The organism is Thioalkalivibrio thiocyanodenitrificans ARhD 1 (assembly GCF_000378965.1).
GTDB lineage: Bacteria > Pseudomonadota > Gammaproteobacteria > Ectothiorhodospirales > Ectothiorhodospiraceae > Thioalkalivibrio_A > Thioalkalivibrio_A thiocyanodenitrificans.
Genome location: NZ_KB900536.1, coordinates 1,655,612 through 2,112,871 on the forward strand (window position 1 = coordinate 1,655,612; position 457,260 = coordinate 2,112,871).

The following is a 457,260-nucleotide window of genomic DNA, read 5'->3' on the forward strand; positions in this document are numbered from 1 at the left end:
CATCCTCGATCGCGCCGGAGGCGAGGACGAGGCCGACGGCGTGCACCTCATGACCCTGCACGCGGCCAAGGGCCTGGAGTTCCCTCACGTGTTCCTGGTCGGGGTGGAAGAGGAACTGCTGCCCCACCGGGTGAGCCTCGCCGAGGACGGCCTGGAGGAGGAGCGTCGACTGGCATACGTGGGCATCACCCGCGCACAGGAGTCACTCACGCTCACCTACGCCCGCAAGCGCACCCGCTTCGGCGAGGAGGTGGACTGCGAACCCTCCCGATTTCTCCAGGAACTGCCCGCCGAACACCTGGAGTGGCCCGACGCAACCCCGCCCGACCCGGAGGAGGCCCGCCTCACGGGCAAGGCACACCTGAGCAACCTCAAGAGCATGTTGTCCTAGCCTGCATATCTCACAGGGCCGACAACAAAAAAGGGCGCGATCCCTCGCGCCCAATGACTCGCTTCCTGGTCTCTTCCGGAGGAATGCCCCCGGACCACACGCTCAGAAATCGTAACGCATGCCCGCGGACAGTCCCGTGGCGGTCTCACCTGCCGTGCCGCCCGGGGCAGCGCTGCGGGCCTGACTCCATGGGGTCAGGGCGGAGTTGTCGTCGTTGTCCACGAAGGCAACATTGGTATAGAGGCGCAGTTCCCTGTAGAGACGATACTCCAGACCCACGGCAAGGAGCGTGGCGTCCGCGTCGTTCAGATCGGAATCGAGGGTGAACACGTGGCCATTGAGGTACATCTTCGGATTGATGCGCAGGGTGCCGCCGATGCCGTATACCTTGCCATCCACGTCCGCTGCGCTGGTCGTCTGCTGATAGAGCGCCCCGATGCGCAGATCACCGGTCACCTGGTAGGACGCCGCCAGCCGCCAGGCATCGGGATCGACGTTGCCGTCGCCCTGCTGCTCGTAAGCCAACACGGCATTGAGCGGCCCGTTGCGATACCCCAGCGAGGTGCTCAGACCGTAATTGTCCCCGCCCTGCACCGTGGTGGCGCCGACGCGTTCGGGAGTGTACTGCAGATCAAAGACGATCCCGCTCATGCTCGGAGAACGGTAGTGAAGGCTGTTGCGAAAGCGCTCGTCGAAACGCCCGTGGGCACTGGTTCGGGTAATGTTGCGCATGTCGCCAACCTGATCGCCGAAGAAGTTGGCCGGACCGCGGGCCCGCTTGAACGGCGTGTCAAACTTCCCGACCCGGAACATACCCCAGTCGCCCTTCAATCCGACGAACGTGTCGCGCGTCGCGAACTCCGTACCCTGATTATCGAAATCGATCTGCTGCTCGATCTGGAGCATGCCCGTCAGACGCTCGGAGAACGCGTGTTCAGCGCGCACGCCGAAGCGGCTTGAATTGCTGGATACGTTGATCTCGCCGTAGTCGTCTCCGTCGTCGAGCAGGTCCACGGACAGATGAGCCCGGCCATAGAAATCGACGTCGGCCGTCGCGGCGAGCGGAAAGGCCACAGCGACGGCAACGGCCGCTGCGAGAGCTTGTTTCTTCATGTCTGGATCTCCTGATCACGTTGGTTGTATATGCACAAATCGCCAAATCAATTGACCGGCGGCATTTGTAACAACCGTGGGAGATCCCCGATATCGCGGTTCCGTGAAATTTTTCTTGAAGATTTCTTACAGCAAGCGCAGGTTGGGGTGAGCGTTGCACACCCCGACACGGGCGGCCAGTGAAGCACCGGATTGTTGGGGTTCACTGCGTTCACCCCAACCTACCTTGTGGAACTGTCTCCGGCCACGAATCCCCCACCACTGACAACGGACCACTGACAACGGACCACTGACAACGGACAACGAACAACGGACAAAATGCCCGACCCCTTCGAACACACCCTTCCCGACCTGGGCCTCGCGGCATCCGGCGAGCGGCCGGAGCGCGTGGATGAGCGCGGCACCTTCGGCCTGGCCCTCACCCTGCACTGGACGAGCGGGGCGGTGAACCACAGCGACTGCCTGGTCACGCCGAGGATGAAACTTGGGCAGGACAGGTTCCCCCCGGAGCTGGAGGCCGGCCTACACCATCAGCCGGCCGGCGCCGTGACGAGCCACCGCTGGCCCGACGGCGCGCCGCTGCCCGGGTATCGGGGGGAGGACGTGCTAAGCATCGAGGACAGCGCCTTCAACCGACACCTGCGCAGGGTGGCCGTGGAACCCCGGGCGGGACGCTTCTATCCCCGGGGGTTCATCGCCGGGGTGCGCGGCCTGCTGCGCGAGGATCGCACGCCGTTCCGGATGGGCAGCGTCGATGACGGCCGGCTCACCATCGACCTGAACCATCCCATGGCGGGCCGGGACATCGAGGTTCAGGCACGCATTCTCGACATTTCCCGTGCGCGGCGCGGCGGGGCCGCCTGTCACGATGTGGTGGAGCTGGCCGCCTACAACGGCCCCGGCATGCAGGCGCGCTGGCGTGGCCGCCCCACGGACTTCCGGGCCGACGACCCGTTCCGGCGCGCGGACCCGCAGCCGGACCACGACTTCTATCGGCAGCCCCGCTTCGTCCAGCATCTGGACCGCACCGCACTGGCGCATATCCGTCGCCTCTACAGGGACCTCATCCCGCCGGGCGCGGACATTCTCGATCTCATGTCCAGCTGGGTGTCCCATCTGGATGACGTGGCCGTGCCCCGCAGCGTCACGGGTCTCGGCATGAATGCCGAGGAACTGGGCGCCAATCCCCTGCTCACGGAACATCTGGTGCACGATCTGAACGCCGAGCCCCGCCTGCCCCGGGATGATCAGGTCTTCGACGCGGTGGTGTGCACCGTGTCCGTGGAATACCTGATCCACCCCGTGGCGGTGTTTCGCGAAGTGCGCCGGGTGTTGCGCCCGGGCGGGCGTTTCATCCTCACGTTCTCCGACCGCTGGTTTCCGCCCAAGGCCATCGCCCTGTGGCAGGACCTGCACGAGTTCGAGCGCATGGGTCTGGTGCTGGAGTACTTCTTCGAGGCGGGCGGGTTCGACGGGCTCAACACTTGGTCGCTGCGCGGCCTGCCCCGTCCCGACGACGACAAGTACGCCGACCGTCTCACCCGGTCCGACCCGATTTTCGCCGTCTGGGGCGAGAAGTACGGCTGAACGGGCCAGCGTGAACGTTCACGCAATTCCGGGCCCGTTGTGATCTCCCGGCAGGTTATTCATCCGGGGGCCGGGCTCCTGCCATGCGGGCTACACAATCCACAAGCATTGACTGGCCGCACAGTCCTTAGGATGGGCAAAGCGCAGCGTGCCCATGCGGCCCTCGCGCACATCCTGACTCCTGCCCCCTGGACTGGCCGCACGGCATGGGTCCGCTTTGCTTGACCCATCCTTGTATGTTGTCCGCGTCTGGTCTGATAGGGTTTTGGGCCGGGCACCGGGGAGGCCGTCCCATCCTGGAGGCAGCGTTGGTCTGACCTCGTTCGTAGAGCGGCTCCCCGCCTCATTGCCGACTTCGAGGAGTATCCAAAAGCCAGCCAGGCTGGACTTTGCATCACAAGGTCGAAGCTGCAAGAAGTGCGAGGTCGGGGAACCGGTGTCTATTGTGACTCAACCAGCCCCCGAATGGGAAAGGACAGATGATGACTGTGGTAGGTATCGATATCTCGGCCCAATCCTTCGACCTGGTCAGCCGCCGCGATGGGCGTAACGCCAAGGCGCAGCGCTTCGAACAGAGCCCCCAGGGCCATGCCCGTGCCATCAGCCACCTCAAGGGGCTCAAGCCTGAGTGCATCGTCATGGAGGCCACCGGGGTCTATTACCTGGACCTGGCGGTCGCTCTGCATGAGGCCGATTTGCCAGTGTGTGTGATCAACCCGCGCAGCTTTCGCCACTTTGCCGAGATCCATCTCACGGGCACCAAGACCGATGCCATCGATGCCGCGCTGCTTGCCGAGTACGGCGAACGCATGACGCCCCGGCGCTGGACGCCGCCGCCGAAGCACTGCCTGGGGTTGCGCGATATTGGACGGCAAATCAATCGCTTGATACATGCCCGCACCCAGGCCAAGAACCGCCTGCACGCGCTCAGCGCCAAGACGAGCACGCCTGAGCTGCTCATCGAGGACGAGCAAGACGGCATCGCCCAGCTGGATCGGCGCATTGAACGACTCAAACAGGCAGCCCTGGAGTTGATCGCTCAGTCCGAGACACTCTCGAGCCACTTCGAGCACATAAGCACGGCCCGAGGCATGGGCCAAGCCAGCAGCGTGGCGGTGCTTGCCGAACTGTGTACCCTGCCGAGCGATCTCAAGGCCGCGCAGGTCAGCCGCCATGCCGGACTCGATGTACGGCTCACGCAGTCGGGGAGCAGTGTCAACAGCCCGGGACGCCTGAGTAAGGCCGGTAACGCCTATCTGAGGGCCGCGCTCTACATGCCCGCCATGGTGGCCATCCGCCATGAACCCAGGGCCAAGGCCTTCTATGAGGCGCTGGTGGCACGCGGGAAGAAAAAGATTCAGGCCCTGTGCGCCGTGATGCGCAAGTACCTCACCGGATTGTGGGCCTGCATCAAAACTCGAACCCCCTTCGATGCCGCGGCGCTGTTCAGCGATCAACACCTCAACAAGGCTTGACCGGGAACGGAGTATCTACGGATTGAAGCCAACCGGACGGTTCGTAGGATGGGCAAAGCGCAGCGTGCCCATGCGGCCCTCCCACACATCCTGACCCCTGCCTCCTTGACTGACCGCACAGCATGTTGTTTCGCATGCTTCGGGAGCGACCCGTAAGTCCTGTGAACAAGCTGGTGGGTTTTCACAGCGATTCCTGTGTCGATTCACGCGCCGGGGTTCGCCCCGGCCTTCAATTCACGTAAGCTGTCCGCAACGCCGCGCAGTCATCGCAGAATCTGCCACGGACGACATTTTCCACCGGTGCCCGCCCGGGGTTCAGTGAGGAACGGTCCGCCATCGAATGCAGCACCGAGGGGGTACGAGCGCGATGACAACAAGGCATGACGGTGCCAGCCGCACCAGCCACCGCCAATTGCTGCAATGGGTCGAGGAGATGGCCCGTCTGTGCAGGCCGGAACGCATCTACTGGTGCGACGGCAGCCGGGAGGAATGCGACCGGCTTTGCGAGGACATGGTGCAGAGCGGCACCTTCATCCGCCTGAATCCCGACAAGCGGCCCAACAGCTACCTGGCCCGATCCCATCCCAGCGACGTCGCCCGGGTCGAGGACCGCACCTTCATCTGCTCACGTCGCGAAGAGGACGCCGGCCCCACCAACAACTGGATGGACCCGGAGCAGATGCGCACGCGGCTCAATGAGCTGTTCGACGGCTGCATGGCCGGGCGCACCATGTACGTCATCCCCTTCAGCATGGGCCCCATCGGATCGCCCATCGCCCACATCGGGGTTGAGATCAGCGACTCCCCCTACGTGGCGGTCAACCAGCGCATCATGACCCGCATGGGCCAGGCCGCACTGGACGCCCTGGGCGAGGACGGGCACTTCGTGCCGTGCATGCACAGCGTCGGCGCGCCGCTCGCGCCCGGCGAGCGGGACGTGCCCTGGCCCTGCGCCGGGAACATCGAGGACAAGTACATCTGCCACTTCCCGGAGACCCGGGAGATCTGGTCCTACGGCAGCGGCTATGGAGGCAACGCCCTGCTGGGCAAAAAATGCTTCGCCCTGCGCATCGCCTCGGTGATGGGCCGTGACGAAGGCTGGCTGGCCGAGCACATGCTGATCCTGGGCGCCGAATCGCCGGAAGGCCGCAAGCATTACATCGCCGCCGCCTTCCCCAGCGCCTGCGGCAAGACCAACTTCGCCATGCTCATTCCGCCGCCCGCCTTCAAGGGCTGGAAGATCACCACCGTGGGCGACGACATCGCGTGGATCAAGCCCAACCCCGAGGACGGCAGGTTCTACGGCATCAATCCGGAGAACGGCTTCTTCGGGGTTGCACCAGGCACCAACGCCAACTCGAACCCCAACGCCATGGCCTCCCTCGACGCCAACGTCATTTTCACAAACACGGCACTCACAGATGACGGCGACGTCTGGTGGGAGGGGCTTACCGAGGAACCGCCGGAGCACCTGATCGACTGGCAGGGCCGCGACTGGACACCGGGCTGCGGACGCCCGGCCGCACATCCCAACTCGCGCTTCACCGCACCCATCAGCCAGTGTCCGTCCGTGGATCCCCACTGGGAGGACCCGAAGGGCGTGCCCATCGACGCCTTCCTGTTCGGCGGCCGTGTAAGCAACAACTTCCCGCTGGTGTTCCAGAGCTACAACTGGGAGCACGGGGTCTACCTGGCGGCGACCATGGGCTCCGAGGCCACCGCCGCCGCCATCGGCCAGAACGGCATGCGGCGTGATCCCATGGCCATGCTGCCCTTCTGCGGGTACAACATGGCGGACTACTGGAAGCACTGGCTGCGCATCGGCCGCCGGCACGTGGCCACCCCGCCGCTGATCTTCCGGGTCAACTGGTTTCGCAAAGACAGCCACGGGCGCTTCGTCTGGCCCGGCTTCCGTGAAAACATGCGCGTGCTGAAATGGATCATCGAGCGCTGCGAGGGACGCGGCGCGGCGGTGGAGAGCCCGCTCGGCTGGCTGCCCGGCTGGCACGACCTCTCCTGGGACGGCATCGACTTCGAGCGCGACGACTTCATCACGATCATGAACATCGACAAGGAACGCGCCCGGCTGGAGACCGTCGATCAGGAAGAATTGTTCACCCGCTTCGGTGACCATCTGCCCCGGGAAATGGAGCTGGAACGCGAACTGCAGCTCGCGCGCCTGTACCACTCCCCGGGCATCTGGGACCTCTCCCGCGCGAGCGCGACCCGGGACTGAGCCGGCGCGGCCGGGGCGTGCACGCCCCCGGTGCGCCGGAGCGAATCAGACGCAGCCCGTGGGCTTGGGCAGACCGCCGTACTTGGTGATCGGCTTCATCGGGCCGGTCATCCACATCTTGAACAGTGCCTTCTGGTCCTCGTCGATGTACTTGGCGAACTTGCGGATCGACGGCACCACGCCGGACTCCTCGTAGAAATCGCGCGCCTTCAGGATATGGGACCACTGGGCCTCATCGAGCGCAACGCCGTCGACCTCGGCCATGGCGCGCCCGATCTCCGGTGTCCAGGCGTCGCGGTCCACCAGATAACCATCACCGTCACGCTGCGGAATCTCCATCATCAATCTCCTGCTGTCAGTTCATGTTCCGAGGCCGGCCGGCCTCGGTGAGGGGCGAAACCCTACAATAACCTATAAATTTAGTCAACTATTGCCGGCAGCAGACGGAGACATCAGCCTGTCGGATCGGCCGCTGTGCCAGGGCCGGGAATCCGGACTCCTAAGAAGTATAATATTGCATTAATGATACCTGGAATCTAATATCTGATATCTGAAACGTCATTTTATAGGGAGAGTCCGTCCATGATCACGGCGGGACAGATGCGCGCCGCCCGGGCGCTGCTCGGGATCGACCAGAACCGGCTGGCAGAACTGGCCGGGTTGTCCCTGCCCACCATCCAGCGCATGGAGAGCGGCTCCGGCACCGTGCGCGCCAACGTCAATTCGCTGATGAAGGTGGTCGAGGCCCTGGACCGCGCGGGCATCGACCTGATCGGCGAAGGCGCCGTGAGCACCGGGGGCGGGCGCGGGGTCCGGCTCAAGGCGCCCCCGGACACGGACACGGGCGCCTGAACCGTGGCCGGTACCCTCCTGCTTGCCCTGTCCGCCGTGGGACTCGCCCTGCTGTCGGCGCTGATCGCCTGTTTCACGGTGCGGGAACCCCGCCTGCTGCGCCTCGCCGCCATGCCGGTCTTCGGGGTGGCCGGGCTCGCGGCGGCGGCGGCCGGCCTGACGGCCCTGTGGCAGGGCGACACGCTCACGGCCGTGCTCCCGCTGGGCCTGCCGTGGCTGCCCTGGCAGATACGGCTGGATGCCCTGTCCGGTTTCCTGCTGGTGGTGATCGGCGTGGTGACCTTCGCCGTGGGCCTCTACGGTCCCGGGTACGTGCGCGGCCTGGAGCAGGGGCGCGAGTCCCTCCCCGCCCTGGGCGGATTCGGCGGGCTCTTCCTGGCGGGGATGCTGCTGGTGGTGCTCGCCGACGACGCCTTCATGTTCATGGTGTCGTGGGAGGTGATGTCACTGGCGTCGTACTTTCTCGTGGCCTTCCACCACGATCATGCCGCCAACCGGCGCGCCGCGTTCCTGTACCTGCTGATGGCCCACGTGGGCGCCCTCGCCATCCTGCTGGGCTACGGCGTGCTGGCGTCCTTTGGCGGAGGCTTCGGATTCGACGCCATGCGCGGGGCGGAACTCTCCTTCGGCTGGGCCAGCATCGCCTTCGTCCTGGCCTTCATCGGCTTCGGCATGAAGGCGGGCCTCGTGCCCCTGCACGCCTGGCTGCCGGAGGCGCATCCGGCGGCGCCCTCCCACATCTCGGCGCTCATGTCCGGCGTCATGCTCAAGGTGGCCGTGTACGGCTTCATCCGTTTCGTCTTCGACCTGGTGGGCGAATTCCACTGGCAATGGGGCGTGGCGGTGCTGATGGCAGGCAGCGTGACCGCGCTCATGGGCGTGCTCTATGCCCTCATGCAGCAGGACCTCAAGCGCCTGCTGGCCTACTCCTCGGTGGAGAACATCGGCATCATCTTCATCGCCCTGGGCCTGTCCATCCTGTACCTGTCCACGGGGCACACGACCCTGGGCGTCCTGGCGCTGATCGCGGCGCTGTATCACACCATCAACCACGCGCTGTTCAAGGGGCTGCTGTTTCTCGGCGCCGGCGCGATCCTGCACAGTGCACACGAACGCAACCTGGAACAGATGGGCGGCCTGCTGCGCCGCATGCCATGGACCGGCCTGTTCTTCCTGGTCGGCTGCATGTCCATCGCGGCGCTGCCGCTGTTCAACGGCTTCGTCTCCGAGTGGCTCACCTTCCAGTCCGCGCTTCAGGCCTGGCAGCTGGAGAGCGGCGTGCTGCGCAGCCTCGTGCCCGTCGCGGCGGCCACGCTGGCGCTCACCGCGGCGCTGGGCGCGGCCCTGTTCGTGAAGGTCTACGGCGTGGCCTTCCTCGGTCAGGCCCGCAGCCGCCACGTGCGCCGCGCCCGCCGACCGCCTCTCGGCATGCGCGCCGCCCAGGGGATGCTCGCCGCGCTGTGCCTGGCCTTCGGCCTGATGCCCACCATGGTGGTGGCGACCCTGCAGACGATTCCGTTGCAACTCCTCGGCGCGGGCATCCCCGAGGCCACCGCCCAGGGCTGGCTATGGCTGACACCCGTCGGCGCCGAGACCGCCAGCTACAACGCGCCGCTGGTGGCGGCTCTGCTGGCCGTCATGGCCGCCGTGGCGATCTGGGTGTGGGGCCGCGGCGCCGTACGCCGCGTGCGGCCCGGCGATCCCTGGGACTGCGGCTTCGCGCCGCCGAGTGCCCGCATGCAGTACACGGCCGCCGCCTTCTCCCAACCCGTACGCCGGGTGTTCGGCCTGCTGTTTCACGTCGATGAATCCGTCGGGGTGCGGGAAGACGGCTCGCTGCGCCACCGGCTGGAGGTCCGCGACCGGCTCTGGGATCTCCTCTACGCCCCGGTGGCCCGGACGGTGGAGTCGGCCGCGCGGCGCGTGGTGCGCCTGCAGTCGGGCAGCGTGCGCATCTACCTGGGCTGGACCTTGATGACCCTGCTGGTGCTCCTGTGGCTCATCTCATGACCGCATCGCCCTGGGCGCTCGCTGTCCTGCAGGCGATGCTGTACGCGCTGCTGGCGCCGCTGCTGGTGGGCTGCATCCGCAGGATGAAGGCGCTGCTTCAGAACCGGCGCGGCGCCTCCGTGCTGCAGCCCTACCGGGACCTCTACAAGCTGATGGGCAAGGAGGCCCGGGTCGCGCATACCGCCTCCCCTCTTTTCCGGGCGGCGCCCTACGTGGTCTTCTCCGCCACCTGGCTGGCGGCGGCCAGCGTACCCCTGCTCGCGGTCCAACTGCCCACCGCGATGCTCGCCGACCTCATCGTGCTGGTGGGGCTGCTGGCCATGGCCCGGTTCTTCCTCGCCCTGGCCGGGATGGACACGGGCACTGCGTTCGGCGGCATGGGCGCCTCCCGGGAGATGCTCGTCTCCGCGCTGGCGGAACCGGCCATGCTGCTGGCGGTGTTCACCCTGGCCATGACCGCCCACAGCACCAACCTCTCCAGCATCATCGATTCGCAACTGGCCGCCGGGCTGGTGCTGCGCCCGTCGTTCCTGTTCGCCCTGGGCGCCCTGATGCTCGTGGCCGTTGCCGAGACCGGCCGCATCCCCGTGGACAATCCGGCCACCCACCTGGAACTGACCATGATTCACGAGGCCATGATCCTGGAGTATTCGGGCCGGCATCTGGCGCTCATGGAATGGGCCGCCCAGATCAAGCTGATGCTCTACGGCGTGCTGATCGTCAACGTGTTCCTGCCCTGGGGCATTGCGCAGGACTTCGCCCCCGAGGCGCTGCTGGCCGGACTGGGAGCGGTGCTGCTGAAACTGCTCGCGCTGGCGGCGCTGCTGGCGGTCGCCGAGACGGTGCTGGCCAAGATGCGCCTGTTCCGGGTGCCCGCCTTCCTGAACCTTGCCCTGCTGCTCGGCCTGCTCGGCCTGCTCAGCCACGTGATCCTGGAGGTCGGCACATGATCCTGTCCGATCTTCCACTGCTGCAGCAGCTGGTGCTGGTGCTCGCGGCCCTGATCCTGTTCAGCTCGTTCGTGCTGCTGGAACAGTCGCGGCTGGTGTCCGCCATTCACGTGTTCGCCTGGCAGGGCGCGCTGGTGGCGTTGGTGACCGCCGTGGTGGCCTTCGCCGACCAGCGCCCCCACCTCTATTACTCCGCCCTGCTGACCCTCTCGCTCAAGGCGCTGCTGATCCCGTGGATGCTGCACCGCCTGGCGCGCCGCCTGGAACTGGAGCGCCACGTGGAATCCCTGCGCCGCCCGGCGCTGGTGATCATGGCGGCCGTTGCGCTGGTGATCTTCAGCTACTGGCTGGTCCTGCCGCTGGTGCAGCAGGAGCTGACCTTCACCCGCAACATCGTCGCCATCAGCCTGGCGTGCGTGCTCATCGGGCTGCTGATGATGGCGACCCGGCCCCAGGCCGTCCTGCAGGTGCTCGGCTTCATGGCCATGGAGAACGGGCTGTTCCTGGCCGCCGTGTCGGCCACCGGCGGCATGCCCCTGGTGGTGGAACTGGGCGTGGCCTTCGACGTGCTGGTGGCCATGGTGCTGTTCGGCGTGTTCTTCCTGCACATCCGAGAGAGCATCGATTCTCTGGACGTGGACCGTCTCAACCGGTTGACGGAAGCAGAGACCGAGGCGGAGGAGGAACTACGGTGACCGCGCTGCTGCTGACCGTGTTCATCCCGCTCGCCGGCGCTGCGATCCTGGCCCTGCTGCGTGCGCTGGCGGTGGCCGGCTGGGTCAACGTGGCCGTCTCCACGCTGAGCTTCGCGGCTTCCGCCTGGCTTGCCTGGTCGGTGGCGACCGGCGGAGAGATCGCCGGCAACGGCTTCCACGTGGACGCCTTCAACGTCTACCTGGTAACGCTCACCGCCTTCGTCGGCCTGACCACGTCGATCTTCTCGCGGCCCTACATGCGCCATGTCTGCGATACCGGCCGCACCGGCGAGCGCGGCATGCGCGTGTATCACGCCATGTACCAGATGTTCATGTTCACCATGCTGCTGGCGCTCACCACGGACAACCTGGGCATCCTGTGGGTCGCCGTGGAGGGCGCCACCCTGAGCACCGTGCTGCTGGTGTCCCTGTATCGCACGCCGGAAGCGGTGGAGGCGGCCTGGAAATACTTCATCCTCTGCGGCGTGGGCCTTGCACTGGCGCTGTTCGGCACCGTACTCACCTACTTTGCCGCGCAGCATGTCCTGCCCGATCCGCACGCGGGACTGACCTGGAGCGTCCTGTATGCCCATGCCGGGGCGCTCGAGCCGGGCGTCATGGGCCTCGCCTTCGTCTTCATCCTGGTGGGCTACGGCACCAAGGTGGGGCTCGTGCCGCTGCACCAATGGCTGCCGGATGCACACTCCGAGGGCCCCACGCCCATGTCCGCGGTACTCTCCGGGCTGCTGCTGAACGTGGCCCTGTACGCCGTGATCCGCGTCAAGATGCTGGTGGACGGCTCGCTGGCGGACACCGCCACGCCGCACATGGCCGGTTACCTGCTCATGGGCTTCGGCATGCTCTCGTTCATGGTGGCCGCCCTGTTTCTGCACCGCCAGCGCGACATCAAGCGCATGTTCAGCTACTCGTCCATCGAGCACATGGGGCTGATCACCTTCGCCTTCGGCCTGGGCGGTCCGCTGGCCACCTTCGGCGCCCTGTTGCACATGCTGGTGCACTCGCTCACCAAGTCGGCCATCTTCGTCACCGTGGGCCACGCCGCGCACATCGCCGGCACCCAGAACATCGACCACATCCGCGGCCTGATCCGCACCCAGCCGGCGGTGGGCTGGTCGCTGCTGATCGGCGTGGCGGCCATCGCCGGCTTCCCGCCGTTCGGCGTGTTCACCAGCGAGTTCCTGCTGCTCACCGCCACCATGCAGTCCCGGCCCTGGCTGACGGTGGCGCTGCTCACCGGCCTGGTGGTGGCCTTCGCGGGCCTGTTCCGTCACGTGCACCCCATGGTCTACGGAGTCGCGCCCGAGGGGCAGAAACCGGTTCAGGCCAACATGCTGCCGGTGATGCTGCACCTCGCGCTGGTGCTGTGGCTGGGGCTGTCGATCCCCGGATTCCTGGCCGTCTGGCTGGACCGGGCCACGGAACTGATCACGGGGGTTCAGTTGCTATGAGCCGTCTCGACTGGCTGTCCGGATACCTCGCGCGCCTGGCGGACAGGGGCGCGGCGCCCCGGCTCGAACCCGTGCAGACGCTGGGGCCGCGGGTGCGGCGGGTGACGCTCCCGCCTTCGGACTGGGGCACGGCCGCCGAGGTCGCCGCCGCCCTCGGCTGGCGCTGGGCCGGGGTCTGGGGTGATCCCTTCCCCGAAACCTGCGTGGTGCGCGCCTGCCTGCAGGCCCCCGAGGGCTTCGTGGTGCTGGAGACCGAAACCGCGCTCGAGGACGCATCCCTCGCCTCCCACACGCGCTACTACCAGGGCGCCAACCGGCTGGAACGTCATCTCCGGGATCTGATCGGCGTGGGCTTCCATGGCCACCCCCAGGATCACCGCTGGACCCGCCACCAGGCCTGGGGCGAGGACGAGCACCCCCTGCGCACGGATTTCCCCGTGGCCGGACGGAACCCGAAACGCGCCCCGGCCGATACCGGGTATCCCTTCGTCCGGGTCCAGGGCGGCGCCGTGTACGAGATCCCGGTGGGCCCCATTCACGCCGGCATCATTGAGCCCGGCCACTTCCGCTTCCAGGCGGTGGGCGAGGAGATCCTGCGCCTGGAGGAACGGCTGGGCTACCTGCACAAGGGCATCGAGAAGATCGCCGTGGGCCGCGCACCGGAGGATCTGGCACGGCTTGCGGGTCGCGTCTCCGGGGACACCACGGTGGGCCACGCCTGGGCCGCCTGCCAGGCCATGGAGCGGGCGGCGCACTGCGCCGTGCCGCCGCGCGCCCTGCATCTGCGCGCCCTGCTCGCCGAGCGCGAGCGCATCGCCAATCACCTGGGCGACATCGGCGCCATCTGCAACGACGTCGGCTTCAGTTTCCCGCACATGCAGTGCAGCGGCCTGCGCGAGCAGTGGCAGCGCCGCAACCGGGCGCTGTTCGGACACCGGCTGCTGATGGACACGGTGACACCGGGCGGCATCGCGCGCGACCTCCCCGCCGGGGCCGTGTCCACCCTGAGCGGGGATCACCGCACCCTGCGCGAGGCGCTGGCGCCCGTCTTCGACATCGTCGGGGACCACCCGTCGCTGGACGACCGGCTGCTCTCCGCCGGCATCCTCAGCCAAAGTGATGCCCGCATGCTCGGCTGCACCGGATTCGTGGGCAAGGCCAGCGGACAGGATCTCGACCTGCGCCGGGACCACCCGTATCCCCCGTACGACCGGCTGGACGTGAACGTGCCCGCGCTGGACCAGGGAGACATCGCCGCCCGGGTGCAGGTCCGCATGCAGGAGGTGCGCATCAGCCTCGACCTGATGGACCGCCTGCTCGACACCCTGCCGGACGGAGAAGTGTCCGCCGCGCTGCCGGAACCGCCCGCCGGGGCCGACGGCCTCGGCCTCGTGGAAGGCTGGCGCGGCGACATCCTCTGCTACCTGCGCTTCGGTGCGGACGGACGCATCGCCCGGTACTTCCCGCGCGATCCGAGCTGGTTCCAGTGGCCGGCGCTGGAACGGCTCATCCACGGCAACATCGTCCCGGACTTCCCGGTGTGCAACAAATCGGTCAACGGCTCCTACTCGGGCCACGATCTCTGAGGGAGGCCCCATGCTGCGCATACTCCGCCAGATCACCCGCACCGGCACGCTCACGGAACCCGCGCCATCGACCGACGATGCCGCCCTCGAAGCGGCCGGGATCGAGCTGCGCCGAACCCTGGAGGCCCGCTTTCGCGGCAGCCTGGCCATCCGCCAGGTGGATGCCGGTTCCTGCAACGGCTGTGAACTGGAGATCCACGCGCTGGGCAATCCCTACTACGACCTGGAGCGCTTCGGCGTGCACTTCGTGGCCTCGCCGCGCCACGCCGACGTCCTGCTGGTCACCGGCCCCGTGTCCCGTCACATGGAGACCGCCCTGCGCCGTGCCTGGCGCGCCACGCCCTCCCCCAAGCGGGTGATCGCCGCCGGAGACTGCGCCTGCACCGGCGGCATCTTCGGCGAGTCCTACGCGAGCTGCGGCGCGGTGGAAAACGTCATCCCCGTGGACCTGCGCATCCCCGGCTGCCCGCCCGCCCCGCTGGAACTCCTGCGCGGCCTCCTGGCGCTGGCCGGGCGTGAGGCGTGAGGCGTGAGGCGTGAGGCGTGAGGCGTGAGGCGTGAGGCGTGAGGCGTGAGGCAAGGGAGCATAGCGCCTGATTGGCGAAGGAAACGGGCGCGCGAATCCCGAAGGCGGTTTCGTCCCGGAGAAGAACAGCATCAAGCGCATTGACCACAGGTGACCGCATCGGGCGGTGTCCACCCGATCAGCCTGCATGTCTCACCCCCCGTTCAGTTCCGGTTCATCGGACAGGCTCATGCTGAACACATCCTGCGGCGACCCATGCAAGCCGAGCCGATGTGAAAGCCATGAGCAGAGACAACATCCAACCCGTGGCGCAGGCGCCGACACCCCTGCCCCGCGACCTCCCGTTCCGCCGCAATCCGGCGCTGGAGATCCACCGGATCAAGTGGAGCCTCCTGCTCGTTGATCCCGCCACCGGGGCAACGCGCTTGCTCGACCCGCTCGCGGCCGGCGTCTGGTACCTGCTGAAGGATCCCACCACGCTGGCGGAGGCAATCACCACGCTGCGGCAGATGGTCCCGGATCAGGATCAAGCCCGAGTGAACGCCGAGATCGAGCAACTCTTCCGCGAACTCCAGGCCGAGAACATGATTCTGCCCGAGCACCGGAAGGCCGGTTAAGGCGCCCCCGGAGCAGTACAAGAGCAACCAGCCGACCGCCAGGGTACGCTTCCCCGCCCGTCTCCCCGCCCCTCCGGCCATCCCGCCGATCTGTGATACCTTTCTCACCGAAGGGAGATCAGGGCGCCGGGACAGAAATGACACCACAACCGGAACAAGACGCACGCAGGGAGATCGACCGGCTGCTCACCGCTGCCGGCTGGGCCGTGCAGGACGCCGACCAGGCCAGCATCCACGCCGCCCGGGGCGTGGCCATCCGCGAGTTCCCGCTGCCCGGCCACGGCTTCGCCGATTACCTGCTCTACATCGACGGCCAGGCCGCCGGGGTCATCGAGGCCAAGAGGGCAGGCACGACTCTGAGCGGCGTCGAGATCCAGGCCGAGCGCTACACCAAAGGCCTCGCCTCCCCTGAGACATCTAAATCTTCCTTCACCTCCGGATTTCTCCTCGTGCGGCCGGGAGTGATTCCATGCTGATCTATACCGCCAACAAGGACCAGTTCATCCGGGACGTTCTGCGCAACGAGATCGACGATCGCATACTGGCCAACATGCGGGCTCGCGGCCTGGGCGGCGTATCTCCAGCAGAACTCGCCGCATGGCGAAACTCCATGCAGTTCATGAAGAATATTCTCGACGTCCGGGACGTGCCGGACGATGCGGGGGTGGCCATCGAGTACGTCATTCCGCAAACAGGAAAGCGAATCGACTTCATACTGACCGGGCAGACCACCGAGGGTCAGGACACGGCCCTCATCGTGGAACTCAAGCAGTGGGAGACCGTTGAGGAAACCCAAAAGGACGGAATCGTAAGGACCTTCCTCGGAGGCAGCCGAAGGGAGGTGCCACACCCCTCCTATCAGGCCTGGACCTACGCGGCACTCTTGAATGACTTCAACGAGGCGGTAGAGGTCCATCGTATCAACCTGAAAGCCTGCGCATATCTTCATAACTGCGTCTCGGATGCAGTGAATTCGGACTTCTACCAAGACCACCTCGAGCGCGCCCCGGCCTTCCTGAAGAAGGACGCGGAGAGATTGCGAAGCTTCATCCGTCATCATGTTAGAAAAGGCGACCACAACCGCATCATCTACACCATCGAGAACGGGCGGATCCGACCTTCGAAGTCCCTTGCGGATCATCTGGCTTCCCTGCTCAAGGGGGCTCGAGAGTTCCTGATGATCGACGACCAGAAGCTGGTATATGAGAGCGCGCTGGAAGTCGCCGCAATCGGCCAGTCAGGACGAAAGCAGGTCCTGATCGTGGAAGGGGGACCCGGAACAGGGAAATCCGTCGTGGCGATCAATTTGCTCGTGGAACTGATCCAAAGAGGGCTAATTGCCCATTACGTCACCAGGAACGCCGCGCCGCGGGCTGTCTATGAGACCAAACTCACAGGACATTTTCGGCGCAGCCACATCGGCAACCTCTTCAAGGGTTCAGGTGCCTACCACGACGCACCAGCCAATTCCCTTGACGTACTGATCGTCGACGAGGCACACCGGCTCAATGAGCGTTCTGGGATGTTTCAGAACCTCGGAATAAACCAGGTCATGGAGATCATCCGGTCATCAAAGACAAGCATCTTCTTCCTCGACGAGGATCAAAGGGTTACCTGGAAAGACATCGGCTCACGACAGGAGATCGAGCACTGGGCCCGCTCCGAGGACGCCACCGTACATCGGGCGGTGCTCCGCTCGCAGTTCCGCTGCAATGGTTCAGACGGTTATCTCGCATGGCTGGATCAGGTGCTGCAAATCCGTGACACAGCCAACCCGGATCTCAACGACCTGGGCTATGCGGTGGAGGTCGTCGACTCCCCCACCGAGTTGCACGACCGCATCCGCTCCCTGAACAAGTCACCCAATCGAGCCCGCCTCGTGGCGGGATACTGCTGGGACTGGATCAGCAAGAAGGATCCGAAAAGGCTCGATATCCAATTCCCGGAACACCGCTTCGCAATGCGCTGGAATCTGGACAAGGATGGCCCCCTCTGGATCATGCAACCGAACTCCGTCAATGAGATCGGCTGCATTCACACATGCCAGGGTCTGGAACTCGACTACGTGGGTGTCATCGTCGGACCAGACCTGGTCGCAAGGAACGGTCGGCTGATTTCGCAGCCTAAGGAGCGATCCCGCATGGATTATTCCATCAAGGGATATAAGACTGCGCGGAAGAAGAACGCTATCGAGGCGGACGCCAAGGCAACGGCAATCATCAAGAACACTTACCGCACACTCATGAGCCGGGGCACGAAGGGCTGTCTGATCTGGAGCTGCGACGCGGAAACCAACGAGTACTTCAAGGACCTGCTGAAACGACCTGACCAGCCGCCGATCAACTTGCAGCAGGAAGCGGCCAACATCCCCTTTCGGATCGTTCCTGAGGGCGAAGTACAGCCGTTCGTCAACGCTGTGCCGCTTTTCGACTTCCATGCCGCCGCTGGCGACTTCAGCGAACATCAGAGCGTCTCAGACTGGCAGTGGGTTGAGTTGCCGGGCTATATCTCCCCGTCCCCCGGGATGTTCGTGCTGCAGGTAATAGGGGAATCCATGAACCGGCGCGTGCCGCATGGCTCATGGTGCCTTTTTGAAGCGCCGCACGGAGGCACCCGACAGGGCAAAACCGTCCTGGTACAGCATCGCGACATCCAGGACCCCGACACCGGAGCGACCTTCACCATAAAGCGTTATGAGAGCAGCAAGCATTCTGACCCCGACACCGAATGGCAGCACAACCAGATCATCCTGCATCCCGACTCATACGACGCGGGCTATCAACCGATTGTGCTCAAAGGCGATTCCGTCAATGAGCTCCGGGTAGTTGGAGTTCTTAAGGCGGTGTTGCAATAGAACTGGGATCCGCAAGGAGCCACTTAGATGAAGGGATGCATAGGAGGAGCAAGAGGACGGAGGGCTGTCCCAGGCGATCTCGCCTAGCGCGACAACCAGCCTAGGCATGTTCTTGCTCCGGGACGAATCCCTCTCCGACTCCGACAACCTGCCCGCCCGGAGGTCATCGCCCAGGAGATCGTGGAGGATCTGGAGGCAGCGCTGGAGCAGTTTCGGGAGATTCCGGGGGATCTGAGTGCGGACAACGAAACAGCCAACGTGTAGGTCGGGCTTCAGCCCGACGCTCTGGCGGCGGATCGAGCTCCGGTTATCGGCCTGAATGAATCGCCAGGAGCGATTCATCGCGCAAACCCCAAGGGGGAGGCGCATGGACGCGCCGAACAAGACCGACCTGCGGACAATGCGACTCCGACAGTGGAATGCCAAAAGGGATGTCAAGATGACTACACCTACAAAATCACCTATTACGGACAAACCTCTGCGCGTACCCGGGCAGTCGCTTGAAGAGGAACAAAGAAAGCTGTACGAAGACAAGCTCGAGACTCCGTTACTGCTTGCCTCGTGCTTCCTCATGTTCGCGGGCATGGAATGGCTGCGCTATTACGTGGGGTTTCCCCCACGTCCAATTCTCTTCACGTCTGTCGCCCTTCTGCTAATTGCTTTCTTTGTATGGCGACTACTCCGACTACTTCCACAGTATCGTGCCCTGAGGCAGGGCGTCGAGGGGGAGCGAGCCGTCGGACAGTTCCTGGAGAGGTTACGGGAGAAGGGATACCACGTCTTCCATGATCTGATCGGCAGCGGCTTCAACGTAGACCATGTGCTGATCGGTCCTGCCGGAATCTTCACGGTCGAAACCAAGACCAGGAGCAAGCCGCTTCGGGGCGAGCCGCTGATCAAGTTCGATGGAAACCAGCTCACCATCATGGGCCGGGAACCCGACCGCAATCCCATCGTTCAAGCTCGCGCGCAGGCAGCCTGGCTCAAAAGCCTGCTGGTTGAAAGCACCGGGCGTCCTTTGAATGTCTTTCCGGTAGTGGTTTATCCCGGATGGTTCATCGAGCAGAGCGCGGGCAGCCTACGCAGCATCTGGGTCCTTGAACCGAAGGCCCTGCCGAAGTTTCTCGAGAATGAGCCCAACCGCCTGACACCGGAAGACGTGAGGCTCGCCAGCTATCATCTATCCCGCTTTATCCGGGCCAATGAACGCGATCGCAGCGCACGATGATGGGGTGGCATCAATGACCCCCGTTCACTGCGATCTACAGCTCCGGCCGTCCCATTCTTGGTGCAACGATTGTCTAGAGAGCGTGGAGGATCCATGAAGGCCGACGCATTGATCTCAGAGCTGAAGAGGAAGTTCTCCATTTCAACAGACAGGGAATTGGCCTCGCGGCTCGGCATGACGGCCATCCAGATCGGCAACTGGAAGCGCAGAAAGAAGGCATTGACACCAAGACAAGTGGCCAATGCCATAGAAAAGGCCTCCCATGCGGCGGTAACCAAGGCGCATCGGAGCATGATCCGCCCCATCGTCGAGTTCTTTCCTCTAGATGCGACGGAATCAAGAGCTGGCGTAAAGTATGAACTCTTTCCGACAACGGTGGATGGGAAGCCTTCCTACCAGCAACTTCGTAATGCTCTGGCCGACGCCAACGGGATCTACATCTTCTACGATACCCGTGGACGGGCGATTTATGCGGGAAAGGCGAAACAGCAGTCTCTATGGCGAGAGATGAAGAGCGCGTTCAATCGCGCCCGCGACACTCAGACCGTCTATCGAGTAAGACACCCCACCTCCGGGAGGAAGTTCGTTGCCGCACATGAGAAACCTCGCCAACCTCTCAGAACCCAGCTCAAGTTGAACGACCTTGCGGCCTATGTAAGCGCGTACGAGGTCGACCCTGGAATGATCAATGACCTTGAGGCACTGCTTGTAAGGGGCTTCGCGAACGACCTCCTCAACGCCAGGATGGAGCGGTTCGCCGGGTCACGACCGAGGAAGAAGGGGGGCGCGTAGGTTGGGGTGAGCATCGCGAACCCCAACAGAAAATTCACTTTACGCGTATTGGGGTTCACATAACTCACCCCAACCTACGTTCACTGACAACCTCTCCGCCCGGGAGCACATGAGCTTCCCCCAATAAAACGGACGGTTTAATTGCTCGCGTATCGTGCTTCGTATTCTACCGGCGCCAGGTAGCGTAACGAAGCATGCCGTCGTTGCCGGTTGTAGAACACCTCGATGTACTCAAAGAGGCTTTGCTTGGCTTCTGCCCGGGTCTTGTAGTCCTCGTGGTGCACCAGTTCGTTCTTCAGGGAACCGAAGAAGCTTTCGGCCACCGCGTTGTCGAGGCACTCGCCCTTGCGGCTCATGCTGCAGCGCAGGCCGTTCTCGCGTAACTGCTGCCGGTACGTCGTCGAGGCATAGGTGCTGCCCTGATCGGAGTGGACGATGAGGTTGTCGACCTTTTTTCGACGCCACTGAACCGCCCCGGGTATCGCGGAGGCTCCAACTCTTGAGAGAATGGAGCCATGAACAAGTCAAACAAGTTTTCACCTGAGGTCCGTGAGCGGGCGGTGCGGATGGTCCAGGAGCACCGTGGGGAGTACCCGTCGCTGTGGGCGGTTGTGGAGTCGATAGCCCCAAAGATCGGCTGCGTGCCACAGACGCTGCTGGAGTGGGTCAGGCGAGCGGAGATTGATGCGGGTGCGCGGCCAGGCATGACCACGGCCGAGACGCAGCGCATCAAGGACCTGGAGCGCGAGAACAAGGAGTTACGGCGCGCCAATGAGATCCTGCGTACCGCCAGCGCTTTTTTCGCGCAGGCGGAGCTCGACCGCAAACTGAAGTCGTAAACGCCTACATCGATCAGCACCGGGACGCCTATGGGGTCGAGCCGATCTGCAAAGTGTTGCAGGTTGCCCCATCGGCCTACCGGCGCCATGCGGCCCGGCGGCGCAATCCGGATCTGCGCAGTGCCCGGGCCAAGCGCGATGAGCGGCTGGTTCCACACATTGAGCGTGTCTGGGAGGCCAACCTCCAGGTCTACGGCGCCGACAAGGTCTGGAAGCAACTCAACCGCGAAGGTGTTTCCGTGGCGCGCTGTAGCGTGGAGCGGCTCATGCGCCGCCTGGGCTTGCAGGGGGCACGCCGTGGCAAGACGGTTCGCACCACCGTGGCGGACCGATCGGCGCCATGTCCGTTGGATCGGGTTAATCGGCAGTTCCAGGCCGAGCGCCCCAACCAGCTCTGGGTGTCGGACTTCACCTACGTTTCGACCTGGCAGGGATGGCTGTACGTGGCCTTCGTTGTCGACGTCTTCGCACGGCGCATCGTGGGATGGCGCGTCAGCTGCACCATGACCACGGACTTCGTGCTCGATGCCCTGGAGCAGGCGCTCTACGCTCGGCAGCCCGAGCATAACGATGCCCTGATCCATCACTCCGACCGCGGGTCGCAATACGTCAGCATTCGCTACACGGAGCGACTTTCCGAAGCCGGTATCGAGCCGTCGGTCGGCAGCCGTGGCGACAGCTACGACAATGCCTTGGCCGAGACCATCAACGGCCTGTACAAGGCGGAACTGATCCATCGCCGCGGCCCCTGGAGGTCCAGGGAGTCGGTGGAGCTGGCGACGCTGGAATGGGTGTCCTGGTTCAATCATCAGAGGTTGATGGAGCCCTTGGGGTATATTCCGCCGGTGGAAGCTGAGGCAAACTACTATCGGCAACTCGCCAGTCAGGCCGTAATGGCGGCTTGACTTAAACCAACCAGCCTCCGCAATTCCCGGGGCGGTTCACCACAGCGCCATAGTCAGGGCCTGCTGCACCAGTTCGGTATCGTTGCGGTTGCCCATGGCCCAGCCGATCACCTGACGGGAGAAGAGGTCCAGGAGCACGGCGAGGTAGAGCCAGCCCTCGCGGGTGGGGATGAAGGTGGTATCAGAAACCCAGGCAGTGTCCGGCTGGTCGACGGTAAATCGTCGCTGTAGCAGATCGGGTGCGGGCTGCAGGGTGTTCTTCGAATCCGTGGTGATGACGAACTTGCGGGCCATCCGGGACTTGATGTCCGCCGCCTTCATCAGGCGAGCCACCCGGTTAACACCACAGGCCGCGCCTTCGGCGACCAGGTCTTTGTGGATCTTCGGCGAGCCGTAGTTTTGCCGGGAACGTTGATGATAGTAGGCGATCTTCGCGGTGAGTCGTTTGCTTTCCTGGGTCCGCGGGCTCTCGGGCCGATCCAGCCAGTCGTGGTACCCGCTACGGGAGACCCCCAGTACCGCGCACAGCCGTGAGAAGGTGTGTTGATGACGGTGTTCCCGGATGAAGGCGTACTTCACTTGGACTCCCGAGCAAAGTACGCCGCGGCTTTTTTTAGGATTTCATTCTCCTCCTTGAGCCGCTTGTTCTCCTGGCGAAGCGTGGCCATCTCGCTCTGGCCTTCTTTCCTGGGCCGGCCCCGTTTGCTTGAAGCCACCTTGCCTTTCTGACTCATCTGTTCCTTCCATTTGTAGAGCTGGTTGCGTCGGATGCCGAGCTGCCGGGCTACTTCACTGGCCGGCCTGTCGGATTCCTCCAGCAAGCGCAGGGCTTCGAGCTTAAAGGCTTCGGGATAGGTTTTATAGGGCTTGCGTTTGACGGTCATGGGACACTCCTTGGGGAGACGCTCGTCTCCGATTAAAAGTGTCCGCTAAACTGGGGGAGGTTCAACATGACCCAAGACGAAGATGTGGATCAGGGAGGAGGGCTGGAGAGATGTCGAAGGATTGCTCGAGGTCTGACCTTCGGAAATGCTTGGGAGGCATGATTATGGCTACGGAACTGGGACGCTTGGAGAAAGTCGACCTTCGCGAAGTCTGGAGGACTGAGGGTAGTGACTTCACGCCCTGGCTGGCTCAGGAGCAGAACATCACCCTTCTGGGAGAGACCATCGGCATCGACCTGGAAGTGGAAGCTCAGGAGAAGAATGTCGGGCCATTCCGGGCCGACATTCTCTGCAAGGACACCCTCACAGAAAACTGGGTCTTGATTGAGAATCAACTTGAGCGCACCGACCACTCACATCTCGGACAGCTCCTGACATACGCAGCCGGGCTGAACGCTGTGACGATCGTCTGGATTGCCGAGCGATTCACAGACGAACATCGGGCAGCGCTGGATTGGCTGAACGAGATTACAGACGGTCGATTCAATTTCTTTGGGCTCGAGGTGGAGTTATGGCGCATCGGCGATTCACCCCTGGCCCCGAAATTCAATATCGCCTCTAAGCCAAACGACTGGACCAATACAGTTGGCCGAGCGACTGCACAGCTTCAGACCGATGACCTGAGTGACACAAAGCAATTGCAGCTAGAGTACTGGACAGCGTTCCGTGATTTTGTGTCCGGGCAGCGGACCACTCTTCGTTCACAGAAACCCTCGCCCCAGCATTGGACGAGTTTCGCGATTGGCAGATCCCATTTTCACTTATCAGCGCTCACAAATACTTCAGAAAAGAAGATCACGGTTAACCTAGTGCTTTCAGGCCCCAATGCCGGGCCGCACTTTCAGGCGCTTTTTGCGCAACGCGAAGCAGTCGAAGCAGATATGGGTTGTTCTCTGGATTGGCGTGAAAATCCAGGAAAGAAACAGTGCGGAATCAGACGTCAATCGGACTTTGACCCTGCTGATCGCAGTTCGTGGTCCGTTCAACACAAGTGGCTTCTCGATACACTTGAACAATTCACGAAGGTGTTTGGGGACCGCATCAAGGCAATCGGATGAGGCGTGTAAGACCTTGGAATCAGGCCTTGGCTTTTGGCCACCTGCACATGGGACCGTACGGGGGTCGGGGTCAGGTCTCGCATGGCAACAGCCCCACCGGGCCGGCTATGTCGCGCGCGGCGCACCCTCATTCATCCCCGGCCCCCTTGAACCGGAGGCCTTCCTTCAACGCGTTCAACTGTGTGGCATATGGCATGAGACCATCATGCTGCAACCGACCCACTACGATGCCGGGATGAACGCCGATCTTCCGGGCAAACGCATTGATGGCCGCCCTACTGGACAAACTGGGCAGATCAGGGGCGTATTCAGGAGGGATCAGCCAATCCCCGGCCCATACATTGGCCTCGTGCTCGGCGGGATCGTCCGCATGCCCGTCGTTGGGATCGTCCAGAAATACGGACTTCTTTGCTTCCCTGGTGGATGCGTGCAGGAGGATGTGCGCCGCTTCATGGAAGAAGGTGAACCAGAACCTGTCGTTGGTCTTGCCGTAGAGGGATAGCTGGATCAGTGGGCGGGTCGGGGCCAGCCAGCGGGCCACACCACTGACATGGGCCCGCGGAATAGCCGGGACGAGCACGAACGCCACTCCGGCCTCCTGCAACAGCGTACGCATGCGAGGCTCAAATACCTCGGGGGGCTCGCAAGTCAGCTCCCGGATACTCACGAGCGCCTTCTGGAACCTGGACTTGTCGTAACGGGGGCCGTCAAGGACTGCCGCCTGCTCCTCCCCCATACGCAGCCAGGCCGAGATGGCGCCGACATCACTTTGTTCCGTGCGGCTTCGCCGGTATGACACATGCATTCCCGCATAGATATCGCGCCACTCTTCCGGCGTGGCTACACCGAAGAAGCGAAGACAGGCTTCCACAATGCCGGGTTTGTTCCTGGCATCGACGCGGCGCTTCGGGATAGCCCCGGCCGACATCATCTCCTTGACCGGCAGCTCCTCCAGCCACTCCACCCAGCCGGCATGGGACCGTGCGGCCTCCAGGCGGGCGCAATGCTCCCGGTACTTGGCCTCCCGAGCGAGCCAGAAACCAGCGTTGCCACCGAGCACCCGCTCAAGGCGCATAGCGGCATCCTCACTTAATGGGACCTTGCCCTTGATGAGCTGGTTGACGTGCTTTGGGCTGTAGCCCAGACGGGCGGACAGTTCGGATTGGGTCCAGCCCCGCTCATCAAGGAGGTCGACGATGGTCTCGCCAGGGGGGGAGACCCAGTCTGGCGCAAAGGGAGCGCTTGCCTCAGTCATGATAGTCTCCGATGAATTCGATACAGATGATGGTGACCCGTGACCAATCGATGCCACCGGCGATATTTTGTGGGCAAGGATTGTGGGCTGGGCGAAACACCAACCGGGATCCTCCGTCCAGATTCAGGGCGAACTGCCCCTTCCTGTCTCCCTTGAGCGGATGCGGATTGCCCGCAACCAGGTCCGTGACGGCGGCAGCGGCTTCGAGGTCAGCGAGCCTTGCCCGAAGCTTTCGCGCGCAGACCGCCCCGAGCTTCTTCTCAGCGACGGCCCGCTTTTCACACAAGTCCCGAATCCTCTTGTCCTTGAAGAGGATCTCCAAAAGCGTCTCCTGATTTTACAAAAATTTACCAAACAGGTAAATATTTAATGTCCTGTGGCGCATACTACCTCATCACCATCGTTTCACGAAAGGGCCTTGGGGAGACCGGAGACCGGAGACCGGGGTCGGACAGCGGTCGCAGAAAGTCGCAGAAAGTGGACATCCATCATCTTTAGCGCCCAGGACGCAGACACTGAGGGGAGCAACTCTCACGGCAAAGAACCAAACCCCTAGGAAAATCCGGACAAGAATAATTCGCAATATGTGGCGATATAATGCATCATATAGGCATTATCTCGTCACAAATGGCGACCATGAAACTCGACGAAAAGCTCACAGACGACGCGGTGCTGGCAGAGCTGGGCGAACGGCTGGCCCGGCTGCGTATCGGGCGCGGGCTCACCCAGGCGCAACTGGCCGATGAGGCCGGGGTGGGCAAGCGTACGGTGGAGCGGGCGGAAGCGGGTCACTCCGTGCAGCTGGTGACCCTGGTGCGGCTGTTCCGGGTGCTGGGCCTGATGAGCGCCCTGGATCACCTCATGCCGGAGCCGGGGCCGACGCCCATGGAACTGCTCAAGGAAAAGACCACGGGCCGCGGCCGCCAGCGCGCATCCGGCCGCCGCCCCCCCTCCGCCCCCAGGACACGCACCGGCGGCAAGGCATGGACATGGGGTGACGAATCGTGACGTCGGTGGCCGAAGTGAAACTCTGGGGCAGCACCATCGGCGCCATCGCCCTGGAAGACGGCGCCGAGGTGGCCAGTTTCGAGTACGACCCGGACTTCGCCCGAAGCGGCATCGAGATCGCCCCGCTGACCATGCCGCTCGCCCCGGGCGTGTACCGCTTCCCCGCCCTGGCGCGGGAGACCTTCCACGGTCTGCCCGGCCTGCTGTCGGATTCGCTGCCCGACAAGTTCGGCAATGCCCTGATCGACGCCTGGCTGGCCACCCAGGGCAGAACCCCCGATTCCTTCAATTCCGTGGAACGTCTCTGCTACACCGGCAGGCGTGGCATGGGTGCGTTGGAGTTCGAGCCGGTGACAGGCCCGAAAGCGCGGGGGGCGCAGAAGATCCAGGTGGATCAACTGGTGGCGCTGGCCTCGGACATCCTCACCCACCGCAGCGAACTGGCCACCCGTTTCGGCGACGAGATGCACAACGGCGACGCCCTGCAGCAGATCCTGCAGGTGGGCACCTCTGCCGGCGGCGCGCGGGCCAAGGCGGTGATCGCCTGGAACCCGGAAACCAACGAGGTACGCTCCGGGCAGGTGGACGCGGGCGAGGGGTTCGGCTACTGGCTGCTCAAGTTCGACGGCGTGAGCGGTAACAAGGACAAGGAGCTTGAAGACCCCAAAGGCTACGGCGTGATCGAGTACGCCTACTCCCTCATGGCGCGCGATGCCGGCATCACCATGAACGAATGCCGCCTGCTGGAGGAGAACGGCCGCCGGCATTTCATGACAAAGCGCTTCGACCGGCTGGACGGGGGCGAGAAGCTGCACATGCAGTCCTTCGGGGCACTGGCGCATTTCGACTACAACATGGCCGGTGCCTACAGCTACGAACAGGCCTTCCAGGTCATCCGGCAATTGCGCCTGCCCATGCGCGACGTGGAGCAGCAGTTTCGCCGCATGGTGTTCAACATCGTGGCCCGCAACCAGGACGACCACGTGAAGAATATCGCCTTCCTGATGGACCGGACCGGGCGCTGGTCCCTCTCGCCGGCCTTTGACGTGACCTACAGCTACCAGCCCGGCGGGCGCTGGACCTCCACCCACCAGATGAGCCTCAACGGCAAGCGCGACGGTTTCGTGCCGGCGGACTTCACCGCCTGCGCCGAGGTGGCCGGCCTGAAACGGGGCCGCGCCGAAGCGATCCTCAACGAAATACAGCGCATCGTGGCACGCTGGCCCGAGTATGCCGACGAGGCGGGGCTCGACCCGGACCACCGCGACCGGATCCGCGGCGCCCTGCGCCTGCCGGCGGACAGGTCGGGATGACCCCCGGCCAAAGGAAGACATGCGGAAAGAACACGCCCGGCTTCTCGCCCCTACTCCACAGGCTGGCGTCACCCAGCCTTGAGCAAAGGCCCCGCGACAAGCGAAGTCCCGACCCGTTCACAGGGGCAGCCGCATCAGTGGTCCTGACCGCATGATCCGGCGTAGAGTGGCGAGGGACGATCGCCCCTCCAGGGGACGATCGATGCACAACCCGACCCCAGACCGAACGGCGGCCTTCCATGATCGAATCCATCCTCCTCACCGCTGCCCGTATCTCGACCTTCAACGGACAGCAGCTGATCACCAACGCCAGCGGCTTTTTCTTCGCCCGCGACGAGCGGCTGTTTCTGGTGACCAGCCGTCACGTGATGCACGACGAACCCAGCGGCCATGCCCCGGATCGCATCGAGATCGAATTGCACGTCGACGCGGAGAACATGGCGCGTTCCACCGGGTTCTCAATGTTGCTCTACAAGGATGGAAGAAGCATGTGGCGCCAAGGCATCGACGCGTCCGGGGAGATCGATGTGGCAGCCATCGAGATCGACCGGACCGCATTGCCCGATTCGGTCATCTACAACGCCTTTACCCCGAATCACCTGCTCGGCGAGTTCGATCAGGTGGAGGTGGGGACGTCCCTGGTGGTGGTGGGCTTTCCGCTCGGGTTTCACGACACCCTGCACCACATGCCGGTCGTGCGCCAGGCGACGGTGGCGTCGTCCTTCGGGCTGCGTTTCCAGGGAGAGGGCTATTTCCTCACGGACGCCCGCACCCACCGCGGCACCAGCGGGGCGCCGGTGGTGATGCGCATCACGGATCCGCCCCGCTCCAACGACGTGCTGCCCTGGATGCTGCTCGGCGTGCACTCGGCGAGGCTGGATGTGGGCACCCGCGACCTGGTGCTGGATGAGGCACTCGGGCTCAATTGTGCCTGGTATGCCGATATTCTGATGACGTTGACAGAGAACTGAGCACGAACGCCTGGAGCGGGAACGATCTGCCCGTAGAACCGTCTGCCCCCTTGATCCACGTCAACGCCGTTGCCCGCGGAATGTTTTGTAGTGGTCTCACCGGGGCCAACACGAGCCCCATGAGGCCCGCCCGGCCATCCGGCGCACAGGCATGGTTTTCCGCCCTGGGTGCCGGATGGTCCGGCGGGCCGGAGGTGAGTCCGATGGATACCCTGCTTATGCTGCTGCTGGTGGTCGCGGTCGTCGCCACCGCCGCCACGCTGATCACCGGCGTGGCATCCATGGCCCATGGCGGGCAGTTCGACCGGGAACACAGCCATCACCTGATGGCGGCACGGGTCATCGCGCAGGCGGCCGCACTCCTGCTCGTCGTGCTGCTGTTGTTGATGCGCCTGGGCTAGGAAGAAACGCCCGGCGCTGATGTTCGACGCGCCCCGGCAACCGGGGGGCATGAGTACGTCTGTGCATTCCGGGCTGCCGATTCCTCCCTCCCTTTGCCGGGCCCACCGGGGCCGTACTGCAAACGCGAAAACGGCTGACTCCCCGGCCGGCTGTCCGGCCTGCGTGCCGCGGCGATACAATGCGCCATGCCCGCGACGCCGCACACCGCGCTCAAGCGCAGCCTCAACCTGACCCTGGTCGCGTTCTACGGCATCGGCACAATCCTCGGCGCGGGCATCTATGTCCTGATCGGCAAGGTGGCCGGCTTCGCCGGCATGTTCACCCCCGTCGCCTTTCTGCTCGCCGCGGGTCTTGCGGTGTTCTCCGCGCTGGCCTACGCGGAACTGGCGGCGCGTTTCCCCAAGTGCGCCGGCGAGGCGGTCTACGTGCACGAGGCCTTCGGCAGCCGGCGGATCTCGCAACTGGTGGGACTTGCGATCATCGCCATCGGCGTGGTGTCCAGCGCGACACTGGTGCATGGCGTAATCGGTTATCTGCAGGTGTTCTATCCGCTGCCCGAAGTCCTGACCATCATCACGCTGGTGGTCGCGCTCGCGCTCATCGCCGCCTGGGGGGTCAACGAATCGGTCATCATCGCCGGGCTGATGACGCTGGCCAGCATGGTCGGGCTGTGCCTGGTCATCTGGGCGACCGGCCCGCATCTGGCCACCCTGCCGCAACGCTGGCCCGAGCTGCTGCCCGCCGCGCAGGGTGGCATCTGGCTGGGGATACTGCTGGGTGCCTTCGTCGCCTTCTATGCCTACATCGGCTTCGAGGACATCGTCAATCTTGCCGAAGAGACCCGGATGCCCGAGCGGACCATGCCGCGCGCCATCGTCATCGCGCTGCTGGTGACCACCGGCTTCTATCTGGTGGTGGCGGTGGCCGTGGTGCTGACCCTGCCCGCCGCCGAACTGGCCGCCAGCCACGCCCCGCTGGCGCGCGTCTACACCGAACAGACCGGCCACCCGGCGGTGGTGCTGGGGCTGATCGGCGTGGTGTCGGTCCTGAACGGGGCGCTGATCCAGATCATCAAGGGCAGCCGGGTGCTCTACGGCATGAGCCGCCAGGGTTGGCTGCCGGACGGTCTCAACCGGCTGTCGCCGCGCCGCCGGACGCCGATGCGCGCCGTGGCCGTGGTGGGCGGCCTGATCCTGGCCTTTGCGCTGGCCCTGCCCCTGCTGTCGCTTGCGATGCTGACCAGCATCATCACCCTGGCGCTGTTCTCGCTGATCAACTTCGCGCTGCTGCGCGTCAAGCACGTGCAGGGTCCGCGTGCAGACGGGCTGGACCTGCCCGGCTGGGTGCCGTGGTGCGGCGGGTTGCTGAGCGGAGGCTTTCTCCTGTATCAGCTGCTGTTTGGCCTGCGCCTGGGGTTGTGAGCACGGCCCGGGTCGCTCGACCGGCGCTGCCTCTGGCCTTGTTCCCCGTGCCTGAACTGTGATGTCTCGCCAGCGATCCATGCGCTGCAGGCACGGTCCGGAGGCCGGAACCGCGCGCCCCCATCTCCACTCTGACTATATGCAGGATGCGACTCTGCCCTGCAAAGCGCCCTGCGGGCTTCCGGAATCAGCGCCCGCCGTTCGCCGCAACCCATCCGAGTGAGGCAACAGCCATGTTCAAGACTCCGAAACTGATGCCGTTTCTTGCCGGCACCGCTGCATTGGCCGCCATTGTTGGTTGGTCCCCTTCAGTCCTGTCCGATGACACAACCCTTGCCGAGCTCGGTGAGCGGACGCATTTTCACGGCGTTGCGGTGGCGGGCGACGATCCTTCGCTGATCTACCTCGCAACCCATCACGGCCTCTATGGCGTTGCTCCGGATGGAAGCGCCCGGCTGATCTCCGATCACGAAGACGATCTCATGGGCTTCACGGCCCACCCCGACGACCCGCGTGTACTCTTCGCCAGCGGCCATCCCGCCCAAGGCGGCAACCTGGGCTTCATCGTCTCGAAGGATCACGGCAGAAGCTGGCAGAAGCGTTCGGACGGTCTCAACGGCCCGGTGGACTTCCACCAGATGGATGTGAGCAAGGCCGATCCCGACGTGATCTACGGCGCCTACCGCGGCCTGCAGCGCAGCACGGACGCGGGGCACAGATGGGAGATGATGGGACCCCTGCCGGATGGGCTCATCGCACTCGCCGGGTCAAGTACGGATGCGGATGCGGTCTACGCGGCCACACAGGGAGGGCTGCTCAGGAGCGCCGACGCCGGCCGGACATGGCATCGGATCCACCCGGCCCCGCAGCCCGCCACGAAGGTGCATGTGACCCCGGGAGGTGATGTCTACGCATTCATGGCGGGCATTGGCCTGCTCCGCGCAAGCGAACCCGAACTGGACTGGCAGTCCGTATCCGGGTTCGACGGCTGGTTCATCCTGCATCTTGCGTCGGATCCGACCGATCCCGATACCCTCTATGCGGTGACCATGGATCCGCGCACCAGGGCGCAGGCCCTGCGTGAGAGCCGGGATGGGGGAAGGAGCTGGTCACGGTTCGGTGACGGGCAGGCTGAGGCCCCGGACGGCCCCGCCGGGTCCACGCTGGCAGGGGAACGATGAACGTCCACCCGGCCGGCTGACCTCCGGCACGGGTGGTACGGCCTGTCGGCCTGTGTCAGCCCCCGCCAGGGCGCAGGCCGGTGAAAGCGTCGCCGCGGGCCGCGAGTTCGTGGAGGCGTATGTCCAGTATGTTCACTACCTGGAGGACGTCCACGCGGCCATTTCGGCAGCCGGAGGGCACGACCACGGCAGTCCGGCAGCGGCCGGGGCGGGTGTTCAACCCGGCTCGTGGCAAACTCAGAAGAAAGGGCGGGGAAGATCCCCGCCCTTTCCTGTCTTCGCAGGCGAGGCGCCGATCAGTGCAGCACCTCGATGCGCCGCGGCTGCGTCTCGGCCCGCTTGCCGATGGTCACCTCTGCCATGGCAGATATTTTTCTGGGGACGCCCACGCGGTTTTCAAGGGTCCGGCGGCCCCGCGAGGCGCCGGTCGGCGACGGCGGCGGATGCGCGACCCGACCCATGCTGGCAAGATGGCCGGGAACCGCCGGGAACCCGGCGGACCTGACGGAGACGGGTGGCGATGTTCGGTGAAAGCTTCAGGCTGTTCCGGGTGCTCGGCTTCGAGGTCCGGGCCAATGTCAGCTGGCTGTTCCTGGCGCTGCTGATCACTTGGTCGCTGGCGGCGGCGCTGTTCCCGTTCGCCTTCCCCGGCCTCGCCCCGTCCACATACTGGCTCATGGGCCTGGTGGGCATGCTGGGGCTGTTCTTCTCGCTGCTGTTCCATGAGCTGAGCCATTCCCTGGTCGCCCGCGCCTACGGTCTGCCGGTGGGCGGCATCACCCTGTTCCTGTTCGGCGGCATGGCCGAACTGCAGGCCGAGCCCAAACGGCCGGGGGAGGAATTCTGGATGGCCATCGCCGGACCCATCGCCAGCGTGATCCTGGCCGGCGTCTTCTATCTGGCCGCGGTGGTCATGATGGCGCTGGGCGTGCCCCAGCACATTGCCGGCGTCGCCGGTTACCTGGGTTTCATCAACCTGCTGCTGGCCGTGTTCAACATGGTGCCCGGATTTCCCATGGACGGCGGCAGGGTGTTCCGGGCCGCCCTCTGGCGCTGGTCGGGGGACATGCGCCGGGCGACGCTCTGGGCGTCCCGGCTGGGCCAGGGCTTCGGCCTGCTGCTGGTAGCCCTGGGAATCTACAGCTTCCTCTCCGGCAACTTCATCGGCGGGATGTGGTGGTTCCTGATCGGGCTGTTCATCCGCGGCGCCGCCATCGCCAGCTACCAGCATCTCGTGACCCAACTGGCCCTCAAGGGCCAGACGGTACGGCGCTTCATGACCACCGACCCGGTCACCGTGCCCTCGGACACGACCCTCCAGGACTTCGTGGACAGATACCTCTACCACCACGCCTTCGACATCTTCCCGGTGGTCCGGGACGGGCGTCTGCTGGGATACACCAGCCTCCGCCAGGTGCAAACCGTGCCGCGGGACACATGGGCACGAACCCGGGTCGGGGACACGTGCCGGAAGTTCGGCGAGGCCCACACCGTGGACGCCGACGCGGATGCCAACGAGGCCCTGGAACAGATGCAGCGCAGCGAGAGCAGCCGGCTGGTGGTGACCGAGGGCGACCGGGTCGTCGGCATGCTCGTGCTCAAGGACCTCCTGCGCTTCCTGCAGATTCGCGCCGAACTGGAGCAGGGCTGAAGACCGCCGCTTGCGCGGGTGTCGACGATCGGGGCCGGCCGGCATGTCATGCGCGAACCGGGAACACGGACCACTTACCATACAACATGAATTTCCGGGAGCAGAACCATGGACAATGCACTGCACGATCTCAACGAGCGCCTGCGTGAATTCGCCCGGGCCCGGGACTGGGAGCAGTTTCACTCCCCCAAGAATATGGCCATGGCACTCATCGGCGAGGCAGGCGAACTCATCGAGCACTTCCAGTGGCTCACCGAAGAGCAGAGCTACCGGCTGCCGCCGGACAAGCTGGAGGAGGTGCGCCTCGAGATGGCGGATATCTTCATCTACCTGATTCGCCTCTCCGATCGCCTCGGTGTCGATCTCATGGCCGCCGTGGAGGACAAGATCGCCCTCAACGAAGCCAAGTACCCGGCCGACCGGGTGCGGGGCAGTTCGAAGAAGTACAACGAGTATCAGGGGAGTGAGGGGTGAGGAGCGCAACCCCTCCCTTCTCTTGTCACTTGTCACTGACCTCCTCACTCCTGATCCCGCCCTTCCGCATGGGCACGCTGCGCTTTGCCCATCCTACGGTTCCCGTCACTCCTGATCCCGCCCCTCCGCATGGGCACGCTGCGCTTTGCCCATCCTACGGTTCCCGTCACTCCTGCCCGCTTCCTTGACCCGCGTCGTCCGCACCCCGGATACTGGGGCTGCATTTCCCCAATACGTTCGTTCGGGCCCGTACGCCCCCGCGCCGCACCACTGCGGCCTTCCGGTAGGTCAGACATGCAAAGATTCATCGCCTGCGCGCTCCTCGTACTGCTGATGGGCACCGCCACCGTGTCCCTGGCCGGCGAATTCGAAACCGCCGTCGACATGCGTTCCAAGGGCGGCGCCACGTTCTACGTGCCGGGGCGGATCACGGGACTGGGCGAGGTGGACCTGATGGTCGATACCGGGTCCGGTTACATGACCATCAACGAGGACATACTGCATACCCTGAAGGAAGGCGGCCAGGCGACCTTCGTGAGGGATCTGCGCGGCAGACTGGCCGATGGCAGCGAACTGAACGTACCCGTCTATGCCATCGAATCCGTCAGCATCGGCGAGGCGTGCTGGATGCGCGATGTCGAAGCGGCGGTCTTTCCCGGCAGCACCCGCCCGATCCTCGGGCTCAACGTGCTGCAGCGCGCGGGGCCGTTCATCTTCTCGTTCGACCCGCCGCGTCTCGTGCTCAGCCGTTGCGACGCACGGGTCGACCCCGGCACGGCGGGGCTCGCCGCCTGGCAGGATTAAAAGGAACCGCAGCGCCTGCCTGGGAGACCAGACGCTGCGGTTGTTGCACGATCGGATCAGAGCGGCGGCTCGGGCACGGGGCCCGCACCGGGCTCTTCATCCGGCATCGGCTCAAAAGCGGAGAACTCGCTGATCGGGCGGTCGGGTTCCAGTTCGACGTATTCCTCCGGCACGTAGCCGGCGCGTTCCATCAGTTCTTCCTTCGTGGTTCTGACCTGCACCTTGTCATCGGACAGCCGCATCTCGTCGAAGGAGATGGTGATCTCCCGTGCGCCGAATCCCAGGATCCCTCCGGAGGAGACGACCGCGTGGATGCTTTCGTGATCGGGGTTGAGCACCACTGTCTTGATGGTGCCGACCTTCTCGCCATCCGCGTCGATCACGTCGCCGCGGCGCAGCTGATTGGGTGTCATCGTATACAGCGGGTTATTGCTGCCCGCAGCATCAGGCGCCAGGTAGCCGCCGCGGTCCTCCGGCGCGGGCGATACGGGCGGTGCGCCCTCCATGGATTGTCCGGGCGCGGACTCCGGCACAGCATCCGGAAGATCCCGCGTGTCGGTCTGCGCCCATGCGGGTGAAGTCATCAGCGCCGCGATCGCGGTGGCCATCAACGTCTTGCGAAATCTCGTGTTCATAAAAGCCCTCCTGGGTTTCGGATCTCACCGCGCCGGGCATTCGTTACCGGACAGGTCCGGCGGATGTCGGCGTGTGGTTGACCTGGAGTGTTGCAACCGGCGTGCCAGTTTGCCGTGAAGCCGCCCGGGAGCCCCTTCGGGCCGGGGGGCATATCGACGCCATGTGCCTGAAATTCCGCCGTTTGACGGCCTTCCGGACCGTTTGGCGGGTCCGTCGACGGCGCCGGAATCGGCCATCCCCGACCACCCGCGGAAGGGCCGCGGTTGTCGCATCCGGGCGACACCCGGCCCGGCACAGGCACCCGCAGCGAAGCCGTACCCGCTGCAGGTCTGTCGCCCCGGTGCGACACGGGTTCCGGCGTGAGACCAAACCCCGGGCGTCCCGGAGGCGGTCGCAGCGCCGCGCGGCTGGCTTCACGCCGGTTTGCCGGCTCGGAACGCACCGGGGTTTAGTGTCGCCTTCGAGCGACATGCCCCCGACGTCTCAGCCCCGGTGCCGGGACCGGCCGGCGGCCCGGCAGTCCGCCTGTGATAATCTGCCGACAAAAGAACAGGGCCGCTGTGTCCGCCCTGCCCCGACGATGAAAGCCCTTGGCATTCCCTGGACGGTGATCGATGAACGAACGGACCGCGGAGTCGCTGCTTTCGGCACTGGAGGCCGGCGATGCCCCGGACCTGGCCGACACCCTGCGGCAGATCATCGACTGGCTGCGCCCGCCACCTTCCAGACCAACCGTGGCGGCCGTGGTCACACGCATCGAGCAATTGGCCCTGGCGCTGGAGGACCGTCCGTCCGTTCGCGACCGACTGCGTGAACGTCTGGAATCGGAACTGGAATCGGCGCGCCACCTCACCCTGTATACGGAGATCGGGCTCTACTCCCGCAAGGGTTTCGTGCGGGAGTTCCGGGAGCGCCTTTACGAACGACTCAACCCGAGGCCGCTGGATCGCAGCAATCTCAGGGACATCCTCGCCTGCGTCTTCCACGATCCGAAGGACGTGCAATGGGTCGCGGCACTGCCCAATGATGCCTGGTGGCGCCTGCTGGAGGGACTGGGCTGCCTGTCCGGGGAATCCTCGAAGATCGCGCGCAGGGCCAGCGAGGAGATCCTCTACTCCCTGGAGATGCTGGCCGTGTGGGTGGCCGCCGAGGAACTGGAACCGGAGTTCCTCCGGCTCGACCCATCCATCGCCAAGCGGCATTCGGCCTTCGTGGCGCTGCACCGGGAGCTTGCGGATTACGTGGAGGGCTACCGGGCCTGGCTTGCCGATCCGGAGGCAGACTTTCACGACGACCGCCACGCCCGGGTGCTCCTGGAACAGTGCCGGGAACAGATCGACGTGTTTCGCAAGCGCGCGGTGACCGACGGCAGCAGCATCTCGCTCACCCATCTGCTGGAACGCCTGACCCAGACCCTGAACCGCATCGCCGGCCTGCTGGACATGCTGGATCCTTCCGACACCGACGCCCGGCGTGCCGCGTCCGTGCAGATGCTCCGGGAACTGGTGATCGCCAACGCGCGCCGCAACAGCCTCCGCTCCCTCTGGCAGGAGAACATGAGGCTGCTGGCGCGCAGCATCACCCAGCAGGCCAGCGAAACGGGCGAGCACTACATCACCACCAACCGCGCCGAGTATCTGCAGATGTTTCGAAGCGGCGCGGGTGCGGGCCTGATCATCGCCTTCATGGCGCTGATCAAGATCGAGATCGAAGCCATGGGCCTGGGTCCCGGCCTCAACACGTTCTGGGTGTGCCTGAACTACGGGCTCGGTTTCGTACTCATTCACATCCTGAATTTCACCGTGGCCACCAAACAGCCCGCCATGACCGCCGCGCGGCTGGCGGCCGCCATCGAGGAGACGGAAAAGGGCATCGCCAGCCCGGACAGGCTGGCGGACCTGCTGATCCAGGTGGGACGCTCACAGCTGGTGGCCGTGCTGGGCAACGTGAGCGTCGCACTGCCCGTGGCCGTGGGGGTGGGCTGGCTGTACGGTGCGTTCCTGGAGGCGCCGGTGCTGGACGCGGCACAGGCACAGTACCAGCTCCACAAGCTCACACCCTTTGCCGGGCTCGCCCTGTTTCATGCGGCCATCGCGGGCGTATGGCTGTTCGTGGCCGGACTGATCTCCGGGTTCTTCGACAACCGCTGCGCCTACATGGACCTGCCCGGCCGGCTTCGGGGGCACCCGTTGCTGACGCGGTTCCTGTCCGGGGATACCCGCGAGCGTTTCGCCGGCTTCATCGACCACAACTACGGCGCCCTGGCAGGCAACTTCTTCTTCGGCGTCCTGCTGGGGATCACGGCCTACCTGGGCTACCTGCTGAGCCTGCCGCTGGACATCCAGCACGTGGCCTTCGGCTCCGCGAACCTGGGCTACGCGGCCACGTCGCATGCGGGCCATGCGGCGGCGCTGCTGCCTTTCCTGGTGTTCGTGCTGCTGATCGGTGCCGTGAATCTCTGGGTGAGCTTCGCGCTGGCCCTGTACGTTGCGCTCCGGGCGCGCGGCACGCGCATCGGGGCCGTGGATCGCCTGCTCAGAGCCTACCTGGCACGCATCCGGGAACGACCACGGGAGCTTGTGCTGCCGCCCGCACAGGTACCCGAAGAAGAAGGCAGCGACGGCAACAACTGAAGGGGGATCTCCATGAACCTTGAGAAGGTGGTATTCGGTTTCTTCATCTTTATGGCACTGACGCTCAACTTCGGATTCGTCCTGGGAGAGATCGACAACCCGGCCCATCACAACACCTACGAGTTGTTCGCCGCCATCGTCGTGAACCTGATCGCCATGGTGCTCAAGTTCGGTGACCGCACGCAGACCGGGGCGCTGATGCTGGCAAGCTCCCTGGTGGCGGTCCTGCAATTGGGCGCGGCTGCGGTGGTCTGGGCCTACGCCACCCATGTCAGCGCATCCGGCCTGGATGCCCTGCTCATGGCCAGCATCGTCTCGCTGGCCGCCGGGGCGGTGATCGCCAACGTGATCTCCGTGGTGCTGCTGATCACCGACGCAGTCGCCATGCGCCGGTGAGCCCGCCATGAGCAAGGTCCTGTTTCTGTTCCTCAGGCGCATGCGCCCGCCGTTGCTGGTGCTGACGGCGGCATACAGCATCTCGGTCACCGGCCTGGTGCTGATCCCGGGTGTGGACGACCAGGGCGAGCCCTGGCGCATGGATATCTTCCATGCCTTCTATTTCGTCAGCTACATGGCCACCACCATCGGCTTCGGCGAGATCCCCCATACCTTCAGCGATGCGCAGCGCATGTGGACCACGGCCACCATCTACCTCTCGGTGGTGGCATGGCTGTACGCGATCGGCAAGACCCTAACCCTGCTCCAGGACCCTGCCTTCAAGCTGGCCGTCAGCCAGCACGCCTTCGATCGCAGCATCCGCCGTCTGCGGGAACCTTTCCACATCGTGTGCGGCTACGGAGACACGGGCGCCCTGCTGGTGCGCTCGCTGCTCAGGCGCAACCGCTTCGCGGTGATCATCGAGCGTGACCAGGAGCGCATCAACGAACTGACGCTGGAGGATTACCACATTCACGTGCCGGGCCTGTGCGGCGACGCCAGCGTCTCGGCAAGGCTCATGGAGGCCGGTCTGCTCAACCCGTTCTGCCGGGGCGTGGTGGCGCTCACCAACCACGACGAGGCGAACCTGAAGATCGCTATCACCGCGAAGCTGCTCAACCCCGAGCTTCCGGTGATCTGCCGCGCGGAGCGCCAGGACACGGAAAGGAACATGGCCTCGTTCGGCACCGAGCATGTGATCAACCCCTTCGAGATTTTCGGCGACCGGCTTGCCCTCGCCCTGCGCTCCCCGGCGCACCACCTGCTGCACGAATGGTTGAGCAGCATCCCTGGCAGCCGGCTGCCCATGCCCATCGAGCCGCCCCGTGGGCGCTGGATTCTGTGCGGCTTCGGACGCTTCGGCAAGGCCGTGCATGCGGGCCTCGCCGGGCAGGGCATCGAGACCACCGTCATCGAGGAGGACCCGGAGGGCACCGGCTGTCCACCCGGCTGCATCCGAGGCCGGGGCACCGAGGCGGACACCCTGCGCGAGGCGGGCATCGAGTCGGCCGCGGCCATCGTGGCCGGGACCGCTCGGGACGCCAACAACCTGTCCATCCTGATGACCGCGCGGGAACTCAATCCGGAATTGTTCACGGTGGGGCGTCAGAACAGGCGGGACAACGCACTCCTGTTCGACGCCGCGGACCTGGGCCTGGTGATGCGCCACGACGAGATCATCGCCGAAGCCATCCTGTCCCACCTCACCTCGCCGCTGCTTGCGCAGTTCTTCGGGCTCGGACGCGAGCAGGACACCGGCTGGGCCAACGAGATGGTGGCCCGCATCACGGCCGTGGTGGGCGAGCGGGTGCCCGCGGTGTGGAGCGTGACCCTGGATGAGGCGACCGCACCCGCGCTGCTGAAGCGGCTGTCCGGCGGGACCGTCACCCTGGGTGAGCTGCTCAAGGCCGATCATCCCGCCCACGAACGGCGTCCGTGCGTGGCGCTACTGCTGCAGCGGGCGGAGGACGGGGACCGGGTGCTGGCTCCCGGCGACGAGGTGCCCCTGCACCCCGGGGATCGGATCCTGTTCTGTGGTCAGTTCACGAGCGCCGCGCCCATCGCCCATGCCCTGCGCGAACCCCACGCACTGGAGTTCGTGCTCACCGGGCGGGACCGTCCCGAGGGCTGGATCTGGCGTGCGCTGGGCGCGGGAAGGAAGGGCTGAAGATTCAAGATTCAAGATTCAAAATTCAAAACGCCGGATTCAAAGGGATAGCGCCCCCCGCTCGCTGCCCGGATCCGACACACGTTGAACTTTGAACTTTGAACTTTGAACCTTGAATCTTGAATCTTCACCCCTCGGCCAGGCTCACCCGCACCTCGCCCGTCTCCCGGTCGATCTCCAGGTCCACCTCGCAATACTCGGTGTTCTCGCCGACGAAGGTGGGATCGTCGGCGCAGGCGCAGCCGGCGATGATGCTGGTATAGAAGATGCCCGCCCTCACATGCAGGGTCCGGGGCGTCTCGCTGGTGCGCAGGATCATGGCGCCCAGCCGGTCACCCAGGCCGACGCTCCCCGAGGTGAGGCCCTGCTGCAGGGGCAGCACCTGCGGACCGAGCGCCACGATCTCCTCCTTGAGCGTGGTCTCGAACCCGGCGGTCCCGTGTGCTTGCAGACTTCGGTTCAGGCGGGGCATGGCTCCGGTGCGCGCGATGATGGCGAACGACAAGTGTAACCCATCGGTTTGCGCCCGCTCAGGCGCGCTGCCTTTTGTCGACCGCAATCACCGCGGTTGCCATGGGCACGGTGATCGCGTGGATCATGGCGGCACACAAGCATTGCCCGGGCAACCCTGGACTGCTACCGTTCCTCAGGACTCCCGGGTACCAGGGAGACGCGTCTGATCGTGACAGCACAAACAGGGGGATGGGGGATGGCACGCAAGATCACGAGGCGAAGCTTCCTGACCCGCGGGGTCGCCCTGACGATCAGCATCGGCGGCCTCGCGAGTGCGATGCGGTCACTGGCGTCAACCGTGCCCATGGTGCTGACCTACCAGGGATTCCTCACGGGCTCGGACGGAGCGGCACGGACAGGCAACTTCGAGATGGCCTTCCGGATCGTCGACGGGACCGGAAACCCGCTGCCGAGCCTGGATCCGTGGAAGGAGCTCCACCCCTCCGTGGCAGTCCAGGGAGGCTTCTTCAGTGTTCATCTCGGCAGCGTGACGCCCTTTCCCACCGGCCTGTTCGGCAGCGGCCCCAGCGACACCTTCGGCTACGCGCATTATCTGGAGGTGACCGTCGAGGGCGAGACCCTGTCACCCAACCTGCGCATCACCGGCTCGGCGTTCGCCGCCCAGGGCACGGTGGGTCCCACCGGACCGACGGGCCCCGTCGGAGAACCCGGTCCCACCGGACCCACGGGAGCCATGGGAGAACCCGGACCCACGGGCCCCACGGGGCCCGCCGGCGAGGAGGGTTCCGAGGGCGAGGAGGGTCCCATCGGACCCACGGGGGATGAAGGTGTCTGACGACCCACGCACGCCACGGACTGCACCCTGCGCAAGATTCTCTGCCGGCGCCGGCCGGAACCGAATCGCCCGATGGCTCGCAACGCCGGTCCTGCCCTTCGTGTTCCTGCTCGCCGCCGTATTCCCGCTGTCAGGTCAGGGACAGGACACGTTCGTGGTCAATCATGGCCAGATCAGTACCGGGGCGACCCTGGCCGGCTCAACCAGCTTCCAGGCATTCGCGTGCATCGCGGAACCGGTCGGTGGCCTGTCATCGAGCACGTCATACCAGGTCCTGGCGGGCTGCGGCGCGATGCTCGTCTCCATCGCACAACAGTCGGAGAACGGCGGCAACGGAGGCGGCCGACCCGGCGCAGCGTCGTCGCCCCATGCGATTCCCGTGTTCGGCACGGCGGGCTGGATCGTGCTCGCCATGCTGCTTGCAGCGACCGCGCTGGTGGCACGGCGACGCACGGTCCTGCCCTGATCCCCGGCAGCCCGTCTGCCGCCGATGAGCGCCCGCCTGTGCCTCAACATGATCGTCAGGGACGAGGCGCCGGGAATCCTGCGCTGCCTGGAATCCCTGCTGCCGCTGACAGACTGCTGGGTCATCTGCGACACCGGCTCGACGGACGACACGGCGGCCCTGATCAAGGGCTTCTTCGCGGACCGCCGGATTGCGGGTGAGTTGCACCGGATCCCGTTCCACGACTTCGAACAGGCCCGCAACGAAGCACTGGACCTGTGCCGCGGGTCGGACCTGACGTTCGACTACATCCTGTTCTGCGATGCGGACATGGAACTGCGCCTGGACGAACCGGCCGACGCCCTGCGCCGCCGCCTGATCGCCCCCGCCTACCTGCTGCTGCAACGCAACACCCTGAGTTACCACAACCTCCGCATCCTGGGACGTCACGTGCCCGCGCGCTACGCGGGGGTCACGCACGAGGTCCTCCGGACCGAAGCCCGCCGCGAACGCCTGGAAGGGGCGTGGTTCATGGACCACGCCTCGGGGTCGAGCCGCAAGGACAAGTTCGCGCGCGATCTCCGGCTTCTGGAGGAGGGACTGCGGCGGGAACCGGACAATGCACGCTACCGGTTCTACCTGGCCCAGACCCTCTACGATGCAGGTGAGTACGCGGGCGCGGCCGAGGCCTACCGGAAGCGGATCGAGGCCGGTGGCTGGGAGGAGGAGGTCTGGTACGCCCTCCACCGCCTGGCGCTGTGTCATCTCAGGCTGAACGACAGCGCCGCCTTTATCGACCTCTCCTTCCAGGCGTACCGGCGCCGGCCCCACCGTGCCGAACCCCTTTACGAGCTGGCCCGCGCCCTGCGTCAGGCGGGGGACCACGAGGCGGCCATGTCGGCCTGCGAAACCGGCATCGCGATCCCCTATCCCCACGACGACATGCTGTTCATCGACAACCGCGCGTACACCTGGGGCTTCCCCCACGAGATGAGCATCTCCGGTTTCTATTGCGGGGATCCTGCCCGCCGGGAGGCGGGCCGGCGGCATTGCCACGCGCTGTCGGTCTCCCAGGAGGTCCCGGGGGAGATCCGCGACACGGCCCGGCGCAACGCGCCCCACTACGCCAGGCCGGCAGCCGAGCTGCTGCCCGGGCTGTCGATCCGTGAACTCCGCTTGCCCGCCGACGAGGGCGATCACCCGATGAACCCCTCGCTCTGCCTGCACGAGGGCGGGATGCTGGCCATGGTGCGCTGTGTCAATTACACCATCGCGGACGACGGCCGCTACGTGATCAACGACCCGGGAGGGGTCATTCGCTCGCGCAATGTGCTGGTGACGCTCTCCGGGGACCTATCGGTCACCGGGAGTCGCGTCGTCGTGGATGATGCACCGGGTCCGCGGGCGGCCGGTTCACGGATTCGCGGCTTCGAGGACTGCCGGCTCTTCTCCCTGAACGGCAGGCTCCACGCCACCTGCACGGTCCGCGACCGGGATCCCCGGGCGCGGTGCGAGATCGCGCTCCTGGACATCGAACCCGACGGACGCGTGACCGCCGTGCATCCCGAACGAAGCTACAACGCCCACCTGCACCAGAAGAACTGGATGCCCCTGGTGCGTGACGGGGCGCTTTACTTCGTCTACGGATGCGACCCCACGGTGATCCTGCAATACGACTTCGACACCCGGCAGGCCAGGGAGCTCGAGCGGCACCACCCGCCGCTGGCTCTCGATCATCTGCGCGGCGGCTCCCAGGCCCTGGCCGTACCGGGCGGCTGGCTCTGTCTGGTCCACGAGGTGACCGTTCTGCCCGGCGGCAGGCGCGTCTACCTGCACCGTTTCTTACACCTGGACGAGGGCCTGCGCGTGCCCTCCCTGTCGGAGCCTTTCCATTTCATCAGCCGGGGCATCGAGTTTTGTGCCGGCCTGGCACACGAGCCCGGCACCGACCGCTGTTACGCGAGCTTCGGGGTCGACGATGCCCGGGCCTTCGTGGCGACCTTTTCACTGTCCGAGGCGCTCGAATTGTGCCGCCCGGCGAGCGGCCAGTTGTGATCTGTCAGTAGGTTCTCATCCGGACGAACGGGGTCTGGCCCGGGCTGGTTCGCCCCGGGGGGGTTGGTGCCCGGCCACGATATCCGGTAGGAGCCCGGTCAATGGCACAAATACACGCGTGCAGGGTCAGCGCGCTTCCCGCGCCACGGTGAACTCGAACTCGTCACGGATCTCCTCGCGGCCGACCTCCACGGGACACGGCCCGCCGCCCACCGTCTGGCAGCGCCGTACCTCGAAGTCACGAATCGTCCCGGTCACGACCATCTTGTAGCGCAGGTTGCCCCGGTTTCGCGGTACGTATCGCGCCGGCAGGAGCACGCGGTCCTTGTCCGGCGAACATTCGTACGCGTATCCGGGTCCGCGATACGGATGCTGGACACGGACGTCGAAGTCCCAGCGCCCATCCTCCCAGAGTTCGAAGGCGGTGTATGTGGAGATGACCTGGTAGGCCTGGCCGATCACAGGCTGCTCCGGCCTCCCCAGTTCGCGGCAAGGCCCGGTGAACCAGCCCGCGGGATAGGCGCCGCCGTCCTGTGGGTGTATCGGGGCAGACGCCCGCGGTGCGGTTTCGGCCAGGTCCGTTTCCAGACCCTCCAGGGCCCGGCCAAGGCCTTCCAGCCGCTCAAGCAGGCTCGGGGCGCCGGCATCCGCCCACGTGCTGAACGGAAGCCATCCCGAACCCGCCAGCAGCAACCCGAGCGAGAGACGTCGAACGTACGATCCCGCGCTTTTCATGGCATCACCTCCCTCACAACCGGACGCGGCGGTCATGGCGCCGTCACGCCTTATGGAAGATCCCGATCGGGGCCCGGCCCTGCGGCACCTCAGTCAACGTGCATCTCCGGGCACGAGCCGCTCATTGCGATCGCTGAAGGCGAAGCCCGCTTCAGGGCCGCCCGAGATGACATGGATGGCGCCGTCCACTGCCGCCGCACCAAGACCGTGCCGCGCCGTTGGCATGGCCGGCAGGACTTCCCAGGCGTCGGTGCGGGGATCGTAGCGTTCGGCCTCGTCGAAGGTCCTGCGCCGCGGCACGAAGGTCTCGCCGCCGAACAGATAGACATGGCCATCGAGCACCGCCGCGGCGACGCCGCTTCGCCCCGTGGGAACCGGCGCACCCGTCCGCCATTGATCCGCCTGCGGATCATAGATCTCGTTCACGGTCATCTCGAAGCTGTCGTCGTCGCGCCCGGCGAGCACCACGATCGATCCGTCGACAACCGCTCCGGCATGGTGGTTGCGCGGTGTCGGCAACGGCGCCAGGCTTGCCCATGCATCTGTTGCCGAGTCGTAGGCCTCGTGCGCACCCACATCGGCACGGTCATGGGTGCGTCCGCCGATGGCATGGATACGGCCGTCCAGAACCACGGTCGCATGCGCGCCGCGCGCGGTCGGCAACGGCGCGCCCTCGGACCATTGCTCCGCTGTCAGATCGAAGATGCGCAGCGTGTCGATCGGCTCGAAGGTATTCTCGCGATAGCCGCCGACCACGTATAGCCTGTCGTCCAGATAGACCAGCCCGGCATGGTTGACCCCCTCCGGGAGATCGGTCAGATGCGACCAGGTATCGGCCGCCGGTTCATAGACATACACGGCGCGCGGCGCGTCGGCGCGCCTCTCCCCGGACTGAACGAACCCGCCCCCGAGAAAGATGCGCTTGCCGTCCGTGGCGACACTGACCTCCGTGCGGGCATCCGGGAGCGGTGCCCGCTGGGTCCACTCGCCGCCGACCTTGACAACACCCCCTGCGGCGCCGAAACCCGTCAGGCACAGGACGCTGCCGATCAGCAGGGAGAAAAAGGTTGTTCGCAGAGGCATGGGGTGCCCCCCCGGCGCGACGATGCGGATTCAGGGCATCGGGGACACGGCGGCCGCATACCGGCGTCCGCGCTGTATCACCGGATCAGGCACGCTGCGCCCCATCCATCAAGGTACCCCGGAGTATAGGAAAGATTGCCGTGCCGCAGCGCGACCCCCGGCCGTACCCTGGATCATCGCATCGAAACCCCCGGTGGCCGGGAATTCCGGCCACCGGCTTGGGCCGAATCCCGGCAGCAGGGTGATCGATGGCGCTCAACGGGGCTGCTGGACAATGTCCCCCTCCAGGGGAAGCAGCATTGTCGCCAGTTCCTCCTGCTCCTGCGCCGGCACATCGAAGTCGCCCATGACCTCGCCGAACACCCCGACGAACGCCTCCCAGTCCACGGGCGTGATGCCGAGGCCCGCGTGCGCGGTATGGATGTCACGCCCCGCATAGAAGCAGGGCCCGCCGGTGGCACTGCACATGAAATCGACGATGAGCTGACGGGTCCGCATGCGGCTGTGCTCGGAATAGCCCTCGAACTTGCCTTCCATGCGGGCGAGCAGTTCGTCGACCACGGCGGCGATGGCATCGTAGCCGCCCAGCCGCTTGTACAACACGGGCTCTTCCGGCGCTGCGGACGGCTCCGCATGGGCCGTGGCGAACGGCACTGACACCGCAAGCATCGCCATCAGTAGCGCCGCAGCCGGCGTTGGAAATCCGCGGCACTGACTGACCTGCAGTTGACGCTCACCGGGTCGCGGGGGCTGATGCGGCGAAACCGGCTCAGGTCCCCCCGGGTTCGACTGGTTCGTGATTCTGGTCATGGCTCACCTCCTCTCACGTATCGTGGCGCCCGCCTTTACCGCACCGGCATGGTCGATTGCAGGGTGCGACAAGGCATCCGGCAAAACCGAAGGTGCATCCGGCCGAGACAATCGACGGCGGAGTTCACATCCGGTCCTGCAGGCGTATCACTCTGGCGAGGCAGCGTGTGACGGCGCGTGTGACACGCATTCCGGAACGGGAAAAAGGAGGCTCTTCGACGTTATCGGTGGATTCGATCAGCACGGAGGGTCCGTGGACACCCGCACGACAATCTCCCCCCGTAGGAGCCCGGTCCTCCGGGCGATCCTGCACAAACCAAACCCCATTCGCCCGGAGGACCGGGCTCCTACGGGCGTGCCCTGATCCCTCGCAGGGGCTCAGCCTCCGGGCGATCCTGCCGTCACCGGCAATGGCTTTCCATGCCAAACGTCGACGAACCGAAAGGGACGGACAGACCGCCGTCATGGGGAATGGGGAAACGGGCGAATACCCGATGACTGATTCACAAGGCCACGATGGGCAGTCCCCGATTAATGTGAAAGCTTAAGGCCCACCCGGGTGATGCGCGCGCCCTGCATCTCGCGCACCACGAACTCCACGCCGGCAAGTGACAGCCGGTCGCCCACGACCGGCGCGGTGGGCAGCCTGCCGCGGATGTAATCCTCGACCGTCAGTTCCGCGACGCCCTCGGGCAGCACAAGGCCGTAAGCGAGTGAAAGGTCGCCCAGGTTTGCATCACCGTTGAGCACGAACTCACCGAAGAACGCCTGTTCGGAGAGCCGCTTGGGGGCTGCACGGGGGACGAACAGGCGATCCAGATCCGGCAGGTCATCGGGCGCGGCCATGAGATACAGGTAATCCCCGGCGCGCAGATCCAGGAGTTCCAGGGAATCGAGCAGCTTCTTGTCGCGCAGATGGGCCACCACGCGCACGCTGCTGGGCAGCACGAAACTGGTCCACCTCTCCTCCACCACGGGGGTGTTTTTCGCCAGCCGGTAACCCACGAGTTCCATCTCCTGCTGCCCCGGAATATCCAGTTCCACGCGCTGCACCACGTGGGTCGTCGGGGGCACTTCCAGGCGCAGCAGGCGCGCCGCGGGCGCGACGGTCCAGCCCTGCACCAGCAGCGAGATCAGCACCACGAAGAATACAATGTTAAAGAAGTCGCCCGCCTGTTCCAGGCCGGCAAGCAGGGGGAACAGGGCGAGGATGATGGGCACCGCGCCGCGCAGGCCCACCCATGCGATGAAGCCCTGTTCACGCCACGGAAAGTGGAACGGCAACAGGGACAGCCAGACGGCGACCGGTCGTGCCAGCAGGATCAGCACGCCGGCAATGAGCAGGGCATCCACGGCCACTGGCATCAACTGCGACGGCGTCACCAGCATGCCGAGCATGAGAAACATGCCGATCTGGGCGAGCCGCGCGATACCGTCGTGAAAGCGGTTGATGTTCTGGCTGGCCTGCAGCGGCCGGTTGCCCAGCACCAGTCCCGCCAGGTAGATGGCCAGGAAACCGGAACCGTTGACCTGGCTCGCCACGCCGAACACCGTGAGGCCGGCGGCCAGCGCGGCCAGGGGATACAGGCCGGGGGCAAGGTCCAGCCGGTTGATCACCCAGACGAAGGCGAAGCCGCCGGCAATGCCGATCATCGCGCCCAGACCCATCTGCTGGATGAACTCCCAGAGCACCACCAGCCCCATGTTCTGCGGGCCCGTGACCAGCAGTTCGATGAACACGATGGTGAGGAAGATGGCCATCGGGTCGTTGCTGCCGGACTCGATCTCCAGCGTCGCCCCCACGCGCTGCTTGAGCTCCAGGCCCCGGCTGTGCAGCAGTGAAAACACGGCCGCCGCGTCGGTGGAGCCCACGATGGCGCCGAGCAGAAGGCCTTCCATCCAGTGCAGGCCCAGCCACCAGGCCGCGAAGGCGCCGGTGATGGCGGCAGTGATCACCACACCGAAGGTGGCCAGCACCACCGCGGGTCTGAGACCCACGCGGAAGTTCTTCACCGGCGTGCGCAGGCCGCCGTCGAACAGGATGATGGCCAGCGCCAGGCTGCCGAACAGATGGGCCAACTGAACGTCGTGGAAGATCACCCCGCCCGGGCCTTCCTCGCCCAGCAGCATGCCGATGATTAGGAAGACCAGCAGAATGGGCGCGCCGACGCGCGCGGTCACCACACTGGACAGTACGCTCAGAAGCAGCACCAGGCTGCCCAGCAGGATGATCTGGTTGGTCAGTTCCACGCGGCGCTTCGTTCCCGGCTTGCATGGCCACCACAAGGGTGACGAGGATGGATCAACGATACCGCAGCCGCCATGCGCGCCGGGGCCGGGTCCGGCCGTGCATCATCCGGCCCGCGCGTTCCGATGCCCCGGCGGCGGGATGCCTGGGGCCATTATGCCAGACGCAGGGCGATGGACGGACAGGCGCCTGGTTGAGATAGCACAGCTAGAAGACCGAGTCCTCGACTTCCGTATACATGTGGGCCACCGAACGGTTGACCTTGTCTTCGAAGCCCGGATAGTCGACGACGATATCGGCCATGCGCTCGCGCACGATGGGCACGGTCTCGAAATCGGGCAGGCCCTGAAGCACGCCTTCCTCGACGGCCGCCCAGAGCGCGGTGAGGTAGCCCTTCAACCGGGGCAGGGTCTCGGGACCCTCGACGCGGCCGTGACCGGGAATGACCACACGCGGTCCCAGCCCGATGAGGGTGTCCATGAACCCGATCCACTGCGCCACCCGGCCATCCCATACGGAGGGCGCGCGGTCGGTGTACACCACATCGCCCGTGATCAGTACGCGGCTTTCGGGCAGCCAGACCACCAGGTCACCGGGAGAATGGCTGTCTCCCGAAGGCAGCAGCACCACGCGCGTGCCGCCCAGGTCGCGTTCCACCCGTTCGTCCACGGCCCGGTCGGGAAACAGGGTCCGGGATTGCCCGGTGGCACCGCCGGTCATGTCATTGAAGCTGTCGATCCAGCCGTCCGCCTGCTGTTTCATGCGCGCGATCGACGCGCTGCCCGCCATGATCTCCGGGCCGTCCCCGGCAAATCCGTGATTGCCCAGCCAGTGATCCCCGTGGCTGTGGGTGTTGACGATCCAGCGCACGGGTTGATCTGTGACCGAGCGGATGGCATTGCGCAGGGCCACGCCCATGGTCTCCGAGGAGCCCGTGTCCACCACCAGCACGCCGTCACCCGTCACCACGAAGGCCATGTTGGCGTTCCATCCCAGGTTCTCCGGGTTGGGAAAATCCCGCGCGGGGCTGAGCACCGCGTACACGCCCGGCGCCACCCTTTCGGGGGCCATCGGGTAATCTTCGGGGCTCGCGGCACCCAGGGCCTGCGCGGACCAGACAAGAGCGACGGCCAACCACGGAATCGATCGGATCATGTGTTCTTTCTCCTGGATACTGGATGGGCCCCGGCGGATCGGATGCGCGCGCCCGGCACGCAGGCATCAGACACCGGGAAACGCCCCGGAATTCCCCGGGACGGGACGGCCGTTCGATCAACCCGGGCGGCGGGGGATAGAATGAGCAGGCCCCGACCCAAGGATCGCACATGTCCCGCCCCGGTTCCCTGATCACGGCCCTGATTCTTGCCGCCTGGACGGCGGTGCAGGCCGGGGAACCCCCCGCCGAGCCCGACATGGGCATCCTGGTGCTGGAACTCGAGAACGACCTGTTTGCGGGCCAGGACCGCCACTACACCAACGGCGTACGCGCCAGTTGGATCACGCCCGACGGAGGCGTGCCCGGCCTGCTGCGTGACGTAGGCGGCCTGATCCCGTTCTTTCCGGGCGACGGGGAATTGAAGAATTCATGGTCCATCGGCCAGAACATGTATACGCCCAGGGACCTGCGCGCCACGGACCCGGTCCCGGACGACCGGCCCTACGCGGGCTGGCTCTACGTCAGCGGGGGACTGGCGGAAGTGACGAAGCGGCGAATGGATCGCCTGCAACTGACCCTGGGCGTGATCGGCCCGGCCTCGCTGGCGGACAAGACCCAGCAGGAGATCCACCGGATCGTGGGCGCACCCATGCCCCGCGGCTGGGATCACCAGCTCGGCAATGAACCGACCCTGATGGTGAGTTACGAGCGTCAGGTGCATGCCCTGGAGCGCGGCACCAGCACGGGCTGGCAGATGGACGTGATTCGCCACTGGGGCGCGACATTGGGCACCCCCTTCACGCTGATCAACTCGGGGCTGACCCTGCGTGCGGGCCGCAACCTGCCCCATGACTTCGGTCCGTCCCGCATCCAGCCGGCCCTTCCCGGCTCGGGCCTGTTCGTGCCCAGGGCCCGCCGGGGCTGGTACGTCTTCGCCGGCGTGGACGTCCGGGCGGTGGCCTGGAACGTCTTCCTGGACGGCAGCACCTTCCGCGACAGCCCCGGCGTGGACCGCAACCCGCTGGTGGGTGACGCCCAGGCGGGTGCCGTATTGAGCCTGGGGCGGGCACGGCTGACATACACCCATGTCTTCCGCAGCCAGGAATTCACGGATCAGCCGGAGCGGGAGGACTTCGGTGCGGTGAGTCTCTCATGGCTGTTCTGAGCCCCGGACGTCTGCAGCACCGAGGATCCGGGACGGGGCCCGCGGGACGCGTGCACGCCCTGCCCCTGCTGATCGCGCTGGCGGCATTCCACGTGGAGGCGGCTCACGCTGAACAGCACATCTTCGTGCTGGACATCGACAACGACTGGTTCGCCGGCACCGACCGCTACTACACCAGCGGCCTGCGCCTGACCCGGATCCGCCCGGCGGACGGCGCATCTGAACGGGCGGTCCGGCTGGCCGAAGCAGTCCCCCTGTTTCCCGACCATGGCCGGGTGGGTGTCGCCTGTTCCCTGGGTCAGAACGTCTACACACCCAGGGACCAGAAGCTGGAGACTCCGAACCCGGATGACCGGCCCTATGCCGGCTGGTTGTACGCCAGCGCCGGCATCGGGCAGGAGACCGGACAGCGCCTGGATCGCCTGCAGATGACCCTCGGCGTTGTCGGCCCCGCTTCCCTGGCGTCCCGCACGCAGCGGATGATTCACCGGGTGACAGGCCCCGCCTGGCCGCGGGGCTGGGACAGCCAGCTGGGCAACGAACCCACCCTCATGCTGAGCTACGAACGGCAGTGGCGCGCCCGGGTGCGCGCCTTCGGCAACGACGGCTGGGGCGCCGACTGGACACCCCACGTCGGCGGCAGCCTGGGCACGCCGTTCACCTACCTCAACACGGGATTCATGGTGCGCGTGGGCCGCAATCTCCCCATGGACTACGGTCCGCCGCGCATTCAGCCGGGACTGTCGGGGTCGGGCCTGTTCGAGTCACGACAGGGGCTGCAGTGGTACGGTTTCGCCGGCGTGGACCTGCGCCTGGTGGGACACGACCTGTTCCTGGACGGCAACACCTGGCGCGAGAGTGCCGGGGTGAAGAAGGACCGCTACGTAGGGGACCTGCAGATGGGTGTTGCCTTGAGTTTCAAGCGGATGCGCGTGGCCTACACCCATGTGCTGAGGACCCGGGAATTCCGCACCCAGGCACGCCGCCAGAACTTCGGGGCACTGTCGGTTTCCTGGCTCCGGTGAGGCGGCGTGAGGCGTGAGGCGTGAGGCGTGAGGCGTGAGGCGTGAGGCGTGAGGCGTGAGGCGTGAGGCGAAAGTGTAACCGCCACCGAAGCCTCAACCTGGGTTTCACGCCTATCCCCTACGTTCTATCTGTAGGATGGGTCAAGCGAAGCGGACCCATGCGGAAGGGTCCGTGACAGGTCACGAAAGGACGTGACGAATGACCTCTCAGCCCGTCACCTGTCACTTGGTGCCGGTCACCGTAAGTGCAGCATGGGTCCGCTTCGCTTGACCCATCCTACGGGTGGTCTCCTCGCCCAGTCACCTGCACCCTGTCCCCACCAATTGACCGGGCATCAGCGCGACCTATCGTTTCAGCACCACCTGAGAGATGTCCCGCACCGCGCCGCGCGCCGCCGAGGTGGCCATCAGCGCGTAGGCCCTGAGGGCCTGGCTCACCGCCCGCGCCCGGTTGACCGGATTCCAGGCGGCCTCGCCCCGGGCCTCCATGGCCGAGCGGCGCCGGGTCCGCTCCGCGTCGTCCACGGCAAGGCGAATGCTGCGGTGGGGAATGTCGATCTCGATGATATCGCCCTCCTCCACCAGGCCGATCTCGCCGCCCTCGGCAGCCTCGGGAGAGACGTGGCCGATGGACAATCCCGACGTGCCGCCGGAGAAGCGCCCGTCGGTGATGAGCGCGCAGGCCTTGCCGAGACCCTTGGACTTCAGATAGCTGGTGGGATAGAGCATCTCCTGCATCCCGGGGCCGCCCTTGGGCCCCTCGTAGCGGATTACCACCACGTCGCCTTCCCGGATGCGATCGCCCAGGATCGCCTCCACGGCAGCGTCCTGGCTCTCGAACACGCGGGCGGGGCCGGAGAAGATCAGGTTGCTCTCATCCACGCCGGCGGTCTTGACGATGCAGCCGTCCACGGCCAGGTTGCCGTAGAGCACGGCCAGCCCGCCATCCCGGGAATACGCATGGGCGATGTCCCGGATGCAGCCGCGTTCCCGGTCCAGGTCGAGATCGTCCCAGCGCCGGTCCTGGCTGAACGCCGTCTGGGTGGGCACGCCGCCGGGGGCGGCCATGTAACGCATGCGCGCACCCTCCGCCTCGGAACGCATCACGTCCCATCGGTCCAGGGCCTCGCCCAGGGTGGCGCTGTGCACGGTCTTCGCCTCGCGGTGGATCAGGCCGCCCCGGTCGAGCTCGCCGAGGATGCCGAGCACGCCGCCGGCGCGATGCACGTCCTCCATGTGATAGAGCTGGGTGGCCGGGGCCACCTTGCACAGGTTCGGGATCCTGCGGGACATGCGATCGATGTCGGCCATGGTGAAGTCCACCTCGGCCTCGTGCGCGGCAGCCAGCAGGTGCAGTACGGTGTTGGTGGACCCGCCCATGGCGATGTCCAGGGCGATGGCGTTCTCGAAGGCCTGGAAGGTGGCGATGTTACGCGGCAGGGCGGAGGCATCGTCCTGTTCGTAGTAACGCCGGGCCAGTTCCACCACGAGCCGGCCCGCCTCCAGGAACAGTTCCTTCCTGTCCGCATGGGTGGCCAGCAGCGAGCCGTTGCCGGGCAGAGAAAGCCCCAGGGCCTCGGTGAGGCAGTTCATGGAATTGGCCGTGAACATGCCGGAGCAGGAGCCGCAGGTGGGGCAGGCGGAACGCTCGTACTCGGCCACGTCCTCGTCGCTCGCCCCGGGGTCGGCCGCCGTCACCATGGCGTCCACCAGGTCCAGGTGGATGACCTTGTCCCTGATCACCACCTTGCCCGCCTCCATGGGTCCGCCGGAGACGAACACCACGGGGATGTTGAGGCGCAGCGCCGCCATGAGCATGCCGGGGGTGATCTTGTCACAGTTGGAGATGCACACCAGGGCATCGGCACAGTGGGCGTTGACCATGTACTCCACGGAATCGGCGATCAGGTCCCTGGAGGGCAGGGAGTAAAGCATCCCGCCATGACCCATGGCAATACCGTCGTCCACGGCAATGGTGTTAAATTCCTTGGCCACCCCGCCGGCGCGCTCGATCTCCCGGGCCACCATCTGGCCCAGGTCCTTGAGATGCACATGGCCGGGCACGAACTGCGTGAAGGAGTTGGCGATGGCGATGATGGGCTTGTCGAAATCGCCGTCCTTCATGCCGGTGGCACGCCACAGGGCCCGGGCGCCGGCCATGTTGCGGCCGTGGGTGGTGGTGCGGGAACGGTACTGGGGCATGGATGACTCCGGTTTGCGATCCTGGAACAGACCGGACATTTTACACGGGCGCGACCCGGGTCACAGCACGCCCTCGCAAGCCACCGGGGATCGCCCTAACATAGGGGCATACTGCCGAAAGCCCCAAAGGGCGGCCCGTGGGCGCCTGACCGGGCGCGTTCCGGCGCATGGCAGGACACAGACACCGAAACCGGAGTGAAACCATGAATCTCACCTTCGATGTACAGAACATACAGTGCGGCGGTTGCGCCGCGAGCATTCGCAAGGGCCTGACCGAAGATCCGCGTGTACAGGGCGTGGACGTGGATGTCGACCAGGGCCGCGTCAGCGTGGAGACCAGCGAGGACATCCGCGCCGAACTGCTCGCCCGCCTTGAGCAACTGGGCTTCCCGGAGAAGTCCGGGGCCTAGCAGGCTGTTGAGAAAGTCTCCGGCGGATGCCAGGCAAGGCGGAAAGTGGCGAAAAAGCGCAGTGTACACGGGAGTACATGAGCATTTTGAGCCGCTTTCCAACGCAGCATGGCGCCGCCCGAGGGTTTTTCAACAGCCTGCTAGAACGGGAGCACGGCCGGACACCGCGTGGACGGCCCCGGCATCCGGACACAGGGAGACACCACCGAACAGGCCGGCCGCACACCGGCCACGCGACACCAAAAAAGGGGAATCACACCACCATGAACCAGACCAAGATCCTGCTGGAAGAGAACGAGATCCCGACCCACTGGTACAACGTCATGGCCGACATGCCCAGCCCGCCGGCGCCGCCACTGGGCCCGGACGGCAAGCCGGTCAGCCCGGAGATGCTCGGCGCGATCTTCCCGCCCGGCATCCTGGAACAGGAGATGAGCGCCGAGCGCTGGATCCCCATCCCCGACGAGATACGCCAGATCCTCTGCCTGTGGCGCCCCTCTCCCCTGTACCGGGCCCACCGTCTGGAGGCCGCGCTGGGCACCCCGGCCAGGATCTACTACAAGAACGAGGGCGTGAGCCCCGCCGGTTCCCACAAGCCCAACAGTGCCGTGGCGCAGGCCTACTACAACCGCGAAGCGGGGATCCGCCGGCTGACCACCGAGACCGGCGCCGGTCAGTGGGGTTCCTCCATTGCGCTCGCGGGACAGATGTTCGGTCTCGAAGTGCGGGTCTACATGGTCAGGGTGAGCTACGAGCAGAAACCGTTCCGCCGCTCCATGATGGAAACCTGGGGCGCCGAGGTGCTGGCGAGCCCCACCGACACCACCCGGTCGGGACGCCAGATCCTGGCCCAGGATCCGGATTCCCCCGGATCGCTCGGCATCGCCATCTCCGAGGCGGTGGAAGAGGCCGCGTCGCGTCCCGACACCAACTACGCACTGGGTTCCGTGCTCAACCACGTGGTGCTGCACCAGACCATCATCGGCCAGGAGGTGAAGAAACAGTTCGAGAAGGCGGGCGACTACCCGGACGCCGTGTTCGCCCCCTGCGGCGGCGGTTCCAACTTCGGCGGCGTGGCCTTCCCCTTCCTGGCGGACAAGGCGGCGGGCCGGGAGGTGCGCCTGGTGGCGGTGGAGCCCACCTCCTGCCCCACGCTGACCCGCGGCCATTACGCCTACGATTTCGGCGACAGCGTGGGCCTCACTCCGCTGATGCTCATGTACACGCTCGGCCATGACTTCGTGCCGCCGGGCATCCACGCCGGCGGCCTGCGCTATCACGGCGACAGCCCGCTGGTCTCGCAACTGCACAAGGAGGGGCTCATCGAGGCCGTGGCCGTACCCCAGATCGCCACCTTCGATGCCGGCGTGCAGTTCGCCCGGGCCGAGGGCATCATCCCCGCACCCGAGTCCTGCCACGCCATCCGCGCCTGCATCGACGAGGCCCTGCAATGCAAGGAGACCGGCGAAACGAAGACCCTGTTCTTCAACCTCTCCGGCCACGGCCACTTCGACATGGCCTCCTTCGACAAGTACTTCCGCGGTGAACTGGAGGACTACGAGTATCCCGAGGAGGCCATCAACGCCGCCCTGGACCGGCTGCCGAAGGTAGGTTGAGGCGTGAGGCGTGAGGCGTGAGGCGTGAGGCGTGAGGCGTGAGGCGTGAGGCGTGAGGCGGAGAGGATAGCGGCGGCATGACACTCACGGGATCCCCGCTCGGTAACCGTACCTTCCCCGCATGCCGGGGCAGCCGACCCGTTGCCGGCCTCGTGCTGCTGATTGTGTTCCTGCTATCCATTCCGGCACAGTTCGCCCTCGCCGATGCACGGGTCATCGACCTGCGCATCGGCGAGCAGCGACTCACCGCCGAGGTGGCCGACACCGACGAGACCCGGCGGCACGGGCTGATGTTCCGGGAATCCCTGCCCGAGGACCACGGCATGCTGTTCGTCTGGGAGGAACCGGCGCGCTATGCCATGTGGATGCAGAACACGCCCCTGCCCCTGTCGGTGGCCTTCATCGACGCCGACGGGCGCATCATAAATATCGAGGACATGCAACCCGACACCACCCGAACCCATCAGGCCGCCGCCCCGGTCATCTACGCGCTGGAGATGGAACAGGGCTGGTTCGCGGCCCGCGGTATTCGTGCCGGGGATCGGGTGAGTGGGCTACCGGAATGAAGTGCGAAGTGTGAATTGGGAAGTTGGAGGTGATAGTCCTTGACTTCGCACCTCCAAATTCACACTTCGCACTTCAGCTACCGCTTGCGCATGCGGTCCAGGCGGCGCACGAAGTCCTCCAGGATGCGCCGGTACAGCTCGTCCCTGATTACCGCGTCCTCGATGCCTGCATCCAGGTTGGGATTGTCGTTCACCTCGATGACCACCACGCCCTTGTTCGTCTGTTTCAGGTCCACGCCGTAGAGCCCGTCGCCGATCAGGTTGGCGGCGCGCAGTGCGGTCTTCACCACCCGCGGCGGCGCGTCGTCGACCGCCAGGGTACGAAAGCCTCCCTGGCGCGGATTGCCCTTGGCCTGATGGTTGACGATCTGCCAGTGCTTGCGGGACATGAAATACTGACACACGTACATGGGCTGCCTGTTCATGATACCCACGCGCCAGTCGAACTCCGTGTAGGCGAATTCCTGGGCGAGGATCAGGTCCGAATCCCTGAACAGGCGCCTGGCGGTCTCTTCCAGCTCCTGGCGATCATCGGCCTTGAACACACCCCGGGAGAACGAACCGTCCGGAATCTTGAGCACCACCGGATAGCCGATGGTCTCCTCGGCGGCGAGCAGATTGTCTTTGCTCAGAATCAGGGTGCGGGGCGTGGCCACCCTGTGCGCGGCCAGCAGCTCGGCCAGGTACACCTTGTTGGTGCACTTGAGGATGGAGTCCGGATCGTCGATCACGACCATCCCCTCGCTGTCCGCCTTGCGGGCAAAACGATAGGTGTAGTGATCGATGCGCGTGGTCTCGCGAATGAACAGGGCATCGTATTCCGCCAGGCGCGAGAAGTCCTTGCGGTCGATGAGGTCCACCTCCAGCCCCAGTGATCGGCCGATGCGCACGAAGTGGTTCAGTGCCGTGCGGTTCGACGGCGGCAGGTCCTCGTCCGGGTTCTGCAGGATGGCCAGGTCGTACCTGTAACCGCGCGCACCCCGGGGCTTGCGCCACGGACGCTTGAGGTAGATGTCCAGGGCGGCGAAGAAGTCATCCTCCTGCTCCGGGGTGAGGGCCTGCAGGGAGAGGGGCTTCAGTGCATCGATGCGCCACTGCCCGGACAACTTGAACTCCACCTTGAACAGCGGCGCCCGGAAGATGGAGAACAGCTGCTGCGCGATCTCCTGCATCTCCCTGGGGGCACACTGGCCGAAGAACACCGTCATCTCGAAGGCAGTGGGCTGAAGTCCGGAACGCTTGCGCCCGAGCACTTTCGCCACCTTGCGGTCAATGTCCTCGGTGTCCAGGCTGTAGATGGACTTGCGCGAGAGATCCTGCAGGGTGCGCACCGTGGGTACCACCCTGTGATTGCGCGCCTCGGCCAGCAGGGAACAGTAATAGCCCACGCTCAGATACCGGTGGCTGCGGCACAGGTTGATCACCCGGAGCTGCCCGCCCCTGCTCTCCGGCGCCCGGGTGAGATAGTCGCGGGCCAGCATGACCGGGTACTCGGGAAAATGGGGTTTCCAGTCCGCAGGCTGTTCGATCAGAAGCACGTGATCAGACATGGCTCCCTCAGGGCAGGGTATCGGGTTTGGGATAGATCACCAGGACGGCCTTGAGGCCGGCCTTGCCGTATCGCGCCATGCGTTCGAAGTCGCGCCTGGGTATCGGCATGTTGATGGAGTCCAGCGGCGCCTCGCCCGCTTCGTAATCCACGAACGGGTCGTGCACGTAGATGAAGTGATCATCGAAGCCGGTGACCACCACCCAGTGGGGAAACTTCTCGCCGTAGATCCGGTAGGAACTGATGAGCACCACCGGCACCCCGCCGGCATCGCACCGCTGCTTGAGATCATCGACCTTCAGCACACCGTAGTGCAGGGGAATGCCCAGGGAATGGATCTCGTCCAGCATGTCCTGCTGCACCAGGCGCATGACCTCCTTCTTCTCTTCGCTGCGCACGGAATCCAGCAGGGGCATGCGCTCGTCGTTGATCACCAGCTCCACGCCGAACCCCCGGTGGGCCGCCGACAGGGCGAGGCCGTAGGGCCCGCATCCACCGTGGCCGGATGTCATGAAGATCGTGGTCGCCTCCCGCCAGATGCGCAGCTCCAGTGTCCGGTTGAGTTCCTCCCGCGGGTCCAGTGCCTTCATGGCCATCATGACCGCCGACGGGCCGCAGGTGAAATCCAGGGTCTGCTCGTAGAAAGGCACCCTGACCAGATCCGGGCTCAGGTGAGGCGCCAGCGACTTCTCGTACCGCCACGCATCCATGTGGTCCTCGTAGTAATCGCCATACTCGCCGAAGGGCTTGTAGCCCAGCCGGGAGAACAAGGCGATGGACGCGGTGTTGTCCTTGCGGATCTCAAGCCGGAGATAGGCGCAGTCCCGGTCCCGGGCGGCCTCCTCGGCCGCTTCCACCAGGGCCTGGCCGATGCCCTGCCCCCGGGTGTCCCGCTCCACCGCGATGGAATACAGCCGCGCCATGGAGGTACCCCGGCTGAACAGGAGCAGTACATAGCCATTGAGCGCACCCGCCCGGTCGCTCACCAGCACATGGGCATTGGCCTTGGTCAGCATGTAGCGGAACTGCCGCCGTGAAAGGCGGTCGATCTCGAAACACCGCTCCTCCAGCGCAACGAGTGCCGGGATGTCCGAGACCTGGGCGGGGCGTATCATCAATGAAGTATCGAGAGGCAAGGGACAAGATACAAGGGGCGGGATGTAACCGTTTCAGGCATTGTCCTTCTCTTGTATCTTGTACTTTATCTCCCGCTTTCCGGCCACCGATTCATGAAGCGACTCCCGAGTCTCAACCAGATGCTCGCCCGGCTCATCGCACTGCCGTCGGTGAGCAGCGTGTCCCCCGAGTTCGACATGAGCAACCGGGCCGTCATCGACGAACTGGCCGGCTGGTGCGAGGCGGCGGGCTTCGACGTGGCGATCACGCCCATCGACGGCAAACCGGGAAAGGCCAACCTGGTGGCCACCATGGGGCGGGGCCCCGGGGGTCTCGTGCTCGCCGGTCATACCGATACCGTGCCCTGCAATCCGGAACTCTGGCGCCAGGACCCGTTCAGGCTCACGGAACGCGACGGGCGGCTCTACGGGCTGGGCACCTCGGACATGAAGAGCTTCCTGGCACTGGCCCTGGAGGCGGCCCGTGATCTCACCCCCGAGCAGTTCCACCAACCGCTGGTGATCCTCGCCACGGCGGATGAGGAGAGCTCCATGGCCGGGGCCAAGGCCATCCGTGCCGCGGGCCGCCCGCTGGGCCGTCATGCCGTCATCGGAGAACCCACGGGGCTGCGGCCCGTGCGCATGCACAAGGGCATCCTCATGGAAGGGATTCGCCTCACCGGCCGCTCCGGGCATTCCAGCGACCCGCGGCTCGGCAACAATGCCCTGGAAGGCATGCACCGTGCCATCACGGAGATCATCGCCTGGCGGGCTGAGCTTCAGGCGCGCTACAACAATCCCCTGTTCAGGGTATCGGGGCCCACGCTCAACCTCGGTCACATCCACGGCGGAGACAATCCCAACCGGATCTGCGGGCGCTGCGAACTGCATATCGACCTGCGGCCGCTGCCGGGCATGGATCTGGACGAACTGCGTCAGGCGCTGGCATCACGGCTCGAACGCAGTCTCGCGGACACCGGACTCGAACTGGAAGTCTTTCGCCTTTTTGATGGCACGCCGGCCATGGAAACGCCCGCGGACGCACCGGTGGTGCGTGCCGCCGAATCGCTCACCGGACATGCAGCCGAGGCGGTGGCCTTCGGCACCGAGGGCCCCTACCTGCGCGATCTGGACATGGACGTGGTGGTGCTCGGACCCGGCGACATCGACCAGGCCCACCAGCCGGACGAATACCTTTCCATGGATCGCATCGAACCGACCCTCAACCTGCTGCGTTCGCTGATCAGGGGGTTCTGCATCGATCCTGTTCGCTGAGGCTGCGGCGGGCGGCTCGGTCGTCGGCCAGATGATTTTCAGCCACAGAGGTCACAGAGGACACAGAGGACACAGAGAAAAGATGTACGGGAGATCTGTCAGACAGGTGGTTCGACCTCTGTGACCTCTGCGACCTCTGTGGCTGAAAATGCGAGCCCTCCTCGGCGGCCCAATGACGCGCCGGACCCGCTTCCGGTATGCTCCGCTCTTGAACGCAGGCACCGGGACAGCATCCAGATGAAGAAGAACAACCGGCCCGAACTCTCGCAGATCAACTGGTTCCGCAATGCCGCCCCCTATATCAATGCGCACCGGGGGCGGACCTTCGTGATCGCCTTTGGCGGCGAAGCCGTCCAGGATACGGGCTTCGCACGGCTGATCCACGACATCGCCATGCTGCAGAGCCTCGGCGTGCGTCTGGTACTGGTGCATGGTGCCCGGCCGCAGATCGAACAGCGCCTGCGCGCCCGGGGTCAGGCGTTCCATTATGCGGCCGGGCTGCGGATCACCGATGCCGACGCCCTCCAGGAGGTGAAGGAGGCCGCCGGCTGCCTGCGCGTGGAGATCGAGGCCCAGTTGTCCATGGGGCTGGCCAACACGCCCATGAGCGGTGCGCGCATACGTGTCGCCTCCGGCAATCATGTGATGGCCAAACCGCTCGGGGTGCGCGACGGGGTGGACTACCAGCATACCGGTGAGGTGCGCCGCATTGATGCGGAGGGCATCCGCCGGCACCTGGAGAACGGTGAAGTCGTACTGCTCTCGCCCCTGGGTTATTCGCCCACTGGAGAGGTGTTCAACCTGAGCGCGGAGGATGTAGCCACGGCCACCGCCATTTCGCTCAAGGCGGACAAGCTGATCTTTCTCACCGAAGAGCCACGGCTGCGCGACGGGCGCCGCCGCCCGATCAGCCAGATGACCGCCGAGCAGGCCCGCACCTGGCTGAACAGGCGCCGCGGACCGGCATCGGAAACGGCCCGGCACCTCACCAGCGCCATTCATGCCTGCCGCCACGCGGTGGAACGCGTGCACCTGGTTGAACGTGCCGTGGACGGCGCGCTGCTGCTCGAACTCTACACCAGGGACGGCGTCGGCACGCTGATCACCGGCGAGACCTACGAGCGGCTGCGCCGCGCCACCATCGATGACGTGGGCGGCATTCTCGAACTGATTCAGCCCCTGGAGGCGGAAGGGGTGCTGGTGCGCCGCTCGCGGGAACAACTGGAATTGGAGATCGACCGGTTCAGCGTCATCGAGCGTGACGGCGTGGTACTCGGCTGCACGGCCTTCTATCCCTTCCCGGAGGAGTCGGTGGGCGAGCTGGCGTGTCTCGCTATCCATCCCCAGTACCGCACCGCCAGCCGGGGCGACCGCCTGCTGGACTTCGTGGAAGCGGAGGCCAGGACGCTGGGCATCGCCCGGTTGTTCGTACTCACCACCCGCACCGCCCACTGGTTCCGGGAGAGAGGCTTCGAGCCAGGTGACATCAAGGCGCTGCCGCTGCGCCGCCGCGAGCTGTACAACTACCAGCGCAACTCGAAGGTCTTTATCAAGGGATTGGCCTGAGGGCGGTAATTGGTCAGTTGTCAAAGACGCCCCCGCAACGGACCACTGACAACGGACAACTGACCAATTCACCTCCTCTCATCCCGCTCGTGCCGTTCCTGGGCTTCGAGGCTCAGGGTGGCGATCGGGCGGGCTTCCAGTCGTGCGAGCCCGATGGGCTCGCCGGTCTCCTCACAGTATCCGTAGCTGCCGTCATCGATGCGCCTGAGGGCCGCATCGATCTTGCCGATGAGTTTTCGGTATCGATCCCGGGTGCGCAGTTCCAGGCTCGCGTCACTCTCCCGGCTGGCCCGATCGTTGGGGTCCGGCTCGCGCCATTGTTCGCTGCGCAGGTTTCTGATGGTCTCGTCGGACTCGGTGAGCAGCATCTCCCGCCATTCCAGCAGCTTGCGCCGAAAGTACGCCAGCTGTGGCGGGCTCATGTACGGCTCGTCCTCCGAGGGTCGATACTCCGTGGAAATCTTGTCTTGCATGGCAACCGGAGCCTCTCTGGCACGGGGTCGTCGGGCGACCCAAGGTTGAAGTATAACCCCGAGGTCACGAAAGACCACGCTAAGTGACTGCTGCGCAGCATGGTCAACATGAACCGGTGGCGGTGCATCCGTCAACGCCCTGAAATGATGCGCATGCGAACATGCCGGCCGCAGGAAAAGAGGCACAGGATATGCAAGAGAAATCCGCGATGAACGGACAACCGCCTGAACACGGACATGTGTTGTACGCGTTCGCCTGCGCACCGCGCCGGCCCGGCAACGCGTCAGGCAATGATCATCCGGGCCCGGCGGTACCGTCCCCTTCTTGCGATGTCCGACTGTCTCCGTCGGACTTCACCACACGCACGGGAAACGGATCCGTGATGCTGCCCGCGTACAGGCTCATGTGCGGGAAGGGGATCTCCACACCCTCCGCGTCAAAGGCACGCTTGATCTCCGTTTGCAGACTGTTTCTCAATTCCAGGAAATTTTCCCGCTTTGCCCACACCGAGAACTGAATCTCCAGGGCGGAGTCGCCGAAACCGTTGAAGATGAACAGGGGCTTGGGCTCGTCCATGCAGAGGGCATTCTGATCGGCCACACGCATGAGGATCTTGCGCACCCGTTCGATATCCTCCTTGTAGGCCACGCCCAGTTGCAGATCGAAGCGGCGGATGGGGAAACGGGTCAGCGTGGTGACCTGGCTCTTGATCAGTGTCTCGTTGGGGATGCGCACGAACAGGTTGTCAAAGGTGCGCAGCTTTACCGACAGCAGGTCCACGGACAGCACCTCGCCGGTGGTATCACCCACCTTGATGACGTCCCCGGTACCGAAAGGCCGCTCACCGATGAGAAAGAGTCCGCTGATCAGGTTGGAGGCGGACGTCTGCGAGGCAAACCCGAGGGCCACCGAGAGCACGCCGGCCGCGCCGAGCAGAACCCCCAGGCTGAAACCCAGTTCGTTCAGGGCCGACGCCAGAAACAGCGCCAGGATCAGGTAGAAGGCCAGGCGCCGCAGGACCATGGCGTGATGCGCACTGAAACGCCGTGCCATGAACCGCTGCATGAGACGGGCCACCAGGCGCGCCAGCACGACACCCGCCAGCAGAAAAAGCACCGCGCGCAAGACGCCCATGACCTGGTCGCTGGCAAGGAAGTTGAGTGTCGATTCCAGCATGGGACTCTCCGGGACAGGGGCGGTTCAAGGTTCAAAGTTCAAAGTTCAAAGTTCAAAGTTCAAGGTTCAAAGTGTGGCTGCTTTGGCACCGTAGCCAACCCATGGGCACCGGTTTTCCTTTGAACTTTGAACTTTGAACTTTGAACTTTGAACTTTGAACCGCCCCTAACCAAACAGATCACTGAAGGCACGCACCAGTCCGCCCCGTCCCACTTCGGTACGCGGGGCACTCAGGCGTTCGGCGCGGGGGGCCTGCGCCGGTCTGCCGGGAATCACCTGCAGGTTCGCCATGTCGCTGTCGACACTGCGAGTGAGATTCACTGCCTCCGTCCACAATCCGGTCTCCGCATCACCGTACACCGACAGCAGGGGCACGGGCAGACTGAGCCTCTCGATCGGCAGCAGGCTCGCCGCCTCGTTTCGCACCTTCACGGGTGTGACGGCCCGATGGGGCCGCCTCGGCACCTCCTCCAGGTGACTGCGGGCATGGGTTCGCGCCGCGTAACACAGCTCCCCCTCCCGGGTGGACGGGCCGAACCAGGTATCCGAGAGCGGCAGCACCGGGATCTCCTTGAGCGCGCGCGCCGGTTCACCCAGGTCTATGGACACCCACACGGGCGTACTGAGGTAGAGCATGGCCTCTTCGCCGGGCGGGATGAACACCGCCTGACGCGCGCGCACCACCACCGGGCGGTCCGCCAGCATGGGCCGCAGGCAGAGCTGTTCGGGGCTGCGGCCGAACACGAAGCGCTCGATATCATCGCCCTCCGGCATCTGCGTGATCCACTCCACGCGGGCCTCGGCCGCACCCCGTTCCTCCGCCGCGTCCCGGGCCAGCCCGAGATGCCAGGCATCGGCGCTTCGGAAGAGCTTCAGGGTGAGGGGCCCCAGGACGCAGCACAGGCCCTGCCCCGGAGCCACGTCCCGGCGGGACCACCAAGGCATCGATGTCTGTTCGTCGTTCACTTCATGCTCCCTGGACTCACGGCCGCCGGGAAAACCCAGGCGCTCAGATGAGCCCGTCAGCCTCCCGCACCATGGGCACCACGCGGCTGGTATTGACCAGCACCGCCACGGAACGGCCCTGCAGGGGATAATACTCGTGACTGTGGAAGTTTCGCCTGTCCGGGCGTTCCCCGTCGTCGTAATGGGTGTCGATGAGCACGGCCCACCGCGTACGGGCAGGCTCGTCGGGCAGGCGGAATTCGACGGCCGCATGGTGGGCGTTGAACAGCAGGATCAGGTCGGAGTCCTGGATCTTCCGGCCCCGTTCGTCGTACTCCTCGAACGCATCACCCGCCACGAACATGCCCAGCACGCGCCCGAACGGCTGGTGCCAGTCCACCTCGGTCATCTCCTCTCCGTCGGGCCGCAGCCATGTTAGGTCCTTAGTGCGGCCGCCATTCACATGATGCCCCCGGAAGAACTGCCTGCGGCGCAGGGCCGGGTGTTTGCGTCTCAACCGGATGAGCCGGCACACGAAGTTGAGCAGGCCCTGGCGCTCCTCGTCCAGCGACCAGTCCAGCCAACTCAATGCATTGTCCTGGCAGTAGGCGTTGTTGTTGCCCTGCTGGCTGCGCCCGCGCTCGTCACCGGCCGCGAGCATGGGAATGCCCTGGGACAGGAACAGGGTGGCCAGCAGGTTGCGCTTCTGCCGTGCGCGCAGGGCCTGGATATGGCCGTTGTCCGTGGGGCCCTCCTGGCCGCAGTTCCACGACAGGTTGTGGTCCTCGCCGTCGCGGTTGTCCTCGCAGTTGGCTTCGTTGTGCTTGTGGTTGTAGCTCACCAGGTCATGCAGCGTGAAGCCGTCGTGGCAGGTGATGAAATTGATGCTGGCATAGGGGCGCCGGCCGCTGGACTCGTAGAGATCCGAAGAGCCGGTGAGACGATAGGCCATATCACCCAGCATGGCCTCGTCGCCCTTCCAGTATGCGCGGGCGGAATCCCGGTAGCGGCCGTTCCATTCCGTCCAGCCCACCGGGAAATTGCCCACCTGGTAACCGCCTTCCCCCAGGTCCCAGGGCTCGGCGATGAGCTTCACCTGGGAAAGCACCGGGTCCTGGTGGATGATGTCGAAAAAGGCGCCAAGGCGATCCACCGCGTGCAGCTCCCGGGCCAGCGCCGACGCCAGATCGAAGCGGAACCCGTCCACGTGCATTTCCTGCACCCAGTAGCGCAGGGAGTCCATGATCAGCTGCAACACCCGGGGGTGGCGCATGTTCAGGGTGTTTCCGCAGCCAGTGTAATCCATGTAGTGGCGGCGATCGTCATGGAGCAGCCGGTAGTAGGCGGCATTGTCGATCCCCCGGAAACACAGGGTCGGCCCGAGCTGATTGCCCTCGGCGGTATGGTTGTAGACCACATCCAGGATCACCTCGATGCCGGCGCTGTGCAGCACCTTCACCATGGTCTTGAACTCGTCCACCTGGCCGGTGGATGAGTAGCGCATGTCGGGCGCGAAATAGCCGATGGAGTTGTATCCCCAGTAGTTGCGCAGGCCTTGGGCCACCAGGTTGCGGTCATCCACGAATGCGTGCACCGGCATCAGCTCCACGGCGGTCACACCCAGGCGCTTGAGGTAAGCCACCACCGGAGCCGTTGCGAGCCCCGCATAGGTACCCCGCAGGGCCGGCGGCACCCGCTCGTTCAGGGCGGTGAAACCCTTGACGTGGAGTTCGTAGATCACCGTGTCATGCCAGGGGGTGCGCGGATGGCGGTCCTCGCCCCAGGTGAAGGCGGTGTCGATCACCTGGCAGCGGGGCATGCCCGCGGCGGAGTCGCGCCGGTCGATCTGCAGGTCGGCCTTCGGTGAGCCGATGCGATAGCCGAACAGGGCGTCACTCCAGCGTATCTGCCCCACCACATGCCTGGCATAGGGATCCAGGAGCAGCTTGTGGGCATTGAAGCGATGCCCGCGCTCGGGATCGTACGGCCCGTGGACCCGATAGGCGTACAACAGCCCCGGGCGCGCCTCGGGCAGATAGGCGTGAAAGACCTGGTCGGTCTGCCATTTCAGCTCCACCCGGGACAGTTCACGTTTGCCTCCGGAGTCAAACAGGCACAGATCCACCCGCTCGGCATGCTCCGAGAAGAGGGCGAAATTGACGCCCTCACCGTCCCAGGTGGCGCCCAGGGGATAGGGCGCGCCGGGCCACAGGGTCCAATGGGGTCGGCTCACAGGCACACCCGGTCTTTGGCGGTCAGGCACATGAAGGACAATACTCCGGGTATCGGGGAACCGACGGGGTGATGCGCGTTCGACGCGCCAGTATAGAAGCCGCCTCTTGCGGGGCGCAATCCGGCCCGGTCGGCCCCGCGACAGGACAGCACAATTGCTTCAGAATCGGCCATTCCCATCCGTGGTGGATCCGTATACGGCCTCATGACCCGACAAAAGGACAACAGGCGGGACGACCCGCGCCTGAACGCGCTTAACCAATGGCTCGCAGGCGTGCTGGGTGCCCACGTGCGCGCGTCGCGCCCGCTCTCCTCGGACGCGAGCTTTCGCCGCTATTTCCGGATCAGGGATGCCGGCCACAGCTGGATTGTCATGGACGCACCGCCGGAGCAGGAGCACCCGGCGGATTTCGTGCGCATCGCCGGCTGCCTGGAGCGCCTGGGCCTGACCGTGCCCCGGGTGCTGGCCGCCGACCCCGGCGCGGGATTCCTGCTGCTGGAGGATCTCGGCGATCGCACCTTCAGCCGCGCCCTGGCCGCGGGGGATCCGGAACAGGACCTGTACACCCTGGCGGTGGACACCCTGGCCACGGTCCAGAACCGTTGGACGGGCACCTGCACACTGGAACCCCCCGCGCCCTACGACGAAGTGGAACTGCTGCGCGAGGCGCGGCTGCTGGTGGACTGGTACTGGCCCCGGGTGACGGGCGGACCCTGCCCCGAAGACGTCTGCGAGGCCTTCGAGCAGGCATGGCGCCAGGCACTGGCGCCCGTGTACCAACTCGCGCCCGTCCTGGTGCTGCGGGACTTTCACGTGGACAACCTGATGGTGATCCCCGGCCGGCACGGCATCACCGCCTGCGGACTGCTGGATTTCCAGGACGCGCGCCTGGGCTGCCCCGCCTATGACCTGGTTTCCCTGCTGCGCGATGCGCGCCGGGATGTGCCCGAACCCCTCGCCCGAAACATGCTGGCGCGTTTTCTCAGGGCCCGCCCGGACCTCGATCACAGGGATTTCGAAACCGCCTACTGGATACTGGGCGCCCAGCGCAATACCAAGATCATCGGCATCTTCACCCGCTTGTGGCAGCGGGACGGCAAGCCCGGTTACCTGCGTTATCTGCCCAGGTTGTGGCGGTTGCTGGAGGAGGAACTCGCCCATCCCGCGCTCGCACCCGTGCGGCGCTGGTACGACACCCACCTGCCGCCCGGGCTGCGGCGCGCATTGCAGGCCTGATCCGTGCACGCCATGATCCTGGCCGCCGGACGCGGTGAACGCATGCGCCCGCTGACGGACCACACCCCCAAGCCCCTGCTGATGGCCGGCGGCCGGCCGCTGATCGAGCATCACCTGCTGCGCCTGGCCGCCGCCGGCTACCGGGACGTGGTCATCAACCTGGCGCATCTGGGCGGACAGATCCGGGAACACCTGGGAGACGGTTCCCGATTCGGGCTCGCCATCCGCTATTCACCCGAGGATCGGGCCCTGGAGACCGGCGGCGGCATTCGCCGGGCGCTGCCCCTGCTGGGCGACGAACCCTTTCTGGTCATCAACGGTGATGTCTGGTGCAGCCACCCGCTCAACCCGCCCGTTATGGCCGAACGCGACTTGGCCCATCTGGTGCTGGTGGACAACCCGGCCCACCATCCGGCCGGAGACTTCTGCCTGATCGGGGGACGGGTACGGGACCGGGGCGCCGACAGGCTCACCTTCAGCGGCATCGGCTGGTATCGCCCGGCGCTCTTCCGGGACCATGCCGACGGCCGCTTCCCGCTGGCACCCCTGCTGCATGCCGCCATGACCGGGGACCATGTCAGCGGCGAGTACTACCGGGGCGGATGGCTGGACGTGGGCACGCCGGAGCGCCTCGCGCAGCTCGATGCCTGGCTGCGTAGGACGTGAGGCGTGAGGCGTGAGGCGTGAGGCGTGAGGCGTGAGGCGTGAGGCGTGAGGCGTGAGGCGTGAGGCGTGAGGCGTGAGGCGTGAGGCGTCCAGAGCATAAACCCCTTGCCCCTCATGGGGGCCAGGGAGAAGGTGGTTTCACGCCTATCGCCTATCGCCTATCGAGTCTGTAATTCTTTTTGTGTAACTGCCTATCCCTGAGTGGCCCGGATTCGCTCGCCATGTTCGATTTCGAATCGATGCATGGCGGCCTTCCAGTTCTGGATGGGCCGGGTCCAGCGCTTTGAGGCGCTCTGCACGGCCAAGAATACCACCTTCATCGCCGAGGCATCGCTGGGGAAGACACGCCGGTTCTTGGTGGCCTTGCGGATGACGCTGTTGAGCGATTCGATGGCGTTGGTGGTGTAGGTCACCTTGCGGATCTCGGGCGGATAATCAAACAGCGGGATCACCTGTGCCCAGTGCCGGCGCCAGATCGGCCCAATGCTGGGATAGCGCTCGCCCCAGACGGCCTCAAAGGCAGCAAGCTGCGCCTCGGCCTGCTCGGCGCTCGCGCTGTGGTAGATCTGGCGCAGGTCCCGGCACACCGCCTTGCGCTCCTTCCAGGAGACGTAGCGCACGCTGTTTCTCACCATGTGCACCATGCACAGCTGCACCCGCGCATGGGGGAAGGCCGCCTCGATGGCATCGGGGAAGCCGCTCAGCCCGTCCACGCAGGCGATGAAGATCTCCTTGACCCCCCGGTTCTGAAGCTCGGTGAGCACCGAGAGCCAGAACTTCGCCCCCTCGGTTTCGGCCAGCCACAGCCCCAGCAACTCCTTCTCGCCCTCGGTGTTGATGCCCAGCGCCAGGTACATCGATTTATTCACCATGCGCCGGTCCTGGCGCACCTTGAGCACCACACAATCCAGAAAAACAATGGGATAGACCTCGTCGAGCACCCGGTTCTGCCAGGCCTCAACCTCTCGATCACCGCCTCGGTGACCCGCGAGACCAGGTTCGCAGACACTTGCGCCCCGTACATCTGCTCAAAGGCCGAGACAATGTCGCGCGTGCTCATGCCCCGGGCATAGAGCGCCAGGATCTGATCATCAAACTGTGTCAGCCGCGTCTGGCCCTTGCCCACCAGCCGCGGCTCGAAGCTGCCGTTGCGATCCCGGGGCGTGGCAATCTCGACCTCCCCGTGACTGCCCTTGAGCGTCTTGCGGCTGAATCCGTTGCGACTGTTGCCGCTGTGGTGCCCAGCCGGGTCGTGCTTGGCATAGCCCAGGTGCGCCTCCATCTCCGCGCCCAGCGCGGTTTCCACCACCAGCTTCATCAGCTCAGCGCTGAAATCACTGAGATCCTTCTCCGTCTTGATCCCCTTGGCCAGGCGCGCCGCCAACTCCTTCTTCTCTTGTTCTTGCATCTGCTTGCCTCCCGTTTCAGCTACCATAAACAGAAACAAGCAGTTACACAGATTTAATTACAGTCCCCGCCTATCGCCTATCTCCTCTCCCCTATCCCTTATCGCCTATCGCCTATCGCCTATCGCCTGTCGCCTGTCGCCTGTCGCCTTTCCCCCAACCCCCTCACACCTCACCCCCCAAGACAAAAAAACCCGGGCAGGACCCGGGTTCAAGACTGCTCTCGGTGGTTCGTGCGTGTTTCAGGGCTTGACGTAGGTGTAGCCCTGGGCCTGCAGGTAGGACAGGTGCGCGACACCGCTGGGGATGATGTCCGCCTCGGTGGCATCGTACAGGTCCTTGGAGATATCCAGGTTGCGGCCCACGACCGTGTTCCTGCAGACCTGGAACGACACGTTCTGCATCTTCAGGTTGTCCACGCCGGCGCGCAGGTCCGCGTCGTCCTTGGCGTTGACCAGCAGATTCAGGCCGGCGCCGTGCATCACCACCTTGATGTCCATGTTGTCGGCGCCCACGGCGTTGATGTGGTTCTGGATGTTGCGCAGGGCCCCCTTGTTCTGCTGGGGATCACCGCCGTTGATGTGATACACGACCTTCTGGGTGCCGTACTCGGTGGCGAGGGCGGCGCCTGGCAGGGCCAGCAACAGGCCGGCCAGGGCCATCAGGGACACAATGATTTTTCTCATGACTGCTCCACTCCTTCCGGTTTGGGTCTGACGGTTCTGGTTATTGCTCACTGCTTCGCTAACAACAACGGGCTAGACCTGAATGTAGGCCCAGCCCTGGGACTGGCGGCGGATCACCTCCGCCACACCAGAATTGATCACCTGCACGGCAGGCAGCAGGCGCACGTGAAGGTTCTCCTCACGCTTGAGCCGCTCGATGGTATTGAGGCAGGCGGTAAAACTGAGCCCGGGGCCGTAACGCGCCGACAGCAGGGCCACCCGTTGCGGGAATGGCGAGATGTCCTCGCGCATCAGGGCCAGCCCTTCACCGTTGGCGACCACCTGCACCTGCAGGGGAACACCCTGCCGGATCGCGGCCTCCATGAGCATCTCCACTTCGTCGAGCATGTTGGTGATGCGTTCCTCGTCGGTGGTGGTGAGATGCAGCACGATCCGGTTGGCGAAGCGTTCCGATCCGTGCAGCGGCTGGCCCGGATCCGCGCTCGACAGATGGCGCGCGGGTTCCTGGGTGCCGATCCCCACCCCCACGATGCCCACGATGGCCAGCATCATCACCACGGCGGCGGCCACCGGCCCCAGCCATCCCCCGCTCACGGCGCGGGCACGGGCGGACGCCCTCGGCGGTCGGGGCACGTGCTCGTAGGCCAGGTTCACCATTTCCTTGACCTGGCAGAGATCACAGACCTCCCGGCTCAGGGCCTCGTCGCTCGAGATCCGTCTCAGACAGGCCAGACGCTCCTCGGGACAGAACTCACCGTCCACGAAGGCATTGAGGACCTCCTCGCTGGGCTTATCGGTTCTCATGGCGGCTTCTCACCACGCTCAGATGTTGGGGTTGGTTCTCGGGCTCCCGGCGCAGGAGCAATCGCTTCAACTGCTGCCGGGCCCGGCTCAGGCGGCTCATCACGGTGCCGATGGGTATCTCCAGGATCCCGGCCACCTCGCCGTAGGTGAACCCCTCCAGGTCCACCAGTGTGATGACCTTGCGCTGGTCGTCGCTCAACCGGTGAACGGCCTCGCGCACGCCCCGCACGATGGCGGCACGCTCAGCGTTCATTTCCGGGCAGTCCTCGCAGGCCAGTTCCACGTCGTCGGGATCCACCGTATCACGCTGGCGGCGCAGCCAGTCCCGGTGGCAATTGGTCATAATCCGGTACAGCCAGGGGCGAAGCGCGTCCTCGTCCTGCAGGGTGCGCAGCCGCGAGATGGCCTTGAGCAGAGTCTCCTGCACCAGGTCATCCGCCCGCGCCGGTTCATGACACCAGGCGTAGGCGGTCCGATATAATTGGGGCCGGTAGGTTGCGATTCGCGCCTTCAGCCGCCGCTGCAGGAACCAGTTCATCACTGCCATGACATTTCCGCCGCCTCTGTCTTGAACCCTAGGACGCAACATGCCGGATGCTTATTCCGACAATTTTCAGATCCGCCCCCGGAGGCAGCCGATCTTGCGGTCTGATCACCCGATCAACGACGAAGACGAACACTGACGGAACACCCGTCGAGGATGCCTCTTGGGCCAGGAAATACACCATACACGCTTTACCGACAGGGACTTCCAGGCATTCCGGGAACGCCTGGAGGAGGAAACCCGTCTGTGCCGGGACCTGGAAGCCGCCGGTCGCTTTGACGACCGCCACCCCGTGGCGGGCTTCGAGATCGAGGCATGGCTGGTGGACGCCCACCGGCAGCCCGCACCGGTCAACGAGGCCTTTCTGCGGGCCTTCGACAACCCGTTGGCCACACCGGAACTGGCCCGCTTCAACGTGGAACTCAACACCGAGGCCCACGGGCTGAGCGGCAGGACGCTGTCGAACCTGCACCGGGAGATGAAGGAAACCTGGACCCGGGCCCGGGTCGCGGCAGGCCAGGCCGGGGCGGAACTGCTGCTCACGGGCATTCTACCCACCCTGCGCCCCGAGCACCTGTGCCTGGAAAACATGTCGAACATGAAGCGTTACCGAGCCCTGAACGAGCAGGTGCTGCGTTCGCGCGAGGGTCGCGCCCTGAAACTGGACATCGTCGGCCGGGAACACCTGCATCACGAACATCGTGACGTGATGCTGGAAGCGGCCACCACGTCATTCCAGATCCACCTCCAGACACCGATTTCCGTGGCCCACAAGGTCTACAACGCTTCCATACTGGCCAGCGCGCCGGTGGTGGCACTATCGGGCAACTCGCCCTACCTGTTCGGCCGGGACCTGTGGGACGAAACCCGCATCCCCGTGTTCGAACAGTCGGTGGAGGTGGGCGGTTACCATGGTGCCGCCCGGGGGCCCCTGCGCCGGGTCAGTTTCGGATCGGGATTCGCGCGAGAGTCCATCCTGGAATGTTTCCAGGAGAACCTGGAACACTTTCCCCCGCTGCTGCCCATCCGCTTCGACGATCCCCCCGAGCGTTTCAGCCACCTGCGCCTGCACAACGGCACCATCTGGCGCTGGAACCGCCCGCTGATCGGCTTCGACGACCACGGCCGCCCCCATGTCCGCATCGAACACCGCGTGGTGCCGGCCGGCCCCACCCTGGCGGACAGCATCGCCACCGCCGCCTTCTACTACGGACTGGTGGAGGAACTGGTGAAAATCCCGGGTGGGCCGGACGGATTGATGGATTTCCCCCGGGCGAAGGACAATTTCTACGAGGCGGCACGCCTGGGACTGGATGCCCAGGTGGAATGGCCCGCCGGGGAACGCCGGGCAGTGCGGGATCTGGTCCTGGACACACTGCTGCCCGCGGCCGGGGCGGGACTGCTCCGGCTGGGACTGGACGAGACCGATGTGAGCCATTATCTGGGCATCATCGAGGCGCGGGTCAGGCTGGCGCGGACGGGCGCCGCGTGGGCGCGGCGATTCATGGCGGCACATGATCGGGATGAACGGGCGCTGGTGGATGCCTATCTGTCACACCAACTCACCGACCGCCCGGTGCATGAATGGCCAGTGGAGGACGCTTCATGCTGAGGGAATGGGATCACTTGCCCGAGGGCTTTCTCTCCGCACGCCCAGGGGATCTGGAGGGGCTGCTGGGCGGCCCGGGCCTGATCCATCTGCCCGGCCGGCGGCCGGAACCTCTGTTTGTCTCGGTCCTGCTGCACGGCAACGAACCCGCCGGTCTCGAGGCGATACAGGCAGTCCTGCGGGACCCCCCGCCCGGCGGCCTGCCCCGCAGCCTGTCCCTGTTCGTGGGCAACGTCAGCGCCGCCCGGGCGGGCGCGCGCCGCCTGGACGGTCAGCCCGACTACAACCGGGTCTGGCCGGGCGGCGACGGCGACGACTCTCCGGAGCACCGGCTCATGGCTCGCGTGACGGAACGCATGCGTGAACTCGCGCCGTTCGCCAGCGTGGACGTGCACAACAACACGGGCCTCAACCCCCACTATGCATGCATCAACCGCCTGGAGAACCGGTTTCTGCAGCTGGCCACACTGTTCGGCCGCACCGTGGTCTATTTCATTCGCCCCCGGGGGGTGCAGTCCCTGGCCTTCGCGGAATTCTGCCCTGCCGTGACCCTGGAATGCGGCAAGGCCGACGATGCCCGCGGCGTGGAACATGCCCGGGATTTCATCGCGGCCTGTCTGCAGCTCGCGGAGATTCCGTCTCACCCGGTGGCACACCATGACATGGACCTGTTCCATACGGTTGCAGTGGTCAAGGTGCCGGAAACCGTGTCTTTCAGCTTTTCGCCCGGTGCCGAAGACCTGACCCTCGACCCCGACCTGGACCGCATGAACTTCCGTGAACTGCCCGCCGGCACGGCGCTCGCCAGCGTACGCCCCGGCAGTCCGGTGCTCATCGAGGCCCGCAGCGAAACCGGCGAGGACGTGACCGCCGAGTACTTCGCCGTGCACCAGGACCGCCTGGTCCTGCGCCGGCCCATGATGCCCTCGATGCTGACCCTGGACGAACGCGTGGTGCGCCAGGACTGCCTGTGCTACCTGATGGAGAGAATGGGGATGCAGTGAGAAGGGTGAATTGGGAAGTGGGAAGTTAAGGCCGTTCCATTTCCCAGTTCCCAGTTCACCCTTCTCACTTCCCCGATCTCAGTAGGTGGAAGAATGAAGGATGAATACGGCGGCTAATCCGTATGATGGGTCAAGCGCAGCGGACCCATGCGGTCGCCGTGGTGACAAGTTACAGACTCCCAGCAACACACTCTTGCGGGAAGCATCCCGGGCCCGGCAACTCGTTTGCAGGGGCCGGCCAAAAAGGCCCGGGTCTTATTCATCCTTCATCCTTCCGCCTTCATCCGTGTCTTCAACCCGCCACCCCGCCCAGATGGGCCGCCGGTTCACGCCCGCCCCGAGTTCGATGAGCCAGTCGGCGATGACGGCATTGGAATTGTGGCGCAGCGTATAGGGTTTCGGATGGGCCACGAAGCTCAGGTCCACCTCGGGGGACTCAAGGACCAGACCCGTTTCAAACCACGCATCCAGTTGCATGCGCAAGGTCTCCGCCCGCACGGCCTCCACGCTGAGCGCATGGATCTCCTGCACGCGCACCCGCACCTGCGCGAGCACCGCCTCCTCCGTGGCCGGGCCCGGGAGCTGCCGCCGCCCCAGGGCCGATTCCGTAGGCCAGAGAACGGCCGCCAGCGCCCGCCCGATGCCGGTCTCGCGCTCGGCGTAGAAGCGCCAGTCCCCATAGGCGTAGCGAACCGACGTTCCGTCCGGTACCGGGAGCACCAGGCTGGTGTGCCTCCCGTGATCCAGCAGGAACACAGGCACAGGATCCGCGGGGGACTCCGGCGGAATCACCACGGTCGTACCGCATCCGGCGAGCCACAGAACCACCAGGATCACCAGAGCGTAGCGGCCGGGCATGGGGCGCCGGACCGTCGGCAGGAAGGTGCTATGCGGGATGAAGGCCATGTGCCGTTGTCAGTTGTCAGTTGTCAGTTGTCAGTTGTCAGTTGTCAGTTGTCAGTTGTCAGTTGTCAGTTGTCAGTTGTCAGTTGTCAGTTGTCAGTTGTCAGTTGTCAGTTGTCAGTTGTCAGTTGTCAGTTGTCAGTAGCGTGATCCTGCCAGCGGGGGTGTCAAGCGGTTTTCTGCAACTGACAACCGACCATTACCTGCCATCAAAACAGATCCATCTGCCCGTCTCTCGACGACTTGCGGGGCGGCGTGAATCGGCCCGTGTCCAACGCCGGCATCCGGTCGGCGAGCCCCGCCCGGCGCCGGGCGAGCCGGAATCGCTGGCGCAGCAGTTGCGCATAGGGACCGTCTCCGGTCATGCGCTTGCCGAAACGGGCATCGTAGAGTCGGCCGCCGTGGCTGTCGCGAAGGCGGGAGAGCACATGTCCGGCCCTGAGGGGCTCGTGGGTGCGCAGCCACGACTCGAAGATCGGAGCCACCTCCCCGGGCAGGCGCAGCAGGACATAGCCCGCTGCCACTGCACCGGCCCCGGCGCCGGCCTGCAGCAGGTCCTCGGTTTCCGCATCCGTAAGCACTGGAATGAGCGGCGCCACCAGCAGGCTCACGGGGACGCCCGCGTCGGTCAGCCGTCGAATGGTCTCGATCCGGCGCTGCGGGGCCGCCGCCCGGGGCTCCATGCGTCGGGCCAGTCCCCGATCCAGTGTGGTGACGGATACCGCCACCTGGGCCAGTCCAGCCTGCGCCATGGGGGCCAGCAGGTCCAGGTCCCGCTCCACCAGGGAGGACTTGGTGACGATGGTGACCGGATGATGCGTCTCGTGGAGCACCTCCAGGAGTTCGCGCGTAATGCGCAGGCGCCTTTCCAGCGGCTGGTAGGCGTCGGTGTTGATGCCGAGTGCGATGGGGCGGCACACATACCCCGGCCCGGCCAACTCCTCGCGCAGGCGTGCCGCGGCCCCCGCCTTGGCAAACAGTTGTGTCTCGAAATCGAGCCCCGGGGAAAGCCCCATGTAGGCATGGGTCGGGCGGGCGAAACAGTACGCGCAGCCATGCTCGCAGCCCCGGTAGGGATTGATGGACAGTTCGAAGGGGACATCCGGCGAGTGGTTGCCGGAGATGACGCTGCGCGCGCGCTCCATGGTCACCCGGGTGCGCACGGGCGGGGCGTCCGCGTCGTCCCGGCGCCAGCCGTCGTCCACGGGTTCGCTGTGCGTGGACTCGTAACGGGCGAACGGCCGAATAGTGGCGCCACGGCCGCGAACCGCCCGGTCTGCGCTGGTCGGCCGGTGGTCGCCGCTCACAGGCCGCGGCTCACACGGCCGTCACCCCGGCCGTCGATGCGACAGAACGCCATGTGGGGCGCGTTGTGCACGACCGCGCTCTCGCCCCGGGGATCCAGCAGGATCAGGCCCGCCTCGGCGCCGGTATGTCGGGCGAGCCAGCGCAGGGCCTGATCCGCCGCCTGACGGGGGCCCGCCGCCGGCGACAGGCAGGACAGGGCGCGCAGCGCCAGCCCGGCACGCATGATGGCCTCGCCGCGGCCCGTGCAGGAGACCGCGCCCCGCTCGTCCGCATACGTGCCGCAACCGATGAGCGCTGAGTCCCCCACGCGGCCCGGCGGTTTGCCGAACACCCCGCCGGTGGAGGTGGCCGCCGCCAGCCGCCCGAGCTCGTCCAGCGCCACACACCCCACAGTCTCGTGGGCGTCCTGCCAACGGGCCCGCTGGCGGTCCGTGACGTGGCTGTCCGGGTCCACGGCCTCGAGGCCCTGTTCCCTGGCGAAGTCCTCGGCGGCGGGTCCCACCCGAAGGACGGTCTCGCCCTGGTCCAGGATCAGGCGTGCCAGCTGCACCGGGTTGCGCACCGTGGAGACGGCACCCACCGCGCCGGCAGCGAGCCCCGAACCCTCCATGATGGAGGCATCCATCTCCACGCGGCCCCGCGCGTTGAGCACCGAGCCGGTGCCCGCATTGAACCGGGGATCGTCCTCCAGGACCATCACGGCCACCTGCACCGCGTCCAGGGCACTGCCCCCGTCACGCAGGACCATCCACCCCCGGCGGGCGGCCGCCTCGCAGCCCGCCAGCACATCCTCGTGTTCGGCCTCCGGATGGCGGCCCGCGCCGCCGTGGACGATCAGCACGGGCGCAGTCTGCATCGCTCACCCACCCCCGCTTTTCGGCGCCGTTGCGCCCGCGGTCACACGGCACGACCTCATCGGCGTGTCTCCATGCGCACACACAGCGCCTCGAAATAACCGGACTCGGCCATGAGGTTTACGTGGGTGCCGCTGCGGCTCAGGCGTTCGAGCAGCAGGCGCAGCCGGCGGGCGTGACTGGCACGGACGGCCTCGTCGTGCGCCGCTCGCAGCAGATCCTCAGCCTCACGGATCCCGCCGCGCAGGCGCAGTTCGTCCGGCAGGTAGCCGGCATTCTTCAACAGCCGATGGGCGGTTCGCAGTGTCTCGGGCACCAGCGGATCGTCGTCCGGCGGCAGGGGCCGCCCCGCCCCGGGCAGATCATCCATCTCACCGCGGGCGGTGGCCTGCGCCACCCGCGCCTCCACCAGTTGATCAATCAGCCACACCCGCACACTCCCGCCATGCTTCTGGCTTCATCGCTGTTCGTGGGCGCCGGGCAGGCCGTATCCGGGCCACAACCGACCCCGAGTCGTTCATCCTTCATCCTTGGCCTCGTGCATTCCCTTCCACCTTCTCCAGCACCTGGCTGATCACGTCGCCCCGGCGGTAGTAGGGGGGCGGATGCTGCATCTCCTCGAACGCCCGATCTCGGGCTTCGGCGGATTCGAACCAGCGGTACTGCTCCCAGCCGTCACCCAGCAGGTGCGGGGCGCGCATGGGATCGCCTTCGGGCAGGGTGATGCGAATGCCGTAGCGTTTCATGGTCACTGAGATCTCCGGGTTCCGGTGGCGTCATTATAGGCGTTCACGCCGCCGGGCAAAGCCGGGGGGATCATGAAGGGATTATTGGCCACAGAGGGCACAGAGGGCACAGAGGAAAGAGAATGCGAGCAACACGCCCGGAATGGGCCATCCGCACGATCGGGATCCAGAGTGCGCTTCAGACCTTCCCTCTGTGTCCTCTGTGATCTCTGTGGCAAGAAAAGATCCATCCAGGCACAGACGGCAAGACCAGTCTCTGAACTACGGGTGCCACCAAACATGCCACTTAATGAATTGTTTTCAAACAGGTAATGTATATTCGATATTCTTGATACCCCCAATGTTACCCCCTGCATCCGATCGTACCTAAGCGGTAATTGGTCATGGTAATCAGAGTTGCATCACCGCTTTTTACCACCACTGCTTCTACCTCGTCCTATTGCTGTGCGGCTGCCTTGGAGCATTCGGGGCTCAGGTACGTCCATATGGTGGGACTCGGCTGCCCCAAGCCGATCCGCGACCAACACCGGCGGGACGGAGACTGGGTGCGCTATACAAGTGGGTATCTGAAACACCTGAAAGGCCAGGATACTGCCATCGCCCGATTGGCGGATTTTGCCGCATCCTCCAACTGCGCCCTTATGTGTTATGAGGCCGACCACAACGACTGCCACCGTTCCATGGTCGCGCACGCGTTGGCCCGGCGCTCGAGCACCGGGATCAAGCACATCCGGGCGTCGGGCGTCAAAACAGGGTGTGCTGCCCCCCGTCGTGTGGCGTGCGCATAGGCGGATAGATCAGGCTGACGATTAACCACTGATCCTGGAATCGATGCTGGTGCCTCATGAGGGGGACTGTAATTAAATCTGTGTAACTGCTTGTTTCTGTTTATGGTAGCTGAAACGGGAGGCAAGCAGATGCAAGAACAAGAGAAGAAGGAGTTGGCGGCGCGCCTGGCCAAGGGGATCAAGACGGAGAAGGATCTCAGTGATTTCAGCGCTGAGCTGATGAAGCTGGTGGTGGAAACCGCGCTGGGCGCGGAGATGGAGGCGCACCTGGGCTATGCCAAGCACGACCCGGCTGGGCACCACAGCGGCAACAGTCGCAACGGATTCAGCCGCAAGACGCTCAAGGGCAGTCACGGGGAGGTCGAGATTGCCACGCCCCGGGATCGCAACGGCAGCTTCGAGCCGCGGCTGGTGGGCAAGGGCCAGACGCGGCTGACACAGTTTGATGATCAGATCCTGGCGCTCTATGCCCGGGGCATGAGCACGCGCGACATTGTCTCGGCCTTTGAGCAGATGTACGGGGCGCAAGTGTCTGCGAACCTGGTCTCGCGGGTCACCGAGGCGGTGATCGAGCAGGTTGAGGCCTGGCAGAACCGGGTGCTCGACGAGGTCTATCCCATTGTTTTTCTGGATTGTGTGGTGCTCAAGGTGCGCCAGGACCGGCGCATGGTGAATAAATCGATGTACCTGGCGCTGGGCATCAACACCGAGGGCGAGAAGGAGTTGCTGGGGCTGTGGCTGGCCGAAACCGAGGGGGCGAAGTTCTGGCTCTCGGTGCTCACCGAGCTTCAGAACCGGGGGGTCAAGGAGATCTTCATCGCCTGCGTGGACGGGCTGAGCGGCTTCCCCGATGCCATCGAGGCGGCCTTCCCCCATGCGCGGGTGCAGCTGTGCATGGTGCACATGGTGAGAAACAGCGTGCGCTACGTCTCCTGGAAGGAGCGCAAGGCGGTGTGCCGGGACCTGCGCCAGATCTACCACAGCGCGAGCGCCGAGCAGGCCGAGGCGCAGCTTGCTGCCTTTGAGGCCGTCTGGGGCGAGCGCTATCCCAGCATTGGGCCGATCTGGCGCCGGCACTGGGCACAGGTGATCCCGCTGTTTGATTATCCGCCCGAGATCCGCAAGGTGACCTACACCACCAACGCCATCGAATCGCTCAACAGCGTCATCCGCAAGGCCACCAAGAACCGGCGTGTCTTCCCCAGCGATGCCTCGGCGATGAAGGTGGTATTCTTGGCCGTGCAGAGCGCCTCAAAGCGCTGGACCCGGCCCATCCAGAACTGGAAGGCCGCCATGCATCGATTCGAAATCGAACATGGCGAGCGAATCCGGGCCACTCAGGGATAGGCAGTTACACAAAAAGAATTACAGACTCTCATGAGGAACATCATTTCCCGATTCCGCATTTGCACCTCCAGCTTCTCCCTGAAAGGCTTTTCCCAGTCGTCGTGGTAGCTGCTTTTGCAGTCCCAGAAAAGCGCACCCGCCTCCCAATCCACTATCTTGTGGAGGTACTCCTTCTCTCCCTCAGGGGTCTCACAGACATAGCGGTAACAAGAATCGAATGGCATTTTACGTAGCTTCGCCGCCTGTTTCTGGATCTGTCGGCAATCCTGGAGTGCTATACCGAAGGGCGTGGGTTTCCGCCGTATGACCCGACCATGATGACGGCCTTGCTGCTGTATGCCTACTGCTAGTGTCGTGTCTCGTGCCGCATTGCCAGGGCCTGCGAGGAGCGGGTGGTTTTCATGGCCGTCACGGCGATACAGAAGCCGGATCTTCGCACGCTCAGCGACATTCGCAAGCGCCACCCAGTGGCGCTGAAGGGGCTGTTTGTACAAGTGCTGCGGCTGTGCCAGCAGGCGTGGCTGGTCAAGCTCGGCCATGTGGCTCTGGAAGGGACCAAGATCCGGGCCAACGCCGGCAAGCACAAGGCGATGCGCTACGGGCGGATGAAGAAGGGCGAACCGGAGTTGGCCGTTGAGGTCGAGCGTTGGCTGCGTGAGGACCAAGTCTACTGGGCGAGCTGTCGCGGCGATGAACTGCCCCAAATGGGTCGCCAACAACCAAGAGCGCCTGGAAAAGATCCGCGCGGCCGGCATCAGAGGGCAGGAACTTGCCGGTGCATGTCGAACAGGAGTTCGAGGATTACCTCAAGTGCGGCCGCCGCGAACATGGATACCTGCGCGTGCGCTGTGACGGTTGCCCTCCAGAATATCTGGTGGCGTTCAGCCGCTGGCCCCGCGGCTTGCGGCTGTGTTTGATTCCTCTCTTGCGCTTTGCAGCGTGCGGGTGGTCGCATCTACGCACGACGGCCCGTTCATTTTTGCGCGGTTTCAAGGCTCCAATCGGTGTCACGTTCACCGTTATGCAGGCACTTTGGCCCAATTGCAGAATCCCGAATCCCTCCGGGAGCCTTGCGATATGCAATGCTGCCGTCGTCATGCATTTTGCCTAATAACATGATTCCCAGCTCTTTTTCTGCCTGGCACGCGACATGCCTGCTCGGTTTCCCTGTGCGCCGCGCTTCATGAAGGGAACTCCGCATAGAAGGAAGCGCCGCATAGCCCGGCAACGCAACACCAAACACAACGGGCGTGATAGATCCATCAGCACATTGGTCAAGGTGTGGGGCATGCGGTGGACGCCAAGTACCCTGGCGCAACCTACACCCGGACAGCCAGAAAAGGGGGAACCATGTTATGAAGTACCGAACAACAAACTTTAATTCATTCAGGACTCACGGACCGGCGGCGATTATCGCCGCATTGGGCTTGGCATTGGCGGGTTGTGGCGGCGGAAGCTCAAGCGGCGGCACTGATATGGACAGCAGCATCCAACCCAACACGCCGCTGCAGATCGCCCAGGAATCGGCTGAAAACTACAATGACAATGAGAACGGTGTAATCACTGGTGAGACACTGAGTCGGTGGCTGAATGACTGGGAAAATGAACGTCCTCAGGGAGTCACCGGCCGTCTGGTCATCCTGCAACAAGGTGAGGGCCCGGAAGGAGTGGAATACATCAGGAGCGATGCATCCGATGTCTATACGTACGCGCTAAGCGCCAGCGAGCTTCGCATGGATCGCAGCAACGGCGTGATTGTCACGCGCACCATCGTAGGCGACGGCCCTACCATGGACGCGCTCTTTGAAAAGTACGCCATTGATCCACGTGAGGACATGATCGTTTGCGCGCGGGGCAGTGGGGGAAGCCCGAACAACCAGGGCCGTTGCTGGTACACCCTGCGTTACTGGGGTGTTCCCGCGAGGAATCTGGCCTTCCTGAACGGATCCTACGACTGGCAGGTCGATCCGGGCAATCCCTACCCGATGCTGGCTACGGATTTCTCCACCTCGCCCGCCACGCCACCCGGGAACGGCACCGTCAGTGTCCGGGACATGCCGGAGGACAACTTCGCGCTGATAGCCACCATAGAGGACATCATGGCCATTGCCACCCCGAGTCCGCAGAACGACACGGGCGATGGGGTTCTGGTATGGGACGCCCGGGGGCTCAATCAGTATTCTGCGGGAGAGGCGCATGAGTTGGGACAGTATGGCTGCGCCCAAGCCTATTGCGGAGCCGTTGACGACTACATGGCTACGTTTCAAAACAACGCCACGCGCCAGGGGCACCCGCATGGAACGCTGCAGCTCCAGTTCACACGGATGCTGGTCGCGGAGGAGGGTAACCGTTTCAGGGACAAAGCCGAACTGGCCGCTTACATACATGGCGAGACCGATGCCAACGGGTTGGGGTTCGTGGATTACACCTACCAGCCCGTGGGGGTTGGAAATGCATATCAGCCCGGTGACACGGTCTATGTGTACTGCGAGACCACCCAGCGCGCGCAGACCACCGGTTTAGTATCGGTTGCGATCCTTGGGATTCCCACGCGCTACTACGATGGTGCGATGGTGGAATGGAACTCTCTGTCCCACATTGTGGCCGAGAATGGTCTGCCGATTTTGCCTCACGATTCACAGTGGCGCACCGATCTGGATGACATTTCTTTCTTCCGTGCGTCAAATGATCCGTCGAAGATTGCTCAGCGCGATATAGTTGACCCGTACGCGGAGCGAAGCAACGCGCACCTTGTTGAAGACCAAGCCTATAAGTATGACGACGGATCTGACGGGGATACCGGCGGGGATACCGGCGGGGATACCGGCGGAGATACCGGCGGAGATACCGGCGGGGATACCGGCGGAGATACCGGCGGGGATACCGGCGGGGATACCGGCGGGGATACCGGCGGAGATACCGGCGGAGATACCGGCGGGGATACCGGCGGAGATACCGGCGGAGATACCGGCGGGGATACCGGTGGGGATACCGGTGGGGATACCGGTGGCGGCGTAGAGCCGCCCGCCAATCCGTGCGGTTGACGTGAGGCAAAGCGACCGGCAACCGGAGCCCGCCTTGTGCGGGCTCCTTTTTTGGTCCTTTGGGACTTCAAGACGAGGCGGATTACGGCTTTGACCCCTTGATATCCGCAAGTGGTCGAGCTTTGGAGCGAACGCCAGGGCTGCCCGGGCCCACTGCTCTCACCGTACCCCTTTACACCGAACTATGAGCCCGTCCGAGTAATAGTTGATAGCATTGCATACGATCTGCGAGGCATATGAGAGTCGCTCGATGCCCCGACCTACGCCTCATGGCTCAATCAGGTTGACCGTCGGTTCGGCCTGATCACCCAACAGGCGCACTCCGCTCATACCTGCTGGAGGGTACTTGGGTTATACCCCGATTTCACGGGCACACCATCAACACGCTGTTGAGAAACCCTCGGGTGGTGCCACGCTGCGGTGGAAAGCGGCACGGAATGCTCATGCACTCACATGCGCACCGCGGTTTTTCGCGGCTTTCCGCCTTGCCTGGCATCCGCCGGCGACTTCTTCAACAACCTGCTGGGCGCGGCGTACCCGGCGTCAATCCGCTATCCGCTCGCACGTTCCATCGTGAGCTTTAACCGCTGACCAGTGGCTTCGGCGTAGCGGTGCAGGCTTCTCAGGTTCGGGATGGTCCGCCCGCCTTCCATGCGTGCAACCACGGACTGCGTGGTGCCCATGCGTTCGGCCACCTCGCCCTGGGTGAGACCGGCGCGGGTACGGGCCTCGATCAGTGTATTGACGATCTCGAACTTAGGGCCGAGCCGTCGGCCAGCAGCTTCCGCGCCTCGTCCCGGCCTTCTCGGGCCTCCTTGAGGCCTACATCGGGTTAGACGCCAAGGGATAGCGGCTTTTCCTTGCGGGCGTAGCGGTACTTGAGGCACCACCACTTGCCGCCTGATGGGGTGACCCGCAGGAACAGCCCCCTCTCGTCGTCTATCTTGTAGGGCTTCGCCTTGGCGTTGCGGATCGCCGACTCTGTGAGTGCCATCGGTTCTCTCCCCCAGAAATTACTCCCGGCCAACCGAGGATTACCCCCCACAATTGCCCCCGATTACCCTCGGGTGTCAACGGACGCCTCTGGACGAAGCTGGACAGAAAAGCCAATAAAAAAGCCCGCTTAGGCGGGCTCCGTGGACTTCTCTGGACTTGCTCAGACGAGTTAATGGTGGCTACGGGTGGACTTGAACCACCGACCTCAGCATTATGAGTGCCGCGCTCTAACCAGCTGAGCTACGTAGCCGCATTGCGGAAAGGGCGGAATTTTGGCCCGCCCCCCCGTTCCTGTCAAGGCAGCGGGCTGATCACGCGGCCTTTTCTTGCCTCTTGTATCCGGCCACTTGTCTCTGCGCCCTTATACATTGAACCGGAAGTGGACCACGTCCCCTTCTTTCATCACGTACTCCTTGCCCTCCAGGCGCCATTTGCCGGCATCCCTGGCCCCCTGCTCGCCCTTGCAGGCGATGAAATCGTCGTAGGCAACCACCTCGGCGCGGATGAAGCCCTTCTCGAAGTCGGTGTGGATCACGCCCGCGGCCCGGGGTGCGGTCGCGCCGCGCTTGACGGTCCAGGCGCGCACCTCCTTGTCGCCGGCGGTAAAGAAGGTCTGCAGGCCCAGCAGGTCGTAGGCGGCACGGATCACCCGGTTGAGTCCCGGTTCGTCGAATCCCATCTCTGCCAGGAACTCTGCCTTCTCGTCGTCCGCCAACTGGGCGATCTCCGCCTCGATGGCGGCGCACACGGGCACCACCTGGGCGTTCTCGGCGACGGCGTACTCCCGCACCCGCTCCAGCAGCGGATTGCCCTCGAAGCCGTCCTCGTTGACGTTGGCGATGTACATGGCGGGCTTGGCGGTGATCAACTGAAGTTCCCGCAGCAGCACACGTTCGTCCTCGTTCAGATCCGCGGCCCGGGCGGCCCTGCCTTCGGCGAGCACGGCCTGCACCTTCTCGGCCACGGCCTTGCGTGCGATGGCCTCCTTGTCCCCGGACTTGGCGGTGCGGGTCAGCCGGGTGAGGGCCTTTTCCGTGGTCTCCAGATCGGCCAGCGCCAGTTCGGTATTGATGACCTCGATGTCGGAAATGGGGTCCACCCGGCCGGCCACGTGCACCACGTCGTCGTTCTCGAAGCAACGCACCACGTGGGCCACGGCATCTGTCTCACGGATATGTGCCAGAAACTGGTTGCCCAGACCCTCTCCCTGGGACGCACCGGCCACCAGCCCGGCAATGTCCACGAATTCCATGGCGGTGGGGATCACCTTCTCCGGCCTGACGATGGCCGCCAGCGCATCCAGCCGCGGATCCGGCACCGGCACCACGCCCACATTGGGATCGATGGTGCAGAAGGGATAGTTCTCCGCCTGGATACCCGCGCGGGTCAGGGCGTTGAACAGGGTGGACTTCCCTACATTGGGAAGCCCGACAATTCCACATTTCAGAGACATAAGGAAAGCGCCAGATACAGGTTGAAAGAGGCCAGTGCCAGGACGGAGACAAGGATACGCCGCGGTCCCAGGTGAGGCCCGCTCTTTTATCCTGAATCCTGTCTCTTATTTCGAATGAAGTTGATGCATTGCCCGTTCGAGTTCGCCGGCCACCACCTCGGGCATCACGGCAAGCGCCCGGTCGATGGACTCGCGGATGCCTGCCTCTTCGTCCCGTGAGGGGCGATGCAGCACGTAATCCACCACTTCGTCCTTGTAGCCGGGATGACCCACGCCGATGCGCAGGCGCAGGAAGTCCCTGCCCAGGTGGGCCATGATGTCCCGCAGTCCGTTGTGACCGCCGTGGCCGCCGCCGCGTTTGAGGCGCACCTCTCCCGGCGGCAGATCGATCTCGTCGTGCACCACCAGGATTGCCTCCACGGGGATCCTGTAGAAACCGGCCAGCAGCTTGAGCGACTGGCCGCTGCGGTTCATGAAGGTCTGGGGCTTGAGCAGCCGGGTCTCCCGTCCGTCCAGAACGATGCGGGCCACCTCGCCGGCGAACCTGTTCTCAAGCCGCAAGTCCGCGCCATGCTGCCGCGCCAGGGCGTCCACAAACCAAAACCCGGCGTTGTGCCGGGTCTCGGTGTATCGGGGGCCGGGATTTCCCAGCCCCGCCACGAGTTGAACGGGGATCTGACCCGCCACGGTGAAGCCTCCGTCAGGAGGCCTCCGCTTCCTCGCCGCCCTCCGCGGCCTCGCCGCCGGCCTCTTCCTCTTCCACGGCAGCGCCGCGCGGCTTGAGGATGCTCACCACCGGCAGGTCGTGGTCGGGGCCATGGGACAGGGCCACGATGCTCACACCTTCCGGGAGATCGATCTCCGACAGGTGCAGGGAATCGCCCACCTTGAGGTTCGCCACGTCCACCGAGAGGAACTCCGGCAGGTTCCTGGGCAGGCATTCCACTTCCACTTCCACCATCTGGTGGCTCACCATGCCCCCGCCGGTCTTCACGCCGACACAGGTGTCTTCGTTGACGAAGTGCAGGGGCACGTGCACCCGGATGGCCTGATCCTCACTCACCCGCAGCAGGTCAATGTGCAGGATAAAAGGCTTGCAGGGATGGCGCTGCACGTCGCGCAGGATCGCCTTCTCCGTCCTTCCCTCCATCTGGACGCTGAGAACATGGGAGTAGAAGGCCTCATGCTCCAGGCTGAGCTTCACCGCATTGTGATCCAGGGTGATGCTCTGCGGATCCTTGCCGGCCCCGTAGAGGATGGCGGGCAGCTTGCCGGCGCGGCGCAGGCGGCGGCTCGCACCCTTGCCCTGGTCCGCACGCGGTTCTGCCTGCAGTTCGAAAGTCATGCTCATGATGTTTCTCCAGTCAAACGACAAAAAACCCGTCCCGCGACCAGGACAGGCGGTTTGGAAGGGGGAAGTGTGAATTTGGAAGTGGGAATGAAACGACCCTCACCCCAGCCCTCTCCCTGAGGGAGAGGGTGAAAAGCCACTGTACCGCCTTGGTCCCCTCCCCCTGAGGGGGAGGGCCAGGGAGGGGTGGTTTCACTTCGTACTTCCCGATTCACCCTTCCTACTTGAATTCTCACTTCCCAATTCGCACTTCCCACTTCCCACTTCCCACTTCCGGGTCAGTCGATGAACAGCGAACTCACCGACTCTTCCCGGTTGATGCGCCGGATGGTCTCGGCCAGCATGCCGGCCACCGTCAGCTGGCGTATCTTCCCGCAGGCCCGGGCCTCCGGGCGCAGCGGAATGGTATCGGTCACCACCAGTTCATCCAGGCCCGACTTCTCGATATTGGAGATCGCCGGACCCGAGAGTACCGCATGGGTGGCGTAGGCCATCACCTTCGCGGCACCGTGGTCCTTCAATGCTCGTGCCGCCTCGCAGAGCGTGCCTGCCGTATCCACCAGGTCGTCGATGATCACGCAGCTCTTGCCCTGCACATCGCCAATGATGTGCATCACGCGCGCCTCGTTGGCCTTCGGCCTGCGCTTGTCGATGATCGCCAGTTCCGCATCATCCAGGCGCTTGGCCATGGCCCGGGCACGCACCACGCCGCCCACGTCCGGCGACACCACGATCAGGTTCGGGTGCTTCTGGCGCCAGATGTCACCCAGCAGGATCGGCGAGGCGTAGACGTTGTCCACGGGCAGGTTGAAAAAACCCTGCACCTGATCCGCATGCACATCCACGGTCAGGACCCGGTCGGTGCCCACGGCCTCGAGCATGTTGGCCACCACCTTGGCGGAGATGGGCACCCGCGCCGAGCGTACCCGGCGGTCCTGGCGGGCATAGCCAAAATACGGGATCACCGTGGTGATCCGCCCCGCCGACGCGCGGCGCAGGGCATCCACCATGATGAGCAGTTCCATCAGGTTGTCGTTGGTGGGCGCGCAGGTGGACTGCAGGATGAACACGTCGCGGCCGCGCACGTTCTCCAGAATCTCCACCTGGATCTCGCCGTCGCTGAAACGGCCCGCGATCGCCTTGCCCAGGGGGATGTTGAGGTTGTTCACCACATCCTGCGCAAGTTGCGGGTTCGCATTGCCCGCAAAGATCATCATCCTGCTTAAATCCGCCACGGTAACCCTTGATGACATTTTCGCTTGCCTCCCTCACGCCAGTGCCATCGGCGCAGGGCAGTGCTTTCAATTGGCTGGGCCGGCAGGATTACGCCGGGCGTCCTGCCCGGCGCCCCTGCGGGGCCAGCGCTCCGCGGGCGCTGTTCCGAAACGCTCCCGGCGTTTCGGTCGAACCTCTTACGGTTCAAATCCTGCCGGCTTGCCTCCCACACACCGATGCCACTGATGGGCGGAAGTGTCTCTATCTGGCTGGGCCGGCAGGATTCGAACCTGCGAATGCCGGGATCAAAACCCGGTGCCTTACCACTTGGCGACGGCCCAAGAAATCCCGGTCACGACCCGGGGTTCCGGGCCTCGGCCCGGTCCCGCCGATCCAGCAGGGGCGAACGGTTGAGCCCCCGGGCCACGAAGCCCCGCCACGGCGCCGGAAGCCGATCCAGCAGCTTCCCGGCATCGTCGGGCCCCGGCATCTCGGCGAAAAAGCATGCGCCGGTGCCGGTCAGTCGCGCATGACCCGCGGCCTGCTCAAGCCAGGCCATGGCCCGATCCAGTTCCGGATACCGGGCACGCGCCAGCGGCTCGAAAATGTTGACACCCCTGCCGGAAAGAAAGTCGGCTATTGTGATTGGCGGGCAGTTTCGTGTCAATTCCGGGGCCGAGAACAGCGCGGCCGTGGACACCGGCACACCCGGGTCGATCACCAGGAACCAGGACTCTGCCAGATCCATCGGCGTGAGCAGCTCGCCCACCCCTTCCGCCCAGGCGGCCCAGCCCCGTACGAACACCGGCACGTCGGCACCCAGCGCCAGACCCATGGCCGCCAGCCGGTCCGTGCCCAGGCGGAGGTCCCACAGGTGATCAAGGGCCACCAGGGTAGTGGCCGCGTCGGAACTGCCGCCCCCCAGTCCGCCGCCCATGGGCAGGCACTTGTGGACGCGGATCGCCACGCCTGCGCCGCAGCCCGTACCGGCCTTGAGATGCCGGGCGGCGCGCACGACCAGGTCCTGTTCGGGCGCCACCCCGGGCAGTGGCGCCTCGAGACGGACCTCGTCGGAGCTCAGGGGCAGGAAGTCCAGGGTGTCGCCCACCGAGAGCGGCTGAAAGACGGTCTGAAGCAGGTGATAGCCGTCAGCGCGGCGGCCGGTGACATGCAGGAACAGGTTGAGCTTGCCCGGCGCAGGCCAGCCGGTGCTCCAATCCTCGCTCACGGCTCAACGTCCCACTGGTCCACGAGCACCCGCACCCGGATGTCCTCATAGCGGAGTTCGAGACGGTCCGGCAACGCCGGACCCGGGGAATTCCTGTAGCGCTGAAACGCCACGGTCCAGCCGGACTGCGTCAGTTCCGCCAGCCGCCCGGCCCCGTCCAGCTGCGGGATATAGGGCAACCCCGGGGCGGGCAGCCCCATCACCCAGTAGCGCATGCCGCTCACCGGCAGACGCCAACCCAAGGCCTCGATCACCACCCGGTCCACGTCATCCGCCTCGAACTGTTCGCCGTCCGGCGCCCGCAGCCGCACCCACCCCTCATCGCCCTGGACACGTCCCGCATCCCTGCCGAAGGGGCCGAACAGGCGGATATCGTAGGCATCGCCCGCCTGCCGCCAGCGCACGTTGGTGTGCCACTGCTGACCGTCGGCGTCCAGTGCCAGGCGACCGGTCATCGTCCAGGGATCCAGGGTCTGAACCCGGGCCTGGTGGCGCTTAAATGCGTCCGTCGGGTCATCCACCACGGGCGCGGGCGGGCGGACGGCGCACGAGGACAGCACCAGCATGAGCAGTATCACGCCACCCCCCGGTGCCAACCGGCCGGGCCGGAAGCCGTCTGCCATGAAGAGGATGAACCGCTTCACCGTCCGATGCGGTCCTTGAGACGCAACAGACGGTCGTGGTCCGGATCTTTGGACAGGGCGTCACCCAGCACATCCCAGGCCTCTTCCCGGTGCCCCTGGGCCCACAGCAGGGCGGCCAGGTTGCTGGCGATCTCGGGGTCGTACATCTTCTCGTAGGCGCGGCGCAGAAAGGGCTCGGCCTCGTCGTAGCGGCCCATTCGGTAGAGCACCCAACCCATGCTGTCGAGAATGGCCGCGTCATCGGGCCGCAGCTCGTGGGCACGGGTGATGTACTCGTAGGCCTCGTCCAGCCGGTCCGTGCGATCCGCCAGCGTGTAGCCCAGGGCGTTGAGGGCGGCGGAATTGTCGGGATCCCGGTTCAGGATGGTGCGCAGATCGGACTCCAGCATGTCCAGGCGATCCATCCGCTCGGCAATCAGCGCGCGGGCATAAAGCAGATCGTTGGAGTCCGGTTGTTCAAGCAACGCCTGATTCAGCAGGTCCATGGCACGCTCGTACTCGGAGGCCTCCCTGAGCACCTGGGATTCGGTCAGATACAGGCGCATGCGCCATTCCGGCTCGTCGGCATCGCGCCTGAGGTCCCGGAGCAGGCGCAACGCCTCGTCCACATCCCCCGAACGCCCCATGATCATGGCCTTGCGAAGGCGCGCCTCCTCGAAATGCTCACCGTCACCCACACCCCTGTAGCGACGCAGCGCCTCCTCGGTACGGCCGTCGGTCTCGGCAATTCGGCCCAGATAGAAATTGGCGTCGTTGCTGCGTTGGCCGGTGGCCAGCAGTCGCTCCAGATAGGACTCCGCGTCCTCATATTGCTCCACCTCGATACTGAGCAGGCCCAGTGTATAGAGCAGATCCACATCGTCCGGACGCATGGAGATCAGGCGCTCGAATGTCTGGCGGGCGGCATCATAATCCCGGGCCTGTATCAGCATGCGCCCATAGGCCAGACCCAACTGCCCGTGCTCCGGGTTGGCGGCCACGGCCTCGCGAAGGATCCCGAGCGCCCCATCCAGGTCGCCCTGCCGGGCCGCTGCCTGGGCATACAGCACCCGGGCATCGTGCAGGTCGGCATCCAGATCCAGGGCACGGCGCGCGGCCTCCCCGGCCTGTTCCGGCCGTTCCATGTGAAGGGCCAGCCGTGCCAATGCCAACTGGGCGGCCGCCGATTCCGGGTACCGCTCGACAAGCCCCTGCATGGCGGATACCGCGGCGTCGGGGTTCGGGGAGCGCGACAGCAGATTGCCGACGGCCCCGAAGGCGGCGGATTCCCCGGTGACCGAGGCGCGCACCACGTGATGAAGGGCCTCGACGGCCTCCTCCACCTGACCCGCGTTGACCAGCAACGCCGCCAGCACCTGGCGGCCCTCCATGTTGCCTGGGGCCAGAAAGATCCAGCGCTGCGCCGCCGCCAGGGCCTGCTCCCGCTGATTGGCGAACAGGGCGATGCGCGTTGCCCGTTCGGCCACGGCCGGATCCCGGCTGGCCATGGCCGCCGACACGTAGTGATCCACCGCCACTTCCAGCTCACCCATGTGGCCGGCGATCTCACCCACGAGCAGCTGGTACAACAGGTCACCTTCCGGGTCATCCTCTCCCGTGGGCAGCGGCGCGACGCCCTGCTGTGCGGCCGGCATCGGTCCGCCGTTGCCGAAATCGTTCATCGCGGGCCGCTGTGCGCAGGCAGCGAAAATGGCAGCGGTCAGGAGGAGAATGATAAATCGAAGATTACGCATTGATGTCTTCCGTGCGGAGTGAGGACAGAGCGCAGGCTGCGGGGGAGTGCACCTCGCAACTATAAACCTTTTGGCGGGAGCCCTTCATCCGGCCGGCTCTGACGGACGTGTCCACAGTTAGTGTCCCCGAGCCCGTCCGGGTTCCTCCGAGGATCCGGCAACTCGCCGGAAACTGGAGGATTTCTTCCGTCCGCTCAACGATTTGTCAGGGGGCTTTCGCTTGTCAGCGCGGGCGCCATGGCGCAAAATCTGCCGTTGCCCAGTGATTTACTCGTCCATGCTGTTCACCGTCGGCATCAATCACAAGACCGCTCCGGTGGGAATCCGGGAGCGCGTGGTCTTTCCCCCTGAACGCATGGGGGAGGCCCTGCGGCGCCTGCATAAGATGGGCGTCGACGAGGCCGCGATCCTGTCCACCTGCAACCGTACGGAGGTCTACTTTCGGCAGAACCCGGCCACGGACGATGAGCGCGTGGCGCACTGGCTGGGGGAGTACCACCACGTCGCACCCGCCGATCTGGAGCCCTATCTCTACCATCACAGGGAGGAGGATGCGGTGCGCCACACCCTTCGGGTGGCCTGCGGCCTGGACTCCCTGGTGCTGGGCGAGCCCCAGATCCTCGGGCAGATGAAGCTGGCCTACCAGAGCGCCAGCGAGGCCGGCACCCTGGGCAGGGAACTGGGGCGGCTGTTCCAGCACGCCTTTTCGGTGGCCAAGAACGTGCGCACATCCACGGCCATCGGCGCGAGCCCCGTATCCGTCGCCTTCGCGGCGGTGAGCCTGGCCAGGCAGATCTTCGGTGACCTGCATCCGCTCACCGCCCTCATGATCGGCGCCGGTGAAACCATCGAACTGGCCGCCCGCCACCTGCACAGCAATCAGATCGGCCGCATCCTGGTGGCCAACCGCACGCTGGACCGTGCCCGCGGCCTGGCCGATCAGTTCGACGGCGAGGCCATCACGCTCACCGAGATCGCCACCCGCCTGGCCGATGCGGACATTGTCATCTCCTCCACCGCAAGCCCGGTGCCCGTGCTGGGCAAGGGAACGGTGGAACGGACCCTCAAGGCCCGCAGGCACAAGCCCATGTTCATGGTGGACATCGCCGTGCCCCGGGATATCGAGCAGGAGGTGGGGGATCTGGATGACGTGTATCTCTATACCGTGGACGACCTGGAGGAGGTGATCCAGGAGAACCTGAAGTCCCGGCGGGAAGCGGCCCACCAGGCGGAAGAGATCATCGAAACCCAGGTGCTCGATTTCATGGGATGGCTGCGGGCCCAGGACGCGGTGGACACGATCCGCGCCTTCCGGGACAAGGCGACCCATATCCAGCAGGAGGTGCTGGACAAGGCAGTGCAGATGGCCGCTCACGGCAAGGATCCGGAAGAGGCCCTTCGTTATCTGGCCCACACGCTCACCAACAAGCTGCTGCACGACCCCTGCACCGGGCTGAACCATGCGGCCCGTGAGGGCCGGCTGGATCTTCTCGACGCCGCCCATACCCTGTTCAATCTCCCCCAGACCCGGCGGCCCCCGGGCACGGACGACGACGCGTGAAGGCCTCCATGCTGCATCGCCTGGAGGACATCTCCGAACGTTTCCGGGAACTGGCGGGCCTGTTGGCCGACCCGGACATCATTGCCGACAACAACCGGTTCCGGCGCCTGTCCATGGAGTACAGCCAGCTGGAACCGGTGGTGAACACGTTCCGGGATTATGAGGCTGCCGCCCGGGACCTGACCGCGGCCCGGGCGATGCGCCAGGACCCGGATCCCGACATGCGCCAGATGGCCGAGGATGAAACCCGGGCCGCCGAGACGCGCCTGGAGGCCCTGGAACAGGATCTGCAGAAGCTGCTGATCCCGAAGGACCCCCACGATCACGGCAACCTGTTCCTGGAGATCCGCGCCGGCACCGGCGGGGACGAAGCGGCCATCTTCGCCGGGGATCTGTTTCGCATGTACAGCCGCTATGCGGAGATCCGGGGCTGGCAGGTGGAGATCCTGTCCCGAAGCGAGGGCGAGCACGGCGGCTACAAGGAGGTGATCGCGCGGCTGATCGGCGAGGGCGCCTACGCCCGGCTCAAGTTCGAGTCCGGCGCGCACCGGGTGCAGCGGGTCCCGGAGACCGAGTCCCAGGGGCGGATCCACACCTCGGCGGCCACCGTGGCGGTGATGCCCGAGCCCGACGAGGTGGAGGCCCCCGAGATCAATCCGACCGACCTGCGCGTCGACACCTACCGGGCCAGCGGGGCGGGCGGTCAGCATGTGAACAAGACCGATTCTGCGGTACGCCTCACCCACCTGCCCACGGGCCTGGTGGTGGAATGCCAGGACGAGCGTTCCCAGCACAAGAACAGGGCCAGGGCCATGAGCCTGCTGGCCGCCAAACTCTTCGAGGCGGAGCAGCACCGCCGGCAGACGGAACAAAGTGCCGCACGCAAGAGCCTGGTGGGCAGCGGCGACCGTTCGGAACGCATCCGCACCTACAACTTCCCCCAGGGGCGGATCACCGACCACCGCATCAACCTGACGCTCTACAAGCTGGATGCGGTCATGGCCGGCGACCTGGACCCGGTGATCGAACCGCTCATCAACGAGCACCAGGCCGGGCAGTTGGCGGCGCTGGCCGATGAGTGAAGACGATTCAAAATTCAAAATTCAAGATTCAAGGGTCGCGGGGCATTCGGGTTACCCCTTTGAATCTTGAATCTTGAATCTTGAATTTCGATTTTCAACCAAGGAAGCTGACATGCAAACGGTTCGCAGCCTGCTGGCCGAGGCCGCCCCGGGCGAGCCGCGCCGGGACGCGGAGATCCTGCTGCAGCATGTGCTGGGATGCGAGCGGTCCTGGCTGGCGGCACACGACACCGACCCGCTGCCCCGGGAACAGGCCGCCCGGTTCCGTGCCCTGTGGGCCCGGCGCCTGGCGGGTGAACCGGTGGCCTATCTCACCGGGCGGCGCGGCTTCTGGACCCTGGACCTGTCCGTCAACGCCGATGTGCTCATTCCCCGCCCGGAGACCGAACTGCTGGTGGAGACCGCCCTTGCACGGATCCCCGGCGACGCCGCGTGGGACCTGGCGGATCTCGGCACCGGCAGCGGCGCCATCGCCCTGGCCCTGGCCCGGGAGCGGCCGGCCTGTCGTGTACTGGCCACGGACCGCAGCGCCGAGGCCCTGACCGTGGCGAGGGCCAATGCCCGGCGCCACGGCATCGGGAACGTGGACTTCAGGGAGGGCGGCTGGTGGGCACCGCTCGAAGGTCTGCGCTTTGACCTGATCGTATCCAACCCACCCTATGTGCCCGCCGCCGACCCGCACCTCTCCCGGGGAGACGTACGCTTCGAGCCACGAGGCGCGCTGGCATCGGGACCCGAGGGGCTGGACGATCTGCGCACCATCATCGCCGGCGCGCCCGCCCGCCTGCATCCGGGCGGCACCCTGCTGCTGGAGCACGGCTACGATCAGGGCGGGGCGGTGCGAGCGCTGCTGCGGGCGGCGGGTTTCACGGACGTGCGGACCTGGCGCGACCTGAACGGCCACGAACGCGTCAGCGGGGGGCGTTCAGTGGCAAGTGGCGAGTCTCAAGTGGCAAGGTAGGTCGGACCCGGATCGCTGCGACAATCGATCGGCGATGGTTTGCCGGCCCCTTTCCCTACTTGATTAATCCATGCCCGGGTCTAGTATGGGGTTTTATGGACTCGGCCGAAGAATTCATCCGCCACCGGGAGCTGGCGTTTCGCGATCCCCACCCGGAATCCGACCAGGCCCGCTCCGCCTGCCTGCTGCTGGCCGACACCGACGTGGTGCATGAGGTGCGCGTCCTGGGTCCGAACCGGCTCGTGGTGACCTACGATGTGCGTCAGGTGACCTACGCGGAACTGGAATCCGCACTGATGGAGCTGGGCTTTCACCTGGACAACAGCCTGGTCATGAAGCTCAAGCGCACCCTTTACAACTATTCCGAAGACACCATCCGCGCCAACCTGGGCCTGCCCAACCGGTGCTTCGGCAACTGTGCGCGCAAGATCTTCATCAATCATTACCGTACCCATGCCCACGGCTGCCGGGATACGCGGCCGCCGCATTGGCGGCAGTACCTTTGAGATGGTTCAAGGTTCAAAGTTCAAAGTTCAAAGTTCAAAGTTCAAGGTTCAAGGTTCAAGGTTCAAGGGGGCAGTGTTGGCGGCGCCGGTGGTCTTCCTTTGAACCTTGAACTTTGAACTTTGAACCTTGAATCCTAATCCTCTCTTTTCTGTTATCTTCCCCCCATGAACGATGACCAGCTCCTGCGCTACAGCCGCCAGATCATGTTGCCCCAGGTGGAAGTGGCGGGTCAGCAACAGCTGATGGACGCACACGCGCTGATCATCGGCGCGGGCGGGCTGGGCGCGCCCACGGCGCTGTACCTGGCGGCTGCCGGGGTGGGCACCATCACCATCGCGGATCCGGACACGGTGGAGCTGTCCAACCTGCAGCGCCAGATCATCCACCACACCGCCGATATCGGGCGTCTCAAGGTGGCATCGGCCGCGGACAGGCTGGCTGCCATCAATCCCGAGGTGAAGGTGAGGACCATCGACGCGCTCATGGAGGGCGAGGCCCTGGACGCGGCGGTTCGCGAGGCCACGATCGTGCTGGACGGTACCGACAACTTCGCCACGCGTTTCGCCGTGAATGCCGCCTGCGTGCATCACGGCAAGCCGCTTGTCTCCGCCGCGGTGATCCGCTTCGAGGGTCAGATCACAGTGTTCGAACCGGCACACCCGGAGAGCCCGTGCTATCGCTGCCTGTACAAGGAAGGCGAGGAACTGGGCGAGCGCTGCAGCCAGACCGGCGTGCTCGCCAGCCTGCCCGGCGTCATGGGCACCCTGCAGGCCACCGAGGCCTTGAAGACGATCATCGGACTGCCCAATCTGCGCGGCCGCCTGATGGTGCTGGATGCCATGCTCATGGAATGGCGCACCATGAAACTGAAGAAGGATCCCGGGTGCCCGGTTTGCGGCAATGGCCGCTGACATCAGGGGCGCCGCGACGCAAAAGCGCGAGAAGACGCGGCAAATCGGCAGGAAGCCTTTCCCGCGTTCTCCTTGAAGGCATTCCGCAAGCGCCGGACCCGTCCCCGGGCACCCGGCGGCAAGGAACGGCACCAGGCCCGCGGGCATCAGCGCTTGCCGCGGGCGACCTCCTCCATCTCGTCCAGCGAGATATGGCGCACATCCTTGCCCCTGACCAGATAGATGACGTACTCGCACATGTTGCGGGCATGGTCACCGATGCGTTCCAGGGCGCGGATCGCCCAGATCACGTCCATGGCCCGGCTGATGGTACGCGGGTCCTCCATCATGAAGGTGATGCTCTGGCGCATGATGGATTCGTAGTCATTGTCCACGGCCACGTCGGATCGGGCCACAGCCACGGCGGCCTCCACGTCCATGCGCGCGAAGGCATCCAGCGCGCCGTGCACCATGGCCAGCACACGCTCGCCCAGGGCCACCACGTCGGCGTACTGGTTCCTGGGCCGGTCCTTCTGGGCCAGTTGCAGGGCCATGCGCGCCACCCGCTCGGCCTGGTCGCCGATGCGCTCGAGATCGGTGATGGTCTTGATCACCGCGATCACGAAACGCAGGTCACTTGCGGCGGGCTGATGCCGGGCCAGGATCTGGGAACACCTCTCGTCGATGGCCACCTCGAAGCCGTTGACCTTCACGTCGTCCTGAACCACCGATTCGGCCAGAGCGATGTCCCCGCTGCCCAGCGCGCCGATGGCGCCGCTGATCTGGCTTTCCACCAGCCCGCCCATGGAGAGCACTCGGTTGCGAATGGCCTCCAGTTCCTCGTCGTACTTCTCAAGATAATGACCGCCAAGACGGTTCTTTTCCATGACTCGATTCTCCGGATGAAATCAGTGATGGTTCGCACGACCCGTGCCGCGGAGTCACCATGGCTCAACCGTAACGCCCGGTGATGTAATCCTCGGTGGCTTTCTGGCCGGGGTTGGTGAATACCGACAGGGTGTCGTCGAACTCGATCAGCTCGCCCATGTACATGTAGGCGGTGTAATCGGATACGCGTGCGGCCTGTTGCATATTGTGTGTCACGATGGCAATCGTGTACTGATCCTTCAGCTCGTAGATCAGCTCCTCGATCTTGGCCGTGGAGATGGGATCCAGGGCCGAGGCGGGTTCGTCCAGCAGCAGCACCTCGGGCTCAATGGCGATGGCCCTGGCGATCACCAGGCGCTGCTGCTGGCCGCCCGACAGGCCAAAGGCGTTCTCGTTGAGCCGGTCCTTCACCTCGTCCCACAACGCGGCGCTCCTGAGCGCGCGCTCCACCACCTCGTCGAGGACCCGCCGGTTCCTCACGCCCTGCAGGCGCAGGCCGTAGGCGATGTTCTCATAGATGCTCTTGGGGAAGGGGTTGGGCTTCTGGAAAACCATGCCCACCCGGCGGCGCAGCTCGGCCACGTCGGTGCCGCGCTCGTAGATATTGGCGCCATCCAGAAGGATCTCACCCTCGATCCGGCAACTGTCGATCAGGTCATTCATGCGATTGAAGCAGCGCAGCAGCGTGGATTTTCCGCAGCCACTGGGACCGATGAAGGCCGTCACCCGGTTTCGGGCAATCCTGAGGCTCACCCCCTTCAGGGCATGATCATTGCCGTAGAAGAGATTCAGGTCCTTCACCTCCACACAGATACTCTCATTGGCGATATCAAGCTCGGTGCGCTCCGCGCCTTCGAAGAGCTTCTCGCCCATGCCGTGGGTCAGGGTGCCTTGCTGGCTCATATTGCTGTTCCCGTCCATATCCAGGATCTCGTATTCGATGCAGTCGGCGCATGCGCCGCAGGCTCGCATCGTTCAGTTAATCGGATTCACTGCGATACTTCTCGCGCAGGTGATTGCGGATGGTGATGGCCGTCAGGTTAAGCGCCACGATCAACAGCACAAGTATCAGTGCCGTGGCATACACCAGCGCTTCGGCGGCCTCGGCGTGGGGACTCTGGAAGCCCACGTCGTAGATATGGAAACCCAGATGCATGATCTTGCGCTCAAGATGCACGAAGGGAAAGTTCCCGTCGATGGGCAGCGTGGGGGCGAGCTTGACCACACCCACCAGCATCAGAGGCGCCACTTCACCGGCTGCACGCGCAATGGCGAGGATCAACCCCGTCATCATCGCCGGAGTAGCCAATGGCACGACCACCTTCCACAGGGTTTCACCCTTGGTGGCACCCAACGCCAAAGAACCCTGGCGGATGGTGGAGGGGATGCGCGCAAGTCCCTCCTCGGTGGAGACAATCACCACAGGGAGGGTCAGCAGGGCCAGCGTCAGGGAGGCCCAGAACAGACCCGGGGTGCCGAAGGTGGGTGCCGGCAGGGCCTCAGGGTAGAACATCCGGTCTATGCCACCACCCAGCACGTAGACGAAGAAACCCAGGCCGAACACGCCGAACACGATGGAGGGCACGCCCGCCAGATTGTACACGGAGATGCGGATGGTCCTGAGCAGCGGGCCCTGTTTGGCGTACTCGCGCAGGTAGATGGCCGCCAGCACACCGAAGGGGGTCACAATGATGGACATCACCAGCACCATCACCACGGTGCCGAAGATGGCCGGGAAGATGCCGCCCTCCGTGTTGGCCTCCCGCGGATAGCCGAAGATGAAGTCGAAGAAGGCGCGCACATAGAAACCTACCTTCGCGGGGATCGACATGTTGTTGGGCTGCCATGCGTTGACGATGCGATCCAGGCGCACGGTGACTTCCTGGCCGCCGGCCACGCGCATGACGATGGAGTCGCGGCGCGCCTCGGCGATAAGCTTGTCGAGGCGCTCCTGAAGCACTGCGTATTCCTGGTTCAGGGCTTCACGGCGTTCGGCGAACTCTTGCTCCAATGCCGGGGTCAGCGTGTCGCGTAGCTCTGCGCGGCGCTGATCCAGGCGCACCCGCTCCAGGCGGAAGTTGATGTTGCCGATGTCCCGGCGCTCAATCTGGCGGATCTCGTCGAGCAGGGCGTTGCTGCGCTTGAGCCGCTCCCGGAACTCCCGCCACAGCCCCTCGCCCTCGGCCACGGTGGCGTTGCGCTCCAGCAGGCGCAGAGGCTGGCCGTAGAAGTCGCCCCATTCCCGGCGTTCCAGGACGGTCATGTCCTTCGGATAGCGCCATTCGCCCATGAGGTCGTCGATGAAATAGGTAAAGTCCCGGCCGGTGATGTCCCGGTTGCCCAGCTTGAGCAGGTGACGGGTGACCACCAGCTGATCTTCGGGGATCGGTGCGCCGGCCTCGCGCATCGCCTGCCCGGTGAGTGTCTCCGAACGGCGCAGTTCACCCACCACTTGTACCCGGTCCATGCCGGGGACCTCGTAGGTGGTCTCGATCACCACGTGGGGCCAGAAGTGCCCGAAGCCGCGCACCAGGATCAGCATCAGCAGGCCGAACACCATGATCATGCTGATGCTGATGGCGCCGCCGGTCAGCCAGATCCAGGGAGAACCGCTCTTCCACCACTCTTTCATGCCGCCAGGCCTCGAATCGGTTCCGGGATCACAGGGACGCGTAGCGCTTGCGCAGGCGCTGGCGGACGATTTCCGCCGCCGTGTTGAGCACGAAGGTCAGCACCAGCAGCACCAGGGCGGAGAGAAACAGCACCCGGAAGTGGGTGGAGCCCACCGCCGTCTCCGGCAGCTCCACGGCGATGTTGGCGGCCAGCGTGCGCATGCCCTCGAACAGGTTGAAGTTCACGATGGGGCTGTTGCCCGAGGCCATGAGCACGATCATGGTCTCGCCCACGGCGCGGCCGAAGCCGATCATCACCGCCGAGAAGATGCCGGGGCTGGCCGTGGGCAGCACCACGCCCACCACCGTCTGCCACGGGGTGGCGCCCAGGGCCAGGGAACCCTGGGTGAGATGCCTGGGCACGTTGAACACCGCATCCTCGGCAATGGAGAAGATGGTCGGGATCACCGCGAAGCCCATCGCCAGGCCCACGATGAGCGCGTTGCGCTGGTCGTAGGGGATGCCCACATCGGTGAGCCACTGGCGCATGGAGCCGTCGAAGAAGGCCACCTCGATCCAGGGGCTGGCGCTCACCGCCACCCAACCCAGCAGCAGCATCACCGGTACCAGCAACGCACCCTCCCAGCCCGGCGGCACACGATGGCGGATCTGGCCCGGGAGGCGGGTCCAGCCGTAGCCGAAGGCCAGCATACCCAAGGGCAGGAGCACCAGCACGGTCACGAGGATCGGCAGGTTGTTCTCGATGTAGGGGGCCAGCCAGATGCCGGCGAGGAAGCCGAGAATCACGGTGGGCAGCGCCTCCATCAGTTCGATGGAGGGCTTGACGATGCGCCGCATGGGACCGGCCATGAAGTAGGCCGTGTAGATGGCGCCCATGATGGCCAGCGGCGTGGCCAGCAGCATGGCGAACAGGGCAGCCTTGAGTGTGCCCACGGTCAGGGGCACCAGGGACAGCTTGGACTCAAAGGCGTCGTCAGCGGAGGAAGACTGCCAGATGAACTCCGGCTGGGCACGCCCCTCGTACCAGACCCTGCCCCACAGCCCGCTCAGGGAGGTCTGGGGATGGGGGTTGTCGATGGCCAGCACCCGCAGCACCTCGGAGCCCTCGCTCTTGACCAGGGCCATGCGGTTGATGGGCGAGATGGCGATGCGGTTGACGGGCCACTGCGCGACGGGCAGGAACTTCAACGACACGCTGGAGGTGGCGTAGTGCAGTCCCACGGTACCGGTGGCATCCCCGGCCAGGAAGCCCTTGCGGGTGTACTCCGGCTCGATGAAGGTGATGGCGCCGGCATGGTCGCGGAAGCCGCGGATACGAGTCAGGTTGACCTCGTTGGTGGCATCGTCACGCACCAGCATCCACTGATTCAGGCTGCCGTCGGAACCGCCCACGATCAGGGAGCGGGAGCCCACCAGGAACTGCGCGACGGTGACCGTGACGCCTTCCGGCACCAGGGTCACCCGCTCCACCAAACGTGGCTGGTTGCGGTCCACGATATCGAAGTGAAACAGCGTGCCCTGATCGTCGATGGCGAACAGGTCGCGCAGGGATTCATTGACCAGCAACTGGCGCACCGGGCGATTGATGGAGGGCAGCGCATAGTCCTGACGGCTGATCTGCACCGCGCCGGTCATCATGTTGGTACGGGTGGTGAACAGGGCCATGGCGATCTCGCCCCCGCGGGTGCCGCCGGCCACCACGAAGCCGCCGCGCCCCTCGACCACGGTGAGCGCCGAATAGCCCTCGGCAGTGCCGTCGCCGATCCGCATGGGCTCCTCACCCAGCGGGAAGCTCAGCCTGGGAGTGATGACGCGCACGCCCTCTCGGGGGAAACTCTGCTGGTACTCCACCTTCAGCGGCAGCACCGAGCCGTCGGTGAAGCCATATACGAACAGGCTCCGCCTGCTCTCGGAGCGACCAAACGCATTGATGGACTCGCCTTCCGGAATCGTCACCTGCTCCCGGAACAGGATGCGGCCATCGGCGGAGGAGAAGAAGGTGATGGCGCCGGATTCGGAAAAACGGCCGCCGATTTCCTCGAAGCGGTCCAGGGTGAGATGCACGGTGGGGGCCGGGGCCTCGTCACCGGGCACGGAGATCTCTATGCCCACCTCCATGCTCACAGGCTTGAGCAGGGGGAAGGTCTCGTAGAAAAGATAAAAGAAGATCAGCGCCAGGGCGAAGATCACGCCGAGGCCGGCCGCGCCCACGCCGTAGAGCGAGACACCATCCCGGATGCCGCGGATCTTGCGCAGCTTTTCGCGACGTTCCGCGCTGGGCAGGAGGGATGCGGGCGGGGCAGTCTGTTCAGGCGCGGTCGCCGACATGCTCATCTATCCTGATGGTTTGGAACCGATCTTTTGCACTGCCCAAAAAAGGCAGGACCCCGCAGCCGTGGCTGCGCGGTCCTGCTGCTTGGGACCGGAGCACTCTCACTCCAGACCCTTTTCCTTGCGGAAGCGCTCGACCAGGGGGGCAGGCAGGGTCACGTAGCCATCACGATGGACCACTTCCTGTCCTTGCTTGGAGAGCACCATTCTGAAGAACTCGCGCTCCAGCGGGTTCCAGCCGGTGTTGGGGTTACGGTTGCCATAGACGTACAGGAAACGGGCCAACGGATACTCTCCGGAGGCGGCGTTCTCAGCGGTCGCCTCCGCGGGGGTCTGACCGTGTTCCTTGGCCAGGGGCACCACGCGCACGCCGGAGGTACGGTAGCCGATGCCTGAGTAACCGATGCCGTTGATGGTCTGCTCAACACCGCGCACCACGGCGGAGGAACCCGGTTGCTCGTTGACCGTGGAGCGGAAGTCACCGCCGCACAGGGCGTGTTCCTTGAAGTAGCCATAGGTACCCGACACGGCATTGCGGCCATAGATGGTGATGTCACGATTGGCCCAGGCGCCGGTCAGACCCACCTGGCCCCACGTGGTGATGTCCTGGCCGAAACCGCAGGAACGGGTGGCGGAGAAGATCGCGTCCACCTGGGGAATGGACAGGCCCTCGATGGGATTGTCCTTGTTCACGTACACGGCGATCATGTCCACGGCCACGGGCACGTCGGTGGCGGGGTAGCCATAGCGGTCCTCGAAGGCGCGCATTTCGGAATCGCGCATCGGGCGGCTCATGGGACCGAAGTTGGAGGTCCCCTCGACCAGGGCCGGGGGGGCCGTCGAGGTGCCGGCACCCTGGATCTGCACGGCCACGTTCGGGTAGAACTTGGCGAACTCCTCGGCCCACAGGGTCATCAGGTTGTTCAGGGTATCGGAACCGATGGAGGTCAGGTTGCCGGAAATACCCGAAACACGCTGATAGTCGGGCAGACCCGGGTCGACCTCGGCCTGAACCGTGGCGGCGCCCAGACCGGCGGCAACGATGGCGCCGAAAACAAGACTCTTGTTGAACATGATGGAAATTCCTCTGATTTGAACAGGTTCACGACTCGACTCACCGTGTGCAGGACATCGCGAATCGTGATGCAGAGTATCCGGGCCTCGTATGACAAGGATGTGAACGACCCGTGACACCCTCATGAAATATCCGGCCTCAGCGAAGTCCGGGCACCGGTTGTTGCAGCGGATCATGTGCCACGACGACCGGCGGCGATGCGATGCCGAGCAGTTCGATCTCAAAGATAAGCGTCTCCTGCGGGCCGATGCGGCCGCTGCCGGTGGCGCCATAGGCAAGATCCGGCGGCAGGACCACGCGCACGTGACTGCCCACGGGAACCGAGGTCAGCACTTTCTGCCACCCGGGAATGGTGCGTTCCACGGGCACGGTGCCCGGCACGCCCAGGCGGTAGGTGCTGTCGAACAACCGGCCATCGGCATGCCAGCCACGGTAATGGACTTCGACCCTGTCATCGGACCCCGGCGTTTCTCCGTCACCGGCGCGCAGCATCTCGACCTGCATGCCGCCGGGCAGCACCACGACGCCGGGGCGGCCGGCATTGCGCCGCAGGAGTTCGTCACCCTCCTGGCGGTTGAGCTCTGAAAGCAGGGCGCGGTCCTGCGCCTGCTCCGGGGTCATCCCGACCCCCTGTACCAGCAGGTAGATCCCCGCCAACGCCAGTACACTCAGAGTCAGCACACGTATCATGGTCACGACTCCGGCTGTTGCGAGGCCCAGCGCAGCGCCCGGCTGCGCGCCTCGACCAGTTCCGTCTCACTCAGGACCGCCCGATGGTGCTGCTCAAGCCGCCGCCCGAGCCCGTCTTCACCGGCAGCGGCCAGCATCGCCCACTTCGCAGACTCCACCGGGTCGACCGCCACCCCCTGGCCCTGCGCGTACATCACCGCCAGCCAGCCCTGCATGCGCGGATGGCCATGCTCACTGCCATACCTGACATACGGCAGGGCACGATCGTGGTCGACGGGCTGCGTGCCGATCCCTTCCAGATGGATGCGCGCCAGGAAGTACGCGGCGACCGGCAGACCCTTGTCGAGCGCCGACTCCAGCAGATCACGCGCCTCGTCCACGCGCTCCGGCGCCTTGCCGCCCAGGGCATCGGCGATCAGCACCGATGCGAGCGCCACGTTGCCCTCCGGATTTCCGGCATCGATGACGCGCCGGAACCAGCGCTCGGCCAGTTCCCTGTCGCGCACCGTCTCGTCGCCGCCCAGGTGGAGCCAGCCGAGTTTCAGTGCCAGCTCCCCGGCCCCGGATTCGACGGCACGGGTGTACCAGATCACCGCCAGAGGCAGGCTCACCTCCACCCCATGGCCCAGCTCATGGATCCAACCCAGGCGGGCCATTGCCGTCGGCGAGCCGTCCCGCGCGGCGTCGGCCAACAGTTCACGGACCGCGCCCCAGTCGACAGGCTGACGCTCCATGTGGCGGTGCGCGGCGATTTCGGCCGGATGAAGCCCCTCCACCAGGGGCTGTGCGGCCGGCGGGGCTGCCCAGAACAGCAGCACGAGGAGCGCGAAGGAAGGCAGGCGTCTGCAAGTCATCTGCACCAGTCTAGGCACGGATTGTGACGTTTTTATGAAACTACGGGGACGGCGCATCGAGCGCCAGCGCGAGCGGAAAACGGCAGGTGAACGTGCTGCCTTGTCCCGGCTGGCTGGCGATGTGCAGCCGGGCGCCGTGGTGGTTGAGCACGTGCTTGACGATAGCCAGCCCGAGACCCGTGCCTCCGGTTTCCCGCGAGCGTGCCACGTCGATGCGGTAGAAACGTTCGGTCAGACGCGGGATGTGGTGCGCCGCGATACCGATGCCGCTGTCCCGGACAGAGAACAGCGGTGCCCCCGCCTCGTCTCGCGCCCAGCGCACCACGATCTCCCCGCCTGCCGGCGTGTACTTGACCGCATTGAACACCAGATTGGAGAACGCACTGCGCAGCTCCTCGCCATTGCCGCGCAGCCACAGCCGGGCATCGACATCGAAGTGGATACTGTGTCCGGCGGAGCCGCTGAGCAGGCGCGCATCCTCGTGGATTGCCGACAGCAGCACCGGCACCGCAACCTCCTCCTGAAGCGCGTCGGAGCCGGTCTCCAGACGGGACAACAGCATGATGTCCTCCACCAGGCGCTGCATGCGTGTCGCCTGCTGCTGCATCAGCTCCAGCTCCCGCGCCCACTTGCGGGCACACTCGTCATCGCCGTCATGCATCGTCTCCAGGAACCCGACCACCACGGTCAACGGCGTACGCAGTTCATGAGAGACGTTGGAGATGAAGTCGCGGCGCATCTGCTCAAGGTCGCGGATGCGCGTGATATCACGCGCAATCAGCAGGCGCTGCTGCCTGCCATACGGCACGATGCTGAGGGAGAGGGTACGGCGCTTGTCCTCGGGTGAGGGCATCTCGATGGCGCGCCTGAAATCGTTGCCCTTGAGCCAGGCGACAAAACCGGGATGGCGCACCAGGTTGTCGATGCGCTGCCCGATGTCCTGTGGCAGGCGCAGGCCGAGGGCATCACATGCGGCATCGTTGATCCACTCAATACGCCAGTCCGCATCGATCACCACCGTGGCATCCGGCATCGCCGCGGCCGACTGTCTGAACCGGTCGAGCAGTGCAGCGAGCTTGCGCTTGCGCTCGCGATTGCGCTGCTGGAGGCGAAAGATATCATCGAAGATATGGCCCCAGATGCCGCGGGCCTGCGGCGGCGCAAACTTTCTGCCCCGATTCAGCCAACGGTACAGACGCCACACGTGGAGCAGGTGCCAGCCCAGATAGGCCACCAGCCCCATCAGCAGCGCCAGGCCCGGTCGGCCGGCGAGCCAGCCGATCAGCAACAGCGCCAGGGCACCAAGGACGACGCCTGTCAGCTCGGCCAACCAGACCCTGGAGACGGGCATTACGGTGCGATCCGCTCAGGTCTGCGTCGAGAAGCGATAGCCGCTGCCCCGCACCGTCTGGACAAGGGCATCGTGACCCTTACCGCCGAGCGCCTTGCGCAGACGGCGGATATGCACATCGATGGTACGCTCCTCGATATAGACATTGCCGCCCCAGACATGGTCCAGCAACTGCGAGCGGCTGTAGACCCGCTCGGGATGCGTCATGAAGAAGTAGAGCAAACGGTACTCGGTGGGACCCACATCGATCCTGCACCCGTTGATCGTAACGCGATGACTGGCCGGGTCGAGTACCAGGCCGTTGGCCTCCAGGACCTCTTCTTCCCCGTGCCCGCTGGTACGGCGCAGCACCGCCCTGATCCGGGCGATCAGTTCGCGCGGCGAGAACGGCTTGGTGACATAATCGTCGGCACCGACATCCAATCCGCGCACGCGATCGTCCTCCTCGCTTCGGGCAGTGAGCATGATGATCGGCACTTCGCGGGTCAGTGCCTCCTTCTTCCACCGCCGTGCCAGTTCGACGCCGCTGATTCCCGGCAGCATCCAGTCCAGCAGGATCAGATCGGGCACTTTCTCCGCCAGCCTTTCCTGGGCCTGCTGCCCATCGGCCGCCTCGGCCACCTCGAAGCCTTCCCGCTCCAGCGCCATATGCAGCATCTCGCGGATGGCGGCTTCATCTTCGACCAGCAGGATTCGCCTTGCGGTCATCATTCAACTCCCGGTCCTCGTCGTGTGATTGTCGCATTACAACCTGCGATTGTGACAGGGAGGTTACACCGGCCCGTCCGGAAACGCCGGGGGCCCGGAAGACATGCAGAAGGGCGGAGGCCGGCCGGCACCGCATTCTTGCGAGACGAGGCCTGCGGCCTCAGTGCCGCGTCCGGGTACCCGGCGGTTGCTCGCCCTCGGCAAACAACTGTTCGGCATCGACCGCGTCGAAGCGGTAGCCCGCGTTGCAGAACTCGCAGTGCACTTCCACCACGCCATCATCGGCCAGGATGCCTTCCACCTCGGCACGGCCCAGGTTGCGCAGCATGTCCGCCACCCGCTCCCGGGAACAGCCGCAACGGAAGCTCACCGGGCCGCCTTCCAGCAGGCGCACATCCTCCTCGTGGTAGAGACGGTGCAGCAGGGTCTCCACGGGCCACTCCAGCAACTCCTCGTCCGCGACGGTATCCGCCAGGATGACGGCACGGTCAAAGGCATCCGGGTCCCGCTGTTCACCCGGCAGCGCCTGCAGCAGCAGACCCGCCGCCCGCTGACCGTCGGCCGCCAGCCACAACCGCGTGGGCAGCTGCTCCGATCGGGTGAAGTACCCTTCCAGGGCCTCGGACAGGCTCGAGCCCTCCAGAGGAACGACACCCTGGTAGCGCTCACGCCCCTCTCCCGGATCGATGGTGATGACCATGCGCCCGTCACCGAACTGGGCGGAGAGATCCGCGTCGGGCACTTCCGACCGCCAGCGCGCCAGGCCCCGCACGGTGCCGTGGGCGCCGGCCTGCACCACCAGCAGGTTGAGCGGCCCGTTGCCGGTGACCTGGAGAATGAGAGAACCCTCGAACTTGATGGTGGCCGACAGGAGGGCCACGGCGGCCAGCGCCTGGCCCAGGAGGCCGCGCACCACCGGCGGATAGTCGTAGCGCTCCAGCAGGGCCTGCCAGGTGGCGTCCAGATGCACCCACTCGCCGCGCACGTGGGTGGTTTCGAGGATGAAGCGGTTGATCGTGTCAGTCATGTGAGTGGCAAGTGGCTGGTCTCAAGTGGCAAGGAAAACCGGTCTATTGTCTTTGATGTTCCTGGCCACTTGAGACTTGCCACTTGAAACTGACTTACTGAAGCTTGCGCTTCAGCAAGTCATTGACCTGCCCTGGGTTGGCCTTGCCGCCCGTTGCCTTCATGACCTGCCCCACGAAGAAACCGAACAACTTGTCCTTGCCGGCGCGGTACTGCTCCAGCTGACCCGGGTTGTCGGCCATCACCTTGTCGATGATCGCTTCGATGGCGCCGGTGTCGGTGATCTGCTTGAGGCCCTTCTTCCCGATCACCTCATCGGCCGTACCCTCGCCGTTCCACATCGCCTCGAACACGTCCTTGGCGATCTTTCCGGAGATGGTGTTGTCCTCGATACGCGCAAGCATGGCACCCAGGGCTTGCGCCGAGACCGGGCATTCGGTGATCTCCCGGTTGTCCTTGTTGAGCGCGCCGGAGAGTTCACCCATCACCCAGTTGGCGGCGAGCTTGGCGTGGCCGCCGCAGGCCTTGACCGCGGCCTCGTAGTAGTCGCCCATCTCGCGGCTGGCCGTGAGCACGCCGGCGTCGTAGGCGGACAGGCCGTAATGGGTCATGAAGCGGTGCTTCTTCTCGTCCGGAAGCTCCGGCAGGGTGCCCCGCACACCCTCGATGAACTCACCGGTGATCTCCAGCGGAAGCAGGTCCGGATCCGGGAAGTAACGGTAGTCATTGGCCTCCTCCTTGGAGCGCATGGAACGGGTCTCGCCCTTGTCCGGATCAAACAGCCGGGTCTCCTGCACCACCGCGCCTCCGCCTTCCAGGATGTCGATCTGACGCTCCACCTCGAAGTTGATGGCGCGCTCCACGAAGCGGAATGAGTTGATGTTCTTGATCTCGGCGCGGGTGCCGAACTTCTCTGTGCCCATGCGGCGCACGGAGACATTGGCATCACAGCGGAAGGAGCCCTCCTGCATGTTGCCGTCGCAGATCTCAAGGTAGCGCACCAGGGCGTGCAGCTTCTTCAGGTATGCAACCGCCTCCTTCGCGGAACGCATGTCCGGCTCGGACACGATCTCCAGCAGCGGCGTGCCGGCGCGGTTGAGATCAATTCCGGTCATGCCGTGGAAATCCTCGTGCAGGCTCTTGCCCGCATCCTCTTCCAGGTGGGCCCGGGTGACGCCGACGACCTTGGTCTCGCCGTCCTCCATTTCGATCTCCAGACGGCCGAGCCCCACCACCGGCAGCTCGTACTGGGAGATCTGATAACCCTTGGGCAGGTCGGGATAGAAGTAGTTCTTGCGGGCGAACACCGAACGCGGCGCAATCTCGGCGCCGATCGCCAGGCCGAACTTCACCGCCATGCGCACCGCCTCGCGATTGAGCACCGGCAGCACCCCCGGCAGCCCCAGGTCCACCGCACAGGCCTGGCTGTTGGGGGATGCCCCGTAGGCGGTGGATGCACCGGAGAAGATCTTGCTCTTTGTCGCGAGCTGGGCGTGAACCTCGAGCCCGATGACCGTTTCCCAATCCATTATCTGAACCTCGAATGACGTAAGGTGTGAGGGGTTAGAAGTCAGGGGTGAAAGACGAAACCGAACCGGGTTGTCCGGCTTGCGCCTCACACCTCACGCCTGACCCCTTACGCGAATCCTTCAGGGATTCGCCGATGCCAATCGGTCACCGACTGATACTGATGTGCCACTCCCAACAGGCGCGCTTCATCGAAATAGTTTCCGATCAGTTGCAGGCCCACGGGCAGACCGTCGCTGAATCCGGCGGGGATCGACATGCCCGGCAGGCCCGCCAGGTTCACGGCGATGGTGTAGATGTCCGAGAGGTACATGCTGACCGGATCACCGGTCTTCTCGCCGAGCCTGAAGGCGGCGCCCGGCGCGGTGGGGCCCATGATCACGTCCACCTCTTCGAAGGCCTTGCTGAAATCCTCGGCGATGAGCCGGCGTACCTTCTGGGCCTTGAGATAGTAAGCATCAAAGTAACCGGCCGAGAGCGCGTAGGTCCCCACCATGATGCGGCGCTTCACCTCGGCCCCGAACCCCTCGCCCCGGGAGCGGGTGTAGAGATCCATCAGATCCTTCGGATCCTCGCAGCGGTGGCCGTAACGCACACCGTCGAAACGCGCCAGATTGGACGAACACTCCGCGGGGGCCACCACGTAGTAGGCGGGCACGGACAGGGCCGAGTTGGGCAGACCCACCTCCTGCACCCGGGCACCGAGCTTCCTACATTCGTCAATGGCCGCTTCAACCGCCTTTGCCACACCGGCATCCATACCCTCGCCGAAGAACTCCCGGGGAAGACCGATGCGCAGCCCCTTGAGCGGCTCGGCGAGCCGCGCGGTGTAGTCCTCGTCCGGGCGCTCGATGCTGGTGGAGTCCCTGGCGTCGAAGCCGCACATGGCGTTGGCCAGCAGGGCACAGTCCTCGGCGCTGGCCGCCATGGGGCCTCCCTGGTCGAGACTGGAGGCAAAGGCGATCATGCCCCAGCGGGAGACGCGCCCGTAGGTGGGCTTGAGTCCCGTGACGCCGCACAGGGCGGCCGGCTGACGGATCGATCCGCCGGTGTCGGTGCCGGTGGCCGAAGGCGTGAGGCGGGAGGCCACGGCGGCGGCGGAACCTCCGGAAGAGCCGCCGGGGACACGCTCGGCGTCCCAGGGGTTCTTCACCGGACCGTGGAAGCTGGTCTCGTTGGAGGAGCCCATGGCGAACTCGTCCATGTTGGTCTTGCCGAGCATCGGGCAGCCCGCGGCATTGAAACGCTCCACCACCGAAGCATCGTAAGGGGCGATGAAGTTGTCCAGCATCCTCGAGCCGCAGGTGGTTCTCACGCCCTCGGTGCAGAAGATGTCCTTGTGGGCCATGGGCACACCGGTCAGCGCGCCGGCCTCGCCCCGCGCGCGCCGGGCGTCCGCTTCGCGCGCCGCCGCGAGCGCCTGCTCTGCGGTGACGGTCACGAAGCTGTTCAATCCCCCGTCCAGGGACTCGATGCGCTTCAGATAGTGTGCGGTCAGTTCGACGCTTGAGACCTCCCCCCGGTCCAGGGCGGCGGAAAGTTCGGCGATGGTTTTATCGTGCATGATGGGAACCAGGGCAAGGGAATAAGGTGCGAACGGACGGGCGTGCCGCCTCCGGGAAGCGGGCCGTGCTCACTCGATGACCTTGGGCACCAGGTACAGGCCGGCATCCACGGCCGGTGCGATGGCCTGGAAACGCTCCCGCTGGTCGGTCTCGCTGACCACGTCCTCGCGAAGGCGCTGCGCGGTGTCCTGGGGGTGGGCCATGGGCGTCACATGGTCGGTGTCCACCGATTCCATCTGCTCCACGAAGTCAAGGATGCTGGTGAGATTGCGGGCATAGGCGTCCACGTCCGCGTCGCTCACGGCGAGGCGGGCCAGGTGGGCGATCTTGCGCACATCATCATGGGACAGGGACATGCAGGGCTCCTGACGGGTCCGGTCGGGTTCTGTGAAGCGATCAAAAGTAGCACAAACCGCGCCTTGCCCAAACCCCACCCCGTTGCTAGAGTAGCGGCTTTCCCCCCCGTCCGGGCTCGACTACAAAAATGATGTTCAATCGCGTTTTCGGCTTCCTGTCCAACGACATCTCCATCGACCTCGGCACCGCCAACACCCTGATCTACATGCGGGGCAAGGGAATTGTGCTCAATGAGCCCTCGGTGGTGGCCATCCGGCAGGACCGCGGCCCCGGCGGCCCGCGAAGCATCGAGGCGGTGGGCTCCGCGGCCAAGAAGATGATCGGGCGCACTCCGGCGAACATCACGGCCATCCGCCCCATGAAGGACGGGGTGATCGCCGACTTCACCACCACCGAGAAGATGCTCCAGCACTTCATCAAGATGGTGCACCAGAGCCGGTTCTTCCGTCCCAGCCCCCGGGTGCTGGTGTGCGTACCCTGCGGTGCCACCCAGGTGGAGCGCCGGGCGATTCGTGAATCCGCGGCCGGCGCCGGGGCGCGCAAGGTGTACCTGATCGAGGAACCCATGGCGGCGGCCATCGGCGCCGGTGTCCCGGTGGACGAGGCGCGCGGCTCCATGGTGCTGGACATCGGCGGCGGCACCTCCGAGGTGGCGGTGATGTCCCTGAACGGCATCGTCTATTCCTCCTCGGTGCGCATCGGCGGCGACAAGTTCGACGAGGCCATCACCGCCTACGTGCGCCGCAACTACGGCATCCTCATCGGTGAGGCCACCGCCGAGCGCATCAAGCACGAGATCGGCTCCGCCTATCCCGGCAAGGAGTTGCTGGAGATCGAGGTCAAGGGCCGCAACCTGGCCGAAGGCGTGCCCCGCAGCTTCACGCTCAACAGTAACGAGATCCTGGAATCCCTGCAGGAACCCCTCCACGGCATTGTCAGCGCCGTGCGCACGGCGCTGGAACAGACCCCGCCGGAGCTGGGCGCCGACGTGGCCGAACGCGGTATCGTGCTGACCGGGGGCGGGGCGCTGCTGCGCGACCTGGACCGTCTCCTGATGGAGGAGACCGGCATCCCGGTGGTGATCTCCGACGATCCGCTGACCTGCGTCGTGCGGGGGGGCGGCCGGGTGCTGGAAATGCTGGACGAACACGGGGCGGATTTCCTGGCGGTCGAGTAACGGCATCGTTACGGGGGGCGCACTATCAAGAAGCCGCTGTTCAACCTGGGCCCGTCCCCCGCAGCCCGGCTGGCGCTGCTGGCCCTGCTCTCCATCGGGCTCATGTGGGCCGATCACCGCCACCAGCACGTGGAAACCCTGCGCTCCGCCCTGGCCCTGGTGGTCTACCCGGTGCAGGTGGGCGTGAACCTGCCGGTCCAGGCCGCTTCCTGGCTCACCGAACAGTTCAACACCCACCAGCAGCTGGTGGCCGAGAACAGGCGTCTGCGCGACGAGAAACTTCAGCTCAGCGCAATGATGCTGCGTTTCGAGGCCCTGGAAGAGGAGAACACCCGCCTGCGTCAGCTGCTGGACACATCCACCCGGCTGCGTGACCCGCTGATGATCGCGGAGATCATGGCCGTGGACCTGGATCCCTTCCGCCAGCAGATCCTCATCAACCGGGGACACATGCACGGCACCTACCCGGGCCAGCCCCTGATCAACGCCCAGGGGGTGGTGGGTCAGGTCCTGGAGAGCCACCCCCTGCACAGCGTGGTCCTGCTGATCTCGGATCCCGGCCATGCACTCCCGGTACTGGTCAACCGCACGGGACTGCGCACGCTGGCCGTGGGCACAGGCAACCCCCACCGGCTGGAACTGCGCTACATCCCGCCCGCCGAGGACCTGGAACCCGGTGATATCATCAGCACCTCCGGCCTGGGGGGACGGTTCCCGGCCGACTACCCGGTGGCGGAGATCACCCGCGTGGAGCGTATCCCGGGGGAGGCCTTCGCCCATGTGGAGGCACGGCCGCTGGCCAGGCTGGACCGTTCCCGGGAGGTGCTGCTGCTGACCCCGGCACGCCACCCGGAGACGATCGAGGCGCTGCCCCGGCCCGATGAGGGGCCGGTGCCCGGAGACATCCAGCCATGAGCGACTCCCTGGCCTGGCGCTGGATCATCCCGCTGACCTTCATCATCGCGCTCGCCCTGACGGTGGTGCCGCTGCCCGACTGGGCCGCCCCCTGGCGTCCGGAGTGGCTTGCCATGACCCTGATCTACTGGAGCATGGCCCTGCCCAGACATTTCGGCGTGGGTGTGGGCTGGGGTCTGGGCCTGCTGCTTGACGTGGCCAAGGGGGCGGTCCTGGGTCAGCACGCGCTGGGCTTCGCCATCATCGCCTACCTGAGCATGCGGCTGCACCAGCGGGTTCGGGTATTCCCCCTCTGGCAGCAGGCCATCACCGTGGGCCTCCTGCTGGCCGTCTATCTGCTGCCGGTGCTGTGGGTCCATGGCATGACCGGACAGGCGCCGGGTACCTGGCTCTTCTGGGCGCCGCTGGTCAGCAGCATGATCCTCTGGCCCTGGCTGTTCGTGCTGCTCCGGGACGTTCGGCGGCGCTGGTGCCTGGCATTGAGCTAGTGGCAAGTGGCAAGTGGCAAGTGGCAAGTGGCAAGTGGCAAGTGGCAAGTGGCAAGTGGCCGGGAGGATGGCCTGGATGGCATACCGGGTGCAAGCAGGCGTGACACCTGCCACCCGCCGGGTTCGGGCGGAAATCCGCCGGGTCCGGCGGAGGGACTCGTTGCAGAAGATGGCCGGGTATAGGCATTGGCTCGTGCGTATAATGTGGCCATCGCGACCCGGCCGATCGGGTTCACCCGACAACATCAAATCCCCCGAGGAGTCGCCCTATGGACGACAAGACCCGTACCGAGATCGAGGCGGCCGCCTTCCGCCGCCTGCTCGAGCACCTGGACAGCCGCAAGGATGTCCAGAACATCGACCTGATGAACCTGGCCGGCTTCTGCCGCAACTGCCTGTCCAAGTGGTACAGTGCCGCCGCCGGGGAGCGCGGAGAGAGCGTCGATTACGAAACGGCCCGCGAGATCGTCTACGGCATGCCTTATTCCGAGTGGAAATCCCGCTATCAGCGGGAGGCGAGCGCCGACCAGCTGGAAGCCTTCCAGAACAACCGACGCCGGGATCACTGACGGTGACCGGTGAGATCCGCTTCATCGACACGGCTCCTGACCTGGAGGCCTTCTGCCACGAGATCGCCGATGCCGGGTGGGTCGCCCTGGACACCGAGTTCATTCGCGAAAAGACGTACTACCCCCGGCTTTGCCTGATCCAACTGGCCACCGACACCGCCCTCGCCTGCATCGACCCCATGGCCCTGCCGGATCTCGGCCCCCTGGCGGAGTTGCTCCACGACCCCTCGGTGACCAAGGTGGTGCATGCCGCCCACCAGGATCTCGAGATTCTGCTCCAGGAGACCGGGCAGGTGCCGGTGCCGGTATTCGATACCCAGGTGGCCGCGAGTCTGCTGGGCTACGGCGACCAGATCGGCTACGCCCGGCTGGTGGAAGCGGTGCTGGGCCGCAGCCTGGAAAAGGGACATGCGCGCACCGACTGGTCCTTGCGGCCGCTCGAGCCCGAGCAGCTGACCTATGCCGCCGACGACGTGCGCTACCTGGCCGAGGCCTATCCGATCATGGTGCGCACCCTCCGGGACCTGGGGCGGCTCGCCTGGCTCGAGGAGGACTTTCGGGCGCTCGGCGAACCGGATCGTTATCGGCCCGACCCGGACGCGGCCTGGCTGCGCGTCAAGGGCTATCAGCATCTCAAACCTCAGCAACTGGCGGTGCTCCGGCATCTCGCGGCCTGGCGCGAACGGCAGGCAATGAGCCGCGACCTGCCCCGCCGATGGGTGTTGCAGGATGACGTGCTGCTGGAACTGGCGCGCCGCCAGCCGGGCGACATGCGCGCCCTGGGCAAGGTGCGGGGGCTGGACGAACGCACGCTCGGCCGCCTGGGCAACGACCTGTTGTCACTGATCAGGGAAGGCGCCGGCCTTCCCCGGGGAGACTGGCCCAGACTGCCTGATCGTCGGACGCTGGAGCCGGAGCAGGAGGCCCTGGTGGATGTGGCCATGGGCATCCTGCGCCACCAGGCCAGAAGCAACGAGATCAGCCCCGCCGCGATCGCCGCCCGGCGCGACGTGGAGGCCGTGGTCTGCGGGGACCGGGAGTCGGATCTGCTGCACGGCTGGCGGGCGCGGCTGGCCGGTGACGCCATCCGGGCCTGGCTCGGCGGAGACATCCGGCTCCGGGTCCGGGAAGGCCGGCTGGTACTGGATCAGGGGGCCGGGTGACGCATGGTGCCACGCGGGTTAAACTGCCCGCTCATTCATTGCCCCCGCGGAGCACTCCCCCCATGCAGATCAGCAAGAACAAGGTCGTGAGCCTCGACTACGTGCTCACCAATGGCCAGGGCGAGGTCATCGACCGTTCCGATGAAACCAGCACCTTCGCCTATCTCCATGGCGCCAACAACATCATCCCGGGCCTGGAACAGGCGCTGGAGGGGCACCAGACCGGCGACAGCGTGCAAGTGACCGTGCCGCCGGAAAAGGCTTACGGTGAACGTGACGACAACCTGACCCAGACCCTGGACCGCAGCCAGTTCCAGGGCGTGGACGAGCTTCAGGTGGGCATGCAGTTTCACGCCGGTAACGCCGACGGCACCAACATCCAGGTGGTCACTATCACGAACCTCGACGGAGATGTGGTCACCATAGACGCCAACCATCCGCTGGCGGGTGTCACGCTCAATTTTGATGTCACCGTACGCGACGTGCGCGAGGCCACCGCCGAGGAACTGGATCACGGCCACGTTCACGGCCCGGGTGGCCACGGGCACTGAAGGCGCCGCTCCTCCCTCGCCCCGGCAAAAGAAACCCCGCCTTGAGGCGGGGTTTTCGATAGCCCGGACCTAGCAGACTTTTTCAACAGCCTGCTAGCCCGCATACCTCACCCCCCTTCCACTGCGGCCGCCGATATGCTCGCTGTGACGAGGCGTCTGCTGCGCTGCGCAGTCCCTGCTCCGCTGGCAGTCCAGGGCGTGCGTCCTGCACGCCCGCTCGGCGGACTGCGAAGGTCCACCGGACCTTCGGTTCCGCCTCGCCCCTCCAGGCGGCTTGACGTAGTGTCGGCTACGCTGGCGCCGTCTTCCGGTCCGCGCGCCCCGTCACAGCGGCATCCCGACGCCCTCGCTACGAACGGTGGTGAGATATGCGGGCAGCGGGCCGATTCAGCCCTGGGGGACCACGTCCACGGCCTGCAGGCCCTTCGGGCCCTGCTGCACCTGGAAGCTGACGCGCTGCCCCTCGGCCAGGGTCTTGAAGCCCTCTGCATTGATGGCGGAATAGTGCACGAACACATCCGCGCCGCCTTCTTCAGGCGCGATGAACCCGAACCCCTTGGACTCGTTGAACCACTTGACGATACCGGTAGACATTGAACTTGACCTCAACTCTGTTTTTGGACTCTTTCTTCTGATTCTGAGGCACACCGCCGGGATCACAGCGCCCGGCTGATTGACCACAGAGGGCCAGTCTAGCCACTCGCGCCACCGGATACCAGACAGGCGGGCGGGTGTCCGTCAGGCGTCCGGAACGGCCGCCTCCCCGCACTGCCAGCGAAAGACCGGCAAGGGGCGTGTCCTGCCTTTTAAAAACAACGGGTTGTCGAGACGTTCACAGGCAGAGGCCCGCTCCGGCGCCAGCGCCTCGTGCACCCGGTCGGACAACAGGATTTCGCCTCGCCCCGCCTGTTCCTGCAGGCGGTCGGCCACGTTGACCGGATCACCCACTACCGTGTAACTCATGAACGCCTCGGAGCCCACGTTGCCGACCACCACCTCCCCGCGGTTGATGCCGATGCCGAGGCCGCTCTCCACCTGCCACTCGGCCTGCCACTGATCCCGCAGGTCGCGGAAGCCCCGGTGCATCCCGCACGCGCAGTCGAAGGCGCGATCCGCGGCATCCGGCTGCGCCAGGGGAACCCCGAATCCCACCAGAAGGCCGTCGCCCGCCATACTGAACACGGTGCCCTGATGGGCATGGGCCACCCCGATGGCCATGGCAAAGAAGCCATTGAGCAGTTCCACCACCCGGTCCGCTTCCAGCTGCTCGGCGAGACAGGTGAACCCGCGCAGATCCGCGAACATGACCACCGCTTCGCGGCGCTCGGACCGGTTCAGCAGATCCGCCGCCCGCCCGTCGCTGGATGCGAGCAGATCTTCCACCAGTTCAGGACACAGGTAGCGGCTGAACAATCTCCGCACCTGAGCAAGGCGCGCCTCCTCCAACGCCTCCCGGGCCTCACGCCAGCGCATCAGGGAGCGGATGCGCGCGCTCAACTCCTCGGGATACACGGGCTTGGACAGAAACTCGTCGGCACCCGCCTCCATGGCCCGCACCCGATCGGCCTGATTATTCAACACCGTGACCATGACCACGGTGATCGACCACGTGGCGGGATCCGCTTTCAGGCGCCGGCAAACCTCGAAACCGTCCATGCCCTGCATCACAACGTCCAGGACCACCCCGTCCACCCTGTGTTCCCGGACGCGCTCCAGCGCCTGCGGCCCGCTCTCGGCCGTGATGACCCGATGTCCGAGCAACTCCAGGTGCCGAGCAAGAATGCGGCGGTTGACCTCCTGATCGTCCACCACGAGCAAGGTACGCGCGCGCGGCCGCGGCGGGGCCGGGGCATCGCCGGCACCGGAGCCATGGGGTCCATGCGCATGAATGGAAAGCGGTCCGTCCAGCATGTCGGCAGTCATGAGCAGGTTCGCCCCGGGGTATGGGCACACGCCACGCCCGGCACAAATCCCGGCGCAGTCAATTCGATAGAGGGCGCGAATGCGTGATCTTCGGCGGGTCTTCCGTGGCCTCGCGGAAACGCGAATCTCGATTCAGCGCTTCGTTGGCTAACCAGTGAATATAGGCGGTAATGAACTGAGGGTTGCGGCGAAATCAGACTTCGGACGACAAGGGGGCCCGCATGGCCGACAGGCGGAAAGGCTGGGGAGTTACTCGGCGCTGATCCACTCCACATGGATGTATAAGCGGCGATCGGGTATGCGGCGCCGATCCTCATGGATCAGGCGTCCCTCGAAATCAAAACACGGGAAACGGGGCTCCAGATCCTGGCATCGTCGGTCCCGACGCCGCCGCTCCCCCTCCCCTGAACAAGCCAGATTTTCTGCTTTATTATTCATGCCCTTACGCTAGAAACCTAGCCTTGATAGCAGAAATTAGACGTAACGGCTTGAGCTTATGACAAAATTACCACCACCACAAGCTGAATCGCTCAACCCGCCCGAAGGCGGGCCCTGCGTGTACACTCTCCATGATTGCCTGAATCCGGAGGGTCATGCGCGATGATGCCCGTCTACCGCCAGTTGCTCGTGTGCCTCGATCTGTCACCGGTATCGGGACAGGTGCTTTCACGCGCAGCGGCCCTTGCCGCACAGGCCGGTGGCCGGATGACCCTGCTGCATGTGGTGGAGCAACGGCCATTGCCGGACCTGGACTACGGACTGGGGTCGCTGCCCGGTTATGACATGGATCCGGACGCCGCGCTGCAGGACGCGCGATCGCGGCTGGAGCGCCTGCTGACCCATACGGATGAAGCCCGGCTGCCCCGCGAGGTGGTGACGGGCGTCCCGCACCTGGAGATCACCCGGATTGCCGAGCAGCTGTCCGCCGATCTGATCGTGCTCGGGTCCTCGTCACGCACCGGACTGGGGCGCCTGCTGGGCTCGACCGCCCGTTCCCTGTTCAACCATGCCCCCTGTGATGTGCTGGCCGTGCGGGTGTCGCCGGATGAGGAACAGTGATGGCCGGATGCGGGGGAGAAACCGTGTGGCATACCTTCCGGGAGCTGGACGAACTGGAGGGCACGCCCAAGGGGCACGCGTTCAGGCGCTTCAAGGCCCTGCGCGGGCAATGGCGGGAAGGACGGGAGTTCGTGGTGCTGGATGCCCGGCATGATGCCGGACGCATTGCACAACTCAAACGGGAGGGTCGGCTCTACGGCAGCACCCTGAACGCCGTCCTGCTGTCACCGGAGGCGGCCCGGGCAATCCGGGCGGCCGGGCGGACACCGGCCGGCGACGGATGACGCCACTCCGGGATCCGGACCCGCTCGGCCTGCAAAACCGGCCGCACGTTACGCGGCCGCGTATACCCCCCGCCCACGGGACTTGAGCCGGCCGGTGCGCTTCAGATACGCCAGCGTCTGGCCGAGGTTCCTGACGTTCACGCCGCGGCCCTCAAGCTGCTCGCGCAGCTCCGCCGTGCTGATCTTGCCGGCCGCCGTCACCGCATCCAGCACCACCTGGCTCAGGCCCGAGCCGCCACGACCGCGGCCGCGGCCGGCACGACCGCCAAGGGCACGGATCTGCCGATCCAGGGCCGCCAGCTCAGAGCGCTGACGCGCAACCAGGGCGCGGCGCTCTTCCCGAAGGGCCTGGAGCTGCTCGCGGCGCGCCTCTTCCTCGCGGAGCCGTTCCTCCTCCTCCCGCTGACGGGCGATCTGGTACAGTTCCTCGGAAGACAGATTCTCGAGCGACTTGCGTTTTGCCATTGGGAAAACCCCTTTTGAAAAATAAAACAAGTTACGTGACGAGCAGGATTATATATAAAAACTCCAGGCTGAATGATCACATTGCATCAAACAACTCATTCACATATTACAAACATGATCATGATTCCCGGCAGACGGAAATACCGCGCGGGTGCCGGACCGGATCCTGGTGAAAGGTTGCGATGAAACGCGCACAGGAACCTGATGCCGGACCTCGCCACGACAAGTCGGACGGACTTGATGCCGTGAAGCGCCTGGAGATTGTAAGACTCGTCGGCGATCTTTACCGGATCGCTGCTCAACACTTCGATTGCAGCGGCGACACCGTGCCCGTGCGTTTCACCCTGCGCGGCCTTGCGGCGGGCCAGTGGCGCCTGCGCAACGGCAGCGAGAGCCTGCATTTCAACGAGCGCCTGTTTGCCGCCGCACCCGAGCAGCACATGCCCGACACGGTCGCGCACGAAGTGGCCCATTCGGTGGTTTATCGGTGTTTCGGTCGAGGCCTGCGGCCGCACGGGCGGGAGTGGCGCATGGTCATGGAAAAACTGGGCTGCAGAGCGCAGGTCACCCACCGCACGCCACCGGAGATCCTGGCCCGAACCCTGAATCGTCATCTCTACCGCTGCAGCTGCCGCATTCACGCCCTGGGACCTCGCCAACACAAGCATGCCATCCACGGCAGGCGGAGCTATCAGTGTCGGGTCTGTGGCGACCGGCTCGTGCCGGCGGACCGATAGTCAGGTCATCCGGCTCGGGCGCCGATCTGTTCGCTGTGGCGGGACGCAGGCGCCCGGGACGAGGGGGAGAGATGCGGGTTGGCGCCGTGCCCGCCCTACATGGCGAAATCCAGACGTTCCTGAACCGTCTCGATCGCCTTCAGCGCGCAGATCTCGTCCAGATGGCCTCCCGGCGCCCCGGAGACGCCCACGGCACCCACCAGGGAGCCAGCCGCTTCGATGGGCGCCCCGCCCTCCAGCACCAGGATCCCATCCACGTGATTCATCTCCATGCGGATATCGTCGCGGTTTGCGCGAAAGTCCGATGACTTCACGCCGGAGAGAATCACCGCGGCGGCCTTGTCCCGGGCAATCTGGTAGGTGAACCGTGGAGCCAGGACATCGCGCAATACCGCCTGGACATCGCCGCTGCGATCCACCACCACGGCAGTCACCTGGTATCCCTCCGCGCGGCAGGCCTCCACGGAGGCCTGGGCCATGTCGCGGGCCAGTTCCATGGTCATGCGCTTCACGGAGATCACGTCGTTGGCGGAGAGCGCGGCGGATGCCGCGGCCAGGGCTGCTCCGGCAATTAAAGTTGCAAACCGTCTCATCGGGTTTCCTCCTATGGTTCCATGTACAGACATCTCCCGGGCTCCGCGGGCGCAGATCGACAAGCCGGGTTCAAAGTTCAAAGTTCAAGGTTCAAGGTTCAAAGGGTGAATGGCATCATCTTGTTGAACTTTGAACTTTGAACTTTGAACTTTGAACTTTGAACTTTGAACTTTGAACTTTGAACCTTGAACCCCGACCCACACCCTTCTCATCCTTCCAGCTTCTCCCAGCGCGCATAGCACTGCCCCAGTTCGGCCTCGATCTCGGCCAGCCTGCCCTGGGCCTCCGCGATCCTCTCCGGCTGCTGCCGGTACAACGCGGGGTCCCCCAATGTCGCGGTGAGGGCTGCCTGCTCAGCCTCCAGGGCCTCGATACGTCCGGGCAGCATCTCCAGCTCCCGCTGATCCTTGTAGCTGAGCTTCCTCTCTCTTGCCGGCTTCGCCGGTGCGGGCCGGGATGCGGGAACAGCCGCCGGCGCGGGCTGCGCCGCGACCGCGCGCTGGCGCTGCCAGTCCGAATATCCGCCCACATACTCATTGACCTGCCCGGGCCCCTCAAACGCGATGATGCTCGTGGCCACGTTGTCCAGGAAGGCCCGGTCGTGACTCACCACCAGCACCGTGCCGGGAAACTCCACCAGGCGCTCTTCCAGCAGTTCCAGGGTCTCCGTGTCCAGATCATTCGTGGGTTCGTCCAGCACCAGCAGGTTGGCGGGACGGGTGAACAGCTTTGCGAGGAGCAGGCGATTGCGTTCGCCGCCCGACAGGGCCTTCACCGGCTGGCGCGCTCGGGCCGGTTCGAACAGGAAGTCCTGCAGGTAGGAGATGACATGGCGGGACTCCCCCCCGACCTCCAGCCGGTCGCGGCCCTCGCCCACGTTGTCGAAGACGCTGGCGTCCTCGTCGAGGGCCGCCCGGTGCTGGTCGAAGTAGGCGACCTCCAGGTTCGTGCCCAGCCGCACGCGGCCGCTGCCGGGCTGGAGCTGGCCAAGCAACAGACGCAACAGGGTCGTCTTCCCGGCGCCGTTGGGACCCACGATGCCCACCTTGTCACCGCGCAGGATGAGAGTGGAGAACGCCCGGATCACCGGCTGGCCGTCGTATTGAAAGCCCACGTCCTCTGCCTCGATCACCAGGCGCCCGGAGCGTTCGGCGGCCTGGATGTCCAAACGCGCGGTGCCCGCGCGGACGCGGCGCCCGGCCCGCTCTGCCCGCAGGGCCTTGAGCGCGCGCACCCGCCCCTCGTTGCGGGTCCGGCGGGCCTTGATGCCCTGGCGGATCCAGGCCTCTTCCTGGGCCAGTTTCCTGTCAAACAGCGCGTTGGCACGCTCCTCGGCCTCGAGGGCCTCGGCCTTGCGGCGCACGTAGGCGTCATAGTCTCCGGGCCAGTCGGTCAACTGCCCGCGATCCAGTTCGATGATGCGCGTGGCCAGACGCCTCAGAAAGGCGCGGTCGTGGGTGATGAACAGCAATGCGCCACCGAACCCCAGGAGAAACGACTCCAGCCAGTCGATGGCCTCGATGTCCAGATGGTTGGTGGGTTCGTCCAGCAGCAACAGGTCCGGCTCGGTGACCAGGGCCCGGGCCAGCAGCACGCGGCGCTTGAGCCCGCCGGAGAGGGCGCGGAAGTCCGCGTCGGCGGGCAGGTCGAGCCGCGAGATCACCGTCTCCACCCGCTGTTCCAGGCTCCATCCTTCGTCGGCCTCCAGCGACTGCTGGGCACGTTCAAGTTCCACCATGGCGCCGGCATCGTCCGGCCGTTCGGCAAGCACATGCACCGCCCGGTGATAGCGCCGCACCCGCTCTCCCGTGGCGCCCAGGCCTTCGGCCACCACGTCGAACACGCTGCCCCGGGTCCCTGCGGGCACCGCCTGCTCAAGCATGGCCACCCGCAGACCGTCCGCATGCACCAGCTCGCCGCCGTCCGCATGAACCTCGCCGGCCAGTACCCGCATCAGGGTGGACTTGCCTGCGCCATTGCGCCCCACCAGGCACAGGCGCTCACCGCTCTCGATGGACAGATTCACGCGATCCAGCAACGGCGCGTCGCCGTAACTCAGGACCACATCGCGCAGGGTCAACAGGGGCATGAACGGACAATGGGTATGAACGAACCGGTCATTCTACGCCATGGGGATGTTCTCCACCGCAACCACGTGCGGGTGAATCACCTTGCCGGGGCCCGAGGGCCCGTAGAAGGAGTAGCCGTTGCGGCCCGCACGCTTGACCTCGTACATGGCCCGGTCTGCATGATTGATCGCCTCTTCGGGCGTATCGGCCAGTGCCGGGAACTCGCACACGCCGATGCTCGCCCCCAGCAGGGCACGGGCGCCGTCCGGCCGGGACGCGTCGATGGGGATCGGGGTGGACAGGACCTCGATGATGCGCAGTGCCACTTCGCGAATCCGCTCGGCACTGCTGAGGTCCTCGAGCAGCACGAAGAACTCGTCCCCGCCCATGCGGGCAACGGTGTCGCTTTCGCGCACACAGGCCTGCAGGCGCCGTGCTACCTGGCGCAGCACGCGGTCACCCGCTTCATGACCGTGGAGGTCGTTGACCGGTTTGAAGTTGTCCAGATCGATGAAAAGCCCAGCCCCGAGCAGTCCGTGCCGGCGTGCCCGGGCCATGGCCTGGTCCAGCCGCTGTTCCATCTGGTAGCGGTTGGGCAGATTGGTCAGGTGGTCATGCAGAGCCTGGTCCCGATGCCGGTTGCGTTCGGTCTCCAACTCCTTGCGGCGAAGATACAGCTGCCGGCGCTGGCGCTCCAGCGCGTAGGCGGAAATGCCGCAGATCAGCACGGTGGAGAGCAGGTAGAAATTGTACCTGGCCACGGATTCGCCCATGGGCTGAAGACCGGCGATGAACAGCCCGTTGAAAACAGCGAGCACCAGTGAATTCACGGCCAGCGCACGAATGAAGGACAGGCCGATGAACAGGAAAGTCCATATCGTGACCAGCATCAGGCCCGCCAGGTACTCCATGAACGACGACCCGGACAGGGATGCCATCATGACAACCAGGCCGATGCCGGGCACCAGGGCGGTCCAGGTCAGGATTCGCCTGCCCGCCTGCACGAAGGACGCGCGGAAGGTAGACAGCAGCGCGGCCAACCCGGCAGCCATGACCAGGGCGCGGACATACCAGAAGTGAGGCTGGTGATCGCCCTGCAGCCACATATCCATCCAGCCGTGGACTCCGTAGAGCACAACGCCCACCACCAGGGCGGCCCGCGCCTGGTCCCGCTGGATGACGGCGGTTTCGATCTGATAGTCGCGTTCCATCCCCGGATCCCGGAACCACAGCAGGAAGCGATGCATGCGCACACTTGAGTTGGCGAATGAGTCGTTCACAGGCTGCGGATCACCCTGGGTGTCGGCCGGTACCGTTTTCCACGCATAATAGTCAATAATCCCTTGCAGTTTCATCGCCCCGCAGCCCGATCGGCCCGGATGCATCCGGCGACCGGATAACAAGCAGAAACGGGAATTGCATCATGCCGGATACGTTGACGACGCGACTCGCACCGGGCCTGGCGCTGTGCCTGGGGCTTGCGGCCTGTGGTGAACCGGCGCCCTCTGCAGAGATGGAAGCCATCGCCGAACGCGGTGAACTGATTGTACTTACCCGCAACGCGCCGACCACCTATTTCTTCGGGCGCGACGGCGAGGCCGGCTTCGAGTACGACCTGGCGAGCGCCTTTGCCGACCATCTTGGTGTACGGGCCCGTTTCGTGCTGCTGGACAGCGTCGACGACGTGGTCCGGGCCCTGGACGAGGGCAAGGGGGACCTGGCCGCCGCCGGGCTGACCCACACCCCCGGCCGCGACGGGCGCTTCACCTTCGGCCCCGGCTACTTCCTGGTCCAGCAGCAGTTGATATGCCGCCGGGGGGGCGCCAGTCCGGAATCCCCGGAGGACCTGGCCGATGTGCAGATCATGGTCACCGCCTCCAGCAGCTACGTGGAGCGCCTTGAGGAACTGCGCGCGCAGGTGCCCGGGCTCACCTGGGAGGCCCGTGCCGATCTGACCACGGAACAGATCCTGGAAAAGGTGTGGCGGCGCGAGGTGGATTGCGCGGTGGCGGACTCCAACATCGTGGCTGTCAACCGTCGCTATTTTCCCGAATTGAAGGTCATCATGCCGCTGACCGAAGAGGAATCACTGGCCTGGATGCTGCCGCCGGACTCGCGGGGTCTGCAGCGCGAACTCAACCACTGGTTCGCGGGCCTGGAGGACAACGGGCTTCTGGCCATCCTGCAGGGCCGCTACTATGGGCACGTGGAGATCTTCGACTACGTGGATCTGGCCCGCTTCCGCCGGCGCATCGACTCCCTGCTGCCCCGGTTCCGCCCGCTCTTTGAGGAGGCCGCCGGCACGCATGATCTCGACTGGACCCTGCTGGCCGCACAGGCCTACCAGGAGTCGCACTGGGACCCGACGGCACGCAGCCCCACCGGCGTGCGCGGCATGATGATGCTCACACAACTCACCGCCGGTGAGTTGAACGTCAATGACCGCCTGGATCCGGCCCAGAGCATCCGGGGCGGCGCCCGCTACCTGGCGGCGCTACGCGAACGCCTCCCCGATTCCATTCAGGAACCGGACCGCACCTGGATCGCACTGGCAGCCTACAACGTGGGCATGGGCCATGTGTTCGATGCGCGCGGACTCGCCCGGGAACTCGGGCACGACCCGGACACCTGGGTGGAGTTGCGCGAAGTGCTGCCCCTGCTCGCCCAGCCCCGCTACCACCGCCGTCTGCGCTACGGCTATGCGCGGGGCAGCGAGCCGGTCGAGTACGTCAGGCGAATCCGCAACTACCAGGACATACTGATTGAGAGATTGTCCGTTGTCAGTGGTCAGTTGTAAGCAGACCCTGCCTTTACAACTGACGATTGACGACTGACCACTGACAATCTCTTACAATACAAATCCGTTTCAATCATCCGGAGTGCGACGTGAAACTCACCCGCCAGGAATTCCGCGACTGGCCGCACAAGAGCATCACCCTGATGGGCATGTCCGGCGTGGGCAAGACCCGCCTCGCCAACCTGCTTCGCCGCAGGCACTGGTTCCACTACTCCGGGGATTACCGCATCGGTACCCGGTACCTCGACGAGCCCATCCTGGACAACATCAAGCACCAGGCCATGCAGGTTCCCTTCCTGAAGGAGTTGCTGCGTTCGGACTCCATCTACATTCTCAACAACATCACCGTCGACAACCTTCAGCCGGTATCCAGCTTCCTGGGCAAGTTGGGCAATCCCGAAGCCGGGGGCCTGCCGCTGACGGAGTTCAAGCGCCGTCAGGCACTGCATCACGCCGCCGAAGTGGCGGCCATGCGCGACGTGCCGGAATTCATCGGCAAGGCACGCACGATCTACGGCTATGAGCATTTCGTGAACGACGTGGGCGGCAGCGTATGTGAACTGGACGATCCGGACACCCTGCAAATGCTGGCCGACCACACGCTGATGCTCTATATCAAGGCCAGCGAGGCCGATGAGCAGGCGCTGATCCAGCGCGCCGAATCGAGCCCCAAGCCGCTCTACTACCGGGAGGACTTCCTGGATTCGCAGCTGCGCGACTACAAGCAGACCTACGGCATCGAGTACGTGGCGCAGATCGACCCGGACGACTTCGTGCGCTGGATGTTCCCGCGCCTGTTCCGGTCCCGCATCCCCCGCTACGAGGCCATCGCCCGGGAATACGGCTACACCGTCACCACGGATGAACTGGCGAAGGTGCACACCGAGGAGGACTTCCTGGTGCTGGTGGAAGACGCCTTGGAGAGATAAGTACGAAGTGGGAATTGGGAAGTCGGAACGAAAAGATTAGAATCAATACCATTCCCACTTCCCAATTCAGACTTCCCACTTCAAAAATGCCTCTCGTCGCCCATTCAGATCTGCCCACCTTCGCACGCCTCGCCGAGGAGGGGGAGACCGTACTTTCCGGAAACCTGGCGCTGCAGCAGGAGATCCGCGAGCTGCACGTCGGCCTGCTGAACATGATGCCCGACGCGGCGCTGCGGGCCACGGAGCGCCAGTTTTTCCGGCTGGTTGGCCAGAGCAACCAGATAGCCCAGTTCTACATGCACCCGTTCACCCTGGATGCGCTGCCCCGCGGCGAGGAAGGGCGCGCCCACGTGGCGCGCTATTACGAGACCTTCGACCAGATCAAGCGCGACGGCCTCGATGCGCTCATCATCACCGGCGCCAACGTCACCGAGAGCGATCTGTCCCTGGAGCCCTTCTGGGAGCCGCTGATCCAGGTGATCGACTGGGCCTGCGAGAATGTCACCTCGACCCTGTGCTCCTGCCTGGCCACCCATGCGGTCATGCAGTTCCGCTACAGCCAGAAGCGCCAGCCGCTGGGCTTCAAGCGCTGGGGGGTCTATCCGCACCGGGTGCTGGACCGCCGTCATCCGCTGGTGTCCGGCGTGAACACCCGCTTCGACGTGCCCCACTCGCGCTTCAACCAGATCCATCGCAGCCAGTTCGAGGGCCAGGGACTCAAGGTGCTGGCGGAAAGCGAGGTCGCGGGACCGCATCTTGCCGTGAGCGAGGACGGCCTGCGTCTTGTGTTCTTCCAGGGGCACCCGGAGTACGACATCATCTCCCTGCTCAAGGAATACAAGCGGGAGGTCAGGCGCTTCGCGGCGGGGGCCATCGACGTCTACCCGCCCTTCCCGGAGCACTATTTCACGCTCCGCACCCAGGCCATCCTGGATGAGCATCGGGAGCGCGTGGAAGCGGCGCTGGCCCGGCGCGCCCCGGTACCCGAGCTGCCCGAGGCCCTGATCGCCTCCAGCCTCGACAACACCTGGCACGACAGCGCCGAGGCGGTGATCAACAACTGGGTGGGCATAGTCTATCAGCTCACCCACATAGATCGGCGCCTTCCCTTCAAGGATAACGTGGACCCCGCAAACCCCCTGGGCGCCCTGCGCGAAACCTCATAGTGCCATGTCCCGCAAATATCCTGCATGTCAGCATGGCTGCGGGCCTTGCCTTTGCGCTATTGCGGGGATCTGAAATGCAGGATACTCACGGGGCACGACACTAGTGCATCCCCCAGGCCACCCACCGCGCCCCGTGGTCAGCCTCTACGACCTGGTCGCGGGCGACGAGGACGCCCGGGTCTGCAAGGACATCCCGGAAAGCGCCTGCCGGGAGATGCCGCGCAACTTCTTCCTGCACATCGTCTCCAACACCGCCAGCAAAATCGGCGACGAGCTGGCCAGCGCCAAGCTGGTACTGGCCTGGCTCATGTCCGCGCTGGGCGCGCCGGCCTTCCTCGCCGGCTTCCTGGTGCCGGTACGCGAATCGGGGTCTTTGCTGCCGCAGCTGTTCGTGGCCAGCCATATCCGGCGTGCCGCCGTCCGCAAGTGGTTCTGGGTGGGTGGCAGCATCGGACAGGGAGTCTCCGCGCTGGGCATGGCCGTGGTGGCCCTGACCCTCTCGGGCGCCGCCGCCGGCTGGGCGCTTCTGGGCCTGCTGGCCCTGTTTGCATTGTCGCGGGGCGTCAGCTCCGTGGCCTCCAAGGACGTGCTCGGCAAGACCATCTCCAAGACACGGCGGGGCACCGTGATGGGCTATGCGGCGGCACTCGCCGGATTTGCCACACTGGGGGTTGGCGGTTGGGTGACCCTGCAGGCGGAGCAGGCCGCCAGCACCGGATTCTTCGCCCTGCTGCTGGTGGCTGCCGGGGTGCTGTGGTTCGCCGCCGGCGGCATCTTCGCAGCGGTCAAGGAGGTCCCCGGTGCCACCGAAGGCGGCGGCAATGCGGTCAGCGAGGCGATCCGCTCGCTGGGTCTGATGAAGCACGATCCTCTGTTCCGGCATTTCGTGCTCACCCGCTCTCTGCTCATGAGCACGGCGCTGGCCATGCCCTTCTATGTGATGCTCGCCCAGCGGGAGACGGACGGAGATCTGGGCAGTCTCGGCCTGATGATCATTGCCACCGGCCTGGCGGGCGGCTTGAGCGCACCCGTCTGGGGCCGGTTGTCAGACCGCTCCAGCCGACTGGTGCTGGTGGCCTCGGGCGTGCTGGCCGGTGTCCTGGGCCTGATGGTGTTCGCGCTCACCTGGCTCGACGCCGCGTGGACCCGGAGTCCCTACCTGTTCGCCGCATTGTTCCTGGTGATCGGGATCGCCCATTCCGGGGTGCGGCTGGGCCGCAAGACCTACCTGGTGGACATGGCCACCCAGGACACCCGGGCCGCCTACGTGGCGGTGAGCAATACGGTGGTGGGCGCGCTGCTGCTGGTCGGTGGGCTGTTCGGTCTCGTGGCCGATATCGCCGGGGTGGCCGCGACCATTGCGCTGCTTGGCCTCATGGGACTGGCCGGCTCGGCGGCCGCGTGGCGCCTGGAGGAAGTACAGCGGTAAACCGGTCATGATCGCGCGCCCGAATGGTCACGCCCGCGATGCCCGCCGCACTGGAGCCGGTCGTACCTTGCGGGAACACCTTCAGCCGTAGCCCATCCATCGACATCTTCGCCGAACGCCAGGTGCCCGGAGTTCCCGAAACATTTTACTGGCGATCGCCGCAGCGGCAGCGTATAGTGCGGGCTGCAGTCTGTTCTTGCAGTCAGAGTCGGAAGTCCCCTGTAGTTTCGTTACCGCAGTCACTCCCGCCCGTCGTTCTCCAGGAATTCGCTGCATCAACGTTTGTTTTCCTGATTATTTTTTGAGGTTGATTCAATTATGTCTACAGGCACTGTGAAGTGGTTTAACGAAAGCAAGGGCTTCGGCTTTATCACCCCCGAAGATGGCAGCAAGGATGTGTTCGTGCATTTCTCCGCCATCGAGGCCAGCGGTTTCCGCACCCTGGCCGAAGGCCAGCAGGTCTCCTTCGAGGTGACCAACGGTCCCAAGGGTCTGGCCGCAGCCAACGTCAAGCCCCTGTAAGATCAGTCTGCCGAAAGCAGATACCCCGAACCCCGCCTCGTGCGGGGTTCTCTTTTTGGGCTCCTCGACGTTCCCGGTGGCTTCGATCCTCGCAGAGGATCCATGGACATCCACGCGATCACGTCACCCCGCAGGAACCCGGGCCGCTGGGCGAAACCCGCCCAAAACCCCGTTCCCCGGGCGAATGGGCCGTTGCCGACAAAGGCTTTCCATTCGTTACTTGAAGATCATGCATCCTGCCAGAAGCGCAGGACATAGTCCCGGGATTCGTCGCGCACCGGCAGGCGCTCCAGGCCCTGCTTCTCGAAGAACGGCTCGGCATCCGACTGGGCCTTGATCAGCACACCATCCAGACCCAGTGCGCGGGCGCGTTCCACGCAGGCGCCGAGCAGGCGGTTGCCGATCCCCCGGCGCTGCCGCTCCGGGTCCACGTAGAGACCGTGCAGCAGCAGACCGCGCCGGTCCGCCGGCAGGTCCGACGTCTCCGCAGGCTCCCAGGCGGCCACGCCCGCGATGCGCGCTTCGTCCTCCGCGACGCACACCTCCAGGTGCCCCAGGTCCGTCTCGTCGTAGCGGTACAGAGGCAGACTCAGCCGCTTGACCCGTTCAGGCAGCCGCCACGTCATGACGGCACGCTCGATGACGCCGTTGATATCAGGCAGTTCCGCCCTGCTGGCGATACGCAGCGTGGTGCTCATGGTGTCCTGTCCATCCCCGGCGGCCCACTCTCGGGCCGATCGCATTTGGTCATGGAAAAACCAGACCGCAGGAGGCGCATATCTGTGCGCCCTTCACGGTTCGCTTGCTTCAGGCGACCATCATGGGCCCCTGGGAGCCGGGAGACACCCGGGCCGCCCGACGGGCACGGATGCGCTCCCAGACCTTCTCGTGGAAGTGGTAGGCCACGGTGTTGACCATGGGTTCCACCAGTGCCACCAGGCCACCGATCACCACGCTGCCGGTCAGCGCGAAGGCGACCCCGAAGGCCACGCTGAAGTGCACAACGGCAAAGCTTGCTGTCTTGATCATGGCGGCATTTCCTCATCAGTTCTGTTTCCTTGATGATGAGCCTAGCCAAATGAGAATCGTTACTGAAGTTGATTGTTTGAATTATTATGATAGCCATCATCTATCATGGCGTCGGGAGGTCCAGTGATGAGATACAAGAGGCAAGATACAGGCGGGTGAAGGCCGATGTCTCTTGCTTGTATCTTGTATCTTGCCTCTTGCCTCTGACCGCCCCGCAGGGTCGGTCCTACTCCAATGCCGTCAGCTCGCGCATGTCCCGCTTCCAGGCGGTCAGGTCATTGCGGTTGAACCCGGACAGGTGATCATGGCCGCAGGCGCGGGCCATCACCTGCATGAGCGCCACGGCGCTTTCCAGGAATCGCGCAAGCCGCTCGGCCCCCTCGTCCACATCGAGCCGCCGGCGCAACGCCGGGTCCTGGGTGGCGACGCCGGAGGGGCACTGGTTGGTGTGACACATGCGCGCGGCGACGCAGCCCACCGCCTGGATGGCGCTGTTGGCGATCGCAATGCCGTCTGCCCCAAGGGCCATCGCCTTGATGAAATCCTCCGGAAGGCGCAGTCCGCCGGTGATGATGAGAGTGACATCCTCCGCCCCGCGTTCATCCAGATGCCGGCGGGCGCGCACCAGGGCGGGGATGGTGGGCACGGAGATATGATCCCGGAACAGCCGCGGCGCGGCCCCGGTGGCACCGCCCCGCCCATCCAGGATGATGTAGTCGGCCCCGGCCTCAAGGGCGAAATCGATGTCCGCTTCGATGTGATTGGCCGAGAGCTTGAAGCCGACGGGGATACCGCCGCTGACCTCGCGCACCCGGTCGGCAAAGCGCCGGAAATCATCGGGAGTGATCAGGTCGGTGAACGTGGGCGGGGAGATGGCATCCTGACCGGGCGCGAGACCGCGCACCCTGGCGATCTCCTCGGTGACCTTGCGCCCGGGCAGGTGGCCGCCGGTGCCGGTCTTGGCCGCCTGTCCGCCCTTGAAATGCAACGCACTGATCTTCTCCGGCAACGACTCGTCATACCCGAACTTCGCCGATGCGAGCTCATACAGGTAATCGGGATTGGCCTCGCGTTCCCCTGGCATCATGCCGCCCTCGCCGGAGCAGATGCCCGTACCGGCCTTGCGCGAACCCTTCGCCAACGCCAGCTTGGCCTCCCTGGACAGCGAACCGAAACTCATGTCGGAAACGAACAAGGGGATATCGAGCCGCAACGGACGTTGCGCTCGCGGGCCGATCACGAGTTCCGTGCCCACACCCGCATCTTCGGCTAACGGCCGGGTGGCCAACTGGGCGGTGAGGATCTGGATGTCGTCCCAGCGGGGCAAGTTGATCCGGGGCACACCCATGGCCACGGTCTCGCCGTGGGGTCCGGTTCGCTCCAGGCCGTGGCGGGCCAGTTCGTGGATCCGTTCGAGGGTGGGTTCCTCGCGGGTGGCCTTTACGGATGCGCGATCGCTGTCCGATCCCTCGCCGCCGCCGGAATCTTCTTTGTCGTCGAGCCCGGCATGGCTGCCGTCGCAGTAGGGCGGATTGCCGGTATGCTTGCAGCGGCACAGATGTGCCTCACCGTCCTCGTCCGGGGTGAATGCCACAGGGGTGAAATCCGTGCCCGCATGGGAGCCGTCGCAGAAGGGCTGGTTATTTGATCGGCCGCAACTGCACCAGTAGTACTCCTTGCCGGCCTTGAGCTCGACGGCGATGGGCGTACGGGCAGCGCTCCTGGGCTGGGTCATCTATGGCTCCGGATGTGGGCGTCGCGGCCCAGCATAGCGCACGGGCGTTGACGATAAGAACCCGGGGGGCGGATAGGAGGAGCCAGCAAGCGCAGGAGGTCACAGCCGGCGAATCAACCACATGAAAACCCCGCCTCGGGGGCGGGGTTTTCATCCTCGCGTGCCGGAACGATCCGGCTATTCCATGGATGGGTTCCAGACCTTCCAGACCTTCCCGACCAGGTCCGGCCCCGGCTTGAGGGTTGGCTTGCCCGGCTCCCAGCCGGCGGGGCAGGCCTCTTTGCCTCCGGTAGCACGTATGTGCTGGAACGCCTGAATCTGACGTATGGTCTCGGCAAGTTTGCGTCCGACCGGCGGTGTCATCACCTCCATGGCCTGGATCACGCCATCGGGATCAATGATGAAGCGGCCGCGGAGTTCCACCCCCTGATTTTCGTCCCAGCACCCGTACGCGCGACCGACATGACCTGCCTGGTCGGCGACCATGTGGAAGGGCACGCCCCCTTCCACCATTTTGTCCAACTCCTCCTCATTCCAGATCTTGTGGACGAAATGACTGTCCACGCTGACCGAGATGACTTCGACACCCAGATCCTGCAGCTTCTGATAGTTTGCGGCGACCGCCGACACTTCAGTAGCTCAGACGAAGGTGAAATCACCTGGATAGAAACAAAGCATCACCCACTTGCCCGCATACTCCGACAGCGTCACGCTGGTGAAACCGCCCTTGTAATGGGCGGGTGCGGTGAAGTCGGGCGCCTTCTGTCCGACACGCACACTCATCCTGATCACCTCTTCTCTGCTGGTTGATTCGCCTGACCCGGGGGCATCAGACGGCTGCCCGCCGGCAACCGTGCCGGATACCCGGGCACACGTCAGTGGTTCATCTGCCATGACAGGTCCTCCCGACTGGCGTCGTTGACACTCATCACCTTAACCTTAATAGTTGGCACCTGCGCCCGCGTCAACCAGACAGCAGAAACGCACAGGGCCCGCGGTATTCATACCTCCCGGTAGATCTGCGCGCCCTTCGTCACGAACTCCACCGCCTTCTCCTGCATGCCCTTCTCCAGGGCCTCCTGCTCGCTGATGCCCTGTTTTGCGGCGTAGTCACGCACGTCCTGGGTGATCTTCATGGAACAGAAGTTGGGGCCGCACATGGAGCAGAAGTGCGCCACCTTGTGGGCCTCCTTGGGCAGGGTCTCGTCGTGGAAATCCCGGGCCCGCTCGGGGTCGAGCGAGAGGTTGAACTGGTCCTCCCAGCGGAACTCGAAACGCGCCTTGGAGAGGGCGTTGTCGCGCACCTGCGAACCGGGGAAGCCCTTGGCGAGATCGGCCGCATGGGCGGCGATGCGATAGGTGATGATGCCATCGCGCACGTCCTGCTTGTTGGGCAGACCCAGGTGTTCCTTGGGCGTCACGTAGCAGAGCATGGCGGTGCCGTACCAGCCGATGTTGGCCGCACCGATGCCGCTGGTGATGTGATCGTAGGCCGGCGCGATGTCGGTGACCAAAGGCCCCAGGGTGTAGAAGGGCGCCTCGCAGCAGTCTTCAAGCTCCTTGTCCACGTTCTCCTTCACCATGTGCAGGGGCACGTGACCGGGGCCCTCGATCATCACCTGCACGTCGTGCTCCCAGGCGATCTTCGTCAGCTCGCCCAGGGTCTCCAGTTCGCCGAACTGGGCGGCGTCGTTGGCGTCCGCGAGGCAGCCCGGGCGCAGGCCGTCACCGAGGCTGAAGGCCACGTCGTAGGCCTTCATGATCTCGCAGATCTCCTCGAAACGGGTGTAGAGGAAACTCTCGCGGTGATGGGCCAGGCACCACTTGGCCATGATGGAGCCGCCCCGGGAGACAATGCCGGTGACCCGGTCGGCGGTGAGCGGCACGTAGCGCAGCAGCACGCCCGCATGGATGGTGAAGTAATCCACCCCCTGCTCCGCCTGCTCGATGAGGGTGTCCCGGAACAGCTCCCAGGTGAGATCCTCGGGCTTGCCGTTGACCTTCTCCAGGGCCTGGTAGATGGGTACGGTGCCGATGGGTACCGGGCTGTTCCTCAGGATCCATTCCCGGGTCTCGTGGATGTTCTTGCCGGTGGACAGATCCATCAGCGTATCGCCGCCCCAGCGGCAGGACCACACCAGCTTCTCCACCTCCTCCTCGATGCCGGAGGTGACCGCGGAGTTGCCGATGTTGGTATTCACCTTCACCCGGAAGTTGCGCCCGATGATCATGGGCTCCAGCTCCGGGTGGTTGATGTTGCTGGGGATGATCGCCCGGCCGGCGGCCACCTCGTCACGCACGAACTCGGGCGTGATCTCCCCGGGGATGCTCGCGCCGAAGGACTCGCCCGGATGCTGGCGAAGCAGTCTGGCGTAACGCGGGTCGGCACGCATCTCCCGGAGCCTGCAGTTCTCGCGGATGGCCACGAACTCCATCTCCGGGGTGATGATGCCCCGGCGGGCATAATGCATCTGGGTGACGTTCAACCCGGCACGGGCCCGGCGCGGCGCACGGATATGCTCGAAGCGCAGCGCCGCCAGTTCAGGGTCCGAGGCCCGGGCGCGGCCGTACTCGGAACTGGGGCCATCCAGTCGCTCGGTATCCCCGCGCGCCTCGATCCACGCCTCGCGAAGCGCCGGCAACCCCTTCATGAGATCAATGCGCGCATCCGGATCCGTATAGGGCCCCGAGGTGTCGTAGACGGTGATGGGCGGGTTCTCCTCCGCGCCCATGGAGGCCTGGGTCGGCGCCTGACCCACCTCGCGCATCGGCACGCGAATGTCCGGCCGGGCCCCGTGAATGAAGATCTTGCGGGAATTGGGGAATGGCCGGGTGATCTCTCCGGAGAGCCGGTTGGTCTTGTTGATGAAATCCTGGGGAATGGCGCTCATGGTGTACCTCGCGTGGGGAGAGGCGGAAGGTACGGAGCGGCTGGGGCGGGCTCCGAAGCTTCCCTCCGCCGGTATGATCCGGTTCAGGTTCCAAGGGTGTATCTCAGCCCATTCGGTTACTCCGATGGGCACCCCTAGCCTCGTCGTGGCTTGAAACTATAGCAGCCCGGACGGGCTTACTGGAACATTGGCAAGTGGCAGGCGGCAAGTGGCGAGGAAAGTCAAGGACTTGCAGCAGAGCCGGTCACAAACCGTTTCAATGACAGCCATCCGGGCATAGCGTCTGGCCTCCGACGGCACCCCCGCCCGGGAGCCTGCCCCTACCGGCGCGAAACCCGGCGGTGGTTTACGCGTTCCGGTAACATTTCGTAACAAATCCGCAGAAGCCTGACATCCGGTGCTAACACGCGCACAGGCAACCTCTTGGCTCCAGCCATCTGAAGAGGAAACACCCGATGTCATTCTTGCGTCCCGGCGGCCAACGCCCCCTTTTCCGCCCAATCCTTGCGGGCCTTTCCCTCGCTGTGGGTATCGGCATGGCGACAGCGGAAACCGACACACACGAAATCACCATGGATATGTTCGAAACCGACCACCGCGCTCCGCTGGTACTGAACGAAACGGAAAAGAACTATGTGCTCTGGGAGATGCGCGAGATGCTCGTCGCGGTCCAGGGGATCATCGAGGGCCTGTCCAACGAGGACATGGAACGGGTGTCCAGCGCGGCGACCGTCATGGGCACACATGCAGCGGACCAGGTACCGGCGGTAACGGTAGCCAAGCTGCCGCTGCAGTTCCGGGAATGGGCCACCGAGACCCACGAGGATTTCGATGCCATCTCCATTGCCGCGCGTTCCGGAGAGAGCCCCGACATGCTCACGTTCCGTCTATCGGGCATGCTCAACACCTGTGTCGCCTGTCACGCCACCTATCGTGTCGAGGTCGAGTGACGGCAACCGCCCGATCTCGCGACGGGGCGGCGACACCGCACACCTGTCAGGTGTGCGGTGTCGCCGCCCCATCGGGCATCGTGGCCCGATCGCAGGGCTGTGAACCCGGAATACGAAGTACGGCATCGGTACCGCCTTGCGGGCACGGCAGCAGCTGCAGATCCCAGCCATTGACCTCGGCAAGCTGCCTGGCAACCGACAGGCCCAGACCACTGCCCCCGCTGTCGGAATTGCGGGACTGCTCGATGCGATAGAACGGCCGGAACACCAGCTCACGCTCCGCCTCGGGGATCCCCGGGCCTTGATCCAGCACATGAATGGCGCAGGCATCGGGCTCCCGGCGCAGCGTGATCCCGACCGGCTTGCCCCCGCCGTAACGCAACGCGTTGTCCAGCAGGTTCATCAGTACCCGGCGCAACGACACGGGCCGCGTGACGATCCTGCAGGACGGCCCCGTCACGCTCACATCCGCTCCCCCGCTGCGCCGCGCATCGTCCGCGATGGCGTCCAGCATCTCCCGCAGCACAACCGGCACCTTCTCCTCCGCCTCCAGGCCCCGCGCGATGTCCAGGAACTCCCCGATCAGGGTGTTCATGACTTCCAGATCCCCGCGCATCCTCTCGATGAGCTGGGGGTCCGAACGCGCGGACAGCAGCTCCAGCGAGAGTCCCAGGCGCGAAAGCGGGGTGCGCAGGTCGTGCGAAATACCCGCGAGCATGGTGGTGCGCGCGGCAAGCAACTCCTTCACCTGCCGCGTCATCAGGTTGAACGTGCGGGTCAGACCGGCGATCTCCTCCGGCCCCGTCTCGGGCAGGGGCGCGGTGAACTCGCCGTGCCCCACCCGCCCGGCAGCCTCGGACAGGCGGGCCAGGGGACGGGTGATGCGGCGCACGTAAACCAGGGCAGTACCGAAGGTCAACAGGGCGCCGACGAGCAACAGCAGCACCACCACCGCGCCCGGATAGACCTCGAGCCGACGCGCAGTGAAGCCGAGCCGCACGTCCCCGGAGGCGGTCGCGATATCGACCCAGAGCCACTTATCGGAACCATTCGGGTCCTGCCCGATGACAACGGACTCCCCCGTGCGCCGCCGAAGCGCATCCTCAAGGAACTCCAGGTACGGATTGTAACGTGCCGGCGTCAACGGCCTGCCCGGCTCCGCCAGCCTGAGCCCCGCGCCCTCCACCGGGGCCGGACCCCATGTGTCCGCACCCCGATCAACCATGCCGGCGGACACCTCGGCGGTGAGCGTCATGAGCCCGGCCAGGTCGTCCGCAGAGCGTCTCGCAATGGGGCTGATCAGAAAGTGGCCCAGCACGGCATGCGAGAACAGGTCGTACACGATCAGCGCAACGGCGATGGCCGCTGCGGTACGTGCAAACAGGCTGCGAAGGCGGGGTCTGAGGATGGTCATTTCACGTTCACCACGATGATGGGGCGATTGTCGCGCGCTTTTGGCTGCCGGTCATCACTCGGTAACAAACTGTTGCGACTCCGCAATACACCGGAAACCACAACGATCCAGCGTATTTGGTGCAAGACCGTGAAAGGCGCGGTGGGCGCGCGGCACCCGGGACCGGCAAGGGTCCTGTGTGCCCCCGGCGCCGACCGCAGCAACCGACGGAACGATCAAAAAACGAACGGAGCGCGGATACAAACCACCACTCAGAGAGGATCGTAACGATGAAGGCAACAAGAACAAGGCAATGCGCCGTCGCCCTGCTGGCGGCGGGTACCCTGCTGGTTTCCACCGGGGCCGACGCGGAAGTGGATATCTGGGGTCAGATCCACCTCTCGTTTGACCATGTAGACGACGGCACGGAGACCCGCAGCGCCGTCGCCAGTAACACCTCCATACTGGGCCTTCGCGGATCGGAGGACCTGGGCGAGGACTCGCGCTTCGTGTGGCAGATCGCACAGGTGATCAACATGGACGGCACGGGCAGTGCAACCTTCACGACCTTCAACAGTTTTGCCGGACTGACCGGCCCTTGGGGGCGGGCCATCATCGGCATCCATGACACGCCGTTCAAGCAGTTCAACGACCAGCTCAACCCCTTCGCGGCGACACTGGGGGACAACCGCACCCTCATGGGCACGGGGGAGGTTCCGGGGGCACATTACAACGTGCGCTCGCGAAACGTGGTGATGTACACCACGCCGAACATGAACGGGCTTCAGGGCATGATCGCCTACAGCACCGATTACCGGGGGCAAGGCCGGGACGAGGACATCTGGAGCGCCAATGTCCGCTACACCACCGGCCAATATCAGATCGGTCTGGCCTACGAGGATCACGACGAGGTCGACGGCAGCAGCGCCCTGCGGCTGGGCGGACGTGTCAACCTGGGTCAGTTCCAGATCGGCGGCGTATACGAAATCATCGACGGTGACGCGGCGCGCTCCCCCCATCTGGACCGCGACGCCTGGAGCCTTTGGGGCGCATACAAGACCGGCCCCTACACCCTGCGCGCCCTGTACTCGGAGGTGGACTCCTACTCGGGAACCAGTGACACGGGTGCCAGCCTCTGGACCGCCGGGGTCTGGCGGGCACTGTCCGAGCGAACCCGGATCTACGCCGTCTACGCCGCCATCGACAACGATGCCGCGAGCCGGCGCGCACTGGGACGTTGGGGACACGGGGAGCATTACGTCCCGGAGGCCGGTGACAACCCCGGGGGGATCTCGCTCGGCCTGTTCCACAGATTCTAGACGCCAGCCGGGTCCGCAGGCCCCTGACAGTCCGCTCTCCCAGGAGCCCTAGGGATCGCTGCGGACCCGGCACATGCCTGGATCCAGATGAATTCCCGCGGGTCGCTCGAGACTCATGCTAGGCGGCCCGCGGGGGCTTTCCCGAGGGATTGATACCATGTACGCAAAACGAATCACTCGCCACCTGATGCGAACCCTTCCGCTGCTGACCCTGTGCCTGTCGGCCTACGCCGACACGCCGGCAAACCGCCCCGCGGGCGGCCCGCCGTTCGCACAATGGCCCTGTTACAGCTACACGTTGCCCTGCGGCGCCCTGTCCACCCGGCCGGCCCGCACCGCCGAGCCGCCGGCGGCACTTGCCGGCGACCCGGACCGGGGCCGCGCCCTGGCACACAACCGGCGCAAGGGCAACTGCCTGACCTGCCACGAGATGCAGGGCGGGACCCAGGGAGGGACGGTGGCACCGGACCTGAGCCAGTACGCCACGTGGGGGCGATCCGACGGGGAGATCTATGCGCGCATCTTCGATCAACGCGCTTTCATTCCCGGTACCGTCATGCCCCCCTTCGGCACGAACGAGATCCTGACCGAACAGGAGATCATGGACATCGTCTCCTACCTGAAGAACTCGAGGTGAACCATGTACATGCATAACAGAATCGGCGCCCAAACGAAGCGCGCCAGGGTGGGCGGCGCACTGGTGGCCATCGCGCTGGCGGCTGGCGCGGGCACGGTGGCGGCCCAGCAGAGCGGTGCACGGGAATACGTACCCTTCGACGACATCGACCCGACCCTCGGCCATCTCGCCGACATGGAATTCTCCGGCACCGTGCGCTACTGGAAGGACGAGGAGACCCTGCGCCGGCACCTGTCATGGGTCGGGGACCCGGAGAACGAATGGAAGCTCAACTACAAGCATCGCGACCTGGAGTACGACGAGCTGCACGGCGGGCACTTCTACCTGGAAGAGGGTGAGGCGGCCTTCAGGGAACTGAGCGAACGGCATCCCGGGTTCGCCGGCTGCATCGGCTGGGGCGAGGCCGATCTGGTCGGGGCCGCCACCCAGTACCCGCGCTACGATCCGGAGACGAACGCCATCTGGACCCTGGAGGGACGGATCGAGCACTGCGCCAAGGCAATCGCGGGGCAGGAACTGCCCCAGGGCAGCCCGGGCAACACGCGTCTCTCCCTGTACGTCAAGTCGCTGAGCCATGGCATGCCTATCGACATGGACATCGGGCAACCGGCACTGCGCATCGCCTACGAACGGGGCAAGGGCCTGTTCTACATGAAAGCGGGGCAGTTCAACTTCGCCTGTGCCACCTGTCACTCTCCCAGGACACCGGTCATGGGACGCAGGTTGCGCGGTCAGACGTCGACGACACCGTTCGCCTTCGTCGCCCATTTCCCGACGTATCGCAGCCCCAGGGGGACCGTGGAGACCCTGCAGGAGCGCATCGGGCTGTGCAGCCGCCAGATGCGCGTCATGCCGCTGCGCCCCGGCGATCCGGCCTACGTAGATCTAGAGGTCTTCCTCACCGCCCTGTCCAACGGCTACCCGATCGTCTCGCCGGGTGTCCGCTGACGGTGCCGTCCGGAACCCCGGGTACGTCAAACCGGGGTTCCGCGCATCCGCCGGCTGGTGGCGCGGAGCCCCTCGTAACACCCTGTAACACTTGCCCGCCGGCCGGACACAGAAGGGAAACGGCACCGGGGCCACAATGGCGTTGCAAGGCATCAGTTATCCAGTTATCAGAAAGGTGTGCACATGAAAAACAGTATCACCAAGGTGCTCGCAGGCGCGGGCCTCGTCGTTCTCCTGGTCACTATGGCCCATACGCCGGGCGTACACGCACAGGAGGAGCGGGCCGCCCTTGGACCGCAGCTCAGCGAGCGACTCCGGACTCTGCTCCGCGAGGAAATGAACCTCATCCAGTCCGGCATGGAGCGTGCCCTGATCGCCATCGCCGCCGGAGACCACCAGACGGTCTACGAGAACGGACGCGACATCTACCGGAGCTTCATTCTCAAGCAGCAGCTCACCGAGGCCGACCGCAGTGAACTCATGGCGGTCGCGCCCGCGGGATTCATCGAACTGGACGGCTCATTTCATGACACCGCGCACAAACTGGCGAAGGCCGGGCGGGACGAGGACCCCGAGTTGCAGGCCTTCTACTTCTCGAGGCTGGTGGAGAGCTGCACCGTCTGCCACGCCCGCTATGCCGGCGACCGCTTCCCCGGCCTGAACCGCCTGGGCGAGTCGGACAGCGGCCACCACCATCACTGATCCCGGAGGGAGCGGATCCATGGGCAAACACCTCGCGTTTCTCCTTGCCGCGGTCGTCACCGGACTGGCCATGACCGGCACGGCCGCCTCGGAAGTCACCTACCGGGATCACGTGCGCCCCTTGTGGGAGAACCGCTGCGCCACCTGTCATGGTGCCGAATCGCCTTACCTGGGCGATTTCGAGGAGGATGAGGCGCGCTACGAGGCCGAACTCAAGGGGCCGCGCATGGACACCTATGCCGACCTGATCTTCTTCGTGGCATGGCCCGACACGGGCGCGCTGATGCGCCGCCTGGACGACGGCTCCAACACCGCCGACGGGAAGCCGGGCAACATGTACGAGCATCTCGGTGAAACCGAAGCGGAACGCCAGAGGAACCTGGCCATCTTCAAGACCTGGGTGGGGGAGGAGGCCTGGACCATGAAACGCCCCCGTGACATCACCCGGGAGGAGCTGGAGCGGTTCCGGCTGGCCTACTGATACACAGCGCGCGGGGAATGGATTACCCCCGGGGTCCGACCGGTTGTCTGACGGGCTTACCCGCCTCCACGAGGCGGGTTCTTTTATCGCCGCTGCCCGGAAGGTGTAAACACATAACCCACGCCCCAGACCGTGCGAATGTAGCGCGGCGAGGCGGGGTCTTCCTCGATCTTGCGCCGCAGGCGGGTCACGCGCACGTCGACACTGCGGTCGAAAGGGGAACGTTCGTACCCCTTGAGCAGGTCCAGGAGCTTGTCGCGGCTCAGAACGCTGTTGGCGTGTTCGGCGAACACTCGCAGCAGGGCGAGATCCCCCGCCGTAAGGGCGACCTCCTCCCCGTCCCGCGTGAGCATGTAGCCGTCGAGATCGAGGCGGAACGGGCCGAAGGCCACGATACGCCGATGATCCTCCGCCGCGATCTCCTGCCGGACCCTGCGCCGCAGCACCGCCCGGATGCGCGCCAGCAGTTCACGCGGGTTGAAGGGCTTGGGCAGGTAGTCGTCCGCGCCCACCTCCAGGCCGACGATGCGATCGACCTCCTCGCCCCTCGCCGAGAGCATGATCACCGGCCAGTCGTGCCGGGCGCGCAGGCGCCGCGCGATCGTCAGGCCGTCCTCACCCGGGAGCATCAGGTCGAGGATGATCAGATCGGGTGTGTTCGCGACCAGATACTCGTCCATAGCGCGACCGTCAGGAACGGCCGCCGCCTGGTAGCCATCCTCCTGGAGATAGCGCTGCAACAGGTCCCGAAGCCCCTGATCGTCATCGACGATGAGTATGGTCTCGCTGGCGTTCATTCCTTGCAACATTACCAGCAGTGCGCACACCCTGCATCACTCGGGGGCTACGGCGATTGGCCGCCGCCCCGACTTGCCCGTCGAGGGCCTTGCCCGTACCCTTGGATGGCCGGCAGGCCCCCGGGTGCCGCAAACATCCGGACCGCGGCCTTCCCACCCATCATTCAGGATCCATGCGCGATGAACTTCGAACAGGCCCGTTTCAACATGATCGAACAGCAGATCCGCCCCTGGGACGTGCTGGATCAGAAGGTGCTTGACGTGATCGGGCAGACCCCCCGCGAGCTGTTCGTGCCGGAGACTTACCGCAACCTGGCCTACGCGGACCTGGAAATCCCCCTGGGACACGGCGAGTTCATGATGCCGCCCAGGGTGGAAGGACGGATGCTCCAGACCCTGGAGATCTCGCCGGAGGATATCTGCCTGGAGGTGGGCACCGGTTCCGGTTTCGTCACGAGCTGCATGGCGAAGCTGGGGGCGCACGTGGACAGCGTGGAGATTCACGATGACTTCCGGCGCGCGGCCCTCAAACGCCTCGAGCAGGCAGGCGTGCTGAACGTCACGCTGCAGCAGGGGGACGCCGCCAATGGCTGGACCGCGCAGCGCGAGCATTACGACGTGATCGCCGTAACGGGCTCGCTTCCCGAGTACCGGGCGTGCTTCGAGCAGCAGCTGAACACGGGCGGGCGCCTGTTTGTGGTGGTGGGCGATGCGCCGGTCATGGAAGCGTTGAGGGTCACGCGCCTGGGCCCGAACGAGTTCGTCCGGGAGAAGCTGTTCGAGACCTGCCTGAAGCCGCTGTGCGGTACTGAACGAAAGCCGACATTCACGTTCTGAGGGCAACGCACGAGGCGTTGGCACGATAAGGGCCCATGCGCCAGTTCACCCCGCGACAACTTGAAGCGCACCTGCGCGAGAGCACGACGCCACCCCTGCTGCTGGACGTGCGCGAACCCTGGGAATTCGAGATCGCGCACATCGAGGGTTCCACGCTGGTGCCGTTGGGCCAGGTGCCGCAGATGGTCAATCGCGCTGACCCGGACCAGGAAGTCGTGGTCATATGCCATCACGGCATACGCAGCCACAACGCGGGCCGGTTCCTGGAACACCACGGGTTCACCCGGGTCATCAATCTGGCCGGGGGCATCGACGCCTGGGCACGGGAAGTGGATCGGTCACTTCCACTCTACTGATGAGGGCCTGTACCCGGTACGCAACCCACGAGGTCCGGTGGCAGGCGCGGGTCACCGGCCGCGTTTGGAAACACGGATTGGCGATTAAACATTAGGTACTGCTAATATAAAACCACTTGAGACCGGGGCCATCCGACCCCTTTCCGCAGGAGATTGTCATGACTGCCCGCTTGCGCACGATCCTCTTCGCCCTGGTTCTGCTCCCGGCAGGGATGCTCCCGGTCGCCCAGAGTGCCGACCTGTGGTCGGTCTACCAGGTGGCGCTGGATCACGATGCGGAGCTGCGCGCCGCCGAGGCGGACTACCGGGCTGCGCTTGAGGCACGGCCCCAGGCCCGCTCGGTGCTGCTCCCCCAGGTCGAGGCCGGCGCCTCCCAGGCGCGCACCAGGACGGAACCCTCCGGCATGCCCAGCAGCAGCTTCGACACCACCACCTTCGACGTGACCCTCAATCAATCCATCTATGATCATCGCAATTACGTGGCACTGCGGCAGGCGGATCTGGGCATCGCCCAGGCCACGGCCTTCCGGGACAATGCCCGCCAGGGACTGATCCTGCGGGTCTCCGAGGCCTACTTCGACCTGCTGGCCGCCCAGGACAACCTCACCTTCGCCGAGGCCGAGAAGGAAGCCATCGGCCGGCAGCTGGAGCAGGCCGAGCGCCGTTTCGAGGTGGGTCTGATCGCCATTACGGATGTGAAGGAATCCCAGGCCCAGTTCGACATCGCGGTGGCCCAGGAGATCGCCGCCATGAACCAGCTGGACGTGGCCCGCGAGCAGCTGGCCGTGGTGACCGGGCAGCACTACGAGGTGCTGTCCGGCCTGAGGGATGACACCCCGTTGGCCACCCCCGAGCCGGACGATATCAACCAGTGGGTCGCCACCGCCGTGGACAGCAACCTCGAGCTCACCGCCCGGCGCTTTGCCACCGAGTTCGCCGCCGAGGAGATCCAGCGTCAGCGGGCGGGCCACTACCCCACCGTGGGTCTTCAGGCGAGCTACTCGGACGTCGACAACCACGGTGCGCCCACCGGTCTCGGCACCACCCAGTTCCTGGATCGACGCGACGCCCGGATCGCGCTGCAACTGCGCGTCCCGCTGTACACCGGAGGCCGCACCACCTCACTGACCCGGGAATCGCGGGAACGCTTCGACAGTGCCCGCGAGACACTGGATCTCACCCAGCGCCGCACGGTGCAGCAGACCCGCAGCGCCTACCTGTCGGTGGTGTCCGGCGCATCCCGGGTCCGGGCCCTGAACCGCGCCCTGGAGTCCACCCAGGCGGCTGCCGAGGCCGCGGAAGCCGGCTTCGAGGTGGGCACCCGCACGGCAGTGGACGTGCTGCTGGCCCTGCGCGAGGTGTTCCGGGCCCAGCGCGACTATGCCCAGGCCCGCTATGACTTCGTGCTCAACACCCTGCGTCTCAAGCAGGCGGCAGGCACATTGGACGAGCGCGACATCCACGCCGTCAACGCCTGGCTCCACTGATCCCGTGGCCCGTTCGCGGCTCTGCCATGCGGCCCGAAGTCAGCTGCTGATCGTGGACATGCAGGAGCGCCTGGCGGGCGCCATGGACAGCGCCGAACGCGAATCGGCGCTTCGCGCCGCGGGCATCCTGGCACAGGCCGCAGGCCAGATGGATGTGCCGGTTGTGGTTTCGGAACAGTATCCCAGGGGCCTCGGCCCCACGGTGGATGCCCTCCACCGGCAGTTCCCGGACACCACGCGCATCCTGGAGAAGATCGCCTTCTCCTGCTGCGGCGACAGCGGCATCCTGGACGCCCTCAACGCCGCGCGCCGGCCCCAGGTCGTGGTGTGCGGCATGGAGACGCACGTTTGTGTCCTTCAGACCGCCATGGACCTGCTGGAGGCAGGATTCCAGCCCTTCGTTGTGGAGGACGCCGCATGCTCGCGCAATCCCGCCAACAAGGTCAACGCGCTGCACCGCCTGCGCCAGGCCGGGGCGGTGGTGACCAATTGCGAATCGGTGCTCTTCGAATGGCTGCGCGATGCGCGGCATGCCCGGTTCAAGGCCCTGACGGCGCTCATCAAATGAGTGTGAGGCGGGAGGGGTAAGGGGATAGGCGTGAAACTCCGGTTGCAGCCCTGGCGTAGGGAGTTACACAAAAAGAATTACAGACTCGGTCTTCAGTGATTTTTTCTCTGTGACCTCTGTGACCTCTGTGGCAAAACGCCTCACCCCTCACGCCCCACGATCTCCTCCACCCAATCGGCCACCCGCGCCACCGCCCCCCGATTCACGGCCACCACCCGGGCCGCCGCCTCGCCGCGGCGCGCGCGATCCCCGGCATCACCGAGCAACGCGATCACCTCCCGGGTCAGCGCCGCGTCATCAGGCACCACCCGCGCACCGCCCGCCTGCTGCAGAGCATCGAACACGTCGCCGAAATTGAACACGTGCGGACCCGTGAGTACGGGCAGGGCGTGAACCGCCGCCTCCAGGGGATTGTGGCCCCCTGCGGGCACCAGGCTGCCCCCCATGAAGGCCACGTCCGCGCGGCCGAACAGGTCCTGCAGTTCACCCATGGTGTCGCCCAGCCACACGGCGGTCTCGGCGGCAGGCGTTTCACCCCGGGAACGCCGGGCCGCCGGCAGGCCCGCCTGCCCGCACAATCGGGCTGCCGCCTCGAAGCGCTCCGGATGGCGCGGCACCAGAATCAGCAGGGCATCGGGAATCCGCTCGCGCACGGAGCGATGGACCGAGAGGACACGCTGCTCCTCCCCCTCGTGGGTGCTGGCCGCAATCCACACGGGCCGATCCGGCGCCGGTCGCGGTGGTACCGCGGAATTCCCGTTGGCCGGTGACCGGAGGTCATATTTCACGTTGCCCGGCACACGCACACGCGCGGCATCCGCCCCCAGTTCGCAAAAGCGCCGCGCATCGGCATCGGAGCGTGCCGCCAGCGCGCTGACGCAGCGCAGGGTTGCCGCCACCAGCGGCCGGACGCGGCGGTACCCCTTCAGGGACTGCTCGGATAGGCGCCCGTTGACCAGCATCACCGGCACGTCCAGGGACCGGCAGGCCGCGTAGAGATTCGGCCAGAGCTCGGTCTCCATCACGATCAGCAGACGGGGATTGACCCGCCTCACGAACCGCCGCGTCAGGCGCGGCAGGTCCACGGGCAGGTAGCGGTGTTCCACCTGTGCTCCGAAACGGCGGCACACCTCGGCGGATCCGGTGGGGGTGGTGGTGGTCACCAGCACAGCGTGGTCCGGAAAGCGCAACCGCAGCGCTTCGACCAATGGCACCGCAGCGGCCACCTCGCCCACGGACACCGCATGCAGCCAGAGACGGGGCCGCGCCGGCATGGGCGGCCCGGGGCGGAAGCGTTCGCCCCAGCGCCGAAGATACGCCGGGTTCCGGCGCGCACGCCACAACAGCCGGGCCGCAATCAGCGGCAACAGCAGGTAGAGCAGGATCGAATACGTCGCACGCCACATGAAGTCAGGGTATGCCGGCAGCCATGACAGGCCCGGAATGGTAGCATGCGCAGGCACCCGGTCCCTGCCGGCGCAACCCGTGGACCGGGCTGTCCGGGTTATGATTCGATCTTTTGGACATTGCCCGCCACATGCCTCGAAAACGCCGCCACGATTCCCCGCTTCTGCCCCGGTACTGGGGTCACTGGCTCGCGGTCGGTCTCCTGTGGTCCGCCTCGCACCTGCCGCTTGCGGCGCAGCACTGGCTGGGCAACCGCCTCGGAGACCTGTTTCACCTGTTGGGACGGCGGCGCCGCCATATCGCGCGGGTCAACATCGACCTGTGCTTTCCCGAACTCGGTGAGGGCGAGCGGGCACGTCTGGTGCGGGAGCATTTCCGGGCCGCGGGGTTTGCGCTGTTCGAGACCGCCCTGTCCTGGTGGGGCAGCGACCGGCGCTTCGGGAAGATGGCAACCATCGAGGGGCTCGGCCACTTGCAGGCCGCACTGGCACAGGGCAAGGGAGCACTGCTGCTGAGTGCCCACTTCACCACCCTGGAACTGGCAGGCCGCCTGCTGATCCTGTCACACCACCCGATCGCCGCCATGTACCGGCCCCATGAGAACCCGGTGATCGAATACCTGTTCGCGCGCAACCGTGGCCTTCACTGCGAGCGGTCCATCCGCCGGGACGACGTCAAGGGCCTGTTGCGGGCGCTGAAGGACAATCTGCCGGTCTGGTATGCCCAGGACCAGAGCAAGGGCGGGCGGTACAGTGTCACCGTGCCGTTCTTCGGTGAGCCCGCCGCGACCCAGACCGCCACCCACCGCATCGCCCGGGCCAGCGGCGCGCCGGTGCTGCCCTTCTTCGGCATCCGCGAGGCCGACGGGACCTATCGCCTGACTATCCATCCGCCCCTGCAGGATTTCCCGACGGACGACCCGGTGCGGGACACCGCCCGGATCAACTCGATCATCGAGGATGCGGTACGCATGGCCCCGGAGCAGTACTTCTGGGCGCACCGGCGCTTCAAGAAAAGGCAGGGAATGGCGGACCCCTACAGCCGGACCTAGTGTCGTGTCCCACCAAGTGGTTCACAGGAGAACCGAGAACCGCAGGGCGGATAACCGAAGCGCATCCGCCGGCCACCTGGCCCATGACGTGTACGACAACACCCCGGGAGCGTAGGAGCCCGGTCCCCCGGGCGATCCGGCCCGGCTCAACCGTCTGCCGGTGCCGGCGCCTCTCGAATCCGGCACCTGAGCCGTGCGGCGCGCCGGTGAAGCTTGTGGCGCATCAGAACCGGAAACCAGCGGGACAGCGGCAGCAGCTTCTTGCCCAGGGCCACACTCTTGATGTCCGCGCTCACGAGGCGCACCTGTCCGTGCGCATCTTCGCAGACGAGCAGGTTGTAGGTGTTCAGATCGAACAGCGGGATCGAGTGCTCCAGGAGAAACGCCTCAAGGCGGTCCACCGCCTCGAGCAAGGTGTCGGCGCGATAGCGCCGCTCGACCGTCAGCCAGTGATGCAGCCGGCGGGCAGGGGTACCGTCCTCGTTGACGATGCGCCGCGACCACAGGGCCACACCCTCGGGCGTCCACAGCAGGCCGAAACACTCGGCCACGTGACGGTGCAGCACAGGGCCAAGCCGGCGGCGCAGACTGCAGTACGCGCGCCACTCGGCCGAGGTGTATCCGAAGTAAGGCAGGGCTCGCCCGATCCGGCGGCGCAGGCTGTTCCGCCAGGTGGTGCGGCCCTGTTCCTCCGGGGGCAGTTCGAACTTGAGGCAACGCCCCGGGTCCCCGGGGTCCAGGACACAAATGCGGCTGGCGCTTCGTCCGATCACCACGTGGCCACGCCAGAGGTCCGGCTCCGTGGTGCCGGGCCCGGTACCATCGGCATCGCCGGCCGGTGCATCCGTCATGACGAACCGAACCTGTCCGTAAGCATGCCGCGAATATGGGCCGCCACCCTGGGGGTATCGTTCACCGGTTCATAGCTCCAGTTCTCCAGCGGACCGGGGAATGAACGCGTGACGCCCTCCCGCCGCAGCTGGTGATGAAACACCACCAGCCGCTTGCTGTAACCTTCCAGGTCCACCACGTGTACGGGCTTTCCGGTACTGGCGGCCTCGGACACCATGGACACGGAATCCCCGGTCACGACGATATGATCGGCCAGACCCAACAGGGCAAGGTAGGGGTTTTCCCCCTGGCCATCCCAGATGAAGTGGGGCACATCCCGCAGCGCCTCGCGCAGCGCCTCCAGATTCTCGCTTCCGGTGCGGCGGGAAGGGGTCAGGGCGATCCCCGCTCCGTGGTTGCGGGCCAGGGCGGCCAGTTGCTTGCCGATGGACGTGCTGACCTGGGGCGTGAGCCTGCAGGTGCGATTGGAGCCGCCCACCAGGACCGCCACAAGGGGGCGCGGCAACCCCGCAAACAGGGCGCCCTGCGCCTGTGCCGCCTCGGCGAGTTTCTCCGGCGTTACGCGGTGCAGCGCACCCCGGGTTGCCAACACGTTCCCGCCCTCGAGACCGTCATGGCGGGGGGGCACCACCAGGTCGAAGTGACGGGCAGGAATCTGCGGATCCTGGATATGGACAGTCAGCGTCTTTCCGGCGCTCAGGCGTCGGATGGCAATGGACAGGGCGGCACTGCGGCGGCCGCAGGTGATGAGCAGCCGCGGCCAAGGCGGCTCCACCGGATCACTGTCCGGCGTCAGTCCATGGAACACGCCGGGGCACAGGTGCCCCGGCAGCCAACGCCAGGGCGCGCGCAGGCCGATGGTCTTGTGCTCGAAGGGCAGGCCCACCGCTTCGGCCAGGCCGATGGCCTGACTGGTCATGCCGGCCTCGCCGGTGGTCAGGGTCCAGCAACGGGCGCCGGACATCTCAGGCGCTGACGGGCTGCTCGGGGAAGGCGAGTTCGTGGCGTGCACGCCAGTCCTGGGTCACGTAGTTGATGATCAGGGAGCGCCGGACGCCCGAAATGGGACGTTTCTCGAAGCCGTGCCAGGTGTGATCCGACGGCACGAACACCAGGGCGCTGTTGAACTCGGCCGGCGCCCGCGCGGCCGGTGTATCCGCGTCCGCGTACACGTCGGTGCCCCAGTCCTCGTGGCCGGGATCCGTGGACAGGTACAGCAGCATGGTGAACTTCTTCACCCCCAGGTCCGTATGGGGTGCAAGCCAGAACCCGTCGGTGTCCAGGCAGTGCTCGATGCGCAGGCTGGTGTCGGTCAGATCCACGTCGAAGAAGCGCCCGAGGGCACCCGTCACCTCGGGGGACTGGAAGGCCTCGGCGGTCTCCCGGCACACCTCGAAACGCTGATTGGCCTCCCGGTTGAAAAAGCGGCGCAGGCTGTTGTGGGTCTCGCGCTTGCCCCGGGTGTCGTCGATCTTTGGCGGATCCACAGGCAGGGCAACCACGTCACGGCAGGTGGACTCGGGGAGCACGTTGTGCATCATCCAGTGCCGGTAGGGCTGCTCCCTGCGGTGGCTGGCGGCAAGGCTGCGGACGATGCTCTGCTGGATGCTTTCGACGGACACGGCGGGGGATCTGCCTTGAAAGGGGTTGGTTCTAACATGCCATCCCCCCCCCGTCAACGAAGCCCCGGGGCCGGGGACGGGAGGCCGTGTCGCGGCGGTCCGGCGTACCGGGCGCTGATGGGATAGAATGTCGGATTTCCCCAAACCCCTGGTGCGGCCCCGCGTGCTGACAGTTCTGCAAATCCTTCCGGCACTCGAATCGGGGGGCGTCGAGAAAGGGACGCTCGAGATCGCCCGGGCGCTCACCGGAAACGGGTACCGCTCCTTGGTCATGTCCCGGGGCGGCCGCCTCGTGGCGCCGCTGCAGGGGTCCGGGAGCGAGCACTTCAACTGGCCCGTGGGCCGCAAGTCCCTGTGGACGCTCAGGCTGGTCCCCCGGCTGCGCCGCTTTCTGTGCGATCAACGGGTGGACATCGTCCATGCCCGGTCACGAATGCCTGCCTGGCTGGCCTACCTGGCCTGGAAGGGCATGGACCCGCGCACACGCCCGGGATTCATCACGACGGTGCACGGATTCTACTCGGTCAACCGCTACAGCGCCGTGATGACGAGGGGCGAGCGGGTCATCGCGGTCTCCGACAGCGTGCGTCGCTACGTGCTGGACAACTACCCGGACACGGACCCGGCACGACTGGCGGTGATTCACCGGGGCATCGACCGGGCGCTCTATCCCCACGGGTACACGCCGCCCGCCGACTGGCTGTCGGCGTGGCACCGGGAACACCCGCAGCTGGAAGGCCGTTACGTGCTCACGCTCCCGGGGCGGATCACCCGCCTGAAGGGTCATGGCGACCTGCTGGAGGTCCTGCGCCGGCTGCTCGACCGGGGCATACCGGCCCACGGCCTTATCGTCGGCGAGGCGCCGGCCCGCAGGCAGGCCTACCGGCAGGAGATCGAAACCCGGGCGCAACGCCTGGGCCTGGGTGATCACGTCACCTTCACCGGACATCGCTCCGACCTCAGGGAGATCATGTCCGTCTCCGGGGTGGTGCTGTCGCTCTCCACCACCCCGGAATCCTTCGGCCGCACCACCCTGGAGGCCCTGAGCCTCGGCCGACCCGTAATGGGCTATGACCACGGCGGCGTGGGCGAGCAACTGGCGATGATCTATCCCGCCGGGCGAATCCCGCCGGGCGACACACAGGCGCTCGCCGGGCGGCTGTCCGACTGGCACGGGAACGGGCCGCCGCCGGTTCCCGTGGCGCACGACTTCACCCTGGAGCGAATGTGCCGGCAGACCCTGGCCCAGTACGACGCGCTCCATGCGCAACGGGTGTCGTCATGCGAGTGACCCACGTGATGCTGAGCGGGGGGTTCGGCGGCGCCGAACGCTATTTCGTGGATCTTTGCAACGCGCTGGCCAGGCGCGGGCACGGGGTGCAGGCCATCTGCCAGCGGGGATCCGCGGCCCATGAGCGGCTGGTCGGGGCACCGGGCGTCGCGCTCACGCCGATCCGTGTGATGGGCGCCTGGGATCCCCTGGCCCGCCGCGCCATCGGCCGGGCGCTCACGGCATTCCGGCCGCACTTGGTGCACGCCCATCTGGCGCGGGGTGCCTGGCTGGGCGGACAGGCGGCGCACCGGCTGGGGCTGCCGGTGATGACCAAGCTCCACAACTACGTCAAGCTCAAGTACTACCGGCACGTGGACTGGTTCAATGTAACCACCGCCAGCCAACGGGACTATCTGCGCGGCAAGGGGATCGACCCGGCCCGGATCCGGGTGATCCCCAACTTCTCCTCGCTGCCGCCGGTCACCACCCGCCCCGCCGCCGGCCGGCCGGCGCTCAACTGGCTCAGCTACGGACGTCTGGTCCATAAGAAGGGCTTCGACCTGTTGTTGCAGGCCTTTTCCGTGCTGCGCGAGACCCACCCCGGTGCGCGCCTGTGCATCGGCGGCGACGGCGAGGAACGGGCCCACCTGCGCACGCGCGCCCGGGAGCTGGGCCTGGCGGATCATGTGACCTTTCCCGGATGGATCTCCGACGTGCCGGGCGCACTCGACCGGGCCGATATGTTCATATTGCCTTCCCGGGACGAGCCCTTCGGGATCGTGGTGCTGGAGGCCATGGCCCGGGGCGTTCCCATCGTCTCCACGCGCACGCAGGGGCCCGTGGAGATTCTCGACGACGCCACCGCCTGGCTCTGCCGCGTAAACGACGCCGGCGATCTTGCCCTGGGCATGCAACGGGCGGCCGCATCCGCCGGGGAGCGCGATCTGCGGGCCGAACGGGCGCTTGCCCGTTACCGGGACGTCTACCACGAGGACGCGGTGCTGCCCGCGCTGATGGATCTTTACCGGCAGATCACCGAGACTGGCGCCGATTCCGTCCCGCCCTGAGCGACCTGCCCCACCGGGGCAGGAAAGACCGAAATCACCACAAGGAATCTTCGACACATGAGTGAAACACCCGGCACCAATGTCATCTGCATGAAGTGGGGAACGGCCTACACGGCCCGCGATGTGAACGTGCTTCATCGAATGGTGGCGCGTCATCTGGCCCGCCCCCACCGCTTCGTGTGCTTCACGGACGATCCCGCAGGCCTTGATCCCGGCATCGAGCACTTCCCGTTGCCGGATGTTCATGTGCCGCCGCGGCTCATGAACGAGGCATGGCTGAAGCTCGGCACCTACAGCGCGCCCCTGGCCGACCTGACCGGCACCGCGCTGTTTCTCGACCTGGACATCGTCATCGTGGATTCCATCGACTGCTTCTTCGAGCATCCGGGCGAATTCTGCATCATCCACAACTGGACCCATCCGGACCGCATCGTGGGCAACTCGTCGGTGTACCGGTTCAGGGTGGGCGAATTGTCCTGGGTGCTGGACAGATACCACGAGGATCCCGAACGGGCCAAGGAGACCTATCGGAACGAACAGGCCTTCCTGTCACACAGCCTGCAGGACGCAGGCGTCGACATGACCTACTGGCCGGCGGAATGGTGTGTCAGCTTCAAGAAGCACTGCATGCCCAGCCGGCTGCTGGCCCCGTTCGTGACACCCGGAAAGCCGCCCGGCGCGAGAATCATCGCCTTTCACGGACATCCGAAGCCCGATGAGGCCATCCGGGGTGAATGGAAGGGCCGCTGGAAGAAGATGCGGCCCACGCCGTGGATCGCGGAGCACTGGCGTTAGGCGTGCGCCTGTTGATCAGGCAGACCGTTGAAACCGACAGCCCCCCCCCGGGACGACCCCGAAATCGCAACATCTGATGGACACCGAGTGAATTCACGGCCTCTGAACATCGCTCAAGTGGTTGCCAGCTCCGGTGCAGGCGGACTGGAAAAACATGTCGGGGAGTTGTGTGAAGAACTCGCGAAGGCCGGCCATGGTGTAACGGTCATCGCTCCTCAGGAATTCACACGGCAACTTCCCCACGGCATCGAAGGCCGGGCGGTCCGCCTGGATCGTGGGAGACATGATCCGAGATCATTGCTTGCTCTGACGCGCACCCTGCGCGGCCTGGACTGTGACATCGTTCATGCACACGCGACCAAGGCGGCCTTCATGACCGGACTCATCCGGCCGTTACTTCGATGTCCCACCGTCGCGACACTTCACAATGTCAAGCACAGCCTGTCGGCCTACCGTATGCACGACCATGTGATCGCCGTCAGTCGGACACTTGCTCGGGAATTTTCGCCCGGGCAAGTGAGCGTGATCTACCACGGCATCAGGGCCAGGGAGATCGTGCCCATGGATCTACGCACCCTGTTCAATCTACCACCTGAACGTCCGGTCCTGCTGGCAGTCGGCCGGCTCGTCCCGGCCAAGGGGTTTGATGTACTGATCGAGGCGGTGTCGGGGCTCCCGGTGTCCCTGCTGATCGCCGGTGACGGCCCGACGCAACCATACCTCGCGGCCGCCGCGGAGAAATGCGGTGAGTCGACAGCAATTCGTTTTCTGGGATATCGAAATGACATTCCGTCTCTCATGGCCCACAGCGATGCAGTGGTGATCTCGTCGCGGCGCGAGGGTTTCTCCTACGTCTTTGCCGAAGCCGCCCTGCTGAAAAGGCCGGTGCTGTCCACGGATGTACCCGTTCCAAACGAGGTACTTCCCTCTGATCTAATCGTGAGAACGGGCAGTGCCGTCGCTCTGCGTCAGAGACTGCAGCAATTACTGGAGGACATCAGCCACTGGAATGAAATCATGGAGCCGGTGTACCGCTTCGCCGAACAACAACTGAACCTGAACGCCATGACGGAGAAAACACTGGCAACCTACCGGAAGATCATCGGTCATTGAGCACGGTCGAAAACCGGGCCCCCTCACCCGGGCACCTGCGTGCACGTAGCACGCTGTTGACGCCAGATGTGGGTGACAAATCCCGCCAGCACCAGATTGTGGACAAGCGCTCCCGTACTGTAGAACAGGAATGACTCAAAGAAATTTATAACCAGAAAGAACATGAGGAACGCCCCGAGGAAAAGCATGAAATCCCCTTCAAGCCATCCGCGACGCCAGGCCCGCCAACTGTTGATGACTACCCAAGCAAGCAGTCCGGCAAAGAACATCGCTCCGAGAAGACCGTAATTGATCAACAACTCCAGATAGGAGTTGTGCAAGTGGCCGAAATTCTGACTTATCTCCCTGGGTACGGAGTCGGTATTTTCCAATACGATACGCCCTCCCCCTGAGCCCCATCCGACCAGAGGACTGCGCGGAATCCATTCCAGCGACGCCTTCCAGGCAGTGATGCGCACGCCCGCGCTGGTTACGGTCATCGAGTCCCCGTTACCGGCCAACAGCTGCGAGATTGCCACCGAGTCGCCTCGCATGCGCTCGGCGATGTCCCTGCCATCGGAGACCACGGCGATCAGCGCCAACACCATCACCAGAGCACCCACCAACCCTAAAGACAGCACACGCGTGAGTCCGCGCTGCTGAGCATCCGCATGGCCATGATACTGCCCCCGCCAACGCGTCGCGATGGCATAAAGAAAAAACGGAAAACTTAAGAGCACGGCCAGCCAAGCCGCACGTGTCTGCGTCACGGCGAGACCTGCAATGCACAGCACGACGGCAATGAGGTAGACAACGGCCTGCCAGGAAAACAACGACCCAGCGTTGCTAAGGAAACGCGCCGAAAAGGACATCAAACCCAGCAAAGTCACTCCGAGAAACATGGCAGTATGCTGCTCATTCCGCAGATTGAAATGAACACGATCCCCCGAGAAGCCGCGAGCCCAGTCATGCCAGCCCTCCCCCATGGTCCAGGGCATCAGGACCACGGCACCGGCAGCCACACCCCAGAACAGGAGCACGTTTCGGGAACTCCCTGCCAGCGCCCACGCCAAGGGCAGGAAAATGAGCAACCGGGCCATGAGGTCCAGGTTGGGGTAGGGCTGCGCCCAGTCCCTATACAACAGGAAGGTGAATGTCCAACTGAGGGCGGGTATCACCACGGACGCGAGTATCACAAGTGCCCACCACATTCGCCCGACACCATCACCGGCGACAAAGAATCGCCAGAAGGCCACGATAACCAGCAATCCGAAGGCGATGTCCGAGATTCCCTTGGCAGTGAACAGCAGGCCCGCAGACAACAGCGCGGTGATCGCCACGAATGCACGCTGAGCACTCCCGTCAAGCCAGGCGTCGCGATCTTCCCATAATCTGTCGATGATTTTGCCGGCAGCGTTCATGGACAGTCGGCCGGTGGCCCGTACGACAACGGGGCGATTCCGTAATTTTTCATACCTAGGGAGAAAGGCAGACTGCTCATAAGGACGGCTCGGCAAGCCGATGGTCGGATTGGCGAACGGATCCCTGTGGACAAGCTCGTCGGGCCGGTCGACCCGCTTGCCCTGAATCGGGTCAACAGCCGCCCCGACACATCAGTCGGTGAAAACGTACTCGGTACCGCAGTATGGACAGATCATACGGCCGTCCGGCGCGTCCTCGATGGGAATGAAAACGCGCGGATGGGAGGCCCACAGGGCCGTGCCGGGCTGCGGGCAGTGCAGGGGCAGATCGGCCCGGGTCAGGGCCACGCTGGTCTGGGCGTTGGCGGGCTGACACTGGTCCTGGTGTTCGGCGGTATGAGGGTTGGGCATCAGATCACCGTAACGGATGAATGGGCAGGATTAACAGGATTTCTCATTCAAACAAATGTCAGCCACGCCTCGTGCCTGTCGGTTCGGCCGTGCACCACGTCGAAGTACAGGCTCTGCAGGCGCTCGGTGATGGGGCCTCGCCCGCCGTTTCCGATGGGGCGGCAGTCCAGTTCGCGGATGGGGGTCACCTCGGCGGCGGTGCCGGTGAAGAAGGCCTCGTCAGCCACGTAGACCTCGTCGCGGGTGATGCGCTTCTCCCGGACCTCGATTCCCTCCTCGGCGGCCAGGGCGACGATGGTCCTGCGGGTGATGCCGTCCAGGGCGGACGTCAGTTCCGGAGTGTAGATGACACCGTCCTGGATCATGAAGAAGTTCTCGCCGCTGCCTTCCGACACGTAGCCCTCGACATCCAGCAGCAGGGCCTCGTCGTAGCCGCAGGACAGGGCCTCCTGCAGGGCCAGCATGGAGTTCATGTAATTGCCGTTGGCCTTGGCCTTGCACATGGTGATGTTCACGTGATGCCGGTTGAACGAGGAGGTCTTGATGCGAATGCCCCGCTCCATGTTCTCCGCCCCGAGGTAGGCACCCCACTCCCAGGCCGCGACGATGGCGTGGACCTTGAGATTGTCCGCACGCAGGCCCATGCCCTCTGATCCGTAGAAGCACATGGGACGTATATAGGCGCTCTTGAGGTGATTCTCCCGTACCGCCCCCTTCTGTGCCTCGTTGATCTGATCCTCGGTGAAGGGGATGGTCATGCCCAGGATGCGGGCCGAGCGGAACAGCCGCCGGGTATGTTCCTCCAGGCGGAAGATGGCGGGCCCCCGGTCGGTCTGATAGGCGCGCACACCCTCGAACACGCCCATGCCATAGTGAAGGGTGTGGGTCAGCACGTGCGTGGTGGCTTCGCGCCAGGGCACCATTTCGCCGTCGTACCAGATCAGACCGTCACGGTCGGCCATCGACATGGGGATCACCTCAATTGTTCGTATCTGTTGTCTGAATCAGAAACGGGCAGGGTCATCGACATCTGACAGGATCACATGATTTGCAGGATCAAGGACCCTCAGAACGAATCCTGTTCATTCAGTTCTTTCCACCTTCCATCACCCGGCGCCACAGGTCGCGTACGCCCTCCCGCTCCTGCGCAAACTCCGCCGCATCCACCACCGCAGGACTCTCCTGAAGCGTCAGGCGATGGATCCGGTCCCTGAAGGCGCGATAGGTGTCGGTCAGGAAGCGCGCATCCGCTTCGGGCAACAGCCCGCACTCCACCAGGCGCTCCAGGATGCGGATATTGTCCGGGTAGTCCAGGAGCGGCGGGTGATCGCAGGCATGCGCCAAAACGCAGTATTGGACCATAAATTCGATGTCCGCGATACCACCCGGATCCCGCTTGAGATCGAAGCTGCCGTTCTGCCGTGATGCATGCTCGGACCACATCTTCTCGCGCATCTCGCGCACCTCGTCGCGCAGCCTGCCGCGTTCGCGGCAGATCCCCAGAATGCGCCGGCGCAGTTCACCGAAGGCCTCACCGATGCGCGTATCACCCGCCACGGGCCGGGCGCGCACCAGAGCCTGATGCTCCCAGGTCCAGGCCCTGGTCTCCTGGTACTGCTCGAAGGCATTGAGGCTGCTCACCAGCAGTCCCGAGGCGCCGCTCGGCCGCAGGCGGGTGTCCACCTCGTAGAGCCGCCCGGCGCCCGTGTAGGTGCCGAGCACGTGCACCACCCGCTGTCCCACACGGGCGAAGAACTCGCTGTTGTCCACGGATCGCTCGCCGTCTGTCACCTGCCGCTCGCCGGCGCTGTCGTGGACGAACACGATGTCCAGATCGGATCCGTACCCCAGCTCCAGACCGCCCAGCTTGCCATAGCCGATGATGGCGAATCCCGGCTCGTACTCCCGGCCGTCGAGCACGCATCGGGGACGGCCGTGACGGGCGTGAAGCTGCTCCAGCACCACCGACAGCACGCGCTCGAGCACCACCTCGGCGATCCAGGTCAGATGGTCGCTCACCTTCATGATGGGCAGAACGCCCATGATGTCGGCGGCGGCCACCTTGAGCACCTGCACCTGCCGGAACTGGCGCAGGCGATCCATGACCTGCTCCATGTCCTCGCCGGGGACCTGGCCCAGTTCCTCATCCAGCTCCCGGGCCAGTCCCTCACGATCCGGCGGCGCATACAGGCTGCGGGGATCCAGCAACTCATCCAGCAGCAGGGGATGACGCGTCAGCAGTTCGGCCAGCCAGGGGCTCGCCGCGCACAGCTTGACCAGCTGGGACAGCGCCATGGGGCTTTCCACCAGCAGTGAGAGGTACACCGAACGCCGTGCGATGGCCCGCACCAGGGTGAGGAGCCGCGTGAGCGTCACGTCGGGGTTGTCGGTGCCGGCAGCGGCGCCGAGCAGCAGCGGCATGAGGCGGTCGAGCCGCTCGCGCCCGGTAGCCGTGAGTGCGCGGCACACGGGGCTCCCGCGCAGGTCCTCGACCCACTCCAGCGCCTTGGCGGGGTCCGCGAATCCCCGCTCCGACAGGATCGCCTCGGCCTTCTCTCCGCTGCGGTCGCCGGCCCAGACGGAGGCCAGCACCGCCTGATCGTCTTCCGGGCGCCCGTCGTCCCGATGTCCGCCCTGGGGTGCGGCGAACACCTGGTCGAAGTGCTCGTGCACCCGGCGCCGATGGGAGGACAGCGCCCGCTGGAATGCGGACCAGTCCGCAAAGCCCATGGAGAATGCCAGGCGTGCGCGTGCCTCTTCGGACTCGGGCAGACGGTGGGTCTGCTGGTCCCCGGCCATCTGCAGGTGATTCTCAGTGCGGCGCAGGAACGCATAGGCAGCAATCAGCTGCTCGGTGGCAAATGCCGGCAGCAGACCCTGCTCGGCGAGCCGGCGCAGCACGGGGCGGATGCCGCGGAGTTGAAGGGTGGGATCCCGACCGGCGCGGATCAGCTGAAAGGCCTGGCCGATGAACTCCACCTCGCGGATGCCGCCCTCGCCCGTCTTGATATCGTCTCCGCGGCTGCGCCGGGCCGCCTCGCGGTTGATCATGGCCTTCATGTCCCGCAAGGCGGCAAAGGCCCCGTAGTCCAGGTAACGCCGAAACACGAACGGCCGCAGGGCACTCGTCAATCGCCTTCCCGCCTGCCGGTCCCCGGCCACCACCCGGGACTTGATGAGGGCGTAGCGCTCCCATTCACGGCCATGGCGTTCGTAGTAATCCTCCATGGTGTCGAAATCCATGGCCAGCGGCCCGGAATCGCCGAAAGGCCGCAGGCGCATGTCCACGCGAAAAACAAACCCTTCGGCGGTGTTCTCGTCCAGTGCCCGAATCAGCCGCTGTCCGAGGCGGGTGAAAAACTGCTGGTTGTCCAGGGGCGAATCCCCGTCCGTGGTGCCCGCCGAGGGGAATGCGAAGATCAGGTCCACGTCCGAGGAGAAGTTGAGTTCCCTGCCGCCCAGCTTGCCCATGCCCAGCACCACCAGCCGCTGGACCCGGCCGTCGGCATCGCGCGGTTCTCCATGGCGCTCGGCCAGGCGGCTGTGAAACCAGTCGGCGGTCTGATCAATGCAGTGCTCGGCCAGGTCGGTGAGCTCGCCCAGGGTCTCGTCCAGGGTGGCCGCGCCGGACAGGTCGCGCCAGGCGATGCGCAGCATCTCCCGCTGGCGCAGTTGGCGCAGCCTGGGCAGGAGGTCCTGTTCATCGGCGCACGGCTCCACCACGGCCCGAACCCGGGCCGCCATTTCACCGGGCGCGAGCGGCCGATCGAGGGTGCCCTCATCCATCAGGTGCACCAGCAGGCCGGGCCACCGGATGCACAGCCGTACCACGAACTCGCTGCCCGCCCAGACCCGGGGCAGCGCCTCGGGCCAGCGTTCCGGCGCCCCGTCCAGCCCCCCGCAGGCAACCTCGAAATCGCTCAGCAGACGGGAAAGCTGCGCATGAAAGCGCTCGGGCACAGGGTCCAGAGAAGGCCGGGGCGTGGGGCTCATCAAACCAGATTACGGGGCGCCCCGACGCCCCGCAAGCCCGCCGTGCCAGGCCCGATGCGGGCATCGGCATAGGGGCGGTCAGCATAGCTGACCGTTCCCCTGCCACACCACCCGGCATGCGGGTCCGCACCGGGCGGTTCGAGAAGTTGAGGTCATGAGAGACGCGGCACTCCCAGCCGCTCAAAATAGGCAATCGTCAGCACGTGGTGCACGGCAGAGAGGCTGTTATGCCACCAGCGGCGGCTCAGCGCCGCCACCGATTGCGCCACCCGGGCACTGGCTCCCAGCCGGATCAGTTCCCGGTAGATCGTCTTGCCGCGTCGCCACTGTTTGAGCTGCAAGGACCGTAGGCGGCGGCGTATCCACTCGTCCAGCCTGCGCCAGACACTGGGGGTTTGCGCCAACCCAAAGTACCCTTTCCAGCCCAGCAGATAACTGCGCAACCTGCCGATCACCTCTGCCATGCTGCACCCGCTGTTGCGCCGGGTCAGTTGCCTGACCCTCTGCCTGAACGCCTCCAGCGCCTTTTCCGACACCCCGCGTCGCACCTCGCCATCCCCGGACCGCCACAGGGCGTAACCAAGGAATTTGCGGCCGAATACGCGGGCCACCGCACTCTTGGATTCATTGATCCGCAAGCGCAGTTTGTCGTAACAGCGCCGCAGCAGACGCATCACCCGCTCGCCCGCCTTCTGACTGCGCACGTACACGTTGCAGTCGTCGGCGTAGCGGGCGAAGCGATGGCCTCTGCGTTCAAGCGCTCGATCCACTTCGTCCAGCAACACGTTGGCCAACAGCGGCGAGAGCGGGCCGCCCTGCGGCGTCCCCCCCACGCGCTCGATCACCACACCGCCATCCAGGATGCCCGCGCTCAGGTAGGCACGCACCAGCCGGATGACCCCGGCATCGTTCACGCGCCTGCTCAGGCGCTCGATCAGGATGTCGTGGTTGACCCGGTCGAAGAACTTCGACAGGTCGATGTCCACCACGATGTGGCAACCTTGGCTCACGTAGCGCTGCGCGGCCAGCACCGCGTCCCGCGCCCGGCGACCGGGACGGAACCCGTGGCTGTGCTCGCTGAAGGTCGGATCAATCTGCGGTTGCAGCACTTGCAGCAGTGCCTGCTGAATCAGACGGTCGGTGACGGTGGGTATCCCCAACTCCCGTTCGCTCCCGTCCGGCTTCGGGATGCCCACGCGCCGCACAGGCTGCGGCCTGTACGTGCCGTCCAGCAACTGCTGCCGGATGCTCGGCCATGCGTGTTTGAGGTGTTCTCCCGTCCGGGCTATGTCCAGACCGTCAACACCCGCAGCTCCCTTGTTTGCCTTCACGCGCTTCCAGGCGCGTTGCATGTTCTCCCTCGCGAGCGCCTGCGCCAACAGGTCCCGCCCTGCGTCCTCCGATCCTCGTCGCGGGAGGCCGGTTTCATCGCTGGTCCTTCGGGGCAGGGCTTCACCCTGGCCGTTCACAACCCGCCCCGCTGATGCGGGCATCTGATGCTCTACCGTTCTCATCGACAAGGCGTTTGACGCTCCTTCTCGTTCGGCCCTTCGCCCCTTGTTGGCAGCTACTACGGCCTCTGCTGACTTCTCGCTCCGGCTCTACACCGTCGCCCTTTCAGGCACAAGGCGAGATCTCCCCGGGTAAGAACGCACCCCTTCACCGCACAACCGCCGCATTTACGCCGCTTCGCCTTGGCCACGAGAGCTTCGCGGCTTCTTGCCCGCTCGCCCTGCTCGGCAGCGCCTTGTATCCGGTTCTTGTCCATCGGCTCGCGGTTTACGCTCCACGCTTCCTCCCCACGGTCGGTCACCCTTCCGCAGTTGCGCTTCGCTTCGTTCGCTGTGGCCAGCTTACGGGGGGACTTGCACCCCCAGGAGTGCGCCCGTGCCGGGCGCACAAAAAAAGCGCGGCCTGGGCCGCGCTAATAACCACCAAAGGAGGATGGAGGAGTCCACTGAATCCCGGAGGGGGGCCGGAATTCAGTATGTGGTTAGTTTCTAATATAAGATTATTGATGTCAAGTGGAACCTGGTCACAAAACGGAGATTCCGGGCCCAACCCGACAAACGGTCGGCAGACAGGGGATGCGGGCGGTTTCGGGGCCCCAGGTGATGGCTTGTCACCCCCTCTGCATTCAGAGACAAGGCAAAGAGGGATTTGTTCGTTGTCCGTTGTCCGTTGTCCGTTGTCCGTTGTCCGTTGTGAATGGTGGCTCCGGCTCTTGACTACATACAACTGACAACTGACAACTGACAATCTTCAGATCCTAAGACGATCCACCACCCGGCCGTGGACCAGGTGTTCCTGGACGATCTCCTCCACGTCTTCCTCGTCCACATAGGTGTACCAGACGCCCTCGGGATAGACGACCGCCACCGGGCCCTCATTGCACCGGTCCAGGCAGCCCGCGACGTTGACACGAACCCCGCCCTTGCCGGCGATACCCAGTTCCTTGGATCGGCGCTTGGCGTAGTCGCGCATCTCGCTGGCACCATAGTTGGCGCAGCAGTTGCCGTCCTCCCGGCAGTTGGTGCAGAAGAAGAGATGGCGCTGATAGTAGGGCATGGGGACTCCGGGGGTCGGGTTGCCCGGGGCACCAGGGCCCCCGGGATCACCAGAAATTGTAAACCAGGCTGACCGCAGTGATGGTATCGGTCTTCTCCCGCCCCTCGGGCACCTCGGAGTTGTGCCGGGCGGTCAGGGACAGGCGCATGGCCAGTTGGTCGATGATGTTGGCGGTCAGTGAGGTCACCGACTCCACCTCGGTGTTGTCATTGCTCTGGATCAGCAGGTCCTGGCCGAAGTAGGCGTTGTCGCCGATCCGGCGCTCCAGATACAGGGCACCACGCAGGATGGCGTGGTCATCGCGCTGGCCATCCTCCAATCGGTTTTGCCGGTAACCGACACCGGCCTCCATGTCCAGGCGCGTCCGGTTCGACTCGATCACCCGGTGCCCGTAGCCCACGGAGGTGGACGCCTGGTAGTCATACCCGCTGAACCGGTCCCTCTCGTAGCGAAAAGCGCCGAAGAGGTACGCCCTGGGCCGAAACTTCCAGTCGCTCTTGAAACCGCCCACATAGCGCGTCGCCGTGGACTCGCTGTCCTCGGAACGCCTGAGGGCCTCGAGTTGCAGGGTATGACGCCATATCTCCTCTTCAAAGCGGACCCGGGACTTCGCATTGATGCTTTCGGACTCGGTGTTGCCGGTGGTCCACACCGCACCCAACTCGGCAAATCCGCTCCAGCCCGCTTCGTCACCCCACTCGTCGGCCTGGGCCGGCACAGCCAGCAGCAGGGCCGCGCACAGGGAACTGATAGACTGTATTACCACTCGATTGAGAACAGGCACGGCACCTCCCTGACGAATTGAGCCGGGGTTTGCGCCGATACCCTAACAAATCCCGAATGATCATCCCCAATACCCCCAGGAAAACATCGGTGAAATCTGCAGACAGGATCACGATGTCCGGCTCCGGAGACAGACAGGATTGGCGTGACAAGGCGGTGTCCGCCCTTTATCTCCAAGCGTTCCCCTTGCATCGTATCGGCGACCTGCATGCCGCTTGAGGATACCGATCGCTGCGTCATGTGCGGGCTGTGCCTGCCCCACTGCCCCACCTACGGGCTCACCCGGCAGGAAGGGGATTCCCCGCGCGGACGCATCAGTCTCATGCAGGCCCTGGCCGGCGGACAACTGCCGGCGGATGACCGCCTGACCGCGCATCTGGACGGCTGCCTGGGCTGCCGGGCCTGCGAGGCCATGTGCCCGTCCGGCGTGCCCTTCGGGCGGCTGATGGATGAAGGCCGTGCACTGCTGCGGGAGATGCGGGAGGATCGCCCGAAGCTACCGGCCCTGGCACGCCCCCTGTTGCGCAGCGATCGGATCGGGCGCAGTGCCGCCGCGCTGCTGCACGCCTACCAGCGCAGCGGGGTCCACGGCACCCTGTCGCGCGCGCTGGATCGGGGCCGTCTCGGGCGGGCCCTGTCGCTGCTGCCGCCCGGTGCTGCCCCGGCCATCCCCGGAGGCCTCCACAGGCCCGCGGGCACACCCCGCGGCCGGGTGAGCCTCTTCACCGGCTGCACGGGCGCGGCCTTCGAGGGCGGGGCGCTGGCGGCGGCCCGCGACCTGCTGCTGGCCCTGGGCCACGAGGTGGACATACCGGGAGGTCAGGATTGCTGCGGGGCACTGGACCTGCACGCGGGCGATGCCGCGGCGGCGCGTGCCTGCGCCACACGGAACCTGGCGGCCCTCGGGGCACCGGATACCCCGGTGATCGCGCTCAACAGCGGTTGTCGCACCCAGCTGCACGAATATGCGCAACTCCTGCCCGGGGAGGCCGGCGGCACTTTCGCCGACCGGGTGCGCGATCTGTGCGGCTTCCTCCTGGAGCAGGACCTGGAGTCACTGACCGTCGATTCACGCCCGGCCACGGTGGCCGTGCACCTGCCCTGCACCCTGCGCAACGTGCTCAGGGAACACGGCGCCATGCTGGCACTCCTGCGCCGCCTGCCGGGCACCGAGGTGGTGGAGCTGGAAGGCAACGCGTACTGCTGCGGCGCCGCCGGTACGCACATGATCTCTCACCCGCAGGCCGCCGATGCGCTGCTTGCGCCCAAGATCGAGGCGGTCAGGCGACTCGGCCCGCAGGCGGTCATCACCGCCAACATCGGCTGCAGCCTGCATTTTCAGGCAGGATTGCGGCAGGCGGACATCGACATCCCTGTGGTGACACCGGCGGAATGGATTTGGTCGCTTGTCAGTGGTCAGTAGTCCGTTGAAAAATGCGACAATCTACTGACAACTGACAACTGACAACTGACAACTGACAACTGACAACTGACCAACCCATGCGAACCCTGACCCTGACCGACCGGCTTCTGAGCGGCGTGGACAACGCGCTGCGCACCCTGCTCACCACACCCGCGGGCACGGGGCGTCCGACGCCGGGGGCGACACTGGCCGAGGGGGCATTGCAGGACGCCGAACGCGCCCACGCGGGACGGCTGATGCGGGTGAACCACGCTGGCGAGGTCTCGGCTCAGGGGCTCTACCAGGGCCAGGCACTCACGGCACGCGACCCCGGGGTGCGCAAGACCATGGAGCGCTCCGCCCAGGAGGAGAACGATCACCTGCGCTGGTGCGAGGCGCGCATGAATGCCCTCGGCACTCACGCCAGTTTCCTCAACCCCCTGTGGTACACGGGTTCCTTTGCCCTCGGCGCCCTTGCCGGGATCGCCGGGGATCGCTGGAGCCTGGGATTCGTGGCGGAGACGGAACGCCAGGTGGTGCGCCACCTGGACAAACATCTGCACAGCCTGCCCCAGGCCGATGAGCGTTCCCGCGCGGTGGTGGTGCAGATGAAGTACGACGAGGCGCACCATGGCGCCATCGCCACGGACCTGGGCGGCACGCAGCTGCCCTGGCTGGTGAGAGAGGTGATGATGCCCGCCATGTCCCGGGTGATGACACGCACCGCTTACTGGGTATGAGAGCGCCAGAGACAGGATACAAGAGGCAAGATACAAGAAAGGGCGGCGGGGCAACTCAAAGCCTCCCTCTTGTATCTTGCATCTTGTCTCTTGTATCTAACTCTTTCCTATATTCTTCCCGTAGAAGATCTCCGCCATCTCCCGTTGCAGCAGGCGCTCGATGCGCTTGAGGTCCTTGGCGGAATAATCTTCCTTGCCCAGGCCGAACAGGTAGTTGTCGATGTCGAACTCCTTGATCAGCATCTTGGTGTGGAACAGGTACTCCTGGTAGACGTTCACATCCACCATCTGGTAACGGTCCTGGGTGTCCCTGGACAGGAAGTTCTGGATGGAGTTGATCTTGTGGTCGATGAAGTGCTTCTTGCCGCGGATATCCCGGGTGAACCCGCGCACCCGGTAGTCCATGATCACGATATCGGACTCCAGGCTGTGGATGAGGAAGTTCAGGGCCCGCAACGGTGAGATGCGCCCGCAGGTGGACACATCGATATCGGCGCGAAAGGTGCTGATGCCGCCGGCCGGGTGGCTCTCAGGATACGTATGCACCGTGATGTGGCTCTTGTCCAGATGGGCCAGCACGGTCTCGGGCAGCGGCCCCGGACCCGGGGGCTCGGTATAGCCGATCTTCTCGGTGGCGACGGGTTCCTCGGAGATCAGCATGGTGACGCTGGCCCCCTGGGGCTCGTAGTCCTGGCGGGAGATATCCAGAACGTTGGCACCGATGATGTTGGCCACCTCGGTGAGGATCTGGGTGAGCCGCTCGGCGTTGTAGGCCTCGTCGATGTACTCGATGTACTCGCCCCGATGCTGCTCGCTGGGCGCATAGCAGATATCGTAGATGTTGAAGCTCAGGCTCTTGGTGAGGTTGTTGAAACCGTGGAGCTTGATGCGCTTGTTGTGAGGTCCCACCAATGTCGCGTCCCCGCAAAAAGTCGCATTGTAGGGGTGCGGCCCCATGAGTCAATCGAAACGCCCGTCGGGCGGCGGAATTCAGGCGGACGCGTCGCCCGACCGGCAGGCCTCGGCGATGGGTGGATGCCAGATCATCTGCACCCGATTGCCCTCCGGATCCCGGCAGTAGAAGCTGCGCGCACCGTCGCGATGGGTGCGCGGCGCGGTGTCCATGGGCACTCCATGGGCCTTGAGAAAGTCGTACCACGGGTCCACATCCGCCTCCCGGCGAAGGATGAAACCCAGATGGTCCAGGCGCGACTCGATCTCCTCCACCGGCCCCACATGCAGCGCCAGGTTGTCGCAGCCGGAGGTGAGATAGAGGTTCTCGGAATCCGGCCGCCATTCAACCCGCATGCCCAGCAGTTCCACGTAAAAATGCTCGCAGGCGGCCAGGTCCTTTACGAACAAGGCCACGTGGCGCATGCCCGCGGTGGCAGGAGGGCGCTGCGGCATGCTCATTCGCCCTGCGCGGGACAGGCCTCGCGCACCTCGAAGTCGTGGGTGATCTCGGCGGTGGCGCCCAGCATCACGGAGGCGGAACAGTACTTCTCGGCGGAAAGCTTCACGGCCCGCTCCACGTGACGTTCCTGCACATCCCGGCCCACGACGATGTAATGCACGTGAATGCGAGTGAACACCCTGGGCTCCGTCTCGGCTCGCTCGGCCTCCACCTCAACCTGGCAATCCGTCACAGACTGCCGGGACTTTTGCAGTATCATGACCACGTCGAAGGCGGTGCAGCCGCCCAGCCCCAGGAGCAGCATCTCCATGGGGCGCGGCGCCAGGTCACGGCCGCCCAAGTCAGGGGCCCCGTCCATGATCACGGCGTGACCACTGCCGGTCTCGCCGACAAAGCTCATGTGATCCAGCCACTTGACCCGTACCTTCATGACAGGGATTGTCCCTCCGTGCTATGTTTCATTGGCCGGATTGTGTCATTGGTTCAGGACCCGGCGGTTCTTGCAAAAAACCGTTCATATCAAGGGGTTGCGCGATTCAACGAGCAACGAGACAGCGCACCATCCCGGCTGCGGATTGATCGGGACGACCCCATCGAGGCCGACATGAGCATCCTGCAAAGGCAAAAACCCGTGCAAGATCCAGCGCTGGAGAAGCTGCTGGGCCACTGCCACAGAAGGCAGTACCCCGCTCGATCCACCATCGTGCATGCCGGAGACCAGCCCGACACCCTGTACTATATCATCCAGGGTTCCGTGAGCGTGACCATCGAGGACGACGAGGGCCACGAGATGGTGCTCGCCTATCTCAACCCCGGCCAGTTCTTCGGGGAGATGGGTATTTTCTCGGCCCAGGCGCGCAGTGCCGGCATCACCACCCGCAGCCCCACGGAAACCGCCGAGATCCACTATCCCAAGTTTCTGGAAGTGGCGATGCAGGATCCTCAGATCCTGTTCCTTCTCGCCTCCCAACTTGCCATGCGCCTGCGCGACACCAGCCGCAAGGTCATCGACCTGGCCTTCCTGGATGTCACCGGCCGCATCGCCCGTACCCTGGTGGAACTGGCCCACCAGCCCGACGCACTGACCCACCCCGACGGCATGCAGATCCGCATCACCCGCCAGGAACTGGCCAAGATCGTGGGGTGTTCGCGCGAAATGGCCGGGCGCGTGCTCAAGGACCTGGAGGAACGCGAGCTCATCACCGCCCACGGCAAGACCATCGTCGTCTTCGGGGTTCGCTGATCAACCGGCTTTTTCGCCACGAAGCGCGAAGGGTTTTTGACCTGATCGCTCCGTGCCTCTTATGCGCTTCGTGGTTGAGCATCCCGGTGCCGGGCACATCGGGCGCCGCCCAAGGAATCTCTCTCGAAAAGCCGCCACGCACGCCAGGAAAACCGGACATCAGGTAGGTTGGGGTGAGGGACGAACCCCAACATGAGATACCTGATCCCGGCCAATGCTGTTGGGGTTCGCGCTGCTCACCCCAACCTACACATGCTTCAAATTCCTGGCGTGCGTGGCAGCTTTGCGAGAGAAGTGCTTTTTTTGAACCCTGCGTGTCCTTCGTGACAGACCACTGATTCTGCTTCTTTACCCGAACAGCTCCGCCAGGCGCGCGCCCGGGTCGGCGGCCGTCATGAAGGCCTCGCCCACGAGGAAGGCGTGCACGCCGGCCTCGCGCATGCGCGCGACGTCCTCGCGGGTATGGATGCCGCTCTCGGTGATCACCATGCGGTTGCCGGGGATCATCTTCACCAGGTCCAGGGTGGTTTCCAGCCGAGTTTCGAACGTGCGCAGGTCACGGTTGTTGATGCCGATCAGGGCGGCGTCCAGTTTCAGGACCCGTTCCAGTTCCCGCGCCTCATGAATCTCGATCAGCGCGTTCATGCCCAGCTCATGGGTGAGCATGAGCAGATCCTGCAACCGGGCGTCCTCCAGCGCCGCTGCGATCAGCAGCACGCAGTCGGCCCCCATGACCCGGGCCTCGTAGACCTGATAGGCATCGACGATGAAATCCTTGCGCAGCACCGGAAGCGAACTCGCGGCGCGGGCGTCCTCCAGGTGCACATCGGCGCCCTGGAAGAAGTCGCGGTCGGTGAGCACCGAGAGGCACGCCGCGCCGCCCGCTTCGTAACTTCGCGCGATGGAGGCCGGATCGAAGTCCTCGCGCAGCACCCCCCTGCTGGGGCTCGCCTTCTTGATCTCGGCGATCACCGCCGAGCGTCCCCCCTCGATGCGCGCCTCAAGCGCCGCTAGAAACGGTCGCACCGCAGGCGCGGCGTCGATGAAACCACGCAGATCCTCCAGGGACGTGCGCAGCATGCGTTCGGCGATCTCCTCGCGCTTGCGATCGAGGATCCTTGCCAGGATGTCGGGGGTATCGGTCATCGGGTGGTTCGCCTGGGTTTGAGAGGGATTGCCACAGAGGTCTCATTCCACCGCTCAACAGGACTTCGAGAAGGCCACCAGCTGTTCGAGCTTCTCCGCAGCGGCGCCGGAGTCGATGGCCTGGCGTGCCTTGTCGATCCCCTCGGCAAGGCTGTCGGCCACGCCCGATACGTAGATGGCGGCGCCCGCGTTGAGCAGCACGACGTCCCGGGCGGGGCCGGGCCTGCCCTCCAGTACACCCTGGATCATGGCCAGGCTCGCGGCGGCGTCCTCCACCCTGAGTTCGGAAAGTTCGGCGCGCCGCAGGCCAAAATCCTCGGGAGACACCAGGTAAACCCTGACCTCGCCATCCCTCAGTTCCGCCACCCGGGTGGGGGCGCCGATGCTGATCTCGTCCAGACCATCCTCGGCATGCACCACCATGACATGCCGGCTGCCAAGACGGCCCAGCACCGCTGCCAGGGGCTCCAGCCAGCGGTTGCTGTACACCCCCAGTACCTGGTTGGGGGCGCCGGCAGGGTTGGTGAGCGGGCCGAGCACATTGAACAGGGTGCGCACACCCATTTCCCGGCGCGGACCGATGGCATGCTTCATGGCACCGTGATGTCGCGGCGCAAACAGAAAACCCACGCCCACTTCGTCTATGCAGCGGGCCACCTGCCCGGGGGTCAGATCCAGGTTCACGCCGGCCGCTTCCAGCACGTCGGCGCTGCCTGATTTGCTGGACACGGAACGATTGCCATGCTTGGCCACGCGCCCACCGGCTGCCGCCGTCACCAACGCACTGGCGGTGGAGATGTTGAAACTGCCGGAGGAATCGCCGCCGGTGCCGCAGGTATCCACCAGGTGATCGGCGGTCACCTCCACCCGAGTCGCCAATTCCCGCATGACCTGCGCGGCGGCAGTGACCTCCTCCACCGTCTCGCCCTTCATGGCAAGCCCGATCAGGAACCCGCCGATCTGGGCCGGCGTGGCCTCCCCGTTCATGACCAGACCCATGACGGCGGTCATCTCCTCTCCGCTGAGGTCCCTGCGCTGCGTTACGGCGCGGATGGCTTGCTGCATGTCCATGGTGTCAGGTATCCCGTGTCTTGTCGTGGTTCACGCCGGATTCTCCGGACCCCCGTGCCGGGGGTCAATAGAAGTGGCAAGTAAAGGCATAAAGGTCCCGGTCGCCAATGCATACGGGATTCCTTGCCACTTGAGACTAGCCACTGGCCACTGCCTTCATAGCCAGGAAGTTGCGCAGCAGGTCGTGACCATGCCGGGTCAGGATAGACTCCGGGTGAAACTGCACGCCTTCCACGGGCAGGGACTTGTGGCGCACGCCCATGATCTCGTCCATGGCCCCGTCGGGGGTCTCGGTCCAGGCAGTGATCTCCAGGCAATCGGGCAGGCTGTCCTTCTCGATCACCAGCGAGTGGTAGCGGGTGGCTTCGAAGGGATCGGGCAGGCCTCGGAAGACACCCTGACCCGTGTGATGGATGAGCGACGTCTTGCCGTGCATGATCTCCCGGGCGTGCACCACCCTGCCCCCAAACGCCTGGCCGATGGCCTGGTGCCCCAGGCACACGCCGAGCAGCGGGATCTCGCCGGAGAAGCGCCGGATGGCCTCCAGGGACACCCCCGCCTCGTTGGGCGTGCAGGGCCCCGGCGAGATCATGATGCGCTCGGGCGCAAGCGCGGCGATCTCCTCCACCGTGAGCGCGTCGTTGCGCCGCACGTCCACCTCCGCCCCCAGCTCACCCAGGTACTGCACCAGGTTGTAGGTGAAGGAATCGTAGTTGTCGATCATAAGAATCATGCCTGGATAACCTCGACCGGAAAGCCGCGACAGCAAACCGTGACAGAGAACCGCGACGCAAAGCCGCGATGACGCAAAGGAACGCAAACCTTCTTCACCACTGACTTAGAGGCCGTTGACCACTCTGCGAATACCGTGGCGGAGTTGCGGAGCATTGAAGTTGATCAACAGACCCAACCGCAAACCGCTCAGGCGCAGATACGAGAGCAGCTGTGCCAAATGCAGCGGTTGCAGGTTCTCCACCGCCTTCAACTCCACTATCAACCGGTCCGCCACCAGTATATCCAGCCGATACGCGGCATCGAATGCGACACCCTTGTACTGTGCATTAAGGGGCACCTCCGATCGGTAATCGACACCCCGCAGGTCCAATTCCCGGCACAGGGCCTGGCGATAGACAGACTCCAGCAAACCGGTCCCCAGCACTCGATGCACCTCCAAGGCCGCCCCCACCACTTCGTACGACAGCGCATTTTCATCCATGATCTCGTCCTTACTTTGCGATCCTTTGCGTCTTCGCGTCTTTGCGTCGAACGCCGTTGACTTTGACCCTACTTCAGCCCCGCCTCCGCCATGGCCACGGCACGGAACACGGCGCGGCCCTTGTTCATGGTCTCGGCCCATTCGTTGTCCGGGACCGAATCGTGCACGATACCGGCGCCCGCCTGGATGTGGAGCTGGCCGTCCTTGATCACGGCGGTACGGATGGCGATGGCCGTGTCCATGTTGCCGGCCCAGGACAGGTAACCGACGGCGCCGGCATAGATGCCGCGCTTGACGGGCTCCAACTCGTCGATGATCTCCATGGCGCGGATCTTGGGGGCGCCGCTCACGGTGCCGGCCGGGAAGGTGGCGCGCAGCACATCCATCGCGCTCATTCCCTCCTTCAGATGCCCGGTAACGTTCGAGACGATGTGCATCACGTGCGAATAGCGCTCCACCACCATCTGTTCGGTGAGCTGCACGCTGCCGGTCTCGCTCACCCGCCCGGCATCGTTACGCCCGAGATCGATGAGCATCAGGTGTTCGGCGCGCTCCTTGGGATCGGCCAGCAGTTCCGCCTCAAGGCAGCGATCCTCATCCTCGGTGGAACCTCTGGGACGCGTCCCGGCGATGGGACGCACGGTGACCGTGTCGTCCTCCAGGCGCACCAGGATCTCCGGGGAGGAACCCACCACCTGGTGATCGTCCAGATCCAGGAAGAACATGTAGGGGGACGGATTGAGGCTCCTGAGTGCCCGGTAGAGATTCAGGGGAGGCGCGCCGAACGGGATGGATAGACGCTGCGACAACACCACCTGCATCACGTCACCCTCGACAATGTACTCCTTGCAGCGGGCGACGGCGGCCTTGAAACCATCCTCGGTGAAGCCGGAGACGAAATCCGATTCACGCACCTTGCGGGCATCCGCGCCGGACACCGGGACAGCCGCGGACTCACCGAGTCGCCGACGCAATTCGTCCAGCCGCTGCTCGGCCGCGGCAAGACCTGTTTCCGGCCGGGCATGGACCACCAGGTACAGCCGTCCGGCCAGGTTGTCGTAGACCACCACCTCGTCCGAGACCATGAGCAGAATGTCCGGCACTCCCAGAGCGTCGGGTTTCTCCACGCCCGCAAGCCGCGGCTCGATGTAGCGGATGGTGTCGTAACCGAAGTAGCCCACGAGTCCGCCCGTGAAGCGGGGCAGCCCCTCGATCTCCGGTACACGCTGCCGGGCCTGAAACCCTTCCATCCAGGCGAGCGGGTCATCCACCTGCGTGTCCTCCACGACCGTCCCCTCGTCCTCCACGGTCACGTGCCGGCCGCGCACCTTGACCACGGTGCGGGCGGGCAGCCCGATGAATGAGTAACGCCCCCACTTCTCGCCGCCCTGCACGGACTCGAACAGGTAGGAAAAAGGCGCGGCGGCAAGCTTGAGGTAGATACTCAAGGGAGTGTCCAGGTCCGCCAGGATTTCACGGACCAGGGGGATACGGTTGTATCCCTGGCGGATCAGTTCATTGAATCGTTCAGGGGTCATGATGCAGTTCCGGATCGTTACGGTGGATGGGGCCGAACAAAGGCCGAACCAAGCCGTACGCGGCCCGACTCAGCCTGCTGTCAGCCGCGCCATCGCTCACCGATGCCGATCGGGAAGCGCATCGTCATGCCGCCTCTTCCAGGAGCCCCTGAATCTGGTCCAGTCGGTCGATCACCGCATCGGGGCCCTGGTTTCGAATATCCTCTCCGTGATTGTAGCCATAGCTCACGCACACGATGGTGAAGCCCGCGGCCCGCGCTGCCTTCACATCGCTGCGGGAATCGCCCACCATCAGCGATTCCTCCGGCGTGACACCCAGATGTTCCGCGGCGTAGAGCAGCGGCGCCGGATCGGGCTTCTTGAGAGGCAGGGTGTCGCCGCTGACCACCAGCTCGAAATAGTCACGGATCGCCATATCACGCAGCAGGGGCATCGTGAACTGCTCTGCCTTGTTGGTGACACAGCCCATCCGGACACCGGATCGCTGGAGATAGTCCAGACCCTCGCGCACACCCGGGTACAGCAGGCTGCGTCCGGAGGTGTTCTCCCGGTACAGGCGCATGAACACGGGCAGGGCACGCCGGAACTCGGCCTCATCGGCCTCGCCATCCACGGCATTGATCAGTGCCCGCTGCACCAGACGCTCCACGCCGTTGCCCACCCACTTGCGCACGGCAGGCTCGCCACGCTCCGGGAGACCCAGTTCACGCATCATGGCATCCACGCACCAGGCCAGATCCGGCACGCTGTCCACGAGCGTGCCATCCAGATCGATAAGGACCATCTTGGGCCGTGCAAGGCTCATACGCATTCCCTCAGGCCCTGGCCAGCTCTTCGCGCATCTTCCGGATGATGCTCTCGTAGTGATGCGGGTCATCCTTGCTGGCGGCACCGAAGATGGCGGAACCGGCCACGAAGGTATCGGCGCCCGCCGCCTTGATCTCGCGGATGTTGTCCGCCTTCACGCCTCCGTCGATCTCGAGCCGAATCTCGCGACCGGATTCGTCGATGCGTTTGCGGACCTCGCGCAGCTTGTCCAGCGTTGCCGGGATAAAGGCCTGGCCGCCGAATCCCGGGTTCACGGACATGAGCAGGATCATGTCCACCTTGTCCATCACGTAGTCCAGGTAGGACAGCGGCGTGGCCGGATTGAACACCAGGCCCGCCTTGCAGCCCTCACCCTTGATGAGTTGAAGAGTGCGGTCGATGTGGTCGGAGGCCTCCGGATGGAAGGTGATGTAGCTGGCACCGGCCTTGGCAAAATCCGGCACGATGCGGTCCACCGGCTTGACCATCAGGTGCACGTCGATGGGCGCTTCGACACCATGCTTGCGCAATGCCTCGCAGACCAGAGGACCGATGGTGAGGTTGGGTACATAATGGTTGTCCATGACGTCGAAATGCACGATGTCGGCACCGGAGGCCAGGACATTGACCACTTCCTCGCCCAAACGGGCGAAGTCGGCGGACAGGATGGACGGTGCGATCAGATCGGGTTGTGCCATGGTTGCAATGCCTCTTTACAGGCCGGCGGACCGGCCGGTGAATGTCTGGGCGCGACGGCCGAAGGCCCGTAAAGCGCGCGGAACTGCGCAATTTACCCGAAAGGCTCAGAAAATTCGAGTAGCGCGTCGGACCTGCCGGTTGTCAGGGATCGGTTGTCTTGTTCGACTGACCATGGACCACTGACAACGGACAGCCTTTCAATAGTTTATGATGCGCACCGAACCCAAAGAACACGAGGATGCCCCATGTCCATCGCCATCACCCTCCACGTCCTGTCTGCCGTCATCTGGGTAGGGGGCATGTTCTTCGCCTACATGGCCCTGCGCCCGGTTGCGGCAAACCTTTTGGAACCGCCGCTTCGCACCACCCTCTGGCGCGACACCTTCGATCGCTTCTTTCCCTGGGTATGGGTAGCGGTAATCGTCCTCCTGCTGACGGGCTACTGGATGATCTTCGCCAAGTTCGGCGGGATGGGCACCTCGCCCCTCTACGTGCACGTGATGAACGGCCTGGGGATCGTGATGATGCTCATCTACCTGCACGTGTTCTTCGCGCCGTTCCGGCGCATGAAACAGGCCATCACCGCCCAGGACTGGCCCGAGGCAGGCCGCCGGCTGGGTCAGATCCGGATGCTGGTGGGGATTAACCTGATCATCGGTCTGCTGGTGATCGCGGTGGCCTCCGGCGGGGCGTATCTGATCATCTGATTTCCCTGTCACCGTAGAGGGAAAAAGGAATCTGTAGGTTGGGGGTGAGCGCAGCGAACCCCAACTTCGGTGTCTGGTCCTGCCTTGATTGTTGGGGTTCGCTGCGCTCACCCCAACCTACGGTGGACAGGACACGCATGACCACTGATCTACGGTGCGCTGCCCGCTGAACAGGTATCAGCCACAGAGGACACAGAGGGCACAGCAAAACAGGTAATGACAACCAGGGGCATCCTCCATTTCGGCTTGCCTTTCGTCTCTGTGACCTCTGTGGCTCAAAAAAGGCGGAGCCCGCACCCGAGCAGTGTCTGCGCGAGTCCCGGTCCCCACCGGAGCCCACAAAAAAGCCGCCCGCAGGCGGCTTTTTTGTTCTTCAGCCCGAGAGCCTCAGAGGGTCTCGATGTAGGCAGCCAGGTTGGCAATGTCCTCGTCGGACAGGTTCGCTGCCTGGGGAGCCATCAGCGGGGTATTGGCACCCAAGGTCTCGCCGGCGCGGTAACGCGTCAGCAGATCAACGATCTCTTCGGCGGTGTGACCGGCCAGCTTGGGGAAGATCGCCTGGCCCTGGCCCTGGGCGCCGTGGCAGGCGATACAGGGCGCGTACTTGGCCTTTCCGGCCTCCACATCACCTGCATGGGCCGCACCACCCATGAACAACGCGGCCCCGAGGGCCAGACCGGTAAACACGAACTTCTTCATCTGCAAACTCCTCCGTCTGTTTTCTGGACTCAGTGCCCGCCCCGCGGGGCTCGCGGCAAATGGCGGGATTATCCGGCAACCTTGCACGCAAGTAAACTTTATCCAGACTGAACGGCGGCTGAACGGGTTCGCAATGCGTCTTCAACGCGTCGCAACGGGCCTGGTCATAAATCAGTTATATTGGCACATAAACACTGCAACTTACCGGCCATGGAGATAGCGCTCATCGGACCAGGTGCACAGCCACTGGGGCTTCAGCATCACCATGGCGGTGACCATGATGCCGTTGAGGATGGCCTCTGGAAGCACCAGCAGCGGCAGGTAGACCAGGTACTCGGAGGTGATCTTGCCCGCCGGATACACCTCCAGTACGTAGACCAGCCCACCCACCGCCAGCATGCTGGCCAGAATGGCCAGCGCCGCGCCCGCGAACGCGCACAGGTAGAGGTAGATGAAGGGATGAGGCGGGAGCGTGCGCTCCACCAGGCGCAGCACGCCGTAACTGACGAATACCGGCAAGACCCCCGAAAGCAGCGCCGCCAGCGGCAGCGAGGCCCAGTCCTGGCCCGTAAACAGGGTCACGGGAATCAGGGCAAAGGCCACCGCCAGGAGGGCAAACTGCCAGCCGAACATGAGCGTCACCGTGGTCACCGCCAGATAGTGCAGGGACAACCCCGGCGAAACGCCGGCATTGAGGCTCCACAGAACCGCCAGCCCCGTGACACCCATGGCGAACAGCGACAATCGCCCCGGCTGGTAGAGTTGCCACCAGGGCGCCGTGCGAAGGGCCCGCCACATGATCGCGGCATAGCCCCCTGCGGCAAACAGCAGCGGCGCCGGGGTGAACAGTTCGGCCGTAAGCAGCATGGCGGGATCCGGACGTCGGTCGATCAGTACCTTGGACGCGAGGGGTGGGGGGGTCGTTCCGTGTCATTCTCTTGAACCACGAAGCGCATGAAGAATGCCAAGGGGTTCATGAAAGAATCTGGCAAGGACGCCAGGCACGTCAAGGAACCCGACAATTGCGTAGGTTGGGGTGAGCAGCGCGAACCCCAACAACATTGGCCAGGATCAGGCGCCGCATGTTGGGGTTCGTTCCTCACCCCAACCTACCTGATCTCCGGGTTCCTTGACGTGCCTGGCGTCCTTGCCAGAGAAGGGTTTCTTCGTTGTTTCTCCTTCGTGGCTCCCACGAAAACATCCTGTTCCCGGCACGACAGCGCGTCGCCGGCGGCGGTACGGGCTTCCCGGTGAGCAGGGGTTTGCGGTATCTACTCCCGCACAGCCAGCGCCACGGTATATTCGCGACCCTGCTTGAGCTTGTCGTAATTGCCGAACACGTCCTTGAACCCCCGCTCGATGAAGCGGCGCAGTCCGGTAATGGTCACCACGTACAGGCGGCCGCCCGGGTGCAGATGCTCGAAGGCGTCGTACAGGTAAAGATGGAGCAGTTCCTTGCCCACCTTGGCGGGCAGGTTGGAGGCCACCAGGTTGAAGCGGCGGTCACCTACAGCGCTGAAGCCATTGCTCAGAAACGCTTCGGCATTGTGGATGCCGTTGAGCCGGGCGTTCCGGGCGCTGTAGTCCACCGCCACGTAATCCTTGTCCACCAGGCAGGTGCGGCCACGGGGCGCCAGGCGCGCGAGGACCAGCCCGATGGGCCCGTAGCCGCATCCCAGGTCCAGGCAGTCATCGGCCTCGTCCACGTGCACATGATCCAGCAGCAGGCGCGTACCCCCGTCGATCCCCCGCGGCGAGAACAGACCCCAGGTGCTGTGGAAAGTGAGCCGGTGCCCGCACAGGGTGTCGCTGAAGACGATGTCCTCACGCAGGCTGGAGATGTATTCGTCGCGAAGCATGTCAAAGGTGATTCAAGATTCAAGGGGGGATGCGCCCCGGCACCGTTCCCCTTTGAATCTTGAATTGCCCTCATTAGAGTGCATCGAAGATTGCCTCCGCTTCGGCGATCACCCGTTCCAGATCATCCCCCAGTACGCAGAAATGCCCCATCTTGCGGCCGGGGCGGGCCTCGGCCTTGCCATAGAGGTGCAGCTTGGCCGCGGGGTGCCGGAACAGCGCGGACCAGTCCGGCTCGCCGCCGGCCCACAAGTCCCCCAGCAGGTTGACCATCACCACCGGCGAAAGAAGGCGGGTGTCGCCAAAGGGCAATCCACAGACGGCGCGTACCTGCTGCTCGAACTGGGAAGTGACGCAGGCGTCCAGTGTGAAGTGGCCGCTGTTGTGCGGCCGGGGGGCGATCTCGTTGACCAGCAGTTCGCCCGCCGTGGTGATAAAAAACTCTACCGCCATCAGTCCGACGTAATCCATGGCCTCCGCAAGGCGCATGGCCGCCTGGCGAGCCGCCTCCACCAGCTCGCCCGGGGCACGGGCCGGCACGATGCTCGTGTGCAGAATGCCGCTCCGGTGGACATTCTCCGCCACCGGGTAGCTCCGGGTCGAGCCATCCACGCCCCGGGACAACACCACGGAGATCTCCATGGCCAGATCCACCCGGCGTTCCAGTACACTGGGCACGCTCCCGAGGTCCGCGAAGGCGCGCCGGGCCGCCTCGGGCGAATCCACCGGGATCTGGCCCTTGCCGTCGTAGCCCAGGGCGGCACGCTTGAGGATGGCGGGCGCGCCCACCTGCGCAAACGCGTCGTCCAGCTCAACCGCCTCGCCCACCACCCGGAAAGGCGCGGTCGGCAGACCCAAGGACTGGATAAATGTCTTTTCACGCCCGCGATCCTGGGTGCGCAGCAGGCACGCGGCGGACGGACGCACCGGCAGGCTTTGCGCCAGCGTCTCCAGTGTGTCGGCCGGGATGTTCTCGAACTCGGTGGTCACAGCCGCGCAACGGCCCGCCATCTGCTCCAGGGCCCAGGCATCGCCGTAGGCCGCATGCAGGTGCTCGTCGGCCATGCGCCCGGCAGGGCTGCCGGTATCGGGGTCCAGCACCAGCACCCGGTACCCCAGGGTGCGTGCAGCCACGGTAAACATGCGGCCCAGCTGGCCGCCCCCCAGCATACCGAGTGTCTCGCCGGGGAGGATCACGGCACCGGAGGCAGCTGCATGGCGAGCACCTGCTCCGAAAGCTCGCGACGGTACTCGGCCAGCCGGGCCACCAGTTCAGGATCGTGCCCGGCCAGCATCGAGACTGCGAACAGGCCGGCGTTGGCGGCGCCCGACTCGCCGATGGCAAAAGTCGCCACCGGGATGCCCTTGGGCATCTGCACGATGGAAAGCAGAGAATCCTGCCCCTGAAGATGCCGCGACGGCACCGGCACCCCCAGCACGGGCAGCGTGGTCTTGGAAGCCAGCATCCCGGGAAGATGCGCCGCACCCCCGGCACCGGCGATGATGCATTTCAACCCCCGACCCCGGGCGCCCTCGGCATACTCGAACAGCAGATCCGGGGTGCGATGGGCGGAGACCACCCGCGCCTCGTAGGGCACGCCGAAGGCCTTCAACTGGTCCACGGCATGGGCCATGACCGGCCAGTCGCTCTGACTGCCCATGACGACGCCGACAATTGGGGATTCGTTGGACATGTTCGCTTGTGCGGCAGAGTGAAGGATCGCTAAGGATAACCCATTGAATTGCGAAGTGGGAATTGAGAATCGGGAAGGAGAACCGAGGATGCAGGCAATCCCGCACCGGCCGATTCCCGCATCACCCCCCGGTTGCCACTTCCCAATTGACCCCCTCCCCCTTCACAATCGGATGTACACACGCAACTGCCGCCGATAAAGCCGAATGTCCGAGCCCCTGTTTGAAAGCCACCTTGCGTCCCTGCCCCTGGTCCATCGGGGCAAGGTGCGTGACCTGTATGCGGTGGGAGACCATCACCTTCTGATCGTCACCACGGACCGGATCTCCGCCTTCGACGTGATACTGCCCACACCCATTCCGGGCAAGGGCGAGGTACTCACCCGCATCTCCGAGTTCTGGTTCAGGAAGCTGGAGTCCATCGTGCCCAATCAGCTGGCGGACATGGGCCTTGCCGAGGCCGTGTCCGACATCGCCGAACGCGCCCCGCTGGAAGGACGCAGTCTGGTGGTGAAACGCCTGAAGGCACTGCCCATTGAGGCCGTGGTGCGGGGTTACCTGATCGGGTCCGGCTGGAAGGACTATCAGGCCACCGGCCGGGTCTGCGGACTGCCTTTGCCGGAAGGGCTTCAGATGGCCGACCGGTTGCCCGAGCCCATCTACACCCCGGCCACCAAGGCGGCGGTGGGCGAGCATGACGAGAACGTGGATTTCGACTATACCGCCGAGCTGGTCGGCCCGGAGCTGGCCGCCCAGGTGCGTCAGACGGCGCTGTCCCTCTACAACACGGCGGCGGCCCATGCCTTGGAACGGGGCATTATCATTGCCGACACCAAGTTCGAGTTCGGTCTGGACGACGAGGGTGAACTGCACCTGATTGACGAGGCCCTCACCCCCGACTCCTCCCGGTTCTGGCCCGCGGACACCTACCGCCCAGGCATCAGCCCGCCCTCCTTCGACAAACAGTTCGTGCGCGATTATCTCGAGACCCTTGACTGGGACAAGAAGGCCCCGGGCCCGGAACTGCCGCCGGAGGTGGTACAGAAGACCGCCGAGAAGTACCGCGAAGCGCTACAGCGGCTAACGGACGAGGGCTGATTCAAGATTCAAAATTCAAAGGGGTACACGTCTCGTGCCATCACCACACCCGTTCAACCCAACCATCCCCTTGAACCTTGAACCTTGAACCTTGAACCTTGAACCTTGAATGTCTTTAAGAGGTTTCTTCATCACCGGAACGGACACCGGCGTCGGCAAGACGGTGGTGGCCTGTGCGCTGATCCGTGCCCTGCGGGCGGCGGGACGTCACGTCAGCCCGCGAAAGCCCGTGGAATCGGGCTGTGAAGCACGCGGTGAGGGGCTCTTTCCGGCGGATGGCGCCGCCCTGCGCGACGCCGCCGTGGAACCGCTCGCCGATCTCGCCACCGTCACGCCCTATCGCTTCCGCCACGCGCTCTCTCCGGACCGGGCCGCGCGCCTGGCTGGTGAGACACTTTCCGTGGACGCGCTGCATCAGGCCTGTGTCACGGGGCTGGGACAGGACACCACGCTGGTGGTGGAAGGCGCCGGCGGCTTCTACTCGCCCCTGGCCGAAGACGGCCTCAATGCCGATCTGGCCCGGGCCCTGGGCCTGCCCGTGATCCTGGTGGCACCGGACCGGCTGGGGGTGATCAACCATGTGCTGCTCAGCGCCGAGGCGATGGGTAGCCGGGGGCTTGAACTGGCGCTGGTGGTGCTCAATGCGGTGGACACGCCGCACCCCGAGGGCATGGACAACCGGACGGATCTCGCCAGGCGTCTGCGTTGCCCGTTCCTGAGCTTTCCTCGGGTGGACGGCCATGGAGAAGGCGCGAAGGTGTTTGCCCCATGGCTCGCCACACGCCGTTGATCTATCGGTCACCGGCGGTTCGGCCCGGGGTCGGGCCTCCTACAAGCGGATCGCCCACAGCGCCCTCCTTGCCACTTGAGACTTGCCACTAGCCACTGCCTCACCCAGCCACCCGCCGCCAGTACCGCTCGCTCCAGTAATACAGCACCGTGGTATCCCGGGTCGGATAAGTGTCTGCATAATCAATACCCCGGGCAGGCATCTCGACATTGTCCCGCGCGGGATCCAGGGGACGCCAGGTACTGTCGCGGTGTTCGCCTACCGGGCGGCGCCCCATGCCCTCATGACGTCGTTCGGCAACCCCGAACTGCACGAAGTTCTGCTGCGCGCGCTCGAGTGAAACGCTGTTGGGCCCGCCGGGCATGAGCGGGAAACGCAGCTGCACCAGGTTGTCCTCCCAGCAGCAGATGGGGCAGCGATGGTGGCTGCCGGGCTGCATGTCGAACACCCGGTAGCCGCATACCGGACAGGGGAACCTCGCTTCACCGACCTTGATCATGATTGTCAGTTGTTGTCAGTTGTCAGTTGTCAGTTGTCAGTTGTCAGTTGTCAGTTGTCAGTTGTCAGTTGTCAGTTGTCAGTTGTCAGTTGTCAGTTGTCAGTTGTCAGTTGTCAGTTGTCAGTTGTCAGTTGTCAGTTGTCAGGAGCGTAATCGGCCCCGGAGGCATGTCAACGGGTCTTTACAACGGACCACTGACAACTGACAAAAAAGGCACAAGGGCGAACCCCTGTGCCTTTCAGTGCGACCGATGCGGGGCGCATGCCCCGCACGGTTGCGGGTCTTTAGTTGACCTTCGGATCCAGCTCGCCGCTCTTGTATCGGGCGGTCATTTCCTCGAGGGAGAGGGGCTTGATCTTGGAGGCCATGCCGGCGCAGCCGAAGGCCTCGTAGCGGGCCTTGCAGATATCCTTCATGGCCACGGTGGAGGCCTTGAGGAACTTGCGCGGGTCGAACTCCTTGGGGTTCTCCGCCAGGAACTTGCGGATTGCCCCGGTGGAGGCCATGCGCAGGTCGGTGTCGATGTTGACCTTGCGCACGCCGTGCTTGATGCCTTCCTGGATTTCCTCGACCGGCACGCCGTAGGTCTGACCCATGTCACCGCCGTACGTGTTGATGATCTCCAGCCAATCCTGGGGCACGGAAGAGGAGCCGTGCATCACCAGATGGGTGTTGGGGATGCGCGCATGGATCTCCTTGATGCGCTGTATGGCCAGGATGTCGCCGGTAGGCGGACGGGTGAACTTGTAGGCGCCGTGGGAGGTGCCGATGGCAATCGCCAGGGCGTCCACACTGGTCTGCTTGACGAAGTCCGCGGCCTCGTCCGGGTCGGTGAGCAGCTGGGAGTGATCCAGCTTGCCTTCCGCACCGGAGCCATCCTCTTCCCCGGCCATGCCCGTCTCCAGACTGCCCAGGCAACCCAGCTCGCCTTCCACGGAAACACCCAGGGCGTGGGCCATCTCGGAGACCTTGCGGGTCACATCCACGTTGTATTCATAGGTGGACGGCGTCTTCATGTCGGCCATCAGGGAACCGTCCATCATCACCGAGGTGAAACCGGACTGGATGGAACGGAAGCACACGGCGGGTTCGGCGCCGTGATCCTGGTGCAGCACAATGGGGATGTGCGGATACTGCTCCACCGCGGCAATGATCAGGTGGCGCAGAAAAGGCTCGCCAGCATACTTTCGGGCGCCCGCGGAGGCCTGGATGATCACCGGGGAGTCCACCTCGTCGGCGGCCTGCATGACCGCGTGCACCTGTTCCATGTTGTTGGCGTTGTATGCGGGCATGCCATAGCCGTGTTCGGCGGCATGATCCAGCAGCTGTCTCAGAGATATCAGGGCCATACAGACCTCCTATGTGTTACGTTTTGCGATTGTGTCCGAATCGGTATCAGGTGTTCGATTATAGACGCAGATTCCGCGGGCCGGACCTCGGGGAAATCCCCTCAGGCACCGTATTCCAGAAGCTCTCCCACCCGCACGATCTTCATGGCATTGGTGCCACCCATGGCACCGGCCAGGTCTCCCTTGGTGATGATCACAAGGTCTCCATCCTTGACGATGCCCTCGCTGATCAGCAGCTCCACCACCTGGCGGTTGGTTTCCGCATGGCTGGTCTGCACTGCCTCGAAGGCAACGGGATAGACGCCCCGGTAGAGGGTCAGTTTTCTACGCGTGTGCTGGTGGCGCGTCAAGCCGTAGATGGGGATGCCGGAACTGATGCGTGACATCCACAGCGCTGTCGAACCTGATTCGGTGAGCGCAGCGATGGCACGCACATCCAGGTGGTTGGCCGTGTACATGGTTGCCATGGCGATGCCCTCGTCCACCCGCTCGAAGCGGCTGTCCATACGATGATGGGAAACACGCGCGCTGCGCTGGCGTTCGGCCGCCTCGCAAATGCGGCCCATGGCGGCCACCACCTTGACCGGATAACGACCGGTGGCCGTCTCTCCCGACAGCATCACTGCATCGGTACCGTCGAGCACCGCGTTGGCCACGTCAAAGACCTCGGCGCGGGTGGGAATCTGATTCAGGATCATGGATTCCATCATCTGGGTGGCGGTGATCACCACCCGGTTGAGGGTGCGGGCACGATTGATCAGGGTCTTCTGCACACCCGGCAACTCGGCATCGCCGATCTCCACGCCCAGATCACCGCGCGCAATCATGATGGCGTCCGCGGCCATGATGATCTCCTCGATGGCCTCCAGCGCCTCGGAACGCTCGATCTTGGCGCAGATGGCGCCGTGGCCGCCAGCCTCGCGGAGCAGGTCCCGGGCCAGGTGAACGTCATCGGCGGAGCGTGGGAACGACACCGCCAGATAATCCACGCTCAGTTCCGCGGCCAGGCGGATATCCTCGCGGTCCTTGTCGGTGATTGCCGGTGCCGACAGACCGCCGCCCATGCGGTTGATACCCTTGTTGTTGGACAGCGCGCCGCCCACCGTGACACGGGTATGAATGACACCGCCCTCGACACGTTCCACGTCGAGGACGACGCGCCCGTCGTCCAGGAGCAGGGTGTCACCGGCATACACATCGTCAGGCAGTTCTTTGTAGGTCAGCCCCACCCGCCCCCGGTCGCCCGCATCCTCGCCCAGGGCCGCATCGAGCACGAACGCGTCGCCCTCGTTGAGCTCCACCTCCCCCTCGGCGAATCGGGCAATGCGGATCTTGGGGCCCTGGAGATCTCCCAGTACGCCCACCACGCGGCCCGCGGCGTCCGCAGCCTTGCGCAACGCCTCCACGCGGCGGCGGTGCTCCTCGGCCTGGCCGTGGGAGAAGTTGATGCGCGCCACGTCCATTCCGGCGTGTACCAGCCTCTCGAGTACCCCCGGTCCGTCGGTCGCAGGTCCCAGGGTGGCTACGATCTTTGTTCTTCTCATGAGACAGTTCCCGGCTCGCCCGTCCAGTGACAGTGGCCGGGCGATCGCCCGGCCGGTTGCCGCGAACAGGCGTCAGCCCTTGGCACGCGCTTCCAGCATGGCCACGGCCGGCAGCTGTTTGCCTTCCAGGAATTCCAGGAATGCCCCGCCGCCGGTGGAGATGTAGGAGATGCGGGAAGCCAGACCGTACTTGTCGATGGCCGCCAGGGTGTCGCCGCCGCCGGCGATCGAGAAGGCGTCGCTGTCGGCGATGGCCTCACCCAGCGCCCTGGTTCCGGCCGCGAACTGGTCGAACTCGAACACGCCCACGGGACCGTTCCAGACGATGGTGCCGGCCTTCTTGAGCAGGTCAGCATAGGAGGCGGCGGTGTCCGGACCCACATCGAAGATCATGTCGTCATCGGAAACGTCGGCCACGGCCTTGATCTCGGCCGGAGTCGACTCGGAGAACGCCTTTCCCGTCACCACGTCAGTAGGCACGGGGATGTCGCCGCCTTTCTCCTTTGCGGCCGTCATGAGGCGCTTCGCCTCGTCCACCAGATCCGCCTCGTACAGGGACTTGCCCACCGGATGACCCTGGGCGGCAATGAAAGTGTTGGCGATACCGCCGCCCACGATGAGCTGGTCCACCACACCGGAGAGGGATTCCAGCACCGTGAGTTTGGTGGAGACCTTGGACCCGCCCACGATGGCCACCAGGGGCCGCTTCGGGTTGCCCAGGGCCTTGCCGAGCGCTTCCAGTTCAGCAGCCAGAAGCGGACCGGCGCAGGCGGTCGTTGCGTACTGGCCGGCGCCGTGCGTGGAGGCCTGGGCGCGGTGGGCGGTGCCGAAGGCGTCCATCACATAGACATCACACAGGGCCGCGTACCTACGCGACAGGTCCTCGTCGTTCTTCTTCTCGCCCTTGTTGAAGCGCACGTTCTCGAGCATGACCACCTCGCCTTCGGCCACGTCCACGCCGTCGAGATAGTCACGCACCAGGCGCACTTCACTGCCCAGCAGGCCGGAGAGGTGATCGGCCACGGGCTTGAGGGAATTCTCCTCGCTGAACACGCCCTCTTCCGGGCGGCCCAGATGAGACATGAGCATCACCATCGCGCCCGCCTTCATGGCGTGCTCGATGGTGGGCAGGCTTGCGCGAATGCGGGCATCCGAGGTGACCTTGCCGTCCTTGACGGGTACGTTCAGATCCTCGCGGATGAGCACCCGCTTTCCGGCCAGATCCAGGTCGGTCATCTTGATGACGGACATGTTTATCTCCGTAAGGGGTAAGGGGTAAGGCGTGAGGCGCAAGGAAGCGGGGGTGGCATCACCCCTCACACTTCACGCCTCACGCCTCACGCCTCACGCATGACTTACTTGCCGATATGCTCCACCACGCGGAGCATATTACAGGTGTAGCCGTACTCGTTGTCGTACCAGGCCACCACCTTCACGAAGGTGGGATCCAGCGCGATACCGGCCTCGGCATCAAAGATCGACGGCATGTTCTGACCGCGGAAGTCGGTGGAGACCACCTTCTCGTCGGTATAGGCCAGCACGCCCTTCAGGGGGCCGCTCTCGGAGGCCGCCTTCATGGCCTTGCAGATGTCGTCGTAGGAAGCCTCCTTGTTCAGTTCCACGGTCAGATCCACCACGGACACGTCGGAGGTGGGCACACGGAAGGCCATGCCGGTCAGCTTGCCGTTCAACTCGGGCAGCACCTTGCCCACGGCCTTGGCGGCACCGGTGGAGGACGGGATGATGTTCTCCAGGATGCCGCGGCCACCGCGCCAGTCCTTCGCGGACGGGCCGTCCACGGTCTTCTGGGTGGCGGTGGCGGCATGCACGGTGCTCATCAGGCCGCGCTTGATGCCGAAGCTGTCGTTCAACACCTTGGCCACCGGCGCCAGGGCGTTGGTGGTGCAGGAGGCGGCGGAGATGATGGCCTGACCCTTGTAGCTGTCGTGGTTCACCCCATAGACGAACATGGGGGTCGCATCCTTGGAGGGGGCGGACATCACCACCTTCTTGGCGCCGGCCTCGATGTGCTTCCCGGCCACGTCCTCGGACAGGAAGAAACCGGTGGACTCGATCACCACCTCGGCACCGGCCTCATTCCACTTCAGGCTGGCGGGATCACGCTCGGCGGTCAGGCGGATCTTCTTGCCGTTCACCACCAGGTTGCTGCCCTCGACGGCGATGTCTCCGTTGAAGCGGCCATGCACGGAATCGTACTTGAGCATGTAGGCCAGATAATCGGGATCCAGCAGGTCGTTGATGGCAACGACCTCGATCTCCGGGAATTCCTTGCTGATGGCGCGGAAGGCCATGCGGCCGATACGGCCGAAACCGTTAATACCGACTTTGATCGTCATGTCTCACTCTCCGTACTTTGCGTAGTGTGTTAAGAACTCCAGGGGCGTCCGCTCACGACCGCCCCTTGTGACCTTGAATCAGGCCAGCACATCTTCCACGGCCCTGGCCACGTTATCCGCGGTGAAGCCGAACTCCTTCATCAGTGCATCGCCGGGGGCCGACTCGCCGAAGCGATCGATACCCACTACGCGGCCATCGAGGCCCACGTACTTGAGCCAGAAGCCGGTCACGCCGGCCTCCACCGCTACCCGGGCACGCACGGCCGCGGGCAGCACGGACTCCCGGTAGGCAGCGTCCTGGGCATCGAACACGTCGGTGCTGGGCATGGACACCACGCGCACCTTCCTGCCCTTGCCGGCGAGGGTCTCGGCGGCCTGCATGGCGATGGCCACCTCGGAGCCGGTGGCGATGATGATGGCGTCCGGCGTGCCGTCACTGTCCTTGAGGATGTAGCCGCCGCGAGCAATGCTGGCCACCTGCTCTGCGCTGCGCGCCTGGTGGGGCAGGCCCTGGCGCGAGAGGATCAGCGACGTGGGGCCGGCGGTGCGCTCAATACCCGCCTTCCAGGCCATGGCCGTTTCCACGGCGTCGCAGGGGCGCCAGAGCGACATGTTCGGGATGATGCGCAGGCTGCTTACCTGTTCAACCGGCTGGTGGGTGGGGCCGTCCTCCCCCAGGCCGATGGAATCGTGGGTGAGCACGTAGATGACCCGCTGCCGGGTGAGCGCGGACATGCGCATGCCGTTACGCGCATAGTCGGTGAAAATCAGGAAGGTGCCGCCGTAGGGGATGAATCCGCCGTGCAGGGCAACGCCGTTCATGATCGCGGCCATGCCGAACTCACGCACGCCGTAGAACACGTAGTTGCCGTCACCGTCGCTCCTGCTGATGCCCTTGGAGCCCTTCCAGAGCGTCAGGTTGGAACCGGCCAGGTCCGCGGAGCCGCCCAGCAGTTCGGGCAGCGCCGGGGCATAACCGCCGATGGCGTTCTGGGAGGCCTTGCGGGAGGCCACCTTCTCGGCTTTCTCGACAGTCTCCCTGATGTAGGCACCGGCCTTCTCCTGCCAGTCGGCGGGCAGTTCTCCGGCCATGCGGCGCTTGAACTCGGCGGCCAGTTCCGGGTGGGCCTTTTCATACTCGGCGAAACGCTTGTCCCAGGCGGACTGGGCCTGTGCGCCCCTGTCCCGGGCGTTCCAGCCGGCATAGATGTCGTCGGGAATCACGAAGGGCTCGTGTGTCCAGCCGATGGTCTCGCGCACCATCCTTATCTCATCGTCGCCCAGTGGCGCACCATGGCATTCCTCCTTGCCCTGCTTGTTGGGGGAACCCCAGCCGATCACCGTCTTGCAGCAGATGATGGACGGCTTGTCGGTGACCTTGCGGGCCGCCTCGATGGCCTTCTTCACGGCCTCGCCGTCATGGCCGTCCACGTCGGCCACCACGTGCCAGCCATACGCCTCGAAGCGCTTCGGGGTATCGTCCGTGAACCAGCCCTCCACCTCGCCGTCGATGGATATGCCATTGTCGTCGTAGAAGGCGATCAGCTTGCCGAGCCCCAGCGTTCCGGCCAGGGAACAGGCCTCGTGGGAAATACCCTCCATGAGGCAGCCGTCACCCAGGAATACATACGTGTTGTGGTCCACCACCTCGTGGCCGTCACGGTTGAAGTGCGCGGCGAGCGCCTTCTCGGCGATGGCCATGCCCACGGCGTTGGTGACACCCTGACCCAGGGGGCCGGTGGTGGTCTCGACACCCGGGGTGTACCCGTACTCGGGATGCCCGGGGGTCTTGGAGTGCAGCTGACGGAAGTTCCTGAGTTCATCCATGGGCAGGTCATAGCCCGAGAGATGCAGCAACGAGTACACCAGCATGGAGCCATGACCGTTGGACATGACGAAGCGGTCGCGGTCCGCCCACTTGGGGTTGGCGGGGTTGTGCTTCATGTATTCGTTCCACAGCACCTCGGCGATATCGGCCATGCCCATGGGGGCGCCGGGGTGCCCGGAATTGGCCTTCTGGACCGCGTCCATACTGAGTGCACGGATGGCGTTGGCAAGATCTCTACGGGAAGGCATAAAGGTTCTCCTGACTTGATGTCCAAAGATCAAAAACGGTATTCCGATCCGCGGCGCCCGGTTTCTTGTTCGTTATACGTCCGGAATGGATCCGGTCAGGCGTCCGCGCGCGCTCCGCATGCTCGCGAAACCACACTCGTTATCCGGCTTCTGGGGAACGGTCTCGCCAGGACGTCCTGCCCCTCGAGGCGAAAGGGTCGGCGCGTTACCGGGCCCGGATGAAGGCTTACAGCGCGGTGCATTTTCCCCGAGAGCACCATACGGGGCAAGCCTGAGAGCGCGCCACGGCGTTGCCGGCGGCGGCAGCCGGAATGCCGATGCAGCCACGATTACTCCATATAAAACAATGATTTTATTGGCCAAATAATGGCCTGTGCCGACAGTCACCACCGGGCCCATACCCCCCTTTTGGGGGGGTCAAAGATGCACCCGGACCCGGAAATCGGCTACAATTCCGGCTCTTTTGGTCCCCGACACCCGGCCCACAGCGTGGCCAACCCAACCTCCGGAGCCCCCGCAGCGGCATGAAAAACAGCCATTTGTTTACATCCGAGTCCGTATCCGAAGGTCATCCGGACAAGATGGCCGACCAGATCTCCGACGCCATCGTGGACGCGGTACTCGCCGAGGATCCGCACGGCCGGGTGGCCTGCGAGACCCTGGTGAAGACCGGCATGGTGGTGCTGGCCGGGGAGATCACCACCCACGCAAACCTCGAATACGAGGACCTGGTGCGCAAGGCGGTGCTGGACATCGGCTACGACAACTGCGACGCCGGTTTCGACGGGCATACCTGTGCGGTGATCAACGCCATCGGCAAGCAGTCACCGGATATCGCCCAGGGCGTGGACCGTGACTCGGAGAACCGGGAAAACCAAGGTGCCGGCGATCAGGGCCTGATGTTCGGCTACGCAAGCAACGAGACCGATGCGCTGATGCCCGCGCCCATCTTCTACGCCCACAAGCTGGTACGCCGGCAGGCAGAGGTCCGCAAGCACGGGGAGCTTTCATGGCTGCGGCCGGATGCCAAGAGCCAGGTGACCTTTCGCTACGAGGATGGCGCGCCGGTCGGCATCGACGCGGTGGTGCTCTCCACCCAGCACGATCCGGACATCGCCCAGGCGGATCTGCGCGATGCGGTGATGGACATGATCATCAGGCCCGTGCTCCCGGCCGATTGGCTGGACACCTGCCCGGAGGAAAACATCCATATCAATCCCACCGGCAAGTTTGTCATCGGCGGGCCGGTGGGCGACTGCGGGTTGACCGGCCGCAAGATCATCGTGGACACCTATGGCGGCATGGCCCGCCACGGCGGCGGCGCCTTCTCCGGCAAGGACCCCTCCAAGGTGGATCGCTCCGCGGCCTATGCCGGGCGCTACGTGGCCAAGAACGTGGTGGCGGCCGGACTCGCCGACCGATGCGAAATCCAGGTCTCCTATGCCATCGGCGTGGCACGGCCCACCTCCATCAGCATCGATACGTTCGGTACCGGCAAGGTGGGCGATCGGCGCATCGTGGAACTGATCCGGGAGCATTTCGATCTGCGCCCCTGGGGCATCATCAGCATGCTGGACCTGCTGCGCCCCCGATATCAGGCCACGGCCGCCTACGGTCATTTCGGCCGCGAGGACCTGGACCTGCCCTGGGAACGCACCGACAAGGCCGCCGAACTGGCCGCGGCGGCGGGGCTGGATTGATTTGATCTGACCGCGATGCGGATTAACCGCGACGCAAAGACGCAAAGACGCAAAGGGGCGCAAAGTTTTTTTGAGTTCTTGAAGATCAAGAGGTTTACTTCGCGATCCTTTGCGTCTTTGCGACTTTGCGTCGCGGTCCATAAACCGAATTTTCACCGCGGACAGTGACGTTCGCGGGCTGTAACGTGCCGAGGAGCGCTGCAGCGGGGTTGGACCCCGTCAGGCTCGGCATGGGGCACCAACCGTAGCAACGGCGCTCATCCGACAACCATGGAGATATAAACCATGAATGCTGTGATGACTCCGAGCAGTGGCGACTATATCGTCGCCGACATCAACCAGGCCGACTTCGGCCGCAAGGAGATCGCCATCGCCGAGACCGAAATGCCCGGTCTGATGGCCACCCGCGAGGAATTCGCCAAGGACAAGCCGCTCAAGGGCGCCCGCATCGCCGGCAGCCTGCACATGACCATCCAGACCGCCGTGCTGATCCAGACACTGGAGGCTCTGGGTGCCGAGGTCCGCTGGGCCTCCTGCAACATCTTCTCCACCCAGGACCACGCCGCCGCGGCCATCGCCGCCAACGGTACGCCGGTGTTCGCCTTCAAGGGCGAGACGCTGGAGGAATACTGGGATTATGCCCACCGTATCTTCGAGTGGCATGACGGCGGCACCCCCAACATGATCCTGGACGACGGCGGCGACGCCACGTTGCTGATCATGCTGGGTGCCCAGGCAGAGACCGACCCGTCTGTGCTGGAGAACCCGGGCAACGAAGAGGAACAGGCCCTGTTCGCCTCCATCAAGGCGCGCCTGGCCAAGTCCCCCAACTGGTACTCCAATATCAAGAAGAATCTCAAGGGAGTGACCGAGGAGACCACCACCGGCGTGCACCGCCTCTATCAGATGCAGAAGGAGGGTACCCTGCCCTTCCCGGCCATCAACGTGAACGACTCGGTCACCAAGTCCAAGTTCGACAACCTCTACGGCTGCCGGGAATCCCTGGTGGACGCGATCAAGCGTGCCACGGACGTGATGATCGCCGGCAAGGTGGCCGTGGTGTGCGGCTACGGCGACGTGGGCAAGGGCAGTGCACAGTCCCTGCGCGGGCTCGGCGCCAACGTGTGGATCACCGAGATCGATCCGATCTGCGCCCTGCAGGCCGCCATGGAGGGTTACCGGGTGGTGACCATGGACGAGGCCGCCGACAAGGCGGACATCTTCGTCACCGCGACCGGCAACAAGGATGTCATCACCCATGATCATATGGCCCGCATGAAGGATCAGGCCATTGTATGCAACATCGGTCACTTCGATTCCGAGATCGACGTGGCGAGCCTTGGCAAGTGCGAGTGGGAGAACATCAAGCCCCAGGTGGACCACGTGATCTTCCCCGACGGCCACCGCATCATCATGCTGGCCAAGGGCCGTCTGGTGAACCTTGGCTGCGGCACCGGCCACCCGAGCTTCGTGATGTCCAACTCCTTCACCAACCAGGTAATGGCGCAGATCGAACTCTACTGCCATGGCGACCGCTACAAGAATGAGGTCTACGTGCTGCCCAAGCACCTGGACGAGAAGGTGGCGCAGCTGCATCTGAAGAAGATCGGAGCCAGCCTCACCCGTCTTACCGAGGAGCAGGCCAGCTACCTGGGCCTTAAGGTGGAAGGTCCGTTCAAGCCGGAACACTACCGGTATTGATCGGCCGTTCCGGGCACGGGTTGTCCGCCATGCCGGCTGACGACCCGGTTCCCGGCGGGAAAACAAAGGAAACCGCGTTGGGCCGGGATCTTTCCCGGCCCGATGACCCTGCGCAGGTGCACGCGACCCGCAACCCCGCACCGATCCACCCCCCCCTTGCCGCGCTCCCCGCGCACAGAATTCCAGTGAGGCCCGAAACCCCATGAAATCACAACAAGCACACGAACGCGTGTTCAGTTTCGAGTTCTTCCCCCCCAAGTCCGACGAAGGGGCGGAGAAGCTTCGCAAGGCCCGTGAGGCGCTTGCCGCATTGAAACCCAAGTTTTTCTCCGTGACCTACGGCGCCGGCGGATCCACCCAGACCCGGACCCTGGACACGGTGATGGAGATCCAGCGTGACGCCCGATTTGAGGCAGCGCCCCATTTGTCCTGCATCGGATCCACCCGGGAACATGTCCGGGAGATCCTGGAACTCTACCGAAGGAACGACATCCGCCACATCGTGGCCCTGCGCGGCGACATGCCCTCGGGCATGCGCGGTGACCCGGGCGAGCTGCGCTATGCCAACGAACTGGTGGAATTCATCCGTGCGGAGACCGGCGATCACTTCTTTATCGAGGTGGCCGCCTACCCGGAGATGCACCCCCAGGCCCCCAGTTACGAAAAGGACCTGGAAAACTTCAAGCGCAAGGTGGACGCGGGTGCGGACTCATCCATCACCCAGTACTTCTTCAACGCCGAGGCCTACTATCACTTCGTGGACAGCTGTGAGAAGAAGGGTGTGACACTTCCCATCGTACCGGGCATCATGCCTATCACCAACTACACGCAACTGGCGCGCTTCTCCGATGCCTGCGGCGCGGACATCCCGAGATGGATCCGCAAGCGCCTGGAAGGATTCGGCGAAGACCTGGACTCCATACGTGCCTTTGGCGAGGAGGTGGTCAGCCGGATGTGCGAACAGCTGCTGGACGCCGGTGCCCCGGGGCTGCACTTCTATACCATGAACCAGTCCAGAGCCACTTTGGCCATCTGGAAGAACCTCGGCCTGAAGACCGGCTGATCAATCCGGTCCACGGACGACCGCGAGGTTCGCAGATGAATGACTCCCATGGCGATCACCTTGCATTGACTCGCGCCCGTTTGCGGCACGGTCGCCCCCCATCTCCCCCGGCCAGGCGATGCGCCTGACGCGGTTGTTCCTGGACCAGCCGTTGGCGGTCGGCGCAGACATCGACCTGGATGAACACGCGCACCGCCATGCCGTTCAGGTCCTGCGCCTGCGCCAGGGAGCGGAACTGGTGCTGTTCAATGGGTCGGGGGGCGAGTACCGGGGGAGGCTGACCGAGGCGTCAAGGCGCCGGTCCCGGGTCACGCTCACGGCCTTTGACGACCGTGACACCCGCCCTGCACTGCACGTCACCCTTGTCCAGGGTGTCTCCAGGGGAGACCGCATGGACTTCAGCCTGCAGAAGGCCACGGAACTGGGGGTGACCCGTGTCATACCGGTCATCACGAAACGCAGCCGGATCCCCGGCGACTCCCGCCGTCTGGACAGTCGTCATGAACACTGGCGGGGTGTGATCATCAGTGCCTGCGAGCAATGCGGGCGCAATGACCTGCCTGTGCTGGATCCGGTGACCACCCTGGAACACTGGCTGACAAACCGACCGGAAGGCCACGCCCTGGTGCTGGACCCGCAGGCCGGAACAGGTCTCGCCGACCGCGCGCCCGACGGCCCCGTCCAGCTTCTCATCGGCCCGGAAGGGGGTCTGGACGGAACCGAGATTACGGCGGCACGGCATCAGGGACTGCAGGGGGTGAGTCTGGGCCCCCGAACCCTGCGCACCGAAACCGCCGGCATCGCCGCACTGGCGGTGATTCAGGCGTTGTGGGGGGATTTAAGAGGCAGTGGCTAGTCTCAAGTCTCAAGTGGCAAGGAAAGGACAATCCCTGAACCGGCTTCCTTGCCACTTGAGACTTGAGACTCGCCACTGCCCTCAAAGGCGCTGCAGATTCTCCTGCAACTCGGTCTCGATGCGTTCCAGGCGGGGGATGATGCAGGTGACACCGCTCGCTCGCACGCGGCAGCCAAACTCCTCGCCGGCCTCGACGCCTGCGTCGAGCGGTTCCACGTCGTGCTCGAAGACCTTCAGGGGATGGGGAATGCCTCGCACCTGAACGGCATAGTAGGCAAGCCCGGGAATCTGCTCCAGACCATGCATCACAAGGACACGCAGCAGGCGGTTGCCCTGCTCTACCGGTGTACCCATCAGGGTCTCCATGGAAACCACGGGCACCTGCTCGTTACGCCATTCCACCACACCCGTCAGCCAGGGTGGCGCACCGGGCACCTGGCGCGAGAACTGCTGGGTGAGCACCTCGGCCACGACGTGCTGCGGAAGGAGCATATGCTGCTCTGCCAGGGGCACGATCAGGCAGTTCAGGGTATCCGGAGAATCACTCATGATGCACGATCGATCATGCCGGGAGGATATCCTTGATGTTGGCCAGCAGGTCCGCCTCCTGATAGGGCTTGCCCAGATAGCGGTTCACACCGATGTCCAGCGCCCGCTGGCGGTGTTTCTCACCTGTACGCGAGGTGATCATGATGATGGGCACGTTCTGCAGCCGGCTGTCGTTGCGCATATGGGTGGCCAGTTCGTAGCCATCCATACGCGGCATCTCGATATCGAGCAGCATGATGTCAGGCACATTGTCCTGTAACTGGGCGACGGCATCTAGGCCGTCCTTCGCGGTGATCACCCGATAGCGGTTGCGCTCCAGCATGCGCGCGGTGACCTTGCGGATGGTAATGGAGTCATCCACCACCATGACCGTGGGCATCGCCTCGCCGCTTTCCGGCTCGGGTGCCCGGTAGACGAGCTGCACGCCGGCACCGATGCGCACCAGCGCCGGCACGTCCAGAATCAGCACCACCCGGCCGTCGCCCAGGATGGTGGCGCCGGAGATACCGCGCACCTTGGCCACCTGCGGGCCCACGGACTTGACCACCACCTCGCGGCTGCCCATAAGCCCGTCCACATGCAGGGCAATACGGTGATCGCCCGAGCGCACCAGCAGCACCGGATACATCATTTCACCCGTGTGCAGGACAGGCTGCGAAACATCCAGCAGCACACCCAGGTGCTTCACCTCGTATGTGTTGCCGGCATAGTCGTAGACCGGATGTTCCTGCTTGTAGTAGGCGGCCAGATCCTCAGCTCGCAAGCGCACGATGCCCTCGATGCTGGACAGCGGCACCGCATAGATATCTTCTCCCACCTGAACCAGCAAGGCCTGATTGATGGCCAGCGTGAAGGGCAGCCGCACGGTAAACCGGGTGCCCTGCCCCTGCACGGACTCGATACTCAGGGTTCCGCCCAGCTGCTTGATCTCGCTGTTCACCACGTCCATACCCACGCCCCGGCCCGAGATCTGGCTGACCTCCCTGGCCGTCGAGAATCCGGACTCGAGGATGAACTGCATGACGTCCTCATCCGTGAGCAGGGCTTCATCGGCACCGATCAAGCCAAGGTTGTGCGCCTTCTCGCGCACCGCCTTCAGGTTGATACCCGCCCCATCGTCATTGACGCGGATCACCACTTCGGAACCCTCCCTGCTCACCTGCAGGTCGATCTGACCGGCCTCCGGCTTCCCGGCGACCTTGCGTTCGTCCACGGACTCGATGCCATGGGAAACCGCATTGCGCAGCATGTGCTCCAGAGGTGCCACCATGCGTTCCAGCACGGAACGATCCAGCTCACTGCCCTCACCGCTCACGGTCAGGTTCACGCGCTTGCCAAGCTCCGCCGCGGTCTGGCGCACCACACGGCGCAACCGGGGTGCCATATTGGAGAACTGCACCATGCGCGTGCGCATGAGGCCTTCCTGCAGATCGGTACTGACCCGCGACTGCTGCAGGAGGAGCGTTGCGGAGTCCCGCACCTGGTCGGAGAGGATCTCCTGGATACTCACGAGGTCGTTGATACTTTCGGCAAGTGCACGCGAGAGCTGCTGGATATTGGAATAGCGGTCCATCTCCAGCGGATCGAAATCGCCTTCGAGGCCCTGCTCCTCCTTTTCCTTCTCGTAACGGAACAGAATCTGCGCCTCGGTCTCAAGCTCCAGTTTGCGAAGCTGCTCCCTGAGTCGCATGACGGTCTGCGCGAGTTCGCCCAGGTTGAAACCGAAACCGGTAATCTGCTGCTCCAGGCGGGCGTGATAGATGTTCACCTCACCCGCGTAGTTCACCAGATTATCCAGCACCTCGGAACGTACCCTGACCAGCTCCTGAGCGGCCGTGACGTCCGCGGGTCTCGCATCGCGGGTCTCACGCGCGCCTTCGCGAGCCGCCGGACCCGCCACGGAATCGGGCAGCTCGGTCCCCTCCAGGCGCTCCCCGCCCCCGCCCAGGGATTCATCCACCGGCAGATCGGCCACGTCCAGGAGCGCCTGACCCGGATCGTCCTCGACAGGGGGTACGTCGTACGCGGGCGAATCCGCCTCAAGTTCCCCGTCACCCTCCGGAGACAGCGGGCCCGCTGGTGCCTCGCAGAACGAGGTGATCCGCTCGACCAGATCGGGTGCGGCCAGCACGGGCTCGCGACGCCGCGCCTGCTCGACCTGGCTGCTCAGGCGATCCAGGGCGACACCCACCGCCTCCAGCATCTCCTGCTCGGGGACCCGCCCGGTCTCCGAGATGTCGATCACCAGGCTTTCCAGGGCGTGACTCAGATCGCCGATATTGCGGAACCCGGCCATGCGGGCGCCGCCCTTGAGGGTATGGAGCTGACGCTGGAACTCCGTGATGATCTGTTCGTCCTCCGGGGCCTTCCGCCAGGACTCGAGCAGGTTGTCGGCGGCGTCCAGGATCTCCACCCCTTCCTCCAGGAAGATGTCCACCAACTCCATATCCTGCGCATTGGGCACATCCGGGGGAGGCACGTCCTCGGTGGCGGCCTGTTCCGTCATTGGAACGGTTTCCCCTGGTGCAGGAAACGCTTCTTCACTCACCGGGGAGACGTCGTCAGGCCCCGGGGGCGTCTCCGGACCGGCAGCGGTCTCATCGGATGACGGTTCCGGCCCTGGCGCCATCCGCGGCAGCGGCCGCATGGCATTCTCATGGCGCACGGCCTCGATACGGGCCAATTCCTCATCCAGCAGGGTCTGCATCTCTGTCGCCAGGCGCTCACCGGAAGGAAGACTGCCGGTGGCGTACCCCAGGGCACCCAGCACGTCGGTGACGTGGTCAATCATGGCACCGAACCGTGGAAGCACCTCCGGGGGTATGGCCAATCCCACGTCGGCACGGGCCTTCACATAACGTTCGCACGGGCCGCAGACTTCGGAGATCTCCGGCACTTCAGCGGTGCGTGCGGCACCATTGAGGGTGTGTATGGCGCGCAACAGGGCATCCGTGACGGGCAGCCCCTCATCGCCGTTCTGCCCCGCGGCGGCAAGCAACTCACGCAGCGCATCCAGATGCTGGCCGGTCTCATTGCGGAAGATCTCCAGCAACATCGGGTCCATACGCTCCGACGGCTCATCGCCAACCGTGGCGGCGATCTCCGGGGCATCATCGCTCCACCGGATGGAGGCATGCGATTCCGGGTCCTCGGTCCGATCGTCGCGCTCCGGCATCGGAGTGCCGGTTGCTTCCGAACTCAGCGCCGTGCCTTCATCCTGCAACCGGTCTTCACCGTCCGCGGCGCCTGCTTCATGCCCTTCGAGCACACGGGTGTCGAAGTCGTCCGAGATCACCGTATCGGTATCGTCCTCTGCCGGGAACGTGTCAGACCCCGCCAGCGCCCCGGCGCCTTCGGTATCGGCCTCGAAGGGTACGCCGGGGGAAAGCCCGGGATCTGCCGCGGAAACCGCATCCTCACCGCCCGGTTCGGAAACATCGCGAAACGACGATCGTAATTCAACGATTCCCGGAACCGGCTTCGCCAGGGTATCGTCATCACCGGATGGTGGCCCGGCATCGGTGGCATCGGCTGCCGTCGGATGACTCTCGGGCGACTGCGGTGCCGGCGAAGCGGCGGCCCGTTCCCCCCTGGCCAGCCCGTCTGCCCTGGACATGAGCCCGTACACCTGCTCATCGGCACCTTCGCCGCCGGCAATCTGTTCACGAAGTACGGGCAGGGTACGCAATGCGCCGTCGAGCACATGGTGGACTTCCGGAGAGGCCGGCACCGTCTGATCGATCACCCGGTTGAGCAGATTCTCCATGGACCAGGCGAATTCGCCCAGCAGCTGCGCGCCCACCAGCCGACCGCTGCCCTTGAGGGTATGGAAAGATCGACGCACCGTGGCCAGCGCGTCCTGATCCGCCGGATTGTTGCGCCACTGGGGCAGGAACTCGCGCACGCGCTCGATCTCCTCCTGGGCCTCCTCCAGGAAGATCTCCAGGATCTCTTCATCCATGTCGCCGGACATCACCGGATAACGCACCGGTTCGGCCTCAGGCTCCGGCGATGGCCCCGACTCCACCGGCGCGGGCTGCTCGACCGAAGCCCCCGTGTCCGATTCCAGCCCGGGGGCGGGTGCCTCGGCGAGCGATTCGCCGGCATGCGCCCCTTCCGGCTCCGGCGGCGTCAGGACCAGGGTATCGGCCTCATCGCGGGGCGGCTCGCCGGCAGCAGCGGCCGGCGCAGGTGCGGTATCCGCCTCCACGGACACCTGAGCCGGCACCAGCCGGGGCAGACACCGGCGAGCCGTGTCCAGCATGGGCCGGGGGTCGCCGCTGCCGTTGTCCAGGGTTTCCAGGTACAACTCGATGGCCGTCACTGCCTCGGCCAAGGCCTCCTGCTCGCCGATATCGGGAACGTGACCGCCCTCAAGTACCTGGCTCTCGACGTAGCGTCGCACGTCGCGCAATAGATCGGCCACTTCTTCCAGGGACAGCATCGCCAGCGCACCGGCGACGCGTGAAAGCATCTCGGCGACATCGTTCAGTTGACCCGGATTCTGTGGTTCCCCGATATAATCGAGGATGCCGCCCTTGGCCTTTGCGATATCCGCCAGGGCCTCGTGCAGAATGGTCGTAATGATTGTCCGGGACTCACCCTCGGTGAGCGCCCCCAGCGCACCGGGCAATAGATTCTCGCGCGCGGCAACAGGGCCCCGGGAAGCCACCAGCCCGTTGATGGATGTCTCCAGCATCAAGAGGCGCGAGGCCACGTCCATGAGCACGGTGTCATCGTGCTGCGACTGTCCGTCGACCATCTGTTCGATGATATCGGCCTCGCGGAGCGCCAGTTCCCGCGGCTCGCCCATACCCAGCATGGCCATGGTGTCGGCCATGCGGCGCAGGCTGTCCACCAGCGGCGCCAGACTTGCCACGTCCTGACTCTCGCTGTGCATGAACACGTCGAGCCCGTCCTTGACCTCTGCCAGATCCTCGCGAATGGCGCGGGATACAGTCTCCAGCAGCTGCTGATTCGGGCCCCGGATGTTCTCCAGGGCCTGCTCCAGATCGATGCCTTCGGGCAGCACTTCGTTGAGCCGGAAGGCACGCTTGACCGCCTGCACCTGCTCACCGCCGGGGCCGGACCGTCCCACGTAATAGATGAGATTCTTGAGGAGGTCGGAAGGCATCTGCCTCGCCATGGCGGACTCGCCTTCCTGTATCAGCACCCGGATCTGGCGGTCTACACGACCCAGCAACTGCTTGACGGTAACACTTGCCTCCAGCGCACCATCGGTCAGCGCTTCGACCATGGCACCGCTGATCCAGAACATCCGGCCCACGGAATCATCCCGGGCCGCGTGGCGCAGACCGGAGAGCACGTCCTGGATACGATCGAGGCTCGGCTTGATATCCTTGTGCCGGAAGAGGCCGAGCAGGCCAAGTTGATACGCATGGCGACTCCGGCGCGCCAAAGACTGAACGTCTTCGCCCCTTTCCTCGTTGGCCTCCTCCCCTTCTTCGAGGCCGGTGATGCCATCCATATCGGGGAAAAACAGCACGTTCTCCGACAGCAGGCTGGCGTTGCGCGTGGTACGAAGATCATTGAGCAGGGGAAGCAGGACGATCGGAATATCCCGGTGTCCCGTCTGAATGTGCTCCAGGTAATCGGGCAGCTGCAGAATCGCCCGCATCAGGATTTCATAGGCATCTTCGCGACTGGTGACGCCGCCTGCTCGCAGGGCGCGGACCAGATGCACCATCTCCTCGGCCAGCAGCGCCGCCCCGTGGAGTTCCACCATCTGCAGGGTACCCTGCACCTGATGGAGCCTGACCTCGGTGTCGACCAGCCTGTCCGACTGGGTATCATCCTCGATATAGCCTTCGAGCGCGGCCCGGGCCTCGTCCAGCAGGATATCCAGATCCTTCTTGACCCAATGCAGGGCGCTGTACTCGATGGTGTCATCCTGGCTCATGGCACACCTGGTTTCAGTGAGACGATGGACGGCTGATCAATGCTTCCCGGCAATCAGGCCACCTTGTGCGCGTCTTCGTTCTCGTTGCCCTGCGCTTCCTCGTCCATCTGGTCGATGATGACCGTCTCCAACTGCTCCGATTCGGGGAGTTTGAAGCCGGCCACCGACTTGCGCAGCTCGGTTGCCAGGTTGGTAAGGTTTCCGATGGACACCGCCGTTTCGTTGGTGCCGTCGGAGGTCTGCATGGTGATCTCCTGAATCACGTTCATGGTGTTGGACACGTTCTGGGCCACCGCCGCCTGCTGCCGGGCGGCGTGGGAGATGGTCGCGATCAGGTCGGCAAGCTGGTGGGACACACCTTCAATCTCGTTGAGGGCGTCGCCCGCATCGAGAGCCAGTTTCGCACCGTTCACCACGTTGGCCGTGGAGTGCTCCATGGAGATCACCGCCTCGTTGGTGTCGGCCTGAATGGTCTTCACCAGGGCCTCGATCTGCTTCGTGGCGTTGGCGGAGCGCTCGGCGAGTCGCTGCACTTCGTCCGCCACCACCGCGAAGCCGCGGCCCGCCTCGCCGGCGGCAGACGCCTGAATGGCGGCATTGAGCGCCAGGATATTGGTCTGATCCGCGATGTCGTTGATCAGGCCCACGATATCGCCGATCTCCTGGGACGATTCACCAAGACGCTTGATTCGCTTGGAGGTCTCCTGGATCTGTTCTCGAATGGTGTCCATGCCGTCGATGGTCTTGCGTACGGTGAGCGCACCCTTGCCGGCGATCTCCACCGACTTCTGGGCCACCTCCGCGGAGGTCTCCGCACTCCGTGACACCTTTTCGATGGTATCCGCCATGTCGGTAATGGACGATGACGCCGAGGCGATCTCGCGCGCCTGGTGGCTGGACGCATCGGCCAGGCGCAGGGCGGTGGACTGGGTCTTGACCGCGGCGGTCGACACCTGCATGGCGGTCTGGTTGATGGTGGTCACCAGGCTGCGCAGCGCATCGATGGCGTAGTTGACCGAGTCCGCGATGGCGCCGGTGATGTCCTCCGTCACGGTTGCGTGCACGGTGAGGTCACCTTCCGCCAGGTTGGTCATCTCGTCGAGCAGCTGCAGAATCGCCCTCTGGTTACGACGGTTCTGCTCCGTGGTGACCGCGAGCCGGCGGCGGGTATCCTGGTAAAGGATGTAACCCAGCAGCACGAGGGTTGCCAGGGACAGGGCACCGAACAGGTAACCCGCGAATACCCAGATATCCAGGCGCGAGCCGCTCGCCACCAGGGCGGATTCCAGCTCCGTGGTCACGGCGAGCATGTCGCCGGACAGGCCTTCCACCTGTGCGGCCGACTCCTTGATCTCGAACAACTGGGGCACGATCTCCAGGATGCCGCCCACGTTGTCCTGCACCATGCTGAACAGCATGGCCACCTCCCGCAACTGCGACAGGGCCTCCGGATCCTCCACCTGCTCGATTCCGCGGCCGGGGAGACCGCGCACCATGCCTTCCAGCATGATGCCGAACTCCACCGCGTCCCGGGCAAAGCTGTCGGCTGAACGGCCGGCCCCGATGCCGCCCTCGATGACCTGGGTGAGGTGGTTCTGCGCCCGCTGCGCAAGCATCATCTGACGGGTGGCATTGAACACCTGCCGGGGATCGGCGTTGGCGGCGGCGAGGCTTCGCGCCACCTCCTCGGACAGGGAAACGAGTTCAGGGATGGATTCGGTGATGATCTGGTTGTACTCAGCAACGTCGAGGACCGCATCCCGTCCCTCGGTAATGCTGTCGATACTCTCCCGGTAACTCGCCCATGCCCGCTCCACGCCGGCCAGCTGTTCAGCCACGTCTTCGGGCACCGCCGGCATGCCGGTGGCCGGGTCGCCGCGCTGCAACAGCGTCAGGGACTGTTCAAACTCGTCACGCAGGGCTGCCAACTGGGCAAATGCGGCATCGTTGCCGGCCGCCGATTCCAGGGCAAACGTCGCGATGCGCTGAGACGTCAGACGCTGCTCGGCGGCGATAGCAACCTGATCACGGTTGTGGCCCAACTGGATGGTGTAATAGAAGAACGCCACCACCGTCAGCACCATGAATAGAATGAGCAGACCCACCAGCATGGTGAAGGTCCGGTTGAACCCGAGCTTCAGCCCGCCGTCGCTTGAAGACCCCTTCATAGTCACACTCCCCGCACCTGCTTCGGTGAATTCGTCGTCGTGGTGGACATCGACCCTGTCCGGCAGGGCCCTTCTGTTCCTGTTACGCGAAGATTGCCCGTTTCACCGGGGCCGCACCTCATTATGATGTCGGTCAATCGCCTCAACTGGACACGTTCAGGAAAGCCTCGTCCCGGGCCAGACGCCACGGACTGAAGACCGCCAGGAGCTCATCATCGGACCGGAACGCACCCGTCAGGTAGGGTGCCAGTGCCTGATCGCGAACCGGCACCTCCATGTCCCGGTCATCCACCCAGAAATGCTTCATTCCCAGCACAGCCTCCACGACGAGACCCGCATACACGCCGTCACAGTTGACCACCAGCAACCGATGGCGGCGAGCGTCCCCGGACAGGTTGTCTCCGTAAAGAAACCCCTGCAGGTCCATGACGGGCAACAGGTTGCCGCGCATGTTGGCCATGCCGTAGGCCCAGGGTTTGACGCCGGGGATGCGCGTACAACGGGGCGGCGTCACGATCTCCGCCACCTCGTCCATCGGTGCAAGCAGCCGGTGGCCGCGCAATTCGAACAGCACACCCTTCCAGGCCTCCTTGTGCTCCACCTGCACCGGCAGGTGCCCGGCGAGCGCCATGCCCTTGCTGGCCAGGGACTGCAGATACCGGAAAGGGGACTGGGCGGTGGCGGCTGTCATCGGCGGGACGGACTCAGGATACCAGCGCCTTGACACGCTCCATCAGATCCCCTTCCCTGACCGGCTTGACGATGTAGTCCTTGGCGCCCTGGCGCATGGCCCAGACCTTGTCGGTTTCCTGGTCCTTCGTGGTCACCACGATCACGGGAATGGCCTTGGTGGCAGCGTCGTTGGCCAGCTGGCGCGTGGCCTGGAATCCATTGAGGCCGGGCATCACCACGTCCATCAGGACCAGATCCGGCTTCTGCTGCTTGGCGATGGAGATCCCTTCCTCACCACTGGAGGCGGTCAGCACGGCATAGCCGTTCTTCTCCAGCATGGCCTTGAGGACGTGGACCTCGGTGGGAGAATCATCAACTACCAGGATGCGCGTCATCGAACCTTCTCTCCGTCGTGTTGTAGTCCATTGCCTGCCTGGACCGTTGCGATCAGATCGCAGCCCGGCCCGATTCCGCGCTCGCCCGGTGGGCAGGCCTTTCAGTGTTGCTTCACATGCAACTTGATGGCGCCGAGCAGGTCATCACGGGTAAAGGGTTTGGTCAGATACTGCTCCGACCCCACGATACGTCCGCGCGCCTTGTCAAAGATGCTGTCCTTGCTGGACAACATGATTACCGGCGTCTGCTTGAACAGACGGTTGTGCTTGATCAGCGCACAGGTCTGGTAGCCGTCCAGCCGGGGCATCATGATGTCCACGAATATGATGTCGGGCTTGTGCTCGGCGATCTTGGCCAGGGCCTCGAAACCGTCCGTGGCGGTCACCACGTCGCAGCCCTGTTTCTTGAGCAGGGTCTCGGCAGTTCGGCGGATGGTCTTGCTGTCATCAATCACCATGACCTTGAGCCCGGCCAGTTCGACCTGGCCATCGACACTGCCCTGGATTTCTTCGCTCACAGCACCCCCAAGCATCCGTAAACTGTCGAAGTTTCGGGCCGAATTTACTCCATGACCTGGGTTTAATCAAACAGATAGCCAAGGCCCAAGGACAGTTACAGGCTCAATGTTAGGTGACTTCTAGGCGCTTCATGCGCCCATCGGTCAGGGGAAATGTGCCCTTCATCACACTCTGCATGCCACCAACGGTCGACCAGGTCATGCCGGCAGGCCGGGTCGGCCGGAATCCGCGGCTCCCTGATTGTGGTATGGCCACGGACTGCATTATCTTGAATCAGGGCGGGGGCACCGCTTGCCGCCCTGATGCCCGGCACAGTTCCGAGTTCCGCCAGCCTACCGGAGAAGCGCCCTTGCAGGCCACATCACGACACATCGGTGTCATCATGGATCCCATCGGATCCATCAATATCAAGAAGGATTCCACCTTCGCCATGCTGCTGGCCGCCCAGCGTCGGGGCTGGACGGTGTACTACATGGAACAGCACGATCTGTGGCTTGAGGATGGTCGTGTCCGGGCGGCTGCCCGCACCCTTGAATTGCGTGATGATCCGCTGGACTGGTACACCCTCGGCCAGGCGCAGGAACGGCCCCTGGGCTCCATCGAGGCGGTGCTCATGCGAAAGGATCCACCTTTCGATATGGAGTATGTGTACACCACCTACCTGCTGGAGCTGGCCATGCAGGAAGGCTGCCTGGTGGTGAATCGGCCGGACAGTCTGCGCGACGCCAACGAGAAACTGTTCACCGCATGGTTCCCCCGGTGCTGCCCCCCGACACTGGTCAGCCGGGACATCGCCCGCCTGCGCGGGTTTCTTGAGCGTCAGCAGGACATGGTGGTCAAACCGCTGGACGGCATGGGCGGCGCATCGGTCTTCCGTGTACGCAAGGGAGACCCGAACACCGGCGTCATCCTGGAGACGGTCACCGGGCACGGGCAACGCACGGTCATGGCGCAGCGCTTCCTGCCCGAGTATGTCGACGGCGACAAGCGCATCCTGCTCGTGGATGGCGAGCCCGCTCCGTACGCCCTGGCCCGAATCCCCGCAAGCGGCGAGGCCCGCGCCAACCTGGCCGCCGGCGGACGCGGCGAAGGCGTGGCGCTCACCGAACGCGACCGCTGGATCTGCGATCAGGTGGCACCGGCGCTCAGGGAACGCGGGCTCATGTTCGTGGGGCTGGACGTGATCGGCGACTACCTCACGGAAATCAATGTCACCAGCCCCACCTGCATTCGCGAGCTGGATGCCCTTTATGGACTGGACATCGGCGGCTGGCTCATGGATGCCATCGGCCGGCGCCTGGAGGCTGCCCGGTGAGTCGAAGCGGCTGGCTGATGCTGCTTCCGATCGCACTGCTGCTTTCCGCCTGCGAGCGACCCGAGATCCACACGCAACGGATCCTGGCCTTCGGTACGCTGGTGGAGGTCAGCATCTACAGTGCGGATGCCGAACTTGCGCGCACCGCCACGGAGGCCGTGCGCCAGGACCTTGAGCGCATGCATCGCGCCTGGCACCCGTGGGAGCCCGGCGCATTGGGGCGCACCAACGAGCAGCTGGCGACGCAGAATGAATTTTCCGTCGACCCGTCGATCCTGCCGCTGCTGGAACTCGGTCAGGCGCTGGAACGGCGAAGTGACGGGCTGTTCAACCCGGCCATGGGCGACCTCATCACCTTGTGGGGTTTCCACGGCGATGATCGCCCCGACGACCCGCCGCCCGCGGATGCACAGATCCGGCAGTGGCTGGAACGTGCGCCCTCCATGGCGCACATCGAACTTGACGGACTTCGCGCACGCGCCACCCGGCCCGGCCTGCGCCTGGACCTGGGCGGATTCGCGAAAGGCTACGGGGTGGATCGCGCCATGCAGCGGTTGAGGGATATGGGTATCGAGCACGCCATCATCAACGCCGGGGGCGACCTGCGGGCCATCGGCCAGCCGGGCAACCGGCCCTGGCGCATCGGCATTCGTCATCCGGACGGCGAGGGGATCATGGCTTCCCTCGAACTTCGGGGTGATGAGAGCGTCTATACATCCGGCGACTATGAGCGTTATTTCGTGTACGACGGCATCCGTTATCACCACATACTCGATCCGCGTACCGGCCAACCGGCCCGGGAGGCGCGGTCCGTGACCGTGCTGCACCATGACGGCGCCGAGGCCGATGCCGCCGCCACCGCCCTGTTCGTGGCCGGACCCGGGCGATTCGCCGAGATCGCCGCGGGCCTGGGTATCAGCAAGGCCATGCTGCTGGATCCGCAAGGCAATATGCACATGACACCGGACATGGCCGAACGCGTGCGTTTCGAAACGGATCCCGTCCCCTCGGTGCACAGGGTGGAGCTGCCCCGATGACACGCGGCGACGTCCTGGTGATCATGTTTGCGGCATTGCTGGCCGGGTGGTCCTTCACCGAGTTCTGGGGTGTACAGGGGCCGGGCGCCACGGAGGTACGGATCATCTCCGGAAACGAGGAATTCGCCCGGCTGCCGCTTGCCCGGGACACCCGCATCGACGTCCCGGGACCCGCCGGCATCACCCGGGTGGAGATCGCCGACGGTGCCGCCCGATGCGCCCGCTCCCCGGGCAGCGCGGGCATCTGCCAGCGCGCCGGCTGGCTGCGCGAGACCGGCGACATGGCGGTGAGCCTGCCAAATCGCGTGCTGATCGAGATCCTGGGTGAAGGGGATAAACAATTCGACAGCATCAACCACTGATGAAGGTGGCAGGGGCAAGTCCCCCGAAGCGGCCCCCACTTGCACCCTGTCTCTTGTATCTTGTCCCTGATGCGCTTATCAACCACCCGTGAAGACCACCTGATCGCCTGGCTGGCGGCACTGGCCGTTGCCATCCACGTGCTGGAATCGGCACTGCCCAGCCCCCTGCCGGGCGTCAAGCCGGGTCTCGCAAACGTAATCACCGTAGTGGCCCTGATGATGTACGGCTGGCGCGTGGCGGCCTGGATCAGCGTGCTGCGTGTCATCGCAGGCAGCCTGTTGACGGGCACGTTCCTGAGCCCCACCTTCCTGCTCAGCATCAGCGGCGCCCTGGCAAGCCTGGCGGTGCTGCTGGCCGCCCACGCCCTGACCGGGCCCCGGCTGAGCGCCATCGGCCTGTGCGTACTCGCGGCCATGGCCCACATGCTGGGGCAGTTTCTGATCGCCTACACGCTGATCATCCCCCATCCGGCCCTGTTGAAGCTTCTGCCGATCCTGCTGACGGCCGCCCTGCTGTTCGGTGTGGCCACTGGTACAATGGCCAACCGGATCTACCGACTGCCTCCGGCAACATCCTCATGAGCGCAGCCCCGTCCGTCCATACCATCACTTCCGGCGACCGGCTGGGCCTCACCCTGTTCCTGGCAGCCGTGATTCACGGCATCGTGATCCTGGGCGTCGGCTTCGGCATCCACCTGGGTTCCGGCGAGCGCACGCCGCCCATGATCGATGTGGTGCTGGTACAAACCGAATCACCCACCCCGCCCGAGGAGACCGAGCGCATCGCCCAGGCGGATCAGCAGGCCAGCGGCCAGGCGGAGGAGCCCGACCGGCCCAGCGCGCCGATGACGGCGCCCCTGCCGCTGCCCACCGACGGGCAGGCCCGGGAACAGGCCACTCCCACGGCGCCCGAACCGGCCCCGGCGGAGGATATCCCGGTGCTCGCCGTTGAAGACGCGGACACGCCGGCACCTGAACCGGAACCCGTGGAGGAGGCCCCGCGTCTGGACGTGCCCAGCGCTGACCGGCTCGTCGAGCGCAGCCTCGAGATGGCGCGGCTCAGCTCCGAGATCAGGGAACGTACGCAGCGCTACGCCGAACGCCCCCGCATCCATTACGTGGATGCCCTGAGCGCCCGCAGTGCCGTGGAGGCCAGCTACATCGAGTCGTGGGTACGCAAGGTGGAGCGGGTGGGTAATCTGAACTATCCGGACGACGCCCGCCGGCGGCGACTGGACGGCTCGCTCATCCTGAACGTGCTGCTGGATCGAGAGGGGCGCGTACTCACCGTGGAAGTGGCCTCCAGTTCCGGGCACCAGATCCTGGATGACGCTGCCCGGCGCATCGTGGAGCTGTCCAGCCCGTTTGCCCCCTTTCCCGAAGAGATGCGCAAACGCTACGATCAGCTGATGATCACGCGCACCTGGGTGTTCCAGGGAGAGGCCCGCATGCGCACCCGATTCTGAGATGGAAATATCACGTCACCGTCCGGGCTTGCGATGATCCGGGTCCGCGCCCGATACTCCCGTATACCGCACCACGCATTCAACCCATGACCGCCAACAACAACTTCACAAGCCAGTTCCTCATCGCCATGCCCGGCCTGCAGGATCCGAATTTCTTTCATTCGGTCACCTATATCTGTGAACACAGTGACGAAGGGGCCATGGGCATCGTGATCAACCAGCCGTCGGACCTGACCCTGCGTACCGTGCTCGAGCACATGCAGATCGAGGCGGACGATACCTGTGCGCAGATCCCCGTATACAACGGCGGCCCTGTGCAGCCGGACCGCGGTTTCGTGCTGCATCCGCCCGGCGGCTCATGGTCGTCGTCGGTGCAGGTGGCGGACACCGTGGCCGTGACCACCTCACGGGATATTCTCGAGGCCATGGCGCGCCATGAAGGGCCGGAACGCTGCCTGGTGGCCCTGGGCTACGCCGGCTGGGGCGCGGGACAACTGGAGCAGGAGATCGCCGGCAACGCCTGGCTCACCACATCCGCGGACCCGGATATCCTTTTTACACTGCCCGCCCCGGACCGCTGGCAAGCAGCGGCCACCCGGCTCGGTATCGACCTCTCGCTGATGAGCGGTGATGCGGGACATGCGTAAGGACAGTGGCAAGTCTCAAGTGGCAAGTGGCAAGGGGTTGACCGCGCTCGGGATCGATTTCGGGCAGCGGCGGATCGGGATGGCGGTGGGCAGCGCGGACAGCGGCGGCGGCACACCGCTGGGCACGGTGGCCAACCGGGGCAATGAGCCGGACTGGAATGCACTGGACCGGCTGGTGCGCGAATGGCGGCCCGGGGTCTTCGTGGTGGGCAAACCCTTCAATCTGGACGGCAGCGATCACGGACTTGAACCCCTGATCGAGCGCTTCTGCGAGCGGCTTTCCGATCGGTATGCACTGCCCGTGGTACGGGTGGACGAACGACTGAGCTCCATGGAGGCTGCGGAGCGCCTGCGCGAGGCCCGCCAGAGCGGGCGGCGGGGTCGCCGGGTACGCAAGGAAGACATCGACGCCATCTCGGCCGTGATCCTGCTGGAGAACTGGCTCTCGGACGGCTGACAGTCCGCCCCGCATCATCCACCCGTACCGGCCGTCCGGAAGCACGTTGGATCCGTGGCAGCCGAACGGTGAACGATGCATGGGCATGTAGTGCACCCCCGCCACCCATCCTGTAACATTCTGCGGGCCGGAAAACACCCGAACGCAAGGGAGCGCGCCAAAGCCGCCAACCGCGCGGGGGACACGACATGAGCGAAGACATCCAGGCTGTGCTGGACCGCATGGCCGAGGCACTCAAGCAGCGCCTGAGCGCCCGGGGCACCCCGGACCCGGTGATGATCGGTATTCATACCGGCGGCGTATGGGTGGCCCAGGCCCTGCATCGGCGGCTGGGCCTCTCCCAGCCCCTCGGAGTGCTGGATATCTCCTTCTATCGGGACGACTTCAGCCGCATCGGCATGCACCCCCAGGTCAAGCCGTCGAGCCTGCCCTTCTCCGTGGACGACCGGCATATCGTGCTGGTGGACGACGTGCTGTTCACCGGACGCACCATCCGCGCCGCCCTCAACGAGATCTTCGACTTCGGTCGCCCGGCCTCCGTGACGCTGGCCGTGCTGGTGGAACGCGACGGGCGGGAACTGCCCATGGAGGCGCAGGTGGTGGGCCAGCATCTCAGCCTGCGCCCGGACCAGCAGGTGAAGCTGCGCGGGCCCGACCCGCTCCGGCTGGAGATCGTCAACCTGAAGGGCCAGCCGTGAGCAGCTCGATTCAGACGTCCCCGCTTATTCCGGCACCGGGCCCCCTGCCTGCAAGTCTGCAGTTCACTGACGAGGGCCGACTGCGGCATCTGCTCACCATCGAGGGGCTCTCGCACGCACTGATCACCGAGATTCTGGACACGGCGGAATCCTTCGCCAGCATGAATGCCAAGTCCGTGAAGAAGGTGCCGCTGCTGCGCGGCAAGACCGTGGTGAACCTGTTCTTCGAGGCCAGCACACGCACCCGGACCACCTTCGAACTGGCCGCGAAGCGCCTTTCCGCGGACGTGCTCAACATAAACATCTCCACCTCGGCCACGGTCAAGGGCGAGAGCCTGCTGGACACCCTGCGCAACCTGGAAGCCATGTACGTGGACATGTTCGTGGTGCGCCACCAGGCGAGTGGAGCGGCCCACTTCATCGCCCGTCACGTGGCGTCGCACGTGGCGGTACTCAACGCCGGCGACGGGCGCCATGCCCACCCCACCCAGGCCCTGCTGGACATGTTCACCATCCGCCGTCACAAGGGCGACTTCAGCGCCCTTCGCGTGGCCATTGTGGGCGATATCCTTCACTCCCGGGTGGCCCGTTCCCAGATCCACGCCCTGAACATCCTCAACACCGGAGAGATCCGAGTGATCGCGCCCCAGTCACTGCTGCCCGCCCATGTGGAATCGCTCGGCGTACACGTCTACAACGATATCCGCACGGGCCTGCGGGACGTGGACGTGGTCATCATGCTGCGTCTGCAACGCGAACGCATGGAGGCGGGCCTGCTGCCCTCGGAACACGAGTTCTTCCAGCTCTACGGACTCACCCAGGAACGCCTCTCCCTGGCCAATCCGGGCTGCCTGGTCATGCATCCGGGCCCTGCGAACCGGGGCGTGGAGATCGACTCCCGCGTCGCCGACGGACCCCAGTCGGTGATCCTTGAACAGGTCACCTACGGCATTGCCGTGCGCATGGCGGTCATGTCCATGATCATGGGCGGAGGCCTGACGCAGTGAAGCTGCTCATCGAGAACGGCCGCCTGGTGGACCCGGCCCAGGGTCTGGACCGTGTCGCAAGCATCTATATCCAGAGGGACGCGGTGGTGGCCCTGGACGAGGCGCCCGATGGCTTCGAACCCCAGCGACGCATCGATGCCGCCGGACGCCTGGTCATCCCCGGGGTGGTCGATCTGGCAGCGCGCCTGCGCGAACCCGGGCAGGAGCACAAGGCCACCATCGCCTCGGAGACCCGGGCCGCTTCGAGTGCAGGCATCACCACCCTGTGCTGCCCGCCGGATACCAACCCGCCCGTGGATTCTCCGGCGGAAGTGGAACTCATCACCCGGCGTGCCAAACAGGCCTGCGGCGTACGCGTCCATGCACTGGGTGCACTGACCGCCGGGCTCGGGGGCGACCAGCTCTCGGAGATGGCTGCCCTCAAGCGCGCAGGGGTACTGGGGGTCAGCCAGGCGCTCAAACCCATGACCAGCCACCTGCTGCTGCGCCGGGCCATGGAGTACGCCGCCAGCCATGAACTGACCGTGTTCCTGCATCCCATCGACTGGTCGCTCAATGCCCATGGCTGCGTGCACGAAGGGCCCGTAGGCACCCGTCTGGGTCTGCCCGGCATCCCGGAGGCAGCGGAAACCGCGGCGCTCGGCATGATCCTGGCGCTCACCGAACAGACCGGCGTGCGGGTGCATCTGTGCCGCCTGTCGACGGCCCGGGCCGCACACCTGGTGGCGCGCGCACGCGCCGACGGACTGCCGGTGAGCGCCGACGTGGCGGCCCACCAGCTGTTCCTCACGGACATGGACGTGGCCGACTTCAACACCCTGTGCCATGTGATGCCCCCGCTTCGCAGCCAGCGTGACCGGGACGGTTTGCGCCAGGCGGTGGCCGACGGGGCGGTCTCGGTCATCTGCTCGGATCATCAGCCCCACGAGGCGGACACCAAGCTCGCACCTTTCCCGGACACCCAGCCCGGCATCTCGGCACTCGAAACCCTGGTGCCCCTGACACTGCGCCTGGTGGAAGAAGGAGTGCTGAACCTCACCGAGGCGGTGCGCTGCCTGACGGCGAGTCCCGCGGCGATCCTGGGCCTGCCGGTGGGTACCCTGGCACCGGGCCACCGGGCCGACATCTGCATCCTGGACATGGATGCGGACTACGCTCCGGAGCCGGGCAACTGGGTCAGCCAGGGACGCAACAGCCCGTTCTTCGGATGGACGTTCCGGGGCCGCATCACCCACACCCTGGTGGCGGGACGGGTCATCTACGAACATGCACAGGGTTGAAGGCGTCTTTTTGCCGCAGAGACACGGAACGAAGCCATGAACAAGCCCCATCGCGGCACCATTTTTGTCGAGGACGCGAATATCCTCGCCCACGACGCCTTCGCAGGTGAGCAGTACATCCTGCGCGTGCATGCGCCCCGCTGTGCGCAGAGCGCCGAACCCGGCAGCTTTGCCCACATCCAGTGCGATCCCCTGCTGCCCTTGCGCCGGCCGTTGTCCATCATGCGCTCGGACCCCCGGGCGGGCTGGGTGGAGTTTCTCTACAAGGCGGTGGGGGAAGGTACCCGCCTGCTGGCGCGCAGAGCCGTGGGCGAGACCCTCAGCATCATGGGTCCCATCGGCAAACCGTTCCAGCCCCATGGCGATCGGCCTCTGGCACTGCTGCTTGGCGGCGGTGTCGGCATCCCGCCCATGGTGTTTCTCGCCTCGATGCTGCGTGCAAACCCGGCGTATCAACCGGTGGTGTTCATGGGTTCCGAGGCACCATTTCCGTTCAGGACACGGCCATCCGGGATCATGCTGCCGGGGATGCCCGATGGCGTGATCGCCACCATGCCCCTGCTCGAGGACTGGGGTGTCCCCTGCCGGCTCACCAGCCTGTCGGGCTTCTCCGGCTGTCATGAGGGTTACGTCACCGACCTGGCCAGGCTGTGGCTGGACGCGCTGGAAGGACCCGCAAGACACCGGGTCGAGATCTTCGCCTGCGGCCCCCACCCGATGCTGGAGGCGTGCGCTCGGCTGGCGGTGGAGTATCACCTCCCCTGTCAGGTTTCACTGGAGGAATTCATGGCCTGCGCCGTGGGCGGTTGCGCCGGATGCGTGGTGGAAGTCAGGACGGATCAGGGTCCCGCCATGAAGCGGGTATGCGTGGACGGGCCGGTGTTTGACGCGAAGACAGTGTTTTGAAGTGGGAAGTGTGAATTGGGAACTCGGAAATGGAATAACTTGACTTCTCACTTCTCACTTCTCACTTCCCACTTCTCACTTCCCACTTCCCACTTCATCTCCCCCTTCCCAATTCACACTTTGCACCTCATTCGTCCTTGTCAAGGCCGCTCTCCGACAGCGGCTTGAGATCATCGAAGTGGGTGGCGGGAGGGCGGGCGCTTTCCGCCGGGGGCGGGGTGACGACGTCGCTGGGCATCTGCAGGGAATCGTCGGCCTCCTTGGTGGCCTTCACGCCGCCGCCAAAGTGGATACGCCATTCCAGATCCCCACGGGAATCGGCCTTGGCAAGCGCCTCCTGCAGGCTGATCGTACCCGCCTTGTGCAGCTCGAACAGGGACTGGTCGAAGGTATGCATGCCTACAGAGGCGCCCTTTCCGATGATCTCCTTGATCCCGCTGACCTCGCCCTTGCGGATCAGTTCGGAGATGTAGGGCGTGTTGAGCAGTACTTCGGTGGCGGGCAGGCGGGTGCCGTCCTTGGTGGTCACCAGCCGCTGGCACATGATGCCCTTGATGTTGAGAGACAGATCCATGAGGATCTGCCGCCGGGAATCCGGCGGGAAGAAGTTGATGATGCGGTCCAGGGCCTGATTGGCGTTGACCGCATGAATGGTGGAGAGCACGAGGTGGCCGGTATCGGCGTAGCTGAGCGCGGCCTCCATGGTTTTCAGGTCCCGGATTTCTCCGATCATGATCACGTCCGGCGCTTCGCGCATGGCCTCGCGCAGGGCGTTCTCGTAGGACATGGTGTCGAGCCCCACCTCCCGCTGCCCGACGATGGACTTGCGGTGGGTGAATGAATACTCGATCGGATCCTCCACCGTGAGGATGTGACCGTAGGTCTGCGCGTTTCGGTAGTCGATCATGGACGCCAGCGAGGTGGATTTACCCGAGCCGGTGGAGCCCGCCACGATCACAAGGCCATTCTTGCCCAGCACCAGATCCTTGAGCACAACAGGCAGATGGAGCTGCTCGATCGTGGGGACGTCCGACTTGATGTAACGGATCACCATAGAGACTTCGCCGCGCTGCATGTAGATGTTCACGCGAAAGCGCCCCAACTCCTCCACGGAGATGCCGATGTTCATTTCCCGGGTGCGCTCGAACTCCTCGATCTTGCGTTCATCCAGCAGTTCATAGGCTATGTCCCTGACCGCTCCCGGCGCAAGCGGCTGGCGGCTCATGGGCCGCATCTCGCCCTCGACCTTCACACTGGCCGGCGCGCCCACCGTGAAGAACAGGTCCGACGCCTCCTTCTTCACCATCAGTTTGAGATAGGGCTCGATTTGCATAAAGGCAGTCTCAAGTGGCAAGTCTCAAGTGGCAAGGGTTCCCTCCCCAACCCTTCCCCTCATGGGGGAGAGCCGGGTGGGGGTGGTTTCCCTTGCCACTTGAGACTTGCCACTGTCATTTAAGCATGCCGGATTCCTCCGGCGATTCCTCCATTTGCAGGTTCTCGGTATCCTCCAGGAGATTTTCCCGGCGGGCCCGTTTGCTGTCGAGCTTGATGCGCAGACGCAGGTCGTTGACCGAATCCGCATTGCGCAATGCATCCTCGTAGCTGATCTGACCCATCTCGAACAACTGGAACAGAGCCTGGTCGAAGGTCTGCATGCCCAGTTCATTGGACTCGGCCATCAGTTCCTTCATGGCGTGAACCTCGCCCTTGAAGATCAGATCCGCCATGAGCGGCGAGTTGATCATGATCTCCACGGCCGGCACTCGGCCCTTGCCGTCGCTCTTGGGGATCAGGCGCTGGGAAACCAGCCCCTTGAGGTTGAGTGACAGGTCCATGAGCAATTGCTGGCGCCGCTCCTCGGGGAAGAAGTTGATGATGCGGTCCAGTGCCTGGTTGGTACTGTTGGCGTGCAGGGTGGACAGACACAGGTGCCCGGTCTCTGCAAAGGCGATTGCATGATCCATGGTCTCCCGGTCCCGGATCTCGCCGATCAGGATCACGTCGGGTGCCTGTCTCAGTGTGTTCTTGAGCGCGATCTCGTAGCTCTCGGTATCCACGCCCACCTCGCGCTGGGTGACCAGGCAGTTGACGTGGTAATGCACGAACTCAATGGGATCCTCGATGGTAACGATATGGCCGTAGCTGTTCTGGTTGCGATATCCGATCATGGCTGCCAGCGAGGTGGATTTACCCGATCCCGTACCGCCCACGAAGATCACGAGCCCGCGCCGGGCCATGGAGATGTCCTTCACCTGGGGCGGCAGATTGAGTTCCTCGGTGGTGGGAATCTCGGTGGTGATGACCCGGAGCACCATACCCGCGCTGCCCCGCTGGGTGAACGCACTGACGCGGAACCGCGAAACGCCTGGAAGGCTGATGGCGAAGTTGCATTCCTGGGAACGCTCATACTCGGCCGCCTGGCGATCGTTCATGATTGACCGCACCAGCACCTGGGTGTGGGCAGGCGAAAGGGGTTGATTGGTGATGGGTGTCATTCGCCCGTCGACCTTCATGGACGGCGGTGCACCCACGGTGACAAACAGGTCCGAGCCCTTCTTGCTGAGCAGGGTCCGGAGCAGGTCGTGCATGAATCGTATGGCCTTTTCTCGATCCATTATGAAAGCCTCGTCAAACGGTCGTCGGAGTGCCCCGCGGACACAGGCAGGCTCACAGGCTGTCCGGGTTGGTCGCCTTGCGGCGGGCGTCTTCCTTGCCGATGATACCCCGCGCCAGCAGTTCCTTGAGACTGGAATCCAGGGTCTGCATACCGACACCATGGCTGGTCTGGATCGCCGAGTACATCTGGGCGATCTTGTTCTCCCGGATCAGGTTGCGGATGGCCGGTGTGCCCAGCATGATCTCATGGGCCGCCACGCGCCCGCCGCCGATGCGCTTGAGCAGGGTCTGGGAGATGACGGCACGCAGGGACTCGGACAGCATCGCCCGCACCATGTCCTTTTCCGCCGCCGGGAACACATCCACGATACGGTCGATGGTCTTGGCCGCGGAACTGGTGTGCAGGGTGCCGAACACCAGGTGACCGGTCTCGGCTGCGGTGAGCGCCAGGCGAATGGTCTCCAGATCGCGCATCTCGCCCACCAGCACGGTGTCCGGGTCTTCGCGCAGCGCCGATCGCAGGGCCTCGTTGAAACCCAGAGTGTCCCGGTGCACCTCGCGCTGGTTGACCAGACACTTCTTGCTCTCGTGCACGAACTCGATGGGATCCTCGATGGTCAGAATGTGCCCGTACTCGGTTTCGTTCTTGTGATTGATCATGGCGGCCAGCGTGGTGGACTTGCCCGACCCTGTGGGGCCGGTCACCAGCACGATACCCCTCGGGTATTCCGAGATCGGTTCAAAGATGCGCGGGCAGTTGAGTTCCTCCAGTGAGAGAATCTTGCTGGGGATGGTCCGAAAGACGGCGCCGGCGCCACGGTTGTGATTGAAGGCATTGACCCGAAAACGTGCAAGGCCTGGGATCTCGAAGGAAAAATCCGTTTCCAGGAACTCCTCGAAATCCTTGCGCTGCTTGTCGTTCATGATGTCGTACACCATGCCGTGAACTTCCTTGTGTTCCAGGGCGGGTACGTTGATGCGCCGCACGTCGCCATCCACCCGGATCATGGGCGGCAGTCCGGCGGAAAGGTGCAGATCCGAGGCACCGTTCTTGACCCCGAACGCGAGCAGCTGCGTAATGTCCATTCAATCCCCCAAGTCTGGCGCCCTGTCAGGCTTTTGCGCGGAGTCTGCCCGCCGCCGGCCGGGGCGTGAAGCGGCATCGCGCATGAACGGTAGTTAACACCGGGCAGACGGATGTCTCCTGATACACGGCCCGTGTCGGAGAGTGGGGCCGAAATCTGAACCAGCAACCGGATTGGAATATAGCACAGCACCATGGACACCTTCTGCGACAGACTCCATCACCTCCAGGCGCACATCGCCGAGACGGCAATTCGCTACGGCAGGGCGCCTGAAGAGATCCGCCTGCTCGCCGTGAGCAAGACGCATCCGGTGGAGCGGGTGCGCGAGGCGATCGACTGCGGTCAACGCGCCTTCGGCGAGAACTACGTGCAGGAGATGGCGGAGAAGGCCAGGGCACTGGCGGACCTCGAGGTGGAGTGGCATTTCATCGGGCCGATCCAGAGCAACAAGACACGGCTCATCGCCGAACTGTCCGGCTGGGTGCACTCGGTGGATCGTGAGAAGATCGCCCGCCGTCTGAGCGAGCAACGCCCGGCGGGCGCGCCGCCCATCCAGACCTGCCTGCAGGTCAATGTCAGCGGCGAGGAAAGCAAGTCCGGCGCCGATCCGGCAGACCTGCCCGCGCTGGCGCAGGCCGTGGCCGGTCTGCCCGGGCTTGAATTGCGCGGACTCATGGCCATACCGGCCGCCACCGACGACGCGGCCCTTCAGCGTCAGGCGTTTGCCCGGGTCCGGGAACTCATGGAGGACCTGCAACGCCGGGGCCACCGCCTGGACACCCTCTCCATGGGCATGAGCAACGACCTGGAGGCGGCCATCGCCGAGGGCGCTACAATCGTGCGCGTGGGCACGGCCCTGTTCGGCGCCCGCCAAAAGCCGACCGGCAAGTAAGTCCAATGCGCCCGGGGACCGGGCCCGGCTTCAGCTGACGGCACCCCTTCATAGACTGCCGGCTTCGACGGGGAGCAGCCGGCACCTCACTCACGACCGGTTCGGCAGGTGGCCTTGACCGGGCCGGGATGAGTATCATCTGGACCATGAGCAACCTGCGGACACCCTCGTCATGAACGAACCCATCGCATTCATCGGTGCCGGCAACATGGCCCGGAGCCTGATCGGCGGACTCATCCAGGACGGCTGGCCGGAGGACGCCCTGTGGGCGGTGGATCCGGATGCGGCACAACGGGAAGGCGTCTCGCGGCGCTGGCCGAGGGTGCACGTGCACGCCGACGCCGACCAGGCGGTGGCCCATGCGGACGTGCTGGTCCTGGCGGTAAAGCCGCAGGTGCTCGGGGGCGTGGCCCGCGGGCTTGCCGGGGCCGTGCAGGCCCGGGGTCCGCTGGTGGTGTCCATCGCCGCCGGAGTGCGTGGCGAGGACATCGAACGCTGGCTGGGCGGCGATCTCCCGGTGGTGCGATGCATGCCCAACACGCCTGCGCTGGTGGGCAGCGGCGCCACGGCGCTGGTGGCCAATGCACGCGTCAGCTCCGATCAGAAGGCGGTGGCAGAGTCCATACTGCGGGCCGTGGGTCTTACCGTCTGGCTGGACGACGAGGCCGCCCTGGATGCGGTCACCGCCCTGTCCGGGAGCGGGCCCGCTTACTGCTTCCTGGTCATGGAGGCCATGGAGGACGCCGGTGTGCAGCTGGGGCTGCCCCGGGAGACGGCGCGTCTGCTGGCGCTCCAGACCGCCTTCGGGGCAGCCAAGCTGGCGCTGGAATCCGAGGAGGATGCGGCCACGCTGCGCGCCCGGGTCACTTCCCGGGGAGGCACCACTGAACAGGCCCTGCAGGTACTGGAATCCGGCGGGCTACGGGAGCTGCTGGCCCGGGCGCTGACCGCCGCCCGGGACCGCTCGCGGGAACTGGCCGATCAACTGGGCAGGGACTGAGCGCCCGGCGACGTGTTCACGGGCCATGAGCCCGCAAGGAGAACCATCACACCATGCCTACCCCCCTTCAGGATGTCAGCGTCTTTCTGGTCTCCACCCTGCTCAGCCTGTACGTGATCGCACTCATGCTGCGCATGCTGCTGGCCATGGCGCGCGCAGACTTCTACAACCCGATCTCCCAGTTCCTGGTCACCGTGACCAACCCGCCCGTGCTGCTGCTGCGCCGGTTCGTGCCGCCGCTGGGCCGGCTGGACACATCGGTGCTCCTGCTGATCATAGTGCTGAAAATGCTTGAGATCTGGCTGGTGGCGACGATGCGGGGCGTGAACCCCCCGTTCGGCGTGGTGTTCATGGTGACGGTGTTCCAGCTGTTGCAATTGCTGATCTACATCTACATCGTGAGCATTATCATTCACGCGATCATGAGCTGGTTCATGGCCGCCGGCGGCCACATGGGGCGCAACCCCCTGTCCGGCCTTCTCCACAGCCTCAATCGCCCGATACTGGATCCCATTCGCCGCGTCATGCCGCAGATGGGCATGGTGGACCTCTCTCCCCTGGTGGCGATCATCGGCCTCAATGTGCTGCTGATCCTTCTGCGCTCGCTTTTCTGACCCCCCGGCGTGACCGAAGGATATTATCGTTGGGAGGATGAGCATCTCTATCTTCGGCTTCGGGTACAGCCCCGGGCCTCGCGGGACGGCGTGGGTGACGTATTGGGAGACCGGCTCAAGATTCAGTTGACCGCACCACCCGTGGATGGCAAGGCCAACGAGCACCTGATCCGTTTCATGGCCCGCTCTTTCGGTGTGAAACGCAGCGCCGTACGGATCACCGCCGGCGAAACCGGCCGGGACAAGACCCTGCGCATCAGCGCACCGGGCCGTCTTCCGGCGGCATTCCCGACCCTGGCGCCGCCCCGCTGAAAACCCGCGCTCGCATGGATGTTTTTTGGCTACACTTGCAATGAGGGGGACGTTCGAAACCCCTTACACCAGGAACCACGGTACGCAACGGAGGAGCATCGCCACATGAAACCCTTGCATGTCATACACACAGTTCTGCTGCTCGCACTCGTCATCGCACCGGGTGCCAAGGCGCAGGCGGGAGGTCAACAGGACTTTGGCGATTTCGTGGTGCACTTCAACGCCATCAATACGGATTTCCTTGCACCCTCCGTCGCGAGTTCCTACGGGATCACCCGAAGCCGAAACCGTGCACTGGTCAACATCAGTGTCATGAAGAAGGCATTGGGCGTGACCGCCGAGCCGCAGCTTGCACATGTCACCGGCAAGAGCGTCAACCTGCGCGGTCAGACCCGCAACCTGTCGTTCCGCGAGATCAGGGACGAATCAGCGATCTATTACCTGGCAGAGATCGGCATTGATGACGGCGAAACCCTCGACTTCGTGATCCAGGCCGTGCCCCGAGGCGGCGACCCCCTGGACATTCGTTTTCGCCAGCAGTTCTTTACACGCTGACGGGGCCGACGGCCCCGGCAGGTGCGGGGCGGCGCAATGCCGGCACTCAGCCCCATGCACGCCAGACCTGCGCCAGCATGTACAGGCCGAAACCCGCCACCATCAGACCCGCTACGGTACGCACCCCGTAAGCCCTGAGCACGCCACCGAGTCTTGCCGCCATGGCGCCCATGAGCAGCAGGTTCGGCAGGGTGCCCAGGCCGAAGGCGCCCATGAGTGCCGCACCCTGCAAGGCGCCGCCGGCAGAGATCGACCAGATCAGCACACTGTAGACGAGGCCGCAGGGCAGCCAGCCCCACACGAGCCCGAGCAAAACGGCCTGGCGAGGGGACCGGACCGGCATGAAGCGCCTGCCCAGGGGTTCCAGGCGCCGCCACAGCACGCCGCCTGCCCGCTCCACCCGTGCCAGGCCGTGCCACCAGCCGGCCAGGTAAAGGCCGAGGGCGACCATGAACAGCCCGGCAAGAATCTGCAACACCAGTTGCGCCTGGTTCACATCCATCATGCGCGTGGCGAACCAGCCGGCTCCCCCGGCAATCGCCCCCGCCACGACATAACTGAGGATCCGGCCGACGTTGTAGGCCAGCAGGATGTGCGGGGATGCGCCCCGGGGCGCATCCCCGGCGGAGATCTCGGGCCGGGCCGTGCCCAGGCTCAGCGCCGCCACGATACCGCCGCACATCCCCGCACAGTGAACACCACCGAGCAGGCCCACCACGAACGCCGCAATCAGGGTTCCGTGCTCGATCACGACACCACCTCAGAACAGCGTGAATTCCTGTTGAACACACACGCCGGTGCTCTGAGAAAACCATCTCGCCAGTAGTCATTCATCGTGCTATCTTAGTCCGCGATTCAACCCAGGGACGCGCCGCACCTGATCCGGCGTTTCCCGCACGCATCTGCATCTCCAATCGAGCGCACCGTTGCGCTCCAACAGGGAGCCACCCCATGGCAGCGAAGAAGACCGCGACGAAGACCAAGGCCGCCGCCTCCGCGGCTCAGAAGCCACCCACCAAGACCGAGATCCTCACCCACATCGCCGGCGAAACCGGCCTGAGCAAGAAGGACGTCGGCGCCGCTCTGGACTCCCTGCAGGGCCTGATCCAGAAGAGCGTGAAACCCCGGGGCGTGGGCATGTTCACCCTGCCCGGGCTGCTCAAGATCAAGGTGGTCAAGAAGCCCGCCACCAAGGCTCGCAAGGGCCGTAACCCCGCCACCGGCGAAGAAATGATGTTCAAGGCCAAGCCGGCCCGCAAGGTGGTCAAGGTCCTGCCGCTCAAGAACCTGAAAGACATGATTTAAGGCCACTGCGGCTGAATAAACGGGGCCCGGCGCTGCCGGGCCCGATCGTTCTGCCGCAAGTGCCAGAGACAGGATACAAGAAGATCCGCGCCTGGCGTCAGTGGTCCCCTGCGTCCGGCATCCTGTCCCTGACACCCTCCTCCGCCTTGAGCTTCGCGCGGATGTAGACCGAATGCGGCACATAGAGGAGGTCGGTGATCTTGCGCACCGTGTATTCCTGGTACTTGTCCAGTTTGCCGTCCGCATAGGCCACGTGCCACAGGTCTTCGATGATGCGCGCGCGGCCCTGACCATCAAAATGCTCGTTGATCAGCCGCACGAACGGATGCAGCGAGAGCATCTCGTCGCTTTCCGAGCGGGCGACCTCCAGGAGTTCGCGGGTCTCCTCATCGCCAAAATCGAACTGGCGCTGAAGTATGCCGGCAATTGCAGCCAGTTCCTTGTCGTGCACATGGAAATCAGCCCGGCTGACCTCCAGCAGCAGGGCGGCCGTGGCCAGATGCAGCGCATGGTCCGGATCCCCACCGCTACCCTGGCCGGAGCGCGGCGGCGAAGCGTCGCGCAGTTCCGCCACGATATGCTGTTCGAAGAAATGCCTGATGCGATCCAGCACCGTGCCCGCCTTCAGTTGACCTGCGCCCGGGCGCGGTAACTGCCGTTCTCGAAACCGCTGAAATACGCCTCTGTATGAGGATGCTCGATGGGCGCGCTCGCGTCCCCCAGTTCCAGGTTGCGCTGCGCCACATAGGTCTGCACCGGCTGACCGTCCACCAGCACGTGATACCAGGGTTCGTCCCGGGGCGGGCGGCTGTGCGCCATGGACTCGTACCACTCCTCGGTACCCTGGAAATCGGGATCCACGTCCACCACCACGCCCCGATAGCCGAACAGGCGGTGATGTATGATCTGTCCGATACTGAAAGCTGCCTGATTCATGGGTTGCGGTACCTCGCGCTCCGTAGCCGTTTGATTCCAATATGGGGGCTTCCTTGTCAATTTCGAGTCCCGGACAGACTGCCGGTTCCCTCTTGCTGCTCAGTGGCGGCATCGAAAGCGCCACGCTGCTGGCCCGGGAGGCGGCCGAACGCCCTGTGACGCCGCTGGTGGTGGACTATGGCCAAAGGGCGGCCCGGCAGGAGGCGCGGGCCGCGGACCGGCTGTGCGCCCATCACGGGCTGAAGCCGGTCCACCTGGACCTCTCGGCCGCGGGGGAAGGCTTTCGCGACGGCCTGGAGAAACGGCCCCACGTGCCCCTGCCTCACCGAAACCTGGTCATACTGGCCCTGGCGGTGAGCTATGCGGGCCGGGGTGGTATCACCCGGGTGGCGCTGGCGCTGAACCGGGAGGACACGGACGCCTACCCCAGCGCCTCGCGGCCGTTTCTGGAAAATTTCGCCGCGCTCGTGGACACCCTGCAACCCGGACTCGAGGTCGCCACGCCGCTCATCGATCTGGACAAGGCCGGAGTCATCCGGCTCGGGCATGCACTGGGCGTGACCTTCGCGGATACCTGGAGTTGCCTTCTGGGACATGAACGCCATTGCGGTGCATGCCCCCAGTGCCGCCACCGGCGTGCCGCGTTCAGGACGGCAGGCGTTGAAGACCCCACTCCCTATCGTCATACGCCGCGTGAGACATGATCCGCCGACTTGTTTATCATGCCTGCCCAGACCTCCCCGTGACCGACCTGCAGTGAGACCGTCATGAACCGACTGGCAGACATCCCCGTACATCCCGCGCCCGGCGTGAAGATCACACCTGAGAACAAGTGCGATTTCTGCACCAACTCCAAGTGCTGCACCTACATTACCCAGGAGATCGATACACCGCGCTCGAAGTACGACTTCGAACATCTCCTGTGGCAGGTGTCTCACGAGAACGTATGCGCCTACAAGGACGAGGATGGCTGGTACCTGCTGGTGGAGGCCCGGTGCTCGCACCTGCAGCCGGACGGACGATGCGGCATCTACGAGGTGCGCCCCGAGATCTGCCGGGAGCATTCCAACGACTACTGCGAGTTCGATGCGCCCGCAGAGGACGGCTTTGATCTCTACTTCCCGGATTACGCCTCGATGCTGAAGTACTGCAGGAAACGCTTCAAGCGGTGGGAAAGAGGGTGAGGGAGGTGGGAATTGAGAATTGGGAAGTGCGAAGTTAAAGGCCTTTCATTCCGACTTCCCAGTTCCCACTTCACACCTCAGAGGGTTTCCCTAACTCCCTGAAGTCCCCGATCGCCGGAAACTCGTCGGTCTCCACCTCGTCACCACGGGAATCGGGACGCCGGACTGCCCTGAGGTGGGCGATGCCGTAGTCGCGGGCGGCGCGCAGCACGGCCAGGTTGTCGTCCACGAACAGGGATCTTTCCGGGTCGAAAGGGATCCTCTCGCGCAGCCTGTCCCAGAAACCGGGTTCCTCCTTGGCGCAACCCAGGTCGTGAGCGGTAACGACCCGGTGGAAGTGACAGCCGATTTCCGTGCAGGCCAGCTTCAGATCCAGGCTGTTCCGATGGGCGTTGGTCACCAGCATGACCTGACGGCCGCTGCGCCTGACCGCATCGAGAAACGGCTCCACGTGTTCATGCACCGAGATCAGGTGAATGATCTCGCGCTTCAGGGACATGATGTCCACGCCCAGTTCCCGGGCCCAGTAATCCAGGCAATACCAGGATAACTGTCCGCGCACGGCATTGGTTCGCGCCCTCAGCCAGGGGCGGACCTCCGCCTCGTCCAGACCCCGCATCTGGGCCAGGCGCACGGGCAGATGCTCCTGCCAGAAGTGGTTGTCGAAATGCAGGTCGAGCAGGGTGCCGTCCATGTCCAGCATCACCGTTTCCACCTGCTCCCAGGCCAGGGCCGGGAATCCTGTCTTCGTCGGACGATCCATGGCGCCATTATCCCTCAAATCGCGCAACCACCCCACCCCGCTGCCACAGCTTCGGGCCCGGTGACGACCGGGCCGCTCAGGCGCCATGCCACGCGGGCAGGTGCGGTACAATAAAGACGGGTTCGGGGCCCGCCGGATCCGCAAGGGGCCATGCATGCGGCAGTTCCCGAAGGCGCTTGTCCCATGCACATGGACACCCCCTCGAGGGCCGGTTGCACACCGCGTTCCGCCTGCTGCCGGGGCCCCGAGGGCGCGTATTCCGAAGGCGCCTCCACTGCGGGGCCTGCCGACACCGAAGGAGAGTGATGTGCGCAAGAAACCGACGATCCTGAGCAGCCGCACAGTCGCCCGCAGCCGCCTGTTCCACGTGGAGGAGGTGGAGCTCGAGTTCTCCAACGGGGTCAACACACGCTACGAGCGCCTGGTGGGCTCGAGCCGGGGCGCGGTGCTGATTGTTCCGGTCATGGACGACGGCAACGTGCTGCTCATCCGTGAATACGCCGCCGGCACCCACCGTTACGAACTGGCCCTGCCCAAGGGGCGCATCGAGGCCGGCGAGGATCTGCTGGCGGCGGCCAACCGGGAGATCATGGAAGAGGTGGGCTACGGCGCCCGGAAGCTCATCCATCTCACCTCGCTGACCGTTGCCCCCGGATACCTGAGCCACACCACCCATGTGGTGCTTGCCCGGGACCTGCATCCACAGCGCCTGGACGGAGACGAGCCCGAGGCCATCGAAGTGGTGCCCTGGCCGCTCGATCGGATCGAGGCGCTCACGGCCCAGGAGGATTTCACCGAGGCGCGCAGTATCGCCGCCCTGTATCTGGCCCGGGAGCGTCTGGCCCGATGACCTCGCGTGCGAAGGACCTTCCCGCGGACCTTTCCCTGGAACACCTGCACAACAATGCCTGCCTGATCGCGCGGCAGGCGGGCGCACTGATCCTGGCGGTCTATGAACAGGACTTTCATGTGACCGAAAAGACCGATCGCTCGCCGCTCACGGAAGCGGACATGGCGGCCCACAACCACATCGTGACCGCGTTGAAGGACCTCACGCCGGCCCTGCCCGTACTTTCGGAGGAATCAGACCGGATCCCTTTTTCGGAGCGATCAGGCTGGCGGACCTACTGGCTGGTGGACCCCCTCGACGGTACCCGGGAGTTCGTCAAGCGCAACGGTGAGTTCACCGTCAACATCGCGCTGATTCATGATCACGAACCGGTTCTGGGCGTGGTGTATGCCCCGGTTCTGGACCTGTGTTACACGGCCGCCCGGGGCCTCGGGGCGAGCCGCAACGCTTCCGGAGCAGGTCCGGAGGCGATCCGCGTCGGGCGGCGCCGGCGCCACCCGGTGGTGGCCGGCAGCCGTTCCCACGGCACCGAACGCATGGGCCGGCTGCTGGAGCGCCTGGGTAAGCACGAGCTCATCAGCATGGGCAGCTCGCTCAAGTTCTGCCTGGTGGCGGAAGGCCGTGCCGACATCTATCCCCGCCTGGGCCCCACCTGTGAGTGGGATACCGCCGCTGCTCAGTGCGTAGTCTGCGAGGCCGGCGGCCAGGTGGTCGACCTGCAGGGGGAGCCCCTGCGCTACAACACCCGGGAGTCTCTGAGAAACCCCGAGTTCCTCGTCATCGGCGACGAGCGCTGGCTGGACACCCTCACGGGAATAGCGTCTTCGATCTGACGCGTTGGCATTGCAATCACGGGAACACGAAGAATGGCCGGGGTAAAAAAGATTCTTTCGCGTGAGAGGAATTCCTTGAACTTCTTCGTGCCCCTGGTGAGCCTCGTGGTTCAGAAGGTTCAGATGCGCCGCTGCAGGCCCGACTGGTTGATCAGCGTGGCGGCAATCTCCTCCACGGACATGAAGGTGATGTTGAGGTAGGGGATGTGTTCACGGCGAAACAGCGCCTCGGCCGCCGCCAGTTCCCTGCGGCACTGCTCCGCGCTCGCGTAGGTGGTACCCGGACGCCGCTCGGCACGGATCTGCTGCAGGCGTTCCGGATCCACGGTCAGACCGAAGAGCTTGTGGCGATGCGGTACCAGCTGGCCGGGGAGATCGCCGCTGTCAAAGTCGCCCTCCGTGAGAGGGTAGTTGGCCGCCTGGATGCCGTACTGCAGGGCCAGGTACAGGCAGGTGGGCGTCTTGCCGCTGCGCGACACGCCGATCAGGATCAGGTCGGCCATGGGGTATTCGCGCACGACCGCACCATCATCGTTGGCCAGCGCATAGTGCAGCGCGTTCATGCGGCGCGTGTAGGTATGGAGGTTGCCCATGCCGTGCGAACGGCCGGTGGCCGGCGCGGCCGGAATGTCCAGGACCTCCTCCAACTTCGGCGTGAAGGTGTCGAAGAAATCGAACACCACGCCCTTGCAGTGGGCCAGACCATCACGCAGGCGGCTGTCGATGAGCGTGCTGAACACCAGCGGCGGGACGCCGTCATGTTGCGCGGCACGCTCGATACGCACCAGCACCGCATCGAGTTTCTCCGGCGTATCCACAAACGGCAGGCTCACCGGATTGACCTTCAGACCGTTGAACTGGGTCAGCAGGGTATGGCCCAGGGTCTCGGCGGTGATGCCGGTGCCATCGGAGATGTAGAAGACGGTACGCACTTATGAAGTGGGAAGTGTGAATTGGGAAGTGGGAATGGCATTAGGGCGCAACGGAGACCGTATACACCTTCGATCCCTGCTCAAGCGCATTGGACAGATGATTTTAGTTCTCACTTCCCAATCCCAATTCACACTTCCCACTTCAGTCCTCCTGTCCTCCCAGCATCAGCCACGTATCCACCACCGTGTCCGGGTTGAGGGAGATGCTGTCGATCTTCTGCTCCATGAGCCACTCGGCCAGGTCGGGATAGTCCGACGGGCCCTGGCCGCAGATGCCCACGTACTTGCCGGCGCGGTGTGCGGCCTGAATGGCCATGGCAAGCAGCTTCTTCACCGCCGGGTCGCGCTCGTCGAAGCTGCCGGCCACGAGGCCTGAGTCCCGGTCCAGGCCCAGCGTGAGCTGGGTGAGGTCGTTGGAACCAATGGAGAAGCCGTCGAAGTACTCGAGGAATTCGTCGGCCAGCACGGCATTGGACGGAATCTCGCACATCATGTAGATCTTGAGCCCGTTCTCGCCCCGCTTGAGCCCCAGGTCCGCCAGCAGGCTGATCACGCCCTCGGCCTCGGCCAGCGTGCGCACGAAGGGGACCATGATCACCACGTTGGTGAGCCCCATGTCGTTGCGCACACGGCGCACCGCCTGGCATTCCAGCTCGAAGCAGGGACGGAACTCCCGGGACAGATACCGCGCGGTGCCCCGGAATCCGATCATGGGGTTCTCCTCTTCCGGCTCGTAACGCTCACCGGCGAGCAGGTTGGCGTACTCGTTGGACTTGAAGTCCGACAGGCGCACGATCACCGGCTTGGGATGGAAGGCGGCACCCAGGGTACTGATGCCTTCCACCAGGCGATCCACATAGAAGCTCACCGGGTCCTTATAGCCCGCGATGCGGCGATCCACCTCGGCACGCAGGTCTTCCGGCAGGGTGTGATGCTCCAGCAGCGCCTTGGGATGTACCCCGATCATGCTGTTGATGATGAATTCAAGCCGGGCGAGACCCACGCCGTGATTGGGGATACTGCTGAAATGGAAGGCCCGGCCCGGATTGCCCACGTTCATCATGACCTTCAGGGGCAGCTCCGGCATGGTGTCGGTGCGGGTCCTGAGTACCTGGAAATCCAGCCTGCCCTCGTAGACCCGCCCCTCGTCGCCCTCGGAACACACCACCGTGCCCTCGGTACCGTCCGGGAGGGTCTCGGTGGCATTGCCGCATCCCACCACGGCGGGAATCCCCATCTCCCGGGCGATGATGGCCGCGTGGCAGGTGCGGCCGCCCCGGTTGGTCACGATCGCGGCGGCGCGCTTCATCACCGGCTCCCAGTCCGGGTCGGTCATGTCGGTGACGAGAACGTCGCCCGCCTCCACCTTGTGCATGTCTTCCAGACCGGCCACCACGCGCACCTTGCCGGCACCGATCTTCTGGCCGATGGCCCGACCCGTGGCCAGCACCTTGCCACCCTTCTGCTTCAGGTGAAAACGCTCGATCACCTGCCCGTCCTGCCGGCTCTCAACGGTCTCGGGCCGGGCCTGAACGATGTAGAGGCCTCCGTCCACGCCATCGAGGGCCCACTCGATGTCCATGGGCCGACCGTAGTGCTTCTCGATGATCACCGCCTGGCGGGCCAGGTCGGTGATCTGCTCGTCGGTCAGACTGAAGCGGTTGCGATCGGCCTCCTCCACATCCACGGTCCGCGTCTGCTGTCCGTCGTCGCCGAAGATCATCTTGATGGCCTTGGAACCCATGTTGCGCCGCAGGATGGCGGGGCGACCCTCGGCCAGCGCCGGCTTGTAGACATGGAACTCGTCCGGGTTGACGGCCCCCTGCACCACCGTCTCGCCGAGGCCCCAGGCGGCGGTGATGAATACCGCATCGCGGAATCCGGACTCCGTATCCAGGGTGAACATCACACCGCTGGCGCCCTCGTCGCTGCGCGCCATTCGCTGGATACCCGCGGAGAGCGCCACATCGGCGTGGTCAAAGCCCTGGTGCACCCGGTAGGAAATGGCCCGGTCGTTGTACAGGGAGGCAAACACCTCGTGGATCGCCCTGAACACCGCCTCCTCGCCGCGCACGTTGAGAAAGGTCTCCTGCTGCCCGGCAAACGAGGCATCGGGAAGATCCTCGGCGGTGGCGGAGGAACGCACCGCCACCGTGCACTCGCCCTCGGTATCCGACTCCAGGCGATTCCAGGCCTCGCGGATGGCATCGGTCAGCGGCTGAGGAAAGGGGGTTTCCACCACCCAGCCGCGGATGGTGCGCCCGGCCTCGCGCAGGGCGTTGATGTTGTCCACATCCAGCTTGTCGAGCAATTGGTTGATGCGCTTATCCAGGTCCTTGTGGCGAAGAAACTCGCGGTAGGCCTCGGCGGTGGTCGCAAAGCCGCCGGGCACCTGAACACCGGCCCCGGACAGGCCGCTGATCATCTCGCCGAGGGAGGCGTTCTTGCCGCCCACCCGGCCCACATCACCCATGCCCAGTTCATCGAACCACAGCACGTACTCACTCATTACCGGACCTCCGCATCAAGCGCGACTTGCCCCGCGGCGGCGAACCGCGGGCCGTGAACAGAATTATGCCGACTGTGTATGATCCCGCCCCCCAAGGCAACCGCACAGAGGCGTCGGGTCGCCCGTCTGCCGGGACGCGCCCGTCCACAGGGCAGGCCTGCCATCCCGGGAACGCGGGGGGACACCCGCGCACCCGGCACCAGGAGGGTCCAGGTCATCGCCGACAGGACAACGGGGTTCCCGGCCCCGCATGGGGGCTTGGCAGCCTACACACCTCTATATGATATAGGTGACATTATAAGGCCAAAAAGACCGCCAGAGACACTCTTCCGCCACCACAGGCCTGATGGGATCCAAGGAACCATCCTGACACCCATCGGACAAAACTCAAGTCCGCTTTCTGCCCGCCGGTCTGCCGGGCACCCCTCTGTCGTTCGCCCCAAGGACACATCGATGCTTCGTTTTCTGCCATGGTTCCTGATTCTTGCGGCCTGGGTCCCGGCCGCGCACGGGGAAAAACCGGACCATGACGAAATCCGGGAACAATCCGTCCACGGATGGGTGGAGAAGGTGACGATCAGGCCGGAGAACATCGAACTCAAGGCCAAGATGGACACCGGCGCCACCACATCGTCGCTGAATGCGCTCAACAAGGAGATCTTCGAGCGCGACGGGCAGGAATGGATCGCATTCGACATCATCAATCCGGAAGACGAGGACGACACGAAGCGCCTGGAGCGCGAGATCGTGCGCTATGTACGCATCATCCGCCACGACGGCAACCACCAGCGCCGTCCAGTGGTGAGCATGGAACTGTGTATGGGCACGCACCGCAGGGATGCGGACATCAGCCTGGTCGACCGCACGGAACTCACCTATCAGGCGCTGATCGGGCGCAATCACATGGAAGGGATCATCCTGGTGGACCCCGGCCACACCTATCTGCAGCCGCCGCGCTGCGACGACTGAAGACACACGGCACATGAGGCGCCTGCATCTGACCCTGCTGGTACTCGGCCTGCTGGCGACCAGCCTGGTCATGGTCGGCTACAAGGTCAGCGTTCTCGGATTCCCGCTCCAGCCCGCACAAACCGTGGACAACTGGATCGTGGAGGCGCGGGTCGCCTTCGAGCCCAGCGGCGGCGCGGTGACGGCACGGCTGATGCTGCCAGACGACCCGCCGGGCTACGGCATCCTGGACGAGAACTTCGTCTCCCGGGGCTACGGTCTGACCACCACCCAGCAGGGGGAGAACCGGGAGGCCCGCTGGACCACCCGCACGCCCAGCGGCCGGCAGGTCATCTACTACCGTGCCACGGTCTACGAACACCCGGGCAGCAACGGGGATGACGCCCCCTACCCGGGTCCGGTGTCGGTCCCCGATTACGGCGAACCCTACCATTCCGCGGCCATGGCATTGCTGGAGAGCGTACGCGAGCGCTCCGCGGACATCACCAGCTTCGCTTCGGTGCTGGTCAATGACCTCAATGCACACAACCCGGGCGAGAATGCCGCGCTGTTCATCGACCGGGATGCCTCGGAAACCGACAGGGTGCGCACCGTCATCGACCTGCTGGCGGGTGCGCGCATCCCGACACGCATGGTGCACGGCATCACCCTCACCGACTGGACCCGGGAGGCCGGTCCACAGGCCTGGCTGGAGGTGCACAACACCCGGGAATGGGTGCCGGTGAATCCCCGGGACGGCACCCCCGGTTATCCGCCCAATTTCCTGGTCTGGTGGCGCGGGGACATGGAACCCCTTCAGGTGGACCGCGCCGAACGCCCCGAGATCAGCTTCTCCGTGACCCGCAACATCCACGACGCCATCGACGTGGCCGAGCAACGGGCCCAGATCATGGACTCGCGCATCGTGGACTTCTCGCTGTTCGGCCTGCCGGTGCAGACCCAGAACATGTACCGGGTGCTGCTCATGGTGCCGGTGGGCGCGTTGATCATCGTGCTGCTGCGAAACATGGTGGGCATCCAGACCTTCGGCACCTTCATGCCCGTGCTGATCGCCCTCTCCTTTCGCGAGACCCGGCTGGTCGGCGGCATCGTCCTGTTCACCCTGATCGTATCCCTGGGGCTGGCCATCCGCTTCTACCTGGAACACCTCAAGCTCCTGCTGGTGCCACGGCTCGCGGCCGTGGTGATCGTGGTCATCATGCTCATGGCCCTGATCAGCATCCTGAGCCACAACCTGGGCATCGAGCAGGGCCTTTCACTCGCCCTGTTCCCCATCGTGATCCTGGCCATGACCATCGAACGCATGTCCATCGTCTGGGAGGAACACGGCCCGCAGGACGCCATCTATCAGGGGCTCGGCAGTCTTGCCGTTGCCGCGGCCAGCTACCTGTTCATGATCAACCGCAACCTGGAGCACCTGATCTTCGTGTTCCCGGAACTGCTTCTCGTCGTACTGGCGCTGACGCTGCTGGTCGGGCGCTATACCGGCTACCGGCTCACGGAGCTCGTGCGCTTTCGCGCATTGAAGGAATGATGGGACGCTGGTTCATCACACCGGGAGAACTGCGCAGCCGGGGGGTGCTCGGCCTGAATGCCCGCAACGGTGCCTTGATCGCCGCGTACAACGACCGCTGCAATTACCCCCTGGTGGACGACAAGCTGCAGACAAAACGCCTGGCCCTGGAGGCGGGCATCGCCGTGCCGGAACTCTACGGGGTGATAGAAACCCAGCAGCAGGTCAGGCGCCTCGGCGGGATGATCGGGGATCACGAGGATTTCGTCATCAAGCCCGCCCATGGCGCTGGCGGCGACGGCATCCTGGTGATCACCGGGCGCATGGGCCATCACCACCGGCGCGCCAACGGCAAGCTCGTGGACCGGGATGGCATCGCCCATCATGTGGCCAACATCCTGAGCGGCATGTACAGCCTGGGCGGGCAGCCCGACAAGGCCATGGTGGAGTCCCGGGTGAAGTTCGACCCCATGTTCGAACAGGTGAGCTTCCAGGGGGTGCCCGACATCCGCACCGTGGTTTACCGGGGTTACCCGGTCATGGCCATGGTGCGCCTGCCCACCCGCGAGGCGGACGGCAAGGCCAACCTGCACCAGGGCGCGGTGGGCGCCGGGATCGACATGGGCACCGGCAAGACCCTCTATGGCGTATGGCGCAGCCAGCCGGTGGAGCGCCACCCGGACACCGGTGCACCCATCGCCGGCATCCCGATCCCCGGCTGGGCCAGGCTGCTGGAACTGGCGGCCCGCTGCCACGACCTTGCCGGCCTCGGCTACCTGGGGGTGGACGTAGTGCTCGACCGGGATCGCGGCCCCCTGATCCTGGAACTCAATGCCCGCCCGGGGCTGGCGATACAGATCGCCAACCATGAAGGTCTGCTGCATCGCACAGAGGCTGTGGACGAACGGCTGGACACGCTGGAGCGCAGGGAGGACGCGCAGTCCCGCGCCGCCTGGACACAAGCGCGATTTGCCGTAAACCCCGGCGCCGGGCCGGCCACACGGGACTGAGCCCGGTGCGGGCAGCTTCCGGCGGGTCCGGACGCCGCCGCTTCAGAACAAGGCCATCTCGAGTCCCACCAGCAGGATGAACACCGCGAACACCTGGCGCAGCCGGGTCACGTCTAGCCGGTGGCAGAGGCGCACGCCGAGAGGTGCGAAGAGCATGGTGGCCGGCACCAGTAACGCGAAGGCCAGCCAGTTCACATAGCCGGTGGAGAAGGCCGGCAGACTGGGAGAACCCCATCCCGCGATCACGTAGCCGGCGGCGGCGGGCACGCTGATGAAGAATCCGAACACCGCCGATGTGCCCACCGCCCGATGGATGGGGAAGGCGAAGAGATTGAGCGCGGGCACCGCCAGCGTGCCGCCGCCGATCCCGAGCATCGCCGCCAGGCTGCCGATACCGAAGGAGATGCCGCGTTGGGTGTACCTGCCGGGCAGGCCATCGCTCACTGTCGGTTTGTTTCGGGCGGTGAGCAGCATGTGCGCGGAGACCGCAACCAGCAGGACGCCAAACAGTGCCTTGAGCAGCGCGCCGGAAACCACGGCGCCGCCGAGCCATGTACCGACGACGACGCCCGCGAGGATGCCCGGCGCCCAGGATCTCAGCAGCGCCCCGTCCACGGTGCCGCGACGGTGATGTGCGCTTGCCGACATCACGGAGGTGAGCACGATGGAGGCAAGCGAGGTACCCACCGCCAGCGGCATGGTCACGTCCAGGGGCAGGCCGTCAGCCGTGAACACATGGTAGAGGATGGGCACGATCACGATGCCGCCGCCGACGCCCAGCAGACCCGCCAGCAGACCCGCGACCATGCCGCAGGCCAGCAGCACCGGCGCCAGAATGATCCAGTTCCCGTCCGGGATCGGGACCATCAGAAGGCCGCCACCAGTCCGTCGCTGCGCGGATCCGCGCCGCCGCTCATCACGCCGGCCGGATCGAGCAGCAGCGCGCCCGCGTGGCCCATGATCTCGCTGTAGGGCTCCACGGTGTCCACTTCATGACCCCGGGAGTGCAGGCCGGCGATCACCGCCGGGTCGAAGCGCGATTCCAGCTTGAGACTGGTGGAATGCGAACCCCATGTGCGGCCAAGCAGCCAGCGGGGCGCGGTGATGGCGGCCTGGGGTGACAGGCCATGCACGGCGATGCGGGTGAACACCGCGGCCTGCGTCTGGGGCTGACCGTCCCCGCCCATGGTGCCGTACACGAGCCAGCGTCCGTCGGCCAGTTCCGCCATGGCCGGGTTGAGGGTGTGGAAGGGCTGACGCCCCGGCAGGAGGCTGCGCGGCGAGCCCTCGTCCAGGGTGAAGCTCGTGCCCCGGTTCTGCCAGCAGATGCCTGAACGGCCGAGCACCACGCCGCTGCCGAACTCGTGGTAGAGGCTCTGGATGGCGGAGACCATGCGCCCCGCCCCGTCGATCACGCCGAACCAGGTGGTGTCGCCGGTCTCGCCCGCCCCCCAGGGCGCGGCACGCAGGGGATCGATGGCCGCCGCCTCGCCATCGAGCGCATCGGCGGCAAGCCAGGCGGCGGGCGGAGCGGTCATGTCCATGGGGTCGCGGATGAAACGGTCGCGCACGGCGAAGGCGCGCTTGGTGGCCTCCACCAGCAGATGGATGTGATCCACGCCCGACTCGGTGACCCGGAGCCCGCCGATGCGCTCGTAGAGGGCCAGGATCATGAGCGAGGCGAGCCCCTGGGACGGGGGCGGCGTGTTGTAGAGGCGCGCACCCGCGAAGCGCGCAGTGAGCGCGGGCGTCGTCACCACACGATGCGCCTGCAGATCGGCGAGCCCCACGGGGCTGCCCGCCGCTTCCAGGTCCGCCGCCAGCACGCGCGCCAGGTCGCCCCGGTAGAAATCCTCGCAGCCCGCCTCGGCGACGCGCGCGAGCGTCGCGGCGAGCGCCGCCAAGCGCTGCCTGCTCCCCTCGACGGGCACATCGCCCGCGTCCAGGAACACCTGCGCGAAGCCGGGTTGCGATGCGAGTTCCTCCCGCCTGGCTGCCGTGGTGCGGCACTGGCTGGCGGTCACCGGCTGCCCCTCCCGGGCCAGGTGAACGGCATCGGCCAGCAGGCGGTCCAGGGGCATGCGGCCGCCCCAGTCGCGGGCCGTGTCGAGCACGGCCCCCCAGGCGGAGACGGCGCCCGCCACGGTGTTGGCGGCCCAGGGTCCCCGCACCGGTATGTGCGCGTGGCCGGCCTCACGGTGGCGCGCCGCCGTGAGATCGGCGGGGGTGCGCCCGACACCGGTGATGGCGCGGGGTGTCTCCCCGGGCGCGCGGCACAGCCAGAAGGCGTCGCCGCCGATGCCGCTCATGTGCGGATAGACCACGGCGAGCGCGGCGGCCACCGCCACCGAGGCCTCGGCCGCGTTGCCGCCCTCGCGCAGCACGGCAAGCCCTGCCTGGGCCGCAAGCGCGTGGGGGGCGACCACCATCCCCCGGCAGCCGCGTACGGAATTCAACATGGCGTCACTCCTCGTCGTATCTTCGCTGCGACATTACCAGCCGAGGTTCCTGGGCAGCCAGGTGGCGATGGCGGGAAAGGCCATCACCAGCACGAGCCCCAGAAGCTGGATGCCGATGAACGGCAGCGCGCCTGCATAGATCTCCCGGGTGGACACCTGGGGCGGGGCCACGCCCTTGAGAAAGAACAGCGCCCAGCCGAAGGGCGGCGTCAGGAAGGACGCCTGCAGGTTGAGGGTGACCAGCATGGCGAACCAGATCATGTCCACCTGCAGGGCGATGAACACGGGCAGCATCAGGGGCAGGACGATGTAGGAGATCTCGATCCATTCCAGGAAGAAGCCCAGGATGAAGATCGCCGCCATGGTGAAGATGAGCGCGCCCCACATGCCGCCCGGCAGCATGTCGAACACGCCTTCGATCAGGTACTCGCCGTCGAGCCCCCGGAAGCTGAGCGCAAAGATCTGCGCGGCAATGAGCACGAACATGATCATGCCGGTGATCTTGAGCGTGTCGCGCACGGTCTCGCCGAGCACCCGGCCGTTCATCTTGCGGCCCAGGACGGTGATAAGAAGCGCACCCAGCGCGCCCATGGCCGCCGCCTCCGTGGGGGCGGCGAGCCCGCTGATGATGGAACCGAGCACCACCGCAATCAGCGCGAGCGGCGGCACGGCACTCTTCAGCACCCGCAGCAGCAACTGCCGCCGGCTGAGCGCGTCACGCTCGGCCTGGGGCACTGGCGGGGCCCAGTGGGGCAGGAAGCGGCCGATGGCGATGATGTAGACGGCGTACAGGGCCGCGAGCAGCAAGGACGGCATCACGGCGGCGGCGAACAGTGCGCCCACCGACTCGCCCATGATGTCCGAGAGCAGGATCAGCACCAGGCTCGGCGGGATGATCTGCCCGAGCGTCCCCGAGGCGCAGATGGTGCCGCAGGCAAGCGAGGAGCGGTAACCGCGCTCCAGCAGCTTGCCCAGCGTGATGAGCCCCATGGTCACCACGGTGGCGCCGACGATGCCCGTGGACGCGCCCATGAGCACGCCCACCAGCACGATGGCGAGCGCCATGCCGCCGGGCCGGTTGCCCGCCAGATGGCCAAGGGCCGAGAGGGTATCCTCCGCAAGGCGCGATTTCTCCAGCAGCACGCCCATGAACACGAACAGGGGGATGGCGAGCAGCGTGTAGTTGGTGATCACCCCGAAGACCCGCGCGGGCAGCAGGCTGAACAGGGTCTCGCCGAAGCCGATGTAGCCGAACACCAGTCCCGCGCCGGCGATGGCGAGCGCCACGGGGATGCCCGCCAGGATCATCACGAACAGGCAGGCCACCATGATCAGGGCGATGGTTTCCGGGCTCATGTGGCGTACGCACGGACGGGGACAGGGCTGCGCGCGCCCAGCAGCGACGCAGCCGCCGACAGAGCCATGGAGACGCCCTGCAGGGCGATCAGCGCGAAGCCGAGCGGGATCACCGCCTTGAGCAGGAACCGGTACGGCAGGCCGCCCGCCTCCGGGGAGCGCTCGCCGATGTTGTAGGCGTACAGCACGTAGTCCCAGGACAGCATGGCCAGCCACACGCCGAGCGGCACCACCAGCAGCAGCGCCACGGCCAGGTCGAACCAGCGCCGCACGACCTCGCCGTAGCGCTGGTACAAGATGTCCACGCGCACGTGCTCACCCTGCTGCAGGGTGTAGACCGAACCGAGCATCGCGATCACGGCCAGCAGGTGCCATTCCAGTTCCTGGGTGGCGATGGAACTCATGTGCAGGAAGTAGCGGGCCAGGACATTGGCGGCCACCAGCAACACCAGGATCAGGGTGAGCCAGGCGCTCACCCGACCGATCCGCATGACGAGAGCGTCCATGCCCCGGGCAATCGTTGCGATCGTCATGGCTGCGCGCCTCAGGCCAGATCCGTCTGCAGGATCGTCTCGGAGATGCGCTGCCAGCCGTCGTGCCTGCCCTTGAAGGCCATGTAGCTCTCGTGCACCTTCTTCACCATGGGGTCGGCCTCCGCCGCGGCGGCCAGCGTCTCGGCGGTGACCTCACGCAGGCGCGCGACGATCTCCGGAGACAGGGCGCGCAGCTCCGTCCCGTGGTTCTTCACCAGGTCATCCAGGGCCTCGGCGTTGACCGCCTCCGACCAGGTGTGGCTGAGCGCATTGCAGGTGGCCGCCGCCGAGCGGACGATCTCCTGCAGGTCCTCGGGCAGCGACTCCCAGGCCGCTTTGTTGATGAGCAGTTCGGAGGTGGTGGCCGGCTCGTGCCAGCCGGTGGTGTAGTAGTACCTCGCGGCCCGGTGCAGGCCCATGCGGCGATCCTGGTAGGGGCCCACGAACTCGGCGGCGTCGATGTTGCCGCGCTCCAGCGCCGGGAAGATCTCACCGCCGGGCAACAGACGGGTGGCCACCCCCAGCTGTTCGTACACGCGCCCGGCGAGCCCGGGGATGCGCATGCGCAGGCCGTCGAAGTCCTCGAGCTTGTCCACCGGCCGCTTGAACCAGCCGGTCATCTGCACGCCGGTGTTGCCGCAGGGCAGGGCCTTGAGGTTGAAGGGCGCGTACACCTCGTCCCACAGCTCCTGGCCGCCGCCGAAGTAGAGCCAGGCGCTGTGCCCCTGGAAGTTCATGCCGAAGGGCACGGTGGTGAAGTACTGGGCGGCGAAGGACTTGCCGGCCCAGAAATAGGAGTTGGCCCAGTTCATCTCCACGGTGCCCTGGGACACCGCGTCAAAGCCCTCCAGGGCCGGGATCAGTTCGCCGGCGGCGTAGTGCCGGATGCGCAGGCGCCCGCCGGACATGGCCTCCACCATCCTGCAGAAGTCCGTGGCGCTGCCCGGGCCGGTGCTGTAGAAGGGCGCACCCGCCGGGTAGGCATTGGTCATGCGCCAGCGGAAGCTGCGCTTGTCGTCGGCACAGATGATGGCGGGCGCCGCCAGGGCACCTGCGGCCGCTCCGGCCTTGAGGAAACTGCGTCGCGTGATGGACATGGATCGACTCCCGTTGCTTTGTTGGTTGCATCGCCCGCGCTTTACATTCGCGGCCACGTCCATCCAATGAGCAACACCCATGCCAGACCCTGCGGACCCGCCTTTCGCTGCTGATTCCGCAGGGATTTTTCGCCGCCCGAGCCACGAGAGGCCACGAGGCCGGCTGCACACAAAGAAGGCGCGTCCCGCGAGCGGTCCCGACGTTTGTAGGCGATGGCCTGTTTCTTGAATCGATTGTCAGCGGTCGCCCGGGGTACGCCGTACAAGCGACGCGCATGGGGGCGCCCCGCGCCTCACATGTTCAGTTCGCCCCCCTGCGGTGCCGGAGCGCCCCGAATCGGTGCATGTGGCGGACGAGGAGATCAGACCTGCATGAATAAGCTGGATACCGACATCGTGAGTCTGCTTATCCGCGACGGGCGCATGTCCTTCGCCGAGATCGCCCGCCGCCTGGGCGTGACACGCGCGCATGTGAGGGACCGGGTGCAGGTGCTTCAGGAGGCGGGCGTCATCGAGCAGTTTACCGCCGTCATCAATCCGGAGAAGCTCGGCAAGAGCGTCTCGGCCTACCTGGACATCAAGGTCGCCCCACAGGGTGTCGAGGCGGTCGCCGCCCACCTGGCGGAGCTTCCCGAAGTGGCCAGCCTTTACGTGATGAGCGACATGAGAAGCCTGCACGTGCACACGCTCACCGATTCGCACGAACGCCTGCACGAGTTCGTGCGCCGGCACGTCTACTCTCAGGCGCAGGTGACGAGCGTGGAAAGTCAGACCCTGCTCAGCCGGGTCAAGAACCGGCGCGGCGGGCCCCGGCTGTGATCACGACCGGCATTCCGAGTGCAGCTCCACGCGGGTCCGGAGGGAGCCGGCTGACCGGTCTGGGCAGGCGTTTCAGAGGAAGGCCATCTCCAGACCCACCAGCAGGATGAATACCGCGAAGGCCTGGCGCAGACGGGCCACGGCCAGTCGGTGGCACAGGCGGGCACCCAGCGGCACAAACAGCATGGACGTCGGGACCAGCAGCACAAGGGAGAACCAGTTCAGATAACCGGAAGAATAGGTCGGCAGCCCGTCAACCCCCCAACCGGCGACGACATAGCCGACCGCGGCCGGCACGCTGATGAACAACCCGAATGCGGCCGAGGTGCCCACGGCGCGATGGATGGGATAGGAGAACAGATTGAGAATGGGTACGGACAGGGTGCCGCCGCCGATACCCAGCATGGAGGCAAGCCCGCCCACCCCGAATGACAGGCCCTGCTGGGAGCGCTGCCCCGGCAGCCCGTCGCTCACCACGGGCTTGCTGCGGGCCGTCACCAGCATGTGCAGGGCCACCACGATCAGCACGGCACCGAACACGATCTTGAGCACCATGCCCGACATCACCGCTCCACCCAGCCAGGTCCCGATCAGCACGCCGACGAGACCGGCCGGCGTCCAGAGCCTCAATACGTCCCGGTCCACGCTACCGCGCAGGTAATGGGCCCTGGCAGAAATCGCCGATATCATGACAATGGCCGCGAGGGAGGTCCCCACGGCCAGGGGCATGGTCATATCCAGGGGCAGACCGCTCAGGCTGTACAGATGGTAGAGCACGGGTACGATGACGATGCCACCGCCCACACCGAGCAGCCCCCCCAGAAATCCCGCCAGAGAACCGCAGGCCAGCAGCGCCGGCACCCAGATGATCCAGTTCCCGTCCATGATCTATCTCTGCTCCGGTCCGGAGAGGACCTGCGCCCTCACCCGCATGTCATCGTCTCCGGGCCCCCCTGCATGGCACCCGAAATCATCATCCCAGCCTGGCATCATGTCTCTCCCGAAATACCCTGGATAATACCTTCGTCCGACCTCAGAACCGGGTCGACAACACCGTCTCCGCAGAACGCACACCGGTGGCGCGCCGCTCCAGCCAGCGCAGTGCGGCCGGCCAGTTCACGGGCTCGACCGACAGCGCCCGAAGGGGCAGCCGCAGGTAATCGCCCCGCTCATTCACGATTAAACGCTGCATACCATCGCCCGGGTCATCCTCCACACGCAACATCCGCCACTCGATGCGTCCGCCTTCGCGCACCACCTGTGCGAGCACTCCCGACAGGGACTCGAGGTCTGCAGCCAGCGCCCGGCAGCGCTCCTCCCGGGACGCGCGATCGCGAAGGTCCGCGAAGGCGCAACGTACACCGCCTTCGGACTCCCAGCCCGGCCCGTGCATCTGCGACATGCTCCACGCGCCGCCCACATCCCCGGCTCGCGCAATGCCGCGTGATGCGCCCGCTTCGCCCAACGCGGGGCAGGCATGCAGGGTGCAGTAGCGTTGCACCAGATCCATCTCCCGGTCAGCCTGCCCGGCCACCCGCGGCCAGCTCACCAGCAGCGGGGAGCCCCCCACCATGAGAAGCACCTGACCCTGGCGATCCACTTCCACCAGGACGTCTCCAGTCGTCACCAGCGCCTGGCGAAAGCGGTGCAGGCGCGCAAGCTCCATCTCCATGGCCTGCCGCCAGCGCACCAGCCTGCGTTCCCGGCCCGCACCACGCGCGCGCTCCAGCCCCGAATGTTCCAGTTCCTCCGCATAAACCTCGATGAGCGCTTCCACGACCAGGCCCGCGAAATCCGCGCGGGCCGATGAGGAAGCCTCCGTGAGCCCCTCCGCCACCTGCGCCATGACCGGGGGCTGCACATAGAGCTGACGGGGTTCCGTGGCCGCGGATGCGGCAGACCACACCGTCAACACCGCAAGCAGGGCACCCGAAATCCAGGCTCGCATATGGCTCAGGGCGAAGATTGCCCGGCGCCCTGCCCATCGGCCCTGTGCGCCGTCACACGCACCGCCCTCACCCCGGCCAGGGTGAACACACCGAGCAGTGTAAAGGCGGCGATGGCCCAGAACACCAGCGCGGGATGCCCCCGGTCCACCACCCAGCCCAGAAGTACAGGGGCAATGGCGAACCCCACGCTGAAGCCTGTGGTGACGATGCCGAACGCCGTACCGACGCTGCCCTTGGGCGCGGCCTGACGCACCATCACGTCGCGCAGCGGCGCCGCCACCGCGATGAAGAAACCGGCCAGCACCATCAGCAGGAACACGCCCGACAGGGACAGCCCGCTGAAGCCGAGCGGAACGACGAAGGCGGCGGAAAGCAGGAAGGCGGCCGCGGTCGCCAGTTCATGGCGCACCACGCGATCCGCCACCCAGCCGCCAAGCAGCGTACCCGTGGCGGCGGCCACGAAGTAGGCGGTCAACGCCATGTTGGCGCTCGTGAGACTCACCCCATGGAGGTCCACAAGGGCCACCACGGAGAAACTCTTGATGCCGTTTCCCGCCAGGGCGATGATGACGTAGAAGAGGAACAACGCGGCGATCACCGGCGTCATGAGCAGGGCAATCCCCGTCCTGTCTCCATTGGCCCTTCGCCGCGCTGCGTCCACCCGGGCCTCGCGCCGTTCGTCCTCGTCGCAGAGGCTGTCGCGCTGCGTGACCAGCAGGGCCGCATAGGCGATGCCAAGCCCCCCGAGCACCACCAGCGCCACGCGCCAGCCCGCGAGCATGGTCAGCACGAGCACCGCGGGCGGCGCCAGCATCCAGCCGATGTATCCTGCGAACAGGTGCATGCTGAACGCCCGGCCGACCCGCCCGTCGCCCACCCGGGCGGACAGGATGGCGTAGTCGGCCGGATGGAACACCGCGTTCCCCGCACCCGCCATGACCATGAAACCGACCATGGCCCAGTAGCTGGGCACCAGCCCCACCAGCAGGATCGCCGCCCCGTTGAGCATCAGCCCCAGCGCCAGGATGGCACGCCCGCCGACACGGTCCACCAGCATGCCCATGGGCACCTGCATCAGGCCGGTGACGGCGGCGTAGACCGACAGCAGCAGCCCGAGCGCGGCGTAGCTCAGGCCCAGTTCGCCGTGCAGCAGCGGAAATACCGGCGGCAGCACCAGCATGTAAAAGTGGCTGAAAGCATGCGCCGTCGACACCAGGCCGACGGTCTTTCGCTCCCCGCCGGGGAACGGCGCGATCAGCGCCGATGTGGCGAATGCCATGGAACGCTCCAATCGGGTGAACGGGCCCGGCAGGCTCCGGGAGCGGCCGGGCGATCAATCCGTCATGTTAAGGGATTGCTGGAGGATCGTCACAATCCCGCACCGGGAGCGGGCGGAAGGGCCCTGCTCAAGGCAGGTGTTCTCCGGGGACTCAGGGGCTTTGCGGGACCCGGCGCCAGCGCCCTGAGCAGTAGAGGTCACGCAGCCGGTCCCTGATCGATCTGTGATCCGCGAGCCGGCAGCGTGATCCGGAGGCAGGGCCATCGATGCGCGAGAACGCATCCACCAGCGCGGATATGGCCACGTCGGAAGCCCTGAGCCGCACCGGAAACGGGTGGGTCTTCAGATTGCGGATCATCGGGTTGGTGTTGATTTCGTAGACCTGGGGCCGCCCCTGGAACAGTCCGAAATCCGCACGCCCGTACTCAATGGCGCCGAGGTCGAACGCGGGGCGTATCGCCTCGCCGAAGGCATTCTCCGAGACGATGCGGTACTCGTCGTCATAAAGTGCGCCACCGGCAATCCCCGACTCCCCGAACTTGGCCTTCCAGTGACCCTGGTGCGCGCACAGGGCGGGCACCATCCGCCCGCCCACCCGGTATACGGCCAGTTTGCGATAGAGGTTCTCGCGCACCGGCTCGGCCGCGTACTGGACGATCATCAGTTCCCGTACGGGCACAGCGCGGGCGATCTGCGCATCGATTGCGACCCGGAGTTCCTCGGGAGTCGTCAGCAGGTCCGTCAACGGCCCGCGGTGGGCGGAGTCCGTACGCAGAAACACCGGATAAGCCGACGCCGGGGGCGATTCATCCACGGACCAGACGTTGAAATCGTTGAAACCCCGGGCGTGCAGCCGCCGCAACAACTGAAAACGGGAACGGAAGCGGCCCGGATCGTTCAGCACACGGGCGCCGAATTCACCGAGCTGGCGGTGGATGCGCCCCGCGCATTCCAGATCCCAGAAATGCAGCCGGTCGAGATCGGAGAAGATGTACGTCGCCCGGGGCAGGCTGCGCGCGCGGAACAGTCGTTCATAGGACATGACCCGAAAATCGAAGGCGCCGGACCGTTCCAGCGGCCGGTGGGTCCGGCAGTGTATTCGGGTGGTAAAGAGAATGATCATCGGGTCGCGGCCCGGCTCCTTGCAGGAACCCCGATCCGGACCATGCCGGATCGGGGTCCGTCACCTGCCGGAGGCCCGGAGGGCGTACCCGGCAACACCCTTACTTCCGGGCAGTCGGTGCCCGGACAGTGGGCGGTGGCTTGGGTTCGCCGATCTTCGAGCCGATGGGGGCAGACCGCTCGAGACGGAAGCCGAGCAGTCTGGCGGTGTCGAGTCTGATCACTTGACGGTGCATGACGTTCTCCCTTGGGGTATACAGCTCTCTGCTGCCCGATTGTTCATATCAAACCGCCCCGAAAAACGCAATATGGCAGCCCCTTGCGCGTGGAGCGGATCCTGACATTCGCTTAGCGGCCGACGCATGATTACGCGCGCGTGGACGCACAGGACGATCATGCACCCACGGCATCCATGTACTCCCGTGCACCCTGCATCAACAGGTGACCGTGACGTGTGAGCCGGCCGTGCTCCGCCACCACCCGATATCCCGCCTCGAAGTTCTCCCTGTCGGTTGCCGCCGCCGCCTTCGCCTCCCGGATCTCCTCCCCGGTCAGCACGCCGGATTCGAGCAACTGCTGCATGGCCCAGTGCATCCGCGCGGATACGAACGTTGCGTGATAGATGCCGTCCATGGGGCGGAGATCGGCGCGCAGCGGCGAGGGATAGATCTCCGCGTCGTCGTTCAGCACCAGCGCCTCCTCCGTACAGAAGGAAAAGAGCAGGCTGTGGGCACTCTCGTGCGCGATCACCTCCGCCATGGCGATCCGGGTTTCATGCAGGGCGGCATTCAGGAACAGCGCGCCCCAGAGCTGGAAGTGCGACCCGCCATGGAACTCGCCGACGTCATCCGGCCCGCCGGCCACGCCCACCACCTCGTGCACGATGGCCTCCACCTCGGCGGCCAGCGACGGCGCGCCCTGGCGAAGCAGCGCCATGCCCTGCTCGAATCGTTGCGTGAAAGCGGCACCGACGCCGGCCTGCGGAACATTTACGGTCAGGTCCGGCCCCATGTCCGCACTCATGCGAAGACGGTAGCATTCACTGCGTTCCGATTCATCCAGCGGCCCCGCATGCTGGCCCTCCGGCAACGGCTGTTCTTCGGCAAGCCGCGTGTGATGTCCGGCCGCCGCAGCGAGATCATCGCTCAGGAGCGCGACCACCAGATCGTAGTAGCGGGCAAAGGTGGTGGCAGGATACCGTGTGCCCGACTCGAGCGCGATACAGAGTGCGTCCATCGCCCGGGCGTCGAAGGGGTAGCGGCCAAGGCATTGCTCCGAGACATGCCGCAGACTGCGCCCCAGCTCCACATACATGCGGCGATCCAGCGCGCGGGCGCGCGCCGGATCAGGCTGGAAATCGAAATGGATCGACAACGACCGGCTCCAATGGGGTCAGAACAAGGCAAAAGGCGCCCCAAGAGGCGCCCCGAAAGTTACGGTGCTCAGCCCTTCTACCGCCCGGGCTTGACGCCGACCTTCCCATTCCCGATCTTGCTGCCCAGCTTCACGGTGATGTCGCCTCCCCTGGAGCCGCGCTTCACGCCGTTGTCACGCACGGTAAACGCGCCCTGGAGACGGAAGCCGAGCAACCTGGCAGTGTCGAGCTTGACTTGGGGATGATTCATCAGTCCTATCCTCGGATTCATACAGGTCCACCCTGCCGGTTGTTCATATCAAAGCGGCCCAGGCATTGCAAGGCGGCAGACCATGGAACTGCGCCACCCCTCTGTGCGGCAGATCCGAACCACATGGCACGATATGGCCACGGGAATCCGGGCAAGAACCAGGAAGCGCCCGGAAGGGCATCCGGCATGGGCACGCGCCGGCTCGATCTGCGCACCAGGCTAGAATTTGACGCCCGGCTTCCCGCCTATCTTGCTTCCAAGTTTGACAGTAATCTCGTGCTCCCCGGAGGTGCCCTTCCTGCCCTTGTCACGCACGGCGCACGCCCCGTGAAGGCGGAAGCCGAGCAATCTGGTGGTATCGAGCTTGACTGCGGGATGATTCATGGGTCTCTCCTCACGGGTTTCAGGCAGGCCTGCCCTGCCGGTCGTTATTACCAAACCGGCCCAGGCGATGCAAGCCCGCCTTTCACGACCCTCGCCGGTCGAGTCGGCCACCCGTCCCCCGGCCGGGCCGGGAACGAAACGTCCGAACCGGATCCGGATCATCGGCAGGCGAAGATCACCGGGACGGGCCGATCAAGCGCCTTCCTGAGATCCCCATCCGGTTGGCGCCCATCCTCGCGGACCCCATCAGGAGGGCCCCTGGCCCCCGCGACCGGACACGTATATGGAAAGGCAACCGATGTATGCGCTCAGCAACAGGAAAGGCATCAACAGCAGCGCCTTTCTCATCGCAACGCGTTCCTCGCCGGAGGCGAACTTCACAATGTTCGTGGACGCCCTGAACGCTGACGACAAATACACGCGGAGCAGCCTGAGCGGAGAACGGCGGACGTCGACGCGCACGCGCCAGGCATCCCTGCGGGCACGCCGGAACTGGTCCGCCAGCGCCGGAAGCATCCTCCCTGGATACCTGTGCAGCGACATGATCTGCGGAGCCCAGACCGGACGACCACATGTGGCCGCTGCCCTCCTGTTGAACAGGGAGTCCTCCGCGACTCGCAGATCCTCCCTGAACAGGCCATGCCTCTCAAAGGCCGTCCTGCAGTAGGAAACCCCGTGCCGGCTGGCACCGTCTTCGGGAATCTCGGGCATACGGCGTGCATGGATCAGACAATAAGCCGCCCAGCTGACCAGCGATATCCGTCCGCTCTCATCGGCAGCCGGCCGAAGCGATGACGCCACCATGCAATGCCCCCGATGATGCAGATTCAGGCGGTGACGAAGCCAGTCGGGCGTCGCCATGCAATCCGCCGCCAGGAAAGCGATCACCGGACCGGTTGCGTGAAGTATGCCGATGTTGCGCGCACCGCCCGGCAGGCACCTCCCCGGCGATTCCACCAGAATGATTCGATCCAGGCAGCCCCGAAGCAAGGGCCCCACACTTCCCGCGCCGGTGTTGACCACGATCACCTCGGCATGTCCGCCCTGTTTCAGAATGGACTCCACCGCACTGACGATGCACGGTTGCGAATCGACCGAAATCACAACCACGGACACGTGCGGGTCCTTCTCCACCTCGCACCCGATACGCGTATCCAGGACTCTGGACCGGCTTTCTTTCATCTGCGGCACATCCATATCCCCGATCGATCAGACAGGCGGCGGCATGCGCAACTCCCGGCCTTCGCCGGGGCGAATGGACATCCGCCGGATTGAACGCACCCGCCTCTCAGGTTCGCGAAACGCCGAATATTCGTGCCATTCGTCTGGCAAGAATGCCCAGTTCCATATCCATGTATCTCAGCGCGTCCCTGATTCCCATCCTGCCCTGTCTGAACAGAGTACCGGCCTCGCGTCTTGCGGTATCCGAATCTCCGTGTTTGCGTGCGAGCTGAAACTTCTTTCTCGCCATGTGCAATGAGAACTCGTTGTTGTAATGGTTCTCGTCGCAATCGCAGTGATGCAGCGTGGCCCTGATGATCTCAACGAAATCATCCAGTCGCTCAATCTTCTCCTTGTATGACCTCTGAACCCTGCTGTGGCTGCCCGGCCTTTCAAGTATGTAGCAGAGATCCTCGTCCACGAACCCGCTCCTGAAGCGGCTGGCCACAGGCAGCAACAACTGAAAATTCTGACCCGCCCTGGACTCATGAATCCTTCTTCCCGGATAAGCATCCAGCAAGGCAGTCGTGCGCACCATATTGGCGACCGCGCTGAGACCGATATTCTCGAACAGGAGATCATCGAACAGGTGTTGCCTGAACCTCAGTTCGTCATTGAAGATTCTGCCTCTCCTGACGATATCCCCCTGCGCCTCAGCCACGAAGTATCCGTTGCAGCGCACCAGTCCGCACACCGGGTTGGCGATCAGGTACGCGACGCGGCGCTCGACCGACTCGGGAGCCAGAAAATCGTCGGCATCCGGCCACGTGAGATACTCACCCGTAAAGACCTGGAGCCCCGTATTTATTGCGGCCGCCTGCCCCTGATGCGACTGATACAGATACTTGAGCGCATACCCCTTCTCCTCAAACCTGCGTATGTACGGGTCAACCACCCGTTGTGTATCGTCTGAAGACCCATCATCGACCAGGATCATCTCGATCCGCCCGTAACTCTGCGCCAGGATGGAATCAAGCAGCCTGTACACAAAGGAACCGGCGTTGTGGCAAGGCGTGATGACGCTGACGAGGGGTTGAGTCATGACCGGCCGATGACCCTGGCGAGAAGGCGGAATGAAAGGTGGTGTGATGAGAATGTATGGGGGTATCGCCGCCAGGGCAACCGGTGTGCGGCGCCCGCGTGTGCCGATCACGGGGAGGCCCCTCTTCCGCCACCTCGACCCGGCAGGCCCCCGGTCAGGCCGGCGGCCGAATCGAATGCGGATCGGGCAGGATCCGCCCGCGCAGATCCTCGCTCGCGGAGGATCCCGGACAGGGAGCCGCCCGACGCGCCGCGGCCACAGCGATTGACAAGCTCGACGCGTTCGGTTACCTAGTTCTCGCATGCACTTGGAACCAGAGAATGCCTGACGCGCGTGCTCGACCGTGTCTGGGAAGGCTTGGCCGCAATCCGGCCTCCACGACAAACTGAATGCACACATGACTCCGACTGACCGCTATCGTGTACGCACCCCCGGTATTGTCCATGAACACATTGACGACGAAGTCGTCGTCATCGACATGGAGAGCGGCGCCTACTACAGCCTGGTGCGCGAAAGCGCGCTGGCCTGGCAGTCCCTGGATCTGGGTCTGTCTGGCGCCGGCATTGCGGCAGCGGTCGGCGCGTCCTATGAAGGCGATCAGGGCGAGATCGAGGCATCGGTGTTCTCCCTGCTGCAGCAACTGGTTGACGAAGGACTGGTCGAGGTCAGTGACCGTCCGGGGATGACTGAAGGCACCCACGAGGGAATACCCGATCAGGCCGCTCGGGCACCTTTCCAGGGTTGCGGGCTCGAGCGGTTCAATGACATGCAGGACCTTCTCCTGCTCGACCCGATTCATGATGTGGACGAATCCGGATGGCCGTCGCGTGAACGGGAGGACGTCGGGAACTGAGCCCCCGGCACAGCCTCATGTCCCCCCGCCTGGTGAACACGGCGCCGGACCGGTTCTTTCAAGCCGCTTCCGAGGCATACGGGCATGCGGCGAGGGGCGGGTCCGTCCACCGGGACTACCGGATCCACCGCTGGACACTCAGACTGCGCTTCACTTCCACCGACCTCGCGGAAGCATTGACCCCGGCCATTGACCACCTGCGGGTCGAAGGCGCGCGGCAGATCGACTTCGAGATCCGGTGCTGGCACGACCAGGTGCCCGGCAGACCGATGCCTGCAATGCCCTGGAACAACACCGATATCCTTGCGCAGGGCCACATCCGGGGATTCAACGAAGGTCCTTTCCGCACGGTCTACCAGCATGGAACCGACGCCTTGAACATGATCGACCTGGAACGGGGCACGGGGCTTTTCTGGGTCAGGGATCTGCAGCTGCCCGATTGGGAGAAGGCCGCCCCACTGCGCAATCTGCTTCACTGGTGGTCACAGGAACACGGACTGCAGTTCATGCACGCCGCGGCCGTCGGCGAGGGCGGCGACTGCGTGCTGATCGTCGGCCCCGGGGGGTCAGGCAAATCGACGACCGCGCTGGCAGCACTGATGGCCGGCATGGACTATGCGGGCGACGACTACGTGCTGCTGGAGACGGGCGAGGCGCCCCGGGTTCATGCACTGTATGCCAGCGCCAAACTCGAACCGCAGCAGCTGGGGCGTTTTCCGGAACTCGGGCCCCATGCGCGCCATCAGGGTGGCGACAAGACGATCCTGATGATCGCATCCATTCCGGGCCGGCAGATGGCGCACCCCATGCGTATACGGGCGGTGCTCGTTCCACGCGTTACCGGTGGCCCCGTAACCCGGATCACCGGGTTGAACGGCGGAGAGGCATTGCGGGCACTCGCGCCCAGCACCCTGTTCCAGTTGCCCGGAGGCCGGCACCATGCCTTCCGCCAGTTGTCGGCGCTGGCGCGTCGCCTTCCCTGTCACCGTCTGGAACTCGGCACCGAGATGCCCGGCGTTGTGTCAGCCCTTCGGCAGGCGCTGCGGCCATGACGGAACCACGGGTCAGCGTCATCATCCCCGCCTGGAACGCGAGCGCCCATATCGAGCGGGCGCTCGCGAGTGTGCATGCGCAGGCGGTGGTTCCTCCACCCCAGGTGATCGTGGTCGACGACGCCTCCACGGATGACACGGTTGCACGGGTGCGCCGGGCGGACCCCGATGCCACGATTCTGCGCCACGAACGCAATCTCGGCCCTGCGGCTGCCCGCAACCGGGGACTGACGGCCGCAAGCGCGGAGTTCATCGCTTTTCTGGATGCGGATGACCTCTGGCCGACCGGGAAACTCACCATGCAACTGTCGATACTGGCCGGGGAACCGGCGGTCGATATTGTCACGGGCCGCACCCGCTGGTTCCGCGACGAAAGCGAGTTGGCGGCGGAGGACCCGCATGGGCAAGCGAGCCGTGACATACGCAACTTCGGCAACACGCTGATTCGGCGGCGCGCCTTCACTCAGGTGGGCCTGCTGGACGAACGCCTGCGATACAGTGAAGACCAGGACTGGTTTCTCAGGGCAGACGAAGCGGGACTGGTCGTTCACCGGATCCCGCAGATCACCCTGTACTACCGTATGCATGCGGGCAACATGACGCGCGGGATGGACGCCGTTGCCCTGGGCATACCGCGCACACTGCATCGTGCCATCCAGCGACGACGAAGGGCCGCTGCCCGACACAAAACAGACGGGGAATCCTGAGCCGTGCCGGTCGGAAATCCGAGAATCAGCGTCATCATCCCCGTGTACAACGGGGAGAGGTACCTGGCCGCGGCGCTCGAAAGCGTGGTCAACCAGACGTTCCGCACCGCGGAAATCATCGTCGTCGATGACGGCTCCTCAGACGGAAGTCATGCTCTCTGTGCGGGGTTTCCCGGTATCCGGACACTCAGGCAGAAGAACCTCGGGGTCGCGGCCGCACGCAACGCCGGTGTGCGCGCCTCCACGGGTGACTTCCTGGCCTTTCTGGACCAGGACGACACCTGGACATCCAACAAGCTGGAGCTGCAATCCGATTATCTGGCACGCAATCCGGAATACGACTTCGCCCTGGGAATGCAGCGGCTTTTCCTCGACCCCGAGGTGACGGAGCCACCCGCGTGGTTGCGTGCAGGGCATCTGGACAAGCCGCAACTGGGTTACCTGCCCGGTACCCTGCTGTGCGCCCGCGCCGTATTCGACCGGGTCGGCCCCTTTGACACACGGTACCGGTTCGGGGGTGATGACGCCGACTGGTTCGCGCGCGCGGAGGATCTGGGGCTGCATCGCGGGGTCGTGAACGAAACCGTGCTCATGAGACGAATCCATGCGGACAACCTGTCCGCGATGACACAACAGGGCAACCGGGAACTGACTTCCCTGCTGCACGCTTCCATCCTGCGCAAGCGGGGGAAGGCCCCCGGAGGGGTGCGGAAATGAAGGTCAGCGTGATCATCCCCACCTACAACCGGGCCGACTACCTGGTCGATGCCATCGACAGCGTTCTGAACCAGACTGTGCCCGTGGACGAGATCATCGTCATCGATGATGGCTCGACGGACCATACGGCCGCCAGCCTGCGCGGTTACAGCCGATCCGTGCGCTTGCTTCGCCAGGATCGCGCGGGTGCGGGTGCGGCACGCAATCGGGGCGTGCACGAGGCACGCGGAGAACTGATCGCCTTTCTGGACTCCGACGACCTCTGGACCCCGGTCAAGATGGAACTGCAACTCGCAGCCATGGCGGCGCATCCCGGGGTGGATATCGTGTTCGGCCATGCCGAACAGTTCATCAGCAGTGATGTGCCGGCGGCGGACGCGGCCAGACTGCACTGCCCGAACGAGCCGGTGCCCGGATACGTGTTCGGATCCATGCTGCTCCCGCGCCCTGTATTCCAACGGGTGGGCCCCATCGCCACGGCATGGCGTGTCGGGGAGTTCATCGACTGGTACGACCGTGCGAGGGCCCTTGGGCTCCACATCCACATGCTGGAAGCCACCCTTCTCCGCCGGCGGGTACACGGGCCAGATCAGATGGCGGCCACCAGGGAGGTCTACGGCGACTACGCCCGCGTGCTCAAGGCCGCCCTCGACCGCCGCCGCCAGGCCGGAAGGACGGGGTCCGCGTGAACGATCCCCGCACCGCATTCCCGTTCCCGGCCCGGAACAGCAGCCAGCACGGTCTGCTGCGGGTCCTGCTGCTCGATGACAGGTCTTCGCGTGAAGCCTGGGCGGCATGGCGGCAACGGCACGACATCGAGAAGATCGACTACGGCTCCTTCAAGCTGCTGCCGATGCTGTATGCGCGCCTGCGGGAACTCGAGCCCGCCGATCCTCTGCTGTCGCGCCTCAAGGGCGTGTACCGCATGACGCTGTACCATAACCACCTGTTGCGGCATCGCGCCGGCGGGATCCTCGGCTATCTGCAGCACCACGGCATCCACCCGCTGCTGCTCAAGGGTATTCCCCTGCTTGCTCTCCACTACCGGGACTGGGGCGTGCGCAGGACCCACGACATCGATATCCTCGTTCCCTACGCGCAACAGGAACGCGCGCGGGCTCTGCTGGCAGGACACGCCGCGTGGAAACGCTTCGCAAGACGTCCGCTGCACCCCCGTGCGCATCATGGCGAGACCTGGCACGCGGACGGCTTCCAGCTGGATCTGCACTGGCACAGCCTGCACGAGGCACTGTACAGGGACAACGGCGACGCGGCCCTCCCGGAACACGCCGACACCCTGCAACTGGACGATGTCACCGTCCCCGCGGCCGGGGCGCCGGATCTGCTGTTTCAGTCGTGCATTCACGGGACCCGGCGCGACAGCCCGCAGGACGCGTATCGGCTGGTCGACGTAGTTACGCTGATCCGCTCCCGGCCCAACAGCCTCGACTGGGATCGGGTTGATGAACTGGCGACAAGGCTTCATCTGCGCCTGCGGGTCCACACGGTACTGTCCTATCTGACGGACGAGTTCGGGGTGGACGTGCCACGGGACCTTCGCGGCGCCCCGGGAGAACGGTACGCACCTGTGGAACATCTTGAAGCAAGACGCCTCTGGCGGCGACCGGGCATCACGGGTCTGCTGCCGATCCACTGGTGCTACTACCATCGAAGCTTCGCCGATGGCCGGGTGCCCCTGACACGCGTTCTCGGGTTTCCCCGTTTCCTCCACCGCCGCTGGGGCCTGACCTCGACGACCCAGTTCGCGGCCTATGTGGCGCGGGCCTGCGCCCGGCGATTCCGTCGGCACCTGTGGAACGGGGCTGCGTGATGCTCAGAATCTACTTCGGACATCACCGGAGCGGGTCGACCTGGATCAAGGGCATTCTCAACGAGATCGCGCGGGCCATGGGGCTGCGCAGCCGCACCGTCATTGACCGGGGCGCCCTGCCCCCGGAAATCCTCGACGGCATCCGGACGGGCCGCTTCGATCTGCTCAACTGCATCAACGCGGATCCCGCTCACCTGAGCGGTCTGCCCGGTTTCCGCGCCTTCCACGTCGTCCGCGATCCGCGCGACCTCCTGGTGTCCGCCTATTTTTCACACCGGTACTCCCATCCCACGAGTCAATGGCCGGCACTCGCCGAGCAGCGGGCGCGGCTTGAGTCGATGACGATCGAAGAAGGACTGCTGGCGGAACTCGAATTCAACGCGCCCGTGTTCCGGACCATGGGGGACTGGAATTACGGACACGCCGGGATACGGGAGATCCGATTCGAAGATCTGATTCACGACCCGTACTCCGGCTTCGCGGACATCCTCCACCACCTTGGACTGCTCAGGAATGAGGAAGGCCGGAGTCACGCAGGCCACATGATCCGGCGGTTGGCTTTTCTGATCCACGAGAGCTGGAATCGCGCGTCTCGGAGATTCTTCGGAACGGACGTTCGGCTGTTTCCGGCCCGACGAATCCCCGTTGAACGCCTGCTCGGGATCGTTCACGCACATCGCTTCGAACGCAAGGCGAGGGGGCGTGCCCGTGGAGAAGAAGATGTTCACAGCCACTACCGCATCGGGGTGCCCGGCAGCTGGGCGCAGCATTTCACCCCGGCGGTCAGAACGGCCTTCAAGGCTGAGCATGGCGAACTGCTGATCCGGCTTGGCTATGAAGCAGACCATGACTGGTGATCCGCACCAGGGCGCCCGGGCGCGCCCCCGGCGGAACTGCCATCCGGCCTTCAGCCGTCACGCCGTTTATAATACGCCCGGCCCCTCCAACCCGATCACCGGATCCCCATGAAATCCACGCCCACCCCACTGCCCGAAGTCCTGCTCATCGAACCCCGCGTTTTTGGCGATGAGCGGGGCTTCTTCATGGAGACCTGGCACTCGGAACGCTATGCCGGGGCCGGTATTCCCGGGCCGTTCGTGCAGGACAACCTGTCCTTCTCACAGAGAGGGGTGCTGCGCGGCCTTCATTTCCAGAACCCCAATGCCCAGGGCAAGCTCGTGTACGTGCTGCGGGGGGAGGTATTCGACGTGGCGGTGGACATCCGCGTCGGCTCACCGACCTTCGGGCAGTGGGTCGGCTACACGCTGTCGGCCGACAACAAACGCCAGCTATGGGTTCCGGAAGGGTTCGCGCACGGTTTCTGCGTCACCAGCGAGACAGCACTCTTTGCCTACAAGTGCACCGCACTTTACGCGTCCGACTGCGAGCACGTCCTGCGATGGGATGATCCCGGCATCGGCATCCGGTGGCCCGTCGAGTCCCCGTCGCTGTCCGGCAAGGACCGTGATGCCCCGACGCTCGACACCATTGCGCGGGATGACCTGCCGGTACATCCGGGGGTGCAGGCGTGACTGCCATGGAGTCCGCCGGCCCGCTTGACGGGCGCCGTATCCTGGTCACCGGCGCCGGGGGACAGTTGGGCATCGCCCTCCAACAGCAGATGTCGCGGGGCGTGGAGCTGCTGGCCCCGGACCGGGGTCGGCTGGACATCACGGACGCCGGGGCCGTCACCGAGGCCATCAGGGATTTCCGGCCCGACTGGATCATCAACGCCGCCGCCTACACCGCCGTGGACAAGGCGGAATCCGAGCCCGAGGCCGCCTTCGCGATCAACCGGGACGGAGCTGCCAACCTCGCGCGGGCTGCCGGGGAGGTCGGCGCCCGAATGGTCCAGATCTCCACCGACTATGTATTCGACGGCACCCTGGCGCGTCCCTGTCGGCCGGACGACCCCGTCAACCCCGTCAATGTCTACGGCGAAAGCAAGCTCGCCGGGGAGATCGCGACCCGGGAGATCCTGGGCGATGACCTGCTGATCCTTCGCACTGCCTGGGTCTATGCGCCACATGGCCGAAACTTCCTCACCACCATGCTTCGACTCATGGGCGAGCGCAGTGAGTTGAAGGTCGTCGAGGACCAGGTCGGCACACCGACCAGCGCGTTGACGCTTTCGTCCACGATCCTGTCCGCGCTGGAAAAGGAGATCACCGGAACGCACCACTGGACCGACGCTGGTGTCGCCAGCTGGTATGACTTTGCCTGCGCCATTCGCGACCTGGCCATGGAAGCCGGGCTGAAGCTTGGCGTACGCCGGATATTGCCGATCACGACCGCCGACTACCCCACGCCTGCCAGGCGACCGGCATGCTCCCTGCTGGACAAGCAATCGCTGCGCACGGCGATCGCCGACGACGGCATGCACTGGCGTGAGGCATTGCAAAGGGCCGTGGCACGGTCCGCGGGTTTGTAGTCAGAAGGGGCCCGGGTTGGTACCGCATCGATCACTATTGTGATACCGCGTCGGAACCCGCTTGATCGGTGCCGCGGCCCGGCGGCATACTGCCTGCAAGATCCTTGGATTTCCTGCGCTTTTTCGCGGAGGGCCCGCTTCCAGTGATCGCCCACTTTTCAATCCGGGCACGGGACACCGCCATCACCGTCCGGCATGGAGGGACACGTCCGTCCGCCCATTGCCACAGCGCCGGTCTCCGCACGCCCCCCTCTACGCATTCACCCCGGAATCAAACGTGAAGCAGACCCACGGCCGGATCCTGGACCGGATGCTGCGGCACGGGCGATGGGCCGTTTCCCTGCTGCGCAACCTGCGCGCGTGCCACGGGCTCCCGGCGATCGCGTCCACGGAATACAAGGGATACCGGATCGCCGGGCTGGAGCGGGCCGATCTGCCGGCTTTGCGCAGGCTGCACCGGAGCCTGCGCAACGGATCGGACCTGACGCCGTGGAGACGGATCCTGTACCGCCTGCACGGCCGGTCCCTGGTGGCGGTCGCCCGGGATCCGTCGGGCAACGTGGTCGGATTCGAGATGTTCTACTTCGAGAAGGGGGGCGCGCGGAAGGCCGTGATACACGCGGCATTCATCGGCGTGGCTCCGCATTGCCGCAACATGGGCCTTGCCACGCGCCTGCGGCAGGTGGCTGCCCGCCATTTCGCCGGTGCGGGCCTGCGCGGCATCAGCTCCCGGGTTCGCGAGGACAACGTGGCCTCGCTCCGATCGGCGATTGCCTCGGGATTCGAGATTTCACACAGGCGCGTGGAAAGCGACGGCGTCACGACCCTGACCATGCTGCGGCGTCTGGAGGACATCGGCGAGTGTGTGGCGTGACTGCAACCCGTCCGGCGCCACGACCGGACAGGCGGCCCGAATGACGCGCCTGATTCTGGTCAACGGGCTCCGCCCCGAAATGTCGGCCGATCTCTACATCGACGTGGCGGGGAGACTGCGGACACAGGGCATCGACGTGGTCCTGGTACACGCGGCGTGTGACCGGCTGCCGGATGTGCACCCGACGGACCTCGTGGTCAGCAACGGCCCGCTGCCGGCGGGATTCGTCCATCACGGGGCGATCCATGCGGGACGATCCGTCCCACGTCCGGAGTCCATGCAATGGATCGCGTCTGCCGGCATCTCGACCATGGACTGGTCACTGGCCCGGACGCGCCGGGAAGTCCGCCGCCTGTTCGCACAGTGGCAGGTGGACCGCCTGATTCTCAAGCCCTCGTTCACCGGTGGCGGCCGCGGTGTCCGGGCATTCTCGCAGGGCGCGCTGTGGCGTATCCGGTGGCACGCGGAGCGGGACATCTTCTGCCGTGAAGTGAATCCCGGGGACGGCACCGTCTACAAGGCGGAACTCTTCAATGGCCGCCTGATGATCGCCTGGATGAGCCGGGCCCCGCCGTTGCGCGACCATTTCACCCGCGGCGTGTACAAGGGTTTGAGGGGTGCATACGGTGAACGCGGGGCCGTCGATCTCCCCGCGTCCCTGTGCGACCGGTTATGCACCCTGAGCCGCCGGCTGATGGCACTTGGACTGGGCTACGTCAGCGTGGACCTGATGCGCCGACCCGATGGCGAGCTGGTCGCCATCGAGTTGAATACGCGGGACGTAGCCAAATGGTGGACGCGCCAGTTCCCTGAGTTCCGCGAGCGCTACGCGGGGGCGCTGGCGGAACTGGTTCGCGGTAACCGGCACACCGGGGCCGGACACGCTCCGACGATCGGCATCTCCACGTCCGGCCTGCGCAACTCGCCGCCATGACCGGCCTGTTCAGGCTCGTCGATTTCATCCTGTATGCGATCCACCCGGTCATGGTGTTCCGGTTTGTACGGGAACTGGGCCATCTGCCGCGCATCACGCTGCCGCGCACATACAACGAGAAAATGCTCTGGCGCATGATCTTTGATCGCAATCCGCAGTTCGTCACCTATTCAGACAAACTGGCCACCAAGGCCTGCTTCGCGCGCGTCTGCCCGGCATTGCGAGTGCCAGGGGTCCTCTGGCAGGGAGATACACCCGAGGAGATGCCCCTTCGCTTCCTGTCGGCACCCGTCGTGATCAAGGCCAGCCACGGATGCCGATTCAACTGGTTCCCGGCCCGTATGCCGCCGGATCAGGAGGCCTTTCAAAGCGAGGCACACCGGTGGCTTGCAACGGACTATTCCCGCCAGCTGGGGGAATGGGCCTACCGGGAGGTCCGGCCACGGCTGTTCGTCGAGGAGCGGGTCGAGGCGACCCCGCCCGGCGAAATCATCGAGCTCAAGGTCCATGTGTTTCACGGCCAGGTGTTCTACACGGTCGTCTATCTCCGCGAAAAGACGAACCGATCCCTGTCCGCCATCTTCGACGCGGCGGGTTCGCGGCTGACGGTGACCAACTCCGTGGTCGCGGGTGATCCCGGGCGGGCACTGCCGGAGGATTTCCGGCTGCCGGCATGCTACCGCGAGGCCATAGACGCGGCGAGCAGGATCGCGAACCGGATGGATTACCTGCGCGTGGATTTCATGGTCGCGGACGACATCCTGTTCGGCGGCGAGATCACCGTGTACCCGACGGCCGGCCTCATGACGAACTCCAGCCGCGAATGCATGCACGCCCTGGGGCGCGCCTGGGACATTCGTCGATCCTGGCTGCTGTCGACGCCTCAGGAAGGATGGCGCCGCCACTATGCCCGATGGATGCGCACGGCCCTCGACTCCCGCGCAAACCCCGGCGACGGACCGCCGGCGGACCCACTGGAAGGCTGCCGATGAAGGCGTGAAAAGCGCCAAGCGGCACAGGCTCGTCGCGAGCGTACAGCGCATAGCCGCGCCAATACTGAAACCGCGGGCATACAAAAGCCAACCGTTCGCGGTTGGCCTTGGGGTGTTTGGTGGCCAGGGACGGAATCGAACCGCCGACACGGGGATTTTCAATCCCCTGCTCTACCAACTGAGCTACCTGGCCCGGGTCATCTGCCCCACTGATCTTGTCCGGAAACGGGTTCCGGGGCGGGGTCGAAGGGGCTGTATTAAAGCGGGCGCGGGGCCCGGCGTCAAGAAGGCAGGCTCAAGTGGCAAGGAAGATCCGGTTCTCCTTGCCACTTGCCACTTGAGACTTGCTACTGCTTATCAGGGTCCACATAGCCCTCGGGCCGGGTGGAACCGCCCGAGAAGAAGAATTTCTCCATCTCTTCCTCCAGGAACTTGCGGGCCTTGGGATCCACGGGAGTGAGACGGTACTCATTGATGAGCATGGTCTGGTGCTTGACCCACTTCTGCCACGCCTCCTTGGAGACGTTCTCATAGATCCGCTTGCCCAGGTCTCCCGGGTACGGGGGGAAATCCAGGCCCTCGGCCTCCTTACCCAGCATGATGCAGTTCACCGTTCGAGCCATGTGCTTGTCCTTCCTCTTGGTTCAGTGTGTTGAGCAGTCGGGCCACGGGGGCGGCGAGCCCGAGGCCGGCCGAAGTCCCGGAGTTATACCAGACCCGTCCGGCACCTTCCATCACACCACCGGCAGGGTCTTCCAGCCGCACCAGCAGCGGCGTGATGCGCAGGCGGAAGTGCGTGAAGGTATGCACGAACGGCTCCCAGGCCCGGGGCGGCGCCGGTTCCACACCCAGGTGAATGCGGCACCAGGCCAGGGCATGGTCCTCGGATGCCACCTCGGGGAAACCCCACAGGCCGCCCCAGAGACCCGGGGCGGGCCGCTGCTCGAGCAGCACGCCCCGGGGGCCGGCAATCATCAGCATGCAGGTGTCACGCAGGGGTTGGGAGCGCTTCGGCCGGGGCGTCGGCAGATCACCGGTCCGGCCGCTGACGCGGGCCACGCAATCCCGGGCCACCGGGCAGCCGGCGCAGGCGGGACGCGTGCGCGTGCATACGGTGGCGCCCAGATCCATGATGGCCTGGGTGTAGTGGGCCACCCGTTCCCCGGGGGTCCGCTCCTCGGCAAGCCGCCACAATCGCCCGAGCACCGCCGATGAACCGCTCCAGCCCTCGATGCCCGCGTGCCGGGCCAGCACGCGCCTGACATTACCGTCGAGAATCGGGCGACGCTCGCCGAACGCCAGGGAGAGGATGGCACCGGCCGTGGACCGCCCGATGCCCGGCAAGGCCTCGAGTGCCTCCGGATCCCGGGGAAACCGCCCTCCATGCCGCACGCACAGGACCTGTGCCGCCTTGTGCAGGTTGCGGGCGCGGGCATAGTACCCGAGCCCGGACCAGTGATGGAGCACATCATCCAGGGGCGCTCCGGCGAGACGATCGACACTCGGGAAACGGTCCATGAAACGCCGGAAATACGGGATCACCGTACCCACCTGGGTCTGCTGCAGCATGATCTCGGAGACCCACACCCGATACGGCGTAGGGTCCTGTTGCCAGGGCAGGTCATGGCGACCGTGGCGGTCGTACCAGGCGAGCAGGCGTTGACTGAAATCGGATCGGGACACGGATAGGCATGGTCAGGGTTCGAAGACAAGGATTCAAGGCGCCGGGAGCGTCGCCGGCCCTGCGCCGTCCGGGGCACGGCGGCGTCGCTCGGCCCGCTCCCGGGCCTCCTGCTCAAGCCTCGGCAGGGCATCGGCAAAGCTTCGCTGCACGGTGCGCCGCACGGCGATGGGGCCGATGACCGGCGGAATCCACACGTCCGGCTCGACCCATCCGGAGAAGCGGAAGCGGGTGTGTTCCGCATCCAGGGCATCGGCACGCCAGACGAAGTGCCCGGCACGCACGTCACTCGCCGCGGGCACACTCACCGCGCTGTTCCATCCGCGTCCGGCCGCCCGCACGTCCAGCACATGGCGCAGGCGCCGGCAGAACACCAGTATGCAGCCCTCGATATCCGCCCGCACGCGCCCCACGCCGTCGCGAAATTCTCCCAGCTGCACGCTTTCGACCACCAGGGGAAAGATCCGGTCAAAGCGGTCGTAGTCATGCATCACCGCGTTGAGCTCGGCCAGCGGCGCGTTGAGGACCGCGTCCAGGCTGATGTCGAGCCGCGTGCCGTCGAAACGGACCTGCGCACCGGGTCCATCGGAGGCGGCGTCACCCGCCGTCAGGCCCGCAAGCAGCAGCCCGCAGGCAAGCCAGCCCGTCCTGCCGCCCGGAGGCAGGGCCGAAACGGGACCCCGCGCGAGCCCTGACCGACGAAACCCACCATTCAGGCGGCGGGCGGACGCCACCGCCATTGCCATACGGAAACGCCCGAGGCTAAGTAGAGATCGCCAATACATCATCACCTCAACCCACGGAGCCGTCATGGACAAGACCGGCGTCTACAGCAAGACCCCGAAGGGCCACCAGGAAATCCGGGAGCGGTCCCTCAAGCTTCCCCCCAAGCTTCGACAACTGCTCATCATGATCGACGGGGAGAGCAATGTGGCGACCCTGATGGAGCGTCTGGAGGCCATGGGTGACATCCGGGGCCATCTGAGCGCCCTGGAGCACCTGGACCTGATCGAGGCCAGCGGCGGGGCGGCGAATCCCCCATCCTCCGTCTCTGCCGAACCGACGGACGACGCGCTCCAGGAGACCCGGCGCAACCTCAGTCACCTGCTGCTCGACAGCCTCGGACCCAATGCCGAATCGCTTGCCATGAAGATCGAGGGAGCGCGCAGCCGCGAGGAACTGCTCGGTCACTGCGAGGCCTCGTTTGCCATTGTGCGGGACATGCTGGGCAAGACACGGGCAGACACATACTGGGCCCGGGTCCGGGACATACTCGGCTGACCCCGGTCCGGCGTCGGTCAGGCACTTACCCTGACCGCGCCGGCGGTTTTCGCACCGAGTCCGTTCACGGGCGCCCGCCCGCACATCCGCCTCACCGGAGCCCGGGAATCCTCGGCAGCTGCTCCCGAAGCCGCTCCTCCAGACGTTCGCGCTGTTCGTCGAGTTCCGGCTGAATGCGCTCCTCGATGGCGCGGTCCACCTCCTCGCGTACCCGCTCTTCCAGGACCGGCCCCAGGTCCAGGCGAAACGACAGGTCATTAAAAGGGCCCTGGATGCGAATGGGCAGGTTCACCCCGCGCAGATCGTCCAGCGGTCGCCCGCCCTGGCCCTCCAGTGTGGCCACCAGCGTGGTGTCCACGCGGTAATCGAGACGTTCACCGGGCAGGTCGGCACTGCCCTGCCCGCGCACACGCAGCAGCGGCGAGGAGGCGCGCAGGTCATCGTTCGTGACCACCCCCTCGCGGATGGTAAAGCTGCCCTGCATTTCGGAGAAATCGGTCTGATTGGGTTCATCGCTTCGCTCCACCGGGCGCCCGCTGAAGCGCGCCTCGGCATCACGGATGATCTGCGCCACGTTGATGCCCTTGACAGCGCCGTCGGTGAACCGGAACCCGCCGGCACCGTTAAGGCCGGACACCATGGCCCGGATGCTGTTGCCCCGCGTATCGATGCGCGCCTGGAGGCGGGTGGTGCCCGCGAGCAGTCCCTCGCCTTCGGTGAGGTCGTCCAGCAACGGGCCTGCCCGCACGCCCTGCAGGGCGTGCTCGAAGGCGTAGCGCGGGGTGCTTTCGCGCACATCCAGACGCATGCTGGCTTCCACGGACCCTTCATAGAGCTGGCCCGTAAACGGCTTGACCTCCACCAACCCGTCGCGGGCCGTCAGGGTGAGCGACAGGCCGGACATATTCAGGCGGCTGACCACCATCTCGGCGACGGTGAGCCGGGCGTTCAGGTCGAGGGAACGCAGCATCTCCACCGGCAACTCGATGACGTCGTCGGGCCAGCCCTCGCGCTCGGCGGGGGGTGCCTCCGCCGGCGTCTCGGACGGCGGCGGCATATACCGGTCCAGATCGATGCGGTCCACGTCCAGCTCGGCGCTAATGGCCGGCCGGTCGTACCGGCTCACCTGCGCGCTGCCCTGCATGCGCGTGTCGTCGAGACGCAGCTCCAACCCGGTGAGGCTCGCGGCATCCGCGTCGGCCTCGAACTCCAGCTCCAGCGCCACGCGGGTGAGCACATCCGGGTCGGTGGTCTCGGGCGGTATCTGGCCCAACCCTTCCAGCAGGGTTCGCGCGCTGAACGTGTTGGAGCGCAACTCGCCCGTGGCGCGCGGTGTGTCCGTATCGAGGCCACGGATCCGCACCTGCCCGGTGAGCTCCATGCCCAGGGTCTCCAGGGTCAGGCGCTCAATGCCGGCCACGCCGCTGGCCAGATCCACACCCATGTCCGCCTGGATACGGGCGGACATATCGGCGGGCAGCGGCTCGCCGCTCAGGTCCACGGCTGCAGCCAGCCGGCGCAGGTCGTAACGCTGCGCGACGGGATCGAGTGTCACGCGGGCGTTGAGGTCCAGATCCGCCGTCATGGCGGGATCTTCCTGGTGGAGCGTCAGGGACATCTCCAGCGGGGTCTCGACGCCCGGACGCAGCCTGCCCAGTTCCAGGTTGAACGGGTCGATGCGAAGCGCCGTGCCGGCTTCGGCGTCACGCCAGGAGACGCGTGCGTCGCGAATCACCACGCCGCCCACGTCCAGATCGCGAAGCCCCGGGGCGCCGTCGCCCGGCCCGCGTCCGGGATCGTCCTCGGCGGGCTCATCGGCTTCCGCCACCAGGTCGTCCCAGTTGGTGCGTCCCCGGGCATCACGCTCCAGGTTCAGGGCCAGGCCCTCGAGACGCACGCGCTCCACCTGGAGCTCACGGCGAAGCAGCGGCATCAGCGCCACCGAGAGTTCCACCTCGCCGATGCGGGCGAAGGGTTCATCGGAAAAACCTTCCGCATTGGACAGCCAGGTCTCTCCCAGGGTCAGCGCCAGCCAGGGGAATATCGACAGGCCGATGTCCCCCTCGATCACCAGGTCCCGGCCGGTCTGCTCCTTGACCGCCGCACTGATACGCTCCTTGTGATCGTTGGGGTCGAAGGTGGCCACCAGGTAGGCCGCTGTCGCGCCGGCCAGGATCAGCAGCGCCAGCAGCAGGATCAATATACGTTTGAGCCATATCATTTCGGGATACCCTTTGATCGTCCTGTGGTCAGTGTAGACCGACGGGTCGGCCCGCGCAGGCGATCGGGACAGGATAAGCATTGGCGATATAAGATGGCGGGCATCGGTTCACGTTGTCCCGGGGAGTTGGCCGCGCATGGCGCCATACAGAGGCAAACCGGATCTCAGGCGCAGGCCCCGCCTGCTGTTTGTCGACCCCACCAACGGGGCACGCACCCAGATGGCCGAGGCCTACGGCCGACAGATGCTGTCGGATCGGTTAGAGGTGCGTTCCGCCGGAATCGTTCCACACGACGTCGACCCGCGGGCACTTCAGGTGATGGAGGCCGACGGTGTCGATGCCCACGGGCTGTACGCCAAGGTTCTCGATCAGGACCTGCTGGACTGGGCGGATCTGGTGGTCACCCTGTCCACGGAGGCCGGTGACGTCAAGCTTCGGGAACAGGACAGCTTCGTGCGCAAGCACTGGCCCATGGATGATCCGGCCCGGCTGGCCCGGGACGGCGAAGACGTGGCCCCGTACATCAAGACCAGGGATGACATCAAGCGCCGGGTCAGGCAGTTCGCCAATTCGATTCGGCTGATGAACCGATAGGGCGCATTCAATATTCAAGGTTCAAGATTCAAAGGAGAGCGGCGACTCTGATCGCCCCGGAGACCGACCTTCTTACGTGGACAGGTTCCAGGTGCCGGACTTGCCGCCGGACTTGTGCACCAGGCGTATGCCGCCCATGGTCATGGACCGGTCCACCGCCTTGCACATGTCGTAGACCGTGAGCAGGGCCACCTGCACCGCCGTGAGGGCCTCCATCTCCACCCCGGTCTGCCCGCGGGTCTCGGCGGTGACGCGGCAGTGCACGGAGGGCGGGGAATCCGCCGTGGAGAGTTCCACCTCCACGCGGGTCAGGGCGAGCGGGTGGCAGAGCGGCACCAGGTCGGCGGTCCGCTTCGACGCCATAATGCCCGCGACCCGGGCGATGCCCAGCACGTCGCCCTTCTTGTGGCTGCCCGAACGGATCAGGGCCAGGGTTTCCGGCTCCATGGTGATCTGTCCCTCGGCGATGGCCACCCGGTGCGTCACGGACTTCTCGCCCACATCCACCATGTGGGCTTCGCCTCGGGCGTTGAAGTGGGTCAGCGTACTCATAGGGGGTATAATTCCCTTCAGGCTTCGCAACAGTACAGAGTGTAAACCCAAATCATGTCCATCACCGTACGTTACTTCGCGAGTCTTCGGGAACAGCTGGGGCGCGGCGAGGATCGACTGGAGGCCGGCGACGCCGACACCGCCGCCGGCGTCTGGGCCCGTGCCGTGCCGGACCGGGCCATGCCCGAGCGGATACTGATCGCGATCAACCAGGAATACGCCGACGGGGATCACCCGGTGCGCGACGGCGACGAAGTGGCCTTCTTTCCCCCGGTCACCGGCGGCTGAGCCGTGAGCGTCTCACTGCACCCGAAGCCCTTCGATCCCTGGAGCCTGCTGGCCGATTACCAGTCACGACTGCCCGCCGGCCGTTTCGGCGCCAATGCAGTCTTCGTGGGCACCATGCGGGACTTCAACGAAGGCGACGACGTGTGCGCCATGACGCTCGAGCACTACCCGGGCATGACCGAGAGGCATCTGGAGGACATCGTCGCCGAGGCACACCGGCGCTGGCCACTGGAGGACTGTCTCATCGCCCATCGCGTCGGCGCCATCGAACCCGGCCAGCCCATCGTGCTCACCGCCGCCTGGTCCGCCCACCGCCAGGCCGCCTTCGAGGCCTGCGGATTCCTCATCGAGGAACTCAAGCACCGCGCCCCCTTCTGGAAACGCGAGACGCTCGGGGACGGGGAAACGCGCTGGGTGGCGAGGAACACGGAAAGATAAGTGCGAAGGGTGAATTGGGAAGTGCGAAGTGAAAACCCGTTACTTTACTTCCCACTTCCCACTTCACCCTTCGCAGTTCACTCTCCGCCCTTCCTATTGCAGCAGCAGGAAGAACGCGCCTTCATCGCGGCGGATATTGAGCAGCAGGCGCTGACCCGCGCCATCCAGGGCCCGGCGCAAGTCCTCGACGCCGGCCACGGGCTGACGGTTGACGGAGAGGATCACATCTCCCTCGCGCAGGCCGGCGCGCGCCGCGCGGCTACCGCCCTCCAATGACGCCACCAGCACCCCCCGGACCCGGCCATACAGCGGTGAATCCTCCGGGATGTCGCTGAAGCCGGCGCCGTCCAGAAGCCGGCTGAGCTGTCCGCCTTCCAGTGTGGTTATCTCGATCTCCCCCACCTGCGCGGTGATCGTGTGCCGCCGGTTGTCGCGCACCACCTCCAGTTCCACTTCGGCGCCGACCCGCAGGAGACCGATGATATTGCGCATCTCGCCGGCATTGCGCACGGCGCGGCCGTCGACCTGAAGCACCACATCACCTTCCCGCAGGCCCGCCCGATCCGCTGCCGAGCCTGGCTCCACCCGGCTGATCACCGCACCCCGCGTCTGGGGAATGCCGAAGGCCTGAGCCAGGTCGGGAGTCAGATCCTGGACCATCACGCCCAGGCGCCCGCGTCGCACCTCGCCGTACTCCACCAGGTGCTCCATGATCTGCAGGGCCATATTCGCGGGGATGGCGAAGCCGATGCCGATATTGCCGCCGCCCCGGGACAGGATGGCGGTGTTGATCCCCACCAGTTCGCCGCGCAGATTGACCAGGGCCCCGCCGGAATTGCCCGGATTGATCGAGGCATCGGTCTGGATGAAATCCTCGTAGGACTCGATGCCGAGGCCGCTGCGTCCAAGCGCGCTGACGATCCCGGACGTGACGGTCTGCCCCAGCCCGAACGGGTTGCCGATGGCGACCACGAAATCCCCCACCCGCAGGGCATCCGAGTCGGCCACCTTCACCGCGTCCAGGCGGTCTGCCTCAACGCGCAGTACCGCCAGGTCCGTGGCCGGGTCGGTACCCACCACTTCGGCGTCCAGCCGGCGGCCGTCGTACAGGGTGACGACGATCTCGTCGGCCCGCCGGATCACGTGATAGTTGGTCAGGATGTAACCGCGTTCCGCATCCAGGATCACCCCGGACCCCAGACCCCGGACCTGGCGCTCCCGGGGCGCCTGGGGCAGATCAAAGAAGCGGCGAAAGAACGGATCGTCCAGCAGCGGGCTCTGTTCCACCACCCGCCCGCGGGTGGACAGGTTGACCACCGTGGGCACGGTACGCTCCAGCATGGGCGCCAGCGACGGCAAGGGTTCGCCATCCACGGCGGCGGGCAGGGTGGCCGATGCCGCCGGCGCAAGGATCAGCAGACAGCACAAGGCAAGACTCAGGGAATACCGGCACACTCGACGCATTGAGAACACACCCTCGGTTGTACGGTCAGTTGCCTCTGTGACTGACGGTACCGGGGGAAGTTCAGAGGTCCTTCTCGTTGCTCAGTTCATTGCGCTCGCGGCGGGTCTGTTCCATCTCACGGGAGAGAAAATAGCTGAGTGCGATACGAATGGCGACGATGGCAGCCAGTACGCCCACGTTCTCCCACGTCGGCGCCAGGGTGGACTTGATGATGTCGGCTGCAATGAAGAAGTCCAGCCCAAGCAGCAGGTGGGCACCCATGCGCTCACGAATGAGATCGGTTTCCATGATCAGGCGCACATGGCCCGGATGACGATCCAGACGCAGCAGGGAAAAACGCCAGGCGCCCTCCACCACCCCGGTCAGCACGATCAGTACCCCGATGCCGGACACCGTGTAGAACACGGTCCAGAGCAACATGTTGAGTATCTCCATGACGCCTCCCGGCAGACAACTCGAATTCCAGGTTCAAGGTTCAAAGTTCAAGGTTCAAGGGGAAAGCGTGTCCACGTCCACCTTGAACTTTGAACTTTGAACCTTGAACGTTGAACACTCACTTCAGGTGTTCCCTTGGCTCGAAGGGCAGGTCCTTCTTCATGCGTTCATAGAACGCCCTGGCCTGCTCGGTGTCGGCGGGCGGCGTGACGATCTGCAGGGTCACGTACTGATCACCCGCCTGCCGGCCCGCCAGACCCCTGCCCTTCAGGCGCAGGCGCCGCCCCGACTGCGAGCCCGGCGGAATCTTCAGTTCAACCCGGCCCTCCAGCGTGGGCACGTTCACCGTCGCCCCCAGGGCCGCTTCCCAGGGGGTCACGGGCAGATCCATGTGCACGTCCCGGCCCTCCAGCCGGTAGCGGGCGTGGGGCCGGATGGAGACCTCCAGGTACAGGTCACCGCCGGGCCCGCCGCCCGCCCCGGGGCCTCCCTGGCCGGCAAGGCGGATGCGCTGGCCCTCGGTGACCCCGGGCGGAATCTTCACCTGAAGCCTTCGGCCGTTGCCCAGCTGCACGGACATGACGCCGCCATGGGCCGCCTGCTCAAGGGTGATCTCGATTCGTGCGTTCTGGTCCGCACCCCGGGCCTGGAACCCGCCCCCCGGGCGGCCGCCGCCGGCGCGGTGGAATCCGCCACCGAACAATGTCTCGAAGAAATCGGAAAAGCCGCCTTCCGCATCGCCGAAACCGGCCGATGCGCGCCGGCCGCCGCCCGTACGCACGCCACCGAAGATATCCTCCCACCCCGGGGGCGGACGGAAATCCTGCCCGGACTTCCAGTTGCTGCCCAGGTCGTCGTAGGCGCGGCGTTTCCCGGCGTCTCCCAGGACCTCGTAGGCCTCGTTGATCTCCTTGAAACGCTCCTCGGCATCGGCCTCCTTGCTCACGTCCGGGTGATACTTGCGGGCAAGCTTTCGGTAGGCCTTCTTGATCGTATCCTGGCTCGCGTCCCTGGAGACGCCCAGAAGTTTGTAGTAGTCCTTGAATTCCATGATGCGTCTACGATAGCGCAAACAAGAGCGCCGCGTGACAACGCGGCGCAGTCATGGACACACGCCATGCACCCCGGGGGAAGGGGCGCATGGCACCCTTCGGATCAGCCCTCGACCGAGATCCGGCGGGGCTGGACGGTTTCCTGCTTCGGGATACGCACTTCCAGCACGCCGTTCACGCTCTTCGCGGAGATCTTTTCCGCGTCGGCGGTGTCCGGCAGGGTGAAGCGACGGTAGAAACTGCCACGCACCCGCTCCACACGCTTGTAGTTCTCGCGCTCTTCCGTGGTCTCGGACTTGCGTTCGCCACGAATCGTGAGTACGCCGTTCTCCATATGGACCTCGATGTCCTTGGGGTCCACACCGGGGATGTCCGCATGCAGCACGTAGGCATCCTTGTCCTCGCGGATGTCCACCGCCGGTGCCCAGTCACTGGTCGCGGCGGATTCACCCGCGTCCGCCCCGGCGGGATGCAGACGATCCAGCTCACGGGTGAGCTGACTCAACAGGCTCCAGGGTTCATATCGCATCATTGCCATGGTCATGACCTCCGTATGGTCGGGTGCGCGCTCGCGCCACCCGGGTTGTTCGTTGGTGTCTCTTTCCATGTGCTCCACGATTGGGGCGGGGGCGGGGATTTCAAGCGTTCCGGGGGGCGCAACAATGACAGTAGGCGCGCCCCGCAGGGCATTCCTTGATCCAGGTCAGTGTCCGGACGGGCGCGCCGCCACGACCACCGCGCTCCCGGTGGACATCCCGGGGCAGGCAACCCGGGACACCGGGGATGGAGCCGGGGACTGCGCCCGGCGAAAACGGAACAGGAGGGTACGGCAGTGGTCAGGTACCGGATCATTCCATGTTCTGCACCTGCTCACGCATCTGCTCGATGAGCACCTTCAGCTCCACCGCCGCGCGCGTGGTCTCCATGTCGTTGGATTTGGAACCCAGGGTGTTCGCCTCCCGGTTGAACTCCTGCATGAGGAAGTCCAGCCGCCGGCCGACCGGTTCGTCGCGCTCCAGGATCAGCGCCACCTCCTCCAGGTGGCCATCCAGCCGATCCAGCTCTTCATCCACGTCCAGGCGCTGGACCTGCAACGCCAGTTCCTGCTCCAGCCGGCCCGGATCCATGTCCACACCCAGGTCGGCAATCCGAGACCGCCATTTATCCCGCAGCGCCTCGACCACCTTCGGGCGGCGGCCGCGCACCTGCGCCACCCGTTCGCCCACCGCCCGGCAGCGAGTCTCGATGGCCTCACGCAGGCGCTCGCCTTCCCGGGCGCGGGTAGCAACAAGCTCCTCCAGCGCATCGTCCAGCAACTCAAGCGCCTGACCCTCCAGGATGTCCATGTCCGGCGCAGGCTCACGCATCACGCCCGGCCAGCGCAGGATCTCCAGCGCCGTGATACGTGCCGAGTTCATCATCCAGTGTTCCACTTCACAGCACACCTCGATGAGCCGCTTGGCCAGCGGTTCGTTCACCTCCAGGCCCGCCTCTCCTCCGGCAGGCAGCTGATGCCGCAGGGTAACCTCCACCTTGCCGCGGCTCAGGCGGCCCTGAACGCGCTCGCGCACCGCACTGTCCAGCGCTCGGAAGGCCTCCGGCAGGCGCAGACTCACCTCCAGATAGCGATGGTTGACGCTCTTGACCTCCCACGCCAGGGTGCCCTGCGGGCCCTCCGTCTCGCTGCGGGCAAAACCGGTCATGCTGTGGATCATGGGATCTCCGGTGGGGGTTAGGGGTTAGGGGTTAGGGGTTAGGGGTTAGGGGTTAGGGGTTAAGGGTAGTTTACGTTGCATGGCGTCGCCATCCTGGCCTGCGCCTCACGCCTGACACCTATCCTTCACCTCCCACCCCTTACGCCCCCCGGCTCACGCGCTATAATGCGCCCCCCGCACGTACCCGAGGAGTTCCCCATGCGACCCAGCGGCCGCCAGCCCGACCAGATGCGCACGATCCGTTTCACCCGCAACTACACCAAGCACGCGGAAGGTTCCGTACTGGTGGAGTTCGGGGACACCCGGGTGTTATGCAACGCGACGGTGGACGAACGCGTGCCCCCGTGGCTGCGCAACAAGGGCCGCGGCTGGGTCACGGCCGAGTACGGCATGCTGCCCCGCTCCACCAACGAGCGCATGGCACGGGAAGCGGCGCGCGGCAAGCAGGGCGGCCGCACCCTGGAGATCCAGCGCCTCATCGGCCGCTCCCTGCGCGCGGCGGTCAACCTGGAAGGTCTGGGCGAGCGCCAGATCACCGTGGACTGCGACGTGATCCAGGCCGACGGGGGTACTCGCACCGCCTCCATCAGCGGCGGCTACGTTGCCCTGCACGACGCGGTGAGCCAGTTACTCGGGCAGGGGAAGATCAGGTCCAACCCCTTGTTCGGCGCCGTGGCCTCGGTGTCCGTGGGCATCTACCAGGGCGTGCCGGTGCTGGATCTGGACTACGCGGAAGACTCCAACGCCGAGACGGACATGAACGTGGTCATGAATGACGCCGACGCCTTCATCGAGGTCCAGGGCACCGCCGAAGGCCACGCCTTTCGCATGGAGGAGCTGGACGGCATGCTGGCCCTGGCCCGGAGCGGCATCGCCGAGATCATCGCCGCCCAGCGCGCGGCACTGGAGAAGTAAGGTTTAAGGGATACCGCAGTACCGCGAAAGACGCGGCTCTGCGGCATATCACTTCGAGAGGTGAACAGACATGAAGATCGTGCTGGCCACGAGCAATCCGGGCAAGGTGCGGGAGCTTTCCCGGCTGCTTGAGGGCACCGGGATCCAGGTGATGCCCCAGTCCGATTTCGGCGTTGCGGACGCCGACGAGACGGGCCTCAGCTTCGTGGAGAACGCCATACTGAAGGCGCGCAACGCGGCGACCCATACGGGACTGCCCGCCATGGCCGACGATTCGGGCATCGAGGTGGATGCGCTCAACGGCGCCCCCGGCATCTACTCCGCGCGCTACGCGGGACCCGAATGCGATGACACAGCCAACAACCGCAAGCTGCTGGAGGCCCTCAGGGACGTTCCGGAAGCCGGGCGCACGGCGCGCTTTCACTGCGTGATCGCCTATCTGCGTCACGGCGAGGACCCCGCACCCATCATCACCGAAGGCGTCCTGGAAGGCCGCGTGGCACTGGCGCCCCGCGGAGAGGGCGGCTTCGGTTACGACGTCATCTTCGAGCTGCCCGGCCGGGGCGTGACCACGGCGGAGATCGACCCCGAGGAAAAGAATCGCATCAGCCACCGGGGGCAAGCGCTTGCCCGCATGCTTGCCCGGCTCGCACCGCGTAAGGGAGAAGTTGGAACTGGGAAGTGAGAAGTGAAATCACCCGAGACCCTGTACACCCTGAGGGCGAGGGACGGAAAGGCCTTTCCCACTTCCCAATTCGCCCTTCCAACTTGAATTCCCACTTCCAAATTCCCACTTCCAACTTCATTGCCATGACCCCACTGAGCCTCTACATCCACCTCCCCTGGTGCATACGCAAGTGTCCCTACTGCGACTTCAACTCCCATGAGGTCCGGGACGAGGTGCCCGAGGATCGCTACGTGGACGCACTGATCGCGGACCTGGAATCGGAACTGCCGCGGGTGTGGGGGCGGCGCATCGAGTCGGTATTCCTGGGCGGCGGCACGCCGAGTCTGTTCTCGCCCGAGGCACTGGACCGGCTGTTCTCGGCACTGCGTGCGCGATTGCCCTGGCGGCCGGACATGGAGGTGACGCTTGAGGCCAACCCGGGCACCACGGACGCACAGCGCTTCCGGGGCTACCGGGAGGCGGGGGTCAACCGGCTGTCCATCGGCATTCAGAGCTTTGATGACGGGCAGCTGCGGCGTCTGGGACGCATTCACGGCGCCAACGAGGCCCGCGAGGCATTTGCGGCCGCGCGCTCGGCGGGGTTCGACAACATCAACCTCGACCTGATGTTCGGACTGCCGGAACAGTCCGTGCAGAGTGCACTGGGTGACCTGGCGCAGGCCCTGGCCCTTGGGCCCGAACACCTGTCCTGGTACCAGTTGACCCTGGAGCCCAACACCCGCTTCGCGGCCGAACCGCCGATCCTGCCCGAGGAGGACACCGTCTGGGACATGCAGGAGACCGGTCAGGGGCGGCTCGCGGAAGGCGGCTATACTCAGTACGAGGTTTCCGCCTATGCCCGTCCGGACCGCGAATGCCGCCACAACCTCAACTACTGGCGTTTTGGCGACTACCTGGGACTGGGTGCCGGCGCACACGGCAAGATCTCGCTGCCGGGCGAAGAGCGCATCCTGCGCCGCTGGAAACTGCGCCAGCCGCGGCAGTACATGGAAGCCGCGCTGACGGGCGACGCCGCCAGCGGTGAATGCACCCTTACCCGGGAGGAACTGGTGTTTGAGTTCGTTCTGAACGCCACAAGGCTCACCCGCGGCGTGGACACCAAGCTGTTCACGGCCCGCACCGGGCTCGATCCGGACGCCCTCGAGCCCATGAGGCGGCGGGCGATCGAGAGTGGCCTTCTGCACGATGACAGCGCACGCATGGCACCCACGGCCACCGGCCGGCGTTTCCTCAATGACCTTCAGGCCCTGTTCCTGGCCGACCCCCGTGGAACCCCTTGAGTACGTGACCATCACCTGCCCCCACTGCGGGGCCTGCAACGACACGGAAGTTGACGTCTCCACGCTGCCCGCGAGTTACGTGGAGGACTGCCAGACCTGCTGTGCACCCATCATGATGTCGGCCGCCATGGATCCGGACACCGGCAGCCTGCTGATCCACACCTGCCGGGAGAATGACTGATGGTGACACGGGACTACACACCCATCCCCTGCGCGCTCTACAGTGAATACGAACTGGCCATCATGCGTCGGCGCCCACTCAGGGTGCGATGGAAGGACCGTTACGGCATGGACCGGGTGGAGACCCTCAAGCCCACCAATCTCAGGACCCGCCGCCACGCCGAGTTCATGATCGCCCGCAATCATCTGGGGCAAAGGCGGGTGCTGAGGCTGGACAGAATCATTGGAACTGAGAAGTGTGAATTGGGAAGTGCGAAGTGAAGTGAGAAGTCAGAATTGGGAAGTGGTGGCATTTCGTTCCCACTTCCAAATTCTCAATTCACACTCCCAAAGAGGTCGTGTTCGGACGCAGCCGTGATCCGCACGTCCGCGAACGTGCCCGCCTCCAGTCCCTGCCCGTCCTCGATCACCACCACGCCGTCGATCTCGGGGGCGTCCGCGCTGGAACGGGCGATGACGGTGCCGTCATCATCCGTGCCGTCCACGAGCACGGTGAGGGTGCGGCCCACCTTCCGCTGCAGGCGGTCGGCACTGATCTCCGCCTGCACCTCCATGAAGCGCTCCAGGCGCTCGGCCTTGAGCTCTTCGGGTACCGGGTCCGGAAGCGCGTTGGCGGCGGCACCTTCCACCGGCGAATAGGCGAAACAACCCACCCGATCCAGCTGGGCCTCCCCGATGAAGTCCAGCAATTCCTCAAACTCGTCCTCGGTTTCTCCGGGGAAACCCACGATGAAGGTGCTGCGCAGGGTGAGGTCGGGACAGATCTCCCGCCAGGCGCGAATGCGCTCCAGGGCCTTCTCCGAGGCGGCGGGTCGGCGCATCGCCTTCAGCACCCGGGGGCTGCCGTGCTGCAGAGGCACATCCAGGTAGGGCAGCAGCGCGCCCTCTGCCATGAGCGGAATCAGCGTGTCCACGTGGGGGTAGGGATAGACATAGTGCAGACGCACCCAGACCCCCAGGCTGCCCAGTGCCTCGGCCAGCTGCCGGATATGGGTGCGCATGGGGCGGCCGTTCCAGAAGCCTGTGCGGAACTTCGTGTCCACCCCGTAGGCGCTGGTGTCCTGGGAGATGATCAGCAGTTCCTTCACGCCGGCCGCCACCAGGTTCTCCGCCTCCTGCATCACGTCGGCCACGGGCCGGCTCACCAGGTCGCCCCGGAACCGGGGAATGATGCAGAAGCTGCAGCGATGATTGCAGCCCTCGGATATCTTCAGGTACGCGTAGTGCCGGGGGGTGAGCTTCACGCCACCCATGGGTACCAGGGACTCGAAGGGCGCATGGGCCGGGGGCAGATGACGATGGATCTCGGTCATGACCGCCTCGTAGGCGTGGGGGCCGGTGACCGCCAGCACGCCCGGGTGGGTGTCCCGCACCTTCTCGGCCTCGGCGCCCAGGCAGCCGGTGACGATGACCCGGCCGTTCCCGGCGAGCGCCTCACCGATGGCCTCCAGGGATTCCTGCACGGCGGCATCGATGAAGCCGCAGGTGTTGACCACCACCAGGTCGGCGCCCTCATAGGTGGGGGAGATCCCGTAACCCTCGGCACGCAACTGCGTGAGGACCCGCTCGGAGTCCACCAGTGCCTTGGGACAGCCCAGGCTCACAAAGCCCACACGCCCGCCGCCCGCGGGGGAATCAGGCGTGGTGACCATGGATGATCCGCCGGAAAACGGCTGTTTTATGCACATGACGGAATCTTTTGGGAAGATTCCGTGCCACTCGGATAGACCCCATTCCAGAACACCCGCTGAAGACATTTAAAATCATTACAAAACAACACCTTAAATATTTGGTTAAACTTTGACCGGGAAAACAGCCCGTCCGGCCCTGCGGGATCTTACCCCGTTGATCCCATTGTCTTCCACAGAGTTATCCACAGGTTTTGTGGATAACCCGCTAAGCAGTTGGATGACAAGCACTTACCCTCGTTTTCTCCACGGGATCGCCGGGTTGCGTGGCGGTGCAGCATAGACGTCCGGCCGGCCCCTGTGAAGCGCGGACGTGCCTGTCCGCCGCCGGCCCCCGCCCATGCAGGCCTTGCCCAATGGGCCGGGATTCAGTATATTGCGCGTCTTTTTCCTTGCCAGCGATGGTTCCAGAGGGCGCTCCCATGAAGGCCGATATTCATCCCGATTACCACGAAGTCGCCGTCACCTGCAGTTGCGGCAACACGTTCAAGACCCGCTCCACCTTTCAGGGTTCGGAGATGAGCGTGGAAGTATGCTCTTCCTGTCACCCCTTCTACACGGGCAAGCAGAAGATCATGGACAGCGCCGGGCAGGTGGACAAGTTCCGTCGCCGCTACGGCCAGTAAACTCCGGAGAGATGCTCCGGGATCCCATGGTTCAACGCCGAACCATGACAAGGGCGCGCCGGTGGCGCGCCCTTTTTGCTGCGCGGGCGTTCACGAGCGCTCTGACCTGTGCGCTGCTTCTGGCGGCCGCGCCGCTTCAGGCCAGCCCGCTCACGCAGTCTGCCCGACTGCCGGGGAGCTGCCAGACACAGCAGCAGTTTGATGCCCGGGCCACGGTGGCCCATGTGTATGACGGTGACACGGTACGTTTGCGCGACGGTACCCGGGTCCGGTTGATCGGCCTCGATACCCCCGAGTTCCATTATCGCGACCCTGACCGCGGGGCCGAGCCCTTCGCCACGGAAGCCGGTGATGCCCTGGCGCGGTTGCTGTCCGCCCACGACCACGAGGTCGGCCTGGTGTACGACCGGGAACGCCAGGACCGCTACCGGCGCACCCTGGCCCACCTGTTCACGCCGGACGGAGAGAGCATCACGGCCCGGCTGCTGGTCCAGGGTCTCGCCACCGGTCTGACCATCCCGCCCAACGACTGGAACGTGGACTGCTACCGCGATGCGGAGCGCGAGGCGGCGCTCAGGCGACTCAACATCTGGTCGCTCCCCGGGAACCGCCTGTTCAGGGCCGGGGACCTGCCCCGTGACGCCGAGGGCTTCCGGCGGGTGGAGGGCCGGGTCGTCCGGCTGGGTGAAAGCCCGCGCGCCACGTGGATCAATCTGGAAGGGAACGTGGCCCTGCGCATCGACCACGTGGACATGCACCACTTCCCCGATCTGGAGGTCCGGACCCTGGTTGACAAGCGGGTGCGGGCGCGCGGCCATGTCTATAATTATCGGGGACAGCCGCGTATCCGCATCAGGCATCCCGCGGACCTTGAAATGGTTGAACGATAGGCCGGGGTTTTCGTCAAACCGATGGTCTGTGATTGAACCACGCGTCTGCCACCGACACCCCGAAACTCCTGCACGGCGATCGGGGATAGACTCACGGGCCCCGAGACAGGACTCCATGACACACCGGTATCTCACTGCCTTTTTCGCATTGGCCGTCGCGCTGCTCACCGTGCTGGCGAGCGGCTGCGCCACCAACCCGGTCACCGGCCGCCAGCAGCTCATGCTGGTGTCGGAAAGCCAGGCCATCAGCGCCTCGCTCCAGGCCTACGGCGAGATGCTGGAACCGATCCGGCAGGAAGGCCGGCTCAATAACGACCCCGCCGTCAAGGCGCGCATCGATGCCATCACGGGACGCGTGGTGGCCCAGGCCATCAGGTACCGCCCGGAAACCAGCGAGTGGGACTGGGAGATGCAGGTGATCGACAACCCGGAAGTGCCCAACGCCTTCGCCATGGCGGGCGGCAAGATGGCGATCTACACCGGCATGATCGACAAGCTGGAGGCCAGCGACGACGAACTGGCCCAGGTGATCGCCCACGAGGTGGCGCACGCCCTCTCGGCCCATACCGCCGAGAAGATGTCCGTGTCACTGGCCACCAACCTGGCACTCACCGGCTACGCACTGACCGGCGAGCGTTCGGCAGTTGCCATGAGCGGCGCGGTGCTGGCCGCGGCGCTGGCCGTGCAGCTGCCCCACAGCCGGCAGATGGAGCGCGAGGCCGACCGCGTCGGCATCGAGCTGGCGGCACGTGCCGGTTACGATCCACAGGCGGCGCCCTCGCTTTGGGAGAAGATGGCAGGGCTCGGCAATGGCAGCCCCCCACAGTTCCTGAGCACGCACCCCAGTACGGACAGCCGTATCCGGGACCTGCGTGAGATGGCCCGCCAGATGCAGCCCCTCTATGAAGAGGCCCGGGCCGGAACACCGCCAAGCCACCCCATATAGAGCTAGAGCGGATCCCCTCCGATCCGCCGCTGTCACAAGCGGGCACGGGACGCACCATCGGTGCGCGGCACGCCGGGCCCGTTCCAGACCACTCCGGTCTGCCACGCGGCCCGGCCGTAAACGCTCAGGGCAGCAGGTGCGCCACCCCGTCGCGTTCTTCGCAGAGCTCGCGCTCCGTGGCCTGCATCATGGTACGGCTGAATTCGTCGATATCGAGACCCTGCACAATGCTGTAGCCGCCATCGGCGCAGGTGACCGGGAAGGAGTAGACCAGCCCTTCCTGGATACCGTAGCTGCCATCGGAAGGGATGCCCATGCTCACCCAGTCACCCTCCGGTGTACCCATCACCCAGTCGCGCACATGGTCGATGGCCGAGCTGGCGGCGGAGGCCGCGCTGGACGCACCGCGCGCCTTGATGATGGCGGCGCCGCGTTGCTGCACCGTGGGAATGAAGTCTTTCTCGTACCAGTCCCTGGGCACCAGGCCGGGGGCTGCCTCGCCCTTCACCGTGGCCTGGCTGATGTCCGGGTACTGGGTGGCCGAGTGATTGCCCCAGACAATCATCCTGCGCACATCCGTGGTCTCCGCACCGGCCTTCGCGGCCAGTTGCGTCACCGCGCGGTTGTGGTCCAGGCGCGTCATGGACGTGAAGGCACGCGGATCCAGATCCGGTGCATTGCGGCTGGCAATGAGCGCATTGGTATTGGCGGGATTACCCACCACCAGCACCTTGATGTCACGGTCGGCCACGGCATTGAGGGCCTTGCCCTGAACGGAAAAGATCTGCGCATTGGCCTCCAGCAGATCCTTGCGCTCCATGCCGGGCCCGCGCGGCCGTGCGCCCACCAGCAGGGCGTACCGGGCGTCCGCGAAGGCCTCTTCGGCCTTGTCGGAGAGGGTCACGCCCGCCAGCAGCGGGAAGGCGCAGTCTTCCAGCTCCATCACCACGCCCTTCAACGCCTCGATGGCGGGAGGGATCTCCAGCAGTTGCAGAATGACGGGCTGGTCCTTACCCAGCATGTCACCGGCGGCGATACGGAACAGCAGGCTGTAGGCGATCTGGCCAGCCGCACCGGTAACCGCAATACGAACGGGTGTCTTCATAAAACGCTCTCCCAATCGGATAGTCGTGGACGATTTCGCGCGCCGCGGGCGGTCCGGCATCCCGGACAGGACACGCATCGCTGTGGGCAATTGTCCCGGCCCGCAATGTCACCCCGCGAGGTGGCGGAGCCGGGGAAACAGCGGATTCCCGTGTGGCAGGGTCCCGGCCCGATCTCGCCATCCTCCACTTACTGCGGAGGCCGAACTGCTCGCTGTGGCGGGACGTACCGGCTGCCAACGGCGGCGAGATATGCGGACTAGTGTAACCCGTCGTGCTGCGGCGCAACATACCCTGCCTCACGCGCCTGACTGGCCCATCCATGCCATCCGATCATTTTAGCGTGAACGGCACCCCGGCGGGTCTCACGCGGTGAACCGATGCGGAACGTGACCTGAGGCGGACCGTCAACCGACGGCACCCCCCGCCCGCGTCAAATCCTGTTACTCTTGGACATCCGACCCACTCGCCCGCTGATCAGAAGCCTTCCCGCCACGTGTCCCGCCGCCCGGATACCGGTCAATCCCCACCCACCGCGCTCTGGCTGGTGGATTCCAGCATCTACGTGTTCCGCGCCTGGTTCACCCTGCCGGAGGGCATCACGGACCGGAACGGCAACCCGGCCAACGCCGTGCTGGGGTTCAGCGAGTTCCTGCTGCGCCTGCTGACGCACATCTCGCCCGCGCCCGTGGTCTTTGCCTTCGACGAAAGTCTGGCGTCATCCGCGCGCAAACAGATCTATCCCGCCTACAAGGCCAATCGTCCCCCGGCACCCGAATCGCTCAAACACCAGTTCCGGCTGTGCCGCACATTGGTACGGGCGCTGGGCTTCGCGGAATTGTCCAGCACCCGCCACGAGGCCGACGACATCATCGGCACCCTGGCCGCACGGCACCGGGCAAGAGGCCGTGCCGTTCACCTGATCACGGCGGACAAGGACCTCACCCAGCTGGTGGGCCCGCGGGACCTGTGGTGGGAGTTTCAGCAGGACCGGCGCCTGGATGCACAGGGCGTGGAGAAACACATGGGCGTGCGCCCCGACCAGGTGGCCGACCAACTGGCCCTGGCCGGCGACAAGGTGGACAATATACCCGGCGTGCCGGGCATCGGCATGGCCACCGCGGCGCGGCTGCTGCGCCGCTTCGACAATCTGGACACACTGCTTGCGGACGTCGACGCCGTGGGCACCATGCAGCTGCGCGGGGCAAAACGCATCGCCGCGCTGCTCGACGGACATCGGGAAACGGTGCGCCTGGCCCGCCGGCTCACCGGTATCGACTGTGACATCGATGACCTGCCCGATGGGCTGGACATCACGTCCTCATCGCCCGACCGCGACGCCTTGGGGGCCCTCATGGAACAGCTGGGCTTCGACACCTCAAGACGGATACGCTGGCAGGCGCTCGTCTCACGGATGGAGGGCTGAGAACGAATTCCGTGGCGAACCATGACTCCAGGCTCACAACCCATGTCCATCCCAACCAACCTGATCACCGGATTCCTCGGCGTCGGCAAGACAACCGCAATCCGGCACCTGCTGGCGGCCCGGCCGAAGGATGAACGCTGGGCGGTGCTGGTCAACGAGTTCGGCCAGGTCGGGGTGGATGACATGCTGCTGGACGCCGAGGGAGTGGCGATACGGCAGGTACCGGGCGGCTGCCTGTGCTGCGTATCCAGCCAGGCATTCACGGTCGGTCTCAACCGGATCATCCGCGAACAGCGTCCGGACTGCATCCTCATCGAACCCAGCGGACTCGGGCACCCGGCAAGGATCATCGACTTGCTGTCCGGTCCGTTCTATGACGGCGTGCTGGACCTGCGCGCCACCATCACACTCATGGATGCCCGCCACCTGGCATCGCCCCGCCACCGCGGCCACGACACCTGGACTGACCAGATCCGGCTCGCGGATGTACTGGTGGCCGCGAAGGCGGACCTCTACGGGGACGACGAACACGCTGCATTCCACGACTTCGCCCTGACGCTGTCGCCGCCCAAGGCACGGCTTGCCCTGGTGACGGCAGGCGCCCTGGATCCCGGCTGGCTGGCCCTGCCCAGGGATCCCGCAAGGCGGGCCCACTGTCTCGGTGCTCATCCACCGCCCGATGACCACGACCATGGGCACGGCGCATCCGGGCACGCTCCGGATCCGGACGCGTCCTGGCAGATGATGGAAACCCTGGGCGATGGCTACTGGGGCCTGAGCTGGCTGCCGGGTCCCGGGACCCGCTTCCATAGAGCTGCGCTGGAAACCTTGCTGACAGCGATGCCGTGGGATCGCATCAAGGGGGTATTGCCCACGGACGACGGCTGGCTGCGCATCAACCGGGTGGCCGGCGAGGGTGACCCGGAACACTGTGATCCACCGCCCTCGGCCCGGGGGCGTCTTGAGATCATCCATCACGAATCGCCGGACCGTGAAGCGCTGGACCGCCGGTTGCGCGACGCGTGTCTGCCGACCTCCCCGTGCCCGGAGCGCTGAAACGTGACGGACCGGAGTTTACGCAGCGAAGAACCCTGTGGTAACACAATCCCCCGCCCGGCCGGAGAATACCCCCTGAATCCATTCGTATCCCCAATCCGTGCATCACGGCTCTGCGTGTACGCGCTCGTTGTTGCGCTCCTCTGCCTGACGGCGGCCCCGGCACAAGCGCATCCGCACGCCTGGATCGACCTGAGGGTGAGCGTGATCTTCAACGACCAGGGTCAGGTGACGGCGCTGCGCCAGTCCTGGCTCATCGACCCGTTCTACAGTCTCGTGCTGATTGAAGAGATGGCCGAGGAAGCCGAGGGTGACACCATGGAGGCGAAGATGGCGGACATCGGCCAGCGGATGATCACGAACCTGGGACCCTACGATTACTTTACCGAGATCCATCACGGCGATGACCGTATCCGGGGCGCCACCGTTTCGGATCACGGTCTGGACCGCAATGGCGGTCGCCTGGAACTGCGTTTCACACTTAATCTCGAATCCCCGCTGGACCCTGCAGCAGCCCCACTGAGCTACGCCGTCTTCGATCCCGGCTACTTCATCGAGATCCTCCATGACGAGGCGTCGGCGGTGGCCCTGGAGGGCGCCTCGGAGCGCTGCAGTCTGCGCATCGAGCAACCCCGCCCGGACCCGGCCCTGGTTGCCCGGGCGGCGGCCCTTGATGCCAATCAGACGGCGGAACCCGGCCTGGGCCGTCACTTCACGGAACGCGCGAAGGTGCAATGCGAGCCGTCCTCCTGATCCTGCTGCTGGCGCTTGCGCCCTGGGCGATCGGCTCCCCCCTGTCCGGGCCGCCGACCCAGGAGCGTACACCGACGCAAGTGCAGGACCCCGGCCTGTGGGAACGCGCCACGCACTGGGTCCTGGCCAAACAGCGCCAGCTCCACCGCCAGCTGGCCCGGGGCATGGAGACCGTCCAGGGGGCACCCACGCTCACCAACACCCTGGCGCTGGTGCTGATCGGCTTTCTCTATGGGGTATTCCACGCGGCAGGCCCGGGGCACGGCAAGGTGGTGATCACCACCTATCTGCTCACCCACCGCCAGCACATGCGCCGCGGACTGATCCTGTCCTGGGCCTCGTCGCTGCTCCAGGGGTTCACCGCCATCGCGCTTGTTCTGGCCGTGGTCGTGGTGGCCGAGCGCATGGCCCGGGATGCACTGAGCCAGGTGCGCACCCTGGAGCAGGTCAGCTTCGCGCTGGTGGCGGCGGTGGGGGCATGGCTCGTCTTCCGCGCCCTGCGCGGGCTTTACCGTCTGCGGGGCGCGGGCGCCGAAGGTCATGGCCACGATCACCCGCATGATGGACACGCCTGCGGCACCTGCGGCCACGCCCATCACGTCACACCCGCCCAGGCTGCGCGCAGCGACAGCCTGGGCACCATGCTCGGCACCGTGCTGGCGGTGGGCGTGCGGCCCTGCACGGGCGCCATCCTGGTACTGGCGGTGGCCAATATGCTGGGCCTGTGGATGGCCGGCATCGCCGCCGTAATCGCCATGTCCGTAGGCACGGCCATCACCGTCTCGATACTCGCGGTTCTGGCGGTACAGGCCCGGCAATGGGCGGCCCGGGCCGCCGCCGGCGGAAACTCGGTCGGATGGCAACGGACCGGGCAGGTGGTCGCCCTGGCCGGCGGGGCGCTGATCTTCGCGCTGGGTGCCAGCCTCTTTGGCGCCGGGATGGATGTCCCCGTCCACCCGCTGGGGCTGTGAGCCCGGGCCCTTGACCCGCATCATCCTGCTCAACAAGCCCTATGACGTGCTCTGCCAGTTCAGGGACCGGCAGGGGCGGCCGACGCTGGCGGATTACGTGCCCGAAACGGGTGTGTACGCCGCCGGACGACTGGATCGGGACAGCGAAGGTCTGGTGGTGCTGACAGACGATGGAGCCCTGCAGGCCCGAATCAGCGATCCGAAGCACAAGGTGAGCAAGACCTACTGGGTGCAGGTGGAAGGAGTGCCGGACGAAGAGGCGCTCAAGGCACTCACCGAAGGGGTCCTGCTCAGGGACGGCCTCACCCGCCCCGCCCGGGTGCGGATCATGGACGCGCCCGCCGGGCTCTGGCCCCGGAACCCGCCCATCCGCAGCCGCCGGCACATCCCCACCACCTGGCTGGAGCTGACGCTGTCCGAAGGCCGCAATCGCCAGGTGCGGCGCATGACCGCCGCCGTGGGCCACCCCACGCTGCGACTGATCCGCTACCGGGTGGGTTCCTGGACCCTGGACGGCCTCGGACCCGGGGAGCGGTTGTATCTCGAACTCTGAGGACCCTGATCACCACGCAGGGTACGAAGAGGCGCCTCCGGTATGCACGGCCCCGGTTGCTCCATTGACATAAGAAACCGGGGGGCCAGCCCCGTTGCTGACCCGTGGATTCGTTGGACCCCCTCGTTGTCTGTTGAGGCACCGCGCCTTAACCGTCAACGGCACACGCCCTCACGTCAGACAAATATCGCAAACCAAAGCAAATGTGATTGCATTAGTTAGGCTGGACTCCTAAAGTCGATTCCAGATCATGACGGTACTCCGGAGACCCATCTTGCATATCCATCGCAAGTTCGCCTGGCTCCTCCTGCCCCTGCTGTCGGGTCTGCTGGGCGGTTCCGTAGCGGGCACCCTGGAAGAGCGGCTGGAGTCCCAGCGCGCCCTGTTCCAGGCCACCGAGAAGGCGCTGGCGAACGGCAACCGGCAGGCCTTTCGTGAAGGCCTTGCGCGGCTGACCGACTATCCCCTGCATTCCTACCTGCTGTTCGCAGACCTGGAATCCCGGCTCGGCCGGGCCCATGCCGATGAAATCCGGGCCTTTCTGGATGTCCACGGAGACACGCCTCACGGTGAGCGCCTGCGCAACGCCTGGCTTGCCCGTCTTGCCCGGGAACGGCGCTGGACCGTGCTGGTGGAGAATTTCGACCCGGACACCGGTTCCACCACCCGGATCTGCGAATACAGGCACGCCCTGTTGCAACTGGATCGCACCAAGGAGGCCCTGGACGGGGTGGAACACATCTGGTTGCGCGGGCGTTCCCAGCCCGATGCCTGCGACCCGGTCTTCAAGGCCTGGAGGGAGGCCGGAAGGCTCACACCCGATCTCGCCTGGGGGCGCATTCGGCTGGCACTGGAGGCGGGACAGACCGGCCTGGCCGGCTACATCGGCCGCTACCTGCCGGAGGCGGAACAGGTCTGGGCCCGGCGGTGGCTCGACCTCCACCGCACACCGGCCCGGGTGGCCCGGGTGGACTGGGATGCGACCGCCCATGGCCGTGCGCCCCACATGCTCGAACACGCCTGGCTGCGGCTGGCCCGCCAGGACCCGGAACAGGCGCTGGACCTCTGGACGCGCCACGGGGATCGCCAGAAACTCTCCGAGGCACAGGCCCGCGAGATCGACCGGACCATCGCCCTGCGGCTGGTCCTGCGCCGGGGCGCGGACGGCCTGGCGCATCTGGCCAGCCTGCCCGAGGAAACCTTCGACGCACAACTGCGTGAATGGCACGTGCGCGCGGCACTGGCGGCAGGGGACTGGTCACAGGTGGCCGCCGCCATCGACACCATGGATACCGAACAGCGCCAGGATTATGCCTGGCGTTACTGGCGTGCCCGTGCGCTGGCAGAACTGGGCGAGCCGGCGCCGGCCGCCGCCCTGTACGCGGCGTTGGCGGAGGAGCGGAATTTCTACGGATTCCTGGCAGCGGACAGGGCCGGCCGCCCCTACCGGATCGGTCATCGCGAGCTGAGCGTTCCCGTGGCGCGCATTCAGGCACTGGCGGAAGAACCCGCCTTCCAGCGGGCAAGGGAATGGCTGGCCATGGGACGCGGCATCGATGCCCGGCGGGAGTGGGAACGGGCGATCGCCGCACTGGACGAGGAAGATCTCAAGGCGGCCGCCCTGCTTGCCCACGGCTGGGCCTGGCACGACCGGGCCATCTTCGCCGCCGCCCGCGCCCGGGCATTCGACGACATGGAACTGCGCTTCCCCCTGGCTTACTCGCGCCTGATCCTGGACCATGCCGCCGGCCAGGGCATCAATCCCGCCTGGGCCCTTGCCGTGGCGCGGCAGGAGAGCGCCTTCATGACGGAAGCGCGCTCCCACGCGGGTGCCCTGGGCCTGATGCAGGTGATGCCCGCCACCGGGCGCAACATGGCACGGCATGCAAACGTCCGGCTCAATCACGCCCGCGATCTGCTCAGGCCCGAGATCAACGTGCCCATCGGCACCTACTACCTGCGCCGCAACCTGGACCGGTTCGGGGGCCATCCGATCCTGTCCACTGCCGCCTATAACGCCGGGGCCCACCGCGTGGACAGCTGGCTGCCCGAGCACGGCCCGATGGATGCCGACGTCTGGGCGGAGCTGATCCCCTTCCCCGAGACGCGCGCCTACGTGCGCCGGGTGCTGGCCTACCAGGTGATCTACGAGATGCGCCTCGGCCTCACCCCCACCACCCTGAGCAGCCTGCTGCCGCCGATCACCGCCCGCCCGGACCTGGAGGCCTCCCGCATCGCGCACACCCGGGACTGGCAGGGCCGTACCGGGGGCAGGGTGGCATCGACCCAGGTGTGTGATGCGCCGGGGTTCGTGGAAAGGCCCTGTTCCTAGGGGGCAGAGAACACGTTGAGTTCAGCCACAGAGGTCACAAAGAAAAGGCTTTGAGCAGTGGTAGGTTGGGGTGAGGAACGAACCCCAACACGCCGGGGGCCCGGGAGACCTCCGCCATGTTGGGGTTCGCTGTGCTCACCCCAACCTACGATCCGGTTGTTTTCTTCTCTGTGACCTCTGTGGCCAATATCCCCCTTCCCGGAGACGCTCGGCTAACCCGATGATTTATTACATTATCAAGATCGCGTTGAGCGCCATTCTGATCGTGATCATCTCGGAATTGGGCAAACGCCATTCCGTACTGGCCGCAGTCGTCGCATCCGTGCCGCTGGTGTCGGTCCTGGCCATGGTGTGGCTGTATCTGGAAACCCGCAACGTCACGCAGGTCGCCGACCTCGCGAGCAGCATTTTCTGGCTGGTCCTCCCTTCGCTCATCCTGTTCATCGCCTTCCCGTTGCTCCTGCGTTGGGGGTGGAACTTCTTCCTGAGCCTTGGCGTCTCCGTCGCGTTGACAACGGCCGGCTACCTCCTGATGCTCCAACTGCTCGGACATGGGGTCAAGTCTAGTAATGTATAGTTTTCAACGGGCGCGAACCATGCATGAGGATCCAATGGGTTCAAGCTCGGCATCGCACTTCCTCCGTCTCCGCCAACGCAGACTCCGGCGTCGCCATCCCGGACCGGACCCCGCCTCCATGCAGGGCGTCCGGGCGGCAAAGGGACACCCCGCCACATGAACTACCTAGAGGCCATTGACCGCATCTGGCGGCACTCGGACGGTGCGTTTCGCGATGAGCGGACGCGGCTGAAGGAACTGGTCCGTTACGCCACGCTGGCGCCATCCGGACACAACACGCAATGCTGGCGGTTTCGAATCGGGAACCGTTCCGTCGAGGTGCTGCCGGATCTGTCCCGCCGCACGCCGGTGGTCGATCCGGACGACCACCATCTTTACGTGTCGCTGGGATGCGCCGCCGAGAACCTGGTCCAGGCGGCGAGGGCATTCGGATACCAAGGTCATGCCGGGTTCACACCCGCCGATGACGGGGCCATCAGGATCGCGCTTGAGCACGCCACGGCGGAACGATCGCCCATGTTCCAGGCGATCCCGCATCGGCAATGCACACGCACCGACTATGACGGCAAGCCGCTGACCGGGGAGGAACTGCAGCTACTTGAGGCGGCGGGGACAGGGGACGGGGTCGCACTGGTACTTCTGACTACGCGCGACGCCATGGAAACCGTCCTTGAGTACGTGGTTCAGGGCAACACAATGCAGGTGGGCAATCCGGCGTTTGTCCGTGAACTGGAACACTGGATTCGCTTCAGTGACAGCGAGGCGATCCGGACCGGCGATGGACTGCCGGCTCGAGCGACCGGGAACCCGCGGGTGCCACGCTGGCTGGGGCGGCGGCTGTTCCGAGCCTCCTTTCGCGCAAAACCCGAGAATGACAAGTATGCCCGTCAGATCCGCAGTTCAGCCGGCATCGGCGTGTTCGTATCCTGCATGGATGACAAGGCACACTGGATGGAGGCGGGCCGCTGTTACGAGCGGTTCGCGCTTCAGGCCACGGCGCTGGGCATTCGGAACGCATTTGTGAATCAGCCTGTCGAGGAGTCCCGCCTTCGCCCCGAATTTGCCAAGGCCCTGGGGTTGAGCGAGGGAAGACCCGATCTCGTCGTGCGCTTCGGCCGGGGGAAGGAAATGCCGAGGTCATTGCGACGGCCGCTTGCGGCCGTGTTGATTGAACCGAACCACTGACATACCGAAAAGGTGACAGGCCTGTTCGTGCGCCGCACGACTTTGACTCATCCACAGCCGCACTGTCTCCACAGGTACCGCTGCAGACTCACCTGCGTTTCCAGGCAACCGTGAAAGCACCGCGACCTTGTTCCAGGGGGCAGTGCCCGCCCATGATCTTCGTTGACGGAGAGGCCCATGAAACAGGTGCAGAACGATATCTGGGAAACCGAGACCGAAAGTCCCTGCCCGGGGCTGACGACACACGCCTACCTGCTCACCCGGCCGGACGGCAACGTGCTGTTCTACAACACGGGCCACCGTCACGAGATCGAGCAGATGGCAGCGCTGGGCGGGGTGGTGTTTCAGTTCCTGAGCCATCGGGACGAGCTGGGGGATACGATCAACCTGCTCCACGAGCGCTTCGGCACCCGGCTGGGCGGCCATGTGCGCGAGCAGGCCGAACTCGCCCGCGTGCGCGCACCGGACATCCTGTTTGATGGCCGCGAGATGCATCTCGGCAACATCGAGGCGATCCCCACGCCCGGGCACACGGCGGGCAGCACCTGTTTCCTCGTGCACGCCCCCAGGGGCAGACGCTACCTGTTTACCGGCGATACGCTGTATCGGGGCGAGGACGGCACCTGGAAACCCGGACTGCTGCCGTTCAGTGACCGGGATGCACTGGTGGAAAGCCTCGAAACGCTGCGCACGCTGGAGCCGGATGTGGTGTTCTCCAGCGCCTTCGCGGGTGAGACGGGCTTTCAGGAAATCCGGGGCAGGTGGTCGGACCATGTGGCGAAGGCCCTGGCCGCCCTGCCGCCCGGGTCGGCACGCTGACACGCGCACGGTACAGTCAGGGCGCGGAGCCTCATGTCGATTCCGGCCGGCGTGATTCGACACCTCGCTGAGGCGGCGAACCCCGCGCCCGAACGGCCTGGCGGGTCCCGTCACCTTCCCATCCACGTGCACTGACGGGAGGCAGGACCATGACAGCACCTGAACAACGGATCGTGCCGCATTTGTGGTACGACAGGGAGGCCCGGGAGGCCGCGGAGTTTTACACATCGATCTTCCCGGACTCGGACATCACCCACCTGACCACGCTGCACGGCACCCCGTCCGGGGATGTCGAGGTCGTATCCTTCCGGCTCCGGGGGCAGCCCTTCATGGCCATCAGCGCGGGACCCCATTTCACGTTCAACCCCTCGGTGTCGTTCATGGTCAATTACGACCCGCTGCATTTCGATCCCTCGCCTTCCCGTGAGGAAAACGCCCGGACGAGCCTGGACGCGGCCTGGGCACAACTGTCCGAGGGCGGCACGGTACTGATGCCCATCGGCGAGTATCCCTTCAGCGCGCGCTACGGCTGGATCCAGGACCGCTACGGCCTGTCCTGGCAGCTGATCCTCACTGACCCGGGAGGGGAACCCCGGCCGCCGATCCTGCCTTCCCTGCTGCTCACGGGCGAGAACTGCGGGCGCGCGGAAGAGGCGATCGACCATTATCTGTCTGTGTTCCGCGATGCCCGGCAGGGACAACTGTTCCGCTACGGCGCGGATCAGCCGCCCGACACGGAAGGCACGGTCATGTTCGCTGACTTCATGCTGGAGCACACCTGGTTCGCGGCCATGGACAGCGCCCACGGGCACGGCTTCACGTTCAACGAGGCCGTCTCCTTCATCGTAAACTGCGACGATCAGGACAGGATCGACCGGTACTGGAACGCGCTCTCCGCGGTCCCCGAGGCCGAGCAGTGCGGATGGATCAAGGACCGGTTCGGCGTGTCCTGGCAGATCGTGCCGGCGGAGATGGACCGCATGATGCGAGACGGCACCCCGGAGCAGATCGACCGATTGACGCGCACCTTCATGCCCATGAAGAAGCTTGACGTCGCCGCGCTCCGGGCGGCCTACGAGGGGGAGGGCGGGTAGCCGCTTCGCCCGCCGGGTGCTGGACCTCCACAGAAAGGCGCTTTAACCACGAAGAGCACGACGAGGCTTTTCATTCGAATCACTTCGTGCCCTTCGTGGCCTTCTTGGTTCAATTCCCCTCCGGCGGACGCAACGCTCGTTGCCGAAGGCGGGGCTCTTGCGAAGCCGCGAGGGAACGTAGAGGGAATATGGGGATGCAAGGAGAAATCTCTCATATCTGCAGCTTGATGGGAAAACAAGCATCGTCAATTCCGTCGCAGTTTGAGCCTACGGCAACGTAACCACTGCCTCGAGCCCGCCTCCCTCGTGATTCCTGAGGGTCAGTTCGCCTCCGTGCGATCGGGCGATGTTACGTGCGATCGCGAGCCCGAGCCCGATCCCACCCGTCGTCCTGGAGCGTGACTCCTCTACACGATAGAAAGGATCGAATACACGCTCCAGGAGCGGCTCGGGAATACCCCCGCCTGGATCAGAGACCCGAATCACCAGTTGACCGACATTATGACTGACGTCGATCGTGGCCTCGCCGCCATATTTCACGGCGTTGTCAACCAGGTTCTCCACGCACCGCCTGAGGGCGCCAGGCCGCACGTGATGGACCTCTGCCCCACCGACCACGCGGACCCGCTGGCCAAGCTCTTCGCGATCGTGCTGGATGGATTCAAGCAAAGCCATGATGTCCACGGGCTGAACCGAATCCCCGACGCTGACACCACATGTAAACTCCAGCATGGCCGAGGCGAGCTGCTCGATCTGGTCGATATCTCGCCCGATCCTGCTGCGCAGTTCGGAGTCCTCAACCAGTTCGGCGCGCAGGCGCAGCTTCGTAATGGGTGTCCGGAGATCATGGGAGATGGCCCCCAGCAGAAACTCCCGATCCCGGATCATCCTGGCAAGATGGGCCTGCATGCTGTTGAACGCGGATGCGGCATCCTGAACTTCCGGCGGACCCGTTTCAGGCAGCGCAGGGCGCTGGATATCCTTAGTGAGTTCGCCTGCGGCCTCGAGCAGCATCTGCAATGGTCGGGTAACCCGATGAACCGCGATCCACGACAACAATACCACCGGCACCAGAAGCACGATCAGTGTTAGTACCAGACGTCTGGGCACCGCGTAGATCTCGACACCCAGACGATGATCAAAACGAACCCATCGCCCGTCCATGAGTTCCACCCAGGCGCTGAAGCCCCGATCCAGCTCCTCTGGAAAAGCACCGTTGCCCCCGAGCGGCAGGGTGTCCCCTTGCACTCCATGCATGGTCACGACGATGTTTCGCGGCGCGCCCAACGCCCTTGCCAGAAGGGACCACAGATGCCCTTCATGGTCCCGCGCGGAGTCTCGATTGCGCGCGGGAAGCGGCGTCGGCGGCCCGGTCGACGTGATCGAGACCGCCAGCGAGGGGCCGTTGATCGCATCGATCACCAGCTCCGATGCCTGCGGTGACAGTGCCTCCAGCGTGTGCACGATGGTGGAGATACGCTGCGCCGCGTAGAGCCCGCCGGCCTTGTACATGACTTCACCTCGATCGCGCAGCAGTATGATCCCGGCGGCAAGCTGCGTGACGAGCAGGCCGCTGACCAGTATGAGCACGAGCCGGCTGACGAGATTGAGCTTCCGAAGACGCACTCAGGACGCCTCTTCGACCTTCGCGCAGAACACGTAACCCTCGTTGCGCACGGTCTTGATGAACCGGGGATCTCGACCCGTGTCGCCCAGACGACGGCGCAACCGGCTGATCAGCACATCGACTGAACGGTCATACGGGCCGGCCTCCCGGCCGTGCAGGAGATCCATCAACCGGTCTCTGCCCAACACCTGATTCGCGTGCTCAAGCAGTACACCGAGGAGTTTGTACTCCGCACCGGAGAGTGAAACGACGACGCCCTGCGGCGAGATCAGCCGGCGCTCCCTGACATCCATCACCCAACCGGAAAAACGCAACCGGCAATCCGTCGAGCCCGCCGGACCGGGCACCGGCCGGGTTCGACGGAATAGCGCCCGCACCCTGGCAAGCAGTTCCCGAGGGCTGAACGGCTTGACCAGATAGTCGTCGGCGCCCATCTCCAGGCCAACGACTCTGTCCACCTCCTGCGCGAGCGCGGTCAGCATGATGATCGGCACGCTGGAGCGGGCGCGCAGTTCACGGCACATGGAAAGCCCGTCGGTCCCGGGAAGCATGATATCCAGGATGATCAGATCAATCGGCTCCGCCTCAAACCGGCTATAGGCGGCCTGGCAGTCGCTGACCGCAAGCGGATCGTAGCCGCTGCGCCGAAGGTAGTCCCGCAGCAACTCACAGATCTCCGGGTCATCGTCAACGATCAGGATCTTCTCGTGCATAGGTGATGCCCCGCTATTGCAACGCTCCCCCGAAAACCGGTCGCCGGTCGTTGCCCGTATGCAATGCGCCCGGCCGGCGGTTCACATTCGGACATGTATTGTTGCGAACTGTTACAAACAACCCGGCACCAGACACACTGAGATTACACGCATCAGCTTTACTGTTATAGAGACGAACAGGAAGTTGGAAATGCACGCTGCACGAATCCAGATCGTCGATGGGGGGGGGAGGAGCCAATGAAATACGGGAGAAATGGCTACAGGGCGGTGGGGACCACGGGAGTGAACAACCCGCATCTATCGGGAAGGCAATCCGTGTTGTTCGGATTTGCCGCGTCATGCCTTGCGCTTGGCCTGCTCTGCGGGCAGGCGGTGGCGCAGACAGTGCATCATGGAGGCCACACGCCCCCCAAACCGATGCACAGCGAGCATGCGGCGGACAGGGCACCCGGCCATGACCATGGTCATGAAGATCCCCGTGGCGGGCACAAACGCCATGAGGGCGGCCATGGCGAAGGCGGGCACGGAGCGCATGGACAGCACGGGGGACACGGTATGATCGTACCCGAGTCAAGAGACTTTCCCACCATCGCCTATGACGAGGAGCGTGCCCCCCGGCCGCCCGAAAACGCGACACTGCCGGAGAACACCGGCAACGCCGCAGCCGGCAAAGCGCTCACCTACAACCCGGGCAAGGGCCGCTGCTTGGCCTGCCACATGCTGGGTCCGGATTCGGAGCAGCCCGGAGACCTGGGGCCGAACCTGAGCGACTATGGAAAGCGGGGATTCTCCCACGCGTACACCTACCAGCAGATCTGGGACGCCAGGGTTCACAATCAGGATTCCGCGATGCCGCCCTTCGGCACGAACGAACTGTTGTCCGCGGCGGAGATCATGGACATCGTCGCCTATCTCCACACCCTTACCACTCCGGTCGCCGTGCCGGGTCGACCGAAGGAGCCGCAACGATCACGACGGGAGCGGGTGTTCGTGGCGGGTGAGGATCTCAGCGTAGCCGACGATTACGTCGATGCGGGCAGGGCGGCCTTCAGGCGCCCCGGCAACAACGGACGCGCCTGCGCGTCCTGTCATGCCGCAGGCGAGGCCGGTGATGACATCAGCCGCGCCGCCGCTCGCTTTCCCCGCTTCGACGAGGCGAAGGACGCGGTCGTCACCCTGGAGGATCGCGTCAATATGTGCCGTGAAACACACATGGACAGCCCTGCGATCGAATACGGATCGCGCGCGATGAACGTATTGACAAGCTACCTGAGGCATCTGTCTCGCGGCCAGAAGATCCAGGTCTCGGCGGAGGGGCCCGCTGCCGAAGCGTTCGAACGCGGCAGGTCCCTTTACTACCGACGAGCCGGGCAACTCAACTATTCATGTGCCGAGTGTCATGCGAAGCATTCGGGCAAGTGGCTGAGGGGGCAGTATCTGCGCCCTCTTGACGACGTCTCCGGTGATTGGCCCAAACACTTCATTGCCGGGCATGATCTTGGCCTGATCAGCATGCAGCAGAGGATCCGACACTGCCAGATCGTGACACGCACGTATCCCCTTGAGTTGGGATCCAGGGAGTATGCGGAGTTGGAGTTCTATATGACGGTGCTGTCAGAAGGCACGCCGGTCCTTGCGCCGACCAGGTCCCGCCTGCGGGGGGAATAAGACCGTGTGCCCGGCGTCCCGGAAGCGCCTTGGGGCCGGGCACACGTCGCCCGGCATGATCCTGGTCATACCATTTGCATCGCTACCCCCCGTAATCCGATCCGGGCTCCTGCACGACCGGCAGATGTTCCGCGTCCACCCATGCCACCCCGCATAAGGAGAAGACCCATGCATCGCCTCACCGCGATCCTGCTGGCACTCAGCCTGACCCAGGGAGGTCTTTCCGCCGCCGATAACCAGAGTCCCTACGTCGAATACACTGAGCGCCCCATCAAGGCGCTGTCTGCCGAAGAGATCGATGGGCTGCGTGCAGGCCGGGGCATGGGTTTCGCCTTGGCCGCAGAACTCAACGGCTATCCAGGTCCCCTTCACGCCCTGGAGGTGGCCGATGCCATTCATCTTTCCGAATCCCAGCGCGAACGGACGCAGACCCTGTACAGGGAGATGCTTGATGAAAGCCGCAACCTTGGTGAACGTATCGTGGTTCTCGAAGCGGAACTGGATTCTGCCTTCGCCACACGTACGCTCACCGATGAGCGCCTTCGCGAACTGACGGCCCGCATTGCCGAACTCAACGGCCGAGTGCGCTACACGCACCTGCGCCACCACTTGGAGATGACTGCTCTTCTCAATCCGCATCAGATTGAGCTCTATAACCAGGTGCGGGGTTACGGGACCCGAGATGGCCACGCCCGCGACCACCACCACGGAGATCATTGACTTCCTCTGCGGACAGATAGCGGATTCGTCGGGTTTGAAGCGGGCGCCTCCATACCTCCCCGGGCGATCGCGAACAATCGCGGCCTCCCGACCCATCTCGCGCCGTCGTCTCACGGGAGACGCATAGGGCGGATAAGCAAAGCACATCCACCATGCCTCGGCCCGGTGTGCCGGATGCGCCTGCGCCTTATCCGGCCTACAAGCTTACCGCAGAGAGCGCCCGGTTCGACCCGAAGTGGAGACTCATGTTCTTTACCGTTTCAGCACGCGACCAGATCCGTGTGCCCGAACCCCTTGGTGTAATCGAGCACCGAGATCACGGTGGTCGTCATCGCCGCCGCACCGCGGATAGAGGGTGAATCGGATGTGCTGGAGAGCGCTCATGCGCGCATCGAGACAGTGGCTGCACCGGCGAAGTGATACGGCTGATACAGGCCACGCTCGCAGTGTTGCGCCGATTCGGGCACTGCGATCATGCCCTGACCTTGCTCCCGCATACCCGCTCGCTGATAGACTGACGCCATGTCAGCACTGAACACTTCGATCAGCGAAGCCACCGGCAAATCCTTTCGCCTCGACCACGACCAGTCGGCCGGCGGGGGCTGCATCAACCAGGCGTCCGTCATCACGGGCGCTGACGGCCGACACTTCTTCGTCAAGTGGAACAGCGCCCGGCTGGCGGACATGTTCGCGGCGGAGGCCGAGGGGCTTGCGACGCTCGCCGAGGCAAGGGCCATTCGCGTGCCCGAACCCGTGTGTCACGGCCTAGAGGACGACCGCTGTTTCCTGGTGATGGAACTTCTGGAACTGGGCGGACGGCTTGACCCGGCGCGCTTCGGAGAGGGGCTGGCCCGGATGCACCGGCATACGGCCGAGCACTTCGGCTGGCACCGGGACAATACCATCGGCGCGACGCCCCAGATCAACGCCTGGCGTGACGACTGGATCGACTTCTGGCGAGAGCAGCGGCTGGGTTTCCAGATCGACCTGGCCGCGAAGCGGGGCGGCGGTTCATCGCTTCGGGATGCAGTGCAAGCCGTCATGGACACGCTGCCCGCCTTCTTCGACGGCTACCGGCCCGTTCCGTCGGTGCTGCACGGCGATCTGTGGAGCGGCAACTGGGACGCGGACGGTGAAGGCAACCCCGTGATCTACGACCCGGCCGTCTACTTCGGCGACCGGGAGACGGATCTTGCCATGACGGAACTCTTCGGAGGACCGGGACAACGATTCTACGACGCCTACCACGCCACCTGGCCCGTTGACCCGGGCTACCGGGTACGCAAGGACCTCTACAACCTCTACCACCTGCTGAACCACTTCAATCTGTTCGGCGGCGGCTATGCCGGGCAATCGGAGCGTTTGGCAACGCGCTTGCTTTGCGAAGTACGGTGATTGCCTCAGCGTCGGGCTCAAGCCCGACCTACGCGGGAGCCGGTTTGGCTTGTTCCAACCCGAGACAGAGGGCCGAATAGTCATCGTCCCCATGGCCTTCGGCCATCACCCGTTCCAGGTTCGCCCGCACCGGCTCGAGCAGGCCCGCATCCAGCCCCGCCTCCCGGGCCGCCATGGCCACCAGGTTCACGTCCTTGAGCATGTGCCTGACGGGGAAGTTGGGGTTGGAGAAATCCGCCTCGAGCATCCGTTCCAGCTTTTTGTCGAAAGTGGGCGCATAGAGGGCACTCTCGCGCAACATCTCCATGAACACCTCCACGGACACACCCTCCCGCCGGACCAGCGCAAGGCTCAGGGAAAAGGCGGCGGTGAGGCTGGCGATGAGCTGATTGAAGGCGAGCTTGAGCGCGGCGGCCTGTCCCACCTCGCCCACGCGTACCGGGTTGGGGCCGAAGGCGGTGAAGAGATCATGCCACTGATCGAACTGTCCATCGGTATCCGCCCCGACCATCACCAGCAGCTTCGAGGACTTCGCCTCCGGGATACTGCCCAGCACCGGCGCCTCCAGATAGGCGCCACCGGCACACAGTACCGCATCGCGCACGGCCCGGCTCTCGTTGGGTGCGATAGTGCCCATCTGGATGATCGTGCGCCCGGCGATCTGCGCGCGGGTTTCATCGGACAAGAGGGTCGCGTCAATGGCGGCCCGGTCGCTGAGCATCAGGATCACCACCCCGGAATCCTCCAGCACTTGTGCCGGTGAATCGCACCACCGCGCACCGGCATCCAGCAGGGGCTTCGCCCGCTCGCGGGTGCGATTGTAAACGCGCAGATCATGCCCCGCGTACAGCAACGCCTGGCCCATGGGCACACCCATGAGTCCCGTTCCCAGTAGTCCCACATGTGTCATGCCTTACTCCCGAATTGCCTGCGATATCCGGTTCACGAACGAATCTCTGAAAGCCGCACCGCGAAGGGCGCAAAGGGATACGCCAAGGATACGAAGGAGATCATATAAAGAAACCTCGCAGCCTTTGCGGTTAGGCTTTGGATCTTGCCTACGCTCCGCCGACGGAAGCCTCCGCAATCGGTCCGGTCAGGAGATGCGCGCTGTCGCCGGCGCGACCTTCTCGGGCAACGTGCCAGCCCTCGGGCAGCGCAGGGAGATCGCCCGAAGCGGCGTATTCCAGGTAAACGCGGGCCTCCGGCCGCAGGCATCGGCCTTCGGCGAGGATGGCGAGGGACCGGCTCAGAAGGTCACCCTGAAACGGCGGGTCCAGGAAGACCAGGTCGAAAGTCTCGTCGCACCGGCGCAGGTAACGCAACGCATCGTCGGCAACAACCTCGATGCGATGCCCGGCATCCAGCCGTTGCACCTGCTCCCGGAGATGGGCTGCCACCTCGGGCACGGACTCCACCATCACCACGCGCGCGGCGCCCCTTGAGGCCGCCTCGAATCCCAGACCACCCGCCCCGGCGAACAGGTCCAGGCAGCGGGCGCCGGGCACGATACCCTGCAGCCAGTTGAACAGGGTTTCGCGCACCCGGTCCGGCGTGGGCCGAAGCCCCTCGGCCTTCGGCACGGCCAGCCTGCGCCCCCGCCATTCGCCGGCAACAATGCGCAAACGCCCCGGTGCACCGGGGCGTGGCGGGCTTGGGCGGCGGCGTTTCATGTCGTGGCACAACCTGTTTCGGCCACAATCGTATCAATCCCGCGCGCAGACACCAGACACCTATCTCCTCACACCTCACTCCTCACGCCGACTCAACCCTCCCCGCCCACAATGACCGTGATCATGCGTTCCGGATCGAGTCGGCGCTGGAAGGCTGCACGGATGGCGGACTCGTCCACCGCCTCGACCCGCTCACTGTAGCGTTCCAGGTAATCCAGCGGCAAATCGTAGAACCCCATCATGGCCAGGTTGCCCACCATGGCGCTGTTGGAAGCGGTGCGCAGCGGGAACCCGCCGGTGATATTGCGCTTGGAGGCGCGCAGCTGCGCGCTGTCCGGGCCCTGCTCCCGGAACCGAACCAGCGTGTCCCGCATCACCTCGATGGCCTCGTCGGCCTGAGACACCTGGGTCTGTACGCCCATCAGGAACGGACCGTCCGCCTCCATGGGCGTGAAATAGCTGTAGACGCTGTAGGCCAACCCGCGCCGGGTGCGAACCTCCTCGAACAACTGCGAAGTAAAGCCGCTGCCGCCGAGCATGTGGTTGCCCACGTACAGGGGAAAGTAGTCCGGATCCCCGCGGCGCATGCCCGGCTGGCCGATGAACACATGGGCCTGCTCCGAGGGGAATGCCACGCGGATGGTGCGTGCCTCTTCCAGGGGTTCCACCGGCGACAGCTCCGGTGCCGGGCTGCCTTCGGGCAACGCCGCGGCCACCCGTTCGGCGATGGCTTCGGCCTCGACCCGGTCCAGCCCGCCCACCAGCACCAGCACACCGTTGCGCGCCACGTAGAACGTCCGGTAGAAGGCCTCCACCTGTTCGCGGGTGATGGCGCGCACGCTCTCTTCCGTACCAAGCGGCGCCATGGCATAGGGATGGTCACCGTACACGGCCTCGAAGAAGGTACGCTGCGCTACCGAGCCCGGGTTCTGTGCCTGGGACTCCAGGGCAACGAGGGTCTGGCGCCGGGCACGCTCCAGATCGCGCTCCGGAAAACGGGGCTCACCCAGCACGGCGGTGAAAGTCTCCAGCGCGGCTTCCAGCCAGTCGGCTTCGGTGAGACTGCGAAGGCTCAGGTACGCCATGTCCCGCAACGCGTCGGCGCCGTACTGGGCGCCCACCGACTCGAAGCGCTCAGCAATGGCATCCGCATCCCAGTCACCCGCACCCGTGTTCAGCAGCCCGTTGGTGAGTCGGGCAAGACCTGGGGTGTCCCCGTCCCGGGCACTGCCCGCACGGAACACGACGCGCAGGTCCAGCATGGGCAGGTCGGGCGCCTCCATGAAGTACACCTGGAGCCCGTTGTCCGTCTCCCACTGTTCGATGGCCGGGCCCGCGTGAACGGGTGCGATAAGCAGCAGCGCCAGCAGGGCGCCGATCAGGATGCGCATGGATCCGAGTTGCTTCATGTATGTACCTTGTGCCTTGGAACTGTCATTTCACGGGTTGGGGTGAGCGAAGCGAACCACAACAATCGGGATATGTTGGGGTTCGCTTCGCTCACCCCAACCTACGTTCCAAATTCACCCTTCGCGGTTTGGAACCTTCATCCTTCATCCTTCATCCTTCATCCTTCATCCTTCGCTAACGAAGGTGTCCCTCGAAGTACCCCGGCGGATTCTCCGGGTCGATAGGCAGGGGTTCGAGCCAGCCCACGGTGCGCTGGTCCTCGTTGAAGTACTTCCGCGCCACCGCCTGAACCTGCTCGGCGGTCACCGCGCGCACCCGGTCGGGGATCTCGTCCAGGGTGCGCCAGCCCAGACCCACCTTTTCGAGCACGCCCAGCTGCATGGCCTGCCCCTGCACCGAGTCCAGTCGATAGACCTCCCGGGCCACCACCTGGGCCTTGACCCGCTCCAGTTCCGTCTCAGAGACCGGTTCCTCCCTGAGGCGCTCCAGCGCTTCGGTGAGGGCGCCCTCCAGTTCGGCCAGCGAGGTGTCGGATGAGGGTGTGGCACTCAGCATGAACAGCGTGTCCAGCCGGGAGAACGCGCTGTAGCCGGCGCCGGCACCGGCAGCCAACTCCCGCTCGCGCACCAGTTCGCGCGCGAAACGCGCACTCTCACCGCCATCCAGGACACCGGCGGCCACCAGCAGGGCATACGGCTCCCAATCCTCTTCGGCAGTCATAAGCACCGGCACCTTGTAACCCATGAGCACCGAGGGCACCCGTGCCGGCGCACGTACGACCACGCGCCGCTCCCCCCGTTGCCGGGTTTCCGCGCGGGGCTTGATCTCCGGCAGATCCCGGGCCTTGACAGGCCCGAAGTAGCGGCGCGCCATGCGATGTACGTCATCCGGGTCCACATCGCCCACCACGACGAGGGTGGCGTTGTTGGGGGCATACCAGCGGTCATACCAGTCACGCAGATCCGCCACCGTATAGTTTTCGATATCGGTCATCCAGCCGATCACGGGGATGCCGTAGGGGCTGTTGAGCCAGGCGGTGGCGTTGACGTGCTCGAACAGAAGCGCGTTGGGGTTGTCCTCGGTGCGCAGGCGGCGTTCCTCCTCGACCACGCGCATCTCCTGGACAAACTCGTCCTCCGGCAGCGTCAGGTTGCGCATACGGTCCGCCTCCAGCCGCAACGCGATCTCCAGCCGGTCAGCGGCCAGCATCTGATGATAGGCGGTGTAGTCGCGGCTGGTGAACGCGTTCTCCCGCCCGCCCTGCTCCGCGATGATGCGCGAGAACTCGCCGCCCGGATACCGCGCCGTGCCCTTGAACATCATGTGCTCCAGGGCGTGTGAGATACCCGTGATGCCCCCGTACTCGTGGGAAGACCCCACCCCGTACCACACCTGGGAGATCACCACCGGCGCCCGGTTGTCGGGCTTGACCAGCACCTTCATGCCGTTGGAAAGCACATACTCGTGCACGCCTTGGGCGAATGCCGGTACGGAAAACAGGGTGGCTGCAAGGATGAGAACAATAAGGCCGGACAGCTTTCGATACGTCATTTCCGCTTGTGGTCCCCGGTGGTAGGATGAGCGCTCTCGTGACTGCATAGACATCCATATCCATGTTCGGTTTCAGAAAAAATCACCCCGAGGGCGAAGAACAGCCCCGGGACCCGGGGCGCGGGGAAGGCCTATTCTCGCGGCTGCGCAAGGGATTGTCCAAGACCGGCCAGGCACTTACCGAGGGCATGGCCACCATGGCGATGGGCCGCAAGGCCATCGACGACGAACTCCTCGAGGAGCTGGAAACCAGGCTGCTCATGGCGGATGTGGGCGTGGAAGCCACGCAGCGCATCCTCGACGGCCTGACCCGCCGCGTCGCCCGCAAGGAGCTCACCGATGCCGATGCGCTCCTCACGGCCCTGCGCGACTCCATGACCGAGATCCTTGCGCCCGTCGAGCGCCCCTTGGAGGTGGATGCATCCCGCAAGCCTTTTGTGATCCTCGTGGTAGGCGTCAACGGCGCCGGCAAGACCACCACCATCGGCAAACTGGCCAGGCGCCTGCAGGCGGAGGACCGCTCGGTGATGCTCGCCGCCGGTGACACGTTCCGTGCCGCGGCGGTGGAGCAGCTCCAGGTATGGGGCGAACGCAACGGCATCCCCGTCATCGCCCAGGGCAAGGGCGCGGACGCCGCCTCGGTGATCTACGATGGCCTGCAGGCGGCAACGGCGCGGGGCGTGGACGTGCTCATCGCCGACACGGCCGGGCGCCTGCACACCCAAAGCAACCTCATGGAGGAGATGAAAAAGGTTCGCCGCGTGATCCAGCGCCTGGATCCGGACGCGCCCCATGAGACCCTGCTGGTGGTGGATGCCGGTACCGGCCAGAACGCCCTGAACCAGGCCCGGGAATTCCACCAGGCGGTGCAACTCTCGGGCATCGCCGTCACCAAGCTCGACGGCACCGCCAAGGGCGGCATCGTCTTTGCCATGGCCGAACGCATGGGCATACCGATCAGGTTCATCGGGGTGGGGGAAGGCATCGACGACCTTCGGACCTTCCGTGCCGACGATTTCGTGCGTGCCTTGCTCAGCGGAGCCGAGTAAGTGACAGGTCTCAAGTGGATGGCGGCAGGGAACACCGACCCGCTTGAGCCTTTCCGCTTTTCCTTGCCACTTGAGACTTGCCACTTGCCACTGCTTCCATGATCCTCTGCCAGAATGTCGTCAAACGATACCCGGGCGGTCAGGAGGCCCTGTCGCAGGTCAGCCTGCGCATGGACGAAGGCGCCATGGCCTATCTCACCGGGCACTCCGGCGCCGGCAAGAGCACCCTGCTCAAGCTGATCTCGCTCATCGAACGCCCGACCCGGGGCCGGATCACCGTGAACGGACAGCACCTGAACACGCTGCCCCGGCGCAAGGTGCCCCACTTCCGGCGCAGCATCGGCATCATCTTCCAGGACCACCATCTGCTGCATGACCGAACCGTGTTCGACAACGTGGCGCTGCCCCTGGTGATCCTGGGCTACCGGCGCCCCGAGATCGCCCGGCGGGTGCGCGCGGCACTGGACAAGGTGGGCCTGCTGCACAAGGAACGGGCCCGGCCGGTGACGCTCTCCAGCGGGGAGCAGCAGCGCGTGGGCATTGCCCGGGCAGTGGTGCACAAACCGGCTGTGCTCCTGGCGGACGAACCCACCGGTAACCTGGACCCGGATCTGTCCCGGGAGATCATGAACCTGTTCCTGCAGTTCAACCAGGTGGGCGTGACCACGCTGATCGCCAGCCACGACCTGGAGCTGATCACCACGCTCGGCAAACCTATCCTACGCCTGGAGGCGGGCAGACTGGTGGAGACCGGGGCCCGGCCGACCCCGCGCGCCGGGGCACCGGCATGAAGCGGGACATGCCTCGCAACTCGCGCACGCGCACCACAGGCGCACCCCCCATCCACTCCCGCTTCCAGGCCTGGGGCGTCAACCACGCCCAGGCACTGGTGTTCAGCCTGGGCAGGCTGTATCGCAACCCCTTTACCGCGGCCCTTACGCTCACCGTAATCGCCATTGCGCTGGCACTGCCGGCCGGCCTCTGGCTGGCCCTCAAGAATCTGCAGGCGGCCGGCGGCGAATGGGACCACGGGGCCCAGCTCTCGGTGTTCGTGGCGGATTCCGTGTCCGAGGATGCCCTCAGAATGCTGGCCGGACGCATCCAGTCCATGGACACGGTGGAAAGCGCCCGCGCCATCACCCGGGAGGAGGCCCTGGTGGAGTTTCGCGCCCTGTCAGGCTTCGGTGAAGCCCTTGACCTGCTGGACCACAACCCGCTGCCCGCCCTGGTGCTGGTCACCCCCGCGGCGGATCACCAGGGACCCGCGCGGGTCCAGGCCCTGTCCGCGGAGCTGGAGGCGTTGGAGGAAGTCACCCAGGCCCAGGTGGACCTGCAATGGGTGCAGCGCCTGCAGGCCATCCTGGAGATGACCCGCCGGGGCGTCGCGCTGGTAGCCGTGCTGCTGGGGCTGGGCGTGCTCCTGGTGGTGGGCAATACCATCCGACTGGACATCCTCAACCGACGCCGGGAAATCGAGGTGGCCAAGCTGGTGGGTGCCACCGACGGCTTCATCCGCCGCCCCTTCCTCTATGGCGGCCTGTGGCTCGGCCTGTTCGGCGGACTGCTGGCCCTGATCATTGTCGGCGTCGGCCTGGCCCTGTTGAACGGCCCGGTTCAGCAGCTCGCCGCCCTCTACGGCAGCGACTTCCGGCTTGAGGGGCCGGGCCTTGCGGGGGCCCTGGCCCTGCTGGGACTCGCCGTGGCCCTTGGCCTCGGGGGGTCCTGGATCGCCGTGGGGCGCCACCTGAAGGACATCGAGCCCCGGTAATAAGGATCATTCAAGATTCAAGATTCAAGATTCAAGGGGAAGCGGGGGCTTCGCCCCGGGCCCTACCCACCTTTGGGTTTTGAATCTTGAATCTTGAATCTTGAATCCCACTCCCGGAACTCCGGAAGTGGATTAGCACTCTAAGTCGCAGACTGCTAAAATACTGGCAAATCGAGCATTTCAGGGAGGTTCACCCGGCCCATGACATCCACGGCATTGATCAAAGGCGGTCAGCACCTGGCCGTTCCGGTGGGGAGCCTGGACAGTTATATCCAGGCCATCAGCCGGCTGCCGGTGCTGGACGCCGAGGACGAGAAGGCGCTGGCCCGCCGGCTGCGCGACCACGAGGACCTCGAGGCCGCGCGGCAGCTGGTCATGCACAATCTGCGCTTCGTGGTGCATATCGCCCGAGGCTACTCCGGCTACGGCCTGGGGCTGGGCGATCTGATCCAGGAAGGCAACGTCGGCCTGATGAAGGCGGTCAAGCGCTTTGATCCCGAGATGAATGTGCGGCTGATCTCCTTCGCCGTGCACTGGATCCGCGCCGAGATCCACGAGTTCATCCTGCGCAACTGGCGCATCGTCAAGGTAGCCACCACCAAGGCCCAGCGCAAGCTGTTCTTCAACCTGCGCAGCGCCAAGCGGCGCCTGGGCTGGTTCAACAGCGCCGAGGTGAAGGCCGTGGCCGACGATCTTGGCGTCACACCGCAACAAGTGCTGGAGATGGAATCGCGCCTTGCAGGCCACGACGTCAGCTTCGACCCGGCACCGGCCCGGGACGATGACGACGGCCCCGTCCTCTCTCCCGCGGAGACCCTCGTGGATGAGCAGGGAGACCCCGCCGAGGCGCTGGAGGCGGAGGACTGGGCATCACACCACGAAGTCCGCCTACGCTCGGGCCTCGACGCCCTGGACGATCGCAGCCGGGAGATCGTGAGTCGCCGCTGGCTCGCCGAGCAGAAGGCCACACTGCACGAACTGGCCTCGGAGTACGGTATTTCGGCGGAACGGGTGCGACAGATCGAGAGCAACGCCATGCGCAAGCTGCGCTCGAGCCTGGAGGCCTGACACGCCCCTGACGCGGGGAGCAGGCAGCCCGGAAGGGCTGCAGATGAAGCACCGGGGGGGCACCACCAGCCCCTGCGCAACCAGCGATCACAAAAAAGCGGCCGGGTGGCCGCTTTTTTCATGGGTCATGCGCCCGGTGTCTCAGCCGCCGAACAGCACCACGGAAAAAAAGCTCAGCCATGCGATCACGATCAGGGCGATGGTGATCGTCATGGGGAAATTCTCGAAACTGAACATCGTCTCAGCCCTCTGTTCACGGGCACGGCATCGCCCCGGGAATCAATACACTCGGGCGACACGGCATTGGTCCGCGCCACCCCCGAAAATCGCCCGACATCCTAGTCAATCAGTCGTCGCGCTTCAAGCCGTCACCACCCCGCCTGCGCTGCTGGCCCGGGATCATCGGGTCGTCGTCATCCATGAGGATGCGGTGGGCGGGGCCGTCCAGGTCCTCGTACTGGCCGGATCTGACCGCCCACAGGAAGGCGGCGATCACGATGGCCAGAAAGACCATGCCCAGCGGAATCAGCAGGTAGAGAATATCCATGACGTATTGGAACCGTCAGCGCCGCGGCGGTTCCTCCCGCAGGCGCAATGAGTTGACCACCACGATCAGTGATGACATCGACATGCCAAGCGCCGCCATCCACGGGGTCAGGATCCCGCTGGCGGCCACGGGCAGGGCGACCGCATTATACCCAATGGCCCAGCGGATGTTCTGGCGCACGATGGAGACCATGCGCCCGGCAAGCGCCAGCGCGGCGGGCAACTGACCGAGCCGGCTCCCGTAGAGAATCATGTCGGCACTGGCCTGCGCCAGCTGGGTGCCCTCGGCCATGGCAATGGACACATGGGCGCGGGACAGCACCGGGGCGTCGTTGATGCCGTCGCCCACCATGGCCACGACCGCATCGGGTCGGGCCTGCAATTCGCCCACGGCGCGCAGCTTGTCTTCCGGGCTCAGACCGCCCCGGGCCGAATCGATGCCCAGACGTCCCGCCACGTGACGCACAGTATCCGGGTGATCCCCGGACATGAGGTGCACCCGAATCCCCCGGTCCCTGAGCACGGCAACGCACTGCGCGGCATCGTTACGCAGCCGGTCATCGAGCACAAAGGCCGCCAGCGGCCCGGACGCGTCCCCGAGCAGTACCAGGCTGGCGACGGGATACCGGTGCGCCAGCGCCGCGAGCCGCTCACCGGGCCATCGTGCCGGGCCGGCCAGTTGCGATACGTAACCGGCCGTACCCATGCGGTACAGGCGCCCGTCCACGCGACCCTCCATGCCCTGCCCGGGACAGGCGCGCTGCCCGCTCAGGTCCCCGGCCGGCACGCCGGCACGCTGGAACACCTTCGCCACCGGGTGTTCGGACCCCTGCTCCAGCACCGAGGCAAGGGCCAGGCAGTCCTCTTCGGAGCGACCCGCCAGCAGTTCTGTATGCACACGTTCCAGGCGCCCTTCGGTGAGGGTGCCGGTCTTGTCGAACACCATGTCCGTGGCCGCCGCCAGGGTCTCCAGGGCATGGCCCCGGGTGACCAGGACCCCGCGCCCGGTGAGGCTCCCGGAGGCTGCGGTCATGGCCACGGGGGTGGCCAACGCCAGCGCGCAGGGGCAGCTCACCACCAGCATGGCCACCATGACCCAGAAGGCCCGGGACGGGTCGATGCCGAACCCCCACACGGCCCCCACCAGCGCGGTGAGCACGAGTACCGCGGCCACGAATGCGCCGGTGCCCCGCTCCGCCATGCGGGCAAGACGGGGCTTCTCCGTCTGGGCACGGTCCAGCAGCCGTTGGATGGCCGAGAGCATGGTGTCCGTGCCCACCCGGTCCACGCGCATGATGAGCGGGCTTTCCACGTTGACCGTGCCGCCGGTCAACCCGTCACCGGTCCGGCGCTCCCGGGGCAGGCTTTCTCCGGTGAGCATGGCCTCGTCGACGCTGGAATGCCCCTCCAGTACCGCGCCGTCGGCCGGCACCGTGTCACCGGGACGCACCCGCACCCGGTCCCCGGGTGCGAGATCCGCCACGGGCACGGGCTCATCGCCCCGGTCGGTGATGCGAATCGCCATGGCGGGCAGCAGCTTGCCGAGGGCTTCGGTGGCCTGCCCAGCGCGCTGGCGCGCGCCCATCTCCAGGTAGCGCCCGGTGAGCAGGAAGAAGACAAACATGGTGACCGACTCGAAATAGACCTCGCCGGAACCGCTCACCGTAGCCCAGCCGCTGGCGAGATAGGTGCTGCCGATGGCCAGGGCCACGGGCACGTCCATGCCCAGCTGGCGGTGGCGCAGATCCCGCCAGGCGCTGGTGAAGAAGCTGCTGCCCGCATAGAACACCACGGGCGTGGCGATGACAAATGCCACCCAGCGCAGGAACCGCATGAGGTTTTCCTGTCCCGGGGTGTCGGCGCCGATCCACAGGGCCACGGCGATCATCATCACCTGCATCATACCCAGGCCCGCCACGGCGAGCCGGCGCAGGGCGGCATTGCGCTCGCGCCGGTAGACGGCCTCCTGGCGGCCGGGATCGAAGGGATGGGCCTTGTAGCCGATCTCGCGGATGGCCTTGAGGATGTCGCTCAGATGGATTCGGGAATCGTCCCAGCGCAGCCGTGCACGATGGGTGGAAAAGTTGACGGCGAACTCCAGCACGCCGGGCAGGGACTTCACATGGCGCTCACTCAGCCAGACGCAGGCGGCGCACACGATACCCTCGAGGATCAGCGCCGCCTCCCGGGCGTTGCTGTCGTCGGTGCGTACGAAGCTTCGCTGCAGCTCGGGCCGGTCATAGACTGCCAGTTCCTCTCGCAGGCGCTCCGGCACGGCATCGGCAGGACCGGATGGAGGTGCGGTGCGGTGGCGGTAATAATCCTCAAGGCCCGCATCGACGATGGCCTTGGCCACGGCTTGGCAGCCGGGACAGCACATGTCCTGCTCGACCCCGTCGATGGTCACCGGATAGGCGGCCCCCGGCGGGACCGGCAGGCCGCAGTGGAAACAGCCCTCGCCGGCTTCGGCTTCGGGCGCGGCAAGGGCCTCAGCGGAGCGTTTGTTCACCCTTCCCGTACGGAGGTAATGCCGCGCTGCTCATGCACATTCCCTTCGCGCTCCACCCGCAGGCGCACTTCCCAGGCGCCGGGCATGGCCAGGGCCACCGGCGCCTGGTAGATGCCCGGCCCCGCCGCCTCAAACCATACCGTGCGGTCCTGGCGCTCATCGGAGGGACGTGCGAACCGGCCCTCCACGCGGGCCCCGCTGAGCGGATTGCCCTGCCCGTCCAGCACCTTGACCTGGAAGACGGTCTCCCTGCCGAGCCTCGGCGTGCCGATCCAGCCCTGGCGCACCTCCCAGCCGCGCGCTTCCTGTTCGGCCAGGCGCGCAAGATGCTCGTTGAACAGAGGCTCCTTCTTGAAGTAATCGTTGGCCACGGTGCCCGGGAAATGGGACGTGACATGCTCGGCGCCGCTGCGCGGTTCGGGCAGGATACGGCCCACCAGGCCGCTGGGCATGCCGTGATTGGCCAGGGAGATGATGGTGGCATCCACCGTGGCGATCACCAGGAAGAAGGCCACGATGGTGGCCGGCGCCCAGTGGATCCAGCCTCCGCCCCGGCGCCCAGCACCCCGGCTCGCCTCCCACTGGGCCGTGACGATGGCCATGCCGTACGGGGTGATGACGAACAATGCGAGGTGGATGGCGAACACGTCCACCCCCTGCCAGAACACGATCTGCAGGGGCAGAAAGACGCACAGCATGCCCACGATCACCACCAGGGAGACCTGGTAGCCGCGCAACCGGGTGAAACGGTAGATCAGCGCGAAGGCGAGGAATGAAAGCGCCACACCGCCGCCCAGGGTAAGAACCAGATTGTCCACTGCAAAGACCTCCTTGCGGGAGTATTAGTTTAGCGCCTCACGCCCGGCCGGATCACGGGGTGTGGAAATGCCCCGGAAGTTCCAGCGGGGTGATCTCCTGTCCATCCGCCGGCACGATGCGAAAGACCAGATCATGGGGCCCCCGTATGTCGGGATCGACCCGGTAGCGCACCCGCGCCAGCAGGGTGATGCCGTGCTCCGGCTGCAGACGCACCAGGTCCACGCGGCCCAGGTCCAGGGTCATGCCCTCGGGACCGTCCAGTTCCACGCGCAGTTCCATCAGATCCTGGGTCTTGTTGTTGACCTTGATCTCGTAGCTGTTCTGAATGGAGCCATCGGAGAGCTGCACGTAGAGCGGCTGGCGCACCTGAGCAACCGTGGCGTCCAGGGGCGCCTGAGTGGCGATGCTCCACGCCAGCAGGCCGGCCATGACCAGCAGAACCGCCGCGTAGCCAAGGGTCTTGGCCTTTAAGAAGTGCGTGCGCGAACCCTCCAGTGCGTTCTGGGAGGTATAGCGGATCAGCCCCCGCGGCCAGCCCATGCGATCCATGATGGCGTCGCAGGCATCCACGCACAGGGCGCAGTGTATGCACTGATACTGCAGACCATCGCGGATATCGATGCCTGTGGGGCAGACCTGCACGCAGTAGCCGCAATCGATGCAGTCGCCCACGCCGGCGCGCTGGCGCGCCTCCCGTGTCTTGAGTTCCCCGGCGGGCCTGGCCCGGCCCGTCGGCCCTTCGCCGCGCTGCTCGTCGTAGGAGACGATCAGCGTATCCCGGTCGAACATCACCGCCTGAAAGCGGGCGTAGGGGCACATGTAGGTGCACACCTGCTCCCGGGCGAGCCCGGCCATCACATAGGTGGTGGCGGTCAGGAACAGCGCCGTGGCATAGGCCGGAAACGGGGCCTGACCGGTGAAGAACCGGCCGATCAGCTCGGGCGCGTCCGCCCAGTACAGGGTGAACGTCAGTCCGGTGGCAAAGGCCGTGAGCAGCCAGAGGGCATGGGTCAGGCCTTTCTTCACGAACTTCTCTGCCCCCCACGGCTGCTTGTCCAGACGGATGCGCGCCGGGCGCTCCCCCTGGAGCAGGTGCTCGACGAACATGTACACATCGGTCCACAGGGTCTGGAAACAGAAATAGCCGCAGAACACGCGGCCGGCCACACCGGTCACCAGAAACAGCAGCACCGCCGCGATCATCAGCAGGCCCGCCAGCCAGAAGATGTCCTGGGGATGGACGACAAGGTCGAAGAGGTAGAACCGGCGCCCGGGTATATCGAACATCACCGCCTGGGACGGTCCATGCTCCCGCGCCCAGCGCAGCCAGGGAAGCGCGAAGTACACTCCGTAGGCGAGCGCCAGGATGCCCCACTTCAGGGTGCGAAAGCGCCCCTTCACCGACCTGGGGTAGATCGGGATCCGGGCCTGGAAATCCTGGTGACGGGTATCGGTCATGGGATTGCCGCAGGGCGGCCGTGGCCGCATGGAGGCCGGCGCCGGATGCGGCAGGCACCGGGTACATCGGCGTCAGCGTTGCCTATTGGCCGCCGCCAAGCTGGTGCACGTAGGCGGTGAGCACCTTGATCTCGGTGGGCGAGAGGCGATCACCGAAGGCCGGCATCTCGCGCTGTACGCCGTTGCGCACCACGCTCTGCACCAGAGCCAGTCGGGCTTCATAGCCTTCGGCGCCGGCCACGTCAACGATCTGCCAGATGTTGTTGGTCAGGTTGGGCGCGCCCTGGGAGGTGCGGCCCGTGCCGCCCGCATCGTGGCACTGGAAGCAACCCCCCTCGCTGCCGTTGAAGATCGCATCACCGCGCCGGATCTCGTCATCGTCACCGCCGCTGTAGCCGGCGATGTCGAGCACGTAGGCGGACACGGCGCGCAGTTGCGCGTCATCGAAGGTCTCACGAAACGGCGGCATGTAGCCCATGCGCCCGTGGACGAGTGTCTGTTCGATACGGTCCACGGTGCCGCCCCACAGCCAGTCGTCGTCAGCCAGGTTCGGGTAGCGGCCGACGATGCCGGCACCGCCCACCTGGTGGCAGGCGGCACAATAGTCGCCGAATATACCGTGGGCATAAGAACGCACAAAGGAGATCCTGTCCGGGTCGCCCAGGATGTCGTCGTAGCTGGCTTCGGCGATCACATCCAGGAATTCACGCTGGCGCAGCGCCGCCGGGCTCGACTGCATGTCGCGCACCAGCAGGGCCCGGGTGTTCCAGTGAGTGGTGCGTTCCTCGCCATCCACCTCGTAGGTGACGGTGGCAAAGCCCCTGGTATAGGTGTCACCGATCGGCCAAGCGGGATACAGGAACCAGTACACCACCGAGAAGACCACCGTGGCATAGAAACCCCACAGCCACCACCGGGGCAGAGGATTGTTGTACTCCTGAAGGTCGCCGTCCCACGCATGACCCGTGGTCTGGACCGCATCCTGTCTCTTCTCGCTCGGCTTGCTCATGACCTGTTCTCGTCTTCGCGATTGGGCTGTTCGTCCTCATCGTCCTGGAACGGGATGTACCGGTAGGATTCCAGGCGCTCCGAGCGTTTCCTGCCCGTAAATACGTACACAAGGATTCCGACGAAGGTGGTGGAGAACAGCAGCAGCGCGACGATCTTGCTGTTGCTCATGTCGGCGATCCAGTACCACAAATCAAGCACGTCTTGACCTCTCGGCCGATCCGGCCCGGCGCGCTGGCCGGAGCAGCGGATCAGCGAAACTCGACGAAGTAGCCCTCGTCATACTGCGTGAAATCCACCATGGTGCCCAGCACCTGCAGATAGGCGACGAGCGCATCCATCTCGGTGATCCGGGAAGGATCGCCGTCGAAATTGCCTGCCTGCGCCTGGGCCACCAGGTTCTCCTCGGCGCGATTGATGTCGAGCCAGCGGGCGACCTCTTCGCCGAAGCGCTCCACATTGGCCTCGTACTCCTCGTCCGTGAGGGAATACGGCACGCCCACCCGCCGCAACGCCCGTAGGCGTGCCTCGATGTCCGCGTAGCGGAGGTCGTTCTCCGCCAGCCACGGATAGCCGGGCATGATGGACTCGGGCACCACGGACTGCGGGCTGATCAGGTGCTGCACCTGCCACTCGTTGGAGTACTTGCCGCCCACCCGGGCCAGGTCCGGACCGGTGCGCTTGGATCCCCATTGGAACGGATGATCGTATTGTGACTCCGCAGCCAACGAGTAATGCCCGTAACGGAGCATCTCGTCGCGGAAGGGGCGGATCATCTGCGAATGGCAGGCATAGCAACCCTCGCGGATGTAGATGTCACGGCCGCGCTGTTCCAGCGGCTTGTACGGACGCACGCCGTCCACCTCCTCCACCGTATCGTTGATGTAGAAGAGCGGCACGATCTCCACCAGCCCGCCGATGCTGATCACGGCCAGCGTGAGGATGATCAGCAACCCGGCATTGGTTTCAATGGTTTCATGCTTCATGGTCTGAAATCTCCGTCAACGCCGGCTCAGGAAGAGGTGCCGGCCATCTTGGCGGCAATCTTCGCTTCCACCCGGGCGGCCTCGCGGCGGGCGGCGGTGATGGTCATAAAGATGTTGTAGGACATGATCAGAATGCCCACGAGGAACAACCCGCCGCCGAGGGCGCGCACCACGTAGGGCCGATGCAGGAAGACCACGGACTCGATGAACGTGTAGGCGAGGTTGCCGTACTCGTCGAAGGCCCGCAGCATCAGGCCCTGGCCGATGCCAGCCACCCACATGGCGGTGATGTAGAGCACGATGCCGATGGTGGCCAGGAAGAAGTGCACGTACACCAGCCGGACGCTGTAGAGCCTGGCGTTCCAGAGCCGCGGAATCAGATGGTACAGAGAACCGAAGGTGATCATGGCCACCCAGCCGAGCGCCCCGGAATGCACGTGGCCCACCGTCCAGTCCGTGTAGTGGGACAGCGCATTGACGCTTTTCAGGGACATCATCGGCCCCTCGAAGGTGGACATTCCATAGAACGAAAGCGCTGTGATCAGAAACAGCATGATCGGGTCCGTGCGCAGTTTGTCCCACGCACCGGAGAGCGTCATGATGCCGTTGATCATGCCGCCCCATGAGGGCAGCAGAAGCAGGATGGAGAAGGCCGCCGCGAGCGTGGACACCCAGTCGGGCAACGCCGTCCAGTGCAGGTGATGGGCACCCACCCACATGTACAGGAAGACCAGCGCCCAGAAGTGGACGATAGACAGTCGGTAGGAATAGATAGGCCGCCCCGCCTGCTTGGGGACGAAGTAATACATCATGCCCAGGAAGGCGGCGGTGAGGAAAAAGCCCACCGCATTATGCCCGTACCACCACTGGGTCATGGCGTCCTGCACACCCGAGAACAGGGAATAGGACTCCAGGCTGAACAGGCGCACGGGCACCTGCAGGTTATTGAAAATATGCAGGATTGCCGTCGCCAGGATGAACGACATGTAAAACCAGTTGGCCACGTAGATGTGCGGCTGGGAACGGCGCAGCAGGGTCTGCAGGAAGACCCAGAAATAGGCCACCCAGGTCACGGTGATCAGGATATCGATGGGCCACACGAACTCGGCGTATTCGCGGCCCTGGGTGTAGCCCATCATGTAGGTGATCACACCGAGGGCGATGGACAGGTTCCAGCCCCAGAAGGTGAAGGTGGCCAGGGAATCGCCGTAGAGCCGGGTCTGGCAGGTGCGCTGCACGACGTAATACGAGGTGGCAAACAGGGCGTTGCCGCCGAAGCCGAAGATCACCAGGGTCGTGTGCACCGGACGGAAGCGTCCGAAGGTGATCTGCGGGATGTCGAAGTTCAGGAACGGGAATGCCAGCTGCGAGGCGATATAGGTCCCCACACCCATGCCCACCACGCCCCAGACCAGGGCCATGATGGCGAATTTCTTGACGATTTCGTAGTTGTACTGCTCCGAGGGAACAGCGGCCGCCCCGGCGTGGGACGACGCGTTGGTCGCGGCTTGGGCCATGTCTCTAACCTACCCCTGAACTTAGGTGGATGCTCACCGGGCTGGAATTCAGCGCGTGAAGCATACAGGAAACGCCCCGGGGGTCAAATCGAATCCGGAGCGTTTCGCTAAGGATAGCAGGGGTCCGATGGGGCCACGGTACGACGCGCCGCATAAGGCCTGCTGGTGCGCGCCGCGGCCCGCTCCATGGCTACGACATGGCAGGCACCCAGAAGTTCAGGTAACGGTCCGCCAGCAGGGCCCCGAACAGGGCAAGCAGGTAGACGATGGAGAACAGGAAGGTGCGCATGGCCCGCTGGCGGCTGCGGGTCACGAGCAGCAGGGTGGCATGGTAGAGAAACATCCCGCCCAGGACCAGCGCCGAGACCATGTACACCCAGCCGCTCATGCCCATGCCCACCGGCAGCAGGGTCACCAGCACCAGCAGGATCGTGTACAGCAGGATCTGCAGGCGGGTGAAATCCTCACCGTGCGTGACCGGCAGCATGGGGATGCCCGCCCGGGCGTAGTCGTCCTTGCGATAGATGGCCAGGGCCCAGAAATGCGGCGGCGTCCAGGTGAAGATGATCAGGAACAGCACCATGGCGATGGGGTCGACCTGACCCGTGACCGCCGTCCACCCGAGCAGGGGCGGCGTGGCGCCTGCGGCGCCGCCGATCACGATGTTCTGCGGCGTGGCGCGCTTCAGGTACATGGTGTACACCACCGCATAACCCAGCAGGGAGAACAGGGTGAGCACGGCAGTCAGGGTATTGACACCCAGCAGCAGAACGAGGAAACCCAGCGTTCCGATCACGGCGGAGAATACGAGGCCGTGTTCGACATCCAGGTGTCCCGTGGGCAGCGGGCGACGGCGCGTGCGGCTCATGCGCGCGTCCACGTGGCGATCCACCACATGGTTGACCGCCGCCGCGGAGCCCGCCATCAGGGCAATACCCAGGGTACCGAACACCAGCGCCTGCCAGGGGACCTGCCCCGGGGCCGCCAGCAGCATGCCCACCCATGCGGTGAAGACCATGAGCGCCACCACCTTGGGCTTGCACAGGGTCAGGTAGTCGCGCCAGCGGCTCAGCAAACCCTGATGCAGACTCAGGGTCAGTGCCTTGATGGTCATGCGATGCCCCTCCCGATGAATGTGATCATTGTATGGTGAATCATACCTGTCTCCATGCAACTCATCCCGCCTGCTGCGTCGTGGCGGTCGTGCCCATGCGGACGGGCGCGCGGCCGCTCTCGCGGACCGGCTGGCGCAACATGTACAGCAGGGTCACCAGGGAGAGCAGCAGCAGGGCCGCACCGCCATTGTGGGCCACGGCCACGGGCAGCGGCAGGTAGAAGACGATATTGGAAATGCCCAGACCGACCTGGACCAGCAGCAGCACCATCACCGATGCCGCCACGCCGCGCACCGCGCCCTGGCCACGCCACAGGAGCAGCAGCGCCAACGCGCCCACCGCCAGAAGCGTGACCACCGCGCCGAGTCGGTGCGTCAGGTGAATCGCCGTCCGCGCGGCCGGGTCCAGCACACCGAACTCGTAATCCACGCCGACGCCCCGCCACAGGACGAAGCCGTCGCGGAAATCCGTCTCGGGCCACCATTGCTGCTGGCACTGGGGGAAATCCGGACAGGCCAGGGCCGCATAGTTCGCGCTGGTCCAGCCGCCCAGCGCAATCTGGACCACCAGTACCGCCGTCGCCAGTCCCGCCCAGGGCAGAATGCCGCGGTGCAGGGCCGGCACCGGGCCGGACTGGTGGCGCACCGGCGGCGTGCTGCGGTCACGTGTGGCGAGCACCAGGAGCCAGAGCATCACCAGAGTGGCGAATCCGCCCAGCAGGTGCGCCATGACGATGATGGGCTTGAGTTGCAGCGTCACCGTCCACATGCCCAGGGCTGACTGAAAAATGATCAAACCCAGCAGCGCCAAGGGGAGAGCCACGGGCTGGCCCGGGTCGCGCCGGCCGCGCCAGGCCAGCACCGCCAGCATCAGGACCACCAGCCCCAGGGTGCCGGCCGCATAGCGATGCACCATTTCCTTCCAGGCCTTGCCGACTTCCACGGGCCGATCCGGGAAGGCCTGGTTGGCCAGCTCGACGGTGGCGGACTGGGTGGGGGCCAGCATGCGGCCATAGCAGCCGGGCCAGTCGGGGCAGCCGAGACCGGCGTCGGACAGGCGCACATAGGCACCAAGAATGATCACGGTCAGGGTGAGGACGACCGCCGCGCGCACACCGACGAAAAAGAGGGCCCTGGCGTTCATGTCATCCGATGCGCGAGTTCTTGAGCAGTTTCTTCATGTCGATGAACATGCCACGGGACGTGGACTCGGTGCTGTAACGCAGGACCAGGTTCCCGTGGGGGTCCACCAGATAGACATGGTCCTCCGCGTCGGCGCCCAGCAGCTGCAGCAGGGGCAACAGTGCGGACCGGTCTCCCGTGCCGAACTTCAACCCCGGATGTTCCTCGCGCAGGGGCAGGACCTCCCCCGCCGCTTCCGCCTCGGTCAGCAGGTAAAGCCGCTGGACGCGATCGATGTCATTGCCCAGGGCAAGGCGCGCCTGGCGCGTCTTGAACAGCGCTGCCTGGCAATAGAGGTCGCAGTGGCCGTCACCCACGTACATGAGCGTCCAGCGATGGCGCAGGTGTTCAACGGTCAGGCGATCCCCTTCGGCTGTCACCAGGGAAAGGGTCTCGATGGGCCGGGGCGGATCCATCAGTTCGCCGTGGTTGGTGAAGCGCGTGGGCGTCCACACGTCCGGGTTGTGATAGACCCAGTTGGCGAGCAACAGGGGCAGCGCAAACACCATCACCACGGCTACCAGGGTCAGCCGCCCGATCAGGCGGCGCCTCGGTGCGGCGGTCATGGATACATCACTTGTCATCAGTCTTCGATCTCCTGCGAATTACGAGTACAGCCGCGATGACCACCAGGGCGAGCGCCATTGCATACCATTGCACCGCGTAGGCCATGTGGCGCTCCGCGCCCATGGGGAGCACCGGACGCCAGTCCCGATGGTAGCCATGCGGCGCGTCCGGGTCGAGGCGGATGGTCATGGGGACCACGGGGCCCCCGAGGCGCTGGCCCATGGCCTCGAAATCCAGGTACTGCACCACCCGGGGCCAGACCGCCCGCCCGTCATCCATGGCGCCGATACGGTATCCCTCGCCGAACGGGACATAGACCTGCCCCCGTATCACACCCTGCCCGGCAGGCAGTCCGCCGGCGACATCAGGCAACTGTCCGGGCTGAGCCTCGCGCGGCACCCATCCCCGCTCCACCAGCACCAGCCGGCCGCTGGCGTCGTGCACGGCGGGTGTGATGACCCGGTAACCCACACGGCCGTCCCTGATCTGATTGTCCAGCAGAAACTGCCGCTCCGGGAGGTACCGGCCCCGGAACGCCACCCGCTGAAAACGCAGGTCCTCCCAGGACCTGACGGACAGATCGAGCGGCCGGTGATCGGCCTCCGCGCCCTGCTCGAAGGCCTCCAGAATGGCCTGTTTTTCCCCGGCGCGCTGCCATTGCCAGTTGCCCAGGGAGACAAACAGCACCAGCAGGATCAGGCCGACCACAAGCGGGAGCCACGTGTAGATGAACGAACGCAATGCGGCCGGGCGCTTCATTGAAAAGGCGCGGGCATACCGGGCTATACTGCCCACTCTATACGCCCGTTTTCAGGAAGCACCATGTTCGCCAAAGCCTTCGTCATAGTCCTGCTGATCGCCATCCTGGGCAGCCTCGGGTCCGCCCTGTTCTACCTGATGAAAGACACCAACGACGAACGTCGCACCGTCAAGGCCCTCACCTGGCGCATCGGACTGTCGATCGCCTGTTTCCTGCTCCTCATGGCCGGGGCCGCCACCGGGCTGATCCAGCCCCATGGCATCTACGGCTGACCCGCGGCCGACTGCTAGATCCAGTACACGAACACGAAGAGGATCAGCCAGACCACATCCACGAAGTGCCAGTACCAGGCGACCGCCTCGAACCCGAAATGCTCATGGGGCGTGAAATGCCCCTTGATGCTGCGTATCAGGATCACGATCAGCATGATGACGCCCAGCGTCACGTGCAGGCCGTGGAACCCGGTCAGCATGAAGAAGGTCGATCCGTAGATGCCGGAGGCCAGCGTGAGATTCAGATCCCGGTATGCGTGGCCGTATTCATAGGCCTGGAAACCCAGGAAGATGAGCCCCAGGGCCACCGTGGCCGCCAGGCCCCAGATGAGATGATTGCGCTTGTTCTCCTTGAGCCCCCAATGCGCCCAGGTGATGGTCACGCCGCTGGTGAGCAGGATGGCGGTATTCAGCGCGGGGATCCCCCAGGCACCGATCGTCTCGAAGGCACCGCCCAGTTCCATCGGACCACCCGTGGGCCAGGCCGCTTCAAAATCAGGCCAAAGGAACAGGTGCGTGGCCAGCCCGGTGCCTTCGCCGCCGAGCCAGGGCAGGGCCAGCATGCGGACATAGAACAGGGCCCCGAAGAAGGCGGCGAAGAACATCACCTCGGAGAGGATGAACCAGCCCATGCCCCACCGGAAGGAACGGTCCACCTGGGCGTTGTACAACCCGGCCTGGCTTTCGGAGATCACGGTGCCGAACCAGCCGAAAACCATGTAAAGCGTGACGACCACGCCGGTCAGCAACACCCATGTGCCCGGGGCGTACCCATTGAACATCATGGACGCCCCGACCACCATCAGAAACAGACCCACCGTCGCTATGATGGGCCATTTGCTGCCGTGCGGAACGTAGTAACCCCCCTGCGCATGCTCCATGTCATCCCCCTCGCTCATCAGATTTTGAATTCCGGCCTTCGGCCATATTCGTAACATCGAAGAATGTGTATGCGAGCGTCACACGTTCCACGTTTGCCGGCAGCCGCGGGTCCACCATGAAGGTAACGGGCATCTCCCTGGACTCCCGTGGCGTGAATTCCTGGCGCGTGAAACAGAAACACTCGGTCTTGTTGAAATGCCGTGATGCGGTGGCCGGCGACACACTGGGCACGGCCTGACCGACGACTTCCGCATTGCGCCGGTTCTGGGCCACGTAGTTCATGGTGTACTGCTTGCCCGGGTGCACCTTCATGGACGACACCTCCGGACGGAAGTGCCAGTCCATCTGCTGATTGAGCACGGCCACGAACTCCACGGTCACCATGCGGTTCTCGTCCACCTCGAATTCATCGCCGCCCTCGCTGACCAGGGAGGCACTTCGGCCGTTGAGTCCGGTCACCTCGCAGATGACGTCATACAATGGCACCAGCGCGAAGCCGAAACCGAACATGCCGAGTACCACGGCCCCCAGCACGGTTACGGTACGCCGACTGCTGCGTCGAGTTGTCTGTGTCATGGTCATCGCATCGAGATACTGATGAAGAATCCCACATAAAACCCCAGGGCGAGCAATGCGATGATCACCGCCGTCACGATGATCTTGCGACGGCGGCGTCGATCAACATCGACAATCCAGCGCACTCACTTCACCTCGGGCGGCGTGTTGAAGCTGTGATAGGGCGCCGGCGAGGCCAGCGTCCACTCGAGGCCTTCCGCCCCTTCCCAGACCCGGTCGGGGGCCCTGGCACCGCCACGGACGCACTTGACCACGAGGTACAGGAAGATCAGCTGCGCGAACCCGAACCCGAAGGCACCGATGGTGGCGATCTCGTTGAAGCCGGTGAACTGCATGGCGTAATCCGGGATACGGCGCGGCATACCGGCCAGACCCAGGAAGTGCATGGGGAAGAAAGTCACGTTGACGAAGATCGTCGACAGCCAGAAATGCCACTTGCCAAGCGTCTCGTCATACATGTGGCCCGTCCACTTGGGCAGCCAGTAGTACACCGCGGCCATGATGGAGAACACCGCACCCGGCACCAGCACGTAATGGAAGTGCGCCACCACAAAGTAGGTGTCGTGATACTGGAAATCCACCGGCGTGATGGCAAGCATCAGACCCGAGAATCCACCGATGGTGAACATCACGATGAAGCCCAGGGCGAACAGCATGGGGGTCTCAAAGGTCATGGACCCTCGCCACATGGTGGTCACCCAGTTGAACACCTTCACCCCTGTAGGCACCGCGATGAGCATGGTACTGAACATGAAGAACAGCAGTCCGGCCAGCGGCAGGCCCACCGTGAACATGTGGTGCGCCCACACGATGAACGACAGGAAGGCGATGGACGCCGTGGCGTAGACCATGGACGCATAACCGAACAACGGCTTGCGGGCGAAGGTCGGGACGATGGTGGAGACAATGCCGAATGCCGGCAGGATCAGGATGTACACCTCCGGATGACCGAAGAACCAGAAGATGTGCTGGAACATGACCGGATCGCCGCCACCGGCGGCGTTGAAGAAGCTGGTCAGAAAGTACTTGTCGGTGAGCAGCATGGTCACCGCGCCGGCCAGCACCGGCATGGCAGCGATCAGCAGGAAGGCCGTGATCAGCCAGGTCCATACAAACAGGGGCATCTTCATGAGCGTCATGCCCGGCGCCCGAAGGTTGAGGATGGTGGCAATCACGTTGATGGCGCCCATGATGGAGGAGATGCCCATCAGGTGTATCGAGAAGATCAGGAACGGGAACGCGTCCCCTGTCTGCAGCACCAGGGGCGGATATATCGTCCAGCCGCTGGCCGGCGCCCCGCCCGGCATGAACAGAGTCGAGAGGAGCATCGTGAACGCAAAGGGCAGGATCCAGAAGCTCCAGTTGTTCATGCGCGGCAGCGCCATGTCCGGCGCACCCACCATGAGCGGGATCTGCCAGTTGGCCAGGCCCGTGAAGGCGGGCATCACCACGCCGAAGATCATGACCAGAGCATGCATGGTGGTCATGGAATTAAAGAACTGCGGATCCACCATCTGCAGGCCCGGCTGGAAAAGCTCCGCCCGGATGACCAGCGCCATGGCGCCGCCGATGAAGAACATGATCAGGGAGAACCACAGGTACAGGGAACCGATGTCCTTGTGGTTCGTCGTGAACAGCCAGCGAGTGATCCCCTTGGGGTGTTCCTCGTCGTGATGGATAACGTCTGAACTCACCGCACTCATGTCAGCGTCCTCTTATTCGTTTGACTCGTGAAACCGGTTAGCGCAGCGCGCCGATCTGGGGGGGCTGAATCTGGTCGCCCGTGTCATTGCCCCAGGCATTGCGCTGATAGGTGATTACCGCCGCCAGATCCACGTCATTGAGCTGCGGTCCGAATGCCGGCATCGCGGTGCCGGACCTGCCACGCATCACAATCTCCATGTGCGCTTCGAGATCACCGGTCGCGATCTCGCTGCCGCTGATGGCCGGAAACACATTGGGGATGCCCTCACCGTTGACCTGGTGACAGGAAGCGCATTGCGCCTCGTGGACGCGCTGTCCCCGGCTCATGAGGTCCTCCATGGCGAGTTCCGCCGAAGCCAGGGCCTCTTCGGCGGCGTTATGATCCTGTTGCTCCCTGAGCCAGGCCTCCCAGGCATCCTGCTCCTTGGCCACCACCACGATGGGCATGAAGCCGTGGTCGCGCCCGCAGAGTTCGGCGCACTGACCACGATAAACGCCGGGTTCGTTGACCTGGAACCAGAGTTCGTTGATGAAGCCGGGGATGGCGTCCTTCTTGACCGCCAGTTCCGGCACCCACCATGCGTGAATCACGTCATTGGAGGTAAGCAGCAGCCGCACCTTTTTGTCCACCGGCACCACCACGGGGTTGTCCACGTCCAGCAGGTAGTGCTCGCCCTTTTCCTCCATGCCGAGGATCTCGGTGCGGGGTGTGGCCAGGTTGCTGAAAAAGCCCACGTCCTCGTCGATGTACTCGTAATGCCACTTCCACTGGTAGGCGGTCGACTTGATGGTCAGGTCCGAATCGGTCGTGTCTTCCATGGCAATGAGGACTCGGGTGGCAGGGATGGCCATACCCACCAGAATCAGGAACGGAATGATCGTCCACACCACCTCGATGGTGGTGTTCTCATGGAAGGTGGCCGGCTTGGCGCCCAGCGATTTCCGGTGCTTGAGAATGGAGTAGAACATCACTCCGAAGACCACCACGCCGATGATCACGCAGATCCAGAAGATCAGCATGTGCAGCCCGTAAACGCGGGCGCTGATATCGGTCACGCCCACGGGCATATTGAGCCCGTAGTTGGTGGCGAAGGCCGAACCCGAGAGCATCAGGAGAAGCACACCCATGCAGGCGCTCGCCAGCCCTCTCTTCTTTCCAGACGTCATAACTCTCCCCCTCCAAGACAGACCTTAAGATAATTGGTGGTTGACCGCGATTTGCTTTTCTTGATTCGGGGAACCGTGCCTCGATCCGGCAGGCACGGGCCATGGCGGCGCATGGATGGCCGCGCGCAGCGCCGCAGCCAACCCCTGGCGTTCTTCTTCACCCAGACACCGGCCGATCTCGACCCCCAGATCCGGCGACGATATGAACAGCCGGCTGGGGTGCCCTTGCCGGGCCCCGGCATTCAGGATCACCCGCGACTGGCCGCGCGGCAGACGGAAGCGGCGCTCCGGGCGGATGCCCGCCACCGATATGGTCACCGACGGTGCACTCACGTCGATGATTTCCGTGCGCCGCCCGCGACGATGGACCGCATACAGGGCAATACCCACAGCCAGGAGTTCAAGCCCCGCAAACGGCGCCACCATCCAGAGACCCGCCAGGACGAAGCCCGACGCCACCAGGAACAGCACCAGCCCCACCAGGGCAATGAACAGACAGTTGCCCTGCCAGCTCAGAGAGTGGTTGGGACTGACCACAAAGCGACGATCGACATCGTCGGGATCCGGTGCAGCGGCAAGCATTCAACTCTCCAGCCTCGCGTACTCAGGCTCAGACCCTCGATAGACTACTTCGGCAATCTAGAGGCACTTCCATCCGCGATAAAACATTATTTTTTTATGGCGCTAATAGGTTTTTATGATTTATGGGGCCTATATATTATTTTTTTGACCGTTCACGTCAACTGCTGTGCGTTTTTCTTATAGCATGTATTTATTTTTTTTTAAACCTAATAGCCCGTTCTCAGACGCCCCCCCTGCAGGCACAGGCCGGCCAGGCCCGCTCCTGAGCACGAGGGGCCGATCCCGGGCGGGGGTGTGTCCTTCAGGAGCGGGGAAGAATGGGGATATGGCCCTCAGGCCGCCCAGCGGGCCCGGCAGCAGGAATCTCCGGCGCCCAGGCGTGACCGTAGATCACTTCATAGGTGGCCGGGAGACGGTCGTCGGACAAACGGAACGCGTCGTAGGCTGACTCCACCGTCCGCAGACGGGCGCGGGTGGTCAGACCCCGTTCGCGACCGGCGTTGGCATTGGTGGCACCGATCGCGCGCAGGTCGGCCAGCAACCGGCCCAGATCCGGGTAAGTCACCGTCACCATTTCCATATCCATGACCGGATCGGCGAAACCGGCCCGCACCAGGGCATCGCCGATATCGTGCATGTCCATAAAGACATTCACATGCACATGGTCGGCATCCGCGGCCTGCCAGGCCGCGCGCAGTTCCTTGAGGGTGTCCGGACCGAACGTGGTGAACATGAGCAGCCCGCCGGGGGCAAGCACACGCCGGAACCCCCGCAGGGTGCGCTCCAGGTCATTGCACCACTGGAGCGCCAGGCTGGAGAAGAGCAGATCCAGACTGGCATCGGCAAGGGGCAGGCCTTCCAGATCCGCACATACCCAGTCCGGCCTGCGCCACCACCCGGACTGGCGCCGTGCGCGCCGCAGCATGGCCAGGGAAAGATCGAGCCCCAGGAGCCGTGCGCGCGGATAGCGGCGACGCAGGCCGCGCGCGCCGCGCCCGGTGCCGGTGCCGGCGTCCAGGATATGCCGGGGCGCGAGCTTCACCCAGTCGAGGCGTTCCAGGAGACGGTCGCAGATCTCGTGCTGGAGCGGCGCGGCGGCATCGTAACCGGCCGCCGCCCGATCGAAGGTGGCCCTTACGCGGCGCTTGTCCAGCCGGTAACGATCCCCGTCAGTCACGGGCCGACTCCATGATCCGTTCCGCCAGGGCATCCGCGTGGCTGAGGAGGGGGGCGTGGCCCGCCCCGGGGAGCACCTCCACCGGCATCCCCGGGCGCAGGCGCCGCAGGTCGTCGGCCACCGCCCGGGGCACCAGGGTGTCCAGCGCGCCCAGCACGGCCGAGACGGGGACCTTCAGGGCGGCGAACCGGGAACGCAGGTCGGAATCACGCAGCACCTCAAGCCCTTCGGCCAGCGCCCGGGGATGAGGCAAGGCCTGAAGACAGCGCGCCTTCAGGTCACGCAGGCCCACCGCGCGTCCGGGCACACCATGGACCTGCAACGCCAGGAAACGCGTCAGCGTGGCCCGGTAATCCCTGGACAGGTCACGGGCAAAGTCCGCCAGCACCTCCGCCTGCACCGCATGCGGCCAGTCAGCCGCCTGCACGAACCGGGGCGTGGCCGCCACCAGGACCACACGCACCACCCTGGCGGGATAGCGCTGCGCCATGTCAAGCGCCAGCAGACCGCCCAGGGACCAGCCCACCGCGGTGACCGGGCCGTCCAGCCCCGCGGCCAGATCGGCGGTGGCACTGCCCAGGTCGCCGAATCGACCCTCCACGGCTCGCGCGCCATGGCCGGGCAGATCCGGCACCAGCAGCCGCGCACGCCCGGCCAGTTGTTCGGCCAGCGGTTCCCAGACGGCAGCATTCAACCCCCATCCATGCAGGCACAGCAGCGCGGGCTTCACCTCAGCACTCACGGATTACCCGGCCTCTCAACTCGGGTATCATCCCCGCTCTGCCATTGATTCGCCCGTACTTCATCCGTCATCCAAGGAATCCCGTTCATGCTGTTGGCCATTGCGCTGGTGCTCGCCGCTTACCTGATGGGCTCGGTCTCCACCGCCATCCTGGTCTGCCGTATGGCCGGCCTGCCGGATCCGCGCGGACAGGGATCGGGCAACCCGGGCGCCACCAACGTACTGCGCACCGGCGACAAGGGGGCGGCCATCATCACCCTGCTGGGCGATCTCCTCAAGGGGCTTGTGCCGGTGCTTGTTGCCCAGGCACTGGGGCTCGGACCCGTGTGGGTGTCCGCCGTGGCCCTTGCCGCGTTTCTGGGCCACCTGTACCCGGTCTACCACGGATTCCGGGGCGGGAAGGGCGTGGCGACCGCCCTGGGCGTGATCCTCGGCATCCACTGGCTCACGGGGCTGGCCGCCCTGGCCACCTGGCTCCTGATGGTGGCCGTCTTCCGGATCTCATCCCTGGGCGCCCTGACCGCCGCCACCCTCATGCCCCTCTACATGCACCTGCTCACGGGCGAGCCCTGGTTCGTGCTCGCGGGCGTACTCCTGACCCTGCTGGTCTACTGGCGCCACCGCCGCAACATCCGCAACCTGCTGGCGGGGAAAGAGCCGAGAATAGGAGCTTAAGTGAGAAGGGGGAATTGGGAAATTGGAAGTTAAGGCCTTTTACTTCGCACTTCCCAATTCCCACTTCTCACTTCAAGACAGTCCCCACCGCGCGCGCGCCCGGATGGTCAGGTCCTCCGATTCACCCGCCTGCAGCCGAAGGAGGCCGGCCAGCGCGATCATGGCGCCGTTGTCGGTACAGAATTCCAGCGCGGGGTAGTGAACACTTGCGCCCTCGGCCTGCACCGCCTCCCGCAGCCGCTCACGCAGGCGCCGGTTGGCGCCGACACCGCCGGCCACCACCAGGCGGGCGGCGCCCGTCTCCCGAATGGCCCGCAGACACTTGATCACCAGGGTATCCACCACCGCCTCCTCAAACGCCCGGGCCACGTCCGCACGGTCCTGCTCCGTCTCCACCTCGCGAAGGGTGGTGAGCGCCCGCGTCTTCAGGCCGGAGAAACTGAAATCCAGGCCGGGGCGGTCCGTCATGGGCCGGGGAAAGTGAAAGCGTTGCGGGTCCCCCTGGCCGGCCAGCGCGGCGAGCGCGGGCCCGCCCGGATACCCCAGGCCCAGGAGCTTGGCGGTCTTGTCGAAGGCCTCGCCGGCGGCATCGTCCAGGCTCTCGCCGAGAATGCGGTAACGTCCCAGACCCCGGACGTCCACCAGCATGGTGTGGCCGCCGGACACCAGCAGGGCGACAAACGGGTAGGCGGGTGGATCCGCATCCAGCATCGGGGCCAGCAGGTGGCCCTCCATGTGATGCACCCCCACCGCCGGAAGTCCCCACGCCCATGCAAGACTGCGGGCCACGCCGGCGCCCACCAGCAATGCCCCCAGCAGGCCCGGACCGGCGGTGTAGGCAATGCCGGAGAGATCCGACGGCCCGGTGCCGGCGTCGTCCAGGGCCTGGCGAATCAGGGGCAGCAGCTTGCGAATATGGTCCCGGGAGGCCAGTTCGGGCACCACCCCGCCATATTCCGCGTGCAGGGCCACCTGGCTGTACAGGGCATGGGACAACAGCCCGTGCGCGCCGTCCACCACCGCCACACCGGTTTCATCACAGGAGGTCTCGATACCCAGAACGCGCATGCTTCTCACAGGAAATGGTCAGGATAAACAGAATTGATCAGGACAGAGGCCATCGGGACGGAAGCGGAAGCACGGATACCCGCCACCCGCATTCTGACCGGGGAAGTCATTCAGCGTTTCATTATAAGCCTGTCATTCCTCAAAAATCCTGTTCATCCCCCCCCATAAAGACCACCCCCCGACCGGCCCAACCAACCTTTGGCATTTCCCGCCGGAATCCTTATAATGCGCGATTCTTCGTCCCCGGGCGCCGGGGCGTTGAACGTTCAACACTGACAGGATGATCTGATGCCCCACGTACGCGTCAAAGAAAACGAACCCTTCGAGGTGGCCCTGCGCCGCTTCAAGCGCACCTGCGAGAAGGCCGGCGTTCTGACCGAGGTCCGCCGTCGCGAGTTCTACGAAAAGCCCACGGAAGTGCGCAAGCGCAAGGCCGCCGCCGCGGTCAAGCGCCAGGCCAAGCGCGTCTCCAAGGAAGTTGCACGGCGCGAACGGCTCTACTGAATCCCGCTTACCGGCGATCCGCAGCGGCCGGACACGGCCGCCGGAGAGTTCAAGCATGTCGGCTGACAGCCCGCTGAAGACACGCATCACCGAGGACATGAAGTCGGCCATGCGCGCCGGCGACAAGGCCCGCCTCGGCACCATCCGCATGGTGCTGGCCGGCGTGAAGCAGGTGGAGGTGGACACCCGGGAGGCCCTGGATGATGCCCAGGTGCTGGCGGTGCTGGACAAGATGGTCAAGCAGCGTCGAGAATCCATCACCCAGTTCCGCAAGGCCGGGCGGGACGATCTGGCCGAGGCCGAGGCACAGGAACTGGCCATCATCCAGGCCTACCTTCCCGAACCTCTGTCCGAGGCGGAGATCGCGACAATGATCGATGTGGCCATCGCCGAGACCGGCGCGGGGTCCGTTCGCGACATGGGCAAGGTCATGGGCCAGCTGAAGCCCCGCCTCCAGGGGCGCGCCGACATGGGAGCGGTGAGCAACCAGGTAAAGGCGCGCCTCTCCTGAATCGCCGGCCGCAACCTCACGGGCCCTGGGGTTGCACGCCGCCGGCCGGCGCATTCATGCTTCCAGACTCTGACAGGCACCCGGCCTCCGCGTGACGGTGCCTTTTCGTGCGACACGTTGACAGGTATCCGTCATGGCCAACCCCATGCAGTTTCTCGAAGTGCCGCGCCAGGACCCGAAGAAGACACCGGCCCAGGTGCGCATTCACGAGTTCAGGGAGATCTACGGGCAGTTCGACCCGGAGACCGCCAAGCACCAGTCCGCCCGCTGCCTGGCCTGCGGCAACCCTTACTGCGAGTGGAAGTGCCCGGTCCACAATTACATCCCCAACTGGCTCAAACTGGTGGCCGAAGGCAACCTGTTCGAGGCGGCGGAGATGTCCCACAAGACCAACTCCCTGCCGGAGATATGCGGGCGCGTCTGTCCACAGGACCGGCTTTGCGAGGGCGCCTGCACCCTCAATGACGGCTTCGGCGCCGTGACCATCGGCTCCGTGGAAAAATACATCACCGACGAGGCCCTGAAGGCGGGCTGGCGCCCGGACATGTCGGGCGTGGTGGCCACCGGCAAGCGGGTGGCGGTTGTGGGGGCCGGTCCGGCCGGCCTGGGCTGTGCCGACGTACTCACCCGCAACGGGGTCGAGGCGGTGGTGTTCGACCGCTATCCGGAGATCGGTGGCCTGCTCACCTTCGGCATTCCGCCCTTCAAGCTGGAGAAGGAGATCGTGCGCATCCGCCGCCAGCTCATGGAGGAGATGGGCGTGAAGTTCGAACTCAACACCGAGATCGGCCGGGACGTCCCCTTCCAGCAGCTGCTGGATGAATACGATGCAGTCTTTCTGGGCATGGGCACCTACACCTATATGAAAGGAGGCTTCCCGGGCGAGGACCTCCCTGGGGTATTCGAGGCGCTGCCGTACCTGGTCTCCAACATCAACCGCGAACTCGGTCTGGAGACGTCCCCGGAGGCGTTCATCGACATGAAGGGCCAGCGGGTCGTAGTGCTCGGCGGCGGGGACACCGCCATGGACTGCAACCGCACGGCCATCCGCCAGGGCGCCGCCCGGGTCACCTGCGCCTACCGGCGCGACGAGGAAAACATGCCCGGATCCCGCCGGGAGGTGGTCAACGCCAAGGAAGAGGGCGTGCAGTTCCTGTGGAACCGTCAGCCGGTGGAAATCGTCGGCAATGGCCGCGTGGAAGGCGTCAAAGTGGTCACCACCCGCCTCGGCGAGCCCGACGAGCGGGGCCGCCGCCGGCCGGAACCCGTGCCCGGATCCGAGGAGGTCCTGCCCGCCGACCGGGTCATCGTCGCCTTCGGGTTCCGCCCGAGCCCCGCCCCCTGGTTCGAGACGTTCGGCATCGCCCGCGACGACAGCGGGCGCGTGACCGCACGCGCCGACGGCGAGCACCGATTCCAGACCACCAACCCCAAGGTCTTCGCCGGCGGCGACATGGTGCGCGGTTCGGATCTTGTGGTGACAGCCGTGTTCGAGGGCCGCGAGGCGGCCGAGGGGATCGTGGACTACCTGGGCGTGTGAAGGCAGTGGCAAGTCTCAAGTGGCAAGTGGCAAGGAAGGCCAAACTTACCCCGAGGGGCGAATACTGGAGCGGAGTTCCTTGCCACTTGAGACTTGAGACTTGCCACTTCCCGAGACTGACCTTATGAGCGAACTCAAGAACGACCGTCTGCTCCGTGCGCTGTTGCGCGAGCCCGTTGACACCACGCCCATCTGGATCATGCGTCAGGCAGGGCGTTACCTGCCCGAGTACCGGGCCACCCGGGCAAGGGCGGGCAGTTTCATGGACCTCTGCCAGAATCCGGAGCTCGCCTGCGAGGTCACGCTTCAGCCGCTTGAGCGTTTCCCGCTGGATGCGGCCATCCTGTTTTCCGACATTCTCACCATCCCGGACGCCATGGGGCTGGGGCTGTATTTCTCGGAAGGCGAGGGGCCGCGCTTCGAGCGTCCGGTGCGCGATGCCGCGGCCATTCGCGCACTGGGTGTGCCCGACCCGGAATCAGAACTGCGCTACGTGACCGATGCCGTGCGCCTGATCCGCCGGGAGCTGCATGGCCGTGTGCCCCTGATCGGGTTCTCCGGCAGCCCCTGGACGCTGGCCACCTACATGGTGGAAGGCGGCTCGTCCAAGGAGTTCGCCCTCATCAAGGGCATGCTCTACGACGACCCGGCCACCCTGCATCACCTGCTGGGCCTGCTGGCCGATGCCGTCACCGCTTACCTCAACGCCCAGATCGCCGCCGGCGCACAGGCGGTGATGGTGTTCGACACCTGGGGCGGCAGCCTGACGCCAGAAGGCTACCGGGAATTCTCCCTGGCCTACATGCAGCGCATCGTGGACCGGCTGACCCGGGAGAATGAAGGCCGGCGCGTGCCGGTGACCCTGTTCACCAAGGGCGGGGGCGCCTGGCTGGAGGCCATGGCCGACACCGGCTGCGATGGTCTGGGGCTGGACTGGACGGTCAACATCGGCGAGGCCCGCCGCCGGGTGGGAGAGCGGGTGGCGCTACAGGGTAATCTGGACCCGGCGGTGCTCTACGCCTCACCCGAGCGGGTACGCGAGGAAGCACGCAGGATACTGGGGGATTTCGGCGAGGGCACGGGCCATGTCTTCAACCTGGGCCACGGCATCCACCCGGGGATCGATCCGGAAAAGGTGGCGGCGCTGGTGGACGAGGTACACCAGCGCCGGAAGTAAGAAGTGTGAACTGGGAAGTGCGAATCGGATAAGGGCAAACCCCGCGCCATCCGAAGTAGCCGGTCGTTTACTTCCTGCTTCCAAATTCTCACTTCCCACCTCCAAGGAGCCCCTTCACCTCCTTGATCCCCGCACGGCGCATGGGCCTGCCGTCCACCGGGCTCTGCGGAGCCTGGCGGATGCCCTTGACCGGGAACACCACCGCCTCCACCTGGGCGGCCGGCCCGGGGAAGACGACCACCGGGTAGGCCGTGTGGCCCTGAGCGGTGCGCAGACGCCGCTCCTCCCCGCGCCAGCGGATGCCGCGGTCCTCAAGATGGAAGATGATCTCCTCCACGCTGTCGGCAAACACATGCAGCGTCACTTCGTCGCGGCCGTTGACCACCCCGTCCAGCACCGGCCCCACCAATCGGGGCTCGAATGGTTCCAGGAGCTTCATGGCATCCAGCGCCACGGTACGCAGACGCAACAGTTCCGTACGGCGGGAATCATCGTCGAACAGGCGCTGACGCGCCCGCACCGCATCGTCGATCTCCGCATTGCGGGGCAGGTTGCGGGTCTGGGCCGCACCCAGGCGCTCGGCGGCCTTGCGCTTGGCCAGGCCATAGTCGATGACGCCCTCGTCAAGGATGATCCGGGCCGCCTCCTCGGTGATGAGGTGGCGCACCCTCAGGTCGTTGGTGGACACTAGAAAAGGCTCTCGGGTCGGACGCTGTCTGATTCACCGGAACGCGAGTCCCGACTTGCGGCGCGTCCGCCGGGGTCGCCTTCCGGCACCTGCTCGGGCGTGAAGGTCTCAAAGATCGTGCGCCTGCTTCCGGAGGAGGCCAGGCGGCCCGTTTCCGCATCGATGCGCACCGTCACCATGCCTTCGGGCTGCGGCAGGGAGCGCTCCGGCCTGCCGTCCAGGGCCACACCCATGAAATCCACCCAGATGGGCAGCGCCACGACGCCGCCCGTCTCCCGCGGACCCAGCGGACTGTTGTCGTCGAAACCCAGCCACACAGTCGTCACCACGTCGCGATTGAACCCGCTGAACCACGCGTCGCGCAGATCATTGGTGGTGCCGGTCTTGCCGGCAAGATCAGCGCGTCCCAGTTGTCGCGCGCGACGCCCGGTGCCCTCCTGGATCACGTCGCGCATCATGCTGACCATCTGGTAGGCATTGGCCGGACTGAGCACCCGCTCGGCCGGCTCGATCAGTGGCAGGGGCGTTGCGCCCGGGTCCCCGGTCACGGGATGGCCGTCATGATCCACCGGGGTCAGCCCGGCGCCATCCTCGACCACCGAATCACACGGGGGATCGCAGACGCGCCGGGGCGCGGCCTGAAGCAGCGGTTCGCCGTCGGGCCCCTCGATACGCTCGATGAACCAGGGATCCACCCGGTATCCGCCATTCGCGAACACCGCATACGCGGCCGCCATCTCCATTGGGGTGACCGTGCCGCTGCCCAGGGCCAGCGAAAGGTTTCTGGGCTGCCGGGACAGGTCGAATCCGAATCGGCTGAGGAAGCCGTGTCCATAGCCCACGCCAATGGCATGCAGCAGCCGGATGGACACCAGGTTTCGCGACTGGGCAAGTGCGTCCCGCAGCCGGGTGGGCCCGTAGAACTGCCCGCTGTAGTTGGTGGGCCGCCAGGTGTCCTCCAGGGCCGCGTCCTCGAATACCACCGGCGCGTCATTGATGAGGCTGGCCGGCGAATAGCCCCGTTCCAGGGAAGCGGAGTAGAGAAACGGCTTGAAGGCCGATCCCGGCTGGCGCTCCGCCTGAACCGCACGGTTGAAACTGCCTCGATAGAAGTCGAAGCCTCCCACCAGCGCCTGCAGGGCACCGTCATCGGGATCCATGGCCACCAGAGCCCCGCCGACCGCCGGAACCTGCCCCAGCACCCAGCGCTCGCGGTCTCCGGACGCCCGTTCCACCCGGATGAGATCACCCGGCGACAGCACGTCACCGAGCCGCGTCGGGGCATCCCCGGTGCGGGACACATTGATATAGGGACGCGCCCAGGACACCGCATCCAGATCCAGGGACACGCGGCTGCCGGCCCCCATATAGACCTCGGCCGAGCCTTCTTCCACCTGGATCACGATACCCGGCCACAGCCGCCCCCCCACCCGGGCCACCCGGGAGAGCACCTCATCCCAGGCACCCTCGTCGGCATGTCCCGACAGGTCGATGCGCGCCTCCGGCCCGCGGTAACCATGGCGCCGGTCATAACCGATCAGGCCCTGACGCAGGGCATCGTTGCCGGCCCGCTGCATGCGGCTGTCCAAGGTCGTGTAGACACGGAACCCGTCGGTATAGGCGGCGTCCCCATGCCGGGCCACCATCTCCTGGCGCACCATCTCACCCACGAAGGGGGCCTCCAGTTGCACCACCGGGTGGTGCAGCCGGGCCGCCACCGGCGCCTGCAGGGCCTGCCGGTAGTCCTCGGAGGTCACCCAGCCGAGGCTGTGCATGCGGCCCAGCACGTAGTTGCGCCGGATCTCCGCGCGTCGCGGGCTGGTGACCGGGTTGGCGGCGGACGGCGCCTTGGGCAACCCGGCGATCACGGCGATCTGGTCCAGGGTCAGGTCATCGACGGTGGCCCCGTAATAGACCTGCGCCGCCGCGGCCACCCCGTAGGCCCTCTGCCCCAGATAAATCTTGTTCAGGTAGAGCTCGAGGATCTCGTCCTTGCTGAGTTCGCGCTCGATGCGAAGCGCCAGGAAAATCTCCGTCAGTTTTCGGGTGTAGGTGCGGTCGCGACTCAGGAAGAAGTTGCGCGCCAGCTGCATGGTGATGGTGCTGCCGCCCTGGCTCCGCTCCCCGGTGGTCATCAGGTTGTGGGCCGCGCGCAGCAGTCCCTGGTAATCCACCCCCGGGTGGGAATAGAACCGGTCATCCTCCGCGGCCAGGAAGGCCTGCACCATCCGCTCGGGGACCTCTTGCAGGCGCAGCGGCTCCCGGCGCTGCTCGCCGTACTCCGCGATCAGCAGACCGTCCCGGCTGTACACCCGCAACGGGACCTGGAGATGCACCTCCCGAAGCGAGTCGACCTCGGGCATGTCCGGGGCCACATAAATATAGGCACCGGCCACGACCAGGATGCCGACAAAGAAAAGCGCGAAGAGGCTCGTGACGCCCCAGCGGATCAATTTCAGGATGGCAATCATTCAAGGGGCCCAAAACAAGCCGCGAGGAGGTAGGACGTCGGGAAAATGATACCGTTGCTCTGCAAAACTGAAAACCCGTTCAAATAATTGAGAAATTTATGCTAGTTATTTTATGGAGTTGGGGCTAGTATCTAGAAAAAATATAAGTTATACACTGATCCAGATAAAAAAAGGGACCTCGGGCATCCACTCTTGGCGCACAGCGGATGGGACCTCCATCCTCGACGACGATTGCGTATTTGCCCCGGGCGGCGGCTCCGCTGCCGCGCCCCGACAGAGGTGTCGACAACCTGGTCCGGGCCAGAGTGAAAAGGGAGCGTCGTGATAGGGTTCAGCCGCAAGAAACCGCCCCTGCTGGGCATCGACATCAGCTCGACCACGGTCAAGCTGGTGGAACTCAGCCGGTCCGGTGGAAAATACCGTGTCGAGAGCTATGCCGTCGAGCCGTTGCCTGCCAACGCCGTCGCAGAAAAGAACATCCAGGAGCCCCAGACGGTCGGCGACACTATCAAGCGGGCCGTCAAGCGCTCCGGCACCAAGACACGCACCTGCGCCCTGGCCGTGCCCTCCTCCGCGGTCATCACCAAGATCATCACCATGCCCGCCTCCCTCAAGCCAGACGAGATGGAAGGGCAGATCCAGGTCGAGGCCGACCAGTACATCCCGTATGCCCTGGAAGAGGTGAACCTGGATTTCGAGGTGATCGGCCCCACACCCAAGAATCCCGAGACCGTGGATGTGCTCCTGTCCGCCTCGCGCAGCGAGATCGTGGAGGTGCGCGAGGCCACCGCCGTCATGGGGGGGCTCGAGCCCAAGGTCATCGATGTGGAGGCCTACGCCATTGAACATACCTACCCCCTGCTCCTGAACCAGCTGGAAGGACTGGAAGACGCCGAGACGGTGGCCATCATCGATATCGGCGCGACCATGACCAGCATCAACATTCTGGACCAGGGCAGCCTCACCTATACCCGGGAACAGACCTTCGGCGGCAAACAACTGACCGAAGAGATCATGCGCCGCTACGGCCTGTCGTACGATGAGGCGGGTCAGGCCAAGAAGGAAGGCGGCCTGCCCGACAACTACGTTTCCGAGGTATTGGAGCCCTTCAAGGACACGATGGTTCAACAGGTGGGGCGATTCCTGCAGTTCTTCTTCGCCGCCAGCCAGCACAACCATGTGGACCAGATCGTCCTGGCCGGTGGCTGTGCATCCATCCCCGGCGTGGATGAGCTGATCGAGTCCCGGATCGGCACCCGCACTCAGATTGCCAACCCGTTCGGCCGCATGTCGCTCAATACCCGGGTCAACCCGCAGCGGCTCGGTCATGACGCCCCGTCACTGATGATCGCGTGCGGTCTGGCCATGAGGAGCTTCGACTGATGTCCCAGATCAACCTGCTCCCCTGGCGTGAGCAACGGCGCAAAGAGCAGCAGAAGGAATTCGGCATCATCGCGGGATTGTGCGCGGCTGTCGCGGTCGTGGCGGTGTTCTTCGCCCACGTGTACGTCAACGGGCTGATCGAACACCAGGAGGCCCGGAATTCCTATCTGCAGAACGAGATCCGCATTCTGGACCGCCAGATCGCCGAGATCCGGGACCTGGAGGCCACCCGTCAGGCGTTGATCGACCGGATGAACGTCATCCAGGAGCTTCAGGCCAGCCGGCCGGTGGTGGTGCGCCTGTTCGACGAGATGGTCACCACCCTGCCGGACGGGACCTATCTCACCCTCATCGAGCAGCGGGACGCCAACCTGACAATCCGCGGCCGGGCGGAGTCCAACGCCCGCATCTCGGCGATGATGCGCAATCTGGAGGCCTCCCCCTGGTTCGGCGAACCGACGCTGAACGTGATCGAGACCCGCGAGGCGAACGGTGTCCGTACCAGGGACTTCTCACTGCGGGTCGGACAGACCACGCCGGGGTCCGATGACGATGAAGAGGATACAGGTGCATGAACCTGCAGGATCTCAACAACGTTGACCTCAAGAACCTCGGCACCGCGCCCGGGCCGATCAAGGCCATCGCCGTCCTGATCGTGGTCATTGCCATCCTGGGGGCCGGCTACTGGTTCATCATCAAGGATCAGCTTGTACAACTGGACCGGGTACAGGCCGAGGAGACCCAGTTGCGGCAGACCTTTGAGATCCGCCAGCGGCGCGCGGCCAACCTGGACGCTTACCGCGCCCAGCTGGAAGAGATGCAGCGCACCTTCGGCGCCATGCTGCGTCAGCTGCCAAGCCGGACCGAGGTGCCGAGTCTGCTGGTAGACATCTCCCAGACCGCCCTGGCCAGCGGACTGGAAATCGAGCTGTTCCGGCCCCAGGCCGAACAGCAGCGCGGCTTCTACGCCGAGATGCCCATCGAGATGCGCATGCGCGGAAACTACGAGCAGATGGCCGAGTTCACCAGCGGCGTGGCGAGTCTGCCCCGCATCGTGACCATGCACAACCTGGTGATCCGCCCCCAGGAAGAGGGCCGTCTGATCATGGAGGCCACCGCCAGGACCTACCGCTACCTGGATGAGAACGATGGCTGATCCTCGCACCAACCCCCTGGTCCGCTGGGGGCGCCTGATCACCGTACTCGCCACGGCGCCCCTGCTCGCCGCCGCTCTGTCCGGCTGCAGCACCGGCATGAGCGACCTCGAACAGTACGTGGAACAGACCAAGGCTCGGCCGGGCGGGCGCGTCGAGCCCATCCCGGAAGTGGAGCCGCACGAGGTATTCATCTATCCGGGCCATGAGCGGGATCCCTTCGACTCGTCCATCCTTGCACCGAGGCTGCCGGACCGGGAGATTGCCACGAGCACCGTGACCATCGATCCGGACCGTCCCCAGGAGTACCTTGAAAGCTACCCCCTGGACACGTTGCGCATGGTGGGCACCCTGGAACAGGGCGGCACCCAGTGGGCGCTCATCCGTACCCCCGACCGGACCATCCAGCGGGTGACCACCGGGAACTACATGGGCCAAAACCACGGGCGGATCACCGAGATCCGCGAAACCGGCGTCGAACTGACTGAGATCATCCCCGACGGATTCGGCGGTTACATGGAGCAAGACACCTCCATTGCGCTTAGCGAATAAGCAACGAGGAACTGACGTTATGAGACTGGCGACCCTCACCTGCCTCCCCCACCGGCTGCGGCACTCCACCCGGGCATCGGACAGGGGATTATTGCGCGGCCTGACGGCGCTGCTGTTCGGCTGCATCCTTGCCCTCTGGCAGGCAAACGCCCTGGCCTCCGGTAATGCGCTCGAGCGCATCTCGTTCACCAGTCTGCCGGGGGACCGACTGCAGATCTCCATGAGCTTCACCAATCCCCCGGACGAACCCGCCAGCTTCACCATCGACAATCCGGCGCGCATCGCGCTGGACTTCCCCGACACGCGAATCGCTCTCTCCCAACGCAGCCAGGACATCGGCGTGGGCCTTGCCCGGTCCATATCCACGGCGGAGGCGCGGGACCGCACCCGCGTGGTGGTCAACCTGGTGCGCATGGTCCGCTACGACACGCAGGTGCGTGGCAACGATCTCATCCTTACCCTCTCGCCCACGGGCGACGGCGGCGCACCGGCGGCCGCACCCGGAACCGTCCCCACCGCCGCAGCGCCCGGGCGGCCCGGGCGATCCGTATCCCGGGAACTGACCAACGTGGATTTCCGCCGCGGCCCGGAAGGCGAGGGGCGCGTCGTGATCCACCTGTCCGATCCCAGGACGACCGTGGACGTGCGCGAGCAGGCCGGCCGCATCGAGCTTTCCTTCGCGCGCGCCACCCTGCCCGAGGCACTGGAACGCCGCCTGGACGTGGTGGACTTCGCCACGCCGGTGCAGACCATCGACGCCATCTCCGAGACTGACCGGGTGCGGATCCTGGTGGCCACCAGCGGGCGCTATGACACCATCTCGTACCAGATGGAGGACCGGTTTACCCTGGAGGTGAAACCCGTCACCGAGGCCGAGGCCGAGGAAATCCAGCGCGAGCGCTTCACCTATACCGGGGAGAGGCTGTCGCTCAACTTTCAGGACATCGAGGTGCGCTCGGTGCTGCAGCTGATCGCCGACTTTACCGACCTCAACATCGTGGTGAGCGACTCGGTGACCGGCAACATCACCCTGCGTCTGCGCAATGTCCCCTGGGATCAGGCCCTGGACATCGTGCTGCGCTCCCGGGGCCTGGACATGCGCGAGGCCGGCAACGTCATCTACGTGGCGCCCAGCGAGGAGATCGCCGCGCGCGAGCAACTGGAACTCGAAAGCCAGCAGGTGCTCCAGGAACATGCACCGTTGCGCGCCGAGTTCATTCAGGTCAACTATGCCCGGGCCGAGGATGTGGCGGGCATCATCCGCAGTGAACGCGCCACCTTCATGTCGGACCGTGGCAGCCTGACCGTGGACAGCCGCACCAACACCCTGCTCATCCAGGACACCGACGCCAAGCTCGAGGAGATCCGCCGGCTGGTGGACCGCCTCGACGTACCCGTGCAGCAGGTGCTCATCGAGACGCGCATCGTCATCGCCTCCGATGACTTCGCCCGGGACCTGGGCGCGCGCTTCGGTGTCTCCGGCGCCCGGCAGGCCGGGCGGGGCGTCACGACCATCGGCGGCAATCTGAGCGCCACCGACAGCATGGTCGGCGACGCGGCCACCAACCTGGCCACGACCGGCAATCCCTTCCCCGTGGGCGTGCCCGGCCTCTCGGACCGGCTCAACGTGGGGCTGCCCGTCACTGCGGCGGGCGCCGGCCAGTTCGCGCTGTCCATCCTGCGGCCCGACGTGCTGCTGGACCTGGAGATCTCCGCCCTGCAGGTGGAAGGCCGCGGCGAGATCATCTCCAGCCCGCGGGTGATCACCGCCAACGGCCAGACGGCACGCATCCAGCAGGGTGAACGCATCCCCTACCAGGAGGCCACCTCCAGCGGCGCCACGGCCGTGCAGTTCATCGAGGCGGTGCTGGCCACGGAGGTGACGCCGCAGATCACCCCCAACGGCAACATCATCCTCAACATCAAGGTGAACAAGGACAATCCGGGCACCCTCGAGGTACAGGGCACCCCGTCCATCGAGACCCGCGAGGTGGAGACCCAGGTGTTCGTGCGCAACGGCGAGACCGTGGTGCTCGGCGGTGTCTACGAGATCGACACGCTGGAGACCCTGGAGAAGGTGCCATTCTTCGGCGACCTCCCCGGCCTGCGCCACCTGTTCCGGCGCACCGGGTCCTCCAGCCGCAAGGCCGAACTGCTGATCTTCGTCACGCCGAAGGTGGTCGATGAGGCCCTTCTTGACCGGTAATCCGGGGACGTGAACGACTTGAACAAAAATGACAGCTTCCGGCATCCGATGCATGCCAGGGCTTTGACGTAACATCCAAGGGAGCCAGGCCCATGAGCTTTAGAACATTCGTCCGCACTCTGACCGTGCTGCTGCTGATGCTTGCCCTGAACGGCTGCGGCGGCGGCAGCGGGAGCGGCTTCAACGCCAACGAGAGCTGGGGGATTCAGATCGAGGTACTGCCGCAGCAGACCGTGCCCGTGAATCTGCTTGGCTGGGACCCGTGCCTGTCGATCGACTGCTTCAATACCGTGGAGGTCAACGTGATCGTGACCGATCACCTGGGCAACCCGGTGCCGCAGGGTACCGACGTAGCCCTGGATATGAGCACGGTCGGCCACGGCTACCTCACCCGGCTGGACGATCCCGAGACGGAGGACATCAACGAGTTCACCGGGCGCGATGACGACGGCAACATCGTCGCCCGCATGGGCCAGGGGGTGGCGCCGACCAGCGGTGGCATCGCCAAGTTCTTTTTCACCAGCAACGAGAATCCCGGCGACGTGCGCCTGACCGCATCGGTGACCGCGCCCACCGGGGCGGTGGTCTCCCGCCGGACAACCCTGACCGTCGGCACCGGCACAGGAGGGCTGCCCACCCAGGTGTTGCTGGCTTTCAGCGATGGGGACGTCCTGTTCACCCAGGATGTCAACGCCGTCCCGAAGCAGACGCGGGGCGTCGCCCTCGTCACTGACGAGAAGGGTTTCGGCGTGGCAGACCCGGAAGAAGGCGACAACAACGTGCTCGTCGAGATCATCGCCGGCCCCGGCGCGGGCGAGCACCTGATCGGAGAAAACGCCAATGGGGAGCGCATGGGCGGCAGCGCCCTGCTGCTGCCCACAGAAGACGGCAAGGCGGTGTTCACTGTCGTGTCCGGCAATCAGCCAGGGCTGGTGGTGCTCCGCGCCACCGCCGACGGCGACGACAACAACGTGGACGATGTCATCCTGCAACCGGTGGTCAACCATGCGGACATCCTGGTCACCAGCACCGGCCTGAATCCCACCCTGCAGATCCTCACCACGGAACTGCCGGACGGCAACTTCGGCGACAGCTATGCCGCCCAGCTCCAGGCCTCCCAGGGTGTACCCCCATACAACTGGCTGGTCATCGGCGGCCAGCTGCCCCCGGGCCTGGCGCTCGACCCCAACACCGGAGTGATCCAGGGGTTCCAGACGAACTTCCCCGGCAACTACTGCTTCCTGGTGCAGGTCACCGACAGCACCACGCCGCAACCGGAGCAGGCCAGCCGCGCACTCTGCATCAACATTGACGGAGAACGCCCCCCGTCGACCCTTCAGATCCGGCAGTCCACATTCAACCTGCCCGCCGCCTGCGCCGGTGAATCCTATGCCCAGACACTCGGCGCCACCGGCGGCACGCCGCCTTACTCGTGGACCCTGGACTACACGCCGCCCGCAGGCGCCACCGACTGGCTGGAGTTGAGCGGCAGCGGCGTGCTCTTCGGCACCCCGGTGGATCCCGATGACATCGGTATCTTCAACCTGGGGATCACCGTCAGCGACGACGGCAACCAGGAGGCAATCGGCACCATCCAGCTGGAGGTACTTCCGAGCGGGAGCTGCCCGTAAACCGCGGCTCGGTCACCCGATCCGCGCAACCTGGCGCCCGCCCCACGGCGGGCGCCCTTGTTTGAGCACATGACAGACAAGGCCAACATCATCCTGATCGGCCCCATGGGGGCGGGAAAGTCCACCATCGGACGGCAACTGGCCGCCGCCCTGCACCTGCCCTTCCGGGACAGCGACCGGGAGATCGAGAAACGCACCGGGGTGGATATCCCCACCATCTTCGAGTTCGAGGGCGAAGAGGGCTTTCGAGACCGCGAGTCCGCCATGCTGGAAGCACTTTGCGCCGAGCGCGGCGTGGTGCTGGCCACCGGCGGCGGCGCGGTGATGCGCGAAGGCAACCGCGCCCTGCTTCGGGACTGCGGCCTGGTCGTCTACCTCAGGACCCCGGTGAAGATCCAGCTGCGCCGCACCGCCCGGGACCGCAACCGCCCCCTTCTGCAGACCGAGGACCCCAGGGCCCGGCTGGAGGAACTGATGCGCATCCGCGACCCCCTGTACCGGGAAATCGCGGATCTGGTGGTGGACACGGACCGCGACTCGGTGCGCAAGGTGGTGCAGGCCATCGCCCGGCATTACCGGCAGCATGCGTCAAGCCGAGATGCAGACTAGTCACAGAGGTCACAGAGGTCACAGAGGTCACAGAGAGTGTGCGGACGGACACCGGAAGCCAGAAGCCTGCCGTCCCTGCGGTGCCCCTCGCGGTGACCGGTTGCCCCCGCTCCGTGACCTCTGTGACCTCTGTGGCGCATACGGGCCTTTGCTTCCAGCCGCGCCTGCGGTTACCCCGGAATCCTGTTAATCTTGAACGTCCTGTCCATCCTGCCCATTCGACTTCCCATGCAGACCCTGACCGTAGAACTCGGCGAGCGCAGCTATCCCATCCACATCGGGCGCGGCCTGCTCGACGAGCCCGAACGCTTCGCGCCCCATATCCGCGGCCGGCGGGTGATGATCGTCACCAACGAGACGGTGGCCCCCCTGTACCTCGACCGGGTCAGGCGCACCCTGCGCGATTTCCGGGCCGAGACCGTGATCCTGCCGGACGGCGAAGCCTACAAGACCCTGGACACACTGAACCGCATCTACACGGCGCTGCTGGAGGGGCGTTTCGACCGCAAGGCCACCCTGGTGGCCCTGGGCGGCGGGGTGGTGGGCGACATCACGGGCTTCGCCGCCGCCAGCTACCAGCGGGGCGTGGATTTCATCCAGGTGCCCACCACCCTGCTCTCCCAGGTGGATTCCTCCGTCGGCGGCAAGACCGGCGTCAACCACCCCCTGGGCAAGAACATGATCGGCGCCTTCCACCAGCCGCGCTGCGTGGTGATCGACACCGACACCCTGGACACCCTGCCCGACCGGGAACTGCGCGCCGGGATCGCCGAGGTGATCAAGTACGGCCTGATCTGTGACCGGTCGTTCTTCGAGTGGCTGGAACAGCACATGGACGGGCTGCTGGCCCGGGACCCGGACACCCTTGCCTACGCCATCCACCGTTCCTGCCAGGACAAGGCGCGGGTGGTGGCCGAGGACGAGCGCGAAGGCGGACGCCGTGCCATCCTCAACCTGGGGCACACCTTCGGACATGCCATTGAAACCGGCATGGGTTACGGGGTGTGGCTGCACGGCGAGGGCGTGGCGGCCGGCATGGTCATGGCAGCGCGCATGTCCCGGCGCCTGGGCTGGATCGATGCGCAGGACCTGGAGCGCACGGAACGCCTGATCCGCGCCGCGGGCCTGCCCGGGGAACCACCGCCGGAACTCCCGGCGCAGCGCTTCAGGGAACTCATGTCCGTGGACAAGAAGGTCCTGGACGGCCAGCTTCGCCTGGTGCTCCTGCGCGGCATCGGCGAAGCGGTGGTGACCGGTGAGTTCGACCCGCAGGCGCTGGAGGACACGCTCAATGAAGTGCGAAGTGGGAATTGAGAAGTGCGAAATTGAGGCCTGCAATCCGGCGACTTTGACTTCCCAATTCTCAATTCACACTTCTCACTTCATACCCCACTTCTGACTTCACGCATGAACGACACCCCTCTCGCTCCCTACGCCGCCAGCGATGCGACCAGCCGGGGGCGGCTGCATGCCGAACCGGCGCCGCGGTACCGCGGCGCCTATCAGCGCGACCGGGATCGCATTGTCCACTCCACGGCGTTCCGCAGGCTGGAGTACAAGACACAGGTGTTCGTGAATCACGAGGGGGACCTGTTTCGCACCCGGCTCACCCACTCCCTGGAAGTCGCACAGATCGCCCGCTCCATCGCCCGCGTACTGCGGCTCCATGAAGACCTGACCGAGGCCATCGCGCTCGCCCACGACCTGGGCCACACCCCCTTCGGCCACGCGGGCCAGGACGCCCTGAACCGCTGCCTTTCGGCGTTTGGCGGTTTCGAGCACAACCTGCAGTCTCTGCGCGTGGTGGACAAGCTGGAATGCCGCTACGCGGAGTTCGACGGACTCAATCTCACGTTCGAAACGCGCGAGGGCATTCTCAAGCACTGCCCGCTGTCCATCGCCCGGGAACTGGGCGATGTGGGCAGGCGCTTCCTCGAACGCCGGCAACCGGCGCTGGAAGCGCAGGTAACGAACCTGGCAGACGAGATCGCGTACAACAATCACGACGTGGATGACGGCATTCGCGCCGGGCTGATCTCCATCGAACAGCTCATGGACATCACCCTGTTCCGGCGGGAATACGACACCGTGCATGCGCGCTACCCCGCGCTGGACGAAAAGCGCACGCGCCACGAAGTCATCCGGCGCATGATCAATCGCCTGGTATGCGATCTGGTGGACACCAGCTTGGCGCGCATCCGTGACGCCGACCCAGGGGGCCCCGACGATGTACGCGCGTGGCCGGCCCCCCTGATCGGGTTCAGCGACGGCATGCGCGGTGAAAGTCTTGAACTCAAGCGGTTCCTGCGCGAGCATCTGTACCGCCACGAACAGGTGGCGCACATGACCCGCAAGGCCGACCGGATCATCGACCTGCTGTTCGCCGCCTACATGGAGGATATCCGCCTGCTTCCCGCCGAACATCAGACGCAGGCCCAACGGTTTGCAGCGCAACACGGCGAGGCGGGCCGCGCCCGCGCGGTGGCCGACTACATCGCCGGCATGACCGACCGCTTCGCCATCGCCGAGTACGCCCGGCTCTCCCACCCCGAGACCCTTCCATGACGCAAGACGCCCACGAAACGGCCGATGACATGCTCACCATGGACACCCTGCTGCGCCACGGGCTGGAGCAGCAGCCGTTTGACGCAACGGCGGGCGAAAGCTTTCTGTACACCGACCCGGCCCTGGACATGGTGGTCGGGGTGCTGCTGGAGCACCTGCGCAACGACGACAGCTTGCTGCTGCTCAAAGGCGACGCGGGCGCCGGCAAGAGCACCCAGTTGCTGCGCCTGCTGGGTCGGGGCGCGGATGCCCTGGAGTTCTGTGCCTTCAAGGCACGTCCCGGCACCAGCTTCGCGGCCGTCGACTTCACCATCCGGAAGTACTGGGACCGATTCGCCGACGGTGAACCGGTGGCCCTGGAAGAACTGCTCTGCAAGGTGGTGGCCACGGGCCGACGTCCCGTGGTGGTCATCGATGATGCCCATCACCTGGACGCGGAGATCCTGTCGGAACTGGCGCGGGTCCGCCGCGAGGTGCGCCACCAGTGCGATGTGATGCCGGGCCTGCTGCTGGTCGGCGACCCCGTCCTGGAGGTACGACTGGAACAGGCATCCGAGGCGGATGCACCGAAGGAACCCCACATCAGCGTGCAGTTGCGGCCGCTGACCCGGGAGCAGACCGAGGCCTACCTGCGGCATCGCCTGCAAGCGGCGGGCGCGGACGACCCGGATCTGCTCGGCGGCGATGCCGCCCTGACCATACATCTGGAATCCGGGGGCCTGCCACTCAGGATGAATGCGGCGGCCAACCGTCAGCTGCGATCTCTTGCCACGGCGTCAGGCGTGCGGGCGAAGCCGTCGACGCCGCGGCAACCGAAACCGCCGGTATGGCAGCATCGGTGGTTCCGGCCTGTCATGCTTGTCATCGTGGCTGTCGGCGCGGTCGCCATCCTGTTGAGTATCTTCTCCTCACCGGATGAACCCCTGGAAACCCGTGAACTCCTGGTGCTGCCGGAACCCCGCCCTCTCACGCCGCCGCCTCCCGTGCAGCCGGAGCCGCAGGCCGAAACGCCTCCGGCGCGCGACACCCCGCCCGAACCCCTGGCCGAAACGCCGGCAGAACCACCCCCGCCCGAGACCCCGCCGTCGCCGGAGGCCCGACCCGAGCCGGCGGACCCCGCCCCGGCCGCCGAGCCACCAGTCGAAGCACCCCCGGCGCCGGCCCGGGCACAGGAAACCGCCGCGCTGCATGACGCCATCTGGATCCGGGAGCAGCCAGCCGGGTATTACACCATCCAGGTGCTGGGCCTGTCGGACCTCCAGGCGCTGCGCCGCTACGGCCGCGAACAGGGGCTGGACATGGAACTGGCCTGGTTCCGGACGCTGCGCGACGGCCAGGACTGGTACGTACTGGTGGCCGGGCGGTATCCGGACGCCGATACCGCCCGGGCAGCCATCGCCGGCCTGCCGGAGGCCGTGCGGCGCCACCAGCCCTGGGTCCGCAGCTTCGGATCGGTCCAGGAGGCCATGGCTTCGGCTCGTTAGGCGTGAGGCGTGAGGCGTGAGGCGTGAGGCGTAATAACCGTGCCCAGGGATGCTAGTGCCTGCCAATCATTCCCTCATCCTCATGGGGAAGAACCGGGGTGGGGGTGATTTCACCCCTCCCGCCTAACACCTATCGCCTCACGTCTCCCTTACCACTAACCCCTCACCCCCAAGAGCCATTTGAACGGGTCTCCCAAGCCCACTATACTGTCGATCCTTTTGGCCGTGACTTTTTCCCGGCCCCCCGACTGTCATCGGTGGCCTGGTGCCTCGCCCCGGGCCACGCGCCTGGGAGACACCATCAGTGACACACAAGAGCGCACCCCCCGGCGGCCTGTACCGCCCCGAGTTCGAGCGTGACAACTGTGGCTTCGGCCTCATCGCGCACATGGACGGCAAGGCCAGTCACTGGGTCGTCAACACCGCCATCAACGCCCTGGCCCGGCTCACCCATCGGGGCGCCATCGCCGCGGACGGCAAGACCGGCGACGGCTGCGGCCTGCTCATGAAGAAGCCCGACGCCTTCCTACGGCGCATCGCCGGCGAGGCGGGCATCGATCTGACCGGGGTCTATGCCGCCGGTATCGTGTTCCTGAACACCGATACGGCCATGGCCGACACGGCACGGGAGACCCTCAACCGCAATCTGGAAGCCGAAGGCCTCACCGTGGCCGGGTGGCGGGCGGTGCCCACCGATCAGTCGGCCTGCGGCGCCGAAGCGCTCAAGACTTTGCCGGTCATCGAGCAGGTATTCGTCAACGCCGGCGGCGACCAGGACGAGGCCGCCTTCGAGCGCGCCCTGTTCATCGCCCGGCGGCGCACCGAGGTGGCGCTGTCCGATGATCCGGTGTTCTATGTGCCGAGCCTGTCCGCCCACGTGATCTCCTACAAGGGTCTGGTGATGCCGGAGAACCTGCCGGTGTTCTACAGGGATCTGAACGATCCGGGTCTGGAGACGTCCATCTGCGTCTTCCACCAGCGCTTCTCCACCAACACGTGGCCCCAGTGGCGGCTGGCCCAGCCGTTTCGTTTCCTGGCGCACAACGGGGAGATCAACACCGTACGCGGCAACCGGAACTGGGCGCTCGCCCGCGCCCACAAGTTTTCCTCGCCCGACCTGCCCAGGCTCTCCGAGCTCCAGCCCCTGGTAAACATGGAGGGCTCGGATTCCGAAAGCCTGGACAACATGCTCGAGGTGCTGCTGGCAGGGGGCGTGGACCTGTTCCGCGCCATGCGCCTGCTGATTCCGCCGGCCTGGCAGAACGTCACCCACATGGATCCGGACCTGCGGGCCTTCTACGAATACAACTCCATGCACATGGAGCCCTGGGACGGCCCGGCGGGTATCGTGCTCACCGACGGGCGATACGCGGCCTGCACCCTGGACCGCAACGGCCTGCGCCCGGCCCGTTACGTGATCACCGACGACCGGCACATCACCCTGGCCTCCGAGATCGGGGTCTACGACTACGACCCGGCCAGCGTGGTGGCCAAGGGCCGTCTCAAGCCCGGGCAGATGCTGGCGGTGGACACCACCACCGGTGAACTGCTGCTGCCCGAGGAGATCGACCGCATCAACCGCGAACGCCAGCCCTACCGCCAGTGGCTGCGCACCCACGCGGATCACCTCAAGGCGCGGCTGGCGGACCGCACGCTGATGCGCGCCCCCATGGGCAGTGTCCGCCTGGACGTCTACGAAAAGCTCTTTGGCGTGACCTTCGAGGAGCGCGACCAGGTGCTGCGGGTGCTGGCCGAGGCCGGCCAGGAGGCGGTGGGCTCCATGGGCGACGACGCCCCCATGCCGGTGCTCTCGCGCCGGCATGAACGGTCCCTGTTCGATTACTTCCGCCAGCAGTTCGCCCAGGTCACCAACCCGCCCATCGACCCGCTGCGCGAACGGATCGTCATGTCGCTGGAGACCTGCCTGGGGCGCGAACGCAACCTGTTCCAGGAAACCCCTGAACACGCCATCCGGCTGCTGATGGACTCGCCGGTGCTCTCGGAGGAGAAGTTCCGCCAGTTGAGCAGCCTGGAGGGTGACGAGTACCGCAGCACGGTCCTGGATCTCAACTACGATCCCGCCGCGGGCCTGGAGTCCGCCATCCGCGCGATCACGGACCAGGCGGCGGAGGCGGTGCGCAACGGCACGGTCATCGTGATCCTGAGCGACAGGAACGTGCGCGAGGATCGGCTGCCCATGCATGCCCTGCTGGCCACTGGCGCGGTGCACCACCGGCTGATCCGTGAGGGCCTGCGCTGCGACGCCAACATCGTGGTGGAGACCGGCACCGCCCGCGATCCGCATCATTTCGCGGTGCTCATCGGCTATGGCGCCACGGCCATCTTCCCGTACCTGGCCTACGAATCCCTGCAGGGCATGGTGGATACCCGGGAGATCCCCGAGGCGAACGTGGACGTGCTGGCCCAGAACTACCGCAAGGGCATCAACAAGGGCCTGTTCAAGATCATCTCCAAGATGGGCATTTCCACCATCGCGTCCTACCGCGGCGCCCAACTCTTCGAGATCGTGGGCCTGGACGACAGCGTGGTGGAACTGTGCTTCAAGGACAGCGTCAGCCGCATCCGGGGAACACGCTTTGAGCATCTCGAAGTCGACCAGAAGCAACTGTCCGCCGAGGCCTGGAACCGCCGCAAGCTGCTGCGCCAGGGCGGGCTGCTCAAGTACATCCATGGCGGCGAGTACCACGCCTACAACCCGGACGTGATCCAGACGCTGCACAAGGCCGTGCAGACCGGCGACTACGAGGCCTACAAGGAGTACGCGCGCCTGGTGAACGAACGCCCGGTCACGGTCCTGCGCGACATCTTCAGGCTCCGCGCCGAGGGCAAGTCCATCGACCTGGATGACGTGGAACCCGTCGAGCGGATCCTGCCGCGCTTCGATTCCGCCGGCATGAGTCTCGGCGCCCTGTCGCCCGAGGCCCACGAGGCCCTGGCCATTGCCATGAACCGCCTTGGCGGGCGCTCCAACTCCGGCGAAGGCGGCGAGGACGCGTCACGGTTCGGCAACGAGCGCATGTCCAAGATCAAGCAGGTGGCCTCCGGCCGCTTCGGCGTGACCCCCCATTACCTGGTCAACGCCGAGGTGCTGCAGATCAAGGTGGCCCAGGGCGCCAAGCCCGGCGAGGGCGGCCAGCTGCCCGGCCACAAGGTGAATAAGATGATCGCCGAGCTGCGCTATTCGAGCCCCGGCGTGGCGCTCATCTCGCCGCCGCCCCACCACGACATCTACTCCATCGAGGACTTGGCGCAGCTGATCTTCGACCTCAAGCAGGTCAACCCCAGGGCGCTGGTGTCCGTGAAGCTGGTCTCCGAGGCCGGGGTCGGCACCGTGGCGGCGGGTGTGGCCAAGGCCTATGCGGACCTGATCACCATCTCCGGCTACGACGGCGGCACGGGCGCGAGCCCGCTCACCTCGGTGAAGTACGCCGGCACGCCGTGGGAGCTGGGTCTCTCTGAGGCCCACGTGACGCTGCGCGCCAACGACCTGCGCGACAAGGTGCGCCTGCAGACCGACGGCGGCCTGAAGACCGGCCTGGACGTGGTCAAGGCGGCGATCCTGGGTGCCGAGAGCTTCGGCTTCGGCACCGGACCCATGGTGGCGCTCGGCTGCAAGTACCTGCGCATCTGCCACCTGAACAACTGCGCCACCGGCGTGGCCACCCAGGACAACGTGCTGCGCATGAACCACTTTATCGGCCTGCCCGAGATGGTCATGCACTACTTCCAGTTTGTCGCGCGCGAGACGCGGGAATGGATGGCGGCGCTCGGCGTGAAGTCGCTGACCGACCTGATCGGCCGCGTTGACCTGCTGGAGCGCCTGCCCGGGGAAACCGGCAAGCAGCGCAACCTGGATCTGGACCCGATACTCTCGGACGGCGGTGTCCCCGCGGACAAGCCGCGCTTCTGCGTGGAACCCCACAATGCCCCCTTTGACAAGGGCGAACTGGCCGAGCAGATGGTGGCCGACATGCTGAGCGCCATCGAAAGCAGGGCCGGCGGCGAGTTCAGCTACGAGATCCGCAACACCCAGCGCTCCATCGGCGCCCGGGTGTCCGGCGAGATCGCGCTCCGGCACGGCAATTACGGCATGGCCGACGCCCCCCTCACCGCACGGTTCAGGGGCACGGCGGGCCAGAGCTTCGGGGTGTGGAACGCCGGCGGCCTGCACATGATTCTGGAAGGCGATGCCAATGACTACGTGGGCAAGGGCATGGCCGCCGGCAAGCTGGTCATCCGCCCGCCCCGGGAAAGCACGTTCAGGAGCCAGGAGACCACAATCATCGGCAACACCTGCCTCTACGGCGCCACCGGCGGCAAGCTGTTCGCGGCAGGGACCGCCGGCGAGCGCTTCGGCGTGCGCAATTCCGGCGCCATAGCCGTGGTGGAGGGCGTGGGTGATCACGGCTGCGAGTACATGACCGGCGGCGTGGTCGTGGTGCTCGGCCCCACGGGCGTGAACTTCGGCGCCGGCATGACCGGCGGCTTCGCCTTCGTGCTGGATCAGGACAACGGCTTCGTGGACCGCATGAACAACGAGCTGATCGACATGCACCGGCTGGATACCGAGTACATGGAGGCGCACCGGAACTACCTGGAAGACATGCTGCGCGAGTACGTGGCCGAGACCGAAAGCGACTGGGGCCGGGAGATCCTGGAGGAGTTCGACACCTACCTGCACCACTTCTGGCTGGTCAAGCCCAAGGCCTCCGAACTGCGCAGCCTGATTGCAAACTTAAGGGCCGCCGCATAGCGGCAGCAGAGACAAGGGGCAAGATACAAGAGACAAGTGGGTTTATCCTTCTTGTATCCTGCCTCTTGGATCTTGTCTCTGCGCCTTCATGATCCCGCAGCATTTCATCGATGAACTCCTCGCCCGCACGGATATCGTGGAGGTCATCAACGCCCGCGTCACCCTGAAGAAACAGGGGCGTGAATACGCCGCCTGCTGCCCGTTCCATGGGGAAAAGACCCCCTCCTTCTTCGTCACCCCCGCCAAGCAGTTCTACCACTGCTTCGGCTGCGGCGCCCACGGCACCGCCATCACCTTCCTCATGGAACACGACAACCTCTCCTTCCCGGAAGCCGTCGAGGAACTGGCGCGTCTGGCGGGCATGGAGGTGCCCCGAGAACACGGAGCCGGGGAGCGGACCGAGGACCACCGCCCCCTGTATGACGCCCTGGAGGCCGCGGCGGAACACTATGCCAGGGCCCTGCGCACCAGCCCCGAGGCGGTGGACTACCTCAAGGGGCGCGGGCTCTCCGGCGAGATCGCCCGGGACTTCCGGCTGGGCTACGCACCCGACGCCTGGGATGGCCTGCTCTCGGTGCTCACGCCCCGGTTCGAGGAAAAACTGCTGATCGAGGCGGGGCTCGCCATCCGCAAGGAAGGCGGCCAGACCTACGACCGCTTCCGGGCCCGCATCATGTTCCCCATCCGGGACACCCGGAGTCGGGTCATCGGCTTCGGTGGGCGCATCCTGGGCCAGGGAGAGCCCAAGTACCTGAACTCCCCCGAGACCCCCGTGTTCCACAAGGGTCAGCAACTCTACGGCCTGTACGAGGCCCGCCGGACCAACACACGGCTCGACCGGTTACTGGTGGTGGAAGGCTACATGGACGTGATCGCCCTGGCCCAGCACGGCATCACCCACGCAGTGGCCACCCTCGGCACGGCCACCACCCGGGAACACCTGGAGCGGCTGTTCCGGGCCGTACCGAGGCTGGTGTTCTGCTTCGACGGCGATGCGGCGGGGCGCAAGGCGGCCTGGCGGGCCCTGGAACAGGCCCTGCCGGTGATGCGTGACGGGCGCGAGGCGGCCTTCCTGTTCCTGCCGGAGGGGGAGGACCCGGACAGCCTGGTGCGCAGTGCGGGTGCGGACGGTTTCGCGGCCCTGGAGAGAGACGCCCAGGCACTGACCGATGCGTTCCTGGAAGGCCTGCGGGAACGCTTCGACGACACCACCCGGGAGGGCCGGGCACGGCTGGGGACCGAGGCCGCCCGACTGCTCAGGGAGATGCCCGAAGGGCTGCTCAAGACCCAGCTTGTCAACGACCTGGCGCGCCTGTGCGGGCTCTCGCCGGAACAGTTTTCCGCCCGCACCGCCCCATCCGGCAGGCCAGACGTCCCGCCTTCCGGCTACCGTTCATCCGCCCCGAAAGAACGTCCATCGCCCCGGCGGCTTGACATCACCCCGGTTCGCCTGGCCCTGTCCCTTCTGCTCGCGGAACCCCCGCTGGCCGGGCAGGTCAATGACTGGGCTTTCCTGCGCGGGAGCCCGATTCCGGGGGCGGAGCTGCTTGCCCAGGTCATTGAAACCCTGAAAAACACCCCCAATTTGACCACAGCGGCCCTTCTGGAACGCTGGCGGGCCAGCGATGAGGGCCGCTTTCTACTAAAATTGGCGCAATGGCGGCCACCCCGGGGAGATGATGCCGCACCCGCCCGCATGCTGAATGACGCCATCAGCCGACTCCGCGGCATGCACGATGAGCAGCGCGCGACGGCCCTACTTGAAAAGGCGGCCCGCGAATCCTTGAGCGACGCGGAGAAGCAAGAACTGAAGCGCCTTCTGGCCGCCCGGAACGGGGCGGACGGGGGCGGTGAATCTGGAAGTTAGGGAGCCTCAGGGCTATAATAGGCGGTTTGGCTTCGGCCACGTCTCATGTTTCGGGTAAATCGAAGATGGATCACGCAGAACAGCAGTCACGTCTGAAAGAGCTCATTGCCAAGGGCAAGGAACAGGGCTTCCTGACCTATGCCGAGGTCAATGACCACCTTCCGGACACCATTGTCGATCCGGAGCAGATCGAAGACATCATCGCCATGATCAACGACATGGGGATCACGGTGCATGAGCAGGCCCCGGACAGCGACACGCTGATCCTCTCCGACAGCACCGTCTCCACCGATGAGGACGCCGCCGAGGAAGCGGCCGCCGCGCTCGCCTCCGTGGACAGCGAGTTCGGCCGCACCACCGACCCCGTGCGCATGTACATGCGCGAGATGGGCACCGTGGAACTGCTCACCCGCGAGGGCGAGATCAAGATCGCCAAGCGCATCGAGGACGGTCTGGCCCAGGTGCTGTTCGCCCTCGCCCATTACCCCCAGTCCATCGCCACGCTGCTGGCCGAGTATGACAAGATCGAGGCCGGTGAGATGAAGCTCACCGACCTGGTGGTCAATTTCATTGATCCCAACGCCGACGACGAGCCCCCCGTGGCGGCGCCGTCCGCCCCTGCGCCCGCCGCCGAGGCAGTGGAGGCGGACGACGACAGCGATGACGACGGCGATGACAGCGACGATGACGACGAGGACGACGACGAGCCGGTGGATACCGGCCCGGATCCCGAAGAGGCCCGGGAGCGTTTCACCCGCCTGCGCAAGATGTACCAGCAGGCCATGGGCTTTGCCGCCAAAAAGCACACCGCCAAGTACCGCAAGGCCCGCGAGGAGATGGCCGGCTACTTCATGGAGTTCAAGCTGCTGCCGCGCTTCGTGGATCAGTTGACCGCCGATCTGCACGGGATGGTGGAACGCATCCGCATCCAGGAGCGCGCGGTGATGGACATCTGCGTCAACCGGTGCCATATGCCGCGCAAGGACTTCATCAAGGCCTTCCCGGAGAACGAGACAAACCTGAAGTGGCTCGACACGCAGGTCAAGGCCAAGACCAAGTACGCGAAGTCACTGGCCGAGCACAAGGACGAGATCCTGCGCAACCAGAAGAAGCTGGTGGCCATCGAGGAGGAATCCAGCCTCACCATCGGCGAGATCAAGGACATCAACCGCCGCATGTCCATCGGCGAGGCCAAGGCGCGCCGGGCCAAGAAGGAGATGGTGGAGGCCAACCTGCGCCTGGTGATCTCGATTGCCAAGAAGTACACCAACCGCGGCCTGCAGTTCCTGGACCTGATCCAGGAGGGCAACATCGGCCTGATGAAGGCGGTGGACAAGTTCGAGTACCGGCGCGGCTACAAGTTCTCGACCTATGCGACCTGGTGGATCCGCCAGGCCATCACCCGCTCCATCGCGGACCAGGCCCGCACCATCCGCATCCCGGTGCACATGATCGAGACCATCAACAAGCTCAACCGCATCAGCCGGCAGATGCTCCAGGAGATGGGCCGCGAGGCCACGCCCGAGGAGCTGTCCGAGCGCATGGAAATGCCCGAGGACAAGGTGCGCAAGGTGCTCAAGATCGCCAAGGAGCCCATCTCCATGGAGACGCCCATCGGCGACGACGAGGACTCCCACCTGGGCGACTTCATCGAGGACATCAACGTCATGTCCCCTGTCGACGCCGCCACCCGTGAGGGGCTGTCCGAAGCCACCCACGACGTCCTCGCCAGCCTCACCCCCCGCGAGGCCAAGGTCCTGCGCATGCGCTTCGGCATCGACATGAACACCGACCACACCCTGGAAGAGGTGGGCAAACAGTTCGACGTCACCCGCGAACGCATCCGCCAGATAGAGGCCAAGGCCCTGCGCAAGCTGCGCCACCCCAGCCGCTCCGAGATGCTCAGAAGCTTCCTCGACCTGGAGTAAACGGTCTCAAGTACCACACGGCCGGTCTCGGACAGGAAGTTCCTTGAGACTTGCCACTTGAGACTTGCCACTGCTTTTAAGGGCCTGTAGCTCAGTTGGTTAGAGCAGGGGACTCATAATCCCTTGGTCCTCGGTTCGAGTCCGAGCGGGCCCACCATAAAATCATGAAGTTACGCTCCGTCCTCCAAGAAAATGCAACTCATGTTGACGGCTTGTAGTCACAATGATTCCAAGCTTAAGTACGGGGGTCAGGGAAGGGGTCAAGTCTAGTATTGTATAGTAATCCGCAGGAGAGGGAGTCGGGCATTGGAGTTCGAGGGGACGATTCAAGGAGCTGGGGCAACCAGCACACCTCCCCGGAACGGCCACCCTGCACGGGAACGACGGCGGTCACGGGCGGCGCGGCCGGCATCGATCTTGCGGACAAGAAACGAGGCGCCCCGCGTTCTGCCCGGTCCTTCATCATGGACCCCGGTCCGGGCGGTGGCGATCAGACAGGCCGGAACTTTCAGGTGCGCCCAAGAAAACAGCCCCGGCGGTAACCGGGGCTGCGTCCTGAGGGGAAAAGAAGCCTTCCGAAACAGCCTTAGCGACCGTTCCCCCTACCTTTGCCCGCACCCTGACTCTGAATCTCTTCCGTCCTGCATGACACGTAGTAGTCGTCCACGTCCATCTCGATAGTGGCCAGGTCATAGCCGACACCCGGCCACAGGTCGCCGTCACCGCCCTTCGGGCCATACTTCTCTTCCTTGGCGTGGTGATGGGCGATCTGGCTGATGATGCAACCACGCACGCCGCCTGAGGCCGTGTTGCGATAGTTCGGCGTATCGTTGATGTACTCGTTGGCGAGCGCGGGCGGCGCCTTCCATTCCGCCGAGATCGTGCCGACGGCCGAAGTCACCTCGGCCGTATCACAATAGTCGTCGTTACCCCGCTCGCCCGTTACCACCACGACGTAGTCGCCGGGCGCGTCGATATCCACGTTGAAGTTGACGGTGGCATTCACGTTATCCGGCGGGTCATTGATCACCAGAACAGAGCTGACGGGCTGGCCATCGAAGGTCACGGTGATGGGCGCCAGCGAGTTGAAATTGAACCCGGATCCGCTCGCCTCAAGGGTGGCCGACAACGCCACATCCGTTGCCGGGAAGGCGTCCACGTACACGGGATTCGGATTGATGGCCGTAATGGTCAGGTTGCCGGTATCACAATCACCATACGCAACACCCGCCCCGCCCAGTGCAAACGCACCGGCCAGGAACGCGGCCCCGGCACGCCGCCGGCATGCATCACGCAAATCGTTTCTCATCGGAATTCTCCCACCAAGAGGTATCGAACAGCAGGACGCCTTTGGTCCGGTTGGATCCGCCCGACCGGACCAGGCACTGCCGAGGCCGATGGCCGCCGCCCGCTCGGTATCACGGGACAGGCCCTTCAACCGACCGCGCCGGCACCGGCGCTTTCATCGGGCGGGAACACCGGCCGACGCCCGGGCAACCACCGGCCCGGAACGGGCCTACCGCACCATGAGATATAAGTCTAGGGAGCCGGCAGGATCAGGTCATGAGCGCCACGAACCGTTTTTCCGGGTAGCGGTCAGGGGGAATCTGGTATATAAAATGGTACTTGTGTCACAAAATTGAACCGCCACAGTCATGATCAAGAGGCTGACGTGAGCTCACTGGAACGACCGGAACCCCAACCCATTCGGGTCCTGCTGGTCTGCGATCTTGCGATTGTGGCGTGGGGCCTGGAGCGGCTCGTGGGTGAACGGGAGTCGGGCCTTGCCCTGGCGGGGAGCGCTGCAACGCCTACCGACGCCCGGAGTCTCCTGGACACGCAGGCGCCGGACGTGGTCCTGATCGACGTGGACGGCGATCACGGCCCGGACACGGTCGGCGAACTGGCAGCGGGCCATCGTGCCAAGGTGCTGGCCCTCACAGGTGCCCGGGACGCCGCCACCCACGAAGACATGATGCTCGCGGGCGCAAGCGGGGTGGTTCACAAGTCAGACGCGGTCGCCACCCTGCTCAAGGCGATCCATCGTGTCCACGAAGGCGAGCTCTGGGCGAATCGCGCGGCCATCGGCCGGGTATTTGACCGGCTTTCCCGCAGAAAGGCCGTGCCGGCAGCCGGTCCCGAGCAACTGAAGATCGCGCAACTGACCCGCAAGGAGCGCCAGGTTGTGGCGGAGATCGCCCGGGATGCCTCGACCACCAGCGAAGAAATCGCCGAGCGGCTGCATATCAGCAGGCACACCCTGCGCAATCACCTCACCACCATCTACGGCAAGCTGGAAGTCTCCGGTCGCCTGGCACTGTTCGTCTACGCCCACCGGCACGGGCTCGCGGAGGCGGAACCCGCGCCCCCGGGAGGGCATCGCAGGGCCGGCTGACGCCGGATTTCCTGTACAGCAACCCCGGTCGTTCAATCCGCGGGTAACACCACGCTCAAGGTCACCTCCACCTCGCGCTCGGCACCGTCGCGCCAGACCCGGAGCGTGACGACGTCTCCCTCGTCATGTTCGAGTACCACGCGCTGAACATCCATCGCACGGGCGACCTGTTTACCCTCGATGGCGGTGATGATGTCCATGCCGACGGGAAACGGCCGCCCGTCGATCACCACAGCCTGCGCGGGCCCGCGAATGCCTGCCTGATCCGCCGGACCGCCCTCCGACACGCCTGTGACCACCACACCCCGGGTGGGAAAGCCGAGTTCCTCGCGGAGCGCCGGCGGATAGTCGGCCACGCGCAGGCCCACCTCCAGCCCCAGCCTCGGGCGCTGCGGCAACTGGGCCGCCGCGGCGGCGAATCCGCTCAGACCCCCGGCCCGCAGCTCCGGCAGTGCCCCCCGCAGCAGATTGGCCGGCACCGCGAGACCGATGCCCGCGAAGGTCCCGCCCGGCGAGAGGATCGCGTTGTTGATGCCGATCACCTCTCCCGCGGAGTCCAGAAGCGGTCCGCCGGAGTTGCCCGGGTTGATGGCTGCGTCCGTCTGGATGTACGGGATCTCGATACCGATCAGACCGGGCCGTTCGCGTTCCACGGCCGAGATGATGCCCACCGTCACCGTTGAATGCAGTCCGAACGGGTTACCGATGGCAATGGCCTTCTGCCCGACCTGCACCCGGTCGGAATCGGACAGCCGGATCGGGCCCGGCGCGGGGGACGCCTCCGGGCTCACCAGTTCCAGCAGGGCGAGGTCGAAGTCCGGGTTCGCCCCTAGCACACGGACCGGGTGCTCCTGTTCCGGGGTGCCGAGGTACGAGACCGTCAGCGTCGCTCCCTGCGCCAGGTCCAGGCCGGGATCGGACGGGTCTTCCAGGGCGTGGGCCACCACATGGAAGTTGGTGATGATGCGCCCGTCCTCATCAACGACGAAGCCGCTTCCACCCACCATCCGCGAACCATCCCGGTCGGCATCGACGCGCTGCCCCGGCGCTCTCATGTGCACCGCGACGACACTGGGGCCGACCCGCCGGACGACCTCCACCGTGTTGCGTTCGTACTGGAGCTTCAGGCGGGCATGGCCATCCGCTCCGGCACCGCCGGCCGCGCCCCAGGTGAGCAGCACGAAAACCAGGCCCGACACCATCCGTCGCACCCCCGGGGAAACGGCGGCTGTGCGATCCGATTCACTGCTTCTCATGGCTCCCTCCGGTGGTGACGGCAAGCACGGAAGCACCCGCCCCGGGCCGCCCGGCCTGCGCCTGAAAGGTCTGGACTGCACCCGGAAGTATAGGAGGACTGGCAACAGGTTTCGTGGCGCCCGTGACCGGCCCCGCGCAGGCGAATGCCCAGGCTGAAAAGACTGCGGCCGACCCCCGAAAGGGGTCGGCCGCCAATGCGTGCGGGGTTTGGGTACCCCGCCTTGCGAAGAAACTCCCTTCGATCAGTTCCGCAGGCCGTGGACCGTCCTGACATCGGCCACACGTCCCGGTCCATGGCAGGTCGAGCAGGTTTCAAAGCTCGACGCGTCGATGGTCGGCTGATTCCAGGGATTGCCTGATACGCCGCCGTTCTGCGTCATGTGCATCTGCGCACCGGTGCTGTCGTGGCAGGAGGAACAGGCTGCCATGGTGGCGCTGACCTTCCAGTGCGTGTTGACATTGGAGGAGCCCCCGATCGAATCCACCGTTGTACCGCGGGGTTCAAGCTCCCGTGCAAGCGGATAGTAGGTGTCACCGTCATGGCACTGGGTGCAATTGGCGATGTTTCCCGGGAAGCTGCTGCCACTGTCCCAGTGGGACCAACTTCCAAAGCCGGTGATCCATAGGTCGTCTCCGCGGAAGCCGGCCGCGGTGCTGTGGAGACCGTGGATCATGGCCATGAAGTTGGTCGCCTGCTCCCTCTGACCGTCCGGGTGAGGCAGGTCAATATACGGCCTGGGGTTAAGTTCCCGACGGTCGATATCGGTACTGTTGTTGTTGTGGCAGAGGATGCACTGCTGGACGTCGTTGTGCCGGTTTCCGCCATGCTTGTTGAAGACACCGACGCGGTCCTCGTGGCAGGTGGTGCAGTTGGCAACGCTCACCACTTGCCGGCGCGGCTGGCCGCCCACAACCTGGATGGCATTGGATGCCACAAGAGCCGAGAAGTCCGCGCTGTTGACATTGCCCCCGAGTGTCACATACACCGTGCCTGTAATCCCCTTTCCGGCAAGATCAATGGTGCTGGTATACGTTCCGCCGGACTGGCTCGCCGAGTTCTGGGCATTGCTCTGTTCGACTGGAGCCCCAGGGCGAGCCTGATCCGGATCAGAGTGCGTGAAGTCGGTATCGAACGCTCCAACACGGATCGCCGCGGAGAGCACCCAGCCGTCTTCCTGATGGACGACGCGGCTGCCGTCGTACTCAACGCCCCACTGCACCGTCAGCTGATTGCCGACACGTTCGGCACTGTCGATCACGTAACGCAGGTTGCCGTCCCTCGCGAACTGCCGCGCCGCGTCCTGATGGGCCTCCACCAGGGTTTCGCTGCTGGCAAAGGGCGGTGGGGTATCCGGGGTGTGGCAACCCGCACAGGAGGCGTTGTCCCGCGGGCCTGCCGCGTGACCGGCGCCCGTGGCGAAGTTCACATTGTCGTGGCAGGAACTGCAGGCCTCGATGGTGGGCTTCGTAAACGCCCGGGCGGCACCCGACCCCGCCTGTACACTGTCATGACAGGACACGCAGGTGGCGATGTCGCGCGGGAAGGCGACACCGGTCCAGCGGGGACGCAGGAACTGCTGCGTGCCGGCCAGCCCGCCGCCGCTGTGAATCTCGTGGCCGAGGTAGGCCAGGTCGACGGCGTTGGGACTGTCGGTGAAGCTGCTGAAATTGAACTGGTTGTGGCAATTGGAACAGGTTTCCGTACCGATACGGTTACTACCGTGAGCGGACAGGTTGTCGTGGCAGCTGTTGCAGGAAGCCGTCGCCACGGCGCGCTTGGTCTCGCCCCGCCCCGCATCCATGTAATCGTAGGCCGCCTCCCAGTTGCTGCCGGGCCTCAGCAGCACCACGAAGCGCCGCATGTCGATCTGCGATGCAGGCACCCAGTCGTCGGCGGTCACGGGTTCAACGCCGTTCAGATACTCGGCGGGGACCTCGTTCACATTAACCGGATAGGTGTAGCGGTAGGCGTTGCCGCCCAGGGATTCCCACAAGCCTTCGGCATGATTGCCCCGCACCTGATCCGCCTGCAGGCGCGCATGCGGGCCCGTGCGCGGCCCCCCGGCCACCGTGGTCAGGTAACTTTGCCAGGTCTGGTAGTCGTCCTTCCTCACCAGCCTGGCCACCGTGAACTCCACGTCGCCGGGTGAGGGCTCGAACGTCACGCCGAAACCGGAGGCCAGCTGCGCGGTCACCTGGAACTCGACAACCGGCCTGCTGTTGCGGATGTAGGCGTCCGTGATCGTGACCGAGGGCAGCACATTCGCCGGCGGCACCGGCGCACCCACCGGAGGCGCGGGCGCGCCCGGTTCACCCGGAGGCCCCGTGCGCCCGTCGCTGCCCAGGCAGCCGGTCAGGCCGACAAGGCTGACGCCGAGGACCATGATCAGCACCACGCGCCACCATGAACCGCGGCCACCGCCAGCGGCGCCATCGACGTGCATATCCCGTGTACGCTTGTTAATCATGGGTCCAGTCCCCTTCTCTCTCTGCAATTTGATCATGATCCCGCTCCGACGCCTCATGGGTGATGCGGCTCACCGCCATCACCGTGTCTTGCTGCTGGGCTTCCGTCACCACATCCTCAGAACCTGAACACGCCGGACACGAGGAAGAGTTGCGCGTTGTAATCCCGCTTGTCGGGATTCGCGGTGACCACGTTCTCACCGAGCGCCCAGTCCTGCTCGGTGAAGCGCTGATACGCATAGCGGGCACGAATGGACATGTCCCGCTCCTTGTTGTAGAGCTCGCCGTGGAGGCTCAATTCGATGAAGTTGCTCTCCAGGGCGGGATGATTCGCCGGCATGCCGTTGTCAAAGTCCATGCGGCCCCGCGAGCTCACCTGTACGAACTCGAAACCGAGATCCAGCCTGTCCGGACGGTAGGCCCACTGGGCGCCGAAACCGCCCGTCGCGATCACCACGTCCTGTTCGGCCGTCCAGGTCTCCCCCGCGAGATCGATCTGCCTGCGGTCCCAGCCCCCGAAGGCATACAGGCTGAGACGTTCCACGGGCACCCAGGTGACCTCACCGTGTGCCGAGAACCAGTCGGCAGCGGTGCGCCCGTAATCGGACCGCGTGTAATCGTCGTCCGTGTACTGCGCGCGGCCGGAGAAGGACACATCGGGCAGGGCCGACGGCGTATACGTGGCAAAGAGCCCGACCTGGTAGCGGTCACGGTCGGCGATGTCATAGTTGCGCAGCCCCTCCGGCACCGGGTTGCGGCGGGTCTCGTCATAGGTGGTGCCGTCCTGCTCGGAGTAGGCAAGGCGGGCTCCGCCGCTGAGACCCGGGGCGAGCGTGGTGTTAAGCTGTGTATGCACCGTGGTCTCGTTGGTCTTGCGGCGGTCCCCGAAGTCACGATCCCGTTCGTCGCGCTCCACGCCCGCGCTCAGGCGCGTGCGCGACGCCAGGCGATAGTCGCCATCCACCGAGTAATGCGTGCGCGTGTAGCTCAACGGCATCGTCTCTCGGCCTGCCACCTCGTAGACGCCGGTAGTGTTGTCTCGGTCGTCATAACGGAATGCCGCCCGCAACCGCGCACGGTCGCTCAACCGGTGGGCGCCGCGCAGGTTCAGGGCGGTGGTCGCGATCTCCCCGTCGAGGTTCGTGACCGCAACGCCGTCACGGGTCACCGAGGTCCCCGAGGCGGGGAAACGGTCGTCCTGAAGCATCCGCCCCAGGTGCAGATCACCGGAAATGCGGGTGCCCTCCGCCACCGTATACCCGCCGGTGAAGCTCAGGCGATGGAAGGTGTTCTCCGGCTCCAGGCCGAATGTCTCTCCATCCACGAACATCGTCGAACCCTTGTCCTGAGCGAACCTGGACAGGTGGTAGCCGACCCCGCCCTGAAACCGATATCCCATGTAGTTGACGTTCAGGTTGTAGCGGTCGGTGTGGTAATCCACCAGTTCGGGCGCAATGGAACCGGCACCTGCCCCGAACCGGGTCTCGAAGCCCCTGAGGCGTGTTCCGTCACGGGTCTCCCGGTTGACGTCGCTGCTGATCCGCCAGCGGCTTTCCGGCATCAGGTAGGCGCCGCCGAGGGCGAAGCTCTGCCGCTCCTGCTCGATATCGAAATCCCGCGGTGTATCGCTGGTCAACTCACGGGTACCCGCGCCGCTGTGCCTGATGTGCACATCCCGCCATTGGTAGTGAGGCATCTGGCGGAACTCGAAAAAGGTGGAGTACAGCCCCTGGCGGCCGTGATCAAGGCGCAGGGAACGCGAATCCAGGCCCAGGTTGCGGCCCCGCAGCCGCCAGTAGTTCATCTCTTCCGCGTCGTAGCTCGGCCGCGCATGCAGATCCACATGGAGGTCAAGGAACAGGCCCTCGTCCGTCAGACCGTCGAAGCGCCCGAACATGAACGAGTCCGTGGAGATATACCCTACCCCCGCCTGCACTTCATGACCCGCCTCGGTCAGACGCTCCCATGCGACCTCGTCACGCTCGACCGCTTCTCCAAGTTCAAACATGTCGAACTGCGCAACCGCGCCCATCGGAATCATGAACCCGGCGGATGCGAGCATGCCCAGTACGGGACGTCCTGAAATGCCTCTTGCGGTCTTCATTCGTCTGCCCTCGATCACCGCTGTTCAGCGCCTGAAATTGAAGCCCTGGGGATGGTTGGAACCGTGAACCTGCGAGTGGCAGTTCAGGCAACCCCGGCCGGCGGCGAAGCCCGAACTCAGGCGGTCCCCGTCATACATCCGGGCGGCGTGGTCGCCGAAGACCTGATCCAGATGGCACTGCTGGCACAGTTGCGGTGCCCGGACCTCCAGCAGCCCGCGGTGCACGGAGCCGTGGGGCTGGTGGCACGTGGTGCAGTCCTCGCGCACCGGCAGGTGCTCCCAGAGGAACGGCCCCCGCTTGCCCGCATGACAGGAATAGCAGGTTTCATTGAGCGTCGGCTGGTTGAGATCCGCCGCGATGCCACCGGTGCCGTGGGGTTGGTGGCAGTCCGTGCACCCCATCAGACCGTCGCGCACCGGATGGCGGGACGGACGGCGCAGCTCATGATCCTGCTGCTTGTGGCAGTCGGCACAGACCTGCGGCTGGGTCACGCGATCGAGCACGTTATCGTGCACCGTGTGGATCTTGTGGCAGGACACGCAGGCCAGACCCGCGAACTCGTGGTTGCTGGCCACCCAGTGGAGCATGTGCGGATCCCCCTGATGACAGCTCAGGCACACCTCGTTCTGCATCTCCACCGGCGACTTGTTGCGGCCAAAGACCACTGGCGGCGGAATGCGTTTCTGCCCTTCGGCGGGCGGCCGCAGATGCTCGTCCGCAACGCCGTGGCAGGCCTCGCAGCCATCGCTTCCGAATGGTATGCGCGGGTCCGCATCCGCCGCGTGCGGTGTCTGGAGGATGGACAGCACCGGGTATGCCTCGGTCTCGTCGTGACACCGTGTGCACGTCTCCATCTCCCGGGCGAAAAGCCCTTCCGACAGGAGGAGCACCACGAGCACCAGTGCGAGACCCAGGAGACCCATCTGACCTGCCGTTGATCGAGGTGACGACATGATTCCTTCCCCTGCCTGAATGGATCTGCCCGAGATTCCGGTGGTTACTGCTGTCTGGCAATGAAGGACGCTTCACCGCCATCCAGTGCCAGGGTGTATTCAAGGGATACATGGTGGAAACGGTGATCCGTGTAGTTGTTGTGCACCGCGAATCCGATGTTGTAGTTCTTGCCGGGTTCGAGGTCCTTGTGCTGACCGTCACCCGCCTTGAGCGGCCGGCTGAGCACCACGGTCCATGTCCCGTCCGCGTACTCGGCCTCGGCGGAGACATTCTGCGCCTCGCGCTCATGGCGCTCCTCCAGGATGTAGCCTTCCACGGCCCGGGGCCCATTGTCGTGCCGCAAGCGCGCCTGCCAGTACTCCAGGAACATGCCCTTGCCGAAGAGATCCTGGATCTCCGCATCGGGCTTGTAGTTCTCGCCACCGCCGCTGCGCGTCGCGCCTGTGCGCGAGGCGAACAGGTACTTGGTAAGATCGGCGTCAGACGGGTCACTGGCCATGCCCATGGCATCGTCGTGACAGGCACCCCAGCAACCTGCCCGGGTCGCCTCGCGCACGGTGCCGTCATCCAGCATGACGGTCACACGGGCGGCGTAGTCCGGGTCCATCTTCTCGCCGTCATACACGGCCTCGTGCCATTGCAGGCGGAAAAAAAGGCGGTCGCCGTCGTGGGCGGTCTGCACGTCCAGATCGATGGTGCCGGGCTTACCGGCGGCGGCCATCGGCTTCGGCTCGAGGTGTGCGCCGCGCCCTTCCGCCGCGACGATGAGATCGCCGATGTCGCGCTGCTCGCCATCGTGGCAGTACATGCAGTTCCTGCCTTCACGGAAGCGCTGGGCCCCGCTGTGATCCGTCTGGGTCATCACCCATTCGAACGAGGCCTGGCCCGGCGAGAACAGCACGATGGTCTCGCTGTCCACGGCCCCCCAGTTGACAGCCATTGCCGGTGCAGCCGCCAGGGCGAGACCGGCCGCCACCAGGGCACCGATGGTCCCGGGAAGAAACCTCGCATGATGTCCCTGAGGGTGGTTGCTGTCATTGCTCGGATTGATGGTCATGACTCGACTCCTTGGTGTTTCATTCGTTAGCCGTCGATGCCGGGGGAATGGCATCAGAAGGTGAAATCGACCTCACCCTCGTCCTGTTCCTCCTGGGGCATCTTGGGCATCTGGTGGGCAATGCCCTGATGACAGTCGATGCAGGTCTCGTTGGCCTCGATGGCCTCCGCGTGCTGGCGCTGGGCGCGCAACGGCTGGGCCTCCAGGTCCATCGCGTCCCATTCATGGCAGTTGCGGCACTCGCGCGAATCCGTGCGCTGCATGGAGTCCCACACGCGCTCCGCGAGCAACAGCCGGCGGGCCTCGAACTTCTCGGGTGTGTTGATCGTGCCGCGCAGCTTGTGCCACACCTCCGCGCTCGCAACGATCTTGCGCCGCACCTTGTGCACCCAGGGGTCCGGCACATGACAGTCCGAACAGGTGGCGCGCACGCCGCTGTCGTTGGCGTAATGCACGGTTTCCTTGTACTCCTCGTACACGTAATCACGCATCTCGTGACACGAGGTGCAGAAGGCCATGGTATTGGTGGCCTCCATGGCCGTATTGAAACCGCCCCACAGGAGGATGCCCGCCAGGATGCCGCCGATGACCAGCGTGCCGGAGGCATAACGGGCACTTGGACGGCGCATGGCGTTCCAGAATCGTTTCAGGAATTTCAAGACACCCTCTCCTTGTTATCCTTGTGGCGCCGGGCACCACCCTGTGGACGTGCCTGATGCCCGCAATCTGCCCGGGCTCTTCAGGTCTTGCTCTACCTGCAAGCAATGACCTTGCCAGTTACGGGTAAAATAATGATCCGCGCGAAATCAGCAACTTACCAACGGCACACGGTGAGATCTTCCAGATCTATCAGCCGAGTGCGCAGTTCCTGACCAGTATCGGTCGATGGCTGCGCAGATCTTCACCGCAGGAACGCGGGATCGCCCAGGGACCATTCTTGCCTTGACCACCGGGCTTGATATAGTTCGGGCGACACTTTCAACCCACGGCAGGGAGATCGATATGGAGCGGCACAGTCATGGCCCGGCGTAGAAAGAACCCCGCCAGGATCCCCCGGTGGGTCCGCTGGACACTCACCATGGGGGTACTGGCAGGGTCTGCGCTGCTGATCCTCGGCCTGCTTCCGCGCGGCGGACTCAGTACCGATCTTTCACGCATCGGTCAGGGCCAGCCGCTCGGGGTCGTGACCTACGAAACCGCGCATCCGGCCAGCATGGCGCTGATGGATGTCGTCAACGATTTTCGTGCCGAGACCCGTCTGGACATCGATTTCGTCGTGGCGCACCTGGGGTCACCGGACGGTGACCGGTTTGCACGCCGCTACGGCGCCTCGTCTCCCGGGCTGCTGATCTTTTTCACCGGGGAAGGCGAGCGGTATGCCGTATTGCGCGTGCCGGAAACCACGGCGGAGATTCGCGAAGTCGCGGAGCGGATCGCCCAACCGCACCACTGAACCCACGACCGGCATGATTACGGGTAACCGCGGCACGTCGGCAGCGTCGACGGCCGCAACAGAAGGAAGAACCCGGCGGCTCAGCCCGCCGCCGGGACCAGCGGTGACCCCCGGGGCGCTGCTGTGGCGGCCGAGGCGACCTGCGGCGGCCACCGGACCGTGAAAACCGTACCACCGCCCTCCCGGGGCGCGTGGTCGATGGATCCGCCCACCTGCATGATGTGGCGATACACCAGCGCCAGGCCCAGCCCCGTACCGCCTTCCCGGCCCGTCACGAACGGCTCGAACAACCGGTCCCTGATGTGGGGCGCGACACCGGGGCCGTTGTCGGAAACCACCAGTTCGGTGGCGCCGTCGGGCGCCACGCTGGCTTCGACCCAGACCCGGCCCTCCGGGGGGACCACCTGGATCGCGTTGCGAACCAGATTCGCCACCACCATACGGAAGCCCCCGGGCGGTATCTCCACCGGCATGTCGGCCGTGCTGACGCTCAGCGTGATGCCCTCCTCCTGCGCCATGTTGCAGAACTTGCCGTAGCAGTCCTTCAGGGCCTCGCGCAGGGAGAGCACGGTGACCTCCTGCTCATCGCCCCGAACGAAGTCCATGAAGTCGTTGACCAGTTGGTCGATGCGATTGATCGACCGCAGCATCACGCGCCTGTCCTCATCCGGCAGATCGGCCGCCTGGCACAGCAGCTTGATGGGCGCAATGTCATTCTTGATCTCGTGGCTGAGCTCGGAGGACATCTCACCGAGAGTGGACAGCGCACGAAGCTTTGCCACCCTCTCCTTCAGACGCTGGTATTCGGTGAGATCGGTGATGGTGACGACCGTCATGTCGTCGGAACGACGAAACGAGATCAACGCGGGGAACCGGTACTTGCAGATGACCAGCGGGGCTTCCAGCGTGCCCGAGTCCTTTTCCTCCAGTTGGCGGGCCAGTTCGATATGATCCGATCCGGCGCAGAGTTCCCTGATGTGCTGATCCCGGCAACCCCCGCACTCCCGAAGCGCCTCGACCTTTCTGTTGACATGACGGATAAAGCCTTGCGAGTCGATCAGCAGGACATACTCCTGCACGCTGTTGAGGATCCACTCGGAGAGGCGCAACTGATCAAAGGCCTGGATCAGCTCGTGCTCAAGCATGTCAAGCTCATCCCCGCGCACCGACGGATCCCCCCGCCCCCCGCCGGGAGAGCCGCCCGAACCGGCGAAGTGAAGGGCCATGCCCGGATGCGCACCGGCGCGCCCCAGTATTCGCAACAGGCGACTGCGCCACAGCAATGCAACGGCGACCCCCAACAGGCACGCCAGCAGGGCAAACGCCCCCGTCACAACGACGATGGCGCTTCGGACGGGGGCGAAACTGGCGGACATGGCCTCGTGGTTCCAGACCAGCACCAGCTCGCCGATCATCCCCCGCAGGCCCATGATGGGGATGTACTCGGCAGATACATTGGGCGGAGGGCTGTAGGGCGCATACACGCCATAGACGGCGGGATCGGAGTGGGCAAGGAGATTGCCGTATTCGTCCAGCACCGCGGCGCTGGTGATGTAATCAGGGCCGGCGAGGGACCGGGCCAGCCTGAACAGCTGCCAGTAGTCGTGCGTGGCCACGCTGGACGCCACAAGACCGTGGTCATGCTCCAGCAGTGAAGCGACGACGGCCTGGGTGCGTTCCTCGATCAGGCCGTGCGCGTACTGATAGAGCCAGATGGTCAGGGGGATGGTGACCATCAGCACCACCAGCAGGAATGTTGCGGCCAGGCGTACCCCGATGCCCGAGAACGGATTTCGGTGAAGCCGGCCGGTCTGTAGCTCTGCGGACATTGGCGCTGCCATCCCCTCCACCCCGCGGAAAGTGCATCCCGCAGGCGAGCCGCCGTCAGGCGCCCGATGATTCCTTGATGTCCGACAGGAGGCCGAACTCGCGTAATCTCGCCCGCAGTGTATTGCGGGAGATATCCATGACCTCCGCCACGCGGCTCTTGTTGCCGTTGTAGCGATCCAGGGCCAGCGTCAGCACCTCTTCCTCGAAACGGGACATGAGTTCACGCAGACGGCCCTGGGCAATCGCGGATTCGATGATGGCATGCAACATATCATCGGCATTGCCGGCCTCCACGGACGGCTGTTCGGGCTTGAGATCCAGCCGCTCCAGGAGCCCGGTCTTCTGCTTCGCGGCCGTCCGATACACCGTGTTCTTGAGCTCCCGGACATTGCCGGGCCAGGCGTGGGCCCGGGCCTGCTCCAATGCCTGTTCGGTGACGCCTTCGATCTGCAGGTCGAGTTCCCGGTTGACCGCGGCAACGAATCCCTTGATCAGGGACTCGATATCCTGGCTTCGCTCACGAAGCGGCGGGATGCTGATGGGGATCTGTGCCAGACGGTAATAGAGGTCGCGGCGGAACCGTGACTGCTCCACCAGTTCCTCCAGGTCCTGATTGGTGGCCGTGACCAGGCGCACATCCACGTGGCGCGGTGTCGATTCCCCCAGGCGATGAAATGTCCTGTCCTCGAGGAATCTCAGCACCTTGGCCTGGCAGCTGAGGGGCATGTCGCCGATCTCATCCAGAAACAGGGTGCCGCCGGCCGCGCTTTCCACCCGCCCGGGCGTGCTGCGCACGGCACCGGTAAAGGCCCCCGCCGCATAGCCGAACAGCTCCGCCTCCAGCAGCGTTTCCGGCATGGCCGTGCTGTTCAGGGCCACGAACGGTCCGTCGGCCCGCGCGGAGTGCGCATGGATGATATGCGCGGCCACATCCTTGCCGACACCGGTCTCGCCGGTAAGCAGGACGCTGAGATCGTTGGTGGCCGCCAGTCCCAGGGACTTGAATACCTCGACCATGCACGGCGCCGGGCCCTGCACCGTCATCTCCGGTATCGCCGCGGCGGGCGCCGGGGCCTGCGCGGCCTTCTTCTCAAGGGCCTGGGCCACGGCCTTGACAAGCTGTTCGGAACCGATCGGTTTGCGCAGGATCTCCACCGCGCCGTACTTGGATGCCGAGACGATGTTGTCGGGTGAGGCGTAGGCCGACAGGATGATCACGGGGATGCCGTTGCCTTCGGCCCGCAGGCGCTCCAGCAGGTCGATGCCGGATTCTTCCTCGAGGCGGATGTCGAGAATGGCGGCATCCGCCTGGTCGACCACCGAGAGCGCATCCCGGCCATTGGACGCCGCCAGTACGTCCAGCCCCTGGCTCTCGAGGACCCGCCGGACCGCGTAGATGATCTCGTCGTGATCGTCTACGATCAGAACCCGTCCTTTCATGGCGACCTCCCTCGTGTCCTGCGTTCCCATCCGGACCGGCGGGGGCCTGTTCATGGCCTCAGCCGTCGCCGGCAAGCGCGGTCACTTCGTCCAGGTTGGAGCGGATGATCGAGGCCGCCTCGGACTCCGGCGGCAACACGGTGAGCAGTCGTTCCCAGTATTCCCGGGCGCCGGCGTAATCCGCCTCATAATAGGCGGCACTGCCGGCCATCCACAGGCCCTGGGGATGTTCCGGGGCCAGTTCCAGCGCCTGCTCGAGCAGTTCCTTCGGCTTGCCCTGCAGGCCGCCGCTTGCCTCGGACAGCACGTCGGCATACTGGATGAGCAGATCCGGATCACGGTGTCCGTCCAGGGCCACGGCCTCTGCGAAGGCCTCGCTGCTTTCCTCGAAACGCTCCAGGAACACCAGCGTGCGCCCAAGCAGCACCCAGCCCATTCGGTCATCCGGATTGGCGGCCAGGCGCGCGCGCAGTTGCACGGCCAGCTCCTCGAATGCCTCGGTGTCGTGGGGGCCGGCCGGCACGCGAGCCCCGCCGCCCTGCTGCGGAGCGCCACTCTGCGCCTGCCGCTGATTCGTCCCCTGCGCCCCCATGGGCACCACATCCGAGAATCCGACGTTGCCGTACAACCCCAGGGCCAGCAGCGGGACCCCGATGGCCGCGATCGCCCCGGAGGCGATCATCAGGGGACGCTGCACGGAAGCCCGCACGGGGGCGCCGCCCTCGGGATCCACCGCGCCGCTCAGGACCAGATCCTTTTCCAGGTCGGCCACGGCCGCGTCGTACTGTTCCCGGGTCAGCGTCCCCTGGGCCAGGTCATAGTCCAGTTCCGCCAGCCGATCCCGGTAAATGACCGCGTTCACCTCACGCCGGGACCGCCGTCGGCCGCCCGCATCCCACAGCAGCGGATAGACCACAAAACCCACGGCCAGGACACAAAAGGCCACAACCGCGATCATGAAGGTCATGCTCATTCTTCGTCCCTCATCGAGTCATTCGCCGCGCCGGAACCGCTCCAGGGCGTCCCGCTCCCGCGCGGTCAAGCCTTCGCGGCCCACCAGCCGGCGGCGCTGCCGCACGACCTGCATCCAGATCAGTCCGCCCACGACCAGGATCAGGAAGGGGCCGGTCCACAGCAGCACGGTATTTGCCTGGAACGCGGGCCGGTAGCGGACGTAGTCACCGTAGCGCTGGACGAGGAAATCGATAATCTCCTGCTCACCGGCCCCAGCGGCCGTCATCTCATAGACGCGCCGGCGCATGTCACCCGCCAGCGCCGCATTGGACTCGTAGATGGTCTCGCTCTGGCAGACCGTGCAGCGCAGCTCACGCACCAGCTTCTGATACTGCGCCTCCTGCTCGGGAGTATCGAAGTCCACCGGATTCACCAGTGGCGCCGCGGTGCCGGCGCCGCCGGCCGCGACCGCCAGGACCAGTCCGGCCAGGGCAAGCAGCCGGCCCGCCGTCGCGTACAGCCGGTCATGGAGACGGGTCTGGATCACATCGCCATTCATCGGTTTTCCGCCTCTATCTTCGCGATCAACGGCAGGATCTCTTCCCGGATGATCTTCGGATTGAGCGGGCCGATGCGCTTGTAGCGGATCGTCCCCTGGGGGTCGAGGAGGTAGGTTTCGGGCGTCGCGTAGACTCCCCACTCCATGCCGGCCTCGCCATCCGGATCGAAGGCGATCTTTTCGTAGGGATTCATGTCCGCGGACAGGTAGCGCCTGGCGTTCTCGCGCGTATCCCGGTAATTGAAGCTGTGTATCCTCATGCCCTGTCTGGCGAGTTCCATGAGATAGGGTTTCTCCGCCAGGCAGGTGGAACACCAGGACGCCCAGACATTGACCAGGGCGGTCTCGCCGATGAAGTCCGCCTCCGTGATGGTCACGTCGGGATCGAAGAACGATTCCAACTGGAAGGCCGGCGCCGGCTTGCCCACCAGCGGCGACGGCAACGCGCGGGAATCCATGCCCAGGCCCACATAGAACAGCCCCAGCAGGGCCAGTATGGCCACCAGGGGCAGCAGGATGCGGCGCAGCATCATTCAAGTACCTCCTGCCGGATGGGCCGCTCCGGAGGCGCCTTCCCTTCCTCGGTAACGAAGGCTCGGTCACTGGCGAGGCGATAGCGCCGGTCGGCGGCGGCCAGAAAACCGCCAAAGGCCATCAGCAGACCGCCGGTCCACATCCAGAACATGTACGGCTTGTAGTGCAGGCGCACCAGCCATGCGTCCCCTTCCAGGCGTTCGCCCAGGGACACGTACACGTCCCGGGTCGGCCGCCGGTTGAGGGACGCCTGCAGCATCGGGTTGTCCGGCTGGGAATCGTAGTACCGGCGCTGCGGGGTCAGCGTGCCCACGGTCCGGCCATCGCGGGTCACTAGGATCGAGGCCTGGTCGGCGTCGAAATTGGAGCCCCGAACCGGCTGCACGCCCAGCAGGGTGAACTCGAAGGCGCCCGCCGTCGCCGTATCCCCGGGCGCCAGGCGCACGTCCCGGTCGATCTCGTAGCTGTTGACCATGGAGATGGCCACCACCACCAGGGCCAGGCCGGCGTGGGCCAGATGCATGCCGAAGAAGCTGGGGCGCAGGGCCCGCAGCATGCTGCCGATGCCCTGGGAGCGGCGCCGCATCATGCGGTTGCGGATGTCCACCGCCGCCGTCAGCAGGATCCACACCGCCAGCCCCAACCCCAGCGCAGTGAGCGGCTTCCACGTGCCCATGGTGAGCGGCCATGCGATGCTCAGCCCCAGGGTCACCAGGAAGACCCATCGCAACTGCCGGGCCGACTCCATGGGATCGGCCTGTTTCCATGCGATCAGCGGCGCGATGCCCACCAGAAAGAGCATGGGCAGCATCAGGGGCATGAAGACCGCGTCGAAGTAGGGAGGGCCCACCGAGATCTTGCCCAGCCCCAGGGCATCCAGTGCCAGCGGATAGAGGGTGCCGACGAACACCGCGGCGCAGGCCACCACCAGCAGGACGTTGTTGGCCAGCAGCAGCGATTCCCGGGAATACCAGCCGAAGCCGCCGCCCAGCCCCACCTTGGGCGCGCGAATGGCGTACAGAAGCAGCGAACCCAGCAGCGCCACCGCCAGCATGCTGAGCAGGAAGATGCCGCGATCCGGGTCGGCCGCGAACGAGTGGACCGAGGTGATCACGCCGGAGCGCACGATGAAGGCGCCCAGGATGGTCAGCGCGAAGGCCAGGATGGCCAGCATGACGGTCCAGACCTTGAAACCGCCGCGTTTCTCCGTCACGGCGAGTGAATGGAGCAACGCGGTGGCGGCCAGCCACGGCATGAACGAGGCGTTCTCCACCGGATCCCAGAACCACCAGCCGCCCCAGCCCAGTTCATAGTAGGCCCACCAGGAACCGACGCCGACGCCAAGGGTCATGAAACACCAGGCCACCGTCGTCCAGGGCCGGGACCAGCGCGCCCAGGCGGCATCCAGCCGGCCGCTGATCAGGGCCGCGATGGCAAAGGCGAAGGCCACCGACATGCCCACATAGCCCATGTAGAGCAGGGGCGGATGGACGATCATGCCCGGATCCTGCAGGAGCGGATTGAGGTCCATCCCGTCCGCAGGCACCCGGGCCAGTCGGTTGAACGGATTGGAGGTCAGCACCGTGAAGGCGAGGAAACCCACGGAGACCATCCCGAGGGTGCCCATGACCCGGGCCAGCATGTCCCTGGGCAGCGCCCTGCTGAAGGTGGCCACCGCCACGCCCCAGGCTGCCAGGACCGTGACCCACATGAGCAGGGACCCCTCGTGACCGCCCCAGACCGCCGTGATCTTGTACTGGATGGGCAGATTCAGGTTGGAGTTGCGCGCCACGTACTCCACCGAGAAGTCGCTGGTCACGAATGCCCAGGTCAGCACGAAGTAGGAGAAGACGAGAAAGACAAACTGGCCCACCACCAGCGAGCGCCCGGTGCGCATGAGCCGCTCATTGCCGGTGCTCGCGCCGACCAGGGGCAGCACACTCTGGGCCACGGCCAGGCACAGGGCCAGGATCAGCGCGAAATTGCCGAGTTCAGGTAACATGGATCAGTACTCCTTGCCGGCGCCCGGCGGATGCCCCGCGCGTTCGATGGCCGCCTGGGCCTCGGCGGGCATGTACTCCTCGTCGTGGCGTGCCAGAACCTTGTCCGCGTGGAACGTGCCATCCGCGTCGATCCGGCCTTCCGCAACCACACCCTGACCCTCCCGGAACAGGGCGGGCAGGATACCCTCGAAGGTCACCGGGACGCTCATGGCGGTATCCGTGACCCGGAACGATACCTGGACGGACTGCTGGTCACGCACGACACTGCCCGACTCCACCAGCCCGCCGATGCGGAACTTGCGTTCCGGCAGCTCGGTCATGGCCATCACCTCCGAAGGCGTGACAAAGAACACCATGGAATCCCGGAAGGCGTTGAGGATCAGCGCCGTGGCGATCGCCAGCCCCGCCAGCACGCCCGCCACCAGCGCCAGTCGCTTTTGCCGTTTTGTCATGTCATATCTCCCGGTGACTGCGCGGAAGCCGTCCGTCGCAGGCGCCGGACCAGCATGGCCCGGGTGCGGCGGCGGCGGCGGCGCAGAAACAGCACTTCGGCAATCAACAGGGCGGCGAACAGGCCGTAGGAGCCCCAGACATAGGGCCCGTGGCCGCCCATGGCAATGAAATCACCCACACCATCCCACATTACGAGCGTCCCTCTTCACGAATGGTTCCCGGCGCGTCCGCCACGGACGCGTTGCGGTCCCAGACCCCGCTATCGCCATCCCGGATGAGATCCCGCACCCACTGGGTCTCCGCCTCCCGCTCCAGCACCTCCACCTGTGCCCGGCGCAGGGCGATGGCAGCACAGTACAGCCAGCAGGCGCCCGTCATCAGAAGCAACGCGGTGAACATGGAGGGTGCCATGGTAGGCGCACTGGTCAGGGTGACCGACATGCCCTGGTGCAGGGTGTGCCACCACTCCACGGAAAAGTAGATGATCGGCACGTTGATCGCGCCCACAAGGGCCAGCAGCGAGGCCGACCGCGCACCATTCTCGCGGTCATCCACGGCGGTACGCAATGCCATGTAGCCGAGATACAGGAACAGCAGAACGAGCGTGGAAGTGAGCCGGGCGTCCCAGACCCAGTATGTCCCCCAGGTGGGCGCGCCCCACAGGGAGCCGGTCCACAGGGCGATGAAGGTCATCAGGGCCCCGGTGGGGGCGAGGCTGCGGGCCATCATGTCGGCCAGCCGGATGCGCCAGACCAGATGAATGACCCCGTACACGGCCATCAGCAGGTAGATGAACATGCCCATCCACGCCGCGGGCACGTGGATGAAGAGAATCCGGTAGCTGTTGCCCTGCTGGTAGTCGGGCGGCGCCACGAAGAAGCTGGTGTACAGACCCGCAACCGCCAGCACGACCGCGCCGCCCACCAGCCACGGCACCAGCACCTGCACCAGGACATGGAAGTTCCGGGGTGCGGCAAACGTCAGCCACGGTATGCGTCGAAACACCATCAATCAACTCCTTCCCGGAAAATAGTCAAAACAGGCGGCTCCGGCTAATCGAGACTGATGCGCAGGGCCCCGGCGACGGCCAACGGCACCAGCGGCAGGGCAATCGCAAGCATTGCCCCGAGCAGGGACAGATGCGCGTACGGACCGGCCTGGTGCATGGCCTCGGACACCGCCCCGGAACCGATGATCAGCACGGGGATGTACAACGGCAGCACCAGCAGCGCCATCAGGGCGCCGCCCGCCCTCACGCCCAGCATCAGCGCGGCGCCGGTGGCCCCCAGCAGGCTCAGCACCGGCGTGCCCAGGGCGAGCGACCCCATCAGGACCACCAGCTCGAATCCGCGCAGCCCCAGCGAGTAGCCGAGCAGCGGTGACAGAATGACCAGCGGCAGCCCCAGGGACAGCCAGTGGGCGGCGATCTTGCCCAGGGCCACCATCGGCAGCGGCTGGCGGCTCAGGACGATCTGCTCCAGCGTACCGTCGCGCCAGTCGTCCGCGAACAGGCGGTCCAGGGAGATGAGACTGGCAAGCGCCGCCGCCACCCACACGCCACCCGGCGCCAGCGCGCGCAGGATCTCCGGTTCCGGCCCCACGGCCAGGGGAAACAGCGTGGTCACGATGATAAAGAACGCCACCACGGTCAGGATATCCTGCCGCCGCATGACGATCAGTGAGACATCGCGCCGCACCAGTGTCCACAATGACCTCCACATGATTCGCTAACTCAAGTCCAGGATGTTTGCCTCGCGCAAACCGTCAATGGGCTGATGACTGGTGGTGACCACCAGGCCGCCTTGCGCCAGATGCATCTCCAGCAGCTCAAGGAGCCACTCGACCGCGCGCACATCCAGCGCGGTCAACGGTTCATCAAGCACCCAAAGTGGACTCGAAGAAAGCAGCAAGCGGGACAGCGCGGTGCGCCGGCGCTGGCCCTGAGAGAGATAACGCACGGGGATGTCTTCATAACCGGCCAGACCGACCTCTTCGAGGGCGTCGAGGCAGCGTGCCTCGTCGAAACCCTCACCCCGCAGGCCCTGCTGGACGGCCAGGTTCTCCAGGGGCGTGAACTCGTCCTTCACCGCATCCCGGTGACCCACATAGATGAGATCCGTACGGGCGGACTCATCCAGCCGGCGGATATCCTCGCCGCGCAGGGTGACCTGGCCCGATTCCAGCGCCGTCAGGCCGCAGATGGCGCGCAGCAGGGTGGTCTTGCCGCAGCCGTTGCGCCCGCGCACGAACAGCAACTGGCCGGGATCGACGTTGAAATCAATCCCTGAGAACAACGGCCGGCCGCCCCTTCGACAACTCAAGCCTTCGGCCTTCAGCATGACGGTGACCTCACTGTATGGACGAGCCGGGGGGCGACACGTGGCACTTCGCGGACCGGCTCACCATGGGTCTGAATATACGCGCTTTCCTGCCGACCCCGTGAGCCCTTCGAGATGATCTGAATCAATACTTGATAAATAGGGTATGTCAATAGTTGACCACATCAGTATGTAATCGATCAATGCCGCTTATGGGATTGATTCCCTAAGTATATCCGCTTGCCCGGTCTACCCGAAGCCCGGCGGGCCATCCGGATCGGACCGACCACGAACCCCAGCCACACACCGCGCACGCACTCCGACAGTGCGGCGCCACGCTCCCCTGCACAACCGTGAGGCATGTCAACGCCGCCGTGCATGGCGACCATGGCCCCTACCACAGCATGCGGCCCGGATCACGGCCCGTGCGCCGGCGGGCTGGCCGACCGGGTGATGTACCGGCGAACCGCTTGCCGCAACCCGTTCCGCCCCCGGCGCCCAGGACATGGCCTGCCGGACACCCGCTCCGCGCTCCCTCCCGGGGCCGGCATCGGACTTGCTGGCACAGATATTGAAGGGGGTCCCTCCGGACACAGACGAAACCCGGCCGGAGAACTGACCCATGAGCACCAAGAGCCTCGGCAACCCCTACGACCCCGATGCGGATCTGAGCCACGCCCGTTGCGACCATGCGCACGGCATCTGCCATCACGGGCATGACCATGCGCACCGGCGCGAGACGGCCACGGACACGGCGCCCGATGACGAGGCCATCATCGACCGGGCCGTGGAAAGTGCCGTGGTGCGCGGCATCTTCCAGCACAGCGAGATGGACCGGCGGCGTTTCCTGAAGCTCATCGGCGGCGGCACATTCGCCGCCGCCCTGTCCAGCCTGTTCCCCATGGACGCGCTCAAGGCCGCGGTCAAGGACGGCATGGGCCAGCCGGAGAAGCGGAAACTCAGTGTCGGCTTCGTGCCCATCACCTGCGCCACACCCATCATCATGGCGCACCCGATGGGCTTCTACAGCAAGTACGGCCTGGACGTGGAAGTGATCAAGACCGCCGGCTGGGCGGTGGCCCGGGACAAGTCCCTGAACCGCGAGTACGACGCGGCCCACATGCTCTCGCCCATGCCGCTGGCCATGACCCTGGGCGCGGGCTCATCCTCGGAACCCTTCCTGATGCCCGCCGTGGAGAACATCAACGGGCAGGCCATCACGCTGCACCTGAAGCACCGGGACAAGCGCGACCCGAAGCAATGGAAGGGCTTTCGCTTCGGCGTACCGTTCGAATACTCCATGCACAACTTCCTGCTCCGCTACCTGGTGGCGGAACACGGGCTCGACCCGGACCAGGACATCCAGATCCGCGTCGTGCCGCCGCCGGAGATGCTGGCCAACCTGCGCGCGGAAAACCTCGATGGATACCTGGCGCCGGACCCGTTCAACCAGCGCGCGGTATGGGAGAAGGTCGGTTTCATTCACATGCTCACCAAGGAGATCTGGGACGGACACCCATGCTGCGCCTTCGCCTGCTCCCAGGAGTTCGCGCGCTCGATGCCCAACACCTTCGGTGCATTGTTCCGGGCCATCGTCGACGCCACCCACTACGCGTCGAACCATGACAACCGCAAGGAGATCGCCGAGGCCATTGCGCCGCGCGCGTACCTGAACCAGCCGGTGCCGGTGGTGGAGCAGGTGCTCACAGGGCGCTTCGCGGACGGGCTGGGCAACATCCGGGACGTGCCGGACCGCATCGACTTCGACCCTTTTCCCTGGCACTCCATGGCCGTCTGGATTCTCACCCAGATGAAGCGCTGGGGTTACATCGAGGAGGAAGTGAACTACCAGGCCATCGCGGAGCAGGTCTACCTGGCCACCGAATGCGGCGACCTGATGCGCGAGCTGGGCTACGAACCGCCCACGGAGACCTACAAGGGCTTCTCCGTCATGGGCAAGGCCTTCGACTACGCCGACCCCGACGGCTACGTCCGCAGCTTTGGCATCCGCAGGGGCTGAATCATGCTGCACAACCAGACCCTGCGCGCAACGCTGCTGTCGGTCGTCCTGCTGGTGCTGGCGCTCGGCGCCTGGGAGCTGTCCATCAGCGCTCCGCCGGCCGGGTCCGGCGAACTCAGCGAGTACGAGCAGATGATGGGCGCGGCGGCCTCCCGGGCGGGCGTGCCGCCGCCCTCGGTGATCCTCGCCCACGCCATGGACGAATTGAGCCGCCCGTTCTATGACGCCGGTCCCAACGACAAGGGGATCGGCCTGCAACTGGGCTACTCCGTGGCGCGCGTGATGGCGGGCTACCTTCTGGCGGCGATGCTGGCGATACCGCTGGGCTTCGTGATCGGCATGTCGCCGCTGCTCAATCGGGCGCTCGATCCCTATATCCAGATCCTCAAGCCCATCTCGCCGCTGGCGTGGATGCCGCTTGCACTGTTCGTGATCAAGGACTCGGGCCTGTCCGCCATCTTCGTGATCTTCATCTGCTCCATCTGGCCGATGCTGATCAACACCGCCTTTGGCGTGGCGAGCGTCAAGCGCGACTGGCTCAACGTGGCGCGCACACTGGAAATGTCGCGGCTCCGCACCGCGTTCACCGTCATCCTGCCCGCTGCCGCCCCCACCATCCTCACCGGCATGCGCATCGCCATCGGCATTTCCTGGCTGGTGATCGTCGCCGCCGAGATGCTCGTGGGCGGCACCGGCATCGGCTACTACGTGTGGAACGAATGGAACAACCTGGACCTTGCCAGCGTGGTGTTCGCCATCATCATGATCGGTCTGGTGGGCATGGTGCTCGACGGCATCCTCGCCCAGGCAAGCCGCCTCGTACGTTACCAGGACTGACTCAAGGAGTCCCCATGAACAGGCAATTTCTGCAGATCGAATCCCTGGCCAAACGCTTCCCGCAACCCGGCGCAGGGGAGGAAGTCACCGTGTTCGACCAGGTGAGCTTCCGCATGGAGAAGGGGGAATTCATTTGCATCATCGGGCATTCCGGTTGCGGCAAGTCGACCATCCTCAACGTGCTGGCCGGGCTGGACGCGGCCAGTTCGGGCAGCGTAATCATGGACGGCAGGGAGGTGGCCGGGCCAAGCCTGGATCGCGGCGTGATCTTTCAGAACCACAGCCTGCTGCCCTGGCTGTCGGCCTTCGGCAACGTCGCTATGGCGGTGCGCGCCCGCTGGCCGAAATGGCCCCGCGCCAGGGTTCTTGAGCACAGCCAGCGCTACCTGGAGATGGTGGGGCTCAAGGGCGCCGAGGACAAAAAACCCTCGCAGCTCTCCGGCGGCATGTGCCAGCGGGTGGGCATCGCCCGGGCCTTTGCCATTGAACCCAAGCTGCTGCTCATGGACGAGCCCTTCGGCGCGCTTGACGCCCTGACCCGCGGCCTGATCCAGGAAGCGCTTCTCGATATCTGGAGCCGCACCCATCAGACCGTCTTCATGATCACCCACGACGTGGACGAGGCCATCCTGCTGTCCGACCGCATCCTGCTCATGACCAACGGCCCGGACGCGCGCATCGCCGAGTCCGTGCGCGTGGACATCGACCGGCCACGGGACCGCGCGGTGCTGCATCAGCACCCGGCCTATTACCCCATCCGCAACCACCTGGTGGATTTCCTGGTGAACCGCAGCCGGGAGTTGCAGGGGGCCGATGCGCCCGCCTCGGCACCGGACGAGGCGGCATCCCCCAGAGACGTCAACCCCGCAGCCCGATGGCGTGAAACCGGGCCCGGCGGGTCCCGTGCGGTTCCCTCACCCGCCTGAACGGCACCCATTCACAACACAACACAGGAGCAGCAAAACCATGATGAGCAAGACCGACATGACCCGGGCCATCCTCGAAGCACGGGATGCTAAAGGGGCCACCTGGGAGGGCATTGCCGAGGCGGCGGGGCTGGCCCCCGTCTACGTCACCTCCGCCTGCCTGGGGATGAACCATCTCAACAAGGAAGCCGCCGACGGCCTGTGCAGCTATCTGGGGCTGGACGCATCGGTGTCCAAGGCGCTCCAGGCCTTCCCGCACAAGTCCTGGGACAAGGCCGTGCCCACGGATCCCCTCATCTACCGCCTCTACGAGATCGTCGGCGTGTACGGAGGCACCATAAAGGAGCTGATCAACGAGAAGTTCGGCGACGGCATCATGAGCGCCATCGACTTCAGCATGCACATCGACCGGGTGCAGGATCCGAAAGGCGACCGGGTCAAGGTGACCCTCAACGGCAAGTTCCTGCCGTACAGCAGCTGGTAGGGGTCAACGGGGAGGCCGGGCAGCGCTGCCCGGCTTCCGCCCGCCGATTCCGGGCAGGCGGTGAGGTCGACGCCCGGATCCTGTCACCCGTACCGTGGCATGATAGCTCCCTTCAAAACCCCTCGGAGCGACCCATGCCCCAACCCCATAACGCCGCCCGGCCACCCCCGCATGCCCTGCTGCTGGTGGCGCCCGGATGCCCGCACTGCGCCACCGTACTCGACGGGCTGGCGGCCCTGGTCAAGGAGGGGACGCTGGGACGCGTGGAAGTGGTGAACATCGCGGTCGAACCCGAGGCGGCCCGTGAACTGAATGTGCGTTCCGTGCCGTGGACGCGGATCGGCCCGTTCGAGCTTGCCGGCCTGCACAGCCCGGAGGAGCTCCGGCACTGGTCGGCGCTGGCCGGGCGCGATGAGGGCATGACCGAGTACCTGGCGGATCTTCTGGCCACCGGGCGGCGAGCCCAGGTGGCCGGGCGCGTCAGGCGGGAACCGGGCCTCATCGCACGCCTCGCGGACCTTATCGGCGACAGCGATAGCGAACTGAGCGTGCGCATCGGCGTGATGGCGACCCTGGAAGAGCTGCAGGACGAGGGCCTGCTCACGGGGCAGGCCACCTGGTTCATGCCGCTGACCGGACATGCCGACCCCCGCGTGCGCGCCGACGCCTGTCACGCACTCACGCTGACCGGCGGCGCCGAGGCCCTGGACACCCTGCGGCGCTGCGCCGACGATCCGGACCCGGTGGTCCGTGAAACCGCGGCCGACGGCATCGATCTGCTGAGCCGGACAAAAACTTAAGAAGTGGGAAGGGAGAATTGGGAAGCGGGAACCGGCCCCGCTCTTTCGTACCTCCCGATTCACGCTTCACACCTCACACTTCGCCCTACATTTCCCACTTCGCACTTCGCACTTCGCACTTCGCACTTCAACCCCATTCCATCGTCTCCAGGTATTCCTTCAGCTGCCCCGCCGTACGGAATTTCCTGAGGATCAGCGTGCGCTTCAGCCCGCAGCAGATGGCCTTCACTTCCGGGGGCAGCCTGGCGTAGCGGGCAGCGCCGCCCAGGGATTCATGGAAGATGTGAATGAGGTTGACCACATCGTCGTGGATGTTCTCGGCACGCGGGCGGCCCCAGTGAAACAGGTCCAGCAGGCGCAACTCGAAACCCAGCCCGTAGCGGCTCACGATCACGTTGTCGGTATGCAGGTCACCGTGATAATCGCCCATCTGGTGAATGCACTCGATACCCCGGGCCAGGGCGTGCAGCAGGTGCAGTGCCGGGAACGGGGAGAGTCTGCGCCCCTTCTGGCGGCGGATGAACGCCGAGAGCAGCTCGCCTTCCACGAACTCCGACACCAGGAACGTGACAGGCATACCCTCGAGGATCACCCGCTCCTGGGTGAAGTACTGGATCACGATGGGGCACTGGCGCAGCTTGTGCAGCTTGCGGGCGTAGAAGATTGCCGCCCGGTCCCGGGGGTTGCGCCGGGGAAAGAAGAACTTGGCGGTGCGCTCGATGCCGGTGGCCAGCTCGCGCACCCGGTAGACCTCCCCTTCCCAGCCGGCGCCCAGGTAGTCCATGACGACGTACTTGCCCAGCAGGCGCCGGCCCGGCTCCAGGGCAAAACCATCGATGTGCCTCGACTTGGCCAGACGCACCTCCTGCCGGCTCCCGCCCCATGAACAATGGTGCTGTGGGAAACTGGGAACTATACACTCCGGAAAACGCTGATCAAGCACATGCGGGTCGACTGAGATTGCCCGGCAATTCCTCGGCAGACCCGCGAGATAAATGAGAGGATATCGGCAGCACACCCGCATCGAGGAGGCATTCATGGACAAGGTCTTCAATACCTCACCCAACCTTCATATACCCACCCTGTACCGGGTGGAGCCGGACCGGCCCTACCAGTGGCTGGCACGGGGTTGGAAAGACATCAAGCGCACACCGGTGCTGAGTCTCGGGTATGGCCTCTTCTTCACCCTGGTGGGCTATGCCCTGATGCTCGGCGCATGGAACGAGCCCTGGCTGGTACTCATGTTCCTGGCCGGCTTCCTGCTGGTGGGCCCGCTCTCCGCCCTGGGGCTCTACGAGATCAGCCGACGCCAGGAGCGCGGGGAACCGGTCACCCTGAGGGACACCCTCACGTCCTGGCGCCGGAATCCCCTGGGGATCTCCCTGTACACGGTGTTCCTGGGTCTGATCATGATCGCCTGGATTCGTTTCACGAGCCTTATGATCGCCCTGTTCTTCCAGGCGGTCCCGGACAAGCTGCAGGAGAGCTGGCTGGCCCTGTTCACCACCGAGCAGGGCTTCGGCTTCTTCCTGGTATTCAGCGTCAGCGGCGGGCTGGCGGCCCTGGTGGTGTTCATCACCGGCGTCGTTACCCTGCCCATGATGAAGGAACGCCGGCAGGACGTGATCACCTGCGTGGTCACCAGCGTAAGAGTCGTTCAGCATAACCCCGCCCCGATGCTCCTCTGGGCGCTGATGCTGGTCACGCTGATCGGCCTTGGGTTCGCCACCTTCATGCTGGGCCTGATCGTGATCCTGCCCCTGCTGGGCCATGCCACGTGGCACGCCTACCGGGACCTGGTGGACCGGGAGGTCGTCGCCTGACGCGGGCGGCCGTGGCTACCGTTCGAACCCCGGAAGCACGGCGCGGCCAAGGCACCTGCCCGGGGCAGTGCAGGCTTCTCCCCAAAAGCCTGATGACCATCCTCGGCCTTTGGCAACGAACGGAGCGCTGTGCTATACAAGAATGCGACAGTCTTTAATTCCTGAATGCCTGAGGAGCACGGGATCCCGGTCGGAATGGGGAACCGTGCGCCGGCAAGGACCCGGACCGGTGAGCACCGGGTATCCATAACCACAGGCGGGACCCTTCCGCACCCGCCGATCAAAGCAACAACCACCAACGTAAAAACAACAGATCACGAGCGACTGTTCTCGGAGGAGCTTGCACACCATGAAATACACACAACTGGCGGCCGTTGCCCTGACGGCCACACTCGGGGGGCTGATGGTTTCCCAGAGCGCTCTGGCGGAAGTCACCCGCGCGGAGCTCATGGCACAAACCTGCCTGGCCTGCCACGGCTCTGTCGGCACGGGCCCGGACGCCACGATCCCGTCGCTGAACCGCGGCTTTCCCCGCGACCTCATGATCCAGAACATGCGCGCCTTCCGGGACGGTACCCGGGCCGCCACGGTCATGAACCGGCACGCCACCGGCTACACGGACGAGGAAATCCAGCTCCTCGCCGATTATTTCGATGCGCGACGCTGAGGGGGCCACGACCATGACGATTTCACGCAGACATTTCCTCAAGGCCCTCGGCATCGGCGGTGCGGCCTCTGCGCTGGCGGCCTGCGCCCAGATGCCCGGCGAACGCACCAGGGGTGCACACGTGGTGGTGGTGGGCGGCGGTTCCGGCGGCGCCACGGCCGCCAAGTACCTGCGGCGCTTCGATCCGGATCTCCGCGTCACGCTGGTGGAACCCAACGCCACCTATCACACCTGCTATGGAAGCAACTGGGTGCTCGGCGGTGTCCGGCGGATGGACGACATCGTCCAGACCTACGGGACGCTTCGCGATATCCACGGCGTCAACGTGATCCAGGACACGGTGACCGGCATCGACGCCGGTGCACGCAAGGTCACGCTGGCAGGCGGGCAAACCCTCGACTATGACCGGCTGGTGGTATCCCCCGGTATCGACTTCGACTGGGAAGCCGCGGCCCACGGCACGAGTGCCAACACGGTGGAGCAGATCCCCCATGCCTGGAAGGCCGGGCCCCAGACGGCGCTCCTGCGCCGACAGCTGGAGGCCATGCCCGACGGGGGCGTGTTCGTGATGGTGCCGCCGCCCAACCCGTTCCGCTGCCCGCCCGGGCCCTACGAACGGGCAAGCATGGTGGCCCATTACTTCAAGACCCACAAACCGCGCTCCAAGGTGCTGATCCTGGACGTCAAGGAGCGCTTCTCCAAACAGGGCCTGTTCATGGCAGGCTGGAGAGAAAACTACGGAGACATGATCGAATGGGTCTCGGCGAACGACGGGGGTATGGTGCAGTCCATCAACCCGACCCAGAAGATTGCCGTCTCCGACGGCGGGCTGAACCGCTTCAACGCGGACGTGCTCAATTACATCCCACCCCAGAAGGCCGGGCAGATCGCCCACGATGCGGGACTCACCAACGATTCGGGCTGGTGCCCGGTCAACCAGGTGACCTTTGAGTCCTCCATCCATCCGGGCATCCATGTGATCGGCGACGCCAGCATCGCCGGTGCCATGCCCAAGTCCGGGCACTCGGCCAACAGCCAGGGCAAGCTGGTGGCGGCGGCCATCGTCAACACCCTCAAGGGCCGCGACCCGGTGGCACCGTCGATGGTGAATACCTGCTACAGCCTGGTCACCCCGGACTGGGGCATCAGCGTGGCGGCGGTGTACCGCTTCGATGACGGTTCCATCAAGGGCGTGGAAGGCGCAGGCGGGGTCAGTCCCGCCGACGCGGACCGCAATTTCCGTATGCTGGAGGCCAACTACACCCGCGGCTGGTACGACAGCATCACCACCGACATCTGGGGTTGACGCTGCCCTGACAGCAAGGCAAGCAAAAACGGCGGCGCGAAAGCGCCGCCGTTTTCTTGTTCACGGGCCAGGATCATCATGACCGGATTGCCCGCCGCTTTCTGGCCCTTTAGCCAACGCCTTCATGCATTCAGATCGGGGATCAGCCGGCTCTCCAGCCGCGCAATCAGGTCCTTGATCTGCAGCTTTCGCTTCTTCAGGCGGCCCATCTGAAGCTGATCCACGAACGGACCCTCCGCCATGCGCGCGATGGCCTCGTCGAGATCCCGGTGCTCCAGTCTGAGTTCGGCCAGGCGCAACCGGATGGCGTCGGTGTCGATCTCGTCCACACATGCGTCCTGCTGGAAATGAATCTCCTATCATCACAAATCACCCGCAAGGACACCAGAAAAAGTCTTTGGAAGCATAACCGGCACGAACTGGCGGGATATTCGCACACGCGGCCGCGGACCGCGGGCACGGCCATCCCATGGGCGTTATTGTATAATCCGGTCAGGGCCTGCCGGGCGCAGGGGTACCGGTGCGCCTGCGTCGCCCGGGCACCTGGGCGAGGCACGGGCAGTTTGACATATCAGCCAGCACCCGGTAGAGAAGAACCCGATGACAGCCAACCACAACCAAGCCAGTTGCATCAGCGAAGCCCTTGAACGGGCCGACCAGCTCTGCGCCGAACGCTCGGTGCGCCTCACACCCCTGCGGCGGCGTGTACTGGAGCAGATCTGGCAGAGTCACGAGGCGATCAAGGCCTACGACCTCATCGGAAGGCTGAGTTCCGCGGATCATACGGTCAAGCCGCCCACCGTATACCGGGCCCTGGACTTTCTGCTCGAGCAGGGCCTGATCCATCGCATCGAAAGCCTCAATGGCTTCGTGGGTTGCGACCGCCCCCACAAGGTACACGAGTCCCACCTGCTCATCTGCCGCCGCTGCGGCCGGGTGAGCGAATGCGGTGACGACGGCGTGAAACGCGCCCTGAACCGCGAGGCGGAACGCCAGGGGTTTCTTGCCGAAGAACACATCGTCGAGATCCGCGGCCTGTGTTCCCGCTGCCGGAGCACGCACGCACCGGTCTGATGCCCACCGAATCGGTGTCCTTCGAGAACCGCCGGGGACAACGGCTGGCGGGCCGCCTGGAACGGCCCCCGGGACCGGTACGCGCCTGGGCCATTTACGCACATTGTTTCACCTGCTCCAAGGACAGCCTCGCTGCGGTACACATCAGCCGCGCACTGTCGGCACGGGGGTGGGGTGTGCTCCGTTTCGACTTCACGGGCGTGGGAGACAGTGAGGGGAAATTCGAGGAGAGTCACTTCAGCGCAAATGTCTCCGACATCGTCAGTGCCGCGCACTGGCTGGATGAACGGAACCGCGCGCCCGCGCTGCTGATCGGTCACAGCCTGGGCGGAGCGGCGGCCCTGGCGGCGGCCGGCGACATCCCGTCGGTGCGTGCCGCGGTGACCATCGCCGCGCCCAGCGTACCCGCCCACGTGCGGCACGCCTTTTCGCAGCACCTCGACCGCATCCGCGACCATGGCGCGGCGGAGGTGGAGATCGGCCGCACCGGCACCTACCGGATCACGCGGGAGTTCCTGAACGACATGGAAGCCGCGACCCTGGATGACAGGGTGCGCACGCTACGCTGTGCGCTCCTGATCATGCACGCGCCGGAGGATACCGTGGTGGAGGCGGACCATGCTTCGAATCTCTTTCGCATCGCCCCTCATTCCAAGAGCTTCGTGTCCCTGGATGGCATGGATCATCTGATCACGGACGCCGCCGATGCGCGGTACGTGGCGAACGTGATCGACGCGTGGTCTTCGAGGTATGTAGGAGGACACTAGAGACAAGATACAAGAGGCAAGAAAATCGGTCTTCTTGTATCTTGCCTCTTGTATCTTGTCTCTAGTGCCCTCCTACCAATAATGCTCCGTCGTGATATGCCCCGGGGAGCGGCGGCGGTTCTTTCGCAGGCCCTTCGCCTTGAGCACCTCCGTGGCGTCGCGCACCATGTCCGGGTTGCCGCACAGCATCACCTGCGCGGCATCGTGGCTCAGCGGGAGATCCACGCGGCGCTCCAGCGCGCCGCTTTCCATGGCGGCGGGCACCCGCCCCGTCAGGGCCTGCGGATGCGCCTCCCGACTGACGAACGGCACAAAACTGAACTGCGCCCCGTGTTCGCGGAATCCCTCGATCACGTCCCCATAGGTCAGTTCCTCCGCGGTGCGCACCGCGTGAACCAGCACCACCCGCTCAAAGCGCTTCCAGGGCGTCTCGGTGCGCAGCATGGAGAGATACGGACCAATCGCCGTGCCCGTCGCGATCAGCCACAGCACATCGGCATCCGGCAGCTCCGAGAGGGTAAAGAATCCCTGCGGCCTGGACATGAGCTGGACGGTGTCGCCCGGCTCCAGGGCGGCCAGCCGGTTGCTCAGGGGGCCGTCGGGTACCGTGTTGAAGTAGAAGTCCAGCGGTGTCTGCGAGGGCGGATTGACGTAGGAGTACGGCCGGCCCACCCGTTCTCCGTCGATGTCCAGCGCCAGGCGATTGAACTGGCCGGGCTCGAAGGGATCCACCGGCGCGTCCACCCGCAGGGAGTGGAGCCGTTCGGTCCAGCGCTTGCGTTCCACCACCTCACCCTGCAGCCAACCTGCCATGCGGCCCTCCCGGACAACATTCTGGAATTTCCCGTTGATTCAACGTTGGCGCCGGAACGACCGGTTTCAACCCGGGGGAAACTGCTGGATTGACCGAAATTTCAGCCGCGCGTCGCCTCGTGGCGGGACGCGCAGTCCGCGCACATGCGGGCATGGGGCAATGCCCTGAGCCTGGCCGGGGCAATGGGCTCCCCGCAGGATTCACACACGCCGAAACGACCCTCATCCATGCGTTTCAGGGCGTCGCGCACCCGGGCCAACTCCCGGCGCGCCTCGTTGCCCAGAGCGTCCACCACCTCCTCGTTTTCCCGCTGCACCGCCTGCTCGGCGAAATCCTGGTCCAGCGGCTCGCCTTCATGGCGCACGTTGCGCTCCACCCGCTCGAGACGGGCCTGGAGATCTTCCCGCAACTGCTCCAGTTGTGCGCGCAGATCCTCATGGAGGTCGCTCATGATGTCCTCTTGTCCGACTGAATCAGTCTCCAGCATGGGCCAGCCACATCACATGTCAAGTCATGCTGTCAGTTGTCAGTTGTCAGTTGTCAGTTGTCAGTTGTCAGTTGTCAGTTGTCAGTTGTCAGTTGTCAGGATTGTGGCCGGGCCGGGGTGGGGCGTCCTGTTATAATGATTGATTCCTAATCGCATATCCGGATTCCCAAGGAGCCGAACCATGGTACGCACCCCCTCCGTCATGCTGGAACTGGGCACGCCGGCCCCCGATTTCCGCCTGCCCGATCCGAGCACCGGCAAGACAGTCTCCCTGGACGACTTCCCTGATGCCAGGGGCTATGTGATCGCCTTCATCTGCAATCATTGTCCCTTCGTTCAGTTGATTCGCCACGAGTTCGCCCGCTTCGGGCGTGAATACACGGACAAGGGCCTGGCGGTGATCGCCATCAATTCAAATGACGTGGAGAATTTTCCGCTGGACAGCCCGGAGCACATGAAGGATGAAACCCGCCGGTTCGGTTACACCTTCCCGTACCTGTTCGACGAGGATCAGTCCGTGGCCAGGGCCTATCAGGCGGCCTGCACACCGGACTTCTTCATGTTCGACGCCGACCGAAAGCTGGTCTATCGCGGGCAATTCGACGCGGCGCGTCCGGGCAGTGACCTCGCGGTCACCGGCAAGGATCTGCGCGCCGCCGCCGACGCCCTGCTGGCGGGAAGCCCCATCCCCGAGGACCAGAAGCCCAGCATCGGCTGCAACATCAAGTGGAAGCCGGGGAACGAACCCTCATGAGGTGGGAAGTGTGAATTGGGAATTGGGAAGTGAAAGGCCTTTACTTCGCATTTCCCAATTCACACTTCGCAATTCACAAGAGCGCTTTGAGGTGCGCCACCACGCTGCGACCGAGGGCGGACAGGGCATAGCCTCCCTCCAGGGTCGACACGACGCGTCCTTCGGCGTGGCGCCCGGCGAGCGCCCTGAGTTCCCGCGTCACCCACTCGTAGTCGGCCTCCACCAGACCCAGGCCGGCCATATCGTCCTCCAGGTGCCCGTCAAATCCCGCGGAGATCAGCAGCAGCTGCGGGCGAAACGCATCAAGCGCCGGCAGCCACTGCTCGCGCACCGCTGCCCGGAACCCCTCGCCGCGAGTGCCCGCAGGGAGGGGCACATTCACCCGGGGTGCGCCATCCCTCGCCTCGGCACCCTCGTGCGGATAGAAGGGATGCTGAAAGGTGGAACAGAACATTACGCGCGGCTCATGCAGGAAAATGTCATCGGTACCGTTCCCGTGGTGCACATCGAAATCCACGATGGCGACCCGCTCGAGACCATGGGCGTGGAGCCCATGGGCGGCACCGACAGCGATATTGTTGTACAGGCAAAAACCCATCGCCCGGTCGCGGGTGGCATGGTGGCCGGGCGGGCGTACTGCACAGAAGGCGGCCGAGCCCGGCTCGGACATTACCAGATCCACGCCCATCACCACGGCACCGGCGGCGCGGCCTGCCGCCTCCAGGCTGTGTGCCGACATGAAGGTGTCCCCCCCGTCCACGCACACGGCCCCCTCTCCGGCCGGCACTTCACGCGACAGTTCATCCAGGTAGGCCGCCGAATGGACCCGCAGCAGCTGTTCCCGTGTCGCCCGTGGCGCCTCCCGGTGATGCACCCAGGAATCCACGCCCGACGTAATGAGCTGATCGTTGATGGCCGACAGGCGCTTGGGGCGTTCCGGATGATGAGCCGGCGTGAGGTGTTGCAGACAGTCGGGATGGGAGATGAAGTACAGGGCCATGGCACACCACGCAGCAAAAGCCGATCACCGGCGGGTTCAGGATCCGGATCCGTGTCTCCGCGCGGCCACAAGCGGGCGTCAATCCCTGCGCCACCGCTTCCGGAACCGTCCGGGGCGGGGCTGAACGCCTACCGCCTCACACCTGACCCTTCACGAAAGCCACCAGCTTACACATTGGGTGCCCGGGTACGCCATTGATCCGTGCCTGCCGGCGTGGAACACTGAAACCTGTCGCCGTACCGGAACCCCCCATGGGCCCCCATTACCTCCATCGCATCCTGTCCGCACGCGGCATCGCGATCATCGGTGCCAGCGAGCGCCCGGAGTCTGTCGGCGCCCGGGTCATGGAGAACTTGCGCGCCATGGGGTACAAGGGCGCGCTGCATCCGGTCAATCCGCGCCATCGCAGGATCATGGGCCACAAGTGCCATCCGGACGTGAAGGGCATCGACCGACCTCCCGAACTGGCGGTGATCGCCACCCCCGCAGCCACGGTACCCGAGATTGTGCGCCAGTGCGGTGAAGCGGGGGTGCTCGGGGTGATCGTGATGTCGGCAGGCTTCGCGGAAGCGGGCGACGACGGCGTGCGCCTGCAGGAAGCGATGATGGAGGCGGCGCGCGAGTCGGGGGTGCGCATCATCGGTCCCAACTGCCTGGGCGTCATCCGCCCGAGCCAGCGGATCAACGCCACGTTCAGCCGGAACACCGCCCTGCCCGGCCACTTGGCCCTGGTGTCCCAGTCAGGCGCGATCTGCACCGCTATCCTCGACTGGGCGGAAGCCCAGCACATCGGATTCTCCCTGGTGGCCTCGCTCGGGGACGCCGCGGACGTGGATTTCGGTGATGTGCTGGACTACCTGGCCCTGGACCCGGAGACGCGCAGCATCCTGCTCTACGTGGAGGGCATCCGCCATGCCCGGCGCTTCATGAGCGGCCTGCGCACGGCGGCGCGCATGAAGCCGGTGATCGTCATCAAGGCAGGCCGCCGCGGGGAAGGTTCACGTGCGGCCATGTCCCATACCGGCGCGCTGGTGGGGGCCGACGACGTGTTTGACGCGGCCCTGGAACGGGCCGGCGCGGTGCGCGCCGACACCGTGCAGCAACTGTTCTCGGCCGCGCGCATGCTCTCCACGGGCATGCGGGTACGCGGCAACCGGCTGGCCATTGTCACCAACGCAGGCGGACCCGGCGTGATGGCCACTGACCGGGCCGTGGAACTGGACGTGGCCATCACGGAACTGTCGCCGGACACCCTGAAGCTCCTCGATGCCGCGCTGCCCGGACACTGGTCCCACGGCAATCCGGTGGACGTGCTGGGTGACGCGGATGCGGCACGCTACGAAACGGCCATCAGCACCTGCCTGCAGGATCCGCAGGTGGACGGTGTCCTGACCATGCTGACACCCCAGGCCATGACCGACCCGGACGCCGTGGCCGACGTGGTGATCGGCGCAAGCCGGGGGGTACGCAAACCACTGCTGGCATGCTGGATGGGCGAGCATCACGTGAACGCGGCACGGGCACACTTCAGCGAGGCCATGCTCCCCCATTTCGCCACGCCGGAGGCCTCGGTGGAAGCCTTCGCCTTTCTGGCCGCCCATCAGCGCAACCAGCGCCTGCTGCTGCAGGTGCCCGGTCCCCTGAGCGATCGCAGCGAGGCCGACGTGGACGGCGCACGCATGATCATCGAGGGCGCATTGTCGGAGGGCCGACACATCCTCGGGAGCCTGGAGGCCAAGGCGGTCCTGTCGGCATTCCGGATCCCCGTCACCCAGACATTGCAGGCTCACACCGCGGGCGAGGCCCTGGTGGCCGCCAGTACCCTGGGCTACCCGCTGGCCATGAAGATCGCCTCCCCGGACATCACCCACAAATCCGATGTGGGCGGCGTGCGTCTCAACATCACCGGCGGGGAGGCGGTGCGCAAGCACTTTGCGGACATGACACAGGCGGCGCGGGAGGCCCGGCCGGACGCCCGTATCGACGGCGTGACCCTGGAGCGCATGTACCGGGGCAATTACGGGCGGGAACTGATGGTCGGGGTGCTGCGCGATCCGGTGTTCGGCCCGGTGATCAGCTTCGGCTCCGGCGGCACCTCGGTGGAGGTGCTTCAGGACCGGGCCGTGGCACTGCCACCGCTCAACGAAACGATCATTCGCGGCATGATCGGCCGTACCCGTGTGGCGCGTCTGCTGGAGCGGTTCCGGCACATGCCGCCCGTGGACGCGGCGGCACTGGAGCAGGTGCTGCTGCGCATCTCGGAACTGGTGTGCGAACTGCCCCATGTAACCGAACTGGACATCAACCCCCTGATCGTGGACGAACACGGCCTTGCCGCAGTGGATGCCCGAATCGGTGTCGACTTCCCGTCCGCCTCGGCCGCGCCCTACGCGCACATGGCCATCCACCCCTATCCGGCCTACCTGGTGAGTCAATGGCAACTGTCCGACGGCACACCCCTGACCATCCGGCCGATCCGCCCGGAGGACGCACAGATCGAACAGGCCTTCGTGCGCGGTCTGTCCGAGCAGTCCCGCTACTTTCGTTTCATGCAGGCGGTCCATGAACTGACCCCGCAGATGCTGGTGCGCTTCACGCAGATCGACTACGACCGGGAGATGGCGTTGATCGCCGTGGTCGATCACGACGGCAGCGAACTGCAGGTGGCGGTCGCCCGCTACACGGCCTACCCGGATCAGCGCAGTTGCGAGTTCGCGCTGGTGGTGGCGGATCAGTGGCAGCGCCGCGGTATCGGTTCACATCTGATGCAGGCGCTGATGCAGGTGGCCAAGAGCAAGGGCATCGCCCTGATGGAAGGGGAAGTGATCGCCGGCAACACCAACATGCTGACGCTCATGAAACACCTGGGCTTCAGCAGCCGTGCGCAGCCGGGTGACGAAGGGGTCGTATGGGTCGGCAAACAGTTGTGAGTTGTGATGATGATCCCCGCGGGTCCCGCGGCGGCGGAGCCGCTTTCCCGCGTGCCATCGCAGGTGGAAACACGGTTCCCCGGTAAACGGCGGGCGACGGTGTGATTGGGCGCACATTTCCCCTGTCCCCCGATGCCCACAATTCACTGCATGGCCGGAACACGGGCGCTCGGGAGCAGTCAGCCCCGTCGCCAGGCGGGGACGAAACCGGCCCGCCGCTCACCCCGCCGACCAGGGCGGCACGCTGCCGGCAAGGGACTTCCGGTACCGATCCTCCGCCTACCTCCTCCCAGGAGTTCGGGGGCGGCCGCAGGGCCGCCCCTTTTTTCGTTGTCAGTTGTCAGGAGCGAAATCGGGCGCTATGGCTTGTCAACGGTTTCCTGAGACTGGCCACGGACAACCGACCACGGACTCACCAGTATCCGTCCATGGGTGCGGCCCGCGAGCATGCGGGCGCTGACATCCACCAGTTCATCCAGACCAACGGTTCCCGTATGCACGGAGGCCAGATCCCGGGGCATCAGGTCCGAGGCGAGCCGCCCCCACAGTTCCCGCCGCCACGGCATGGGGCAGCGGGCGGAGGTCAGACCCAGCAGACTCACGCCGCGCAGGATGAAGGGCATCACAGTGGTGTGAAGCTCCGCACCACCCGCGAGACCGATGGACACCACGTTGCCCCAGGGACGAATGCTGCGCACCACCGAGGAAAGCAGATCACCGCCCACCAGATCCACGGCGCCCGCCCAGCGGGCCTTTTCAAGCGGTCGCCTGCCCCATGTCACAGCGGCGCGATCCAGCACCTCGGACGCCCCGAGGGACTTGAGCCAGTCGGACAGGGCGGGCTTTCCGCTCAGCGCGATGACCTCGAATCCACGGGCCGCGAGCATGTTGATCACCAGGCACCCCACACCGCCGGAGGCACCGGTGACCAGAATCGGTCCCGCCGAGGGCTCCTGCAGATTGAGTTCCAGTCGACTGATCGCCATGGCGGCGGTGAAACCGGCAGTGCCCAGCAGCATGGCCTTCCGTGCGTCCAGGCCCTCGGGCATCGCCACCACCCAGTCGGCAGGCACCCGGATGCGGCCGGCAAATCCCCCGTGGTGGAATTCCCCCAGACCGCACCCCGTGACGATGACTTCCGTGCCGACACTGAACTCCGGCGCGACGGAGTGCATCACGCGCCCGGCGGCGTCAATGCCGCCCACCAGGGGTGAGTGGCGCAGGATCCGCCCGCCACCGGTCACTGCCAGCGCATCCTTGTAGTTGAGGCTCGACCAGGCCACCTCGATCTCCACATCGCCTTCCATGAGATCCGCGGAGGTGAGCGTCACGACCTGCGCGCGGTCGGCCCCGGCGACCTCCTCGCGAATCATCAGTGCGGGAAACGACTGATCAGCCATACCTGGACACCGCCTTCCTTCCGGGGAAAACGTTCGCAGAAACCCCAAGGATATACCGAAAGGGCGCCGCGTGACGCCCGGGCGTGCAGAAACGCGAAGAAAAACGCTGAAATTCAGTAAGATATGAAGACTGCCCACCGGGCTCAGGGCGTGCCATGAGCCCGGTGGGCGCCCGTCAGAACCGGTAACGCAGGGCGGCGGCCAGGATGTGTACGCTGCCCGTGGTCGTGCCCTCCAGTTCCACCGCGGAGGCGACCGGCGTGCCCGCGTAGAACGTGCGGGTAAGGTCCAGGGACTCACTGCCCACGTGGAAGTAGGTGTAGGCGAATTCGAAACCCAGGCGGGGGCCCCGTTCATAGCTGGCGCCTGCCGACAGCCAGGTGCGGTCGCCGTCCGGCGTGCGGGTGTTGCGAAATCCGTCCCGGGTGGGGGTGCGGTCGTACTGGATCCCGCCGCGCAGGGTCCATCGGTCATTCAGCAGGTACTCGGCCCCCAGGGCCAGGGCCCAGCTGTTGCGGTAGTTCTGCTGAACCGGATCCGGGTCCGGGCCCGCATCCAGCTTCACGGCAATCTCGTCGAAGTTCGACCAGTTGAACCATGTGTACTGGGCAAGCCCCGTCCAGCGTTCCGAGAAGCGGTGACTGAGCCCCAGGAAGACCATGTCCGGCAGTTTCAGGTCGGCCTGGCCGCGATCGCTCTCCGAGGCCCCGCCCAGGCCCACGGGCATACGGGTGGTGGCGGTACCCTTGAGGGTGTGGGTGATGCCCTGGCGGTAATGCAGGCCCAGACGGGTGGCCTCGTCCAGATCCACCAGCACGCCCACGTTGAAGCCGTAGTCCCAGCTGTCGCCCGCCAGGGCAAACTCGCCATCGGTCGCCGGGGTGGGCCCGCCGGGCACGGTGGGATCGGGCAGGGCGTTCCTGAGCGTGGCATCCGCGTACTGGACATTGATCCCGCCGCCCACCGAAACCCGGTCGTTGATCTGTACGGCCAGGCTCGGCTGCAGATCGACCACCCGAAGCGAACTCCGGGATGAGTCGTAGCGGGCGAAGAAGTCGTCATCGTAACCGTTGGCCAGCCCGAAGGGGGTGGTCAGGCCGAACCCGTACCAGGCTCGCTCGTTGATCGGGCGGGCATAGTACAGATTGGGCACCGGGGTCGGATCATAGGGATTGCCGCCGCCACCGCCCTCGTAGGGAAGCGGATTGCCCAGCGTACCCGGCGTGGCGGCCGTGGAACCCGTATCCCGGACCGTGGACCTGGGCATCAGCAGGATTGCCGCCGCCTGGAACTCGGGCGCCTCCAGGCGGGTCATCCCCGCCGGGTTGAAGAAGAGTGTGCTGGCATCGGCGGCGAGGGCCGCCTCGCCGGCGAAGGCCCGGCCCAGTCCGCTGACACTCTGTGCATGTATATAGAAACCGGCCGCCAGGGCAAGGCCGGGCGCCGCGCCCAGGGTCAGGCCCGCCACCCAGGCCAGGCCAGGCCTCGTCAATCGATACGTCATTGGTGCTCTCCCCCAGCTCGAGTATCTTGTTGTCGTGTGGTTCAGGTGTCCCTGGGCAAGGGCCGCGGACGGCCCTCTTCGTCCACGGCCACATAGACCAGACGGGCGTCGGCCACGGTCAGGGTCTCCGGATCGGCCGGGTTGCGGTCAACGCGCACTTCCACATCCACGGTCATGGAGGTGCGGCCCGTGCGGATCACGTCGGCGAACACGCTCACCATGTCACCGCGCTGCACGGGCCTGCGGAAATGCATCCGCTCCACGGCCACGGTCACCACCCGCCCCCGGGCGCGCAGCACCGCCGGAATGCTGCCGGCTATGTCCACCTGGGACATGACCCAGCCGCCGAACACGTCGCCCCCCGAATTGGTGGGCGCAGCGGCGGCGGGCATGCGGATACGGGGTTCGCGGGACGTTCCGTTCATTCCGAATAGCCCTCGTAGAGCGCCTCGATCCGGTCGCTGTATCGGTCAAGAATGCGCGCACGCTTCATCTTGAGCGTCGGCGTGAGCATACCGTCCTCCACTGTCCAGGGCTCCAGCACCGGGATCAGGCGGCGCACCTGGGCAAAACCGGTGAACTCCCGCAACTGGCGGGAGATACGCGACCGGAGCGTCTTCTCGACGAAGCGACTGTTCAGATCTTCCTCGCTGTCCGGATCCACGTCCAGTTCCCTTGCCAGGGTGTTCCATTCGTCGGGATTGAGCACAACCAACGCTGCCAGATGCGGCCGCCCCTCGCCGAATACAATGACCTGGTCGAACAGAGGGTCCAGGGTGATGGCCATTTCCATGTCCGCGGGCGGCACCTTTTCCCCGTTGCCCAGAACAATGATCTCCTTGATCCGGCCTGTGATATAGAGATGGCCGGTCTCGTCCATGCGCGCCTTGTCGCCGCTGTGAAGCCAGCCGTCCGCGTCGATGGTCGCCCGGGTGGCCTCCTCATTATTCCAGTAACCCAGCATCACCGAGGGACTGCGTGTCAACAACTCGTCCTTCTCGCCGATCCTGACCTCCACACCGGGCAGGGGCTTGCCGATACTTTCGGGTACGTTGTCGTCCGGCCGATTGACGCTCACCACCGGGCTCGACTCGGTCATACCGTAGCCGTGAAACACCGGCAGGCCCAGCCCGATGAAGAACCGTGCGATCGGCGGCGGCAGAGGTGCACCGCCGCACACCGCGTAGCGCAGGCGCCCGCCGAGGCGCGCCAGCACCTTGCCGGCAACCAGGCGCTCCAGCACAGGCCACAGCAGCAGCCTTGGGCTCCAGCCCGCGCGGCCCTGCTGATGCCCGAACCGCCGCCAGCCCACGTCCACGGTCAACTGAAACAGCTTGCGGGCCAGGGGCGACTTCTCCTTGAGACCGGCCTTGATGCGGCCGTAGACCCGCTCATAGATGCGCGGCACGGAGATCAATACCGTGGGCCGTATGGTGGCCAGATCTTCGGCCAGGGTCTGGATGGACCTGGCATAGGCCACCCGGGCACCCAGCATCATGGGCATGTAGTAGCCGGCGGTACGCTCCAGGGTATGCGACAGGGGCAGAAAAGAGAGGAACAGGTCGCTGTCGTTGATGTCGGCGCATCGGCTGGAGGCGTGGGCATTGAACAGGATGTTGCGGTGACTGAGCATCACACCCTTGGGCTTTCCCGTGGTGCCCGAGGTATAGACGATGGTGGCGAGATCGTCAGGCGCCGCCTCGTGGGTCTGCAGTTCACCCTTCAGGCCGAACAACCAGTCGGACAGGGAGCACAGGCGGTCGTCGTCCGGCTTCTGGTCCGGCTCTATGGTGTTGACCGAGACGATGGACCCGAGTCCCTCCAGTTTATCCCTCACCTCCAGAAGCTTCTTCCATTGAAGCCGCCCTTCCACCACCAGCAGCTTCACACCGGCCTCGCGCACGATGTAGGCGATGTTATCGGCGCGGTCGTCCGTATACAGGGGCACGGTGATCAACCGCAGCCCGGCGCAGGCCTGATCGAAGACGACCCACTCCCGGCAGTTGCGCAGAATGATCCCCACCCGGTCGCCGGGTTCCAGACCTTCCCTGACAAGGGCCTGCTGCCAGCGGCCCACCTCCGTGGCCACATCGTGCCAGGTGCTGTCGACCCAGGCCTTCCTTGCCATGTCGTACTGGCGATAGGCGACCGCGTCGGGCGAACGCCGCACGCGCTCCAGGAACAGGCCGGCCAGAGAACCGGCCTCCAGGGGTGTGATCACGTCAGCAGCATCGTTCATGGGAACTCCCGCGCGCCATCGCCACGCAGCGATTGTGTTGTCACTGCCAGAGACGTCGCCGCTCGCCCGTGCATCGCATTCAGGGGCCCGCGGCATCGGCATGCGCGGCCCGCGGGACGCATCCCAATACTCCCCGAAGAAGCCGGCCACTGACAACCTCGGGCGCAGGTGCACCGGTTTCCCGAACCTGACTCCGGGGCACGCTCCCGGCCTGCTCAGAACACCCGTGCCAGCCACAGCCGCGTGCGCAGACCCCAGCCGGTGGTGAAACCGGTTTCCCGAAAGCGGATCTCGCCGTTGGCATCCACCACGAAGCTTGACGGCACCCCGCGCACCCCGTAGCGGGACGCCAGCGCCCCGTCCGGATCCAGGATCACCGTGTGGGTCAGGTCATTGGCCGCCATGTGGGCGGCCACTTCGGCGGCGGTGCCCGATTGTGTCGCCACGGTGATCACCGGCCAATCCCTGCTCAGGGACTCGATGGAACCCTGCTCCATCCGGCAGATCCGGCACCAGGTGGCCCAGAAGTGCACCAGCACCGCCTGGCCCCGGTAATCCGCCAGGGTCACGGGCTCGCCGGTGAGGTCCAGCCCCGCCAGCGCCGGCGCCTCGCCGGAGATCATGTCCCGCTGCACCCAGGCCTTGATGACGAGAAACAGCACCACGAAGAACAGGATCTCCAGCCCCCAGACCAGCCAGCGGCGCCGTTTGCCGTGCGTACTGTTCATGTCGGATTCCCGAAAACACCGGCCATGCCTCTGCGACGATGCCTCACCGTCAGCGCCGCAGGATGGCCAGCCAGCGCCACAGGTTGAGCATGCTGGAAAGCGACGCTGCCACGTAGGTGAAGGCACAGGCCGTGAGGATATGACGCGCCGGGGACAGGTCCCGTCTGGGCAGGTAACCGCTGGCCAGGATGGGCATGGCGCGCCGGTAGCTGGCGTCCAGTTCCACCGGAAGCGTGACAAGGTGCACCAGCGCCGCGGCGCCGAAGCTCATCAAGCCCCCCAGCAGCATGATCAGCCCGCCCACCGGAGCCCGCGTGGCCAGAAGCAGCATCGGCGCGAACATCATCAGGCCCACGCCAAGTTTCTCCGCGCTGTTCGCCACGGACACCAGCCGGGTGCGCCAGGCCAGCGGCGCATAGCCCTTGTGATCCTGAATGGCGTGCCCGACCTCATGGGCCGCCACGGTCACGGCGGTCAGCGAACGTCCGTCCATGTGCTCCGGAGACAGACGTACGGCCTTGGCTGCGGGATCGTAGTGATCGCCGCCGTCGGCAGCCTCCACCCGCACATGGCCCATGCCGAAACGGTCCAGCAGGTGGCGGGCGAACTCCCCGCCCGTTCCGGGGTAATCCTTGCGCTCGCCGCGGTGGCGGCGCAACACCGCGTTCGCCCACCAGGACGGCAGGAACAGGACCAGCAGCACGGCAATGATGAGCACGACAAAGATCATGAGGCAAAAATGCGAACTGGATTCAATTATGGAGATTCCCCGGGGCGGGGGAAGTTCGCCATGCTACAACATTAAAGACCCATGGAGTCCGGCAAGAGCCGGGAAGCCGGGGGGCTTTGCTCCCTGCTTCCGGGAAAGTTACGCATGCCTACGCATCCGTCAAAGTGCCCGTTGCCGGTATCCGGTCGGGGCGCGCGGCCGCTGAAGTCTGGCGGGTGGGGCCGCGGGGACAATCCCATGCGTCCGGCACGGGCAAGGATGCCAAGCGGCCTGTTCAGGGGATAGAATGACACCTGGATTGTCAAAGTAACATATGAGCACGAGTACAGCCCCCATGAACGCCATGTCCGCACAACCCCTCCGGGCGTTCGATGTCCCGGAAACCGCCAGGATCACCGCCCTCGTACCCCATTACACGGGCGAGGAACTGGAGGCGGTCCGCGAGCGCATCAAGCAGCTGCTCCGCCAACAGGACGCGGTGCTCGTCGCCCACTACTACGTGGACGAGGAGCTCCAGCGGCTGGCCGAGGAGACCGGCGGCTGCGTATCCGACTCCCTGGACATGGCGCGTTTTGGCCACGAGCATCCGGCTTCCACCCTGATGGTGGCGGGCGTGCGTTTCATGGGCGAAACCGCAAAGATCCTGAGCCCGGAAAAACGCGTCCTCATGCCGACTCTGGAAGCGGAGTGCTCCCTGGACCTGGGCTGCCCGGCCGACGAATTCAACGCCTTCTGCGACCGGTATCCGGACCGCACCGTGGTGGTCTATTCCAACACCTCTGTGGGTGTGAAGGCGCGGGCCGACTACGTGGTGACCTCCAGTATCGCCCTCAAGCTCGCCGAACACCTCAAGACCCGGGGCGAGAAGATTCTCTGGGCGCCGGACAAGCACCTGGGCGACTATATCCGCCGCCGGACCGGCGCCGACATGGTGCTCTGGGACGGCTCCTGCGTGGTGCATGACGAGTTCAAGGCCGATGCCCTGCGCGAACTCAAGACCGAGCATCCCGAGGCCGCCGTGCTGGTGCACCCGGAATCCCCGGCGGGCGTGATCGACCTGGCCGACGTGGTGGGCTCCACGACACAGCTGGTCAAGGCGGCCGCCTCGCTGCCCAACAGGACCCTGATCGTGGCCACCGACTCCGGCATCTTCTACAAGATGCAGCAGGGCGCGCCGGACAAGACGCTGATCAAGGCGCCGACAGGGGGCCACAGCGCCACCTGCCACAGCTGCGCCCACTGCCCGTGGATGGCCATGAACGGCCTGCACAACCTGCTCTCGACACTTGAATCCGGGGACAACGAGATCCATCTGGACGAGACGCTGCGTGTCAAGGCGCTGCGTTCCACCCAGCGCATGCTGGAGTTTGCGCGCAGCCTGGATGCGCCCGTCATGGGGCAAGGGGACGCCTAGTGCAACCGCCAGGCGATGCCCCGGACGACAGGCAGGCGCTCATGAGCGCATCCTCGCGGCGTCGTCCGCCCATCCCCATGTCGGTGTTCCGCAAGATGGTGAATTCGCTGTCACCGGAAGAACTGTCCCGGCTGCCGCCGGAGAAGCTGCCCGACAATATCCCGCCCGACATCATCGAACACGCCCCCCTGTATTCAAGAAATGCCGTGGAAGGCCTGATCCTGGCCGCCAATGCGCATCATCTTCAGCAGCGCATCCGCATTCAGGAGGATCACGGCGAAGAGGTGCTCAGCGCGCTGGACCGGGCCAAACGCACCGGCGACAGGGCCAACGTGAAGATCTTCCGCCAGAAACTGGAAGACATCGAGAAGCTCCTTGCTCAATGGCGCACCGACGGCCAGCCCGACTCGCTGACGGTGCTCACCAACAAGGTGAGAACCCTGAACGGCCTCCTGATGGACGTACGCACCGAGGCGGCGGAGACCGCAGAATCAGCACGGCTGCTGCGCGAGGAGAACGCCTCGGATGAACTCATGGATGCCTTTATCGAGGCCAACGCACGACTCCATGGGCACGCTGAGGACATCGAGCATCTGCTGGCCCGATACTATATGGTGCGCATCGCCGTCACCCAGCACGAAATGCAGACCAAGGCCCGCCAGGTCGGCATGCTCGATCAGGAGGCGCGCATCCTGGCGGAACAGATCGAGGGTCTGCGTCAGGAACTGGAGCAGTCACAGGCCATCTGGCGGCGTGCCGTGAGCCGGGGCAAATCCAACCAGGAGGGAGAGCAACTCCAGCAGCGCATCTCCGAGCTGGTGGCCGAGCAACGCGCCCGGGAGGTGGCCATCTCGGAAAGCGATCTGACCTTGTGGCTGGACGCCATCGTGGATGCTAGCCTCCACCCGTTCACCCGCAACAAGGTCCCGAAGAACATCAGCGAAGCGCGCATGGCGCTCTACACCCTGCTCAACCGCTACTGCCAGCAGCAGGAGCAGTCCGCCATGCAGATTGCGCGCAACCCCTTCCTGCAGGTGGACCCGGCCCAGGCCATTCGCTTCATGCTCATGTCCGAAGAATTCATCCTCAACTACTTCGCCCACAAGCGCAATCAGACCACCGCGTGGATCAGCGACGTCGCACAGGTGAAGAAGGAAGACCTCGACAGCCTGGAACGTGACATCCTCGTCGAGCTGAAACGCTCCAGCAGGTTCCGGCGGAAATGAGGAGAATTCGGGATTCAAGATTCAAGATTCAAAGGTAAGGGCGGCGGCGATGTTCAGCATCGCAAAAGATCCGCGTCCTTGAATCTTGAATCTTGAATCTTGAATTCTCCTTCAACGGTCCGCCAGCCACGCCGCCCACTGGCTGTGGGTGGACACATCCACTCCGTCCCGGGTGGCGCGTTCCTGCAGAAAGCGCTGCAAGTCGTCAAGAAGCTCGCTGTCCATGAGTTCCGGCTCGCCCGGAAGGCTGGCGTGCAGGGCACGATAGACCAGCTTCAGTTCGTTGATGGGATACTCCTTGAGTGTGCGCATCGGTCATGCTCCTGAAGAAGGTGGGCGACATTATGGACGCCGGGCGCGGCGGCGACAAAAGACCGGACTGGAACCCGGATTCCTCGTGATCCACTGTAAATATCAACAGGCGTGCTATCCTCATCCCCACAAGTACGCCACAGACCTCAGGAGTCCATCCATGCCCGGCATTGACCTGCTGATTCCGAAACCGTCACGCCCCGTGTGGCCCGAGGGGCTGAGCCGCCAGGAGATGGATGCCGCCGAGACGCGCCGGATCCCTCTCCTCGGCTGGGTGGCCGCCGGCCTGCCCGTGGACCTGTGCAATGACAACGAGCGGGTCACGGTACCCGCCCATATGGTGCGCCGGAACACCTATGCCCTGCGCGTTCGCGGGCATTCCATGATCGAAGACAACATCCAGGATGGAGACATCATCGTGGTGGAGCGCCGACAGAGCGCCGAGAACGGACAGACGGTGGTCGCCATGATCAACGGCGAACAGGTCACCCTGAAGAGGTTCTACGTGGAACGCGAAGGCATTCGCCTGCAACCAGCCAACCCGGAGATGGAACCCATCATACTCAGGAACGAGGAGATCGAGATTCTGGGTATCGTGACCGGTGTGATCCGTGAGATGGGGTAAGGATCGGAGACCAGGGCAAGGGTGAGGATAGGGGGAACAGACGATGTACAAGCGGCCTGCGCACGTCCTGTTTCTTGCCGGATCCGGTGACCGGCGCGTCGAGACGGCGACAAGGCTGACGGCCGATATCGGGGCCGGATGGATGGAAGCACGCGGCGCGTCCGTCCAGGACGTCGGTTTGGACGCCCTTCACTGGGCCGATCTGGTCATCCCGCTCGATGCCGACAGCCGGCGGCGATGCCCTGCTCTGCCCGCCACGGCACGCCTGAAGGTCTGGGATCTGCCCGATCTCCCGGGCGAGGAAGGCGAGGCAATCATCCGTGAACGCGTTCACGCCATGCTGGGAGGCCTGCGCATGCTTTCCAGGCTGGACACACGGCGCGATGGACAGGACTCACGGGCCTGAAGGGATTGACCCGGATATTTCATCAAGGCGTCTGGAGATCCCGTGAATCCCGTCCATTATGGAGACCGGCTCACAGCCGCTGCACCTGGTGCTTGAGCTGCAGCAGACTGCCATCCATGCCCAGTCGCAACTGGCGATTGGCATGCACCAGCAGGGGCAGGACCTTGCTCACCAGGGGTTTGAGCTGTTCGTTCACCAGGTCCGTGTCTCCGGCCCGCAGCAGCACCAGGGCCTCCTCCAGTGAAAGCTGCTCACGGCGGCCTTCGGGAGCCGCCCGGGACGCCGCAGGAGGGCCTTCGTCAAAGACCACCCGGTTGCCGCCGGAAGCCAGGGCCTGGGCCAGCCGGCCTTCGGCCAGCTTGAGCACGTCCTCGAACTGCAGGTGCTCATACAGGGCAGGAGTGACCAGCCCGGCACTTACGGTCATGCGGAAACGCGTATTGCCCAGGCGATAACCGGATTTTTCGTTGAGGGAGTGGATCTTGCCGGCCACCTGCCGGGCGATCTCCTCTCCGGCACCGGGCATCAGGACCGCAAACTTGGCGAGCCCCAGACGGGCCACCGTGTCCTCCTCGCGCACGCAGCCGGAGATGATACTGGCCACGTTCACCAGGATCTTTTCCGCCACCTGGCGCCCGCGTTTCTGAAACAGGTCTTCGTACTGGTCCACATCGATACGCAATACGGACAGCTCCTTGCCCTGACGCACGGCGAAGGACAGCAGCGTGGGTCCGTGTTCGCGAAAATAATTGAGATTGGCCAGCCCGGTCAGCGGGTCGATCGTGGTGTGCTGTTCCAGTGCCCGGGTGGCCTGATGCAGGCGCCGCTGGGTATGCTCGAAACGGGCATGAGCCTTGGCGCGGGCGCGAAGCTCCAGTGAGTCGAAGGGTTTGGTGACGAAGTCCGTGGCCCCCATGGACATGGCCTGGCGGCGCATCTTCTCGTCATCCTCGTGGCCGGTGATGATAATGACCGGCAGGCCGCTGATCCTTTCATGAATGGATTCGCGGATCTGACGCAGCAGCATGAAACCGTTCATCCGCGGCATGATCAGGTCGGTAAATACCACCTGGATGCTGGGATCGTCCCGGATCTGCTCCCAACCCGTGTCACCGTCGTCCGCCTCCAGCACCTGGAAATCGCTGCTGAGGAGCCGGCGAATGGCCTTGCGCATGGTGGGGGAGTCCTCCACCACCAGGATGCGGGGCCGTTCGATGGTGTAGTTCTCCGCGCCCCCGGGGCGCTCGCCAATGGACCCTGGCATGGCCTCTCCCTCCACCATTTTTCAAAAGGTTAGCACCAAGACGGCCGGATGTAATGAGGCGTGGGACACACTTGCCCGCCTTTGGCGGGAAGGTTGAAGGTTGAAGGTTGAAGGATGAATGGTCCCCCGGAGCGGGGGGATGGGCTCTTATTCCACCTTCATCCTTCATCCTTCATCCTTCATCCTTCGCGCAGCGACTAGCTTGCCGCGCGCGAGGCCCGCTTGCGTTCATGTTCGAGCAGCAGTTTTTTGCGAATACGGATGGACCCGGGGGTCACCTCCACCAGTTCATCATCCTCGATGAACTCCAGCGCCTGCTCGAGGGTCATGCGCACAGGCGGGGTGAGGATGATGTTCTCATCGGTCCCCGCGGCGCGGATGTTGGTGAGCTGCTTGGCCTTGAGCGGGTTCACCACCAGATCGTTGTCGCGACTGTGGAGGCCGATGATCATGCCTTCGTATACCTCCTCGCCGTGGCCGATGAACAGCCGGCCGCGTTCCTGGAGGTTGAACAGGGCATAGCCCAGTGCCTTGCCGGCGCCGTTGGCGATGAGCACGCCGTTGTTGCGCGCCCCCACCCCGCCCGGGCGGTACTCACCGTAGCTGTCGAACACATGGTGCAGGATGCCGGTGCCGGAAGTGGCGGTGAGAAACTCGGTCTGCAGGCCGATCAGGCCGCGCGAGGGGACCCTGTAGTCCAGGCGCACGCGTCCCTTGCCGTCGGGGATCATGTCCAGCAGTTCGCCGCGGCGGCTGCCCAGCTTTTCCATGATGGCACCCTGATGCTGCTCCTCCACGTCCACGGTCACCATCTCGTAGGGCTCTTCCTTGATCCCGTCACGCTCACGCACGATGACCTCGGGCCGGGACACCCCCAGCTCGAAGCCCTCCCGGCGCATGTTTTCGATGAGGATGGACAGGTGCAGCTCGCCACGCCCGGAGACGCGGAACCTGTCCGGATCATCGGTCTCCTCCACCCGCAGGGCCACATTGTGCTTGAGTTCCTCGAACAGCCGCTCCCGGATGTTTCGGGAGGTAACGTACTTGCCATCCCTGCCGGCGAACGGCGAGGTGTTGACCTGGAAGGTCATGCTCACCGTGGGCTCGTCGACGGTGAGCGCCTTGAGCGCCTCCACCGATGCCGGATCGCACAGCGTGTCGGAGATATAGAGCTCGTCCATGCCGGAGAACGCGATGATGTCGCCGGCCCGCGCCTCGGACACCTCGACGCGCTCCAGCCCGTTGAAGCCCAGGATCTGCAGGATGCGTCCGGAACGCACGTTGCCCTCCCGGTCCACGGCCTTCACCGGGGTGTTGGTCCTGACCCTGCCCCTGCTGATGCGGCCGATGCCGATCAGCCCCTGGAAGCTGTTGTAGTCCAGGGACGAGACCTGCATCTGGAAGGGGCCTTCCGCATCCACCTCGGGCGGGCTGACCTTGTCGACGATGGTCTGGAACAGGGGCGTCATATCGCCTTCGGTCACGTCCTTGGCGAGGCCGGCGTAGCCCTTGAGCGCCGAGCAGTACACCACGGGGAAATCCAGCTGCTCCTCCGTGGCGCCCAGACGGTCGAACAGGTCGAAGACCTGGTCCACCACCCAGTCGGGGCGGGCGCCCGGACGGTCGATCTTGTTCACCACCACGATGGGCTTGAAGCCCATGGCGAAGGCCTTGGCGGTGACGAACCGCGTCTGAGGCATGGGCCCGTCCACCGCGTCCACCAGCAGAAGGACCGAATCCACCATGGACAGCACGCGTTCCACCTCGCCGCCGAAATCCGCATGTCCGGGCGTATCCACGATGTTGATGTGGTATCCGTTCCAGTTCAGCGCCGTGTTCTTCGCCAGGATGGTGATTCCGCGCTCCTGTTCCAGGTCACCGGAATCCATCATCCGCTCGGTCAGGTGGGCGCGCTCCCCGAAGGTGCCGGACTGTTGCAGCAACTTGTCCACGAGCGTGGTCTTGCCATGGTCCACATGGGCGATGATGGCGATATTGCGAAGCTTGTCGGTCATACTGGGGCAGGCCCTGCCTGGGCGGGTGACGGGAAAAAGGTGCAAAATTATACCCGAGTCCCGAGAGGAAAGACGGAATTCTTTTAATCCCGTTGATTCTGCCGGAGGATAAACGCCCCCGGGGCCGATCAGGAGCATTCAATGAAGTCCCAGTACCAGGATATCCAGGTCTACGAGACCAGAGACGGCTCGATGATCCGGGAGCTGATGCACCCGGATCAGCACGGCAACCGGGCCCAGAGCCTGGCGGAGGCCGTTGTGGCGCCCGGGCAGGAGACCTGCCTCCATCGCCACGGCCGCACCGAGGAGATCTACCACATCACCCGTGGCGAGGGCCTGATGCGCCTGGGCAGTGAGCGATTTCCCGTCGCCGTGGGCGACACCGTGTGCATCGCCCCCGGCACCCCCCACAACATCCGCAACACCGGCGCCGGCCCCCTGCACATCCTGTGCGCCTGTTCACCGGCCTACAGCCACGAGGACACGGAACTCCTCTGAAGGGTGCCTTGTTCGACAAGGGCTTGCCGGACGAGCCGAATGCACGTCCTTGTGTCCCGGAGATCGGGGGGCGGCTACATCGAGACCTGTCTGTCCTGTCCGTCCGTTAACCCGCGCGGCTGCCGCGGGACGGAGTCAGCCGGGGGCGACGTCCACCCCCCGACGGGCGGCCATGGCCCGGCCCAGGGCCTCCAGTTCGCCCGGCGTCAGCACCCGGGCGGCCAGCGGCAGGATGCGTTCCTCCTCCAGCGCCAGATGGGCCCGGGTCGCGGCGATCCACCCGGCGGCATCGCCGATCGCGTCCGCACGACCGCCGGCGACCTCTTCCAGGCTCGCGCGCAGTGCCTGCCAGCCCTGTTCCAGCAGGGGGTGTTCCGCGGCAAGGCGGGCGATCAGATCCGGCACGCCCTCATCCCAGCCGGCGCGACCCTCGGCCGCCGCCAGGAGCGGAAAGAAATCCCTGTCCTCGTCCGCGTGATGATGGGGCGCCGCCCGGTCGAAGTACTCAAGGATCCGCCGTGCCGCCAACTGCGCCTGCGCATCCGGGCCGTGACGGCGCAGATGGGGCGGCAGTCGTTCCAGGGTATCCAGCCGCTCGATGATGCGTCCGTGACAGGCGCCCAGCAGGCCCAGGGGGTCATCGAAGCCGGGGGCGGGCGCTTTCAGAAATGCGGACATGTTTCACCTCACTGGATCTGCCGGACGCCGGGTGTCCATGCGCAGGCGCCGGCCATGCCCGGGCGCCGCTACGTTGATACACTGACCGGGTCGCAGCCGACACCTTGATCCGGATATTTCACCAGGACAACCATGAACGAACTACGGGAACCACCGACGCAGGACACCCGCCCCGCGAATCTCAAGAGCGGGCCGGCCATGATCGTCTACGTCCTGTATCTGATCGGCTTCCTGGTGGGCCTGACGGCCCTGGCGGGCGTGATCATCGCGCACTTGAAATTCGGCGAGGCGGATCCAGCAAGCCGCAGTCACCATCAGTACCAGATCCGCACCTTCTGGTTCGGCCTGTTGATGGTGGTGGTCGGCATGCTGCTGTCGGTGACCGGCATCGGCTACCTGATCCTGCTGTGGTGGTTCGTGTGGACCCTGGTGCGTTGCATCAAGGGCATCCTGCGCCTGCTGGACGAGAGGCCCATGGAACACCCGGGGACGCTGCTCTGGTGACCTGAGCCCTGAAACCCTCCCTCACTGGGGGCGTTCATTCTCGGCCGGCATCTGCAGATGAAAGCCCCTCTCGCGCAGGCTGACCCGCACGGCCTCGGGGTCCTCCTGCGCCAGGGCACGCCCCGGCGTGAGGTCGAACTCCAGCGCAAAGCAGGGCGTTCCGAACACCTTCCTGAGCGGTTCCGGAATCATCTCGAAAGCGTCCTTGCTGGCCAGGTATACATAGGTATCCCGCCTGCGGCTGCTGCGATAGACGTACACACGCATCAGGCATCGCCTCCGGCCGCCACCGGCTGTTCGTCCCCGCCGCCGGCCTCCGGCTCCGGGATGCGCGGCCCGGCGCCCTCCACGTCCCAGACACTCATGGACTCCACGTCGCGCAGCCGATACTCGAAACCGACGGTGCCATGGCGCATCACCTGCTTGAGAAACACGCTGGCGGAAGTGACGCCGGCGAGGGTACCCTCGCGCATCGTGCCGCCCGGCGATGTCACGAGGCGGACGTACTCCCCCACCAGCTGCGGCAATTCCTCTTCAAACGCGTCACGCCAGGCCCGCTCGACCGGCGGCGCGCGGTCTTCCGCGCGGAAACTCCCCAGCGGAGAACGCGGCCGCGCCTGCCCGAGGGCACCATCCTGTACCGTATCGTCCAGCTGCTGGCCGGCCTCCTCCTCCATGCGCCGCACCTGTTCCTCGTTGGGAATCGGCGTGTCCGCGGGACGCTGCACGGGCATGGGGACCTCCACCGTGTAGCCCATGCGCGTCAGTTCGCGCTCCACCCGGGCATCGGCGCCGCCATAGAGGGCACCCGCCGCCACCAGCAGGCCGAGGATGCTCAACAGGAATCCGAAACGGGCCTGACGCCAGTGGAGCAGCACAAAGGCCAGCGACACCACCGGAACCAGATTGATGACACCCCAGATAAATTCCCTTCGAAAACCGGCCCGTACCACCAGGAGATAGCCCAGCAACACGCCCGCCATGCCCACCAGCAGCGCAGTCTCCATCAGGTCCATACCCGCCCTCGCCGATCGGATTCGGGATCTGAGTATAACCGCATCGGGCGGCGACGGTCTGTGATGCGGCCCCTGCGCCGGATGCGCCGGGCACGCGCGGGCGATCCGTAGTGCACGACGCCCCGGGACGGGCCACCTGCCGCAGCGCCTACTCCTCCAGGTAGGTGTAACCGGACAACCCTTGCTCCAGCTCCCCCAGGACCTGTTCGCCCAGGTCCTTCTCCAGGCCGGCGGTCGCCACCTTGTCACGGTACGCCGCAACCAGGGCCCGGGGATCGAAATGCACATAGCGCAGCAGTTCGTCCACGGTATCGCCGCGTTCAGGCTGCACCAGGCGGTGACCGCCGCCCGGTTCCAGCACCACATTGATCGAATCCGTATCGCCGAACAGATTGTGCAGGTCCCCGAGGATCTCCTGGTAGGCCCCCACCAGGAAGATGCCCAGCAGGTAGGGCTCACCCTCCCGCGGGGCGTGCAGCGGGAGGCTCGTCTCCACACCCTCGCCATCCACGTAACGCTCCACGTGACCGTCGGAATCGCAGGTAAGGTCCTGCAGCACCGCCCGGCGCGTGGGACGCTCGTCCAGCCGGTGCAGCGGCATGATGGGGAAGATCTGGTCGATGGCCCACACGTCCGGGATGGACTGGAACACCGAGAAGTTGCAGAAGAACTTGTCCGCCAGCTTCTCGTTGATCTCCTCGCGGATCTCGCTGCTCAGGCGATGGGAGGCATCCGCAGCCAGGCGCCGGCAGGTGGCGAAGTACAGCGTCTCCGCCCGCGCCCGTTGCGCCAGGTCCAGGACGCCGTGGGTATACATGGCCTGCACCTCCGACAACCAGTGAGCCATGTCGTGGTAGACCTCGTTGGGGGCAATGCCCTCGGTGTTCTCATACAGGCGCCACATATCCTGCAGGACCAGGGGCTCATCCCCGGTCGGGGCCGGCAGATCGTCCTGCGCCGGGGCGCGCTCTGTATCGATCACGTTGGTGACCAGTACCGCGTGATGCGCGGTAAGTGCCCGGCCCGATTCGGTGAATATCTGCGGGTGGGGAAGATCGTACTCGATGCAGGTATTCATCAGGCTGCGAACGATGTTGTTGGCATACTCCTGGAGGCTGTAGTTGATGGAACAGTCGTTGCGTGAGCGGCTGCCCTCGTAGTCCACGCCCAGTCCTCCGCCCGCATCCACCACCAGGATGTCGGCGCCCAGACGGCGCAGCTCGGCGTAAAAGCGCCCCGCCTCGCTCATGCCGGCCTGTATATCCCGGATGTTGGCGATCTGTGAGCCCATGTGGAAGTGCAGCAGCTGCATGCAGTCGAGCATGCCCGCATCGCGCAGGCGATCCAGCATCCCGAGGGACTGGCTGGCGGAGAGCCCGAACTTGGCCTTCTCGCCGCCGGTGTTCTGCCACTTGCCCTTGCCGATGGAGGCCAGCCGCACCCGCATGCCCAGCATGGGGCGAACGCCCAGGTCGCGCGCCTCGGCCATGACACCGTCAAGTTCCGAAGGCTTCTCGATGACGATATAGACCCGGAGCCCGAGCATCTGCCCGATGAGGGCAAGACGCAGGTACTCCCGGTCTTTGTAGCCATTGCACACGATCACCCCGCCGGGGCGCGACAGCGCCAGCACCGCCATCAGCTCGGGCTTGCTGCCGGCTTCCAGGCCCACGCGCTCGCCGCCCTCGCCCAGGATGCGCTCCACCACGCTGCGCTGCTGATTCACCTTGATGGGATAGACCGCGGTATAGGTGCCCTCGAAACCGGACTCCTCCCGGGCCTGGTCAAAGGCCTGGCGCAGGCGGTGCACCCGGTCGCCGAGGATGTCCTCGAAGCGGATCAGCACGGGCAGGCCCGACTGTCCCGAAGCGCGCAGGGACTGCGCCAGCTCGTAGAGATCGACGCCGGGATGGCCGTCCAGGCCCGGCACCCGCAGACACACCCGTCCATGGCCGTTCACATGAAAGTAGCCGCCGTTCCAGTTGGCGATATTGTAGAGTTCGCGGGCTTGATCCAGGTTCCAGGCAGTCATGGGAGTTCCGATGGCATTGGCGGGATGTCGGGCGGAGATACCGCGATGGACATGAGACGTGCGTGCTTTATCATACTGCCTCCACCCATCCCGTTGGGAGCCCGAACCCATGTCACTGGACGCCCACTGGTTCTCGGAAGCAGACAAGGGCCTGGCCTTGTCGCTGCGCATCCGGAAAAAGCTCCATGAGGAGCAGACGCCATTCCAGAAGATCGAGATCTACGAGACCGACTCCTTCGGGAACCTGATGGTGATCGACGGCTGCGTGATGCTCACCGGCCGGGACAACTTCATCTACCATGAGATGATGTCGCATCCGGTGCTCTATGCCCATGCCGACCCCGGCAACGTGCTGATCATCGGCGGCGGCGATTGCGGGACACTGCGCGAGGTGCTCCGGCATCCGGAGGTCAGGCAGGCCACCCAGGTGGACATCGACGAGCGGGTCACGCGCCTGTCGGAGGCGTATTTCCCGGAGCTGTGCGAATCGAATCACGACCCGCGTGCACGCCTCCTGTTCGATGACGGCATCAAGTTCGTGCAGGAGGCGAAACCCGGCTCCATCGACGTGATCATCGTCGACAGCACGGATCCGGTGGGCCCCGCGGCCGGCCTTTTCTCCACCGACTTCTACAGGGACTGCATCAAGGCCCTGGGCGCCGGCGGACTGCTCGTCCAGCAGAGCGAGTCGCCGCTGCTGCACACCGAGTCCATCATCAGGCCGATGCACGACAGCCTGCGGGCTGCCGGCTTCCACGATCCGGTGGCCCTGCACTTCCCCCAGTGTACCTATCCCTCGGGGTGGTGGACCGCCACCATGGCCGGCAAGGACGGGCCTGTCACCTTCCGGCGCGAAAAGGCGGCCGAACAGAAACCCTTCGAGACCCGCTATTACAACGCCGCCATCCAGCGTGCCGCCGGGGCCTCCCCCGAGTTCTTCCGCAAGGCGCTGCTCGGGTGACGGTCAACGCGAAAGCCTCTCATCACTTGCCGCGTCCGTGCTTCAGCCTGTCCAGGCGCAACCGCTGACGTTCGTCGAACAGGCGTCTTGAACCCAGCCACACCGCACCCAGGGTGCCGAAGCCGGTACCCGCGGCAATCAGGAACATGATCAGGATCTGGTATTTCACCGCCTCCATGGGCGGTGCGCCCGCGAGGATCTGACCGGTCATCATGCCCGGCAGGCTGACGATCCCGGCCGCCGCCATGGCGTTGATGATCGGCATCAGTCCGCTGCGGGCCGCGTCGCGGCGGATCGAAGAGATGGACAAGCCCCAGGCCTGGCCCATCATGAGCCGTGCCTCGATCACCCGGCGCTGCTGCCAGGCGGTCTGGGTGAGACGATCGAGGCCCAGCGCGATACCGGTCATGGTATTGCCCAGCAGCATGCCCAGCAGCGGAATGGAATACTGGGGCTCCCACCAGGGCGAGGGGCCGATCATGATGGTGAGCGCAAGCACCGTCACCGCGAACGCGGAGACGAACATGGACGAAGTGCCGATGCCGTAACCCCACCAGCCGGAGAAACGCCGCCCCTGGCGCGCCATCACCTCATAGCCCGCCACCGCCAGCATCACCAGGGACAACCCCGCCACCCAGTAGAGCTGAGCGTTGTCGAACAGCACCTTGAGGACCAGACCGATGAGCAGGAGTTGAACCACCGTCCGGGTGCCCGCCACCAGCAGGCTGCGGGACAGACCCATGCCGACTCGCGCCGTCAGCACGGCAAGCACCACCACGAGAAAGGCGGCGATGGACAGGTCCAGCGGCGACAGAATGATCAGACTCATGCCGCCTCCTCCCGGAGTCCTCCCGACCCCATCAACAGTGACCGCCCGCCCACCCGCTGGCGTTGCAGCGGATCATGGCTCACCCAAAGCGCAGCCGCGTTGTGCTCCGACACGTAGTCACGCACCAGCCGTTCCACGCTGCGCGTATTGGCAGGATCCAGATTGGCGGTGGGCTCATCCAGCAGCAGCACACGGGGCCGGTTCTCCAGCAGCCTCGCCAGCGCCAGGCGCTGGCGCTCGCCGCTGGACAGCCGCTCGACATCCCATTCCCGCACCTCCGGTTCGAAACCGAGGTCCCGGAGCATGGTGTCGCTCCCCGCCGGATCCAGGTGCAACCCCACGCGCTCTTCCCACCACATGGGTTCCGCCGGCAGGTACGCCACCTGCCGGCGCCAGAGCGTGGGCGGTATGCCGGTGCGTTCCACGCCGTCCAGCAGCACCTCCCCCTCACTGGGATCAAGATCCGCCAGGGCGCGCAGGAGCAGCGTCTTGCCCGAGCCCGAAGGACCGTGAAGCTTGCAGATCTCCCCGGCCAGCAGCCGGAAGTCAACGGGTCCGACATGGGCGGCGCGCAGGCCGCGGACGTCGAGCACGGTCTGTGAGGAGGCAGGTTCAGACACCGGTCTCGGAACTCCAGGTCAGGTGGGCTGAAGCGAACGACCGCAGCATCATACGGCATGCGCAGCCATTCCCTGAAACGCGGTTACGGCACGGCGTCCGCATGAACGCGGTGATCGCGACGAGGTGTCCTGGCGTGTAGCGGTGGAAATCGGGCCGGAGGGGTTTCGCGCGTGGCGGGCGGCGCGCGGGTTCACTGAATTCGGCGTCAGTGCAATGCTCAGCGCAATGCCTTGGGCAGCGAAAACGTGATGGTCTCCTGCCGGCCGTCATGCTCGGTCACGGAATCCGCACCGGCCTGTCTCAGGTGTTCAATGACATCCCGTACCAGCAGTTCCGGGGCCGACGCACCGGCCGTCACGCCGATCCGGGTTTTGCCCGCAAGCCACCCGTCGCGAATCTGATCGACACTGTCCACCAGGTAGGCCTCGACGCCCAGTTTCCCGGCTATCTCACGCAGGCGGTTGGAGTTGGAACTGTTCGGCGAACCGACCACAAGGAAAAGGTCGCAGCCACCTGCCAGCGCCTTGACCGCATCCTGGCGGTTCTGGGTGGCGTAGCAGATATCGTCGCGCCTCTGGCCATGAATATTCGGAAAACGCCGCTTCAGGATACCTATGATGTCCTGCGTATCGTCCATGGACAGGGTGGTCTGGGTGACGTAGGCGAGCCCGTCGGGATTCTTCACCCGGATGCGCTCCGCATCCTCCACGGTCTCCACCAGGTAGATCTCGCCGCCCTGGCTGCGGTCGTACTGTCCCAGGGTACCGTCCACTTCCGGATGGCCCGCATGTCCGATGAGAATGACTTCCTCGCCCCGCCGGGCATGACGGTCCACCTCCATGTGTACCTTGGTGACCAGCGGGCAGGTGGCATCAAATACCTTCAGGCCGCGACGCTCGGCTTCCCGAACGACACTGCGGGCCACTCCGTGGGCACTGAAGATCACCGTGGCGCCATCCGGCACCTGATCGAGTTCCTCCACGAACACCGCCCCCTTGTCGCGCAGGTCGTCCACCACGTAGCGGTTGTGCACCACTTCGTGGCGCACGTAAACGGGATGTTCGAACAGGGCGAGGGCGCGCTCGACGATGTCGATGGCGCGGTCCACGCCCGCGCAGAAACCGCGGGGATTGGCGAGAATGACCTGCATGGGAGATGACCGGCTGTCTTGAGACGAGGGATTATTGTCCCATCAATGATGTCGGGAATGAACCTTTAGGAGCAGTGGCAAGTGGCCTTGAAGGCAGTGGCAAGTGGCAAGTCTCAAGGGAATTCGTCTTCTCCCCAGGCTCTCCCCAGGGGCGCAGCCCTTGGGGTTTCCTTGCCACTTGCCACTTGAGACTTGCCACTGCCTTCAAGGGAGCATGCTGGTGCCCACGTCCAGGATCTCCACGGAGTAGGTGATCTCGTGGCCCGCCAGCGGGTGATTGAAGTCCACCTTGACCGTTTCGTCGCTCACCTCCTTGACGGTGCCCGGCAGCTCGTCACCGCCGGGGGTCACGAAACTCACGATCAGACCGGGCCTGAGGTCCATCTCCGGGGGGAAATCCCGGCGCGGCACGTCGTGGATCGCAGCGGGGCTCGGGTAGCCGAACGCCTGATCCGGGGTGAGCTTGACGGTCTGCCTGTCCCCGGGCTGCAGGCCGATCAGTGCCAGCTCCAGGCCCTCCTCCAGGTCACCCGCGCCCATGACGAACTCAAGAGGCTCCTCGCCCTCGGTGGTGTCGGCCACCATCCCGTCTTCCAGGGCGATGGTGTAGTGCATGCGCACCTTGCTGCCATAAGCGATCATGAACGTTCCCCGCCGGCGGTATCGGAATTCCGGGCGAAGAACAGACTGTACCCCACCAGGATCACCGCGCCAACGGTGATGGCGGCATCGGCGACATTGAACGCCGGCCAATGCTGGCCGGCATAGTGAAAATCAAGGAAATCGATCACGTGTCCGTGCCAAAGCCGGTCGATCACGTTGCCGACGGCACCCCCGAGGATCAGGGCAAGGCTTGCCGCCGTCCAGCGCTCACCGGCATGCAGCATCCTCAACCACCAGACGATGAAGATGCTCGCACCCAGGGCTACGATTACGAAGAACCACCGCTGCCAGCCTGAGGCGTCACTCAGGAAACTGAAGGCGGCACCGGGATTGTAGACCAGCGTGAAGTTGAAGAACGACGTGACCTCCACCGGCGCATAGAGCACCAGCGCGCGCTCGGCGATGTACTTGGTGATCTGATCCAGCACGATCACCGCGCCGGAAAGCCATAACCATTTCAGCATTCGGGCGCTTCCCGGGAAAACGTCTCCGCGCCACCAGGGCAGTTCGGCAGATCCATCAGGCAAACCGCCGCCGTTCGCCGTCGCCGGCCACGTTCTCCACGCAGCGCCCGCACAGCTCCGGATGCTCGGCGCTCGTGCCCACGTCTTCACGGCGATGCCAGCAGCGGGGGCACTTGGCATGCCCGCTGCGGGTGATGCGGGTCCACAGGGGCGTGCCGTCCTCCAGCGGGGTCTCCACGGCATCCGACGGGCGCTCGTCCAGTGAATGTACCCGCGCGTAGGAGGTGATCAGCACGAAGCGCAGTTCCCCCTCCAGGCGCGACAGGGTGTCCGCCAGGGCGGCGTCACAGTAAAGGTCCACTTCCGCATCCAGGGAACCGGCCTTGGCGGCACGGAGTTTCTCCATCTCCCGGTTCACCGCCTGGCGCACCGACAGCAGGGTCGTCCAGAAGGCGTCGTTCATGGACTCGTCTTCGTCCAGTGCGAACAGGCCCTCGTACCAGGTGCTGAACAGCACCGATTCGCCGCGCTCGCCGGGGATCTCCTGCCAGATCTCCTCCGCGGTGAAGCTGAGGATGGGCGCAAGCCAGCGCACCATGGCCTCGATCACGTGGTACATGGCGGTCTGGGCCGAGCGCCGGGCGATGCTGTCGGATGGTGTGGTGTACTGGCGGTCCTTGATCACGTCCAGGTAGAAGCTGCCCAGTTCGACGGAGCAGAAGTTGTGTACCCGCTGGTAGATCTGGTGGAACTGGTAACTGTCGTAGGCAGTGGTGACGCGTTGCTGCACCTTCAGGGCCTGATCCACCGCCCAGCGGTCCAGCGGCAGCATGTGTTCGGGGGGCAGCATGTCCCGCGCCGGTTCAAAGCCGTTCAGATTCGCCAGCAGGAAGCGCGCGGTATTGCGCATGCGCCGGTAGGCATCCGCCGTGCGCTTGAGGATCTCGTCGGAGACGGCCATCTCGGCACTGTAGTCGGTGGCCGCCACCCACAGGCGCAGGATGTCGGCCCCCAAAGTGTCCACCACCTTCTGCGGCGCCACGACGTTGCCCTTGGACTTGGACATCTTCTGACCCTGGGCGTCCACGGTGAAACCGTGGGTAAGCACCGCCCTGTACGGGGCTTCGCCGCGCATGGCCACGGCCGTCAGCAGTGATGACTGGAACCAGCCCCGATGCTGGTCGGAGCCCTCCAGATACAGATCCGCCGGCAGGCCCAGGCCTTCGCGCTTCGCGGTCACTGTCGCATGGGTCACACCCGAATCGAACCACACATCCAGGGTGTCACCGACCTTCTCGTAATCGGCAGCCGTCTCTCCCAGCAACTCCTTCGGGTCCAGGGAGAACCAGGCTTCGATGCCCGCCTGCTCGATGCGCTGGGCCACGGCTTCGATGAGCGCCGGTGTGTCGGGGTGCAGGCGTCCGGTGTTCACATGCACGAACAGCGCAATGGGCACGCCCCAGTTGCGCTGGCGCGAGATGCACCAGTCCGGTCGGCCGGCCACCATGCCTTCGATGCGTGCCTGGCCCCACTGCGGCACCCACTGCACCTGCCTGATGGCGGCGAGCGCCGTTTCGCGCAGCTCCGCCTGGTCCATGCTGATGAACCACTGGGGCGTGGCGCGAAAGATGATCGGGGTCTTGTGGCGCCAGCAATGCGGGTAGCTGTGGCGCAGCTTCTCGGAGACCACCAGCGCACCCCGCTCGCGCAGCACCTCGATCACATGACCGTTGGCCTGGTGCACCGATTCACCGGCGAAGTGCTCGGTACCGGGCAGGAACCGGCCGTCGGGGCCCACCGGGTTGTCCACGGGCAGGCCGTAACGCTGACCCACCATGAAGTCGTCCTGGCCGTGGCCCGGGGCGGTGTGCACGCACCCGGTGCCGGCCTCCAGGGTGACGTGCTCGCCCAGGATCACGGGCACCTGCCGATCCACGAACGGGTGGTGCAGATTCACGCCTTCCAGGGTCGCGCCCCGGCAACGCCCGACGATACGCGCATCTCCGAAGCCGTAGCGCTGCATGGCGGAATCCACCAGATCCTCCGCCAGCAGCAGGCGTTCGCCGTTCACGCGCACCAGTGCATAGTCCAGTTCCGGATGCAGGGCCACGGCCTGGTTGGCGGGCAGCGTCCAGGGGGTGGTGGTCCAGATGACCACGGAGACGGGGCCGTCTTCGTCGTCATCCAGGGTGCAGCGGCGCAGGAAGTCGAGTTCGTCCTCCACCCGGAAACGCACATCGATGGCATGGGAGGTCTTGTCCTCGTACTCCACCTCGGCCTCGGCCAGGGCGGAGCCGCAGTCCACGCACCAGTGCACGGGCTTCTCGCCCTTGACCACATGCCCGCGTTCGATGATGCGCCCCAGGGCACGCACCGTGTCGGCCTCCACCTGGTAATCCATGGTGAGATAGGGCCGCTCCCAGTCGCCCAGCACGCCCAGGCGCCTGAAATCGCTTCGCTGCCTGTCCACCTGTTCGGCGGCATACGCCCGGCAGGCCTCGCGAAACCGCCTGGCGTCAACTTCGTGGCCCACCTTGCCGATACGCTTCTCCACCTGCAACTCGATGGGCAGGCCGTGACAGTCCCAACCCGGAATGTAGGGCGCATCGAACCCCGCCAGGGTGCGGCTTCGGACGATGATGTCCTTGAGGATCTTGTTGACCGCATGCCCGATATGGATATCGCCGTTGGCATACGGGGGGCCGTCGGCCAGTACGAACCGGGGCCGGCCGGCGCAGGCCTCGCGCAGGCGCCGGTACAGTCCGTCTCGCTCCCAGGCCTCGAACATCTCCGGCTCCCGCCTGGCCAGATTGCCGCGCATGGGGAACTCGGTCCGGGGCAGATTCAGTGTGTCCTTGTAGTCAGTCACGAGGTCGTTTCACCATTGGGCGCCCCATGGGCGCCGAGCATGTGTCGTATCGAACCGGGCGCCCGCGGGGCGCCCTACAGTCGCAGAAGTTGTCGGGCCTGCTCCGCGTCGCGGGCGATCTGCGCCTTGAGCGCCTCCAGGGACTCGAAGCGCCGCTCATCCCGGATGCGCCCCAGCAGGTCCACGTGCAGATGCCGGCCATAGATGTCGCCGTCGAAATCGAACAGATGCACCTCGAGACGGTTCTGCGTCCCGTCCACCGTCGGGCGCTTGCCGACATTGGCCACACCGGGCACCGGCTCATTATCCAGGCCGAACACCTCAACGGCGTAGACCCCGCGTACCGCCAGCGGCCGGGGGCCAAGCCTCAGGTTCGCGGTGGGGAAGCCGATGTGCCGGCCGCGCCTGTCTCCGTGCGCCACCCGTCCGCTCAGCCGGTAGGGCCGGCCCAACAGCCGCTGGGCGGTGTCCATGTCGCCCCGGCCGAGCGCCTCGCGGATGCGCGTGCTGCTGACCCGCTCCCCGTCCACCTGGAAGCTGTGCATGCGCGCCACGTGAAAGTCCAGCCGCCTGCCCATCTCGAGCAGCAACTGAAAATCCCCGGACCGGTTGCGCCCGAAGCGAAAGTCATCGCCCACCACCAGGTAGCGGACCCCGAGCCGATCCACCAGCAACTCCTGCACAAAGTCGGCGGCTTCCTGTTCGGCAAGACGGCGGTCGAAGTGCAGGCACAGCAGCCGGTCCACGGAGAAACGGCGCATGGCCAGAAGCTTGTCCCGGAAGCGCTGCAGGCGCGGCGGAGCCTTCTCGCCCTGAAAATATTCCCGGGGCAGGGGTTCGAAGCTGATGGCCACAGTGGGCAGGCACAGCTCCGCACCCTTCTCCGCCAGCTGCCCGAGCACCGCCTGGTGGCCCAGGTGCAGCCCGTCGAAGTTGCCGATGGTGGCCACCGTCCCCCGGTGCCTCGGCCGCAGGTTGTGCGCGCCGCGAATCAGTTCCATGCCGGTTCCGCAAAAGCGCCGATTATACCAGCGTTGCGGAGCTACCGCGGCAAAAGCGCCGGGAACCCCGGTGATCCATCGAACCCGGCGAGGCGGTCAGCCGGGCGCGGGTCGTCGGAAATGTGATTGGCCACAGAGGACACAGAGGGCACAGAGAAAAAAGCAAGAGATGTCCGTTGGCTTGATGCGGCCACTGCCCCTGTACCACCGGGGTCATTCTCCAGACCTTCTCTGTGGCCTCTGTGACCTCTGTGGCTTACACATGTCCGACAGCGAAGCCCATTCGGCCCCACCGAACGGATGCACCGGGTCATCGCATCAGGAACTGGCCCGGGCGCACGCCGAGCACCCACAGGGTGGCCCCGTAGGCGGCGGCACCCAGGGCGATCAGGCCCAGCAGACGCATGACACGATCCAGGGCCGGCCAATCGCCCCAGGCCGCCAGGGCCGGGGTGGCGAGCCACAGGACCACGCTCATGACGACGGCCGCCGCGGCGATACGGACGATGAAGGTGCGCCAGCCGGGGGGCGGCCGGTAGACCCCGTCCCGGTAGAGCCCCCGGAACAGCAGACCCGCATTCAGGAGGGCCGAAATCCCCGTGGCCAGTGCCAGCCCCGCATGAGGGCCCGGCAGCCCCAGCATCACCCAGGGCACCACGATGGCCACGTTGAGCCCCATGTTGGCCAGCATGGCGATCACACCGATCTTCACCGGCGTCCGGGTGTCCTGGCGGGAGAAGTAGCCCGGTGCGAGGATCTTGATGAGCATGAATGCGGGCAGCCCGGCCGCGTAGGCAACGAGCGACATGGCCGCCATGCGGGTGTCGAAGGCGGTAAAATCCCGGTACTGGATCAGGCTCGCCAGAATGGGCCCGGCCAGCCAGATCAACCCCAGCATGGCGGGTACCGCCACCACCAGGGTGAGCCTGAGCGCCCAGTCCAGCGTGTTATTGAAGGCCTCGGGCGTCTTCGCGGCATGCTCGCGGGAGAGCCGGGGCAGAATCACCGTGGCGATGGCGACACCGAACAGGGCGAGGGGCAACTCGACGAAACGGTCCGAGAAGTACAGCCAGGTGATGGAACCTGCCATCAGGAAGGAGGCGATGAGCGTATCCACCAGCAGATTGATCTGCACCACCGAGGAACCGAAGATCGCCGGGAGCATGAGACGGATGATCTTCTTTACCCCGTCATGGGCCCGCCGCAGGCGGGGCCGGGGCAGCAGCCCCCGGCGGACCAGAAAGGGGATCTGAAACAGCAGCTGGGCCGCCCCGCCGATGAACACGCCCCAGGCCAGCGCCTTGACGGGCTCCTCGAAAAGCGGCGCCCCCCACAGGGCGGCGCCGATCAGCGAGAGGTTCAGGAACACCGGCGTGAAGGCGGGCACAGCGAAGCGCCCGACACTGTTCAGGATCCCGCCCGCCATGGCGGTCAGCGAGATGAACAGCAGGTAGGGGAAGGTCACGCGCAGCATGTCGGCGGCCAGCACCTGGCGGCCGTTCTCCTCGCCCACGAAACCCGGCGCGAAGACCATGATCAGCAGCGGCGCGGCCAGCATGCCGACGGCCGTGACAATGAAGAGCGTCAGCGTGAGCGCGCCGGCGGTATGGTCCAGCAGGTCCGTCAGGGCCTCGCGCCCGCGCTGCTCCCTGTATTCGGCAAATACCGGCACGAAGGCCTGGGAAAAGGCCCCTTCCGCGAACAGCCGGCGCAGAAAGTTGGGGATGCGGAAGGCAACGAAGAAGGCGTCGGTCGACCCGGTCGCCCCGAAACTTATGGCCAGCACCATGTCCCGCAGAAAGCCGAACAGGCGCGAGATGAGCGTCATGCCGCCGACCACGGCGGTGGATTGCAGAAGCCGGCTCTTCAAGGCAGTGGCACGTGGCTGGTTACGAGTGGCAAGGAAGACCCTGACTTTACTGGCTTTTACGTGCCGGTGGCCACCTCTTTGAAGGGTGAGGGGTAAGGGGTGAGGGGTGAGGGGTTCGCGCCTATCCCCTCTCCCCTATCGCCTTGCGCTCATTCGATTTTCAGATACGCAAAGCCTTCCTCGTTCTGAAGCTGCGCAATGCGCACCACGCCGGAGGGGACCAGGTCCACGGCGTCGTAGAGCTCCTCATTAGCCAGCTGGATCGCGGCCCGGGTGATGTCGCACAGCTCCAGTCTTACGCCGTGCATGTTCACCAGGCTCACCAGCCGCCCGCGCAGGTTGTCGCGTTCCTCGGCCAGAGCCTCGTCTTCGGCAAACGGAGTGCCTTCCAGGGGGTTGTCGGTGATGAAACGGATGCCGTGCGAGACGAACACGATGCGCACGTCATAGTCGATGAAGTTGTTCTGGTAATGGGTCACCATGTTGTTGATGCTGGTGAGCATGGCGCTGAATCGGCGTGGATCGGCATAGTCCGCGTGATAGACCACCTTCGCCTCGGCGTCCGCGCGAGCCTGGGGCATGGAGAATCCCATGGCCAGCGCCAGTGCGATGAAAGCCGTCAATGCCAGCCAGGGCGCGCGGTGGCGAGCCTGCGTGCAGCGGGATACTCGGGATATGTTCATGGCGAATCTCCTGGGCGGTTTTCAGACGTCCGGGTCGAGGGAATCCTCATGGACATCGTGTGGGTTTGTTCTGCTATTGTATGGCCACCTAAATTCTCAGACCCGGGGGGGGATTGCAGGGTTCCTTCCCCGAGGCGTTAAGCGGGCGGTCCGTCGGCGCCGGCAGGCCCATACCGGCATTGACAGGAACGTGCCGATCAGGCAAGATCCTCGCCCTTTAGCGTTCGTTGCATCCAGGATTTTTCAGGAGCATTACCTTGGCAAACATTGCATCCGCCCGCAAGCGCGCCCGCCAGGCAGAGAAGAACCGCCAGCACAACGTGGCGCTGCGCTCCCGTTTCCGCACCTCCGTGAAGAAGGTGCTCAAGGCCGTGCAGACCGGCGACAAGGAGGCCGCCCAGGCCGCCCTGAAGGACGCCGTCCCCGTGATCGACGGCACCGCCACCAAGGGCCTGATCCACCCTAACAAGGCCGCCCGCCACAAGAGCCGGCTGAATGCGCGCGTCAAGGCGCTTTAAGCCCTTTTCTGCAGGCAACAAAAAAGCCCGGTCAAGCCGGGCTTTTTTGTTGCCTGCAGAAAAGGGCAGTAGCGAGTGGCAAGGGAAAACACCCTACTTTCCGGCCCTCCCCCGCTTGCGGGGGAGGGCCGGAAAGGAAGTCCTCGCCACTTGAGACTTGAGACTTGCCACTGCCTTAGAGCAGGACCAGATTGTCCCGGTGTATCAGTTCGGGTTCATCCACATACCCAAGGATTCCCTCGATCTCGTCGGCCCGGTGGCGCATGATGCGCCGGGACTCTTCGGCGCTGTAGTTGACCAGCCCCCGGGCCACGGGGCGGCCGTCGGGGTCCAGACAGGTCACCACGTCACCCCGCGTAAAGGTGCCCTTCACATGGGTCACACCCACCGGCAGGAGGCTGCGCCCGGATTCGCGCACCACGCGGGCGGCCCCCGCGTCCAGCAGCAGTTCCCCCTTGGACACCATCTGCCCGGCAATCCACTGCTTGCGGGCGGCGATGGGCTCGCGGTCCGGGCACAGAAGGGTGCCCAGCGGTTCGCCGTCGGCAATGCGTTCCAGCACCCGGGGCTCCCGCCCGGAGGCGATCAGGGTGTAGGTGCCGGACCGCGCGGCGCGGGCCGCCGCCTGAAGCTTGGTGGTCATGCCGCCCCGGCCCAGATGCCCGAAACCGGGGGCGGCCAGCTTGAGCAGCTCCGGGTCTGCGGCCATGCCTTCGGAGATCAGCGTCGCGTCCTGATGGGTCCGGGGATCCCGGTCGAACAGGCCCTGCTGGTCGGTGAGAATCACCAGCACCTGGGCCTCGGTGAGATTGCCCACCAGCGCCGCCAGGGTGTCGTTGTCACCGAACCGGATCTCGTCGGTGGCCACGGTGTCGTTTTCGTTGACCACCGGGATCACGCCCAGGCCGAGCAGGGTGCGCAGAGTGCTGCGGGCGTTGAGGTAGCGGCGGCGGTCGGAGAGGTCGTCGTGGGTGAGCAGTACCTGCGCGGCCCGAAGTCCATGCCGCTGAAATATGCTCTCGTAGGCCTGCACCAGCCCCATCTGTCCCACGGCCGCGGCAGCCTGCAGTTCATGCAGGGCATGGGGGCGGACAGTCCAGCCCAGGCGGCGCATGCCTTCGGCCACGGCGCCGGAGGAGACCAGCACCACCTCGCGTCCGGTGCCGCGCAGGCGCGCGATCTGTTCCGCCCAGGCCGCAAGCGAATCATGATCCAGGCCGCGCCCCTCGTTGGTGAGCAGCGCGCTGCCGATCTTGATGACCCACCGGCGGGCCTTACCCAGTTGTGTCCGTGTCTGTTTCATGGGATTCCAGATACTGCATGATAGCCTGCGTCAGGGCCGGGCAGCCTTCGCCGGTGGCCGCCGAGATGGAGAAGACCGGACCCTCCCAGCCGAGGCGCGCGACCAGTTCCCGGGCGAAGGATTCCCGCTCCTGCGGCGCAATCAGGTCCATCTTGTTGAGCACCAGCCAGCGGGGGCGCTGCGCCAGCTCAGGGCTGAAGCGCTCCAGTTCGCCTGCGATGGTTTCCGCCGCCCGGGCCGGATCCTCCGCAGGATCGGCGGGAGCCACGTCCACCAGGTGCAACAGAAGCCGGGTGCGGGCCAGGTGCTTGAGGAACCGTATACCGAGCCCGGCCCCTTCCGCCGCGCCTTCGATGAGGCCGGGGATGTCCGCCATGACGAAGCTCTGCAGCGGGCCCACGCGAACCACCCCCAGCCCCGGGTGCAGAGTGGTGAAGGGGTAGTCGGCGATCTTGGGGCGGGCACCGGAGACCCGGGTGATCAGGGTGGACTTGCCCGCGTTGGGCAGGCCCAGCAGGCCCACGTCCGCCAGCAGCTTCAGTTCCAGGCGTAACTGGCGGAGTTCCCCCGGCGTGCCCGGCTTGGACTGGCGCGGCGCGCGGTTGGTGGAACTCTTGTAGCGGGTGTTGCCAAGCCCGTGGAAACCACCCTGGGCCACCAGCAGCCGCTGGCCGTCCTCCACCAGATCGCCGATGAGTTCATCGGTCTCCGCGTCGTAGGCCAGGGTGCCCACGGGCACCGGGACCTCGAGGTCCTCGCCGGAGCGTCCGGTCATGTTGCGCCCCGAGCCGTTCTCCCCGCGCATGGCCTCGTAGTGGCGCTGGAAGCGGAAGTCGGCCAGGGTATTCAGGTCGTGGGTGGCCACCAGGTACACGCTGCCCCCGTCGCCGCCGTCGCCCCCGTCCGGGCCACCGAAGGGAATGTATTTCTCGCGACGGAAGCTCACGCAGCCGTTGCCGCCGTCACCGGCCTTGACCCTGATGGTTGCTTCGTCGACGAATTTCATAGGAAGGCGCTAGAGACAAGGTACAGGAGCCAAGATACAAGAGGGGGGGTTACTTGTCTCTTGTCTCTGTGCAATGAAAAAGCCCCGACAGGTCGGGGCTTCACGTGAGTTCCTTAAGGGCTGCCTGACCTCAGGCCTGCACCACACTCACGTATTTCCTGTTCTTGGGACCCTTGGTCTCGAAGACCACGGTACCGTCGGTCGTGGCAAACAGGGTATGGTCCTTGCCGCAGCCCACGTTGGGGCCGGGGTGGAAGCGCGTGCCGCGCTGACGCACCAGGATGTTGCCGGCCAGCACGCTCTGACCGCCGAAGCGCTTCACGCCCAGTCGTTTGGATTCCGAGTCGCGGCCGTTACGGGTGCTGCCGCCTGCCTTTTTGTGTGCCATTTCCTGTTACCTCGTCGACTTCAGGCGGAGATACCGGTGATCTCCACCTCGGTGTAATCCTGACGGTGTCCCATCTGCTTGCGGTGGTGCTTGCGGCGGCGGAACTTGATGATGCTGATCTTCTCGCCGCGGCCATGGGTCTTGACCGTGGCGGTCACCTTGCCGCCCTCGACCCGGGGGGTGCCCACCTTCACGTCGTCGCCGCTGCCGACCAGCAGGACGTCGTCGAATTCCACGGTGGCGCCCGCTTCCGCCTCGAGCTTCTCGATGCGAAGCACGTCGCCCTGGGCGACCCGATACTGTTTGCCACCGGTTGCAATGACCGCGTACATCTTGATGTGTCTCCCGAAAAGGGTCTGGCCAATCCAAAGGAGCGGAATGATACCGGGCGCCCGGGCACAGGTCAAACCCCGCGGAGCCGGGCACCCCGGCGTCCGGAACGCCGCCTCTCACTGCAGCGTCAGGCAGGTCGCCGCTGCCACGAGGGCGTGCCCCGCGGCGGCGCATCCGGGGCACTGCCCCCGGCTCGACAAGCATGACACGGTGCACTAGCATGCGCAGTTCCCAGCCGCCCCCGTGCCGCCCCATGGATCTCGACCAGATACGCGAGCTCGTCGCCGATGACATGAATGCGGTCAATGACCGCATCCGGGAGCGTTTGCAGTCCTCCGTGGTGCTCATCAACCAGCTCGGCGGGTACATCATCAACAGCGGCGGCAAACGGCTGCGCCCGCTGCTGGTGCTGCTCTCGGCCCGGGCCTGCGGCAGCACGGACCTCCGCCACGTGGACCTGGCGGCCATCATCGAGTTCATCCATACCGCCACGCTGCTGCACGATGACGTGGTGGACGCCTCCGAACTGCGCCGGGGCCGCGAGACCGCCAACGCCCTGTTCGGCAACGAGGCCAGTGTCCTGGTCGGCGATTTCCTCTACTCCCGCGCCTTCGAGATGATGGTGGAGATCGGCTCCATGCGGATCATGGAGATCCTCGCCCGCACCACCAACACCATCGCCGAGGGCGAGGTGCTGCAGCTGCTCAACTGCCACGACGCGGACACCACCGAGGACCGCTACATGGAGGTGATCCGCTCCAAGACCGCGAAGCTGTTCGAGGCGGCCGCGCGCATCGGCTCGGTGCTGGGCGGACAGCCGGACCCGGTGGAACGCACCATGGCCGATTACGGCATGCACCTGGGCACCGCCTTCCAGCTCATCGATGACGTGCTCGACTACGGCGCCTCCTCCCAGGAGATGGGCAAGAACATGGGCGATGACCTGGCCGAGGGCAAACCCACCCTCCCCCTGATCCACGCCATGCGGGTGGGCGACCCGGACCAGGCGGGACTGGTGCGCGAGGCCATCGAAAAGGGGGGCCGGAACTACGCGGAACGGGTGCTCGCGATCATTCATGCCACCGGCTCCCTGGAGTACACGCGCTCCGTGGCCGCCTCCGAGGCCTCCCGGGCCGAGGCATGCCTCTCGGTGCTGCCCGAAACGCCGGAACGGGCGGCCCTGGAGGCGCTGGCGCGGTTCTCGGTCGACCGCGGCTTCTAGCCCGGATCCTGCACCAGGGCCGCCACCGACCGGGGCCCGGCGCTCTCATTTCTCTTGTATCCTGCCGCCCGGATCTTGTATCTTGCGCAATTCTTCGGAGTGTAGCTCAGCCTGGTAGAGCACTGCCTTCGGGAGGCAGGGGTCGAAGGTTCGAATCCTTTCACTCCGACCAGATCCCATGTACGTCTGATGCAAGCCTGACCGGCTGTTGGCCGGTCAGGCTTTTTTTGTTTCGGCCGTATGGAATCCGGGCCACGTGCGCCAGACCCGCCCGCGTAAAGGGTCCCCGGCCCGGAGCCGCCTCGTCGGCCGCCAATAGAGGCGACCGGCAACCAGAAAAACCATAATCTGGCGGGCACCATCGCGGCGCCACCCGTCAGGCCGCTTCCAGCGTAGGCATCCTGAGGATGCCCTGCGCCTCCTGGAGTGTGAAATCCAGGAAGGCCTGGCCCACCTGCGAGAACCGCTTGCCCTGGGGATAAACCACGTACCACTGGCGCCGGATTGGGAAACCCGCTACATCCAGCACCGCCAGCCGCCCGAGCGCCAGTTCCATCTCCAGCGTGTGCAGGGAGAGCACCCCCAGTCCGAGACCGGCCTCCACCGCCTGCTTGATGGCTTCGCTGCTGTGCATCTCCTGGCCGGCCGTGAGCTGTTCGCCGTGCTGCTCGAAGAATCGCTCCGTGGCGGCCCGGGTGCCGGAGCCCTGTTCGCGCACGATGAAGGGTTCACTGCGCAGCCGTTCCAGGGGGATCGCCTTCTCGGCCACCAGGGGATGCTCCGGCGGGGCGATCATCACCAGGGGATTCTCCATGAACGGATGTGCCACCAGACCCTTGCTGGGGGGCTGGCCCATGATGGCCAGATCCATGGTGTTGGCCGTGAGCATGCTCAGCAGCGCCTCCCGGTTGGTGACCTCCAGCGTCACGGACACCCCGCTGTGGCGCTGGCAGAAAGCGGCGATCATCCGGGGCACGAAATAGTTGGCGGTACTGGCCACGGCGATGGTCAGCCGGCCGCGCTTCAGGCCCCTCATCTCGTCCATGACCATCTCCGCCTCCGAGAGCTGGGTGGCGATGGCGCAGGCGTAGTGGTGCATCTCCCGGCCGGCGTCGGTGAGAAAGATGCGCTTGCCCACCTGCTCGAACAGGGGCAATCCCACGTGCTCCTCCAGCTGCTTGATCTGCATGGAGACCGCCGGCTGGGTCAGGTGCAACTCCTCCGAGGCCCGGGTGAAACTGAGATGCCGGGCCACGGCCTCAAAGGCCTTGAGTTGCCTGAAGGTGAAGTTCATCATGACCGTCCTCCCCGGCCCGAAAGGCCTCGTGGGCTGCGGGCTCGCCGGCCCGGACGAACCCATAAATGATCGCTTATCGTAACAATCATTATAACTGATTGTTAATTATGAAGCCGCATCCACTAGGATGTGCCCCCAGAGTCGCAACCGGGCTGTCCGGCCGTCGCGCGGGCCGCGCCGTCGGACACATGACTGGATCACTCGACCTCACTGTCCCCTCAATCAGGAGTCACAACATGGCTGTCAAATCCTACAGCGCGGGCGTCAAGGAGTACCGCGAAACCTACTGGATGCCGGAGTACACCCCGGCCGATACCGACATTCTGGCCTGCTTCAAGATCACCCCGCAGCCGGGCGTGCCCCGCGAGGAGGCCGCCGCCGCCGTAGCCGCCGAGTCCTCCACCGGCACCTGGACCACGGTGTGGACCGACCTGCTGACCGACCTGGACTACTACAAGGGCCGCGCCTACGCCATCGAGGACGTGCCCGGTGACGACGAGTCCTACTACGCCTTCATCGCCTACCCCATCGACCTGTTCGAGGAAGGCTCCGTGGTGAACGTGTTCACCTCCCTGGTGGGCAACGTGTTCGGCTTCAAGGCCGTGCGTCACCTTCGCCTCGAAGACGTGCGCTTCCCCATCGCCTACGTGAAGACCTGCGGCGGTCCGCCGAACGGCATCCAGGTCGAGCGCGACATCATGAACAAGTACGGCCGGCCGCTGCTGGGCTGCACCATCAAGCCCAAGCTGGGCCTGTCCGCCAAGAACTACGGCCGCGCCGTGTACGAGTGCCTGCGCGGCGGCCTGGACTTCACCAAGGACGACGAGAACATCAACTCCCAGCCGTTCATGCGCTGGCGCCAGCGTTTCGACTTCGTCATGGAGGCCATCCACAAGGCCGAGGCGGAGACCGGCGAGCGCAAGGGCCACTACCTGAACGTGACCGCACCCACCCCGGAAGAGATGTACAAGCGTGCCGAGCACGCCAAGTCCCTGGGTGCGCCCATCATCATGCACGACTACCTGACCGGCGGCTTCACGGCCAACACGGGTCTGGCCAACTGGTGCCGTGACAACGGCCTGCTGCTGCACATCCACCGTGCCATGCACGCCGTGCTCGACCGCCATCCCAAGCACGGCATCCACTTCCGCGTGCTGGCCAAGGCCCTGCGCCTGTCCGGCGGTGACCACCTGCACTCCGGCACCGTGGTGGGCAAGCTTGAGGGCGACCGCGAGGCCACCCTGGGCTGGATCGACATCATGCGTGATTCCTTCATCAAGGAAGACCGCTCCCGCGGCATCTTCTTCGATCAGGACTGGGGCTCCATGCCGGGCGTGTTCCCGGTGGCCTCCGGCGGTATCCACGTGTGGCACATGCCCGCGCTGGTCACGATCTTCGGCGACGACTCCGTGCTGCAGTTCGGCGGCGGCACCCTGGGCCATCCCTGGGGCAACGCGGCCGGCGCCGCGGCCAACCGCGTGGCCCTGGAGGCCTGCGTCGAGGCCCGCAACGAGGGCCGCGCCGTGGAGAAGGAAGGCAAGGAGGTCCTTACCGCCGCTGCCAAGCACAGCCCCGAACTCAAGGCCGCCATGGAAACGTGGAAGGAGATCAAGTTCGAGTTCGACACGGTCGACAAGCTGGACGTCAAGCACAAGTAACCGCGGCGTGAGGAGACAGGGGTCAGGAGTGAGGTGCAGACCCGCTCCTTTCCCCTGACGCCTTGCCCCTCACCCAGACTTTTTTCGAGGTAACTGACAATGAGTGAAATGCAGGATTACAAGTCGAGCCTGACGGACGCGAGCAGCCGCAAGTTCGAGACCTTCTCCTACCTTCCGGAGATGAACAAGGACCAGATCCGCAAGCAGGTGGAGTACATCGTCAGCAAGGGCTGGAACCCGGCGATCGAGCACACCGAACCGGAGAATGCCTTCGATCATTACTGGTACATGTGGAAGCTGCCCATGTTCGGCGAGACCGACGTGGACCGCATCCTCGGCGAAGCCGATGCCTGCCACAAGGCGCATCCGAACAACCACGTGCGCCTGATCGGCTATGACAACTTCGCCCAGTCCCAGGGTGCGTCGATGGTGATCTACCGCGGCAATCCCGTTTAAGCACCGGCCAGGGCCAGTACCTGCACGCAAAGCCCCTGGCCGGTCAGTCCGGACAGGGGCTTTTCATTTTCCGGAGTCGTCAGTCCCCAGGCCACGCCGCCGGCGCGGCGCTGCCTGAGGAGTGATGACTTGCAACCCCTCATTCCCGTTTTCGAGGTAATGGACTCATGAGCGCGAAGACCGAACAATACAAGATCAGGAAAGAGCCCTACTACCGTGCCGTCGGCAACGAGGTGGACCTGTACCAGGCCGCTTACTCGGCGCGCATGCCGGTCATGCTCAAGGGCCCCACCGGCTGCGGCAAGTCGCGTTTTGTCGAATACATGGCCTACAAGCTGGGCCGCCCGCTGATCACCGTGGCCTGCAACGAGGACATGACCGCCTCCGACCTGATCGGCCGATTCCTGCTCGACAAGGACGGCACCGTCTGGCAGGACGGCCCGCTCACCACCGCGGCACGCATCGGCGCCATCTGCTACCTGGACGAGGTGGTGGAGGCCCGTCAGGACACCACCGTGGTGATTCACCCCCTGACGGATCACCGCCGCACCCTGCCCCTGGACAAGAAGGGCGAACTGATCGAGGCGCACGAGGACTTCCAGCTGGTGATCTCCTACAACCCGGGCTATCAGAGCCTGATGAAGGACCTCAAGCAGTCCACCAAGCAGCGTTTCGCCGCCATGGACTTCGATTATCCGGAGGCCGGGATCGAGACCGAAGTGGTGGCACAGGAGACCGGCGTGGATGCCGAGACCGCCGGCAAGCTGGTGCAGATCGCCCACCGCGCGCGCAACCTCAAGGGTCACGGTCTGGATGAGGGGATCTCCACGCGCCTGCTGGTCTACGCCGCCACCCTGATCAACAAGGGCGTCGACCCGCTGGCCGCCTGCAGCATGACCCTGGTGCGCCCGCTCACCGACGACCCGGACATGCGCGACACCCTGGACGCGGCCGTTTCCACATTCTTTGGCTGAGGGAACAACCAAGTTGTAGGCCCGCGTGAAGGATTCAATTAGCCACAGAGGACACAGAGGACACAGAGCCACAAGATCACCTCATGCCGTCCGCCGACGTCACGTTTTATCGAGGCCCCGATCTTCTTAGCAGTCTCAGTGACCTCTGTGTCCTCTGTGGCAATCTGTCAACGCCCAACCACGAGCAGCCATGACCATCAATCTTGACGATTACCGCGATTGCATGAAGCAGGCCGGGCCGGAGGTGCAGGGCACCCTGGAAAGCACCTTCCAGGATGCGGCCCGGGTGATGTCGCCGGCGGGCCTGCAGCAGTACCTGGACGGCGCGAAGGCCCTGTGCAACCTGGGGCGCGGCCACGATCTGGTGGTCTCCTTTCTCGAGGAGATGCCCATGGTGGTCAAGGAGGTGGGCGAGGACATCATTCCCGACTGCGTCACCTCGGCCATGAAGCTGTCCTCCATGACCTCGGGGGAGGTGATCTCCCTGCTGATTTCCAGCCTGCCCACGGCGGCCCGCCGCCTGGGCGACGCGGAGATGCTGCGTGCCTACCTGCAACTCATCCACCAGCTCTCCGCCAAGGCGCCCCGGGGGCTGCGTCCCATGCTCAAGCACGTGGACCAGTTGCTCACCCGGCTGACGCTCGGGGGGCTGAGGCGCTGGGCGAACTTCGGCGCCGAGGCCTACCGGCGCGACCTCAACAACCTGGTCGCCTATTTCAACCTGGAAACCCAGGACAGCCTCGCCGTGCTCAAGAAGGAACGACGCGGGACGCTGTTCGTGGATACCCAGCGCAAGCTCAACTTCTACCTGCGCGCCCTCTGGGGCAGGGATTTCTTCCTTCGCCCGGCCGACGCCGAGCATGCCGGGTTCAGGCCCTTCATTCAGGCCCACATCCTGCACATGCCGGACGCCGTGGACGACATCGGTGACATCAAGGGCCTGGAGGTCTACCGCGCCACGGCGGCCCACATGGCAGCGCATGTCGCCTACACGCAGCGGGCGATCTCGGGACAGGAACTCTCGCCGGCGCAGATGTTCTTCATCGGGCTGGTGGAGGACGCGCGCATCGAGTACAACGCGGCGCAGAATTTCCCGGGCCTGAAGAAGCTGTGGCGCTCACTGCTCGACCGTGAATACGAAGGCCGGCTGGAGCATCCCACCGTGGAGGTGCTGGAGAAGGCCGCCCTGGCACTGCTCGACGCCGGGTCGCGCACCGGCGACGCCGAGGTGGACGTGCTGGCGGAAAAGTTTCACGCCAACATCGAGGCGAACAAGTCCAGCGAACAGTTCTCCTGGCACATGGGCCTTGAGCTGTTCAACATCTTCTCCGCCCGCCGGGACGTGCCCTCGCTCCGGATTCTCGAATCCATGCGCATTCCCTACCGGGACGACAACCGCTTTGTCTGGGAATTCGATGAACTCTCCTGGGCCGAGGGCGCGGAGTATCTTCCCGCCAGCCAGCGGCAGGTGCGCAAGTACGTAAGCGCCATCGAGATGGCCAACGAGGTGGACTGCGAACTGGCCGGGGATGATGCCCAGGAGATCTGGACGTGCGCCACCGAGTTCTTTCCCTACGAGGACGAGGGCGTGAGTTTCAACGAGATGTGGGGCAAGGAACCGGTCTCCGAGCCCTACCACTACCAGGAGTGGGATTACCAGGTGCAGCTGCACCGCCCCGACTGGGTCACCCTGTACGAACGCCGCCAGCCCAAGGGCGATCCCGAGCTGTTGGACCGGATCCTGCTGGAGCACAAGCCGGTCACCTGGCGCATCCGCCAGATCATCGACATGCTCCAGCCGGAGGGGGTGATCCGCGAGCGGCGCATGGAGGACGGAGACGAGATCGACATCAACGCCGCCATCGATGCCATGGTCTCCATCCGCATGGGACACCAGCCGGATCCGCGCTTCACCATGCGCAATGTCATCAAGAACCGTGATCTGGCCGTGATGATCCTGCTGGATCTTTCCGAGTCCACCAACGAGCAGGTGGAGGGTTCCGAGAAGACTGTGCTGGAGCTGACCCGGGAGGCCTGCGCGCTGGTGGCCACGGCCATCCACGGCATCGGCGATCCCTTCGCCATCCACGGGTTTGCCTCGGACGGCCGCCACGATGTGCAGTACTACCGCTTCAAGGACTTCAAGCAGAAGTGGGATGACGAGGTGAAATCACGGCTCGCCGGCATGCAGGGCAGTCTGTCCACCCGGATGGGCGCCGCCATGCGTCATGCGGGGCAGCATCTCCTCAGGCAGCCGGAGCGCAGGAAACTGCTGCTGGTGGTCACCGACGGCGAACCGGCGGACATCGACGAGCGTGACCCGCAGCACCTGCGCCACGACACCCGGAAGGCGGTGGAGGAGCTCTACACCCGCGGCGTGATGACCTACTGCCTGACCCTGGACCCCAACGCCGACAACTACGTGAAACGCATCTTCGGGGCCAACAACTACACGGTCATCGACCACGTGCAGCGGCTTCCCGAGAAGCTGCCGGTACTGTTTGCCACCCTGACCACGTAAGGCGGCGGCAGCACCCCGTCGCGGCCCTCGTCGCCGCCGGCGTTTGCCGGTATGCTCGTTGCTCCACAATCGAATTCGGAGCGGGAGCATTGTCCAAGGGAACCCTCTACATCATCTCCGCCCCCTCGGGGGCCGGCAAGACAAGCCTTGTCGCAAGGCTGCTGGAAACCCGGGAGAACCTGACCGTATCGGTGTCCCACACGACCCGGGCGCGGCGCCCGGGCGAGCAGGACGGGATCCATTACCACTTCACCGATGCGGAGACCTTCCTCGCCATGATCGAGGACGGGGCTTTCCTGGAACATGCCCGGGTCTTCGACAACCACTACGGCACCTCCCGCGCGGCGGTGCAGGAACAGCTGGACGGCGGGCTGGACGTGATCCTGGAGATCGACTGGCAGGGCGCCCGGCAGGTGCGCAAGCTCATGCCCGGCTGCCAGTCCATCTTCATCGTGCCGCCATCCCGGGCGGCACTTGAATCCCGGTTGCGTACGCGCGGACAGGACAGTGACCAGGTGATCGAACGCCGTCTCGGCGAGGCGGTCAAAGAGATCGAGCACCACGTGGAATACGACTACCTGGTGGTCAACGACGATTTCGACACCGCCCTGGGCGACCTGCAGTCGATCTTCCGGGCCAACCGCCTCACACTGCGCCCCCAGCTGGAGCGTCAGCGGGCCTTGTTGGCGGATCTGCTGGCTTCCGGGACTGGGAAAGCCTAAAATACTGAGTTCGAGCGAATTTTTTCGGAGCAGAGGATTTCATGGCCCGTATCACCGTAGAAGATTGCCTGGAACACGTGGATAACCGCTTTCAACTGGTGTTGGTCGCCGCCAAACGCGCCCGCCAGCTCTCCATGGGCCACGAGCCCCACGTGGACAGCGAGAACGACAAGCCCACCGTGATCGCGCTGCGCGAGGTCGCCGAAGGTCTCGTCGGGCCCCGGGTATTGGATGAGGTGGTGGCGGAGGAGCATGCGGCGGCTTCCGAGATCTCCGAGGACGAGGTGCGCGCGGAGCTCTGAAGGCATGCGCGCAGCCAGCCTATGGTGGAAACCGTCACATCCCCGCCCTCCACCACAGGTGTCGCGTCCAAGGAGAACACGCGATTCCTGGCGAGCGACCTGTGCGCCTACCTGGATAGCTATCTCGAGCCCGAACAGGTCAGCGAGGTCTACAAGGCCTACCTGTTCGGCGCCGAGGCCCATGACGGGCAGACCCGCCTCTCCGGCGAACCCTACATCTACCATCCCCTGGCCGTGGCGAAGACCATGGCCGAGATGCGGATGGACCACAAGTCCATCATCGCCGCCATCCTCCATGACGTCATGGAGGATACCCATATCAGCAAGGAGCGCATCATCACCGAGTTCGGTGAAGACGTGGCCGAACTGGTGGACGGCGTCTCCAAGCTCACCCACCTGAAGTTCCGTTCCAAGGCCGAGGCCCAGGCCGAGAACTTCCGCAAGATGATGCTGGCCATCACCAAGGATCTGCGCGTGATCCTGGTGAAGCTGGCCGACCGGTTGCACAACATGCGCACGCTGGGCGTCATGCGTCCGGACAAGCGCCGGCGCATCGCCCGCGAGACACTGGAGATCTACGCCCCCATCGCCCAGCGTCTGGGCATGAATGCCATCCGTCGCGAGCTGGAGCAGCTGGGCTTCGGCGCCATGTACCCGAACCGGTTCAAGGTGCTTCAGGACTCGGTCAATCGCGCCCGGGGCAACCGCAAGGAGGTGATGCAGAAGATCGAGACCGCCATCTGCGGGCGCATGGAGGAGGCCGGCATCGAGGCGCGCATCGTAGGGCGCGAGAAGAACCTCTACAGCATCTACCGCAAGATGAAACAGAAACGCCTGTCGTTCACCGAGGTGTTCGACGTGTTCGCGGTGCGCATCGTGGTCTCCGACGTGGATACCTGCTACCGGGCGCTTGGCGTGGTGCACAACCTCTACAAGCCTGTGCCCGGGCGCTTCAAGGACTACATCGCCATCCCCAAGGCCAACGGCTATCAGTCCCTGCATACAGTACTGTTCGGACCCCACGGGATCCCCATCGAAATTCAGGTCCGCACCGAGGAAATGGACCGCGTCGCCGAGAGCGGCATCGCTGCCCACTGGCTCTACAAGGCCGGCGACAGTCACTCCGCCACCGCACAGGCGCGCGCGCGGGAGTGGCTCAAGGGCGTACTGGAGATCCAGCAGAGCGCCGGCAACTCCATCGAATTCCTGGAGAACGTCAAGGTGGACCTCTTCCCCGAGGAGGTCTACATCTTCACGCCCCGTGGCGAGATCATGGAACTGCCCAAGGGTTCCACCGCCGTGGACTTCGCCTACGCGGTGCATTCGGATGTGGGCAACACCTGCGTGGCGGTGAAGATCGACCGGCGTCTGGCTCCGCTTTCCAGCCACCTGTTCAGCGGCCAGACCGTGGAGATCATCACGGCGCCGGGGGCGCGGCCCAACCCGGCATGGTTGTCCTTCGTGGTGACCGGCAAGGCACGCAGCAGCATCCGTCATTACCTCAAGAACCTGCGTGACGATGAGGCCGTCAGCCTGGGCCGCCGCCTGCTGGACAAGGCGCTCGTCGCCTACGGGTCGTCCCTGGAGCGTGTGGCGCCGGATCGCCTGGAGTCACTGATCACGGAGCTGAAGCAGCCGAGTCTCGACGCGTTGCTGATGGACATCGGCCTGGGCAACCGTATGGCGGGCCTGGTGGCCCGGCGCCTGTGCGGCGCCGAGGATGACTCCGGCGCCGTCATGCAGACCGCTCCGGACCGACCCCTGGCCGTGAAGGGTACCGAAGGGATGGTGCTGTCCTTCGCCCGATGCTGTTACCCGATCCCCGGCGACCCCATCGTCGGCGTCATCAGTACCGGCCGCGGCCTGGTGGTCCACCGCGAAACCTGCCGCAACGTGGCCGAGTTCCGCGACAAGCCGGACAAATGGATTCCGGTGGAATGGTCGCCCGAGCCGGGCGTGGAGTACCAGGCCGCCATCCGCGTGCAGACCGCCAACCAGCGCGGCGTGCTGGCGAGCCTGGCCACGGTGATCGCCGACATGGGATCCAACATCGAGAACGTCTCCTTCGATGAACGCGACGGGGCCACCACCACCATCACCTTCACCCTGTCGACCAAGGACCGCCGCCATCTGGCCAACATGATGCGCCGCATGCGGCGCCTGCCGGAGGTCATGAAGATCCAGCGTGCGCGCGGCTGAAGGTGCGCGTGAGGGGAGAGGTGTGAGGCGTAAGGCGCAGGTCGGGCTTTGACCCGGGTTGCGGCGGTCAAATCGCTTCTTGATCCTGTTAATCCTGTCCATTCACCATTCAAGAGAAACACAAGGAGCCAAGAATGCCCCGCGAGATCATCCGTACCGACAAGGCCCCCCAGGCCATTGGTACCTACTCCCTGGCCGTCAAGGCAGGCAACACCGTTTACCTCTCGGGTCAGATTCCGCTCGACCCCGCCACCATGGAACTGGTGACGGATTCCATGGAAGCGCAGATCCGCCGCGTGTTCGACAACCTGAAGGCGGTGGCGGAGGCCGCCGGCGGCAGTCTCGCGGATGTGGCCAAGCTCAATATCTTTCTGACCGACCTGACCCACTTCGCGCTGGTGAACCAGGTGATGGCCGAATACTTCAGCGAGCCCTACCCGGCCCGCGCCGCCATCGGAGTCGCCAGCCTGCCCAAGGGGGCGGCGGTGGAGATGGACGCGATTCTGGAGCTGGGCTGAGTCCCTGCTCTGTGCCGTTTCGGGATTGGTGCGACGGTCGGATGCAGTGAAGTAACGCAGAGGTCGCAGAGATGCAGAGTGCGCGGAGCCTTTATTATGAGAGGGCCTCTGCGTTGATCGCCGAGCGCCTGCCATGGAGTCGGTAGAATGAAAAGCCATGAGGGCTTGCGTGAGAACAGAGAAAAGTGACTGAATCCGTGACCGTACTCAAGGGCGTCGGGCCGAAGCTGGCCGAGAAGCTCGAGCGGCTCGGTATCCGCTCGGTGACGGATCTGCTGTTTCACCTGCCGCTGCGCTACCAGGACCGCACCCGGGTCATCCCCATGGGCAGTCTGCGCCCCGGCGACGAGGGCGTGGTGGAAGGGGTGGTGGAACACGCGGAAGTCGTCTACCGGGGCAGGCGCATGCTGCTGGCGCGCCTGGCCGACGGCACAGGCAGCGTCACCCTGCGATTCTTCCATTTCTCCACCGCGCAGCAGCAGGGGCTCGTGCGCGGCGTCCGGTTGCGCTGTTTCGGCGAAGCCCGGCGCGGACAGGCGGGCCTCGAGTTTGTGCACCCGGAATACCGGTCCGTGAACGACGGGTCCACCGTCGACGACACCCTGACCCCCATCTATCCCGCCACGGAAGGGCTGCATCAGTTGAGCCTGCGACGGCTCACGGACGATGCCCTGGCGCGGCTCGACAGGCTGCCGGACTGGCTGCCGCCGGGGGTGCTGGCCGGGGCCGGACTTCCGGATCTGGAGTCCGCGTTGCGCACCGTGCACCGCCCGCCGCCCGACATCCCGGTGGCGGCGCTGCTGGACGGACGCCACCCGGCGCAACGGCGCCTCGCCTTCGAGGAGCTGGTGGCGCATCACCTGAGTCTCGCGCGCCTGCGGGCACGCACCGCCCGGGAGCCCGCCCCGCCGGTCGCCGTCGAAGGGGTTCTCCTCAAGCAGCTCACCGACCGCCTGCCCTTTTCACTCACCGGCGCCCAGCAGCGGGTGATCCGTGAACTGGCCGCGGACATGGCGCGACCCCATCCCATGCTGCGTCTGGTCCAGGGGGACGTGGGGGCAGGCAAGACCCTGGTGGCCGTGGCCGCCTGTCTGAACGCCGTGGAGGCCGGTTACCAGGCGGCCGTCATGGCGCCCACGGAGATCCTGGCCGAGCAGCACTTCCACAATTTCCGTGAACAGCTGGAACCGCTGGGTGTCCGGGTCGCCTGGCTTTCCGGCAAGCTCACCGCGAAGGCCCGCCGTGAGGCCCTGGCCGACGTGGCCGGGGGACGTGCCCGGGTGGCCGTGGGCACGCATGCGCTCTTTCAGGGTGACGTCGCCTTCGACAACCTCGCCCTGGTGGTGATCGACGAACAGCACCGTTTCGGCGTACACCAGCGCATGGCGTTGCGGGAGAAGGGCAACAGGGACGGCCGCCTGCCCCACCAGCTCATCATGACCGCCACGCCGATTCCGCGGACTCTGGCCATGACCGCCTACGCGGATCTGGACGCGTCCGTCATCGACGAACTGCCGCCGGGACGCACGCCTGTCCGGACCGTGGCCGTGAGCGATGCCCGCCGGGCGGAGGTGGTGGAACGTATCAGCGCAGCCGTGGCCGAAGGCCGTCAGGCCTACTGGGTGTGCACACTGATCGAGGAATCCGAGGCCCTGCAGGCACAGGCCGCGGAGGACGCCTTCGCGAGCCTCACCGACGCGCTGCCCCACCTTAGCGTGGGCCTGGTGCACGGACGCATGAAGCCGAAGGACAAGGAGTCGGTCATGGCCCGCTTCAAGTCGGGCGGGATCCAGCTGCTGGTGGCCACCACGGTCATTGAGGTGGGGGTGGACGTGCCCAACGCCTCACTCATGATCATCGAGAACGCGGAACGTCTGGGCCTTGCCCAGCTTCACCAGTTGCGCGGCCGAGTCGGGCGCGGCACCACGGAAAGCTCCTGCGTACTGCTCTACCGTCCACCCCTGTCGGACATCGCCCGCAAACGCCTGGATGCGCTTCGCGCCACCACCGACGGCTTCGAGATCGCGCGCATCGACCTGGACCTGCGCGGCCCCGGCGAGGTGCTCGGCACCCGCCAGACAGGCACGATGCAGTTTCGCATCGCCGACATCCTGCGCGACCAGGACATGCTCGACTCGGTCAAGCGCACCGCCCGCAGCCTGCTGGACCGGTACCCGGAGCACGTGGACCCGCTCATCGAACGATGGTTGAGCGGCTCGGAGGAATACGGCAGGGTCGGATAGGACGTGCGGGCCACCGCTCATTGCATCGAGCCCACCGGGCCTCCCCGGAAGTCAGTACTACTGACCCAGAATCTTCAGTGCCTTCGCCAGGGTGTCCACCGACTCCCGGTGTCTGCCGGCATTGTGCAGTTCCTCGCCCTCGGCACGATACTTCCGTACTTCGGCCAGTTGCCCCTCGCTCAGCTGCGGGTTCTGGGCCAGGGCCTCGTCGATCTTGCGCATGTCGGCGGGGCAATGCATGGCGAATGCCACGGATGTGGCCAGCAGCAGCGCCACGGTAAGCAGGGTTTGCTTCAGTTTCATGATGGGACTCCTGGATCACGCCGGGTGGCTGGACGGGCGCGGAGGTGCCGGTCGGCGCCGGCGTCCGGTCTCGGGTCGGGGTTTGGCGCGTGGCCCGACACGCGGGCGACGCGTCTATACCCTATAGGCCCACTCGGATAAAGGGTCAAGCATGGCGCCACTTGCGGCCGGGGGTGCCATGTTGCCGCCGCTGCCCTCATGATGGAGGTCATGGACTCCCCCGGCGCCCATTCGATCCGCATTCCCTGGCCGCTCATCCGCCTGGCCGCACTGGTCGTCGTAGTGCTCGTGTTCGGCTTTGCCGGGGTATGGACCGGTATCCGCACAGCAGGCGGATTGCTCGTGGTGTTCGCGATCGTGCAACTGGCGCGGCGATTTGCCGGGGATGCCACCCGCTGCGAGATATCCGGCCAGCTCCCGGTCTGGCCGGCGCTGCTGCTCGCGGCGGTGCAGGCGAGTGTCGGGGTAGTGATGCTGGTGCGGCCCGCGGCCATTCTCGGCCTGCTCGGGGTCGAGGGCTTGTGAAGGCGGTGCAACGTCATCGACAGGTCATCCGGAGGACCCCCCGGGGCTATAAAGCATGCGACTGAAACTCCATCATGCCCATGCTTGGAACCTCTCCCCCGCCGATGCACGCCAACTGCAGGGGCGTCTCGCCGCCTGCGTCGTGCGCGAGGACCGCCCCGGCACGACTCACCGCGTGGCGGGCGTGGACGTGGGCTTCGAGTCGGGCGGGCGGGTCACCCGGGCGGTGGTCTCTGTCATGTCCTGGCCGGATCTCGCGCCGGTGGAGGATGTGCTGGCGAGAAGAGCCACGACGTTCCCCTATGTACCGGGCCTGCTCTCGTTCCGGGAACTGCCGGCGGTCCTCGATGCACTGGAACAGTTGTCCGCGCTGCCCGATCTGCTCCTGTGTGACGGACAGGGCATCGCACATCCGCGCCGGCTCGGCATTGCCGCGCATCTGGGCGTGCTGACCGACCTGCCCGCCATCGGCGTGGGCAAGAGCCGCCTGATCGGTGTGCACGAGCAGGTCCCCGCGCATCGGGGGGCATGGCGCGAACTCCGCGACGGCGACGAGGTGATCGGCGCCGTGCTGCGCACCCGGGCACGGGTGAAGCCGGTGTACGTCTCCGTCGGACACCGGATCTCGCTGGCAACCGCCATCGACGTGGTGCTTCAGGCCGCCCCCCGCTACCGCCTGCCGGAGCCCATCCGCCGTGCAGACCGGCTGGCTTCGCGGCACTGATCCGTATCCGCCGGCGCGTCCGTGCCGGGGCCTCGAAAGCGCTGTGGCCGATCGCCCTGGATGCCTCCCACCGCCTGTCGCGAGTCGGCGCGTGACCATGTTCCGAATTCTTGAGGCCAGGGGGGTACGGCGGTATGCTTGTGCTTATAATGGCAATAAAAAAATTTGGGGGCTTCTCTGGTCTTGACGCAATTCCTTTGCAGCCAGGGCGGGCAACTTGCTCAATAATCTAGGTATTTGACGCCTTCGATGTCCGCCCATCCGCTTCCGGCCTGGCTTACGCCACCCTATGCATCCGGACTCGCCCCGCGCGAGCGGCTCCTGACACGTCTGGAAAGTGCCAGCCCCGTGGTCTGGCTGCACGCCCCTGCCGGCTCGGGCAAGACCGCTCTGGTCAGTGACTGGTTCCGGCGTTCCGCCCGGCCGGGTATCTGGTACGAGGCCGAGGCCAGCGGGCGGGATCCCGCCGGCCTGTTCCGGGTGCTGTCCACTGCGCTGGGCGATGAACCGGCACTGCCGACCTTCTCCGCTGAGCGGCAGGCGGGTCTTGAGCGGTTTTCCCGGCTCTTCTTTCGGGAGCTGTATGCCCGGATGCCGCCTGACTGCGTTCTGGTGATCGACAACTGCGAAACGATTCAGGAGGAGCCCACCTTCGCGGTTATCCTGGGCGCCGCCGTGCAGGAGCGTCTTGCCGAGACCCGGATCCTGGTGACCTCGCGGCTCGCGCCCCCGGGAGAGTGTGCCCGCATGCGCCTGCAAGGGGTCATGGAGGTCATCGAGGCGGACGAGCTGGCCCTGCAGCGTGACGAGGCGCGCGAGATCGCAAGGCTCCACGCTTCCGGGAGCGGCCCGGACGAGGCGGCCATCGATGCCCTGTGGCAACGCAGTCGCGGTTGGCTGGCGGGTTTCCTGCTCCTGCTGCAGGGGCGCGCCCATGAAGCCGGCGCGGGCGGTCCCGGTAACGCACCTCCCCTGCTCGGCGCGTACCTCCATCACGAGGTGCTGGCCTCCATCGGGGCAACCGACCTGGAACAGCTGCTGGACGTGGCGGTCCTCCCCTGGACCACGGCGGAAATGGCCACGGAACTGACCGGCAATGGCGCCTGCGCCCGGTCGCTCGAAGAGCTGGCCGAACGCCATATGCTCGTCAGCCGGCACCAGGCCGCGGAGTCCTCCCATGTCTATGAAGTCCATCCCTTGCTGCGCGACTACCTGCGGGCACGGGCGCGGGAGATCCTTCCGGCCGAAAAGCTGGCCGCATTGCACGCGAAGGCCGGCCAGTTGCTGTTGCAGGCCGGTGACCGCGAGACGGGCATCAGACTGCTGCTGGATGCGCAGGCCTGGGACGCGGCCGTGCCGATACTGCTCGATCTGGCCCCGGAACTGGCCATGACAGGCCGGTTCCAGACACTGCACGGCTGGCTCGAGGCCTTTCCGCCGGCGGTGATGGCCGGGCAGCCGTGGCTCGCTTACTGGCAGGCCGTGTGCCTCTTGCCCGTCAACCCCCTGGCCGCCCGCGAGCAATTGGCCCGCTGCCAGACCGCCTTCATGGAGGCGGGCGACCTTCCCGGCGCCCTGTCCGCCTGGATCAGCCTGATGGAAAGCGTCTGGCTGGCCTGGGACGACTGCCACCTGCTCGACCCCTGGCTGGACACCATGCCGCTGTCTCCGTCAAGCCGGGTCTGGCAGGCGCTGCCGCCCCAACTGACGGACCGGGCGTCCACCTACGCCCTGCTCGGGCTCCTGCTCCGGCGGCCCGGCGATCCCGCCGTCAGGGCCTGGGCCGGGCGGCTGCACGACGCATTGAGCGCGGGGAGCGAACCGGACAGGCAGTTGCGCCTCGCCTACCCGCTGATGATCGAGGCCCTCTGGTTCAGCGGCGACCGTGCGGCCGCCCGTCGGCTGGCCGGCTGTTATCTGCCCCTGATCCGGGACAAGGGCACGGATCCTCTGTTACGCCTGATGTGGAAGGCCGCCGAAGCGGGGCTCCATTTCTGGTGTGACGACGGACCGGAGGACTGCATCGCATGCGTCGAGACAGGCCTGGAGCTGGCCCGGGAATCCGGCATCCCTTCCCAGGATCTGCAGTTGATCTCGCTGGCGGTGTACGCCGCCCTTGCCCACGGGCAGGCGGATGCCGCGCGCGGCTGGCTGGATCGCATGGCCCGGACCGTCCGTATGAGCCGGGTGCTGGATGTCAGCCTGCATCATTTCCTGCTCGCCTGGGAGGCCCACACACGCGGGGACACGAAGACCGCCCTTGCCCACGCCCTGGAGGCGGAAAGGCTCGGCGTGAAGGGCGGCTGGGTCCATGCGATCGTGACCAACAGGATCGGGGTGGCGCAGGCCGCCTTCGCGGCCGGCAACCGTCGCCTGGCTGCACGCATGCTCTCCGTTGCCAACCGTCTGGCAAAGACCACCGGAAGCACCCTCTACCTGACCCAGGTGCAGCTCACCGCGGCACGCCACGCCCTTGAGGCGGGGCACCGGCGCTACGGCCTTTCACTGCTGGCCCGGGGCATGGCCGAGGCGGCCCGGCTGAATCTGCGCAGCCTGCTTTTCTGGACGCCGGCAGAGACGGCTCGCCTGTGCAGGGAAGCGCTGCTGGCCGGTGTCGAAACCGCCTATGTGCGCGACCTGGTCACCGGGCGCGGCCTCGAGCTCGCGGCGCCGCCGGTGGAGCTCCGGGACTGGCCCTGGGATCTCACCCTTGAGGCCCTGGGCGGCCTGCGCGTCACCAGGGCCGGTGAGCCCCTCGAAACGCTGGGCGCCCGTTCCAGGGAGATGCTCATGGCCGTGGTAGCCGAAGGAGGCGAAATCGCTCACGAGCAGCTCATGGATCTGCTGTGGCCGGACGCCGAAGGAGACGCGGCACGGCGTTCCTTCGACACCACCCTGCACCGCCTTCGCGCCCAGCTGGGTTGCGCCGACATACTGCGCCTGCGCAGTGGCCGACTGACCCTGAACCCGGGGCGCTGCTGGCTGGATCTGGTCGCCTTCCGCCGCCACCTGGATCTGGCCGCCGCCGGGGGCAACGATCAGCAGCGGCTGGAACACTGGCTCGCGGCCCACGCCCTCTACCGGGGCCCCCTGCTCGACGGCGAGACGGTCCCCGGCCTCGCCACGGCGCGGCGCCGTCTGGAACGGGCCTACGTGGACGCCGTCGTGCACGGGGCGGCTACGCTGGGACGGCTCGGCCGTGACCCGGAAGCCGAGCGCCTCTGCGAGGAGGCCATCGAACGGGCGCCGGGGGCGGAAATCCTCTACCGCTGGCTGTTTGACCGCTATTCGGCCCAAGGCCGGCGCCACGAGGCCGCCGGCATCCTCGAGCGCTGTCGCGAGGCGCTGGAAGCTCTTGGAAGTCAGTTGTCTGACTCTTTCCGGATGGTCGACGCCAAGCGCCTGCGCTGACCTCGCGCCTCGTCGACCACCCCCGGGGCACCGGCTGTAAGAGCCCTGTAAGACGCCACCGCCGATACTTCTCCCGCAAGTGGATGTGTATCGCGTTGGAGGGGGCAGGGTGTTCGTCACGATCCGGGTCAACAGGGGAGCCGCCCGGCGGCATCATCGAACCCTCCTGGCGGGCGTTGTCTGGGCGCTGCTATGGGCGGGGGGGGCATCGGCCCTGGAGGTCCCTCCGACGCCGGGGGCCATCGAGGAGAGCCTGCGCCTTGCGCCGGAGATGCCGGTCTCGGACGACGTCCCGGTGCTCGACGAACCGCCGGCCGTGCGCCGGGAAACCGTCCCGCCCGGCGGGCCCGGGATCCCGGTACGCCGCTTCACCTTCGAGGGCAACACCGTCTATGGTGACGACGAACTGCGCGCGGTGATCGCCGACCGGGAAGGCCTGGAGCTGACCCTGGAGGAGATCTACGCCGCAGCCGACCGCCTGACCGCCTTCTATCTGGATAACGGCTACAGCGTCGCCCTGGTCACCGTGCCGGCACAGCGCGTCACGGACGGCATCGTCCGCCTTCAGGTGATCGAGGGCCGGATCGGCGAACTGCACTTCGAGGGCAATGAGAGCTACGACCGCACGGTGCTGCGCCGCCACCTGCACACCGTGGAAAGTGGCACCCTTGTGCGCTTCGACCGCCTTGAGCGCAGCCTGCTCCTGCTCAACGACCTGCCGGGCCTCGTGGCGCGCTCCGTGCTCGTTCCCGGTGATGAGCCCGGCACTTCCGACCTCCGCCTGAGGGTGGAGGAGACCCCCTGGAGCGGCCGCGTGATCCTGGACAACCACGGTCCGGAGAGTGTCGGCCAATGGCGCCTGAGTGCCGATGCCGGGTTCAACAACCTCTCCGGCGCCGGCGACCGCCTGGACCTGGGCGCCACCGTCTCCGAGAGCAACCTGCTGCGTCAGGGGCGCATCGGCTGGTCGCGTCCGGTCGGTTACGACGGCGGGCGCCTGGCGCTGAACTACAGCCGCGCGGACTACGATGTGGGCGGCGAATTCACCCACCTGGACATCTCCGGGCGCAGCGAAATGGCGCGGGCCCGCTACACCCATCCGCATGTGCGCAGCCGGGGCCGGAACCTCTACTGGTACGTCGGCGCCAGCCGGACCCGGGGCCGGTCCGTCATGGAAGGCATCCCCGACCCCCTGACGGACGGGCGGGTCGATCTGCTGGAGGCGGGCCTGCATTTTGACGCACTCGGTGAACGCACGCGTCACAGCGCCTCACTCCAGCTGGGAAGCAACCTGCACCGCAACGCCACCCGCCGAGACGGTCTGACCCGGGACGGGGGCGTTCCCCTGCGTCTTGGCCTGTCCGCCGGGAGCGAACGTTTCCTGGCAGACGGCTGGAGCCTGTCCGGGCGAGGCGAACTGCAGCTCTCCGCCGATCCCCTGCCGGACGCGCTGCAGTTCGGCATCGGCGGACCGCACAGCGTGCGCGGCTTTGTCGCCTCACGCCAGCGCGGCGACCAGGGCGTTTTCACCAGCGCCGAACTGCGCCGTTATCACCGCCTGGAAAACGGCTTTGTCACCCTGCGCGGGTTCATCGATGCCGGGCACATCAACCGCCGGCAGCCCCTGGACGGCCAGGACAGGAACGACACGCTGGCGGCCGCAGGCGCCGGCGTGAGCGTGCTGCTCAGGGAACGCTACAGCCTCGACATGTCCTGGGCGAAACCCGTCCACGGACGCGAATCCGGTGACGATTCGAACCGGTTCTGGATGACCGTGGGCGCGGCGTTCTGATGTCCCGAACCCGTGCCTGCTTGAGGAGAACGACCATGGCCGATGGACCAAGGCAGAATGCCGGCAGCTTCCCCCTCAGTCCGTTGCGCGCCGCCATCCGCCGTGCGCTGCATCCGCGCCACGTCCTGATCCTTGCCCTGGTGGGCCCGGGCGCGGCGCTGGCCGACCCCGTCGGCGGGAACGTGGTGCGCGGCGAAGCGGTGATCACCCGCCCCGATCAGAGCACGACGCTGATCGACCAGAGCAGCCAGCGGGCCGTCATCGACTGGCAGAGCTTCAATATCGGTGCCGGAGAGCTGGTGCGCTTCATACAACCCGGGCGGGATGCAGCCACCCTGAACCGCGTGACCGGCGGCAGCGCCAGCGAGATCCTCGGCGCCCTGGAGGCCAACGGGCAGGTCTTTCTGGTCAACCCGCAGGGTATCCTGTTCGGTGCCGGCGCCCGGGTCGACGTCCACGGACTGGTGGCGACCACGCTGGATATCGACAACGACGCGTTCATGGCGGGCCGCCACGAGTTCGAGCGCAGTGCCGCTTCGCCGGCCGAGGGCGTCGGCGTTCTCAACCGGGGGCTGCTGAACGCCAACGAGGGATACATCGTTCTGGCCGGCGATTACACCGCCAACGAAGGCATCGTGCAGGCGCGCCTGGGCCAGGTCGCCCTGGCCGCCGGCAACCGCATCACCCTCGACATCGAGGGTGACCGCCTGCTCAGCATCGCCGTCGACGAGGCGGTGCTGACGGGGCGCGCCGGCGTGGAGAACCTGGGCAGCCTGATCGCCGACGGCGGCCGGGTCATCATGACCGCCAGCGTCGCCCGCGAGCTGGCCGCCACGTCGGTGAACAACCAGGGCGTGGTGCGCGCACGCACGGTGGAGGAACTGCCCGGCGAGGTGTTCCTCCTTGGCGGCATGGAACACGACCGCATCGTGGTGGGCGGCACGCTCGATGCCTCCGCCCCCGATGGCGGCGACGGCGGTTTCATCGAGACCAGCGCGGCCGCCCTGCGCTTCGACGACCCGACCGTGACGGGGGCGGCCCCGCACGGCAAGGGCGGGCTGTGGCTGATCGACCCGACCGATATCACCATCGCCGCCGACAGCTGCAGCGGCGACAACTGCCTGACGGCCGTTCAGATCGTCAACACCCTGAGCGAAGGGGTGGACGTCACGATCGAGACGGTCGCGGCGGGCGACGATGCCGGCAACATCACCGTCGATGCCACCATCACAAAGTTCGACGGCCCTGACGCGACGCTGACGCTGAGCGCGCACAACGACATCAACATCAACGCCAGCATCACCAGCACCAGCGACCGGCTGAACCTGGTGCTCAATCCGGATTCGGACGCAAGCGGCAGCGGTCAGGTCAACGTCGACTCCGGGCGGATCGATACCAACGGCGGCACCGTCGACGCGTCGGGAAAGACCATCACGCTCAATAGCGGGCGGATCGACAACAGCACCATCATCGCCAGCAACCTGGCCACCAGCGGCACATCCGAATTGAGCAACGCCACCATCGGCAGCGATCTGATCCTAGCAGGAGGCTTGCGCGTCTTTGGCAGCCTCCTGCTGGCCGACGGCGTCACTTTCACCACCGGCAGCCAACACGTTCGGTTCAGAAGTGCGGCCAATGTGATCGGCTTGGCCGACGGTGCCACGTCGGCGACGTTGATCGGCGGTGGCGGCGCACTTCTTGCCAACGACGCCAACAACAATGGGACCGTGACGATCGCCGAAGGCGTGACACTGACGGGTTGGGGCGATATCCGCCAGGCATGGAACAATGGCCATTGGATCAATTACGGCACCATTACCAATACCGGGGGACGGACGATCAGTCCGACGAGTTTCACCAACCACGGCACGGTGCGGGCTGAGTCGGGGAGAATCAACCTCTCGCCCACCAATCTCCACCTCGAGGCGGGCAACACGCTCAGTACAGCGGGCGGGACCCTGTACATCCGCCCGGGCAGTGCCTGGAGCAATGCCGAAGGCACCACCGAACTGACCTCCGGTATCCTGGAGCTGTATGGGGGTCCGACACCGGAGAGACTCGGTACGCTGGTTCGCACGGGCGGAGCGCTCCGCCTCAACGGCACGATCGATCTGGGCAACAGCGAGACGCCGCTCGACATCGGCGACGGGGGCGACTACGGTCCGGGAGGTGTCGACACGTTCTCCGGAGTGATCAGGAACGGAACCATCGTGGGTGACACCCTGACGATGCAGAACTGCTTTGTGTCCACGTGTTATTTCGAGAACGTCACGATTGGCAGCGATCTGGTCCTGACTGGTGGTGGCCAGCTGAACATTCATGACAATCTGTTGCTGGCCGACGGCGTCACCCTCGACATCGGCAGTTCATGGGTCTATTTCGTCAACAGAAGCGGCGCTGGCGCGCACGCCGCCATCGGTCTGGCGGACGGCGCCACCTCGGCGGCACTGACCGGCACCGGGGTGCTGTACCTGTACGACCTTGATTTTGACTCCGCGACCGGGACCATCGGCAGCGGCGTGACGTTGGCAGGCGCGATCAGTCTCAGGCGAGACCTTTGGTACCCCGGTAACTGGATCAACGAAGGCACCATCCTCTACACGACCACCGGCACACCGACGATCTGGGCGTCGGAGTTCACCAACAACGGCACAATGCGGGTGGAGGCAGGGACCGTCAACGTCGACGCCACCGAATTCATGCAGTCGGGGACGTTGATCGTCGATGCCGGAGCGGCCCTCGCAAGTAACGCCGACATCGTCAATGAAGGCACGCTGGCGGGCGGCGGCACATTGGCCCTGGGTGACGGAGCGCTCACCAACAAGGGCACCATCGCCCCGGGCGCCTCCCCCGGCACCCTGACCATCGACGGTGACCTGATCATGGACGCCGCCAGCGTCCTGGACATCGAGCTTGGCGGGACCGCCGAGGGCGAGCATGACCGCGTGCACGTGACCGGTGATGTCACCCTCGGCGGCACCGTCAACGCCACCCTGTTCGGCGGCTATGTGCCGGTCGGCGGCGACTTCATGCCCTTCGTGACCATGGACGGCACGAGCGGCGGCACCTTCGATGTGCTGAACCTGCCGACAGGCTTCACCGTGGGCTATGCACTGGCCCCGGGCGAGGCGGCCCGCCTGATTCATGCGGCGCTGGGCGGACCCAACACCTTCATCAATGCGGAAGGGGACCTGAGCTGGCACCAGGATGCCAACTGGTCGCTGGGCTGGATGCCCGTGCCCGACGACGATGTGCTGATCAGCGCCGGGTATGACGTGCTCTACAACCAGGGCACCAGCACCATCGCCACGCTGACCATCAACGGCGGCAACGCCCTGGAGGTGGCGGCCGGGGAGCTGACGGTGACCGGCGCGGCGGACGTGGCCGGTGCGGTATCGGTGACCGGGGGCGCGCTGAACCTGAATGGAACCGCCAACATCGCCGACCTGGCGATCACGGCCGGGCAGTTCAATCTCAACGACTCCGCGACCGTCGGCGCGGCAGCGCTTTCCGGCGGGACCCTCGGCGGAGCCGGCGATGTGACCGTGACCGGTGCGCTCGACGTCACCGGGGCAAGCTCCATCTCCGGATCGGGGACGCTGATCACCGAGGGTCCGGCCACCCTCGGCGCCAACCTGACAGCGAGCGGTGGCCTGCACTGGATCAACGAGGGGGTGCTGAACGTCACCGGCGGCACCCTGTGGATCCAGAACGCCGCGTTCACCAATGCCGCCGGGGCCTCGCTGACACTCGCGGGTGCGGCGTCGATGGATCTCGACGGCAACAGCACCCTGACCAACGCAGAAGGTGCCACGCTCAATCTCTCCACCAGCGCCGCCACGCCGCTGCGCACCGATGACGGTGACGTGGCCGTGATCAACGCGGGCACGCTGAATCACACCGGGGCGGGTGTGCACGCGCTCTCCGGTTTTTCCTTGAGCAACACCGGCACCATCCATGTCGGCGCCGGCACGCTGGACGTGGCGGCCGACTTCGGGGTGAATGCAGGTACGATCACTGTCGCCCCCGGCGCCACCTTCCGGAGGACCGGCGGCTTCACCAACACCGGCATGATCTCCGGCGAGGGCACCGTGGCGGTGGGCGCGGGCAACGTGCTCACCAACAGCGGCACGGTGGCCCCGGGCGCCTCCCCCGGCACGCTGACCATCGACGGCGATTTCACCCAGACGGCCGGGGGTGTGCTGTCGATCACCCTGGACGACCCGACCCCCGGCGGGCACGGCGTGCTGGCCGTGAGCGGGACGGCGACCCTGGGCGGCACCGTCGCGTTCAACGGCGCCGGGGCCGAGGGCGACTATCCGTTCCTGACCGCGAGCCAGGTGGCCGGGGAGTTCGGGGCCATCGGCGGGACCCTGGAGCCCGAACTGACCTACGCCACGGACCACGCGCTGGCTTCGCTGGGTGTGACTCCGGTGCCGGTCGAGCCGGAGCCGGTGCCCGAACCCGATCCGGTGCCCGAGCCGGTGCCGGAACCCCAGCCGCTCCCTGAGCCGGAACCACAACCCGAACCGGAGCCCGAGCCCGAGCCCGAACCCCAGCCTGAGCCCGAACCAGCGCCGGAGCCCGAGCCGGAGCCCCAGCCCGACCCGATGCCGGGCCAGGCGCCGGCCCTCGTGCCGGGCCACATCGAGCAGGTGCTGGCCGGCTGGGTGAACGGTCCGACGGCAGGTGCGGAGCCGCCCCTGCCGATGGCGTCCGCGCAGGGCGGGGAGGCCGGTGGGTCGGATACGGGCGGTTCCGGCCCCGAGGGCGATGTGGACGCGCCGCTGCGCGATCAGCCGCTGTTCGATCTGGTGGATGGCGGCGTGGGGGGTCAGATATGCATCTGCGATCGGTAATCCCCGCCGCGGGGTGGCTCGCCCTCGCCCTCCTCCTGATCGCGGGCATCGCATCGGCCCACGCGGCGGACCCGGCGGCCCGGGTGGCCGCCATCGCCGGGGAAGTGTCGGCCATCGGCCGTGACGGGGCGAGCCGCGAACTGCGCCAGGACATGGAGATCCACGCGGGCGACACCATCCGGACCGGGGCGGGCGGGCGCGTGCGGCTCGTGTTCAGCGACGGCAGCGCCCGGACCCTGCGCCCGAGCACTATCCTGGTGATCGAGGCATACCGCCACGAGGGCAATGCAGAGACCGATTCCAGCGTCTCACGCCTGATACGCGGCGGCATGCGGGCGGTGACCGGCGCCATCGGAGCGGCCAGCCCCGAGAGCGAGCGCACCGAGACACCGGTGGGGACCATAGGCATTCGCGGCACGGAGTACCTGGCCCGGTTCTGTCGCGGGGATTGCGCCGACGGACAGGTCCCGGGGGAGGAGCCGCCGGCGGATGGCCTCTACACCCATACCCTGAGCGGCGCCACCGTGGTGACGGGTGTCCAGGTGGCGGCAGGCCTGTCGTCCCACACGGACATGCAGGGCCGTACCCGGCTGTTGACCCGGATGCCTTCGGTCCTGGAGGACCGCGAAGCGGGCATCGACTGGCTGGGTACCGGTATCCCCGGAACCGAGACAGTGGATACCGTGTTCGAGATCCCGGCCCAGCACGTGGGCACGCGGTTCCTGCTTTGTGATTGAGACATGCGCCCGTGGGCTGCCCGGCGCATCGGGGCCGGGGGGTGAGCGGGCATGACTCTCAGCCCCGCCGGGTCGCGCCGCTATGCCACGGTACTGGGCCTCCTCCTGGTGGCCGTGCTGCTGTCGGCCCGCTTCGGCGGTATTCCGGGGCTGGATGTCCCGCTCCAGCGCCTGGAGATGCTGGCCTACGACCTGCGCATGCAGGCCCACCTCCCGGGAGAGCGGGGGGAGGGGCACTCGCCCACATCCGTGGTGATCGTCGACATCGACGAGGCCTCCCTGCGCCGGGAGGGGCACTGGCCATGGCCGCGCCAACGCATCGCGGCGCTGGTCGATGCCCTGGCGGAGGCAGACGCCGCCGTGGTGGTATTCGACGTGCTCTTCGCGGAGCCGGAGCGCAATCCCGCGGCGCTGGTGACGCCGCACCTGGGCGATGACCCGCCTTCGGCGGCGCTGCGCGAGCGTCTGGAGGCCGTGGCCCCGGCGCTGGACGGCGACCGGCTGCTGGCCCGGGCCCTGCGCGAGCGCGACGTAGTGCTCGGCTATGTCTTCAACCCCGTCGATGCGGCCGCCTCGGGGGTCCTGCCCGATCCCCTGCCGCTGCACGAGCCCGACGCGGTGCAACGCCTGGCCCTGGCGCCCATGGCGGGCTACAGCGCACCCCTGCCGGGTCTCGGGCAGGCGGCGGCCGCGGCGGGATTCTTCAGCTTCCTGCCCGACGCGGACGGCGTGGTGCGCCGGGTGCCGCTGCTGGCCCGCCACGATGACCGGCTGTACGGCTCCCTGGCGGTGGAGGCGGTGCGCCGCTACCTGCTGCTCGACCAGGTGCGCCTGGAGGCGGATCCCATCGCCGGCGTGGATCACATCGAACGGGTCTGGCTGGACGATACCCTCGGGGTACCCACCGACGGCGAGGGGCGCATGCTGGTGCCCTACCGGGGCGGTTACGGCAGCTTCCCCTACCTGCCGGCCTGGGAGGTGCTCGCCGGAGAGGCGGACCCGGATGCCCTCGCGGACGCGATCGTGCTCATCGGCACCACCGCACCCGGTCTGTTCGATCTGCGGGCCACGCCGGTGGCGCCGGTCTTCCCCGGCGTGGAGGTGCACGCCAACCTGATCGCGGCGATGCTCGACAACCGTTTCCTGGTGGAGCCCCCCTGGGCCAGGGGGGCGAACCTGGTCATCGCCCTGCTGGTGGGGGTGCCGCTGGCGTTCTGGCTGCCGCGGGTCTCCGCCCCGGCGCTGTTCATGTCCACGCTGGTGGCGGCGGGGGCATTGATCCTGGGAACAGGCTGGTTGTGGAGCACACGCGGGCTGGTGCTGGACCTGGCCGCGCCGATGCTGCTCATCGCCCTGCTGGGCGCCCTCAACCTCGGCTGGGGGTTCTTCTTCGAGGCCCGCACGAAACGGCGCCTGAAGAGGATGTTCGGCCAGTACGTGCCCCCGGAACTGGTGGAGGAGATGAGCGAGCGGCCCGGGGACTTCGGCTTCGCCGGCGAGCAGCGGGAACTGAGCGTCCTGTTCTCCGATATCCGCGGCTTCACCACCCTTTCGGAGACTCTGGGGGCCGACGAACTCAAGCAGCTGCTCAACCGCTACTTCACGCCCATGACGCGCATCATCTTCGAGCACCGGGGCACCATCGACAAGTACGTCGGTGACATGGTGATGGCGTTCTGGGGCGCCCCGGTCCGCGACCCGAACCATGCCGTGCACGCCATCGAGGCAGCGCTGGCGATGCTTGCAGGGACGGAGGCCCTCAAACGGGAGTTCGTCCGTCTCGGCCTGCCGGAGATCAGCATCGGCATCGGCATCAACAGCGGCATGATGAATGTCGGCGACATGGGCTCCGAGTACCGGCGCGCCTACACGGTGCTCGGCGATGCCGTGAACCTGGCCTCCCGGCTGGAGGGAACCACCAAGTACTACGGTGTCGGGCTGGTGGTGGGCGAGCGCACCCGGGAACTGGCGGGCGAGCAGTTCGTGTGGCGGGAGCTTGACCTGGTCAGGGTCAAGGGCAAGGAGCGCCCGGTGCACGTCTACGAGCCGGTGTGCCGGCGTGACGAGGCAGGCCCGGGGCTGCTCGACGAGTTGCGCCACCACGACGCGGCGCTGGCCGCGTTCCGGGCCCGGCGCTGGGAAGAGGCCGCCGAGCGGTTCGCCGCCCTGCGCTCGGAGCACCCCGACTGCGGCCTGTACGTCCTCTACCTGGAGCGTCTGGCCGGCCTGCGTGCCGACACCCTGGCGCCTGACTGGGACGGCAGCTGGACGCGCACCGAGAAATAGGCGACCGGCTGTAAGAGGGGTGTAAGAAGGCCGGATGGATACTCGCCATGACCGCCCGCCGCAAGGCGGGCAGCGGGCCCCGGCGTTCCGGGGCATGCAATCGAACCGCCGCAGGCAGGGGGGACGGCATCATGGACAGACAGACGACTGTCATCATCGGGGGTGTGGCCGGGGGTGCCTCCTGCGCCGCCCGCCTGCGCCGCAACGACGAAAACGCACACATCATCATCCTGGAACGCGGCCCCCACGTCTCCTTCGCCAACTGCGGTCTGCCGTACTACATCGGCGGTGTCATCGAGAACGAGGACGACCTGCTGCTGGCGAGCCCCGAATTCTTCAGGCGCCGCTTCGACATCGACGTGCGCACCGGGCACGCCGTGACCGCCATCGACCGGGAGCGCAGGCAGGTGACCGTCCATCCGGCCGGCGGCGAACCCTACGAACTGGCCTACGATCACCTGGTTCTCTCCCCCGGGGCCCAGCCGATCCGCCCGCTGCTGCCGGGCATCGATCTGCCGGGGATCTTCTCCCTGCGCACGGTCCCGGACAGCAACGGGATCAAGCAATGGATCACCGGCCGCAAGGTGCGCCACGCGCTGGTGGTGGGGGGCGGCTTCATCGGTCTCGAGGTGGCAGAGAACCTGCACGCCCTGGGTATCAGGGTCACCCTCGTGGAGCGTGCGGACCAGGTGATGGCGGCCATGGATCCGGAGATGGTCCAGCCCCTGGCCACCGCCATGACCGGCGCGGGTATCGACCTTCGCCTGTGCACGGAGGTACTCGGCTTCGAGTCCGGCAGCCGGCGCGGTGCCCTGGTGGCCACCCTCTCCGGCGCGGAGAAGCTGGAGACGGACATGGTGGTCCTGGCCATCGGCGTGCGCCCGGAGAGCGGCCTCGCCCGGGACTGCGGGCTCGATCTCGGACCCCGGGGACACATCGCGGTCGATCCCGCCATGCGCACCAGCGACCCGAGGATCTACGCGGTGGGTGATGCCGTGGAGGTGACCTGCGCCCTCACCGGCCAGCCTGCGGGCGTGCCCCTGGCGGGTCCCGCCAACCGGCAGGGACGGCTGGTGGCAGACGTGATCAGCGGCAGGCAGCGCGGCTTCCGGGGTGTCCAGGGCACCGCCGTGTGCGGCGCCTTCGGCCTGACGCTCGCCGCCA

General features: G+C 65.4%; 432 protein-coding genes, 5 tRNA genes, 4 pseudogenes, 2 riboswitches and 1 other annotated feature (2 of these 444 only partly in view). Of the genes and pseudogenes, 220 read left to right on the forward strand and 221 right to left on the reverse strand.

The annotated features are described in order from the left end of the window. A protein-coding gene (gene rep, locus THITHI_RS0107740; RefSeq protein ID WP_033336922.1) for a DNA helicase Rep crosses the window boundary here: on the forward strand, positions 1-391 show its 3' end. The gene continues 1,625 nt to the left of window position 1, outside the view; 391 of the gene's 2,016 nt are visible here — the last part of the coding sequence; its start codon lies off the left edge, out of view; the stop codon is at positions 389-391. A gap of 102 nt (positions 392-493) precedes the next feature. On the opposite strand, the gene THITHI_RS0107745 is transcribed toward rep, so the two are convergent. Then, a complete protein-coding gene (locus THITHI_RS0107745) occupies positions 494-1,504 on the reverse strand; it encodes a porin (RefSeq protein ID WP_026186160.1) in 1,011 nt (336 codons plus the stop codon). Positions 1,505-1,822: 318 nt separating this feature from the next. Between THITHI_RS0107745 and THITHI_RS0107750 the strand changes: the two genes are divergently transcribed. From THITHI_RS0107750 to THITHI_RS0107760, 3 genes are all read left to right on the forward strand, one after another. Next, positions 1,823-3,091: a methyltransferase domain-containing protein gene (locus THITHI_RS0107750; RefSeq protein WP_018232515.1), complete on the forward strand. Its 1,269-nt coding sequence runs from the start codon at positions 1,823-1,825 to the stop codon at positions 3,089-3,091. A 479-nt stretch (positions 3,092-3,570) separates the two neighbouring features. After that, on the forward strand, positions 3,571-4,566 hold the full coding sequence (locus THITHI_RS0107755; protein ID WP_018232516.1) for an IS110 family RNA-guided transposase: 996 nt from the start codon (positions 3,571-3,573) through the stop codon (positions 4,564-4,566). 367 nt (positions 4,567-4,933) lie between these two features. After that, positions 4,934-6,802 carry a phosphoenolpyruvate carboxykinase (GTP) gene (locus THITHI_RS0107760; RefSeq protein WP_026186162.1) on the forward strand — a complete coding sequence of 623 codons (1,869 nt, stop codon included), beginning with the start codon at positions 4,934-4,936 and terminating at the stop codon, positions 6,800-6,802. Positions 6,803-6,847: 45 nt separating this feature from the next. Here the strand turns inward: THITHI_RS0107760 and THITHI_RS0107765 are convergent, their stop codons facing one another. Then, the gene (locus THITHI_RS0107765) at positions 6,848-7,144 is read right to left on the reverse strand and encodes a TusE/DsrC/DsvC family sulfur relay protein (protein WP_018232518.1); all 297 of its coding nucleotides are present in this window, start codon (positions 7,142-7,144) and stop codon (positions 6,848-6,850) included. Positions 7,145-7,384: 240 nt separating this feature from the next. Between THITHI_RS0107765 and THITHI_RS0107770 the strand changes: the two genes are divergently transcribed. The 12 genes from THITHI_RS0107770 (at position 7,385) to THITHI_RS0107830 (ending at position 20,381) form a co-directional block, all read left to right on the forward strand. Next, positions 7,385-7,654 carry a helix-turn-helix domain-containing protein gene (locus THITHI_RS0107770; protein WP_018232519.1) on the forward strand — a complete coding sequence of 90 codons (270 nt, stop codon included), beginning with the start codon at positions 7,385-7,387 and terminating at the stop codon, positions 7,652-7,654. 3 nt (positions 7,655-7,657) lie between these two features. Further along, positions 7,658-9,664, forward strand: a complete 2,007-nt coding sequence (hyfB, locus tag THITHI_RS0107775; RefSeq protein WP_018232520.1) for a hydrogenase 4 subunit B — start codon at positions 7,658-7,660, stop codon at positions 9,662-9,664. Continuing rightward, the gene (locus tag THITHI_RS0107780; RefSeq protein WP_018232521.1) at positions 9,661-10,614 is read left to right on the forward strand and encodes a respiratory chain complex I subunit 1 family protein; all 954 of its coding nucleotides are present in this window, start codon (positions 9,661-9,663) and stop codon (positions 10,612-10,614) included. Before hyfB ends, THITHI_RS0107780 begins: the two co-directional genes overlap by 4 nt. Then, the gene (locus tag THITHI_RS0107785) at positions 10,611-11,309 is read left to right on the forward strand and encodes a formate hydrogenlyase (RefSeq protein ID WP_018232522.1); all 699 of its coding nucleotides are present in this window, start codon (positions 10,611-10,613) and stop codon (positions 11,307-11,309) included. Before THITHI_RS0107780 ends, THITHI_RS0107785 begins: the two co-directional genes overlap by 4 nt. Beyond that, positions 11,306-12,778, forward strand: a complete 1,473-nt coding sequence (locus THITHI_RS0107790; RefSeq protein WP_018232523.1) for a hydrogenase 4 subunit F — start codon at positions 11,306-11,308, stop codon at positions 12,776-12,778. Before THITHI_RS0107785 ends, THITHI_RS0107790 begins: the two co-directional genes overlap by 4 nt. Beyond that, complete coding sequence (locus THITHI_RS0107795) at positions 12,775-14,364, forward strand: hydrogenase large subunit (RefSeq protein ID WP_018232524.1); 1,590 nt, start codon at positions 12,775-12,777, stop codon at positions 14,362-14,364. Before THITHI_RS0107790 ends, THITHI_RS0107795 begins: the two co-directional genes overlap by 4 nt. A gap of 10 nt (positions 14,365-14,374) precedes the next feature. Beyond that, entirely contained in the window at positions 14,375-14,890 is a 516-nt protein-coding gene (locus THITHI_RS0107800; protein WP_018232525.1) for an NADH-quinone oxidoreductase subunit B family protein, read from the forward strand. A 281-nt stretch (positions 14,891-15,171) separates the two neighbouring features. Continuing rightward, positions 15,172-15,507, forward strand: coding sequence for a PqqD family protein (locus THITHI_RS18645; RefSeq protein WP_018232526.1), 336 nt, complete (start codon positions 15,172-15,174; stop codon positions 15,505-15,507). A gap of 137 nt (positions 15,508-15,644) precedes the next feature. Beyond that, positions 15,645-15,983, forward strand: a complete 339-nt coding sequence (locus THITHI_RS0107810) for a type I restriction modification system, restriction subunit (protein ID WP_026186164.1) — start codon at positions 15,645-15,647, stop codon at positions 15,981-15,983. Then, entirely contained in the window at positions 15,977-18,361 is a 2,385-nt protein-coding gene (locus tag THITHI_RS0107815; protein WP_018232527.1) for a DNA/RNA helicase domain-containing protein, read from the forward strand. Before THITHI_RS0107810 ends, THITHI_RS0107815 begins: the two co-directional genes overlap by 7 nt. A 367-nt stretch (positions 18,362-18,728) precedes the next feature. Continuing rightward, complete coding sequence (locus tag THITHI_RS0107825) at positions 18,729-19,589, forward strand: nuclease-related domain-containing protein (protein ID WP_018232528.1); 861 nt, start codon at positions 18,729-18,731, stop codon at positions 19,587-19,589. 93 nt (positions 19,590-19,682) lie between these two features. After that, positions 19,683-20,381, forward strand: coding sequence for a GIY-YIG nuclease family protein (locus THITHI_RS0107830; RefSeq protein ID WP_018232529.1), 699 nt, complete (start codon positions 19,683-19,685; stop codon positions 20,379-20,381). A 137-nt stretch (positions 20,382-20,518) separates the two neighbouring features. Here the strand turns inward: THITHI_RS0107830 and THITHI_RS20775 are convergent. Beyond that, positions 20,519-20,839 (reverse strand): annotated as a pseudogene (locus tag THITHI_RS20775) (IS3 family transposase); the annotation flags it as partial. Between the two features lie 57 nt (positions 20,840-20,896). Here THITHI_RS20775 and THITHI_RS0107845 point away from each other — a divergent pair. After that, positions 20,897-22,125 (forward strand): IS3 family transposase gene (locus THITHI_RS0107845; protein ID WP_156820441.1). Its coding sequence is split into 2 segments (ribosomal slippage): positions 20,897-21,176 and positions 21,176-22,125, totalling 1,230 coding nucleotides; the frame shifts between segments, so codons are not numbered across the junction. Beyond that, positions 21,175-21,291, forward strand: a sequence feature (AL1L pseudoknot). (Overlaps the previous gene by 117 nt.) 39 nt (positions 22,126-22,164) lie before the next feature. On the opposite strand, the pseudogene THITHI_RS18650 reads toward THITHI_RS0107845, so the two are convergent. Then, a pseudogene (locus tag THITHI_RS18650) lies at positions 22,165-22,704 on the reverse strand (IS3 family transposase); the annotation flags it as partial. Continuing rightward, complete coding sequence (locus tag THITHI_RS0107855; RefSeq protein ID WP_018231894.1) at positions 22,701-23,009, reverse strand: transposase; 309 nt, start codon at positions 23,007-23,009, stop codon at positions 22,701-22,703. The pseudogene THITHI_RS18650 and the gene THITHI_RS0107855, both read right to left, overlap by 4 nt. Before the next feature lie 164 nt (positions 23,010-23,173). Between THITHI_RS0107855 and THITHI_RS0107860 the strand changes: the two genes are divergently transcribed. After that, positions 23,174-24,127, forward strand: coding sequence for a DUF4268 domain-containing protein (locus tag THITHI_RS0107860; protein ID WP_198005586.1), 954 nt, complete (start codon positions 23,174-23,176; stop codon positions 24,125-24,127). A 127-nt stretch (positions 24,128-24,254) separates the two neighbouring features. Here the strand turns inward: THITHI_RS0107860 and THITHI_RS0107865 are convergent, their stop codons facing one another. Together THITHI_RS0107865 and THITHI_RS0107870 are read right to left on the reverse strand one after the other, a co-directional pair. Further along, on the reverse strand, positions 24,255-25,382 hold the full coding sequence (locus THITHI_RS0107865; RefSeq protein ID WP_018232533.1) for a helix-turn-helix domain-containing protein: 1,128 nt from the start codon (positions 25,380-25,382) through the stop codon (positions 24,255-24,257). After that, on the reverse strand, positions 25,375-25,704 hold the full coding sequence (locus THITHI_RS0107870) for a type II toxin-antitoxin system RelE/ParE family toxin (protein ID WP_018232534.1): 330 nt from the start codon (positions 25,702-25,704) through the stop codon (positions 25,375-25,377). The genes THITHI_RS0107865 and THITHI_RS0107870 overlap by 8 nt, the downstream gene beginning before the upstream one ends. A 314-nt stretch (positions 25,705-26,018) precedes the next feature. Between THITHI_RS0107870 and THITHI_RS0107875 the strand changes: the two genes are divergently transcribed. The 9 genes from THITHI_RS0107875 to THITHI_RS0107920 all read left to right on the forward strand — a co-directional run bounded on the left by THITHI_RS0107875 (position 26,019) and on the right by THITHI_RS0107920 (position 34,607). Continuing rightward, positions 26,019-26,390, forward strand: coding sequence for a helix-turn-helix transcriptional regulator (locus tag THITHI_RS0107875; protein WP_026186167.1), 372 nt, complete (start codon positions 26,019-26,021; stop codon positions 26,388-26,390). Then, complete coding sequence (locus THITHI_RS0107880) at positions 26,387-27,703, forward strand: type II toxin-antitoxin system HipA family toxin (protein WP_018232536.1); 1,317 nt, start codon at positions 26,387-26,389, stop codon at positions 27,701-27,703. Before THITHI_RS0107875 ends, THITHI_RS0107880 begins: the two co-directional genes overlap by 4 nt. A 239-nt stretch (positions 27,704-27,942) precedes the next feature. Continuing rightward, on the forward strand, positions 27,943-28,674 hold the full coding sequence (locus tag THITHI_RS0107885) for a S1 family peptidase (protein WP_018232537.1): 732 nt from the start codon (positions 27,943-27,945) through the stop codon (positions 28,672-28,674). A gap of 203 nt (positions 28,675-28,877) precedes the next feature. After that, the gene (locus THITHI_RS20780; RefSeq protein WP_018232538.1) at positions 28,878-29,075 is read left to right on the forward strand and encodes a twin transmembrane helix small protein; all 198 of its coding nucleotides are present in this window, start codon (positions 28,878-28,880) and stop codon (positions 29,073-29,075) included. Positions 29,076-29,261: 186 nt separating this feature from the next. Continuing rightward, positions 29,262-30,497, forward strand: a complete 1,236-nt coding sequence (locus tag THITHI_RS0107895; protein WP_018232539.1) for an APC family permease — start codon at positions 29,262-29,264, stop codon at positions 30,495-30,497. 233 nt (positions 30,498-30,730) lie between these two features. After that, positions 30,731-31,678, forward strand: a complete 948-nt coding sequence (locus tag THITHI_RS18655; protein WP_018232540.1) for a F510_1955 family glycosylhydrolase — start codon at positions 30,731-30,733, stop codon at positions 31,676-31,678. Between the two features lie 520 nt (positions 31,679-32,198). Beyond that, complete coding sequence (locus THITHI_RS0107910; RefSeq protein WP_018232542.1) at positions 32,199-33,329, forward strand: site-2 protease family protein; 1,131 nt, start codon at positions 32,199-32,201, stop codon at positions 33,327-33,329. A gap of 108 nt (positions 33,330-33,437) precedes the next feature. After that, positions 33,438-33,803 (forward strand): nucleotide pyrophosphohydrolase, encoded by a 366-nt coding sequence (locus THITHI_RS0107915; RefSeq protein ID WP_018232543.1) that lies wholly within the window; start codon positions 33,438-33,440, stop codon positions 33,801-33,803. A gap of 294 nt (positions 33,804-34,097) precedes the next feature. Then, positions 34,098-34,607 (forward strand): retropepsin-like aspartic protease, encoded by a 510-nt coding sequence (locus tag THITHI_RS0107920; protein WP_018232544.1) that lies wholly within the window; start codon positions 34,098-34,100, stop codon positions 34,605-34,607. A 56-nt stretch (positions 34,608-34,663) separates the two neighbouring features. Here the strand turns inward: THITHI_RS0107920 and THITHI_RS19755 are convergent, their stop codons facing one another. Continuing rightward, a complete protein-coding gene (locus tag THITHI_RS19755) occupies positions 34,664-35,215 on the reverse strand; it encodes a PRC-barrel domain-containing protein (RefSeq protein WP_198005587.1) in 552 nt (183 codons plus the stop codon). A 642-nt stretch (positions 35,216-35,857) separates the two neighbouring features. Here THITHI_RS19755 and THITHI_RS0107930 point away from each other — a divergent pair. Genes THITHI_RS0107930 through THITHI_RS0107940 form a run of 3 tightly spaced genes read left to right on the forward strand, consistent with a single transcriptional unit; the run spans position 35,858 to position 39,980 of the window. Next, positions 35,858-37,876 carry a site-specific recombinase gene (locus THITHI_RS0107930; protein ID WP_018232546.1) on the forward strand — a complete coding sequence of 673 codons (2,019 nt, stop codon included), beginning with the start codon at positions 35,858-35,860 and terminating at the stop codon, positions 37,874-37,876. A gap of 12 nt (positions 37,877-37,888) precedes the next feature. After that, the gene (locus THITHI_RS0107935; protein ID WP_018232547.1) at positions 37,889-38,272 is read left to right on the forward strand and encodes a DUF6394 family protein; all 384 of its coding nucleotides are present in this window, start codon (positions 37,889-37,891) and stop codon (positions 38,270-38,272) included. A gap of 7 nt (positions 38,273-38,279) precedes the next feature. Further along, on the forward strand, positions 38,280-39,980 hold the full coding sequence (locus THITHI_RS0107940; RefSeq protein ID WP_018232548.1) for a potassium channel family protein: 1,701 nt from the start codon (positions 38,280-38,282) through the stop codon (positions 39,978-39,980). Between the two features lie 127 nt (positions 39,981-40,107). Here THITHI_RS0107940 and THITHI_RS0107945 read toward each other — a convergent pair whose 3' ends face one another. Beyond that, on the reverse strand, positions 40,108-40,485 hold the full coding sequence (locus THITHI_RS0107945) for a hypothetical protein (RefSeq protein WP_018232549.1): 378 nt from the start codon (positions 40,483-40,485) through the stop codon (positions 40,108-40,110). A 204-nt stretch (positions 40,486-40,689) separates the two neighbouring features. On the opposite strand from THITHI_RS0107945, the gene THITHI_RS18665 reads away from it, so the two are divergent. From THITHI_RS18665 to THITHI_RS19760, 3 genes are read left to right on the forward strand one after another with little or no spacing between them, the layout of a single operon-like run. Further along, positions 40,690-41,289, forward strand: coding sequence for a collagen-like protein (locus tag THITHI_RS18665; protein WP_018232550.1), 600 nt, complete (start codon positions 40,690-40,692; stop codon positions 41,287-41,289). Next, positions 41,282-41,755 (forward strand): hypothetical protein, encoded by a 474-nt coding sequence (locus tag THITHI_RS0107955; protein WP_156820499.1) that lies wholly within the window; start codon positions 41,282-41,284, stop codon positions 41,753-41,755. Before THITHI_RS18665 ends, THITHI_RS0107955 begins: the two co-directional genes overlap by 8 nt. Positions 41,756-41,779: 24 nt before the next feature. Next, positions 41,780-43,789 carry a glycosyltransferase gene (locus THITHI_RS19760; protein ID WP_018232552.1) on the forward strand — a complete coding sequence of 670 codons (2,010 nt, stop codon included), beginning with the start codon at positions 41,780-41,782 and terminating at the stop codon, positions 43,787-43,789. A gap of 126 nt (positions 43,790-43,915) precedes the next feature. Here THITHI_RS19760 and THITHI_RS0107965 read toward each other — a convergent pair whose 3' ends face one another. From THITHI_RS0107965 to THITHI_RS0107985, 5 genes are all read right to left on the reverse strand, one after another. Next, the gene (locus THITHI_RS0107965; protein ID WP_156820500.1) at positions 43,916-44,524 is read right to left on the reverse strand and encodes a hypothetical protein; all 609 of its coding nucleotides are present in this window, start codon (positions 44,522-44,524) and stop codon (positions 43,916-43,918) included. A gap of 93 nt (positions 44,525-44,617) precedes the next feature. Then, complete coding sequence (locus THITHI_RS0107970) at positions 44,618-45,607, reverse strand: Kelch repeat-containing protein (protein WP_018232554.1); 990 nt, start codon at positions 45,605-45,607, stop codon at positions 44,618-44,620. A 255-nt stretch (positions 45,608-45,862) separates the two neighbouring features. After that, positions 45,863-46,417: a group I truncated hemoglobin gene (locus THITHI_RS18675; RefSeq protein WP_083908680.1), complete on the reverse strand. Its 555-nt coding sequence runs from the start codon at positions 46,415-46,417 to the stop codon at positions 45,863-45,865. Between the two features lie 531 nt (positions 46,418-46,948). Continuing rightward, the gene (locus THITHI_RS0107980; RefSeq protein ID WP_018232556.1) at positions 46,949-48,667 is read right to left on the reverse strand and encodes a potassium/proton antiporter; all 1,719 of its coding nucleotides are present in this window, start codon (positions 48,665-48,667) and stop codon (positions 46,949-46,951) included. Positions 48,668-48,872: 205 nt separating this feature from the next. Then, positions 48,873-49,820, reverse strand: a complete 948-nt coding sequence (locus THITHI_RS0107985; protein ID WP_018232557.1) for an MBL fold metallo-hydrolase — start codon at positions 49,818-49,820, stop codon at positions 48,873-48,875. A 170-nt stretch (positions 49,821-49,990) separates the two neighbouring features. Between THITHI_RS0107985 and THITHI_RS0107990 the strand changes: the two genes are divergently transcribed. Both THITHI_RS0107990 and THITHI_RS0107995 read left to right on the forward strand, forming a co-directional pair. Beyond that, the gene (locus tag THITHI_RS0107990; protein ID WP_018232558.1) at positions 49,991-50,986 is read left to right on the forward strand and encodes a lipid A deacylase LpxR family protein; all 996 of its coding nucleotides are present in this window, start codon (positions 49,991-49,993) and stop codon (positions 50,984-50,986) included. After that, complete coding sequence (locus tag THITHI_RS0107995; RefSeq protein ID WP_083908681.1) at positions 50,974-52,011, forward strand: lipid A deacylase LpxR family protein; 1,038 nt, start codon at positions 50,974-50,976, stop codon at positions 52,009-52,011. The genes THITHI_RS0107990 and THITHI_RS0107995 overlap by 13 nt, the downstream gene beginning before the upstream one ends. Positions 52,012-52,356: 345 nt before the next feature. Here THITHI_RS0107995 and ilvD read toward each other — a convergent pair whose 3' ends face one another. Next, positions 52,357-54,213, reverse strand: coding sequence for a dihydroxy-acid dehydratase (gene ilvD, locus THITHI_RS0108000; protein ID WP_018232560.1), 1,857 nt, complete (start codon positions 54,211-54,213; stop codon positions 52,357-52,359). Positions 54,214-54,416: 203 nt separating this feature from the next. Here ilvD and THITHI_RS0108005 point away from each other — a divergent pair, with 203 nt between their 5' ends. The 3 genes from THITHI_RS0108005 to THITHI_RS0108015 all read left to right on the forward strand — a co-directional run bounded on the left by THITHI_RS0108005 (position 54,417) and on the right by THITHI_RS0108015 (position 56,805). Next, positions 54,417-54,623, forward strand: coding sequence for a heavy-metal-associated domain-containing protein (locus tag THITHI_RS0108005; protein ID WP_018232561.1), 207 nt, complete (start codon positions 54,417-54,419; stop codon positions 54,621-54,623). 263 nt (positions 54,624-54,886) lie between these two features. After that, a complete protein-coding gene (locus tag THITHI_RS0108010) occupies positions 54,887-56,239 on the forward strand; it encodes a TrpB-like pyridoxal phosphate-dependent enzyme (protein WP_018232562.1) in 1,353 nt (450 codons plus the stop codon). A gap of 77 nt (positions 56,240-56,316) precedes the next feature. Further along, positions 56,317-56,805, forward strand: a complete 489-nt coding sequence (locus tag THITHI_RS0108015; protein WP_018232563.1) for a DUF192 domain-containing protein — start codon at positions 56,317-56,319, stop codon at positions 56,803-56,805. 77 nt (positions 56,806-56,882) lie between these two features. On the opposite strand, the gene THITHI_RS0108020 is transcribed toward THITHI_RS0108015, so the two are convergent. Together THITHI_RS0108020 and THITHI_RS0108025 are read right to left on the reverse strand one after the other, a co-directional pair. After that, positions 56,883-58,355, reverse strand: a complete 1,473-nt coding sequence (locus THITHI_RS0108020) for a RimK family protein (protein WP_018232564.1) — start codon at positions 58,353-58,355, stop codon at positions 56,883-56,885. Between the two features lie 7 nt (positions 58,356-58,362). Continuing rightward, positions 58,363-59,469, reverse strand: a complete 1,107-nt coding sequence (locus tag THITHI_RS0108025) for a GNAT family N-acetyltransferase/peptidase C39 family protein (RefSeq protein WP_018232565.1) — start codon at positions 59,467-59,469, stop codon at positions 58,363-58,365. Positions 59,470-59,583: 114 nt separating this feature from the next. On the opposite strand from THITHI_RS0108025, the gene argE reads away from it, so the two are divergent. Continuing rightward, positions 59,584-60,744, forward strand: coding sequence for an acetylornithine deacetylase (gene argE, locus THITHI_RS0108030; protein WP_026186172.1), 1,161 nt, complete (start codon positions 59,584-59,586; stop codon positions 60,742-60,744). A gap of 237 nt (positions 60,745-60,981) precedes the next feature. Further along, positions 60,982-62,310 carry an amino-acid N-acetyltransferase gene (gene argA, locus THITHI_RS0108035; protein ID WP_018232567.1) on the forward strand — a complete coding sequence of 443 codons (1,329 nt, stop codon included), beginning with the start codon at positions 60,982-60,984 and terminating at the stop codon, positions 62,308-62,310. Positions 62,311-62,378: 68 nt separating this feature from the next. Here argA and dksA read toward each other — a convergent pair whose 3' ends face one another. From dksA to glgX, 4 genes are all read right to left on the reverse strand, one after another. Further along, entirely contained in the window at positions 62,379-62,783 is a 405-nt protein-coding gene (dksA, locus tag THITHI_RS0108040) for an RNA polymerase-binding protein DksA (protein WP_018232568.1), read from the reverse strand. Positions 62,784-63,078: 295 nt separating this feature from the next. Then, positions 63,079-63,960, reverse strand: coding sequence for a mechanosensitive ion channel family protein (locus THITHI_RS0108045; RefSeq protein ID WP_018232569.1), 882 nt, complete (start codon positions 63,958-63,960; stop codon positions 63,079-63,081). A 165-nt stretch (positions 63,961-64,125) separates the two neighbouring features. Beyond that, the gene (locus THITHI_RS0108050; RefSeq protein ID WP_018232570.1) at positions 64,126-64,905 is read right to left on the reverse strand and encodes a hypothetical protein; all 780 of its coding nucleotides are present in this window, start codon (positions 64,903-64,905) and stop codon (positions 64,126-64,128) included. A 64-nt stretch (positions 64,906-64,969) separates the two neighbouring features. Next, positions 64,970-67,138 (reverse strand): glycogen debranching protein GlgX, encoded by a 2,169-nt coding sequence (gene glgX / locus THITHI_RS0108055; protein WP_018232571.1) that lies wholly within the window; start codon positions 67,136-67,138, stop codon positions 64,970-64,972. Positions 67,139-67,342: 204 nt separating this feature from the next. Between glgX and THITHI_RS0108060 the strand changes: the two genes are divergently transcribed. Further along, a complete protein-coding gene (locus tag THITHI_RS0108060) occupies positions 67,343-68,374 on the forward strand; it encodes an aminoglycoside phosphotransferase family protein (RefSeq protein ID WP_018232572.1) in 1,032 nt (343 codons plus the stop codon). Between the two features lie 3 nt (positions 68,375-68,377). Then, on the forward strand, positions 68,378-69,040 hold the full coding sequence (gene murU, locus THITHI_RS0108065; protein WP_026186174.1) for an N-acetylmuramate alpha-1-phosphate uridylyltransferase MurU: 663 nt from the start codon (positions 68,378-68,380) through the stop codon (positions 69,038-69,040). A 191-nt stretch (positions 69,041-69,231) separates the two neighbouring features. Here the strand turns inward: murU and THITHI_RS19620 are convergent. From THITHI_RS19620 to THITHI_RS0108085, 4 genes and pseudogenes are all read right to left on the reverse strand, one after another. Next, a pseudogene (locus THITHI_RS19620) lies at positions 69,232-70,448 on the reverse strand (IS256 family transposase). 240 nt (positions 70,449-70,688) lie between these two features. Beyond that, complete coding sequence (locus THITHI_RS0108075) at positions 70,689-71,132, reverse strand: DsrE family protein (RefSeq protein ID WP_018232575.1); 444 nt, start codon at positions 71,130-71,132, stop codon at positions 70,689-70,691. Positions 71,133-71,204: 72 nt separating this feature from the next. Beyond that, a complete protein-coding gene (locus tag THITHI_RS0108080; RefSeq protein WP_018232576.1) occupies positions 71,205-71,936 on the reverse strand; it encodes a hypothetical protein in 732 nt (243 codons plus the stop codon). Continuing rightward, a complete protein-coding gene (locus tag THITHI_RS0108085; RefSeq protein WP_018232577.1) occupies positions 71,923-72,483 on the reverse strand; it encodes an RNA polymerase sigma factor in 561 nt (186 codons plus the stop codon). The genes THITHI_RS0108080 and THITHI_RS0108085 overlap by 14 nt, the downstream gene beginning before the upstream one ends. A 160-nt stretch (positions 72,484-72,643) precedes the next feature. On the opposite strand from THITHI_RS0108085, the gene THITHI_RS0108090 reads away from it, so the two are divergent. Further along, on the forward strand, positions 72,644-74,092 hold the full coding sequence (locus THITHI_RS0108090) for a glutamate--cysteine ligase GCS2 (RefSeq protein WP_018232578.1): 1,449 nt from the start codon (positions 72,644-72,646) through the stop codon (positions 74,090-74,092). Next, the gene (locus THITHI_RS0108095; protein ID WP_018232579.1) at positions 74,086-75,093 is read left to right on the forward strand and encodes a M14 family metallopeptidase; all 1,008 of its coding nucleotides are present in this window, start codon (positions 74,086-74,088) and stop codon (positions 75,091-75,093) included. Before THITHI_RS0108090 ends, THITHI_RS0108095 begins: the two co-directional genes overlap by 7 nt. Positions 75,094-75,348: 255 nt before the next feature. Here the strand turns inward: THITHI_RS0108095 and THITHI_RS18685 are convergent, their stop codons facing one another. From THITHI_RS18685 to THITHI_RS0108120, 5 genes are all read right to left on the reverse strand, one after another. Next, the gene (locus THITHI_RS18685; protein WP_018232580.1) at positions 75,349-75,999 is read right to left on the reverse strand and encodes a hypothetical protein; all 651 of its coding nucleotides are present in this window, start codon (positions 75,997-75,999) and stop codon (positions 75,349-75,351) included. Between the two features lie 206 nt (positions 76,000-76,205). Next, positions 76,206-77,303, reverse strand: coding sequence for a PA0069 family radical SAM protein (locus THITHI_RS0108105; RefSeq protein WP_018232581.1), 1,098 nt, complete (start codon positions 77,301-77,303; stop codon positions 76,206-76,208). Continuing rightward, positions 77,300-78,160, reverse strand: coding sequence for an isoaspartyl peptidase/L-asparaginase family protein (locus tag THITHI_RS0108110; RefSeq protein ID WP_018232582.1), 861 nt, complete (start codon positions 78,158-78,160; stop codon positions 77,300-77,302). The genes THITHI_RS0108105 and THITHI_RS0108110 overlap by 4 nt, the downstream gene beginning before the upstream one ends. Positions 78,161-78,216: 56 nt before the next feature. Further along, complete coding sequence (locus THITHI_RS0108115) at positions 78,217-78,588, reverse strand: DnaJ family domain-containing protein (protein ID WP_018232583.1); 372 nt, start codon at positions 78,586-78,588, stop codon at positions 78,217-78,219. Positions 78,589-78,682: 94 nt separating this feature from the next. Beyond that, complete coding sequence (locus THITHI_RS0108120) at positions 78,683-78,904, reverse strand: hypothetical protein (RefSeq protein ID WP_018232584.1); 222 nt, start codon at positions 78,902-78,904, stop codon at positions 78,683-78,685. A 383-nt stretch (positions 78,905-79,287) separates the two neighbouring features. On the opposite strand from THITHI_RS0108120, the gene THITHI_RS21190 reads away from it, so the two are divergent. From THITHI_RS21190 to THITHI_RS20795, 5 genes and pseudogenes are all read left to right on the forward strand, one after another. Beyond that, positions 79,288-79,692, forward strand: a complete 405-nt coding sequence (locus THITHI_RS21190; protein WP_083908682.1) for a DUF488 family protein, N3 subclade — start codon at positions 79,288-79,290, stop codon at positions 79,690-79,692. 129 nt (positions 79,693-79,821) lie between these two features. Continuing rightward, positions 79,822-81,039: an IS256 family transposase gene (locus tag THITHI_RS0108125; RefSeq protein WP_018231858.1), complete on the forward strand. Its 1,218-nt coding sequence runs from the start codon at positions 79,822-79,824 to the stop codon at positions 81,037-81,039. Between the two features lie 248 nt (positions 81,040-81,287). After that, positions 81,288-81,789 (forward strand): annotated as a pseudogene (locus tag THITHI_RS21000) (transposase); the annotation flags it as partial. 605 nt (positions 81,790-82,394) lie between these two features. Beyond that, the gene (locus THITHI_RS18695) at positions 82,395-84,083 is read left to right on the forward strand and encodes a sulfurtransferase (protein ID WP_198005591.1); all 1,689 of its coding nucleotides are present in this window, start codon (positions 82,395-82,397) and stop codon (positions 84,081-84,083) included. Between the two features lie 453 nt (positions 84,084-84,536). Further along, positions 84,537-84,674 (forward strand): hypothetical protein, encoded by a 138-nt coding sequence (locus THITHI_RS20795; protein WP_198005653.1) that lies wholly within the window; start codon positions 84,537-84,539, stop codon positions 84,672-84,674. On the opposite strand, the gene THITHI_RS21090 is transcribed toward THITHI_RS20795, so the two are convergent. From THITHI_RS21090 to THITHI_RS0108190, 11 genes are all read right to left on the reverse strand, one after another. Next, entirely contained in the window at positions 84,635-84,976 is a 342-nt protein-coding gene (locus THITHI_RS21090) for a helix-turn-helix domain-containing protein (RefSeq protein WP_332252144.1), read from the reverse strand. The two genes, THITHI_RS20795 and THITHI_RS21090, sit on opposite strands and share 40 nt — an antisense overlap. Continuing rightward, positions 84,916-85,077 carry an Arm DNA-binding domain-containing protein gene (locus THITHI_RS21010; protein ID WP_083908683.1) on the reverse strand — a complete coding sequence of 54 codons (162 nt, stop codon included), beginning with the start codon at positions 85,075-85,077 and terminating at the stop codon, positions 84,916-84,918. The genes THITHI_RS21090 and THITHI_RS21010 overlap by 61 nt, the downstream gene beginning before the upstream one ends. Positions 85,078-85,252: 175 nt before the next feature. After that, a tRNA-Met gene (locus tag THITHI_RS0108150) sits at positions 85,253-85,329 on the reverse strand. Positions 85,330-85,440: 111 nt separating this feature from the next. Then, positions 85,441-86,532 (reverse strand): redox-regulated ATPase YchF, encoded by a 1,092-nt coding sequence (gene ychF, locus THITHI_RS0108155; RefSeq protein WP_018232589.1) that lies wholly within the window; start codon positions 86,530-86,532, stop codon positions 85,441-85,443. A gap of 105 nt (positions 86,533-86,637) precedes the next feature. Beyond that, positions 86,638-87,219, reverse strand: a complete 582-nt coding sequence (gene pth / locus THITHI_RS0108160) for an aminoacyl-tRNA hydrolase (protein WP_018232590.1) — start codon at positions 87,217-87,219, stop codon at positions 86,638-86,640. 13 nt (positions 87,220-87,232) lie between these two features. Then, positions 87,233-87,883, reverse strand: coding sequence for a 50S ribosomal protein L25/general stress protein Ctc (locus tag THITHI_RS0108165; protein ID WP_018232591.1), 651 nt, complete (start codon positions 87,881-87,883; stop codon positions 87,233-87,235). A 278-nt stretch (positions 87,884-88,161) separates the two neighbouring features. After that, a complete protein-coding gene (locus tag THITHI_RS0108170) occupies positions 88,162-89,100 on the reverse strand; it encodes a ribose-phosphate diphosphokinase (protein ID WP_018232592.1) in 939 nt (312 codons plus the stop codon). A gap of 264 nt (positions 89,101-89,364) precedes the next feature. Further along, a tRNA-Gln gene (locus tag THITHI_RS0108175) sits at positions 89,365-89,439 on the reverse strand. Between the two features lie 11 nt (positions 89,440-89,450). After that, positions 89,451-90,326 (reverse strand): 4-(cytidine 5'-diphospho)-2-C-methyl-D-erythritol kinase, encoded by an 876-nt coding sequence (ispE, locus tag THITHI_RS0108180; protein ID WP_018232593.1) that lies wholly within the window; start codon positions 90,324-90,326, stop codon positions 89,451-89,453. Further along, entirely contained in the window at positions 90,323-90,970 is a 648-nt protein-coding gene (gene lolB, locus THITHI_RS0108185; protein WP_018232594.1) for a lipoprotein insertase outer membrane protein LolB, read from the reverse strand. Before lolB ends, ispE begins: the two co-directional genes overlap by 4 nt. Continuing rightward, positions 90,967-92,631, reverse strand: a complete 1,665-nt coding sequence (locus THITHI_RS0108190; RefSeq protein ID WP_232199400.1) for a tetratricopeptide repeat protein — start codon at positions 92,629-92,631, stop codon at positions 90,967-90,969. The genes lolB and THITHI_RS0108190 overlap by 4 nt, the downstream gene beginning before the upstream one ends. Positions 92,632-92,980: 349 nt before the next feature. Between THITHI_RS0108190 and hemA the strand changes: the two genes are divergently transcribed. The 5 genes from hemA to THITHI_RS0108215 all read left to right on the forward strand — a co-directional run bounded on the left by hemA (position 92,981) and on the right by THITHI_RS0108215 (position 97,725). Beyond that, entirely contained in the window at positions 92,981-94,264 is a 1,284-nt protein-coding gene (gene hemA, locus THITHI_RS0108195) for a glutamyl-tRNA reductase (protein ID WP_018232596.1), read from the forward strand. Continuing rightward, positions 94,261-95,346, forward strand: a complete 1,086-nt coding sequence (gene prfA, locus THITHI_RS0108200) for a peptide chain release factor 1 (RefSeq protein ID WP_018232597.1) — start codon at positions 94,261-94,263, stop codon at positions 95,344-95,346. Before hemA ends, prfA begins: the two co-directional genes overlap by 4 nt. A 112-nt stretch (positions 95,347-95,458) precedes the next feature. After that, positions 95,459-96,307 (forward strand): peptide chain release factor N(5)-glutamine methyltransferase, encoded by an 849-nt coding sequence (prmC, locus tag THITHI_RS0108205; RefSeq protein WP_018232598.1) that lies wholly within the window; start codon positions 95,459-95,461, stop codon positions 96,305-96,307. A gap of 95 nt (positions 96,308-96,402) precedes the next feature. Beyond that, positions 96,403-96,813 carry a hypothetical protein gene (locus THITHI_RS0108210; RefSeq protein WP_018232599.1) on the forward strand — a complete coding sequence of 137 codons (411 nt, stop codon included), beginning with the start codon at positions 96,403-96,405 and terminating at the stop codon, positions 96,811-96,813. Positions 96,814-96,978: 165 nt separating this feature from the next. Then, positions 96,979-97,725: a HesA/MoeB/ThiF family protein gene (locus tag THITHI_RS0108215; RefSeq protein WP_018232600.1), complete on the forward strand. Its 747-nt coding sequence runs from the start codon at positions 96,979-96,981 to the stop codon at positions 97,723-97,725. Between the two features lie 146 nt (positions 97,726-97,871). Here THITHI_RS0108215 and phoU read toward each other — a convergent pair whose 3' ends face one another. The 13 genes from phoU to gatC form a co-directional block, all read right to left on the reverse strand. Continuing rightward, positions 97,872-98,591: a phosphate signaling complex protein PhoU gene (gene phoU / locus THITHI_RS0108220; protein ID WP_018232601.1), complete on the reverse strand. Its 720-nt coding sequence runs from the start codon at positions 98,589-98,591 to the stop codon at positions 97,872-97,874. A gap of 64 nt (positions 98,592-98,655) precedes the next feature. Next, on the reverse strand, positions 98,656-99,513 hold the full coding sequence (gene pstB, locus THITHI_RS0108225) for a phosphate ABC transporter ATP-binding protein PstB (RefSeq protein ID WP_026186176.1): 858 nt from the start codon (positions 99,511-99,513) through the stop codon (positions 98,656-98,658). Between the two features lie 58 nt (positions 99,514-99,571). Next, positions 99,572-101,224 (reverse strand): phosphate ABC transporter permease PstA, encoded by a 1,653-nt coding sequence (gene pstA / locus THITHI_RS0108230; RefSeq protein WP_018232603.1) that lies wholly within the window; start codon positions 101,222-101,224, stop codon positions 99,572-99,574. Positions 101,225-101,252: 28 nt separating this feature from the next. Further along, positions 101,253-103,553, reverse strand: a complete 2,301-nt coding sequence (locus THITHI_RS0108235) for an ABC transporter permease subunit (protein WP_018232604.1) — start codon at positions 103,551-103,553, stop codon at positions 101,253-101,255. Between the two features lie 105 nt (positions 103,554-103,658). Continuing rightward, positions 103,659-104,630 (reverse strand): PstS family phosphate ABC transporter substrate-binding protein, encoded by a 972-nt coding sequence (locus tag THITHI_RS0108240; RefSeq protein ID WP_018232605.1) that lies wholly within the window; start codon positions 104,628-104,630, stop codon positions 103,659-103,661. A gap of 139 nt (positions 104,631-104,769) precedes the next feature. Beyond that, positions 104,770-105,321 carry an FKBP-type peptidyl-prolyl cis-trans isomerase gene (locus THITHI_RS0108245; RefSeq protein ID WP_018232606.1) on the reverse strand — a complete coding sequence of 184 codons (552 nt, stop codon included), beginning with the start codon at positions 105,319-105,321 and terminating at the stop codon, positions 104,770-104,772. 2 nt (positions 105,322-105,323) lie between these two features. Then, positions 105,324-106,175, reverse strand: coding sequence for a tetratricopeptide repeat protein (locus THITHI_RS0108250; protein WP_083908684.1), 852 nt, complete (start codon positions 106,173-106,175; stop codon positions 105,324-105,326). A gap of 40 nt (positions 106,176-106,215) precedes the next feature. Next, positions 106,216-107,526 carry a phosphate regulon sensor histidine kinase PhoR gene (gene phoR, locus THITHI_RS0108255; RefSeq protein WP_018232608.1) on the reverse strand — a complete coding sequence of 437 codons (1,311 nt, stop codon included), beginning with the start codon at positions 107,524-107,526 and terminating at the stop codon, positions 106,216-106,218. Between the two features lie 15 nt (positions 107,527-107,541). After that, entirely contained in the window at positions 107,542-108,234 is a 693-nt protein-coding gene (gene phoB, locus THITHI_RS0108260; protein ID WP_018232609.1) for a phosphate regulon transcriptional regulator PhoB, read from the reverse strand. Positions 108,235-108,394: 160 nt separating this feature from the next. Then, positions 108,395-109,261: an Hsp33 family molecular chaperone HslO gene (hslO, locus tag THITHI_RS0108265; protein ID WP_018232610.1), complete on the reverse strand. Its 867-nt coding sequence runs from the start codon at positions 109,259-109,261 to the stop codon at positions 108,395-108,397. A 94-nt stretch (positions 109,262-109,355) separates the two neighbouring features. Then, entirely contained in the window at positions 109,356-110,789 is a 1,434-nt protein-coding gene (gatB, locus tag THITHI_RS0108270) for an Asp-tRNA(Asn)/Glu-tRNA(Gln) amidotransferase subunit GatB (RefSeq protein WP_018232611.1), read from the reverse strand. A 107-nt stretch (positions 110,790-110,896) separates the two neighbouring features. Further along, positions 110,897-112,351, reverse strand: a complete 1,455-nt coding sequence (gene gatA, locus THITHI_RS0108275; protein ID WP_018232612.1) for an Asp-tRNA(Asn)/Glu-tRNA(Gln) amidotransferase subunit GatA — start codon at positions 112,349-112,351, stop codon at positions 110,897-110,899. Positions 112,352-112,420: 69 nt separating this feature from the next. Next, the gene (gene gatC, locus THITHI_RS0108280; RefSeq protein ID WP_018232613.1) at positions 112,421-112,708 is read right to left on the reverse strand and encodes an Asp-tRNA(Asn)/Glu-tRNA(Gln) amidotransferase subunit GatC; all 288 of its coding nucleotides are present in this window, start codon (positions 112,706-112,708) and stop codon (positions 112,421-112,423) included. A 131-nt stretch (positions 112,709-112,839) separates the two neighbouring features. On the opposite strand from gatC, the gene THITHI_RS0108285 reads away from it, so the two are divergent. From THITHI_RS0108285 to THITHI_RS0108310, 6 genes are all read left to right on the forward strand, one after another. Further along, positions 112,840-113,886: a rod shape-determining protein gene (locus tag THITHI_RS0108285; RefSeq protein WP_026186178.1), complete on the forward strand. Its 1,047-nt coding sequence runs from the start codon at positions 112,840-112,842 to the stop codon at positions 113,884-113,886. A 45-nt stretch (positions 113,887-113,931) separates the two neighbouring features. Beyond that, positions 113,932-114,801, forward strand: a complete 870-nt coding sequence (mreC, locus tag THITHI_RS18705) for a rod shape-determining protein MreC (protein ID WP_083908685.1) — start codon at positions 113,932-113,934, stop codon at positions 114,799-114,801. Further along, positions 114,798-115,289, forward strand: a complete 492-nt coding sequence (gene mreD, locus THITHI_RS0108295) for a rod shape-determining protein MreD (RefSeq protein WP_018232616.1) — start codon at positions 114,798-114,800, stop codon at positions 115,287-115,289. The genes mreC and mreD overlap by 4 nt, the downstream gene beginning before the upstream one ends. Positions 115,290-115,558: 269 nt before the next feature. Further along, positions 115,559-115,858, forward strand: a complete 300-nt coding sequence (locus THITHI_RS21015; protein ID WP_018232617.1) for a DUF1244 domain-containing protein — start codon at positions 115,559-115,561, stop codon at positions 115,856-115,858. 2 nt (positions 115,859-115,860) lie between these two features. Beyond that, complete coding sequence (gene rnd, locus THITHI_RS0108305) at positions 115,861-117,021, forward strand: ribonuclease D (protein ID WP_018232618.1); 1,161 nt, start codon at positions 115,861-115,863, stop codon at positions 117,019-117,021. A gap of 62 nt (positions 117,022-117,083) precedes the next feature. Further along, positions 117,084-117,572, forward strand: coding sequence for an FKBP-type peptidyl-prolyl cis-trans isomerase (locus THITHI_RS0108310; protein ID WP_018232619.1), 489 nt, complete (start codon positions 117,084-117,086; stop codon positions 117,570-117,572). Positions 117,573-117,959: 387 nt separating this feature from the next. Here the strand turns inward: THITHI_RS0108310 and THITHI_RS0108315 are convergent, their stop codons facing one another. Both THITHI_RS0108315 and THITHI_RS0108320 read right to left on the reverse strand, forming a co-directional pair. Next, positions 117,960-118,166 carry a cold-shock protein gene (locus THITHI_RS0108315; RefSeq protein WP_018232620.1) on the reverse strand — a complete coding sequence of 69 codons (207 nt, stop codon included), beginning with the start codon at positions 118,164-118,166 and terminating at the stop codon, positions 117,960-117,962. Positions 118,167-118,310: 144 nt separating this feature from the next. Then, positions 118,311-119,495, reverse strand: a complete 1,185-nt coding sequence (locus tag THITHI_RS0108320) for an adenylate/guanylate cyclase domain-containing protein (protein ID WP_232199401.1) — start codon at positions 119,493-119,495, stop codon at positions 118,311-118,313. 600 nt (positions 119,496-120,095) lie between these two features. On the opposite strand from THITHI_RS0108320, the gene THITHI_RS0108325 reads away from it, so the two are divergent. Both THITHI_RS0108325 and THITHI_RS0108330 read left to right on the forward strand, forming a co-directional pair. Continuing rightward, positions 120,096-120,554, forward strand: coding sequence for a universal stress protein (locus tag THITHI_RS0108325; RefSeq protein WP_018232622.1), 459 nt, complete (start codon positions 120,096-120,098; stop codon positions 120,552-120,554). A 23-nt stretch (positions 120,555-120,577) separates the two neighbouring features. Next, complete coding sequence (locus tag THITHI_RS0108330; RefSeq protein WP_232199402.1) at positions 120,578-120,838, forward strand: hypothetical protein; 261 nt, start codon at positions 120,578-120,580, stop codon at positions 120,836-120,838. A 48-nt stretch (positions 120,839-120,886) separates the two neighbouring features. Here the strand turns inward: THITHI_RS0108330 and THITHI_RS0108335 are convergent, their stop codons facing one another. Further along, a complete protein-coding gene (locus tag THITHI_RS0108335) occupies positions 120,887-121,303 on the reverse strand; it encodes a hypothetical protein (protein ID WP_018232624.1) in 417 nt (138 codons plus the stop codon). Positions 121,304-121,485: 182 nt separating this feature from the next. Here THITHI_RS0108335 and THITHI_RS18710 point away from each other — a divergent pair, with 182 nt between their 5' ends. After that, entirely contained in the window at positions 121,486-122,040 is a 555-nt protein-coding gene (locus THITHI_RS18710; RefSeq protein WP_018232625.1) for a SprT-like domain-containing protein, read from the forward strand. A gap of 95 nt (positions 122,041-122,135) precedes the next feature. Here THITHI_RS18710 and THITHI_RS0108345 read toward each other — a convergent pair whose 3' ends face one another. From THITHI_RS0108345 to THITHI_RS0108355, 3 genes are all read right to left on the reverse strand, one after another. Next, complete coding sequence (locus THITHI_RS0108345) at positions 122,136-122,633, reverse strand: GlcG/HbpS family heme-binding protein (protein ID WP_018232626.1); 498 nt, start codon at positions 122,631-122,633, stop codon at positions 122,136-122,138. Between the two features lie 209 nt (positions 122,634-122,842). Further along, on the reverse strand, positions 122,843-124,723 hold the full coding sequence (gene abc-f, locus THITHI_RS0108350) for a ribosomal protection-like ABC-F family protein (protein ID WP_018232627.1): 1,881 nt from the start codon (positions 124,721-124,723) through the stop codon (positions 122,843-122,845). Positions 124,724-124,756: 33 nt separating this feature from the next. Continuing rightward, the gene (locus THITHI_RS0108355; RefSeq protein ID WP_232199403.1) at positions 124,757-125,983 is read right to left on the reverse strand and encodes a GGDEF domain-containing protein; all 1,227 of its coding nucleotides are present in this window, start codon (positions 125,981-125,983) and stop codon (positions 124,757-124,759) included. A gap of 143 nt (positions 125,984-126,126) precedes the next feature. Between THITHI_RS0108355 and mltF the strand changes: the two genes are divergently transcribed. From mltF to cspE, 5 genes are all read left to right on the forward strand, one after another. Continuing rightward, positions 126,127-127,500: a membrane-bound lytic murein transglycosylase MltF gene (gene mltF, locus THITHI_RS0108360; protein WP_018232629.1), complete on the forward strand. Its 1,374-nt coding sequence runs from the start codon at positions 126,127-126,129 to the stop codon at positions 127,498-127,500. Between the two features lie 89 nt (positions 127,501-127,589). After that, entirely contained in the window at positions 127,590-128,429 is an 840-nt protein-coding gene (locus tag THITHI_RS0108365) for a hypothetical protein (RefSeq protein ID WP_018232630.1), read from the forward strand. A gap of 86 nt (positions 128,430-128,515) precedes the next feature. Beyond that, entirely contained in the window at positions 128,516-129,595 is a 1,080-nt protein-coding gene (gene metA / locus THITHI_RS0108370) for a homoserine O-succinyltransferase MetA (protein ID WP_018232631.1), read from the forward strand. A gap of 103 nt (positions 129,596-129,698) precedes the next feature. Then, positions 129,699-131,024: an MFS transporter gene (locus THITHI_RS0108375; RefSeq protein ID WP_026186180.1), complete on the forward strand. Its 1,326-nt coding sequence runs from the start codon at positions 129,699-129,701 to the stop codon at positions 131,022-131,024. Between the two features lie 318 nt (positions 131,025-131,342). After that, the gene (cspE, locus tag THITHI_RS0108380) at positions 131,343-131,546 is read left to right on the forward strand and encodes a transcription antiterminator/RNA stability regulator CspE (protein WP_018232633.1); all 204 of its coding nucleotides are present in this window, start codon (positions 131,343-131,345) and stop codon (positions 131,544-131,546) included. A gap of 227 nt (positions 131,547-131,773) precedes the next feature. Here cspE and THITHI_RS0108385 read toward each other — a convergent pair whose 3' ends face one another. From THITHI_RS0108385 to thiC, 5 genes are all read right to left on the reverse strand, one after another. After that, the gene (locus THITHI_RS0108385) at positions 131,774-132,244 is read right to left on the reverse strand and encodes a GNAT family N-acetyltransferase (RefSeq protein WP_026186181.1); all 471 of its coding nucleotides are present in this window, start codon (positions 132,242-132,244) and stop codon (positions 131,774-131,776) included. Positions 132,245-132,353: 109 nt separating this feature from the next. Further along, positions 132,354-132,575 (reverse strand): DUF2061 domain-containing protein, encoded by a 222-nt coding sequence (locus tag THITHI_RS0108390; RefSeq protein ID WP_018232635.1) that lies wholly within the window; start codon positions 132,573-132,575, stop codon positions 132,354-132,356. A gap of 226 nt (positions 132,576-132,801) precedes the next feature. Continuing rightward, complete coding sequence (locus THITHI_RS0108395; RefSeq protein ID WP_018232636.1) at positions 132,802-134,310, reverse strand: glutamate synthase-related protein; 1,509 nt, start codon at positions 134,308-134,310, stop codon at positions 132,802-132,804. A 177-nt stretch (positions 134,311-134,487) separates the two neighbouring features. Then, positions 134,488-135,204, reverse strand: a complete 717-nt coding sequence (gene prxU / locus THITHI_RS20805; protein WP_156820504.1) for a thioredoxin-dependent peroxiredoxin — start codon at positions 135,202-135,204, stop codon at positions 134,488-134,490. 107 nt (positions 135,205-135,311) lie between these two features. Beyond that, entirely contained in the window at positions 135,312-137,201 is a 1,890-nt protein-coding gene (gene thiC / locus THITHI_RS0108410) for a phosphomethylpyrimidine synthase ThiC (protein ID WP_018232639.1), read from the reverse strand. A gap of 43 nt (positions 137,202-137,244) precedes the next feature. Next, a riboswitch (TPP riboswitch) is annotated at positions 137,245-137,347 on the reverse strand. Positions 137,348-137,773: 426 nt separating this feature from the next. On the opposite strand from thiC, the gene THITHI_RS18715 reads away from it, so the two are divergent. Further along, positions 137,774-138,151 (forward strand): hypothetical protein, encoded by a 378-nt coding sequence (locus THITHI_RS18715; protein ID WP_156820505.1) that lies wholly within the window; start codon positions 137,774-137,776, stop codon positions 138,149-138,151. A 46-nt stretch (positions 138,152-138,197) separates the two neighbouring features. Here THITHI_RS18715 and THITHI_RS18720 read toward each other — a convergent pair whose 3' ends face one another. Further along, positions 138,198-139,565 (reverse strand): sensor histidine kinase, encoded by a 1,368-nt coding sequence (locus tag THITHI_RS18720; protein ID WP_018232642.1) that lies wholly within the window; start codon positions 139,563-139,565, stop codon positions 138,198-138,200. A gap of 269 nt (positions 139,566-139,834) precedes the next feature. On the opposite strand from THITHI_RS18720, the gene THITHI_RS0108430 reads away from it, so the two are divergent. The 5 genes from THITHI_RS0108430 to THITHI_RS0108450 all read left to right on the forward strand — a co-directional run bounded on the left by THITHI_RS0108430 (position 139,835) and on the right by THITHI_RS0108450 (position 143,631). Continuing rightward, entirely contained in the window at positions 139,835-140,863 is a 1,029-nt protein-coding gene (locus THITHI_RS0108430; RefSeq protein ID WP_018232643.1) for a porin, read from the forward strand. Between the two features lie 157 nt (positions 140,864-141,020). Further along, the gene (gene soxX, locus THITHI_RS18725; RefSeq protein ID WP_198005593.1) at positions 141,021-141,500 is read left to right on the forward strand and encodes a sulfur oxidation c-type cytochrome SoxX; all 480 of its coding nucleotides are present in this window, start codon (positions 141,021-141,023) and stop codon (positions 141,498-141,500) included. 9 nt (positions 141,501-141,509) lie between these two features. Continuing rightward, positions 141,510-142,448, forward strand: a complete 939-nt coding sequence (soxA, locus tag THITHI_RS0108440) for a sulfur oxidation c-type cytochrome SoxA (protein WP_033337139.1) — start codon at positions 141,510-141,512, stop codon at positions 142,446-142,448. Positions 142,449-142,631: 183 nt separating this feature from the next. Beyond that, positions 142,632-143,150 carry a hypothetical protein gene (locus tag THITHI_RS0108445; RefSeq protein ID WP_018232646.1) on the forward strand — a complete coding sequence of 173 codons (519 nt, stop codon included), beginning with the start codon at positions 142,632-142,634 and terminating at the stop codon, positions 143,148-143,150. Positions 143,151-143,169: 19 nt separating this feature from the next. Then, positions 143,170-143,631 carry a hypothetical protein gene (locus tag THITHI_RS0108450; RefSeq protein ID WP_018232647.1) on the forward strand — a complete coding sequence of 154 codons (462 nt, stop codon included), beginning with the start codon at positions 143,170-143,172 and terminating at the stop codon, positions 143,629-143,631. A gap of 83 nt (positions 143,632-143,714) precedes the next feature. Here THITHI_RS0108450 and THITHI_RS0108455 read toward each other — a convergent pair whose 3' ends face one another. Continuing rightward, positions 143,715-144,428 carry a response regulator gene (locus THITHI_RS0108455; protein WP_018232648.1) on the reverse strand — a complete coding sequence of 238 codons (714 nt, stop codon included), beginning with the start codon at positions 144,426-144,428 and terminating at the stop codon, positions 143,715-143,717. A gap of 180 nt (positions 144,429-144,608) precedes the next feature. On the opposite strand from THITHI_RS0108455, the gene THITHI_RS0108460 reads away from it, so the two are divergent. The 4 genes from THITHI_RS0108460 (at position 144,609) to THITHI_RS0108475 (ending at position 147,676) form a co-directional block, all read left to right on the forward strand. Then, complete coding sequence (locus THITHI_RS0108460; protein WP_018232649.1) at positions 144,609-145,265, forward strand: protein-L-isoaspartate O-methyltransferase family protein; 657 nt, start codon at positions 144,609-144,611, stop codon at positions 145,263-145,265. Positions 145,266-145,300: 35 nt separating this feature from the next. After that, positions 145,301-145,621, forward strand: coding sequence for a rhodanese-like domain-containing protein (locus THITHI_RS0108465; RefSeq protein ID WP_018232650.1), 321 nt, complete (start codon positions 145,301-145,303; stop codon positions 145,619-145,621). A gap of 158 nt (positions 145,622-145,779) precedes the next feature. Continuing rightward, entirely contained in the window at positions 145,780-147,108 is a 1,329-nt protein-coding gene (locus THITHI_RS0108470; RefSeq protein WP_018232651.1) for a TolC family outer membrane protein, read from the forward strand. 4 nt (positions 147,109-147,112) lie between these two features. Beyond that, complete coding sequence (locus THITHI_RS0108475) at positions 147,113-147,676, forward strand: hydrolase (protein WP_018232652.1); 564 nt, start codon at positions 147,113-147,115, stop codon at positions 147,674-147,676. Positions 147,677-147,816: 140 nt separating this feature from the next. Here the strand turns inward: THITHI_RS0108475 and waaA are convergent, their stop codons facing one another. Beyond that, positions 147,817-149,082: a lipid IV(A) 3-deoxy-D-manno-octulosonic acid transferase gene (gene waaA / locus THITHI_RS0108480; RefSeq protein ID WP_018232653.1), complete on the reverse strand. Its 1,266-nt coding sequence runs from the start codon at positions 149,080-149,082 to the stop codon at positions 147,817-147,819. Positions 149,083-149,213: 131 nt separating this feature from the next. Between waaA and lpxL the strand changes: the two genes are divergently transcribed. Next, entirely contained in the window at positions 149,214-150,134 is a 921-nt protein-coding gene (gene lpxL, locus THITHI_RS0108485) for an LpxL/LpxP family Kdo(2)-lipid IV(A) lauroyl/palmitoleoyl acyltransferase (RefSeq protein WP_083908775.1), read from the forward strand. 146 nt (positions 150,135-150,280) lie between these two features. Here the strand turns inward: lpxL and THITHI_RS0108490 are convergent, their stop codons facing one another. Genes THITHI_RS0108490 through THITHI_RS0108500 form a run of 3 tightly spaced genes read right to left on the reverse strand, consistent with a single transcriptional unit; the run spans position 150,281 to position 152,608 of the window. Continuing rightward, positions 150,281-150,985: a YrbL family protein gene (locus tag THITHI_RS0108490; protein WP_018232655.1), complete on the reverse strand. Its 705-nt coding sequence runs from the start codon at positions 150,983-150,985 to the stop codon at positions 150,281-150,283. Beyond that, positions 150,982-151,950 carry a mitochondrial fission ELM1 family protein gene (locus THITHI_RS0108495; protein WP_018232656.1) on the reverse strand — a complete coding sequence of 323 codons (969 nt, stop codon included), beginning with the start codon at positions 151,948-151,950 and terminating at the stop codon, positions 150,982-150,984. The genes THITHI_RS0108490 and THITHI_RS0108495 overlap by 4 nt, the downstream gene beginning before the upstream one ends. Before the next feature lies 1 nt (position 151,951). Continuing rightward, on the reverse strand, positions 151,952-152,608 hold the full coding sequence (locus THITHI_RS0108500; protein ID WP_018232657.1) for a 2OG-Fe(II) oxygenase: 657 nt from the start codon (positions 152,606-152,608) through the stop codon (positions 151,952-151,954). Between the two features lie 127 nt (positions 152,609-152,735). On the opposite strand from THITHI_RS0108500, the gene THITHI_RS0108505 reads away from it, so the two are divergent. From THITHI_RS0108505 to THITHI_RS0108520, 4 genes are all read left to right on the forward strand, one after another. Beyond that, complete coding sequence (locus tag THITHI_RS0108505) at positions 152,736-153,899, forward strand: glycosyltransferase family 4 protein (RefSeq protein WP_018232658.1); 1,164 nt, start codon at positions 152,736-152,738, stop codon at positions 153,897-153,899. After that, entirely contained in the window at positions 153,890-154,948 is a 1,059-nt protein-coding gene (locus THITHI_RS0108510) for a glycosyltransferase (protein ID WP_033336923.1), read from the forward strand. Before THITHI_RS0108505 ends, THITHI_RS0108510 begins: the two co-directional genes overlap by 10 nt. A gap of 57 nt (positions 154,949-155,005) precedes the next feature. Further along, positions 155,006-155,743, forward strand: coding sequence for a hypothetical protein (locus THITHI_RS0108515; RefSeq protein WP_018232660.1), 738 nt, complete (start codon positions 155,006-155,008; stop codon positions 155,741-155,743). Between the two features lie 87 nt (positions 155,744-155,830). Then, positions 155,831-156,856, forward strand: a complete 1,026-nt coding sequence (locus THITHI_RS0108520) for a glycosyltransferase (protein ID WP_198005594.1) — start codon at positions 155,831-155,833, stop codon at positions 156,854-156,856. 23 nt (positions 156,857-156,879) lie between these two features. Here THITHI_RS0108520 and THITHI_RS18730 read toward each other — a convergent pair whose 3' ends face one another. The 7 genes from THITHI_RS18730 to THITHI_RS0108555 all read right to left on the reverse strand — a co-directional run bounded on the left by THITHI_RS18730 (position 156,880) and on the right by THITHI_RS0108555 (position 166,012). After that, positions 156,880-158,256 carry an O-antigen ligase family protein gene (locus THITHI_RS18730; protein ID WP_018232663.1) on the reverse strand — a complete coding sequence of 459 codons (1,377 nt, stop codon included), beginning with the start codon at positions 158,254-158,256 and terminating at the stop codon, positions 156,880-156,882. A 192-nt stretch (positions 158,257-158,448) separates the two neighbouring features. Next, a complete protein-coding gene (locus THITHI_RS0108530) occupies positions 158,449-158,667 on the reverse strand; it encodes a zinc-finger domain-containing protein (RefSeq protein WP_018232664.1) in 219 nt (72 codons plus the stop codon). A gap of 47 nt (positions 158,668-158,714) precedes the next feature. Continuing rightward, the gene (locus THITHI_RS0108535; RefSeq protein ID WP_018232665.1) at positions 158,715-159,635 is read right to left on the reverse strand and encodes a branched-chain amino acid transaminase; all 921 of its coding nucleotides are present in this window, start codon (positions 159,633-159,635) and stop codon (positions 158,715-158,717) included. Between the two features lie 118 nt (positions 159,636-159,753). After that, positions 159,754-162,663 carry a bifunctional [glutamate--ammonia ligase]-adenylyl-L-tyrosine phosphorylase/[glutamate--ammonia-ligase] adenylyltransferase gene (glnE, locus tag THITHI_RS0108540; protein ID WP_026186185.1) on the reverse strand — a complete coding sequence of 970 codons (2,910 nt, stop codon included), beginning with the start codon at positions 162,661-162,663 and terminating at the stop codon, positions 159,754-159,756. A 149-nt stretch (positions 162,664-162,812) separates the two neighbouring features. Beyond that, positions 162,813-164,012 (reverse strand): group II intron reverse transcriptase/maturase, encoded by a 1,200-nt coding sequence (gene ltrA, locus THITHI_RS0108545; protein ID WP_018232667.1) that lies wholly within the window; start codon positions 164,010-164,012, stop codon positions 162,813-162,815. Positions 164,013-164,922: 910 nt separating this feature from the next. Further along, positions 164,923-165,228: a (2Fe-2S) ferredoxin domain-containing protein gene (locus THITHI_RS0108550; protein WP_018232668.1), complete on the reverse strand. Its 306-nt coding sequence runs from the start codon at positions 165,226-165,228 to the stop codon at positions 164,923-164,925. A gap of 46 nt (positions 165,229-165,274) precedes the next feature. Further along, the gene (locus tag THITHI_RS0108555; protein WP_033336925.1) at positions 165,275-166,012 is read right to left on the reverse strand and encodes a DUF481 domain-containing protein; all 738 of its coding nucleotides are present in this window, start codon (positions 166,010-166,012) and stop codon (positions 165,275-165,277) included. Positions 166,013-166,219: 207 nt separating this feature from the next. On the opposite strand from THITHI_RS0108555, the gene THITHI_RS0108565 reads away from it, so the two are divergent. Both THITHI_RS0108565 and coq7 read left to right on the forward strand, forming a co-directional pair. After that, positions 166,220-167,434: a (Fe-S)-binding protein gene (locus tag THITHI_RS0108565; protein WP_018232671.1), complete on the forward strand. Its 1,215-nt coding sequence runs from the start codon at positions 166,220-166,222 to the stop codon at positions 167,432-167,434. A gap of 77 nt (positions 167,435-167,511) precedes the next feature. After that, complete coding sequence (coq7, locus tag THITHI_RS0108570) at positions 167,512-168,153, forward strand: 2-polyprenyl-3-methyl-6-methoxy-1,4-benzoquinone monooxygenase (RefSeq protein WP_018232672.1); 642 nt, start codon at positions 167,512-167,514, stop codon at positions 168,151-168,153. Positions 168,154-168,249: 96 nt separating this feature from the next. On the opposite strand, the gene speD is transcribed toward coq7, so the two are convergent. The 3 genes from speD to THITHI_RS0108585 are packed head-to-tail and all read right to left on the reverse strand — an operon-like array spanning position 168,250 to position 169,997. After that, positions 168,250-169,110 (reverse strand): adenosylmethionine decarboxylase, encoded by an 861-nt coding sequence (gene speD / locus THITHI_RS0108575; protein ID WP_018232673.1) that lies wholly within the window; start codon positions 169,108-169,110, stop codon positions 168,250-168,252. 33 nt (positions 169,111-169,143) lie between these two features. After that, a complete protein-coding gene (locus THITHI_RS0108580; protein WP_026186188.1) occupies positions 169,144-169,566 on the reverse strand; it encodes a VOC family protein in 423 nt (140 codons plus the stop codon). Next, positions 169,563-169,997: an OsmC family protein gene (locus THITHI_RS0108585; protein ID WP_018232675.1), complete on the reverse strand. Its 435-nt coding sequence runs from the start codon at positions 169,995-169,997 to the stop codon at positions 169,563-169,565. Before THITHI_RS0108585 ends, THITHI_RS0108580 begins: the two co-directional genes overlap by 4 nt. 174 nt (positions 169,998-170,171) lie before the next feature. Here THITHI_RS0108585 and crp point away from each other — a divergent pair, with 174 nt between their 5' ends. Beyond that, a complete protein-coding gene (crp, locus tag THITHI_RS0108590) occupies positions 170,172-170,810 on the forward strand; it encodes a cAMP-activated global transcriptional regulator CRP (protein ID WP_018232676.1) in 639 nt (212 codons plus the stop codon). Positions 170,811-171,158: 348 nt separating this feature from the next. Here crp and trpC read toward each other — a convergent pair whose 3' ends face one another. The 7 genes from trpC to rpe all read right to left on the reverse strand — a co-directional run bounded on the left by trpC (position 171,159) and on the right by rpe (position 177,286). Next, entirely contained in the window at positions 171,159-171,956 is a 798-nt protein-coding gene (gene trpC / locus THITHI_RS0108595; RefSeq protein WP_018232677.1) for an indole-3-glycerol phosphate synthase TrpC, read from the reverse strand. 54 nt (positions 171,957-172,010) lie between these two features. Further along, positions 172,011-173,027: an anthranilate phosphoribosyltransferase gene (gene trpD / locus THITHI_RS0108600; RefSeq protein WP_018232678.1), complete on the reverse strand. Its 1,017-nt coding sequence runs from the start codon at positions 173,025-173,027 to the stop codon at positions 172,011-172,013. A gap of 136 nt (positions 173,028-173,163) precedes the next feature. Next, positions 173,164-173,760 (reverse strand): anthranilate synthase component II, encoded by a 597-nt coding sequence (locus THITHI_RS0108605; RefSeq protein WP_026186190.1) that lies wholly within the window; start codon positions 173,758-173,760, stop codon positions 173,164-173,166. A gap of 105 nt (positions 173,761-173,865) precedes the next feature. Next, entirely contained in the window at positions 173,866-174,243 is a 378-nt protein-coding gene (locus tag THITHI_RS0108610) for a GxxExxY protein (protein ID WP_018232680.1), read from the reverse strand. A 68-nt stretch (positions 174,244-174,311) separates the two neighbouring features. Further along, positions 174,312-175,781 (reverse strand): anthranilate synthase component I, encoded by a 1,470-nt coding sequence (gene trpE, locus THITHI_RS0108615; protein ID WP_018232681.1) that lies wholly within the window; start codon positions 175,779-175,781, stop codon positions 174,312-174,314. A gap of 124 nt (positions 175,782-175,905) precedes the next feature. Then, positions 175,906-176,586, reverse strand: coding sequence for a phosphoglycolate phosphatase (locus THITHI_RS0108620; RefSeq protein WP_018232682.1), 681 nt, complete (start codon positions 176,584-176,586; stop codon positions 175,906-175,908). Between the two features lie 10 nt (positions 176,587-176,596). Continuing rightward, positions 176,597-177,286, reverse strand: coding sequence for a ribulose-phosphate 3-epimerase (rpe, locus tag THITHI_RS0108625; protein ID WP_018232683.1), 690 nt, complete (start codon positions 177,284-177,286; stop codon positions 176,597-176,599). Between the two features lie 246 nt (positions 177,287-177,532). Between rpe and THITHI_RS0108630 the strand changes: the two genes are divergently transcribed. Next, positions 177,533-177,994, forward strand: coding sequence for a CopD family protein (locus THITHI_RS0108630; RefSeq protein ID WP_018232684.1), 462 nt, complete (start codon positions 177,533-177,535; stop codon positions 177,992-177,994). A 387-nt stretch (positions 177,995-178,381) separates the two neighbouring features. Here THITHI_RS0108630 and THITHI_RS0108635 read toward each other — a convergent pair whose 3' ends face one another. The 5 genes from THITHI_RS0108635 to purE form a co-directional block, all read right to left on the reverse strand. Beyond that, the gene (locus THITHI_RS0108635) at positions 178,382-178,693 is read right to left on the reverse strand and encodes a c-type cytochrome (protein ID WP_018232685.1); all 312 of its coding nucleotides are present in this window, start codon (positions 178,691-178,693) and stop codon (positions 178,382-178,384) included. A gap of 201 nt (positions 178,694-178,894) precedes the next feature. Beyond that, positions 178,895-179,560 (reverse strand): energy-coupling factor ABC transporter permease, encoded by a 666-nt coding sequence (locus THITHI_RS0108640; RefSeq protein ID WP_018232686.1) that lies wholly within the window; start codon positions 179,558-179,560, stop codon positions 178,895-178,897. Between the two features lie 404 nt (positions 179,561-179,964). Beyond that, the gene (locus THITHI_RS0108645) at positions 179,965-180,552 is read right to left on the reverse strand and encodes a class I SAM-dependent methyltransferase (RefSeq protein WP_018232687.1); all 588 of its coding nucleotides are present in this window, start codon (positions 180,550-180,552) and stop codon (positions 179,965-179,967) included. A gap of 73 nt (positions 180,553-180,625) precedes the next feature. Further along, complete coding sequence (locus THITHI_RS0108650; RefSeq protein ID WP_018232688.1) at positions 180,626-181,747, reverse strand: 5-(carboxyamino)imidazole ribonucleotide synthase; 1,122 nt, start codon at positions 181,745-181,747, stop codon at positions 180,626-180,628. Then, a complete protein-coding gene (gene purE / locus THITHI_RS0108655) occupies positions 181,744-182,211 on the reverse strand; it encodes a 5-(carboxyamino)imidazole ribonucleotide mutase (RefSeq protein ID WP_018232689.1) in 468 nt (155 codons plus the stop codon). The genes THITHI_RS0108650 and purE overlap by 4 nt, the downstream gene beginning before the upstream one ends. A gap of 238 nt (positions 182,212-182,449) precedes the next feature. Here purE and THITHI_RS0108660 point away from each other — a divergent pair, with 238 nt between their 5' ends. Together THITHI_RS0108660 and bioD are read left to right on the forward strand one after the other, a co-directional pair. After that, complete coding sequence (locus THITHI_RS0108660; RefSeq protein ID WP_018232690.1) at positions 182,450-183,340, forward strand: phosphoribosylaminoimidazolesuccinocarboxamide synthase; 891 nt, start codon at positions 182,450-182,452, stop codon at positions 183,338-183,340. A gap of 109 nt (positions 183,341-183,449) precedes the next feature. Beyond that, positions 183,450-184,130, forward strand: a complete 681-nt coding sequence (gene bioD / locus THITHI_RS0108665) for a dethiobiotin synthase (RefSeq protein WP_018232691.1) — start codon at positions 183,450-183,452, stop codon at positions 184,128-184,130. A gap of 100 nt (positions 184,131-184,230) precedes the next feature. Here bioD and THITHI_RS0108670 read toward each other — a convergent pair whose 3' ends face one another. The 6 genes from THITHI_RS0108670 to tkt form a co-directional block, all read right to left on the reverse strand. Beyond that, complete coding sequence (locus THITHI_RS0108670; protein ID WP_018232692.1) at positions 184,231-184,629, reverse strand: CPCC family cysteine-rich protein; 399 nt, start codon at positions 184,627-184,629, stop codon at positions 184,231-184,233. A 284-nt stretch (positions 184,630-184,913) separates the two neighbouring features. Continuing rightward, positions 184,914-185,978, reverse strand: a complete 1,065-nt coding sequence (gene fba / locus THITHI_RS0108675) for a class II fructose-bisphosphate aldolase (RefSeq protein WP_018232693.1) — start codon at positions 185,976-185,978, stop codon at positions 184,914-184,916. Between the two features lie 101 nt (positions 185,979-186,079). Then, positions 186,080-187,522: a pyruvate kinase gene (gene pyk / locus THITHI_RS0108680; protein WP_026186194.1), complete on the reverse strand. Its 1,443-nt coding sequence runs from the start codon at positions 187,520-187,522 to the stop codon at positions 186,080-186,082. A gap of 72 nt (positions 187,523-187,594) precedes the next feature. Further along, entirely contained in the window at positions 187,595-188,773 is a 1,179-nt protein-coding gene (locus THITHI_RS0108685; RefSeq protein WP_018232695.1) for a phosphoglycerate kinase, read from the reverse strand. A gap of 104 nt (positions 188,774-188,877) precedes the next feature. Beyond that, positions 188,878-189,879: a type I glyceraldehyde-3-phosphate dehydrogenase gene (gap, locus tag THITHI_RS0108690; protein ID WP_018232696.1), complete on the reverse strand. Its 1,002-nt coding sequence runs from the start codon at positions 189,877-189,879 to the stop codon at positions 188,878-188,880. Positions 189,880-189,957: 78 nt separating this feature from the next. After that, a complete protein-coding gene (gene tkt, locus THITHI_RS0108695; RefSeq protein ID WP_018232697.1) occupies positions 189,958-191,955 on the reverse strand; it encodes a transketolase in 1,998 nt (665 codons plus the stop codon). A 524-nt stretch (positions 191,956-192,479) separates the two neighbouring features. Here tkt and metK point away from each other — a divergent pair. From metK to THITHI_RS0108715, 4 genes are all read left to right on the forward strand, one after another. Continuing rightward, the gene (gene metK / locus THITHI_RS0108700; RefSeq protein ID WP_018232698.1) at positions 192,480-193,655 is read left to right on the forward strand and encodes a methionine adenosyltransferase; all 1,176 of its coding nucleotides are present in this window, start codon (positions 192,480-192,482) and stop codon (positions 193,653-193,655) included. Between the two features lie 184 nt (positions 193,656-193,839). Continuing rightward, positions 193,840-193,921: riboswitch (S-adenosyl-L-homocysteine riboswitch) on the forward strand. A gap of 19 nt (positions 193,922-193,940) precedes the next feature. Next, positions 193,941-195,356, forward strand: coding sequence for an adenosylhomocysteinase (ahcY, locus tag THITHI_RS0108705; protein WP_026186195.1), 1,416 nt, complete (start codon positions 193,941-193,943; stop codon positions 195,354-195,356). A 202-nt stretch (positions 195,357-195,558) separates the two neighbouring features. Further along, positions 195,559-196,419: a methylenetetrahydrofolate reductase [NAD(P)H] gene (metF, locus tag THITHI_RS0108710; protein ID WP_026186196.1), complete on the forward strand. Its 861-nt coding sequence runs from the start codon at positions 195,559-195,561 to the stop codon at positions 196,417-196,419. 118 nt (positions 196,420-196,537) lie between these two features. Further along, positions 196,538-197,275 (forward strand): 16S rRNA (uracil(1498)-N(3))-methyltransferase, encoded by a 738-nt coding sequence (locus THITHI_RS0108715; protein ID WP_018232701.1) that lies wholly within the window; start codon positions 196,538-196,540, stop codon positions 197,273-197,275. An 81-nt stretch (positions 197,276-197,356) separates the two neighbouring features. On the opposite strand, the gene THITHI_RS0108720 is transcribed toward THITHI_RS0108715, so the two are convergent. From THITHI_RS0108720 to THITHI_RS0108745, 6 genes are all read right to left on the reverse strand, one after another. After that, positions 197,357-197,824 carry a chemotaxis protein CheW gene (locus THITHI_RS0108720; RefSeq protein ID WP_018232702.1) on the reverse strand — a complete coding sequence of 156 codons (468 nt, stop codon included), beginning with the start codon at positions 197,822-197,824 and terminating at the stop codon, positions 197,357-197,359. 13 nt (positions 197,825-197,837) lie between these two features. Then, complete coding sequence (locus tag THITHI_RS0108725; RefSeq protein WP_018232703.1) at positions 197,838-203,744, reverse strand: Hpt domain-containing protein; 5,907 nt, start codon at positions 203,742-203,744, stop codon at positions 197,838-197,840. A 53-nt stretch (positions 203,745-203,797) separates the two neighbouring features. Continuing rightward, on the reverse strand, positions 203,798-205,912 hold the full coding sequence (locus tag THITHI_RS0108730) for a methyl-accepting chemotaxis protein (protein WP_018232704.1): 2,115 nt from the start codon (positions 205,910-205,912) through the stop codon (positions 203,798-203,800). 142 nt (positions 205,913-206,054) lie between these two features. Next, positions 206,055-206,603 (reverse strand): chemotaxis protein CheW, encoded by a 549-nt coding sequence (locus THITHI_RS0108735; protein WP_018232705.1) that lies wholly within the window; start codon positions 206,601-206,603, stop codon positions 206,055-206,057. A 13-nt stretch (positions 206,604-206,616) separates the two neighbouring features. Beyond that, on the reverse strand, positions 206,617-206,979 hold the full coding sequence (locus THITHI_RS0108740) for a response regulator (RefSeq protein WP_018232706.1): 363 nt from the start codon (positions 206,977-206,979) through the stop codon (positions 206,617-206,619). A gap of 101 nt (positions 206,980-207,080) precedes the next feature. Further along, positions 207,081-207,437 (reverse strand): response regulator, encoded by a 357-nt coding sequence (locus tag THITHI_RS0108745; RefSeq protein ID WP_198005637.1) that lies wholly within the window; start codon positions 207,435-207,437, stop codon positions 207,081-207,083. Between the two features lie 410 nt (positions 207,438-207,847). Between THITHI_RS0108745 and gshB the strand changes: the two genes are divergently transcribed. From gshB to THITHI_RS0108800, 11 genes are all read left to right on the forward strand, one after another. Beyond that, positions 207,848-208,813 carry a glutathione synthase gene (gene gshB / locus THITHI_RS0108750; RefSeq protein ID WP_018232708.1) on the forward strand — a complete coding sequence of 322 codons (966 nt, stop codon included), beginning with the start codon at positions 207,848-207,850 and terminating at the stop codon, positions 208,811-208,813. Positions 208,814-208,830: 17 nt separating this feature from the next. Then, positions 208,831-209,850 (forward strand): FAD:protein FMN transferase, encoded by a 1,020-nt coding sequence (locus THITHI_RS0108755; protein ID WP_018232709.1) that lies wholly within the window; start codon positions 208,831-208,833, stop codon positions 209,848-209,850. Next, complete coding sequence (locus tag THITHI_RS0108760) at positions 209,847-210,212, forward strand: NusG domain II-containing protein (protein ID WP_018232710.1); 366 nt, start codon at positions 209,847-209,849, stop codon at positions 210,210-210,212. The genes THITHI_RS0108755 and THITHI_RS0108760 overlap by 4 nt, the downstream gene beginning before the upstream one ends. 69 nt (positions 210,213-210,281) lie before the next feature. Then, a complete protein-coding gene (locus THITHI_RS0108765; RefSeq protein WP_018232711.1) occupies positions 210,282-210,794 on the forward strand; it encodes a Gx transporter family protein in 513 nt (170 codons plus the stop codon). Further along, positions 210,791-211,678 (forward strand): energy transducer TonB, encoded by an 888-nt coding sequence (locus THITHI_RS0108770; RefSeq protein WP_018232712.1) that lies wholly within the window; start codon positions 210,791-210,793, stop codon positions 211,676-211,678. Before THITHI_RS0108765 ends, THITHI_RS0108770 begins: the two co-directional genes overlap by 4 nt. 86 nt (positions 211,679-211,764) lie before the next feature. Beyond that, positions 211,765-212,325, forward strand: coding sequence for a YqgE/AlgH family protein (locus tag THITHI_RS0108775; RefSeq protein WP_018232713.1), 561 nt, complete (start codon positions 211,765-211,767; stop codon positions 212,323-212,325). Next, positions 212,318-212,782, forward strand: a complete 465-nt coding sequence (ruvX, locus tag THITHI_RS0108780; protein WP_051079987.1) for a Holliday junction resolvase RuvX — start codon at positions 212,318-212,320, stop codon at positions 212,780-212,782. The genes THITHI_RS0108775 and ruvX overlap by 8 nt, the downstream gene beginning before the upstream one ends. A gap of 188 nt (positions 212,783-212,970) precedes the next feature. Next, on the forward strand, positions 212,971-213,480 hold the full coding sequence (gene pyrR, locus THITHI_RS0108785) for a bifunctional pyr operon transcriptional regulator/uracil phosphoribosyltransferase PyrR (protein ID WP_018232715.1): 510 nt from the start codon (positions 212,971-212,973) through the stop codon (positions 213,478-213,480). Next, positions 213,477-214,487 (forward strand): aspartate carbamoyltransferase catalytic subunit, encoded by a 1,011-nt coding sequence (locus THITHI_RS0108790; RefSeq protein WP_018232716.1) that lies wholly within the window; start codon positions 213,477-213,479, stop codon positions 214,485-214,487. Before pyrR ends, THITHI_RS0108790 begins: the two co-directional genes overlap by 4 nt. After that, positions 214,484-215,767, forward strand: a complete 1,284-nt coding sequence (locus THITHI_RS0108795) for a dihydroorotase (protein WP_018232717.1) — start codon at positions 214,484-214,486, stop codon at positions 215,765-215,767. Before THITHI_RS0108790 ends, THITHI_RS0108795 begins: the two co-directional genes overlap by 4 nt. A gap of 36 nt (positions 215,768-215,803) precedes the next feature. Next, the gene (locus tag THITHI_RS0108800) at positions 215,804-216,673 is read left to right on the forward strand and encodes a dihydroorotate dehydrogenase electron transfer subunit (protein WP_018232718.1); all 870 of its coding nucleotides are present in this window, start codon (positions 215,804-215,806) and stop codon (positions 216,671-216,673) included. 127 nt (positions 216,674-216,800) lie between these two features. On the opposite strand, the gene THITHI_RS0108805 is transcribed toward THITHI_RS0108800, so the two are convergent. The 3 genes from THITHI_RS0108805 to THITHI_RS0108815 all read right to left on the reverse strand — a co-directional run bounded on the left by THITHI_RS0108805 (position 216,801) and on the right by THITHI_RS0108815 (position 220,375). After that, entirely contained in the window at positions 216,801-218,006 is a 1,206-nt protein-coding gene (locus tag THITHI_RS0108805) for a PilT/PilU family type 4a pilus ATPase (RefSeq protein ID WP_018232719.1), read from the reverse strand. 115 nt (positions 218,007-218,121) lie between these two features. Further along, on the reverse strand, positions 218,122-219,288 hold the full coding sequence (locus tag THITHI_RS0108810; protein ID WP_026186199.1) for a PilT/PilU family type 4a pilus ATPase: 1,167 nt from the start codon (positions 219,286-219,288) through the stop codon (positions 218,122-218,124). A 52-nt stretch (positions 219,289-219,340) separates the two neighbouring features. Then, positions 219,341-220,375 (reverse strand): type IV pilus twitching motility protein PilT, encoded by a 1,035-nt coding sequence (locus THITHI_RS0108815; RefSeq protein ID WP_018232721.1) that lies wholly within the window; start codon positions 220,373-220,375, stop codon positions 219,341-219,343. A 192-nt stretch (positions 220,376-220,567) separates the two neighbouring features. Between THITHI_RS0108815 and THITHI_RS0108820 the strand changes: the two genes are divergently transcribed. From THITHI_RS0108820 to THITHI_RS0108840, 5 genes are all read left to right on the forward strand, one after another. Next, positions 220,568-221,266 carry a YggS family pyridoxal phosphate-dependent enzyme gene (locus THITHI_RS0108820; protein ID WP_018232722.1) on the forward strand — a complete coding sequence of 233 codons (699 nt, stop codon included), beginning with the start codon at positions 220,568-220,570 and terminating at the stop codon, positions 221,264-221,266. A 172-nt stretch (positions 221,267-221,438) separates the two neighbouring features. Continuing rightward, positions 221,439-222,266 (forward strand): pyrroline-5-carboxylate reductase, encoded by an 828-nt coding sequence (gene proC, locus THITHI_RS0108825; RefSeq protein ID WP_018232723.1) that lies wholly within the window; start codon positions 221,439-221,441, stop codon positions 222,264-222,266. 53 nt (positions 222,267-222,319) lie between these two features. Beyond that, the gene (locus THITHI_RS0108830) at positions 222,320-222,880 is read left to right on the forward strand and encodes a YggT family protein (protein ID WP_018232724.1); all 561 of its coding nucleotides are present in this window, start codon (positions 222,320-222,322) and stop codon (positions 222,878-222,880) included. 9 nt (positions 222,881-222,889) lie between these two features. Continuing rightward, positions 222,890-223,192 (forward strand): DUF167 domain-containing protein, encoded by a 303-nt coding sequence (locus THITHI_RS0108835; protein ID WP_018232725.1) that lies wholly within the window; start codon positions 222,890-222,892, stop codon positions 223,190-223,192. Positions 223,193-223,297: 105 nt separating this feature from the next. Continuing rightward, a complete protein-coding gene (locus THITHI_RS0108840; RefSeq protein WP_018232726.1) occupies positions 223,298-223,747 on the forward strand; it encodes a DUF4426 domain-containing protein in 450 nt (149 codons plus the stop codon). A 46-nt stretch (positions 223,748-223,793) separates the two neighbouring features. On the opposite strand, the gene THITHI_RS0108845 is transcribed toward THITHI_RS0108840, so the two are convergent. Beyond that, entirely contained in the window at positions 223,794-224,498 is a 705-nt protein-coding gene (locus THITHI_RS0108845; RefSeq protein WP_018232727.1) for a sulfite exporter TauE/SafE family protein, read from the reverse strand. Between the two features lie 200 nt (positions 224,499-224,698). On the opposite strand from THITHI_RS0108845, the gene THITHI_RS0108850 reads away from it, so the two are divergent. Continuing rightward, on the forward strand, positions 224,699-225,052 hold the full coding sequence (locus THITHI_RS0108850; protein ID WP_018232728.1) for an HU family DNA-binding protein: 354 nt from the start codon (positions 224,699-224,701) through the stop codon (positions 225,050-225,052). A gap of 97 nt (positions 225,053-225,149) precedes the next feature. Here the strand turns inward: THITHI_RS0108850 and THITHI_RS0108855 are convergent, their stop codons facing one another. After that, complete coding sequence (locus tag THITHI_RS0108855) at positions 225,150-225,665, reverse strand: tellurite resistance TerB family protein (RefSeq protein ID WP_018232729.1); 516 nt, start codon at positions 225,663-225,665, stop codon at positions 225,150-225,152. An 11-nt stretch (positions 225,666-225,676) separates the two neighbouring features. Then, positions 225,677-225,988: a heat shock protein HspQ gene (gene hspQ / locus THITHI_RS0108860; protein WP_018232730.1), complete on the reverse strand. Its 312-nt coding sequence runs from the start codon at positions 225,986-225,988 to the stop codon at positions 225,677-225,679. 53 nt (positions 225,989-226,041) lie between these two features. On the opposite strand from hspQ, the gene THITHI_RS0108865 reads away from it, so the two are divergent. Both THITHI_RS0108865 and THITHI_RS0108870 read left to right on the forward strand, forming a co-directional pair. After that, positions 226,042-226,692: a 7-cyano-7-deazaguanine synthase gene (locus tag THITHI_RS0108865; protein ID WP_083908776.1), complete on the forward strand. Its 651-nt coding sequence runs from the start codon at positions 226,042-226,044 to the stop codon at positions 226,690-226,692. Positions 226,693-226,755: 63 nt separating this feature from the next. After that, positions 226,756-227,172 (forward strand): YkgJ family cysteine cluster protein, encoded by a 417-nt coding sequence (locus THITHI_RS0108870; protein WP_018232732.1) that lies wholly within the window; start codon positions 226,756-226,758, stop codon positions 227,170-227,172. Between the two features lie 70 nt (positions 227,173-227,242). On the opposite strand, the gene yrfG is transcribed toward THITHI_RS0108870, so the two are convergent. Beyond that, positions 227,243-227,935: a GMP/IMP nucleotidase gene (gene yrfG / locus THITHI_RS0108875; RefSeq protein ID WP_018232733.1), complete on the reverse strand. Its 693-nt coding sequence runs from the start codon at positions 227,933-227,935 to the stop codon at positions 227,243-227,245. A 307-nt stretch (positions 227,936-228,242) separates the two neighbouring features. On the opposite strand from yrfG, the gene nudE reads away from it, so the two are divergent. Both nudE and cysQ read left to right on the forward strand, forming a co-directional pair. Continuing rightward, positions 228,243-228,785, forward strand: coding sequence for an ADP compounds hydrolase NudE (gene nudE, locus THITHI_RS0108880; protein WP_018232734.1), 543 nt, complete (start codon positions 228,243-228,245; stop codon positions 228,783-228,785). After that, positions 228,782-229,618, forward strand: a complete 837-nt coding sequence (gene cysQ / locus THITHI_RS0108885; protein ID WP_018232735.1) for a 3'(2'),5'-bisphosphate nucleotidase CysQ — start codon at positions 228,782-228,784, stop codon at positions 229,616-229,618. The genes nudE and cysQ overlap by 4 nt, the downstream gene beginning before the upstream one ends. A gap of 119 nt (positions 229,619-229,737) precedes the next feature. On the opposite strand, the gene ppsR is transcribed toward cysQ, so the two are convergent. Both ppsR and ppsA read right to left on the reverse strand, forming a co-directional pair. Next, the gene (gene ppsR / locus THITHI_RS0108890; protein ID WP_018232736.1) at positions 229,738-230,550 is read right to left on the reverse strand and encodes a posphoenolpyruvate synthetase regulatory kinase/phosphorylase PpsR; all 813 of its coding nucleotides are present in this window, start codon (positions 230,548-230,550) and stop codon (positions 229,738-229,740) included. Between the two features lie 142 nt (positions 230,551-230,692). After that, positions 230,693-233,059, reverse strand: a complete 2,367-nt coding sequence (ppsA, locus tag THITHI_RS0108895) for a phosphoenolpyruvate synthase (RefSeq protein ID WP_018232737.1) — start codon at positions 233,057-233,059, stop codon at positions 230,693-230,695. Between the two features lie 453 nt (positions 233,060-233,512). Here ppsA and THITHI_RS0108900 point away from each other — a divergent pair, with 453 nt between their 5' ends. The 3 genes from THITHI_RS0108900 to THITHI_RS0108910 are packed head-to-tail and all read left to right on the forward strand — an operon-like array spanning position 233,513 to position 236,551. Continuing rightward, positions 233,513-234,028 (forward strand): ATP-dependent zinc protease family protein, encoded by a 516-nt coding sequence (locus THITHI_RS0108900; protein WP_018232738.1) that lies wholly within the window; start codon positions 233,513-233,515, stop codon positions 234,026-234,028. Positions 234,029-234,041: 13 nt separating this feature from the next. After that, positions 234,042-235,562 carry an inactive transglutaminase family protein gene (locus THITHI_RS0108905; RefSeq protein ID WP_018232739.1) on the forward strand — a complete coding sequence of 507 codons (1,521 nt, stop codon included), beginning with the start codon at positions 234,042-234,044 and terminating at the stop codon, positions 235,560-235,562. After that, the gene (locus tag THITHI_RS0108910) at positions 235,559-236,551 is read left to right on the forward strand and encodes an alpha-L-glutamate ligase-like protein (RefSeq protein WP_026186203.1); all 993 of its coding nucleotides are present in this window, start codon (positions 235,559-235,561) and stop codon (positions 236,549-236,551) included. Before THITHI_RS0108905 ends, THITHI_RS0108910 begins: the two co-directional genes overlap by 4 nt. 42 nt (positions 236,552-236,593) lie before the next feature. On the opposite strand, the gene THITHI_RS0108915 is transcribed toward THITHI_RS0108910, so the two are convergent. From THITHI_RS0108915 to THITHI_RS0108935, 5 genes are read right to left on the reverse strand one after another with little or no spacing between them, the layout of a single operon-like run. Then, positions 236,594-237,418, reverse strand: a complete 825-nt coding sequence (locus THITHI_RS0108915) for a sulfite exporter TauE/SafE family protein (RefSeq protein WP_018232741.1) — start codon at positions 237,416-237,418, stop codon at positions 236,594-236,596. Next, the gene (locus tag THITHI_RS0108920) at positions 237,418-239,010 is read right to left on the reverse strand and encodes a gamma-glutamyltransferase family protein (RefSeq protein ID WP_018232742.1); all 1,593 of its coding nucleotides are present in this window, start codon (positions 239,008-239,010) and stop codon (positions 237,418-237,420) included. Before THITHI_RS0108920 ends, THITHI_RS0108915 begins: the two co-directional genes overlap by 1 nt. 33 nt (positions 239,011-239,043) lie before the next feature. Then, on the reverse strand, positions 239,044-240,366 hold the full coding sequence (locus THITHI_RS0108925) for a TRAP transporter large permease (RefSeq protein WP_018232743.1): 1,323 nt from the start codon (positions 240,364-240,366) through the stop codon (positions 239,044-239,046). Continuing rightward, positions 240,363-240,899, reverse strand: a complete 537-nt coding sequence (locus tag THITHI_RS0108930) for a TRAP transporter small permease subunit (RefSeq protein ID WP_018232744.1) — start codon at positions 240,897-240,899, stop codon at positions 240,363-240,365. The genes THITHI_RS0108925 and THITHI_RS0108930 overlap by 4 nt, the downstream gene beginning before the upstream one ends. A gap of 11 nt (positions 240,900-240,910) precedes the next feature. Further along, a complete protein-coding gene (locus tag THITHI_RS0108935; protein WP_018232745.1) occupies positions 240,911-241,996 on the reverse strand; it encodes a TRAP transporter substrate-binding protein in 1,086 nt (361 codons plus the stop codon). Between the two features lie 372 nt (positions 241,997-242,368). Here THITHI_RS0108935 and THITHI_RS0108940 point away from each other — a divergent pair, with 372 nt between their 5' ends. Continuing rightward, positions 242,369-242,815 carry an Lrp/AsnC family transcriptional regulator gene (locus tag THITHI_RS0108940; RefSeq protein WP_018232746.1) on the forward strand — a complete coding sequence of 149 codons (447 nt, stop codon included), beginning with the start codon at positions 242,369-242,371 and terminating at the stop codon, positions 242,813-242,815. 72 nt (positions 242,816-242,887) lie between these two features. Here the strand turns inward: THITHI_RS0108940 and THITHI_RS0108945 are convergent, their stop codons facing one another. From THITHI_RS0108945 to THITHI_RS18735, 8 genes are all read right to left on the reverse strand, one after another. After that, entirely contained in the window at positions 242,888-243,700 is an 813-nt protein-coding gene (locus tag THITHI_RS0108945; RefSeq protein WP_018232747.1) for a sulfite exporter TauE/SafE family protein, read from the reverse strand. A gap of 148 nt (positions 243,701-243,848) precedes the next feature. Then, positions 243,849-244,763 (reverse strand): hypothetical protein, encoded by a 915-nt coding sequence (locus THITHI_RS0108950; RefSeq protein ID WP_018232748.1) that lies wholly within the window; start codon positions 244,761-244,763, stop codon positions 243,849-243,851. Between the two features lie 5 nt (positions 244,764-244,768). Then, positions 244,769-246,043 carry an MFS transporter gene (locus tag THITHI_RS0108955; protein WP_018232749.1) on the reverse strand — a complete coding sequence of 425 codons (1,275 nt, stop codon included), beginning with the start codon at positions 246,041-246,043 and terminating at the stop codon, positions 244,769-244,771. A 151-nt stretch (positions 246,044-246,194) separates the two neighbouring features. After that, on the reverse strand, positions 246,195-247,166 hold the full coding sequence (locus THITHI_RS0108960) for a hypothetical protein (RefSeq protein ID WP_018232750.1): 972 nt from the start codon (positions 247,164-247,166) through the stop codon (positions 246,195-246,197). A 392-nt stretch (positions 247,167-247,558) separates the two neighbouring features. Next, positions 247,559-248,539, reverse strand: coding sequence for an HEXXH motif domain-containing protein (locus THITHI_RS0108965; protein WP_018232751.1), 981 nt, complete (start codon positions 248,537-248,539; stop codon positions 247,559-247,561). A 77-nt stretch (positions 248,540-248,616) separates the two neighbouring features. Further along, the gene (locus THITHI_RS20580; RefSeq protein WP_018232752.1) at positions 248,617-248,790 is read right to left on the reverse strand and encodes a hypothetical protein; all 174 of its coding nucleotides are present in this window, start codon (positions 248,788-248,790) and stop codon (positions 248,617-248,619) included. Between the two features lie 630 nt (positions 248,791-249,420). After that, on the reverse strand, positions 249,421-250,356 hold the full coding sequence (locus tag THITHI_RS0108980) for a glycosyltransferase family 2 protein (RefSeq protein WP_198005595.1): 936 nt from the start codon (positions 250,354-250,356) through the stop codon (positions 249,421-249,423). A gap of 106 nt (positions 250,357-250,462) precedes the next feature. After that, on the reverse strand, positions 250,463-251,437 hold the full coding sequence (locus THITHI_RS18735) for a glycosyltransferase family A protein (protein WP_018232754.1): 975 nt from the start codon (positions 251,435-251,437) through the stop codon (positions 250,463-250,465). Between the two features lie 397 nt (positions 251,438-251,834). On the opposite strand from THITHI_RS18735, the gene THITHI_RS0108990 reads away from it, so the two are divergent. From THITHI_RS0108990 to THITHI_RS0109045, 12 genes are all read left to right on the forward strand, one after another. Further along, positions 251,835-252,290, forward strand: coding sequence for a PqqD family protein (locus THITHI_RS0108990; RefSeq protein ID WP_018232755.1), 456 nt, complete (start codon positions 251,835-251,837; stop codon positions 252,288-252,290). A 17-nt stretch (positions 252,291-252,307) separates the two neighbouring features. Further along, the gene (locus THITHI_RS0108995) at positions 252,308-253,342 is read left to right on the forward strand and encodes a hypothetical protein (RefSeq protein ID WP_018232756.1); all 1,035 of its coding nucleotides are present in this window, start codon (positions 252,308-252,310) and stop codon (positions 253,340-253,342) included. Next, positions 253,339-254,049, forward strand: a complete 711-nt coding sequence (locus THITHI_RS0109000; RefSeq protein WP_018232757.1) for a glycosyltransferase family 2 protein — start codon at positions 253,339-253,341, stop codon at positions 254,047-254,049. The genes THITHI_RS0108995 and THITHI_RS0109000 overlap by 4 nt, the downstream gene beginning before the upstream one ends. A 3-nt stretch (positions 254,050-254,052) precedes the next feature. Beyond that, entirely contained in the window at positions 254,053-254,766 is a 714-nt protein-coding gene (locus THITHI_RS18740; protein ID WP_018232758.1) for a glycosyltransferase family 2 protein, read from the forward strand. Then, positions 254,763-255,455, forward strand: a complete 693-nt coding sequence (locus THITHI_RS18745; protein ID WP_018232759.1) for a glycosyltransferase family 2 protein — start codon at positions 254,763-254,765, stop codon at positions 255,453-255,455. The genes THITHI_RS18740 and THITHI_RS18745 overlap by 4 nt, the downstream gene beginning before the upstream one ends. Then, positions 255,452-256,597, forward strand: coding sequence for a nucleotidyltransferase family protein (locus THITHI_RS0109015; RefSeq protein WP_018232760.1), 1,146 nt, complete (start codon positions 255,452-255,454; stop codon positions 256,595-256,597). Before THITHI_RS18745 ends, THITHI_RS0109015 begins: the two co-directional genes overlap by 4 nt. After that, positions 256,594-257,454 carry a sulfotransferase gene (locus THITHI_RS0109020; RefSeq protein WP_156820507.1) on the forward strand — a complete coding sequence of 287 codons (861 nt, stop codon included), beginning with the start codon at positions 256,594-256,596 and terminating at the stop codon, positions 257,452-257,454. Before THITHI_RS0109015 ends, THITHI_RS0109020 begins: the two co-directional genes overlap by 4 nt. Positions 257,455-257,562: 108 nt before the next feature. Continuing rightward, on the forward strand, positions 257,563-258,129 hold the full coding sequence (rfbC, locus tag THITHI_RS0109025; protein WP_018232762.1) for a dTDP-4-dehydrorhamnose 3,5-epimerase: 567 nt from the start codon (positions 257,563-257,565) through the stop codon (positions 258,127-258,129). Positions 258,130-258,134: 5 nt separating this feature from the next. Further along, positions 258,135-259,028, forward strand: a complete 894-nt coding sequence (gene rfbD / locus THITHI_RS0109030; protein WP_018232763.1) for a dTDP-4-dehydrorhamnose reductase — start codon at positions 258,135-258,137, stop codon at positions 259,026-259,028. Between the two features lie 277 nt (positions 259,029-259,305). Then, positions 259,306-259,902 (forward strand): GNAT family N-acetyltransferase, encoded by a 597-nt coding sequence (locus THITHI_RS0109035; RefSeq protein ID WP_018232764.1) that lies wholly within the window; start codon positions 259,306-259,308, stop codon positions 259,900-259,902. Between the two features lie 40 nt (positions 259,903-259,942). After that, a complete protein-coding gene (locus THITHI_RS0109040; RefSeq protein ID WP_018232765.1) occupies positions 259,943-260,836 on the forward strand; it encodes an ATP-grasp domain-containing protein in 894 nt (297 codons plus the stop codon). Next, a complete protein-coding gene (locus THITHI_RS0109045) occupies positions 260,833-261,828 on the forward strand; it encodes an ATP-grasp fold amidoligase family protein (protein WP_018232766.1) in 996 nt (331 codons plus the stop codon). Before THITHI_RS0109040 ends, THITHI_RS0109045 begins: the two co-directional genes overlap by 4 nt. A 117-nt stretch (positions 261,829-261,945) precedes the next feature. Here THITHI_RS0109045 and THITHI_RS0109050 read toward each other — a convergent pair. The 4 genes from THITHI_RS0109050 to THITHI_RS18750 form a co-directional block, all read right to left on the reverse strand. Further along, positions 261,946-262,021: transfer RNA gene (locus THITHI_RS0109050), tRNA-Phe, on the reverse strand. A 154-nt stretch (positions 262,022-262,175) separates the two neighbouring features. Further along, positions 262,176-262,451, reverse strand: a complete 276-nt coding sequence (locus THITHI_RS0109055; protein WP_033336927.1) for an oxidative damage protection protein — start codon at positions 262,449-262,451, stop codon at positions 262,176-262,178. Next, positions 262,417-263,511 (reverse strand): A/G-specific adenine glycosylase, encoded by a 1,095-nt coding sequence (gene mutY, locus THITHI_RS0109060; RefSeq protein ID WP_018232768.1) that lies wholly within the window; start codon positions 263,509-263,511, stop codon positions 262,417-262,419. The genes THITHI_RS0109055 and mutY overlap by 35 nt, the downstream gene beginning before the upstream one ends. 33 nt (positions 263,512-263,544) lie before the next feature. After that, the gene (locus tag THITHI_RS18750) at positions 263,545-264,255 is read right to left on the reverse strand and encodes an SRPBCC family protein (protein ID WP_018232769.1); all 711 of its coding nucleotides are present in this window, start codon (positions 264,253-264,255) and stop codon (positions 263,545-263,547) included. A gap of 64 nt (positions 264,256-264,319) precedes the next feature. On the opposite strand from THITHI_RS18750, the gene THITHI_RS0109070 reads away from it, so the two are divergent. Further along, positions 264,320-264,790 carry a hypothetical protein gene (locus tag THITHI_RS0109070; protein WP_018232770.1) on the forward strand — a complete coding sequence of 157 codons (471 nt, stop codon included), beginning with the start codon at positions 264,320-264,322 and terminating at the stop codon, positions 264,788-264,790. Positions 264,791-264,881: 91 nt separating this feature from the next. On the opposite strand, the gene THITHI_RS0109075 is transcribed toward THITHI_RS0109070, so the two are convergent. Further along, positions 264,882-267,011 (reverse strand): AsmA family protein, encoded by a 2,130-nt coding sequence (locus tag THITHI_RS0109075; RefSeq protein ID WP_018232771.1) that lies wholly within the window; start codon positions 267,009-267,011, stop codon positions 264,882-264,884. A gap of 136 nt (positions 267,012-267,147) precedes the next feature. Between THITHI_RS0109075 and THITHI_RS0109080 the strand changes: the two genes are divergently transcribed. Next, positions 267,148-267,606 (forward strand): arsenate reductase ArsC, encoded by a 459-nt coding sequence (locus THITHI_RS0109080; protein ID WP_018232772.1) that lies wholly within the window; start codon positions 267,148-267,150, stop codon positions 267,604-267,606. 72 nt (positions 267,607-267,678) lie between these two features. Here THITHI_RS0109080 and moaC read toward each other — a convergent pair whose 3' ends face one another. Next, the gene (gene moaC, locus THITHI_RS0109085) at positions 267,679-268,158 is read right to left on the reverse strand and encodes a cyclic pyranopterin monophosphate synthase MoaC (protein ID WP_018232773.1); all 480 of its coding nucleotides are present in this window, start codon (positions 268,156-268,158) and stop codon (positions 267,679-267,681) included. Positions 268,159-268,212: 54 nt separating this feature from the next. Between moaC and moaD the strand changes: the two genes are divergently transcribed. Together moaD and THITHI_RS0109095 are read left to right on the forward strand one after the other, a co-directional pair. Beyond that, complete coding sequence (moaD, locus tag THITHI_RS0109090; protein WP_018232774.1) at positions 268,213-268,446, forward strand: molybdopterin converting factor subunit 1; 234 nt, start codon at positions 268,213-268,215, stop codon at positions 268,444-268,446. 3 nt (positions 268,447-268,449) lie between these two features. Next, on the forward strand, positions 268,450-268,884 hold the full coding sequence (locus THITHI_RS0109095; RefSeq protein WP_018232775.1) for a molybdenum cofactor biosynthesis protein MoaE: 435 nt from the start codon (positions 268,450-268,452) through the stop codon (positions 268,882-268,884). Between the two features lie 93 nt (positions 268,885-268,977). Here the strand turns inward: THITHI_RS0109095 and THITHI_RS0109100 are convergent, their stop codons facing one another. From THITHI_RS0109100 to THITHI_RS0109120, 5 genes are all read right to left on the reverse strand, one after another. Next, positions 268,978-270,348, reverse strand: a complete 1,371-nt coding sequence (locus tag THITHI_RS0109100; RefSeq protein WP_026186207.1) for a DegQ family serine endoprotease — start codon at positions 270,346-270,348, stop codon at positions 268,978-268,980. Between the two features lie 61 nt (positions 270,349-270,409). Continuing rightward, entirely contained in the window at positions 270,410-270,784 is a 375-nt protein-coding gene (locus tag THITHI_RS0109105; RefSeq protein ID WP_018232777.1) for a DUF1622 domain-containing protein, read from the reverse strand. Positions 270,785-270,902: 118 nt separating this feature from the next. Further along, positions 270,903-271,835 (reverse strand): DnaJ C-terminal domain-containing protein, encoded by a 933-nt coding sequence (locus THITHI_RS0109110; protein ID WP_018232778.1) that lies wholly within the window; start codon positions 271,833-271,835, stop codon positions 270,903-270,905. A gap of 104 nt (positions 271,836-271,939) precedes the next feature. Continuing rightward, a complete protein-coding gene (locus THITHI_RS0109115; RefSeq protein ID WP_026186208.1) occupies positions 271,940-272,374 on the reverse strand; it encodes an Hsp20/alpha crystallin family protein in 435 nt (144 codons plus the stop codon). Between the two features lie 310 nt (positions 272,375-272,684). Further along, positions 272,685-273,551 carry a YicC/YloC family endoribonuclease gene (locus THITHI_RS0109120; protein WP_018232780.1) on the reverse strand — a complete coding sequence of 289 codons (867 nt, stop codon included), beginning with the start codon at positions 273,549-273,551 and terminating at the stop codon, positions 272,685-272,687. Positions 273,552-273,749: 198 nt separating this feature from the next. Between THITHI_RS0109120 and rph the strand changes: the two genes are divergently transcribed. The 5 genes from rph (at position 273,750) to THITHI_RS18760 (ending at position 276,875) form a co-directional block, all read left to right on the forward strand. Continuing rightward, complete coding sequence (gene rph / locus THITHI_RS0109125) at positions 273,750-274,466, forward strand: ribonuclease PH (RefSeq protein ID WP_018232781.1); 717 nt, start codon at positions 273,750-273,752, stop codon at positions 274,464-274,466. Positions 274,467-274,536: 70 nt separating this feature from the next. Further along, positions 274,537-275,151: an RdgB/HAM1 family non-canonical purine NTP pyrophosphatase gene (rdgB, locus tag THITHI_RS18755; protein ID WP_018232782.1), complete on the forward strand. Its 615-nt coding sequence runs from the start codon at positions 274,537-274,539 to the stop codon at positions 275,149-275,151. Positions 275,152-275,276: 125 nt separating this feature from the next. Next, complete coding sequence (hemW, locus tag THITHI_RS0109135) at positions 275,277-276,434, forward strand: radical SAM family heme chaperone HemW (protein ID WP_198005596.1); 1,158 nt, start codon at positions 275,277-275,279, stop codon at positions 276,432-276,434. Next, positions 276,421-276,615, forward strand: a complete 195-nt coding sequence (locus tag THITHI_RS0109140; RefSeq protein WP_018232784.1) for a CPXCG motif-containing cysteine-rich protein — start codon at positions 276,421-276,423, stop codon at positions 276,613-276,615. Before hemW ends, THITHI_RS0109140 begins: the two co-directional genes overlap by 14 nt. Continuing rightward, a complete protein-coding gene (locus THITHI_RS18760; RefSeq protein ID WP_018232785.1) occupies positions 276,615-276,875 on the forward strand; it encodes a hypothetical protein in 261 nt (86 codons plus the stop codon). The genes THITHI_RS0109140 and THITHI_RS18760 overlap by 1 nt, the downstream gene beginning before the upstream one ends. A 53-nt stretch (positions 276,876-276,928) precedes the next feature. On the opposite strand, the gene rimO is transcribed toward THITHI_RS18760, so the two are convergent. Further along, positions 276,929-278,266, reverse strand: coding sequence for a 30S ribosomal protein S12 methylthiotransferase RimO (rimO, locus tag THITHI_RS0109150; RefSeq protein WP_018232786.1), 1,338 nt, complete (start codon positions 278,264-278,266; stop codon positions 276,929-276,931). Positions 278,267-278,724: 458 nt separating this feature from the next. On the opposite strand from rimO, the gene rpmE reads away from it, so the two are divergent. From rpmE to THITHI_RS0109165, 3 genes are all read left to right on the forward strand, one after another. Beyond that, positions 278,725-278,928, forward strand: a complete 204-nt coding sequence (gene rpmE / locus THITHI_RS0109155; RefSeq protein ID WP_018232787.1) for a 50S ribosomal protein L31 — start codon at positions 278,725-278,727, stop codon at positions 278,926-278,928. 26 nt (positions 278,929-278,954) lie between these two features. Further along, positions 278,955-279,818: a thermonuclease family protein gene (locus tag THITHI_RS0109160; RefSeq protein WP_232199405.1), complete on the forward strand. Its 864-nt coding sequence runs from the start codon at positions 278,955-278,957 to the stop codon at positions 279,816-279,818. A gap of 115 nt (positions 279,819-279,933) precedes the next feature. Next, positions 279,934-280,764: a M48 family metallopeptidase gene (locus THITHI_RS0109165; protein ID WP_018232789.1), complete on the forward strand. Its 831-nt coding sequence runs from the start codon at positions 279,934-279,936 to the stop codon at positions 280,762-280,764. A 124-nt stretch (positions 280,765-280,888) separates the two neighbouring features. Here the strand turns inward: THITHI_RS0109165 and THITHI_RS0109170 are convergent, their stop codons facing one another. Then, a complete protein-coding gene (locus THITHI_RS0109170) occupies positions 280,889-281,869 on the reverse strand; it encodes a malate dehydrogenase (RefSeq protein WP_018232790.1) in 981 nt (326 codons plus the stop codon). Between the two features lie 494 nt (positions 281,870-282,363). Here THITHI_RS0109170 and THITHI_RS18765 point away from each other — a divergent pair, with 494 nt between their 5' ends. The 10 genes from THITHI_RS18765 to THITHI_RS0109220 all read left to right on the forward strand — a co-directional run bounded on the left by THITHI_RS18765 (position 282,364) and on the right by THITHI_RS0109220 (position 292,633). Further along, the gene (locus THITHI_RS18765; protein ID WP_156820509.1) at positions 282,364-283,293 is read left to right on the forward strand and encodes a 5'-3' exonuclease; all 930 of its coding nucleotides are present in this window, start codon (positions 282,364-282,366) and stop codon (positions 283,291-283,293) included. A 42-nt stretch (positions 283,294-283,335) separates the two neighbouring features. Next, positions 283,336-284,349 (forward strand): CobW family GTP-binding protein, encoded by a 1,014-nt coding sequence (locus THITHI_RS18770; protein ID WP_018232792.1) that lies wholly within the window; start codon positions 283,336-283,338, stop codon positions 284,347-284,349. 117 nt (positions 284,350-284,466) lie between these two features. Next, complete coding sequence (locus tag THITHI_RS0109185) at positions 284,467-285,102, forward strand: DUF1007 family protein (RefSeq protein WP_232199406.1); 636 nt, start codon at positions 284,467-284,469, stop codon at positions 285,100-285,102. Further along, a complete protein-coding gene (locus THITHI_RS0109190) occupies positions 285,084-286,073 on the forward strand; it encodes a nickel/cobalt transporter (RefSeq protein WP_018232794.1) in 990 nt (329 codons plus the stop codon). The genes THITHI_RS0109185 and THITHI_RS0109190 overlap by 19 nt, the downstream gene beginning before the upstream one ends. Positions 286,074-286,083: 10 nt before the next feature. Beyond that, complete coding sequence (locus THITHI_RS0109195) at positions 286,084-286,626, forward strand: pseudouridine synthase (protein ID WP_026186211.1); 543 nt, start codon at positions 286,084-286,086, stop codon at positions 286,624-286,626. Between the two features lie 274 nt (positions 286,627-286,900). After that, entirely contained in the window at positions 286,901-288,958 is a 2,058-nt protein-coding gene (locus tag THITHI_RS0109200; RefSeq protein ID WP_018232796.1) for a transglycosylase SLT domain-containing protein, read from the forward strand. A gap of 220 nt (positions 288,959-289,178) precedes the next feature. Continuing rightward, on the forward strand, positions 289,179-289,535 hold the full coding sequence (locus tag THITHI_RS0109205; protein ID WP_018232797.1) for a DUF3147 family protein: 357 nt from the start codon (positions 289,179-289,181) through the stop codon (positions 289,533-289,535). 156 nt (positions 289,536-289,691) lie between these two features. After that, positions 289,692-290,720 (forward strand): Acg family FMN-binding oxidoreductase, encoded by a 1,029-nt coding sequence (locus THITHI_RS18775; protein WP_018232798.1) that lies wholly within the window; start codon positions 289,692-289,694, stop codon positions 290,718-290,720. A gap of 177 nt (positions 290,721-290,897) precedes the next feature. Beyond that, positions 290,898-291,539, forward strand: a complete 642-nt coding sequence (locus THITHI_RS0109215; protein WP_018232799.1) for an MBL fold metallo-hydrolase — start codon at positions 290,898-290,900, stop codon at positions 291,537-291,539. Positions 291,540-291,688: 149 nt separating this feature from the next. Next, the gene (locus THITHI_RS0109220) at positions 291,689-292,633 is read left to right on the forward strand and encodes a VOC family protein (RefSeq protein WP_026186212.1); all 945 of its coding nucleotides are present in this window, start codon (positions 291,689-291,691) and stop codon (positions 292,631-292,633) included. Between the two features lie 267 nt (positions 292,634-292,900). Here THITHI_RS0109220 and THITHI_RS0109225 read toward each other — a convergent pair whose 3' ends face one another. The 3 genes from THITHI_RS0109225 to THITHI_RS20815 all read right to left on the reverse strand — a co-directional run bounded on the left by THITHI_RS0109225 (position 292,901) and on the right by THITHI_RS20815 (position 295,525). Further along, positions 292,901-294,259: a sensor histidine kinase gene (locus tag THITHI_RS0109225; RefSeq protein ID WP_018232801.1), complete on the reverse strand. Its 1,359-nt coding sequence runs from the start codon at positions 294,257-294,259 to the stop codon at positions 292,901-292,903. Next, positions 294,260-294,973, reverse strand: coding sequence for a response regulator (locus tag THITHI_RS0109230; protein ID WP_018232802.1), 714 nt, complete (start codon positions 294,971-294,973; stop codon positions 294,260-294,262). Between the two features lie 336 nt (positions 294,974-295,309). Continuing rightward, the gene (locus THITHI_RS20815) at positions 295,310-295,525 is read right to left on the reverse strand and encodes a hypothetical protein (protein WP_026186213.1); all 216 of its coding nucleotides are present in this window, start codon (positions 295,523-295,525) and stop codon (positions 295,310-295,312) included. Between the two features lie 3 nt (positions 295,526-295,528). Between THITHI_RS20815 and soxA (THITHI_RS0109240) the strand changes: the two genes are divergently transcribed. From soxA (THITHI_RS0109240) to THITHI_RS0109250, 3 genes are all read left to right on the forward strand, one after another. Beyond that, positions 295,529-296,641, forward strand: coding sequence for a sulfur oxidation c-type cytochrome SoxA (gene soxA, locus THITHI_RS0109240; RefSeq protein WP_018232804.1), 1,113 nt, complete (start codon positions 295,529-295,531; stop codon positions 296,639-296,641). Positions 296,642-296,809: 168 nt separating this feature from the next. Beyond that, on the forward strand, positions 296,810-297,361 hold the full coding sequence (locus THITHI_RS18780; RefSeq protein WP_018232805.1) for a Spy/CpxP family protein refolding chaperone: 552 nt from the start codon (positions 296,810-296,812) through the stop codon (positions 297,359-297,361). A 522-nt stretch (positions 297,362-297,883) separates the two neighbouring features. Then, positions 297,884-298,756, forward strand: a complete 873-nt coding sequence (locus THITHI_RS0109250; RefSeq protein WP_018232806.1) for a fructosamine kinase family protein — start codon at positions 297,884-297,886, stop codon at positions 298,754-298,756. A gap of 28 nt (positions 298,757-298,784) precedes the next feature. Here THITHI_RS0109250 and THITHI_RS0109255 read toward each other — a convergent pair whose 3' ends face one another. From THITHI_RS0109255 to THITHI_RS0109270, 4 genes are all read right to left on the reverse strand, one after another. Then, positions 298,785-299,666 (reverse strand): NAD(P)-dependent oxidoreductase, encoded by an 882-nt coding sequence (locus tag THITHI_RS0109255; RefSeq protein ID WP_026186214.1) that lies wholly within the window; start codon positions 299,664-299,666, stop codon positions 298,785-298,787. 148 nt (positions 299,667-299,814) lie between these two features. Then, the gene (gene rsmD, locus THITHI_RS0109260; RefSeq protein WP_051079924.1) at positions 299,815-300,429 is read right to left on the reverse strand and encodes a 16S rRNA (guanine(966)-N(2))-methyltransferase RsmD; all 615 of its coding nucleotides are present in this window, start codon (positions 300,427-300,429) and stop codon (positions 299,815-299,817) included. Positions 300,430-300,521: 92 nt separating this feature from the next. Further along, positions 300,522-301,838, reverse strand: coding sequence for a M16 family metallopeptidase (locus THITHI_RS0109265; RefSeq protein ID WP_033336928.1), 1,317 nt, complete (start codon positions 301,836-301,838; stop codon positions 300,522-300,524). A gap of 175 nt (positions 301,839-302,013) precedes the next feature. Continuing rightward, positions 302,014-303,390: a M16 family metallopeptidase gene (locus THITHI_RS0109270; RefSeq protein ID WP_018232810.1), complete on the reverse strand. Its 1,377-nt coding sequence runs from the start codon at positions 303,388-303,390 to the stop codon at positions 302,014-302,016. Between the two features lie 62 nt (positions 303,391-303,452). Here THITHI_RS0109270 and ftsY point away from each other — a divergent pair, with 62 nt between their 5' ends. From ftsY to rpoH, 4 genes are all read left to right on the forward strand, one after another. Continuing rightward, positions 303,453-304,439 carry a signal recognition particle-docking protein FtsY gene (gene ftsY / locus THITHI_RS0109275; protein ID WP_018232811.1) on the forward strand — a complete coding sequence of 329 codons (987 nt, stop codon included), beginning with the start codon at positions 303,453-303,455 and terminating at the stop codon, positions 304,437-304,439. A 98-nt stretch (positions 304,440-304,537) separates the two neighbouring features. Then, a complete protein-coding gene (gene ftsE, locus THITHI_RS0109280) occupies positions 304,538-305,230 on the forward strand; it encodes a cell division ATP-binding protein FtsE (RefSeq protein ID WP_018232812.1) in 693 nt (230 codons plus the stop codon). Positions 305,231-305,238: 8 nt separating this feature from the next. Continuing rightward, positions 305,239-306,207: a permease-like cell division protein FtsX gene (gene ftsX, locus THITHI_RS0109285; RefSeq protein ID WP_018232813.1), complete on the forward strand. Its 969-nt coding sequence runs from the start codon at positions 305,239-305,241 to the stop codon at positions 306,205-306,207. Between the two features lie 201 nt (positions 306,208-306,408). Continuing rightward, positions 306,409-307,275: an RNA polymerase sigma factor RpoH gene (gene rpoH, locus THITHI_RS0109290; protein WP_018232814.1), complete on the forward strand. Its 867-nt coding sequence runs from the start codon at positions 306,409-306,411 to the stop codon at positions 307,273-307,275. 346 nt (positions 307,276-307,621) lie between these two features. On the opposite strand, the gene ccoS is transcribed toward rpoH, so the two are convergent. The 12 genes from ccoS to THITHI_RS0109355 form a co-directional block, all read right to left on the reverse strand. After that, positions 307,622-307,822, reverse strand: a complete 201-nt coding sequence (gene ccoS / locus THITHI_RS0109300; RefSeq protein ID WP_018232816.1) for a cbb3-type cytochrome oxidase assembly protein CcoS — start codon at positions 307,820-307,822, stop codon at positions 307,622-307,624. Positions 307,823-307,837: 15 nt separating this feature from the next. Continuing rightward, positions 307,838-310,330, reverse strand: coding sequence for a heavy metal translocating P-type ATPase (locus tag THITHI_RS0109305; RefSeq protein ID WP_018232817.1), 2,493 nt, complete (start codon positions 310,328-310,330; stop codon positions 307,838-307,840). After that, positions 310,327-311,148, reverse strand: coding sequence for a FixH family protein (locus THITHI_RS0109310; RefSeq protein ID WP_018232818.1), 822 nt, complete (start codon positions 311,146-311,148; stop codon positions 310,327-310,329). Before THITHI_RS0109310 ends, THITHI_RS0109305 begins: the two co-directional genes overlap by 4 nt. Before the next feature lie 52 nt (positions 311,149-311,200). Then, positions 311,201-312,607: a cytochrome c oxidase accessory protein CcoG gene (gene ccoG, locus THITHI_RS0109315; RefSeq protein WP_018232819.1), complete on the reverse strand. Its 1,407-nt coding sequence runs from the start codon at positions 312,605-312,607 to the stop codon at positions 311,201-311,203. A gap of 82 nt (positions 312,608-312,689) precedes the next feature. Next, a complete protein-coding gene (gene ccoP / locus THITHI_RS0109320; RefSeq protein WP_018232820.1) occupies positions 312,690-313,616 on the reverse strand; it encodes a cytochrome-c oxidase, cbb3-type subunit III in 927 nt (308 codons plus the stop codon). Beyond that, positions 313,613-313,816: a cbb3-type cytochrome c oxidase subunit 3 gene (locus THITHI_RS18785; protein ID WP_033336929.1), complete on the reverse strand. Its 204-nt coding sequence runs from the start codon at positions 313,814-313,816 to the stop codon at positions 313,613-313,615. The genes ccoP and THITHI_RS18785 overlap by 4 nt, the downstream gene beginning before the upstream one ends. A gap of 50 nt (positions 313,817-313,866) precedes the next feature. After that, complete coding sequence (gene ccoO, locus THITHI_RS0109330; RefSeq protein ID WP_018232822.1) at positions 313,867-314,601, reverse strand: cytochrome-c oxidase, cbb3-type subunit II; 735 nt, start codon at positions 314,599-314,601, stop codon at positions 313,867-313,869. 26 nt (positions 314,602-314,627) lie between these two features. Beyond that, positions 314,628-316,118, reverse strand: coding sequence for a cytochrome-c oxidase, cbb3-type subunit I (ccoN, locus tag THITHI_RS0109335; protein WP_018232823.1), 1,491 nt, complete (start codon positions 316,116-316,118; stop codon positions 314,628-314,630). A 190-nt stretch (positions 316,119-316,308) separates the two neighbouring features. Then, positions 316,309-317,232 carry a heme o synthase gene (gene cyoE / locus THITHI_RS0109340; RefSeq protein ID WP_018232824.1) on the reverse strand — a complete coding sequence of 308 codons (924 nt, stop codon included), beginning with the start codon at positions 317,230-317,232 and terminating at the stop codon, positions 316,309-316,311. 61 nt (positions 317,233-317,293) lie between these two features. Next, positions 317,294-318,376 (reverse strand): COX15/CtaA family protein, encoded by a 1,083-nt coding sequence (locus THITHI_RS0109345; RefSeq protein WP_018232825.1) that lies wholly within the window; start codon positions 318,374-318,376, stop codon positions 317,294-317,296. Position 318,377: 1 nt separating this feature from the next. Continuing rightward, positions 318,378-318,998, reverse strand: coding sequence for an SCO family protein (locus THITHI_RS0109350; RefSeq protein ID WP_156820511.1), 621 nt, complete (start codon positions 318,996-318,998; stop codon positions 318,378-318,380). Further along, positions 318,988-319,740: an SURF1 family protein gene (locus tag THITHI_RS0109355; protein WP_018232827.1), complete on the reverse strand. Its 753-nt coding sequence runs from the start codon at positions 319,738-319,740 to the stop codon at positions 318,988-318,990. Before THITHI_RS0109355 ends, THITHI_RS0109350 begins: the two co-directional genes overlap by 11 nt. A 63-nt stretch (positions 319,741-319,803) precedes the next feature. On the opposite strand from THITHI_RS0109355, the gene THITHI_RS0109360 reads away from it, so the two are divergent. Continuing rightward, positions 319,804-320,013: a twin transmembrane helix small protein gene (locus THITHI_RS0109360; RefSeq protein ID WP_018232828.1), complete on the forward strand. Its 210-nt coding sequence runs from the start codon at positions 319,804-319,806 to the stop codon at positions 320,011-320,013. Positions 320,014-320,027: 14 nt separating this feature from the next. Here the strand turns inward: THITHI_RS0109360 and THITHI_RS0109365 are convergent, their stop codons facing one another. The 8 genes from THITHI_RS0109365 to bioH all read right to left on the reverse strand — a co-directional run bounded on the left by THITHI_RS0109365 (position 320,028) and on the right by bioH (position 326,843). Next, positions 320,028-320,912 (reverse strand): cytochrome c oxidase subunit 3, encoded by an 885-nt coding sequence (locus tag THITHI_RS0109365; protein ID WP_018232829.1) that lies wholly within the window; start codon positions 320,910-320,912, stop codon positions 320,028-320,030. Beyond that, positions 320,896-321,471, reverse strand: a complete 576-nt coding sequence (locus THITHI_RS0109370; protein WP_051079988.1) for a cytochrome c oxidase assembly protein — start codon at positions 321,469-321,471, stop codon at positions 320,896-320,898. The genes THITHI_RS0109365 and THITHI_RS0109370 overlap by 17 nt, the downstream gene beginning before the upstream one ends. Positions 321,472-321,473: 2 nt before the next feature. Continuing rightward, complete coding sequence (locus tag THITHI_RS21095; RefSeq protein WP_018232831.1) at positions 321,474-321,596, reverse strand: hypothetical protein; 123 nt, start codon at positions 321,594-321,596, stop codon at positions 321,474-321,476. Further along, positions 321,597-323,174 (reverse strand): cytochrome c oxidase subunit I, encoded by a 1,578-nt coding sequence (gene ctaD / locus THITHI_RS0109380; protein ID WP_018232832.1) that lies wholly within the window; start codon positions 323,172-323,174, stop codon positions 321,597-321,599. A gap of 37 nt (positions 323,175-323,211) precedes the next feature. Further along, positions 323,212-324,342: a cytochrome c oxidase subunit II gene (gene coxB, locus THITHI_RS0109385; protein ID WP_033336931.1), complete on the reverse strand. Its 1,131-nt coding sequence runs from the start codon at positions 324,340-324,342 to the stop codon at positions 323,212-323,214. Positions 324,343-324,366: 24 nt separating this feature from the next. Continuing rightward, positions 324,367-324,924, reverse strand: a complete 558-nt coding sequence (locus tag THITHI_RS0109390; RefSeq protein ID WP_018232834.1) for a DUF2244 domain-containing protein — start codon at positions 324,922-324,924, stop codon at positions 324,367-324,369. A 301-nt stretch (positions 324,925-325,225) separates the two neighbouring features. Beyond that, the gene (bioC, locus tag THITHI_RS0109395; RefSeq protein ID WP_018232835.1) at positions 325,226-326,101 is read right to left on the reverse strand and encodes a malonyl-ACP O-methyltransferase BioC; all 876 of its coding nucleotides are present in this window, start codon (positions 326,099-326,101) and stop codon (positions 325,226-325,228) included. Beyond that, positions 326,094-326,843 (reverse strand): pimeloyl-ACP methyl ester esterase BioH, encoded by a 750-nt coding sequence (gene bioH, locus THITHI_RS0109400; RefSeq protein WP_232199407.1) that lies wholly within the window; start codon positions 326,841-326,843, stop codon positions 326,094-326,096. Before bioH ends, bioC begins: the two co-directional genes overlap by 8 nt. An 87-nt stretch (positions 326,844-326,930) precedes the next feature. On the opposite strand from bioH, the gene plsY reads away from it, so the two are divergent. Then, positions 326,931-327,518 (forward strand): glycerol-3-phosphate 1-O-acyltransferase PlsY, encoded by a 588-nt coding sequence (plsY, locus tag THITHI_RS0109405; protein ID WP_018232837.1) that lies wholly within the window; start codon positions 326,931-326,933, stop codon positions 327,516-327,518. Between the two features lie 72 nt (positions 327,519-327,590). On the opposite strand, the gene tsaD is transcribed toward plsY, so the two are convergent. After that, positions 327,591-328,586: a tRNA (adenosine(37)-N6)-threonylcarbamoyltransferase complex transferase subunit TsaD gene (gene tsaD, locus THITHI_RS0109410; RefSeq protein WP_018232838.1), complete on the reverse strand. Its 996-nt coding sequence runs from the start codon at positions 328,584-328,586 to the stop codon at positions 327,591-327,593. A 288-nt stretch (positions 328,587-328,874) separates the two neighbouring features. Between tsaD and rpsU the strand changes: the two genes are divergently transcribed. The 4 genes from rpsU (at position 328,875) to hemE (ending at position 332,318) form a co-directional block, all read left to right on the forward strand. Next, entirely contained in the window at positions 328,875-329,090 is a 216-nt protein-coding gene (rpsU, locus tag THITHI_RS0109415; protein WP_018232839.1) for a 30S ribosomal protein S21, read from the forward strand. A 55-nt stretch (positions 329,091-329,145) separates the two neighbouring features. Beyond that, entirely contained in the window at positions 329,146-329,601 is a 456-nt protein-coding gene (locus tag THITHI_RS0109420; RefSeq protein WP_018232840.1) for a GatB/YqeY domain-containing protein, read from the forward strand. Between the two features lie 133 nt (positions 329,602-329,734). Next, on the forward strand, positions 329,735-331,141 hold the full coding sequence (locus tag THITHI_RS0109425) for an FAD-dependent oxidoreductase (protein ID WP_018232841.1): 1,407 nt from the start codon (positions 329,735-329,737) through the stop codon (positions 331,139-331,141). 124 nt (positions 331,142-331,265) lie between these two features. Continuing rightward, positions 331,266-332,318 carry a uroporphyrinogen decarboxylase gene (hemE, locus tag THITHI_RS0109430; protein ID WP_018232842.1) on the forward strand — a complete coding sequence of 351 codons (1,053 nt, stop codon included), beginning with the start codon at positions 331,266-331,268 and terminating at the stop codon, positions 332,316-332,318. A gap of 88 nt (positions 332,319-332,406) precedes the next feature. On the opposite strand, the gene THITHI_RS0109435 is transcribed toward hemE, so the two are convergent. Both THITHI_RS0109435 and THITHI_RS0109440 read right to left on the reverse strand, forming a co-directional pair. Then, the gene (locus THITHI_RS0109435; protein ID WP_018232843.1) at positions 332,407-333,006 is read right to left on the reverse strand and encodes a hypothetical protein; all 600 of its coding nucleotides are present in this window, start codon (positions 333,004-333,006) and stop codon (positions 332,407-332,409) included. Then, entirely contained in the window at positions 333,006-335,477 is a 2,472-nt protein-coding gene (locus THITHI_RS0109440; RefSeq protein WP_018232844.1) for a penicillin-binding protein 1A, read from the reverse strand. The genes THITHI_RS0109435 and THITHI_RS0109440 overlap by 1 nt, the downstream gene beginning before the upstream one ends. A gap of 321 nt (positions 335,478-335,798) precedes the next feature. Here THITHI_RS0109440 and THITHI_RS0109445 point away from each other — a divergent pair, with 321 nt between their 5' ends. The 14 genes from THITHI_RS0109445 to THITHI_RS0109510 all read left to right on the forward strand — a co-directional run bounded on the left by THITHI_RS0109445 (position 335,799) and on the right by THITHI_RS0109510 (position 355,787). Further along, positions 335,799-336,860, forward strand: a complete 1,062-nt coding sequence (locus tag THITHI_RS0109445) for a pilus assembly protein PilM (RefSeq protein WP_018232845.1) — start codon at positions 335,799-335,801, stop codon at positions 336,858-336,860. Next, positions 336,860-337,435 (forward strand): PilN domain-containing protein, encoded by a 576-nt coding sequence (locus THITHI_RS0109450; RefSeq protein ID WP_018232846.1) that lies wholly within the window; start codon positions 336,860-336,862, stop codon positions 337,433-337,435. The genes THITHI_RS0109445 and THITHI_RS0109450 overlap by 1 nt, the downstream gene beginning before the upstream one ends. Further along, a complete protein-coding gene (locus THITHI_RS0109455; protein ID WP_018232847.1) occupies positions 337,432-338,016 on the forward strand; it encodes a type IV pilus inner membrane component PilO in 585 nt (194 codons plus the stop codon). The genes THITHI_RS0109450 and THITHI_RS0109455 overlap by 4 nt, the downstream gene beginning before the upstream one ends. Next, positions 338,009-338,566 carry a pilus assembly protein PilP gene (locus THITHI_RS0109460; protein WP_018232848.1) on the forward strand — a complete coding sequence of 186 codons (558 nt, stop codon included), beginning with the start codon at positions 338,009-338,011 and terminating at the stop codon, positions 338,564-338,566. The genes THITHI_RS0109455 and THITHI_RS0109460 overlap by 8 nt, the downstream gene beginning before the upstream one ends. 19 nt (positions 338,567-338,585) lie before the next feature. Further along, on the forward strand, positions 338,586-340,772 hold the full coding sequence (gene pilQ, locus THITHI_RS0109465) for a type IV pilus secretin PilQ (RefSeq protein ID WP_018232849.1): 2,187 nt from the start codon (positions 338,586-338,588) through the stop codon (positions 340,770-340,772). 92 nt (positions 340,773-340,864) lie between these two features. Continuing rightward, positions 340,865-342,403, forward strand: a complete 1,539-nt coding sequence (locus THITHI_RS18790; RefSeq protein WP_051079925.1) for an Ig domain-containing protein — start codon at positions 340,865-340,867, stop codon at positions 342,401-342,403. Positions 342,404-342,472: 69 nt separating this feature from the next. Then, positions 342,473-343,012 (forward strand): shikimate kinase AroK, encoded by a 540-nt coding sequence (gene aroK / locus THITHI_RS0109475; RefSeq protein WP_018232851.1) that lies wholly within the window; start codon positions 342,473-342,475, stop codon positions 343,010-343,012. A gap of 228 nt (positions 343,013-343,240) precedes the next feature. After that, complete coding sequence (aroB, locus tag THITHI_RS0109480) at positions 343,241-344,326, forward strand: 3-dehydroquinate synthase (RefSeq protein ID WP_026186219.1); 1,086 nt, start codon at positions 343,241-343,243, stop codon at positions 344,324-344,326. Between the two features lie 93 nt (positions 344,327-344,419). After that, positions 344,420-345,577 (forward strand): deoxyguanosinetriphosphate triphosphohydrolase, encoded by a 1,158-nt coding sequence (locus tag THITHI_RS0109485; RefSeq protein ID WP_018232853.1) that lies wholly within the window; start codon positions 344,420-344,422, stop codon positions 345,575-345,577. Further along, positions 345,574-347,061 carry an AAA family ATPase gene (locus tag THITHI_RS0109490; protein ID WP_018232854.1) on the forward strand — a complete coding sequence of 496 codons (1,488 nt, stop codon included), beginning with the start codon at positions 345,574-345,576 and terminating at the stop codon, positions 347,059-347,061. Before THITHI_RS0109485 ends, THITHI_RS0109490 begins: the two co-directional genes overlap by 4 nt. A 304-nt stretch (positions 347,062-347,365) precedes the next feature. Next, entirely contained in the window at positions 347,366-351,835 is a 4,470-nt protein-coding gene (gltB, locus tag THITHI_RS0109495) for a glutamate synthase large subunit (RefSeq protein WP_018232855.1), read from the forward strand. A gap of 88 nt (positions 351,836-351,923) precedes the next feature. Further along, positions 351,924-353,702, forward strand: a complete 1,779-nt coding sequence (gene dnaG, locus THITHI_RS0109500; protein ID WP_018232856.1) for a DNA primase — start codon at positions 351,924-351,926, stop codon at positions 353,700-353,702. Between the two features lie 26 nt (positions 353,703-353,728). After that, positions 353,729-355,630, forward strand: coding sequence for an RNA polymerase sigma factor RpoD (gene rpoD / locus THITHI_RS0109505; RefSeq protein WP_269646179.1), 1,902 nt, complete (start codon positions 353,729-353,731; stop codon positions 355,628-355,630). Between the two features lie 80 nt (positions 355,631-355,710). Then, positions 355,711-355,787, forward strand: a tRNA-Ile gene (locus THITHI_RS0109510). Positions 355,788-356,216: 429 nt separating this feature from the next. Here THITHI_RS0109510 and THITHI_RS0109515 read toward each other — a convergent pair. Further along, positions 356,217-356,939, reverse strand: coding sequence for a hypothetical protein (locus THITHI_RS0109515; RefSeq protein ID WP_026186220.1), 723 nt, complete (start codon positions 356,937-356,939; stop codon positions 356,217-356,219). Positions 356,940-357,302: 363 nt separating this feature from the next. On the opposite strand from THITHI_RS0109515, the gene THITHI_RS18795 reads away from it, so the two are divergent. After that, positions 357,303-358,025, forward strand: coding sequence for a response regulator transcription factor (locus tag THITHI_RS18795; protein ID WP_018232859.1), 723 nt, complete (start codon positions 357,303-357,305; stop codon positions 358,023-358,025). 32 nt (positions 358,026-358,057) lie between these two features. Here the strand turns inward: THITHI_RS18795 and THITHI_RS0109525 are convergent, their stop codons facing one another. The 6 genes from THITHI_RS0109525 to THITHI_RS0109555 all read right to left on the reverse strand — a co-directional run bounded on the left by THITHI_RS0109525 (position 358,058) and on the right by THITHI_RS0109555 (position 366,523). Beyond that, positions 358,058-359,281 carry a S1C family serine protease gene (locus tag THITHI_RS0109525; protein WP_018232860.1) on the reverse strand — a complete coding sequence of 408 codons (1,224 nt, stop codon included), beginning with the start codon at positions 359,279-359,281 and terminating at the stop codon, positions 358,058-358,060. Positions 359,282-359,524: 243 nt separating this feature from the next. Beyond that, on the reverse strand, positions 359,525-361,750 hold the full coding sequence (locus THITHI_RS18800; RefSeq protein WP_198005598.1) for an OmcA/MtrC family decaheme c-type cytochrome: 2,226 nt from the start codon (positions 361,748-361,750) through the stop codon (positions 359,525-359,527). A 116-nt stretch (positions 361,751-361,866) separates the two neighbouring features. Next, a complete protein-coding gene (locus THITHI_RS0109540) occupies positions 361,867-363,852 on the reverse strand; it encodes an MtrB/PioB family decaheme-associated outer membrane protein (RefSeq protein WP_026186222.1) in 1,986 nt (661 codons plus the stop codon). A 24-nt stretch (positions 363,853-363,876) separates the two neighbouring features. Beyond that, positions 363,877-364,806: a DmsE family decaheme c-type cytochrome gene (locus THITHI_RS0109545; protein WP_083908696.1), complete on the reverse strand. Its 930-nt coding sequence runs from the start codon at positions 364,804-364,806 to the stop codon at positions 363,877-363,879. A 44-nt stretch (positions 364,807-364,850) separates the two neighbouring features. Beyond that, a complete protein-coding gene (locus tag THITHI_RS0109550; RefSeq protein WP_018232864.1) occupies positions 364,851-365,864 on the reverse strand; it encodes an ethylbenzene dehydrogenase-related protein in 1,014 nt (337 codons plus the stop codon). 53 nt (positions 365,865-365,917) lie between these two features. Then, complete coding sequence (locus THITHI_RS0109555; protein WP_018232865.1) at positions 365,918-366,523, reverse strand: NapC/NirT family cytochrome c; 606 nt, start codon at positions 366,521-366,523, stop codon at positions 365,918-365,920. A gap of 359 nt (positions 366,524-366,882) precedes the next feature. Between THITHI_RS0109555 and THITHI_RS18805 the strand changes: the two genes are divergently transcribed. Beyond that, positions 366,883-367,317, forward strand: coding sequence for a hypothetical protein (locus tag THITHI_RS18805; RefSeq protein ID WP_033336932.1), 435 nt, complete (start codon positions 366,883-366,885; stop codon positions 367,315-367,317). Between the two features lie 80 nt (positions 367,318-367,397). Here the strand turns inward: THITHI_RS18805 and THITHI_RS0109565 are convergent, their stop codons facing one another. The 11 genes from THITHI_RS0109565 to ccmA are packed head-to-tail and all read right to left on the reverse strand — an operon-like array spanning position 367,398 to position 377,429. Beyond that, complete coding sequence (locus THITHI_RS0109565) at positions 367,398-369,146, reverse strand: sensor histidine kinase (protein WP_018232868.1); 1,749 nt, start codon at positions 369,144-369,146, stop codon at positions 367,398-367,400. A 55-nt stretch (positions 369,147-369,201) separates the two neighbouring features. Then, positions 369,202-370,587: a sigma-54-dependent transcriptional regulator gene (locus THITHI_RS0109570; RefSeq protein ID WP_033336933.1), complete on the reverse strand. Its 1,386-nt coding sequence runs from the start codon at positions 370,585-370,587 to the stop codon at positions 369,202-369,204. Between the two features lie 58 nt (positions 370,588-370,645). Beyond that, positions 370,646-371,560 carry a c-type cytochrome biogenesis protein CcmI gene (ccmI, locus tag THITHI_RS0109575; RefSeq protein WP_018232870.1) on the reverse strand — a complete coding sequence of 305 codons (915 nt, stop codon included), beginning with the start codon at positions 371,558-371,560 and terminating at the stop codon, positions 370,646-370,648. Positions 371,561-371,578: 18 nt separating this feature from the next. Further along, entirely contained in the window at positions 371,579-372,100 is a 522-nt protein-coding gene (locus tag THITHI_RS0109580; protein WP_018232871.1) for a cytochrome c-type biogenesis protein, read from the reverse strand. Continuing rightward, positions 372,097-372,633, reverse strand: a complete 537-nt coding sequence (locus THITHI_RS0109585; RefSeq protein WP_018232872.1) for a DsbE family thiol:disulfide interchange protein — start codon at positions 372,631-372,633, stop codon at positions 372,097-372,099. The genes THITHI_RS0109580 and THITHI_RS0109585 overlap by 4 nt, the downstream gene beginning before the upstream one ends. Further along, positions 372,630-374,636 carry a heme lyase CcmF/NrfE family subunit gene (locus THITHI_RS0109590; RefSeq protein ID WP_018232873.1) on the reverse strand — a complete coding sequence of 669 codons (2,007 nt, stop codon included), beginning with the start codon at positions 374,634-374,636 and terminating at the stop codon, positions 372,630-372,632. Before THITHI_RS0109590 ends, THITHI_RS0109585 begins: the two co-directional genes overlap by 4 nt. 3 nt (positions 374,637-374,639) lie before the next feature. Continuing rightward, positions 374,640-375,089 carry a cytochrome c maturation protein CcmE gene (gene ccmE / locus THITHI_RS0109595; RefSeq protein ID WP_018232874.1) on the reverse strand — a complete coding sequence of 150 codons (450 nt, stop codon included), beginning with the start codon at positions 375,087-375,089 and terminating at the stop codon, positions 374,640-374,642. Then, positions 375,086-375,280, reverse strand: a complete 195-nt coding sequence (gene ccmD / locus THITHI_RS0109600) for a heme exporter protein CcmD (RefSeq protein WP_018232875.1) — start codon at positions 375,278-375,280, stop codon at positions 375,086-375,088. Before ccmD ends, ccmE begins: the two co-directional genes overlap by 4 nt. Then, the gene (locus THITHI_RS0109605; RefSeq protein ID WP_018232876.1) at positions 375,280-376,098 is read right to left on the reverse strand and encodes a heme ABC transporter permease; all 819 of its coding nucleotides are present in this window, start codon (positions 376,096-376,098) and stop codon (positions 375,280-375,282) included. Before THITHI_RS0109605 ends, ccmD begins: the two co-directional genes overlap by 1 nt. 44 nt (positions 376,099-376,142) lie before the next feature. Next, entirely contained in the window at positions 376,143-376,811 is a 669-nt protein-coding gene (gene ccmB / locus THITHI_RS0109610) for a heme exporter protein CcmB (RefSeq protein WP_026186226.1), read from the reverse strand. A 6-nt stretch (positions 376,812-376,817) separates the two neighbouring features. Further along, complete coding sequence (gene ccmA, locus THITHI_RS0109615) at positions 376,818-377,429, reverse strand: cytochrome c biogenesis heme-transporting ATPase CcmA (protein WP_026186227.1); 612 nt, start codon at positions 377,427-377,429, stop codon at positions 376,818-376,820. Between the two features lie 601 nt (positions 377,430-378,030). On the opposite strand from ccmA, the gene THITHI_RS0109620 reads away from it, so the two are divergent. The 5 genes from THITHI_RS0109620 to THITHI_RS0109640 all read left to right on the forward strand — a co-directional run bounded on the left by THITHI_RS0109620 (position 378,031) and on the right by THITHI_RS0109640 (position 382,475). Continuing rightward, on the forward strand, positions 378,031-379,428 hold the full coding sequence (locus THITHI_RS0109620) for a CmpA/NrtA family ABC transporter substrate-binding protein (RefSeq protein ID WP_018232879.1): 1,398 nt from the start codon (positions 378,031-378,033) through the stop codon (positions 379,426-379,428). 3 nt (positions 379,429-379,431) lie between these two features. Then, positions 379,432-380,265 (forward strand): nitrate ABC transporter permease, encoded by an 834-nt coding sequence (ntrB, locus tag THITHI_RS0109625; RefSeq protein WP_018232880.1) that lies wholly within the window; start codon positions 379,432-379,434, stop codon positions 380,263-380,265. Positions 380,266-380,279: 14 nt separating this feature from the next. Beyond that, the gene (locus THITHI_RS0109630; RefSeq protein WP_018232881.1) at positions 380,280-381,191 is read left to right on the forward strand and encodes an ABC transporter ATP-binding protein; all 912 of its coding nucleotides are present in this window, start codon (positions 380,280-380,282) and stop codon (positions 381,189-381,191) included. 40 nt (positions 381,192-381,231) lie between these two features. Continuing rightward, positions 381,232-381,675: a cyanase gene (cynS, locus tag THITHI_RS0109635; RefSeq protein ID WP_018232882.1), complete on the forward strand. Its 444-nt coding sequence runs from the start codon at positions 381,232-381,234 to the stop codon at positions 381,673-381,675. Positions 381,676-381,809: 134 nt separating this feature from the next. After that, entirely contained in the window at positions 381,810-382,475 is a 666-nt protein-coding gene (locus tag THITHI_RS0109640) for a HEAT repeat domain-containing protein (protein WP_018232883.1), read from the forward strand. A gap of 127 nt (positions 382,476-382,602) precedes the next feature. On the opposite strand, the gene THITHI_RS0109645 is transcribed toward THITHI_RS0109640, so the two are convergent. Next, the gene (locus THITHI_RS0109645; protein ID WP_018232884.1) at positions 382,603-383,337 is read right to left on the reverse strand and encodes a protein kinase domain-containing protein; all 735 of its coding nucleotides are present in this window, start codon (positions 383,335-383,337) and stop codon (positions 382,603-382,605) included. A 133-nt stretch (positions 383,338-383,470) separates the two neighbouring features. On the opposite strand from THITHI_RS0109645, the gene THITHI_RS0109650 reads away from it, so the two are divergent. From THITHI_RS0109650 to THITHI_RS0109660, 3 genes are all read left to right on the forward strand, one after another. Beyond that, entirely contained in the window at positions 383,471-384,298 is an 828-nt protein-coding gene (locus tag THITHI_RS0109650) for a DUF2189 domain-containing protein (protein ID WP_018232885.1), read from the forward strand. A 349-nt stretch (positions 384,299-384,647) separates the two neighbouring features. Beyond that, positions 384,648-384,965: a c-type cytochrome gene (locus THITHI_RS0109655; protein ID WP_018232886.1), complete on the forward strand. Its 318-nt coding sequence runs from the start codon at positions 384,648-384,650 to the stop codon at positions 384,963-384,965. Positions 384,966-384,978: 13 nt separating this feature from the next. Next, positions 384,979-386,271, forward strand: a complete 1,293-nt coding sequence (locus tag THITHI_RS0109660) for an NAD(P)/FAD-dependent oxidoreductase (RefSeq protein ID WP_026186229.1) — start codon at positions 384,979-384,981, stop codon at positions 386,269-386,271. Positions 386,272-386,393: 122 nt separating this feature from the next. On the opposite strand, the gene THITHI_RS0109665 is transcribed toward THITHI_RS0109660, so the two are convergent. Next, a complete protein-coding gene (locus tag THITHI_RS0109665) occupies positions 386,394-386,600 on the reverse strand; it encodes a YdcH family protein (RefSeq protein ID WP_018232888.1) in 207 nt (68 codons plus the stop codon). Positions 386,601-386,871: 271 nt separating this feature from the next. Between THITHI_RS0109665 and THITHI_RS0109670 the strand changes: the two genes are divergently transcribed. Both THITHI_RS0109670 and THITHI_RS0109675 read left to right on the forward strand, forming a co-directional pair. Next, on the forward strand, positions 386,872-387,345 hold the full coding sequence (locus THITHI_RS0109670; RefSeq protein ID WP_018232889.1) for a Fur family transcriptional regulator: 474 nt from the start codon (positions 386,872-386,874) through the stop codon (positions 387,343-387,345). After that, positions 387,345-388,112: an alpha/beta hydrolase family protein gene (locus tag THITHI_RS0109675; RefSeq protein WP_018232890.1), complete on the forward strand. Its 768-nt coding sequence runs from the start codon at positions 387,345-387,347 to the stop codon at positions 388,110-388,112. Before THITHI_RS0109670 ends, THITHI_RS0109675 begins: the two co-directional genes overlap by 1 nt. A gap of 72 nt (positions 388,113-388,184) precedes the next feature. On the opposite strand, the gene THITHI_RS0109680 is transcribed toward THITHI_RS0109675, so the two are convergent. Both THITHI_RS0109680 and THITHI_RS18810 read right to left on the reverse strand, forming a co-directional pair. Further along, complete coding sequence (locus tag THITHI_RS0109680; protein WP_018232891.1) at positions 388,185-388,925, reverse strand: ferredoxin--NADP reductase; 741 nt, start codon at positions 388,923-388,925, stop codon at positions 388,185-388,187. A 101-nt stretch (positions 388,926-389,026) separates the two neighbouring features. Then, entirely contained in the window at positions 389,027-389,377 is a 351-nt protein-coding gene (locus THITHI_RS18810; RefSeq protein ID WP_033337159.1) for a TraR/DksA family transcriptional regulator, read from the reverse strand. 217 nt (positions 389,378-389,594) lie between these two features. Between THITHI_RS18810 and THITHI_RS0109690 the strand changes: the two genes are divergently transcribed. Next, a complete protein-coding gene (locus tag THITHI_RS0109690; protein ID WP_018232893.1) occupies positions 389,595-390,167 on the forward strand; it encodes a thioredoxin family protein in 573 nt (190 codons plus the stop codon). 73 nt (positions 390,168-390,240) lie between these two features. Here the strand turns inward: THITHI_RS0109690 and THITHI_RS0109695 are convergent, their stop codons facing one another. Continuing rightward, the gene (locus tag THITHI_RS0109695; protein ID WP_018232894.1) at positions 390,241-391,167 is read right to left on the reverse strand and encodes a histone deacetylase family protein; all 927 of its coding nucleotides are present in this window, start codon (positions 391,165-391,167) and stop codon (positions 390,241-390,243) included. Positions 391,168-391,418: 251 nt separating this feature from the next. Here THITHI_RS0109695 and THITHI_RS0109700 point away from each other — a divergent pair, with 251 nt between their 5' ends. Further along, positions 391,419-394,097: a bifunctional acetate--CoA ligase family protein/GNAT family N-acetyltransferase gene (locus THITHI_RS0109700; RefSeq protein WP_018232895.1), complete on the forward strand. Its 2,679-nt coding sequence runs from the start codon at positions 391,419-391,421 to the stop codon at positions 394,095-394,097. Between the two features lie 359 nt (positions 394,098-394,456). Here THITHI_RS0109700 and THITHI_RS0109705 read toward each other — a convergent pair whose 3' ends face one another. The 6 genes from THITHI_RS0109705 to THITHI_RS0109730 form a co-directional block, all read right to left on the reverse strand. Continuing rightward, positions 394,457-395,497: a YhdH/YhfP family quinone oxidoreductase gene (locus tag THITHI_RS0109705; protein ID WP_018232896.1), complete on the reverse strand. Its 1,041-nt coding sequence runs from the start codon at positions 395,495-395,497 to the stop codon at positions 394,457-394,459. Positions 395,498-395,672: 175 nt separating this feature from the next. After that, complete coding sequence (locus tag THITHI_RS0109710) at positions 395,673-397,001, reverse strand: OmpP1/FadL family transporter (RefSeq protein ID WP_026186230.1); 1,329 nt, start codon at positions 396,999-397,001, stop codon at positions 395,673-395,675. Between the two features lie 41 nt (positions 397,002-397,042). Further along, positions 397,043-397,426, reverse strand: a complete 384-nt coding sequence (locus THITHI_RS0109715) for an acyl-CoA thioesterase (protein ID WP_018232898.1) — start codon at positions 397,424-397,426, stop codon at positions 397,043-397,045. Beyond that, positions 397,423-399,240 carry an AMP-dependent synthetase/ligase gene (locus THITHI_RS0109720; protein WP_018232899.1) on the reverse strand — a complete coding sequence of 606 codons (1,818 nt, stop codon included), beginning with the start codon at positions 399,238-399,240 and terminating at the stop codon, positions 397,423-397,425. Before THITHI_RS0109720 ends, THITHI_RS0109715 begins: the two co-directional genes overlap by 4 nt. A gap of 215 nt (positions 399,241-399,455) precedes the next feature. Then, positions 399,456-399,968, reverse strand: a complete 513-nt coding sequence (locus THITHI_RS0109725; protein ID WP_018232900.1) for a redoxin domain-containing protein — start codon at positions 399,966-399,968, stop codon at positions 399,456-399,458. A 49-nt stretch (positions 399,969-400,017) separates the two neighbouring features. After that, a complete protein-coding gene (locus THITHI_RS0109730; RefSeq protein ID WP_018232901.1) occupies positions 400,018-400,698 on the reverse strand; it encodes a zinc metallopeptidase in 681 nt (226 codons plus the stop codon). Between the two features lie 334 nt (positions 400,699-401,032). Here THITHI_RS0109730 and nadA point away from each other — a divergent pair, with 334 nt between their 5' ends. Continuing rightward, positions 401,033-402,112 carry a quinolinate synthase NadA gene (gene nadA / locus THITHI_RS18815; protein ID WP_033336934.1) on the forward strand — a complete coding sequence of 360 codons (1,080 nt, stop codon included), beginning with the start codon at positions 401,033-401,035 and terminating at the stop codon, positions 402,110-402,112. Continuing rightward, on the forward strand, positions 402,112-403,338 hold the full coding sequence (locus THITHI_RS0109740) for a coiled-coil domain-containing protein (protein WP_232199409.1): 1,227 nt from the start codon (positions 402,112-402,114) through the stop codon (positions 403,336-403,338). Before nadA ends, THITHI_RS0109740 begins: the two co-directional genes overlap by 1 nt. A gap of 111 nt (positions 403,339-403,449) precedes the next feature. Here THITHI_RS0109740 and THITHI_RS0109745 read toward each other — a convergent pair whose 3' ends face one another. Next, positions 403,450-403,650: a hypothetical protein gene (locus THITHI_RS0109745; RefSeq protein ID WP_018232904.1), complete on the reverse strand. Its 201-nt coding sequence runs from the start codon at positions 403,648-403,650 to the stop codon at positions 403,450-403,452. Positions 403,651-403,810: 160 nt separating this feature from the next. Here THITHI_RS0109745 and lexA point away from each other — a divergent pair, with 160 nt between their 5' ends. Together lexA and THITHI_RS0109760 are read left to right on the forward strand one after the other, a co-directional pair. Beyond that, positions 403,811-404,275, forward strand: a complete 465-nt coding sequence (lexA, locus tag THITHI_RS0109755) for a transcriptional repressor LexA (protein ID WP_018232905.1) — start codon at positions 403,811-403,813, stop codon at positions 404,273-404,275. A gap of 43 nt (positions 404,276-404,318) precedes the next feature. Next, positions 404,319-404,681 carry a hypothetical protein gene (locus tag THITHI_RS0109760; protein ID WP_018232906.1) on the forward strand — a complete coding sequence of 121 codons (363 nt, stop codon included), beginning with the start codon at positions 404,319-404,321 and terminating at the stop codon, positions 404,679-404,681. Positions 404,682-404,751: 70 nt separating this feature from the next. Here THITHI_RS0109760 and THITHI_RS0109765 read toward each other — a convergent pair whose 3' ends face one another. Both THITHI_RS0109765 and typA read right to left on the reverse strand, forming a co-directional pair. Continuing rightward, positions 404,752-405,945, reverse strand: a complete 1,194-nt coding sequence (locus THITHI_RS0109765; protein WP_026186232.1) for a response regulator — start codon at positions 405,943-405,945, stop codon at positions 404,752-404,754. 197 nt (positions 405,946-406,142) lie between these two features. Then, the gene (gene typA, locus THITHI_RS0109770) at positions 406,143-407,960 is read right to left on the reverse strand and encodes a translational GTPase TypA (protein ID WP_018232908.1); all 1,818 of its coding nucleotides are present in this window, start codon (positions 407,958-407,960) and stop codon (positions 406,143-406,145) included. A gap of 141 nt (positions 407,961-408,101) precedes the next feature. Here typA and THITHI_RS0109775 point away from each other — a divergent pair, with 141 nt between their 5' ends. Next, positions 408,102-408,458: a cupin domain-containing protein gene (locus THITHI_RS0109775; RefSeq protein ID WP_018232909.1), complete on the forward strand. Its 357-nt coding sequence runs from the start codon at positions 408,102-408,104 to the stop codon at positions 408,456-408,458. Between the two features lie 135 nt (positions 408,459-408,593). Here THITHI_RS0109775 and THITHI_RS0109780 read toward each other — a convergent pair whose 3' ends face one another. Continuing rightward, the gene (locus THITHI_RS0109780) at positions 408,594-409,136 is read right to left on the reverse strand and encodes a hemerythrin domain-containing protein (protein ID WP_018232910.1); all 543 of its coding nucleotides are present in this window, start codon (positions 409,134-409,136) and stop codon (positions 408,594-408,596) included. Positions 409,137-409,268: 132 nt separating this feature from the next. Between THITHI_RS0109780 and THITHI_RS0109785 the strand changes: the two genes are divergently transcribed. Continuing rightward, entirely contained in the window at positions 409,269-409,640 is a 372-nt protein-coding gene (locus THITHI_RS0109785) for a DUF4870 family protein (protein WP_018232911.1), read from the forward strand. A 21-nt stretch (positions 409,641-409,661) separates the two neighbouring features. Here the strand turns inward: THITHI_RS0109785 and THITHI_RS0109790 are convergent, their stop codons facing one another. The 3 genes from THITHI_RS0109790 to speA all read right to left on the reverse strand — a co-directional run bounded on the left by THITHI_RS0109790 (position 409,662) and on the right by speA (position 412,688). After that, a complete protein-coding gene (locus THITHI_RS0109790; protein WP_018232912.1) occupies positions 409,662-409,907 on the reverse strand; it encodes a YcgL domain-containing protein in 246 nt (81 codons plus the stop codon). Beyond that, entirely contained in the window at positions 409,907-410,656 is a 750-nt protein-coding gene (locus tag THITHI_RS0109795; protein ID WP_018232913.1) for a hypothetical protein, read from the reverse strand. Before THITHI_RS0109795 ends, THITHI_RS0109790 begins: the two co-directional genes overlap by 1 nt. Positions 410,657-410,804: 148 nt before the next feature. Then, positions 410,805-412,688 (reverse strand): biosynthetic arginine decarboxylase, encoded by a 1,884-nt coding sequence (speA, locus tag THITHI_RS0109800; protein WP_018232914.1) that lies wholly within the window; start codon positions 412,686-412,688, stop codon positions 410,805-410,807. A 109-nt stretch (positions 412,689-412,797) separates the two neighbouring features. Here speA and speE point away from each other — a divergent pair, with 109 nt between their 5' ends. Further along, complete coding sequence (speE, locus tag THITHI_RS0109805; RefSeq protein WP_018232915.1) at positions 412,798-413,649, forward strand: polyamine aminopropyltransferase; 852 nt, start codon at positions 412,798-412,800, stop codon at positions 413,647-413,649. A gap of 22 nt (positions 413,650-413,671) precedes the next feature. Here the strand turns inward: speE and THITHI_RS0109810 are convergent, their stop codons facing one another. The 9 genes from THITHI_RS0109810 to THITHI_RS0109850 all read right to left on the reverse strand — a co-directional run bounded on the left by THITHI_RS0109810 (position 413,672) and on the right by THITHI_RS0109850 (position 423,799). Further along, on the reverse strand, positions 413,672-414,478 hold the full coding sequence (locus THITHI_RS0109810; RefSeq protein ID WP_018232916.1) for an ABC transporter permease: 807 nt from the start codon (positions 414,476-414,478) through the stop codon (positions 413,672-413,674). Then, the gene (locus THITHI_RS0109815; RefSeq protein WP_018232917.1) at positions 414,475-415,098 is read right to left on the reverse strand and encodes an ABC transporter ATP-binding protein; all 624 of its coding nucleotides are present in this window, start codon (positions 415,096-415,098) and stop codon (positions 414,475-414,477) included. The genes THITHI_RS0109810 and THITHI_RS0109815 overlap by 4 nt, the downstream gene beginning before the upstream one ends. A gap of 218 nt (positions 415,099-415,316) precedes the next feature. Then, positions 415,317-416,249: a 4-hydroxy-3-methylbut-2-enyl diphosphate reductase gene (ispH, locus tag THITHI_RS0109820; RefSeq protein ID WP_018232918.1), complete on the reverse strand. Its 933-nt coding sequence runs from the start codon at positions 416,247-416,249 to the stop codon at positions 415,317-415,319. A gap of 204 nt (positions 416,250-416,453) precedes the next feature. Further along, entirely contained in the window at positions 416,454-416,891 is a 438-nt protein-coding gene (locus tag THITHI_RS0109825; protein ID WP_018232919.1) for an FKBP-type peptidyl-prolyl cis-trans isomerase, read from the reverse strand. Beyond that, positions 416,888-417,376, reverse strand: coding sequence for a signal peptidase II (gene lspA, locus THITHI_RS0109830; RefSeq protein ID WP_018232920.1), 489 nt, complete (start codon positions 417,374-417,376; stop codon positions 416,888-416,890). The genes THITHI_RS0109825 and lspA overlap by 4 nt, the downstream gene beginning before the upstream one ends. 55 nt (positions 417,377-417,431) lie before the next feature. Continuing rightward, the gene (ileS, locus tag THITHI_RS0109835) at positions 417,432-420,245 is read right to left on the reverse strand and encodes an isoleucine--tRNA ligase (RefSeq protein WP_018232921.1); all 2,814 of its coding nucleotides are present in this window, start codon (positions 420,243-420,245) and stop codon (positions 417,432-417,434) included. A gap of 74 nt (positions 420,246-420,319) precedes the next feature. Beyond that, complete coding sequence (gene ribF / locus THITHI_RS0109840) at positions 420,320-421,246, reverse strand: bifunctional riboflavin kinase/FAD synthetase (protein ID WP_018232922.1); 927 nt, start codon at positions 421,244-421,246, stop codon at positions 420,320-420,322. A 310-nt stretch (positions 421,247-421,556) separates the two neighbouring features. Then, positions 421,557-423,074 carry a murein biosynthesis integral membrane protein MurJ gene (murJ, locus tag THITHI_RS0109845; protein ID WP_051079991.1) on the reverse strand — a complete coding sequence of 506 codons (1,518 nt, stop codon included), beginning with the start codon at positions 423,072-423,074 and terminating at the stop codon, positions 421,557-421,559. Positions 423,075-423,265: 191 nt separating this feature from the next. Further along, on the reverse strand, positions 423,266-423,799 hold the full coding sequence (locus THITHI_RS0109850; protein WP_018232924.1) for a DsrE family protein: 534 nt from the start codon (positions 423,797-423,799) through the stop codon (positions 423,266-423,268). 257 nt (positions 423,800-424,056) lie between these two features. Between THITHI_RS0109850 and rpsT the strand changes: the two genes are divergently transcribed. Further along, a complete protein-coding gene (gene rpsT / locus THITHI_RS0109855) occupies positions 424,057-424,317 on the forward strand; it encodes a 30S ribosomal protein S20 (protein WP_018232925.1) in 261 nt (86 codons plus the stop codon). Between the two features lie 175 nt (positions 424,318-424,492). Here the strand turns inward: rpsT and proB are convergent, their stop codons facing one another. From proB to rplU, 4 genes are all read right to left on the reverse strand, one after another. Continuing rightward, positions 424,493-425,620 carry a glutamate 5-kinase gene (gene proB, locus THITHI_RS0109860; protein ID WP_018232926.1) on the reverse strand — a complete coding sequence of 376 codons (1,128 nt, stop codon included), beginning with the start codon at positions 425,618-425,620 and terminating at the stop codon, positions 424,493-424,495. Beyond that, entirely contained in the window at positions 425,592-426,626 is a 1,035-nt protein-coding gene (gene cgtA / locus THITHI_RS0109865; RefSeq protein WP_018232927.1) for an Obg family GTPase CgtA, read from the reverse strand. The genes proB and cgtA overlap by 29 nt, the downstream gene beginning before the upstream one ends. A gap of 130 nt (positions 426,627-426,756) precedes the next feature. Then, a complete protein-coding gene (gene rpmA / locus THITHI_RS0109870) occupies positions 426,757-427,014 on the reverse strand; it encodes a 50S ribosomal protein L27 (protein ID WP_018232928.1) in 258 nt (85 codons plus the stop codon). A gap of 20 nt (positions 427,015-427,034) precedes the next feature. Further along, positions 427,035-427,346 carry a 50S ribosomal protein L21 gene (gene rplU, locus THITHI_RS0109875; RefSeq protein WP_018232929.1) on the reverse strand — a complete coding sequence of 104 codons (312 nt, stop codon included), beginning with the start codon at positions 427,344-427,346 and terminating at the stop codon, positions 427,035-427,037. Between the two features lie 254 nt (positions 427,347-427,600). On the opposite strand from rplU, the gene ispB reads away from it, so the two are divergent. Beyond that, complete coding sequence (gene ispB, locus THITHI_RS0109880; protein WP_018232930.1) at positions 427,601-428,569, forward strand: octaprenyl diphosphate synthase; 969 nt, start codon at positions 427,601-427,603, stop codon at positions 428,567-428,569. Positions 428,570-428,664: 95 nt separating this feature from the next. Continuing rightward, positions 428,665-428,741: transfer RNA gene (locus THITHI_RS0109885), tRNA-Pro, on the forward strand. 204 nt (positions 428,742-428,945) lie between these two features. On the opposite strand, the gene THITHI_RS0109890 is transcribed toward THITHI_RS0109885, so the two are convergent. Beyond that, a complete protein-coding gene (locus THITHI_RS0109890; protein WP_018232931.1) occupies positions 428,946-429,866 on the reverse strand; it encodes a LysR family transcriptional regulator in 921 nt (306 codons plus the stop codon). A 236-nt stretch (positions 429,867-430,102) separates the two neighbouring features. Here THITHI_RS0109890 and THITHI_RS0109895 point away from each other — a divergent pair, with 236 nt between their 5' ends. The 9 genes from THITHI_RS0109895 (at position 430,103) to recG (ending at position 441,459) form a co-directional block, all read left to right on the forward strand. Further along, positions 430,103-431,524, forward strand: a complete 1,422-nt coding sequence (locus tag THITHI_RS0109895; protein WP_018232932.1) for a form I ribulose bisphosphate carboxylase large subunit — start codon at positions 430,103-430,105, stop codon at positions 431,522-431,524. Positions 431,525-431,623: 99 nt separating this feature from the next. After that, positions 431,624-431,980 (forward strand): ribulose bisphosphate carboxylase small subunit, encoded by a 357-nt coding sequence (locus THITHI_RS0109900; protein WP_026186237.1) that lies wholly within the window; start codon positions 431,624-431,626, stop codon positions 431,978-431,980. 167 nt (positions 431,981-432,147) lie between these two features. Continuing rightward, positions 432,148-432,954, forward strand: a complete 807-nt coding sequence (locus tag THITHI_RS0109905; RefSeq protein WP_018232934.1) for a CbbQ/NirQ/NorQ/GpvN family protein — start codon at positions 432,148-432,150, stop codon at positions 432,952-432,954. A gap of 190 nt (positions 432,955-433,144) precedes the next feature. Beyond that, complete coding sequence (locus THITHI_RS0109910; RefSeq protein ID WP_018232935.1) at positions 433,145-435,475, forward strand: nitric oxide reductase activation protein NorD; 2,331 nt, start codon at positions 433,145-433,147, stop codon at positions 435,473-435,475. An 89-nt stretch (positions 435,476-435,564) separates the two neighbouring features. Then, the gene (gene gmk, locus THITHI_RS0109915) at positions 435,565-436,197 is read left to right on the forward strand and encodes a guanylate kinase (RefSeq protein WP_018232936.1); all 633 of its coding nucleotides are present in this window, start codon (positions 435,565-435,567) and stop codon (positions 436,195-436,197) included. Positions 436,198-436,238: 41 nt separating this feature from the next. Next, a complete protein-coding gene (gene rpoZ / locus THITHI_RS0109920; RefSeq protein WP_018232937.1) occupies positions 436,239-436,499 on the forward strand; it encodes a DNA-directed RNA polymerase subunit omega in 261 nt (86 codons plus the stop codon). 21 nt (positions 436,500-436,520) lie between these two features. Then, positions 436,521-438,698: a bifunctional GTP diphosphokinase/guanosine-3',5'-bis pyrophosphate 3'-pyrophosphohydrolase gene (spoT, locus tag THITHI_RS0109925; protein ID WP_018232938.1), complete on the forward strand. Its 2,178-nt coding sequence runs from the start codon at positions 436,521-436,523 to the stop codon at positions 438,696-438,698. A gap of 134 nt (positions 438,699-438,832) precedes the next feature. Further along, positions 438,833-439,216 (forward strand): RidA family protein, encoded by a 384-nt coding sequence (locus tag THITHI_RS0109930; RefSeq protein WP_018232939.1) that lies wholly within the window; start codon positions 438,833-438,835, stop codon positions 439,214-439,216. 185 nt (positions 439,217-439,401) lie between these two features. Next, positions 439,402-441,459, forward strand: coding sequence for an ATP-dependent DNA helicase RecG (gene recG / locus THITHI_RS0109935; RefSeq protein WP_018232940.1), 2,058 nt, complete (start codon positions 439,402-439,404; stop codon positions 441,457-441,459). A 57-nt stretch (positions 441,460-441,516) separates the two neighbouring features. Here the strand turns inward: recG and THITHI_RS0109940 are convergent, their stop codons facing one another. Next, positions 441,517-441,762 carry a hypothetical protein gene (locus THITHI_RS0109940; RefSeq protein ID WP_018232941.1) on the reverse strand — a complete coding sequence of 82 codons (246 nt, stop codon included), beginning with the start codon at positions 441,760-441,762 and terminating at the stop codon, positions 441,517-441,519. A gap of 198 nt (positions 441,763-441,960) precedes the next feature. On the opposite strand from THITHI_RS0109940, the gene THITHI_RS0109945 reads away from it, so the two are divergent. The 8 genes from THITHI_RS0109945 to THITHI_RS18825 all read left to right on the forward strand — a co-directional run. Next, positions 441,961-442,287 carry a hypothetical protein gene (locus tag THITHI_RS0109945; protein WP_156820513.1) on the forward strand — a complete coding sequence of 109 codons (327 nt, stop codon included), beginning with the start codon at positions 441,961-441,963 and terminating at the stop codon, positions 442,285-442,287. Between the two features lie 55 nt (positions 442,288-442,342). Next, positions 442,343-443,011 carry a deoxyribonuclease V gene (gene nfi, locus THITHI_RS0109950; RefSeq protein ID WP_018232943.1) on the forward strand — a complete coding sequence of 223 codons (669 nt, stop codon included), beginning with the start codon at positions 442,343-442,345 and terminating at the stop codon, positions 443,009-443,011. A 249-nt stretch (positions 443,012-443,260) separates the two neighbouring features. Next, positions 443,261-446,422, forward strand: a complete 3,162-nt coding sequence (locus tag THITHI_RS0109955) for a BTAD domain-containing putative transcriptional regulator (RefSeq protein ID WP_018232944.1) — start codon at positions 443,261-443,263, stop codon at positions 446,420-446,422. A gap of 109 nt (positions 446,423-446,531) precedes the next feature. Next, on the forward strand, positions 446,532-448,214 hold the full coding sequence (locus THITHI_RS0109960; RefSeq protein ID WP_018232945.1) for a ShlB/FhaC/HecB family hemolysin secretion/activation protein: 1,683 nt from the start codon (positions 446,532-446,534) through the stop codon (positions 448,212-448,214). 35 nt (positions 448,215-448,249) lie between these two features. Continuing rightward, a complete protein-coding gene (locus THITHI_RS19770) occupies positions 448,250-453,073 on the forward strand; it encodes a filamentous hemagglutinin N-terminal domain-containing protein (RefSeq protein ID WP_026186238.1) in 4,824 nt (1,607 codons plus the stop codon). Then, on the forward strand, positions 453,055-453,810 hold the full coding sequence (locus THITHI_RS0109970; protein WP_018232946.1) for a FecR family protein: 756 nt from the start codon (positions 453,055-453,057) through the stop codon (positions 453,808-453,810). Before THITHI_RS19770 ends, THITHI_RS0109970 begins: the two co-directional genes overlap by 19 nt. 51 nt (positions 453,811-453,861) lie before the next feature. Further along, positions 453,862-456,096 carry a CHASE2 domain-containing protein gene (locus THITHI_RS0109975; RefSeq protein ID WP_018232947.1) on the forward strand — a complete coding sequence of 745 codons (2,235 nt, stop codon included), beginning with the start codon at positions 453,862-453,864 and terminating at the stop codon, positions 456,094-456,096. Positions 456,097-456,227: 131 nt separating this feature from the next. After that, positions 456,228-457,260, forward strand: the 5' portion of a protein-coding gene (locus tag THITHI_RS18825; RefSeq protein WP_083908779.1) for an FAD-dependent oxidoreductase. Its footprint extends 662 nt past the window's final position; only the first 1,033 of its 1,695 coding nucleotides appear in the window; it begins with the start codon at positions 456,228-456,230; the stop codon falls past the right edge of the window.

Bases quoted from the DNA above. Each gene is read 5' to 3' on its own strand.
- argA (WP_018232567.1), top strand. From the start codon at position 60,982: ATGAAGAAGAACAACCGGCCCGAACTCTCGCAGATCAACTGGTTCCGC.
- THITHI_RS0109955 (WP_018232944.1), top strand. From the start codon at position 443,261: ATGTCCGCCCATCCGCTTCCGGCCTGGCTTACGCCACCCTATGCATCC.
- THITHI_RS18665 (WP_018232550.1), top strand. From the start codon at position 40,690: ATGGCACGCAAGATCACGAGGCGAAGCTTCCTGACCCGCGGGGTCGCC.
- THITHI_RS0109040 (WP_018232765.1), top strand. From the start codon at position 259,943: ATGACGCGCCTGATTCTGGTCAACGGGCTCCGCCCCGAAATGTCGGCC.
- THITHI_RS0108080 (WP_018232576.1), bottom strand. From the start codon at position 71,936: ATGAGAACCGATAAGCCCAGCGAGGAGGTCCTCAATGCCTTCGTGGAC.
- THITHI_RS0108735 (WP_018232705.1), bottom strand. From the start codon at position 206,603: ATGACAGCCGCCACCGCCCAGTCCCCTTTCCGGTATCTGCAGTCCCTG.
- murJ (WP_051079991.1), bottom strand. From the start codon at position 423,074: ATGACGCTCATCTCGCGCCTGTTCGGCTTTCTGCGGGACATGGTGCTG.
- THITHI_RS18745 (WP_018232759.1), top strand. From the start codon at position 254,763: ATGAAGGTCAGCGTGATCATCCCCACCTACAACCGGGCCGACTACCTG.
- ccmB (WP_026186226.1), bottom strand. From the start codon at position 376,811: ATGTGGAGGTCATTGTGGACACTGGTGCGGCGCGATGTCTCACTGATC.
- THITHI_RS0107855 (WP_018231894.1), bottom strand. From the start codon at position 23,009: ATGACCGTCAAACGCAAGCCCTATAAAACCTATCCCGAAGCCTTTAAG.
- nfi (WP_018232943.1), top strand. From the start codon at position 442,343: ATGCGACTGAAACTCCATCATGCCCATGCTTGGAACCTCTCCCCCGCC.
- THITHI_RS0107910 (WP_018232542.1), top strand. From the start codon at position 32,199: ATGTTCGGTGAAAGCTTCAGGCTGTTCCGGGTGCTCGGCTTCGAGGTC.
- THITHI_RS0108430 (WP_018232643.1), top strand. From the start codon at position 139,835: ATGAAGGCAACAAGAACAAGGCAATGCGCCGTCGCCCTGCTGGCGGCG.
- coxB (WP_033336931.1), bottom strand. From the start codon at position 324,342: ATGACGTCTGGAAAGAAGAGAGGGCTGGCGAGCGCCTGCATGGGTGTG.
- THITHI_RS0109570 (WP_033336933.1), bottom strand. From the start codon at position 370,587: ATGAAAGGACGGGTTCTGATCGTAGACGATCACGACGAGATCATCTAC.
- THITHI_RS0109165 (WP_018232789.1), top strand. From the start codon at position 279,934: ATGACACACCGGTATCTCACTGCCTTTTTCGCATTGGCCGTCGCGCTG.
- THITHI_RS0108745 (WP_198005637.1), bottom strand. From the start codon at position 207,437: ATGGTGATTGATGACAGCAAGACCATCCGCCGAACTGCCGAGACCCTG.
- THITHI_RS0108210 (WP_018232599.1), top strand. From the start codon at position 96,403: ATGGACTCGGCCGAAGAATTCATCCGCCACCGGGAGCTGGCGTTTCGC.
- THITHI_RS0109425 (WP_018232841.1), top strand. From the start codon at position 329,735: ATGGCCAACCCCATGCAGTTTCTCGAAGTGCCGCGCCAGGACCCGAAG.
- ccmI (WP_018232870.1), bottom strand. From the start codon at position 371,560: ATGAGCATGACCTTCATGATCGCGGTTGTGGCCTTTTGTGTCCTGGCC.
- THITHI_RS0109120 (WP_018232780.1), bottom strand. From the start codon at position 273,551: ATGATCCACAGCATGACCGGTTTTGCCCGCAGCGAGACGGAGGGCCCG.
- phoU (WP_018232601.1), bottom strand. From the start codon at position 98,591: ATGGAAAAGAACCGTCTTGGCGGTCATTATCTTGAGAAGTACGACGAG.
- THITHI_RS0108310 (WP_018232619.1), top strand. From the start codon at position 117,084: ATGCAGATCAGCAAGAACAAGGTCGTGAGCCTCGACTACGTGCTCACC.
- THITHI_RS0108990 (WP_018232755.1), top strand. From the start codon at position 251,835: ATGACTCCGACTGACCGCTATCGTGTACGCACCCCCGGTATTGTCCAT.
- THITHI_RS0108460 (WP_018232649.1), top strand. From the start codon at position 144,609: ATGAACTTCGAACAGGCCCGTTTCAACATGATCGAACAGCAGATCCGC.
- THITHI_RS0109255 (WP_026186214.1), bottom strand. From the start codon at position 299,666: ATGACACATGTGGGACTACTGGGAACGGGACTCATGGGTGTGCCCATG.
- THITHI_RS18800 (WP_198005598.1), bottom strand. From the start codon at position 361,750: ATGATTAACAAGCGTACACGGGATATGCACGTCGATGGCGCCGCTGGC.
- metA (WP_018232631.1), top strand. From the start codon at position 128,516: ATGCCTCTCGTCGCCCATTCAGATCTGCCCACCTTCGCACGCCTCGCC.
- cyoE (WP_018232824.1), bottom strand. From the start codon at position 317,232: ATGACCATCAAGGCACTGACCCTGAGTCTGCATCAGGGTTTGCTGAGC.
- ltrA (WP_018232667.1), bottom strand. From the start codon at position 164,012: ATGCAACGCGCCTGGAAGCGCGTGAAGGCAAACAAGGGAGCTGCGGGT.
- THITHI_RS0109160 (WP_232199405.1), top strand. From the start codon at position 278,955: ATGGTTCAACGCCGAACCATGACAAGGGCGCGCCGGTGGCGCGCCCTT.
- rfbD (WP_018232763.1), top strand. From the start codon at position 258,135: ATGGAGTCCGCCGGCCCGCTTGACGGGCGCCGTATCCTGGTCACCGGC.
- THITHI_RS0109795 (WP_018232913.1), bottom strand. From the start codon at position 410,656: ATGGACCTGATGGAGACTGCGCTGCTGGTGGGCATGGCGGGCGTGTTG.
- ccoS (WP_018232816.1), bottom strand. From the start codon at position 307,822: ATGGATATTCTCTACCTGCTGATTCCGCTGGGCATGGTCTTTCTGGCC.
- THITHI_RS0109420 (WP_018232840.1), top strand. From the start codon at position 329,146: ATGTCGGCTGACAGCCCGCTGAAGACACGCATCACCGAGGACATGAAG.
- THITHI_RS0108325 (WP_018232622.1), top strand. From the start codon at position 120,096: ATGATGCCCGTCTACCGCCAGTTGCTCGTGTGCCTCGATCTGTCACCG.
- THITHI_RS0109675 (WP_018232890.1), top strand. From the start codon at position 387,345: ATGCCCACCGAATCGGTGTCCTTCGAGAACCGCCGGGGACAACGGCTG.
- THITHI_RS21010 (WP_083908683.1), bottom strand. From the start codon at position 85,077: ATGGCACTCACAGAGTCGGCGATCCGCAACGCCAAGGCGAAGCCCTAC.
- ccoN (WP_018232823.1), bottom strand. From the start codon at position 316,118: ATGGCCCAAGCCGCGACCAACGCGTCGTCCCACGCCGGGGCGGCCGCT.
- soxX (WP_198005593.1), top strand. From the start codon at position 141,021: ATGTACGCAAAACGAATCACTCGCCACCTGATGCGAACCCTTCCGCTG.
- THITHI_RS0108805 (WP_018232719.1), bottom strand. From the start codon at position 218,006: ATGCAAATCGAGCCCTATCTCAAACTGATGGTGAAGAAGGAGGCGTCG.
- THITHI_RS0108870 (WP_018232732.1), top strand. From the start codon at position 226,756: ATGAACCGACTGGCAGACATCCCCGTACATCCCGCGCCCGGCGTGAAG.
- THITHI_RS0108940 (WP_018232746.1), top strand. From the start codon at position 242,369: ATGAATAAGCTGGATACCGACATCGTGAGTCTGCTTATCCGCGACGGG.
- THITHI_RS0108720 (WP_018232702.1), bottom strand. From the start codon at position 197,824: ATGAGTGATTCTCCGGATACCCTGAACTGCCTGATCGTGCCCCTGGCA.
- THITHI_RS0108190 (WP_232199400.1), bottom strand. From the start codon at position 92,631: ATGAACGATTTCGGCAACGGCGGACCGATGCCGGCCGCACAGCAGGGC.
- THITHI_RS0109190 (WP_018232794.1), top strand. From the start codon at position 285,084: ATGCGAGCCGTCCTCCTGATCCTGCTGCTGGCGCTTGCGCCCTGGGCG.
- THITHI_RS0109525 (WP_018232860.1), bottom strand. From the start codon at position 359,281: ATGAGAAGCAGTGAATCGGATCGCACAGCCGCCGTTTCCCCGGGGGTG.
- lexA (WP_018232905.1), top strand. From the start codon at position 403,811: ATGCCCGGCATTGACCTGCTGATTCCGAAACCGTCACGCCCCGTGTGG.
- THITHI_RS18710 (WP_018232625.1), top strand. From the start codon at position 121,486: ATGAAACGCGCACAGGAACCTGATGCCGGACCTCGCCACGACAAGTCG.
- pstB (WP_026186176.1), bottom strand. From the start codon at position 99,513: ATGGACGGGAACAGCAATATGAGCCAGCAAGGCACCCTGACCCACGGC.
- THITHI_RS0109700 (WP_018232895.1), top strand. From the start codon at position 391,419: ATGGGCCCCCATTACCTCCATCGCATCCTGTCCGCACGCGGCATCGCG.
- THITHI_RS0107800 (WP_018232525.1), top strand. From the start codon at position 14,375: ATGCTGCGCATACTCCGCCAGATCACCCGCACCGGCACGCTCACGGAA.
- THITHI_RS0108620 (WP_018232682.1), bottom strand. From the start codon at position 176,586: ATGAGCCTTGCACGGCCCAAGATGGTCCTTATCGATCTGGATGGCACG.
- gatA (WP_018232612.1), bottom strand. From the start codon at position 112,351: ATGCACGATAAAACCATCGCCGAACTTTCCGCCGCCCTGGACCGGGGG.
- THITHI_RS0108810 (WP_026186199.1), bottom strand. From the start codon at position 219,288: ATGGATCGAGAAAAGGCCATACGATTCATGCACGACCTGCTCCGGACC.
- THITHI_RS0109680 (WP_018232891.1), bottom strand. From the start codon at position 388,925: ATGGCAGGTTGGCTGCAGGGTGAGGTGGTGGAACGCAAGCGCTGGACC.
- THITHI_RS0108045 (WP_018232569.1), bottom strand. From the start codon at position 63,960: ATGCTGGAATCGACACTCAACTTCCTTGCCAGCGACCAGGTCATGGGC.
- THITHI_RS0109785 (WP_018232911.1), top strand. From the start codon at position 409,269: ATGAACGAACTACGGGAACCACCGACGCAGGACACCCGCCCCGCGAAT.
- THITHI_RS0108820 (WP_018232722.1), top strand. From the start codon at position 220,568: ATGGACACCTTCTGCGACAGACTCCATCACCTCCAGGCGCACATCGCC.
- THITHI_RS0109075 (WP_018232771.1), bottom strand. From the start codon at position 267,011: ATGATATGGCTCAAACGTATATTGATCCTGCTGCTGGCGCTGCTGATC.
- THITHI_RS21015 (WP_018232617.1), top strand. From the start codon at position 115,559: ATGGACGACAAGACCCGTACCGAGATCGAGGCGGCCGCCTTCCGCCGC.
- THITHI_RS0108470 (WP_018232651.1), top strand. From the start codon at position 145,780: ATGACTGCCCGCTTGCGCACGATCCTCTTCGCCCTGGTTCTGCTCCCG.
- typA (WP_018232908.1), bottom strand. From the start codon at position 407,960: ATGACCGACAAGCTTCGCAATATCGCCATCATCGCCCATGTGGACCAT.
- metK (WP_018232698.1), top strand. From the start codon at position 192,480: ATGAAAAACAGCCATTTGTTTACATCCGAGTCCGTATCCGAAGGTCAT.
- THITHI_RS0108630 (WP_018232684.1), top strand. From the start codon at position 177,533: ATGTCCATCGCCATCACCCTCCACGTCCTGTCTGCCGTCATCTGGGTA.
- THITHI_RS0108125 (WP_018231858.1), top strand. From the start codon at position 79,822: ATGCAAGAACAAGAGAAGAAGGAGTTGGCGGCGCGCCTGGCCAAGGGG.
- THITHI_RS0108245 (WP_018232606.1), bottom strand. From the start codon at position 105,321: ATGATACGTGTGCTGACTCTGAGTGTACTGGCGTTGGCGGGGATCTAC.
- THITHI_RS0108085 (WP_018232577.1), bottom strand. From the start codon at position 72,483: ATGGCAGTGATGAACTGGTTCCTGCAGCGGCGGCTGAAGGCGCGAATC.
- THITHI_RS0108095 (WP_018232579.1), top strand. From the start codon at position 74,086: ATGCTGAGGGAATGGGATCACTTGCCCGAGGGCTTTCTCTCCGCACGC.
- THITHI_RS0109270 (WP_018232810.1), bottom strand. From the start codon at position 303,390: ATGACGTATCGAAAGCTGTCCGGCCTTATTGTTCTCATCCTTGCAGCC.
- tsaD (WP_018232838.1), bottom strand. From the start codon at position 328,586: ATGCGCGTTCTGGGTATCGAGACCTCCTGTGATGAAACCGGTGTGGCG.
- prmC (WP_018232598.1), top strand. From the start codon at position 95,459: ATGCAAACGGTTCGCAGCCTGCTGGCCGAGGCCGCCCCGGGCGAGCCG.
- ftsY (WP_018232811.1), top strand. From the start codon at position 303,453: ATGTTCGGTTTCAGAAAAAATCACCCCGAGGGCGAAGAACAGCCCCGG.
- THITHI_RS0107830 (WP_018232529.1), top strand. From the start codon at position 19,683: ATGAAGGCCGACGCATTGATCTCAGAGCTGAAGAGGAAGTTCTCCATT.
- THITHI_RS0107860 (WP_198005586.1), top strand. From the start codon at position 23,174: ATGGCTACGGAACTGGGACGCTTGGAGAAAGTCGACCTTCGCGAAGTC.
- ilvD (WP_018232560.1), bottom strand. From the start codon at position 54,213: ATGCCCCAGTACCGTTCCCGCACCACCACCCACGGCCGCAACATGGCC.
- THITHI_RS0108170 (WP_018232592.1), bottom strand. From the start codon at position 89,100: ATGATGATCTTTGCGGGCAATGCGAACCCGCAACTTGCGCAGGATGTG.
- THITHI_RS18805 (WP_033336932.1), top strand. From the start codon at position 366,883: ATGGCCCGGCGTAGAAAGAACCCCGCCAGGATCCCCCGGTGGGTCCGC.
- THITHI_RS0108060 (WP_018232572.1), top strand. From the start codon at position 67,343: ATGACCCGACAAAAGGACAACAGGCGGGACGACCCGCGCCTGAACGCG.
- THITHI_RS18715 (WP_156820505.1), top strand. From the start codon at position 137,774: ATGGATATGTTCGAAACCGACCACCGCGCTCCGCTGGTACTGAACGAA.
- THITHI_RS0107865 (WP_018232533.1), bottom strand. From the start codon at position 25,382: ATGACTGAGGCAAGCGCTCCCTTTGCGCCAGACTGGGTCTCCCCCCCT.
- THITHI_RS19770 (WP_026186238.1), top strand. From the start codon at position 448,250: ATGGCCGATGGACCAAGGCAGAATGCCGGCAGCTTCCCCCTCAGTCCG.
- THITHI_RS0108490 (WP_018232655.1), bottom strand. From the start codon at position 150,985: ATGACGGATGCACCGGCCGGCGATGCCGATGGTACCGGGCCCGGCACC.
- spoT (WP_018232938.1), top strand. From the start codon at position 436,521: ATGGTGGAAACCGTCACATCCCCGCCCTCCACCACAGGTGTCGCGTCC.
- THITHI_RS0109910 (WP_018232935.1), top strand. From the start codon at position 433,145: ATGACCATCAATCTTGACGATTACCGCGATTGCATGAAGCAGGCCGGG.
- THITHI_RS0109745 (WP_018232904.1), bottom strand. From the start codon at position 403,650: ATGCGCACACTCAAGGAGTATCCCATCAACGAACTGAAGCTGGTCTAT.
- THITHI_RS0108505 (WP_018232658.1), top strand. From the start codon at position 152,736: ATGTCGGATTTCCCCAAACCCCTGGTGCGGCCCCGCGTGCTGACAGTT.
- THITHI_RS0109775 (WP_018232909.1), top strand. From the start codon at position 408,102: ATGAAGTCCCAGTACCAGGATATCCAGGTCTACGAGACCAGAGACGGC.
- THITHI_RS0109580 (WP_018232871.1), bottom strand. From the start codon at position 372,100: ATGAATGGCGATGTGATCCAGACCCGTCTCCATGACCGGCTGTACGCG.
- THITHI_RS0107815 (WP_018232527.1), top strand. From the start codon at position 15,977: ATGCTGATCTATACCGCCAACAAGGACCAGTTCATCCGGGACGTTCTG.
- rpoH (WP_018232814.1), top strand. From the start codon at position 306,409: ATGACATCCACGGCATTGATCAAAGGCGGTCAGCACCTGGCCGTTCCG.
- THITHI_RS0108930 (WP_018232744.1), bottom strand. From the start codon at position 240,899: ATGACGATCGCAACGATTGCCCGGGGCATGGACGCTCTCGTCATGCGG.
- speE (WP_018232915.1), top strand. From the start codon at position 412,798: ATGTCACTGGACGCCCACTGGTTCTCGGAAGCAGACAAGGGCCTGGCC.
- THITHI_RS0108450 (WP_018232647.1), top strand. From the start codon at position 143,170: ATGGGCAAACACCTCGCGTTTCTCCTTGCCGCGGTCGTCACCGGACTG.
- ccmA (WP_026186227.1), bottom strand. From the start codon at position 377,429: ATGCTGAAGGCCGAAGGCTTGAGTTGTCGAAGGGGCGGCCGGCCGTTG.
- THITHI_RS0108285 (WP_026186178.1), top strand. From the start codon at position 112,840: ATGTTCAATCGCGTTTTCGGCTTCCTGTCCAACGACATCTCCATCGAC.
- THITHI_RS0108760 (WP_018232710.1), top strand. From the start codon at position 209,847: ATGACACGCGGCGACGTCCTGGTGATCATGTTTGCGGCATTGCTGGCC.
- THITHI_RS0108465 (WP_018232650.1), top strand. From the start codon at position 145,301: ATGCGCCAGTTCACCCCGCGACAACTTGAAGCGCACCTGCGCGAGAGC.
- THITHI_RS18675 (WP_083908680.1), bottom strand. From the start codon at position 46,417: ATGACCAGAATCACGAACCAGTCGAACCCGGGGGGACCTGAGCCGGTT.
- THITHI_RS0109170 (WP_018232790.1), bottom strand. From the start codon at position 281,869: ATGAAGACACCCGTTCGTATTGCGGTTACCGGTGCGGCTGGCCAGATC.
- THITHI_RS0107940 (WP_018232548.1), top strand. From the start codon at position 38,280: ATGAGCAAGGTCCTGTTTCTGTTCCTCAGGCGCATGCGCCCGCCGTTG.
- THITHI_RS0109695 (WP_018232894.1), bottom strand. From the start codon at position 391,167: ATGGCCCTGTACTTCATCTCCCATCCCGACTGTCTGCAACACCTCACG.
- THITHI_RS0108565 (WP_018232671.1), top strand. From the start codon at position 166,220: ATGCCGCTTGAGGATACCGATCGCTGCGTCATGTGCGGGCTGTGCCTG.
- THITHI_RS0109360 (WP_018232828.1), top strand. From the start codon at position 319,804: ATGTTCGCCAAAGCCTTCGTCATAGTCCTGCTGATCGCCATCCTGGGC.
- THITHI_RS0109725 (WP_018232900.1), bottom strand. From the start codon at position 399,968: ATGAACAGTACGCACGGCAAACGGCGCCGCTGGCTGGTCTGGGGGCTG.
- THITHI_RS0109070 (WP_018232770.1), top strand. From the start codon at position 264,320: ATGGACAAGACCGGCGTCTACAGCAAGACCCCGAAGGGCCACCAGGAA.
- THITHI_RS0107985 (WP_018232557.1), bottom strand. From the start codon at position 49,820: ATGATCCGATCGATTCCGTGGTTGGCCGTCGCTCTTGTCTGGTCCGCG.
- THITHI_RS0108050 (WP_018232570.1), bottom strand. From the start codon at position 64,905: ATGCCTTGGTGGTCCCGCCGGGACGTGGCTCCGGGGCAGGGCCTGTGC.
- rsmD (WP_051079924.1), bottom strand. From the start codon at position 300,429: ATGAAACGCCGCCGCCCAAGCCCGCCACGCCCCGGTGCACCGGGGCGT.
- THITHI_RS0109490 (WP_018232854.1), top strand. From the start codon at position 345,574: ATGACGCAAGACGCCCACGAAACGGCCGATGACATGCTCACCATGGAC.
- THITHI_RS0109900 (WP_026186237.1), top strand. From the start codon at position 431,624: ATGAGTGAAATGCAGGATTACAAGTCGAGCCTGACGGACGCGAGCAGC.
- THITHI_RS0107930 (WP_018232546.1), top strand. From the start codon at position 35,858: ATGAACGAACGGACCGCGGAGTCGCTGCTTTCGGCACTGGAGGCCGGC.
- THITHI_RS0109345 (WP_018232825.1), bottom strand. From the start codon at position 318,376: ATGAACGCCAGGGCCCTCTTTTTCGTCGGTGTGCGCGCGGCGGTCGTC.
- soxA (WP_033337139.1), top strand. From the start codon at position 141,510: ATGCATAACAGAATCGGCGCCCAAACGAAGCGCGCCAGGGTGGGCGGC.
- THITHI_RS0109590 (WP_018232873.1), bottom strand. From the start codon at position 374,636: ATGTTACCTGAACTCGGCAATTTCGCGCTGATCCTGGCCCTGTGCCTG.
- THITHI_RS0109765 (WP_026186232.1), bottom strand. From the start codon at position 405,945: ATGCCAGGGTCCATTGGCGAGCGCCCCGGGGGCGCGGAGAACTACACC.
- THITHI_RS0108605 (WP_026186190.1), bottom strand. From the start codon at position 173,760: ATGATTCTTATGATCGACAACTACGATTCCTTCACCTACAACCTGGTG.
- THITHI_RS0107770 (WP_018232519.1), top strand. From the start codon at position 7,385: ATGATCACGGCGGGACAGATGCGCGCCGCCCGGGCGCTGCTCGGGATC.
- THITHI_RS0109540 (WP_026186222.1), bottom strand. From the start codon at position 363,852: ATGAAGACCGCAAGAGGCATTTCAGGACGTCCCGTACTGGGCATGCTC.
- THITHI_RS18735 (WP_018232754.1), bottom strand. From the start codon at position 251,437: ATGACTCAACCCCTCGTCAGCGTCATCACGCCTTGCCACAACGCCGGT.
- THITHI_RS18790 (WP_051079925.1), top strand. From the start codon at position 340,865: ATGAGCTTTAGAACATTCGTCCGCACTCTGACCGTGCTGCTGCTGATG.
- THITHI_RS0108935 (WP_018232745.1), bottom strand. From the start codon at position 241,996: ATGTCCATCACGCGACGCAGTTTCCTCAAGGCCGGAGCGGCCGCAGGT.
- THITHI_RS0108240 (WP_018232605.1), bottom strand. From the start codon at position 104,630: ATGTTCAACAAGAGTCTTGTTTTCGGCGCCATCGTTGCCGCCGGTCTG.
- cynS (WP_018232882.1), top strand. From the start codon at position 381,232: ATGATGAGCAAGACCGACATGACCCGGGCCATCCTCGAAGCACGGGAT.
- THITHI_RS0109220 (WP_026186212.1), top strand. From the start codon at position 291,689: ATGACAGCACCTGAACAACGGATCGTGCCGCATTTGTGGTACGACAGG.
- THITHI_RS0109810 (WP_018232916.1), bottom strand. From the start codon at position 414,478: ATGAGTCTGATCATTCTGTCGCCGCTGGACCTGTCCATCGCCGCCTTT.
- THITHI_RS0108920 (WP_018232742.1), bottom strand. From the start codon at position 239,010: ATGTTGAATTCCGTACGCGGCTGCCGGGGGATGGTGGTCGCCCCCCAC.
- THITHI_RS0108005 (WP_018232561.1), top strand. From the start codon at position 54,417: ATGAATCTCACCTTCGATGTACAGAACATACAGTGCGGCGGTTGCGCC.
- ccmE (WP_018232874.1), bottom strand. From the start codon at position 375,089: ATGACAAAACGGCAAAAGCGACTGGCGCTGGTGGCGGGCGTGCTGGCG.
- phoB (WP_018232609.1), bottom strand. From the start codon at position 108,234: ATGACCGCAAGGCGAATCCTGCTGGTCGAAGATGAAGCCGCCATCCGC.
- ahcY (WP_026186195.1), top strand. From the start codon at position 193,941: ATGAATGCTGTGATGACTCCGAGCAGTGGCGACTATATCGTCGCCGAC.
- pyk (WP_026186194.1), bottom strand. From the start codon at position 187,522: ATGAGAAGAACAAAGATCGTAGCCACCCTGGGACCTGCGACCGACGGA.
- THITHI_RS0108025 (WP_018232565.1), bottom strand. From the start codon at position 59,469: ATGATACGCCCCGCCCAGGTCTCGGACATCCCGGCACTCGTTGCGCTG.
- cspE (WP_018232633.1), top strand. From the start codon at position 131,343: ATGTCTACAGGCACTGTGAAGTGGTTTAACGAAAGCAAGGGCTTCGGC.
- THITHI_RS0109215 (WP_018232799.1), top strand. From the start codon at position 290,898: ATGAAACAGGTGCAGAACGATATCTGGGAAACCGAGACCGAAAGTCCC.
- THITHI_RS18810 (WP_033337159.1), bottom strand. From the start codon at position 389,377: ATGAGCGACCTCCATGAGGATCTGCGCGCACAACTGGAGCAGTTGCGG.
- THITHI_RS0107995 (WP_083908681.1), top strand. From the start codon at position 50,974: ATGGCTGTTCTGAGCCCCGGACGTCTGCAGCACCGAGGATCCGGGACG.
- THITHI_RS0109055 (WP_033336927.1), bottom strand. From the start codon at position 262,451: ATGGCTCGAACGGTGAACTGCATCATGCTGGGTAAGGAGGCCGAGGGC.
- THITHI_RS0109110 (WP_018232778.1), bottom strand. From the start codon at position 271,835: ATGGAATTCAAGGACTACTACAAACTTCTGGGCGTCTCCAGGGACGCG.
- THITHI_RS0109850 (WP_018232924.1), bottom strand. From the start codon at position 423,799: ATGAACATATCCCGAGTATCCCGCTGCACGCAGGCTCGCCACCGCGCG.
- THITHI_RS18720 (WP_018232642.1), bottom strand. From the start codon at position 139,565: ATGACCATCCTCAGACCCCGCCTTCGCAGCCTGTTTGCACGTACCGCA.
- THITHI_RS0109945 (WP_156820513.1), top strand. From the start codon at position 441,961: ATGATGGAGGTCATGGACTCCCCCGGCGCCCATTCGATCCGCATTCCC.
- THITHI_RS0108955 (WP_018232749.1), bottom strand. From the start codon at position 246,043: ATGGCATTCGCCACATCGGCGCTGATCGCGCCGTTCCCCGGCGGGGAG.
- THITHI_RS21190 (WP_083908682.1), top strand. From the start codon at position 79,288: ATGGTAATCAGAGTTGCATCACCGCTTTTTACCACCACTGCTTCTACC.
- THITHI_RS0109105 (WP_018232777.1), bottom strand. From the start codon at position 270,784: ATGGAGATACTCAACATGTTGCTCTGGACCGTGTTCTACACGGTGTCC.
- THITHI_RS0109605 (WP_018232876.1), bottom strand. From the start codon at position 376,098: ATGGTGTTTCGACGCATACCGTGGCTGACGTTTGCCGCACCCCGGAAC.
- aroB (WP_026186219.1), top strand. From the start codon at position 343,241: ATGCAGACCCTGACCGTAGAACTCGGCGAGCGCAGCTATCCCATCCAC.
- bioD (WP_018232691.1), top strand. From the start codon at position 183,450: ATGTCTTTAAGAGGTTTCTTCATCACCGGAACGGACACCGGCGTCGGC.
- cgtA (WP_018232927.1), bottom strand. From the start codon at position 426,626: ATGAAATTCGTCGACGAAGCAACCATCAGGGTCAAGGCCGGTGACGGC.
- THITHI_RS0109365 (WP_018232829.1), bottom strand. From the start codon at position 320,912: ATGAGCGAGGGGGATGACATGGAGCATGCGCAGGGGGGTTACTACGTT.
- thiC (WP_018232639.1), bottom strand. From the start codon at position 137,201: ATGAGCGCCATTCCCCAGGATTTCATCAACAAGACCAACCGGCTCTCC.
- THITHI_RS0108020 (WP_018232564.1), bottom strand. From the start codon at position 58,355: ATGTCTGATCACGTGCTTCTGATCGAACAGCCTGCGGACTGGAAACCC.
- argE (WP_026186172.1), top strand. From the start codon at position 59,584: ATGAAGCGACTCCCGAGTCTCAACCAGATGCTCGCCCGGCTCATCGCA.
- THITHI_RS0109655 (WP_018232886.1), top strand. From the start codon at position 384,648: ATGAAATACACACAACTGGCGGCCGTTGCCCTGACGGCCACACTCGGG.
- rpsU (WP_018232839.1), top strand. From the start codon at position 328,875: ATGCCCCACGTACGCGTCAAAGAAAACGAACCCTTCGAGGTGGCCCTG.
- ispB (WP_018232930.1), top strand. From the start codon at position 427,601: ATGGATCTCGACCAGATACGCGAGCTCGTCGCCGATGACATGAATGCG.
- pilQ (WP_018232849.1), top strand. From the start codon at position 338,586: ATGAGACTGGCGACCCTCACCTGCCTCCCCCACCGGCTGCGGCACTCC.
- lpxL (WP_083908775.1), top strand. From the start codon at position 149,214: ATGCCTCGAAAACGCCGCCACGATTCCCCGCTTCTGCCCCGGTACTGG.
- THITHI_RS0109825 (WP_018232919.1), bottom strand. From the start codon at position 416,891: ATGATCGCTTATGGCAGCAAGGTGCGCATGCACTACACCATCGCCCTG.
- THITHI_RS0108645 (WP_018232687.1), bottom strand. From the start codon at position 180,552: ATGCTTCGCGACGAATACATCTCCAGCCTGCGTGAGGACATCGTCTTC.
- THITHI_RS0108730 (WP_018232704.1), bottom strand. From the start codon at position 205,912: ATGAAGGGGTCTTCAAGCGACGGCGGGCTGAAGCTCGGGTTCAACCGG.
- ftsE (WP_018232812.1), top strand. From the start codon at position 304,538: ATGATCCTCTGCCAGAATGTCGTCAAACGATACCCGGGCGGTCAGGAG.
- THITHI_RS0107785 (WP_018232522.1), top strand. From the start codon at position 10,611: ATGATCCTGTCCGATCTTCCACTGCTGCAGCAGCTGGTGCTGGTGCTC.
- THITHI_RS0109940 (WP_018232941.1), bottom strand. From the start codon at position 441,762: ATGAAACTGAAGCAAACCCTGCTTACCGTGGCGCTGCTGCTGGCCACA.
- THITHI_RS0108740 (WP_018232706.1), bottom strand. From the start codon at position 206,979: ATGACGCGCATCCTGGTAGTTGATGATTCTCCCACCGAGGTCCACGTC.
- THITHI_RS0107825 (WP_018232528.1), top strand. From the start codon at position 18,729: ATGGACGCGCCGAACAAGACCGACCTGCGGACAATGCGACTCCGACAG.
- rph (WP_018232781.1), top strand. From the start codon at position 273,750: ATGCGACCCAGCGGCCGCCAGCCCGACCAGATGCGCACGATCCGTTTC.
- rpe (WP_018232683.1), bottom strand. From the start codon at position 177,286: ATGGCACAACCCGATCTGATCGCACCGTCCATCCTGTCCGCCGACTTC.
- tkt (WP_018232697.1), bottom strand. From the start codon at position 191,955: ATGCCTTCCCGTAGAGATCTTGCCAACGCCATCCGTGCACTCAGTATG.
- THITHI_RS0109115 (WP_026186208.1), bottom strand. From the start codon at position 272,374: ATGGCAATGATGCGATATGAACCCTGGAGCCTGTTGAGTCAGCTCACC.
- gatC (WP_018232613.1), bottom strand. From the start codon at position 112,708: ATGTCCCTGTCCCATGATGATGTGCGCAAGATCGCCCACCTGGCCCGC.
- THITHI_RS0107765 (WP_018232518.1), bottom strand. From the start codon at position 7,144: ATGATGGAGATTCCGCAGCGTGACGGTGATGGTTATCTGGTGGACCGC.
- cysQ (WP_018232735.1), top strand. From the start codon at position 228,782: ATGACCTCGCGTGCGAAGGACCTTCCCGCGGACCTTTCCCTGGAACAC.
- pstA (WP_018232603.1), bottom strand. From the start codon at position 101,224: ATGAAAGAGTGGTGGAAGAGCGGTTCTCCCTGGATCTGGCTGACCGGC.
- THITHI_RS0108765 (WP_018232711.1), top strand. From the start codon at position 210,282: ATGCGCTTATCAACCACCCGTGAAGACCACCTGATCGCCTGGCTGGCG.
- THITHI_RS0108900 (WP_018232738.1), top strand. From the start codon at position 233,513: ATGCTTCGTTTTCTGCCATGGTTCCTGATTCTTGCGGCCTGGGTCCCG.
- THITHI_RS0109640 (WP_018232883.1), top strand. From the start codon at position 381,810: ATGCCCCAACCCCATAACGCCGCCCGGCCACCCCCGCATGCCCTGCTG.
- THITHI_RS0108950 (WP_018232748.1), bottom strand. From the start codon at position 244,763: ATGCGAGCCTGGATTTCGGGTGCCCTGCTTGCGGTGTTGACGGTGTGG.
- dnaG (WP_018232856.1), top strand. From the start codon at position 351,924: ATGATCCCGCAGCATTTCATCGATGAACTCCTCGCCCGCACGGATATC.
- THITHI_RS0109370 (WP_051079988.1), bottom strand. From the start codon at position 321,471: ATGACACAGACAACTCGACGCAGCAGTCGGCGTACCGTAACCGTGCTG.
- plsY (WP_018232837.1), top strand. From the start codon at position 326,931: ATGCTGTTGGCCATTGCGCTGGTGCTCGCCGCTTACCTGATGGGCTCG.
- abc-f (WP_018232627.1), bottom strand. From the start codon at position 124,723: ATGCCCCTGTTGACCCTGCGCGATGTGGTCCTGAGTTACGGCGACGCG.
- THITHI_RS0109565 (WP_018232868.1), bottom strand. From the start codon at position 369,146: ATGTCCGCAGAGCTACAGACCGGCCGGCTTCACCGAAATCCGTTCTCG.
- THITHI_RS0107935 (WP_018232547.1), top strand. From the start codon at position 37,889: ATGAACCTTGAGAAGGTGGTATTCGGTTTCTTCATCTTTATGGCACTG.
- THITHI_RS0109715 (WP_018232898.1), bottom strand. From the start codon at position 397,426: ATGAACGGAACGTCCCGCGAACCCCGTATCCGCATGCCCGCCGCCGCT.
- nadA (WP_033336934.1), top strand. From the start codon at position 401,033: ATGAACGCCATGTCCGCACAACCCCTCCGGGCGTTCGATGTCCCGGAA.
- rplU (WP_018232929.1), bottom strand. From the start codon at position 427,346: ATGTACGCGGTCATTGCAACCGGTGGCAAACAGTATCGGGTCGCCCAG.
- hemE (WP_018232842.1), top strand. From the start codon at position 331,266: ATGAGCGAACTCAAGAACGACCGTCTGCTCCGTGCGCTGTTGCGCGAG.
- THITHI_RS20580 (WP_018232752.1), bottom strand. From the start codon at position 248,790: ATGAATCATCCCCAAGTCAAGCTCGACACTGCCAGGTTGCTCGGCTTC.
- THITHI_RS0108995 (WP_018232756.1), top strand. From the start codon at position 252,308: ATGTCCCCCCGCCTGGTGAACACGGCGCCGGACCGGTTCTTTCAAGCC.
- THITHI_RS0109670 (WP_018232889.1), top strand. From the start codon at position 386,872: ATGACAGCCAACCACAACCAAGCCAGTTGCATCAGCGAAGCCCTTGAA.
- speA (WP_018232914.1), bottom strand. From the start codon at position 412,688: ATGACTGCCTGGAACCTGGATCAAGCCCGCGAACTCTACAATATCGCC.
- THITHI_RS0109390 (WP_018232834.1), bottom strand. From the start codon at position 324,924: ATGCTTGCCGCTGCACCGGATCCCGACGATGTCGATCGTCGCTTTGTG.
- THITHI_RS18775 (WP_018232798.1), top strand. From the start codon at position 289,692: ATGAACTACCTAGAGGCCATTGACCGCATCTGGCGGCACTCGGACGGT.
- gatB (WP_018232611.1), bottom strand. From the start codon at position 110,789: ATGGATTGGGAAACGGTCATCGGGCTCGAGGTTCACGCCCAGCTCGCG.
- proB (WP_018232926.1), bottom strand. From the start codon at position 425,620: ATGAAACAGACACGGACACAACTGGGTAAGGCCCGCCGGTGGGTCATC.
- ntrB (WP_018232880.1), top strand. From the start codon at position 379,432: ATGCTGCACAACCAGACCCTGCGCGCAACGCTGCTGTCGGTCGTCCTG.
- ctaD (WP_018232832.1), bottom strand. From the start codon at position 323,174: ATGAGTGCGGTGAGTTCAGACGTTATCCATCACGACGAGGAACACCCC.
- lspA (WP_018232920.1), bottom strand. From the start codon at position 417,376: ATGCTGAAATGGTTATGGCTTTCCGGCGCGGTGATCGTGCTGGATCAG.
- THITHI_RS0108915 (WP_018232741.1), bottom strand. From the start codon at position 237,418: ATGGTCCCGATCCCGGACGGGAACTGGATCATTCTGGCGCCGGTGCTG.
- THITHI_RS0108770 (WP_018232712.1), top strand. From the start codon at position 210,791: ATGAGCGCAGCCCCGTCCGTCCATACCATCACTTCCGGCGACCGGCTG.
- THITHI_RS0108670 (WP_018232692.1), bottom strand. From the start codon at position 184,629: ATGATCAAGGTCGGTGAAGCGAGGTTCCCCTGTCCGGTATGCGGCTAC.
- THITHI_RS0108685 (WP_018232695.1), bottom strand. From the start codon at position 188,773: ATGTCCGTCATCAAGATGACCGACCTGGATCTGGCCGGAAAGCGGGTG.
- THITHI_RS0108635 (WP_018232685.1), bottom strand. From the start codon at position 178,693: ATGAAGAAGTTCGTGTTTACCGGTCTGGCCCTCGGGGCCGCGTTGTTC.
- ccoG (WP_018232819.1), bottom strand. From the start codon at position 312,607: ATGACCGATACCCGTCACCAGGATTTCCAGGCCCGGATCCCGATCTAC.
- THITHI_RS19760 (WP_018232552.1), top strand. From the start codon at position 41,780: ATGAGCGCCCGCCTGTGCCTCAACATGATCGTCAGGGACGAGGCGCCG.
- ychF (WP_018232589.1), bottom strand. From the start codon at position 86,532: ATGTCTCTGAAATGTGGAATTGTCGGGCTTCCCAATGTAGGGAAGTCC.
- THITHI_RS0108015 (WP_018232563.1), top strand. From the start codon at position 56,317: ATGACACTCACGGGATCCCCGCTCGGTAACCGTACCTTCCCCGCATGC.
- THITHI_RS0109485 (WP_018232853.1), top strand. From the start codon at position 344,420: ATGAACGACACCCCTCTCGCTCCCTACGCCGCCAGCGATGCGACCAGC.
- THITHI_RS0109730 (WP_018232901.1), bottom strand. From the start codon at position 400,698: ATGATCTTTGTCGTGCTCATCATTGCCGTGCTGCTGGTCCTGTTCCTG.
- THITHI_RS0108550 (WP_018232668.1), bottom strand. From the start codon at position 165,228: ATGCCCTACTATCAGCGCCATCTCTTCTTCTGCACCAACTGCCGGGAG.
- THITHI_RS0109355 (WP_018232827.1), bottom strand. From the start codon at position 319,740: ATGAAGCGCCCGGCCGCATTGCGTTCGTTCATCTACACGTGGCTCCCG.
- THITHI_RS0108320 (WP_232199401.1), bottom strand. From the start codon at position 119,495: ATGACTGCCGACATGCTGGACGGACCGCTTTCCATTCATGCGCATGGA.
- THITHI_RS0108610 (WP_018232680.1), bottom strand. From the start codon at position 174,243: ATGGATGAAAATGCGCTGTCGTACGAAGTGGTGGGGGCGGCCTTGGAG.
- hemW (WP_198005596.1), top strand. From the start codon at position 275,277: ATGACCCCACTGAGCCTCTACATCCACCTCCCCTGGTGCATACGCAAG.
- THITHI_RS0109250 (WP_018232806.1), top strand. From the start codon at position 297,884: ATGTCAGCACTGAACACTTCGATCAGCGAAGCCACCGGCAAATCCTTT.
- THITHI_RS0108715 (WP_018232701.1), top strand. From the start codon at position 196,538: ATGCGCCTGACGCGGTTGTTCCTGGACCAGCCGTTGGCGGTCGGCGCA.
- speD (WP_018232673.1), bottom strand. From the start codon at position 169,110: ATGGGGCCGCACCCCTACAATGCGACTTTTTGCGGGGACGCGACATTG.
- THITHI_RS0107895 (WP_018232539.1), top strand. From the start codon at position 29,262: ATGCCCGCGACGCCGCACACCGCGCTCAAGCGCAGCCTCAACCTGACC.
- rfbC (WP_018232762.1), top strand. From the start codon at position 257,563: ATGAAATCCACGCCCACCCCACTGCCCGAAGTCCTGCTCATCGAACCC.
- hspQ (WP_018232730.1), bottom strand. From the start codon at position 225,988: ATGAATCAGGCAGCTTTCAGTATCGGACAGATCATACATCACCGCCTG.
- THITHI_RS0109650 (WP_018232885.1), top strand. From the start codon at position 383,471: ATGAGAGGATATCGGCAGCACACCCGCATCGAGGAGGCATTCATGGAC.
- THITHI_RS0108585 (WP_018232675.1), bottom strand. From the start codon at position 169,997: ATGAAGGTACGGGTCAAGTGGCTGGATCACATGAGCTTTGTCGGCGAG.
- THITHI_RS18655 (WP_018232540.1), top strand. From the start codon at position 30,731: ATGTTCAAGACTCCGAAACTGATGCCGTTTCTTGCCGGCACCGCTGCA.
- THITHI_RS0108345 (WP_018232626.1), bottom strand. From the start codon at position 122,633: ATGAGACGGTTTGCAACTTTAATTGCCGGAGCAGCCCTGGCCGCGGCA.
- rpmE (WP_018232787.1), top strand. From the start codon at position 278,725: ATGAAGGCCGATATTCATCCCGATTACCACGAAGTCGCCGTCACCTGC.
- ispH (WP_018232918.1), bottom strand. From the start codon at position 416,249: ATGCAGGTCATTCTCGCCAATCCCCGCGGTTTCTGCGCGGGCGTGGAC.
- THITHI_RS0109780 (WP_018232910.1), bottom strand. From the start codon at position 409,136: ATGTCCGCATTTCTGAAAGCGCCCGCCCCCGGCTTCGATGACCCCCTG.
- THITHI_RS0109930 (WP_018232939.1), top strand. From the start codon at position 438,833: ATGCCCCGCGAGATCATCCGTACCGACAAGGCCCCCCAGGCCATTGGT.
- THITHI_RS0109265 (WP_033336928.1), bottom strand. From the start codon at position 301,838: ATGAAGCAACTCGGATCCATGCGCATCCTGATCGGCGCCCTGCTGGCG.
- THITHI_RS0109760 (WP_018232906.1), top strand. From the start codon at position 404,319: ATGTACAAGCGGCCTGCGCACGTCCTGTTTCTTGCCGGATCCGGTGAC.
- THITHI_RS0109620 (WP_018232879.1), top strand. From the start codon at position 378,031: ATGAGCACCAAGAGCCTCGGCAACCCCTACGACCCCGATGCGGATCTG.
- THITHI_RS0108235 (WP_018232604.1), bottom strand. From the start codon at position 103,553: ATGTCGGCGACCGCGCCTGAACAGACTGCCCCGCCCGCATCCCTCCTG.
- THITHI_RS0108495 (WP_018232656.1), bottom strand. From the start codon at position 151,950: ATGTCCGGCGCCCGTTGCTGGACCCTGACCACCGGCGAGGCCGGCATG.
- mreD (WP_018232616.1), top strand. From the start codon at position 114,798: ATGAGCGACTCCCTGGCCTGGCGCTGGATCATCCCGCTGACCTTCATC.
- trpD (WP_018232678.1), bottom strand. From the start codon at position 173,027: ATGGACATGCAGCAAGCCATCCGCGCCGTAACGCAGCGCAGGGACCTC.
- THITHI_RS0109545 (WP_083908696.1), bottom strand. From the start codon at position 364,806: ATGTCGTCACCTCGATCAACGGCAGGTCAGATGGGTCTCCTGGGTCTC.
- gap (WP_018232696.1), bottom strand. From the start codon at position 189,879: ATGACGATCAAAGTCGGTATTAACGGTTTCGGCCGTATCGGCCGCATG.
- THITHI_RS0108945 (WP_018232747.1), bottom strand. From the start codon at position 243,700: ATGGACGGGAACTGGATCATCTGGGTGCCGGCGCTGCTGGCCTGCGGT.
- aroK (WP_018232851.1), top strand. From the start codon at position 342,473: ATGACAGACAAGGCCAACATCATCCTGATCGGCCCCATGGGGGCGGGA.
- THITHI_RS18780 (WP_018232805.1), top strand. From the start codon at position 296,810: ATGCATCGCCTCACCGCGATCCTGCTGGCACTCAGCCTGACCCAGGGA.
- THITHI_RS0108850 (WP_018232728.1), top strand. From the start codon at position 224,699: ATGGCAGCGAAGAAGACCGCGACGAAGACCAAGGCCGCCGCCTCCGCG.
- moaC (WP_018232773.1), bottom strand. From the start codon at position 268,158: ATGAGTACGCTGACCCACTTCAACGCCCGAGGCGAAGCCCACATGGTG.
- rpoZ (WP_018232937.1), top strand. From the start codon at position 436,239: ATGGCCCGTATCACCGTAGAAGATTGCCTGGAACACGTGGATAACCGC.
- coq7 (WP_018232672.1), top strand. From the start codon at position 167,512: ATGCGAACCCTGACCCTGACCGACCGGCTTCTGAGCGGCGTGGACAAC.
- proC (WP_018232723.1), top strand. From the start codon at position 221,439: ATGAACGAACCCATCGCATTCATCGGTGCCGGCAACATGGCCCGGAGC.
- THITHI_RS0108535 (WP_018232665.1), bottom strand. From the start codon at position 159,635: ATGTCGATGGCCGACCGTGACGGTCTGATCTGGTACGACGGCGAAATG.
- THITHI_RS18730 (WP_018232663.1), bottom strand. From the start codon at position 158,256: ATGAACGCTGCCGGCAAAATCATCGACAGATTATGGGAAGATCGCGAC.
- THITHI_RS0109790 (WP_018232912.1), bottom strand. From the start codon at position 409,907: ATGCGTGTGTACGTCTATCGCAGCAGCCGCAGGCGGGATACCTATGTA.
- trpC (WP_018232677.1), bottom strand. From the start codon at position 171,956: ATGACCGATACCCCCGACATCCTGGCAAGGATCCTCGATCGCAAGCGC.
- THITHI_RS0107780 (WP_018232521.1), top strand. From the start codon at position 9,661: ATGACCGCATCGCCCTGGGCGCTCGCTGTCCTGCAGGCGATGCTGTAC.
- ccmD (WP_018232875.1), bottom strand. From the start codon at position 375,280: ATGTGGGATGGTGTGGGTGATTTCATTGCCATGGGCGGCCACGGGCCC.
- THITHI_RS0109350 (WP_156820511.1), bottom strand. From the start codon at position 318,998: ATGACAAGTGATGTATCCATGACCGCCGCACCGAGGCGCCGCCTGATC.
- THITHI_RS18750 (WP_018232769.1), bottom strand. From the start codon at position 264,255: ATGGCAATGGCGGTGGCGTCCGCCCGCCGCCTGAATGGTGGGTTTCGT.
- THITHI_RS0107915 (WP_018232543.1), top strand. From the start codon at position 33,438: ATGGACAATGCACTGCACGATCTCAACGAGCGCCTGCGTGAATTCGCC.
- purE (WP_018232689.1), bottom strand. From the start codon at position 182,211: ATGGGCAGTCAGAGCGACTGGCCGGTCATGGCCCATGCCGTGGACCAG.
- THITHI_RS0108905 (WP_018232739.1), top strand. From the start codon at position 234,042: ATGAGGCGCCTGCATCTGACCCTGCTGGTACTCGGCCTGCTGGCGACC.
- THITHI_RS0107990 (WP_018232558.1), top strand. From the start codon at position 49,991: ATGTCCCGCCCCGGTTCCCTGATCACGGCCCTGATTCTTGCCGCCTGG.
- THITHI_RS0108725 (WP_018232703.1), bottom strand. From the start codon at position 203,744: ATGAGCCAGGATGACACCATCGAGTACAGCGCCCTGCATTGGGTCAAG.
- phoR (WP_018232608.1), bottom strand. From the start codon at position 107,526: ATGCCCGTCTCCAGGGTCTGGTTGGCCGAGCTGACAGGCGTCGTCCTT.
- THITHI_RS0107755 (WP_018232516.1), top strand. From the start codon at position 3,571: ATGATGACTGTGGTAGGTATCGATATCTCGGCCCAATCCTTCGACCTG.
- THITHI_RS0108910 (WP_026186203.1), top strand. From the start codon at position 235,559: ATGATGGGACGCTGGTTCATCACACCGGGAGAACTGCGCAGCCGGGGG.
- THITHI_RS0108640 (WP_018232686.1), bottom strand. From the start codon at position 179,560: ATGCTGCTTACGGCCGAACTGTTCACCCCGGCGCCGCTGCTGTTTGCC.
- THITHI_RS0109450 (WP_018232846.1), top strand. From the start codon at position 336,860: ATGTCCCAGATCAACCTGCTCCCCTGGCGTGAGCAACGGCGCAAAGAG.
- THITHI_RS0109205 (WP_018232797.1), top strand. From the start codon at position 289,179: ATGATTTATTACATTATCAAGATCGCGTTGAGCGCCATTCTGATCGTG.
- THITHI_RS0109630 (WP_018232881.1), top strand. From the start codon at position 380,280: ATGAACAGGCAATTTCTGCAGATCGAATCCCTGGCCAAACGCTTCCCG.
- THITHI_RS0109230 (WP_018232802.1), bottom strand. From the start codon at position 294,973: ATGCACGAGAAGATCCTGATCGTTGACGATGACCCGGAGATCTGTGAG.
- crp (WP_018232676.1), top strand. From the start codon at position 170,172: ATGAGCATCCTGCAAAGGCAAAAACCCGTGCAAGATCCAGCGCTGGAG.
- THITHI_RS0108010 (WP_018232562.1), top strand. From the start codon at position 54,887: ATGAACCAGACCAAGATCCTGCTGGAAGAGAACGAGATCCCGACCCAC.
- THITHI_RS0109515 (WP_026186220.1), bottom strand. From the start codon at position 356,939: ATGAGAAACGATTTGCGTGATGCATGCCGGCGGCGTGCCGGGGCCGCG.
- THITHI_RS0108315 (WP_018232620.1), bottom strand. From the start codon at position 118,166: ATGTCTACCGGTATCGTCAAGTGGTTCAACGAGTCCAAGGGGTTCGGG.
- THITHI_RS0108980 (WP_198005595.1), bottom strand. From the start codon at position 250,356: ATGAAAGAAAGCCGGTCCAGAGTCCTGGATACGCGTATCGGGTGCGAG.
- THITHI_RS0107965 (WP_156820500.1), bottom strand. From the start codon at position 44,524: ATGAAAAGCGCGGGATCGTACGTTCGACGTCTCTCGCTCGGGTTGCTG.
- THITHI_RS0109705 (WP_018232896.1), bottom strand. From the start codon at position 395,497: ATGGCTGATCAGTCGTTTCCCGCACTGATGATTCGCGAGGAGGTCGCC.
- fba (WP_018232693.1), bottom strand. From the start codon at position 185,978: ATGGCCCTGATATCTCTGAGACAGCTGCTGGATCATGCCGCCGAACAC.
- THITHI_RS0107745 (WP_026186160.1), bottom strand. From the start codon at position 1,504: ATGAAGAAACAAGCTCTCGCAGCGGCCGTTGCCGTCGCTGTGGCCTTT.
- THITHI_RS20795 (WP_198005653.1), top strand. From the start codon at position 84,537: ATGCGCACCGCGGTTTTTCGCGGCTTTCCGCCTTGCCTGGCATCCGCC.
- THITHI_RS18760 (WP_018232785.1), top strand. From the start codon at position 276,615: ATGGTGACACGGGACTACACACCCATCCCCTGCGCGCTCTACAGTGAA.
- THITHI_RS0109585 (WP_018232872.1), bottom strand. From the start codon at position 372,633: ATGATGCTGCGCCGCATCCTGCTGCCCCTGGTGGCCATACTGGCCCTG.
- moaD (WP_018232774.1), top strand. From the start codon at position 268,213: ATGTCCATCACCGTACGTTACTTCGCGAGTCTTCGGGAACAGCTGGGG.
- rimO (WP_018232786.1), bottom strand. From the start codon at position 278,266: ATGGTCACCACGCCTGATTCCCCCGCGGGCGGCGGGCGTGTGGGCTTT.
- THITHI_RS0108960 (WP_018232750.1), bottom strand. From the start codon at position 247,166: ATGATCATTCTCTTTACCACCCGAATACACTGCCGGACCCACCGGCCG.
- THITHI_RS0108390 (WP_018232635.1), bottom strand. From the start codon at position 132,575: ATGATCAAGACAGCAAGCTTTGCCGTTGTGCACTTCAGCGTGGCCTTC.
- THITHI_RS0109710 (WP_026186230.1), bottom strand. From the start codon at position 397,001: ATGACGTATCGATTGACGAGGCCTGGCCTGGCCTGGGTGGCGGGCCTG.
- THITHI_RS18770 (WP_018232792.1), top strand. From the start codon at position 283,336: ATGTCCATCCCAACCAACCTGATCACCGGATTCCTCGGCGTCGGCAAG.
- THITHI_RS0109975 (WP_018232947.1), top strand. From the start codon at position 453,862: ATGACTCTCAGCCCCGCCGGGTCGCGCCGCTATGCCACGGTACTGGGC.
- THITHI_RS0109660 (WP_026186229.1), top strand. From the start codon at position 384,979: ATGACGATTTCACGCAGACATTTCCTCAAGGCCCTCGGCATCGGCGGT.
- THITHI_RS0108815 (WP_018232721.1), bottom strand. From the start codon at position 220,375: ATGGACATTACGCAGCTGCTCGCGTTCGGGGTCAAGAACGGTGCCTCG.
- ppsA (WP_018232737.1), bottom strand. From the start codon at position 233,059: ATGAGTGAGTACGTGCTGTGGTTCGATGAACTGGGCATGGGTGATGTG.
- THITHI_RS0107750 (WP_018232515.1), top strand. From the start codon at position 1,823: ATGCCCGACCCCTTCGAACACACCCTTCCCGACCTGGGCCTCGCGGCA.
- THITHI_RS0109000 (WP_018232757.1), top strand. From the start codon at position 253,339: ATGACGGAACCACGGGTCAGCGTCATCATCCCCGCCTGGAACGCGAGC.
- hslO (WP_018232610.1), bottom strand. From the start codon at position 109,261: ATGACTGACACGATCAACCGCTTCATCCTCGAAACCACCCACGTGCGC.
- THITHI_RS18645 (WP_018232526.1), top strand. From the start codon at position 15,172: ATGAGCAGAGACAACATCCAACCCGTGGCGCAGGCGCCGACACCCCTG.
- THITHI_RS0108165 (WP_018232591.1), bottom strand. From the start codon at position 87,883: ATGAGCATGACTTTCGAACTGCAGGCAGAACCGCGTGCGGACCAGGGC.
- yrfG (WP_018232733.1), bottom strand. From the start codon at position 227,935: ATGGATCGTCCGACGAAGACAGGATTCCCGGCCCTGGCCTGGGAGCAG.
- THITHI_RS18695 (WP_198005591.1), top strand. From the start codon at position 82,395: ATGAAGTACCGAACAACAAACTTTAATTCATTCAGGACTCACGGACCG.
- waaA (WP_018232653.1), bottom strand. From the start codon at position 149,082: ATGTGGCGTGCGACGTATTCGATCCTGCTCTACCTGCTGTTGCCGCTG.
- THITHI_RS0108830 (WP_018232724.1), top strand. From the start codon at position 222,320: ATGCCTACCCCCCTTCAGGATGTCAGCGTCTTTCTGGTCTCCACCCTG.
- THITHI_RS0107760 (WP_026186162.1), top strand. From the start codon at position 4,934: ATGACAACAAGGCATGACGGTGCCAGCCGCACCAGCCACCGCCAATTG.
- soxA (WP_018232804.1), top strand. From the start codon at position 295,529: ATGATCGTACCCGAGTCAAGAGACTTTCCCACCATCGCCTATGACGAG.
- pyrR (WP_018232715.1), top strand. From the start codon at position 212,971: ATGAGCGAAGACATCCAGGCTGTGCTGGACCGCATGGCCGAGGCACTC.
- THITHI_RS0108660 (WP_018232690.1), top strand. From the start codon at position 182,450: ATGTCCGAGCCCCTGTTTGAAAGCCACCTTGCGTCCCTGCCCCTGGTC.
- THITHI_RS19755 (WP_198005587.1), bottom strand. From the start codon at position 35,215: ATGGCCACCGCGATCGCGGCGCTGATGACTTCACCCGCATGGGCGCAG.
- THITHI_RS0109045 (WP_018232766.1), top strand. From the start codon at position 260,833: ATGACCGGCCTGTTCAGGCTCGTCGATTTCATCCTGTATGCGATCCAC.
- THITHI_RS0107875 (WP_026186167.1), top strand. From the start codon at position 26,019: ATGAAACTCGACGAAAAGCTCACAGACGACGCGGTGCTGGCAGAGCTG.
- THITHI_RS0109100 (WP_026186207.1), bottom strand. From the start codon at position 270,348: ATGCGTCGAGTGTGCCGGTATTCCCTGAGTCTTGCCTTGTGCTGTCTG.
- THITHI_RS0109460 (WP_018232848.1), top strand. From the start codon at position 338,009: ATGGCTGATCCTCGCACCAACCCCCTGGTCCGCTGGGGGCGCCTGATC.
- THITHI_RS0109720 (WP_018232899.1), bottom strand. From the start codon at position 399,240: ATGAACGATGCTGCTGACGTGATCACACCCCTGGAGGCCGGTTCTCTG.
- mltF (WP_018232629.1), top strand. From the start codon at position 126,127: ATGCCGGATACGTTGACGACGCGACTCGCACCGGGCCTGGCGCTGTGC.
- ribF (WP_018232922.1), bottom strand. From the start codon at position 421,246: ATGGAACTGATTCGCGGCGCGCACAACCTGCGGCCGAGGCACCGGGGG.
- THITHI_RS0108215 (WP_018232600.1), top strand. From the start codon at position 96,979: ATGAACGATGACCAGCTCCTGCGCTACAGCCGCCAGATCATGTTGCCC.
- dksA (WP_018232568.1), bottom strand. From the start codon at position 62,783: ATGCAAGACAAGATTTCCACGGAGTATCGACCCTCGGAGGACGAGCCG.
- THITHI_RS0108395 (WP_018232636.1), bottom strand. From the start codon at position 134,310: ATGACCCAGCCCAGGAGCGCTGCCCGTACGCCCATCGCCGTCGAGCTC.
- THITHI_RS0109550 (WP_018232864.1), bottom strand. From the start codon at position 365,864: ATGACCATCAATCCGAGCAATGACAGCAACCACCCTCAGGGACATCAT.
- ruvX (WP_051079987.1), top strand. From the start codon at position 212,318: ATGCGTAAGGACAGTGGCAAGTCTCAAGTGGCAAGTGGCAAGGGGTTG.
- rdgB (WP_018232782.1), top strand. From the start codon at position 274,537: ATGAAGATCGTGCTGGCCACGAGCAATCCGGGCAAGGTGCGGGAGCTT.
- THITHI_RS0109970 (WP_018232946.1), top strand. From the start codon at position 453,055: ATGCATCTGCGATCGGTAATCCCCGCCGCGGGGTGGCTCGCCCTCGCC.
- THITHI_RS20780 (WP_018232538.1), top strand. From the start codon at position 28,878: ATGGATACCCTGCTTATGCTGCTGCTGGTGGTCGCGGTCGTCGCCACC.
- THITHI_RS0109080 (WP_018232772.1), top strand. From the start codon at position 267,148: ATGGCGCCATACAGAGGCAAACCGGATCTCAGGCGCAGGCCCCGCCTG.
- THITHI_RS0108110 (WP_018232582.1), bottom strand. From the start codon at position 78,160: ATGCAGACTGCGCCCGTGCTGATCGTCCACGGCGGCGCGGGCCGCCAT.
- THITHI_RS0109905 (WP_018232934.1), top strand. From the start codon at position 432,148: ATGAGCGCGAAGACCGAACAATACAAGATCAGGAAAGAGCCCTACTAC.
- THITHI_RS0108515 (WP_018232660.1), top strand. From the start codon at position 155,006: ATGAGTGAAACACCCGGCACCAATGTCATCTGCATGAAGTGGGGAACG.
- THITHI_RS18685 (WP_018232580.1), bottom strand. From the start codon at position 75,999: ATGGCCTTCATCCCGCATAGCACCTTCCTGCCGACGGTCCGGCGCCCC.
- THITHI_RS0108385 (WP_026186181.1), bottom strand. From the start codon at position 132,244: ATGAGCACCACGCTGCGTATCGCCAGCAGGGCGGAACTGCCTGATATC.
- THITHI_RS0108775 (WP_018232713.1), top strand. From the start codon at position 211,765: ATGACCGCCAACAACAACTTCACAAGCCAGTTCCTCATCGCCATGCCC.
- THITHI_RS0108250 (WP_083908684.1), bottom strand. From the start codon at position 106,175: ATGACTTGCAGACGCCTGCCTTCCTTCGCGCTCCTCGTGCTGCTGTTC.
- metF (WP_026186196.1), top strand. From the start codon at position 195,559: ATGAAATCACAACAAGCACACGAACGCGTGTTCAGTTTCGAGTTCTTC.
- THITHI_RS0108510 (WP_033336923.1), top strand. From the start codon at position 153,890: ATGCGAGTGACCCACGTGATGCTGAGCGGGGGGTTCGGCGGCGCCGAA.
- ccoP (WP_018232820.1), bottom strand. From the start codon at position 313,616: ATGAGCAAGCCGAGCGAGAAGAGACAGGATGCGGTCCAGACCACGGGT.
- trpE (WP_018232681.1), bottom strand. From the start codon at position 175,781: ATGACCCCTGAACGATTCAATGAACTGATCCGCCAGGGATACAACCGT.
- THITHI_RS0107810 (WP_026186164.1), top strand. From the start codon at position 15,645: ATGACACCACAACCGGAACAAGACGCACGCAGGGAGATCGACCGGCTG.
- THITHI_RS0108840 (WP_018232726.1), top strand. From the start codon at position 223,298: ATGAAACCCTTGCATGTCATACACACAGTTCTGCTGCTCGCACTCGTC.
- THITHI_RS0108800 (WP_018232718.1), top strand. From the start codon at position 215,804: ATGAACAAGCCCCATCGCGGCACCATTTTTGTCGAGGACGCGAATATC.
- hemA (WP_018232596.1), top strand. From the start codon at position 92,981: ATGCTGTTCACCGTCGGCATCAATCACAAGACCGCTCCGGTGGGAATC.
- THITHI_RS0108755 (WP_018232709.1), top strand. From the start codon at position 208,831: ATGCTGCTTCCGATCGCACTGCTGCTTTCCGCCTGCGAGCGACCCGAG.
- THITHI_RS0108580 (WP_026186188.1), bottom strand. From the start codon at position 169,566: ATGAGCATGCCGCAGCGCCCTCCTGCCACCGCGGGCATGCGCCACGTG.
- ftsX (WP_018232813.1), top strand. From the start codon at position 305,239: ATGCCTCGCAACTCGCGCACGCGCACCACAGGCGCACCCCCCATCCAC.
- THITHI_RS0107795 (WP_018232524.1), top strand. From the start codon at position 12,775: ATGAGCCGTCTCGACTGGCTGTCCGGATACCTCGCGCGCCTGGCGGAC.
- THITHI_RS0109890 (WP_018232931.1), bottom strand. From the start codon at position 429,866: ATGATGAACTTCACCTTCAGGCAACTCAAGGCCTTTGAGGCCGTGGCC.
- THITHI_RS0109455 (WP_018232847.1), top strand. From the start codon at position 337,432: ATGAACCTGCAGGATCTCAACAACGTTGACCTCAAGAACCTCGGCACC.
- THITHI_RS0107885 (WP_018232537.1), top strand. From the start codon at position 27,943: ATGATCGAATCCATCCTCCTCACCGCTGCCCGTATCTCGACCTTCAAC.
- THITHI_RS0107920 (WP_018232544.1), top strand. From the start codon at position 34,098: ATGCAAAGATTCATCGCCTGCGCGCTCCTCGTACTGCTGATGGGCACC.
- THITHI_RS0108075 (WP_018232575.1), bottom strand. From the start codon at position 71,132: ATGAGAAAAATCATTGTGTCCCTGATGGCCCTGGCCGGCCTGTTGCTG.
- THITHI_RS0109690 (WP_018232893.1), top strand. From the start codon at position 389,595: ATGGTACGCACCCCCTCCGTCATGCTGGAACTGGGCACGCCGGCCCCC.
- THITHI_RS0108120 (WP_018232584.1), bottom strand. From the start codon at position 78,904: ATGAAACGCTACGGCATTCGCATCACCCTGCCCGAAGGCGATCCCATG.
- THITHI_RS0108455 (WP_018232648.1), bottom strand. From the start codon at position 144,428: ATGAACGCCAGCGAGACCATACTCATCGTCGATGACGATCAGGGGCTT.
- rpmA (WP_018232928.1), bottom strand. From the start codon at position 427,014: ATGGCACACAAAAAGGCAGGCGGCAGCACCCGTAACGGCCGCGACTCG.
- THITHI_RS0109440 (WP_018232844.1), bottom strand. From the start codon at position 335,477: ATGATTGCCATCCTGAAATTGATCCGCTGGGGCGTCACGAGCCTCTTC.
- THITHI_RS0108335 (WP_018232624.1), bottom strand. From the start codon at position 121,303: ATGGCAAAACGCAAGTCGCTCGAGAATCTGTCTTCCGAGGAACTGTAC.
- ccoO (WP_018232822.1), bottom strand. From the start codon at position 314,601: ATGAAGCATGAAACCATTGAAACCAATGCCGGGTTGCTGATCATCCTC.
- THITHI_RS0107970 (WP_018232554.1), bottom strand. From the start codon at position 45,607: ATGCCTCTGCGAACAACCTTTTTCTCCCTGCTGATCGGCAGCGTCCTG.
- THITHI_RS0108530 (WP_018232664.1), bottom strand. From the start codon at position 158,667: ATGCCCAACCCTCATACCGCCGAACACCAGGACCAGTGTCAGCCCGCC.
- THITHI_RS0108445 (WP_018232646.1), top strand. From the start codon at position 142,632: ATGAAAAACAGTATCACCAAGGTGCTCGCAGGCGCGGGCCTCGTCGTT.
- THITHI_RS0108925 (WP_018232743.1), bottom strand. From the start codon at position 240,366: ATGAGCCCGGAAACCATCGCCCTGATCATGGTGGCCTGCCTGTTCGTG.
- THITHI_RS0109895 (WP_018232932.1), top strand. From the start codon at position 430,103: ATGGCTGTCAAATCCTACAGCGCGGGCGTCAAGGAGTACCGCGAAACC.